409 protein-coding genes, 4 tRNA genes and 3 rRNA genes (2 of these 416 only partly in view) are annotated in these 456,919 nt (G+C 60.3%); 256 read left to right on the forward strand and 160 right to left on the reverse strand.

The genetic code is table 11. The features are described from left to right. Positions 1-606 carry the 3' end of a dicarboxylate/amino acid:cation symporter gene (locus tag OQ248_RS18235; RefSeq protein WP_085710993.1) on the forward strand. 729 nt of this gene lie to the left of the window's left edge, so only the last 606 of its 1,335 coding nucleotides appear in the window; its start codon lies beyond the left edge, outside the window; its stop codon occupies positions 604-606. A 145-nt stretch (positions 607-751) separates the two neighbouring features. Next, the gene (locus tag OQ248_RS18240) at positions 752-1,933 is read left to right on the forward strand and encodes a CaiB/BaiF CoA-transferase family protein (RefSeq protein WP_265813516.1); all 1,182 of its coding nucleotides are present in this window, start codon (positions 752-754) and stop codon (positions 1,931-1,933) included. Between the two features lies 1 nt (position 1,934). On the opposite strand, the gene OQ248_RS18245 is transcribed toward OQ248_RS18240, so the two are convergent. Together OQ248_RS18245 and OQ248_RS18250 are read right to left on the reverse strand one after the other, a co-directional pair. Further along, positions 1,935-2,429, reverse strand: a complete 495-nt coding sequence (locus OQ248_RS18245; protein ID WP_007957760.1) for a SprT family zinc-dependent metalloprotease — start codon at positions 2,427-2,429, stop codon at positions 1,935-1,937. A gap of 158 nt (positions 2,430-2,587) precedes the next feature. Then, positions 2,588-3,190, reverse strand: coding sequence for a Yip1 family protein (locus tag OQ248_RS18250; RefSeq protein ID WP_003227189.1), 603 nt, complete (start codon positions 3,188-3,190; stop codon positions 2,588-2,590). Between the two features lie 289 nt (positions 3,191-3,479). Here OQ248_RS18250 and ttcA point away from each other — a divergent pair, with 289 nt between their 5' ends. Together ttcA and OQ248_RS18260 are read left to right on the forward strand one after the other, a co-directional pair. Next, a complete protein-coding gene (gene ttcA / locus OQ248_RS18255) occupies positions 3,480-4,304 on the forward strand; it encodes a tRNA 2-thiocytidine(32) synthetase TtcA (RefSeq protein WP_085647384.1) in 825 nt (274 codons plus the stop codon). A 132-nt stretch (positions 4,305-4,436) separates the two neighbouring features. After that, positions 4,437-5,111 carry a DNA-3-methyladenine glycosylase I gene (locus tag OQ248_RS18260; RefSeq protein WP_265813517.1) on the forward strand — a complete coding sequence of 225 codons (675 nt, stop codon included), beginning with the start codon at positions 4,437-4,439 and terminating at the stop codon, positions 5,109-5,111. A gap of 99 nt (positions 5,112-5,210) precedes the next feature. On the opposite strand, the gene OQ248_RS18265 is transcribed toward OQ248_RS18260, so the two are convergent. From OQ248_RS18265 to arsC, 3 genes are read right to left on the reverse strand one after another with little or no spacing between them, the layout of a single operon-like run. Then, positions 5,211-5,636: a DUF2069 domain-containing protein gene (locus tag OQ248_RS18265; protein WP_265813518.1), complete on the reverse strand. Its 426-nt coding sequence runs from the start codon at positions 5,634-5,636 to the stop codon at positions 5,211-5,213. A gap of 1 nt (position 5,637) precedes the next feature. Continuing rightward, positions 5,638-6,234, reverse strand: coding sequence for an NAD(P)H:quinone oxidoreductase (gene wrbA / locus OQ248_RS18270; RefSeq protein WP_096818028.1), 597 nt, complete (start codon positions 6,232-6,234; stop codon positions 5,638-5,640). After that, on the reverse strand, positions 6,231-6,584 hold the full coding sequence (arsC, locus tag OQ248_RS18275) for an arsenate reductase (glutaredoxin) (protein WP_011335489.1): 354 nt from the start codon (positions 6,582-6,584) through the stop codon (positions 6,231-6,233). Before arsC ends, wrbA begins: the two co-directional genes overlap by 4 nt. Positions 6,585-6,698: 114 nt before the next feature. Between arsC and OQ248_RS18280 the strand changes: the two genes are divergently transcribed. Beyond that, positions 6,699-7,166 (forward strand): TlpA disulfide reductase family protein, encoded by a 468-nt coding sequence (locus OQ248_RS18280; protein ID WP_265813519.1) that lies wholly within the window; start codon positions 6,699-6,701, stop codon positions 7,164-7,166. Between the two features lie 243 nt (positions 7,167-7,409). Here OQ248_RS18280 and OQ248_RS18285 read toward each other — a convergent pair whose 3' ends face one another. Next, on the reverse strand, positions 7,410-7,814 hold the full coding sequence (locus OQ248_RS18285; protein ID WP_085710985.1) for an META domain-containing protein: 405 nt from the start codon (positions 7,812-7,814) through the stop codon (positions 7,410-7,412). After that, on the reverse strand, positions 7,814-8,248 hold the full coding sequence (locus tag OQ248_RS18290) for a hypothetical protein (protein WP_064598653.1): 435 nt from the start codon (positions 8,246-8,248) through the stop codon (positions 7,814-7,816). Before OQ248_RS18290 ends, OQ248_RS18285 begins: the two co-directional genes overlap by 1 nt. Positions 8,249-8,381: 133 nt before the next feature. Here OQ248_RS18290 and OQ248_RS18295 point away from each other — a divergent pair, with 133 nt between their 5' ends. After that, positions 8,382-8,825: a hypothetical protein gene (locus OQ248_RS18295; protein WP_265813520.1), complete on the forward strand. Its 444-nt coding sequence runs from the start codon at positions 8,382-8,384 to the stop codon at positions 8,823-8,825. Positions 8,826-8,838: 13 nt separating this feature from the next. Here the strand turns inward: OQ248_RS18295 and OQ248_RS18300 are convergent, their stop codons facing one another. Further along, positions 8,839-9,828: a 2-hydroxyacid dehydrogenase gene (locus OQ248_RS18300; protein ID WP_265813521.1), complete on the reverse strand. Its 990-nt coding sequence runs from the start codon at positions 9,826-9,828 to the stop codon at positions 8,839-8,841. 83 nt (positions 9,829-9,911) lie between these two features. Next, positions 9,912-12,665, reverse strand: coding sequence for a response regulator (locus OQ248_RS18305; protein WP_265813522.1), 2,754 nt, complete (start codon positions 12,663-12,665; stop codon positions 9,912-9,914). A 217-nt stretch (positions 12,666-12,882) separates the two neighbouring features. Between OQ248_RS18305 and OQ248_RS18310 the strand changes: the two genes are divergently transcribed. The 7 genes from OQ248_RS18310 to OQ248_RS18340 all read left to right on the forward strand — a co-directional run bounded on the left by OQ248_RS18310 (position 12,883) and on the right by OQ248_RS18340 (position 21,214). Next, positions 12,883-13,605 carry a response regulator transcription factor gene (locus OQ248_RS18310; protein WP_265813523.1) on the forward strand — a complete coding sequence of 241 codons (723 nt, stop codon included), beginning with the start codon at positions 12,883-12,885 and terminating at the stop codon, positions 13,603-13,605. Beyond that, the gene (locus tag OQ248_RS18315) at positions 13,592-15,013 is read left to right on the forward strand and encodes a sensor histidine kinase (RefSeq protein WP_265813524.1); all 1,422 of its coding nucleotides are present in this window, start codon (positions 13,592-13,594) and stop codon (positions 15,011-15,013) included. The genes OQ248_RS18310 and OQ248_RS18315 overlap by 14 nt, the downstream gene beginning before the upstream one ends. A gap of 170 nt (positions 15,014-15,183) precedes the next feature. Beyond that, the gene (gene cysM, locus OQ248_RS18320; RefSeq protein WP_114884822.1) at positions 15,184-16,086 is read left to right on the forward strand and encodes a cysteine synthase CysM; all 903 of its coding nucleotides are present in this window, start codon (positions 15,184-15,186) and stop codon (positions 16,084-16,086) included. Then, positions 16,086-17,438, forward strand: a complete 1,353-nt coding sequence (gene rlmD, locus OQ248_RS18325) for a 23S rRNA (uracil(1939)-C(5))-methyltransferase RlmD (protein WP_265813525.1) — start codon at positions 16,086-16,088, stop codon at positions 17,436-17,438. Before cysM ends, rlmD begins: the two co-directional genes overlap by 1 nt. A 124-nt stretch (positions 17,439-17,562) precedes the next feature. Then, positions 17,563-19,806: a GTP diphosphokinase gene (gene relA, locus OQ248_RS18330; RefSeq protein WP_085710978.1), complete on the forward strand. Its 2,244-nt coding sequence runs from the start codon at positions 17,563-17,565 to the stop codon at positions 19,804-19,806. Beyond that, positions 19,803-20,645 carry a nucleoside triphosphate pyrophosphohydrolase gene (mazG, locus tag OQ248_RS18335; protein ID WP_265813527.1) on the forward strand — a complete coding sequence of 281 codons (843 nt, stop codon included), beginning with the start codon at positions 19,803-19,805 and terminating at the stop codon, positions 20,643-20,645. The genes relA and mazG overlap by 4 nt, the downstream gene beginning before the upstream one ends. 26 nt (positions 20,646-20,671) lie before the next feature. Continuing rightward, the gene (locus OQ248_RS18340; RefSeq protein ID WP_085710976.1) at positions 20,672-21,214 is read left to right on the forward strand and encodes a DUF2058 domain-containing protein; all 543 of its coding nucleotides are present in this window, start codon (positions 20,672-20,674) and stop codon (positions 21,212-21,214) included. A 97-nt stretch (positions 21,215-21,311) separates the two neighbouring features. Here the strand turns inward: OQ248_RS18340 and OQ248_RS18345 are convergent, their stop codons facing one another. The 6 genes from OQ248_RS18345 to OQ248_RS18370 all read right to left on the reverse strand — a co-directional run bounded on the left by OQ248_RS18345 (position 21,312) and on the right by OQ248_RS18370 (position 28,727). Then, on the reverse strand, positions 21,312-21,500 hold the full coding sequence (locus OQ248_RS18345; RefSeq protein WP_007957795.1) for a hypothetical protein: 189 nt from the start codon (positions 21,498-21,500) through the stop codon (positions 21,312-21,314). Positions 21,501-21,776: 276 nt separating this feature from the next. Further along, a complete protein-coding gene (fabB, locus tag OQ248_RS18350) occupies positions 21,777-22,997 on the reverse strand; it encodes a beta-ketoacyl-ACP synthase I (RefSeq protein ID WP_007974551.1) in 1,221 nt (406 codons plus the stop codon). Positions 22,998-23,008: 11 nt separating this feature from the next. Further along, a complete protein-coding gene (fabA, locus tag OQ248_RS18355) occupies positions 23,009-23,524 on the reverse strand; it encodes a 3-hydroxyacyl-[acyl-carrier-protein] dehydratase FabA (RefSeq protein WP_003227150.1) in 516 nt (171 codons plus the stop codon). 247 nt (positions 23,525-23,771) lie between these two features. Beyond that, entirely contained in the window at positions 23,772-25,673 is a 1,902-nt protein-coding gene (locus OQ248_RS18360; RefSeq protein WP_265813529.1) for an ATP-binding protein, read from the reverse strand. After that, entirely contained in the window at positions 25,670-26,602 is a 933-nt protein-coding gene (locus OQ248_RS18365) for an ABC transporter substrate-binding protein (protein ID WP_265813530.1), read from the reverse strand. The genes OQ248_RS18360 and OQ248_RS18365 overlap by 4 nt, the downstream gene beginning before the upstream one ends. A gap of 1 nt (position 26,603) precedes the next feature. Further along, positions 26,604-28,727: a TonB-dependent receptor gene (locus OQ248_RS18370; protein WP_265813531.1), complete on the reverse strand. Its 2,124-nt coding sequence runs from the start codon at positions 28,725-28,727 to the stop codon at positions 26,604-26,606. A 196-nt stretch (positions 28,728-28,923) separates the two neighbouring features. On the opposite strand from OQ248_RS18370, the gene OQ248_RS18375 reads away from it, so the two are divergent. The 9 genes from OQ248_RS18375 (at position 28,924) to OQ248_RS18415 (ending at position 36,809) form a co-directional block, all read left to right on the forward strand. After that, positions 28,924-29,949 (forward strand): NAD(P)H-dependent glycerol-3-phosphate dehydrogenase, encoded by a 1,026-nt coding sequence (locus OQ248_RS18375; protein WP_114884804.1) that lies wholly within the window; start codon positions 28,924-28,926, stop codon positions 29,947-29,949. Positions 29,950-29,981: 32 nt separating this feature from the next. Next, on the forward strand, positions 29,982-30,329 hold the full coding sequence (locus tag OQ248_RS18380; protein WP_085710971.1) for a DUF4389 domain-containing protein: 348 nt from the start codon (positions 29,982-29,984) through the stop codon (positions 30,327-30,329). Then, the gene (gene sixA / locus OQ248_RS18385; protein WP_085710970.1) at positions 30,326-30,778 is read left to right on the forward strand and encodes a phosphohistidine phosphatase SixA; all 453 of its coding nucleotides are present in this window, start codon (positions 30,326-30,328) and stop codon (positions 30,776-30,778) included. Before OQ248_RS18380 ends, sixA begins: the two co-directional genes overlap by 4 nt. Before the next feature lie 82 nt (positions 30,779-30,860). Then, complete coding sequence (locus tag OQ248_RS18390; RefSeq protein ID WP_265813532.1) at positions 30,861-32,516, forward strand: AMP-binding protein; 1,656 nt, start codon at positions 30,861-30,863, stop codon at positions 32,514-32,516. Between the two features lie 31 nt (positions 32,517-32,547). Beyond that, the gene (locus OQ248_RS18395) at positions 32,548-32,991 is read left to right on the forward strand and encodes a hotdog fold thioesterase (protein ID WP_007957810.1); all 444 of its coding nucleotides are present in this window, start codon (positions 32,548-32,550) and stop codon (positions 32,989-32,991) included. 116 nt (positions 32,992-33,107) lie between these two features. Further along, a complete protein-coding gene (locus OQ248_RS18400) occupies positions 33,108-33,914 on the forward strand; it encodes an alpha/beta hydrolase (RefSeq protein ID WP_265813533.1) in 807 nt (268 codons plus the stop codon). After that, positions 33,911-34,765 carry an alpha/beta hydrolase gene (locus tag OQ248_RS18405; protein WP_265813534.1) on the forward strand — a complete coding sequence of 285 codons (855 nt, stop codon included), beginning with the start codon at positions 33,911-33,913 and terminating at the stop codon, positions 34,763-34,765. The genes OQ248_RS18400 and OQ248_RS18405 overlap by 4 nt, the downstream gene beginning before the upstream one ends. A 127-nt stretch (positions 34,766-34,892) precedes the next feature. Beyond that, entirely contained in the window at positions 34,893-35,699 is an 807-nt protein-coding gene (locus tag OQ248_RS18410) for a DUF4892 domain-containing protein (protein WP_265813535.1), read from the forward strand. Between the two features lie 69 nt (positions 35,700-35,768). After that, positions 35,769-36,809, forward strand: coding sequence for an AI-2E family transporter (locus tag OQ248_RS18415; RefSeq protein WP_114884792.1), 1,041 nt, complete (start codon positions 35,769-35,771; stop codon positions 36,807-36,809). Positions 36,810-37,482: 673 nt separating this feature from the next. Here the strand turns inward: OQ248_RS18415 and xopAW are convergent. From xopAW to OQ248_RS18430, 3 genes are all read right to left on the reverse strand, one after another. Continuing rightward, positions 37,483-38,337: a XopAW family type III secretion system calcium-binding effector gene (xopAW, locus tag OQ248_RS18420; RefSeq protein WP_265813536.1), complete on the reverse strand. Its 855-nt coding sequence runs from the start codon at positions 38,335-38,337 to the stop codon at positions 37,483-37,485. Positions 38,338-38,446: 109 nt separating this feature from the next. Next, positions 38,447-39,496 carry an ATP-binding protein gene (locus tag OQ248_RS18425; RefSeq protein ID WP_265813537.1) on the reverse strand — a complete coding sequence of 350 codons (1,050 nt, stop codon included), beginning with the start codon at positions 39,494-39,496 and terminating at the stop codon, positions 38,447-38,449. Next, entirely contained in the window at positions 39,496-40,245 is a 750-nt protein-coding gene (locus OQ248_RS18430) for a response regulator (RefSeq protein WP_085710962.1), read from the reverse strand. The genes OQ248_RS18425 and OQ248_RS18430 overlap by 1 nt, the downstream gene beginning before the upstream one ends. A 295-nt stretch (positions 40,246-40,540) precedes the next feature. Here OQ248_RS18430 and pyrF point away from each other — a divergent pair, with 295 nt between their 5' ends. Then, positions 40,541-41,239 (forward strand): orotidine-5'-phosphate decarboxylase, encoded by a 699-nt coding sequence (pyrF, locus tag OQ248_RS18435; RefSeq protein WP_265813538.1) that lies wholly within the window; start codon positions 40,541-40,543, stop codon positions 41,237-41,239. Positions 41,240-41,291: 52 nt separating this feature from the next. On the opposite strand, the gene OQ248_RS18440 is transcribed toward pyrF, so the two are convergent. Continuing rightward, on the reverse strand, positions 41,292-42,296 hold the full coding sequence (locus tag OQ248_RS18440; protein WP_265813539.1) for an NADP-dependent oxidoreductase: 1,005 nt from the start codon (positions 42,294-42,296) through the stop codon (positions 41,292-41,294). Positions 42,297-42,523: 227 nt separating this feature from the next. Between OQ248_RS18440 and OQ248_RS18445 the strand changes: the two genes are divergently transcribed. From OQ248_RS18445 to OQ248_RS18460, 4 genes are all read left to right on the forward strand, one after another. Next, entirely contained in the window at positions 42,524-43,285 is a 762-nt protein-coding gene (locus OQ248_RS18445; RefSeq protein ID WP_085710959.1) for an SDR family oxidoreductase, read from the forward strand. A 192-nt stretch (positions 43,286-43,477) separates the two neighbouring features. After that, positions 43,478-44,878: a PLP-dependent aminotransferase family protein gene (locus OQ248_RS18450; protein ID WP_265813540.1), complete on the forward strand. Its 1,401-nt coding sequence runs from the start codon at positions 43,478-43,480 to the stop codon at positions 44,876-44,878. Positions 44,879-44,986: 108 nt separating this feature from the next. After that, positions 44,987-46,948, forward strand: a complete 1,962-nt coding sequence (locus OQ248_RS18455; RefSeq protein WP_265813541.1) for a methyl-accepting chemotaxis protein — start codon at positions 44,987-44,989, stop codon at positions 46,946-46,948. Positions 46,949-47,237: 289 nt separating this feature from the next. Then, positions 47,238-47,456, forward strand: coding sequence for a hypothetical protein (locus OQ248_RS18460; RefSeq protein WP_265813542.1), 219 nt, complete (start codon positions 47,238-47,240; stop codon positions 47,454-47,456). A gap of 138 nt (positions 47,457-47,594) precedes the next feature. Here the strand turns inward: OQ248_RS18460 and OQ248_RS18465 are convergent, their stop codons facing one another. Then, positions 47,595-48,353 carry a hypothetical protein gene (locus OQ248_RS18465; protein ID WP_065261849.1) on the reverse strand — a complete coding sequence of 253 codons (759 nt, stop codon included), beginning with the start codon at positions 48,351-48,353 and terminating at the stop codon, positions 47,595-47,597. 387 nt (positions 48,354-48,740) lie between these two features. On the opposite strand from OQ248_RS18465, the gene OQ248_RS18470 reads away from it, so the two are divergent. Both OQ248_RS18470 and OQ248_RS18475 read left to right on the forward strand, forming a co-directional pair. After that, positions 48,741-48,816, forward strand: a tRNA-Glu gene (locus OQ248_RS18470). 2 nt (positions 48,817-48,818) lie between these two features. Further along, a tRNA-Gly gene (locus OQ248_RS18475) sits at positions 48,819-48,894 on the forward strand. A 125-nt stretch (positions 48,895-49,019) separates the two neighbouring features. Here OQ248_RS18475 and OQ248_RS18480 read toward each other — a convergent pair. From OQ248_RS18480 to OQ248_RS18495, 4 genes are all read right to left on the reverse strand, one after another. Continuing rightward, on the reverse strand, positions 49,020-50,759 hold the full coding sequence (locus OQ248_RS18480) for a dipeptidase (protein ID WP_265813544.1): 1,740 nt from the start codon (positions 50,757-50,759) through the stop codon (positions 49,020-49,022). Between the two features lie 195 nt (positions 50,760-50,954). After that, positions 50,955-51,593, reverse strand: a complete 639-nt coding sequence (locus OQ248_RS18485) for a LysE family translocator (RefSeq protein ID WP_085710955.1) — start codon at positions 51,591-51,593, stop codon at positions 50,955-50,957. Between the two features lies 1 nt (position 51,594). Beyond that, positions 51,595-52,365, reverse strand: a complete 771-nt coding sequence (locus OQ248_RS18490; protein WP_085710954.1) for a 2OG-Fe(II) oxygenase — start codon at positions 52,363-52,365, stop codon at positions 51,595-51,597. A gap of 89 nt (positions 52,366-52,454) precedes the next feature. Beyond that, the gene (locus OQ248_RS18495) at positions 52,455-53,081 is read right to left on the reverse strand and encodes an alanyl-tRNA editing protein (protein WP_265813545.1); all 627 of its coding nucleotides are present in this window, start codon (positions 53,079-53,081) and stop codon (positions 52,455-52,457) included. A 90-nt stretch (positions 53,082-53,171) separates the two neighbouring features. On the opposite strand from OQ248_RS18495, the gene OQ248_RS18500 reads away from it, so the two are divergent. Next, a complete protein-coding gene (locus OQ248_RS18500; protein ID WP_085710952.1) occupies positions 53,172-54,167 on the forward strand; it encodes a LysR family transcriptional regulator in 996 nt (331 codons plus the stop codon). A gap of 64 nt (positions 54,168-54,231) precedes the next feature. Here OQ248_RS18500 and OQ248_RS18505 read toward each other — a convergent pair whose 3' ends face one another. Further along, positions 54,232-54,639, reverse strand: a complete 408-nt coding sequence (locus OQ248_RS18505; RefSeq protein WP_007950758.1) for a PA2817 family protein — start codon at positions 54,637-54,639, stop codon at positions 54,232-54,234. Positions 54,640-54,713: 74 nt separating this feature from the next. Further along, positions 54,714-57,161, reverse strand: coding sequence for an acyl-CoA dehydrogenase (locus tag OQ248_RS18510; protein ID WP_265813546.1), 2,448 nt, complete (start codon positions 57,159-57,161; stop codon positions 54,714-54,716). 247 nt (positions 57,162-57,408) lie between these two features. Here OQ248_RS18510 and OQ248_RS18515 point away from each other — a divergent pair, with 247 nt between their 5' ends. From OQ248_RS18515 to OQ248_RS18530, 4 genes are all read left to right on the forward strand, one after another. After that, on the forward strand, positions 57,409-58,068 hold the full coding sequence (locus OQ248_RS18515) for a transglutaminase family protein (RefSeq protein ID WP_114884772.1): 660 nt from the start codon (positions 57,409-57,411) through the stop codon (positions 58,066-58,068). A gap of 43 nt (positions 58,069-58,111) precedes the next feature. Continuing rightward, entirely contained in the window at positions 58,112-58,735 is a 624-nt protein-coding gene (locus OQ248_RS18520; protein ID WP_265813548.1) for a glutathione S-transferase, read from the forward strand. A 131-nt stretch (positions 58,736-58,866) separates the two neighbouring features. Further along, entirely contained in the window at positions 58,867-59,799 is a 933-nt protein-coding gene (locus tag OQ248_RS18525) for an ABC transporter ATP-binding protein (protein WP_085710948.1), read from the forward strand. Further along, the gene (locus OQ248_RS18530; protein WP_085710947.1) at positions 59,796-60,575 is read left to right on the forward strand and encodes an ABC transporter permease; all 780 of its coding nucleotides are present in this window, start codon (positions 59,796-59,798) and stop codon (positions 60,573-60,575) included. Before OQ248_RS18525 ends, OQ248_RS18530 begins: the two co-directional genes overlap by 4 nt. Positions 60,576-60,629: 54 nt before the next feature. On the opposite strand, the gene OQ248_RS18535 is transcribed toward OQ248_RS18530, so the two are convergent. Then, entirely contained in the window at positions 60,630-61,148 is a 519-nt protein-coding gene (locus OQ248_RS18535) for a DUF2062 domain-containing protein (protein ID WP_085710946.1), read from the reverse strand. A gap of 136 nt (positions 61,149-61,284) precedes the next feature. Between OQ248_RS18535 and OQ248_RS18540 the strand changes: the two genes are divergently transcribed. From OQ248_RS18540 to OQ248_RS18595, 12 genes are all read left to right on the forward strand, one after another. Further along, complete coding sequence (locus OQ248_RS18540) at positions 61,285-63,528, forward strand: DNA internalization-related competence protein ComEC/Rec2 (RefSeq protein WP_265813549.1); 2,244 nt, start codon at positions 61,285-61,287, stop codon at positions 63,526-63,528. Positions 63,529-63,606: 78 nt separating this feature from the next. Continuing rightward, positions 63,607-64,242, forward strand: coding sequence for a MotA/TolQ/ExbB proton channel family protein (locus OQ248_RS18545; RefSeq protein WP_162803506.1), 636 nt, complete (start codon positions 63,607-63,609; stop codon positions 64,240-64,242). Beyond that, on the forward strand, positions 64,239-64,667 hold the full coding sequence (locus OQ248_RS18550; RefSeq protein ID WP_085710944.1) for a biopolymer transporter ExbD: 429 nt from the start codon (positions 64,239-64,241) through the stop codon (positions 64,665-64,667). The genes OQ248_RS18545 and OQ248_RS18550 overlap by 4 nt, the downstream gene beginning before the upstream one ends. Beyond that, on the forward strand, positions 64,667-65,677 hold the full coding sequence (lpxK, locus tag OQ248_RS18555; protein ID WP_265813550.1) for a tetraacyldisaccharide 4'-kinase: 1,011 nt from the start codon (positions 64,667-64,669) through the stop codon (positions 65,675-65,677). Before OQ248_RS18550 ends, lpxK begins: the two co-directional genes overlap by 1 nt. Positions 65,678-65,701: 24 nt before the next feature. Beyond that, positions 65,702-65,887, forward strand: a complete 186-nt coding sequence (locus OQ248_RS18560) for a Trm112 family protein (RefSeq protein WP_003179363.1) — start codon at positions 65,702-65,704, stop codon at positions 65,885-65,887. Further along, positions 65,884-66,648: a 3-deoxy-manno-octulosonate cytidylyltransferase gene (gene kdsB, locus OQ248_RS18565; RefSeq protein ID WP_260520562.1), complete on the forward strand. Its 765-nt coding sequence runs from the start codon at positions 65,884-65,886 to the stop codon at positions 66,646-66,648. Before OQ248_RS18560 ends, kdsB begins: the two co-directional genes overlap by 4 nt. Next, a complete protein-coding gene (locus tag OQ248_RS18570) occupies positions 66,648-67,112 on the forward strand; it encodes a low molecular weight protein-tyrosine-phosphatase (RefSeq protein ID WP_085710942.1) in 465 nt (154 codons plus the stop codon). Before kdsB ends, OQ248_RS18570 begins: the two co-directional genes overlap by 1 nt. Beyond that, positions 67,109-68,128, forward strand: coding sequence for a UDP-N-acetylmuramate dehydrogenase (gene murB / locus OQ248_RS18575; RefSeq protein ID WP_265813553.1), 1,020 nt, complete (start codon positions 67,109-67,111; stop codon positions 68,126-68,128). Before OQ248_RS18570 ends, murB begins: the two co-directional genes overlap by 4 nt. A 244-nt stretch (positions 68,129-68,372) precedes the next feature. Next, positions 68,373-68,843 carry a (2Fe-2S)-binding protein gene (locus tag OQ248_RS18580; protein ID WP_265813554.1) on the forward strand — a complete coding sequence of 157 codons (471 nt, stop codon included), beginning with the start codon at positions 68,373-68,375 and terminating at the stop codon, positions 68,841-68,843. Next, positions 68,840-71,161 carry a xanthine dehydrogenase family protein molybdopterin-binding subunit gene (locus tag OQ248_RS18585; protein ID WP_265813555.1) on the forward strand — a complete coding sequence of 774 codons (2,322 nt, stop codon included), beginning with the start codon at positions 68,840-68,842 and terminating at the stop codon, positions 71,159-71,161. The genes OQ248_RS18580 and OQ248_RS18585 overlap by 4 nt, the downstream gene beginning before the upstream one ends. Beyond that, positions 71,161-72,138, forward strand: a complete 978-nt coding sequence (locus tag OQ248_RS18590) for an XdhC family protein (RefSeq protein WP_265813556.1) — start codon at positions 71,161-71,163, stop codon at positions 72,136-72,138. Before OQ248_RS18585 ends, OQ248_RS18590 begins: the two co-directional genes overlap by 1 nt. After that, positions 72,135-72,731 (forward strand): nucleotidyltransferase family protein, encoded by a 597-nt coding sequence (locus OQ248_RS18595; protein WP_265813557.1) that lies wholly within the window; start codon positions 72,135-72,137, stop codon positions 72,729-72,731. The genes OQ248_RS18590 and OQ248_RS18595 overlap by 4 nt, the downstream gene beginning before the upstream one ends. Before the next feature lie 68 nt (positions 72,732-72,799). Here the strand turns inward: OQ248_RS18595 and rne are convergent, their stop codons facing one another. Continuing rightward, positions 72,800-76,033, reverse strand: a complete 3,234-nt coding sequence (gene rne / locus OQ248_RS18600; protein WP_265813558.1) for a ribonuclease E — start codon at positions 76,031-76,033, stop codon at positions 72,800-72,802. A gap of 697 nt (positions 76,034-76,730) precedes the next feature. Between rne and rluC the strand changes: the two genes are divergently transcribed. From rluC to sppA, 3 genes are read left to right on the forward strand one after another with little or no spacing between them, the layout of a single operon-like run. Then, on the forward strand, positions 76,731-77,693 hold the full coding sequence (gene rluC, locus OQ248_RS18605; RefSeq protein ID WP_265813559.1) for a 23S rRNA pseudouridine(955/2504/2580) synthase RluC: 963 nt from the start codon (positions 76,731-76,733) through the stop codon (positions 77,691-77,693). Further along, the gene (locus OQ248_RS18610) at positions 77,680-78,342 is read left to right on the forward strand and encodes an HAD-IA family hydrolase (RefSeq protein ID WP_265813560.1); all 663 of its coding nucleotides are present in this window, start codon (positions 77,680-77,682) and stop codon (positions 78,340-78,342) included. Before rluC ends, OQ248_RS18610 begins: the two co-directional genes overlap by 14 nt. A gap of 24 nt (positions 78,343-78,366) precedes the next feature. Next, positions 78,367-79,356: a signal peptide peptidase SppA gene (sppA, locus tag OQ248_RS18615; RefSeq protein WP_265813561.1), complete on the forward strand. Its 990-nt coding sequence runs from the start codon at positions 78,367-78,369 to the stop codon at positions 79,354-79,356. A gap of 47 nt (positions 79,357-79,403) precedes the next feature. On the opposite strand, the gene OQ248_RS18620 is transcribed toward sppA, so the two are convergent. Continuing rightward, entirely contained in the window at positions 79,404-79,982 is a 579-nt protein-coding gene (locus tag OQ248_RS18620; RefSeq protein ID WP_265813562.1) for a nucleoside triphosphate pyrophosphatase, read from the reverse strand. A gap of 106 nt (positions 79,983-80,088) precedes the next feature. On the opposite strand from OQ248_RS18620, the gene OQ248_RS18625 reads away from it, so the two are divergent. The 27 genes from OQ248_RS18625 to OQ248_RS18755 all read left to right on the forward strand — a co-directional run bounded on the left by OQ248_RS18625 (position 80,089) and on the right by OQ248_RS18755 (position 104,774). Continuing rightward, positions 80,089-80,616 carry a YceD family protein gene (locus tag OQ248_RS18625; RefSeq protein WP_085710932.1) on the forward strand — a complete coding sequence of 176 codons (528 nt, stop codon included), beginning with the start codon at positions 80,089-80,091 and terminating at the stop codon, positions 80,614-80,616. A 13-nt stretch (positions 80,617-80,629) separates the two neighbouring features. Then, the gene (gene rpmF / locus OQ248_RS18630; RefSeq protein ID WP_003179396.1) at positions 80,630-80,812 is read left to right on the forward strand and encodes a 50S ribosomal protein L32; all 183 of its coding nucleotides are present in this window, start codon (positions 80,630-80,632) and stop codon (positions 80,810-80,812) included. A gap of 4 nt (positions 80,813-80,816) precedes the next feature. After that, entirely contained in the window at positions 80,817-81,827 is a 1,011-nt protein-coding gene (gene plsX / locus OQ248_RS18635; protein ID WP_074688106.1) for a phosphate acyltransferase PlsX, read from the forward strand. Between the two features lie 125 nt (positions 81,828-81,952). Further along, a complete protein-coding gene (gene fabD / locus OQ248_RS18640; protein WP_265813563.1) occupies positions 81,953-82,891 on the forward strand; it encodes an ACP S-malonyltransferase in 939 nt (312 codons plus the stop codon). Positions 82,892-82,907: 16 nt separating this feature from the next. Continuing rightward, on the forward strand, positions 82,908-83,651 hold the full coding sequence (gene fabG, locus OQ248_RS18645; protein ID WP_085710930.1) for a 3-oxoacyl-ACP reductase FabG: 744 nt from the start codon (positions 82,908-82,910) through the stop codon (positions 83,649-83,651). A gap of 196 nt (positions 83,652-83,847) precedes the next feature. After that, entirely contained in the window at positions 83,848-84,084 is a 237-nt protein-coding gene (gene acpP / locus OQ248_RS18650) for an acyl carrier protein (RefSeq protein ID WP_003175607.1), read from the forward strand. A gap of 108 nt (positions 84,085-84,192) precedes the next feature. After that, the gene (fabF, locus tag OQ248_RS18655) at positions 84,193-85,437 is read left to right on the forward strand and encodes a beta-ketoacyl-ACP synthase II (protein ID WP_007908259.1); all 1,245 of its coding nucleotides are present in this window, start codon (positions 84,193-84,195) and stop codon (positions 85,435-85,437) included. Then, positions 85,437-86,252 (forward strand): aminodeoxychorismate lyase, encoded by an 816-nt coding sequence (pabC, locus tag OQ248_RS18660; RefSeq protein ID WP_265813564.1) that lies wholly within the window; start codon positions 85,437-85,439, stop codon positions 86,250-86,252. Before fabF (OQ248_RS18655) ends, pabC begins: the two co-directional genes overlap by 1 nt. Positions 86,253-86,255: 3 nt before the next feature. Further along, positions 86,256-87,437: an endolytic transglycosylase MltG gene (gene mltG, locus OQ248_RS18665; protein ID WP_265813565.1), complete on the forward strand. Its 1,182-nt coding sequence runs from the start codon at positions 86,256-86,258 to the stop codon at positions 87,435-87,437. A 19-nt stretch (positions 87,438-87,456) separates the two neighbouring features. Next, positions 87,457-88,089: a dTMP kinase gene (gene tmk / locus OQ248_RS18670; protein ID WP_265813566.1), complete on the forward strand. Its 633-nt coding sequence runs from the start codon at positions 87,457-87,459 to the stop codon at positions 88,087-88,089. Then, entirely contained in the window at positions 88,082-89,065 is a 984-nt protein-coding gene (locus OQ248_RS18675; RefSeq protein WP_265813567.1) for a DNA polymerase III subunit delta', read from the forward strand. Before tmk ends, OQ248_RS18675 begins: the two co-directional genes overlap by 8 nt. Positions 89,066-89,107: 42 nt before the next feature. Next, positions 89,108-89,464 (forward strand): PilZ domain-containing protein, encoded by a 357-nt coding sequence (locus OQ248_RS18680; protein WP_085710925.1) that lies wholly within the window; start codon positions 89,108-89,110, stop codon positions 89,462-89,464. Positions 89,465-89,479: 15 nt separating this feature from the next. Then, positions 89,480-90,265, forward strand: a complete 786-nt coding sequence (locus OQ248_RS18685) for a TatD family hydrolase (RefSeq protein ID WP_265813568.1) — start codon at positions 89,480-89,482, stop codon at positions 90,263-90,265. A gap of 341 nt (positions 90,266-90,606) precedes the next feature. Continuing rightward, on the forward strand, positions 90,607-91,245 hold the full coding sequence (locus tag OQ248_RS18690) for a TetR/AcrR family transcriptional regulator (protein WP_007950805.1): 639 nt from the start codon (positions 90,607-90,609) through the stop codon (positions 91,243-91,245). Between the two features lie 138 nt (positions 91,246-91,383). After that, entirely contained in the window at positions 91,384-92,352 is a 969-nt protein-coding gene (locus OQ248_RS18695; protein WP_085710923.1) for a radical SAM protein, read from the forward strand. A 120-nt stretch (positions 92,353-92,472) separates the two neighbouring features. Beyond that, on the forward strand, positions 92,473-93,078 hold the full coding sequence (locus OQ248_RS18700; protein ID WP_007950810.1) for a DUF4823 domain-containing protein: 606 nt from the start codon (positions 92,473-92,475) through the stop codon (positions 93,076-93,078). A gap of 15 nt (positions 93,079-93,093) precedes the next feature. Continuing rightward, positions 93,094-93,654 (forward strand): DUF1285 domain-containing protein, encoded by a 561-nt coding sequence (locus OQ248_RS18705; RefSeq protein WP_248743886.1) that lies wholly within the window; start codon positions 93,094-93,096, stop codon positions 93,652-93,654. Positions 93,655-93,756: 102 nt separating this feature from the next. Beyond that, positions 93,757-94,473, forward strand: a complete 717-nt coding sequence (locus tag OQ248_RS18710) for a FadR/GntR family transcriptional regulator (protein ID WP_265813569.1) — start codon at positions 93,757-93,759, stop codon at positions 94,471-94,473. A gap of 25 nt (positions 94,474-94,498) precedes the next feature. Then, complete coding sequence (locus tag OQ248_RS18715) at positions 94,499-95,374, forward strand: SMP-30/gluconolactonase/LRE family protein (RefSeq protein ID WP_265813570.1); 876 nt, start codon at positions 94,499-94,501, stop codon at positions 95,372-95,374. Between the two features lie 270 nt (positions 95,375-95,644). Next, a complete protein-coding gene (locus tag OQ248_RS18720; protein ID WP_265813572.1) occupies positions 95,645-96,463 on the forward strand; it encodes an SDR family oxidoreductase in 819 nt (272 codons plus the stop codon). 143 nt (positions 96,464-96,606) lie between these two features. Next, positions 96,607-97,611 carry a substrate-binding domain-containing protein gene (locus OQ248_RS18725; protein WP_119429724.1) on the forward strand — a complete coding sequence of 335 codons (1,005 nt, stop codon included), beginning with the start codon at positions 96,607-96,609 and terminating at the stop codon, positions 97,609-97,611. Between the two features lie 56 nt (positions 97,612-97,667). Then, positions 97,668-99,209: an L-arabinose ABC transporter ATP-binding protein AraG gene (araG, locus tag OQ248_RS18730; protein ID WP_265813573.1), complete on the forward strand. Its 1,542-nt coding sequence runs from the start codon at positions 97,668-97,670 to the stop codon at positions 99,207-99,209. Between the two features lie 12 nt (positions 99,210-99,221). Next, positions 99,222-100,190 (forward strand): L-arabinose ABC transporter permease AraH, encoded by a 969-nt coding sequence (gene araH / locus OQ248_RS18735; protein ID WP_085697229.1) that lies wholly within the window; start codon positions 99,222-99,224, stop codon positions 100,188-100,190. Positions 100,191-100,459: 269 nt separating this feature from the next. Next, positions 100,460-101,173 carry a GntR family transcriptional regulator gene (locus OQ248_RS18740; protein ID WP_085710916.1) on the forward strand — a complete coding sequence of 238 codons (714 nt, stop codon included), beginning with the start codon at positions 100,460-100,462 and terminating at the stop codon, positions 101,171-101,173. Continuing rightward, positions 101,170-102,168, forward strand: a complete 999-nt coding sequence (locus tag OQ248_RS18745; protein ID WP_265813575.1) for an ADP-ribosylglycohydrolase family protein — start codon at positions 101,170-101,172, stop codon at positions 102,166-102,168. The genes OQ248_RS18740 and OQ248_RS18745 overlap by 4 nt, the downstream gene beginning before the upstream one ends. Positions 102,169-102,385: 217 nt before the next feature. Continuing rightward, the gene (locus OQ248_RS18750) at positions 102,386-103,852 is read left to right on the forward strand and encodes a cytosine permease (RefSeq protein ID WP_265813577.1); all 1,467 of its coding nucleotides are present in this window, start codon (positions 102,386-102,388) and stop codon (positions 103,850-103,852) included. Then, complete coding sequence (locus tag OQ248_RS18755) at positions 103,845-104,774, forward strand: PfkB family carbohydrate kinase (protein ID WP_265813579.1); 930 nt, start codon at positions 103,845-103,847, stop codon at positions 104,772-104,774. The genes OQ248_RS18750 and OQ248_RS18755 overlap by 8 nt, the downstream gene beginning before the upstream one ends. Here the strand turns inward: OQ248_RS18755 and OQ248_RS18760 are convergent. From OQ248_RS18760 to OQ248_RS18770, 3 genes are all read right to left on the reverse strand, one after another. Continuing rightward, a complete protein-coding gene (locus OQ248_RS18760) occupies positions 104,768-105,106 on the reverse strand; it encodes a hypothetical protein (RefSeq protein WP_265813580.1) in 339 nt (112 codons plus the stop codon). The two genes, OQ248_RS18755 and OQ248_RS18760, sit on opposite strands and share 7 nt — an antisense overlap. 82 nt (positions 105,107-105,188) lie before the next feature. After that, a complete protein-coding gene (locus OQ248_RS18765) occupies positions 105,189-106,385 on the reverse strand; it encodes an MFS transporter (RefSeq protein WP_265813581.1) in 1,197 nt (398 codons plus the stop codon). Between the two features lie 111 nt (positions 106,386-106,496). Beyond that, complete coding sequence (locus OQ248_RS18770) at positions 106,497-107,144, reverse strand: HD domain-containing protein (protein WP_265813582.1); 648 nt, start codon at positions 107,142-107,144, stop codon at positions 106,497-106,499. A 111-nt stretch (positions 107,145-107,255) separates the two neighbouring features. Here OQ248_RS18770 and OQ248_RS18775 point away from each other — a divergent pair, with 111 nt between their 5' ends. The 10 genes from OQ248_RS18775 (at position 107,256) to OQ248_RS18820 (ending at position 115,643) form a co-directional block, all read left to right on the forward strand. Next, the gene (locus OQ248_RS18775) at positions 107,256-107,735 is read left to right on the forward strand and encodes a GNAT family N-acetyltransferase (RefSeq protein ID WP_041475599.1); all 480 of its coding nucleotides are present in this window, start codon (positions 107,256-107,258) and stop codon (positions 107,733-107,735) included. A 159-nt stretch (positions 107,736-107,894) separates the two neighbouring features. Then, positions 107,895-108,557, forward strand: coding sequence for a hypothetical protein (locus OQ248_RS18780; RefSeq protein WP_265813583.1), 663 nt, complete (start codon positions 107,895-107,897; stop codon positions 108,555-108,557). Beyond that, a complete protein-coding gene (locus OQ248_RS18785) occupies positions 108,554-109,048 on the forward strand; it encodes a PAAR domain-containing protein (RefSeq protein ID WP_265813585.1) in 495 nt (164 codons plus the stop codon). Before OQ248_RS18780 ends, OQ248_RS18785 begins: the two co-directional genes overlap by 4 nt. 6 nt (positions 109,049-109,054) lie before the next feature. After that, complete coding sequence (locus tag OQ248_RS18790; protein ID WP_265813587.1) at positions 109,055-109,795, forward strand: alpha/beta fold hydrolase; 741 nt, start codon at positions 109,055-109,057, stop codon at positions 109,793-109,795. Continuing rightward, positions 109,788-110,282, forward strand: a complete 495-nt coding sequence (locus OQ248_RS18795) for a hypothetical protein (RefSeq protein ID WP_265813588.1) — start codon at positions 109,788-109,790, stop codon at positions 110,280-110,282. Before OQ248_RS18790 ends, OQ248_RS18795 begins: the two co-directional genes overlap by 8 nt. Positions 110,283-110,452: 170 nt before the next feature. Then, entirely contained in the window at positions 110,453-111,442 is a 990-nt protein-coding gene (locus tag OQ248_RS18800) for a 2-dehydro-3-deoxygalactonokinase (protein ID WP_265813589.1), read from the forward strand. A 19-nt stretch (positions 111,443-111,461) separates the two neighbouring features. Next, positions 111,462-112,082 (forward strand): 2-dehydro-3-deoxy-6-phosphogalactonate aldolase, encoded by a 621-nt coding sequence (locus OQ248_RS18805; RefSeq protein ID WP_265813590.1) that lies wholly within the window; start codon positions 111,462-111,464, stop codon positions 112,080-112,082. Between the two features lie 48 nt (positions 112,083-112,130). Further along, positions 112,131-113,279: a galactonate dehydratase gene (gene dgoD, locus OQ248_RS18810; RefSeq protein WP_007908327.1), complete on the forward strand. Its 1,149-nt coding sequence runs from the start codon at positions 112,131-112,133 to the stop codon at positions 113,277-113,279. 183 nt (positions 113,280-113,462) lie between these two features. Then, positions 113,463-114,773, forward strand: coding sequence for an MFS transporter (locus OQ248_RS18815; protein ID WP_265813591.1), 1,311 nt, complete (start codon positions 113,463-113,465; stop codon positions 114,771-114,773). Between the two features lie 60 nt (positions 114,774-114,833). Continuing rightward, complete coding sequence (locus OQ248_RS18820; RefSeq protein WP_265813592.1) at positions 114,834-115,643, forward strand: IclR family transcriptional regulator; 810 nt, start codon at positions 114,834-114,836, stop codon at positions 115,641-115,643. Between the two features lie 4 nt (positions 115,644-115,647). Here the strand turns inward: OQ248_RS18820 and OQ248_RS18825 are convergent, their stop codons facing one another. Next, positions 115,648-116,700, reverse strand: coding sequence for an NAD(P)-dependent alcohol dehydrogenase (locus OQ248_RS18825; protein WP_114884703.1), 1,053 nt, complete (start codon positions 116,698-116,700; stop codon positions 115,648-115,650). 191 nt (positions 116,701-116,891) lie between these two features. Here OQ248_RS18825 and OQ248_RS18830 point away from each other — a divergent pair, with 191 nt between their 5' ends. Next, a complete protein-coding gene (locus OQ248_RS18830) occupies positions 116,892-117,782 on the forward strand; it encodes an AraC family transcriptional regulator (protein ID WP_074688074.1) in 891 nt (296 codons plus the stop codon). Positions 117,783-117,848: 66 nt separating this feature from the next. Here the strand turns inward: OQ248_RS18830 and OQ248_RS18835 are convergent, their stop codons facing one another. Next, positions 117,849-119,513, reverse strand: a complete 1,665-nt coding sequence (locus tag OQ248_RS18835) for an electron transfer flavoprotein-ubiquinone oxidoreductase (RefSeq protein ID WP_085696964.1) — start codon at positions 119,511-119,513, stop codon at positions 117,849-117,851. Between the two features lie 525 nt (positions 119,514-120,038). On the opposite strand from OQ248_RS18835, the gene OQ248_RS18840 reads away from it, so the two are divergent. From OQ248_RS18840 to OQ248_RS18885, 10 genes are all read left to right on the forward strand, one after another. Next, the gene (locus tag OQ248_RS18840) at positions 120,039-120,788 is read left to right on the forward strand and encodes an electron transfer flavoprotein subunit beta/FixA family protein (protein WP_007950859.1); all 750 of its coding nucleotides are present in this window, start codon (positions 120,039-120,041) and stop codon (positions 120,786-120,788) included. A gap of 2 nt (positions 120,789-120,790) precedes the next feature. Further along, on the forward strand, positions 120,791-121,720 hold the full coding sequence (locus OQ248_RS18845; protein WP_075118734.1) for an FAD-binding protein: 930 nt from the start codon (positions 120,791-120,793) through the stop codon (positions 121,718-121,720). An 80-nt stretch (positions 121,721-121,800) separates the two neighbouring features. Then, positions 121,801-122,637 carry a transporter substrate-binding domain-containing protein gene (locus tag OQ248_RS18850; protein WP_265813593.1) on the forward strand — a complete coding sequence of 279 codons (837 nt, stop codon included), beginning with the start codon at positions 121,801-121,803 and terminating at the stop codon, positions 122,635-122,637. Between the two features lie 9 nt (positions 122,638-122,646). Next, positions 122,647-123,003, forward strand: a complete 357-nt coding sequence (locus OQ248_RS18855; RefSeq protein ID WP_265813594.1) for a DUF4398 domain-containing protein — start codon at positions 122,647-122,649, stop codon at positions 123,001-123,003. Then, positions 123,000-123,812 (forward strand): OmpA family protein, encoded by an 813-nt coding sequence (locus OQ248_RS18860; protein ID WP_265813595.1) that lies wholly within the window; start codon positions 123,000-123,002, stop codon positions 123,810-123,812. The genes OQ248_RS18855 and OQ248_RS18860 overlap by 4 nt, the downstream gene beginning before the upstream one ends. Before the next feature lie 200 nt (positions 123,813-124,012). Then, a complete protein-coding gene (locus OQ248_RS18865) occupies positions 124,013-125,452 on the forward strand; it encodes a PLP-dependent aminotransferase family protein (RefSeq protein WP_003226969.1) in 1,440 nt (479 codons plus the stop codon). Positions 125,453-125,530: 78 nt separating this feature from the next. Further along, positions 125,531-126,010 (forward strand): translation initiation factor 2, encoded by a 480-nt coding sequence (locus OQ248_RS18870; RefSeq protein WP_265813596.1) that lies wholly within the window; start codon positions 125,531-125,533, stop codon positions 126,008-126,010. A gap of 166 nt (positions 126,011-126,176) precedes the next feature. Then, complete coding sequence (locus OQ248_RS18875; protein ID WP_085710899.1) at positions 126,177-126,431, forward strand: YkgJ family cysteine cluster protein; 255 nt, start codon at positions 126,177-126,179, stop codon at positions 126,429-126,431. 41 nt (positions 126,432-126,472) lie between these two features. Continuing rightward, complete coding sequence (locus tag OQ248_RS18880) at positions 126,473-127,078, forward strand: START domain-containing protein (RefSeq protein WP_085710898.1); 606 nt, start codon at positions 126,473-126,475, stop codon at positions 127,076-127,078. 313 nt (positions 127,079-127,391) lie between these two features. Further along, a complete protein-coding gene (locus tag OQ248_RS18885) occupies positions 127,392-129,485 on the forward strand; it encodes an LTA synthase family protein (RefSeq protein ID WP_085710897.1) in 2,094 nt (697 codons plus the stop codon). Positions 129,486-129,545: 60 nt separating this feature from the next. Here OQ248_RS18885 and OQ248_RS18890 read toward each other — a convergent pair whose 3' ends face one another. After that, on the reverse strand, positions 129,546-129,704 hold the full coding sequence (locus OQ248_RS18890; protein WP_169432680.1) for a DUF3309 family protein: 159 nt from the start codon (positions 129,702-129,704) through the stop codon (positions 129,546-129,548). Positions 129,705-129,960: 256 nt separating this feature from the next. Between OQ248_RS18890 and OQ248_RS18895 the strand changes: the two genes are divergently transcribed. From OQ248_RS18895 to csrA, 3 genes are all read left to right on the forward strand, one after another. Then, positions 129,961-130,776 carry an SDR family oxidoreductase gene (locus OQ248_RS18895; RefSeq protein ID WP_265813597.1) on the forward strand — a complete coding sequence of 272 codons (816 nt, stop codon included), beginning with the start codon at positions 129,961-129,963 and terminating at the stop codon, positions 130,774-130,776. A gap of 63 nt (positions 130,777-130,839) precedes the next feature. Continuing rightward, positions 130,840-131,172, forward strand: coding sequence for a YnfA family protein (locus OQ248_RS18900; RefSeq protein ID WP_085710895.1), 333 nt, complete (start codon positions 130,840-130,842; stop codon positions 131,170-131,172). Positions 131,173-131,308: 136 nt separating this feature from the next. Next, positions 131,309-131,494 carry a carbon storage regulator CsrA gene (gene csrA, locus OQ248_RS18905; RefSeq protein WP_096820997.1) on the forward strand — a complete coding sequence of 62 codons (186 nt, stop codon included), beginning with the start codon at positions 131,309-131,311 and terminating at the stop codon, positions 131,492-131,494. 5 nt (positions 131,495-131,499) lie between these two features. Here csrA and OQ248_RS18910 read toward each other — a convergent pair whose 3' ends face one another. The 4 genes from OQ248_RS18910 to OQ248_RS18925 form a co-directional block, all read right to left on the reverse strand. Continuing rightward, entirely contained in the window at positions 131,500-131,727 is a 228-nt protein-coding gene (locus OQ248_RS18910; protein ID WP_003192759.1) for a YheU family protein, read from the reverse strand. 59 nt (positions 131,728-131,786) lie between these two features. Continuing rightward, on the reverse strand, positions 131,787-132,977 hold the full coding sequence (locus tag OQ248_RS18915) for an osmoprotectant NAGGN system M42 family peptidase (protein WP_265813601.1): 1,191 nt from the start codon (positions 132,975-132,977) through the stop codon (positions 131,787-131,789). Positions 132,978-133,038: 61 nt separating this feature from the next. Then, a complete protein-coding gene (gene ngg / locus OQ248_RS18920; protein ID WP_265813602.1) occupies positions 133,039-134,784 on the reverse strand; it encodes an N-acetylglutaminylglutamine synthetase in 1,746 nt (581 codons plus the stop codon). 3 nt (positions 134,785-134,787) lie between these two features. Then, entirely contained in the window at positions 134,788-136,560 is a 1,773-nt protein-coding gene (locus tag OQ248_RS18925; RefSeq protein WP_265813604.1) for an N-acetylglutaminylglutamine amidotransferase, read from the reverse strand. 361 nt (positions 136,561-136,921) lie between these two features. Between OQ248_RS18925 and OQ248_RS18930 the strand changes: the two genes are divergently transcribed. Further along, on the forward strand, positions 136,922-141,703 hold the full coding sequence (locus OQ248_RS18930) for an NEL-type E3 ubiquitin ligase domain-containing protein (protein ID WP_265813606.1): 4,782 nt from the start codon (positions 136,922-136,924) through the stop codon (positions 141,701-141,703). Positions 141,704-141,723: 20 nt separating this feature from the next. Here the strand turns inward: OQ248_RS18930 and mnmC are convergent, their stop codons facing one another. Beyond that, entirely contained in the window at positions 141,724-143,703 is a 1,980-nt protein-coding gene (gene mnmC / locus OQ248_RS18935) for a bifunctional tRNA (5-methylaminomethyl-2-thiouridine)(34)-methyltransferase MnmD/FAD-dependent 5-carboxymethylaminomethyl-2-thiouridine(34) oxidoreductase MnmC (RefSeq protein WP_265813607.1), read from the reverse strand. A 173-nt stretch (positions 143,704-143,876) separates the two neighbouring features. Here mnmC and pap point away from each other — a divergent pair, with 173 nt between their 5' ends. After that, on the forward strand, positions 143,877-145,391 hold the full coding sequence (gene pap / locus OQ248_RS18940; protein WP_085710838.1) for a polyphosphate:AMP phosphotransferase: 1,515 nt from the start codon (positions 143,877-143,879) through the stop codon (positions 145,389-145,391). A gap of 101 nt (positions 145,392-145,492) precedes the next feature. After that, a complete protein-coding gene (locus tag OQ248_RS18945) occupies positions 145,493-146,677 on the forward strand; it encodes a thiolase family protein (RefSeq protein WP_119429702.1) in 1,185 nt (394 codons plus the stop codon). 129 nt (positions 146,678-146,806) lie between these two features. On the opposite strand, the gene OQ248_RS18950 is transcribed toward OQ248_RS18945, so the two are convergent. Beyond that, entirely contained in the window at positions 146,807-147,001 is a 195-nt protein-coding gene (locus OQ248_RS18950) for a DUF6316 family protein (RefSeq protein ID WP_265813608.1), read from the reverse strand. Positions 147,002-147,211: 210 nt separating this feature from the next. Between OQ248_RS18950 and OQ248_RS18955 the strand changes: the two genes are divergently transcribed. Further along, entirely contained in the window at positions 147,212-148,171 is a 960-nt protein-coding gene (locus tag OQ248_RS18955) for a DMT family transporter (RefSeq protein WP_265813609.1), read from the forward strand. A 122-nt stretch (positions 148,172-148,293) separates the two neighbouring features. On the opposite strand, the gene OQ248_RS18960 is transcribed toward OQ248_RS18955, so the two are convergent. Then, on the reverse strand, positions 148,294-149,688 hold the full coding sequence (locus tag OQ248_RS18960; RefSeq protein WP_085710834.1) for a class II fumarate hydratase: 1,395 nt from the start codon (positions 149,686-149,688) through the stop codon (positions 148,294-148,296). A 193-nt stretch (positions 149,689-149,881) separates the two neighbouring features. Between OQ248_RS18960 and OQ248_RS18965 the strand changes: the two genes are divergently transcribed. The 5 genes from OQ248_RS18965 (at position 149,882) to OQ248_RS18985 (ending at position 154,219) form a co-directional block, all read left to right on the forward strand. Next, entirely contained in the window at positions 149,882-150,400 is a 519-nt protein-coding gene (locus OQ248_RS18965; protein WP_085710833.1) for a DUF2059 domain-containing protein, read from the forward strand. Between the two features lie 12 nt (positions 150,401-150,412). Beyond that, a complete protein-coding gene (locus tag OQ248_RS18970; protein ID WP_265813610.1) occupies positions 150,413-150,712 on the forward strand; it encodes a BolA family protein in 300 nt (99 codons plus the stop codon). A gap of 117 nt (positions 150,713-150,829) precedes the next feature. Then, entirely contained in the window at positions 150,830-151,771 is a 942-nt protein-coding gene (locus OQ248_RS18975; RefSeq protein ID WP_114884678.1) for a rhodanese-related sulfurtransferase, read from the forward strand. Between the two features lie 2 nt (positions 151,772-151,773). Then, positions 151,774-152,409, forward strand: coding sequence for a DsbA family protein (locus OQ248_RS18980; RefSeq protein ID WP_085710830.1), 636 nt, complete (start codon positions 151,774-151,776; stop codon positions 152,407-152,409). Continuing rightward, the gene (locus OQ248_RS18985; RefSeq protein WP_265813611.1) at positions 152,402-154,219 is read left to right on the forward strand and encodes an ABC transporter ATP-binding protein; all 1,818 of its coding nucleotides are present in this window, start codon (positions 152,402-152,404) and stop codon (positions 154,217-154,219) included. The genes OQ248_RS18980 and OQ248_RS18985 overlap by 8 nt, the downstream gene beginning before the upstream one ends. 1 nt (position 154,220) lies before the next feature. Here OQ248_RS18985 and OQ248_RS18990 read toward each other — a convergent pair whose 3' ends face one another. Continuing rightward, complete coding sequence (locus OQ248_RS18990; protein ID WP_265813612.1) at positions 154,221-158,372, reverse strand: hypothetical protein; 4,152 nt, start codon at positions 158,370-158,372, stop codon at positions 154,221-154,223. Between the two features lie 210 nt (positions 158,373-158,582). Here OQ248_RS18990 and OQ248_RS18995 point away from each other — a divergent pair, with 210 nt between their 5' ends. Continuing rightward, the gene (locus OQ248_RS18995; protein ID WP_119429693.1) at positions 158,583-161,045 is read left to right on the forward strand and encodes an EAL domain-containing protein; all 2,463 of its coding nucleotides are present in this window, start codon (positions 158,583-158,585) and stop codon (positions 161,043-161,045) included. Positions 161,046-161,091: 46 nt separating this feature from the next. Beyond that, positions 161,092-161,886: an iron-containing redox enzyme family protein gene (locus tag OQ248_RS19000; protein WP_119429692.1), complete on the forward strand. Its 795-nt coding sequence runs from the start codon at positions 161,092-161,094 to the stop codon at positions 161,884-161,886. Positions 161,887-161,947: 61 nt separating this feature from the next. On the opposite strand, the gene OQ248_RS19005 is transcribed toward OQ248_RS19000, so the two are convergent. The 5 genes from OQ248_RS19005 to OQ248_RS19025 form a co-directional block, all read right to left on the reverse strand. Continuing rightward, positions 161,948-162,874, reverse strand: a complete 927-nt coding sequence (locus OQ248_RS19005; RefSeq protein ID WP_265813613.1) for a GGDEF domain-containing protein — start codon at positions 162,872-162,874, stop codon at positions 161,948-161,950. A 363-nt stretch (positions 162,875-163,237) separates the two neighbouring features. Then, the gene (locus OQ248_RS19010) at positions 163,238-163,978 is read right to left on the reverse strand and encodes a YciK family oxidoreductase (protein WP_025113079.1); all 741 of its coding nucleotides are present in this window, start codon (positions 163,976-163,978) and stop codon (positions 163,238-163,240) included. A 67-nt stretch (positions 163,979-164,045) separates the two neighbouring features. Then, positions 164,046-164,717 carry an N-acetylmuramic acid 6-phosphate phosphatase MupP gene (gene mupP / locus OQ248_RS19015; protein ID WP_119429689.1) on the reverse strand — a complete coding sequence of 224 codons (672 nt, stop codon included), beginning with the start codon at positions 164,715-164,717 and terminating at the stop codon, positions 164,046-164,048. A gap of 4 nt (positions 164,718-164,721) precedes the next feature. Then, positions 164,722-165,420 carry a bifunctional 2-polyprenyl-6-hydroxyphenol methylase/3-demethylubiquinol 3-O-methyltransferase UbiG gene (gene ubiG, locus OQ248_RS19020; protein WP_007950906.1) on the reverse strand — a complete coding sequence of 233 codons (699 nt, stop codon included), beginning with the start codon at positions 165,418-165,420 and terminating at the stop codon, positions 164,722-164,724. Positions 165,421-165,477: 57 nt separating this feature from the next. Continuing rightward, the gene (locus tag OQ248_RS19025) at positions 165,478-166,812 is read right to left on the reverse strand and encodes a TRZ/ATZ family hydrolase (RefSeq protein WP_265813614.1); all 1,335 of its coding nucleotides are present in this window, start codon (positions 166,810-166,812) and stop codon (positions 165,478-165,480) included. 108 nt (positions 166,813-166,920) lie between these two features. Here OQ248_RS19025 and mtnA point away from each other — a divergent pair, with 108 nt between their 5' ends. From mtnA to rpsA, 8 genes are all read left to right on the forward strand, one after another. Beyond that, positions 166,921-167,997: an S-methyl-5-thioribose-1-phosphate isomerase gene (gene mtnA, locus OQ248_RS19030; RefSeq protein WP_265813615.1), complete on the forward strand. Its 1,077-nt coding sequence runs from the start codon at positions 166,921-166,923 to the stop codon at positions 167,995-167,997. Between the two features lie 412 nt (positions 167,998-168,409). Then, the gene (gene gyrA / locus OQ248_RS19035; RefSeq protein WP_114884663.1) at positions 168,410-171,193 is read left to right on the forward strand and encodes a DNA gyrase subunit A; all 2,784 of its coding nucleotides are present in this window, start codon (positions 168,410-168,412) and stop codon (positions 171,191-171,193) included. Positions 171,194-171,257: 64 nt separating this feature from the next. Continuing rightward, entirely contained in the window at positions 171,258-172,343 is a 1,086-nt protein-coding gene (gene serC / locus OQ248_RS19040; protein WP_265813616.1) for a 3-phosphoserine/phosphohydroxythreonine transaminase, read from the forward strand. Continuing rightward, on the forward strand, positions 172,343-173,437 hold the full coding sequence (gene pheA, locus OQ248_RS19045) for a prephenate dehydratase (RefSeq protein WP_007950913.1): 1,095 nt from the start codon (positions 172,343-172,345) through the stop codon (positions 173,435-173,437). The genes serC and pheA overlap by 1 nt, the downstream gene beginning before the upstream one ends. A 12-nt stretch (positions 173,438-173,449) precedes the next feature. Continuing rightward, the gene (gene hisC / locus OQ248_RS19050; RefSeq protein ID WP_265813617.1) at positions 173,450-174,562 is read left to right on the forward strand and encodes a histidinol-phosphate transaminase; all 1,113 of its coding nucleotides are present in this window, start codon (positions 173,450-173,452) and stop codon (positions 174,560-174,562) included. Positions 174,563-174,590: 28 nt separating this feature from the next. Further along, positions 174,591-176,798 (forward strand): bifunctional prephenate dehydrogenase/3-phosphoshikimate 1-carboxyvinyltransferase, encoded by a 2,208-nt coding sequence (locus tag OQ248_RS19055; protein WP_265815114.1) that lies wholly within the window; start codon positions 174,591-174,593, stop codon positions 176,796-176,798. Beyond that, complete coding sequence (gene cmk, locus OQ248_RS19060) at positions 176,795-177,484, forward strand: (d)CMP kinase (RefSeq protein ID WP_007950916.1); 690 nt, start codon at positions 176,795-176,797, stop codon at positions 177,482-177,484. The genes OQ248_RS19055 and cmk overlap by 4 nt, the downstream gene beginning before the upstream one ends. A gap of 120 nt (positions 177,485-177,604) precedes the next feature. Further along, positions 177,605-179,290, forward strand: coding sequence for a 30S ribosomal protein S1 (gene rpsA / locus OQ248_RS19065; RefSeq protein ID WP_007950918.1), 1,686 nt, complete (start codon positions 177,605-177,607; stop codon positions 179,288-179,290). 88 nt (positions 179,291-179,378) lie between these two features. On the opposite strand, the gene OQ248_RS19070 is transcribed toward rpsA, so the two are convergent. The 4 genes from OQ248_RS19070 to OQ248_RS19085 are packed head-to-tail and all read right to left on the reverse strand — an operon-like array spanning position 179,379 to position 183,439. Further along, on the reverse strand, positions 179,379-180,962 hold the full coding sequence (locus OQ248_RS19070) for an FAD-dependent oxidoreductase (RefSeq protein WP_265813618.1): 1,584 nt from the start codon (positions 180,960-180,962) through the stop codon (positions 179,379-179,381). Beyond that, positions 180,955-182,238 (reverse strand): NAD-dependent epimerase/dehydratase family protein, encoded by a 1,284-nt coding sequence (locus OQ248_RS19075; protein ID WP_265813619.1) that lies wholly within the window; start codon positions 182,236-182,238, stop codon positions 180,955-180,957. The genes OQ248_RS19070 and OQ248_RS19075 overlap by 8 nt, the downstream gene beginning before the upstream one ends. A gap of 2 nt (positions 182,239-182,240) precedes the next feature. Continuing rightward, the gene (locus OQ248_RS19080; RefSeq protein WP_265813620.1) at positions 182,241-182,648 is read right to left on the reverse strand and encodes a GtrA family protein; all 408 of its coding nucleotides are present in this window, start codon (positions 182,646-182,648) and stop codon (positions 182,241-182,243) included. Then, positions 182,645-183,439, reverse strand: coding sequence for a methyltransferase domain-containing protein (locus tag OQ248_RS19085; protein WP_265813621.1), 795 nt, complete (start codon positions 183,437-183,439; stop codon positions 182,645-182,647). The genes OQ248_RS19080 and OQ248_RS19085 overlap by 4 nt, the downstream gene beginning before the upstream one ends. 376 nt (positions 183,440-183,815) lie before the next feature. Here OQ248_RS19085 and OQ248_RS19090 point away from each other — a divergent pair, with 376 nt between their 5' ends. The 11 genes from OQ248_RS19090 to OQ248_RS19140 all read left to right on the forward strand — a co-directional run bounded on the left by OQ248_RS19090 (position 183,816) and on the right by OQ248_RS19140 (position 192,986). Beyond that, complete coding sequence (locus OQ248_RS19090) at positions 183,816-184,091, forward strand: hypothetical protein (RefSeq protein ID WP_265813623.1); 276 nt, start codon at positions 183,816-183,818, stop codon at positions 184,089-184,091. Between the two features lie 150 nt (positions 184,092-184,241). Continuing rightward, positions 184,242-184,535, forward strand: a complete 294-nt coding sequence (gene ihfB, locus OQ248_RS19095) for an integration host factor subunit beta (RefSeq protein ID WP_119429682.1) — start codon at positions 184,242-184,244, stop codon at positions 184,533-184,535. A gap of 27 nt (positions 184,536-184,562) precedes the next feature. Then, a complete protein-coding gene (locus OQ248_RS19100) occupies positions 184,563-184,802 on the forward strand; it encodes a lipopolysaccharide assembly protein LapA domain-containing protein (RefSeq protein WP_265813625.1) in 240 nt (79 codons plus the stop codon). Positions 184,803-185,028: 226 nt separating this feature from the next. Then, complete coding sequence (rfbB, locus tag OQ248_RS19105; protein ID WP_119429680.1) at positions 185,029-186,105, forward strand: dTDP-glucose 4,6-dehydratase; 1,077 nt, start codon at positions 185,029-185,031, stop codon at positions 186,103-186,105. Then, the gene (gene rfbD / locus OQ248_RS19110) at positions 186,102-186,995 is read left to right on the forward strand and encodes a dTDP-4-dehydrorhamnose reductase (protein WP_265813626.1); all 894 of its coding nucleotides are present in this window, start codon (positions 186,102-186,104) and stop codon (positions 186,993-186,995) included. The genes rfbB and rfbD overlap by 4 nt, the downstream gene beginning before the upstream one ends. Next, a complete protein-coding gene (gene rfbA, locus OQ248_RS19115; protein WP_265813627.1) occupies positions 186,992-187,882 on the forward strand; it encodes a glucose-1-phosphate thymidylyltransferase RfbA in 891 nt (296 codons plus the stop codon). Before rfbD ends, rfbA begins: the two co-directional genes overlap by 4 nt. Before the next feature lie 60 nt (positions 187,883-187,942). After that, positions 187,943-188,866 (forward strand): glycosyltransferase family 2 protein, encoded by a 924-nt coding sequence (locus OQ248_RS19120; protein ID WP_265813628.1) that lies wholly within the window; start codon positions 187,943-187,945, stop codon positions 188,864-188,866. Beyond that, positions 188,863-189,825: an SDR family oxidoreductase gene (locus tag OQ248_RS19125; protein ID WP_265813629.1), complete on the forward strand. Its 963-nt coding sequence runs from the start codon at positions 188,863-188,865 to the stop codon at positions 189,823-189,825. The genes OQ248_RS19120 and OQ248_RS19125 overlap by 4 nt, the downstream gene beginning before the upstream one ends. Next, entirely contained in the window at positions 189,822-190,835 is a 1,014-nt protein-coding gene (locus OQ248_RS19130; RefSeq protein ID WP_265813630.1) for a glycosyltransferase family 4 protein, read from the forward strand. Before OQ248_RS19125 ends, OQ248_RS19130 begins: the two co-directional genes overlap by 4 nt. Positions 190,836-190,890: 55 nt before the next feature. After that, on the forward strand, positions 190,891-192,633 hold the full coding sequence (locus tag OQ248_RS19135) for an LTA synthase family protein (protein ID WP_265813631.1): 1,743 nt from the start codon (positions 190,891-190,893) through the stop codon (positions 192,631-192,633). After that, positions 192,633-192,986: a hypothetical protein gene (locus OQ248_RS19140; RefSeq protein ID WP_119429673.1), complete on the forward strand. Its 354-nt coding sequence runs from the start codon at positions 192,633-192,635 to the stop codon at positions 192,984-192,986. The genes OQ248_RS19135 and OQ248_RS19140 overlap by 1 nt, the downstream gene beginning before the upstream one ends. Before the next feature lie 111 nt (positions 192,987-193,097). Here the strand turns inward: OQ248_RS19140 and OQ248_RS19145 are convergent, their stop codons facing one another. The 11 genes from OQ248_RS19145 to OQ248_RS19195 all read right to left on the reverse strand — a co-directional run bounded on the left by OQ248_RS19145 (position 193,098) and on the right by OQ248_RS19195 (position 207,649). After that, positions 193,098-195,560, reverse strand: a complete 2,463-nt coding sequence (locus OQ248_RS19145; protein WP_265813632.1) for a hypothetical protein — start codon at positions 195,558-195,560, stop codon at positions 193,098-193,100. A gap of 57 nt (positions 195,561-195,617) precedes the next feature. Continuing rightward, positions 195,618-196,613: a glycosyltransferase family 2 protein gene (locus OQ248_RS19150; protein ID WP_265813633.1), complete on the reverse strand. Its 996-nt coding sequence runs from the start codon at positions 196,611-196,613 to the stop codon at positions 195,618-195,620. Between the two features lie 293 nt (positions 196,614-196,906). Continuing rightward, a complete protein-coding gene (locus tag OQ248_RS19155; protein WP_265813635.1) occupies positions 196,907-198,007 on the reverse strand; it encodes a glycosyl transferase in 1,101 nt (366 codons plus the stop codon). Beyond that, a complete protein-coding gene (gene wecB, locus OQ248_RS19160; RefSeq protein WP_119429669.1) occupies positions 198,007-199,107 on the reverse strand; it encodes a UDP-N-acetylglucosamine 2-epimerase (non-hydrolyzing) in 1,101 nt (366 codons plus the stop codon). The genes OQ248_RS19155 and wecB overlap by 1 nt, the downstream gene beginning before the upstream one ends. Before the next feature lie 35 nt (positions 199,108-199,142). Further along, the gene (locus OQ248_RS19165) at positions 199,143-199,520 is read right to left on the reverse strand and encodes a GtrA family protein (RefSeq protein WP_119429668.1); all 378 of its coding nucleotides are present in this window, start codon (positions 199,518-199,520) and stop codon (positions 199,143-199,145) included. Between the two features lie 2 nt (positions 199,521-199,522). Next, a complete protein-coding gene (locus tag OQ248_RS19170) occupies positions 199,523-200,485 on the reverse strand; it encodes a WxcM-like domain-containing protein (protein ID WP_265813636.1) in 963 nt (320 codons plus the stop codon). Beyond that, positions 200,475-201,410: a glycosyltransferase family 2 protein gene (locus OQ248_RS19175; RefSeq protein WP_119429666.1), complete on the reverse strand. Its 936-nt coding sequence runs from the start codon at positions 201,408-201,410 to the stop codon at positions 200,475-200,477. Before OQ248_RS19175 ends, OQ248_RS19170 begins: the two co-directional genes overlap by 11 nt. 12 nt (positions 201,411-201,422) lie before the next feature. Then, complete coding sequence (locus tag OQ248_RS19180) at positions 201,423-202,514, reverse strand: DegT/DnrJ/EryC1/StrS family aminotransferase (protein ID WP_265813638.1); 1,092 nt, start codon at positions 202,512-202,514, stop codon at positions 201,423-201,425. Between the two features lie 32 nt (positions 202,515-202,546). Further along, the gene (locus tag OQ248_RS19185) at positions 202,547-205,564 is read right to left on the reverse strand and encodes a glycosyltransferase (RefSeq protein ID WP_265813639.1); all 3,018 of its coding nucleotides are present in this window, start codon (positions 205,562-205,564) and stop codon (positions 202,547-202,549) included. Then, complete coding sequence (locus tag OQ248_RS19190) at positions 205,561-206,838, reverse strand: ABC transporter ATP-binding protein (protein ID WP_119429664.1); 1,278 nt, start codon at positions 206,836-206,838, stop codon at positions 205,561-205,563. Before OQ248_RS19190 ends, OQ248_RS19185 begins: the two co-directional genes overlap by 4 nt. Beyond that, positions 206,828-207,649, reverse strand: a complete 822-nt coding sequence (locus OQ248_RS19195) for an ABC transporter permease (RefSeq protein WP_119429663.1) — start codon at positions 207,647-207,649, stop codon at positions 206,828-206,830. Before OQ248_RS19195 ends, OQ248_RS19190 begins: the two co-directional genes overlap by 11 nt. Before the next feature lie 575 nt (positions 207,650-208,224). On the opposite strand from OQ248_RS19195, the gene OQ248_RS19200 reads away from it, so the two are divergent. From OQ248_RS19200 to fabF (OQ248_RS19220), 5 genes are all read left to right on the forward strand, one after another. Further along, complete coding sequence (locus OQ248_RS19200; protein WP_265813640.1) at positions 208,225-210,219, forward strand: nucleoside-diphosphate sugar epimerase/dehydratase; 1,995 nt, start codon at positions 208,225-208,227, stop codon at positions 210,217-210,219. A 112-nt stretch (positions 210,220-210,331) separates the two neighbouring features. Beyond that, positions 210,332-210,667, forward strand: a complete 336-nt coding sequence (locus OQ248_RS19205) for a helix-hairpin-helix domain-containing protein (protein WP_265813641.1) — start codon at positions 210,332-210,334, stop codon at positions 210,665-210,667. A 114-nt stretch (positions 210,668-210,781) separates the two neighbouring features. Continuing rightward, a complete protein-coding gene (locus tag OQ248_RS19210) occupies positions 210,782-212,848 on the forward strand; it encodes a glycosyltransferase family 39 protein (RefSeq protein ID WP_265813642.1) in 2,067 nt (688 codons plus the stop codon). A 227-nt stretch (positions 212,849-213,075) separates the two neighbouring features. Beyond that, the gene (locus OQ248_RS19215; RefSeq protein ID WP_119429659.1) at positions 213,076-213,870 is read left to right on the forward strand and encodes an SDR family oxidoreductase; all 795 of its coding nucleotides are present in this window, start codon (positions 213,076-213,078) and stop codon (positions 213,868-213,870) included. A 32-nt stretch (positions 213,871-213,902) separates the two neighbouring features. Then, positions 213,903-215,177, forward strand: a complete 1,275-nt coding sequence (gene fabF / locus OQ248_RS19220) for a beta-ketoacyl-ACP synthase II (protein ID WP_265813643.1) — start codon at positions 213,903-213,905, stop codon at positions 215,175-215,177. Here fabF (OQ248_RS19220) and OQ248_RS19225 read toward each other — a convergent pair. Beyond that, positions 215,174-215,731: a TetR/AcrR family transcriptional regulator gene (locus OQ248_RS19225; protein WP_265813644.1), complete on the reverse strand. Its 558-nt coding sequence runs from the start codon at positions 215,729-215,731 to the stop codon at positions 215,174-215,176. The two genes, fabF (OQ248_RS19220) and OQ248_RS19225, sit on opposite strands and share 4 nt — an antisense overlap. 175 nt (positions 215,732-215,906) lie before the next feature. Here OQ248_RS19225 and OQ248_RS19230 point away from each other — a divergent pair, with 175 nt between their 5' ends. Then, positions 215,907-216,758, forward strand: coding sequence for a DUF1989 domain-containing protein (locus OQ248_RS19230; RefSeq protein ID WP_265813645.1), 852 nt, complete (start codon positions 215,907-215,909; stop codon positions 216,756-216,758). Between the two features lie 45 nt (positions 216,759-216,803). Here the strand turns inward: OQ248_RS19230 and OQ248_RS19235 are convergent, their stop codons facing one another. Both OQ248_RS19235 and eat read right to left on the reverse strand, forming a co-directional pair. Beyond that, entirely contained in the window at positions 216,804-216,971 is a 168-nt protein-coding gene (locus OQ248_RS19235; protein ID WP_065257130.1) for a DUF2897 family protein, read from the reverse strand. 118 nt (positions 216,972-217,089) lie between these two features. Next, entirely contained in the window at positions 217,090-218,454 is a 1,365-nt protein-coding gene (gene eat, locus OQ248_RS19240; protein ID WP_085710789.1) for an ethanolamine permease, read from the reverse strand. Between the two features lie 431 nt (positions 218,455-218,885). On the opposite strand from eat, the gene kdpF reads away from it, so the two are divergent. The 6 genes from kdpF (at position 218,886) to OQ248_RS19270 (ending at position 226,945) form a co-directional block, all read left to right on the forward strand. Then, on the forward strand, positions 218,886-218,975 hold the full coding sequence (gene kdpF, locus OQ248_RS19245) for a K(+)-transporting ATPase subunit F (RefSeq protein WP_007899818.1): 90 nt from the start codon (positions 218,886-218,888) through the stop codon (positions 218,973-218,975). Between the two features lie 8 nt (positions 218,976-218,983). Then, positions 218,984-220,678 carry a potassium-transporting ATPase subunit KdpA gene (gene kdpA, locus OQ248_RS19250; RefSeq protein ID WP_192552151.1) on the forward strand — a complete coding sequence of 565 codons (1,695 nt, stop codon included), beginning with the start codon at positions 218,984-218,986 and terminating at the stop codon, positions 220,676-220,678. 10 nt (positions 220,679-220,688) lie between these two features. Then, complete coding sequence (kdpB, locus tag OQ248_RS19255) at positions 220,689-222,755, forward strand: potassium-transporting ATPase subunit KdpB (protein ID WP_248743829.1); 2,067 nt, start codon at positions 220,689-220,691, stop codon at positions 222,753-222,755. Positions 222,756-222,972: 217 nt separating this feature from the next. After that, positions 222,973-223,518, forward strand: a complete 546-nt coding sequence (gene kdpC, locus OQ248_RS19260) for a potassium-transporting ATPase subunit KdpC (protein WP_265813647.1) — start codon at positions 222,973-222,975, stop codon at positions 223,516-223,518. Positions 223,519-223,546: 28 nt separating this feature from the next. Next, positions 223,547-226,198, forward strand: coding sequence for a sensor histidine kinase KdpD (locus tag OQ248_RS19265; protein ID WP_265813648.1), 2,652 nt, complete (start codon positions 223,547-223,549; stop codon positions 226,196-226,198). Positions 226,199-226,246: 48 nt separating this feature from the next. Then, positions 226,247-226,945 (forward strand): response regulator, encoded by a 699-nt coding sequence (locus tag OQ248_RS19270; protein WP_119429650.1) that lies wholly within the window; start codon positions 226,247-226,249, stop codon positions 226,943-226,945. Here OQ248_RS19270 and OQ248_RS19275 read toward each other — a convergent pair. Beyond that, the gene (locus OQ248_RS19275) at positions 226,942-227,979 is read right to left on the reverse strand and encodes a patatin-like phospholipase family protein (protein ID WP_192552146.1); all 1,038 of its coding nucleotides are present in this window, start codon (positions 227,977-227,979) and stop codon (positions 226,942-226,944) included. The two genes, OQ248_RS19270 and OQ248_RS19275, sit on opposite strands and share 4 nt — an antisense overlap. Positions 227,980-228,197: 218 nt before the next feature. Here OQ248_RS19275 and OQ248_RS19280 point away from each other — a divergent pair, with 218 nt between their 5' ends. From OQ248_RS19280 to OQ248_RS19290, 3 genes are all read left to right on the forward strand, one after another. Beyond that, the gene (locus tag OQ248_RS19280) at positions 228,198-228,476 is read left to right on the forward strand and encodes a hypothetical protein (RefSeq protein WP_041069470.1); all 279 of its coding nucleotides are present in this window, start codon (positions 228,198-228,200) and stop codon (positions 228,474-228,476) included. A 77-nt stretch (positions 228,477-228,553) separates the two neighbouring features. Then, on the forward strand, positions 228,554-229,321 hold the full coding sequence (locus tag OQ248_RS19285; RefSeq protein ID WP_265813649.1) for a CHAD domain-containing protein: 768 nt from the start codon (positions 228,554-228,556) through the stop codon (positions 229,319-229,321). A gap of 121 nt (positions 229,322-229,442) precedes the next feature. Further along, positions 229,443-230,237 (forward strand): thioesterase family protein, encoded by a 795-nt coding sequence (locus tag OQ248_RS19290; protein ID WP_265813650.1) that lies wholly within the window; start codon positions 229,443-229,445, stop codon positions 230,235-230,237. A gap of 1 nt (position 230,238) precedes the next feature. Here OQ248_RS19290 and OQ248_RS19295 read toward each other — a convergent pair whose 3' ends face one another. The 3 genes from OQ248_RS19295 to OQ248_RS19305 all read right to left on the reverse strand — a co-directional run bounded on the left by OQ248_RS19295 (position 230,239) and on the right by OQ248_RS19305 (position 233,123). After that, complete coding sequence (locus tag OQ248_RS19295; RefSeq protein ID WP_119429646.1) at positions 230,239-230,604, reverse strand: Mpo1-like protein; 366 nt, start codon at positions 230,602-230,604, stop codon at positions 230,239-230,241. A 120-nt stretch (positions 230,605-230,724) separates the two neighbouring features. Then, entirely contained in the window at positions 230,725-232,206 is a 1,482-nt protein-coding gene (locus tag OQ248_RS19300; RefSeq protein ID WP_265813651.1) for a methyl-accepting chemotaxis protein, read from the reverse strand. 110 nt (positions 232,207-232,316) lie between these two features. Beyond that, positions 232,317-233,123 carry a TatD family hydrolase gene (locus OQ248_RS19305; RefSeq protein ID WP_265813652.1) on the reverse strand — a complete coding sequence of 269 codons (807 nt, stop codon included), beginning with the start codon at positions 233,121-233,123 and terminating at the stop codon, positions 232,317-232,319. 235 nt (positions 233,124-233,358) lie between these two features. Between OQ248_RS19305 and OQ248_RS19310 the strand changes: the two genes are divergently transcribed. The 3 genes from OQ248_RS19310 to OQ248_RS19320 all read left to right on the forward strand — a co-directional run bounded on the left by OQ248_RS19310 (position 233,359) and on the right by OQ248_RS19320 (position 235,880). Further along, entirely contained in the window at positions 233,359-234,780 is a 1,422-nt protein-coding gene (locus OQ248_RS19310; protein ID WP_119429643.1) for a transglycosylase SLT domain-containing protein, read from the forward strand. A 106-nt stretch (positions 234,781-234,886) separates the two neighbouring features. Then, positions 234,887-235,321 carry a DoxX family protein gene (locus tag OQ248_RS19315; protein WP_119429642.1) on the forward strand — a complete coding sequence of 145 codons (435 nt, stop codon included), beginning with the start codon at positions 234,887-234,889 and terminating at the stop codon, positions 235,319-235,321. Positions 235,322-235,571: 250 nt separating this feature from the next. Beyond that, positions 235,572-235,880, forward strand: a complete 309-nt coding sequence (locus tag OQ248_RS19320) for a class I SAM-dependent methyltransferase (RefSeq protein ID WP_119429641.1) — start codon at positions 235,572-235,574, stop codon at positions 235,878-235,880. A gap of 3 nt (positions 235,881-235,883) precedes the next feature. Here OQ248_RS19320 and greB read toward each other — a convergent pair whose 3' ends face one another. From greB to OQ248_RS19335, 3 genes are read right to left on the reverse strand one after another with little or no spacing between them, the layout of a single operon-like run. Further along, positions 235,884-236,381: a transcription elongation factor GreB gene (gene greB / locus OQ248_RS19325; protein ID WP_003226818.1), complete on the reverse strand. Its 498-nt coding sequence runs from the start codon at positions 236,379-236,381 to the stop codon at positions 235,884-235,886. Between the two features lie 34 nt (positions 236,382-236,415). Then, a complete protein-coding gene (locus tag OQ248_RS19330) occupies positions 236,416-238,920 on the reverse strand; it encodes an ABC transporter permease (RefSeq protein ID WP_265813653.1) in 2,505 nt (834 codons plus the stop codon). Beyond that, on the reverse strand, positions 238,920-239,603 hold the full coding sequence (locus OQ248_RS19335) for an ABC transporter ATP-binding protein (RefSeq protein WP_114884579.1): 684 nt from the start codon (positions 239,601-239,603) through the stop codon (positions 238,920-238,922). The genes OQ248_RS19330 and OQ248_RS19335 overlap by 1 nt, the downstream gene beginning before the upstream one ends. 10 nt (positions 239,604-239,613) lie before the next feature. On the opposite strand from OQ248_RS19335, the gene OQ248_RS19340 reads away from it, so the two are divergent. From OQ248_RS19340 to OQ248_RS19350, 3 genes are all read left to right on the forward strand, one after another. Continuing rightward, positions 239,614-240,219 (forward strand): arylesterase, encoded by a 606-nt coding sequence (locus tag OQ248_RS19340; RefSeq protein ID WP_265813654.1) that lies wholly within the window; start codon positions 239,614-239,616, stop codon positions 240,217-240,219. Positions 240,220-240,276: 57 nt separating this feature from the next. Beyond that, positions 240,277-240,570, forward strand: a complete 294-nt coding sequence (locus OQ248_RS19345; RefSeq protein ID WP_007908575.1) for a hypothetical protein — start codon at positions 240,277-240,279, stop codon at positions 240,568-240,570. A 150-nt stretch (positions 240,571-240,720) separates the two neighbouring features. Further along, positions 240,721-241,692 carry a L,D-transpeptidase family protein gene (locus OQ248_RS19350; RefSeq protein WP_085710772.1) on the forward strand — a complete coding sequence of 324 codons (972 nt, stop codon included), beginning with the start codon at positions 240,721-240,723 and terminating at the stop codon, positions 241,690-241,692. A 123-nt stretch (positions 241,693-241,815) separates the two neighbouring features. Here OQ248_RS19350 and oprI read toward each other — a convergent pair whose 3' ends face one another. Beyond that, positions 241,816-242,067, reverse strand: coding sequence for an outer membrane lipoprotei OprI (oprI, locus tag OQ248_RS19355; protein ID WP_003183784.1), 252 nt, complete (start codon positions 242,065-242,067; stop codon positions 241,816-241,818). A 637-nt stretch (positions 242,068-242,704) separates the two neighbouring features. On the opposite strand from oprI, the gene OQ248_RS19360 reads away from it, so the two are divergent. Further along, positions 242,705-242,986, forward strand: a complete 282-nt coding sequence (locus OQ248_RS19360; protein ID WP_007955658.1) for a GNAT family N-acetyltransferase — start codon at positions 242,705-242,707, stop codon at positions 242,984-242,986. A gap of 72 nt (positions 242,987-243,058) precedes the next feature. Here OQ248_RS19360 and OQ248_RS19365 read toward each other — a convergent pair whose 3' ends face one another. Both OQ248_RS19365 and OQ248_RS19370 read right to left on the reverse strand, forming a co-directional pair. After that, the gene (locus OQ248_RS19365) at positions 243,059-244,135 is read right to left on the reverse strand and encodes a 3-deoxy-7-phosphoheptulonate synthase (protein ID WP_011335309.1); all 1,077 of its coding nucleotides are present in this window, start codon (positions 244,133-244,135) and stop codon (positions 243,059-243,061) included. A gap of 129 nt (positions 244,136-244,264) precedes the next feature. Continuing rightward, positions 244,265-244,708 (reverse strand): PilZ domain-containing protein, encoded by a 444-nt coding sequence (locus tag OQ248_RS19370; RefSeq protein ID WP_085710771.1) that lies wholly within the window; start codon positions 244,706-244,708, stop codon positions 244,265-244,267. Here OQ248_RS19370 and OQ248_RS19375 point away from each other — a divergent pair. The 5 genes from OQ248_RS19375 to cysB all read left to right on the forward strand — a co-directional run bounded on the left by OQ248_RS19375 (position 244,707) and on the right by cysB (position 248,675). Then, positions 244,707-245,093, forward strand: coding sequence for a thioredoxin family protein (locus tag OQ248_RS19375; protein WP_265813655.1), 387 nt, complete (start codon positions 244,707-244,709; stop codon positions 245,091-245,093). The genes OQ248_RS19370 and OQ248_RS19375 overlap by 2 nt on opposite strands. Continuing rightward, on the forward strand, positions 245,093-246,049 hold the full coding sequence (locus OQ248_RS19380) for a putative 2-dehydropantoate 2-reductase (RefSeq protein ID WP_265813656.1): 957 nt from the start codon (positions 245,093-245,095) through the stop codon (positions 246,047-246,049). Before OQ248_RS19375 ends, OQ248_RS19380 begins: the two co-directional genes overlap by 1 nt. 30 nt (positions 246,050-246,079) lie before the next feature. Further along, positions 246,080-246,985: a 5'-nucleotidase gene (locus OQ248_RS19385; protein ID WP_085730576.1), complete on the forward strand. Its 906-nt coding sequence runs from the start codon at positions 246,080-246,082 to the stop codon at positions 246,983-246,985. 98 nt (positions 246,986-247,083) lie between these two features. Then, the gene (locus OQ248_RS19390; protein ID WP_119429636.1) at positions 247,084-247,587 is read left to right on the forward strand and encodes a universal stress protein; all 504 of its coding nucleotides are present in this window, start codon (positions 247,084-247,086) and stop codon (positions 247,585-247,587) included. A 113-nt stretch (positions 247,588-247,700) separates the two neighbouring features. Then, complete coding sequence (gene cysB, locus OQ248_RS19395) at positions 247,701-248,675, forward strand: HTH-type transcriptional regulator CysB (protein WP_007955684.1); 975 nt, start codon at positions 247,701-247,703, stop codon at positions 248,673-248,675. Positions 248,676-248,683: 8 nt separating this feature from the next. Here the strand turns inward: cysB and OQ248_RS19400 are convergent, their stop codons facing one another. Next, complete coding sequence (locus OQ248_RS19400; RefSeq protein ID WP_265813659.1) at positions 248,684-249,166, reverse strand: transcription elongation factor GreAB; 483 nt, start codon at positions 249,164-249,166, stop codon at positions 248,684-248,686. 2 nt (positions 249,167-249,168) lie between these two features. Further along, a complete protein-coding gene (locus OQ248_RS19405; RefSeq protein ID WP_265813660.1) occupies positions 249,169-249,576 on the reverse strand; it encodes a hypothetical protein in 408 nt (135 codons plus the stop codon). A 124-nt stretch (positions 249,577-249,700) separates the two neighbouring features. Here OQ248_RS19405 and earP point away from each other — a divergent pair, with 124 nt between their 5' ends. Then, a complete protein-coding gene (gene earP, locus OQ248_RS19410; RefSeq protein WP_265813661.1) occupies positions 249,701-250,843 on the forward strand; it encodes an elongation factor P maturation arginine rhamnosyltransferase EarP in 1,143 nt (380 codons plus the stop codon). A 48-nt stretch (positions 250,844-250,891) separates the two neighbouring features. Further along, positions 250,892-251,461 (forward strand): elongation factor P, encoded by a 570-nt coding sequence (locus OQ248_RS19415; RefSeq protein ID WP_007955690.1) that lies wholly within the window; start codon positions 250,892-250,894, stop codon positions 251,459-251,461. A gap of 78 nt (positions 251,462-251,539) precedes the next feature. Here the strand turns inward: OQ248_RS19415 and OQ248_RS19420 are convergent, their stop codons facing one another. From OQ248_RS19420 to OQ248_RS19430, 3 genes are all read right to left on the reverse strand, one after another. Further along, positions 251,540-251,959, reverse strand: coding sequence for an organic hydroperoxide resistance protein (locus OQ248_RS19420; protein ID WP_085710763.1), 420 nt, complete (start codon positions 251,957-251,959; stop codon positions 251,540-251,542). 285 nt (positions 251,960-252,244) lie between these two features. Then, positions 252,245-252,709: a MarR family transcriptional regulator gene (locus OQ248_RS19425; RefSeq protein WP_265813662.1), complete on the reverse strand. Its 465-nt coding sequence runs from the start codon at positions 252,707-252,709 to the stop codon at positions 252,245-252,247. An 83-nt stretch (positions 252,710-252,792) separates the two neighbouring features. Further along, entirely contained in the window at positions 252,793-253,749 is a 957-nt protein-coding gene (locus OQ248_RS19430) for a LysR family transcriptional regulator (protein WP_085710761.1), read from the reverse strand. A 112-nt stretch (positions 253,750-253,861) separates the two neighbouring features. On the opposite strand from OQ248_RS19430, the gene OQ248_RS19435 reads away from it, so the two are divergent. Further along, positions 253,862-254,611: a sulfite exporter TauE/SafE family protein gene (locus tag OQ248_RS19435; protein ID WP_085744971.1), complete on the forward strand. Its 750-nt coding sequence runs from the start codon at positions 253,862-253,864 to the stop codon at positions 254,609-254,611. Here OQ248_RS19435 and OQ248_RS19440 read toward each other — a convergent pair. Beyond that, positions 254,601-255,455, reverse strand: coding sequence for a LysR substrate-binding domain-containing protein (locus tag OQ248_RS19440; protein WP_170931623.1), 855 nt, complete (start codon positions 255,453-255,455; stop codon positions 254,601-254,603). The genes OQ248_RS19435 and OQ248_RS19440 overlap by 11 nt on opposite strands. A gap of 97 nt (positions 255,456-255,552) precedes the next feature. On the opposite strand from OQ248_RS19440, the gene OQ248_RS19445 reads away from it, so the two are divergent. Further along, on the forward strand, positions 255,553-255,768 hold the full coding sequence (locus tag OQ248_RS19445; protein WP_114884556.1) for a DUF1127 domain-containing protein: 216 nt from the start codon (positions 255,553-255,555) through the stop codon (positions 255,766-255,768). A 64-nt stretch (positions 255,769-255,832) separates the two neighbouring features. Beyond that, on the forward strand, positions 255,833-257,059 hold the full coding sequence (locus OQ248_RS19450; protein ID WP_265813664.1) for a winged helix-turn-helix domain-containing protein: 1,227 nt from the start codon (positions 255,833-255,835) through the stop codon (positions 257,057-257,059). 131 nt (positions 257,060-257,190) lie between these two features. Here OQ248_RS19450 and OQ248_RS19455 read toward each other — a convergent pair whose 3' ends face one another. After that, a complete protein-coding gene (locus tag OQ248_RS19455; protein ID WP_114884552.1) occupies positions 257,191-258,537 on the reverse strand; it encodes a 3-deoxy-7-phosphoheptulonate synthase class II in 1,347 nt (448 codons plus the stop codon). 127 nt (positions 258,538-258,664) lie between these two features. Here OQ248_RS19455 and OQ248_RS19460 point away from each other — a divergent pair, with 127 nt between their 5' ends. Next, positions 258,665-259,420, forward strand: coding sequence for a spermidine synthase (locus OQ248_RS19460; RefSeq protein WP_085710756.1), 756 nt, complete (start codon positions 258,665-258,667; stop codon positions 259,418-259,420). A gap of 3 nt (positions 259,421-259,423) precedes the next feature. On the opposite strand, the gene OQ248_RS19465 is transcribed toward OQ248_RS19460, so the two are convergent. Beyond that, positions 259,424-260,215 (reverse strand): crotonase/enoyl-CoA hydratase family protein, encoded by a 792-nt coding sequence (locus OQ248_RS19465; RefSeq protein ID WP_265813666.1) that lies wholly within the window; start codon positions 260,213-260,215, stop codon positions 259,424-259,426. A gap of 422 nt (positions 260,216-260,637) precedes the next feature. On the opposite strand from OQ248_RS19465, the gene OQ248_RS19470 reads away from it, so the two are divergent. Next, positions 260,638-262,311, forward strand: a complete 1,674-nt coding sequence (locus tag OQ248_RS19470) for a DEAD/DEAH box helicase (protein ID WP_007955707.1) — start codon at positions 260,638-260,640, stop codon at positions 262,309-262,311. 77 nt (positions 262,312-262,388) lie between these two features. Here the strand turns inward: OQ248_RS19470 and OQ248_RS19475 are convergent, their stop codons facing one another. Continuing rightward, entirely contained in the window at positions 262,389-263,156 is a 768-nt protein-coding gene (locus tag OQ248_RS19475) for a class III extradiol ring-cleavage dioxygenase (protein WP_265813667.1), read from the reverse strand. Between the two features lie 102 nt (positions 263,157-263,258). Here OQ248_RS19475 and OQ248_RS19480 point away from each other — a divergent pair, with 102 nt between their 5' ends. Continuing rightward, positions 263,259-263,915 carry a thiopurine S-methyltransferase gene (locus OQ248_RS19480; protein ID WP_265813668.1) on the forward strand — a complete coding sequence of 219 codons (657 nt, stop codon included), beginning with the start codon at positions 263,259-263,261 and terminating at the stop codon, positions 263,913-263,915. Between the two features lie 54 nt (positions 263,916-263,969). Here the strand turns inward: OQ248_RS19480 and htpX are convergent, their stop codons facing one another. Both htpX and OQ248_RS19490 read right to left on the reverse strand, forming a co-directional pair. Continuing rightward, positions 263,970-264,857, reverse strand: coding sequence for a protease HtpX (gene htpX / locus OQ248_RS19485; RefSeq protein ID WP_085710752.1), 888 nt, complete (start codon positions 264,855-264,857; stop codon positions 263,970-263,972). A 303-nt stretch (positions 264,858-265,160) separates the two neighbouring features. Next, complete coding sequence (locus OQ248_RS19490; protein WP_085710751.1) at positions 265,161-266,372, reverse strand: pyridoxal phosphate-dependent aminotransferase; 1,212 nt, start codon at positions 266,370-266,372, stop codon at positions 265,161-265,163. Positions 266,373-266,597: 225 nt separating this feature from the next. On the opposite strand from OQ248_RS19490, the gene msrB reads away from it, so the two are divergent. The 3 genes from msrB to OQ248_RS19505 all read left to right on the forward strand — a co-directional run bounded on the left by msrB (position 266,598) and on the right by OQ248_RS19505 (position 268,038). Beyond that, positions 266,598-266,993, forward strand: coding sequence for a peptide-methionine (R)-S-oxide reductase MsrB (gene msrB, locus OQ248_RS19495; RefSeq protein WP_119429624.1), 396 nt, complete (start codon positions 266,598-266,600; stop codon positions 266,991-266,993). Positions 266,994-267,094: 101 nt separating this feature from the next. Then, on the forward strand, positions 267,095-267,580 hold the full coding sequence (locus OQ248_RS19500; protein WP_175376994.1) for a glutathione peroxidase: 486 nt from the start codon (positions 267,095-267,097) through the stop codon (positions 267,578-267,580). After that, positions 267,577-268,038, forward strand: coding sequence for a MarR family transcriptional regulator (locus OQ248_RS19505; protein WP_265813669.1), 462 nt, complete (start codon positions 267,577-267,579; stop codon positions 268,036-268,038). Before OQ248_RS19500 ends, OQ248_RS19505 begins: the two co-directional genes overlap by 4 nt. Here the strand turns inward: OQ248_RS19505 and OQ248_RS19510 are convergent. Further along, entirely contained in the window at positions 268,022-270,343 is a 2,322-nt protein-coding gene (locus OQ248_RS19510) for a response regulator (RefSeq protein WP_265813670.1), read from the reverse strand. The two genes, OQ248_RS19505 and OQ248_RS19510, sit on opposite strands and share 17 nt — an antisense overlap. Positions 270,344-270,509: 166 nt before the next feature. Here OQ248_RS19510 and OQ248_RS19515 point away from each other — a divergent pair, with 166 nt between their 5' ends. Together OQ248_RS19515 and OQ248_RS19520 are read left to right on the forward strand one after the other, a co-directional pair. After that, a complete protein-coding gene (locus tag OQ248_RS19515; RefSeq protein WP_265813671.1) occupies positions 270,510-271,400 on the forward strand; it encodes an ATP-binding protein in 891 nt (296 codons plus the stop codon). Then, a complete protein-coding gene (locus OQ248_RS19520) occupies positions 271,397-271,879 on the forward strand; it encodes a GAF domain-containing protein (protein WP_260520424.1) in 483 nt (160 codons plus the stop codon). The genes OQ248_RS19515 and OQ248_RS19520 overlap by 4 nt, the downstream gene beginning before the upstream one ends. Here the strand turns inward: OQ248_RS19520 and OQ248_RS19525 are convergent, their stop codons facing one another. From OQ248_RS19525 to OQ248_RS19560, 8 genes are all read right to left on the reverse strand, one after another. Further along, on the reverse strand, positions 271,880-274,825 hold the full coding sequence (locus tag OQ248_RS19525) for an HD domain-containing phosphohydrolase (protein WP_265813672.1): 2,946 nt from the start codon (positions 274,823-274,825) through the stop codon (positions 271,880-271,882). A gap of 48 nt (positions 274,826-274,873) precedes the next feature. Next, the gene (locus tag OQ248_RS19530) at positions 274,874-278,533 is read right to left on the reverse strand and encodes a transporter substrate-binding domain-containing protein (RefSeq protein WP_265813673.1); all 3,660 of its coding nucleotides are present in this window, start codon (positions 278,531-278,533) and stop codon (positions 274,874-274,876) included. Between the two features lie 8 nt (positions 278,534-278,541). Next, positions 278,542-279,168 (reverse strand): response regulator transcription factor, encoded by a 627-nt coding sequence (locus tag OQ248_RS19535; RefSeq protein WP_119429618.1) that lies wholly within the window; start codon positions 279,166-279,168, stop codon positions 278,542-278,544. A gap of 358 nt (positions 279,169-279,526) precedes the next feature. Next, complete coding sequence (locus OQ248_RS19540) at positions 279,527-280,855, reverse strand: deoxyguanosinetriphosphate triphosphohydrolase (protein ID WP_085710742.1); 1,329 nt, start codon at positions 280,853-280,855, stop codon at positions 279,527-279,529. A 68-nt stretch (positions 280,856-280,923) separates the two neighbouring features. Next, positions 280,924-282,087 (reverse strand): EAL domain-containing protein, encoded by a 1,164-nt coding sequence (locus tag OQ248_RS19545; RefSeq protein WP_265813674.1) that lies wholly within the window; start codon positions 282,085-282,087, stop codon positions 280,924-280,926. A gap of 124 nt (positions 282,088-282,211) precedes the next feature. Continuing rightward, the gene (locus tag OQ248_RS19550) at positions 282,212-282,550 is read right to left on the reverse strand and encodes a hypothetical protein (RefSeq protein WP_119429616.1); all 339 of its coding nucleotides are present in this window, start codon (positions 282,548-282,550) and stop codon (positions 282,212-282,214) included. Further along, positions 282,547-282,933 (reverse strand): phage holin family protein, encoded by a 387-nt coding sequence (locus OQ248_RS19555; RefSeq protein ID WP_065257074.1) that lies wholly within the window; start codon positions 282,931-282,933, stop codon positions 282,547-282,549. The genes OQ248_RS19550 and OQ248_RS19555 overlap by 4 nt, the downstream gene beginning before the upstream one ends. A 2-nt stretch (positions 282,934-282,935) precedes the next feature. Next, positions 282,936-283,250: a YqjD family protein gene (locus tag OQ248_RS19560; RefSeq protein WP_085710739.1), complete on the reverse strand. Its 315-nt coding sequence runs from the start codon at positions 283,248-283,250 to the stop codon at positions 282,936-282,938. A gap of 316 nt (positions 283,251-283,566) precedes the next feature. Here OQ248_RS19560 and OQ248_RS19565 point away from each other — a divergent pair, with 316 nt between their 5' ends. Next, positions 283,567-284,775: an ammonium transporter gene (locus tag OQ248_RS19565; protein ID WP_119429615.1), complete on the forward strand. Its 1,209-nt coding sequence runs from the start codon at positions 283,567-283,569 to the stop codon at positions 284,773-284,775. On the opposite strand, the gene OQ248_RS19570 is transcribed toward OQ248_RS19565, so the two are convergent. After that, positions 284,772-286,484 carry a monovalent cation:proton antiporter-2 (CPA2) family protein gene (locus tag OQ248_RS19570; protein ID WP_265813675.1) on the reverse strand — a complete coding sequence of 571 codons (1,713 nt, stop codon included), beginning with the start codon at positions 286,482-286,484 and terminating at the stop codon, positions 284,772-284,774. The two genes, OQ248_RS19565 and OQ248_RS19570, sit on opposite strands and share 4 nt — an antisense overlap. A 202-nt stretch (positions 286,485-286,686) precedes the next feature. On the opposite strand from OQ248_RS19570, the gene OQ248_RS19575 reads away from it, so the two are divergent. The 3 genes from OQ248_RS19575 to OQ248_RS19585 all read left to right on the forward strand — a co-directional run bounded on the left by OQ248_RS19575 (position 286,687) and on the right by OQ248_RS19585 (position 288,376). After that, on the forward strand, positions 286,687-286,923 hold the full coding sequence (locus tag OQ248_RS19575) for a glutaredoxin family protein (RefSeq protein WP_114884529.1): 237 nt from the start codon (positions 286,687-286,689) through the stop codon (positions 286,921-286,923). Positions 286,924-287,095: 172 nt separating this feature from the next. Beyond that, positions 287,096-287,413 carry a transcriptional regulator gene (locus OQ248_RS19580; protein ID WP_085710735.1) on the forward strand — a complete coding sequence of 106 codons (318 nt, stop codon included), beginning with the start codon at positions 287,096-287,098 and terminating at the stop codon, positions 287,411-287,413. Between the two features lie 69 nt (positions 287,414-287,482). Continuing rightward, positions 287,483-288,376 carry a pseudouridine synthase gene (locus OQ248_RS19585; protein WP_265813676.1) on the forward strand — a complete coding sequence of 298 codons (894 nt, stop codon included), beginning with the start codon at positions 287,483-287,485 and terminating at the stop codon, positions 288,374-288,376. Between the two features lie 75 nt (positions 288,377-288,451). Here OQ248_RS19585 and OQ248_RS19590 read toward each other — a convergent pair whose 3' ends face one another. Beyond that, entirely contained in the window at positions 288,452-288,673 is a 222-nt protein-coding gene (locus tag OQ248_RS19590; RefSeq protein WP_085710733.1) for a YgdI/YgdR family lipoprotein, read from the reverse strand. Between the two features lie 77 nt (positions 288,674-288,750). Then, positions 288,751-289,353: a molybdenum cofactor guanylyltransferase MobA gene (gene mobA / locus OQ248_RS19595; protein WP_265813677.1), complete on the reverse strand. Its 603-nt coding sequence runs from the start codon at positions 289,351-289,353 to the stop codon at positions 288,751-288,753. 81 nt (positions 289,354-289,434) lie between these two features. Here mobA and moaB point away from each other — a divergent pair, with 81 nt between their 5' ends. Then, positions 289,435-289,974 carry a molybdenum cofactor biosynthesis protein B gene (gene moaB, locus OQ248_RS19600; protein WP_119429611.1) on the forward strand — a complete coding sequence of 180 codons (540 nt, stop codon included), beginning with the start codon at positions 289,435-289,437 and terminating at the stop codon, positions 289,972-289,974. Continuing rightward, positions 289,958-291,184, forward strand: coding sequence for a gephyrin-like molybdotransferase Glp (glp, locus tag OQ248_RS19605; protein ID WP_265813678.1), 1,227 nt, complete (start codon positions 289,958-289,960; stop codon positions 291,182-291,184). The genes moaB and glp overlap by 17 nt, the downstream gene beginning before the upstream one ends. Before the next feature lie 43 nt (positions 291,185-291,227). Here glp and OQ248_RS19610 read toward each other — a convergent pair whose 3' ends face one another. Further along, positions 291,228-291,536 (reverse strand): hypothetical protein, encoded by a 309-nt coding sequence (locus OQ248_RS19610; RefSeq protein WP_178083492.1) that lies wholly within the window; start codon positions 291,534-291,536, stop codon positions 291,228-291,230. 314 nt (positions 291,537-291,850) lie between these two features. On the opposite strand from OQ248_RS19610, the gene yegS reads away from it, so the two are divergent. Then, positions 291,851-292,768, forward strand: coding sequence for a lipid kinase YegS (yegS, locus tag OQ248_RS19615; protein WP_265813679.1), 918 nt, complete (start codon positions 291,851-291,853; stop codon positions 292,766-292,768). Here yegS and OQ248_RS19620 read toward each other — a convergent pair. From OQ248_RS19620 to OQ248_RS19630, 3 genes are all read right to left on the reverse strand, one after another. After that, complete coding sequence (locus tag OQ248_RS19620; RefSeq protein ID WP_085710728.1) at positions 292,752-293,411, reverse strand: response regulator transcription factor; 660 nt, start codon at positions 293,409-293,411, stop codon at positions 292,752-292,754. The genes yegS and OQ248_RS19620 overlap by 17 nt on opposite strands. Then, the gene (locus OQ248_RS19625) at positions 293,408-294,301 is read right to left on the reverse strand and encodes a sensor histidine kinase (protein WP_265815116.1); all 894 of its coding nucleotides are present in this window, start codon (positions 294,299-294,301) and stop codon (positions 293,408-293,410) included. The genes OQ248_RS19620 and OQ248_RS19625 overlap by 4 nt, the downstream gene beginning before the upstream one ends. A 490-nt stretch (positions 294,302-294,791) precedes the next feature. Then, complete coding sequence (locus OQ248_RS19630; RefSeq protein WP_265813680.1) at positions 294,792-295,262, reverse strand: hypothetical protein; 471 nt, start codon at positions 295,260-295,262, stop codon at positions 294,792-294,794. A gap of 454 nt (positions 295,263-295,716) precedes the next feature. On the opposite strand from OQ248_RS19630, the gene OQ248_RS19635 reads away from it, so the two are divergent. Further along, positions 295,717-296,652, forward strand: coding sequence for a chemotaxis protein CheV (locus OQ248_RS19635; protein WP_085710725.1), 936 nt, complete (start codon positions 295,717-295,719; stop codon positions 296,650-296,652). A 90-nt stretch (positions 296,653-296,742) separates the two neighbouring features. Continuing rightward, positions 296,743-297,549 (forward strand): MOSC domain-containing protein, encoded by an 807-nt coding sequence (locus OQ248_RS19640; protein WP_265813681.1) that lies wholly within the window; start codon positions 296,743-296,745, stop codon positions 297,547-297,549. 71 nt (positions 297,550-297,620) lie between these two features. Here the strand turns inward: OQ248_RS19640 and OQ248_RS19645 are convergent, their stop codons facing one another. From OQ248_RS19645 to OQ248_RS19680, 8 genes are all read right to left on the reverse strand, one after another. Further along, on the reverse strand, positions 297,621-297,905 hold the full coding sequence (locus OQ248_RS19645) for a pyrimidine/purine nucleoside phosphorylase (RefSeq protein WP_007940055.1): 285 nt from the start codon (positions 297,903-297,905) through the stop codon (positions 297,621-297,623). An 82-nt stretch (positions 297,906-297,987) separates the two neighbouring features. Continuing rightward, on the reverse strand, positions 297,988-298,530 hold the full coding sequence (locus OQ248_RS19650) for an exonuclease domain-containing protein (RefSeq protein ID WP_265813683.1): 543 nt from the start codon (positions 298,528-298,530) through the stop codon (positions 297,988-297,990). A 69-nt stretch (positions 298,531-298,599) separates the two neighbouring features. Beyond that, complete coding sequence (locus OQ248_RS19655) at positions 298,600-300,561, reverse strand: acetyl/propionyl/methylcrotonyl-CoA carboxylase subunit alpha (protein ID WP_265813684.1); 1,962 nt, start codon at positions 300,559-300,561, stop codon at positions 298,600-298,602. A 68-nt stretch (positions 300,562-300,629) separates the two neighbouring features. Beyond that, positions 300,630-301,427, reverse strand: coding sequence for an enoyl-CoA hydratase-related protein (locus OQ248_RS19660; protein ID WP_265813685.1), 798 nt, complete (start codon positions 301,425-301,427; stop codon positions 300,630-300,632). Then, positions 301,424-302,581, reverse strand: a complete 1,158-nt coding sequence (gene atuD, locus OQ248_RS19665) for a citronellyl-CoA dehydrogenase (protein ID WP_265813686.1) — start codon at positions 302,579-302,581, stop codon at positions 301,424-301,426. The genes OQ248_RS19660 and atuD overlap by 4 nt, the downstream gene beginning before the upstream one ends. 30 nt (positions 302,582-302,611) lie before the next feature. Next, positions 302,612-304,228 (reverse strand): geranyl-CoA carboxylase subunit beta, encoded by a 1,617-nt coding sequence (atuC, locus tag OQ248_RS19670; RefSeq protein ID WP_265813687.1) that lies wholly within the window; start codon positions 304,226-304,228, stop codon positions 302,612-302,614. Positions 304,229-304,231: 3 nt separating this feature from the next. Further along, on the reverse strand, positions 304,232-305,101 hold the full coding sequence (locus OQ248_RS19675; RefSeq protein ID WP_265813688.1) for an SDR family oxidoreductase: 870 nt from the start codon (positions 305,099-305,101) through the stop codon (positions 304,232-304,234). Positions 305,102-305,113: 12 nt separating this feature from the next. Beyond that, positions 305,114-306,904: an acyclic terpene utilization AtuA family protein gene (locus tag OQ248_RS19680; RefSeq protein ID WP_265813689.1), complete on the reverse strand. Its 1,791-nt coding sequence runs from the start codon at positions 306,902-306,904 to the stop codon at positions 305,114-305,116. A gap of 187 nt (positions 306,905-307,091) precedes the next feature. Here OQ248_RS19680 and OQ248_RS19685 point away from each other — a divergent pair, with 187 nt between their 5' ends. From OQ248_RS19685 to OQ248_RS19695, 3 genes are all read left to right on the forward strand, one after another. After that, a complete protein-coding gene (locus OQ248_RS19685; protein ID WP_265813690.1) occupies positions 307,092-307,715 on the forward strand; it encodes a TetR/AcrR family transcriptional regulator in 624 nt (207 codons plus the stop codon). A 91-nt stretch (positions 307,716-307,806) separates the two neighbouring features. Beyond that, the gene (locus OQ248_RS19690) at positions 307,807-308,604 is read left to right on the forward strand and encodes a transporter substrate-binding domain-containing protein (RefSeq protein WP_265813691.1); all 798 of its coding nucleotides are present in this window, start codon (positions 307,807-307,809) and stop codon (positions 308,602-308,604) included. Positions 308,605-308,692: 88 nt separating this feature from the next. Next, entirely contained in the window at positions 308,693-309,706 is a 1,014-nt protein-coding gene (locus OQ248_RS19695) for a GNAT family N-acetyltransferase (protein ID WP_265813693.1), read from the forward strand. A 72-nt stretch (positions 309,707-309,778) separates the two neighbouring features. On the opposite strand, the gene OQ248_RS19700 is transcribed toward OQ248_RS19695, so the two are convergent. Continuing rightward, complete coding sequence (locus tag OQ248_RS19700) at positions 309,779-310,333, reverse strand: RNA polymerase factor sigma-70 (RefSeq protein ID WP_096821112.1); 555 nt, start codon at positions 310,331-310,333, stop codon at positions 309,779-309,781. Between the two features lie 380 nt (positions 310,334-310,713). On the opposite strand from OQ248_RS19700, the gene OQ248_RS19705 reads away from it, so the two are divergent. The 3 genes from OQ248_RS19705 (at position 310,714) to OQ248_RS19715 (ending at position 325,730) form a co-directional block, all read left to right on the forward strand. Further along, positions 310,714-323,715, forward strand: coding sequence for a non-ribosomal peptide synthetase (locus OQ248_RS19705; protein WP_265813694.1), 13,002 nt, complete (start codon positions 310,714-310,716; stop codon positions 323,713-323,715). Between the two features lie 121 nt (positions 323,716-323,836). Continuing rightward, entirely contained in the window at positions 323,837-324,661 is an 825-nt protein-coding gene (locus OQ248_RS19710) for an alpha/beta fold hydrolase (protein ID WP_265813695.1), read from the forward strand. A gap of 31 nt (positions 324,662-324,692) precedes the next feature. Then, a complete protein-coding gene (locus OQ248_RS19715) occupies positions 324,693-325,730 on the forward strand; it encodes a hypothetical protein (RefSeq protein ID WP_265813697.1) in 1,038 nt (345 codons plus the stop codon). Between the two features lie 33 nt (positions 325,731-325,763). Here the strand turns inward: OQ248_RS19715 and dsbG are convergent, their stop codons facing one another. The 4 genes from dsbG to OQ248_RS19735 all read right to left on the reverse strand — a co-directional run bounded on the left by dsbG (position 325,764) and on the right by OQ248_RS19735 (position 329,914). Next, entirely contained in the window at positions 325,764-326,534 is a 771-nt protein-coding gene (dsbG, locus tag OQ248_RS19720) for a thiol:disulfide interchange protein DsbG (RefSeq protein ID WP_265813698.1), read from the reverse strand. Further along, complete coding sequence (locus OQ248_RS19725) at positions 326,510-327,385, reverse strand: TlpA disulfide reductase family protein (RefSeq protein WP_265813699.1); 876 nt, start codon at positions 327,383-327,385, stop codon at positions 326,510-326,512. The genes dsbG and OQ248_RS19725 overlap by 25 nt, the downstream gene beginning before the upstream one ends. After that, positions 327,385-329,118, reverse strand: a complete 1,734-nt coding sequence (gene dsbD, locus OQ248_RS19730) for a protein-disulfide reductase DsbD (protein WP_265813700.1) — start codon at positions 329,116-329,118, stop codon at positions 327,385-327,387. Before dsbD ends, OQ248_RS19725 begins: the two co-directional genes overlap by 1 nt. Positions 329,119-329,242: 124 nt before the next feature. Further along, the gene (locus OQ248_RS19735; RefSeq protein WP_265813701.1) at positions 329,243-329,914 is read right to left on the reverse strand and encodes a hypothetical protein; all 672 of its coding nucleotides are present in this window, start codon (positions 329,912-329,914) and stop codon (positions 329,243-329,245) included. 303 nt (positions 329,915-330,217) lie between these two features. Between OQ248_RS19735 and OQ248_RS19740 the strand changes: the two genes are divergently transcribed. The 5 genes from OQ248_RS19740 to OQ248_RS19760 all read left to right on the forward strand — a co-directional run bounded on the left by OQ248_RS19740 (position 330,218) and on the right by OQ248_RS19760 (position 334,671). After that, the gene (locus OQ248_RS19740; protein WP_114884486.1) at positions 330,218-330,898 is read left to right on the forward strand and encodes a response regulator; all 681 of its coding nucleotides are present in this window, start codon (positions 330,218-330,220) and stop codon (positions 330,896-330,898) included. Next, positions 330,898-332,220 carry an ATP-binding protein gene (locus tag OQ248_RS19745; RefSeq protein WP_265813702.1) on the forward strand — a complete coding sequence of 441 codons (1,323 nt, stop codon included), beginning with the start codon at positions 330,898-330,900 and terminating at the stop codon, positions 332,218-332,220. Before OQ248_RS19740 ends, OQ248_RS19745 begins: the two co-directional genes overlap by 1 nt. A 101-nt stretch (positions 332,221-332,321) precedes the next feature. Continuing rightward, positions 332,322-332,807, forward strand: coding sequence for a GNAT family N-acetyltransferase (locus tag OQ248_RS19750; protein ID WP_265813703.1), 486 nt, complete (start codon positions 332,322-332,324; stop codon positions 332,805-332,807). Positions 332,808-332,950: 143 nt separating this feature from the next. After that, positions 332,951-334,363, forward strand: a complete 1,413-nt coding sequence (locus tag OQ248_RS19755; RefSeq protein ID WP_265813704.1) for an aspartate aminotransferase family protein — start codon at positions 332,951-332,953, stop codon at positions 334,361-334,363. Between the two features lie 83 nt (positions 334,364-334,446). Next, the gene (locus OQ248_RS19760) at positions 334,447-334,671 is read left to right on the forward strand and encodes an MbtH family protein (protein WP_065257038.1); all 225 of its coding nucleotides are present in this window, start codon (positions 334,447-334,449) and stop codon (positions 334,669-334,671) included. Between the two features lie 71 nt (positions 334,672-334,742). On the opposite strand, the gene OQ248_RS19765 is transcribed toward OQ248_RS19760, so the two are convergent. From OQ248_RS19765 to OQ248_RS19810, 10 genes are all read right to left on the reverse strand, one after another. Further along, positions 334,743-335,642, reverse strand: coding sequence for a zinc ABC transporter substrate-binding protein (locus OQ248_RS19765; RefSeq protein WP_265813705.1), 900 nt, complete (start codon positions 335,640-335,642; stop codon positions 334,743-334,745). Beyond that, positions 335,643-336,542 (reverse strand): metal ABC transporter permease, encoded by a 900-nt coding sequence (locus tag OQ248_RS19770; RefSeq protein ID WP_119429585.1) that lies wholly within the window; start codon positions 336,540-336,542, stop codon positions 335,643-335,645. After that, the gene (locus tag OQ248_RS19775) at positions 336,542-337,390 is read right to left on the reverse strand and encodes a metal ABC transporter ATP-binding protein (RefSeq protein ID WP_265813706.1); all 849 of its coding nucleotides are present in this window, start codon (positions 337,388-337,390) and stop codon (positions 336,542-336,544) included. Before OQ248_RS19775 ends, OQ248_RS19770 begins: the two co-directional genes overlap by 1 nt. Next, the gene (locus OQ248_RS19780) at positions 337,387-338,316 is read right to left on the reverse strand and encodes a metal ABC transporter substrate-binding protein (RefSeq protein ID WP_265813707.1); all 930 of its coding nucleotides are present in this window, start codon (positions 338,314-338,316) and stop codon (positions 337,387-337,389) included. Before OQ248_RS19780 ends, OQ248_RS19775 begins: the two co-directional genes overlap by 4 nt. A 35-nt stretch (positions 338,317-338,351) precedes the next feature. Then, complete coding sequence (locus OQ248_RS19785) at positions 338,352-338,918, reverse strand: DUF6162 family protein (RefSeq protein WP_265813708.1); 567 nt, start codon at positions 338,916-338,918, stop codon at positions 338,352-338,354. Further along, positions 338,915-339,247, reverse strand: a complete 333-nt coding sequence (locus OQ248_RS19790) for a hypothetical protein (protein ID WP_265813709.1) — start codon at positions 339,245-339,247, stop codon at positions 338,915-338,917. The genes OQ248_RS19785 and OQ248_RS19790 overlap by 4 nt, the downstream gene beginning before the upstream one ends. Then, on the reverse strand, positions 339,244-339,786 hold the full coding sequence (locus OQ248_RS19795; RefSeq protein ID WP_265813710.1) for a thiamine pyrophosphate-binding protein: 543 nt from the start codon (positions 339,784-339,786) through the stop codon (positions 339,244-339,246). Before OQ248_RS19795 ends, OQ248_RS19790 begins: the two co-directional genes overlap by 4 nt. After that, positions 339,783-340,982: a PepSY domain-containing protein gene (locus OQ248_RS19800; protein WP_265813711.1), complete on the reverse strand. Its 1,200-nt coding sequence runs from the start codon at positions 340,980-340,982 to the stop codon at positions 339,783-339,785. The genes OQ248_RS19795 and OQ248_RS19800 overlap by 4 nt, the downstream gene beginning before the upstream one ends. Before the next feature lie 299 nt (positions 340,983-341,281). Next, a complete protein-coding gene (locus tag OQ248_RS19805; protein WP_265813712.1) occupies positions 341,282-342,157 on the reverse strand; it encodes an alpha/beta hydrolase in 876 nt (291 codons plus the stop codon). A gap of 139 nt (positions 342,158-342,296) precedes the next feature. Then, a complete protein-coding gene (locus OQ248_RS19810; protein ID WP_085710695.1) occupies positions 342,297-342,758 on the reverse strand; it encodes a VOC family protein in 462 nt (153 codons plus the stop codon). Positions 342,759-343,017: 259 nt separating this feature from the next. Between OQ248_RS19810 and OQ248_RS19815 the strand changes: the two genes are divergently transcribed. The 3 genes from OQ248_RS19815 to OQ248_RS19825 all read left to right on the forward strand — a co-directional run bounded on the left by OQ248_RS19815 (position 343,018) and on the right by OQ248_RS19825 (position 345,746). Beyond that, complete coding sequence (locus OQ248_RS19815; protein WP_265813713.1) at positions 343,018-344,232, forward strand: SfnB family sulfur acquisition oxidoreductase; 1,215 nt, start codon at positions 343,018-343,020, stop codon at positions 344,230-344,232. Positions 344,233-344,234: 2 nt separating this feature from the next. Next, positions 344,235-344,900, forward strand: coding sequence for a methionine ABC transporter permease (locus OQ248_RS19820; RefSeq protein ID WP_114884461.1), 666 nt, complete (start codon positions 344,235-344,237; stop codon positions 344,898-344,900). A 75-nt stretch (positions 344,901-344,975) separates the two neighbouring features. Further along, positions 344,976-345,746 (forward strand): MetQ/NlpA family ABC transporter substrate-binding protein, encoded by a 771-nt coding sequence (locus OQ248_RS19825; RefSeq protein WP_065257027.1) that lies wholly within the window; start codon positions 344,976-344,978, stop codon positions 345,744-345,746. Positions 345,747-345,782: 36 nt separating this feature from the next. Here OQ248_RS19825 and soxR read toward each other — a convergent pair whose 3' ends face one another. Continuing rightward, positions 345,783-346,241, reverse strand: a complete 459-nt coding sequence (soxR, locus tag OQ248_RS19830) for a redox-sensitive transcriptional activator SoxR (RefSeq protein ID WP_085710691.1) — start codon at positions 346,239-346,241, stop codon at positions 345,783-345,785. A 90-nt stretch (positions 346,242-346,331) separates the two neighbouring features. Here soxR and OQ248_RS19835 point away from each other — a divergent pair, with 90 nt between their 5' ends. Beyond that, positions 346,332-346,697 carry an antibiotic biosynthesis monooxygenase gene (locus tag OQ248_RS19835; protein ID WP_265813714.1) on the forward strand — a complete coding sequence of 122 codons (366 nt, stop codon included), beginning with the start codon at positions 346,332-346,334 and terminating at the stop codon, positions 346,695-346,697. Here OQ248_RS19835 and OQ248_RS19840 read toward each other — a convergent pair. Genes OQ248_RS19840 through msuE form a run of 4 tightly spaced genes read right to left on the reverse strand, consistent with a single transcriptional unit; the run spans position 346,694 to position 350,738 of the window. Further along, entirely contained in the window at positions 346,694-347,797 is a 1,104-nt protein-coding gene (locus OQ248_RS19840) for a sigma-54 dependent transcriptional regulator (RefSeq protein ID WP_085710689.1), read from the reverse strand. The genes OQ248_RS19835 and OQ248_RS19840 overlap by 4 nt on opposite strands. 23 nt (positions 347,798-347,820) lie before the next feature. Then, positions 347,821-349,008: an acyl-CoA dehydrogenase family protein gene (locus OQ248_RS19845; RefSeq protein ID WP_007955826.1), complete on the reverse strand. Its 1,188-nt coding sequence runs from the start codon at positions 349,006-349,008 to the stop codon at positions 347,821-347,823. A gap of 10 nt (positions 349,009-349,018) precedes the next feature. Further along, entirely contained in the window at positions 349,019-350,164 is a 1,146-nt protein-coding gene (gene ssuD, locus OQ248_RS19850) for an FMNH2-dependent alkanesulfonate monooxygenase (protein WP_265813715.1), read from the reverse strand. A gap of 10 nt (positions 350,165-350,174) precedes the next feature. Continuing rightward, entirely contained in the window at positions 350,175-350,738 is a 564-nt protein-coding gene (gene msuE / locus OQ248_RS19855; RefSeq protein ID WP_265813716.1) for an FMN reductase, read from the reverse strand. A gap of 388 nt (positions 350,739-351,126) precedes the next feature. On the opposite strand from msuE, the gene OQ248_RS19860 reads away from it, so the two are divergent. From OQ248_RS19860 to OQ248_RS19875, 4 genes are all read left to right on the forward strand, one after another. Beyond that, positions 351,127-351,396 carry a hypothetical protein gene (locus OQ248_RS19860; RefSeq protein ID WP_248743764.1) on the forward strand — a complete coding sequence of 90 codons (270 nt, stop codon included), beginning with the start codon at positions 351,127-351,129 and terminating at the stop codon, positions 351,394-351,396. Positions 351,397-351,497: 101 nt separating this feature from the next. After that, the gene (locus tag OQ248_RS19865; RefSeq protein WP_085710685.1) at positions 351,498-352,112 is read left to right on the forward strand and encodes a LysE family translocator; all 615 of its coding nucleotides are present in this window, start codon (positions 351,498-351,500) and stop codon (positions 352,110-352,112) included. Between the two features lie 206 nt (positions 352,113-352,318). Then, the gene (locus OQ248_RS19870; protein WP_265813717.1) at positions 352,319-353,485 is read left to right on the forward strand and encodes an aminotransferase class V-fold PLP-dependent enzyme; all 1,167 of its coding nucleotides are present in this window, start codon (positions 352,319-352,321) and stop codon (positions 353,483-353,485) included. 57 nt (positions 353,486-353,542) lie between these two features. Next, positions 353,543-355,351 (forward strand): aminopeptidase P family protein, encoded by a 1,809-nt coding sequence (locus OQ248_RS19875; protein WP_265813719.1) that lies wholly within the window; start codon positions 353,543-353,545, stop codon positions 355,349-355,351. Here OQ248_RS19875 and OQ248_RS19880 read toward each other — a convergent pair. Next, positions 355,344-356,252: a LysR family transcriptional regulator gene (locus OQ248_RS19880; protein WP_265813721.1), complete on the reverse strand. Its 909-nt coding sequence runs from the start codon at positions 356,250-356,252 to the stop codon at positions 355,344-355,346. The two genes, OQ248_RS19875 and OQ248_RS19880, sit on opposite strands and share 8 nt — an antisense overlap. 112 nt (positions 356,253-356,364) lie before the next feature. On the opposite strand from OQ248_RS19880, the gene OQ248_RS19885 reads away from it, so the two are divergent. Further along, on the forward strand, positions 356,365-357,363 hold the full coding sequence (locus OQ248_RS19885; RefSeq protein ID WP_265813722.1) for a zinc-dependent alcohol dehydrogenase family protein: 999 nt from the start codon (positions 356,365-356,367) through the stop codon (positions 357,361-357,363). On the opposite strand, the gene OQ248_RS19890 is transcribed toward OQ248_RS19885, so the two are convergent. Then, on the reverse strand, positions 357,360-357,950 hold the full coding sequence (locus tag OQ248_RS19890; protein WP_265813723.1) for a 2-hydroxychromene-2-carboxylate isomerase: 591 nt from the start codon (positions 357,948-357,950) through the stop codon (positions 357,360-357,362). The two genes, OQ248_RS19885 and OQ248_RS19890, sit on opposite strands and share 4 nt — an antisense overlap. A gap of 33 nt (positions 357,951-357,983) precedes the next feature. Next, positions 357,984-358,712, reverse strand: a complete 729-nt coding sequence (locus OQ248_RS19895) for an SDR family oxidoreductase (protein WP_265813724.1) — start codon at positions 358,710-358,712, stop codon at positions 357,984-357,986. Between the two features lie 92 nt (positions 358,713-358,804). Here OQ248_RS19895 and OQ248_RS19900 point away from each other — a divergent pair, with 92 nt between their 5' ends. Then, entirely contained in the window at positions 358,805-359,374 is a 570-nt protein-coding gene (locus OQ248_RS19900) for a TetR/AcrR family transcriptional regulator (RefSeq protein WP_265813725.1), read from the forward strand. A gap of 10 nt (positions 359,375-359,384) precedes the next feature. On the opposite strand, the gene OQ248_RS19905 is transcribed toward OQ248_RS19900, so the two are convergent. Together OQ248_RS19905 and rhtA are read right to left on the reverse strand one after the other, a co-directional pair. Continuing rightward, positions 359,385-359,666 (reverse strand): hypothetical protein, encoded by a 282-nt coding sequence (locus OQ248_RS19905; RefSeq protein WP_085711012.1) that lies wholly within the window; start codon positions 359,664-359,666, stop codon positions 359,385-359,387. 168 nt (positions 359,667-359,834) lie between these two features. Continuing rightward, a complete protein-coding gene (gene rhtA, locus OQ248_RS19910) occupies positions 359,835-360,722 on the reverse strand; it encodes a threonine/homoserine exporter RhtA (protein WP_102620395.1) in 888 nt (295 codons plus the stop codon). A 674-nt stretch (positions 360,723-361,396) separates the two neighbouring features. On the opposite strand from rhtA, the gene OQ248_RS19915 reads away from it, so the two are divergent. From OQ248_RS19915 to mrdA, 6 genes are all read left to right on the forward strand, one after another. Beyond that, positions 361,397-362,933: ribosomal RNA gene (locus tag OQ248_RS19915) — 16S ribosomal RNA — on the forward strand. Between the two features lie 81 nt (positions 362,934-363,014). Continuing rightward, positions 363,015-363,091: transfer RNA gene (locus OQ248_RS19920), tRNA-Ile, on the forward strand. Positions 363,092-363,121: 30 nt separating this feature from the next. Continuing rightward, positions 363,122-363,197, forward strand: a tRNA-Ala gene (locus tag OQ248_RS19925). Between the two features lie 245 nt (positions 363,198-363,442). Continuing rightward, positions 363,443-366,333, forward strand: a 23S ribosomal RNA gene (locus tag OQ248_RS19930). Positions 366,334-366,481: 148 nt separating this feature from the next. Continuing rightward, positions 366,482-366,597: ribosomal RNA gene (gene rrf, locus OQ248_RS19935) — 5S ribosomal RNA — on the forward strand. The 16S, 23S and 5S rRNA genes sit together here with 2 tRNA genes alongside, the layout of an rRNA operon. A gap of 213 nt (positions 366,598-366,810) precedes the next feature. Beyond that, positions 366,811-368,703 (forward strand): penicillin-binding protein 2, encoded by a 1,893-nt coding sequence (gene mrdA, locus OQ248_RS19940; protein ID WP_265813726.1) that lies wholly within the window; start codon positions 366,811-366,813, stop codon positions 368,701-368,703. 12 nt (positions 368,704-368,715) lie between these two features. Here the strand turns inward: mrdA and OQ248_RS19945 are convergent, their stop codons facing one another. Beyond that, a complete protein-coding gene (locus OQ248_RS19945; RefSeq protein ID WP_248743378.1) occupies positions 368,716-369,675 on the reverse strand; it encodes a LysR family transcriptional regulator in 960 nt (319 codons plus the stop codon). 144 nt (positions 369,676-369,819) lie between these two features. Here OQ248_RS19945 and OQ248_RS19950 point away from each other — a divergent pair, with 144 nt between their 5' ends. Genes OQ248_RS19950 through OQ248_RS19960 form a run of 3 tightly spaced genes read left to right on the forward strand, consistent with a single transcriptional unit; the run spans position 369,820 to position 372,799 of the window. Continuing rightward, positions 369,820-371,121, forward strand: coding sequence for an MFS transporter (locus OQ248_RS19950; protein WP_192561839.1), 1,302 nt, complete (start codon positions 369,820-369,822; stop codon positions 371,119-371,121). Continuing rightward, complete coding sequence (locus tag OQ248_RS19955) at positions 371,118-371,873, forward strand: class II aldolase/adducin family protein (RefSeq protein ID WP_265813727.1); 756 nt, start codon at positions 371,118-371,120, stop codon at positions 371,871-371,873. The genes OQ248_RS19950 and OQ248_RS19955 overlap by 4 nt, the downstream gene beginning before the upstream one ends. Next, on the forward strand, positions 371,870-372,799 hold the full coding sequence (locus OQ248_RS19960; protein WP_265813728.1) for a glyoxylate/hydroxypyruvate reductase A: 930 nt from the start codon (positions 371,870-371,872) through the stop codon (positions 372,797-372,799). The genes OQ248_RS19955 and OQ248_RS19960 overlap by 4 nt, the downstream gene beginning before the upstream one ends. Here the strand turns inward: OQ248_RS19960 and OQ248_RS19965 are convergent. Continuing rightward, on the reverse strand, positions 372,793-373,728 hold the full coding sequence (locus OQ248_RS19965) for a LysR family transcriptional regulator (RefSeq protein WP_064381135.1): 936 nt from the start codon (positions 373,726-373,728) through the stop codon (positions 372,793-372,795). The genes OQ248_RS19960 and OQ248_RS19965 overlap by 7 nt on opposite strands. Before the next feature lie 161 nt (positions 373,729-373,889). Between OQ248_RS19965 and OQ248_RS19970 the strand changes: the two genes are divergently transcribed. From OQ248_RS19970 to OQ248_RS20000, 7 genes are all read left to right on the forward strand, one after another. Continuing rightward, positions 373,890-375,200, forward strand: coding sequence for an MFS transporter (locus OQ248_RS19970; RefSeq protein WP_265813729.1), 1,311 nt, complete (start codon positions 373,890-373,892; stop codon positions 375,198-375,200). Between the two features lie 22 nt (positions 375,201-375,222). Continuing rightward, a complete protein-coding gene (locus OQ248_RS19975; protein WP_265813730.1) occupies positions 375,223-376,461 on the forward strand; it encodes a Zn-dependent hydrolase in 1,239 nt (412 codons plus the stop codon). A gap of 3 nt (positions 376,462-376,464) precedes the next feature. Further along, complete coding sequence (locus OQ248_RS19980) at positions 376,465-377,490, forward strand: histone deacetylase family protein (protein WP_265813731.1); 1,026 nt, start codon at positions 376,465-376,467, stop codon at positions 377,488-377,490. A 117-nt stretch (positions 377,491-377,607) separates the two neighbouring features. Beyond that, entirely contained in the window at positions 377,608-379,512 is a 1,905-nt protein-coding gene (locus OQ248_RS19985; protein ID WP_265813732.1) for a sigma-54-dependent Fis family transcriptional regulator, read from the forward strand. Next, positions 379,512-381,230 carry an ABC transporter ATP-binding protein gene (locus OQ248_RS19990; RefSeq protein ID WP_265813733.1) on the forward strand — a complete coding sequence of 573 codons (1,719 nt, stop codon included), beginning with the start codon at positions 379,512-379,514 and terminating at the stop codon, positions 381,228-381,230. Before OQ248_RS19985 ends, OQ248_RS19990 begins: the two co-directional genes overlap by 1 nt. Beyond that, complete coding sequence (locus tag OQ248_RS19995; protein WP_265813734.1) at positions 381,220-381,897, forward strand: S8 family serine peptidase; 678 nt, start codon at positions 381,220-381,222, stop codon at positions 381,895-381,897. The genes OQ248_RS19990 and OQ248_RS19995 overlap by 11 nt, the downstream gene beginning before the upstream one ends. Beyond that, positions 381,894-383,195, forward strand: coding sequence for an FAD-dependent monooxygenase (locus tag OQ248_RS20000; protein WP_265813735.1), 1,302 nt, complete (start codon positions 381,894-381,896; stop codon positions 383,193-383,195). The genes OQ248_RS19995 and OQ248_RS20000 overlap by 4 nt, the downstream gene beginning before the upstream one ends. Positions 383,196-383,384: 189 nt before the next feature. On the opposite strand, the gene OQ248_RS20005 is transcribed toward OQ248_RS20000, so the two are convergent. Further along, positions 383,385-384,875 carry an aldehyde dehydrogenase family protein gene (locus tag OQ248_RS20005; RefSeq protein ID WP_265813736.1) on the reverse strand — a complete coding sequence of 497 codons (1,491 nt, stop codon included), beginning with the start codon at positions 384,873-384,875 and terminating at the stop codon, positions 383,385-383,387. A gap of 357 nt (positions 384,876-385,232) precedes the next feature. Between OQ248_RS20005 and OQ248_RS20010 the strand changes: the two genes are divergently transcribed. Beyond that, the gene (locus OQ248_RS20010) at positions 385,233-385,430 is read left to right on the forward strand and encodes a hypothetical protein (protein ID WP_265813737.1); all 198 of its coding nucleotides are present in this window, start codon (positions 385,233-385,235) and stop codon (positions 385,428-385,430) included. Between the two features lie 266 nt (positions 385,431-385,696). Here OQ248_RS20010 and OQ248_RS20015 read toward each other — a convergent pair whose 3' ends face one another. Further along, positions 385,697-387,637 (reverse strand): amidohydrolase, encoded by a 1,941-nt coding sequence (locus tag OQ248_RS20015; protein ID WP_265813738.1) that lies wholly within the window; start codon positions 387,635-387,637, stop codon positions 385,697-385,699. Between the two features lie 371 nt (positions 387,638-388,008). Between OQ248_RS20015 and peaA the strand changes: the two genes are divergently transcribed. From peaA to peaD, 4 genes are all read left to right on the forward strand, one after another. Next, positions 388,009-389,589, forward strand: coding sequence for a quinohemoprotein amine dehydrogenase subunit alpha (gene peaA, locus OQ248_RS20020; protein ID WP_265813739.1), 1,581 nt, complete (start codon positions 388,009-388,011; stop codon positions 389,587-389,589). A gap of 82 nt (positions 389,590-389,671) precedes the next feature. Next, positions 389,672-391,102 carry a quinohemoprotein amine dehydrogenase maturation protein gene (gene peaB / locus OQ248_RS20025; RefSeq protein ID WP_085733468.1) on the forward strand — a complete coding sequence of 477 codons (1,431 nt, stop codon included), beginning with the start codon at positions 389,672-389,674 and terminating at the stop codon, positions 391,100-391,102. 1 nt (position 391,103) lies between these two features. Next, positions 391,104-391,427, forward strand: a complete 324-nt coding sequence (qhpC, locus tag OQ248_RS20030) for a quinohemoprotein amine dehydrogenase subunit gamma (RefSeq protein WP_008016081.1) — start codon at positions 391,104-391,106, stop codon at positions 391,425-391,427. Positions 391,428-391,450: 23 nt separating this feature from the next. Further along, a complete protein-coding gene (gene peaD / locus OQ248_RS20035) occupies positions 391,451-392,569 on the forward strand; it encodes a quinohemoprotein amine dehydrogenase subunit beta (protein ID WP_265813740.1) in 1,119 nt (372 codons plus the stop codon). Positions 392,570-392,682: 113 nt separating this feature from the next. Here the strand turns inward: peaD and OQ248_RS20040 are convergent, their stop codons facing one another. Then, positions 392,683-393,087 (reverse strand): lysozyme inhibitor LprI family protein, encoded by a 405-nt coding sequence (locus OQ248_RS20040; RefSeq protein ID WP_265813741.1) that lies wholly within the window; start codon positions 393,085-393,087, stop codon positions 392,683-392,685. A 134-nt stretch (positions 393,088-393,221) separates the two neighbouring features. Between OQ248_RS20040 and OQ248_RS20045 the strand changes: the two genes are divergently transcribed. Then, on the forward strand, positions 393,222-393,710 hold the full coding sequence (locus OQ248_RS20045) for an SRPBCC family protein (protein ID WP_085713126.1): 489 nt from the start codon (positions 393,222-393,224) through the stop codon (positions 393,708-393,710). Continuing rightward, positions 393,703-394,527, forward strand: coding sequence for an aminoglycoside phosphotransferase family protein (locus OQ248_RS20050; RefSeq protein WP_265813742.1), 825 nt, complete (start codon positions 393,703-393,705; stop codon positions 394,525-394,527). Before OQ248_RS20045 ends, OQ248_RS20050 begins: the two co-directional genes overlap by 8 nt. A 280-nt stretch (positions 394,528-394,807) precedes the next feature. Here OQ248_RS20050 and acnA read toward each other — a convergent pair whose 3' ends face one another. Next, entirely contained in the window at positions 394,808-397,549 is a 2,742-nt protein-coding gene (acnA, locus tag OQ248_RS20055; RefSeq protein ID WP_265813743.1) for an aconitate hydratase AcnA, read from the reverse strand. A 221-nt stretch (positions 397,550-397,770) separates the two neighbouring features. On the opposite strand from acnA, the gene rlmM reads away from it, so the two are divergent. Together rlmM and tusA are read left to right on the forward strand one after the other, a co-directional pair. Next, positions 397,771-398,844, forward strand: coding sequence for a 23S rRNA (cytidine(2498)-2'-O)-methyltransferase RlmM (gene rlmM / locus OQ248_RS20060; protein WP_265813744.1), 1,074 nt, complete (start codon positions 397,771-397,773; stop codon positions 398,842-398,844). A gap of 65 nt (positions 398,845-398,909) precedes the next feature. Beyond that, positions 398,910-399,161: a sulfurtransferase TusA gene (tusA, locus tag OQ248_RS20065; RefSeq protein WP_011335204.1), complete on the forward strand. Its 252-nt coding sequence runs from the start codon at positions 398,910-398,912 to the stop codon at positions 399,159-399,161. 49 nt (positions 399,162-399,210) lie between these two features. On the opposite strand, the gene OQ248_RS20070 is transcribed toward tusA, so the two are convergent. Beyond that, the gene (locus OQ248_RS20070) at positions 399,211-400,620 is read right to left on the reverse strand and encodes an MATE family efflux transporter (RefSeq protein WP_085733475.1); all 1,410 of its coding nucleotides are present in this window, start codon (positions 400,618-400,620) and stop codon (positions 399,211-399,213) included. 159 nt (positions 400,621-400,779) lie between these two features. Between OQ248_RS20070 and pdxB the strand changes: the two genes are divergently transcribed. Continuing rightward, positions 400,780-401,922, forward strand: coding sequence for a 4-phosphoerythronate dehydrogenase PdxB (gene pdxB / locus OQ248_RS20075; protein WP_265813745.1), 1,143 nt, complete (start codon positions 400,780-400,782; stop codon positions 401,920-401,922). Positions 401,923-401,979: 57 nt separating this feature from the next. Here the strand turns inward: pdxB and OQ248_RS20080 are convergent, their stop codons facing one another. Further along, positions 401,980-402,159: a PA1571 family protein gene (locus OQ248_RS20080; protein ID WP_065260694.1), complete on the reverse strand. Its 180-nt coding sequence runs from the start codon at positions 402,157-402,159 to the stop codon at positions 401,980-401,982. Positions 402,160-402,417: 258 nt separating this feature from the next. Here OQ248_RS20080 and OQ248_RS20085 point away from each other — a divergent pair, with 258 nt between their 5' ends. Further along, the gene (locus OQ248_RS20085) at positions 402,418-404,193 is read left to right on the forward strand and encodes an ABC transporter transmembrane domain-containing protein (protein WP_265813746.1); all 1,776 of its coding nucleotides are present in this window, start codon (positions 402,418-402,420) and stop codon (positions 404,191-404,193) included. 65 nt (positions 404,194-404,258) lie between these two features. Continuing rightward, positions 404,259-405,284, forward strand: a complete 1,026-nt coding sequence (locus OQ248_RS20090) for a Fic family protein (RefSeq protein WP_265813747.1) — start codon at positions 404,259-404,261, stop codon at positions 405,282-405,284. 77 nt (positions 405,285-405,361) lie between these two features. On the opposite strand, the gene OQ248_RS20095 is transcribed toward OQ248_RS20090, so the two are convergent. After that, positions 405,362-407,290, reverse strand: coding sequence for a transglycosylase SLT domain-containing protein (locus OQ248_RS20095; RefSeq protein ID WP_248741238.1), 1,929 nt, complete (start codon positions 407,288-407,290; stop codon positions 405,362-405,364). Positions 407,291-407,503: 213 nt separating this feature from the next. Here OQ248_RS20095 and OQ248_RS20100 point away from each other — a divergent pair, with 213 nt between their 5' ends. Beyond that, positions 407,504-409,426 (forward strand): ATP-binding cassette domain-containing protein, encoded by a 1,923-nt coding sequence (locus OQ248_RS20100; RefSeq protein ID WP_119427000.1) that lies wholly within the window; start codon positions 407,504-407,506, stop codon positions 409,424-409,426. 75 nt (positions 409,427-409,501) lie between these two features. On the opposite strand, the gene OQ248_RS20105 is transcribed toward OQ248_RS20100, so the two are convergent. Next, on the reverse strand, positions 409,502-409,939 hold the full coding sequence (locus tag OQ248_RS20105) for a universal stress protein (protein ID WP_047295289.1): 438 nt from the start codon (positions 409,937-409,939) through the stop codon (positions 409,502-409,504). A gap of 103 nt (positions 409,940-410,042) precedes the next feature. On the opposite strand from OQ248_RS20105, the gene OQ248_RS20110 reads away from it, so the two are divergent. The 7 genes from OQ248_RS20110 to OQ248_RS20140 all read left to right on the forward strand — a co-directional run bounded on the left by OQ248_RS20110 (position 410,043) and on the right by OQ248_RS20140 (position 418,490). Then, a complete protein-coding gene (locus OQ248_RS20110) occupies positions 410,043-410,480 on the forward strand; it encodes a hypothetical protein (RefSeq protein ID WP_011335196.1) in 438 nt (145 codons plus the stop codon). A gap of 540 nt (positions 410,481-411,020) precedes the next feature. Beyond that, positions 411,021-413,168 carry a fatty acid oxidation complex subunit alpha FadB gene (gene fadB / locus OQ248_RS20115; RefSeq protein ID WP_007953061.1) on the forward strand — a complete coding sequence of 716 codons (2,148 nt, stop codon included), beginning with the start codon at positions 411,021-411,023 and terminating at the stop codon, positions 413,166-413,168. A 29-nt stretch (positions 413,169-413,197) separates the two neighbouring features. Continuing rightward, entirely contained in the window at positions 413,198-414,373 is a 1,176-nt protein-coding gene (fadA, locus tag OQ248_RS20120; protein WP_007953060.1) for an acetyl-CoA C-acyltransferase FadA, read from the forward strand. A 99-nt stretch (positions 414,374-414,472) separates the two neighbouring features. Then, on the forward strand, positions 414,473-414,709 hold the full coding sequence (locus OQ248_RS20125) for a DUF1653 domain-containing protein (protein WP_007953059.1): 237 nt from the start codon (positions 414,473-414,475) through the stop codon (positions 414,707-414,709). Positions 414,710-414,823: 114 nt separating this feature from the next. After that, positions 414,824-417,454 (forward strand): type I DNA topoisomerase, encoded by a 2,631-nt coding sequence (gene topA, locus OQ248_RS20130; RefSeq protein WP_265813748.1) that lies wholly within the window; start codon positions 414,824-414,826, stop codon positions 417,452-417,454. A gap of 171 nt (positions 417,455-417,625) precedes the next feature. Then, entirely contained in the window at positions 417,626-418,150 is a 525-nt protein-coding gene (locus OQ248_RS20135; RefSeq protein WP_085713138.1) for a DUF6586 family protein, read from the forward strand. Positions 418,151-418,256: 106 nt separating this feature from the next. Continuing rightward, positions 418,257-418,490, forward strand: a complete 234-nt coding sequence (locus tag OQ248_RS20140) for a hypothetical protein (protein WP_003226592.1) — start codon at positions 418,257-418,259, stop codon at positions 418,488-418,490. A gap of 79 nt (positions 418,491-418,569) precedes the next feature. On the opposite strand, the gene sulA is transcribed toward OQ248_RS20140, so the two are convergent. Beyond that, a complete protein-coding gene (sulA, locus tag OQ248_RS20145) occupies positions 418,570-419,043 on the reverse strand; it encodes an SOS-induced cell division inhibitor SulA (protein WP_085713139.1) in 474 nt (157 codons plus the stop codon). 10 nt (positions 419,044-419,053) lie between these two features. After that, positions 419,054-419,662, reverse strand: coding sequence for a transcriptional repressor LexA (gene lexA / locus OQ248_RS20150; RefSeq protein ID WP_085713140.1), 609 nt, complete (start codon positions 419,660-419,662; stop codon positions 419,054-419,056). 230 nt (positions 419,663-419,892) lie between these two features. On the opposite strand from lexA, the gene OQ248_RS20155 reads away from it, so the two are divergent. The 3 genes from OQ248_RS20155 (at position 419,893) to OQ248_RS20165 (ending at position 422,519) form a co-directional block, all read left to right on the forward strand. Next, entirely contained in the window at positions 419,893-420,600 is a 708-nt protein-coding gene (locus tag OQ248_RS20155) for a TetR/AcrR family transcriptional regulator (RefSeq protein WP_119426994.1), read from the forward strand. Between the two features lie 170 nt (positions 420,601-420,770). After that, positions 420,771-421,769, forward strand: a complete 999-nt coding sequence (nagZ, locus tag OQ248_RS20160; RefSeq protein WP_265815117.1) for a beta-N-acetylhexosaminidase — start codon at positions 420,771-420,773, stop codon at positions 421,767-421,769. A 12-nt stretch (positions 421,770-421,781) separates the two neighbouring features. Further along, positions 421,782-422,519, forward strand: coding sequence for an S-methyl-5'-thioinosine phosphorylase (locus OQ248_RS20165; RefSeq protein WP_007953033.1), 738 nt, complete (start codon positions 421,782-421,784; stop codon positions 422,517-422,519). 114 nt (positions 422,520-422,633) lie between these two features. Here the strand turns inward: OQ248_RS20165 and OQ248_RS20170 are convergent, their stop codons facing one another. Genes OQ248_RS20170 through mfd form a run of 3 tightly spaced genes read right to left on the reverse strand, consistent with a single transcriptional unit; the run spans position 422,634 to position 429,362 of the window. Next, the gene (locus OQ248_RS20170; protein ID WP_265813749.1) at positions 422,634-425,324 is read right to left on the reverse strand and encodes a DEAD/DEAH box helicase; all 2,691 of its coding nucleotides are present in this window, start codon (positions 425,322-425,324) and stop codon (positions 422,634-422,636) included. Between the two features lie 11 nt (positions 425,325-425,335). Beyond that, positions 425,336-425,902: a CsiV family protein gene (locus OQ248_RS20175; protein ID WP_085713145.1), complete on the reverse strand. Its 567-nt coding sequence runs from the start codon at positions 425,900-425,902 to the stop codon at positions 425,336-425,338. A gap of 10 nt (positions 425,903-425,912) precedes the next feature. Beyond that, on the reverse strand, positions 425,913-429,362 hold the full coding sequence (gene mfd, locus OQ248_RS20180) for a transcription-repair coupling factor (protein WP_085713146.1): 3,450 nt from the start codon (positions 429,360-429,362) through the stop codon (positions 425,913-425,915). Between the two features lie 354 nt (positions 429,363-429,716). Here mfd and OQ248_RS20185 point away from each other — a divergent pair, with 354 nt between their 5' ends. Next, positions 429,717-431,180: a glyceraldehyde-3-phosphate dehydrogenase gene (locus OQ248_RS20185; RefSeq protein WP_085713147.1), complete on the forward strand. Its 1,464-nt coding sequence runs from the start codon at positions 429,717-429,719 to the stop codon at positions 431,178-431,180. Positions 431,181-431,244: 64 nt separating this feature from the next. Here the strand turns inward: OQ248_RS20185 and OQ248_RS20190 are convergent, their stop codons facing one another. Next, positions 431,245-432,537, reverse strand: coding sequence for an MFS transporter (locus OQ248_RS20190; RefSeq protein WP_085713148.1), 1,293 nt, complete (start codon positions 432,535-432,537; stop codon positions 431,245-431,247). A gap of 75 nt (positions 432,538-432,612) precedes the next feature. Between OQ248_RS20190 and OQ248_RS20195 the strand changes: the two genes are divergently transcribed. Together OQ248_RS20195 and sthA are read left to right on the forward strand one after the other, a co-directional pair. Then, positions 432,613-433,659, forward strand: coding sequence for an FAD:protein FMN transferase (locus tag OQ248_RS20195; RefSeq protein WP_265815118.1), 1,047 nt, complete (start codon positions 432,613-432,615; stop codon positions 433,657-433,659). A 201-nt stretch (positions 433,660-433,860) separates the two neighbouring features. Beyond that, positions 433,861-435,255 carry a Si-specific NAD(P)(+) transhydrogenase gene (sthA, locus tag OQ248_RS20200; RefSeq protein ID WP_085713150.1) on the forward strand — a complete coding sequence of 465 codons (1,395 nt, stop codon included), beginning with the start codon at positions 433,861-433,863 and terminating at the stop codon, positions 435,253-435,255. Positions 435,256-435,297: 42 nt separating this feature from the next. Here sthA and OQ248_RS20205 read toward each other — a convergent pair whose 3' ends face one another. Next, positions 435,298-436,020, reverse strand: a complete 723-nt coding sequence (locus OQ248_RS20205) for a glycerophosphodiester phosphodiesterase (protein WP_248741248.1) — start codon at positions 436,018-436,020, stop codon at positions 435,298-435,300. A 13-nt stretch (positions 436,021-436,033) separates the two neighbouring features. Continuing rightward, a complete protein-coding gene (locus OQ248_RS20210; protein WP_265813750.1) occupies positions 436,034-436,615 on the reverse strand; it encodes a PilZ domain-containing protein in 582 nt (193 codons plus the stop codon). Between the two features lie 94 nt (positions 436,616-436,709). On the opposite strand from OQ248_RS20210, the gene OQ248_RS20215 reads away from it, so the two are divergent. The 3 genes from OQ248_RS20215 (at position 436,710) to OQ248_RS20225 (ending at position 439,959) form a co-directional block, all read left to right on the forward strand. Continuing rightward, positions 436,710-437,960: a lipoprotein-releasing ABC transporter permease subunit gene (locus OQ248_RS20215; protein ID WP_085733492.1), complete on the forward strand. Its 1,251-nt coding sequence runs from the start codon at positions 436,710-436,712 to the stop codon at positions 437,958-437,960. 7 nt (positions 437,961-437,967) lie between these two features. Next, a complete protein-coding gene (gene lolD, locus OQ248_RS20220) occupies positions 437,968-438,651 on the forward strand; it encodes a lipoprotein-releasing ABC transporter ATP-binding protein LolD (RefSeq protein WP_167443782.1) in 684 nt (227 codons plus the stop codon). 63 nt (positions 438,652-438,714) lie between these two features. After that, the gene (locus tag OQ248_RS20225; protein WP_265813751.1) at positions 438,715-439,959 is read left to right on the forward strand and encodes a lipoprotein-releasing ABC transporter permease subunit; all 1,245 of its coding nucleotides are present in this window, start codon (positions 438,715-438,717) and stop codon (positions 439,957-439,959) included. 30 nt (positions 439,960-439,989) lie between these two features. On the opposite strand, the gene OQ248_RS20230 is transcribed toward OQ248_RS20225, so the two are convergent. Together OQ248_RS20230 and OQ248_RS20235 are read right to left on the reverse strand one after the other, a co-directional pair. After that, positions 439,990-441,330 carry a heavy metal sensor histidine kinase gene (locus OQ248_RS20230; RefSeq protein WP_265813752.1) on the reverse strand — a complete coding sequence of 447 codons (1,341 nt, stop codon included), beginning with the start codon at positions 441,328-441,330 and terminating at the stop codon, positions 439,990-439,992. Then, entirely contained in the window at positions 441,330-442,010 is a 681-nt protein-coding gene (locus OQ248_RS20235; protein ID WP_265813753.1) for a heavy metal response regulator transcription factor, read from the reverse strand. Before OQ248_RS20235 ends, OQ248_RS20230 begins: the two co-directional genes overlap by 1 nt. A 155-nt stretch (positions 442,011-442,165) precedes the next feature. On the opposite strand from OQ248_RS20235, the gene OQ248_RS20240 reads away from it, so the two are divergent. Then, positions 442,166-442,699, forward strand: coding sequence for a cupredoxin family protein (locus OQ248_RS20240; RefSeq protein ID WP_085713158.1), 534 nt, complete (start codon positions 442,166-442,168; stop codon positions 442,697-442,699). A 61-nt stretch (positions 442,700-442,760) separates the two neighbouring features. Then, the gene (gene queF, locus OQ248_RS20245; protein WP_265813754.1) at positions 442,761-443,591 is read left to right on the forward strand and encodes an NADPH-dependent 7-cyano-7-deazaguanine reductase QueF; all 831 of its coding nucleotides are present in this window, start codon (positions 442,761-442,763) and stop codon (positions 443,589-443,591) included. A 170-nt stretch (positions 443,592-443,761) separates the two neighbouring features. On the opposite strand, the gene OQ248_RS20250 is transcribed toward queF, so the two are convergent. Both OQ248_RS20250 and OQ248_RS20255 read right to left on the reverse strand, forming a co-directional pair. Then, positions 443,762-444,025: a DUF4404 family protein gene (locus OQ248_RS20250; RefSeq protein WP_248743343.1), complete on the reverse strand. Its 264-nt coding sequence runs from the start codon at positions 444,023-444,025 to the stop codon at positions 443,762-443,764. 108 nt (positions 444,026-444,133) lie between these two features. Next, on the reverse strand, positions 444,134-444,754 hold the full coding sequence (locus OQ248_RS20255) for an HAD family phosphatase (RefSeq protein WP_265813755.1): 621 nt from the start codon (positions 444,752-444,754) through the stop codon (positions 444,134-444,136). A gap of 186 nt (positions 444,755-444,940) precedes the next feature. Between OQ248_RS20255 and OQ248_RS20260 the strand changes: the two genes are divergently transcribed. The 3 genes from OQ248_RS20260 to rssC all read left to right on the forward strand — a co-directional run bounded on the left by OQ248_RS20260 (position 444,941) and on the right by rssC (position 447,618). After that, on the forward strand, positions 444,941-445,630 hold the full coding sequence (locus OQ248_RS20260) for a VacJ family lipoprotein (protein WP_085713162.1): 690 nt from the start codon (positions 444,941-444,943) through the stop codon (positions 445,628-445,630). 324 nt (positions 445,631-445,954) lie between these two features. Beyond that, complete coding sequence (gene rssB / locus OQ248_RS20265) at positions 445,955-447,136, forward strand: two-component system response regulator RssB (protein WP_085713163.1); 1,182 nt, start codon at positions 445,955-445,957, stop codon at positions 447,134-447,136. Beyond that, positions 447,136-447,618 carry an anti-sigma factor antagonist RssC gene (gene rssC, locus OQ248_RS20270; protein WP_042560140.1) on the forward strand — a complete coding sequence of 161 codons (483 nt, stop codon included), beginning with the start codon at positions 447,136-447,138 and terminating at the stop codon, positions 447,616-447,618. Before rssB ends, rssC begins: the two co-directional genes overlap by 1 nt. 72 nt (positions 447,619-447,690) lie before the next feature. Here rssC and tal read toward each other — a convergent pair whose 3' ends face one another. Together tal and OQ248_RS20280 are read right to left on the reverse strand one after the other, a co-directional pair. Beyond that, positions 447,691-448,617: a transaldolase gene (tal, locus tag OQ248_RS20275; protein ID WP_114884366.1), complete on the reverse strand. Its 927-nt coding sequence runs from the start codon at positions 448,615-448,617 to the stop codon at positions 447,691-447,693. 192 nt (positions 448,618-448,809) lie between these two features. Then, positions 448,810-449,754 carry a glycosyl hydrolase family 5 gene (locus OQ248_RS20280; RefSeq protein ID WP_265813756.1) on the reverse strand — a complete coding sequence of 315 codons (945 nt, stop codon included), beginning with the start codon at positions 449,752-449,754 and terminating at the stop codon, positions 448,810-448,812. Between the two features lie 302 nt (positions 449,755-450,056). Between OQ248_RS20280 and OQ248_RS20285 the strand changes: the two genes are divergently transcribed. The 6 genes in view from OQ248_RS20285 to OQ248_RS20310 are tightly spaced (at most 41 nt apart) and all read left to right on the forward strand, a layout consistent with a single transcriptional unit that may run on beyond the window. Beyond that, the gene (locus OQ248_RS20285; RefSeq protein ID WP_265813757.1) at positions 450,057-450,497 is read left to right on the forward strand and encodes a low molecular weight protein-tyrosine-phosphatase; all 441 of its coding nucleotides are present in this window, start codon (positions 450,057-450,059) and stop codon (positions 450,495-450,497) included. Positions 450,498-450,535: 38 nt separating this feature from the next. Further along, entirely contained in the window at positions 450,536-452,764 is a 2,229-nt protein-coding gene (locus OQ248_RS20290; protein WP_265813758.1) for a polysaccharide biosynthesis tyrosine autokinase, read from the forward strand. 41 nt (positions 452,765-452,805) lie between these two features. Next, positions 452,806-453,888, forward strand: a complete 1,083-nt coding sequence (locus OQ248_RS20295; RefSeq protein ID WP_347710546.1) for a glycosyltransferase — start codon at positions 452,806-452,808, stop codon at positions 453,886-453,888. Between the two features lie 14 nt (positions 453,889-453,902). Beyond that, positions 453,903-455,015: a polysaccharide pyruvyl transferase family protein gene (locus OQ248_RS20300; RefSeq protein WP_265813760.1), complete on the forward strand. Its 1,113-nt coding sequence runs from the start codon at positions 453,903-453,905 to the stop codon at positions 455,013-455,015. Beyond that, entirely contained in the window at positions 455,012-456,244 is a 1,233-nt protein-coding gene (locus tag OQ248_RS20305) for a phosphoribosylaminoimidazole carboxylase (RefSeq protein WP_265813761.1), read from the forward strand. The genes OQ248_RS20300 and OQ248_RS20305 overlap by 4 nt, the downstream gene beginning before the upstream one ends. Next, a protein-coding gene (locus OQ248_RS20310; RefSeq protein WP_134827557.1) for a hypothetical protein crosses the window boundary here: on the forward strand, positions 456,235-456,919 show its 5' portion. 419 nt of this gene lie beyond the right edge of the window; 685 of the gene's 1,104 nt are visible here — the first part of the coding sequence; its start codon is at positions 456,235-456,237; its stop codon lies off the right edge, out of view. Before OQ248_RS20305 ends, OQ248_RS20310 begins: the two co-directional genes overlap by 10 nt.

Genomic DNA, 456,919 nt, shown 5'->3' on the forward strand with positions numbered 1-456,919 from the left:
GCCCGCATGCACGGCTTCAGCGTGCTGAAGATGATCCGCTACATCCGTGAAGAGCTGCTGATCGTTCTCGGCACTTCCTCGTCGGAATCGGTACTGCCACGCATGCTGATCAAGATGGAGCGTCTGGGCGCGAAGAAATCGGTAGTGGGTCTGGTGATCCCGACCGGTTACTCGTTCAACCTCGACGGTACCGCGATCTACCTGACCATGGCGGCCGTGTTCATCGCCCAGGCGACCGACACCCACATGGACATCACTCACCAGATCACCCTGTTGGTGGTGTTGCTGCTGTCCTCCAAAGGCGCCGCCGGTGTGACCGGTTCGGGCTTCATCGTGCTGGCCGCCACCCTGTCGGCGGTAGGTCACCTGCCGGTGGCCGGTCTGGCACTGATCCTGGGTATCGACCGCTTCATGTCCGAAGCCCGCGCCCTGACCAACCTGGTCGGCAACGCCGTTGCGACCATCGTTGTGGCCAAGTGGGTCAAGGAACTGGACACCGACGTACTGGACGCCGAGCTGGCCTCGGGCGGTCGCGGTATCGTCGACCAGCGTCACGAAGACGACCTGGGTGTGGCCGAAGGCCCGACCCCGAGCAATGTGAAGTAAGCATCGCCTGATTGGAAAAACCCGCTTCGGCGGGTTTTTTCTTGCCTGCTGTTTGAGCGCAACGGTCAGCGCAACTGATGCATCCGGTAATTGCCCCATCGCCGACGGCTGCCTAGGCTGCATGCATCGTTGATGGAGATCGCCCATGTCTGCACCGTTGGCCTCACTGAAGATTCTGGATTTCTCGACCCTGCTGCCGGGACCGTTCGCCTCGCTGTTGCTGGCGGACATGGGCGCCGAGGTGCTGCGCATCGAATCGCCGACCCGCCTCGATTTGCTGCGGGTGTTGCCGCCTCACGATCACGGGATTTCGGCCAGCCACGCCTACCTGAATCGCAATAAACGCAGTCTGGCGCTGGACCTCAAGCAGCCCGAGGCGCTGGAGCTGGTGAAGCAGTTGCTGGCGGACTACGACATCGTGCTGGAGCAGTTCCGCCCCGGCGTGATGGAGCGGCTGGGGCTGGGCTACGAGGCGCTGAAGGCGATCAATCCGAAGCTGATTTATGTGTCGATCACCGGTTACGGCCAGACCGGGCCGTACAAGGATCGCGCCGGCCACGACATCAACTATCTGGCGCTGGCCGGGCTATCCAGCTACACCGGGCGCGCCGACAGCGGGCCGTTGCCGCTGGGCATGCAGGTGGCGGATATCGCGGGTGGCTCGCTGCACGGGGTGATCGGCCTGTTGGCGGCAGTGATATCGCGACAGCAAACCGGGCAGGGCACACACCTGGACGTGAGCATGACCGACTGCGCCTTCAGCCTGAATGCCATGGCCGGTGCCGGGTATCTGGCCTGCGGCGAGGAGCCGGGCTGGGAGGACCAGATGCTCAATGGCGGCAGCTTCTACGACTGCTACCGCTCCCGCGACGGACGCTGGATGTCGGTGGGCAGTCTGGAGCCGGCGTTCATGCAGCAACTGTGTGCGGCGCTGGGGCGGCCGGAACTGGCGGCTCAGGGTTTGTCACCCAAGCCTGAGCAGCAGCGGGCGCTCAAGGATGCCTTGAAGGTCGAGTTCGAGAAGCATGACTTTGCCGAATTGTGCGAGTTGTTCGCCGGGATCGATGCCTGTGTCGAACCGGTATTGAATCTGGGCGAGGCGGTGCAGCATCCGCAGTTGCAGGCGCGGGAGCTGGTGACGCAGGTACCCCGTGGGGATGGCTCGGCGCAGGCGCAGATCGCTTGTCCGCTGAAGTTCTCCGAAGCCTTGCCGGCGCCACGACATGTCGGCGCGGCGCTGGGGCAGCATACGGATCAGGTGTTGGCGGAGTTGGGCTTGAGTGTTGAGCGAATTGCCGAATTGCGACGGGCCAAAGTGATCGCCTGACTCACTCGACCCGCATCTCGCCACTAAACACCAGGGTGTTGCGACAGCGTCGGCACAAATAGCGCCGACCTTGCCTGACCAGACTATGGCGCTGGGCCGAAAACGGAAAATCGCTGTCGGCACACGGGCATTTGTAGATATAGCGGGTCACGCTGCGGCGTTTGACTTCGTAGGTATGGCAGCGGTCCGGCGGCAGCTCGTAGACGCCGCGCATGATCAGTTGCCACTCCTCGCCATGGGGCTGGATGCGGTCGCCGAACAGTTGATGGGCGATCAGGTGCGCGACTTCATGGGCCACGGTCTGCTTGAGGAAGTGTTCGGTATTTTCCCGGTACAGCTGCGGATTGAAGCGCAGCAGGTTCTCGTGCAGATGCGCGACCCCGGCTTTTTGCCCGCGCAGCTTGAGGCTCACCACGGGGCGTTTGAAAGGACGTTTGAAAAAGGATTCAGCGAGTTGGAAACAGTCTTCGACGCGGGTATTGAGTTGCTCGGGCATGCTTGATGGATCTCCAGAGGTTTGGAGTATGCCGCAACCTTTCGGCGTTGCGTATCGCCGAACTGCCGAATGGTCGTGGCACTTTTCCCTGGCATGAGAAGGCCGCCTTGCGGCGGCCTGTGTTGGCGGATCTTGTTCTTCTCAGGCTGGATCGGTCGTCAGTTGGTGTAGACGGGCCCCACGCCCAGTCCCCAGACAATCACGGTAAACGCCATGATGGCGACCAGCACCACCAGACCCACCGCCAGCACCGAGCTGGAAAACAGAAAACCCTCGTCAGACGGAATGTTCATGAAGGTCGGCAGCCCCACATACAGCAGGTACACCGTGTAGCAGATGGCCGCCGTACCGACGATCATCCCCAGCCACATGTGCGGATAGAGCGCCGCCAGCCCGCCGACGAACAACGGTGTCGCGGTGTAGGTGGCAAACGCGACGCAGCGGGCCAGACTCGGGTTGGCGTCATAGGTGCGGGCCATCCAGTGCACGAAGGCCCCCATGACCGCGACCCCGCCGAGCATCGCCAGGTACGACATGACGGTCATCCAGATCGCGCTTTCGACAGTGAGCATCACCGGTGCGCGGCTGCCGATGACCCAGCCGACCTGAGTCGTGCCGATAAACGCCGAAACAGCGGGGATCGCCGCCAGAATCAGTGTGTGCGTCAGGTACATGTGGCTGATGCTTTCCTCTTGGTCGCCACGGATTTCCTTCCATTCCTGATCGGGGTGGGTAAAAAGTCCCACTACGTGATGGATCATGCCAGTCACTCCTCTCGTTATTGCCATCGCCCCCCAGCGGAGCGCCTACGGGCCAATGTGGCCGAGCAAATACAGGTCTTCAGATTGCGTGCGACCTTATGTCGCAGTATAGGAAGGTCTTAACCGCACAGGTATTGGGGTCTTAGAGCAAATCGCGCTGTAAACCGGCGGGGTAATCGCGTCGGGGTCTGTGCAGACGGGCATTCGAGGGAGCGACAACCTGTGGCCACAACCCCGGTGTTTTTGCGTAAAATGCCCGCCTTTCGTCACACCTCACGGATTTCGCGTCATGGGCACTCTTACGGTCAACCAGAACAAACTGCAAAAGCGCCTGCGCCGCCTGGCCGGCGAAGCAGTCACCGACTTCAACATGATCGAAGACGGCGACAAGGTCATGGTCTGCCTGTCCGGAGGCAAGGACAGCTACACCATGCTCGACGTGCTGATGCACCTGCAGAAGGTTGCACCGATCAAGTTCGAGATCGTCGCCGTGAACATGGACCAGAAGCAGCCGGGCTTCCCCGAGCACGTGCTGCCGGCCTACCTCAAAGAGCTGGGCATCGAGTATCACATCGTCGAGAAAGACACGTACTCGGTGGTCAAGGAGCTTATTCCTGAAGGCAAGACCACCTGCTCGCTGTGCTCGCGCCTGCGTCGCGGCACGCTGTACACCTTCGCCGACGAAATCGGTGCGACCAAAATGGCCCTCGGTCATCACCGCGACGACATCGTCGAGACGTTCTTCCTCAACATGTTCTTCAACGGCAGCCTCAAGGCCATGCCGCCGAAGCTGCGCGCCGACGACGGACGCAACGTGGTGATCCGTCCGCTGGCCTACTGCAACGAGAAAGACATTCAGGCCTACTCGGACTTCAAGCAATTCCCGATCATCCCGTGCAACCTCTGCGGCTCCCAGGAAAACCTGCAGCGTCAGGTGGTCAAGGAAATGCTGCTGGACTGGGAGCGCAAGACCCCGGGCCGTACCGAGAGCATTTTCCGCAGCCTGCAGAACGTGATCCCGTCGCAACTGGCCGACCGTAACCTGTTCGACTTCACCAGCCTGAAGATCGATGAAACCGCGGCTTCGCGTTTCGTCAACGTCGTAAACCTGTAAACACAATCCAAGTGGGAGCGGGCTTGCTCGCGAAGGCGTTCTGTCAGCCGACATCAATGTTGAATGACGCACCGCTTTCGCGAGCAAGCCCGCTCCCACATTGGTTTCTCGTTTCATTCAAAAGGAGAGGGCATGCGCGACTACAAGTGGCTGCACGAATACTGTCTGAACCGCTTCGGTTCGGCGGCTGAACTGGAAGCCCATCTGCCCGTTCCCGAAACCCCGGCGCAACTGCGCCAGATCAGCGACGACCGTTATCTCTCGACCATGGCCCTGCGGGTGTTTCGCGCCGGGCTCAAGCACAGTCTGGTGGACGCCAAGTGGCCGGCCTTCGAAGAAGTGTTCTTCAAGTTCGATCCGGAAAAGGTCGTGCTGATGAGCGCCGAACACCTTGAGCGGCTGATGCAGGACGCGCGGATCATCCGCCACCTGGGCAAACTGAAAAGCGTGCCGCGCAATGCGCAGTTCATTCTGGATGTCGAGAAAGAGAAGGGCAGTTTCGGCGCATTGCTCGCCGACTGGCCGGTGACCGATATCGTCGGCCTGTGGACCTACCTGAAAAAGCACGGCCACCAGTTGGGCGGGCTGTCGGCGCCGCGCTTCCTGCGCATGGTCGGCAAGGACACGTTCGTGCCGAGCTACGACGTGGTCGCGGCGTTGAATGCACAGAAGATCGTCGACAAGGCGCCGAGCAGTCTGCGGGATCTGGCCACGGTACAGAACGCGTTCAACCAGTGGCATGAAGAAAGCGGTGGGCGGCCGATGAGCCAGATTTCGATGATGCTGGCGTATACCGTCAATCACTAAGACCGCGCCGCCCGCATCGCTGGCAGGCTGGCTCCCACAGAAGATTTGTGAACGTCGCAGATTCAGTGTGGGAGCCAGCCTGCTGGCGATAGCGGTCTGTCAGGCGACGGAGACTTCGCCTTCGCCAGCCAGCTTGCGGTTCAGCTGATACCGCCAGCGCACATACAGCAGCGCCGAGCAGAACACCGCCAGACTGGCGATCATCTCCAGCACGCCGAACAACTGGCGGCTCGGGTCATATGCCGCCAGTGCGCCCTTGATGAAATACAGGTTCACCACAAAGCACATCCACGAATGCCCGCGGGCGCTGCCCATGATCATGCCCGGAGCCAGCACCAGCCACGGGATCAGTTCGATCAGCAGAATCACCCACGGCCGTGCGCCATGCAGGTCGGCGAACACCAGGTAATACGCGGCGAGCAGTCCGGCCAGGCCGAAAAAGCACAGCAGACTGATCACCCGCATTGCCCGCACCCGGGGCTCCAGCCATTCGACGGCGGGCAGGATTTTCGGCTTTTTCGCCATCTCAGTTCCCCAGCTTCAAAGCCGTTTTGGCCAGGCGTGCGCCCAGTGCGCGGCACAGCGCCACTTCGTGCTGATCGAGACCGCTTTTGCCATCGGCCCCGGCGTGATGGCTGGCGCCGTACGGCGTGCCGCCCCCCTGGGTTTCCAGCAGCGCCGACTCGCTGTAAGGCAGGCCGGTGATCAACATGCCGTGGTGCAGCAGCGGCAGCATCATCGACAGCAGCGTGGTTTCCTGACCGCCGTGCAGGCTGGCGGTGGACGTAAACACGCCGGCCGGTTTGCCGACCAGCGCGCCGGTCAGCCACAGGTTGCTGGTGCCATCGAGGAAGTACTTGAGCGGCGCGGCCATGTTGCCGAAACGGGTCGGGCTGCCGAGGGCCAGGCCGGCGCAGTTCTTCAGGTCATCCAGCGTGGCGTACAGCGCGCCTTCATCCGGAATGTCCGGCGACACGGCTTCGCACTCGGTGGAAATCGCCGGTACGGTACGCAGGCGCGCTTCGAGGCCGGCCTGTTCGACACCCCGGGCGATCTGCCGGGCCATTTCGTTGGTCGAACCGCTGCGGCTGTAATACAGAACCAGAATGTACGGCGCACTCACGGCAACAGCTCCAGGATCTGCTCCGGTGGGCGGCCGATGACGGCCTTGTCGCCGGCTTCGAGAATCGGGCGCTCCATCAACTTGGGATGTGCGGCGATGGCTTCGATCAATTGTTTCTCGGTGAGACTGGCATCGGCCAGGTTCAGGGTCTTGTATTCGTCTTCGCCGGTGCGCAGCAGTTGCCGGGCGCTGATCCCCAGCTTGCCGAGCAGGGCCTTGATTTGCGCGGCGTCCAGCGGCGTTTCGAGGTAGCGCACGACGTTCGGCGTCAGGCCACGGGCTTCGAGCAGTTCGAGCGCACCGCGGGATTTCGAGCAGCGCGGGTTGTGATAAAGCGTCAGATCGGTCATGGGCGGGTCGCTTCTTGCGTAGAGTGGCGGCTATTCTAACTGTGCAGCGCGCAATCCAGAACCTTGGGAGGCGATGGGTCGCAGGCGCATTCAATTTTTCACAAGGAACACGACATGACACGGCGACTGGCAGCGGCATTGACGATCATCGGGGCGTTGATGCTGGGGGGCTGCGGTAACGACTACGGCATCGATCAGAACGGGCAGAAAGTCGCGTCCGAGCGCCTGGACAAGCAATGGGTGGTACTCAATTACTGGGCCGAATGGTGCGGTCCGTGCCGCACGGAAATCCCGGAACTCAATCATCTGGCCGAAGAACTCAAGGGCAAGAAAATCGGGGTGTTCGGGGTCAACTTCGACAATGTGCAGGGTGAAGAACTGAAAGGTGCCAGCGAGAAGCTCGGCATCAAGTTCACCGTGCTGGCGCAGGATCCGGCGGATCTGTTCGAACTGCCGCGTAGCGAAGCCTTGCCGGTGACTTACATCATCGACAACAAGGGCAAGGTGCGGGAACAGTTGATGGGCGAGCAGACGGCGGCGGGGGTGATGGCGAAGTTGGAGGCGTTGCAGGCCACAAAGTGAGTTGCCGCTAGAAACTTACCCTCACCCCAGCTCTCTCCCGGAGGGAGAGGGAGCCGACCGAAGTGTGTGGCGTCATACGTCGACCTGAAAGATCTGGTCGACTATAGGTTCGTCAGAGCAGGATCCGGTTGGTTATGGATTCGGTAAAGATCTTTCAGGTCGGCGTACTTCTTCAATATCCCCCAATCAGTCCCCTCTCCCAGTGGGAGAGGGTTAGGGTGAGGGGCTTGGCGATCTAAAAGATCAACCCTCTTCCAGCCACCAGCGCAACGGCTTGCCTTCGGCAGGCCAGAAGCGCATCTGCTCGATGGGCGAAACGTCCCAGCGCTCGACTTTCTCCAGGGCCTGCAGGAAACGCTGTTCCTGCTCCATCAGCGCTGGAGCGCAGAGTTTGCGGGTCTTGCCGATCTTGCCGAAGCTGAGCTTGTCGCCATCGAGGGTGTAGGGCGCGAACCAGTGGTTGCAGCCGCCATTGCCATAGGCCCGGCCATCTTCGCCGAGGGTCACGGTCAGGTGGCTGTAATCCATCAGTGGCCGCTCGCCGATCCATTCCAGGATGTAGCTGCGGTCCTGTTGCAGTTGCACGGGCTCCGCGGCGCAGCCCATCAGGCCGGCGCCGACAGCGGCGGTCAGGGCCAGGTGTTTCATCATGCAGGCTCCTGGCATTTCGGGCACAGGTGCTTGTCACCGACGGCTTTCCAGCCCAGCTCGGCGATGCGCGCCGTGGCGGCCGGTTTTTCTGCCGGTTTGCCGAGCTTGGCGTCTACCGCAAATTCGAAGCTCAGTTCCCTGGCGCAACTGTCGCAGTTGACTTGCCAGGTGTGGATCGCCAGTTCGCCGAACACCGGGCCGGTGGTCATTGCGGTCCATTGACCAGGCGGGTTGATCAGATGGCGGACGGTGTCGACGGTCAGGCGCATGGACAGGTCCTTGCTGCCTTTGAGGGTCACGACCAGCACGTCACCGATACGGATCGAGCCACCGTTGCCGGTGACCTGATAACGGCCCGGTACGAGGGCGCGGCATTCGGTGAGGGTGTGTTGCGGGTTCATCAGGGTATAGCGGAAATCGTGTTCGACCATGGGTCCTCCAAATATGCGCGACATGCTAGCACGGGCTTGATTGCAGAATAACGCGCACGTGCGACCTTCGATCCGGTTCAAATCGACACCACAGTCGTGGCAAACTGCCGCCTTCATCTCTAAGGAACGGAACATGGCGCTGATCGAATGTTATGAATGCAAGCGGAGCGTGAGCTCCGAAGCGACGGCGTGCATTCATTGCGGGGCTCCGTTGACGGAGGCGCAGGCGCCGGCCAGGGCGAACTCCGGTGGATCAACGATTTCCTTTGGCAGTCTGCCCCGGAACAAGGCGGTTCCCGAAGCTTTCGTCGCAGCCCCCGCGCCTGCCCCGGAACCCAAGATCATGCCCGCTGCAGCCGGTCGCCGGCGCCGGCAACAGGCCGGGCGAGCGGCAGAACCTCGGTTGAATGCCGACGGCGTGCGTCCGGTCGAAGGCTGGTTGAAGATCATGGCGTTCCTGATGCCGATGATCTTTGTCTGGTTCCTGCTGCGCAGCGGTCATTCCCTCAAGCAGCGGCTTTTCGGGTTCGGCTGGCTGGGCCTGCTGATCCTCGCGTCTTCCCTGTCCCCGTCCTGAAAAAACCGATGCTTCAACCCTCGACCTGGTTCTGCGGCGATCCCGCCGCCCAGGTCGCGATGTTATGCAGGGTGGTCGCGGCAATCGCACCCAGTGCTTCGCGGGTCAGGAACGCCTGATGCGCGGTAATGATCACGTTGGGGAAGGTCAGCAGTCGCGCCAGTACGTCGTCCTGTAACGGCAGGTCGGAGCGGTCTTCGAAAAACAGCTGCGCCTCTTCTTCGTAAACATCCAGCCCCAGATAACCCAGCTGACCGTCCTTCAGGGCGTCGATCAGCGCCGGCGTGTCCACCAGGCCACCGCGGCCGGTGTTGATCAGCATCGCGCCTGGCTGCATGTACGCCAGCGAATCACGGTTGATCAGGTGCTTGCTCTGCTCGTTGAGCGGGCAGTGCAGGCTGATGATCTGTGATTGCTCCAGCAGTTGCGACAGGCTCAGGTAGCGCGCGCCCAGGGCTTCGACGGCCGGGTTCGGATACGGGTCGAAGGCCAAAAGATCGCAGCCGAAACCGTGCATGATTTTCGCGAATGTGGCGCCGATCTGTCCGGTGCCGACAATGCCGACAGTCTTGCCGACCAGATCGAATCCGGTGAGGCCGTGCAGGCTGAAGTCGCCTTCGCGGGTGCGGTTGTAAGCCCGGTGCAGGCGGCGGTTTAGCGCAAGAATCAATGCCACGGCGTGTTCGGCCACCGCGTGGGGCGAGTAGGCCGGAACGCGCACGACCACCAGCCCCAGGCGTTTGGCGGCGTTCAGGTCGACATGGTTGTAACCTGCCGAGCGCAGGGCGATCAGCCGGGTTCCGCCGGCCGCCAGACGTTCCAGCACGGGAGCGCTGAGGTCGTCGTTGATGAAGGCGCAGACTACTTCGTGCCGGTCGGCCAGTGGCGCCGTGTCGAGACTCAGTCGGGCCGGTTGAAAGTGCAGCTCGATGCCGGCCGGGCAGTCGACGGCCAGGAAACTGTCGCGGTCGTAGGTCTGGCTGCTGAAAACGATCGTGCGCATGCAATCCTCCTGAAGCATCGACGCGGGCGCGAATCACCCGCGACCACTTTAGCCGCATCGGCGTTGACCGGCATTGCCGTGGATCAGGCGCTGATCTTCGCCTGCGCCGCCAGACGATTGATCGCCCGCTCCAGTTCATCCAGTGCGGTTGAGGCCTTGGGATCTTCCTGCTTGAGCAGGGTTTCGCTGCGCTGGCAGGCGGCGCGCAATTGTGGAACGCCGCAATAGCGGGTGGCACCGTGCAGGCGATGTACCCGTTCGAGCAGACCGTTCTGATCCTGATTGTCGCGGGCCGTGCGAATGGCTTCACGGTCGGCCTCGAGCGAAGCCAGCAACATGGCCAGCATGTCCGCCGCCAGATCCGCCTTGCCGGCGGCCAGGCGCAAGCCTTCTTCGTGATCCAGTACCGGCAGATCCTGATGCCCCACGAGGCTTTCACCGCCACGGTCCGGTGCCTGATTGCGCAGCGCAAGGCCGGTCCATTTCAGTACTACTTGCGCCAGTTGCCGCTCGCTGATCGGTTTGGTCAGGTAGTCGTCCATGCCGCTTTGCAACAGTGCGCGTTTTTCGTTGGCCATGGCGTGGGCAGTGAGGGCGACGATCGGCAGCGGCGTGCAATGACGTTCGCTTTCCCACTGGCGGATCGTCTCGGTGCTCTGGCGTCCGTCCATGCCCGGCATCTGCACGTCCATCAGCACCAGATCGAAGGTTTCGCTCTGTACAGCCTTGACCGCGGCGTAACCGCTTTCGACGGCGAGCACCTTGGCGCCCATGTCTTCGAGCAATGTCTGCACCAGCAACAGGTTGGCCGGGTTGTCGTCGACACACAGCACTTTCGGCGCACGGCTCGACAGCGGTTCGCCGGGTTCGCTGCGTGTCTGACGCGGGTTGACCATGTCCGACAGTGCCCGGCGCAGCTTGCGGGTGCAGGCCGGTTTGGACTGGAGCTGGCTGTGCGGGTTGGGCACCGAGAGATGGAACAGCGTCAGTTCGGTGGTCGGGCACAACACCAGCACCCGGCAGCCGAGGTGTTCGAGATCCCAGATGTGCTGGTTGAGGCGTTCCGGTGGCATGTCGTTGCTGGTGATGCCGAGCACCGCCAGATCGATGGCCTGATCGGTCTGATGGGCGCCGGTGACGCCGTTGGTCAGGCTTTCCAGGGTATTGAACGGGGTGACATCGAGTCCGCAGTCTTCCAGTTGATGCTGCAAGGCTTGGCGCGCCAGTTCGTGGTTTTCCAGCACCGCCACCCGGCGCCCGAGCAATGGCGCGGCGGGCAGGTCTTCGGCATCGTCGCGGGTCTTGGGCAGACTCAGGCTGATCCAGAATTCCGAACCTTCGCCCGGGCTGCTGTCGACGCCGATCTCGCCGCCCATCTGTTCGATCAGGCGCTTGGAAATCACCAGACCGAGACCGGTGCCGCCGGGCTGGCGCGACAGCGAGTTGTCAGCCTGACTGAAGGCCTGAAACAACGCGCGCACGTCCTGATTCGAGAGGCCGATGCCGGTGTCCTGAATGCTGATGCGCAGTTGCACGCTGTCTTCGTGCTCTTCCTCGAGCATGGCCCTGGCGACGATGGTGCCCTCGCGGGTGAACTTGATCGCATTGCTCACAAGGTTAGTGAGGATCTGCTTGAGCCGCAGCGGATCACCGACCAGCGACAGCGGCGTGTCGCGATAGACCAGGCTCACCAGTTCCAGCTGCTTGGCGTGGGCGGCAGGGGCGAGGATGGTCAGGGTGTCCTGCAACAGATCGCGCAGGTTGAACGGGATATGGTCGAGCACCAGTTTGCCGGCCTCGATCTTCGAGAAGTCGAGGATTTCGTTGATGATTCCCAGCAGGCTGTCGGCGGACTTTTCTATGGTGCCCAGATAGTCGAGCTGGCGCGGGGTCAGCTCGCTTTTCTGCAACAGGTGGGTGAAGCCGAGGATGCCGTTGAGCGGTGTGCGGATCTCATGGCTCATGTTGGCGAGGAACTCGGACTTTATCCGGCTCGCTTCCAGGGCCTCTTTGCGGGCCAGGTCCAGCTCGATGTTCTGGATCTCGATGGTTTCCAGGTTCTGGCGCACGTCTTCGGTGGCCTGATCGACGCTGTGCTGCAATTCTTCCCGGGCGTTTTGCAGGGTGCCGGCCATGCGGTTGATGCCGGACGCCAGTTCATCCAGCTCCTGACTGCCGAGGGGCGGCAGGCGGGTTTCCAGATGACCGTCCTTGAGTTGCGCGACCGCCTGTTTGATCTGGCTGATCGGGCGATTGATCGTGCGGCCCATGCGCAGGGCCAGCAACGCTGCACCGGCCAGTCCTGCCGCAATCAGCAACAGACTGGCGAAGAGGCTGCGGTAACCGCGCAGCAACATGCCGTTGTGTGAGAGTTCCAGTTCGACCCAGCCGAGCAGGCGATCGGATTCTTCAGGGATCAGTTCGCCGGCAAGGTTGCGGTGCTTGCCGAACACCGGCAGCAGATAGCGGGTGGCGTCGTTGCCGCTGCGCCGCAGCAGTTGTGTACTGTCGCCGCTGGGGGCCTGGTTGAGCATGGTCGGGCCGGCGTGGGCCAGTGGCGAGCGGTCAGGCGCGAGGAAGGTCACCGCGCGCACGTCCGGTTGTTCCAGAGACTGGGTGGCGATGCGCTCAAGCAGTTCGGCATCGCCGTGGCCCATGGCCGGCGCCACCAGCGGAGCGAGTTGCTCGGCGATCATTTCGCCGCGCTGCATCAATTGGGCCTGCAGGTCGGACTGCTGCGTCCAGGTGAAATAGCCGCCCAGTACCAGCGCCATCAGGCTGGTTGGCAACAGGGTCAGCAACAACACGCGACCTTTGATTCCCAGTTTCTTGAGCACGCCTATCTCCTGCATCCCGCTGATCATCGACTCTTGCGTGCTTCCGGCACGCGGCATGGGCGCAGTGTAGCGATTTGCTTGCGGGCATTCCCGGGAAAAATCATGTCGTGATCGGTCGTTTCGGTGCCGGTCATTTGTCCGGCAGGTCAACCTTGGGTTGCCGGGCGGCGGGCAATCTTGAATAATCCCCACAACTGAGAATTATTTGCAGATAGTCATGACTCCTGTCTCTGTTGGCCAGCCACGCATTCTTTCCATCGAGGACGATCCCGTCCTCGGTGCCTATGTTCACGAACAACTGGGTCGCAGCGGCTTCCAGGTCACCTGGTGCCAGAGCGGCAGCGAAGGCCTGAGCATCGCCCGGCGCCAGCCGTTCGATGTGGTGTTGATGGATATTCTGTTGCCGGGGCTCGACGGCCTGAATGTGCTGACGCAACTGCGCCAGAGCCATTCCACGCCGGTGCTGCTGATGTCGGCGCTGGGGGCCGAGGCCGATCGCATCAGCGGTTTTCGCCTGGGGGCCGACGACTATCTGCCCAAGCCGTTCAGCATGGCCGAGCTGCATGTGCGGATCGAAGCGATCCTGCGGCGGGTCGCCCTCGATCGGCGTCCGGCAATCAGCGTTGAGCCCGTAGCGGCGGGCGGTCTGCATTTCGACGAAGAACAGTGCGAAGTGTCCTACCACAATCAACCCGCCGGCCTGACTCGCAGCGAATACCGCTTGCTCGAAACCCTCAATCGCAATGATGAGGAGGTGCTGAGCAAGGCCTTCCTTTATCAGCACGTGCTCCAGCGCGGCTACGCAGCCCACGACCGCAGCCTCGACATGCACATCAGCCAGATCCGCCGCAAACTCAAAGCGATCGGCTACACCGAGCGGGAAGTGCGCACGGTGTGGGGCAAGGGCTATGTTCTGAGCGCCATCGATGAAGGTGTCTGATCTGCCGGGCCGGCATTCGCTGTTCTGGAAACTGGCCTGTCTGCTGGTGGCGTTCTGTCTGCTGATGATCTGGTTGAGCTGGTCCTGGGGCCGCTATATGGAGGAGCGCAACCAGTTTCTCTCCGACGAGGCGCGCGGCACATTGGCGCGTTATGCCGCCGAAGCCGAAGCGGCGTGGCAACGCGATCAGCGGATTGGCATTGACCGCTGGTTGCAGAGCATGGAATTGCGTGAGGCCGGCTGGGTTGGCGTGATTGGCGGCAACCTGCAGTCGCTGAGCAGTGATCCGCTGAACGCACAGGAAATCCAGCACCTGACCTTTTTGCGCGGCCTCGACTGGCCGATTCACAAGCAGGGCCGACCGTGGCTGCGCGTGCCATTTCCCACAGAACCGGCCGCCGGCAGCCTGGTCATCGAGCTGCCTGAACGCTTTCTGCCGGGCAAGTACCGAGTGTTCTGGCGAGTGATCACCAATGGCGTGATCCCCGGTCTGTTCACCTTGTTGCTGTGCGTGGGCCTGTATCGCTTGCTGGTGGTGCCGCTGAACAACCTGCGCGAACAGGCCAACGCTTGGCGCGCCGATCAATTGCATGTGCGCCTGTCGAGCGGCATCACCCAGCGCCCGGACGAACTCGGCGAACTGGCCCGTGCCTTCGATTCGATGTCCGAGCGCCTGCAATCGACCGTTGCCCTGCAACAGCAATTGCTGCGCGACCTGTCCCACGAACTGCGCACGCCTCTGAGCCGCCTGCGGGTGGCCAGCGAAAGCGAGCAGGAGCTGTTGCCGTTGCGCGAACGCATTGGCCGCGAAGTCGATGGCATGCAGCGGCTGGTCGAAGACACCCTGCAACTGGCCTGGCTCGAAACCGAGCGTGCTCCGTTGCCGGATGAAGCGATCCAGATTCAGGCGCTGTGGGAAATGCTCACCGAAAACGCCTGTTACGAAAGTTGCTGTCCGACAGGACAGTTGCAATGTGCGGTGGATGCATCGTGCTGGGTGCGCGGCAACCTCAATACCCTGGCCCAGGCGCTGGAAAACATCCTGCGCAATGCGATCCGTCATTCGCCCAAGGGCGGCATCGTGCGGCTGGATGGCCGGCGTGACGGGGATTACTGGCATCTATGGCTGGAGGACGAGGGCGGCGGCGTGGCCGAGGCGGATCTGGAACGGATCTTCTCGCCATTCACCCGACTCGACGGCTCGCGGCCGGGGGACGGTGGTTTCGGTCTTGGGCTGAGCATTGCGAGGAATGCGGTGCAGCGCCAGGGCGGGACTTTGTGGGCCGAGAACGGTCAGTCGGGATTGCGATTGCATCTGCGGTTGGTGGCGGATGACAGCGCCCATTCCGGCGCCTTCGCTGGCAAGCCAGTTCCCACCGTGGATGTGTGTCGCCCGCAGATAGTGTGAACAGCACAAGAAAGTGTCAGCACTGCTGACACTCTTTAAAAAGCCGCACCAACGGCGCGACTTTTACTGCTTATTCCAAGAAACCATAAGCACCACACTTTGCGTGATATGGGCCGCGCAGGTTTGCCGGTATGATAGGCGCCCCCGCTGTCCGGATTGCGAAAAACGCCATGACCTTGCAGTACCCAACCATCGCCGATTGCGTCGGCAACACGCCGCTGGTGCGTTTGCAGCGCCTGCCCGGTGTCACCAGCAACACCCTATTGCTCAAGCTCGAAGGGAACAACCCTGCGGGTTCGGTGAAGGATCGTCCGGCGCTGTCGATGATCACGCGTGCCGAGTTGCGCGGGCAGATCCACGCCGGCGATACGCTGATCGAAGCGACCTCGGGCAACACCGGGATCGCCCTTGCGATGGCTGCCGCGATCAAGGGTTACAAGATGATCCTGATCATGCCGGACAACTCCAGCGCCGAGCGTAAAGCGGCGATGACCGCTTACGGCGCGGAGCTGATTCTGGTCAGCCAGGAAGAGGGCATGGAAGGCGCTCGCGATCTGGCCCAGCGGATGGAAGCCGAAGGTCGTGGCAAGGTGCTGGATCAGTTCGCCAACGGCGACAATCCCGAAGCGCACTACACCACCACCGGCCCGGAAATCTGGCGTCAGACCCAGGGCACCATTACCCATTTCGTCAGCTCCATGGGGACCACCGGGACCATCATGGGCGTGTCGCGCTACCTGAAAGAGCAGAGCGACAGCGTGCAGATCATCGGCCTGCAACCGATGGAAGGCTCGGCCATTCCCGGCATCCGCCGCTGGCCGCAGGAATACCTGCCGAAGATTTATCAGGCTGATCGTGTCGACCGCATCGTCGACATGGCGCAAAGCGAAGCCGAAGACGTTACCCGTCGCCTGGCCCGGGAAGAAGGCATCTTCTGCGGCGTGTCCTCGGGCGGTGCGGTGGCAGCGATGCTGCGCCTGTCCAAAGAAGTTGAAAACGCGGTGATCGTCGCGATCATCTGTGACCGTGGCGACCGATACCTGTCGACCGGCATTTTCGACGCGGCCAACTGATGGCCAAGCACGAGAGAGGCCTGCGCTTCCAGCCCACCGGCGGCAGCAAGGCCCCGCAACTCCCGACCGGCAAAAAGCAGCGCTTGAAGATCGAGCGCCTGGCCAATGACGGTCGCGGCATCGCGTTTTTTGAAGGCAAAACCTGGTTCGTCCTCGGCGCCCTGGCGGGTGAAGAAGTCGAAGCGCGGGTGCTTGGCGCCCACGGAAAAGTGGTCGAGGCGCGCACCGAGCGTGTGTTCACCGCCAGCGAGTTGCGTCGCCCGGCAGCTTGTCAGCACGCCGGTCGCTGCGGCGGTTGCAGCGTTCAGCATTTGCCCCACGGCGAACAGCTTGCCCTGAAACAGCGCATGCTCGCCGAACAGCTTTCGAGAGTCGCCGGTGTCGAACCCGAGGAATGGGCCGCACCCTTGACCGGTCCGGAATTCGGCTACCGTCGCCGCGCCCGTATTGCCGTGCGTTGGGACAGCAAGGCCAAAACCCTTGCAGTCGGTTTCCGCGCTGCCGGCAGTCAGGACATCGTGGCGATCAACGAATGCCCGGTGCTGGTACAGCCCTTGCAGCCGATCATGACCCGCTTGCCGGAGATGCTCCGTCGCCTGAGCAAACCGCAGGCGCTGGGGCATGTGGAATTGTTCAGTGGCTCGTCCTTGGCCGTTCTGCTGCGTCACATGGCGCCGCTTTCCGAGGCTGATCTGACGATCCTCAAGGATTTCTGCGCATTCCATGAAGCGCAGTTGTGGCTGCACGGCGAAGGTGAGCCGCAGCCGGTCGATGCCACGCAGTCGCTGGGTTATCGCCTTGAGCAGTGGGATCTGGAGCTGGCCTGGCGGCCGGGGGATTTCATTCAGGTCAATGCGGGGGTCAACGAAGCGATGGTCGCCCAGGCGCTGGACTGGCTGAAGCCGACCGCCGATGAGCGTGTGCTCGACCTGTTCTGCGGTCTCGGCAACTTTGCCTTGCCGCTGGCCAAAGCCGTGCGTGAAGTGGTGGCTATCGAAGGCGTGCAGACCATGGTCGATCGCGCCGCGGCGAATGCCGCCAGTAACAATTTGCATAACACAAAGTTTTTTCAGGCCGATTTATCCCAGCCTTTGACCGATGCCGAATGGATCGGAAACGGCTTTTCTGCGGTACTCTTGGACCCACCGCGTGACGGTGCTTTCGAGGTGGTGCGCAAGCTCGCGACCCTGGGTGCCGAGCGGTTGGTGTATGTGTCGTGCAACCCTGCAACTCTGGCGCGCGATACGGTCGAATTGATCAAGCAGGGCTACCGGTTAAAACGTGCCGGGATTCTCGATATGTTTCCTCAGACGGCACATGTCGAGGCCATGGCGTTATTTGAAGCGAGCTAGGATGGCTCGTCTGATCCGACTGATCGGCCCGTGCAGCACTCGTCTTAGCCCCGCGAGTGCGGACGGGCAATCAAGGTCAGTGATTTGACGCATTGAGTCTGCGTCGTAGGGAAGGTAAAGCAAGATGGTACAGGTGAGAGCACACCAGCCGATCAACACCGACGGCAGTATCAATCTCGAGGCTTGGCTCGATCATGCGGTCAGTGTCGATCTGGCACTGGATCGCGAAGCCTTGAAGGAGGCCTGTGAGTACGCTCGACAGGCCGAGCAACAGTCCAACGCGGCAAAGAATCTCTGGTCCGAAGGCAGCGGCAGTTTCAGCACCGGCCTCGAGATCGCGGAGATTCTCGCCGACCTCAAGCTCGATCAGGATTCGCTGGTCGCGGCGGTGCTTTACCGTGGCGTGCGCGAAGGCCAGATCGAACTGGCAGCGGTCAGCCAGCGCTTTGGCCCGGTGGTCGCCAAACTGATTGACGGCGTGCAGCGCATGGCCGCGATCAGTGCCAGCCTCAGCCCGCGCCAGTCGATGGTGATGGGCACCCAGGGCCAGGTGGAAAACCTGCGCAAGATGCTGGTGGCGATGGTCGACGACGTACGCGTTGCGCTGATCAAACTCGCCGAGCGCACCTGCGCGATCCGTGCGGTGAAAACCGCCGATGACGAGAAGCGCAACCGGGTCGCCCGGGAAGTCTTCGACATCTATGCGCCACTGGCTCACCGTCTCGGCATCGGTCATATCAAATGGGAACTGGAGGACTTGTCCTTCCGTTACCTGGAGCCCGACCAGTACAAACAGATCGCCAAGTTGCTGCACGAGCGGCGGCTCGACCGCGAGCGCTTCATCGCCGACGTGATGACCCAGCTCAAGGACGAATTGCAGGCCACCGGCGTTGACGCCGACATCAGCGGCCGGGCCAAACACATCTATTCGATCTGGCGCAAAATGCAGCGCAAGGGTCTGGAGTTCAGCCAGATCTACGACGTGCGTGCGGTGCGCGTGCTGGTGCCGGAAATGCGCGACTGCTATACCGCGCTCGGCATCGTCCACACCCTGTGGCGGCACATCCCGAAAGAGTTCGACGACTACATCGCCAACCCGAAAGAGAACGGCTACCGCTCGCTGCACACGGCGGTGATCGGTCCGGAAGGCAAGGTGCTGGAAGTCCAGATCCGTACCCATTCGATGCACGAAGAAGCCGAACTCGGCGTCTGTGCGCACTGGCGCTACAAGGGCACCGACGTCAAATCCGGCTCGAACCACTACGAAGAGAAAATTTCCTGGCTGCGTCAGGTGCTTGAGTGGCACGAAGAACTGGGCGACATCGGCGGCCTGGCCGAACAGCTGCGGGTCGATATCGAACCGGACCGGGTCTACATCTTCACCCCGGACGGTCACGCCATCGACTTGCCGAAGGGCGCGACGCCGCTGGACTTCGCCTACCGCGTGCACACCGAAATCGGTCACAACTGCCGTGGCGCGAAGATCAACGGGCGCATCGTGCCGCTCAACTACAGCCTGCAGACCGGCGAGCAGGTCGAGATCATCACCAGCAAGCACGGTACGCCGAGCCGCGACTGGCTGAACCCGAACCTCGGTTACGTCACCACGTCCCGGGCGCGGGCGAAGATCGTTCACTGGTTCAAGCTGCAGGCTCGCGACCAGAACGTCGCGGCGGGCAAGACCCTGATCGAGCGCGAGCTCAATCGTCTCGGTCTGCCGGCGGTGGATTTCGACAAGCTGGCCGACAAGGCCAACATGAAAACCGCCGAAGACATGTTCGCCGCCCTCGGGGCCGGCGACCTGCGTCTGGCGCAACTGGTCAATCTGGCGCAACAACTGGTCGAGCCGGAGCGCGGCAACGAACAGCTGGAGCTGATTCCACGCAAGGCCACCGGTTACAAGCCGGGCAAGCGCGGCGACATCCAGATCCAGGGCGTCGGCAACCTGATGACCCAGATGGCCGGCTGCTGCCAGCCGTTGCCCGGCGATGCGATCGTCGGTTACATCACTCAAGGGCGCGGCGTGAGCATTCACCGTCAGGACTGCGCCTCGGTGCTGCAACTGGCCGGGCGCGAGCCGGAGCGGATCATCCAGGTCAGCTGGGGGCCGGTGCCGGTGCTCACCTATCCGGTGGACATCGTCATCCGCGCCTACGACCGTTCCGGTCTGCTGCGTGACGTTTCGCAGGTGCTGCTCAACGAGCGGATCAACGTGCTGGCGGTCAACACCCGCTCGAACAAGGAGGACAACACCGCGCTGATGTCCCTGACCATCGAGATTCCGGGGCTGGACGCACTGGGCCGGTTGCTGGGGCGGATTTCCCAGTTGCCGAACATCATCGAGACGCGGCGTAACCGGACTCCATGAAACCGACCTACAGCCTTGAAGACCTGTTGCACCTGATGAACCGTCTGCGCGACCCGCAGTACGGTTGCCCGTGGGACATCAAGCAAACCTACGCGACCATCGTCCCGCATACCCTCGAGGAAGCCTACGAAGTCGCCGACGCCATCGAGCGCGGCGACTTCGATCACTTGCAGGGCGAGTTGGGCGATCTGCTGTTTCAGGTGGTGTATTACAGCCAGTTGGCGCGGGAAGAAGGGCGGTTCGAATTTGCCGGTGTGGTCGACAGCATCACCCGCAAGCTGATTCGTCGTCACCCGCACGTATTCCCCACCGGCGATCTGTATGCACCGCTGGATGTGCCGCGTCTGAGCGAAGAGCAGGTCAAGCAGCGCTGGGAGGAGATCAAGGCCGAAGAACGCGCCGAGAAATCCGCCGAGCCGCAGCAACTGTCACTGCTCGACGATGTGCCCGCTGCGTTGCCGGCCTTGTCCCGTTCGGCCAAGTTGCAGAAGCGCGCCGGGCAGGTCGGTTTCGACTGGCCGGATGCCCTGCCGGTGCTGGACAAGGTGCGCGAAGAGCTCGATGAAGTGCTCGAAGCCATGTCCGAGAATGACCCGCAAGCGGTGGCCGATGAAATCGGCGATCTGCTGTTTTCCGTAGTCAATCTGGCCCGGCACTTGAAGGTCGATCCGGAAACCGCATTGCGTGGCGCCAACGGCAAGTTCGAACGACGCTTCCGTTTTATCGAACAGGCATTGCGCGACACCCATCGCCCCATGGAAGATTGCACCCTCGAAGAGTTGGACGCCCTGTGGGGTGAAGCCAAACGTCAGGAAAAGAATTTGCCCAGCTGCGGCTGAGCCGTTGCCCAAGTGAGTAAGCATCAATGAGCCTTTCCCTTCGCGACCAGTTGCTCAAGGCAGGACTGGTCAACCAAAAGCAGGCCAAACAGGTCAGCAAAGACAAACAGAAGCAACAGCGTCTGGCCCACAAAGGTCAGATCGAACTGGATGACTCCCAGCAGCGTGCTGCCCAGGAAGCTCAGGCCGAGAAGGTCAAGCGCGACCAGGAGCTGAACCGTCAGCAGCAGGAGAAGGCCGAGGCCAAGGCTCGTGCGGCGCAGGTCAAGCAGTTGATCGAAGTCTCGCGTCTGCCGAAGCTGACCACCGAGGACTACTACAACTTCGTTGACGACAAGAAGGTCAAGCGCATCTCCGTCAACACGCTGATGCGCAACAAGCTCAGCAGCGGCTCGCTGGCGATCGTGCACCATGCCGGCGGCTACGAAGTGATTCCTCGTGAGGCGGCCCTGAAGATTCAGGAGCGCGATCCACAGCGCATCGTGCAGCTCAACGAGAAGGTTGAAGAGGTGAGTGCCGAGGATGATCCGTACGCGGCCTATGTGATCCCTGACGACCTGATGTGGTAAGCGGGTCCCGCCGGGCTGCGAAGCGGCCCTGAAACACTCGATAACGACAAACCCCGCCAATGGCGGGGTTTGTCGTTTTCAATGCTGTGGTTTCGGTTCAGGCGGATTTCAGATCCCGCTGCCGTTCTTGCAGTTCCAGTTCGGCCTTGTAGTTGTGGGCATCGATCTCGTTGTGGAACATGCCGACCAGCAAGTCTTGTTGATGCACATCCCAGATCCGTACGCCGGCGGCTACGCCTTCATGGGACATGTGTGAATCGTCGCGTTCAGTTACTTTTACAGTCATCTGCTAGCTCCAATCTCTGTTATCTGCAGCAAGGCGTGTGCAGGGCTCTTTTATAAAATTTGTTAGCCTGCTAAGTAAACGCTCGATTTGTGCAACGTATCCTTGCGAAATCTGCAACAGTCCTGGAGCCCGCTGAATCCGCGACATTCAGTCGCAGGGCGGTAAGTTGCATGACAGAAGTTTCATTTTGGCGCGGCTGAAAAGTGCTTTTTCCAGGCGAAAAAAAACGCCCCGAACCAGTCGGGGCGTTTTCATGTGCGGCTCAGCGGAAGGGAATTACTTGCCTTCCCAGCGCTTCAGTACGAGGGTGGCGTTGGTGCCACCGAAGCCGAAGCTGTTGCTCATCACGGTGTTGATGGTGGCGTTCTCGCGGGTCTTGGTCAGCACCGGCAGATCGGCCACTTCAGGGTCCAGCTCGTCGATGTTGGCGGAACCGGCGATGAAGTTGCCCTCCATCATCAGCATGCAGTAGATCGCTTCGTGAACGCCGGCGGCGCCCAGGGAGTGACCCGACAGGCTCTTGGTGGAGCTGATGGCCGGGGCCTTGTCGCCGAACACTTCACGCACGCCTTTCATTTCCGCGACGTCGCCGACCGGAGTCGAAGTGCCGTGGGTGTTCAGGTAGTCGATCGGGGTGTCGACGGTGGACAGCGCCTGCTGCATGCAGCGGATGGCGCCTTCGCCGCTTGGAGCCACCATGTCGTAGCCGTCGGAAGTCGCGCCGTAGCCGACGATTTCCGCGTAGATCTTCGCGCCACGGGCCAGAGCGTGCTCCAGCTCCTCGACCACGACCATGCCGCCACCGCCGGCGATGACAAAACCGTCACGGTCGGCGTCGTAGGCGCGGGAGGCTTTTTCCGGAGTGTCGTTGCGCTTGCTGGACAGGGCGCCCATTGCGTCGAACAGGAACGACTGGCTCCAGTGCTCCTCTTCACCGCCACCGGCGAACACGATGTCCTGCTTGCCCATCTGGATCTGTTCCATGGCCGTACCGATGCAGTGAGCACTGGTGGCGCAGGCAGAGGCGATGGAGTAGTTCAGGCCCTTGATCTTGAACGGAGTGGCCAGGCACGCCGAAACGGTGCTGCTCATGGTCCGTGTTACACGGTATGGGCCGACGCGCTTGACGCCTTTCTCGCGCAGGATATCCAGCGCTTCCATCTGGTTCAGGGTCGACGCACCGCCGGAACCGGCGATCAGACCGGTACGCGGGTTGGACACCTGCTCTTCGGTCAGACCGGAATCGGTGATGGCGTCTTTCATGGCCAGGTAGGCGTAAGCCGCTGCGTGGCCGACGAAACGATAGATCTTGCGATCGATCAGTTCTTCAAGGTTGAGGTCGATGGAGCCGGAAACCTGGCTACGCAGACCCATTTCGGCGTATTCCGGGTTGAACCGGATGCCAGGGCGGCTTGCACGCAGGTTAGCGGAGACGGTCTCTTTGTCATTGCCCAGGCACGAAACGATGCCCAGACCAGTGATAACGACGCGGCGCATGCGAATAACCCTTAGAAGTTGTCAGTGGAGGTGAACACGCCGACGCGAAGGCCTTCGGCGGTGTAGATTTCGCGACCGTCGACAGTCACCGAACCGTCGGCGATGGCCAGGTTCAGCTTGCCCTTCAGGACGCGTTTGATATGAATGTTGTAGGTGACTTTCTTGGCGGTCGGCAGGACCTGGCCGAAGAATTTAACTTCGCCCGAACCCAGCGCACGGCCGCGGCCCGGCAGGCCTTGCCAGCCCAGGAAGAAACCGACCAGTTGCCACATGGCGTCCAGACCCAGGCAGCCCGGCATCACCGGATCGCCCTCGAAGTGGCAAGCGAAGAACCACAGGTCAGGGTTGATATCCAGCTCGGCGACCAATTCACCTTTGCCGTACTTGCCGCCTTCTTCGCTGATCAGGGTGATGCGATCCACCATCAGCATGTTCGGGGCGGGCAGTTGCGCGTTACCTGGGCCGAACAGCTCACCGCGACTGCAGCGCAGCAGGTCTTCCCGAGTAAAGGCGTTTTGTTTGGTCATGCGAGCTCCTCAATAATCCCATGCGGCAGGTGGGGCAAATCTTCCCGACCGATCGACGCGTTCATGCCTCGAACCGGCAGCCTACTCATAGACTATTGCGTTGTGGTGAAAGTCACAGCACCAAGGACATGAATGTACACTTGTGCACTGAAATTTTTATTCAAGCCCCTTTTGAGGCTCGTTCGGGTGCCTAAGACTGCCGCACTTTCGCTTTTCACGCCAGTCGCAGATGCTCGAAAGGGCCTCTCTACTGCACCCAGCGCTGCAGAATCTGCTGCAGGTCATTGCGTTTGAATGGCTTGGCCAGGTAATCGTTCATGCCCGCCGACAGGCAGTTTTCCCGGTCGCCCTGCAACGCGTTGGCCGTCAGGGCGATGATCGGCACATGGCCGCAGCCGGGCAGGCGGCGTATCTGTCGGGTCGCTTCGTAACCATCGATGATTGGCAAACGGCAGTCCATCAGGATCGCTTCGTAACGGCTACCTCCGGCACTGCGTACGGCCTGCATGCCATCGGTGGCAACGCTCACCGTGAAGCCCAGACTGCGCAGCATGGCCTCGATCACGGTCTGGTTGACCGGGTTGTCCTCCACCAGCAGGACATTGCGGCCTTCGCCTTGACTGTCGCCATTCACCGCTCGGGGCGCGACCAGTGCCGGTAATGCCTGCTTATATAGAGCCAGCGGAATTTCCAGGGTAAACACCGATCCGCGACCTTCTTCGCTTTGCGCGCGCAGGGTGCCGCCCATGCGTTCGGCCAGGGTGCGGGCGATCGGCAGGCCCAGACCGGTCCCGCCATAACGACGCGAGATCGAGCTGTCAGCCTGCTGGAACGCGTTGAACATCAATTCCAGGCTTTCCGAAGAAATCCCGATGCCGCTGTCGCGCACCGAGCAGGTGAACCACAGCAATTCGTGATCCAGCGACTGCCACTGCGCCTCGATGCTGACGCGACCCTGCTCGGTGAATTTCAGCGCATTGCCCACCAGATTGACCAGAATCTGCCGGATCCGCGTCGGGTCACCCTGCACCTGCAAGCCGCGCAGGTCTTCGGGAATCCGCAATTGCAACTCCAACCCACGTTGCGCCGCGCTGTGCTGGAACGACTGCGCGCACGCGCCGATCAGGTCGGCGAGGTTGAACGGGATGTGCTCCAGCTCCAGTTCCGAACGCTCGATGCGCGAGAAATCCAGAATATCGTTGATCACCTTGAGCAAATGTTCGGTGGACTCGGAAGCCAGCGCCGCGTACTCGATCTGCTCCTCGGTCATCTCCGTGGTTTCCAGCAATTGCAGCATGCCTAGGACACCGTTCATCGGGGTGCGCAGTTCATGGCTCATCATGGCCAGGAAGTCCGACTTGGCGTTGTTGGCCTTTTCCGCCTCTTCGCGAGTCTGGATCAGTTGCGCCATGGCCTGGTGCTGTTCGCGACTGGCCTGTTCGAGTGCCTGGGCCAGATTGTTGATGTGCTGCGACAAGGCCCCCAGCTCGGTGTCATCGACAATCGGCAACGGCGTCTTGTAGTCGCCGTCCTGAATCGCCTTGACCGCATTGCCAATGTCGCGGATCGGCTGCGACAGGCTGCCGGCCAGGCGCCGCGCCAGAACGAAGGTGAAGAGCAGGGCAAACAGCGCCAGGATCCCGGCCTTGAGCAGGATCTCCTGTTGGCGCTGACTGAACGCATCGTTGGACAGACCGACGATCACCCGCCCCAGATAATCCTCGCTGGCACCGCCGTTATTGGTCTTGCCGTCCTGAAAGAAATCATTGTGCAAGGCAATCCGTTGCAGCCGCACCGGTGACTGGAACACTTCGACCTGATGCGGGCGTTTGTGCGTATCCGATGGTTGTTCGACATACGCCAGAATCCGGTTGGCGCTGTCCTGGATTTCCAGGAACCGCACATTCGGCGTGGCCAGTGTGGCTTTCAGCAGGCTTTCCAATACCTCGTTGTTGCCGGAAATCACCCCGTACTCGGTAGCGGGCGCGAGCTGGTTGGCGATCAGTTGGCCGGTGTGATTCAACTCCTGGCGCAAGTCCTGGATGCGTACGAAGGTGAAAAAACTGATCAACAGCAAGGTCAGCAATAGCGCAGGGCCCAGGCTGATCAACTGGGTGCGGGTATTGATGTCCCAACGGCGGAAAATCATGGGCGGCGCTCTCCTTCGGCCAGCTCTGCGGCAACAGACGCTTCATTCATCGGCTCTATCCCTAATGAACGAGCCACCTGCGCATTGCTTGAAACTTTAAAACGCCCGGGATAGAGCGCTCTCGGCCAGGTAGCCGGCGGGCGGTCGAGCAATTCGTCGAGCACCGTCAGCCAGTCACTCTGGTCGCTGTAAGTACTGGCGAGGCTGCCGGCGCGCACGAACGAGACGTTCGGACCGATCAGCGCCAGTTGCCGTGAATAGCTGCTGAGCAGCAGGTTCTTCGCGGTTCTCGGGTTGTACAGGTCGGGATCGTCGAGACCCAGCAACACATCGCTGTTCTTCAGTACGGTCTGCAAAGGGCGGCTGTCGTGGGTGTTGTCCCAGCGCTGCGGGACGATTTGCAGATTCAACGGCTGGGCAACCGATTGCAGTTCCTTGAGCAGGAACTCGCTGTGCTGGTCGAACAGCACGCCGACTCGCTGAGCCTGAGGCAGGATCCGCCGGATCAACTGCAACTGACGGCTCAGGGGCGGATCGCTCCACAGCAGGCTCAAGTGTGGCGGTTGCGCGGTGCCGAAGCGTTGCCGGGCCTGCAAACGGCTGATGCGCAGGACCAGCGTCGCCGGCCCCTGGGGTTCCTGCATGCGCCAGTCGAGGCTCGGCAGGTCCAGCAGAATCAGGCGCAGGCTGGACGGTAGCTTGCCCGGTGCCGGCAGGCTCGCCAGTGGCTGGAAATGCACGCGATCGGTGGGGCGCAGTTCGCTCAGGGCCTGGACGAACGATTGCACGCCGGGGCTTTCCTCGGCACCGGTCAGCAGAATGTCGGCCGCCTGCACCGCCACGCCGTGCAGCCAGGCTGTCAGGAACAGGCACAACCCGGCCAGCCATTGGGCGGCGGTTGGCATCTTCCGTGACAGGGCGTAGCGCATCCTAGAACTCCAGTTCGGCGCTGAAATACATCACTCGGCGTTCGTCGTAATTGTTGTCGACGAACGTGGTCGGCTCATTGTCCAGACGCTGTTGCAGCACGCCGGCCAGTTGCAGTTGGGCCTTGCCCAGCGGGATGCGTTTGGCGATGCGCGTGTCGACCCGCTCGAAGCGATAACCGTTGAGTGCATTGTCGCCGTAATAGAAGAGGGCGCTGTTCCAGCCCTGGCCCCAATCGCGCAGCCAGCCGGCCGAGCCGCTGTTGCGCGCGGTGAACTGCTGGTCCAGCGGGTTGCTCGCCTCGGCGTCGACGTAGGCATAGGTCAGGCGCAGTCGATCGGCCGCACTCAGGCGCCAGTCCAGCTGGGTTTCGGTGCCGCGAAAGCGTGAATCGTTGGCGTTGCTGGCGATGTACTGGTTGTTGCGCAGCGGCTCGCTGATCATCCCGGTGATTTCGTCGTAGAACAGCTTCACGTCCAGCGCCAGGCCCCATTCCGGGAAAAATCCGTTGTAGCCCAGTTCCCGCGAGCGCATGTGTTCCTGGTCCAGATCTCCGGGGCCCCGGGTCTTGACGAAGTAACGGGCCGAATACTGGCCGTAGGCGGAGGGGCGCAGGTTGGTCACCTGATAACTCCAGTTGACGTTGTTCTCGAACATGTCCGGCGAGCGGATCGCTTCCGAGTACACCGCACGCAGGCTGTGGCGCGGGTTGATCAGGTAATTGACGGCAAACCTGGGCGTCAGCGAACTGCCGATCAACTGAGTGTTTTCAAACATGGCACCGCCCTGCAACAGCCAGTGTTCGCTGGCGCGCCACTCCAGTTGGCCGAACGCGCGCCATGTGGTGTCGTCCAGGGTTCCGTTAAAATAGGTCTCGGAATCGGCCCGGTCGTAACGATAGTTCAGGCCGCTGACCAGACGCAGACTGTCGGACAGGCTGAGGGTGTCCTGCAACTCCAGGTCATAGCGCGATTCCCGGGCACTCTGGTCGATGTCGCCGCACAGGGTCCGGCTGGCGCCGTTACGCCATTGGTCTAGTACTTGATTGGCCAGGGCCATTTCCGTGGGTGTGCCGGGTGCAGCACCTGGCCCGATGAAGCGGGTGATGTTGCGCGCCAGTTGCTCGGTGTAGTTCGGGTTGAGTTGCCACAACTGCGTAAGCTGGGGGCTGAATGACACCTCGGCATCGCAGGCGCGCCAGGTCTGCTGACGGTCCCAGTGTTGCGCGGAGCCTTGTACGTAAAGGCTGTGATCGGGGTTGATGTCCAGATTCCAGCGCACCGAACCGGCGTAATCCTTGGCGATCACGTCGGAATTGTTCCCGGCGGCGGTAATCCCGGAGAACACCGGGCGGTAGGTATAAGGCCGCTGGTTGGTTCCGTCCTTGGCGTTGAGTTGCCAGTCCACGCTCTGGTTGTCGCTGAGGGTCTGGCTGACCGCAAGGCTGAAGCGGTTCAAGCGGCGGCTGTCGCGGTAATCGGCGCCGGTTCGGTCGCTGTCGAAACCGTCATCTTCCTGGCCGGACAACGACAGACGCAGGTCGCCGCCATTCCAGCCTGTGCCCTGGCTGGCATAGAAGTCGTTGATGCCGCGTTGGCCACGGGTGATTTTCAACCGTGTGCCGTGGCTGTCGGCCGGGTTGCGGGTGATGATGTTGACCACCGCCATCAGCGCGTTGGCGCCATAGCTGACAGTGTTCGGGCCGCGAAAGACTTCGATGCGCTCGATATCTTCCATAGCCACCGGAATGTCGCTCCAGTCCACCGTGGCCAGCCCGGCGCGGTACACCGAGCGGCCGTCGATCAGTACCTGCATGCGCCGTGCTTCGGTGGCGTTGGTGCCGTGATAGTTCACAACCGCCTGATTGCCGCTGATGTTGCCGACCATCATCCCCGGCACCAGGCGCAGCAGCTCGCTGATGTCGCGGGCACCGCTGGCGTTGATCAGTTCGCTGTCGAGCACGGTCATGCTGCCGGGGACTTCCGCCGGCGACTGTTTCAGGCGCGTGGCCGTGAGGATCTGGGGCAAGGCCTCGCTGTCGAGAAACAGGTCGTCCGCCAGCAACATCGGGCTGAACAGCAGCGCCAACAGCAAGGACGAACGCGGGGAGGGAGTGCCAGAAAACACGACGCAGCCTTGATAGCAAAGAATTGGCGCGCATGTTAACCGAGGACAGTGACTTTTCCAGTCACGTTGCGGGCATTTTCCTCGGTTTTATTGGTCTTCTTCCTACAAGTGTCGGTAATTGACGTCGGGGCTGTCCGAGAAGGGGCCGCTCCGTATAATGCCCGCATCGCCACTGGTATGGATTAACGGATTACATATGACTGAACAGCGCCCGATTGCGGTCCTGGGAGGCGGAAGTTTCGGTACCGCCGTGGCCAATCTGTTGGCCGAGAACGGCCATCAAGTCCGGCAGTGGATGCGTGACCCCGAACAGGCCGAGGCCATCCGGGTCAATCGCGAAAACCCGCGTTATCTCAAAGGCATCAAGATTCTGCCGGGCGTGACGGCCGTCACCGACCTGCAGGAAACCCTCGATGCCTGCGAGTTGTGCTTCGTCGCGTTGCCATCGAGCGCACTGCGCACGGTATTGGCGGCGCATGCCGAGCGCCTGAGCGGCAAGATGCTGGTCAGCCTTACCAAAGGCATCGAAGCCCACACCTTCAAACTGATGAGCCAGATCCTCGAAGAAATCGCCCCGCAGGCGCGCATCGGCGTGCTGTCCGGGCCGAACCTGGCGCGGGAGATCGCCGAGCACGCGCTGACCGCCACGGTGGTCGCCAGTGAAGACGAAGAACTGTGCAAAGAAGTACAGGCCGCGCTGCATGGCCGTACCTTCCGCGTCTACGCCAGTGCCGACCGCTTTGGCGTGGAGCTGGGCGGCGCGCTGAAAAACGTCTACGCGATCATTGCCGGCATGGCGGTGGCGCTGGAGATGGGCGAGAACACCAAGAGCATGTTGATCACTCGCGCCCTGGCCGAAATGACCCGGTTTGCGGTGAATCAGGGCGCCAACCCGATGACCTTCCTCGGCCTGGCTGGAGTCGGCGACCTGATCGTCACCTGCTCGTCGCCGAAGAGCCGTAACTATCAGGTAGGTTTCGCTCTGGGTCAGGGTTTGAGTCTCGATGAAGCGGTGTCGCGCCTTGGTGAAGTGGCCGAAGGGGTCAACACCCTGAAAGTGCTCAAGGCCAAGGCCCAGGAAGTCGGCGTGTACATGCCGCTGGTCGCCGGGCTCCACGCGATCCTGTTCGAAGGGCGCACGCTGGAGCAGGTGATCGGCCTGTTGATGCGCGCCGAGCCGAAGACCGATGTCGACTTCATTTCCACCAGTGGTTTCAACTGATTGCCTTTTATTTCAGGGCAGGGGAGCTAGACATGAACGATCCGAAAACCGAAGCCAAGTACGAATCCATCCTGCTGCGGGTGTTGTGGATGATCGTCTACATCGTGGTCTGGCAAGTGGCGCAGTTCATCCTCGGTGCGGTGGTGCTGGTGCAACTGATCTATCGTTTGATCTATGGCGCCCCGAGCGCCGGTCTGATGAATTTCGGCGACAGCCTGAGCCAGTTCCTGGCCCAGATCGGCCGGTTCGGCAGTTTCCACAGCGACCAGAAACCCTGGCCGTTCGCCGACTGGCCGGCGCCGCGTACCCCGGAAGGTGAAGCGCCACACGTTGTCGCGCCGGCACCGCATCCGGCCCGGGATGAGGAACCCAAGCTATGAAACTCTGGGTATTGCGTCACGGCGAGGCCGAGCCTTATGGCTCGCGCCCCGATTCGGAGCGGGAACTGACCGCTCACGGCCGCAAGGAAGTGCTCAGCAGCGCCGCCCGATTGATGGGCCAGCCACTGACGGCGATCTACGCCAGCCCGTACTTGCGAGCGCAGCAGACTGCGCAGCTGGTGCGCGAGGCGCTGGGTTTCGAGCCGGAGATCCGCACGGTCGAATGGCTGACCCCGGAGGTTGATCCGGATCGAGTCGCCGAGCAACTGGTGTCGGTGAGCAATGTGCTGCTGGTCAGCCACAATCCGCTGGTCGGGCATCTGCTCAGCTACCTGCAACACGGCGCCGGTTATCCGCCGGAAAAGGTCAGCACCGCCGGGCTGGCCGAGCTTGAGCACAGCGAATTGCTGATCGGCTCGATGACGCTCAACAGCCTCAAACATCCGTGAAATTTTTTGTATGAAATAGTCAACCAAGCACTTGCTTGGTTGACTACGCTTGCTCCATCCCAAAAAGAAAGGAGCGAGTCGCATGTCTGCTGCTTTTCGATTGCCGCTGGACGTGTTCTACGAACGCGAGGCCCGGCACCCGCGCCAACGCTTTCTGGTGCAGCCCATTGGCGGCGGGCAGGTCGAGACGCTGACCTGGGCCGACGTCGGCCATCAGGCCCGCTGCGCCGCGCACTGGTTGCGCTCCCGGGAGTTGCCCCAGGGCAGCCACATCGCACTGATCTCGAAAAACTGCGCTCACTGGATCATCGCCGACCTGGCGATCTGGATGGCCGGGCATGTTTCCGTGCCGCTCTATCCCAACCTTACCGCCGACTCGGTCAATCAGGTCCTCAGCCATTCCGAAAGCGTCTTGGCCTTCGTCGGCAAACTGGATGACTGGCCGGGCATGTCGGTGGGTGTGCCGGCGGATCTGCCGACCATCAGCCTGCCGCTGCATCCGCCGGGCGAGTTCGATTTCAACTGGGGCGACCTGCAACGTTATTCACCGATCCAGGACGATCCGCGACCTGCCGCCGAGCAACTGGCGACCATCATCTACACCTCCGGCACCACCGGCCTGCCCAAAGGCGTGATGCACAGTTTTGCCAATCTCGGTTTTGCCACCACCCGTGGCACGCAATTGTTCGGTCTCAATGAAAACGACCGGCTGCTGTCCTATTTGCCGCTATGCCATGTGGCTGAACGGATGTTCGTCGAACTGGCGTCGATCTATACGGGGCAGACGGTTTTCTTTGCCGAGAGTCTTGATACCTTTCTCGACGATCTGAGACGGGCGCGGCCCACGGCGATGTTTGGCGTGCCGAGGATCTGGACCAAATTCCAGATGGGCGTCTACAGCAAGATCCCGGCGAAACGCCTGGATTTCCTCCTCGGTCTGCCCTTTATCGGCAAACGGATCGGCCACAAGGTGCTGGCCGGATTGGGGCTGGATGCCCTGCGCGTGGCGCTGTCCGGAGCGGCGCCGGTGCCGCTGACCTTGTTGTGCTGGTATCAGAAACTCGGGCTCGACGTGCTGGAGGTCTACGGGATGACCGAGAGCTGCGGCTATTCGCATATCTGCCTGCCGGGGCAATACAAGGAAGGCTGGATCGGCCGGCCATGTCCTGATGTCGAGGTGCGAATCGACGAGTCCGGCGAAGTGCAGGTGCGCAGCCAGGCCAACATGCTGGGCTATTTCAAGGAACCGCAGAAAACCGCCGAGACCTTGACCGCCGACGGCTTCCTGCGCACCGGCGACAAGGGCGAACAGGACGCCGAGGGTCGCTTGCGCCTGACCGGGCGGCTCAAGGAAATCTTCAAGACCAGCAAAGGCAAATATGTCGCTCCGGCACCGATTGAAAACCGCCTCGCCGTGCATACCCGGATCGAGCAGGTCTGCGTGGTCGGCGATGGTCTGAGCGCACCGCTGGGCCTGTGTGTGATCTCGGCAGCCGGGCATGAAGACGCACGACCGCAACTACATTCGAGCCTGGAAAAACTGCTGGAGGAGGTCAACGCCGTGCTCGACAAGCACGAACGGCTGCGCCGTCTGGTGGTGGTCAAGGACAGCTGGGCGGTGGAAAACGGCTTCCTCACGCCGACTCTGAAGATCAAGCGCAACGTCATCGAAGACACCTACGGCGCGCGCTTCGAAGAATGGAGCGAGCGCAGCGAGGCGGTGCTGTGGCAGGATTGAGCGACGATCAAAACAACAAAGGAAGCCTGCGATGACCTTGTGGCGCACCACTCCCAACATCGAGCAGTTGAACGCAATCCAGAAAAACACCATCGGCGAAGTGCTGGACATCCGCTTCGAGTCCTTCGACGAGGAGTCGCTGACAGCCAGCATGGTCATCGACCATCGCACCCATCAGCCTTACGGCCTGCTGCACGGCGGCGCCTCGGTGGTGCTGGCTGAAACCGTCGGCTCCATGGCCAGTTACCTGTGCATCGATGCCAGCAAATTCTATTGCGTGGGCCTGGAAATCAACGCCAACCACCTGCGCGGCCTGCGCAGCGGCCGGGTGACGGCGGTGGCCAAGCCGATTCACATTGGCCGCACGACCCATGTCTGGGACATCCGCCTGACCAGCGATGAGGGCAAGGCCAGTTGTGTGTCTCGGTTGACCATGGCAGTGGTGCCGCTGGGCGAGCAACCTCCGGCACGCTGACCGATCCGTCATAGCCTTGACCGGACTGTCATCATTCCTGGCAGTTACGGTCATTGCTGTGATGCGCGGTCTTACGGACAATCAACGCCACGTTTACCGCCCATGGATTTGCCCGTATGTCGCAACCGATCTTCTTCGCCCACGCCAATGGTTTCCCTTCCGGCACCTACGGCAAGCTGTTCTCGGCGCTGGCGCCCGAGTTCCGGGTGACGCATCTGGAGCAGCATGCCCACGATCCGCGTTTCCCGGCGGGTGACAACTGGTACCACCTGGTCGACGAGCTGATTCACCACCTGCAACAACAGGACGAGCCGGTGTGGGGCGTTGGCCATTCCTTCGGCGGAATGCTGCACCTGCACGCCGCACTGCGTTGCCCTGAGCTGTATCGCGGGGTGGTGATGCTCGATTCGCCGGTGCTGACCCGCACCGATCGCTGGGTGATCCGCGCAGCGAAGCGTTTTGGCTTCATCGATAAACTCACTCCGGCCGGTCGCACATTGGGACGACGCGAAGAATTCGCCGACCTCGACAGTGCCCGCAGCTACTTTGCCGGCAAGACCCTGTTCCGCGGATTCGATCCAGAATGCTTCGACGCCTACCTGCAACACGGCTTGCACCAGGTTGGCGACAAGCTGCGCCTGCGCTTCGATCCCGCAACCGAGATCAGCATCTATCGCGGCGTGCCGCACACCAGTCCTGCTCATACCCGGCAATTGAAAGTACCGCTGGCGGTGGTGCGCGGGCACAAGAGTCGCGTGGTGATGAACCATCACACCCGGTTCGTCGGGCGACTGCCTCAGGGCGAGTCGCTGACCGTGCCCGGCGGCCACATGTTTCCCCTTGAGCGGCCGCAGGACACTGCACAACTGCTGAAGAACCTGTTCACTCGCTGGGAAAACCGCCAGCACAAGGATTGCGCATGAGCCCGGCGGTCGAAGAAGTGCGTTTGAGCCTGCCGCATATCGAGCTGGCGGCACACATTTTCGGCCCGGAAGACGGGTTGCCGGTGATTGCCCTGCATGGCTGGCTGGATAACGCCAACAGCTTCGCTCGCCTGGCGCCGAAGCTCAAAGGCTTGCGCATTGTTGCGCTGGACATGGCCGGCCACGGTCACTCGGCGCATCGTCCGGACGGCGCAGGTTACGCCTTGTGGGACTACGCCCATGACGTGCTGCAAGTCGCCGAACAACTGGGCTGGCAGCGCTTCGGCCTGCTCGGGCATTCACTGGGGGCGATCGTTTCGCTGGTGCTGGCAGGGTCGTTGCCGGAGCGCATCACCCATCTGGCATTGATCGACGGGGTGATTCCTCCCACAGATAAAGGCGAAAACGCCGCCGAACGCATGGGCATGGCCCTGCAGGCACAGCTTGATTTGCGGGAAAAACGCAAACCGGTCTACGCCACCCTCGACCGGGCTATCGAAGTGCGCATGAAAGGCCTGGTGGCGGTGAGTCGTGAAGCCGCCGAACTGCTGGCACAACGCGGCCTGATGCCGGTGCCCGGCGGTTACACCTGGCGCACCGACAACCGTCTGACCCTGCCATCGCCGCTGCGCCTTACTCAGGAACAGGCGATGGCCTTCATCCAGCGGATCGCCTGTCCCGCACAATTGGTGGTGGCAGCCGACGGCATGCTGGCCAAACACCCCGAGCTGCTGGAGCGTCTACCCTTTAGCCGGGAACAGCTGCCGGGCGGGCACCATCTGCACCTGAACGATGAGTCGGGTGCGGTTCTTGTCGCAGACTGTTTCAATCGGTTCTTCGCCATTCCTTGACTTGCCCCGGGCAACTGTCGAGGCTGGGCGGGTTGAAATGGGAGACAACCACAATGGATTTCTACACCGCTGCGAACCCGAATAGCCAGAAAGGCGCCCCGGCCATGCCGATCCGATGAGCCTGTCCATGCGATCTTTCAGTCTGCTGGCGCTGTGCTGTTTCAGTCCCGTGTTGCTCGCTGCCGACCTGCCGGGCAGTCAGGATCTGCCGATCGTGCCGCGTCTGGCCGATGCACACATCGTCGACTATCGTCCGGCCGCGACGCTGGAGCGGATCTACCCGATGGGCTCGATCCGCAAGATCAGCGGCCAGCTGCGTTTCGACGGTCAGGTCGGCGCCCGGGGCCAGACCACCTCGGTCACCTATGAACTTCCGCCCGAACATTCCGCCAACGAAGCCTTCACCGTCGCCCGCGAGGCCCTGCAAAAACAGGACTCCGAGCTGTTGTTCTGGTGTCAGGCCAGGGATTGCGGCGAAAGCAGCCTGTGGGCCAACGAAGTGTTCGGCAATGCCAAGCTGTACGGTGCCGACGAACAGCAGGCCTATCTGCTGCTGAGGCTCGCGGCACCTCGCGACAATACGCTGGTGGCGCTGTACAGCATCACTCGCGGCAATCGCAAAGCCTATCTGCACGTCGAGCAATTCGAAGCCTCCACGCCGTTGGGGGAGCTGCTGCCGACATCGGCGACCCTTTTGCGCCAGTTGAAAGACACCGGCGAGCTGAAATTACCGAAACTGAGCGGCGATCCGGATGACACCTGGCTGCGTCTGCTGTCCCGTGGCCTGAACCTCGACACGACGTTGCGGGTCACTGTTTCCGGGCTCAAGGCCGAAGCCTGGCGTCAGGCGTTGATCACGCAGGGTGTGCGGGCTGCTCGCATGGAGACCGGCAATGTCGAAGGTGCCGGCCTGCGCATCGATCTGTTGCGGTAAGGTGTCTCGGGCGGACACGCCCGGCGTGTTCGCCTACTCTTTGCCTGACTGACTTTTTCGAGATTTCACATGCCCAATAATGATCGTCTGCTGGTGCAGATCCTGTTGCTGGTGCTGTTCGGTGCCAGTTTCTGGGTGATGGCGCCGTTCTGGTCGGCGCTGTTCTGGGGCGCGGTGCTGGCATTTGCCAGTTGGCCGTTGATGCGCCTGCTGACGCGCTGGCTCGGCGGCCGCGAATCTCTGGCGGCAAGCATCCTGACCCTGGGCTGGATGCTGCTGGTGGCGGCACCGCTGGTATGGCTGGGGTTCAACCTGGCCGATCACGTGCGCGATGCCACGGTGTTCATCAAGGATGTGCAGGTCGACGGCCTGCCGGAAGCGCCGGCCTGGCTCGGCACGATTCCGCTGGTGGGGGAGCGGCTGGTCGGTTTCTGGAACAGTGTCGATCAGCAGGGGGCGGCGTTGATGGTGTCGCTCAAGCCTTATCTGGGGCAGGTCGGCAACTGGCTGCTGGCGCGCAGTGCGCAGATTGGCGGCGGAATTCTCGAGCTGACCCTGAGCATTGTCTTCGTATTCTTTTTCTACCGTGACGGGCCGCGGCTGGCGGCGTTCGTGCACAGCCTGCTGGAGCGCTTGATCGGCGACCGTGCCGGGTATTACATCGAACTGGTGGCCGGTACGGTGCAGCGGGTGGTGAACGGGGTGATCGGTACGGCGGCGGCGCAGGCGATCCTGGCGCTCATCGGGTTCCTGATTGCCGGGGTGCCGGGGGCTTTGGTGCTGGGGATCGTGACGTTCCTGCTCAGTCTGATTCCGATGGGACCGCCGCTGGTGTGGATTCCTGCCACGGCCTGGCTGGCCTGGAAGGGCGAGTACGGGATGGCGGTGTTTCTCGGGATCTGGGGGACGTTCATTATCAGTGGCGTGGACAACGTGCTCAAGCCGTATCTGATCAGCCGTGGCGGGAATCTGCCGTTGGTGATTGTGTTGCTCGGGGTGTTTGGCGGGTTGATTGCGTTCGGGTTTATCGGGTTGTTTATCGGGCCTACGCTTTTGGCGGTGGCTTATAGTTTGTTGACGGATTGGAGCAAGAGTCAGGGGCGGGTTTGATGTTTTTGCCTTGGCGGCCTCGGGGCCGACCAGGCTTTGGGTGTTAGGTGTGTATATCCGTTTCTTCGGGGGTTGCGGCTGGCGGTTCCGCTCTTACAGCGGGTTACTTTTGACAAACGCCCGGAATGCCGGCCCAGCCAAAAGTAACCAAAAAGTCTTGCCCCAACGTTCGGCGCCTCGCTGCGGCTCGGCGTCCCTTCGCTCCGGGATTCATCCGGGGGCATCGCCTCCGGTTTGCTTCGCTGCACCTCCTCTCGATGTGTTTGGCTTCGCCAAACGGCGCTTCGCGCCCACCCCCGGATAAATCCCTCCACTCAGCCTCTCAACGGGGCCGGTACGTCAAAAGCGGTACTTGAGCTAACGCTCATCGTGTTGAGTGGTGGGAAGCCAAGGCCAAAGCCAAAGCAGAAGCAGAGGTAGAGGTAGAGGTAGAGGAGGCTGGTGCGGGATGTTTGCGTTTAAAGACCCGAGTTCACCTCGGTATGTCACGTTGGCGTACCTCCCCCAAACAACTCGGTCAGTCCCCTCTCCCTTTGGGCGGTCCGACGTTTCGGGAGGGCTAGGGTGAGGGGCTGTCTAACTGGCACACCACAGATCAATGGCAATCCACTAACCGGGCAAGCTCCATTCACTCCCGGTCTCCAGACCGGAAGTGAATCCCTCACCCGATCACTCAAGTCGCCACATTCAAATACTTGCCCACCGACGCCGTACTATCGAGCGAATACTGCTTGCTCAGATTGGCAATCATCCGGTTCAACGCTTCGGTCGTGGTTTGAGTGGCACTGGCTGTCTGTTCATCGTCAGGGCGTTCGCGACCTGCGTGAAGTGCGGCCTTCAACTCATCACTGCTCACGCCACCACTGCTGTCGCTATCCAGCACCTTGAGCAGCGCCGCGCTGGTGTCGTTGCTGGAGGATGATGTGCTGTCGCTGGCTTGCAACTCGCTGCTCAACTCGGTCGCCGTCACATTGCCGTCGCCGTCCGCATCGAGCTGGCTGAACAGTTCGTCACTGGAAACGCGGGGTGGTGGGGGTGGCGGGGTGAGGCTGGCGGTGAGTTCGTCCTGGCTGACGACGCCGTCCTTGTTCTTGTCCAGGGCCGAGAAGATTTTGCTGCTGTCGGCGGTGCTGCCGGCGCTGGTCAGGCCGCTGCTCAGTTCGTCACCGCTGATGGCGCCGTCGCCGTCGGTGTCCAGGGCTTTGATCAGGGCGTCGGCCAGGTCGGTGTCGGGGGCCTGGTTGTGGTCGGGTGGTGGCGGTGGGGCCATGGCGGCCATTTCTTCGGCGCTGAGGCTGCCGTTGCTGTCGCTGTCCAGTTCACCGAATTGTTTGCTGAGGTTGACCAATAAACCATCGCTGGATTTTTGCGACAGGGCGCTGTTCAGTTCGTCCTGATCTACCGCGCCATCGCCGTTGCTGTCGAGTCTGGCGAACAGTTCCTTTTGCAGTTGCTGGCTGCGGGCGTTTTGTGTGGAAGTGCTGCTGGTGCTGGTATAGCTCGTGTAGTTGCTGACGCTACCGATCATGGGCTCACTCCTTGTAATGGAAAACCGGTTCATGAACCGGCGCTTGCAGACTCAAGGCGTGAGGTGTCGCAGGTATATGGGTTTTGTACCGGACGGTACACAGTCGGGCTTATAGTCGTGGCAGGCGAATCACGGCGGTGAGGCCGCCGCCAAGCGTCTCTTCGAGGTTCAACTGGCCACCCTGGCGTTGCGCGGCTTCCCGGGCGATGGTCATGCCCAGGCCGACGCCGCCGGAGTTGCGGTTGCGTGAGCCTTCCAGGCGGAAAAACGGCTCGAACACGGCTTCGCGTTTGTCCGCGGCGATGCCCGGGCCGCGGTCGATGACGCGGATCAGCAGGTGTTCGCGCTGATCCTGCAGTTCGATATGTGCTTGCCCGGCGTAGCGCAAGGCGTTGTCCATCAGGTTGTTGATGCATGAACGTAGGGCCATTGGCTGAACCGCCAGGGGGGCGCAATGGCCGCTGACCTGCACGTCGGCGCCCTGATCCTGGGCGTTCTCGCACAGAGATTCGACCAGCGCCTGCACGTCCATCATCTGTAGCGCTTCGCTGGTGCGCTGTTCGTGCAGGTAGGTGAGGGTGGCGTCAAGCATGCCGATCATGTCGTTCAGGTCCTGACGCATTTGGCCTTGCAGCTTGTCGTCCTCGATCTGTTCCAGACGCAGCTTGAGCCGCGACAGTGGCGTGCGCAGGTCATGGGACACGGCGCCGAGCATGCGCGCGCGCTGCTGAACCTGTTCGCGAATCCGCTGCTGCATCAGGTTGAAGGTATGGGCCGCCTGCCGGGCCTCGCGCGGGCCGGACTCTTCCAGCGGCGGGCTGTCGAGGTTTTCGCTGAGGCGTTCGGCGGCGTCGCTCAGGCGCTGGATCGGGCGGCTCAGGAGTTTGGCGCCGTACCAGGCAGCGATCATCAGCGAGATGAACTGAAAGGTCAGTGGCACCAGCGGCCCGCCGAACCAGGGGCGCGGCGGTCGATGGGCGAAGCGCGGATCCGGCGGCGGACGTTGTCCTTCGACGCCCTGGGAAAACTCCGGCGGGGGAGGGGGCGGAGGCGGGCCGTAATGGTGGAACCAGGCGAAGGCCAGCAGGTGCGCCAGGACGATCGCCACGAACAGCACGCCGAACAGGCGGCCGAACAGCGTGTCGAAGCGCCCTCGCATCAGCCGATGTCCCGTGCGTCGAACAGGTAACCCTCACCGCGTACGGTCTTGATCAACTGCGGGGCTTTCGGGTCGTCGCCGAGTTTTTGCCGCAAACGCGAGACCAGCAGGTCGATGCTGCGGTCGAAGGCCTCGATCGAGCGACCACGGGCGGCGTCCAGTAGCTGTTCGCGGCTGAGCACCCGGCGCGGCCGTTCGATGAACACCCAGAGCAGGCGGAATTCGGCGTTGGATAACGGCACGACCAAACCATCGTCGGCGATCAACTGGCGCAGGACACTGTTCAGGCGCCAGTTGTCGAAGCGAATGTTCGCACGTTGTTCGGTGCGGTCGTCGCGCACACGGCGCAGAATCGTCTGGATTCGTGCCACCAGCTCCCGGGGCTCGAACGGTTTGGCCATGTAGTCATCGGCACCCAGTTCCAGGCCGATGATCCGGTCGGTGGGTTCGCAACGGGCGGTGAGCATAAGGATCGGGATGTCCGATTCGGCGCGCAGCCAGCGGCACAACGACAGGCCGTCTTCGCCGGGCAGCATCAGATCGAGCACCACCACATCGAAATGTTCGGCCTGCATCGCCTGACGCATGGCCGCACCGTCGGTGACACCGCTGGCGTGAATGTTGAAGCGGGCCAGATAGTCGATCATCAGTTCGCGGATCGGCACATCATCGTCGACGATCAGTGCGCGGATGCTCCAGCGCTTGTCGTCTTTCTGCTCTTCATTCACGGAGACTTGGGAGTTGTGCATGAGGCTGTTCATCTGCCAGTAAGCCGCCAACCACAAAGATAGGCTGCGAGGTTGTGGTTTCAGCATAGGCGTCCGGCCGTGAGGCGGGAAGGGCTGCTGTAAGGACTTGTTGCGGCTGGCGAGGCTAGCGCGGACGCATGTTGTCGGCGTGTCGGTTGTGTATCGGCTTCGACACAATACCCTGCAAGGCTATGCTGATCACGTCCCGCGCGACGATTTACCGATCATCGGGTGCCGCGCCGCCGCCGGTTCCGCTACAATGCGCGCCGATTTCGACTTGCCTGAGAGCCCATCCATGTCCGCCTGCCAGACTCCTATCATCGTCGCCCTGGATTTCCCCACCCGTGACGCCGCACTGAAGCTGGCCGACCAGTTGGACCCGAAACTGTGCCGGGTCAAAGTGGGCAAGGAACTTTTCACCAGCTGCGCCTCGGAAATCGTCGGCACCCTGCGTGACAAGGGTTTTGAGGTATTCCTCGACCTGAAATTCCACGACATTCCCAACACCACGGCGATGGCGGTCAAGGCTGCCGCCGAGATGGGCGTGTGGATGGTCAACGTTCACTGCTCCGGTGGCCTGCGCATGATGGCGGCCTGCCGGGAAGAGCTGGACAAGCGCAACGGTCCGCAACCGTTGCTGATTGGTGTGACCGTGCTGACCAGCATGGAGCGTGAGGATCTGGCCGGTATCGGTCTGGACATCGAGCCGCAGGAGCAGGTGCTGCGCCTGGCAGCACTGGCCGAGAAGGCTGGTATGGACGGACTGGTGTGCTCGGCGCTGGAAGCCACGGCGCTGAAAACCGCGCATCCGTCGCTGCAACTGGTGACGCCGGGCATTCGTCCGGCCGGCAGCGCCCAGGATGACCAGCGTCGCATCCTGACCCCGCGTCAGGCGCTGGATGCCGGTTCCGATTATCTGGTGATCGGCCGTCCGATCAGCCAGGCGGCAGATCCGGCCAAGGCCCTGGCTGCGGTGGTCGCCGAACTGGCCTGACCGAACAGCTGAAGATGCAACGAAGGGAGCCCTATGGCTCCCTTCGTTGTTTTCAGACCTTCAACACCAGCTTGCCGAAGTTTTCGCCGCTGAACAGTTTGCTCAGGGTTTCCGGAAAGGTTTCCAGGCCTTCGACGATGTCTTCCTTGCTCTTGAGCTGCCCCTTGACCATCCAGCCGGCCATTTCCTTGGCGGCGCTGGCGTATTGCGCCGCGTAGTCCATCACCACGAAGCCTTCCATCCGCGCGCGGTTGACCAGCAGCGACAGATAATTGGCCGGGCCTTTGACCGCTTCCTTGTTGTTGTACTGGCTGATGGCGCCGCAGATCACCACGCGTGCCTTGAAGTTCAGGCGGCTCAGCACCGCGTCGAGGATATCGCCGCCGACGTTGTCGAAATACACGTCCACGCCTTTCGGGCATTCGCGTTTAAGGCCGGCCAGCACGTCTTCGCTTTTGTAGTCGACGGCACCGTCGAAGCCCAGTTCATCGAGCAGGAATTTGCATTTGTCGGCACCGCCGGCGATGCCGACTACCCGGCAACCTTTGATCTTGGCGATCTGCCCGGCAATGCTACCGACCGCGCCTGCCGCACCGGACAACACCACGGTATCGCCGGCCTTCGGTGCGCCGACATCGAGCAGGGCGAAGTAGGCGGTCATGCCGGTCATGCCCAATGCGGACAGATAAACCGGCAGCGGTGCCAGTTTCGGATCGACCTTGTAGAAACCTCTTGGCTCGCCGAGGAAGTAATCCTGCACGCCAATGGCACCGTTGACGTAGTCACCGACGGCAAACCCCGGATTGTTTGACGCGACGACTTTGCCTACGCCCAACGCGCGCATGACTTCGCCCAGACCCACCGGCGGGATGTAGGACTTGCCCTCATTCATCCAGCCGCGCATGGCCGGGTCGAGGGACAGGTATTCGTTCTTGACCAGAATCTGCCCCGCCGCCGGCTCGCCGACCGGGACTTCCTGATAGGTGAAGGTCTCGCGGGTGGCAGCGCCCACCGGGCGTTTGGCGAGCAGGAACTGACGATTGGTCTGGTTGGTCATGACAGGCACTCGAATTGAATGAAGCCTTGTTGATAGACCTTCATGGGCGATGCCGCAAGGTTGGCTCACGGGGCGAATGCAGGCTGATCCAGTACGGTGATAGTGCCCGGCGGGGTTTCATCACTGTGATTCATGAAAGCCTAACCGGCCTTTTGATAGTGCTGACTTCACTTGGGCCCCTGTGGCTATGCTGCCTTCATCAATCCCCCGTATTCGAGGACAAAACAATGAGCATGACGTTTTCCGGTCAGGTCGCCGTCGTCACTGGCGCCGCCAACGGTATCGGTCGCGCGACCGCCCAGGCATTCGCCGCCGAAGGTCTGAAAGTGGTGGTCGCCGATCTGGATGCCGCCGGGGGCGAGGGCACCGTGGCGCTGATTCGTACAGCCGGCGGCGAAGCGACCTTCGTGCGCTGCAACGTGACCGTCGAAAGCGAAGTAAAAAATCTGATGGACGAGGTGATCAAGACCTACGGCCGTCTCGACTATGCCTTCAACAACGCCGGGATCGAAATCGAGAAGGGCAAGCTGGCCGAGGGCTCGATGGATGAGTTCGACGCGATCATGGGCGTCAACGTCAAGGGCGTCTGGCTGTGCATGAAGTACCAGTTGCCGTTGCTGCTGGCCCAGGGCGGCGGGGCGATCGTCAACACCGCGTCGGTTGCCGGGCTGGGTGCTGCGCCGAAGATGAGCATCTACGCCGCCTCCAAACATGCGGTGATCGGTCTGACCAAGTCGGCCGCCATCGAGTACGCCAAGAAGAAAATCCGCGTCAACGCGGTTTGCCCGGCGGTGATCGATACCGACATGTTCCGTCGCGCCTACGAGGCCGACCCGAAGAAGGGCGAATTCGCCAACGCCATGCACCCGGTCGGCCGCATCGGCAAGGTCGAGGAAATTGCCAGCGCTGTGCTGTACCTGTGCAGCGATGGCGCCGCGTTCACCACTGGCCATTCGCTGGCCGTGGACGGAGGCGTGACCGCGTTCTGAAAAGGCATCTGTTGATGCAGGAAAAGACCCGCCCGACAGCGGGTCTTTTCGTCTGTACCTGGTTCCATGTCATTGATAAACAATGTGTTTCAAATAGTTAGAACTGTGGCTTTTGACGGCGTTGTCGCACAGCCTGACCGACGCGGCTGTGATTTACTGCTGCGGGCAAAACGGACAGGAGTTTGTGCACTCATGGAATTGAGAATTGACCGACAGGCAATGGTGCCGGTGGTACAGCAGATTGTGGATGGATTGATCGAGTGGATCGTGCAAGAACAGGTGCCGCCTGCCACGCGCCTGCCATCCATTCGACAGATTGCGCGATTGAATCTGCTCAGCCAGTCGTACGTCATGGAGGCTTGCGAGCGTCTGGTGGCACAGGGTGTTCTGGCCTCTCGGCAAGGGGCGGGGTTCATGGTCGCAAGCACATTGCCGGCGTGTTGCAAGTCGTTCGACAGTCCGGCTTTCGAGGGCGAACGCCATGGCTGTGATACGGATCCGCAATGGCGCGGAGGGTTGAAACTGGGTGACGGGGTTTTGCCCGAGAGCTGGCGAGAGTCCGATGATCTCGCCTATGCAATCCGTCAGGTGGCCCGCACCGACATGGCCAGCCTGTTCAACTACAACACGCCCCTCGGGCTCCCGGCGCTGCGCGAACAGATTGTCAAACGGCTGGGGATGCTCGATATCACCGCCAATGAGGACGCTGTGCTGACAACGGTCGGCGCCAGCCACGGGCTCGATCTGATCGTGCGCACGCTGTTCCGGGCGGGGGATTGTGTGGTGGTGGAAACGCCGGGTTATGCGCCGCTGTTCGATCTCTTGCGGCTGCATGGCGTGCGCATGCTGGAGGTTCGCCGCACGCCTGGCGGGCCGGACCTTGAGGCGCTTGAGGCGTTGTTGCAGCAGTACCGGCCGGCGGCGCTGTTCATCAACAGTCATCACCACAACCCCACGGGGAGTTGTCTGGCGCCGGCCGTGGCGCGACGCATTCTGCAATTGAGCAAAACCTACGACCTGCGGCTGATCGAAGACGACGTCTACGCTGATTTGCATAACGGCAGCGGTACGCGGCTGGCGGCGCTGGATGAAGACGGACGGGTGATTTACGTCGGCAGTTTTTCCAAGACGCTGAGCAGCTCGTTGCGGGCAGGCTTCGTGTTGGCCAGCCACGAGGTGATCGAGCAACTGGCGCGGTTCAAGATGATCAGTTGCATGGGCACTTCAAGGTTCAGCGAGGCCGTTCTGGCGGCGCTGCTGGCCAGCGGCGCGTATCGCAAACTGGTGCAGCGCCAGCGCCAGCGGCTCAATATCGATCGCGCGGCGGCCCTGCAGGCGCTGGAGGATGCCGATTGGGAAGTGTTCGGCAAACCCACCGGAGGGCTGTTCATCTGGGCCCGTTCTCCGCTGGCGAATGACGAGCACCTGCGCAGGCAGGCCTTGCGTCATGGTGTGCAATTGGCATGCGCTTCTTCCTTCAGTCCTAGTGGCGAAGCCAGTGACTGGCAGCGGATCAATGTGGCCTATGCTTGCGATCCGAGGGCGCGGCAGTTCTTTCGCAGTACGGCCGTGGATCGACCTCAAGTGTTCTGAAAACGACGCAGGCCTAGCTTTTTGCCATTATTCCGACGCCAGAGTCTTGTGCTGGTTCATGGCCGTTGCGACTCTTCGGCAACAGACTTTGGCAGGGGACTACGCGCAATGATTTCGGCCGTGCAAGGACGTTTTGCCAACCTCGGTATGGCGAAAAAACTGGGTATCGGGTTTGTGCTGGTATTGCTGTTGACTGCCTTGGTGGCGGCCATCGGCGTCTGGTCCCTGCAGACCATCAGTCAGCGCTTCGACGGGCTCAAACAGATGTCCTCGCTCAACAGCGGCCTGCTGAAAGTGCGCCTGCTGGAGCAGGATTACGCCTTGCACGGCAACCCGAAAACCGCCGATGCCTTGCACGAAGGTGTGGATGGCCTGATCGCCATGGCCGATCAGCTCAAGGCTCAATCGCCGGGCAATGAGTCGGTCATGAACGACGTCCAGCAGTCGCTGGGCGCTTATCGCAAGGCGTTCGATGAGTTCGTGTCGCTGACCCAGGCCAAGGATCTGGCGCTGGAAATGGCCAGTTGGTCGGTGTCCAGTGTCGCCAACAACCTCGACGTCCTGCAGGCCGGGCTTGCCGATGACGGCGCCTATACCCTGAAAGACAGCGAGGGCAAGAACGGAGCGCAGTTCATCGAGCAGGCCAGCCAGGTCAGCCAGGTTTCGCGTTTGATGCTGCAAGCCATGAACGAAGCGCGGGTGCGGCTGGATCAGAGTCGCAAGGGCGATGACAGCGCCAAGGGCAACATCGAACAGGCCGCCCAGGCCCAGACGCAAGCCGAACAACTGAAATCCACGGTCAAGGACGAAGGCTATCTGACGGTTCTCAATGAAGTGTCAGGGCACATCGCCGGATTCAATGACAAGCTCGCCGAGTACACCGGCCTTCTGGCTCAGGAAAAAACCGTCTACGAGCAACTGCATCAGCGTGCCGCTGAGGTGGTGGAGCGGGTTGATCAGGCCTATGTCGCCCAGGACGTCGCGATGCAGGGTGAGCTGAAGAAAAACTCGGTGCTGATCATCGGCTCGTCGGCGCTGGCATTGCTGGTCGGGTTGATTGCGGCTTGGGTGATCACCCGGTTGATCGTCGCGCCGTTGCGCAGCGTGATGCATGTCGCTCAGCGGATCGCCGCCGGTGACTTGAGTGCAACGGTGGAGGTGACGCGGCGTGACGAAATCGGCCAGTTGATGCAGTCCATGCAACAGATGGGCGCGGGCCTCAGCAACATCGTCAGCGGGTTGCAGGCAGGCATTGAACAGCTGGCCAGTTCCGCGCAATCACTGTCGGCGGTGACTGAACAGACCAACCTGGAAGTCAGCAGCCAGAAAGAGGAAACCGAGCAGGTTGCCACGGCCATGAACCAGATGACCGCCACCGTTCACGACGTGGCTCGCAATGCCGAAGAAGCCGCACTTGCGGCGCAGACCGCCGATGGCAAGGTCGAGAGCGGTCAGCAGGTGGTGCGCCAGAGCATGGCGCGGATCGAGCAACTGGCGGATTCGGCGACGTCGGCCAGTTCGAGCATCGAAAGCCTGAGTGCAGAAATCCAGAACATCGGCACGGTGCTCGAAGTCATCAAAAGCGTCGCCGAGCAGACCAATCTGCTGGCACTCAACGCCGCGATCGAGGCGGCGCGGGCGGGCGAGCAGGGCAGGGGCTTTGCGGTGGTTGCCGATGAAGTCAGGGCGTTGGCCCGGCGTACGCAGCAGTCGACCGAAGAGATCGAGCGGCTGGTCAGTGCCTTGCGCTCGGCGGCGCATTCGTCGGTGCAGCAGATTCAGAGCAGTGGCGAACTGGTGAAGCTGGCGGTGAGCGACGCATTGCAGACTGAAAGTGCGCTGGGGAGTATTGCGGCGGCGGTTTCGTTGATTCAGCAGATGAACCAGCAGATTGCGGCGGCGGCCGAGGAACAGAGTTCGGTGGCCGAGGAGATCAATCGCAGTGTGACCAGTATTCGGGCGAGTGCGGATCAGTCGTCGATTGCGATGCGTGGGAATGCGGCTTCGAGTGTTGAGCTGGCGCAGTTGGGGAGTGAGTTGCGGGGGATGGTGGGGCACTTCAGGCTTTGATTTGGGTTTGACCTTGGCGGCCTTTGGGCCGACCAGGTTTTGGGTTGTTTTGGGTGAATATCCGTTGCTTCGGGTGTTGCGGCTGGCGGTTTCGCCCTTACGGCGAGTCCCTTTTGGCAAACGCCCCAAAAGGAACCAAAAGGTCTAGGCCCCGGCGTACGGCACCTCGCTTTGGCTCGGTGTTCCTTCGTTCCGGGATTCATCCGGGGGCATCGCCTCCGGTTTGCTTCGCTGCACCTCCTCTCGATGTGTTTGGCTTCGCCAAACGGCGCTACGCGCCCACCCCCGGATGAATCTCTCCACTCAGCCTTCCGATGGGGCCGGTACGTCAAAAGCGGTACTCGAGCTAACGCTCATCGTGTTGAGTGGTGGAGAGCCAAAGCCAAAGCCAGAGCAGAAGAAGCAGAAGAAGCAGAAGAAACAGAAGAAACAGAAGAAACAGAAGAAGGTGCAGCAGCAGGGGGCGAGTTGCACGCGTTTTAAAACCCGAGTTCAACTCGGTATTTGACGTCGGCGTACCTCTCCCAAACAACTCGGTCAGTCCCCTCTCCCTTAGGGAGAGGGTTAGGGTGAGGGGTGCTTTTGATCTTCTGCTTTGAAGCCAATAAAAAAGCCACCTCTCGGTGGCTTCTCTCTCTGACTGCAATCAGTCGTAAATCACTTTCTTCTTCCAGTCCGCATCCGCCTCGACATCCTTGAGGCCGGCAGTCAGTTGGTTTTCTTCGCCTTCGACCGGGGCGATCTTGTCCATGACCTGGGCGTTGGCGCGGGCCAGGAGTTTTTCCAGGTATTGGAGTTGTTCGGCGTAGATCTGCGGGTCCTGCTGTTTGCGCAGGTATTGCACGCCGCGTTCGAAGGCGAGGCGGGCCTGGCCTGGCTGGTTTTGTTGCAGGGCGTGCTGGCCGAGGTTGTTGAAGAACTCGATGTGCAGCAACACCAGGATATGGCGCACTTCACGGATCCAGTGCTTGGCTTCGTTCGGTGGCAGGAAACCGTCCTGGGCGGCGCGGGTGATCTGGCCGTGGAGGGCTTCGAGGAGGAAGCGCACGTCTTTGGCCTTGGCTTCGGTCTGGATCGGCGCCGGCGGGTTGTTGACCGGGATCGATTCGCCCTGGGCGACGAGGGCGCTCAGTTCGGTGATGCGGGCCTTGGTGGTGGCGCTGGTCTTTTCCAGATTCAGCAGGCGCTGGCAGACGTTCAGTTCCAGGCGCGTCATCAGCAGTTTGAGGGCCGGGGTCATGAACTGGCCGGGGAAGGTTTCGGTCAGTTCGCCACAACGGCGCAGGCGGTCGTTGAGTTCGACCTTGGTGCGGGCCTTCTCCAGTTTGGTGTTTTCCACCACATGGTTCATGTAGCCAATGGCGATCAAGATTGCGATCCCGGCTATGACTAGCAGGGTGATCATGAGTGGTGTCACCGGTAAGACCTCTTTATAGGGTTCGCGTGCGAGTGTAGTAGCTCGGCATATAGGAGCCTAGCGCCGCTCGACGGGTTGGATCAGCGAAGCTTCATCTGTATCGGCCGCAAGCCTGCTTATATAAATGCTGGCCCTTGGGGTACAGATTGCCATCACCTGTGCCGTGGACTATAACGCCTTGGCGAGTGTCGGAATATAGGCGTCAATCGTCGGGCGACGGAAAAGTCCGAATCGGCTCGTAAAGCAGGGCGAAGTCATTGATTTAAATAAATTTATATCAGGGGGTTGACGACCTCCCAATCCATCCATAGAATGCGCGCCACTTGCAGCGTAAAGCACACAGCGAAACGCGGCAGGGAGTGAATGTTGTAGTGTGTCCCCTTCGTCTAGTGGCCTAGGACACCGCCCTTTCACGGCGGTAACAGGGGTTCGAGTCCCCTAGGGGACGCCATTGCGGGAATAGCTCAGTTGGTAGAGCACGACCTTGCCAAGGTCGGGGTCGCGAGTTCGAGTCTCGTTTCCCGCTCCATATTCAACAAAAACGCCGCTCAGTGATGAGCGGCGTTTTTGTTTGTGCGTTATTTGTCGCGCAACAAAAAAGGACCGTGAGGTCCTTTTTTGTTGGCCCGCCACCTTGGCGGGCCAGTGTCGCGATCAAAGCTTCGGCAGTTGCCCGATGCGGCCCATCATTTCGGTCACGATCTGCAGGTCCAGCAGGAACTGGTCAACCGTCTTGAACTCGCCGTCGGTGTGACCGGTGTATTTGACCTCAGGTCGGGCCAGGCCAAATTGCACGCCGTTAGGCAGTTCATGCACCGAGGTGGCGCCGGCAGAGGTGCCGAACTCGTGTTTCATGCCCAGGTTTTCGGTGGACACGGCCAGCAGTGCCTTGACCCACTCGCCTTCAGGGTTGCGGTACATCGGCTCGGCGATCGAGTAATCGAAGTTGACCGCGACGTGGGTTTTCTTGCTCCAGGCCGCCAGTTTGTCGGCGATTTCGCTCTTGAGTACTTCCGGCGACTTGCCCTTCGGCACGCGCAGGTTGACCGCGAGTTTGAAGGTCTTGTCGTCCATCCCGACATAGGTCAGCGAGGTGGTCAGCGGGCCCATGAAGTCATCGGCGAAACCGACACCCAGCTTGCCACCCTTGTAGTCCAGGCCCCAGTTGTCGGCAGCGTAACGGGCGGCATCGGTGATGTGGTTGTGCTTGAAGGCGATCTTGCCATCCACACTGTGGATGAAGTCCAGCATGCGCGCGACCGGGTTGACACCGGACTCAGGCTCTGAAGAGTGCGCGGAAACGCCGGTAACGCTGAGTTTTACGTCCTTGCCATCGACCTTGGCATTCACTTCGAAATCGCCGCCATGTTGTTTGGCGTATTCGTTCCCGGCCTTTTGCAGGCTGGCGGCCAGCTCGGCAGGCTTGTCTGTCACCAGAGTGACGAGCGAAACCGATGGAATCTGATTGGTCGCCATGCCGCCGGTCATCGAGATCAGCTCCGCGCCTTTGCCCTCGGCTTTGCGCTTGGCGAACTTGGCCATGACCGTGCCGTAGCCTTTCTCGGCGATCACCACCGGGTAGCCGCCATCCAGCGCCAGGTTGTACTCCGGCGTCGGGTTGCGTTCGAAGTAGTAAGGAATCGCGTCGCCGGTGGTTTCTTCGGTGGTGTCCACCAGCAGTTTGAAATTGCGGGCCAGCGGCAGCTTTTCTTCCTTGATCACCTTCATGGCATACAGCGTCACCACGATCCCGTTCTTATCGTCCTCGGTGCCACGGCCGTACATGCGGTCGCCGATCAGCGTGACCTTGAACGGGTCGAGTTTGGTGCCGTCCTTCAGTACCCAGTTTTCCGGCGTTACCGGCACCACGTCGGCGTGCGCGTGAATGCCCACGACTTCCTTGCCGCTGCCGTCGAGAGAAATTTCGTAGACGCGGTTGTCGATGTTTCGGTAGTTCAAGCCAAAGGACTCGGCCAGGTCCTTGATCTTGGCGGCGATCTTGATGAATTCAGGATTCTCGTGTTGGGCAACACCCTCTTTGCGATCGGTCGGGATCTCCACCAGTTCGCGCAGGGTTTCGAGTGCGGCCTTGCCGTATTTCGCTCGGGTGTAGAGACCCAGCAAGCGATAGATCTCGTTTTGCTGCTCAGTCGTCAGTGTCTTGTTGTCGAGAAACGCGCTGATGGAAGGGCGAAGGTCGTCGGTCTTGCTCAGATCGCTCTTGGCCACCTCGCCGAGGAACTGGCGGAAATCGCTGACCTTTGCATCACTGAAAGTCTTGAGAATGGTCGCGCTTTGCTGAGGTGTGATGTTGGCGTGGGCGGGCAGTGTCACAGACGAAAGGCTGGCCAGAATCAGGGTCGATGCGGCCAGTTGCTTGAGTGAAAAATCCATTGCTAAGGGCATTCCTTTGCAGGCAGTGAGTAGGAAGTGTCTGATTGATGCGTCAGACGGTTTCGCAAACTAACACTGCAAGCGAGTGATAGGGGAGCCCCCGAAGTGGGACGCGTCGCACAGAAATGCAAAAGCGGCGCAGAATCGAAAAAGCCCGTCCAATCTGTCTGGGCCGGGCTTCTCCGATCAGCGTGTTTACATCGACAACACCAGTCGCCCGGCAAACAGGATCAAAATCACTCCCATGCTGCGCTCGAACCAATGGCCCATGCGCATAAACAACAGCCGCACTTTGCTGCTCGAAAAGAACAACGCAACGATCACGAACCACAACGCGTTCACGCTGCACATCCACAGTCCGTACAGGGCCTGGATTTCCAGCGGCGTGCTGGCGCTGATGATCGTGGTGAAGATCGCCAGGAAAAACAGCGTGGCCTTGGGGTTGGTGGCGTTGGTCAGGAAACCGGTGGAAAACGCCTTGAACAGCGATTGCTCGACCAGCGGTTCATCGCTGGTCTTTTCGCCTTCCAGCGTTGTCTTGGGTTTGCTGCGGATCAGGCTGATACCGAGGTAGAAAATGTAAGCGCCACCCACGACCTTGGCCACCGTCAGCAGCCACGGCGTGGTGTGCATCAAGGCGCCGACGCCCAGCAGGGTGTACAGCACGTGCACGGAAATTCCCGCGCCGATGCCCAGTGCGGTGCAGATGCCGACCAGCCGACCGAAACGCACACTCTGGCGAATGGTCACGGCGAAGTCCGGGCCGGGAGCAACCACGGCGAGAAAGTGGATGGTGGCCAGCGCCAGAAACTCGCCCAGGTAATTCGATGTCATTTCAGCTCCAGAAAGTCAGGGGTGATGCATTGCCGCGATAGCCGACAAAAAACGAAAGGCTCAATCGCGGATCTGCCACGCCCGGCGTTACCGAGTGCATGCGACGCGAATTGAACATGATGAAATCCCCCGGTTCCGGGCGCACTTCAAGGGCGGGTGGGCCGAGCAGTGCCGGGTCGATGCCATAGCTGTCGCCGCGCATTTCGTCGAAGCGGTCCGGAGAAATATCGTCTTCCCACATCTGTAGCGCGCCGCCCTCGGTCGGCATGTTCAGGTAGACGTTGCAGGCGAATTGCGCCTCCAGGCTGCGGGCCTGGAAACTCTCCGGCGCATCCTTGGCGAAAATGTCGTGGTGGGCGAGGAAGCAGACGCCGGGTTTGACCACCCGAGACAGACCGACGTACATCTTGCGCCCGTAAAGGTTCTCCAGATGGGCGCCTGCCGGCCAGGATTCGTCGAGCATGCAGCGCAGGGTATCGATCGGTGAAGAGTAGGGCGCGCAGCGATTGCGCAGTTCGGCAATGTTGCCGGTGGCGCGCTCGAAGTAATCCTCGATCAGTAGCGGCTGGTTTTCCGCCTCATAGAACGCCATGCCGATGCGGCCAATGCTGGGCGCGTTGATGTAACCCTCGAAGCCGGGCTCGAGGATCTTGTCGCCAATCCGGATCGCCTGGTCTTCAGGCAAAAAGCCTTTGACGCGGATGGCGAGGACTTCTTCGTTGGCCAGTTTTTTTATGCACGTCTCATCGAGACGCTCGACGTCAAGCATCATGGTTTCAGGTCCATCTAACGAGTAGTCAACGGAACCGGCGAATGCGGTTCCCCCGGCGTCGGACGCTGCAACGGCAGCGTCCGAAATCCTCAATCCACGTTGTAGTGGACGGACAGCGTGCCCTTCTTCTGCGAAAGGGACGCGATCGTGACTGTGCCCAGATCCTTCAGGCTGCGTACATGGGTGCCGCCGCAGCCATAGGCTGGCAGTTCACCGAAGCCGATTTCCCGCGCGCCTTCGCGCAAGGACGTCAGGCGGGGCAGGTCGTGTTCGATCCATTGCCCGATGCCGTATTGAACGGTTTGCGCATCGACTTCCTGAGCACAATCCCCGGGCTTGAATTGCACCCGGCCTTCGTCCGGCCAGTGGTGTGCCTTGATCGGCATCCAGCCCATGGCCTGGACAAAGTGGCCGATCAGATGCCCGGCGGAATGCATGCGGGTGTTGAAGCGGCGACGTTCCTCATCGATGCGGATCTGGGTCATGCCCAGTGGTACCGGCCGGTCGACGAAATGAATGATCCGGTCCGGTTCCTGTACGACACGCAAGACCTGGCTGTCGCCGATCCAGCCCGTATCGCAAGGCTGCCCGCCACCTTGCGGGTGAAACAGAGTGGCGCGCAGCACCACAGCGAATTCGTTCTCGTGGGGCGTGCAGTCGAGGACTTCCACATTGGCCTTGAGGTCATCACTATGGAAAAAGAGGCGAAGCGTCATATTCCATGCCCTTATTAAAGTTTCTTTTTTAATTATATGAATCGTGCAATAACGTGATAATCCGTTCAAACATCAAAGGACTGTTGCGCTGTGAGCATAAATCTTCCTCTGCCGTTGCTCGGTGAAATGGCGATTTTCGTCAAGGTCGTGGAGACCGGCAGCTTTTCCGAGGCCGCTCGTCAATTGGGCTCATCACCCTCGGCGGTCAGCCGCAGTATTTCCCGGCTGGAAAAGGCGTTGGCCACGCGGCTGTTGCAACGCACCACACGCAAATTGCGTCTGAGCGATGGCGGGGAGGAAGTGTTCAAGCGCTGTCAGGAGATGGTCAGCGCGGCCCGGTCGGTGATGGAAATCAGCGGTCAGTTCACCCACGAAGCCGAAGGCCTGGTGCGGGTCAGCGTGCCGAAAGCGGTCGGGCGCTTCGTGATTCATCCGCATATGCCGGAATTTCTGCGCCGTTATCCGAAGGTTGATGTGGAGTTGCTGCTGGAGGACCGGCAGGTGGACCTGATCGACGATCATGTCGACCTGGCGATTCGCATCACGGAGCGGCCACCGGCAGGACTGGTCGGGCGGCAGTTACTGACCATCGACCATTTGCTCTGCGCGACGCCGCAATACCTGGCCGAGCATGGCACGCCGACTCACCCCCATGACTTGCTCAATCACAGCTGCATCTATCTGGGCGAAACCCCGAGTGATGCGCGCTGGAAGTTCAAGAAAGGCAGCAAAGCAGTGACGGTCGGCGTGCGTGGCCGGTATGCCGCCAATCACACCGGCGTGCGCCTGGGCGCTGTGTTGCAGCACATCGGTATCGGCAGCCTGCCGTATTTCACCGCTCGTTATGCCCTCGAACAGGGTCTGGTCGTGCAGGTTCTGCCGGACTGGACATTCCTGGCGTCCTACCACGGCGGATTGTGGTTGCTGCATTCGCCAACGCGTTATCTGCCACCGAAGCTGCGGGTGTTCATCGATTATCTGGTGGAGTGCCTGGAGAAGGAGCCGACATTGAGCAAACCGGGAAAACCCAACGCTGCAAAATCGCTGGCCGAGTACGAATTGCCGGAGGGGGAAGGGCTGCTGTAACGGCGGCGCAAAAAAAAGGCCCGCATGGATCACCATGCGGGCCTTTTCATTGTCTGGCGAAAAATCAGTGCTTGCTGTCCTGGGCGGACATCGCCAGCAGTTGTTTTTCCTGATTCCAGTCGAACGGTTCGTCGTTCTGTTCAGCTTCGTAGCGACGTTCTTCCAGTGCCTGATACATGTCGATTTCTTCATCGGACAGGTAATGCAGGCAGTCGCCGGCGAAGAACCACAGCAGATCCCGCGGGATCAGGTGGGCAATTTGCGGGTAACGGGTAATCACTTGAGTCAGGATGTCCTGGCCCAGGTATTGGCTTTCGATCGGCTCGATCGGCAGTGACGCCAGCAGTTCGTCGAAACGCTCCAGGAACAGGGCATGGCTTTCTTCGGGAACCTGATCGGCCTCACCTACGGCGACCAGGATACTGCGCAGGTGGTCGAGCAAAACCAGATGATCGGCAACGACGTTGGACACGAGATAAGTCCTCAAGAGCAAAACGGGCGCGGGAGTATAAAGCCCCCGCGCCGCTTTTTCACTGATTGAAGGGATCAGCGGATTTTGCCGTCCGCCGGTTTCAGCTCCTCTTTGTCGAAGTCATCGACATCGATCACCTTGCGCCGCGCCGCTTCGGCATCACGCAGGGTCTGGGCTTCCACCGCCTGCAACACCCCGGCTTCCAGTGCCGCATCGATGGCGTGTTCGCCGGCCACCGGTTTGACCTGACCGCTCTTGAGCGAGGTGTGCAGTTTCTTGTGCAACGGTTGCGCAGCGTTCAACTGATCGCAGGCATGTTGCAGCGCGCCGACTGCGTCATCTGCCGATTGCGGGCGATAGCAGCCGGCGAGCAACTCTTCCAGCGCCGGATCGCCCTTGGCCCGGCCGATGACCGCTGCCACTTCGGCACCGAGTCTGTCTGACGGGCCTTTGTGACGACGACCGAACGGGAACACGATCACCCGCAACAGGCAGCCGAAAACCCGGTTCGGGAAATTGGTCAGCAGCTCATCCAGTGCCTTTTCCGACTGGCCGAGGCTTTCTTCCATGGCCCATCTGAACAGCGGCTCCATGTACGCCGGAGAATCGAGGTCGTGGTAGCGCTTGAGCGCTGCGGAGGCGAGATACAGGTTGCTCAGCACATCGCCCAGACGGGCCGACAGCCGCTCGCGTCGTTTCAGTTCGCCGCCCAGCAGCATCATGCTCAGGTCGGCCAGCATGGCAAATGCGGCAGCCTGACGGTTGAGCGCGCGGAAGTAGCCCTGGCTGAGCTTGTCTCCCGGCGCATGTTCGAAATGGCCGAAACCCAGGTTCAGCACCAGTGTGCTGGCGGCGTTGCTCACGGCAAATCCGATGTGCTTGAGCAGCAGGCCATCGAACTCCTTGAGGGCCTGATCCTTGTCCTCGCGTCCGGCGAGGGCCATTTCCTTGAGGACGAACGGATGGCAGCGAATCGCGCCCTGGCCGAAGATCATCAGGTTGCGTGAAAGAATGTTCGCGCCTTCCACGGTGATGAAGATCGGCGCGCCATTCCAGCTGCGACCCAGATAGTTGTTCGGGCCCATGATGATCGCCTTGCCGCCATGCACATCCATGGCGTGGCTGATGCACTCGCGACCGCGTTCGGTGAGGTGATACTTGAGGATCGCCGACAGCACCGAAGGCTTCTCGCCCAGATCCACCGCGTTGGCGGTCAACATTCGCGCGGCATCCATCATCCACGCGTTGCCACCGATGCGGGCCATGGCTTCCTGAATGCCTTCGAACGCTGACAGCGGCACGTTGAACTGCTCACGGATCTGCGCGTATTGCCCGGTCACCAGACTGGTGAACTTGGCCGCGCCGGTACCCACCGCCGGCAGCGAAATCGAACGCCCGACCGACAGGCAGTTCATCAGCATCATCCAGCCCTTGCCGAGCATGTCCTGGCCGCCGATGAGGAAGTCCAGCGGGATGAACACGTCCTTGCCGGAGTTGGGGCCGTTCATGAACGCGGCGCCCAGCGGCAGGTGGCGACGGCCGATTTCCACGCCGGGAGTATCGGTCGGGATCAGCGCCAGGCTGATGCCCAGGTCTTCCTTGTCGCCCAGCAGGTGATCCGGGTCATAAGCCTTGAAGGCGAGGCCGAGCAGGGTCGCGACCGGACCGAGGGTGATGTAGCGTTTTTCCCAGTTCAGGCGCAGGCCGAGGGTTTCCTGGCCTTCCCATTCACCCTTGCAGATGATCCCGGTGTCGGGCATGGCGCCGGCGTCGGAACCAGCGAGCGGGCCGGTCAACGCGAAGCATGGAATATCGTCGCCCCGGGCCAGCCGTGGCAGGTAATGATTGCGCTGTTCGTCGGTGCCGTAGTGCAGCAGCAGTTCGGCCGGGCCGAGGGAGTTGGGCACCATCACGGTGGAGGCGAGGTCGCCGCTGCGGGTTGCCAGTTTCATCGCCACTTGAGAGTGGGCGTAGGCGGAGAAGCCCTTGCCGCCGAACTCCTTGGGAATGATCAGGGCGAAGAAACCGTGTTCCTTGATGTGGGTCCAGGCTTCGGGCGGCAAATCCATCGACTGGCCGATCTGCCAGTCGGTGACCATCGCGCAGAGTTCTTCGGTCGGGCCGTCGATGAAGGCCTGTTCCTCATCGCTCAGTTGCGCCTTGGGATAGGACAGCAGTTTTTCCCAGTCCGGACGGCCGCTGAACAGTTCGCCGTCCCACCACACCGTGCCGGCATCGATCGCATCGCGCTCGGTCTGCGACATCGGCGGCAGGGTTTTCTGGAACCAGTTGAACAGCGGTGCGCTGAAGTGTTTGCGGCGCAGATCCGGCAGCAGCAACGGAGCCGCGACGATGGCCAGTACGACCCAGAAGATCAGCAGCAACCAGCCCGGTGCATGGCTGAAAATGCCCATCGCCAGCAAATAGGCCGCGACGATCCCCAGTGCCGGCAGCGGGGCGATGCGCCGGTGGGCCAGATACGCCACACCGACGATCAGAACCAGTATCCACAACAACAGCATATTCAATCCTCCGTGAACCAGGGCGAACGACCCTCCAGAGCTTAGACGGCATCTGCAAAACGGGGCGGTCAGAACAAGTTGATCTAAATCGTGGGAAACCCTGGATGGCTTTTGTAGTTTCGGTGGGCAACACGCGTAGGAAATCGTTCGCAGACTCCGCGGCTTTGCGTCCATGTTTGGCCGAAACGTCGTTATCTCTGTGCTGATCCTCTCGCTAGACTCCGGGTTCACCCAGGAGAATGTCGTCATGCGCGAGTATCTGAGCCCCGGCCGCTTCATCGATAGTGACCACCCCTCGGTGGTGGAGTTCGCAGAACGGCACCGTGGTGCCAGCCGCGACCCGCGCGCGCAGGCGATCAGTCTTTATTACGCCGTGCGCGAGGCGGTGCGTTACAACATGTACACCTTCAGCCGCGACCCGCAGACCCTGCGCGGCAGTTACGCGCTGGCGGCGGGCGAAAGTTATTGCGTGCCCAAGGCCACGCTGCTCGCCGGTTGCGCGCGCCATTGCGGGATCCCCGCACGCATTGGTCTGGCGGATGTGAAAAATCACCTGTCGACGCCGCGTCTGCTTGAACTGCTGAGAAGCGAAGTGTTCGCCATGCATGGTTATACCGAGCTGTTTCTCAACGATCGCTGGGTGAAAGCCACCCCCGCGTTCAACCAGAAACTCTGCGAAATGTTCAACGTTGCGCCGCTGGAATTCGACGGCATGAACGACAGCGTTTTCCACCCGTACAACAGCGATGGCGCGCTGCTGATGGAGTACCTGGTCGATCACGGCCAGTTCGCGGATGTACCGGAATCCTTTTTCTTCGAACATCTGCAGAAATGCTATCCGCACCTGTTCAATGATCGGCAGACGCCACTGTCCAGTGACCTGCGCGATGATGTCGGCAGCCGCTGATCCGGCGTATGCTGCTCGCCCACTCAATGGAAAAGAGGCGGTCATGCTGAAGATCTGGGGTCGCAAGAATTCGTCGAATGTCAGAAAACCGTTGTGGGCGGCCGAAGAACTCGGGCTGGCCTATGAGGCAATCGATGCCGGTGGCGCGTTCGGCGTGGTCGATACGCCGGAGTACCGGGCGATGAACCCGAACGGTCGGGTGCCGGTGATCGAAGACGACGGTTTTGTGTTGTGGGAATCCAATGCCATCGTTCGCTACCTGTTGGCCAGGCATGCGGCGAACACCTCGTGGTATCCGGCGGATCTGCAGACCCGCGCCATCGCCGACAAGTGGATGGACTGGACCACGTCCAGTTTTGCAGGGCCTTTCCGCACGGTGTTCTGGGGCGTTCTGCGCACCCCGGCAGACAAGCAGGACTGGCCGGCGATTCATGCCGCGATCAAGGAATGCGAAGGCTTGCTGGCCATGGCCGATCAAGCCCTGATAAACCAGCCGTACCTGTCCGGCAGTGAAATCGGCATGGGCGACATTCCGCTCGGCAGTTTTATTTATGCCTGGTTCGAGATGCCGATCGAGCGTGCGCCGATGCCGCATCTGGAGGCCTGGTACGCGCGACTGAAGCAGCGTCCGGCGTATTGCAAAGCCGTCATGACCGCGTTGACTTAATACCTACTATCGACACACTTGACTGTACTTGTGCGGCGGCGGCAAGCACCATTGCGCTTGTGCGCCGCGGTTGTCTCCCTCGCCGCCCGCCGTCATTCAGTCCTTTTTCTCTTCTTGGTGCGTAATCCGATATGAGTTCCGCTCTGTCCATCCGGCAGCTAACCAAAACCTACGGCAACGGGTTCCAGGCCTTGAGTGGTATCGATCTGGACGTCGCCGAAGGTGACTTCTTCGCATTGCTCGGCCCCAACGGCGCCGGCAAATCCACGACCATCGGCATTCTCTCGACCCTGGTGAACAAGACCAGCGGCACGGTGAATATCTTCGGTCACGACCTGGACAAGAACCCCGCGGCGCTCAAGCGCTCGATCGGCGTGGTGCCCCAGGAATTCAACTTCAACCAGTTCGAAAAGACTTTCGACATCGTCGTCACCCAGGCCGGCTACTACGGCATTCCGGCGAAAATCGCCAAGGAACGCGCCGAGCAATACCTGACCCAGCTCGGCCTGTGGGACAAGCGCGATGTGCCGTCGCGTTCGCTGTCCGGTGGCATGAAGCGTCGCTTGATGATCGCCCGGGCGCTGGTGCATGAACCGCGTCTGCTGATCCTCGACGAACCGACGGCCGGCGTCGACATCGAACTGCGCCGTTCGATGTGGACGTTCCTCACCGAACTGAACCAGAAAGGCATCACCATCATCCTCACCACGCACTACCTGGAAGAGGCTGAGCAGCTGTGCCGTAACATCGGCATCATCGACCACGGCACCATCGTCGAGAACACCAGCATGCGTCAGTTGCTCGGGCAACTGCATGTGGAGACCTTCCTGCTCGACCTGAAGAACGATCTGGCGGTTGCACCGCAGCTGGCCGGCTATCCGGCCCGTCTGGTGGATGCGCATACCCTGGAAGTACAGGTCGACAAGTCCATGGGCATCACCGCGCTGTTTGGCCAACTGGCCCTGCAGAACATCGAAGTGCTGAGCCTGCGCAATAAAACCAATCGCCTCGAGGAGCTGTTCGTGTCCCTGGTGGAGAAAAATCTGTCGAAGGTGGCGGTATGAGTTCCGAGCTGCGCCCCAACCTCGTTGCCCTCAACACCATCGTTTACCGCGAAGTCCGGCGCTTCACGCGGATCTGGCCGCAGACCCTGCTGCCGCCGGCGATCACCATGGTTCTGTACTTCGTCATCTTCGGCAACCTGATCGGCAAGCAGATCGGCGGCATGGGCGGCTTCAGTTACATGGAGTACATCGTGCCGGGGCTGATCATGATGTCGGTGATCACCAACTCCTACGGCAACGTGGTGTCGAGTTTCTTTGGCAGCAAGTTCCAGCGTTCCATCGAAGAACTGATGGTGTCGCCGGTGTCGCCACACACCATCCTGATCGGCTATACCCTCGGTGGCGTGCTGCGCGGCCTGATGGTCGGCGTCATCGTGACGATCCTGTCGCTGTTCTTCACCAGTCTGCAGGTGCATCACTTGGGCGTTACCGTGCTGGTGGTGGTGCTGACGGCGACGATCTTCTCGCTGCTGGGTTTCATCAACGCCGTGTTTGCGCGCAACTTCGATGATATTTCGATCATCCCGACGTTCGTGCTGACCCCGCTGACCTACCTCGGTGGCGTGTTCTACTCGATCACCTTGCTGCCGCCGTTCTGGCAGACCGTGTCGCTGGCGAACCCGGTGCTGCACATGGTCAACGCCTTCCGTTATGGCATCCTCGGTGTGTCGGATATCCGCATCGGTATCGCGATCACCTTCATGCTGGTGGCGACCGTGGTGCTGTACTTCGGTTGCGCGCGGTTGCTGGTGAGCGGTCGCGGGATGCGTACCTGATCCCACCGGCGCTGCAATAAAAAACGGCCTCCCACTGTGGAGGCCGTTTTGCATTCACGACTGGCGACTTTTCTTGCGCCGCGCCCATTGTCGGGCGACCCACCAGCGCCAATACAACATCACCAGACAATAGGCGAGGGCCCCCAGCGCCAGCCCGACCACCACCGAACCGAGCAGGAACGGTTGCCACAGGGTCGAGAGTTCGCCGCTGATCCATTCCCAGGTCAACGAGTCCGGCAGGGTGCGGGCGGGGATGTCCATCAGCCACGCCCCGACCTTGTAGGTGCAGTAGAACACCGGCGGCATGGTGACCGGATTGGTCAGCCAGACCAGACTGACGGCAATCGGCATGTTGCCGCGCACGGTGATGGCCAGTGCGGCGGCCACCAGCATCTGCGCGGGAATCGGCAGGAAAGCCGCAAAAATGCCGACGGCCATGGCCCGGGCCACCGAGTGCCGGTTCAGGTGCCAGAGGTTCGGGTCATGCAGCAACTTGCCGAGAAAGCGTAAGGATTTGTGTTCCCTGATGCTCGTCGGGTCGGGCATGTAACGTTTGAATAAGCGCCGGGGCATAAGGCTTCTCGGTCGGTTAAGGCGGCAAGTATGTCTGGATTCTACGAAGCGCCCATTCAGACTTTGTGACAATTGTTGACGACGCCTGCGCCTTATCAAGGCTATGCCTGAAGAGGGGACTCTCAAGGACGGGCGTATGCGCACAGGGATGATGGCGCTGGCAGTCGGTCTGCTGGCCCCGGTTTTTTTGCCGACCTTGCCGCCGGTCGGGTGGATGCTGTGGCTGCCGGTGGTGGCACTGATGCTGTTGCCGTTTCGCAGCTATCCGCTGGCGTTTTTGTTGTTTGGCTTCGCCTGGTCGTGCATCGGTGCGCAGTGGGCGCTGGATGATCGACTGCCAGCGGAACTGGACGGCGAAACGCGTTGGGTCGAAGGGCGGGTCGTTGGTCTGCCGCAGAACGGCGACGGGGTCGTGCGCTTCGAGTTGGCCGATGCCCGTTCGCGTCACGGGAAACTGCCACAGTTGATGCGTCTGGCCTGGTACGACGGGCCACCGGTCAACAGCGGTGAGCGCTGGCGGTTGGCGGTCAAACTCAAACGTCCCGGCGGGCTGCTCAATCCCGATGCCTTCGATTACGAAGCCTGGCTGCTGGCCCAGCGCATCGGTGCCTCCGGCACGGTGAAGGACGGCAACCGGCTGGCGGCGGCGCAGTGGGCCTGGCGGGACGGCATCCGACAGCGTCTGCTGGCGGTGGACACTCAGGGCCGGGGTACAGCGCTGGCGGCGCTGGTACTGGGTGACGGCTCGGGGCTCAGTCGCGAGGACTGGCAGATCCTGCAGGACACCGGCACCGTGCACTTGTTGGTGATTTCCGGACAGCACATCGGACTGCTGGCAGCGGTGATGTATGGGCTGGTCGCCGGGCTGGCGCGATTCGGTCTGTGGCCGTTGCGTTGGCCATGGCTGCCGTGGGCCTGTGGTCTGGCATTCTCGGCGGCGCTGGGTTACGGCTTGCTGGCCGGGTTCGATGTGCCGGTGCGACGAGCCTGCGTGATGGTTGCGCTGTTGTTGCTGTGGCGATTGCGCTTTCGCCATCTGGGTGCCTGGTGGCCGTTGTTGCTGGCCTTCAATGGTGTGCTGCTGATGGACCCGCTGGCGGCTCTGCGCCCAGGACTATGGTTGTCCTTCACGGCGGTGGCAGTGCTGATTTTCACCTTCGGCGGTCGTCTGGGGCCTTGGCGCTGGTGGCAGACCTGGACGCGAGCCCAATGGCTGATCGCAATCGGTTTATGCCCTGTGTTGCTGATCCTGGGCCTGCCGATCAGCCTCAGCGGGCCATTGGCCAATCTGCTGGCGGTGCCGTGGATCAGTTTTGCGGTGCTCCCGCCGGCGTTGCTCGGCACTTTGTTGTTGCCGATTCCCTATGTCGGCGAAGGCTTGTTGTGGATGGCTGGCGGGCTGGTCGATGGATTGTTCCGGGCTCTGGCCCTGATCGCCGGGCGCTGGCCGGAGTGGGTTGCGCCATCGATGCCGGGATGGATTCTGGTGCTGGGCTGCATTGGTGCCGTGTTGTTATTGCTGCCCCGAGGTATTCCCTTGCGTCCCCTGGGCTGGCCGTTGCTGCTGGTGCTGGCATTTCCGCCCCGGGAGCGACTGGCCGAAGGCGTGGCGGATGTCTGGCAACTCGACGTCGGCCAAGGGCTGGCGATTTTGATCCGCACCCGCCACCACACATTGCTGTACGACACCGGGCCGCGCTTCGGGGATTTCGATGTCGGCGAGCGAGTGGTGCTGCCAGCCTTGCACAAACTGGGTGTGGAGCGACTCGATCTGATGCTGCTCAGCCATGCCGACGCCGACCATGCCGGTGGGGCACTGGCCGTGGCAAACGGCTTGCCGGTCAGCCGGGTGATCAGCGGCGATCCGCCGGGGCTGCCCGAAGCGCTGAACGCTGAAACCTGTGAAAGCGGTCGACAATGGCAGTGGGACGGCGTTGCCTTTCATCTATGGCAATGGGCCGACGCCCATGACAGTAATCAGCGTTCCTGTGTCCTGCAGGTCGAAGCCAACGGCGAGCGACTGCTGCTGACCGGCGATATCGACGTCGCTGCCGAACGGGATTTGCTTAACAGTGTATTGGCGATCCCTACTCAGTGGCTGCAAGCCCCGCACCATGGCAGCCGCAGTTCCTCATCGATGGCGTTGCTCAAGGTTTTGCAGCCTCGGGACGTGCTGATCTCCCGGGGGCAGGGCAATTCGTTCGGGCATCCGCATCCGACCGTCATCGCCCGTTACCGCAAGCAGGGTTTGCGCATCCATGACAGCGCCGAGCAGGGTGCCATTCATCTGCAACTGGGCCGATTTCAGCCGGCCCGGTCTATGCGCCAGCAACGCCGGTTCTGGCGCGACCCGCCGCAGCCGGGGGCGACGCACCGTTGAGTACGGTCGTCGGGGCAACGGGTCTTTATCGCGAACCGGTATGGTAAAGTGGCGCACTTTTTCGAGGGGGCTGTCACTGTGTGGGAATTGGTCAAATCCGGCGGCTGGATGATGTTGCCGATCATTCTGAGTTCCATCGCCGCCATGGCGATCGTCGCCGAGCGTCTGTGGACGCTGCGCGCCAGTCGCGTCACCCCCGAGCATCTGCTGGGTCAGGTCTGGGTCTGGATCAAGGACAAGCAGCTCAACAAGGAAAAACTCAAGGAATTGCGCGCCAACTCGCCGCTGGGTGAAATCCTCGCCGCGGGCCTGGCCAACTCCAAGCATGGTCGCGAGATCATGAAAGAGTGCATTGAAGAAGCCGCCGCCCGGGTCATCCACGAGCTGGAACGCTACGTCAATGCGCTGGGCACCATCGCCGCCATGTCGCCGCTGCTGGGTCTGCTGGGCACGGTGCTGGGCATGATCGATATTTTCAGCGCTTTCACCGGCTCCGGCATGACCACCAACGCTTCGGTATTGGCCGGTGGTATCTCCAAGGCGCTGATCACCACGGCGGCGGGCCTGATGGTCGGTATTCCGTCGGTATTCTTCCACCGTTTCCTGCAACGCCGCATCGATGAACTGGTGGTCGGCATGGAGCAGGAAGCAATCAAACTGGTGGAAGTGGTGCAGGGCGACCGTGACGTCGATCTGGCCGGGGGCAAAGCGTGAAATTCCGTCGCAAGCCCCGGGAAACCATCGATATCAACCTCGCGTCGCTGATCGACGTGGTGTTCATTCTGCTGCTGTTTTTCGTCGTGACCACCACCTTCACCCGCGAAACCCAGCTGCGCGTCGATCTGCCGGAAGCGGTCAGCGGCTCGCCGGCCGAGGATCAGCAGGTCAAGCAACTGGACGTTGCCATCAGCGCTGAAGGCGTGTTCTCGGTGAACAACAGGATTTTGCCGAAGAACGACCTGGCGACCCTGATGGAAGCCATGCAGAAAGAAGCCAACGGTGACACCAACATGCCGTTGTCGATCAGTGCCGATGGCAAGACCCAACATCAATCCGTGATCACCGCCATGGACGCGGCCGGCAAGCTCGGTTTCAGCCATTTGCGCATGACCACGGTCGAGGCGGCGCCCAAATCCTGATGGCCATGTCCGATCGTCTGCTCGCCGCGTGGTATCAGGGGCATCCGGCCCTGACGCTGTTGCGGCCGCTGGAGTGGCTGTATCGCCGCGTGGTGGCTGGCAAGCGTCAGCGTTTTCTCGATGGCGAGGGCGAGATCTATCAATCGCCGGTGCCGGTGATCGTGGTCGGCAATATCACGGTGGGTGGCACCGGCAAGACGCCGATGATCCTCTGGCTGATCGAACACTGTCGGCGCAGCGGATTGCGGGTCGGTGTGGTCAGTCGCGGCTACGGCGCCAAGCCGCCGCAATTGCCGTGGCGGGTCGAAGCCGATCAGTCTGCCGATGTCGCGGGCGACGAACCGCTGCTGATCGTGCAGCGCACCGGTGTGCCGTTGATGATCGACCCGAACCGCAGCGCTGCCGTCAAAGCCTTGCTGGCCAGTGAACCGCTGGACCTGATCCTGTCTGACGACGGCATGCAGCACTATCGTCTGGCGCGGGACCTTGAGCTGGTGCTGATCGACGCCGCCCGTGGGCTGGGCAACAAGCGCTGCCTGCCCGCCGGCCCATTGCGTGAACCGGTCGAACGTCTGCAAAGCGTCGATGGCGTGCTGTTCAACGGTGCCCCTGAGGATCGCGAGGACGGTTTCGCTTTCCGTCTGCAACCCACGGCGCTGGTCAATCTGCTCAGCGGCGAACGCCAGCCTCTCGAACATTTTCCAGCCGGCCAGGCACTGCACGCAGTCGCCGGGATCGGCAATCCGCAACGTTTCTTCAATACCCTCGAAGCGCTAGACTGGCGGCCTGTGCCCCACGCGTTTGCCGACCACGCCGAATACAGCGTACAGGCCTTGAGTTTCACGCCGTCATTGCCGTTGGTGATGACCGAAAAGGACGCGGTGAAGTGCCGCGCCTTCGCTGCCGCCGACTGGTGGTACCTGGCGGTCGATGCCGTGCCGTCGCCGGCCTTCGTGGCCTGGTTCGACACGCAGCTGATGCGCCTGTTGCCGGATCGTCTTTTGCCTTAAACCGTTTTTATCCAGGGAATGTTCATGGACACCAAATTGCTCGACATCCTCGCCTGCCCGGTCTGCAAAGGCCCGCTCAAACTCAGCGCCGACAAGACCGAACTGATCAGCAAGGGCGCCGGCCTGGCGTACCCGATCCGTGACGGCATCCCGGTGATGCTGGAAAGCGAAGCCCGCACCCTGACCACCGACGAGCGTCTGGATAAATGACCACAGCCTTCACCGTTGTCATCCCGTCGCGCTACGCCTCGACCCGCCTGCCGGGTAAACCGCTGCTGGACATCGCCGGCAAGCCGATGATCCAGCACGTCTGGGAACAGGCGAGCAAAAGCAGCGCCAGCCGTGTGGTCGTGGCCACCGACGACGCGCGTATCGTCGAGGCCTGTAAGGCTTTCGGCGCCGAAGTGGTGCTGACCCGTGAAGATCACAACTCCGGCACCGACCGCCTGGCCGAAGTGGCCGCGAAGCTGGGTCTGGAGCCGGATGCCATCGTGGTCAACGTCCAGGGTGACGAACCGCTGATCCCGCCAAGCGTGATCGATCAGGTCGCCGCCAATCTGGCGGCCCACACCGAAGCGCGCATGGCCACCCTGGCCGAGCCGATCGAGGACGTGGACACCCTGTTCAACCCGAACGTGGTCAAGGTCGTCAGCGACCTCAACGGTCTGGCGCTGACCTTCAGTCGTGCGACTCTGCCGTGGGCTCGCGACGCGTTCGCCAAAAGCCGCGACGTGCTGCCGGAAGGCGTGCCGTATCGCCGCCACATCGGCATCTACGCCTACCGCGCCGGTTTCCTTCAGGACTTCGTGAGCTGGGGGCCGTGCTGGCTGGAAAACACCGAATCCCTCGAACAATTGCGTGCCCTGTGGCACGGCGTGCGGATTCACGTGGCTGACGCATTGATCGCGCCGCCAACCGGAGTCGACACCGCCGAAGACCTCGAGCGCGTCCGTCGCCTGCTGGAGGCCTGATGCGCGTTCTGTTCGTGTGCCTGGGCAACATCTGTCGCTCGCCCACCGCCGAAGGCGTGATGCGCGCCAAGCTGCGCGAGGCCGGTCTGGACGCTCAGGTCGAAGTGGCTTCCGCCGGCACCGGCGACTGGCACGTCGGCAATCCGCCGGACAAACGCAGTCAGGCTGCGGCCAAACTGCGTGGTTATGACTTGTCGGCGCAACGCGCCCAGCAGGTCAGCCGCGCCGATTTCGCCAGCTATGACCTGATCCTCGCCATGGATAACAGCAACCTGCGCAACCTCAAGGCGCTGCAACCGTCCACCGGCAAGGCTGAGCTGGACCTGTTCCTGCGTCGCTATGAAGGCGAAGTCGATGAGGTGCCGGATCCGTATTACGACGGCGATCAGGGTTTCGAGCAGGTGCTGGATCTGATCGAGCGCGCCTGCGACCGGTTGCTGATTGAAGTGAAGGGCCGGTTATGAGTTTGCAGGTACACCCTCAGGTTTCCCTGAAACCGTTCAACACCTTTGGTGTGGATGTTCGTGCGCAACTGTTCGCCGAAGCCCACAGCGACGCCGATGTGCGCGAAGCCCTGGCTTATGCGACCGCCCACGATGTGCCGTTGCTGGTCATCGGCGGCGGCAGCAATCTGCTGCTGACGGCGGATATTCCGGCACTGGTGCTGCGCATGGCCAGTCGTGGCATTCGCGTCATCAGCGACGATGGCAATCGCGTGGTGATCGAGGCCGAGGCGGGTGAGCCGTGGCATCCGTTTGTTCAGCACACGCTGGCGATGGGTTTTTCCGGGCTGGAGAACCTCAGTCTGATCCCCGGCACCGTCGGCGCTGCGCCGATGCAGAACATCGGTGCCTACGGTGTCGAGATCAAGGACGTGTTCGCCGGCCTGACGGCGCTGGATCGTCAGACCGGCGAGCTGCGCGACTTCAGTCTGGAAGAGTGCAACTTCGCCTACCGTGACAGCGTGTTCAAACAGCAGCCGGGTCGTTGGCTGATCCTGCGGGTGCGCTTCGCACTGGATCGAGTCGCCCATTTGCATCTGGAATACGGCCCGGTGCGTCAGCGCCTGAGCGAGCAGGGCATCGAGCAACCGACGCCGACAGATGTCAGCCGCGCCATTTGCAGCATCCGCAGCGAGAAACTGCCGGATCCGGCGGTGTTGGGCAATGCCGGCAGCTTCTTCAAGAACCCGCTGGTGTCGGCGACGGTGGTTGCGCAGATCAAGGCGCAGCACCCGGATCTGGTGGCCTACGCGCAACCGGACGGGCAGATGAAGCTGGCGGCGGGCTGGCTGATCGAGCGAGCGGGCTGGAAAGGTTTCCGTGAGGCCGATGCCGGCGTGCATAAATTGCAGGCGCTGGTGCTGGTCAATTACGGCTCAGCCACCGGGCAGCAGCTGCTCGATCTGGCGCAACGTATCCAGAAAGACATTGCAGAACGTTTCAATGTCGAGCTGGAAATGGAGCCCAACCGTTATTGAGGCTACGCTTTCAAGGCGCAATACAAAGCCCTGCACTATTTAAAAAGTGCAGGGCTTTTTTGTTAATCCCGGGTTAACTTAGCCAGCTAACGATAAACCCCTTTGCTCCACCAAAGGCCCGGTGCAGACGTTTCGTCGGCACAAGAGAGCCTCATTAGCCTGAGTCGATCTGCGTGAACCCACCGCTGATTTCCGGCGGCAGATTGCTCGACCCCATAACCTCCATGAATATGCGGGCGTGCCCATGATTACCCTGAAACTCAATGGCCAAGACCATCCACTCGATGTCACCGAGGACATGCCCCTGTTGTGGGCGATCCGTGACGTCGCCGGTTACAGCGGCACCAAGTTCGGCTGCGGCATGGGCCTGTGCGGCGCCTGCACCATTCATATCGACGGATTGCCGGTGCGCAGTTGCATCACGCCGATCGGTTCGGTGGCCGGGCAGAATGTAACGACCATCGACAACCTGCACGCCGATCCGATTGGCCAGATCGTCCAGCAAGCGTGGCTCGACACCGCCGTAGCCCAGTGCGGTTTTTGTCAGGGCGGGCAGATCATGTCCGCCACCGCGTTGCTCAAGACCAACCCGAACCCGAGCGACGAGCAGATCGAAGAGGCGATGGTCGGCAATATCTGCCGTTGCGGCACCTACAACCGGATCAAGACCGCCATCCGCCAGGCCTCCACTCACCTGAAGGAGGCCAAGGCATGAGCCGCTTGCCGAACGATTTCGCCCTGAGCAACCTGAGTCGCAGGGGCTTCCTCAAGGGGGTCGGCGCCACAGGTGCGCTGGTGCTGGCCGCGAGCTGGGGCTGGCAGGATGCATTGGCTGAGGACAAACCGAAGAAATTCGGCGCCGATGGCATGCCCAACGGCTGGATCGATGATCCGAAGGTCTACGTCAGCATCGCCGCCGACGGTACGGTGACCGTGGTCTGCAACCGCTCGGAAATGGGCCAGGGCGTGCGCACCAGCCTGACCATGGTGGTCGCCGATGAGCTGGAAGCCGATTGGGCCCACGTCAAGGTTCAACAGGCACCGGGCGATGAAGTGCGTTTCGGTAACCAGGACACTGACGGCTCGCGCAGCATGCGTCACTGGTACGAGCCGATGCGTCGTTGCGGCGCCGCTGCCCGGACCATGCTGGAGCAGGCCGCTGCCGCGCAGTGGAAGGTGCCGGTCGGTGAATGCCGCGCGCAGCTGCACAAAATCATTCACACGGCGTCCGGGCGCGAGCTGGGTTATGGCGAGCTGGCCGCTGCCGCCAGTGCGTTGCCGGTTCCGGGCCGTGACAGTCTGCGGCTCAAGCAGCCGTCGGAATTCCGCTACATCGGCAAGGAAGGGACGAAGGCCATCGACGGCGAAGACATCGTCAATGGCCGCGCCGTGTACGGGGCTGACGTGCATTTCGACGGCATGCTGTACGCCGTGATCGCCCGCCCTGCGGTGTACGGCGGCAAGGTCAAGTCAGTGGACGACAGCGCCGCGCTGAAAGTGCCGGGCGTGCTGAAAGTCATACAGATCGAACCGCGGCCGCTGCCTTCGGAATTCCAGCCATTGGGTGGCGTGGCCGTGGTGGCCAGCAACACCTGGGCGGCACTCAAGGGCCGCGAGGCGCTGAAGATCGAGTGGGACGATGGCCCGAACGCCAGTTACGACTCGATCGCCTATCGCAAGGAACTGGAAGCCGCTTCGCTGAAACCAGGCAAGGTCGTGCGCAACACCGGCGACATCGAAAAGGCTATCGGCAGCGCTGCCGGCACCCTGGAAGCTTCTTACTACTTGCCGCATCTGGCACAGGCGCCGATGGAGCCGATGGTGGCCGTCGCTCGCTATAAAGAGGGCGTGTGCGAAGCCTGGGCGCCAAGTCAGGCGCCGCAGGTCACCCGTGAGCGGATCGCCGAACGCCTCGGTCTGCCGTTCGATAACGTGACCTTCGACGTGACCCTGCTCGGCGGTGGTTTCGGTCGTAAGTCCAAGCCGGATTTCGTTGTCGAAGCTGCCATTCTGGCCAAGGAATTTCCCGGCAAGGCAGTGCGGGTCCAGTGGACGCGGGAAGATGACATCCACAATTCGTATTTCCACACAGTATCGGCCGAGTATCTCAAGGCCGGCGTGGGCAAGGACGGTTTGCCGTCTGCCTGGCTGCACCGCACGGTGGCGCCGAGCATCACCGCGCTGTTTGCGCCGGGCATGAATCACGAAGCTGCGTTCGAACTGGGCATGGGCTTCACCAACATGGCTTACGCGATTCCCAACGTACGCCTGGAAAACCCTGAAGCCACGGTACATACCCGGGTCGGCTGGTATCGCTCGGTGTCGAACATTCCCCATGGTTTTGCGATCCAGAGCTTTGTCGACGAACTGGCGCACAAGGCCAAGGAAGATCCGCTCAAGTACCAGATCAAACTGCTCGGCCCGGATCGGCAGATCGACCCGCGCACGCTTAGTGAAGAATGGAACTACGGCGAATCCCCCGAGCGTTATCCGATCGACACCGGACGGATGCGCACCGTGCTGGAAACCGCGGCCAAGGCTGCGGGTTGGGGGCGGAAACTGCCCAAGGGGCGTGGCCTCGGCCTGGCAGTGCATTACAGCTTCGTGACTTATGTGGCGGCGGTGATCGAAGTCGAGGTCAAGGACGACGGCACGCTGATCGTGCACAAGGTCGACATCGCCGTGGATTGCGGGCCGCAGATTAATCCCGAGCGGATCCGTTCTCAGTTCGAAGGCGCCTGTGTGATGGGCCTGGGCAATGCCGTCTGGGGCGAGATCAGCTTCAAGGACGGCAAGGTGCAGCAGGACAACTTCCATATGTATGAAGTGGCGCGCATGTCGCTGGCACCGAAGGAAGTCGCGGTGCATCTGGTGACGCCGCCGGGTGAAGTGCCGCTGGGCGGTGTCGGTGAGCCGGGCGTGCCGCCGATTGCGCCGGCGTTGTGCAATGCGATCTTCGCCGCGACCGGCCAGCGCATCCGCAGCCTGCCGGTGCGTTACCAGTTGCAGGGCTGGCAAAAGGCGCAAGCGTGATGGACAGCGCCGATCTCAATGTCCTGCGCAGCGTCCTGGAGTGGCGCCGCGCCGGGCTGCGGGTGGTGTTGTTCACTGTCGTGCAGACCTGGGGCACTGCGCCCCGGGCGCCCGGCGCGATGCTGGCGTTGCGTGAGGATGGCGTGGTGATCGGTTCGGTGTCCGGCGGTTGTGTCGAGGACGATCTGATCGCCCGCCTGCATGACGGGCGGATTCCCGCCGACGGGCCGCCGGTGCAGTTGATCACCTATGGCGTGACCCGGGAGGAGGCGGCGCGGTTCGGCCTGCCGTGCGGCGGCACTTTGCGCCTCACCGAAGAGCGAGTCGGAGATCCGGCGTGGGTCGCTGAATTGCTGGCCCGTTGTGAGGCTCATGAAATCATTGCTCGTGAACTGAATCTTGAAAGCGGTGAAGTGATTCTTTCGCTGGCGAGCAAAACGGATGCATTGGTTTTTGATGGCAAGACCTTGCGTGCCATCTACGGCCCGCGCTGGCGTCTGCTGCTGATCGGTGCCGGGCAGTTGTCGCGTTATGTGGCCGAAATGGCGCGGCTGCTGGATTTCGAAGTGCTGATCTGCGATCCCCGCACCGAGTTCGTGTATGACTGGGAAGAGCAGCATGGCCGCTTTGTCCCCGGTATGCCGGATGAGGCGGTGCTGAGCATTCAGACCGACGAGCGCACCGCCATTGTTGCCCTGACCCATGATCCGCGTCTGGACGACATGGCGTTGCTGACGGCGCTGGATTCCAGGGCGTTTTACGTCGGCGCTCTGGGCTCGCGCGTCAACAGTCTCAAGCGTCGGGAATACCTGGCTGAGCTAGGCTTGTCGCAAGCGGCCATCGCTCGATTGCACGGGCCGATCGGTTTGCCGATCGGCAGTCATTCCCCGGCGGAAATCGCATTGTCGTTGCTGGCGGAAATCGTCGCGATCAAGAATGGTGTCGAGTTGAAGCAGAAGAAGGCAGAGCGCGCATGAGTCGAACCATCGGAGTGATTGTGCTGGCGGCGGGCGAGGGCAGCCGCTTTCGCGAAGTGGCGGGTGCTGACAAGGACAAGCTGCTGGCCGATTGCACAGGGCGTGACGGGGCCGTGCGCTCGGTGATCGAGCAGACGCTGGTGAATCTTCCGGCGAGTCTCGACAAGCGCGTACTGGTGACGACCGACGCACGGCCGCAGGCGATGCGGATGGCGCAGGCTTACGGGTGTGACATTGTTTCGATCGAGTCTACGGGGATGGGCGACAGCATCGCGGCGGGTGTGGCGGCTTGCCCGGATGCCGAAGGCTGGCTGATCGTGCTGGGCGATATGCCGTTCATCCTTCCATCGAGCATTGAGCGGGTAGTGGCGGCGATTGCCGACGATACGGTCAGTGTGCCGGTGCAGGATGGCGAGTTTGGGCATCCGGTCGGATTTGGTCGCTCGTTTGGGCCGGGGTTGATGGCATTGTCCGGTGATCGCGGGGCCAGACCTTTGTTCAAGCAGGGGCGGGTGGTCGAGGTTGCTGTGGATGATCCTGGCGTGCTGTGGGATATCGATGTGCCGCAGGCACTGGTTTTTCCGCAGGCCTGATACAAACCGCGAGGCATAAAAAAGCCCCGCCTGGATCACCAGGCGGGGCTTTTTATTGGCGCTCGGAATCAGACGAGAGGTTTAGGCTCGTGTTCTTTTTCCTGGGCCTGTTCGTGGTGCTCGACCGCTTCCTGTACGGAGCGCGGTGCTTCGGCAATCACTTCTACGGCAGCTTCTTCAGCGACCGGGGCAGGGGCTGCCTCGACCACTTCGGCAACGGCTGGAGCAGCGGCGGCAGCGGCAGCCAGTTCGGCTTCCTTCTGCAGACGCTCTTCTTCACGCTTGCGGCGACGCACTTCACGCGGGTCGTTCGGGGCACGGCCACTTGGCGTCAGGGCGCTGACCGGAGCAGGCGCAGCGACTGGCGCTGGTGCTTCGGCCACGACTGGAGCTTCCACAACCGGGGCTTCAACGACAGGTGCCGGTTCAGCGACAACTACTGGTTCGGCGGCCTTGGCTTCTTCCACGACAGGCGCTTCAACCACTGGCGCTGGTGTTTCAGCGACAACCGGCTCGGCGACCCAGTTGAAAGCGGTCTGTTCTTCGCGAACTTCACGCACGGTTTCGGTCACGGTTTCAGCGACGGTTTCGACAACCGGCTCTGCCACGGCAACAGGCTCCGGGGCGACGAAAGCAGGTTCGGCAGCGACTTCAACCTGAGGCTGAGCTTCGCGAACCGGCGCCACTTCGACTTCCGGAGCAGCAACCACTTCTACCGGAGTGGTGGCTTCAACAACCGGCGCTTCAACTGGAGCGGTTTCCAGCGTTGCAGCGGTAGCGCGTTCAGCTTGCTCGTGGGCCTGGGCTTCGGCCGGAGCGCTGATCACGGTGCTGGCAACAGCGGCAGTAACGGCCAGGCCGGCAGCCAGATCGGCAGTGCTTGGCTCGGCGGTTTCAGCGTTCTCGGCGGATTCTTCCGAACCTTCGATCACGTTGCCGTTGGCATCGCGCTGACGCTCGCGACGGTTGCTGCGACGACGCTGACCACGGGAGCGGCGGCGTGGACGATCGCCTTCGGCGTTCTCCGAACCGTCTTCCGGCAGTTGCTCTTCGTTGGTGGTGACTTCTTCTTCCGCCACGGCAGCAGCGGCTTGTTCGGCACGCGGTTGACGCTCTTCACGTGGTGGACGTGGTGCACGCTCTTCACGCGGCTGACGGGCCGGACGCTCTTCAGTGGTGGCAGCTACAGCGGCAGCGGCGGCTGGTGCAGCATCCAGAGGTTCACGCAGTTCACGTACGCGTTCTTCACGCTCGCCACGCGGCTTGCGATCTTCACGCGGAGCGCGTGGTGCACGTTCTTCACGAGGGGCGCGTGGTGCGCGTTCTTCGCGGGCTGCCGGTGCTTCGTCACGGGACTCGCGTGGCTCGCGCAGTTCGCGGGCTTCACGAGGCTGACGCTCTTCACGTGGCTCACGCGGTGCGCGTTCTTCACGTGGAGCACGTTCTTCGCGCGGCTTGCGTTCTTCATCGCGGCGACCGTTACGGTTGCGGCTCTGCTGACGACCGTTGCGACGCTCTTCGTTGCGGGCCGGACGCTCGGTGGCCGGTTTTTCAACCACAACCGGAGCAACAGGCTCTTCCTTGGTGGCGAACAGGCTGACCAGCGACTTCACCAGACCTTTGAACAGGCTTGGCTCAGGTGCGGCAACCGGAGTTGGTGCTGGCGCCGGTGCGGCAACTTCGGTCGGAACCGGAGCGTTGGCGCGGGCCGGAGCAGTCTTGACCGCGGCTTCCTGGCGAACCAGGGTGCGGGTCGCGGCGGCTGGCTGGATGTCTTCGACTTCGGCAGCAGCGGCAGCGATTTCGTAGCTGGACTGGTTGGTCGCGGCTTCCGGGCTGTCGTCACGCAGACGCTGAACTTCGAAATGCGGGGTTTCGAGGTGATCGTTCGGCAGGATGACGATGCGGGCGCGGGTGCGCAGTTCGATCTTGGTGATCGAGTTGCGTTTTTCGTTGAGCAGGAACGCAGCCACCGGGATCGGCACTTGCGCGCGAACTTCGGCGGTGCGGTCTTTGAGGGCTTCTTCTTCGATCAGGCGCAGGATCGCCAGGGACAGCGATTCGACGTCACGGATGATGCCGGTGCCGCTGCAGCGCGGGCAGACGATGCCGCTGCTTTCGCCGAGCGAAGGACGCAGGCGCTGACGGGACATTTCCAGCAGGCCGAAGCGCGAGATGCGGCCGATCTGCACGCGGGCGCGGTCGGCTTCCAGGCATTCGCGGACTTTCTCTTCCACGGCGCGCTGGTTCTTGGCAGGGGTCATGTCGATGAAGTCGATGACGATCAGGCCGCCGATGTCGCGCAGGCGCAACTGACGGGCGATTTCCTCGGCTGCTTCAAGGTTGGTCTGCAGGGCGGTTTCTTCGATGTCGCTGCCTTTGGTGGCACGCGCCGAGTTGATGTCGATGGACACCAGGGCTTCGGTCGGATCGATGACGATGGAGCCGCCGGAAGGCAGTTCGACGACGCGCTGGAAAGCGGTCTCGATCTGGCTTTCGATCTGGAAACGGTTGAACAGCGGAACGCTGTCTTCGTACAGCTTGATCTTGCTGGCGTACTGCGGCATTACCTGGCGGATGAAGGTCAGGGCTTCGTCCTGGGCTTCAACGCTGTCGATCAGCACTTCGCCGATGTCCTGGCGCAGGTAGTCGCGGATGGCGCGGATGATGACGTTGCTTTCCTGGTAGATCAGGAATGGCGCGGAACGATCCAGCGAGGCTTCCTTGATCGCGGTCCAGAGTTGCAGCAGGTAATCGAGGTCCCACTGCATTTCTTCGCTGCTGCGGCCCAGGCCGGCAGTGCGCACGATCAGGCCCATGTCGGCCGGAGCGACCAGGCCGTTCAGCGCTTCACGCAGTTCGTTGCGCTCTTCGCCTTCGATGCGACGGGAGATGCCGCCGGCACGCGGGTTGTTCGGCATCAGAACGAGGTAACGACCGGCCAGGCTGATGAAGGTGGTCAGGGCTGCGCCCTTGTTGCCACGTTCTTCTTTTTCGACCTGAACGATGACTTCCTGGCCTTCGCTCAGGACGTCCTTGATGTTGACGCGGCCTTCAGGGGCTTTCTTGAAGTATTCGCGGGAGATTTCTTTGAGGGGCAGGAAGCCGTGGCGCTCGGAGCCGAAATCGACAAAGGCAGCCTCAAGGCTTGGTTCGATGCGAGTGATGCGGCCTTTATAGATGTTGGCCTTTTTCTGCTCGCGTGCACCGGATTCGATGTCCAGGTCGTAGAGGCGCTGGCCATCTACCAGTGCAACACGCAACTCTTCGGGTTGAGTTGCGTTAATCAGCATTCTTTTCATGTAGTACCGTCGGTTTCCGGGCTGCCGGAAACGGCGTTCGGCACACACGACTTCTCACGGTCGGTGTCAGGTGCGTCGGGAGTGGTTGGCCATTCCCGTGTCCAGCGATGTCCGGCCAATTGGGCCGTTATCGCGACGTACGCGTCCTGCTTGCTGTGGCTACTTAAGCACTCAGTCAGGAGGAGGAATCAACCGTGGCTGTGGACGAGATGAAGCGTCTTGAGAAAGCCTGTTGCTACACAGTCCAGCGGTTGTGCATCTCCACCCTACACGTATCCCTGATAATTCGGGTGCTGCCGCGCGCAGAATCCGCAGCGGGTTGGCATTTACCGTGAGCTCCGAAAGGGGAGGTCACGCATCATGGCTAATTCAGGCGGTGTTTCCGGCGCTTTCGCTCGGGGTCATCCGCGGCTGACTGCACTTTGTGAACTGGCCGTGAATATGGCTCGCGTGGCGAGTCAGAACTCTGCTTTGCGGCGTGATTCAGGCCTCATGTCACCTGCGCTTGTTACAGCTGCAAACTCCACCGTTACGTAGCGAAAGCCCCGTAGGACGGCCTCGCGTCCTGGTGAATTGCGTTGGTCAGGGCCGGTTTTTGACCGTGGTTCCGCTGTCCAGGCCGCTTTTGGCGGCGTTCGCGACTATAGCAGCAATGATTAAGTGCTTCAATTCCATAAAAATTGTTATCATCCGCGGCATGACGACTACTGCCCCTTCGACTCCAGGCGTTCAATTGCTTGAGGTCTCGCCGGAATATGCCGGCCAACGAATTGACAATTTTCTTCTCGCCCGGCTCAAAGGCGTGCCCAAGACCTTGATTTACCGCATTTTGCGCAAAGGCGAAGTGCGAGTTAACAAAGGTCGGATCAAGCCCGAATACAAGCTGCAGGCCGGCGATATCGTGCGCGTGCCGCCGGTTCGAGTGCCAGAGCGTGACGAGCCGGTGCCTTTGGCCCAGGGCCTGTTGCAGCGTCTGGAAGCCTCGATTATCTACGAAGACAAAGCCCTGATCGTGATCAACAAGCCCGCCGGCATTGCGGTTCACGGTGGCAGTGGCTTGAATTACGGCGTGATCGAAGCCTTTCGTCAGTTGCGCCCCGATGCCAAGGAGCTCGAGCTGGTTCACCGTCTCGATCGCGACACCTCCGGCCTGCTGATGATCGCCAAGAAGCGCAGCATGTTGCGTCACTTGCACGCCGCGTTGCGCGGTGACGGTGTCGACAAGCGCTACATGGCACTGGTTCGCGGCAATTGGGCGACCTCGATCAAGCAAGTCCGTGCGGCGCTCGGCAAGAGCAATCTGCGCTCCGGTGAGCGCATGGTCGAAGTTGACGAGGAGGAGGGCAAGGAGTCGGTGACCGTGTTCAAGGTCCTGCGTCGCTTTGGCGATTTTGCCACTCTGATCGAAGCCAAGCCGATCACCGGTCGCACGCACCAGATCCGCGTCCACACGTTGCACGCCGGGCACTGCATTGCCGGTGACACCAAATACGGCGATGACAATTTCAGCAAGGAAATCCGTGATCTGGGCGGCAAGCGCCTGTTCCTGCACGCTTACATGCTGACCGTGCCGCTGCCCGATGGCGGTGAACTCAAGTTGCAGGCACCGGTCGATGAAATGTGGGCCAAGACTGTGGAGCGATTGAGTGCGCCCATCTGATTACAAGCTGCTGATTTTCGATTGGGACGGCACGCTGGCCGATTCCATTCATCGGATTGTCGAGGCAATGCACTCGGCGTCCGGGCGTTCAGGTTTCCAGTTGCGTGATGACTTTGCCGTCAAAGGCATCATTGGTCTTGGCTTGCCCGAGGCGATCCGCACGCTGTATCCGGAAATCAGCGATGCCGAAATGACCTTGTTCCGCGAGTATTACGCGGATCACTACATCGCCGCGGAAGCCGTCCCTTCGCCGTTGTTCGAAGGTGTAGTCGAGTCGATGGCGTCCTTTCGCGAGCAGGGCTATCACCTCGCTGTTGCGACCGGCAAGAATCGCCGCGGGCTGGATCGGGTGCTCAAGGCCAATGGCTGGGAAGATTATTTCGATATCACCCGTGCTGCCGATGAAACTGCCAGCAAGCCGCACCCTCTGATGCTGGAGCAGATCCTTGCGCATTGTGGTGTGCGTGCCGAACAGGCGCTGATGGTCGGCGATTCGTCCTTCGATCTGTTGATGGCGCGCAACGCGGGGATGGATTCGGTGGCGGTCAGCTACGGTGCGCAATCAATCGAGTCGCTGCAGCAGTTTGAGCCGCGACTGTCGATTGACCGGTTTTCTGAATTGCATGCCTGGCTGGCGCAGCGGGCTTAATACGTTTTTGCTGGGGTGGATGGCATGACCGACGAATGGAAAGCACCGGCCAAGGCAACTGCCGACGACGGTGATGCGAAAAGCTGGAAGCTGCTGGAAAAGACTCTGCTGGCCAGTGTGCAGGAGCAGCGTCGTTCCAGGCGTTGGGGGATCTTCTTCAAGCTGCTGACGTTTGTTTACCTGTTTGTTGCGCTGATCCTGTTCACGCCCCTGATGGACATGGAAAAGAGCGCCACCCGCAGCTCGAATTACACGGCGCTGATCGATATCACCGGCATGATTGCCGATAAAGAGCCGGCCAGTGCCGACAATATCGTGGGCAGTCTGCGTGCGGCGTTCGAGGACAAGAAGGTCAAGGGCGTGATCCTGCGCATCAACAGCCCGGGTGGCAGTCCGGTGCAGTCGGGTTATGTGTATGACGAGATCAAGCGCCTGCGCGGCCTGCATCCGGATACCAAGGTGTATGCGGTGATTTCCGACCTCGGCGCGTCCGGGGCCTATTACATCGCCAGTGCGGCGGATCAGATCTATGCCGACAAGGCGAGTCTGGTGGGCTCCATTGGTGTGACGGCGGCCGGTTACGGCTTTGTCGGCACCATGGAGAAGCTGGGCGTCGAGCGCCGCACTTACACCTCTGGTGAGCACAAGTCGTTCCTTGACCCGTTTCAGCCGCAGAAGCCGGAAGAAACTGCGTTCTGGCAGAGTGTGCTGGATACCACGCACAAGCAGTTCATCAACAGCGTGAAGCAAGGGCGTGGCGATCGCCTGAAGGACAAGGAGCATCCGGAGCTGTTCTCCGGACTGGTCTGGTCCGGCGAGCAGGCGCTGCCGCTGGGGTTGATCGATGGTCTGGGCAATGCCAGTTCGGTGGCGCGTGACGTGATTGGCGAAAAGGAACTGGTGGACTTCACCGTTCAGGAATCGCCGTTCGACCGCTTCTCGAAAAAGCTTGGTGCCAGCGTTGCCGAGAAATTGGCAATGTGGATGGGTTTCAACGGCCCATCGTTGCGCTGATCGATTGTTACTAGGAAAAACCGGCCTGAGGGCCGGTTTTTTGTGGGTCAGGGGATTTGTACGCCTTCCGCCAGCAGCATGTCGATCAGGCGGATCAGCGGCAGGCCGATCAGGCTGGTGGCGTCGGGGCCTTCGGTGGACTGGAACAGGCTTACGCCCAGTCCTTCCGCCTTGAAGCTGCCGGCGCAGTCGTAGGGTTGTTCGGCGTGCAGGTAGCGCTCGACGCGGGCCTGATCCAGTACGCGCATGTGTACGGTGAAAGGCACGCAGTCGACCTGGCACTGGCCTGTCTGGCTGTTGAGCAGGGCCAGGCCCGTGAGGAAGGTCACGCTGGCGCCGCTGGCGGCCATCAGTTGGTCGCGAGCGTTTTCGAAGGTGTGCGGCTTGCCGATGATGCGCTCGCCGAGTGCCGCAACCTGATCGGAGCCGATGATCAGGTGGGCAGGGTGGCTGTCGGCCAGTGCCCGGGCTTTCTGTTCGGCGAGGCGTTTGACCAGTTCTATTGCCGATTCTCCCGGGCGATGACTTTCGTCGATGTCCGGTGAGCTGCAGACGAACGGCAAGTGCAGGCGATTGAGCAATTCCCGACGATAGGTCGAGCTTGAAGCGAGTAATAAAGGCAGCATTCGCGTCTCCAGAGGCAGGCTGCAGATTCTAGCGGAGGCTTGCAAGTGACGGACAGGGCACAATTTCCTTTGACATGGGTGGGTGCATCCCTATAATGCTGCGCCTATGTTGAATGACCCGATTCCACCTCACGTTGACCCGCGCAAATTGGCTGACCGTGGCACCACCCTTCAAGGTGAACTGCTGCTGGCCGATTTGAAGAGACTCTGCGACCCGCTTTCCGACGATGTCGGTACGGTGCAGGCCAAATTAGTTTTTGAACGAGATGAACGTAAATCTGTGGTGATCCACAGCTTTATCGACACCGAAGTCAAAATGGTTTGCCAGCGTTGTCTTGAGCTGGTCACCCTGCCGATCCACAGCGAATGCAGTTACGCCGTGGTGAAGGAGGGTGCGAATACCCAGTCGTTACCGAAAGGTTATGACGTGCTGGAACTGGGCGAAGATCCTTTGGATCTGCAGTCACTGATCGAGGAGGAGCTTCTGCTCGCCTTGCCCATTGTGCCTGCTCATCATCCGGAAGAATGCCAGCAGCCGGCGGGAGCAGATGAGCCCGAACCGAGCGAGGACGAGGTAACGCGGTCCAACCCGTTCAGTGTATTGGCGCAGTTAAAGCGTGACCCAAACGTTTAGGAGTTAATCAATTATGGCTGTTCAGCAGAACAAAAAATCCCGCTCTGCCCGTGACATGCGCCGTTCGCACGACGCTCTCGAGGCTAGCACCCTGTCTGTAGAAAAAACCACCGGTGAAGTTCACCTGCGTCACCACGTATCGCCAGAAGGCGTATACCGTGGTCGTAAAGTGATCGACAAGGGCGCTGACGAGTAATCACTTGTCCGCTCAAGTCATCGCGATTGACGCAATGGGCGGGGACTTCGGTCCCCGCAGCATTGTTCAGGCCAGCCTTGCTTGCCTTTCTGCTACGCCCTCGCTGCACCTGACCCTCGTCGGTCAACCCTCCCTTCTTGAAGAACTGATCACCGGCCAGTCGGCTGCCGATCGCGCACGCCTGACGATTGTTCCGGCGTCCGAAGTCATCACCATGGACGAAAAACCTGCCCAGGCTTTGCGTGGCAAGCCGGACTCGTCGATGCGTGTCGCCCTCGAATTGCTGCGTGATGGCAAGGTCCAGGCCTGTGTCAGTGCCGGCAATACCGGTGCGCTGATGGCGCTGTCGCGATTTGTACTCAAGACCCTGCCGGGAATTGATCGTCCGGCCATGGTGGCCGCGATTCCTACGCAGAAGGGCTATTGCCAGTTGCTCGATCTGGGCGCCAACGTCGATTGCAGTGCCGAGCATCTGCTGCAGTTTGCGGTGATGGGCTCGGTGGCGGCGCAAACGCTAGGGATTGCCCGGCCTCGCGTGGCGCTGCTGAACATCGGTACCGAGGACATCAAGGGTAATCAGCAGGTCAAGCTCGCTGCGACTTTGTTGCAGGCTGCCAGAGGCATCAATTACATCGGTTTCATCGAAGGCGATGGCTTGTATCGCGGCGAGGCGGACGTGGTGGTTTGCGACGGTTTCGTCGGCAATATCCTGCTCAAGTCCAGCGAAGGCCTGGCGACGATGATCGCCGCGCGCATCGAGGCCTTGTTCAAGAAAAACCTCGCTTCGCGTGCCGTGGGTGCCTTGGCGCTGCCGTTGATGAAGCGTTTGCAGGCGGATCTGGCGCCGGCGCGACATAACGGCGCAAGCTTTCTCGGCTTGCAGGGAATTGTCGTGAAAAGTCACGGTTCGGCTGGAGTTCAGGGGTTTCAGAGCGCCATTCAGCGCGCATTGATCGAGATTCAGGAGAATCTTCCCGAGCGCCTGCACGGCCGTCTGGAGGATTTGTTGTCTTAGGCGTTTTCGTCGGACAATGCTTAAATGTGACCGCCCGGTTCAAAGGGCCATCCAACTGTCAGTTTCTTGCGTCCCTCTAGCGGGATGCCATTTTTCCGACGACAAGATCATTAGGGGCTTGTTACATGTCTGCTTCCCTCGCATTCGTCTTTCCAGGACAGGGTTCGCAGTCCCTCGGCATGCTGGCCGAGCTGGGCGCGCAACATCCGCTGATCCTCGAAACTTTCAAAGAAGCATCCGAAGCTCTGGGCTATGACCTGTGGGCGCTGACCCAGCAGGGTCCGGAAGAGCTGCTCAATCAAACCGACAAAACCCAACCGGCCATTCTGACCGCTTCGATCGCCCTGTGGCGTCTGTGGCTGGCTGAAGGTGGTGCGCGCCCGGCATTCGTTGCCGGTCACAGCCTGGGTGAATACAGTGCGCTGGTTGCTGCCGGCAGCCTGAGTCTGGCGGACGCGGTAAAACTCGTCGAGCGCCGTGGCCAGTTGATGCAGGAAGCCGTTCCGGCCGGGCAGGGCGGCATGGCGGCCATCCTCGGTCTGGAAGATGCCGACGTGCTGGCGGCCTGTGCCGAAGCGGCGCAAGGCGAAGTGGTCAGCGCGGTGAACTTCAACTCCCCGGGCCAGGTGGTGATCGCCGGTGCCAAGGCGGCCGTTGAGCGCGCCATCGAAGGCTGCAAGGCCCGTGGCGCCAAGCGTGCCATGCCGCTGCCGGTCAGCGTGCCGTCGCACTGCGAACTGATGCGTCCGGCTGCCGAGCGTTTCGCCGAGTCCATCGCCGACATCGACTGGCAGGCGCCGCAGATCCCTGTGGTGCAGAACGTCAGCGCTCAGGTGCCGGCGGATCTGGAAACCCTCAAGCGCGATCTGCTGGAGCAACTCTACAAGCCGGTTCGCTGGGTCGAGTCCGTACAGACTCTGGCAGCGAAAGGCGCGACCAATCTGGTCGAATGCGGCCCTGGCAAAGTGCTGGCCGGTCTGAACAAACGTTGCGCCGAAGGCGTTTCGACTTCCAACCTCAATACCCCAGACGCTTTCGCTGCTGCTCGCGCAGCGGCTGTCTGAATCAGGAGAAACTTGCATGAGTCTGCAAGGTAAAGTTGCACTGGTCACCGGCGCAAGCCGTGGTATCGGCCAGGCTATCGCACTGGAGCTGGGTCGTCAGGGCGCCATCGTTGTCGGCACCGCGACTTCCGCTTCGGGCGCCGAGCGCATTGCTGCGACCCTGAAAGAGAATGGCATTCAGGGTGCAGGTTTCGAGCTGAACGTCACCAGTGACGAATCGGTCACCGCAGTGTTGGCAAGCATTCAGGAGCAATTCGGTGCGCCGGTCGCGATCCTGGTCAACAATGCCGGCATCACCCGCGATAACCTGATGATGCGCATGAAAGACGACGAGTGGTACGACGTGATCGATACCAACCTGAACAGTCTGTATCGCCTGTCCAAGGGCGTTCTGCGCGGCATGACCAAGGCGCGTTGGGGCCGAATTATCAGTATTGGCTCGGTGGTGGGTGCCATGGGCAACGCTGGCCAAGTAAACTATGCAGCCGCCAAGGCCGGTCTGGAAGGTTTCAGCCGTGCCATGGCGCGTGAAGTCGGTTCGCGTTCGATTACGGTCAACTCGGTAACTCCAGGGTTCATCGACACCGATATGACTCGCGAACTGCCTGAAGCACAGCGTGAAGCCTTGCAGACGCAGATTCCGCTGGGTCGTCTGGGACAAGCTCAAGAGATCGCGTCCGTGGTCGCTTTTCTTGCATCCGACGGTGCGGCATACGTGACCGGAGCTACAATCCCGGTTAACGGCGGGATGTACATGTAATTCAAATGTGACGGATTGCTTCAAAAAAATGTCATACGAGCTGTCTAAAATCCGTTATAAAGCTGCAATCTATTTATAGGCAGAGGGCCGCAGGGTTTGAGGAGTGAAGCTTTCAGTTGAAAAGCTGAAAAGTCTTTCTATACACTTACCCACTGGCCAGCTGCCTGAATTTGTCCATTAGGAGTGAAAACAAGGTATGAGCACCATCGAAGAGCGCGTCAAGAAAATCGTTGCCGAGCAACTGGGTGTTAAAGAAGAAGAAGTGGTCAACACCGCTTCCTTCGTAGAAGACCTGGGTGCCGACTCCCTTGACACCGTTGAGCTGGTGATGGCTCTGGAAGAGGAATTCGAGACCGAAATCCCTGACGAAGAAGCTGAGAAGATCACTACTGTACAAGCTGCAATCGACTACGTTACTAGCCACCAGGCGTAATAGTTTGTAATCGTTGCATGCTGTCATGGAAAAACCGCACTGCCATCATGGCGTGCGGTTTTTTCTTTAGGCCTGATGCAAAATCGTCATTTGAAAAAGGAGAGTGCTGTGTCGCGTAGACGCGTCGTAGTCACCGGTATGGGTATGTTGTCGCCACTGGGCACGGATGTGCCGAGCAGTTGGCAGGGCATTCTGGCTGGCCGCAGTGGCATTGGTCTGATCGAACACACCGACCTTTCTGCCTATTCCACCCGCTTTGGCGGCTCGGTAAAGGGCTTCAATGTCGAGGAATACCTGTCGGTCAAGGAAGCGCGCAAGCTCGACCTGTTCATTCAGTACGGTCTGGCGGCCGGCTTTCAAGCCGTACGCAATGCCGGTCTGGAAGTCACCGATGCCAACCGTGAACGCATTGGCGTGGCCATGGGTTCGGGTATCGGCGGTCTGACCAACATCGAAGAAACCAGCCGCACCCTGCACGAGACCGGTCCGCGCCGGATTTCTCCGTTCTTTGTGCCTGGCTCGATCATCAATATGATTTCCGGTTTCCTGTCCATCCACCTGGGGGCACAGGGGCCTAACTACGCCATCGCCACAGCGTGTACCACCGGTACGCACTGCATCGGTATGGCGGCGCGCAACATCATGTACGACGAAGCCGACGTGATGATTGCCGGCGGCGCCGAAATGGCTGCGTGCGGTCTGGGCATGGGCGGCTTCGGCGCCTCCCGCGCACTGTCGACCCGCAACGACGAACCGACCCGCGCCAGCCGTCCATGGGACAAGGGCCGTGACGGTTTCGTACTGTCCGACGGCGCCGGTGCCCTGGTGCTCGAAGAGCTGGAGCACGCCAAGGCCCGTGGCGCGACCATTTACGCCGAACTGATCGGTTTCGGCACCAGTGGTGACGCGTTCCACATGACGTCACCACCCGCCGACGGCGCCGGTGCAGCACGCTGCATCACCAATGCGCTGCGCGACGCGAAGATCAACGTTGATCAAGTGCAATACATCAACGCCCACGGCACTTCGACCCCGGCCGGCGACCTTGCCGAAGCCAATGCAATCAAATCGGTGTTCGGTGATCACGCCTACAAACTGGCGGTCAGCTCCACCAAGTCCATGACCGGTCACCTGTTGGGTGCAGCGGGCGCGGTCGAGGCGATCTTCAGCGTGCTGGCGATCAACAGCCAGGTGGCGCCGCCGACCATCAACCTTGATGAGCCGGATGAAGGTTGCGATCTCGACTTCGTGCCGCACACGGCGCGCAACATGGACATCGATGTCGTGCTGTCCAACTCCTTCGGGTTTGGCGGCACCAACGGCACGTTGGCGTTCCGTCGGTTCGCCGGCTGATGGACTGCTGGGTCGACGGTCAACCGGCTGACACTCTGTCGCTGAAAGATCGCGGCCTGGCTTACGGCGACGGTCTGTTCGAGACCATCGCCGTACGTGGCGGCCAGCCCTTGCTGCTGGAGCGTCACGTGGCACGACTGGCCGAGGGCTGTTCACGCCTGGCCATCGCGGCCGATATCGAGCTGATCCGTAGCGAGCTGCAAGCCTATGCAGCGGCCATGGACGAGGGTGTGCTCAAACTCATCCTCACCCGTGGCGACGGATTGCGCGGTTATGCGCCGGATCCTTCGGCGCCGGGCCGACGCATTCTGCAAGGCAATCCTCCGGCGGCTTATCCCGCCGTCCACGGTGAGCAAGGCGTCCGCCTATTTCCGTGTACGACGCGTTTGTCCGTCCAGCCTTTGCTGGCAGGCCTCAAGCACCTCAATCGTCTGGAACAGGTTCTCGCCCGCGCCGAATGGCAGGACAGCGAGCACGCCGAAGGCTTGATGCTCGACCAGGCGGGCCGAGTGATCGAAGGCGTGTTCAGCAACCTTTTTCTGGTGCGCGATGGCGTGTTGGTCACGGCAGATCTGAAGCGCTGCGGTGTGGCCGGTGTGATGCGTGCCGAACTATTGTTTCAGGCAGCATCCTCGGGTATCCCCACGCAAATCACCGATATCAGCCTTGATCAGCTGCAATGGGCTGATGAAGTCTTTGTCTGCAACAGCGTGTATGGCGTCTGGCCGGTACGCGCGTACGCTGCACTGAGCTGGCCGGTTGGGCCGCTCACCCGTAAACTGCAAACCATTGCCCGCACGCTACTGGATGCCTGATTCGTGAGACGTAAACTTTTGCTGCTGCTGGAAACCGGACTGGTTCTGGCAGGGCTGCTGCTGGGCGCGAGCGCCTGGAAGATTCATTCGGCACTGGAACAGCCCCTGAACATCACGCAGGAAGAACTGCTGGATGTGCCCAAGGGATCCACGCCGACCCGCACTATTCTCGGACTTGAAGCCGATGGCGTGATCAAGGACGCATTCTGGCTACGCATTTACTGGCGTTTCAATCTGTCCGGCACTCCGATCCACACGGGCGAATACCGCATGCAGCCGGGCATGACCGTCAAGGGCCTGATCGATCTGTGGAAGCGTGGCGAGGTGGTTCAGTACAGCCTGACCCTCGTCGAGGGCTGGAACTTCCATCAGGTGCGTGCCGCACTGGCGAAGGATGAAAAGATCGAGCAGACCCTGACCGGTCTGAGCGACAGCGATGTGATGAGCAAAATCGGCCACAAGGGCGTGTTTCCTGAAGGTCGATTCTTCCCCGATACCTACCGTTTCGTGCGCGGGGCCTCCGATACCGAGCTGCTGAAGAAGGCGTTCGATCGCCTCGACGAAGTATTGGCCAAGGAATGGGAAAGCCGCTCCACCGATGCGCCGTATACCGAACCGTATCAGGCGCTGATCATGGCGTCGCTGGTGGAGAAGGAAACCGGCGTTCCTCAGGAGCGTGGCCAGATTGCCGGCGTGTTCGTGCGCCGCATGGCGTTGGGCATGCAACTGCAGACCGACCCGACCGTGATCTACGGTCTGGGTGATCGCTACAACGGCAAGTTGACCCGCGCTCATCTCAAGGAAGCCACGCCGTACAACACTTATGTAATTCCGGGGTTGCCGCCGACGCCTATTGCGATGGTCGGGCGCGAGGCGATTCATGCTGCGTTGAACCCGGTGGAAGGCACCAGCCTTTACTTTGTTGCCCGGGGCGATGGCAGTCACGTGTTCTCCGATGACCTTGATGCACACAACAGTGCGGTGCGTGAGTTCCAGCTCAAGCGGCGCGCGGATTACCGCTCGAGCCCGGCGCCGGCATCGACGCCGGAAGCCACTCCGGCAACTGGCGAAGCCGTTCCTGCCGCATCACCCGACACTGCGCCCGAGTCGTTGCCGCCGGTTCCTGCCCAGGAGCCCGCGCCGACGCCGGAAACCGAAGCGGCCGCACCGCAAAACGCGCAATGACTTTGATTAAGGACTGCCTGTGACTGGCTTGTTTATTACCCTGGAAGGCCCGGAAGGCGCCGGCAAAAGCACCAACCGCGAATATCTCGCCGAGCGCCTGCGCGCCGCCGGTATCGAAGTGGTGCTGACCCGTGAACCCGGCGGTACGCCGCTGGCCGAGCGCATTCGCGAAGTGTTGCTGGCCCCGGTCGACGAAGTGATGAACCCGGACACCGAGTTGCTGCTGGTGTTCGCCGCCCGTGCCCAGCATCTGGCTGAAGTCATTCGCCCGGCACTGGCCCGTGGCGCTGTTGTGTTGTGCGACCGGTTCACCGATTCGACTTACGCGTATCAGGGCGGTGGTCGCGGCTTGTCGCTGGAACGCATCGCGGCGCTGGAGACTTTCGTGCAGGGCGACCTGCGCCCTGATCTGACACTGATTTTCGATCTGCCGGTGGAAATCGGCCTGGCCCGGGCCAGTGCCCGTGGTCGACTGGATCGCTTCGAGCTGGAAGGCCGGGCGTTTTTCGAGGCCGTGCGCAGTGCATTCCTCAAGCGTGCCGAGGCGGATCCGGCGCGGTACGTGCGGATCGACGCCGGCCAGCCGCTGGCGCAGGTCCAGCAATCGCTGGACGGCTTGCTCCCACGTTTGCTGGAGCTGAACCGTGGCTGAGGCCTATCCGTGGCAGGACAGTCTCTGGCAGCAACTGGCCGGACGCACTCAGCACGCTCATGCGTATCTGTTGCACGGTCCTGCCGGAATCGGCAAGCGCGCGCTGGCCGAGCGGCTGATGGCCAGCCTGCTGTGCCAGCGTCCGACGCCTGAAGCCTGCGGCGAGTGCAAATCCTGCCTGCTGCTCAAGGCCGGCAGCCACCCGGACAATTACATCCTCGAACCGGAAGAAGCGGACAAGGCGATCAAGGTCGACCAGGTGCGCGATCTGGTCAGTTTCGTGGTGCAGACCGCGCAGCTGGGCGGGCGCAAGGTGGTGCTGATCGAGCCGGTGGAGTCGATGAACATCAACGCCGCCAACGCCTTGCTCAAGAGCCTCGAAGAACCGTCCGGCGATACCGTGCTGTTGCTGGTCAGTCACCAGCCGAGCCGCTTGTTGCCGACCATCAAGAGCCGCTGCGTGCAGCAGGCCTGTCCTCTGCCGAGCGAGGCCATGAGCCTGGAGTGGCTGGCTCAGGCGCTGCCGGAATGTTCCGAAGACGAACGTGTCGAACTGTTGACCCTGGCCGCTGGCTCGCCATTGGCAGCCGTCACGTTGCAGGGGCAGGGCGTGCGTGATCAGCGCGCGCAAGTTGTGGAAGGCGTGAAGAGGCTGCTCAAACAGCAGCAATCGCCGACGCAACTGGCCGAGGAGTGGAAAAACATTCCGATGCTGCGTCTTTTCGACTGGTTCTGCGACTGGTCGAGCCTGATCCTGCGCTACCAACTGACCCAGGATGAAGCAGGCCTCGGCCTGACCGACATGCGCAAGGTCGTGCAGTACCTGGCGCAGAAAAGCGCCCAGGGCAAAGTCCTCGATATTCAGGACTGGATTCTCGCCCAGCGCCAGAAAGTCCTGAGCAAGGCCAACCTCAATGCGGCGCTGCTGCTGGAAGCGTTGTTGGTGCAATGGGCGAGTCTGCCTGGCCAAAGATAAGAATGTGTACCTAGACTCTGAACATCAGCAGTGGAGGTGAACATGAATGAACCCGTCAGCCCGGGGCCGCGCAACGGCATCTTGTCCCTGACCATCAAGGACAAGTCCGTCCTTTACGCAGCCTACATGCCGTTCATCAGGAACGGCGGCCTGTTCATCCCGACCAACAAGAGCTACAAGTTGGGCGACGAGGTGTTCATGCTGCTGCACCTGATGGATGAGGCGGAAAAGATTCCGGTGGCCGGTAAAGTCGCCTGGATTACCCCCAAAGGCGCCCAGGGCAACCGCGCTGCCGGCGTCGGCGTGCAATTCAACGATGGCGACAACACGGCGCGCAGTCGCATCGAAACTCATCTGGCCGGAGCCCTGAAGTCCGACCGTCCCACTCATACGATGTAAGTTGCAGTCCTTTTTATGCTCGTAGATTCCCATTGTCACCTTGATCGCCTCGACCTTGCCGCTCACGACGGTTCCCTGGATGCTGCGCTGGATGCAGCCCGCCAACGCGGCGTCGGGCATTTTCTGTGCATCGGCGTCAGTGCCGACAACGCGGCCGATGTCAAAGCGCTGGCCGAGCGTTACGACGACGTCGATTGTTCGGTCGGCGTGCATCCGCTGGATGTGCAGCCGGGCGCGGCACCGGCGCTGGGCTGGTTGCTGCACGAGCTCAATCACCCGAAAGTGGTGGCGATCGGCGAAACCGGTCTGGACTACCACTACGAGCCGGAAGCCGCCGAGCTGCAGCAGGAATCTTTCCGTCTGCACCTGCAAGCCGCACAGCAGACCGGCAAACCGGTGATCATCCACACCCGTGGCGCCCGCGCCGACACCCTTGAACTGTTGCGCGAAGCCGCGCTGCCCCAGGCCGGTGTGCTGCATTGCTTCACCGAAGACTGGGACATGGCCAAGGCAGCGCTGGACATGGGGTATTACATTTCCCTGTCGGGCATCGTCACCTTCCGCAATGCCGATGCGCTGCGCGACGTGGCAAGCAAGGTTCCGGCCGATCGTCTGCTGGTGGAAACCGATTCGCCGTACCTGGCGCCGATCCCGTATCGCGGCAAGCCGAACCTGCCGCAATACGTGCGGGAAGTGGCAGAGTTTCTGGCGATGCTGCGGGGCGAGAATTACGAGCGCTTTGCCGAACAGACCACCGAGAACTTCAAGCGACTGTTTCCGCTGGCGCACGTAAAAGCCTGAATCGCAGGCAAAAAAAACCCGGGTTCTGGGGGGTGAATCCGGGTTAAGACCATTAGGAGTAAAACAAAGGCACGCGGTCCCTTGGTACCTTTACCGGCGCGACACTTGGGGGAGATGTCGCCCGACAGTTCAAGTATTGATCAGTCTGGCGTTCAGTCCAGTTGGCCGGTCGGGGTTTTTAAACAAATTTGGAATACGTTCGCTTCGGTTATGTTCTCATTCCCCCCGAAACGTTCGTGAAATGAACAAGAAACACAGATATGGTCGGATGATCCGTGCATTTTTGCGCAAGTTAGGCATAATACGCGGCTTCGAATTTTGACCCCTACAGACCTTTTCTTATGCACAAAGAACCTCGTAAGGTCCGTGAGTTTCGTCGCCGCGAGCAAGAAATTCTCGATACCGCGCTCAAGCTGTTCCTCGAACAAGGTGAAGACAGTGTCACCGTCGAGATGATTGCTGATGCCGTGGGTATCGGCAAAGGCACGATCTACAAGCACTTCAAGTCCAAGGCCGAAATCTATCTGCGCCTGATGCTCGATTACGAGCGCGACCTGAACGAGCTGTTGCATTCGGCCGATGTCGACAAGGACAAGGAAGCCCTGTCCCGTGCCTACTTTGAATTCCGCATGCGCGATCCGCAGCGCTATCGCCTGTTCGATCGCCTGGAAGAGAAGGTGGTCAAGGGCAATCAGGTCCCGGAGATGGTCGAGGAGCTGCACAAGATCCGTGCCTCGAACTTCGAACGCCTGACCTTGCTCATCAAGGGCCGCATCAGCGAAGGCAAACTCGAAGACGTGCCGCCGTACTTCCACTACTGCGCGTCCTGGGCGCTGGTGCACGGCGCGGTGGCGCTGTATCACTCGCCGTTCTGGAGCAATGTGCTGGAAGATCAGGAAGGTTTCTTCCAGTTCCTGATGGATATCGGCGTGCGCATGGGCAACAAGCGCAAGCGCGACCCTGAAACCCCAAGCAGCTGAATCATTCAGTCGCCTTATGCGCCGTGTTTTTCGCTACATGGCGCAGTACCGCAGGAATATACTCAGGCATAGGGCTTGCTAAAACTTGAATTGTGAGTCAAGTTTTAGCCGCTCGATTTTCCATCGCCGGAGTGCTTCATGATCGTTGACCGTCAAGGCAGGCGTTTTCGCAATTTGCGGATCAGTCTGACTTCAGCCTGCAATTACGCCTGTACCTACTGCGTGCCCAACGGCAAGCGGCTGGTGGCTGCGCAGGATGAACTGTCGGCCGAGGCCATGGCACGTGGCGTTGCCTATCTGATCGAAGCGGCCGGCATCGAGCGTCTGCGCATCACTGGCGGCGAGCCGCTGGTCAGCCCCAAGCTCGAATCCTTCATGAGCGCTGTCGGCAAGATGGGGCTGGAAGACATCAGCCTGACCACCAACGGCCAGTTGCTCGCAAAAAAACTGCCGCTGCTGGTGGACGCCGGTATACGCCGGATCAACGTTTCCCTCGATACCCTGGACGCCGGCGCGTTCCGCAGCATTGCCCGTGGCGGCGATCTGGCAACGGTGCTCGACGGGATGGATCGAGCCAAAGCGGCGGGCATGAAGATCAAGGTCAACATGGTGCCGTTGCGCGGGCAGAACCTCGATCAGGTCATGCCGTTGCTCGATTACTGCCTTGAGCATGGCTACGAGCTGCGTTTCATCGAGCTGATGCGCATGGGCCACCTGGCCAAGGACTCCAACGCTTTCCTGCAGCAGTTCGTCAGCCTGCAACAACTGCTGGAACTGATCGGCGAGCGCTACGAATACGCGCAAACCGACGCGCCGGTGGACGCCACGGCTGTTCGCTATGCGATTCCCGGTCTCGGCACCTTCGGCGTGATCGCCAACGAAAGCGTGCCGTTCTGCCGTACCTGTTCGCGCCTGCGCCTGTCGTCCACCGGATGGCTGCATGGCTGCCTGTCGTCGAGCAACCGCCACTATGTCGGTGACCTGCTCGACAAGCCGCGCCACGAGGCGCTTCCGGCGTTGCAACGGCTGCTGGTCAAGGCGCTGGGCGACAAGCAGGAAGTCGCGTTTTCCGGCGGCGCCACTGTCATGAAGATCATCGGCGGCTAAATCTCTCGCCACTAAAACTCTATTTCAAACCGAATACCTGCACATTTCCAAGGACTGGCGCAAAAGCTGCATCCTACGGCCATTCGCCGGTTTTCCGTCACCGGCTTCTGGAGGATTAGGATGCGTAGCCTGGTTTTGCTGCTGGCCGTTTTGGCGCTGGGCGGCTGTATGACTGTCAGTGACATGGCCGAAGGGACTCGCTACCAGATGAGCGACGCGGGTCTGCTGGACCACAGCGACAGCCGCCGCGTAAACAATTTCCGCATTCAGCCGGATTCGTTCATCTACATCGCGCAAGGCTCGTTCGCGCCGCCGGGTGGTTCTTACCCGCGTCCCAACGTGGTGGCCGAAGAGGCCTTCAAAGGCTTCGTCGAATACTTCCCGATGGTCCGCCGCGCCCGTGCGCCGGAAGGGCTTGATCAGGCGATGGGTGAAGCCCGCGACGCCGGTGCTCACTACCTGCTGTACACCCGTTTCGCCAAGGCTGACGACCGCATCGGCAACTCCGATGAGTGGCTGGATCAGGAAGCCGTGGATCGCCTTGGTATCGACGGCGGCGTGATTCAAATCATGTTGATCGAGACCAGCACCCAGTATTTGATTGATACTGCACGGATCAAGAGTCGTGGCGGTTTACTGACGTTCCACGACAACAAGCCCGAAGACCTGATCGGCCCACCGCTGGCGCAGTACGCACGCAGCCTGCTGGGCGTCGGGGACCAGTAATTCAAGGAGTACGCCATGAGTGGCCCGCAAAAAGCCAATGACCTGCTGGGGCAAATCCCCAAAACCAAAGGCTTGCCGCCGGTGCACTTGTGGAACCCGGATTTCTGCGGCGACATCGACATGCGCATCGCCCGTGACGGCACCTGGTACTACCTGGGTACGCCGATCGGGCGCAAGCCGATGGTCAAGCTGTTCTCCACCATCATCCGCCGCGATGGCGATGACTATTTCCTGATCACGCCGGTCGAAAAGGTCGGAATCAAGGTCGATGACGCGCCCTTCGTGGCGATTGCCGTCGAGGTGGAAGGCGAGGGTGAGGCGCAAGTGCTGCGCTTTACCACCAACGTCGATGAAACCACCGAGGCCGGCGCGGAACATCCGATCCGGGTCGAGATCGATCCGACGACGCAAGAACCTGCGCCCTACGTGCATGTACGCACCAACCTCGAAGCGCTGATCCACCGCAACGTGTTCTACCAATTGGTGGAGCTGGCCGTCAGCCGAGAAATCGATGGCCAGCGCTGGCTCGGCGTCTGGAGCGGTGGCGAATTCTTCCCCATCGGCCTCGAACCTTAATAAAACCGCAGTTTGTGAAAGCAGACTGCGGTTTTTTGTCGTTGACTCTCAATCGTATGATGATTAGCTTGGGCAACCACAGCGAACGGCTTCGGGGTGTTCATGTCGAGCAGTTTTCACGCATCAACGGTTGACTGGCTGGGCGCCTGGATTGCTGCCGGCCAGGTGAAGCCGGGGCAGGCGATCAAGGTCGAGGCTGAGCTGGGCGAGCAGCTCGGGGTCAGTCGCACCGTGATCCGCGAAGCCATCAAGACCCTCGTCGCCAAAGGCCTGCTCGAAGTCGGGCCGAAAGTCGGCACCCGGGTGTTGCCGATCAAGCGCTGGAATCTGTTCGATCCGCAAGTCGTGGGCTGGCTGTCACGCAGCGGTCTGCCGGAAAACTTCGTCGATGACCTGCTCGACCTGCGCCGCACCATCGAACCGATGGCGGTGCGCTGGGCCTGCGAGCGGGCGACCGTCGAGCAGGTGCAAGCCATTCAGCAGGCCTATAACGCCCTGGAGAGGGCAGCGCACAGCGGCACCGATTACAACCGCGCCGACCAGTTCTTCCACGAGTGCATTCTCGCCGCCAGTCACAATCAATTCATCGAGCAAATGGTGCCGGCCCTCGGCGCGCTGCTTGCCGTGTCCTTCGAAGTGTCCGCAGCCGACCCCGACGAATTGCGCCGCACTCTGCCCATCCACAAAGACATGGCCGACGCCATCGCCGCCCGGGATGCCGCGCGCGGGGTGTGGGCCTGCATGACCCTGATCGACAACGCCGACCTGGCCATCAAGCGGTTCTACCCGCAGGTGATGGCCGACAAAAAAGCCAGCTGACAAAAATAACAAGACAGGAGGTTGCATGACGTGGAGTGCGGTGACAGAGCATCGGGCGCAACTGGGCGAAGGTCCGTTCTGGGATGCACCGACCCAGGCGCTGTACTGGGTCGACATCGCCGGCAGGCAGGCGCTGCGGCTGATCGGACAGAACGTGCAGATCTGGCAGATGCCGGAACACGTCTCGGCGTTCATCCCCTGTGCCAGCGGTGACGCGCTGGTGACCCTGAGCAGCGGCGTCTACCGGCTGGATCTCGATTCCCCCGGGCTTGAGCCGCGACTGACGCTGTTCTGCGTCGCCGATCCGCAACCGGGCAACCGTGCCAACGAAGCGCGTTGCGATGGTCAGGGCCGCCTGTGGCTCGGCACCATGCAAAACAACATCGGCGAGCAGGGCGAGGATCTGCCGATCACTCGTCGCTCCGGTGGCCTGTTCCGGGTTGATCCGGATAAAAGAGTCACGCCATTGCTGCGGGGTCTGGGCATTCCCAACACCTTGCTCTGGAGCGACGACGGCACCACGCTGCTGTTCGGCGACAGCCTCGACGGCACCTTGTATCGCTATTTCATTCACACCGATGGCAACCTCGACACCGCCCAGCCCTGGTACAGCACCGATCAGCACGGTGGCCCGGACGGTTCGGCGATGGACGCCGAGGGCTACATCTGGAACGCCCGCTGGGACGGTAGCTGCCTGCTGCGCCTGACGCCGGATGGCCGGATCGACCGCAAGATCGACCTGCCGATCAGCCGGCCTACCAGTTGCGTATTCGGCGGCGCCGACCTGAAAACCCTGTACATCACCAGCGCCAAAAGTCCGCTGAGTCACCCGCTGGACGGCGCCGTGCTGTCACTGCGGGTCGATGTCGCCGGAAAGCTCTGTACGCGTTTCGCTGATTAAATCCCAAAATATGGGATGCAAAATTATATATTGAGATTATTTGGCGGTCGGGTTTATAGTCGGCTCCAGCAGTAACACGCACTCACACTTAAAAAGAACAAAACAGGTGAAGTGATGCAGCGAATCTCTATCGCACTCCCCAGTGGAGTCAGCGTCCCGCAGCGGCCCGATGCCGTCAGCGGCGCTTGCCTGTTTCGTTCAAAAAGCCTTCCAGACCGGACATCGTCAGATGCCCGGTTTTTTTATGCTTTCGAACAGGAGTCCTGATTCATGGCTGAACCCCTTTCCTTGCCACCAGTGCCCGAGCCACCCAAAGGCGAGCGTCTGAAAAACAAGGTTGTGTTGCTGACCGGCGCCGCCCAGGGCATCGGCGAAGCGATCGTCGCGACCTTCGCCTCGCAGCAGGCCAAACTGGTGATCAGCGATATCCAGGCTGAAAAGGTCGAGAAGGTCGCTGCGCACTGGCGCGAGCAGGGCGCCGATGTACAAGCGATCAAGGCCGACGTATCGCGCCAGCAAGATCTGCACGCCATGGCCAAGTTGGCCATCGAGTTGCACGGACGCATCGATGTGCTGGTCAACTGCGCCGGGGTCAACGTGTTCCGCGATCCGCTGCAAATGACCGAAGAAGACTGGAAACGCTGCTTTGCCATCGACCTCGACGGCGCCTGGTATGGTTGCAAGGCCGTATTGCCGCAGATGATCGAGCAGGGTATCGGCAGCATCATCAACATTGCCTCGACCCATTCCACGAACATCATTCCCGGCTGCTTCCCTTACCCGGTGGCCAAGCACGGTTTGCTCGGTCTGACCCGCGCGCTGGGCATCGAGTACGCGCCGAAAGGGATTCGCGTCAACGCCATCGCCCCGGGCTACATCGAGACCCAGCTCAACGTCGATTACTGGAACGGTTTCGCCGACCCGCACGCCGAACGCCAGCGCGCCTTCGATCTGCATCCACCGAAACGCATTGGTCAGCCGATCGAAGTGGCGATGACCGCCGTGTTCCTGGCCAGTGATGAAGCGCCGTTCATCAATGCCTCGTGCATCACCATCGATGGTGGGCGTTCGGTGATGTACCACGACTGAAAAAGCGGATTGCAGGTGGGAAGGTCCGCCTGAAATCCAATCATCATACGATATGACTATTGTCGTCATGATTTGCGGGAAACGCTTCGACCGCTTCAACGCTTTTCAAATAACGCTCAAGAAAAATAACAAGGAGTCTGCTTATGAAACGTCGTTTCGGGATTCGTACCCTGTGCAGTGCCGCGCTGGCGGTCACTGCGTTCAGCCTGAGTGGTTCGCTGCTGGCCGCCGATCCGGTGAAGATCGGTTTCCTGGTCAAGCAGGCCGAAGAGCCGTGGTTCCAGACTGAATGGGCCTTCGCCGAGAAAGCTGCCAAGGACAAAGGCTTCGAGCTGATCAAGATCGCCGTGCCGGACGGCGAGAAAACCCTTTCGGCCATCGACAGCCTTGCGGCCAACGGTGCCAAGGGTTTTGTGATTTGCCCGCCTGACGTGTCCCTCGGCCCGGCAATCATGGCCAAGGCCAAACTCAATGACCTGAAAGTGATTGCCGTTGATGACCGTTTCGTCGACGCCAACGGCAAGTTCATGGAAGAGGTGCCGTACCTCGGCATGGCCGCGTTCGAGGTCGGCCAGAAGCAGGGCGCCGCCATGGCCGCCGAGGCGAAAAAGCGTAACTGGGACTGGAAAGACACCTACGCGGTGGTCAACACCTACAACGAACTCGACACCGGCAAGAAGCGCACCGACGGCTCGATGAAGGCGCTCGAAGATGCCGGCCTGCCTAAAGAGCACATCCTGACCGCTGCCCTGAAAACCCTCGACGTGCCGGGCAGCATGGACGCCACCAACTCGGCGCTGGTCAAGCTGCCGGGCGCGGCGAAGAACCTGATCATCGGCGGCATGAACGACAACACCGTGCTGGGCGGCGTGCGCGCCACCGAAGCCGCCGGGTTCGCCGCCGCCAACGTGATCGGCATCGGCATCAATGGCACCGACGCCATTGGCGAGCTGAAAAAGCCCAACAGCGGCTTCTACGGTTCGATGCTGCCGAGCCCGCACATCGAGGGCTACAAGACTGCCGAGATGATGTACGAGTGGGTCACCACCGGCAAAGAACCGCCGAAGTACACCGCGATGGACGACGTCACCCTGATCACCCGCGACAACTTCAAGCAGGAGCTGGAAAAGATCGGCCTGTGGAACTGACGGCAACGTCGGCCCGGGCAGCCGGGCCGCTTGAACGGTGTGATGAGGTGGCTTAAATGCACGCGCAAGTACAGACACAACAACACGGTGCCGGCAGCCTGCGTTTCAAAGGGATCGGCAAGACCTTTCCCGGCGTGAAGGCGCTGGACGGCATCAGTTTCGTCGCTCATCCCGGGCAGGTGCATGCCCTGATGGGCGAGAACGGCGCCGGCAAATCGACGCTGCTGAAAATCCTCGGCGGCGCCTACATTCCGAGCAGCGGTGAACTGCAGATCGGCGAGCGGACGATGGCCTTCAAGTCCACCGCCGACAGCATCGGCAGCGGCGTGGCGGTGATTCACCAGGAGCTGCATCTGGTGCCGGAAATGACCGTGGCCGAGAACCTGTTCCTCGGCCACCTGCCGGCGAGTTTCGGCCTGATCAATCGCGGCGCGCTGCGTCAGCAAGCTCTGGCCTGCCTCAAGGGCCTGGCCGATGAAATCGACCCGCAGAGCAAAGTCGGGCGACTGTCCCTCGGTCAGCGGCAACTGGTGGAAATCGCCAAGGCGTTGTCCCGTGGCGCCCATGTGATCGCTTTCGACGAACCGACCAGCAGCCTCTCGGCGCGGGAAATCGACCGCTTGATGGCGATCATCGGCCGGCTGCGCGACGAGGGCAAAGTGGTGCTCTACGTTTCCCATCGCATGGAAGAAGTGTTCCGCATCTGCGACGCGGTGACGGTGTTCAAGGACGGTCGCTACGTGCGCACGTTCGATGACATGAGTCAGCTGACCCACGATCAACTGGTGACCTGCATGGTCGGGCGTGACATTCAGGACATCTACGATTATCGCGGTCGCCCGCGCGGCGCCGTGGCGCTGAGAGTCAATGGCTTGCTCGGCCCGGGCTTGCGTGAGCCGATCAGTTTCGATGCGCACAAAGGCGAGATTCTGGGCCTGTTCGGACTGGTCGGGGCAGGGCGCACCGAGCTGTTCCGGTTGCTCAGCGGCCTGGAGCGCAACACCGCCGGGCGCCTGGAATTGCGCGGCCACGAACTGAAATTGCGTTCGCCCCGGGATGCGATTGCCGCCGGGATTCTGCTGTGCCCGGAGGACCGCAAGAAGGAAGGCATCATCCCGCTGGCCAGCGTCGCCGAGAACATCAACATCAGTGCACGCGGCGCGAACTCCGGGCTCGGTTGTCTGCTGCGCGGGATCTGGGAAAAGGGCAACGCCGACAAGCAGATCAAGGCCCTGAAAGTGAAAACCCCACACGCCGGGCAGCAGATCAAGTTTCTCTCCGGCGGCAATCAGCAGAAGGCGATTCTCGGCCGCTGGCTGTCGATGCCGATGAAAGTCCTGCTGCTCGACGAGCCGACCCGGGGCATCGACATCGGCGCCAAGGCCGAGATCTACCAGATCATCCATAACCTCGCCGCCGACGGTATTTCGGTGATCGTGGTGTCCAGCGATCTGATGGAAGTGATGGGTATTTCCGACCGCATTCTGGTGCTGTGCGAAGGCGCCCTGCGTGGCGAAGTCAGCCGCGACCAGGCCAACGAATCCAACCTGCTGCAACTGGCTTTGCCGCGCCATCGCGCCAGCGGCGCGGCAAACTGAGAGGTGACTATGATGACAACCCAAAACGAAACCCTGCCGACCGCGCGCAAACCTCTGGATATGCGGCGCTTCCTCGATGACTGGGTCATGTTGCTGGCAGCGGTGGGGATCTTCCTCGCCTGCACCTTGCTGATCGACAACTTCCTGTCGCCGCTGAACATGCGCGGTCTGGGCCTGGCGATTTCCACAACCGGGATTGCCGCGTGCACCATGCTGTATTGCCTGGCGTCCGGGCATTTCGACTTGTCGGTGGGCTCGGTGATCGCCTGCGCCGGGGTGGTTGCGGCGGTGGTGATGCGCGACACCAACAGCGTGTTTCTTGGTGTCAGCGCGGCGCTGGTGATGGGGCTGATCGTCGGGCTCATCAACGGCATCGTGATTGCCAAGTTGCGGGTCAATGCGCTGATCACGACCTTGGCGACCATGCAGATCGTCCGTGGCCTGGCCTACATTTTTGCCAACGGCAAAGCGGTCGGCGTGTCGCAGGAATCGTTCTTTGTTTTCGGCAATGGCCAGTTGTTCGGCGTGCCGGTGCCGATCCTGATCACTATCGTCTGCTTCCTGTTTTTCGGCTGGTTGCTGAATTACACGACCTACGGGCGCAACACCATGGCCATCGGCGGCAACCAGGAAGCGGCGTTGCTCGCGGGGGTGAATGTCGATCGCACGAAGATCATTATCTTCGCGGTGCATGGGGTGATCGGTGCCTTGGCCGGGGTGATTCTGGCGTCGCGGATGACTTCCGGGCAGCCGATGATCGGGCAGGGGTTTGAGCTGACGGTGATTTCGGCTTGCGTGCTGGGCGGGGTTTCGCTGAGCGGCGGGATCGGGATGATCCGGCATGTGATTGCCGGGGTGTTGATTCTGGCGATTATCGAGAATGCGATGAACCTGAAGAATATCGACACGTTTTATCAGTATGTGATTCGTGGGTCGATTTTGCTGTTGGCAGTGGTTATCGACCGTCTGAAACAGCGCTGAGATCAAAAGCTCCCTCACCCCCCGCCCTCTCCCGGAGGGAGAGGGAGCTGACCTAGGTGTCTTGCGCTCTACATTGACCTGAAGAATCCAGTCGATTATGGATTCAGTGAGCGGGCTCGGGTCGGCGTATCTCCCAAATATCCCCCATTCAGTCCCCTCTCCCTCCGGGAGAGGGCTAGGGTGAGGGCGCTCTTGATCTTCCCGCCTTCCGTCACCCCACTCAAAATTTCCCTTGCCCGTCCCAACCCGTTTCGGTTATCACTTTGTACATGATTAGACAGGTACGATTTGACAAGAAACAACGGGTGGTCGACGAACTCGTCCGACGCATCGAAAGCGGCCTCATGGAGGACGGCTTTCTGTTGCCTGGCGAGCATCAGTTGGCTCAGGAATTCAACGTCAGCCGTGGCACGTTGCGCGAAGCGCTGGCCGAACTGAAGCGGCGCAATTACATCGCCACGCAAAGCGGGGTCGGTTCCATCGTCACTTTCGACGGTGTGGTGCTCGATCAGCGCAGCGGCTGGGCCCAGGCCCTGGCTGACAGCGGGGCGCTGATCAACACCGAAGTGTTGCGCCTGGAAGCCGTTACCCGGCCCGATCTGCTGCCGCGCTTCGGCACCGACCAATTCATCACCCTCGATCGTCGCCGCCGTTCCAATGACGGCACGCTGGTGTCCCTCGAACGCTCATTGATGCCCGCCACCGGAGGCCTGGAAAGCCTGCCGCGCGTGGGCCTGATCGACAATTCGCTGACCGTCACCCTGGCGGCCTACGGCTACATCGGTGAGCGCGGCGATCAGTGGATCGGCGCCGAGCCGCTCAACGCTGTGGACGCCGAACTGCTCGGCCGTCCCGAAGGCACGGTGTTCCTCAAAGCACTGCGCACCACCTACGACCGGCAAAACCGTTTCATGGAGCAAGTCGAAAGCCTGCTCGACCCGGTGCATTTCCGTCTGCACCTGCAATTTGGAGAATCGAAATGACCGCCCTCGACCGTGCCCTGGGCGCGTTTTATGGCCTGGCCCTCGGCGACGCGCTAGGCATGCCGACGCAATCCCTGAATCGCGAAACCATCAAGCAACGCTTCGGCCAGATCACCGATCTGCAAGATGCCGGCCCCTTGCAACCGATTGCCGCGAATATGCCCAAAGGCTCGATCACCGACGACACCGAACAGGCGATTCTAGTCGGCGAGTTGCTGGTCGAAGGTCGCGGCCGGATCGAACCAGCGGTGCTCGCGCAACGGCTGATCGAATGGGAAGCCGAGATGCAGGCCAAGGGTTCGCAGGATCTGCTCGGCCCATCCACCAAACGTGCGATCGAAATGATCCTCGCCGGCCATTCGCCGGAAGAGGCCGGGCGCTACGGCACCACCAATGGCGCGGCGATGCGCATTACCCCGGTGGGGATTGCAGCGGATGTTGCCGACCCCGAGCGCTTTATTGCGGCGGTGGTGCAGGCCTGTCAGGTAACCCACAACACCACACTGGGGATTTCCAGTGCGGCGGCGGTGGCGGCGGTGGTTTCGACCGGCATCAACGGCCTGGATCTGGGCGAGGCGCTGAACCTCGGCCAGCAAATCGCCCAGCAAGCTGAGGCGCACGGGCATTGGGTTGCCGGTGGGCGTATCGCCTCGCGGATCAGTTGGGCACGCAGCATCAGTGTCGAGAGCGACCCGGTATTGCTCGCCGATCTGCTGTACGACGTGATCGGCACCTCGGTGGCGTCGCAGGAGTCGGTAGTGGTGTCGTTCGCCCTTGCGCAGCAAGTAGCGGTGGGTGAAATGACGCCGTTCGATGCGCTGTGCATGGCCGCGAGCCTGGGTGGCGACACCGATACCATCGCCGCGATTCTCGGTGCCATGCTCGGGGCCTGCCTGGGCCTTGAGAGCTGGCCGGCGGCGATGATTGAAACGGTGAAGGCCGTCAACGATCTGGAGCTGGAGCCATTGGTGCAAGGGCTGTTGGCCCTGCGCTGAACGGGCTGACGCCTTCGTCGGATCGCCGCCCGGAGCAAGCTCGCTCCCACAGAAACAACGCCGTACTTGTGGGAGCGAGCTTGCTCGCGAAAGGCGCACCACAACCCTTGAATATTCACCCGCAATGGATCGCGCAGACAGGCCCAGGAAGGGCGGGATGTCTTGTCGTTCTGCGTCATTGCCACAACCACAATAAAGGCAAACAGGAGCATTTTTCATGAGTTCATCAAACGCCGGGCAAAGCGCCGGGCAACTGGAAACCCGCGGCATCGAACCGGTGCCGGAAGGCGAGTGCAACGGCCATCCGCTTCAACTGTTCTGGGTCTGGTTTGCTGCCAACATCTCCATCCTCGGCCTGCCGCTGGGCGCCACGCTGGTTGCGTTTCGCGGCCTGGCGATCTGGCAGGCAATCATCGTCGCGATCCTCGGCGCTGCCGGTTCGTTCGCGGTGGTGGGGATCATCTCGATTGCCGGCCGTCGCGGTCGTGCGCCGAGCCTGACCCTGTCGCGAGCGATCTTCGGTGTGCGCGGCAATATCGGCCCGACGCTGGTGTCGCTGATGTCGCGCCTGGGCTGGGAAACCGTTAACACCACCACGGCGGCGTTCGTGCTGCTTTCGCTCTGCTCGATCCTGTTCGGCTCGCCGGTAGAGGCCAAAAGCGCGCCGGTGTTGACCCTGGTCTTCATCGCGATTTTCGTGCTGCTGACCCTGTCGGTGTCCGGCCTCGGCCACGCCACTTTGCTGGTGATCCAGAAGTGGGCGACCTACGTGTTCGGCGCGCTGAACATTCTGGTGGGCGGCTTCCTCTGCGCGACCATCGACTGGAGCGCGGTGTTCAACGCCACGCCGGCGCCGATGAGCGCGATGATCATCGGTATCGGCACCATGGCGGCCGGCACCGGGATCGGCTGGGCCAACGCCGGTGCCGACATGTCGCGCTATCAGCATCGCAGCGTCAAGGCTGTGCGGCTGGTCGCTTCGGCGGCGTTCGGTGCAGGGATTCCGCTGGTGCTGCTGATCACCCTCGGCGGCCTGCTGTCGGTGGGCAACAACGATCTGGCCTCGGCGACTGACCCGATCGTGGCGATCCGCGACATGCTGCCGACCTGGATGGCCGTGCCGTACCTGATCACCGCATTCGGTGGCCTGTTGCTGTCGAACAACCTGTCGGTGTACTCCGCCGGGCTGACCACGCTGACCCTCGGCCTGAAGGTCAAACGCGTGTACGCGGTGGTGGTCGACATCGTCGCGATCTTCGCCGGTTCGATCTATTTCATGCTGATCGCCGACAGTTTCTACGGCCCGTTCATCACCTTCATTTCCCTGCTGGCGGTGCCGATCACTGCGTGGGTCGGGATCTTCGTGGTCGATCTGATTCACCGTCATTACTACAGCCCCAAAGACCTGCTCGACGTCAGCCCGAGCAGCGCCTACTGGTACAGCGGCGGCGTCGAGTGGCGCGCGTTCGGCGCGTGGGCGATTGCCATCGTGCTGGGCTTCAGCTTCACCACCATCGGCACCACGGCCGAGAACGTCTGGTTCAAAGGTTTCCTGTCCGATTCCTGGCTGGGTCATAACGGCCTTGGCTGGATCGTGACCTTCGTGGTGGCCGGCGGCATTTACTTCGTACTTGGCGGGGCGAAAGACCGCCGCGCCGCGCAAACCGAGAATGCTCATGCCTAAGATGTTGCACACCGGCCAGGTCATCATCGACCTGGTCATGGCCGTGGATGCACTGCCGCAGATCGGCGGCGACGTGCTGGCGCAGTCCGCCAGTTTCGAAGCCGGTGGCGGCTTCAATGTGATGGCTGCCGCCGCGCGCAATGGCTTGCCGGTGGTCTATCTCGGCCGCCACGGCAACGGTCGTTTCGGCGATTTGGCACGGCAGGCGATGAACGCCGAAGGCATCCGCATCGGTATCGAACAGCCTGCGGAGCGTGACACCGGCATCTGCGTGGCGCTGACCGATGCGTCGGCCGAGCGCAGTTTCATTTCCTACATTGGTGCCGAAGGTGAAGTAACGGCGGCGGAACTGAACAGCGTTGCCGCCGAGGCGGGGGACTACGTCTACGTCAGCGGCTACAGCCTGCTGCACAGCGGCAAGGCTCAGGCGTTGCTGGACTGGACGCTGGCGCTGCCGAAGACGATCAACGTGGTGTTCGATCCGGGTCCGCTGGTGGAATCTCCGGACTCACCGATGATGCAAGCGTTGCTGCCGCGCATCGATGTGTGGACCAGCAACAGCGTTGAAGCCTTGCGTTTCACTGGTGCGGTGGATATCGAAACCGCGTTGAACCGGTTAACCGTGCACCTGCCACAGAATGTGCTGATGGTAGTGCGCGACGGCCCGCAAGGCTGCTGGATTCATCAGCACGGCGAACGCCAGCATGTGCCGGGTTTCAAGGTACAGGCCGTGGACAGCAACGGCGCAGGGGATGCGCATGCCGGTGTGTTCGTGGCCGGGCTGGCGCAAGGTCTGGCGGCTGCTGAAGCCGCGAGGCGCGCCAACGCCGCTGCGGCGTTGGCCGTCACTCGCTGGGGGCCGGCAACCGCACCGGGCTCTGACGAGGTCGATGCGCTGATCCGCGAATCTTCCGCCTACTGACCGGTGCCTTCGGAACCCGAGCCTCCGGTCGTGGTTTTCGAACCGATGCCGGAGCCCGAGTTGTCCGGGGTAGTGGGAGAGTCCGGCGTGTTCATTCCGCCCTGACGACCCGGGTCATTGCCCTGGGTGCGCGGATCGGTTCCGGTGGCCGGCGGCTGATTGATCAGCGGAACACCGGAACCATCGGTATTCATACCCGGTGCGCTGTTGATCGCAGGGGCGCGCGGTGGCGTGACCGGATCGGTGGGGCCGGTGCCGGCGGCGGTCGCCGCGAATGCCATGGGGCAGAGCAGGGTGGTGAAAACGAGAGCAGTCAACCTTGACGAGATCATGGTATGTCTCCAGTGATTGGAATCCTTACCTGATCTTGGTCTGCCCTCGTGCGGCATAGGTGCCGATTGAATGACGAACGGTTCAGTTCGTCAGTGCACTTTCTACCTTCATCCTCCGCCACAGCAGGCGGCCGAGGGTGATCGACCAGTTCAGCGCCGCCACTGCCAGCACCGTCAGCAACAGCGTCGCCATGCCGTGTTCGACGATGATTTTTCCGGCCAGCAGCGGGAAGCCGAAGACACCGATGAAGTACACCAGACTGAACAGCAGCAAAGCCTGCGACGTGGTGCCGGCCGGTGCCTCGTTGGCGGCGAGTCCATTGATTACCGAGTAGGTGAGGCCGTATCCGACACCGAGCATCACTGCCGCCAGCAGATAGCTGAAACCGCTTTGCACGCCGAACGCAAACAGCACGATCGAGCCCAGCATCAACCCCGAAAGCAGACACGATGCCCGCAGCGGATCACGCTTGACCACATAGCCTGCGATCAACATCCGGCTGCTGATGGCGGCGCTCATGAAGCCCAGGAAGAACAGCGAATAATCCAGCGAACGGGCGGCGGCATAGCTGGTCTGGAAACTCGACAGACCACCGAATACGCAACCGCCGAGGCCGACCATGATGATTGGAAACACCGCGCGGGAACTGAGCACCTGAGCAGTCGCCTGCCAGCTGATTTTTGCCGCTGACGCGGCTTGTGTACTTTTCAGGCGGGCACCGAGACGCCAGAACAACAGCACGCCGATCAGGCTCGCCACCGCCGCCAGATAGAACGCCGACGTCACCGGCAAACCCAGCGCACTGGCGGCGCGCCCGAGCAACGGGCCGCTGCCGATCCCGGTCATCATGCTGCCGGACAGCAGCGCAAAGTATTTCGCCCGCTGTGCCGGGCTCACCAGACTGGCGACGATGATCGGCCCCAGCGTATAGAAAACGCCCCAGCCCAATCCAAGCAGCAAACCGAAAAACAGCAACAGATGGCCGAAGCCCGGCGTCATCGCAAACCCCAGGCTCGCCGCCACCAGCAACAGCCCGAACAGCGCAATCGAACGCGCCGCGCCCAGCCAGTCGGACAGGTGCCCGGACACCAGAACCGCAACGAAGGTGCTGAGCATCGCCGCGCTGATCACGCTGCCGGCATCGTGCTCATTACCGCCGCGAGAACCGATCAGCAGCGAGAGCAAAAACGTCGCGCCATAAGACAGCGACAACAGATAACTGGCGAGGCAGAACAGGCCGAACAGTTTGCCCGGGACCTGGGGTGTTGCTTGAGGCATGACGCGGTTCCTTGACCGGAAAAATTGAGCGTCATCTATCTAACACGTCAGGCCTGTGGTTTAGGTCTGAGCTTGGCGAACTCAGGATCGTGATTGACCGGAGTAATGCCTTCAGGCGACGCCGATCTCTTCCTTGAATTGCTCCATGAAACCCTTCAGGCGTTGATGACGGATTTGTGCCAGACGTTGACCGGCAGCGGTCTGGAAACCGTCGGCAAGGTGCAGCAGTTTGGTCTGGAAATGATCGAGGCAGAATCGCTTGTCGTTGTAGTCCCTTTCCCGGGCTTCGGGATCGTATGGGTCGTACAACGCGCTGCCCATGCGTCCGGCAGTGTAGAAAGTGCGGGCGACACCGAGCATGCCGAGGGAGTCGAGACGGTCGGCGTCCTGCATCAGCCGTGCTTCGAGGGTCGTCGGTGTGATGTTGGCGGAAAAGCTGTGGGCTTCGATGGCGTGGATGACGGCGCTGACTTTTTCTTCTGGCCAGTTCAGGTTTGCCAGCACCGTTGATGCTTTTTTCGCTGCCAGGCGCGATGCCTGTGAACGCAGGGGCGAGTTCTTTTCCACGGCCACGCAATCATGCAACAGCACAGCCGCCAGCAGCACCTCAAGGTCGCCACCTTCCTCGGCCTGCAAGGTACGCGCGTTGTGCCAGACCCGCTGCAAGTGAGACAGGTCGTGAGCGCCATCCTCTGACGGTTCCAGTGTGTGGGGGAGAATTTCGGCGGCGAGTGAGGCCAGTGGTTCGAATGCGTTCATGAATATCCTTCAGAGTGACCGGCCGCACTAGCCTAATCCGTGGATTGCCATGTGACGAGCGCCGCGCGCCGCCTTAGTATGGCGTTTTCCTTTTCCCGACAAGGCCCGTCCATGACGATCGAAATCCGCCCGGCGACCCCCAGCGATGCTCCGCAAATCCTCGCGTTCATCACTGAACTTGCCGACTTCGAAAAGGCCCGTCACGAAGTCATCGCCAGCGTCGCCGACATCGAGCGCAGCCTGTTCAGCGAAGGCGCCACCGCCCACGGCCTGATCTGCCTGCGCGACGGTTTGCCGATCGGTTTCGCGGTGTTCTTCTTCAGTTATTCGACCTGGCTGGGCAGTAACTGCCTGTACCTCGAAGACCTCTACATCACCCCCGAGCAACGGGGCGGCGGCGCCGGCAAAACCCTGCTGCGCCACCTCGCGAAAATCGCCTGCGCCAACGACTGCGGCCGCTTCGAATGGAGCGTGCTGGACTGGAATACCCCGGCTATCGAGTTCTACAAATCCCTTGGTGCCCAGCCGCAGGAAGAGTGGGTGAGGTATCGCATGGATGGCAAGGTATTGCGCGAGTTTGCCGAGGGCTGAACAAATAGTGGCAATCTGACTGCTGATTCGATTGTCCAAACCGCTCTAGTCCGGCATTCTACGCGCCATTTTTGCGCGCTCACGGACGACACCTGCAATGCCTCTGGCACTCTTTCTCCACGCCCGTGGAGTCTTCGCTGCGTCAACGAGTGACCGGCGATGAGCGGACTACGGGCGTCGATCCGCCTGTACGGCCTGGTCAAAAACCTCGGCTCAAGCGACAACCCGAACCGCCAGCCGGTGGACATCCTCTGCACGGTGAATCGCATGGGCGGCAAAGCCATCCGTGCGTTTGTCTCGCGGCTCGATGCTGAGCTGATGGTGCGTAGCGCGGGTTATGACGACTACCGCGTGATACCGCTGCGTACCTTCGATCCGAACGGATTCATCAATGCGCATCAAGGCTGGCTGACCCTGCACGTGTGCTGCGGTTTTGTCGCGCCTGCTGGGCAATCGATTTTCCACCAAGGCGTGCTGTCGCCGATGGGCTGGTATGTCTACTCGGAAACGGGTCGCTGGACGACCGAGCGCTATCTGGATTTCGGCCCGCAAATGGCCGAGCTGCTGCAAACCACCTACGACCAGCATCGACTGACCGGCTACAACACCTGGCTCAACCAACTCGACGACACCACAACTGCCGAGTTGAACTGGTTTGCCGACGAAGCCTGGCAACAACTGCAAACCCTCACACCCCCGAACAGCGGCGAGCATTGTCACGCGCTGTTTGATTCCGTCGACAACCGCTGGCGCTTCGCCGCGACCGACATCGACCTCTATCAGCCTCATCCGGAACCTCTGAAGCAAGGAGCTTTGAATTGAGTGGTAAACCCGCTGCACGCGTCACCGACCCGACCGCCTGCCCACTGCCTGGCCACGGCAACAACCCGATCGTCTCCGGTTCACCGGACGTGTTCTTCGACGGACTCCCCGCTGCGCGCATGACCGATAAATCGGCGTGCGGCAGCCCGATTACCGGCGGTGTTTCCGCCACGGTCTTCATCAACGGCCTGAACGCCGCGATGCTCGACAGCACCGGAGGGCACGGCAATGTTGTAGTCGGTGGATCGGGGACGGTGATTATTGGACAGAGCGGCGGAGGGGCGGCGTTTAGCGGGTTGTTGCCGATGCCGGTGCATTTCAATGATCGGATGCAGGTGATCAACGAAATTACTGGTGAACCCATGCCAAATCACCCTTACGCGATTCAACGCGCTGATGGGAGTGTGGAGCTCGGCGTAACGAATGAAGCGGGCTTCACCCATACGGTGAGTTCGCATTTGCCTGAGTCGATCAAACTGTTCGTGGAGTAGAAAAAAGTGACCGCTGAAAATCCTGCTCTGAAAGGTTGTCAAAGACTGGTTGTGACCCATGACTTAACCTGCAAAACGGACGGAACAGTCAAGCAGGCTACGATCACGCCTAAAAAAATTGTTCTGTTTTTTGTGGGCGGTGCGGGCGATAAAGAAAGCTACTACGGAACCGGGCCTAACAATAACGTTGCCGACGTTATGAAAGTTTTCATCAGAGATATGGAAGCAGAGGGTATCTGTTCTGACTACTATAATGCTTACCATGTTGGATATAACTATTTTGTTAGTGATGAGGGCTTGAAAAAGAATGTGCTGGATAAAATTGCTGATGTAACTACGCCTGTTTATATCATTGGTCATAGCCTGGGAGGGTGGAATGGTGCTCACCTGTCAGCTGTATTGACCGATAGGGGCTATCGAATTCCATGTCTGGTTACGCTTGATCCGGTTGGCGAAGGCAAAATAGTGTGGGGAGTATCCAACATTTACCGCCAGGAACCGAGACCGAAGGCGGAATATTGGGTTAACGTCAGGGCCGATGCCAAGGACTGGAACTTTTCCGATCTCGTAGCCGATTTCGGAGAACAATGGGATATGAAGACCGGGCCCAATATGAACGGACGAGTGGATGTGAATCACGCCGATGCCTGGATTATCTACACATCAGTTCTGCAAAGTGGAATCTCGGCCCGAGACGCTTTGATGCAGGTTGTTGTCACTCATTTTAAAGGACGGAAATGTGCGTAATATAATTTTATGCGTAGCACTCTTGCTCTGCTCTTCGTGTGCGATGAATCATGGCAAGCCCATTGCTCGTTTACAATATATCGGTGTTGAGCGTTATTTGGATAGAGGTATTTACCAGGTGCGTTTCTCGTCTGATGTTGATGTTGTCAGTCTTTTTAAGTCAAAAATAAGCCAAACGCTGTTGTGTTCTTTTGATAGCGATTTTGATTTTTCGGCACCTCACTCCGCGGGTATATATGGAGAGGGTTTTATCGAGCCTGAAATGTCAAGTGTTGGGCCGGTTTTCAGGGCGGATGTATTATTTTTAGAAAGAAAAAATGATACCAGTGAAAAAGTCATTGAAGGTGAGGCGTTAAAGCCTTTATTGGTGGGCAGAGAGTCTCTGGTTTGTAGGGTCAGAATAAATTCCTACTCTTATAAAATATATTTGTCGGAAGACATGAAAGTCCCAACGGCAGATCTGTTGAGAGAAGTAGAGAAGTTTTAAACGGAATGCGATAGGTACGGACGGGTGGTGCTCGCTGCTCAGTTCGCTGTCCGAGTCTTTCCAGAGTACTTTGTCCCAAAATATGGGATGTGAAATTACATATTGAGATTTTACGCCTGAGAGGTCTATAGTCCAGCTCACTCACTGCCAATAACAAAACAGGTGAAGCGATGCTGGCGCAATTGATCGCGCTCGATTGGGGGACGACCTCCCTACGTGCTTACAAACTCGCGGCGGGCGGGCAGGTGCTGGCGCAGCGGTCGCTGTCGTTCGGGATCATGCAGTTGCCGAAGACGCCGCGGGTCATCAACGGTCGTGAATGCGCCGAGGGTTTTGAGCTGGCGTTCGACGAGGCCTGCGGTGACTGGCTCGATGCGCAGCCCGACTTGCCGGTGATTGCCTGCGGCATGGTCGGCAGCGCCCAGGGCTGGCGCGAAGCGTCCTACCGCGATACGCCGGCCAACGTCGCCGATCTCGGAAAATCCCTGCAAACCGTTCGCAGCCTTCGCGGTGTCGATGTGCATATCGTGCCGGGTGTGATTCAGCGCTCAGAGCTGCCGAACGTGATGCGCGGCGAAGAAACCCAGGTCCTCGGCGTCCTGCAGAATCTGCCGGACGAGGCGGGCAATGATCTGTTGATCGGCCTGCCGGGCAGTCATTCGAAATGGGTGGAAGTGGCCGGCGGCTGCATCACCCGTTTCGACACCTTCATGACCGGCGAAGTGTTCGCCGTGCTCAGCGAACACAGCATTCTCGGCCGTACCCAACAGCACAGCGCGATGTTCGACGCCGAGGCATTTGATCGCGGCATGCAGGTGGCGCTGTCGGCGGAGGGCGAGATCGGCGTGCTGTCGACCTTGTTCAGCGCCCGCAGCCTGGGCCTGACCGGTGAACTCAGCCCCACCGCACAACCGGACTATCTGTCCGGCCTGCTGATCGGCCACGAACTGACAGCGCTGGCCACCGTGCAACGGCGCCGGTGCAACGGCAGACATCTTCCTTCGATCATCCTCATCGGCAACGCGCAGTTGTGCGCCCGTTACAGCCGTGCCCTCGACGCCTGCGGTTTCACTCGGGTGACGCTGGCCGAGCAGGCCACCGAGCGTGGCCTGTGGCAACTGGCGCTTGCCGCCGGACTGATCGATTCCTCATCCCGTTAACCCTGACTGGAGGCCTGACATGCTCAAGCAAGCACTGGCGCAAAACGGTCTGATCGCGATCCTGCGCGGCCTGCATCCGCAGGAAGCCGCGGCTGTCGGAGAAGTCCTGTATGCGGCCGGATTTCGCGTCATCGAAGTACCGCTCAATTCCCCCGCGCCGTACGAAAGCATTCGCATCCTGCGCAAGACCTTGCCCGCCGATTGCCTGATCGGTGCCGGCACGGTGCTGACCCCGGAACAGGTGGAGTTGGTGAAGGAGGCCGGCGGCCAGGTGATCGTCATGCCCCACAGCGATGCCAAGGTGTTGCGGGCGGCGAAAGCGGCGGGGCTGTATCTGTCGCCGGGCGTTGCCACACCGACCGAAGCCTTTGCGGCGCTGGAGGAGGGCGCGGACATTCTCAAGATGTTCCCGGCCGAACAAATGGGGCCGGCAGTGGTGAAAGCGTGGCTGGCGGTGCTGCCGGTCGGGACGATCCTGGCGCCGGTCGGCGGCATTGCCCCGGACAACATGCAGGCGTTCATCGACGCTGGCGTCAAAGGCTTCGGCCTCGGTTCCGGACTGTTCAAGCCGGGCATGACGACTGAGCAAGTGGCGGCCAACGCCAAGGCCTACGTGGCGGCCTGGAAGGCCCTTCGCTAAGACTTTTCCGGCGCTGCGTGCGCTGCATCTAACAAGAGAGACAAGCAGATGAAAATCACCAAACTGACCACCTTCATCGTCCCGCCGCGCTGGTGCTTCCTCAAGGTCGAAACCGACGAGGGCGTGACCGGTTGGGGCGAGCCTGTGGTCGAAGGCCGGGCCCACACCGTCGCCGCTGCGGTCGAGGAATTATCCGACTACCTGATCGGCAAAGACCCACGCAACATTGAAGACATCTGGACTGTGCTGTATCGCGGCGGCTTCTACCGTGGCGGCGCGATCCACATGAGCGCACTCGCCGGCATCGACCAGGCGCTTTGGGACATCAAGGGCAAGGCGCTGGGCGTGTCGGTCAGCGATCTGCTCGGTGGTCAGGTGCGGGACAAGATCCGCGTGTATTCGTGGATCGGCGGCGACCGCCCGGCGGACACCGCGCGGGCCGCGAAAGAGGCGGTGAGCCGTGGTTTCACTGCGGTGAAAATGAACGGCACCGAAGAGCTGCAATTTCTCGATACCTTCGAAAAAGTTGACCTCGCACTGGCCAACGTCGCCGCCGTGCGTGATGCGGTGGGGCCGAACGTCGGCATCGGCGTCGACTTCCATGGCCGGGTGCACAAGCCCATGGCCAAGGTGCTGATGAAGGAACTCGACCCCTACAAACTGATGTTCATCGAAGAGCCGGTGCTCAGCGAAAACTACGAAGCGCTTAAAGAACTGGCACCACTGACCAGCACCCCGATTGCCCTCGGCGAGCGCCTGTTTTCGCGGTGGGATTTTAAACGGGTGTTGAGCGAGGGTTACGTCGACATCATCCAGCCGGATGCCTCCCACGCGGGCGGCATCACGGAGACCCGCAAGATCGCCAACATGGCCGAAGCCTACGACGTGGCGCTGGCGTTGCATTGTCCGCTGGGGCCGATTGCGCTGGCAGCGTGTCTGCAACTGGACGCCGCTTGTTACAACGCGTTTATCCAGGAGCAGAGCCTGGGCATCCATTACAACGAGAGCAATGACCTGCTCGATTATGTGAAGGATCCTCGGGTGTTCGATTACGACAAAGGCTTCGTGAAGATCCCGAATGGCCCGGGGCTGGGGATCGAGATCAACGAGGAATACGTGATCGAACGCGCGGCGGTCGGCCACCGTTGGCGCAACCCGATCTGGCGTCATGCCGATGGCAGTTTTGCCGAGTGGTGAGTCTTTTCTGACCTAACACCAAACCTGTGGGAGCGAGCTTGCTCGCGAAGAGGGCGGCGCATTCGAAACCGATGCCGCCTGATAGACCGCTTCGCGAGCAAGCTCGCTCCCACAGGTTGATCTCCAGGGAGCGGAGATCTGCATACCTTCCGACCTCAATAAACATAAGAAGAGGCGCATCCCATGCAACCGCAAACCCTCACCGGGCAAGCGACGTTAGTCACGCCCAGCCGCAAGCGATTTTTTATCATGGTGTTGCTGTTCATCACCGTGGTGATCAACTACCTCGACCGCAGCAACCTGTCGATTGCCGCCCCGGCGCTCACCAGTGAGTTGGGCATCGATCCAGTGCACGTCGGGCTGATCTTTTCCGCGTTCGGCTGGACCTATGCGGCCATGCAGATTCCCGGAGGCTGGCTGGTGGATCGGGTGCCGCCGCGCATCCTTTACAGCGTCGCGCTGCTGTTGTGGTCGCTGGCCACGGTGATGCTCGGATTCGCCGCGAGTTTCATCGCGCTGTTCGTGCTGCGCATGGCGGTCGGTGCGCTGGAAGCGCCGGCGTATCCGATCAACAGCCGCGTGGTGACGACCTGGTTTCCCGAGCGCGAGCGTGCCACGGCCATCGGTTTCTACACCTCCGGGCAGTTTGTCGGGCTGGCGTTCCTGACGCCGGTGCTGGCGTGGCTGCAACATGAATTTGGCTGGCACATGGTGTTTGTCGTGACCGGTGCGGTTGGCATCGTCTGGGCGGCGATCTGGTACGCGGTGTATCGCGAGCCGCGTGATTTCAAAGGCGCCAACGAAGGCGAAATCGACTTGATCCGCGAGGGCGGAGGGTTGGTGGACATCGCCGCCGAAACCGCAAAAGTGAAGGCGAAATTCAGCTGGACCGATCTCGGCATCGTCCTCAGCAAACGCAAGTTGTGGGGGATTTACCTTGGTCAGTTCTGCCTGAACTCGACGCTGTGGTTTTTCCTGACATGGTTCCCGACCTACCTGGTGAAGTATCGCGGCATGGACTTCATCAAGTCCGGCCTGCTGGCGTCGCTGCCGTTTCTCGCCGCGTTCATCGGCGTGCTGTGCTCGGGGTTCTTTTCCGACTTCCTGATTCGCCGTGGTTGCACCGTCGGGTTTGCGCGCAAGTTGCCGATCATTGGCGGGCTGTTGATTTCCACCTCGATCATCGGTGCCAACTTCGTAGAGTCGACACCGCTGGTGATTGCCTTCCTGGCGTTGGCGTTTTTCGGCAACGGGCTGGCGTCGATCACCTGGTCGCTGGTGTCGACACTGGCGCCGGCGCGGTTGCTGGGCTTGACCGGTGGGGTGTTCAATTTCATCGGCAACCTGTCGGCGATCGCCACACCGATTGTCATCGGCTTCCTGGCCAGCGGCGATTCGTTCGCTCCGGCGATCACCTACATCGCGGTTCTGGCATTGATCGGTGCTTTGTCCTACGTGCTGCTGGTGGGCAAGGTCGAGCGCATCGAGTTGTAGTCGTCCCTGTCGGGCGACCATAATGCCGCCCGTTCCCTCGCTCAACGCTAAAGGCTGGATATGCAGGAAGACGCCCCGAAAAACGCCAAGGACGCCGCACCGACCGGCACCCAGACCCTGCTTCGCGGGTTGGGTGTGGTGCAGGCCGTCGCCAGTGGCGCCCGCGATCTCAAAGAGATTGCCCGCCTGATCGGTACCACCCGCAGCACCACTCATCGTCTGGCCAGTTGTCTGGTGGACGAGCGTTACCTGCGCGTCGTACCGCAAGTCGGTTATCTGCTGGGGCCGAAACTGATCGAACTGGGTTTCCAGGCGCGTGAAGAGTTACCGCTGGTGACCCTGGCCGGGCCGTATCTGGACGAGTTGTCGGCGCTGACCGGCGACACCGTTCACTTGGGCATCCGTGAAGGCGACGAGGTGTTGTATTTGCTGAAGAACCCGGGACGCAACGGCCCGGAAATGCGCTCGCGGGTCGGCCATCGCATGCCGTTGGCGCGCACCGGGATCGGCAAGGCCTTGATGCTGGATGACGCGCCTCAGGACTGGCAGCGTCTGTACGACATCAGCCTGCCGGCGGGTGGGAAAAGTCAGTTCTGGCCGCAACATCCCCAGCAGTCGTGGGAGCAGCTGGAGCAGCGGATGATCGAATACGTGGCCGGCGGCTACGCGTTCGATCTGGAAGACAACGAACCGTCGATCCGCTGCGTGGCGGCGCCGATTCGCGACGCGAGCAAGCGCATCGTCGCGGCGATCAGCATCGCCAGCACCGTGCCGTACATGCCGCTGGAGAAAATGGCCGAGCTGATTCCCCTGATCAAAGGGGTCACGGCCCGGCTCTCGGCGGAACTTGGTTTAAAAGTGCAGGCTTGAAGGTTTAAAGCTTCAAGGTCGCCATGTCGATCACGAATCGGTACTTCACATCACCGGCGATCATGCGGGCATAGGCCTCATTGATCTGGCGGATGTCGAGCATTTCGATGTCGCAGCTGATGTTGTGCTCGGCGCAGAAATCCAGCACTTCCTGGGTTTCGGCGACGCCACCGATCAACGAGCCGGCCAATACGCGACGACCCAGCACCAGTTTGGCGGCGTGGACCGGCGGATCGATCGGTTCGATCAGGCCCACCAGAATGTGCACGCCATCGAAGCGCAGGGTGTCGAGGTACGGGTTCAGATCGTGCTGCACCGGAATGGTGTCGAGCAGGAAGTCGAAACGACCGGCTGCGGCTTTCATCTGCTCTTCGTCGGTGGAGACGATCACATGATCGGCGCCCTGACGACGACCTTCCTCGGCCTTGCTCGCTGAACGGGTAAACAGCGTCACTTCGGCGCCCATGGCCTTGGCGAACTTGATGCCCATGTGGCCGAGGCCGCCCATGCCGAGAATCCCGACCTTGTCGCCGGCCTTCACGCCGTAATGCTTGAGTGGCGAGTAGGTGGTGATGCCGGCGCAGAGAATCGGTGCGGCAGCCGCCAGATCCAGTTTCTCGGGGATGCGCACCACGAAGTGTTCGCTGACCACGATGCTGTCCGAATAACCGCCCATGGTGTTGCTGCCGTCGACCCGGTCGGGAGTGGCATAGGTCATGGTCGGGCCTTCGAGGCAGTATTGCTCGAGGTTCGACTGGCAGGCTTCGCAGGTGCGGCAGGAGTCGACCATGCAGCCGACACCGACCAGATCGCCGACCTTGTGTTTGGTGACGTTCGCACCGACAGCGGTGACTTTTCCGACGATCTCGTGGCCGGGCATCAACGGGTAAACGGCGATGCCCCATTCGTTGCGCGCCTGATGGATGTCGGAGTGGCAGACGCCGCAGTACAGGATGTCGATGGCGACGTCGTCGGCACGGGGGCTGCGGCGTTCGAACTTCATCGGGGCGAGGGGGGTGGTGGCCGTTTGAGCGGCATAGCCGATGGCGGTGTACATGTGAAACCTCGCAAAAGCAGTGACAAGTGAGGCGGCGCATTCTGGGCGCCGTCCGGTTGTCCGGCCATGGCGATTCCTCCGGGTGTCATGCCTAATCCTCCGGCATGCGGGGTCGATCGGTCGCATTGGCAAAAGGATCTGCGATGATGCTTTTATCCCTTTTTCCGTGATTTTTTCTGAAGAGCCACCCGATGCAATTGACCCGTCACCTTGATGCCAACGCCACCCTGGTTTCGCTGATCGAACCGCTGGCGCTGCGCGATGGTTACAGCCAGACCGGGCTGCCGGGCGTGCAGGTGTTGCGTGCCAGTTGCGACGTCGCCCGTGGCCCGCACATTTATGAGCCGAGCCTGATGATCATCGCCCAGGGCAGCAAGCTCGCGTATCTCGGCCCTCGCACCATGGAATACGGCGCCGGGCATTACCTGATCCAGGCCTTGCCGGTGCCGTTCGAGTGCGAAACCTATGCGTTGCCGGACGCGCCGTTGCTCGGTGTGTCGGTGGCGATCGACCGGGTGCTGCTCGGTGAACTGGTACTGGCCATGGGGCTGGCGCCGGGGCGGCATATTCCGGCGCAGACACCGGAGTCGATGACCTCGGTGGTGCTCGACGATGACATGCGCGGCTGCGTCGAGCGCTTGCTGCGCTGTCTGCACGATCCGCTGGAGTGCCAGATTCTCGGGCCGGCGCGGGTGCGGGAATTGTTGTTCGTGGCGTTGCGCGGGCCTCAGGCCGATGTGCTGCGGGCACTGGTCGAGCAGCAAGGGCAGTTTGCCCGGGTCGCGGCATCGATCAGTCATCTGCATGCGCATTACACCGAGCCGTTGAATGTCGAGACACTGGCCGGTTGCGCGAACATGAGCGTTTCGACCTTTCACGAACACTTCAAACGCAGCACGTTGCTCTCGCCGGTTCAGTATCTGAAGCGTTTGCGTTTGTTGAAGGCTCAGACGTTGTTGATCGCAGAAGGGCTGGGTGTCGCGCAGGTGGCGCATCGGGTGGGGTATCAGAGCACGTCGCAGTTCAGTCGCGAGTACAAACGCTATTTCGAACGCAGCCCGGGGGATGAGCGCGCAGCGTGATCCTGTACAAATCACGGGCAACAAAAAGGCCCCCATACAGGGAGCCTTGATGTTCAGCGGGTCGACTTACATATTCGGATAGGTCGGACCGCCGGCGCCTTCCGGCGTCACCCAGGTGATGTTCTGCGAAGGGTCCTTGATGTCACAGGTCTTGCAGTGCACGCAGTTCTGGGCGTTGATCTGGAAGCGCTTCTCGCCGTCTTCCTTGGTGATCACTTCATACACGCCGGCCGGGCAGTAGCGCTGCGCCGGTTCGTCGTACATCGGCAGGTTGCGGCTCAACGGGATAGTCGGGTCGGTCAGCTTCAGGTGGCACGGCTGTTCTTCTTCATGGTTGGTACCGGAGATGAACACCGAGCTCAGCTTGTCGAAGCTGATCTTGCCGTCGGGTTTCGGGTAGTCGATCTTCTTGCAGTCGGCCGCGAGCTTGAGGCAGGCGTAGTCCGGCTTGGTGTCGTGCAGGGTGAACGGCAGTTTGCCGCCGAAGATGTTCTGGTCCAGCCAGTTGAAACCGCCGCCGACGATGGCGCCGAACTTGTGGATCGCCGGGCCGAAGTTGCGGCTGGCGAACAGTTCTTCGTAGAGCCAGCTCTTCTTGAAGGCGTCGACGTAGGTGGTCAACTCTTCGGTGCCGTCCTTTTCAGCGAACAGCGCGTCGGCCACGGATTCAGCGGCGAGCATGCCGGACTTCATCGCGGTGTGGCTGCCCTTGATCTTGGCGAAGTTCAGGGTGCCGAGGTCGCAACCGATCAGCGCGCCGCCCTTGAACACCATTTTCGGCAGCGAGTTCAGGCCGCCTTTGCAGATCGCACGTGCGCCGTAGCTGATGCGCTTGCCGCCTTCCAGGTACTGCTTGAGCACCGGGTGATGCTTGAGGCGCTGGAATTCGTCGAACGGCGACAGGTAGGTGTTGCTGTAGGACAGATCGACGATCAGGCCGACTACAACCTGGTTGTTTTCCAGGTGATAGAGGAACGAGCCGCCGGTGTTCTCGGTGCCCATGATGTCCATCGGCCAACCGGCGGTGTGAACCACCAGGCCTGGCTGGTGCTTGGCCGGGTCGATTTCCCAGATTTCTTTCAGGCCGATGCCGTAGTGCTGGGCGTCGGCATCGCTGTCGAGGTTATAGCGCTTGATCAGTTGCTTGCCGATGTGGCCACGGCAGCCCTCGGCGAACAGCGTGTATTTGCCACGCAGTTCCATGCCCGGGGTGTACAGGCCTTCTTTCGGATGGCCTTCGCGGTCGACACCGAGGTCGCCGGTGATGATCCCGCGTACCACGCCGTTTTCATCGATCAGCGCTTCCTGAGCGGCGAAGCCCGGGTAGATTTCCACACCCAGGTTTTCGGCCTGCTGAGCGAGCCAGCGGCACAGGTTGCCGAGGGAGATAATGTAGTTGCCTTCGTTGTGCATGGTCTTGGGCACAAAGAAGTCAGGGATTTTCTGCGCGCTTTCGGCGTTTTTCAGCACGAAAATGTCATCGCGGGTGACGGGCGTGTTCAGCGGGGCGCCGAGTTCTTTCCAGTCCGGGAACAGTTCGTTCAGGGCCCGTGGTTCGAATACGGCACCGGACAGGATGTGCGCGCCGACTTCGGAGCCTTTTTCGACCACGCAGACGCTGATTTCCTTACCGGCTTCGGCGGCCTTCTGCTTCAGACGGCAGGCGGCGGACAGGCCAGCGGGGCCGGCACCGACGATGACCACGTCGAATTCCATGTATTCGCGTTCCACAGGCTATCTCCTACTCAAGGCTCAACAGTTTTTTTTCTAATTTGGAGGTTCGGTGTCGTATCCGTTATTGCCTTTACGTTAACGTCAAGGCTAATAATGGGCAAACCACCTTTCTCTCTAGGCGGCGCATTATATCTACACCACTCTTAGCGTCCAATACAAACGTTTGTTTGAATCGGCTCCAGCCCAGAGAAATCAAAGAAGCGCGGCTTATGACAGGGCATTTTGGCGTATTGACCAGAATGGGCGTTCCGGTCAAGATACGGGCGGTTTTGCGCTCGCCGTAGGCTGAATGGTGGTTTCAAGAGCACCTCTAAAGACAGGGCGAAGGCGGTATCCGGTGATGCGCAGCGCAGGTTCGGCGCGCAGTTTACACACCGCGAAGCGGCATGACTCGTCGGTCACGACTGACGAACGGTCATCCGACTCAGCCGGCGTTTTTGGAGGTGCCCTTGTGCCCGATGAGCATCAACCGCCAGGTTCGCCTAGGCGACTTTCTTTTCACCGGAGAGTAACGAGGAATCCATGAAGGTTCTTGTAGCTGTCAAACGCGTTGTGGATTACAACGTCAAGGTTCGCGTCAAGGCGGACAATTCCGGCGTAGACCTCGCCAACGTCAAGATGTCGATGAACCCGTTCTGCGAAATCGCAGTGGAAGAAGCCGTACGCCTGAAAGAAAAAGGCGTTGCGACTGAAATTGTCGTCGTCTCCATCGGCCCGTCCACCGCTCAGGAACAGCTGCGTACCGCACTGGCTCTGGGTGCCGACCGCGCCATCCTCGTCGAATCCGCTGAAGACCTGACTTCCCTGGCCGTGGCCAAGCTGCTCAAGGCCGTGGTCGACAAGGAACAGCCTCAGTTGGTGATCCTGGGCAAACAGGCCATCGACAGCGACAACAACCAGACCGGCCAGATGCTCGCAGCACTGAGCGGCTACGGTCAGGGCACTTTCGCCTCGAAAGTCGAAGTCTCCGGCGACAGCGTTGCCGTGACCCGCGAAATCGACGGCGGCGCGCAGACCGTTTCCCTGAAACTGCCAGCGATCGTCACCACCGACCTGCGTTTGAACGAGCCGCGCTACGCGTCCCTGCCAAACATCATGAAAGCCAAGAAAAAGCCTCTCGAGACGCTGACTCCGGACGCTTTGGGCGTTTCCACCGCCTCCACCAACAAGACCCTGAAAGTCGAAGCGCCAGCTGCACGCAGCGCAGGCATCAAGGTCAAGTCGGTGGCTGAACTGGTCGAGAAACTGAAAAACGAAGCGAAGGTAATCTAATCATGACTATCTTGGTAATCGCCGAACACGACAACAAGGTGCTGGCCCCGGCCACCCTGAACACCGTTGCTGCCGCTGCCAAAATCGGTGGCGACATCCACGTTCTGGTTGCAGGCCAGGGCGCTGGCGCCGTGGCTGAAGCCGCTGCGAAAATCGCTGGCGTGAGCAAAGTCCTGAACGCCGACAATGCTGCCTACGCGCACCAGCTGCCGGAAAACGTTGCTCCGCTGGTAGCCGAACTGGGCAAGGGTTACAGCCACATCCTGGCTGCCGCCACTTCCAACGGCAAAAACATCCTGCCGCGCGTTGCCGCCCAGCTGGACGTTGACCAGATCTCCGAGATCATCTCGGTCGAAAGCGCTGACACTTTCAAGCGCCCGATCTACGCCGGTAACGCCATCGCTACCGTGCAATCGACCGCTGCAATCAAAGTGATCACCGTGCGTGCCACCGGTTTCGACCCGGTTGCTGCTGAAGGTGGTTCGGCTGCCGTTGAATCGGTTGCCGCTGCTCACAACGCCGGCACTTCCAGCTTCGTCAGCGAAGAGCTTGCGAAATCCGATCGTCCTGAGCTGACCGCTGCCAAGATCGTCGTTTCCGGCGGCCGCGGCATGCAGAACGGTGACAACTTCAAACACCTGTACGCCCTGGCCGACAAGCTGGGCGCTGCCGTGGGTGCTTCCCGCGCCGCGGTCGACGCAGGTTTCGTACCGAACGACATGCAGGTCGGTCAGACCGGCAAGATCGTTGCCCCTCAGCTGTACATCGCCGTCGGTATCTCCGGCGCGATCCAGCACCTGGCCGGCATGAAAGACTCCAAAGTGATCGTAGCGATCAACAAGGACGAAGAAGCGCCGATCTTCCAGGTGGCCGATTACGGCCTGGTGGCGGATCTGTTCGAAGCCGTACCTGAGCTGGAGAAGCTGGTCTAATCCGGCGGCTTCACTTATAAAGAGCCCGGCCTGTTGGTCGGGCTTTTTTTTGTCTCGGATTTGAGTGGGAGCGTTTCGCCATGGATCTGCATCGCCGGTTGGGCTTCTCGTTATTGCTGTGTTTCAGCCTGTTGCCGGGGTTGTCCGTGGCAGCGGGCAAATGCGAACGACTGGTCGTCACCGGCAGCCCGGATGCACCGCCGTATCTCTGGCAGGATCCGCAGAATCCAAAACAGTTGATCGGTGCCAGTGCCGATTTGTTGCAGCAAGTGGCGAAGGACCTGGGCATCAAGGTCGAACTGCTGTATGCCGGCAAGCGCTCGCAGGCCCTCGATGAAGTGCGCAGCGGGCGCATGGACATGCTGGCCGACGCGCCGCTGGCCTTCAACGAGCTGGAAAACCTCGACTACATCCATCCGCCACTGCTGGAAAACGACTATCTGGTCTGGACACGCAAGGGCTCGACGCTGGTCTACAGCGAAGCGAAGGATCTTCAGGGCCATCAAGGAGGATTGTCGGAAAAGTCTCGAATGACCCAGGCATTCAGTGCTTTCGCCGAGAAGCAATTGACCCTGACCCGTACGGCAAACCTCACTCAGGCCCTGCAGAAACTTCTGCTGGGCGAGGTGGAATATGTACTCGCCGGCCGTTACTCGGGGATGGCGGCCGCGCAGGCATTGGGCATGGTCAATGATCTGCTGGCCTTCGAGCAACCGATTGACCGGCCCGGTCTGTTCCTGGCGCTTTCCCACAACTCGGCCTGCAACGATCCGTGGTTGCGCGGACAGCTGGCCAAAAAGATGACAGAATTGCCCGCGTCCGGCCTGACGGAAGCCGCGCTGCAACGCAACATCGAGCGCTGGAAGGCGCAGCAGCAACAGCCGCCGCAACAACCTGTCAGCGCCCCAAAACAGTAGGGATTCTTAGTGAGTAATCGAGTTCTTTTCACGGCCCTGGCCGTTCTGGCCCTGGCCGGTTGCGCCAGCGATCCGGCACCCAATGAACAAATGCGTTTGACCGAGCAGGCGCTCGAGCAGGCCAAGGCCGTCGGCGCCACCGCCGACGAAGTGCCGGAAATGAAACTGGCAGAAGACAAGTTCAACCGGGCGAAGGGCAGCATGGTCGGCGAATCCTTCAAGAACGCGCGGATGCGTGCCGAACAGGCCGAGCTGGATGCACGTCTGGCCGAAGCCAAGGTGCTGACCCAGAAGAGCGAAGAGCAGCTGAACGTGCTCAACACCCGCATCGTCCGCCTGCGCAAGCAACTGGGGGACGCCCAATGAACCTGACTTCAAAAGCTTTCGGCACTCTGATCCTCGTGGGTTGCGCCAGCCTTTACGGCTGCGCCGGTCAACACAGCGAAACCGCCTTGCAGGAAGCCAGCGCTGACTTCCAGAAGGTCAAGGAAGATTCCAATGTGCTGCGTATTGCGCCAAAAGACGTGATCCGTGCCGGTGAGTCCCTGGCCCGTGCCGATCGCCTGTCCACTTATTGGGGCAGTGGCGCGGACGTGGCGCATTACTCCTATCTGAGCCAGCGTTACAGCCAGATCGCCCGCGAGCACACCAATCTGGTGCTCAACGAAGAGCGCGCGGCGAAGCTGGAGCTTGAGCGTCAACGCCTGCAACTGGCACTGCGCGAGTCCAAACTGTTGAGCGTGCAGCAGCAGGGCAAATGGCTGGAAGAACAGATTGTCGCACTGGCCACCACCCAGACTGACCGTGGCCTGGTGATGACCCTGGGTGACGTGCTGTTCGACACCGGCGAGGCCGAGCTGAAGAATTCGGCCAATCGCGTGGTCCTGAAGATCGTGCAGTTCCTGCAGCTCAATCCGAAACGCGTGGTGCGCATCGAGGGCTATACCGACAGTACTGGCGGCAAGCAGGAAAACCTCAAGCTGTCTCGTGATCGTGCGCAGGCGGTTGCCGACGTGCTGACGGACCTGGGTATCGACGAAAAACGCATTCAGGTCGAAGGTTACGGCGACGAATACCCGGTGGACGCCAACGCTTCCGAGCGTGGGCGGGCACAGAATCGTCGGGTGGAAATCGTGTTCTCAGACGAAAAAGGCCAGCTTGGCGCCGCCCGCTGAGGGTGGCGTTACTGGAAAGCCCGGGCTGTCATGCAGCGCCGGGCTTTTTTACGTCTGTCGATTACCTCACAAAGCAGTACAGATTTATCCGACACTGGACTGTATGGTTGACTAATATGGCAACTGTCCCAGTACACTTCAAAACTGTTCCGGTATTGTTCACACAAAAATAAAACGCCCGTGATATCGAGTGCTGCGTCATGACCAATCTCTTGCTCTACCAACGTATTGCTCAACAACTGGCCGAAGACATCCGCCGTGGCGTCTATCAACCGGGCGAGCGCGTGCCTTCGGTGCGCAAGATGAGTTCGCAGCTCAACGTCAGCCATGCCACGGTGTTGCAGGCTTACGCCAACCTTGAGGATCAGGGGCTGATCCGTGCACGGCCGCAATCCGGTTACTACGTACACCAGACGCCGGCCCTGACCGCACCGACCCCGGATATTGCCCGGGTCGAACGACCTGGCCTGGTCACCCGCGCCAGCATCATTCAGCAAGTGTTGGTCGAATCGCGCCGCGAAGGCGTTTTCCCGCTGGGTGCAGCCGTACCGAGCGTCGATTACTTGCCGGTGCGCGCGCTGCATCAGCAATTGGCCAAGGTCACCCGATTCCATAGCCCCCGTGCCTTCAGCTACATGTTCAGTCCGGGCTTCGAACCGTTGCGCCGACAAGTGGCGATCCGCATGCGCGACGCCGGTGTGGTGGTCGATCCTTCGGAAGTGGTGATCACCCACGGTTGTGTCGATGCGCTGCAGATGTCGTTGCGCGTACTGACCCGTCCGGGCGATCTGATCGCCGCCGAATCACCGACCTATTACGGACTGCTGCAACTGGCCGACCTGCTGGGCCTGAAAGTCATTGAAATCCCCAGCGACCCGGCCACCGGCATGAGTCTGGAAGCCCTGCAACTGGCGGCCAACCAATGGTCGATCAAAGCCCTGGTGCTGACGACCCGGCTGAGCAACCCGCTGGGCGGCACCATGCCCGAGGAGCGGCAAAAACAATTGCTGCGGCTGGCCTCGGACTTCGATATTCAGATCGTCGAAGACGACATCTATGGCGAACTGATGTTCGAGCAAGGTCGCACCAAGGCGCTCAAGGCCTACGATCGGCTGGATCGGGTGATTTACTGTTCGAGTTTCTCCAAGACCCTGTCGCCGGGTGTGCGCGTGGGCTGGATGATTGCCGGCAAGTATCAGCAGGAAATCCAGCGTCTGCAGACCTTCACCACGCATTCGGCCTGCAGCGTCACGCAAATGGCGATCGCCGCCTATCTGGAAAATGGCGGTTATGACCGGCATTTACGGTACATCCGCCAGGAATACCGAAAAAACCTCAGCGCATTCCAGCTGGCGGTGCAGCAGTACTTCCCCGAAGGCACGCAAATGACCCGGCCTACGGGCGGTTTCATTCTGTGGGTGAGCCTGCCGGGGCGGGTCAATACCCAGGAATTGCATGTCCGCGCGTTACAGCAGGGCATCAGCATCGCGCCCGGGTTGATCTTCAGTAATACCGAGCAGTTCAACCACTGTATCCGCCTGAATTGCGGCACACCGTGGAATCGCGAGGCGGAACGGGCGTTGATGACTTTGGGTTTGCTGGCGACTCAACTGTGTCAGGAAACGGCCGGCGGTTTCTGAACAGACTGTGTCGCGCGCTTGTCATGCGGCGTTCAACAGGCGAGCATATGGCCCTCTGCCGTTAGCGTTGTAGGTTCCATGAAAGCGATTTTTCCTGCTGCCTGGGTTTTGCTTGGTCTGTTGATGATCGGTCACGCGCCAGCTGTCATGGCCGCTGCCGTTTCGGAAAAACCGACAGCAGCCTCCACCGTGAAAAAACCGGTGGCCAGCAAGAAAGCCGTTCCTGCGAAAGACAAGCAACAGAAGAAAGCCGCCCCGGCAAAGAAACGTGCGCCGATCGCTTCAAAGTCGAAATCGGCCCGTGAAGTGGCCAAGACACCGTTACCCCCGGCCAAACTGGACCTGAGTCTGCCCAGAGACATGGTTCAGCAGTTGAAACCGGTTGGAAGCGTTCCGCTGCCCAAGCGCGAGGCGATCCTGCCGCAGATGTTCGGCGAGAAGAACAGCGGTTTCCAGCTCAACGGCCGCCTGCTGAGCAACGAAATGCAGTTGCAGCTACGCAATGAGGAACGCCGTGAAGTCGAAGGCGCGGCGCTGGATTTCGAATTCAAGCAGTAAATTCAATCGATCCGTGACCCGCAGACCAGACGCTTTGTCGGAGACTGGTCAGTCACTTTCGTTTCTGCGTAAAAACCCCGGTTCAGGGAATTTAAAACAGCCGTTTAAGCGGTTACCCTGTTCCGCGTCCCTTTAACACATTGCCCGTCGCGAGGAACTCGTCGTCATGAAATGCCGTGAAGGCTGTGGCGCCTGTTGCATTGCCCCCTCCATCAGCTCGCCGATTCCAGGCATGCCCGATGGCAAACCTGCCGGCGAACGTTGCGTTCAGCTCTCGGTCGAAAACCTGTGCAGCATTTTCGGCCGACCGGAACGCCCGGCCGTCTGTTCAGGGTTCAGCGCCGATGTCGAAGTCTGCGGAAGCAGTCAGGAAGAGGCGATCAGACTGCTCGGCTGGTGGGAGCAGATGACGGCGGCGTGATGTGTCAAACGTACGGAACTTCAACAATAAGGAATAAGACTATGGGTTCGCTGCATCGTATCGCTGTGTTGTGTGGTTTGACTGCCGTGCTGGCCACTTCGGCTGCCCAGGCTGAAGACTGGAAAGTCGCCAAGAACGAAGACGGCATCAAGGTCTCCCTGAGCGAAGTGCCGGGTTCGGACTACAAGTCTTATCAGGGCGTGACCTTGATGAAGACTACCGTCGCCAAACTGCGCGCACTGCAGGAAGACGTCTCCGGTGCCTGCGCCTGGATTCACGAGTGCAAGACCCAGAAACTGCTCAAACACGAAGGCGACCAGAGCTGGACCTACACCCAGTTCAACACGCCATGGCCGGTAACCCCGCGCGACTCGATCCTGCACGTCACCACCGTTGAAGGCGCCGATGGCAGCCTGACCCGCAATCTGGAAGGCGTGCCGAAGTACCTGCCGGAAGAAAAAGGCTTCGTGCGTGTCGCTCAGGTCAAAGGCTTCTGGAAGTTCGTGCCAAAAGGCGATCAGGTCGAAGTGACCTATCAGGTTCACACCGAGCCGGGTGGCAGCGTGCCGTCGATGATTGCCAACAAGTTCGTGGTCGACGCACCGTTCAATACCTTGAAAGCCCTGAAAGAGCGCGCCGAGAAGTAAGTATCGCGTGCTCTGCAAACGCCCCGATGAACTCGGGGCGTTTTGTTTTGTAGCGATATTGTGTTTCCGGATATGCGCTGCACGAAATTTTCACAAACGCTTCAAGACAATTCGCCCGCGCCATTTGAATCTGTCCGGGTATGCCGTGCCTTTAATGAAAGAGTCCGGCAGCGGGGCAGTAATCAATGGCAATGCCGCCGGTGATCGTGCAACATTTGCGCACCGCGCAAGCCCCGGGGCCTGGAATGGCCAACAGAGGGCAGGGCGCAGCTGTATTTTTGCAACTTCAACTTCCAATGGGTCCTAAAACGACATGGCAAACCCGGACGCCCTGAATCAGCAGCGATCTTCCAGTCGCCTGCTGCAACCGACCGTCAAATCGCATCTGGCCTACACGCTCTTGTGCGCGCTGGTTATGATGGTGATGTTTTCCGTGCTGCGCCTCGCGCTGCTGGTCTACAACCGCGAGATGATCCTCGACACCCCGGCTTCGACCTTTCTCGAAGCCTTCGCCAACGGCCTGCGCTTCGACTTGCGCCTGGTGGTCTACCTCTGCGTTCCGATGGTGCTGGCACTGTTCAGTGCCCGGGCCATGGCTGCACGCGGGTTCTTCCGCCTGTGGCTGACCGTGACCTCCAGCATCGCGCTGTTCCTCGGCCTGATGGAGATGGACTTCTACCGTGAGTTCCACCAGCGCCTCAACGGCCTGGTGTTCCAGTACGTGAAGGAAGACCCGAAAACCGTGATGAGCATGCTCTGGTACGGTTTCCCGGTGGTGCGCTACCTGCTGGCCTGGGCCGTGGGCACGGTGATCCTGACGCTGGCGTTCAAGGGCGCCGACCGCCTGACCCGTCCGCGTGGCCCGTTCAGCGGCGGCAACGTCGGCACCCGTCAGGTGGCGCCATGGTATGCGCGTCTGGCGGTGTTCGTGGTGTGCCTGCTGATCTGTGTGGTCGCCGTGCGTGGCACCCTGCGTCAGGGCCCGCCACTGCGCTGGGGTGACGTGTACACCACCGAATCGAACTTCGCCAACCAGCTCGGCCTCAATGGCACCCTGTCGCTGATCGCGGCAGCCAAGGACCGCATGGGCGAAGACCGCAACAACATCTGGAAAGCCACGCTGCCGCAGGATCAGGCGCAGAAGGTCGTGCGCGACATGCTGGTGATGCCGGACGACAAACTGGTGGATGCCGACATCGCCGCCGTGCGTCGTGACTACACGCCGCCGGCCGACAAGACCCTGCCGATCAAGAACGTCGTCGTGATCCTGATGGAAAGCATGGCCGGTCACTCGGTGGGCGCCCTGGGCGCGCCGGGCAACATCACGCCGTACCTCGACAAACTGTCGAAGGAAGGCCTACTGTTTGACCGCTTCTTCTCCAACGGTACCCACACCCACCAGGGCATGTTCGCCACCATGGCGTGCTTCCCGAACCTGCCGGGTTTCGAATACCTGATGCAGACCCCGGAAGGCAGCCACAAACTGTCCGGCCTGCCCCAGCTGCTCAGCGCGCGCAAGTATGATGACGTCTACGTCTACAACGGTGACTTCGCCTGGGACAACCAGTCCGGATTCTTCAGCAACCAGGGCATGACCAACTTCGTCGGCCGCAATGACTTCGTCAACCCGGTGTTCTCCGATCCGACATGGGGCGTGTCCGACCAGGACATGTTCGACCGCGGTCTGGTGGAACTGAAGGCACGGGAAAACGGCAAGCCGTTCTACGCGCTGCTGCAGACCCTGTCCAACCACACACCTTACGCCTTGCCGACGCCATTGCCGGTCGAACGCGTGACCGACCGTGGCACGCTCAACGAGCACCTGACCGCCATGCGTTACGCGGACTGGGCACTGGGCCAGTTCTTCGAGAAGGCCCGCAAGGAGCCTTACTTCAAGGAAACCCTGTTCGTCATTGTCGGCGACCACGGTTTTGGTAACGAGCGTCAGATCACCGAAATGGACCTGGGCCGCTTCAACGTGCCGATGCTGATGATCGCACCGGGCATCCAGGAAAAATTCGGTACCCGTGACCACACCGTGGGTACGCAGATCGACATCGTGCCGACCATCATGGGTCGTCTGGGTGGCGAAGTGCGTCATCAGTGCTGGGGTCGTGACCTGCTCAACCTGCCGGCAGGCGACACCGGTTTCGGTGTGATCAAGCCGTCGGGCAGCGAGCAGACCACTGCTATCGTGACCGCTGACCAGATCCTGGTACTGCCGAAAGAGAAGGAAATGGCGCCGAAGATCTACCAGTACCAACTGGGCGCGAATCCTTCGGCTGAAATCATTCCGGATGCACCGCGCACCGCCGAGTTGAAACTCAAGCTCGAAGCGTTCCTGCAGACGGCCACCAAGAGCCTGCTCGACAACACCGCCGGTGTGATTAACGGCAAGCCGGACTGATCATTCCGCGCAATAAAAAAGAGGCCCTTTTCAGGGCCTCTTTTTTTGTCGGTCAAAAGGTCATATGCGGCCGAGCAACAGCAGCACCAACAGTACAACCAGCACTACGCCGATAATGCCCGAAGGACCATAACCCCAACTTCTGGAGTGCGGGAAGACCGGCAGACCACCGATCAGCAACAGGATCAGGATAATGATAAGAATTGTGCCCATGTCGATTTCCTTGTTGATAGTGTCTGAGGAGTCTCGTTGTTCAAGGGCGGCTGGAAGTTGAACTAAATCCAGACGGCTTACAAATTCCGACTGGCGCGCGTGAAAGAAAATTCAATGTTTTTTTAACGTATTTGGTTCACGGTCTTATTTCGTTCGATGCCACGGTTTGCTCTTGCCATTCAGCAATCTGATGGAGCGTGGGTCGCTCCGGATCCTTCGCTACACTCCGCGCATCTTCCCCGGAACAACAAGGCTGTCTGTTATGCAAAATCGCATGATGATCACTGGCGCGGGCTCCGGCCTGGGTCGCGAAATCGCGCTGCGCTGGGCGCGTGAAGGCTGGCAACTGGCCTTGTCCGACGTCAGTGAGCCAGGCCTGCAGGAAACCCTCAAACTGGTTCGCGAGGCCGGTGGCGATGGCTTTATCCAGCGCTGCGACGTGCGCGATTACAGCCAGCTCACCGCGTTCGCCCAGGCCTGCGAAGTGAAGTTCGGTGGCATCGACATCATTGTCAACAACGCGGGTGTGGCCTCCGGCGGATTCTTCAGCGAACTGTCGCTGGAAGACTGGGACTGGCAGATCGCGATCAACCTGATGGGCGTGGTCAAGGGCTGCAAGGCGTTCCTGCTGCTGCTGGAACAGAGCAAGGGCAAGATCATCAACATCGCCTCGATGGCGGCACTGATGCAAGGTCCGGCGATGAGCAACTACAACGTGGCCAAGGCTGGCGTTGTGGCATTGTCCGAAAGTCTGCTGATCGAACTGGCCCAGCAGGAAGTCGGTGTCCATGTGGTTTGCCCGTCGTTTTTCCAGACCAATCTGCTGGACTCGTTCCGTGGTCCGACGCCGGCCATGAAAGCCCAGGTCGGCAAGTTGCTGGAAAGTTCGCCGATCACCGCCGCCGATATTGCCGACTACATCTACAAACAAGTCGCGGCCGGCGAGTTCATGATTCTGCCCCACGAACAAGGCCGCATGGCCTGGGCGATCAAGCAGAAGAACCCGCAGTTGCTGTACAACGAAATGACCGCGATGGCCGAAAAGATGCGCGCCAAGGCCAAGCAGAACAACGGCTGAACTTGCACCGCCAGAGCCCCGTCGTTAGGGTGACCGCCACAGTCACCCTGACGAGTCATCTGCATGCTCAACTACTTGTGGTTTTTCCTCGCCGCGCTGTTTGAAATCGCCGGCTGTTTCGCTTTCTGGATGTGGTTGCGCCAGGGCAAGAGCGCCCTGTGGGTGATCCCGGCGCTGCTCAGCCTGACCTTGTTTGCACTGTTGTTGACGCGTGTTGAAGCGACCTACGCCGGTCGCGCCTATGCCGCTTACGGCGGCATCTACATCATTGCTTCGATTGGCTGGCTGGCGGTGGTCGAGCGCATCCGTCCGCTGGGATCGGACTGGATCGGTGTCGCGTTGTGCGTGATCGGTGCCAGCGTGATTCTGTTCGGGCCACGGTTTTCGGCGACCTGAAGCACCGACTTGAAGGAAACGTCTGAAGGCCAAAGCGCTCGGGCGCGTAGGGTTTGACTGATTTGCCCGCAGCGCATTGTAGGGCGCTCGAAAGCCGCGCATCTTCAAGGCTCGAAAACCTTGAAGGACAACTCCCATGCTTGTACTCAGCCGTGTTGTCGGTGAACTGATTTCCATCGGCGACAACATCACTTTGCGCGTTCTGGCGGTCAACGGCTCCAGCGTGCGATTCGGCGTCGAGGCGCCAAAGCAGGTCAACGTGCACCGCGCCGAAGTCTACGAGCGGATCCAGCGCAAACAGGCCAACGGCAAGGGCCGCTGACCGTTTCAGTCGAACAGGTGCTTGGGCACGTCGTGCTTGAGCATCAACTGGCACTGCTCGCTTTCCGGATCGAAGACGATCAGCGCCTGGCCTTTGGTCAGGGCCTGGCGAACCCGCAATACGCGGGTTTCCAGTGGGGTGTCGTCACCGTTGTCGGTGCCGTCGCGGGTGACGAAATCCTCGATCAGGCGGGTGAGGGTGTCGACTTCGAGCGCGTCGTAGGGAATCAGCATGGGCACCTCGGCTAAATCAATGTCGGGATGCTACGGCGAATGACCGCCGAGGGCCAGACTCAACTGTCCGAGCGTTGCCCCACCAGGCTGTCCACCGAAGGCACCCGAGTGTCGCTTTCCATTTGTGTCTCGTGTTCGATCTGGTGACTGAAGCGATCCAGTGACGCGTTGGCCGGTTGCGCATCGCTGGCGAACACCGGCGGACTCAGGATGTACGCGCCCAGCAGACGACTGAGCGCGGCCAGACTGTCGATGTGCGTGCGTTCGTAGCCGTGGGTCGCATCGCAGCCGAAGGCGAGCAGGGCGGTGCGAATGTCGTGACCGGCGGTGACGGCCGAATGGGCGTCGCTGAAGTAATAGCGGAACAGGTCGCGCCGCACCGGCAACTCGTTTTCGCCCGCCAACCGCAGCAGGTGCCGCGACAAGTGATAGTCGTAAGGCCCGCCGGAATCCTGCATCGCCACACTTACTGCGTGCTCGCTGGAGTGCTGGCCGGGCGCAACCGGCGCGATGTCGATTCCGACGAACTCGCTGACATCCCACGGCAAGGCTGCCGCCGCACCGCTGCCGGTTTCCTCGGTGATGGTGAACAGCGGATGGCAGTCGATCATCAACTCCTGACCGCTGTCGACGATGGCTTTCAGCGCTGCGAGCAGCGCCGCGACCCCGGCCTTGTCGTCCAGATGACGGGCGCTGATATGGCCGCTTTCGGTAAATTCCGGCAGCGGATCGAACGCCACCACATCACCCACGCTGATCCCCAGTGAGTCGCAATCGGCGCGGGTCGCGCAGTAGGCGTCCAGGCGCAGTTCGACGTGATCCCAGCTGATCGGCATCTCGTCCACGGCGGTGTTGAAGGCGTGCCCGGACGCCATCAGCGGCAACACGCTGCCGCGGATCACGCCGTTGTCGGTAAACAGGCTGACGCGGCTGCCTTCGGCGAAACGGCTCGACCAGCAACCGACCGGCGCCAGGGTCAGACGGCCGTTGTCCTTCACCGCGCGCACGGCGGCACCGATGGTGTCCAGGTGCGCCGATACGGCGCGGTCGGGGCTGTTTTTCTTGCCCTTGAGGGTGGCGCGGATCGTGCCGCGTCGGGTCATTTCAAAGGGGATGCCGAGCTCTTCCAGCCGCTCGGCGACGTAACGCACGATGGTGTCGGTGAAGCCGGTGGGGCTGGGAATGGCGAGCATTTCCAGCAGGACTTTTTGCAGGTAGTTCAGATCCGGTTCGGGAATTTGGGTGGTCATGGAAACTCCTGTTACGGAGCGTCATCCCCGCGTCGGATGCGGGAATGACGCGGAAGAGAGATCAAACGGCCGGCTGACTGTGTGGAAACAACAAATCCACAAACCGTTCGGCCGTAGGCTGCGGCTCATGGTTGGCCAGGCCCGCCCGTTCGTTGGCTTCGATGAACACGTATTCCGGCTGATCGGCGGCGGGCACCATCAGGTCGAGCCCGACCATGGGAATGTCCAGCGCTCGCGCCGCGCGCACGGCGGCATCGACCAGGGTCGGATGCAGAATCGCCGTGACGTCCTCAAGGGTGCCGCCGGTGTGCAGGTTCGCCGTGCGCCGCACGAACAGATGCTCGCCGGCCGGCAGGATGCTGCTGTAGTCGTAACCCGCCGCGTGCAACGTGCGCTGGGTTTCGTGGTCCAGCGGGATTTTGCTTTCGCCGCCGGTGGCCGCTTGCCGGCGCCGGCTCTGGGCTTCGATCAGTGCGCCGATGGAGTGATGACCGTCACCGACCACCTCGGCCGGTCGGCGGATCGCGGCTGCGACTACGTCGAAACCGATCACCAGAATCCGCAGGTCAAGGCCTTCGTGAAAGCTTTCGAGCAGCACGCGGCTGTCGAACTGTTTCGCCGAATCGATTGCTTGCTGCACCTCTTCGATGCTTTGCAGGTCAACGGCCACACCCTGGCCTTGCTCACCATCCAGCGGCTTGACCACCACCCGCTGATGCTCGTCGAGAAACGCCAGATTGTCGTCCGCGTTCGCCGCCAGCTGCTGTGACGGCACATTCAACCCGGCGTTTTTCAGCACCTTGTGGGTCAGGCTTTTGTCCTGACACAGATTCATGCTGATGGCACTGGTGAGGTCGCTCAGGGACTCGCGACAACGCACCCGGCGCCCGCCATGGCTGAGGGTGAATAGCCCGGCATCGGCATCGTCCACCTGCACATCGATGCCACGTCGATGGGCTTCCTCGACGATGATCCGCGCGTAGGGATTAAAATCTGCCTCTGGTCCGGGCCCGAGAAACAGCGGCTGGTTGATGCCGTTCTTGCGCTTGATAGCGAAGGTCGAGAGATTGCGAAAACCGAGTTTGGCGTAGAGGTTTTTTGCCTGACGGTTATCGTGCAACACCGACAGATCCAGGTAGCTCAAGCCCCGGCTCATGAAGTGTTCGATCAGATGTCGCACCAGCACTTCACCGACCCCGGGACGCGAACACTGCGGATCGACTGCCAGGCACCACAGGCTGCTGCCGTTTTCCGGGTCGTTGTAAGCCTTCTGATGATTGAGGCCCATGACGCTGCCGATTACCGCGCCGCTGTCCTCGTCCTCTGCCAGCCAATACACCGGACCGCCCTGATGATGCGGGGTGAGCAGGGTGGCATCGATCGGCAGCATGCCGCGCGCCTGATACAGCTGATTGATCGACTGCCAGTCCTCTTCGCTTTGCGCGCGACGGATGCGGAAGCCACGAAACACCCGGGTGGCCTGACGATAATCGCTGAACCACAGGCGTAGGGTGTCGGACGGGTCGAGAAACAGTTGAGTCGGTTCCAGACCGAGAATCTGCTGCGGCGCGGCCACGTACAACGCGATATCGCGCTCGCCCGGCTGCTCGTTGAGCAATTCCTGGGCGAGGCTGGCCGGGTCGGGAAAGGTATGGCCGATCAGCAACCGGCCCCAGCCGCAATGCACGGCAATCGGCTCGGCACTCGGTTGGTTGCCATCCTCGGCCAGACGCGCCTGCAAACGTTCGTAGGACGGTGTCTGACCGCGCAGCAGCCGTTGGCTGTAAGCCGTGGCGTGAGGTTTCATCGATCAGATTCCTTGTTCGCTGAGCCACAGGTTCAGAGCCGCCAGCTGCCACAGCTTGGAGCCGCGCAGCGGGGTCAACTGGCCTTGTGGATCGGTCAGCAATTTGTCGAGCATGGCGGGGTTGAACAGGCCGCGATCCTGGCTCGGATCCAGCAGCAGTTCGCGCACCCAGTTCAGGGTGTCGCCTTGCAGATGCTTGAGGCCGGGCACCGGGAAGTAGCCTTTCTTGCGGTCGATCACCTCGCTTGGAATGACCAGCCGTGCGGCTTCCTTCAAGACCTGCTTGCCGCCATCGGGCAGTTTGAACTTACCCGGAACACGGGCCGACAATTCCACCAGTCGATAGTCGAGAAACGGCGTGCGCGCTTCCAGCCCCCAGGCCATGGTCATGTTGTCGACGCGTTTGACCGGGTCGTCCACCAGCATCACTGTGCTGTCCAGGCGCAGGGCCTTGTCGACTGCCGCATCGGCGCCGGGCTGTGCGAAATGTTCCTTCACGAAGTCGCCGGCAGCGTCATTCGCTGTCAGCCATTTCGGCTGCACCGTGGCGGCGTAATCGTCGTAGCTGCGGTCAAAGAACGCCTCGCGATAGGCGGCATAAGGATCAGTAGCGCCGTCCACCTGCGGATACCAGTGATAACCGGCGAACAACTCGTCGGCACCCTGACCGCTCTGCACCACCTTGCAGTGTTTGGCCACTTCGCGGGACAACAGGTAGAAGGCGATGCAGTCGTGGCTGACCATCGGCTCGCTCATGGCGCGGAACGCGGCGGGCAGTTGCTCGATGATCTCTTTTTCGTCGATGCGCAATTGATGGTGCCGGGTGCCGTAGTGTTTGGCGATCAGGTCGGAATACTGAAACTCGTCACCGCGCTCACCGCCGGCATCCTGGAAACCGATGGAAAAGGTCGACAGGTTTTCCACGCCGACTTCACGCAGCAGGCCGACGAGCATGCTCGAATCGACGCCACCGGAAAGCAGCACGCCGACATCCACCGCCGCCCGTTGGCGGATCGCCACGGCTTCGCGGGTGCTGTCGAGCACGCGGTCGCGCCAGTCTTCAAGGGTCAGGTTTTTCTCGTCGTCGTGTGGGCCGTAGGGCAGGGTCCACCAGGTTTTCTGCTCGGTGGTGCCGTCCGCTTCAATGCGCATCCAGCTCGCTGGCGGCAGTTTTTCGATACCGGCCAGCAAGGTGCGCGGCGCCGGCACCACGGCGTGGAAATTCAGGTAATGGTTGAGCGCCACCGGATCGAGGATCGGGTTGATGTCGCCACCCTTGAGCAGCGCCGGCAGGGCCGAGGCAAAACGCAGGCGCTGACCGGTGCGCGACAGGTACAGCGGCTTGACGCCGAGTCGGTCGCGGGCGATGAACAGGCGCTGGGCATCGCGCTCCCAGATGGCGAAGGCAAACATGCCGTTGAGTTTCGGCAGCAGCGCTTCGCCCCAGGCGTGAAAGCCCTTGAGCAAGACCTCGGTATCGCCGCCGGAGTAGAACGCGTAACCGAGCGCTTCGAGTTCGGCGCGCAGTTCCGGGAAGTTGTAGATCGCGCCATTGAAGGCCAGGGACAGGCCCAGTTGGCTGTCGATCATCGGCTGCGCCGAGCCGTCCGACAGGTCCATGATTTTCAGGCGTCGATGGCCCAGGGCAATCGGCCCTTGGGCATGGAAACCCCACGCATCAGGGCCGCGAGGCGCCAAGTGATGGGTGATTCGCTCGATGGCTGCAAGGTCTGCAGGTTGTTGATCAAAACGTAACTCGCCAGCTAATCCGCACATAAAGTCCTTACCGGTTTTTCCGTTGGGGAAGGTATTGCCGTAACACGCCAAATGGCCGTTACCCAGAGACTGACCCGGTCAGGATGAGGGAGTTTTAGAACGATAAGTTATATGGATGATTGCGGAGCGGTGGGGGCTATAGCGTAAAAAATGCAGACAGGTGCGGTAAGCAGTTATGCAAAACATGGGAAATGCTGTTGGTTACATGGGCTGACTGCGCAGTTATTCATGTTTTTCATCCAGGTTCAGGCTCGATAGGGTGAAGGTTCGAATCTGCAATAAAGGACTATTGCCCATGTCACTTATAAAATCGGATGGCTCACCACCACCACCACCATCGCCACTGACACAGAAGCAGGTATTGACCTATTTGCTGGAGGCCACTGGCGATCTGGATACTGCCCGGACACTGCAAAAGAGCCTGCCTGCGCGGTTGCTGAAGGCGTCCGCCACGACTCTGACGGCACTCGATCAGACGGCGCGCGATCTGCACGATATTCAGGCGAAAGTCGAAGTTGATCTACGCGCGTTGAGTCCGTTGAACGACTTTTGCTTCGTCAAGCTGAACAACGCAGTGGCGGCTCGTTGGCCTGGTGACATCGATGTCGAAAAAGACTTTCTCGAACTGCCGGGAGGGCCGTGTGGCTGCGAGCCTGTCATCCCGCCCGGTGGAGGGGCGCCGGTCATCCCGCCCGCCAGGCTGACACTGCTGGAGGCAGCGATGCAGAACTTCACGGAAGACGAGGCGCTGGACGGTGGTTTGCCTCAGGGCAGCGTGATCCGCATCGCTAACGAGCCTGACGGTATCAAGGATCTGACGCCTGCGACGTTTGCCGCATTCTGTCGTGAGCTGGATCTCGGAAAACAGTACCAGCGGCACTTTCAGCAGGTGTTCGGTTTGGAAGAAGTCGATGGCAAGACCGAGGTCACCAGCCCGATGATCCGCGACATCTCCACGCTGAAAAAACTGTTGCTGCAATTCGACCTGCATCTGGCCCTGGTAAAAGAACACATCACTCAGGATGGCTTTGAAACCGTCCGGCGCCTGATCGATGCGGGCGGTATTGCCGACGACGTCAGCCTGCAATACCAAGGCCGGCCGCTGATCATGCAGGGCATCGAAATACACGGCTGCTGCATCTGGGGTGTCGTGGTGTTTTCCAGGCGTTCCGTTGAGCTGTACCCGGATGAATGGTGCCTGGTGTACATGCCCGGCGAACCTGACCAGCCACTGTACGAATACGCCAGCTTCACGGCGTTTGCGCAATACCTGAGCTTCAAGTTGGGTATCCAGAGCTACAAGACGTATTTCACCCATTGCCTCGGTGAAGCCGACAAGGCGGATTTTTTCGCGGCATTTTCCACGGACCGCAGCCTGGGGCATATCAAGCAGTTGGCCATGTCCGGCTCCATCCTGGATTATTTGCTCAAGAGCCATGTCGCCAAACTGGAGTTCGATGTCCGCGCGCTCGCTGTACCGACTGCCGATGTCGATGAAGAGGAGCGCGAGAAGCGGCTGCTTCACTATCTGGAAATCGGCATGACAATCGCGAACCTGGCCGGCCTTGTCGTGCCGGTGCTCGGGCAGTTGATGATGGGCGTGGCCGTAGGACAATTGCTCGCCGAAGTCTATGAGGGGGTTGAGGACTGGCGTCGCGGCGATCGGCAGGAAGCGTTGTCACACATGCTCAGTGTTGCCGAAAACATCGCGCTCATGGCCGCCGTTGGCGCGGGAATCAAGGGCGTGAAGTCGCTGGCAATCAAGACAGTGCGCAAGCATCCGGAATTCTTTGAACCCTTCAAGTCCATTCTCGACCGACAGGGACAGGCCCGTCTATGGAAGCCTGAGCTGAGCGCCTACGAGCACCCTTTGCCGGCAGGGATAACCGTAGAGCCTGGCGCTGACGGTTTGTATCGGGTGGAGGATAAAATATTCGTCCGTATCGAAGGTCGGGAGTTTGCAGTCGAGCAGGATCTTGCGTCCGGTGCCTGGCATATCCGGCATCCCCGACGAGCGCAGGCGTACACACCGAAGCTTGAGCACAATGGACGCGGCGGCTGGCGTCATGAATCGGAACCGATCGAGCACTGGAGCGGCGCCCATACGCTCAAACGTATCGATCCGACGCTGGCGGAGTTCGAGGATAGTCGCCTGGACATGATTCGTCGGCTGAGTGATATCGGTCTGGATGAACTGCACCGTCTCAGTCGCAACAACCGGCTGCTCCCCGCCCATTTGCGTGACACGGTCGAACGCTTCCGGATAGAGCGCAGGCTGCGTGACTTCATTACTGCAATGGAGCGTGGCGAAGCTGGCGACCCTCGACACGTTCAGGAACAACTGCATGCGTTGCCCCGGCTCGCCAAATGGCCGGAGGATCGCTACATCAAGGTCGTCGACGACAAGGCAAGTATCAAGGCGACCTATCCTGCCAATTCGATCGATGATGACACCGTGAGCCTCATCGTGCGCCAGGATCAACTGGATAAAGGAGAGCTTCTAAAGACGGTACTTGGAGGCATGTCAGCGCAAGAGAAACAAGCCTTGCTGGGAGTCGGCGTTGCCCCTGGGGATGAAGGCGTGCAACTGGCAAAAATGCTGGGAACCGAGGTCAGGGCGGATCGTCGCCCGGTATTCGATCATTTGTATCAACGCTATGATCGAAGCGAATCCGCCGAAGTACTTAAGATTCGCAGTGCCTGTCCCGAAGTACCGGTACGCCAGGCACGGGAGCTGCTCAGAGAGTCACCCAGTGTGGAGCGGTCTCATCTGCGTACCACCGGACGGATACCGATGGGACTGGCGCAACGCCTTCGACAGGCTTCAGGCACTGTGCGGCTCGAACGGGCGCTGACCGGTTTTTATCTTGCCGACATCGCCAATGCCGACACCGAGAAACTGGCGATCCGGTTGTTGCCGCAGATTAGTGGCTGGGATCAGCAACTGCCACTGCAGGTGCGTGCACAGACGCTCAAGGGAACTCTGCTGGAATCCATCGGCCCTCATCCGTTCACCTCGGCGGATGCCCGCACACTGGTCAGACTGAAAAGTGGTTACGAGCTATTCGACGGCCACGCCAAATCGCTCGGTCAGGTTGCGGCGGGCCCCGACAGTCTTTATCAGGCGATCATGAAAAGTCTGCCGCCTGGCCGGCGCAAGACTATGGGATTCGCTGAGGCGACGTCGGACGATGGCTGGCGTCTACGACACAAGCTGTTGAATACGGCACTGGATGACCGTGAAGGCTGCGCCCGCTTGTTGGCGGGGGAGCCATTCAACCCACCGACCTACGAATCTGCGTGTACGCTTTCCGATTCGCCGGTCGAACTGCCGGCCCACTCACGGCGTCTGGTGCGCAAAGTGAAGAGACTCTTTCCGCTGTTCACCGACCAGCAGGCCAATGAGTTTCTTGATCAGGCAGGCAACGATCATCTCAGCCGGGCGATTCGGGTCAGAGAGCTGCAGGAGCAGCTCAGGAGACTGCGCGATGTCATGGATGTCTGGATGGAAGATGAGGCGGCCATGAAAGCACTCGGCGGCATACTGAATGAAGTGCATGAGTGCCGGCAGATCGTGGCGTATGAGATCGAGGATTGCTTTTGTCGGCTGGTTTTTCAGCGAGATGAATTCCAGCGTCCGGTGTACGGCCTGAACCTCGATGGCATGCGATTCGGCAAGCTGCCGATCCTGCCGCCCGGGCTGAGTTTCGACCACGTCAAGTACCTGTCCCTGCAAAACATGCAACTGGACGACGACGTCGCTTACTTCCTCAAAGCCTTCAAGCAGGTCGAGTCACTGGGGCTGGACAGGAATCAGCTGACCCGGCTGCCCGAGATCATTTCGCATATGCCGAACCTCAAACATTTGAGCGTGGAGGCCAACCGGATCCAGCTGACCGAACACTCGCTGGTGAAATTGTCCAGACTACGCACGCTGCAAAGTCTGAATCTGAGCGGGAATCGTCTGGGCGCTACGGTGGATGTCGGCAACCTGTACGACCTGAATCATCTTTATCTGCGTAACACCCGCGCCACAGAGCTGCCCAAGGGCTTGCGGTTCTTGCCGAATCTGGAGCGTGTGGATCTGCGCGACAACGATATTCGTGATTTGCCTGACTGGCTCTTCGCAACCTCCAGGCGCTTCAGCGAAACGATCAACTTGCGCAACAACCCTATTTCCGACGCCAGCAAAGTCCACCTCGATTCCTATCAAAAGACGGTGGGGGTGGGCATGGGGTATCTGGAAAACGACAATGCGCGGCTCGACGAGAACCTGGCACGCTCGATCTGGCTGACTGAAACAGGTGGGACGGTGGGATCCCGGCATCTACAGACATGGACCGCGATCAAAGACGATCCAATGGCCGAGGGGTTGTTCCAGTTGCTGGCAGAGCTGGGTAACTCCGCCGAATCCGAACACGTACGCGAAGACATGTCGCGTCGGGTCTGGAACGTCCTGGAGGCAACGCAAACCGATGCTGAATTGCGGCATCAGATCTTCGATCTGGCGGCCAATCCGATCAATTGCACGGACAATGCGGCGCTGAACTTCAGTTATCTGGAGGTTGCCGTGCAGGTCCGTCGCGTTACGCGTATTTCCGGTGGTCGGCAACCTTCGGCGACATCGCTGATCAAGCTTGCCAGAGGGCTGTTCCGCCTTGAGCAACTGGACCGGATTGCAGCGGAGCATGCAGTGACACACTCGGCACCCGACCCTCTGGAGGTGGCCCTTGCTTACCGCTCAGGGCTGGCAGAATCCCTCGAATTGCCCGGGCAGCCTTCGCACATGCGTTATGCCTCAATCGCACAAGTGAGCGGAGCGGACCTGCTGGAAGCCATCAATCGGATCCAGACTGCCGAGCTGTCTGCGGAATGGCTTAGGTTTCTGGTTCGTCAGCCGTTCTGGAGCGATTACGTGAAAAGCAGCTTCGCACAGCAGTTCGACGACGCCCGTGCACCTCACCACGAGGAAACCCAGGCATTATTCGAGCAAGCCGAAGAACTCAGCTCGGCGGATTACCTGAGGGAAATGAACCTGTGTGCGAGCCGGCTTGAACAAACGGAAAGCGACTTGCTCGAGCGATTGAGCGAGCAAGTGCTGCGGCTGGTCGAGGGCAACGCTTGCCTATTGCCTGAGGGATGATCCCGATCCGGGTTATGCGGTCATTTGCCCCGGATCAGTCGTCTCAGGGCAAAACGGTTCGGATGGCACGCTTGCGCCACGCCTCTGGGCACGGGCAACGGTTCGTCATCCAGCCAGGCCGCGATCAACTCACCTGACAGTGGCGCGGTGATCAGACCTCGAGAGCCGTGACCGCTGTTGACGTAGAGTCCATCAAGCCAAGGGCAGGTGATATCCGGCACCTGCCGTGCATCCTTGCCCAGCGTGGCGTAGGTGTGGTCAAAGGCTTCGCGGTCGGCGAGCGGGCCGACGATCGGCAGGTAGTCGGGGCTGGTGCAGCGGAATGCGGCGCGTCCTTCAAGGCGTTCGGGATCCTGATCCTTGATGTGCAGGCGCAAGACCAGGTCGTCGGAGATTTCTTCGAGCATCGCCAGATTGCCCAGGTGCTCGGCGGTGGTCGGGGTCAGGTCGTCGTTGTTGAAGTCGAAGCTGGCGCCCAGGGTGTGCTCGCCCAAGCGGGCGGGGGCCACATAACCCTCAGCGCAGACCACCGTTGCCAATGCCTCGCTGTCTTCGGTCTGTGCCAGACGGGTGATCTGTCCGCGAATGCGTTTGAGCGGCAGTTCGGCGCTCTGTGCAAACCGTTTGATCTCGGCGGCGCCGGCCAGTACCACGACGGGCGCTGTTGCGATCAATCGTCCGCCGTCGAAAACTTGCCACTGACCGTCGACCTTGTGCAGCTCAATGGCGTCCTGATGAGTCAGCAGTGTGATGCCCGGTTGCGCAGCTTGCGCCTGACATAACGCGGGCGGATGCACCCAGCCACCTTCGGGATAATACAAACCGCCGTGGGCCAGACCGATCCCGGCGCGGGCCTGAGCCTCGGGTTGATCAAGCCATTGCAGAAGGTCTTCGGGAAACGCGGCCGCCAGTTGCGCCTGACGCTCGCGTTCCTTTTCATTGAACGCCAGTTGCAGCACGCCGCAGTCATCCCAGTCGGTGCCCCGTTGCAGGGTTTCCAACAGGCGGCGGGTGTAGCCGAAACCGCTGACGATCAACTGCGACAGCGCGGTGCCGTGGGCAGACAATTTCAGATACAGCACGCCTTGGGGATTGCCCGAGGCTTCCTGCGCCACCGCCGCATGCCGTTCCAGCAAACTGACCTGCCAACCCCGCGCCGCGAGGCTGGCCGCCGTGGCGCAACCGGCCAGGCCAGCGCCGATCACCAGAGCACGACGCTCTCCAGTGACAGGCGCCGGGCGGGCGAACCACGGTTTGTCCGCGGCGGGTAACGGCACATCCTCCGGCCAGCCGAGAAACTCGCCACGCAGGATTTCCCATTTGTGGCCGATGCCCGGCGTGCGCTTCATCTTGAACCCGGCGGCGTTGAGCAGACGTCGCACCCAGCCGGTGCTGGTGAACGTGCTGATGGTCGAACCGGGCGCCGCCAGACGTGCCAGTTCGGCGAACAGTTCGGCGGTCCACATTTCGGGGTTTTTCGCCGGGGCGAAGCCGTCGAGAAACCACGCATCGATCTGGCCGTCCAGTTGCGGCAACTGCTCCAGCGCATCGCCGATCAACAGCGTCAGGGTCACGCGACCGTTATCCAGAACAATGCGCTGGAAACCCTGATGGATCGCCACGTAATGCTTTAGCAGTTGATCGGACAGCGGCTTGAGATCCGGCCACAACGCCAGCGCCCGTTGCAGGTCCGCAGGGCTCAGCGGGTACTTTTCCACGCTGACGAAATGCAGCCGCGCATCGGCCTCCGCATGCTGATCGAACAACTGCCAGGCGCAGAGAAAATTCAGCCCGGTGCCGAAGCCGGTTTCACCGATCACCAGTCGCCCGCCCGCCGGTAGCGAGGCAAAACGCTCGGCCAGTCGATTCTGTTCAAGGAACACGTAGCGGGTTTCATCCAGCCCCGACTGGTCGGAAAAATACACATCGTCGAACACTCGCGAACGCGGGCGTCCCTGGTCATCCCAGTCGAGTTGGGCGTGGGGCATTACAGGTTTCATGGCAGGCTCGGCAACGGCAAGGCGGCCATTCTAGCCGATCACGCGGGCGGCGCTTGATCCATGGCAAGCCTTGCCGCGGATGACTCAAGGACAATCCGCCCCCGGCGGGAATTTCTGTGCCGTGTCTGTGCCCAATCCGCTAGTCTTGCTGAATCCTGGAAGGAGCCGTCCCTATGTTCGAATCCGCTGAAATCGGTCACGCCATCGACAAAGAAACCTACGACGCCGCCGTACCCGCGCTGCGTGAAGCACTGCTGGAAGTCCAGTTCGAGTTGCAGCAGCAAAAGCGTTTTCCGGTGATCATTTTGATCAACGGCATCGAAGGCGCCGGTAAGGGCGAGACGGTCAAGTTGCTCAACGAATGGATGGATCCGCGCCTGATCGAAGTGCGTACCTTCGACCAGCAGACCGACGAAGAACTGGCGCGACCACCGGCCTGGCGTTACTGGCGAATGTTGCCGGCCAAGGGGCGGATGGGGATTTTCTTCGGCAACTGGTACAGCCAGATGCTGCAGGGCCGGGTGCACGGTTTGTTCAAGGACCCGCGACTGGATCAGGCCATCGCCGGTGCCGAACGGCTGGAGAAAATGCTGTGCGATGAAGGCGCGCTGATCTTCAAGTTCTGGTTCCACCTGTCCAAGAAACAGATGAAAGCGCGGCTAAAGGCTCTGGCCGATGACCCGTTGCACAGCTGGCGGATCAGTCCGCTGGACTGGCAGCAATCGGAGACCTACGACAAGTTCGTCAAATATGGCGAGCGTGTGTTGCGTCGCACCAGTCGCGATTATGCGCCGTGGCATGTCATCGAAGGGGTGGATGCGCATTACCGCAGCCTGACCGTGGGCAAGATACTGCTCGAAGGCCTGCAAAATGCGCTGAAACGTCCGGACGTGCATTCGAACGCTGTCAGTGCCCAGCCGCTGGGCACGTCGGTGGATCAGTTGAACCTGCTCGACAGCCTCAACCTGAACCAGAACCTGGACAAGAAGGATTACGAAGAGCAGCTGATCACCGAGCAGGCACGACTGTCCGGGCTGATGCGTGACAAGCGCATGCGCCGTCATGCGCTGGTGGCGGTGTTCGAAGGCAACGATGCGGCGGGCAAGGGCGGAGCGATTCGCCGGGTTGCGGCGGCGCTCGATCCGCGTCAGTACAACATCGTGCCGATTGCCGCGCCGACCGAAGAGGAGCGGGCGCAGCCGTACCTGTGGCGTTTCTGGCGGCACATTCCGGCCCGGGGCAAGTTCACCGTGTTCGACCGCTCGTGGTACGGCCGGGTGCTGGTGGAGCGGATCGAAGGCTTTTGCAGCACGGCCGACTGGATGCGTGCCTACGGTGAAATCAACGACTTCGAAGAGCAACTCGCCGACGCCGGAGTGATCGTGGTCAAGTTCTGGCTGGCCATCGACAAGGACACGCAGATGGAACGCTTCCAGGCCCGCGAGGAAATCCCGTTCAAGCGTTTCAAGATCACCGAGGACGATTGGCGCAACCGCGACAAGTGGGACGCCTACCGTGCGGCGGTGGGGGACATGGTCGACCGCACCAGCACCGAAATCTCGCCGTGGACACTGGTCGAGGCCAATGACAAGCGCTGGGCCCGGGTCAAGGTGCTGCGCACGATCAACCGTGCGCTGGAAGAAGCCTTCGAGAAATCCGACAAGAAAGAAAAGAAGCACAAGGACTGACCGATGGGCACGCATACGCGAGATGAATGATTGTCGCGGTCGGCGATGGGGTGGACTTATGCTCGGTCCACTCTCAACCGACTCCAACAATGAGGTATGCCATGCGTGAAGTGGTGATCGTCGACAGCGTGCGGACCGGCCTGGCCAAGTCCTTTCGCGGCAAGTTCAACCAGACCCGCCCCGATGACATGGCGGCCCATTGCGTGAACGCCTTGTTGTCGCGCAACGACGTCGACCCGGCCAGCGTCGAGGACTGCATCGTCGGGGCCGGCTCCAACGAAGGCGCCCAGGGCTACAACATCGGCCGCAACGTGGCGGTGCTCTCGCAACTGGGCACCGGCACGGCGGGCATGACCCTCAACCGTTTCTGCTCTTCGGGTTTGCAGGCGATTGCGATTGCCGCCAACCAGATCGCTTCGGGTTGCAGCGACATCATCGTCGCCGGCGGCGTCGAGTCGATCAGCCTGACCCTGAAAAGCGTCAACACCGATCACCTGATCAACCCGTTGCTCAAGCAGCAGACCCCGGGCATCTACTACACCATGGGCCAGACCGCCGAGGTGGTGGCACGCCGTTATGGCGTCAGCCGTGAGGCGCAGGATCGTTATTCGCTGCAAAGCCAGATCCGCACCGCTCAGGCGCAGGCAGCCGGTCTGTTCAATGACGAAATCGTACCGATGTCGGTGAAATACCGGGTCGAGGACAAGAACAGCGGCGAAGTGCAGATCCTCGACGGCATCGTTGATCGCGACGACTGCAACCGCCCGGATACCACCTATGAAAGCCTCGCCGGATTGAAACCGGTGTTCGCCGAGGATGGTTCGGTGACTGCCGGCAATTCGTCGCAGCTGTCCGACGGCGCCTCGATGACGCTGGTGATGAGCCTGGAAAAAGCCCTGCAACTGGGGCTCAAGCCGAAGGCGTTTTTCCGTGGGTTTACCGTGGCCGGTTGCGAACCGGACGAAATGGGCATCGGCCCGGTGTTTTCGGTGCCGAAGCTGCTCAAGGCCAAAGGTTTGCAGGTCGCGGACATCGACCTGTGGGAGTTGAACGAAGCGTTCGCCTCGCAGTGCCTGTACGCCCGTGACCGGCTGGAAATCGACAACGAGAAGTACAACGTCAACGGTGGCTCGATTTCCATCGGTCACCCGTTCGGCATGACCGGTTCGCGGCAGGTCGGGCATCTGGTGCGCGAGTTGCAACGACGCAATCTGCGCTACGGGATCGTGACCATGTGCGTGGGCGGCGGGATGGGCGCGACCGGGTTGTTTGAGGCCGTGCGTTAAGTCCGGAAATTTGTTTTGCTCTGTCGATAGCTTTCGCGAGCAAGCTCGCTCCCTCAGTTGACCCTATTCTTATTGAAGGAATGTGATCGAATGTGGGAGCGAGCTTGCTCGCGAATGGGGCGACCGGATCTACCTGCCAGAATCCATCAAGCGCATCCGCGCGATGTAAGCTTTTATTTCCTGCTCGGCTTTCTCGGGGCTGTCGAACGGCCCTTCGAGGGTGTTCTCCCGAGTGCTGAAAAACAGTTCGCCATTGACCCGGCACACCCGGTCGCTGCGAAAGTGCGTGGCGGGGGCGGTGTCCTGGGCGCGCATTCCGAACATGATCGATCTCCTTGAGCGCTGCGCTGGATGGGATCCAAAGAGCTTATGCCTGAACCACTTGCAGCGCTTCGCCAGCCGATCAACGGCAGCACGTCAATTTAATGCTGCGACCTGCACAGTTTCATTTGCGGCTTGAGCGCAACTGTCCCTGTGTCGCGCTTGCCGCTGCGCCTAGAATGAGCGCTCCTGTCATTGGCTTTCGGGGTTCTCATGCACGTTTCATCGGGTCGCTGGGTGTACGGCATGTTCCTGGCCTTGTTGACGGCGTTTCTGTGGGGAATCCTGCCGATCAAGCTCAAACAGGTGCTGCAGGTGATGGACCCGATCACGGTGACCTGGTTTCGCCTGACGGTGTCCGGCGGCTGCCTGTTCATTTATCTGGCGGCCACAAAGCGTTTGCCGAGTCGCAAGGTGCTCGGGCCGAAGGGCGGCTGGCTGGTGCTGATGGCGGTGCTCGGGCTGGTGGGCAATTACGTGCTGTACCTGATGGGCCTGAACCTGCTCAGCCCAGGCACTGCGCAACTGGTGGTGCAGATGGGGCCGATCATGTTGCTGATCGCCAGTCTGTTCGTGTTCAAGGAGCGCTTCAGCATTGGTCAGGGCATGGGGCTGGCGGTGCTGTTGATCGGTTTTGCGTTGTTCTTCAATCAGCGTCTGGCGGAATTGCTCACGTCTTTATCCGATTACACCGCCGGCGTGTTGCTGGTGCTGCTGGCCTCGACCGTCTGGACCTTTTATGCACTGGGCCAGAAACAATTGCTGACGGTGTGGAATTCGCTGCAGGTGATGATGGTGATTTACCTGTTCTGCGCCTTGCTGCTGACGCCGTGGGTTCATCCGCTGGAAGCGCTGGAGTTGAGCCCGTTGCAGGGCTGGCTGCTGCTGGCGTGCTGCATGAACACCCTGATCGCTTACGGCGCGTTTGCCGAGGCGCTGGCGCATTGGGAGGCCTCGCGGGTCAGTGCGACGCTGGCGATCACGCCGCTGGTAACGTTCGCAGCAGTGGCCGTGGCAGCGGGAGTGTGGCCCGAGTATGTGCATGCCGAGCAAATTAATTTGCTGGCGTATGGCGGGGCGGTGCTGGTGGTGCTGGGTTCGGCGCTGGTGGCACTGGGGCCGTCGCTGATTGCGGGTCTCAAGGCGCGGCGGATGCGTATAGCAGCAGGTTAACCGAGTCATCGTTCTTCGCGAGCAAGCCCGCTCCCACATTCGACCGCATTCCTCGCATGGGATTGCGGTCGAATGTGGGAGCGGGCTTGCTCGCGAAGACGGACTGTCAGGCGCTGAAGAACTCAGCCCTTGGCGCCGGCCTCGATCATGTTCTCCGGCCGTACCCAGGCATCGAACTCTTCATCGGTCAGATAGCCCAGCTCCAGCGCCGCCTCGCGCAGGGTTTTGCCTTCGCTGTAGGCCTTCTTGGCGATTTCCGCCGATTTGTCGTAGCCGATGTGCGGGTTCAGCGCCGTCACCAGCATCAGGCCGCGCTCCAGATGTTTCGCCATGACTTCGGCATCCGGCTCAAGCCCGGCGATGCAGTGCTGCTGGAAGTTGCTGCAGCCATCGGCCAGCAGGCGGATCGATTGCAGCAGGTTGTGGATGATCACCGGTTTGAACACGTTCAACTGCAAGTGGCCCTGGCTGGCGGCGAAACCGATCGCCACGTCGTTGCCCAGCACCTGACAGGCCAGCATCGACAGCGCTTCGCACTGGGTCGGGTTGACCTTGCCGGGCATGATCGAGCTGCCCGGCTCGTTGGCCGGCAACTTCACTTCGGCAAAACCTGCGCGGGGGCCGGAGCCCAGCAGGCGCAGGTCGTTGGCGATTTTCATCAACGCCACGGCGAGGGTTTTCAGGGCGCCGGACAGCGTGGTCAGTGGCTCATGGCCGGCGAGGGCGGCGAATTTGTTCGGGGCGGTGACGAACGGCAGGCCGGAAAGTGCAGCCAGTTCAGCGGCAATCGCTTCACCGAAACCGTGGGGCGAATTGAGCCCGGTGCCGACGGCGGTGCCGCCCTGGGCCAGTTCGCAGACCGCTGGCAATGCGGCGCGGATCGCCCGTTCGGCGTAATCCAGCTGCGCGATGAAACCGGAGAGTTCCTGACCGAAGGTGATTGGCGTGGCATCCATCATGTGGGTGCGACCGGTCTTCACCAGTTTCATGTGCCGCGCCGACAATTCAGCCAGGCCACCGGACAGCTCGGCAATGGCCGGCAGCAGTTGGGTCTGCACCGCTTGCGCGGTGGCGATGCTCATGGCGGTGGGGAAGCAGTCGTTGGAACTCTGCGAGCGGTTGACGTGATCGTTCGGGTGTACAGGCGTCTTGCCGCCGCGTGGGTTGCCGGCCAGTTCGTTGGCGCGGCCGGCAATCACTTCGTTGGCGTTCATGTTGCTCTGGGTGCCGCTGCCGGTCTGCCAGACCACCAGCGGGAACTGGTCGTCATGCTGGCCGTCGAGCACTTCGTCGGCGGCCTGTTCGATCAGGCGGGCGATGTCGGCGGGCAGGTCGCCGTTGCGGTCGTTGACCCGGGCCGCGGCTTTCTTGATCAGGGCCAGGGCATGCAGGACCGGCAAGGGCATGCGTTCCTGACCGATGGCGAAGTTGATCAGCGAGCGTTGCGTCTGAGCGCCCCAGTAAGCGTCGTCCGGGACTTCGATCTGGCCCAGGCTGTCGGTTTCGATACGGCTCATCGTGCACACTCCTGTTGGTCTGTTTGCGCAGTTTAGGCCGGTGTCGGCCCGGGTGGTTCCCTCCAGTCGATTGTTGACCGGCAAATCCCCGCCAATCAAGCACGGCAAGGCCCGGGGGTTGAGCCGCAGCGTTATTCAGGCGCAGAATGGTCGCCCTTGGGGTTTTACCTCGCCTAGCTGAAAAGGAAACTCGATGACTCGTCTTCGTGCCATCTGCACCGCGGTTGCCCTGGTTTGCGCCAGCGGCCAGGTGCTTGCCGATACCGCCAGCCACAACGCCAGTGCCGAAGCTTTCCTGACCCTGGCGCACGCTGACAAGCTGGGCACTCCGGTGTACATGCAAGTGCAGCAGATGTTTGCCCAGCGTTTTGAACAGACCAAGGCTCCGGAATCCAAGAAAGCCGTACTGGATACCTACCAGGCCAAGGCCAACGCCGCCCTGGACCAGGCCATTGGCTGGAACAAGCTGAAACCGGATATGGTCAAGCTCTATACCAGCAACTTCAGCGAACAGGAGCTCAAAGACCTGGTCGCGTTCTACCAGTCGCCACTGGGCAAGAAAGTCCTGGAAAAAATGCCGCAGCTGACCCAGCAATCGGCCCAGATGACCCAGGCCAAACTGGAACCTGCCGTGCCTGTGGTTAACAAGCTGCTGGACGACATGACCAACGAGCTGGCACCGAAAGGCGCGGCTCCGGCCAAGAAGAAGTAAGCGGAGTTCGTGATGACCATGCAACAACGCATCGAATCGACGCTGGCGCTGCTTCAGCCTGAGCATCTGCAGGTGCTGGACGAAAGCCACATGCACAGTCGCGGGTTGCAGACCCACTACAAGGCAGTGGTGGTCAGTGCGCAGTTCGAAGGCCTGAACCGGGTCAAGCGCCACCAGAAAGTCTACGGCACGCTCGGCGAGCTGATGGGCGAATTCCATGCGTTGGCGCTGCACACCTACACCCCGCAGGAATGGGCAGAAGTGGGCGCCGCTCCGGCGTCGCCGACCTGTGCCGGCGGCAGCAAGCATTGAGCCTTGCAGCAATGAACTGAGGTTTTTTGCTAGAATCCGCAACGCGCCGCTCACCCGGCGCGTTTTTTTTCGCATCCGGTTCACCCTTTACGAGGGTAGCCACCTGGAGAAACACCCATGACACAACCGATTGTCGTGGCGGCACTGTACAAGTTCGTCACCCTCGAAGATTACGTCAACCTGCGCGAGCCCCTGCTGCAAGCGATGGTCGACAACGGCATCAAAGGCACCCTGCTGATCGCCGAAGAAGGCATCAACGGCACGGTTTCCGGCAGCCGTGAAGGCATCGACGGCCTGTTGGCCTGGCTGCGCAACGATCCGCGCATGGTCGATATCGACCACAAGGAATCGTACTGCGACGAGCAGCCGTTCTACCGCACCAAGGTCAAGCTCAAGAAAGAGATCGTGACCCTGGGCGTCGAAGGCGTCGATCCGAACAAGAAGGTCGGCACCTACGTCGAGCCGCAGGACTGGAACGCGCTGATCAGCGATCCGGAAGTGCTGCTGATCGACACCCGCAACGATTACGAAGTGTCGATCGGCACCTTCGAAGGCGCCATCGATCCGAAAACCACCAGTTTTCGCGAATTCCCCGACTACATCAAAGAACACTTCGACCCGGCCGTGCACAAGAAGGTCGCGATGTTCTGCACCGGTGGCATCCGCTGCGAAAAGGCGTCGAGCTACATGCTGGGCGAAGGCTTCGAAGAGGTTTACCACCTCAAGGGCGGCATCCTGAAGTACCTCGAAGAGGTGCCGCAGGAAGAGACCAAATGGCAGGGCGACTGCTTCGTGTTCGACAACCGCGTGACCGTGCGCCATGACCTGAGCGAAGGCGACTACGATCAGTGTCACGCCTGCCGTACACCGGTCAGCGTCGAGGATCGCGCCTCCGAGCATTACGTGGCCGGCATCAGCTGCCCGCACTGCTGGAACACGCTGAGCGAGAAGACTCGCCGCAGCGCCATCGACCGCCAGAAGCAGATCGAACTGGCAAAAGCGCGCAACATGCCGCACCCGATCGGCTACAACTATAAGCAAGCATCCTCCGAGGCTTAATCATGTCTGCACGCCTGCTCTATGTGATGGATCCGATGTGTTCGTGGTGCTGGGGATTTGCCCCGGTTGCCAAGGCATTGGTGGAGCAGGCGCAGGCTGCCGGGGTGGAACTGCACCTGGTGGTCGGCGGGTTGCGCACCGGCAGTGGCGCGGCGCTGGAGCCAACCACCCGGCGCTATATCTTCGAACACTGGCAGGCAGTCGCCGAAGCCACCGGCCAGCCGTTCAAGTTCGAAGGTGCGTTGCCCGAAGGCTTTGTCTATGACACCGAGCCCGCCTGCCGCGCCATCGTCACGGCGCGTTCTCTGGCTCCGGATTGTGCATGGACGCTGCTGGGGCTGATCCAGCACGCGTTCTACGTCGAGGGCCGCGATGTCACCCGCGCCGACGTGCTGGTGGAACTGGCCGAAAAGGCCGGTGTGCCGCGTATCGAATTTGCTGCCCTGTTTGATCGTGCTGACCAGCACGAGGCCACACTGGCCGATTTCAACTGGGTTCAGGATCTCGGTATCGCCGGATTCCCGACCCTGCTCGCCGAACGCAATGGCCAACTGGCGTTGCTGACCAACGGCTACCAGCCGCTCAGTGAACTGTCGCCGTTGCTCGGTCGATGGCTGGAGCGCGCGGCCTGTGTCTGACCCGGCCGATGACACGCCAGCCGTCAAGCGTGTCGACCGGCTGAGCTGGGCTGAAGTCCGGCGACTGGCACTTCATCACAAAAAATCCCTGTGGATCGCCAACGGCGTGGCCGTACTGGCGACGCTTTGCAGCGTGCCGATTCCATTGCTGCTGCCACTGCTGGTGGACGAAGTCCTGCTCGGCCATGGCGATGCCGCGCTGAAAGTCATGAATCATGTGCTGCCCTCGATGTGGCAGCAAGCGGCGGGCTACATCGGCCTGATGCTGGTGGTGACCCTGACCTTGCGTTGCAGCGCCCTGTGTTTTGGCGTGTTGCAGGCCCGTCTGTTTGCGCGGCTGGCCAAGGACATCGTTTATCGCATTCGTGTGCGGCTGATCGAAAGACTCAAGCGTATTTCCCTCGGCGAATACGAAAGCCTGGGCAGCGGCACGGTCACTACGCACCTGGTCACCGACCTCGATACCCTCGACAAGTTTGTCGGCGAAACCCTCAGCCGTTTTCTGGTGGCGATGCTGACGCTGGTCGGCACTGCCAGCATTCTGATGTGGATGCACTGGAAACTGGCGCTGCTGATCCTGCTGTTCAACCCGTTAGTGATCTACGCCACGGTGCAGTTGGGCAAGCGGGTCAAACATCTCAAAAAACTGGAGAACGACAGCACCTCGCGCTTCACCCAGGCCTTGAGCGAAACCCTCGATGCGATCCAGGAAGTGCGCGCCGGTAACCGCCAGGGTTTCTTCCTCGGAAGGCTCGGTCTGCGGGCTCAGGAAGTGCGCAACTACGCGGTCAATTCCCAGTGGAAAACCGACGCCTCGAACCGCGCCAGTGGTCTGCTGTTTCAGTTCGGCATCGACATCTTCCGCGCAGCGGCAATGCTCACGGTGCTGTTCTCCGACCTGTCTATCGGGCAGATGCTCGCGGTGTTCAGTTACCTGTGGTTCATGATCGGCCCGGTTGAGCAACTATTGAACCTGCAATACGCCTATTACGCGGCGGGCGGTGCGCTGTCGCGGATCAACGAACTGCTGGCCCGCGCCGACGAGCCGCAATACCCCGGCGGCGTCGACCCGTTCAAGGGCCGCGATACGGTAGGGATTCAGGTTCAGGGGCTGACCTTCGGTTACGGCGATGAACTGGTGCTGGATCAAATGAACCTGTCTATCGCACCCGGCGAGAAAGTGGCGATTGTCGGCGCCAGCGGCGGCGGCAAAAGTACCCTCGTGCAATTGCTGCTGGGGCTCTACACGCCACTGGCCGGGACGATCCGTTTCGGCGGCTCGACCCAGCAGGAAATCGGCCTGGAAACGGTTCGGGAAAACGTCGCGGTGGTGCTGCAACATCCGGCGCTGTTCAACGACACCGTGCGGGCCAACCTGACCATGGGCCGTACCCGCAGTGACGAAGCCTGCTGGCAGGCGCTGGAAATCGCCCAGCTCGAACCCGCCATCCGCGCCTTGCCGGACGGGCTGGACAGCATCGTCGGCCGCTCCGGCGTGCGCCTGTCCGGCGGTCAGCGGCAACGTCTGGCGATTGCGCGGATGATCCTCGCCGAGCCGAAAGTGGTGATCCTCGACGAAGCCACCTCGGCCCTCGACGCCGCCACCGAATACAACCTGCACCAGGCCATGGCGCGGTTCCTCCATGGCCGCACCACACTGATCATTGCCCACCGCTTGTCAGCGGTGAAGCAGGCGGACCGGGTGCTGGTGTTCGACGGCGGGCAGGTTGCCGAGGATGGCGACCATCAGCAGTTGATTGCTGATGGCGGGTTATACGCCAAGCTGTATGGGCATTTGCAGCGGATGTAGGTCATTTCCATAAAACCTGCAACGCATCGGCTTCACCTCTATGACCAAATTCCTTCATGACCAGTGAACACGATTCGCATGGCGGCATCGTGGTAGCGACGTCCACCGATTTCAGCTCAAGTGGATCGGTGTATTTCTCGCGAATCACGCGTATCAACTTGCTTTCGCTGTCCAGAGAGGTCGGTCGGGCCGCCAGTGTGGGTGTGTAGGTATCGATGTTCTTGATGGTCAGTGGGACTGCTGCCAGGCGCCCTGTTTCTGTCAATTCCAGGTTCGTTTTGCCAACAGTCAGGCTGAAGTCGACGTTGACGTAGGTCGTGTCGCCGATCTTCACATGACTGGCGCCCAGATGCCGAAACAGGGGCAGGTGCTTGGTTGTGCCATGAGCGCCGGAAACGCTGACGTACACTTCTCGCACGCCATTGGCAGTGATGACTTCGGCATAGGCAATGTTGCGGGCATTGTCTGTACGGTCAAATCGGCTCAGCAGGTGTTGCAGTTTTTGCATTGTGGCATTGATGCGCAGCGACGCATTGGTAACCGGCGGCTTGATCGTCGGTGACAGAAACAGGGTGTCGAAAATTTCCGCCGTTCGCTGCCGCAAAGCCTCAGGAGCGTCCTTGCTTCGTGCCCACGTGGTGGCACCTTCGGCACGCTTCGCTACGATCATTCGCGTCGAGTGGTCGAACATCAGCGCTTCACCGGGGCTGGTGTCTACCTTCAGCCATTTCATGCCGGCAGGTGGATTGGCAGTTGTGCCGAGCGGAATCGCGATGTCATCCATGGTTCTCAAGGCGCGCTCGACCTCTGGAACCGTGTGGATCCGTGCCGTGTTGTTGGCATTGAGCGACCCGGTATAAACCGTCTTCAGTTCCTCCGCCAGTTCTACAGGCAGGGTTTGTGCCTTGCGTAAAACCAGAGGATCGGCAAGAGCCTGTCCGGGCAAACGTTCGGCGACGTAAAAATCCCCGGCGTTGAGGCGGGTGAATACATAGTGCTTCGAGTCATCTTTCGCGGGAACGATGATCGCTCCGACTTCAAGCGTATCGAACTTTTTTGAGCGATCGTAGGGCAGGCGAACCTTGATGCGTGCGTAGATTCCCTTTTGAAACTCCAATGATGCATTGAGTTGTTTGTAGGTCTTGATGGCGCTTGTCAGTAATGGCTGCGAGGAGATGGCCGGTGTGTAAATGGTATCGCCGAACCATGGCGCCCATCCCTTGCTTGTGTCCTGACTGTTCGGGGGCGGCGTCGGCGCTGGAGTCCGGGTGACATAACTCGTTCCGCATACATCGCTGCCCGGTGTTCGTCGCGCCCGGCAAGGTATGGATTTGAACATCGACTTTTCATCGATCAGGTCCGTGCGGCGCAGTTGATCGCCGTCCAGACGATAGGGAATATCATCGATCAGCAGGGTGGTGCGCCCGTCGATTTCGAGCATTTCACGGACGCTGGCCTGTTCAGGGATTTCAGCGCGCGCATGAAGTTTGCCGGGGGGGAGCGTGGTGAAGCAGGATCGACCTTGCTTGAGTTGCTTTCGATGGTTGAACAGGCGCGGTCCGTAGGGCAGGGACGTCACCGGGTCGACGAGGTGGAGCCGCTTCAGGTTTGTCGAGCTTGTGTGTCGTACCAGCACATCATCGATACCTCTGACAGATGCCAGTCGATCTCCCTGATTCAGCGCTTTCCAGCTCCCCGGATCGATGGTCTGCGGCAAGTTGTTGACCAGTCGGTAGCTGTCAGCATGGCCCGCCAGCTTTTTTATTCCGCCCACAGTCAGACGACCCACCCCCAACAGCCCTCGGCCAACGCCGCTGACAGTCGACTTGAGCAACGTCGGAACGCCGCTCAACGGGTTCAGATTGCTCACCGTCGCCGTCAGGAGCTTGCGAGTCAGCGTCGAAAAGGACGGCAGGCTCGCTTTGACGGCCATGCGGGAGGCTGTGTTCGCTACGCGGATCAGTCGTACCGTTCCCGAAATGAACTTCCCGACGGGAAAGAGGAAAGACGCGAGATCCAGCAAAAGTCCGCCTCCGCCCATGACCTTTTTGGTGGTGTCGTCCGACAGCAGATCCTCAATGCTGCCCCAGAATGGTACGAATCCTTTGACGATGGTCAGAAATGTATTCAGTCGTTGTTCGCTTCTGGCCTTCAGGGTATCGAAGACCGTCATGCCTCGGGCCTGGGTGCGCAAATGCTTTTCATCGACATAGAGGTAGTTCGCCGCAATGTACTCAGCCACCGCTTTAAGGCGAGAGGATGTCGGAGTCGTTGTTTCACTGGACGGCAAGGCTGCGGGCATCTGACCCATCGTATCGAGAAAGCCAATGTAGTACTGCCCGTCAGAGGGCGTCTTGCCATTCAAGTGGGCAAGCCAGTCGAGGAGAAGGGTCGTGGAGAGATTCCGTTCGGGGGAATAGGTTTGTCCGGGGATCGAAGCGTGCAGGGGAAATTCGGTGCGTACGCCATTGACAGTCGAAGATCTCAGGCCGATTCGGCGACGAATGACGCCGGCACTCGGGATGAGTTCGTAATAGCTGATTTCGCCATTACACGTCGCCTGTAGAACGAAGCCTTTTCTAGCCCGGATATCGTCTGACTTCCCTTCTTTTTTGAGGATCTGGCGCAGCCCCAGTACTTTGATGGCGCCTCGTTCCAGTGTCTGACGTTCAGCGGATGGCAGCGACGCCAGCAGACTCAGGATCAAGGTCTGATAGGCCAACCTGATAGTTGTCAGATGATTCTTGAAGTCGACATCGAATTGCGCATTGACATCCGGTAGCGTCTTGCCGGAAAAGTTGGGAATGGTTCCGCCAGTAAACATCTGCCGGTAAACGCCGTGGACTTCGCGCTCCGAGTAATAGTGCCGATTTTCGTCGATTCGGAACGTTTCGAGAGTTCGCGTTTTTCCATCTGGTTCGGTGAAAAACCAGCGCTTGCCATCATCGAACTGGCCATCGGCATAAAGATCCAGGAAGCCGTACCCTTCGAGTTTCAATGACGGCATGTCTTTGAAGCCCAGAGCAGCCGGTGGATCATCCCGCAACAGTTTGCGTCCGTCCGTCTCCAGTACATGGCTACCCAGCGCAGCATCTTTCATTCCCTTGGCCATCTGCAGCCTGTCCGGCGGGCGTAACTCCAGCGATTGCACGGCCTTGTTCAGGCTTTCACTCTGGCTTTCCAGCGCCGCCAATGCCCGTTTGATTTCCTCTTCGTTGTAATTGGCCGCCGCTCGTGGCTGAACGATGCCCATGCTGACTGCCCAGTCGAGCGCAGGGCTCAATCTCAGACGCGTAATCTTTTCGAGCTCCTCGGTCGAAGCGTTGACACTGCGTTCCAGAGGCAGATTGACGAGCTGTTGAAAAGACAGCGGTTGCGGTCTGTCCAGGTCGAGTTCGTCAGCCAGCAGCACGCCGTGCATGAAATTGACCCACACCACCGAACTTTTGTAGCGAAGGTCGGGTGGGACGTCGGCGACCTGGAAGTCTTTCGACAGCCGGGTCTGGTAAATGTGTGCCAGTACTATCGACTCTTTGGTGGTGGCGACTCGCTTTGTTTGCAGCAGGTGCCGGGCGAAATCATCGCGCAGTGTCTGGTAGCTTTTGCCCCAATGCACCGGATCCTGCCAGCGGAAGCCGGCGAGTTCTGGAGATTCAACGGATGATGGTGCATGCAGGTAAAGGCAGATGGCCTTGCACAGCAGTTGGTTGCGTATTGAAGCAGGCGTTTGTTCTCCGGGGAGCGCGCCGTACCAATTGAGGGCCTTCAGCAGCCGGTCTGCCAGGTCTTGTGCCGGTGCCGCGTCCAGCATCTGCTGAAGAAATACCGAAGGTGTCGCGCGCACTTCTTCGGTGGAGGGAGGAAACAGTACTTCGGCACCCAGACGGCGAATCAGCATGGGGCTGCCGGACATGAAGCTTTTTACGGTGGCCGTGATTTGCGCATTGATGAGTTTTGCCTTGTAGGTTTCCAGGGTATCGGTGGGGGCGGCACCGGGTGACGCGCGGCGCAAGGCATTGAAGCGTTTCCGATCCTTGGCCGTGGGCTGCACGAAACCCTCTATATCCAGGCCGTTGTCGAGCCCCAGTGCCTGGCGGGCACGCAGTTCCCTGGCGGCTGATGTCTCGGTTGCATCACTAGTAGTCTCTGTCACGTCACACTCCTTCGCATGGGTTCCTGTTACGGAAACGGGAGTACGCAGTAAAACGATCCGAAGCCCTGTGTCGGCGGTACATATCTATGCGTGGCACTTGTGCTGTACTGAGGCTGATCCGCCGCTTGCCGGAACCGGGTTCGCCTCCTAGTCTTGGGGGGATGCTCGCAAAGAGAAGGACGACCAGGCAGTGCTCATGCAAGGAATCCCATGAAGCAAAAGCGGACTCTCGGAACGCCTCGGTTGCTGGGCATCGTCTGGCCATTCATCGCCGTCGTGTTGTTTCAGGCGTTGCTGGGGGGCGTGAGTCTTTACGTCCTGTCGGCCGTTCGCGGGTATGTTGCGGGGGAGAGCCTCTGGTCCAAGGGCCAGAAAGACGCGATCTATTATCTCAATCTGTACGCCGACAGCCGTGACGAGGCGATTTACCTCAAATACCAGAACGCGATCGCCGTGCCTCAGGGCGGCCATCAGTTGCGTCTGGCCCTGGACAAGCAACCGCCCGACCTGCAGGCGGCGCGCGAGGGCATCCTCAAGGGCGGCAACCACCCGGACGATGTCTCCAGCCTGATCTGGCTCTACCTGAACTTTCGCCATTTCAGTTACCTGGAAACCGCCATCGACCGCTGGACGCTGGGTGACGCCTATCTGGTGGAACTCGATGATGTGGCGCAGGAGATGCACCGGCGGATCACGGCCAATGCCGCCACCGATGCCGATATCCGGCGCTGGAAGGACCGGATCTTTGCGATCAACGATGGTGTGACACCCGCGGCCAAGGCGTTCAGCGATGCCTTGGGCGAAGGCTCGCGAGTAATCCTGCGTCTGTTGCTGTTCACCAACCTCGCCACGGCGCTGGGCCTGATCGTCCTGGCGCTGTTGCGCACCCGCAAACTGCTCAAGCAGCGGCATGCCTTTGCCGAAGCCCTGCAACTGGAAAAGGACCGGGCCCATATCACCTTGCAATCGATTGGCGACGGGGTGATCACCACCGATGTGAGCGGCGCGATCGAATACATGAACCCGGCCGCCGAGGCCTTGACCCACTGGAAGGCTGAGCAGGCGGCGGGCCTGCCGCTGGCGGCATTGTTCAATCTGCTGGATGACAACGCTCAGACCGAAGGACTGACCCTGATCGAACACATTCTCAGCGGCCAGCTCAGCGGTGGCAGCGAGCACTCGAAGCTGATTCAGCGGCTGGACGGCAGCACCGTGTCGGTGACCCTGGTCGGGGCACCGATCCGCAATGCCGACAAGGTCAGCGGGACGGTGCTGGTGTTGCACGACATGACCCAGGAGCGGCAATACATTGCCAATCTGTCGTGGCAGGCGACCCATGATGCGTTGACCGGTCTGGCCAACCGCCGCGAGTTCGAATATCGCCTCGAACAGGCGTTACACAACCTGACCCGGCAGCCCGGGCGGCATGCGCTGATGTTCCTCGATCTCGATCAGTTCAAACTGGTCAACGACACCTGCGGGCATGCGGCGGGTGACGAGTTGCTGCGGCATATCTGTGCGTTGCTGCAATCCGGTCTGCGCGAGGGCGACACGCTGGCGCGGCTGGGGGGCGACGAGTTCGGCATCCTGCTGGAGAACTGTGCGCCGGAGGCGGCCGAGAAGATCGCCGAAGGGCTGCGCCAGACCGTGCAGAACCTGCATTTCGTCTGGAAGGGGCGTCCATTCCTGACCACCGTCAGCATTGGTCTGGTGCATGTCGCGCAAACCCCGACCACCCTCGAAGCCTCGCTGCGGGCGGCCGACATGGCCTGCTACATGGCCAAGGAAAAGGGCCGCAACCGGGTGCAGGTCTACCATGCCGACGATTCGGAACTGTCCCTGCGTTTCGGCGAGATGGCCTGGGTACAGCGCCTGCACATGGCTCTGGAGGAAAACCGCTTCTGTCTCTATGCCCAGGAAATCGCCCCGTTGGGGTCGGTCGCCGGCGGTACCGGCGGGCACATCGAAATTCTGCTGCGCCTGCATGACGAGGCGGGTCGGATGATTCTGCCGGACAGTTTCATACCGGCGGCCGAGCGTTACGGTTTGATGACGTCACTCGATCGCTGGGTTGTGCAGAATGTATTTAAGGTAATTGCTCAATGTATTAACGAAGAGTGCGAACGGCCTCTGGCAATGTGTGCGATTAATCTTTCAGGCATTACTATCGGAGATGACGCGTTCTTGCACTTTCTGCGGGAACAGTTTGATAACTATTCCGTTCCTCCTGAAATGATTTGTTTTGAAATTACAGAAACCAGCGCCATTGCAAATCTTGGCAGTGCCATCCGATTTATTAATGAACTCAAAGGCTTGGGTTGTTACTTCTCGCTGGATGATTTTTGTGCCGGAATGTCTTCATTCGCTTATTTGAAACATTTGCCTGTAGACTTCCTGAAGATCGACGGGAGTTTCGTAAAGGATATGCTGGACGACCCGATTAACCGCGCTATGGTCGAAGTGATCAACCACATCGGGCATGTCATGGGTAAGCAGACAATTGCGGAGTTTGTCGAAACAGCCCAGATCGAGCAGGCATTGCTTGAAATCGGCGTGGATTACGCTCAGGGTTATGTCATCGAACGCCCGCAGTTGTTTACCTGCGACAGTTTGCAAAGTCGGCCCGCCAGACCGCAGCCGCTGTTGTTCAAGGCGCCTGGCACGTTCCGTTGAAGTCTCTTGCCGATCCTTACAATCACAAATCAAAAGGAGCCGAACAGTGATCGACACATTCAACCGAACCGGACCACTCATGGAAGCTGCAAGTTATCCTGCCTGGGCACAACAGTTGATCCAGGACTGCAGCGAGAGCAAACGCCGGGTTGTCGAACATGAACTTTATCTGCGCATGCGTGATAACAAGCTCAGCGCCAGAACCATGCGCCAGTACCTGATCGGGGGCTGGCCTGTCGTTGAGCAATTCGCGTTGTACATGGCGCAGAATCTCACCAAGACCAAGTTCGCCCGTCACCCGGGTGAAGACATGGCGCGGCGTTGGCTGATGCGCAACATCCGCGTCGAACTCAACCATGCCGATTACTGGGTGAACTGGAGTCGGGCCCACGGAGTAAGTCTGGAAGACCTGCAGGCCCAGCAAGTGCCGCCGGAGCTGCATGCGCTGAGTCACTGGTGCTGGCACACCAGTTCGGCGGATTCGCTGATCGTGGCCATTGCCGCTACCAACTATGCGATCGAGGGCGCGACCGGGGAGTGGTCGGCGCTGGTCTGCTCGACGGGTGTGTATGCCGCCGCGTTCCCTGAAGAGGATCGTAAGCGGGCGATGAAGTGGCTGAAGATGCACGCCCAGTACGATGACGCCCACCCTTGGGAGGCGCTGGAAATCATTTGCACCCTGGCCGGCATGAACCCGAGCCGGGCCTTGCAGACGGAGCTGCGCCAGGCTGTGTGCAAGAGCTACGACTACATGTATCTGTTCCTTGAGCGCTGCATGCAGCTGGAGCTTTCGGAGCGGGTGCTGGTCGGGCGGGAGCGACGGGCACTGGTCGAGAGCTAGTCCGACGACCTCAATGAAAAACGGGAGCCCATGTGCTCCCGTTTTTGTCTGGCAGAGTCAGTCAGCCGGCCATTGTCAGGCGATTGCGTCCTTCGCGCTTGGCCACGTACAACGCGCTGTCCGCGCGGCGCAGCAGGCTGTCGGCGGACTCTCCCGGCAGCAGGGTCGAGCAGCCGAGGCTCACGGTCAGTTCGATCAACTGGCCATCGGCGTAATAGTCCTGGGCCTGCGCTGCATACCGCAGGCGTTCGCCGACCATCGCGGCGGCTTCGCGGCTGGTGTTGGACAGCAGGATCAGAAACTCTTCCCCGCCATAACGAAACACCATGTCGACGTTGCGCAACTGGTCCTTGATCGAGGCTGCGACGGCTTTTAGCACTTCATCGCCAGCCGTGTGACCATGACGGTCGTTGACCTGTTTGAAATGGTCGATGTCCAGCATCAGCAGTGACAGCGGTTGCAGGTGGCGACGGGACATCTCGATTTCCCGCTGCAGGGTCTGCTCCATGGCGATGCGGTTGCCGGCGCCGGTCAATGGATCGCGCAGGGCAGTCTGCGTCGCAACGCGGTAGAGCAGTGCATTGCGCATCGGGTACAGCAGGGACGACAGGAGCGATTCCAGATTGCCCAGTTCCTGCTCGCTGAAGCGCTGGTTGCGGCGGAACACCAACTCGCCCATGTGCTCGCCATCGTGGCTGAGGCTGTAGCTGGCCGAGTGATGACCGCGGGCGCCGAATTCCAGGCGCAGGTCACTGCCGCTGTGCACATAGCTCAAGGCGTCGAGCGGTACCAGGCGCTGAACTTCGCGGAAAAACAGACCCAGGATGCGTTGTGGCTCAAGGCTGGTTTGCAGTTGCAGGCTCATTTGCTGGCGCAATTGCGCCAGGCTGACAGGTCGCTGCAGCAGCGGAGGCAGCTGACCAAAGCCCAGGCGTTGCAATTTGGCACTGTCGAAGTCAATTGCAGTGGTCTGGGAGGGTGATTTCATATGGCGTGAGCCCCTAAGCAGTAAGTCTGTCTTACAGGCTGGGTGAGAGCGGCTATGGGCTGCGCGTCATACTGATCCATCAGTCCCGTAGGACATTTGGCACAAGTTTAGTCTGCCCGATGACGATTAGTCAGCTATCGAAATCAGGCCTTGCCCGACTGCCTTCACTCGGCGTGCTTTGAGGGAATGTAGAGCGAAAGTCGTGCCACTCAGTTCAGGTTTTATTAAAACCTTTGTGAATCAAAGAGTTGAATTTATGGCTTGAAATCGAGTGGTGGTTATTTGACTGAAACGGGCCTGCACAAAGCGGCAAATGTATGCCGCGACGGGAATCCGCCGCGGCAACAAAAGCGACGTATGGCATTACTGGGCGTTGAATGCCTGGCCGTTGATGCCCGTGCTGTCCGGACCCATCAGGTACAGATAGACCGGCATGATCTCTTCCGGCGTCGGGTTGTTCAGCGGATTTTCCCCCGGATACGCCTGGGCGCGCATGCTGGTGCGGGTGCCGCCCGGATTGATGCTGTTGGAGCGTACCGGCGCCACGCCGTCGACTTCATCAGCCAGGGTTTGCATCAAACCCTCGGTGGCAAACTTGGAGACGCCATAGGCACCCCAGTAGGCGCGGCCCTTGCGACCGACGCTGCTGGAAGTGAACACCACCGAGGCGTCCTGGGACAGTTTGAGCAGCGGCAGCAGGGTGCTGGTGAGCATGAACATCGCGTTGACGTTGACTTGCATGACGCGCATGAAGTTTTCACCGGACAACTGCTCGATCGGCGTGCGCGGGCCAATGATCGAGGCGTTGTGCAGCAGGCCGTCGAGGTGACCGAATTCGGTCTCGATCATCGCTGCCAGCTCATCGTATTGATGGGGCAGGGCGGTTTCGAGGTTGAACGGGATCACCGCCGGCTGCGGATGCCCGGCCGCTTCGATCTCGTCGTAGACCTGAGTCAGGTTGGCTTCGGTCTTGCCCAGCAGCAGCACGGTTGCACCGTGGGCCGCGTAGGTTTTCGCGGCGGCCGCGCCGATGCCGCGCCCGGCACCGGTGACCAGGATGACCCGATCCTTGAGCAGTTCAGGGCGAGCGCTGTAATCAAACATAAAAAACCTCTAATCCATTAACTTCTGATCGTTCCCGCGACCGGCATGGGAATGGCGCGTGCCCGAATCAGCAACTGCACAGGGCGTTATCGATCACCTTGCGCAACTCCTGCGGATGATCCACCACCACGTCCGCGCCCCAGTGTCGCGGATTGTCGTCCGGGTGAATGTAGCCATAGGTCACGGCGGCAGTCTTGGTGCCCGCGTCACGGCCGGATTCAATATCGCGCAGATCATCGCCGACAAACAGAACGGTCGACGGATCCAGATCAAGCATCTTGCAGGCAAGCTCAAGCATCTCGGGATCCGGCTTGCTGTTCTTGACGTGATCCGGACAGATCAGCAGGGCCGAGCGTTCGGCCAGCCCCAGTTGCTGCATGATCGGCTCGGCGAAGCGTAGCGGCTTGTTGGTGACCACGCCCCAGATGAGGTTGGCTTTCTCGATGTCGGCCAGCAGCTCGCCCATGCCGTCGAACAGCTTGCTGTGCACGGCGCAGCCCACCAGATAGCGCTCGAGGAACTCCAGGCGCAATTCCTCGAAGCCCGGCGACTCCGGGTCCATCGAGAACGTCACCGCGACCATGGCCTTGGCGCCGCCGGAGATTTCGTCGCGAATATGCTTGTCGTTCATCGGCGGCAAACCGCGATCCGCGCGCATCGCCTGGCAAATCGCGATGAAATCCGGCGCGGTGTCGAGCAGGGTGCCGTCCATGTCGAAAAGGACTGCTCTGATGGCCATCGGCTTATTCCTCGCGCAGGGTCTGGATCATGTAGTTGACGTCAACGTCCGCCGCCAGCTTGTAGTGCTTGGTCAGCGGGTTGTAGGTCAGGCCGATGATGTCCTTGACGGTGAGGCCGGCCATGCGGCTCCAGGCGCCGAGTTCGGACGGGCGGATGAATTTCTTGAAGTCGTGGGTGCCGCGCGGCAACAGCTTCATGATGTATTCGGCACCGACGATGGCGAACAGGTAAGCCTTCGGGTTGCGGTTGATGGTGGAGAAGAACACCTGGCCGCCTGGCTTGACCATGCGGAAGCAGGCGCGGATCACCGAGGATGGATCCGGTACGTGTTCGAGCATTTCCAGGCAGGTGACGACGTCGAACTGCTCGGGCATTTCTTCGGCCAGGGCTTCGGCGGTGATCTGGCGGTACTCGACGTTCACGCCGGATTCCAGCTGATGCAGTTGTGCGACCGCCAACGGCGCTTCGCCCATGTCGATGCCGGTCACGGTCGCGCCGCGCTGGGCCATGGCTTCGCTGAGGATGCCGCCGCCGCAACCGACGTCGAGGACTTTCTTGCCGGCCAGGTTGACGCGCTCGTCAATCCAGTTGACCCGCAGCGGGTTGATGTCGTGCAGCGGTTTGAACTCGCTTTCGCGGTCCCACCAGCGATGGGCCAGGGCTTCGAATTTGGCGATTTCGGCGTGGTCGACGTTGCTCATGATTCAATCCTCTAAAACTTGAAAAAGGCTGTAGCCCCGGAGTCTGCCCCGGGGTGTTTACGATTCGGTGTGGCCGCTGATGCGTCGGCCCCAGGCCCGGGCGGTTTCGCCGAGCTGCTGTTCGTCCAGGCGTGTCAGGCGCCGGTCGTCGAGTAACTGCTTGCCGGCGACCCACAGATGTTTCACGCAGTCCCGGCCGGTGGCGTAAATAAGTTGCGAGACCGGGTCATAGATCGGTTGCTGGGCCAGGCCGGACAGGTCGAACGCGACAATGTCTGCGGCCTTGCCGAGCTCCAGAGAGCCAGTCTCGGCTTCGATCCCCAAGGCCCGCGCGCCGTTCAGCGTCGCCATGCGCAGCGCCCGGTGGGCGTCCAGCGCGGTAGCGGAGCCGGCGACAGCTTTGGCCAGCAGCGCAGCGGTGCGGGTTTCACCCAGCAGGTCCAGGTCATTGTTGCTTGCGGCGCCGTCGGTGCCCACCGCCACGTTGACCCCGGCCTGCCACAGGCGTTCTACCGGACAGAAGCCGCTGGCCAGTTTCAGGTTCGACTCCGGGCAGTGGATCACGCTGGTGTTGCTTTCTACCAGCAAGGCCAGGTCGTCATCGCTGATCTGGGTCATATGCACGGCCTGGAAGCGCGGACCGAGCAGGCCCAGTCGGCCGAGGCGGGCCAGCGGGCGTTCGCCGCGCTGTTCGACTGCTTGCTGCACTTCGAAGGCGGTTTCGTGGACGTGCATGTGGATCGAAGCGTCCAGCTCTTCGGCGATCACGCGGATTTTTTCCAGATTCTCATCACCAACGGTGTAGGGTGCATGAGGGCCGAAAGTGATCTTGATGCGTTCGTGATGCTTCAGGTCGCCGAACAGTTCGACGCCCTGACGAATGGCTTCATCGGCGCTGGCGGCGCCCGGAATCGGGAAATCGAGGATCGGAATCGCGATCTGCGCACGGATTCCGCTGTTGTGCACGCGCTCGCTGGCAACCTTCGGGAAGAAATACATGTCCGAAAAACAGGTGATGCCACCTTTTATCTGCTCGGCGATGGCCAGGTCGGTGCCGTCACGCACGAAATCTTCATCGACCCATTTGCCCTCGGCCGGCCAGATGTGGTTTTCCAGCCAGGTCATCAACGGCAGATCGTCGGCGAGGCCGCGGAACAGGGTCATGGCGGCATGGCCATGAGCATTGATCAGGCCGGGGGCGAGCAGCACGTCCGGCAATTCGCGGACTTCGGCGGCGTTACACTTCAAGGCTTCGGCGCGCGGGCCGATGAACACGATGCGACCGTCGCGGATGCCCAGGCCATGCTCCTTGAGCACAACGCCTGCGGGTTCGACGGGTACCAGCCAGGTCGGCAGCAATAATAAGTCGAGCGCAATGGCAGGTTTCGGCATCGAGGGTCGGTTCCAGTGCTTTTGTAAAGGATGGCGAAGTATACCCGAGCGTCTTCGCGGGGGGATCGCTATAATCGGCGGCTTTTGTTCATGAGTGCGGGGTGAGGGATGCGCGATCGACTGTTGGCTGCGGAGAAAGTGAAGGCCATCGATTGGCGTGATGGCGCGCTCCACCTGCTGGATCAGCGCGTTTTGCCGTTCGAGGAAAACTGGATCGCCTACACCAGCGCCGCCGGCGTGGCCGAAGCGATTCGCTCGATGGTAGTGCGCGGTGCGCCGGCCATCGGCATCAGTGCCGCCTACGGCATCGTGCTGGCGGCCCGTGCCCGGATTGCCGAAGGTGGCGACTGGTATGCGGCGCTGGAAGAGGATTTCATGCTGCTGGCCGATTCTCGTCCGACGGCAGTCAATCTGTTCTGGGCGTTGAACCGCATGCACGACCGGCTGGATCGCCTGAAGGACAACGCCGATCCGCTGGAAGCGCTCGAATCCGAGGCCATCGCCATTCATGAAAGCGATCGCGAAGCCAACCTGACCATGGCCCAGCTCGGTGTCGACCTGATCCGCAAACATCAGGGCAATGCCCAGGCGATCCTGACCCACTGCAATACCGGCGCCCTGGCTACCGGCGGCTTCGGCACGGCGCTCGGGGTGATCCGCGCTGCGTTCATCGAGGGCATGGTCGAGCGCGTCTACGCCGACGAAACCCGTCCGTGGCTGCAAGGCTCGCGCCTGACCGCGTGGGAACTGGCCAACGAAGGCATTCCGGTGACCCTCAACGCCGACTCCGCCGCCGCGCACATCATGAAAACCAAAGGCGTGACCTGGGTCATCGTCGGCGCCGACCGGATTACCGCCAACGGCGACGTGGCGAACAAGATCGGCACCTATCAACTGGCGGTCAACGCCATGCACCACGGCGTACGCTTCATGGTGGTGGCGCCGAGTTCGACCATCGACATGAATCTGGCCAGCGGTGATGACATCCCGATCGAAGAGCGCGACGGTGCCGAACTGCTGGAAGTCGGCGGCAAGCGGGTCGGGGCGGATGTAGAGGCGTTCAACCCGGTGTTTGACGTGACGCCGGCGGACCTGATCGATGCGATCGTCACCGAAAAAGGCATCGTCGAGCGCCCGGACACCGCGAAAATGGCGCAGTTGATGTGCCGCAAGCGCTTGCATTAAGGGTGTTCATCGCCCGGTAAGCTGCCATCGCTCCCACAGGTTTTGTGCCAGACATGGCCCCGGTGGGAGCTGGCTTGCCAGCGATGAGGCCCTGAAAGTCAATAAACATCCGCAATTTCGTCTCGAAATTTGCATTCGGAGAAGCTCTGAGCCTCTCTCGTCCCCGTTAAGCCTGTCATCGGTCATCTAACTATGCTCCATGCGCATCTGGGGGATAGGTGCGTGGCGGCTCTTGTGATAACATCCGGCGTTTTCCGAGGCAGTCCCACGGGGTTGTCTTCACTGCGCAAATCCAGGGTCAACTTGTCGATTTGTCGTAAGTCGGCGCATGGCACTCGGCCTGCATCGACGAGCTTCGTGCGTCCCCTATGGATATGGCGAAGTTTCACCAGAAAAAGGAATCAGGCTTCTCATGGGCGAACTGGCCAAAGAAATCCTCCCGGTCAATATCGAAGACGAGCTGAAACAGTCCTATCTCGATTACGCGATGAGCGTGATCGTCGGCCGTGCACTGCCGGATGCGCGCGATGGCTTGAAGCCCGTGCACCGTCGCGTGCTGTTCGCGATGAGCGAGCTGGGCAACGACTTCAACAAGCCGTACAAGAAATCTGCCCGTGTCGTCGGTGACGTGATCGGTAAGTATCACCCGCACGGTGATACCGCGGTGTACGACACCATCGTTCGTATGGCGCAGCCATTCTCGCTGCGTTATCTGCTGGTGGACGGTCAGGGCAACTTCGGTTCGGTGGACGGCGACAACGCCGCGGCCATGCGATACACCGAAGTGCGCATGACCAAGCTGGCGCACGAGCTGCTGGCCGACCTGCACAAGGAAACCGTGGACTGGGTGCCGAACTACGACGGCACCGAGCTGATCCCCGCAGTCATGCCGACCCGCGTGCCGAACCTGCTGGTCAACGGTTCCAGCGGTATCGCCGTGGGCATGGCGACCAACATTCCGCCACACAACCTCGGTGAAGTCATCGACGGTTGCCTGGCGCTCATCGACAACCCCGAGCTGACCGTCGATGAGCTGATGCAATACATTCCCGGTCCGGACTTCCCGACCGCTGCGATCATCAACGGTCGCGCCGGCATCATCGAAGCCTACCGCACCGGCCGTGGCCGCATTTACATGCGCGCCCGTTCGATCATCGAAGACATCGACAAGGTCGGTGGCCGTCAGCAGATCGTCATCACCGAACTGCCTTACCAGCTGAACAAGGCGCGTCTGATCGAGAAGATCGCCGAACTGGTAAAAGAGAAAAAACTCGAAGGCATCACCGAACTGCGCGACGAGTCCGACAAGGACGGTATGCGCGTCGTGATCGAACTGCGTCGCGGCGAAGTGCCTGAGGTGATCCTCAACAACCTCTACGCCCAGACCCAGCTGCAATCGGTATTCGGCATCAACATCGTTGCGCTGATCGACGGTCGTCCGCGGATCCTGAACCTCAAGGATCTGCTGGAAGCCTTCGTCCGTCACCGTCGCGAAGTCGTTACCCGCCGTACCGTGTTCGAACTGCGCAAGGCCCGCGAGCGTGGTCACATCCTTGAAGGTCAAGCCGTTGCCTTGTCGAACATCGACCCGGTAATCGCGCTGATCAAGGCCTCGCCGACTCCGTCGGAAGCGAAAGAAGCGCTGGTCAGCACGCCGTGGGAATCCAGTGCGGTGATGACCATGGTCGAGCGCGCCGGTGCCGATTCGTGCCGTCCGGAAAACCTCGATCCGCAATACGGTCTGCGCGACGGCAAGTACTTCCTGTCGCCGGAACAGGCGCAAGCCATTCTGGAACTGCGTCTGCACCGCCTGACCGGCCTGGAACACGAAAAGCTGCTGGCCGAGTATCAAGAGATCCTCAACCAAATCGGCGAGCTGATCCGCATCCTCAACAGTGCCACGCGCCTGATGGAAGTGATCCGCGAAGAACTGGAAGTGATCCGCGCCGAATACGGCGACGTGCGCCGCACCGAGATTCTCGATGCGCGCCTCGACCTGACCCTGGGCGATATGATCCCGGAAGAAGAGCGCGTCGTGACCATCTCCCACGGCGGTTATGCCAAAACCCAGCCGCTGGCTGCGTACCAGGCCCAGCGTCGTGGTGGTAAAGGCAAGTCGGCTACCGGCGTGAAGGATGAGGACTACATCGCTCACCTGCTGGTCGCCAATAGCCACACCACGCTGCTGCTGTTCTCCAGCAAGGGCAAGGTGTACTGGCTCAAGACCTACGAGATTCCGGAAGCGTCCCGCGCCGCCCGTGGTCGTCCGCTGGTCAACCTGCTGCCGCTGGATGACGGTGAATACATCACCACCATGCTGCCGGTCGATCTCGAAGCCATGAAGCGTCAGGCTGATGAAGAAGAAGCCGAAGGCGCCGAGGCAGATGTAGAAGACATCGAAAACAGCAACGAAACCGAAGAAGAGCGCCGCGCGCGCATCAAGGCTGCCGACCGCAAGAAGGCTCCGTTCATCTTCATGTCGACCGCCAACGGTACCGTCAAGAAGACTCCGCTGGTGGCCTTCAGCCGTCAGCGCAGCGTCGGTCTGATCGCGCTGGAGCTGGACGAAGGCGACATCCTGATCTCCGCTGCCATCACCGATGGCGAGCAGGAAATCATGCTGTTCTCCGACGGCGGCAAGGTGACTCGCTTCAAGGAATCCGAAGTCCGCGCCATGGGTCGTACCGCTCGCGGTGTGCGTGGCATGCGTCTGCCGGAAGGGCAGAAGCTGATTTCCATGCTGATCCCGGAAGAGGGCAGCCAGATCCTGACGGCTTCCGAGCGCGGCTACGGCAAGCGCACGGCGATCACCGAGTTCCCTGAATACAAACGTGGCGGTCAGGGCGTTATCGCCATGGTCAGCAACGAGCGTAACGGCCGTTTGGTCGGCGCGGTTCAGGTGCAGGACGGTGAAGAAATCATGCTGATTTCCGACCAGGGCACGCTGGTGCGTACCCGTGTCGACGAAGTCTCCAGCCTGGGTCGTAACACCCAGGGTGTGACCCTGATCAAACTGGCCAAGGATGAAACCCTGGTCGGTCTGGAGCGGGTCCAGGAGCCGTCGGAAGTCGAGGGTGAAGAGTTTGAAGGTGAAGAAGGTGTCGAGCTGGAAGAAGGCGTGATCGGCGCCGAACCGGACGATGCGGTCGACAACCTGCAGGCGGACGCCGCAGACGAAGAAGAGTCGCAAGACTAACCAAATCGTAGCAGGGCAGAGTGTTTGCTCTGTCCGCTACCGTGATTGCATAGCGAGAGTGGATGTGAGCAAACGAGCCTTTAACTTCTGCGCAGGTCCCGCTGCGCTGCCTGAAGCTGTCCTGTTGCGTGCCCAGTCCGAGATGCTCGACTGGCACGGCAAGGGTCTGTCGGTCATGGAGATGAGCCATCGTAGCGACGACTACGTGGCCATCGCCGAAAAAGCCGAACAGGACCTGCGCGACCTGCTGTCCATCCCCTCCAACTACAAAGTGCTGTTCCTGCAGGGCGGCGCGAGCCAGCAGTTCGCCGAGATTCCGCTGAACCTGCTACCCGAGAACGGCACTGCCGACTATGTCGAGACCGGCATCTGGTCGAAAAAAGCCATCGAGGAAGCGCGTCGCTTTGGCAATATCAACGTAGCTGCCAGCGCCAAGCCTTATGACTACCTGGCCATTCCTGGCCAGAACGAATGGAAGCTGACCCCGGGTGCGTCCTATCTGCACTATGCGTCCAACGAAACCATCGGCGGCCTGCAGTTCGACTGGGTTCCCGAGGCCGGTGACGTTCCGCTGGTGGTCGACATGTCCTCCGATATCCTCTCGCGTCCGATCGATGTGTCGCAGTACGGCCTGATCTACGCCGGCGCGCAAAAGAACATCGGCCCGAGCGGTCTGGTTGTGGTGATTGTTCGTGAAGACCTGCTGGGCCGTGCCCGCAGTTCGTGCCCGACCATGCTCGACTACAAGATCTCGGCCGACAACGGTTCGATGTACAACACCCCGGCCACCTATTCCTGGTATCTCTCCGGCCTGGTCTTCGAGTGGCTGAAGGAGCAGGGTGGCGTCGCCGCGATGGAGCAGCGCAACAAGGCGAAGAAAGATCGCCTGTACGGCTTCATCGACAACAGCGATTTCTACACCAACCCGATCAGCGTCAACGCCCGCTCCTGGATGAACGTGCCGTTCCGCCTGGCTGACGAGCGTCTGGACAAGGCGTTCCTGGCCGGCGCCGACGCCCGCGGTCTGCTCAACCTCAAGGGCCACCGTTCGGTCGGCGGCATGCGTGCCTCGATCTACAACGCCCTGGGTCTGGACGCCGTCGAAGCACTGGTTGGCTACATGGCTGAGTTCGAGAAGGAGCATTCCTGATGTCCGAGCAGGAACTCAAGGCGCTGCGCGTTCGCATCGATAATCTTGATGAGAAGATCCTCCAGCTGATCAGTGATCGCGCGCGCTGCGCCGAAGAGGTTGCCCGGGTCAAGATGGCCAGTCTGGCCGAAGGCGAGCAGCCGGTGTTCTATCGTCCCGAGCGTGAGGCGCAGGTGCTCAAGCGCGTGATGGAGCGCAACAAGGGGCCGCTGGGCAACGAAGAGATGGCGCGCTTGTTCCGCGAAATCATGTCTTCGTGCCTCGCCCTCGAGAACCCGCTGAAAGTGGCCTATCTCGGTCCGGAAGGTACGTTCACCCAAGCGGCAGCCATGAAGCACTTCGGTCACGCAGTGATCAGCAAGCCGATGGCGGCGATCGACGAAGTGTTCCGCGAAGTGGCGGCCGGTGCGGTGAATTTTGGCGTTGTGCCGGTGGAGAACTCCACCGAGGGCGCGGTCAACCACACCCTCGACAGCTTCCTCGAACACGACATGGTTATCTGTGGCGAAGTCGAGCTGCGGATTCACCATCATCTGCTGGTCGGTGAAAACACCAAGACCGACAGTATCAGCCGTATCTATTCCCACGCTCAGTCGCTGGCCCAGTGTCGCAAGTGGCTGGACGCTCATTACCCGAATGTCGAGCGCGTGGCGGTGTCCAGCAACGCCGAAGCGGCCAAGCGGGTCAAGGGTGAATGGAATTCGGCGGCGATCGCCGGCGACATGGCGGCCGGTCTGTATGGCCTGACCCGTCTGGCCGAGAAGATCGAGGATCGTCCGGACAACTCCACGCGCTTCCTGATGATCGGTAATCAGGAAGTACCGCCGACCGGCGACGACAAGACGTCGATCATCGTGTCCATGAGCAACAAGCCCGGCGCACTCCATGAGCTGCTGGTGCCGTTCCATGACAACGGGATCGACCTGACCCGGATCGAAACCCGTCCGTCGCGCAGCGGTAAATGGACCTACGTGTTCTTCATCGACTTCGTCGGCCATCACCGTGATCCGCTGATCAAAGGTGTACTGGAAAAGATCAGTCAGGAAGCAGTAGCACTCAAGGTGCTGGGTTCCTACCCGAAAGCAGTTCTTTAAGGGGCGGTAGCAATGAGTGGCAACTTCCTCGCTCTGGCACAGCCGGGCGTGCAACAACTTTCGCCATACGTGCCGGGCAAGCCCGTGGACGAACTGGCTCGCGAGCTGGATCTGGATCCGGCAAGCATCGTCAAACTGGCGAGCAACGAAAACCCGCTGGGCGCGAGCCCGAAAGCGCTGGCCGCGATCCGCGAAGCGCTGGACGAGCTGACCCGTTATCCGGACGGTAACGGTTTCGCGCTGAAATCCCTGCTGGCCGAGCAGTGCCGCGTCGAGCTGAACCAGGTGACCCTGGGCAACGGTTCCAACGACATTCTCGAGCTGGTGGCGCGCGCCTATCTGGCGCCGGGCCTGAATGCAGTGTTCAGCGAGCACGCGTTCGCGGTCTACCCGATCGCGACCCAGGCGGTAGGTGCTCAGGCCAAGGTCGTTCCGGCCAAGGATTGGGGGCATGACCTGCCGGCGATGCTGGCGGCCATCGACGCCAACACCCGCGTCGTGTTCATCGCCAACCCGAACAATCCGACCGGCACCTGGTTCGGCGCCGAAGCGCTGGACGAGTTCCTGCAGGACGTGCCGGAGCACGTGCTGGTGGTGCTGGACGAGGCCTACATCGAATATGCCGAAGGCAGCGATCTGCCGGATGGCCTGGATTTCCTCGCGGCTTACCCGAATCTGCTGGTCTCGCGCACCTTCTCCAAGGCCTACGGTCTGGCGGCGCTGCGTGTTGGCTACGGCTTGTCCACGCCAGTCGTGGCAGACGTGCTGAACCGCGTACGCCAGCCGTTCAACGTCAACAGCCTGGCCCTGGCGGCGGCGTGTGCGGCGATGAAGGACGAGGAATACCTGGCGCAGAGCCGTCAGCTCAACGAGTCCGGCATGCAGCAGCTGGAAGCGGGTTTCCGCGAGTTGGGCCTGAGCTGGATTCCGTCCAAGGGCAACTTTATCTGCGTCGACCTCGGTCAAGTGGCGGCTCCGGTGTTCCAGGGCCTGCTGCGCGAAGGCGTGATCGTGCGTCCGGTGGCCAACTACGGCATGCCGAACCATCTGCGGGTGACCATCGGTCTGCCGGTGGAAAACAGTCGCTTCCTTGAAGCGCTGCGCAAGGTTCTGGCTCGTGGGTGATGTCACTGCGCTGCAACCTGCTGCACCTATGATCGGGCGCCTGGTGGTGGTCGGTCTGGGGTTGATCGGTGGTTCGTTTGCCAAAGGCTTGCGTGAAAGCGGCGTGTGCCGCGAAGTGGTCGGGGTCGATCTCGACCCGCAATCGCGCAAGCTGGCGGTCGAGTTGGGCGTGGTGGATCGCTGTGAAGACGACCTGGTGGCGGCTTGCCAGGGCGCGGACGTGATCCAGTTGGCGGTGCCGATCCTGGCCATGGAAAAACTGCTGGCCCGTCTGGCCGGCATGGATCTGGGGCAGGCGATCCTGACGGACGTCGGCAGCGCCAAGGGCAATGTGGTGCGTGCGGCGACCGAAGCGTTCGGCGGCATGCCGGCGCGCTTTGTGCCGGGGCATCCGATTGCCGGCTCCGAGCAGAGCGGGGTGGAAGCTTCCAACTCGGAGCTGTTCCGCCGTCATAAAGTGATTCTGACCCCGCTGGAGCAGACCGATCCGGCTGCCCTGGCAGTGGTTGATCGCTTGTGGCGCGAGCTGGGTGCCGACGTCGAGCACATGCAGGTCGAGCGTCACGATGAAGTACTGGCCGCGACCAGTCATCTGCCGCATCTGCTGGCCTTTGGTCTGGTCGATTCGTTGGCCAAGCGCAATGAAAACCTTGAGATCTTCCGTTACGCTGCGGGCGGTTTCCGTGATTTCACAAGAATCGCCGGAAGCGACCCGGTCATGTGGCATGACATCTTTCTCGCCAACCGCGAGGCTGTCCTGCGCACACTCGATACATTTCGCAGCGACCTCGACGCCTTGCGCGACGCGGTCGATGCAGGGGATGGGCACCAATTGTTGGGCGTCTTCACGCGCGCCCGGGTTGCCCGCGAGCATTTCAGTAAAATCCTGGCCCGCAGGGCCTATGTGGACGCTATGAATTCCAACGATCTGATCTTCCTGGCTCAACCTGGTGGCCGCCTGTCCGGTCGGATTCGCGTACCGGGTGACAAATCGATTTCCCACCGTTCGATCATGCTCGGTTCCCTGGCTGAAGGTGTCACCGAAGTCGAAGGCTTCCTTGAGGGTGAAGACGCCCTGGCGACCTTGCAGGCGTTCCGCGACATGGGCGTGGTCATCGAAGGCCCGCATCACGGCCGCGTGACCATCCACGGAGTCGGCCTGCACGGCCTGAAACCTGCGCCGGGCCCGATCTATCTGGGCAACTCCGGTACTTCGATGCGCCTGCTGTCCGGCCTGCTGGCCGCGCAGGACTTCGACAGCACACTGACCGGTGACGCTTCGCTGTCCAAGCGTCCGATGAATCGCGTCGCCAACCCGCTGCGGGAAATGGGCGCCGTGATTGAAACCGCTGCCGACGGTCGTCCGCCGATGACCATTCGTGGCGGTCACAAGCTCAAAGGTCTGACCTATACAATGCCAATGGCCAGTGCTCAGGTGAAGTCCTGCCTGCTGCTGGCGGGTCTGTATGCCGAAGGCAAGACCACTGTTACCGAGCCGGCACCCACTCGCGACCACACCGAGCGCATGCTGCGCGGCTTTGGCTATTCGGTGAGTGTCAATGGTGCCACGGCATCGGTCGAGTCCGGCGGCAAGCTGACTGCGACCCACATCGAAGTGCCGGGCGACATTTCGTCGTCGGCGTTCTTCCTGGTGGCGGCGTCGATCGCTGAAGGTTCGGAGCTGGTGCTCGAGCACGTCGGCATCAACCCGACCCGTACCGGTGTGATCGACATCCTGCGCTTGATGGGCGCCGACATCACCCTGGAAAACCAGCGTGAAGTGGGTGGCGAGCCGGTTGCAGACCTGCGCGTGCGAGCAGCTAAACTCAAAGGTATCGAGATTCCGGAAGCGCTGGTTCCTCTGGCCATCGACGAGTTCCCGGTGCTGTTCGTGGCGGCAGCCTGTGCCGAAGGGCGCACCGTGCTGACCGGCGCCGAAGAGCTGCGGGTCAAGGAATCGGATCGTATCCAGGTCATGGCGGACGGTTTGCTGGCGCTGGGCGTCAAGTGCGAACCGACCCCGGACGGCATCATCATCGACGGCGGCCAGATCGGCGGCGGCGAAGTGCATGGTCATGGCGATCACCGCATCGCGATGGCTTTCAGCGTGGCCTCGTTGCGCGCCACTGCACCGATCCGCATCCATGATTGCGCCAACGTCGCGACATCGTTCCCGAACTTCCTGGCGCTGTGTGCGCAGGTCGGCATTCGTGTGGCGCAAGAGGCTCAGTCGTGAACAATATTGCTCCGGTCATCACCATCGATGGGCCAAGCGGCTCGGGCAAAGGCACCGTAGCCGGGATTCTGGCCAAGCGACTGGGCTGGAATCTGCTGGACTCCGGCGCGCTGTATCGCCTGCTGGCGTTTGCTGCACACAATCATGGTGTCGACCTGACCAATGAAGAGTTGCTGAAGAAACTGGCCGCTCATCTGGATGTGCAGTTCATCGCAGCGACCGATGGTCAGTTGCAGCGCATCATTCTGGAAGGTGATGAAGTCAGCGATGTCATCCGCACCGAGAGCGTCGGTTCCGGCGCTTCCCAGGTGGCTGCGTTGCCGGCTGTGCGCGAGGCGCTGCTGCAGCGCCAGCGCGCGTTCCAGGAAACGCCGGGCCTGGTGGCCGATGGTCGTGACATGGGAACGGTGGTATTTCCGAACGCGCCGCTGAAGATTTTCCTGACCGCCAGTGCCGAGGAGCGGGCGCGCCGTCGATATTTGCAGTTGAAGGGCAAAGTCGAGGGTGTTAGTCTGTCGAGTCTGCTAGATGAGATCCGTGCGCGCGACGAGCGTGATACCCAGCGAGCGGTGGCCCCGCTCAAGCCGGCGGCCGACGCCATACAGCTGGATTCCACGGAGTTGTCCATCGATCAGGTGCTTGAACGCATCATGAGCGAGATCGCCATTCGCGATATCGCCGGGTGACCAGGAAGGCCGCAGGGGACCAGTCATAGTCCTGCGGTGGCTTCCTTTAAATGAAACTGACCCGCATCGTCTGGGATGTGGAGACGGGCGTATTTTTCGCCCTAATCAACAGGAATTAAAATGAGCGAAAGCTTTGCGGAACTCTTTGAAGAAAGCCTAAAGACCCTGAACCTTCAGGCAGGCTCCATCATCACCGGTGTTATCGTTGATATCGATTACCAGGCTCGCTGGGTAACCGTTCACGCTGGCCTGAAGTCCGAAGCACTGATCCCTCTGGAGCAGTTCTACAACGACGCTGGCGAACTGAACATCAACGTCGGTGACGAAGTTCACGTTGCTCTGGACTCGGTTGAAGACGGTTTCGGTGAAACCAAGCTGTCCCGTGAAAAAGCCAAGCGCGCTGAATGCTGGATCGTTCTGGAAGCAGCCTTCGCAGCTGAGGAAGTGGTCAAGGGCGTTATCAACGGTAAGGTTAAAGGCGGCTTCACTGTCGACGTTAACGGCATCCGTGCGTTCCTGCCAGGTTCCCTGGTTGACGTCCGTCCAGTGCGCGACACCACGCACCTGGAAGGCAAAGAGCTGGAATTCAAGGTCATCAAGCTGGACCAGAAGCGCAACAACGTTGTCGTTTCCCGTCGCAGCGTCCTGGAAGCCGAGAACTCCGCCGAGCGTGAAGCTCTGCTGGAATCCCTGCAAGAAGGCCAGCAAGTCAAAGGTATCGTCAAAAACCTCACCGATTACGGCGCATTCGTCGATCTGGGTGGCGTGGACGGCCTGCTGCACATCACCGACATGGCGTGGAAGCGTATCAAGCACCCTTCCGAAATCGTCAATGTTGGCGACGAGATCGACGTCAAGGTTCTGAAGTACGATCGCGAGCGCAATCGTGTTTCCCTGGGCCTGAAGCAACTGGGCGAAGATCCATGGGTTGCTATCAAAGCCCGTTACCCAGAAAGCACTCGCGTTACCGCTCGTGTAACCAACCTGACCGACTACGGCTGCTTCGCTGAGCTGGAAGAAGGCGTTGAAGGTCTGGTACACGTTTCGGAAATGGACTGGACCAACAAGAACATCCACCCTTCGAAAGTCGTACAAGTCGGCGACGAAGTGGAAGTCATGGTTCTGGACATCGACGAAGAGCGTCGTCGTATCTCCCTGGGCATCAAGCAGTGCAAGTCGAACCCATGGGAAGACTTCTCTGGCCAGTTCAACAAGGGCGACAAGATCTCCGGCACCATCAAGTCGATCACCGATTTCGGTATCTTCATTGGTCTGGACGGCGGCATCGACGGTCTGGTTCACCTGTCCGACATCTCCTGGAACGAAGTGGGCGAAGAAGCCGTACGTCGTTTCAAGAAGGGCGACGAGCTGGACACCGTTATCCTGTCGGTTGACCCGGAGCGTGAGCGTATCTCCCTGGGTATCAAGCAACTGGAAAGCGATCCGTTCTCCGAGTACGTCTCGGTTAACGACAAAGGCGCAATCGTTACTGGCACCGTGAAAGAAGTTGACGCCAAAGGCGCCATCATCGTTCTGGCCGACGATATCGAAGCGACTCTGAAAGCCTCCGAAATCAGCCGTGACCGCGTTGAAGACGCGCGCAACGTTCTGAAAGAAGGCCAGCAAGTAGAAGCCAAGATCATCAGCGTTGATCGTAAGAGCCGCGTAATCCAGCTGTCGATCAAATCGAAAGACGATGCTGAAGAGAAAGAAGCCATCCAGAGCCTGAAAGCAGCTCCGGAAGGCGAAGCAGCTGACACCACCATGGCGGCACTGCTGCGTCAAGCAATGGCCAAACAGAACTGAGTTCTGTCTGATCATTAAAAAAGGGCGACTTCGGTCGCCCTTTTTTGTACCTGCGATTCAGGATTTGTGCTGTTCGGCGGGCCCTTGCCTAGATGGAATGGTTTTTCAGAGTGGTGACCAGATGCCTGGATATCCGGTCAGCATTTGCCATGATAGTCAGCGTGTGGGATTTCTCGGTCAGGACTGGGAGGCTCGCGCCATCCACGATGTGAAGACCCTCAAGGCTCGCGACTTCGCCATAGCGATTGGTAGCCCCTTGGGTTGGGTTTGATTGCATGGGAAGGGTGGCTGCGTAATGAATGTCAGCGCCAGGTCGGCCAACGGTAAAACTCGTTGGCAGCAGGAGTGCTCCAAGTTTTGCGTAGGCTTTGCGAAGCTGTGTTTCGGTCTGCTTCATCAGGGCTGCTGTGTCAGGATGCTCGGCACCTTTGAGATAAAGCGTTCCGTCACCGGTCAGAGTTGCGCTGTGATTTGACAAGTGACCCGGCAGGAACACGTTGCCGACAACGCAGGAGCCCAGCAGGTTTGCCATCAGATCAACGCTGTATCTTTTGCTAAGCGGTGTACGGGTGACGAATTCAGTCATTGGCAAGCCAGTGGTGCTGAATGTGGAGCCGAATGCGGTGACCTGTGGCGTCAGCTCTAGCGAGTATGACAATTGGCCTAGACCTAAAGTCGGTGTCCGCCCGGTCCCCAGCATTCGCGGTAACCAGAGTAGAAACGCGGCTGTTGGCGAAGCCTGCAGCGGGACGGGCAAGGTGTGTTGCAGGCATTTGAGGGCCAGTTTGGTGGAGGCCAATGTTCCTGCTGCAAGCAGCACGCGTTTTGCGTGATAGCGCTGCAAACCCTTGCTGCCTGTCACGATCCAGCTGTCAGCCTCTTTGTGGATCTGGTTGACCAGTACGCCGGATTGGAAAGTGAAACCGGGATAGAGTTTGAGTCTTGATATTTCCTGGGTGGCCGAATAGAGCGCCTGGTTATGGCAGCCCCACAGGCAATTGTTCGACAGATCGCAAGCCAATCGATCCCCCAGAGGCTGGCTGAGCGCAGCGATGCGTGAGCGCCCCATGCGGAATCCTGTTCCTGCGAAGTCCTTCTGGCGCTTGTTGTACTTCTCAAGCAGGCGCTGGTGCAGTCGATCCATCGCTAAGGGCGGCTGAGCCCATTCATCCACGCCAAAATAGCTGGAAAGATCATCGGTCACGCCACCGCTGATGCCTATCCGCTGGGAAACAACTTCGTAGGACCTTTCAAGGTCGGCGTAGTCGATACCCAGGCCGGCGAAGTCCTTTTCGGAGAATCGCGCAACACCGCACCCCCATGCATTGGAGAGTCCGCCTGTTGCCAATGAGCCTACGGAAATGAAGTTTTCGGTCTGCAGGCCGTTGGCTTCATTAAAGTTTTCGAAGGTCTGCTTATGGGTGGGTGTCTTGAGCTTGGGTGATACCGCATCCATGTTGTTGAGTGCGTGAAACGTATCGCCAATCATCCACTTCCATTGCTGATTGTCCAAGGCCCTGTTGGACAGGTAGCTTCCGCTCGGAGGCGGTGGGGCGGGGAACTCAGACCCTGCATCGAGCATGAGGACTTTCAGGCCTGCCTGAACCAGCGGATAGGCGGCCGACGTTCCTGCCGGGCCGCTGCCCACGATAATGACGTCAAATTCAGGCATCGCGCGGAGTATTCCTTTTCAGCAGCAGTCGGGGAAGTAAAGGTTTCAAGATAACTGCAAGTACGCGCCAGGAGGCTTCTTTGAGTACTGTCATTCCAAGCGCAATGAATGCTCTGATAAAGCTTTCGGATCGGTCGAGCCCGAGGAAGGCGTTAGCGCCCTGGGGGCTTGCTTCGGCCAGCGCGGTCGCGGTGCTCAATCGCCATCCCAGTGCCTGGCAGTGCTCATGCTGAAGAAACGCACGGTTGTCCAGAAGGGTGACTGCGCAAGGGCAGAGCGCAAGAAGTCTGGAGTTCAATACGGCCTCACCGTCATCGAGGGCTTCGACAGCATTGGCATAGCGTCGCAGGAGTGATGGGGCGGGGGTGGTCTTGAGTACATAAGCCAGCAAGGTCCTTGCTTCCATCAGCAGATGCCGGCGCCGACCGTTGCCTGAGCGATGCATGCCATCGCTCAGGGACCTCAGGGTGATTCCCGTCCGCTCGAGGGATGTTTTCGAATCCATGGGCGCCAGTGACAGTAGCGAGAACAAACGATCCAGGCCCAGTTGGGCTGTTCGGCGCTTGCCCAGAATCTTGCTGGCAAGGGTAATAAGGGGGACGGGTACAGGAGCGGGCAGGCGCAGCACGTTGAGCTTTTCGCTGGCGATGGCGCTTAAAAAAGTCCCGAAGGAAACCGGTTCTTGCGAACCCAGGCACAGTATTTCGCCGTGGATATCGTCCCGGCCGGCTACCGTCAGGATGGCGGCGCAAAGATCGTCGACATGGATCGGCTGAATCTGTGGTGCGGGAAGCAGGATGGGGATTAATGGAAAGCGTCGCACCAGAGAAGAAAGCAGGCCAAATAATCCGCGCTCATGGCTGCCATACACCTGGCCAGGCCTGATCACGACGCCACCGGCGGCAAGAACGTCCTGCTCGATGCTCCATTTGGTTTGCCCATAGGAGGTCGGAGCGGTGGCCGAAGCTGTCTGACTGGAGATGAATATCAGTTTGGTGCCGGCGAGTGTCGTGGTTCGAATCAGCTCGCGGGCGGCCTCGATTTCAGTCTCTGCGCTGATGTTCTTGTTGTGCGTGGTGTCGGCCGCCAGGTGCACGAGTGCGCGACTGTTGGCTGGTATCTCGATTGTCGGAGTGCGTAAATCAAACGGTAGCCACTGGTAGTGAGGCAGGGTTTGTTTGCGACTTGCAGAATAAACCTCATCCCCCGCGCTGTGGGCCATTGCAGCCAGTCGCTCACCGATGTAGCCCGATGCTCCAGTAATGATCAGTTTCATTCCTACAGGCCTTTTGTGTCGATCGACTTGGTATCGGTTTCGGGAGTCTTGTGGAAAATGGCCACTTTGCTGATCCAGTAGGTAATGGCGGTGCAAGCGGCGTCAGAGACGAACTTCGCAAATGCTGGGGGGGTGATGAGTGCGAGCGTCACATAGAACAGTCCGGACGAAACCGGAATGTTGATGGTCAGCAGGGAGAAATAGCGGATCGCCTGAGTTCTCCGGCTGGTTTCTGTCGATTGAAAAGTGAAGTGGCGATGCAGAAAAAAAGCGAAAACCCCGGAGAACAATTTGCTGAAAATGTTGGCCAGAACATGCTGGCCATCTAGCAGGTAAGCAAATAGCAGAAACGAACTCATGTCGAGGGCGTAGGCCAGGAGTTGAACCCCCATGTATTTTGCGAATGTCAAACGTCTCTTTTCCTTATGATCAAGATGTGGTGCAGGCCGAAAATTCTATTGAGTGGTTTCATTAGCCATTCGACGGCTTTCAATAACGGTATGCAGCTGTTGGGCAGTAGCTGGCGAAAGTTGAGCCCGCCGGAAATCAGGTAGCGTAGATAGTTGTTGCAGACCTCCTGGTGGACTATTTCGAGGTTCGGATACTTTCGGTTGAACTGCTCTTTGTCCCGGATGAATATCAGATAGCTCAGGGCCTGGTTTGCGCCGTTCATGGGCCCGGTTGCCGGGGTGTTCCAGGATTGGAAGTGTTTGTCGAAACCTTCGGATTTAAACAGTCGTTTGTACAGGGCGCTCGCCAGCGGGCCGTAATAGGGCTCGATCAGGATGACACCACCGCCTGTCTTGAGGGTGCGGCCGATTTCTTTGAAGAAGAGGTCGGGCTCTGGGAAGTGGTGAAAACAGTTCTGGCCGTAAAACACCCTGACAGAGTCATCTTCCAGCGCCATGTCCTGTGCATTGAGTTCCCGGTCCAGATGGGGGCCGAAGACCACGTCGGTTGCCAGTACCTTCGGGTAGCTCTCGCGCATGGGGGCGACCCCGGCACCCAGTTCCACCTCCATTCCGTCACTTTTCAGGAAGCGAGACGCGAGGTGGTGAAACGCATGATGAAACTCAACGAACACTTCCCTGAGCATGTGTTTGCTTTCAAGCACCTTCCCGTGAAGCTCAAGGCGTTCGATGCCGTCGACATCGAATTTTTTGAGTGAAGGTTCCGACAAAAACTCCATAAATCCTTTCATCACATACCCCTGCGTCAGTTTTTTTGTTCTTTGACTAATGCTTGGAAATTGGACGTTGATCGTTTGCAGATTTTTTGGGTGCTTCAAATTTCGTTGGTTGCCGACACCGCTGCGATCAGGGTGTCTGGGCGAGGTGCTGACCTGTTTCTCACAAAGGCGGGGAGTATATCTGATTCGACGTGCGCGCCCAGAGAGCCTCGATCGAGCGGACAGCCGGCCGGGAGTATTTGTGCCTGTTGTGCAAGAAACCGGGGTTGGGCGTTCTGGAAGGGAAACCAATAAGCGTTGCAAGTGGTCTGTGTTTAGCATCAGGGTATTCGTCGTTGAGAGCTAGGCTTTAACGTGAGGCGCGCAATCAGCTGGCATGAGGAAGTGAATGAACAGGTTTATGGTCGGATTGGTTCTGCTTGCATTGGCCGGATGTACCGTCAACGCGAAGACGCATGCGGTTCGGGGTGTCAGTGGTATAGAAATCGACTGTTCGGGGTTGGGGTCGGGTTGGGATAAATGTCAAAAGCGCGCGGCAAAAGAATGCAAGGCCGCAGGTTACAAAATGGTCACCCGATCCGATGACGCGAAGGATGAAGAGTTTCCGTTCGCCTTCAACCCGGCGGGTTATCTGACGCGCAAGATGGTGGTGATTTGTCGGTGAGTTGTGGGCAGGGTGTGGCAAGGCAGCGCTGCAGATGAGTTGGGCACAACTGGATATTGATATGTCAAGCCTTGGGCTGTTCAAATGCCTCGGGGCGTGCTAAAACCTTTTGAAGTGCTGATCTAGCTGCTTGAAAAAGAAGGGAAAAACATGACGAAGTCGGAGTTGATCGAACGAATTGTCACCCATCAAGGGCTACTCTCATCCAAAGATGTGGAGTTGGCCATCAAGACCATGCTTGAGCAAATGTCCCAATGCCTTGCTACGGGTGATCGAATCGAGATCCGTGGCTTCGGCAGCTTTTCGTTGCACTATCGCGCGCCCCGTGTTGGTCGCAACCCGAAGACCGGTCAGTCGGTCAGTCTGGACGGCAAGTTCGTTCCGCACTTCAAACCCGGCAAAGAGCTGCGTGATCGCGTGAATGAAGAGGAGGATGAGATTTGATGTTCATCGCCAGACAAGGAGCCGCTCATGCATAACTTCAAGCGGTTGCTTCTAGGTGTCTTTATCCTGTTGCTGGTATTGCTGATCCTGGCTTTCGTGCTCGAGAATCAGCAAGTTGTTTCGCTGATGTTCCTCGGATGGTCCGGCCCACAGTTGCCGGTCTCTGTGGTCGTGGTTCTGGCGCTTCTGATCGGGATGGTTATCGGGCCGATCATCGGGTGGATCCTGGGACGCTCGTCCAGAAGGGCGCGCAAGCCTCTTGTCTGAAAGCGACAAGTACGGGGCAATCATCGAATTTGCGTCGCTGCCTGTCCATATCCATTAGTAAAACATTCATTAAGCTGTAAAATGCAGCCCTTGTTCGTAGGTGGCAATCTCCCACCTCGATTCAGACTGACTCTGACAGATGCCTCATAGTTGAAGGCCTCTGCATTCATGGATTAGACAGCGCTCGGTTGGCAGCCCTGTCAGCAGCTCAAGGGTGTGGTTTCGCGTGAAAATTCTAGTAACCGGCGGTGCCGGGTTTATTGGCTCGGCAGTCATTCGTCATATCATTTCCAATACTACCGATTCTGTCGTTAACGTCGATAAACTGACTTACGCCGGTAATCTGGAGTCATTGGCCGAAGTCAGCCAGAACCCTCGTTACGCGTTCGAGCGTGTCGACATCTGCGATCGTGAGCAGATGGACCGTGTGCTGCAACAACACCAACCCGATGCAATCATGCATCTGGCGGCCGAATCCCACGTTGACCGTTCGATTTCCGGCCCGTCCGAATTCATTCAGACCAACATCATCGGCACCTACACACTGCTGGAGGCGTCCCGCCAATATTGGGCGACGCTTGAGGGCGCACGCAAAGCAGCCTTCCGCTTCCACCATATTTCGACTGACGAAGTTTATGGTGACCTGGAAGGTCCGGAAGATCTGTTCACCGAAACCACGCCTTACCAACCCAGCTCGCCATATTCGGCGAGCAAGGCCAGTTCCGATCACCTGGTTCGCGCCTGGGCCCGTACTTATGGTCTGCCAACGCTGGTCACGAACTGCTCGAACAACTACGGTCCGTGCCATTTCCCTGAAAAGCTGATCCCGTTGATCATCCTCAACGCTCTGGAAGGCAAGCCACTGCCGGTTTACGGCAAGGGCAACCAGGTTCGCGACTGGCTTTACGTCGAAGACCACGCCCGTGCGCTTTACAAGGTCGTGACCGAAGGCGTTATTGGCGAGACCTATAACATTGGCGGCCATAACGAAAAGCAGAACATCGAAGTGGTCAATACGCTTTGCGCGTTGCTTGACGAGTTGCGGCCAGATTCCGCTCACCGTCCACACGCGAGCCTGATCACCTATGTTCAGGATCGGCCCGGGCACGATCAACGTTATGCGATCGATGCGAGCAAGATCCAGCGCGAGCTGGGCTGGACGCCGGCCGAGACGTTCGAAAGCGGTATCCGCAAAACGGTTGAATGGTATCTGAACAACACCGAATGGGTGGCTCACGTGAAAAGCGGCAGCTACCAGCAGTGGATTGACCAGAACTATACGGATCGTTCGAACAAGGCATGAATATCCTCTTGTTGGGAAAAAACGGCCAGGTCGGTTGGGAGCTGCAGCGCTCCCTGGCACCACTCGGTCAATTGATCGCCCTGGATCGTCATCCGGTGGATGGCCTGAGTGGCGATTTGTCGGACCTCGACGGCCTGCGCGCAACGATTCGTCAGGTCCGGCCCGACATTATCGTCAATGCGGCCGCCTATACGGCCGTTGATAAAGCCGAGACGGAAACGGAGCTCGCCGACCGGGTGAATGGCCAGGCGACTCAGGTCTTGGCCGAAGAAGCGGCCACCTTGGGCGCTTGGCTCGTTCACTACTCGACCGATTACGTCTTCAGCGGTCAAGGCAGCACAGCCTGGAAAGAAACGGATGCCGTTGCGCCCGTGAACCACTATGGCGCGAGCAAACTGGCCGGTGAGCAGGCCATTATCGATTCCGGCTGCAAGCACCTGATCTTCCGTACCAGTTGGGTCTACGGTGCTCGTGGAAACAATTTTGCCAAGACCATGTTGCGCCTGGCCAAGGATCGCGAAAGCCTGAATGTGATCGCCGACCAGATCGGCGCTCCTACCGGGGCTGACCTTATTGCCGACGTAACGGCGCTGGCCCTCGGACAAGCTTTGCAGCGGCCTGAACTGGCCGGGCTTTATCATCTGGCGGCAGGCGGCGAAATCTCCTGGCATGGCTATGCCAGCCATGTGATTGCGTTTGCAAAGGCCAACGGCGAAGAGCTTGCCGTCACCTCGATCAATCCCATCGATACGACGGCCTATCCCACGCCAGCCCGTCGACCTCTGAATTCTCGTCTGAATACTCAGAAGCTCCGCGCCAATTTTTCTCTACACTTGCCGGATTGGCAAAGTGGTGTAACCCGAATGCTTATGGAAGTTCTGAACAAATGACCACGACAAATCGTAAAGGCATCATCCTCGCAGGCGGTTCAGGCACTCGCCTGCATCCCTTGACCCTGGGTGTCTCCAAGCAGATGTTGCCGATCTACGACAAACCGATGATCTTTTATCCGTTGTCGGTGTTGATGCTCGCGGGCATGCGCGAAATTCTGATCATCTCCACGCCTGAAGATCTGCCGTGCTTTCGCAAGTTGCTCGGCGACGGCAGCGTTTACGGGATCAAGCTGACCTACGCAGAGCAACCGAGTCCTGATGGTCTCGCGCAAGCGTTCATCATCGGTGAGGAATTTATCGGCGATGACCCTTGCTGCCTGATCCTGGGCGACAATATCTTCTATGGTCAGCACTTCTCGGACAATCTTCGTTCGGCCAGCAGCCAGGCGAGCGGCGCCACCGTTTTCGGCTACCACGTGTCCGATCCCGAGCGTTTTGGTGTTGTCGAGTTTGATGCCACCGGGCGTGCACTCAGCATTGAAGAGAAACCGGCCAAGCCAAAATCCAGCTATGCAGTGACAGGCCTGTATTTCTACGACAATCAGGTCGTGGAGATCGCCAAGAACATCAAACCGTCCGAGCGCGGCGAACTTGAGATCACGGACGTAAACCGTGCTTACCTCGAGAAAAACACCCTGAATGTCGAAATGCTTGGCCGTGGTTTCGCCTGGCTGGACACCGGTACTCACGACTCGTTGCTGGAGGCCAGCCATTTCGTGCACACGATCGAGCAGCGTCAGGGCTTGAAAGTCGCGTGTCTCGAAGAGATTGCCTACAACAACGGCTGGATCACCGGTGCGCAACTCGGTGAGCAGGCCGAACGCCTGAAGAAAACTGGCTACGGTCAGTATCTGCAGAAGCTGCTTGATTCCGGCTCTCGCTGATTGCCGAGCACAAGTCTTAACAGCCCCGGTGCTCACATTGTGCAAGCAGGAACGGCAGCCATGCCCGCAGGATCTCCACGAGTCGCAGTTCTACTGGCTGCCTACAACGGAATGCAATGGATCGAGGAGCAGTTGCGCTCGATCCTCGATCAGAAGTCAGTCGATGTCACGGTCTTCATCAGTGTCGATACCTCGACTGACGGGACCGAAGCGTGGTGTGCGGCTTACGCTGCCACCCACCCCGGTATCGTGCTTCTGCCCCCGGCGGGCGCCTTTGGTGGCGCATCGCGCAACTTTTTCCGGTTGATACGCGATGTTGACATCGAAGAGTTCGAATTCATCGCTTTTTCAGATCAGGACGATGTCTGGCACCCCGATAAACTACAGCGCGCAGTGCAACGGCTGACGGAGCAGGGGGTAGATGCCTACTCCAGCAACGTCACTGCGTTCTGGAGCGATGGCCGGACTCGACTGCTGGACAAGGCGCAGCCGCAGGTCGCCTGGGATTTTCTGTTTGAAGCTGCAGGCCCGGGTTGCACCTATGTGATGAGTCGAGCACTGGGGCAGCCACTCAAGGCGACAATGCTCGAAAACTGGGCTGCGCTGCAGTCCGTCAGTCTGCACGACTGGTTCTGTTATGCATTTGCTCGCAGCCACGGTTTTCGCTGGTTCATCGATTCGGTGCCCTCCATGGACTACCGCCAGCATGAGCGCAACCAGGTGGGCGCCAATACCGGGCTGAGTCCGTTGATTGCGCGCTACAAAACGATTCATGACGGCTGGTGGTTCACTCAGGTGCAATTGATTGCACGTCTTGTCGGTCAGGATCGGGACGCCTTTGTCGGATCCTGGTTGGCATTGGGTCGGCGGCAGTTGATGAAATTGTCATTTTCCGCCCGGCAGTGCCGGCGCAGGACCCGCGACAAGGTCTTCTTCTTTTTTATCTGTTGGGTCACTGCACTGATGGGGAACCAAAAGCGATGAATACCCCGAAAGTATTGGTGACGGGGGCGGGCGGATTCGTCGGTGAAGCTTTGGTTTTCAGGCTCTTGCTGGACAAACGGTTCACTCCGGTGGCCACGGCGCGCAGCAGCACCCGGCTCAGCGGGTTGTGCAGCGTGCGGCCGCTGGATCTTGCTGTCCCTCAGACGTTTCCCGTGCTGGAGGGGGTGCAAGTGGTGGTTCATGCGGCTGCCCGTGTGCATGTGATGCACGAAACAGCCGTCGATGCCTTGTCGGCATTTCGTGAAGTCAATCTGCAAGGCACGCTTCGACTGGCGCGACATGCAGCCGATTCGGGAGTCAAGCGCTTCATCTTCATCAGCTCGATCAAGGTGAATGGCGAAAGCACCGAGCGAGGCAAGCCATTCACCGCCGACGATCCGGCCCATCCGACAGATCCCTATGGCGTATCCAAGTTCGAAGCCGAAGATGCTTTGAAGGCGCTTGCGCGTGAAACAGGAATGGAGGTGGTTATCATCCGCCCACCGCTGGTTTACGGACCGGGTGTAAAAGCCAACTTCCTGAGCATGTTGAACTGGCTCGACAGAGGTATTCCATTGCCGCTCGGCGCCATCGATAACCGGCGAAGCCTCGTCAGTATCGGCAATCTGGTGGACCTGATCGTCACCTGTCTGACGCATCCGGCGGCGGCCAACCAGACATTTCTGGTCAGTGATGGTGAAGATCTGTCCATCAGCGGCTTGTTACGGCGACTGGCTGCAGCACTCGGGAAAAAGGCTCGCCTGATTCCAGTACCCCAATGGGTGCTGAATACCGGAGCATCGTTATTGGGAAGACAGGCTGTCGCCCAGCGGGTCTGTGGATCATTGCAGGTCGACATCAGTAAAAACCGGGAATTGCTTGGATGGGTTCCACCCATTCCGGTTGAAAAAGCCTTTCGCCAGACTGCAGCCCATTATCAGGACTCGCAAACGAAATGAATTATTGGTGGTTGCTTCTTGCTGTCTTCGTTGTTTCCTGTGGGTTGACGTGGGTACTGCGTCGTTACGCGCTGGCTAAAAGCCTGATGGACATACCGAACGAGCGCAGTTCCCACTCGACCCCGACACCTCGCGGTGGTGGTGTAGCAATTGTCCTGGCCTTCTGCGCGGCAGTGCCCGTTCTCGCAGGGCTGGGGCTGCTGAGCCCGGCGGATCTGTATGGTTTGCTGGGTTCCGGCCTGATTGTCGCGGTCATCGGCTTTGCCGACGATCACGGGCACATTGCTGCAAGGTGGCGTCTGCTTGGGCATTTCATTGCCGCCGGTTGGGCTCTGTTTTTTCTGAGTGGTCTGGCCCCGGTTTCCTTCTTTGGACTGGTGATCGACTTGGGATGGCTGGGCAGCGCGCTGGCACTGATCTATCTGGTGTGGATGCTCAACCTCTACAACTTCATGGATGGCATCGACGGTCTGGCCAGTGCCGAGGCGGTTTGTGTCTGCCTGGGGGCGGCGCTGGTTTATTGGCAAACGGCCCACCTGGAACTGATTTGGGCTCCCGTTGTTCTGGCAGGCGCAGTCGCAGGCTTTCTGTGCTGGAACTTTCCACCGGCGAAGATTTTCATGGGAGATGCCGGCAGCGGCTTTCTCGGCATCATTCTTGGCGTTCTGGCCCTCAAGGCTGGCTGGGCAAACCCGGAACTGCTGTGGAGCTGGATGATCCTGCTCGGCGTTTTCATGGTAGATGCCACCTTCACGTTGGTGCGGCGACTGTTACAGCGCCAGAAAGTCTATCAGGCGCATCGCAGTCATGCGTATCAGCATGCTGCGCAGAGTCTTGCGAGTCACAAGAAGGTCACCCTCGCCGTGGTGGTGATAAATGTGGCCTGGTTGTTGCCTGTGTCGATGTTGGTTGCGGGAGGTGCGTTGTCTGGACTTCTCGGTGTGGTGCTGGCCTACCTGCCGCTGGTAGGGCTGGCGATTTACTTTAACGCTGGCGCAGTAACGCGGTAACCGGCCTCCATGGGGGCAGTTTCGTGCTTATGCTTGAAAAGAAGTGTTGGAATTTATGATTGAAGGTTCAAAGCGTTCAGGGGCATTTCTGTTTTTGCTGGTGCTTCTCTGGGCGGCCGTCTGGTGGATGGATCGCTACTCTCTGGGATTGCAGTTCAGTGCATACCTGTGGTCGGTGGGGGCTGTTGGCAATGCTCTGCCTTTTGCCACTTTGTTTGTGCTTCTACTGTTGTTGACCAATCGCCTTTACCTGTCGTTTTTTCTTGCATTGGCAACAGGTGCGTTACTTTATTTCATAAGTTTCAAAAAATACCAGAGTTTGGGTAAACCTCTCTCAGGTGATGATTTCTTGTTACTGCAATACCTTGATAGCAGTGCGCTGGAATTGTTTGCCTCGTACGTAAAGCTTCGCTGGGTCGTGTTGGCTGGAGGGTTGGGCGTTTTTTTTGTCGCTCTTATGGCCTATCTGGATAATCCTTTTTTTCAGAGAAAGTCGATTGCCCGTAAATGCAGCGTGGGACTGTTGATCATCAGTCTCTCGGGGATCTGGTATTTCAAGGGTATAGAAACAATCTACGAATTCAATCGCATGCGTTTTTCCTGGTCAAACCCGATCAGTACTCTGCATGCGGGACTGGTGTCCAAGATCATCTATGGCGAGATCAAAAAGTCTCAGTCAAATGACATGCCGATCAGCACCGCCGAAATCAACAATGTGCTGCAGAAAAACAACAGTTGCATGAAGGCTTCGGCTTTAGCCAATTCATCACTTGCGATTGTGCATCCGGATATTATTGTGATTCAAAGCGAATCATTTTTTGATCCGGACATCCTGCAAGGCGTTGAGCTTCCGAACAACTTGTTACGCAACCTTCGCCAGTTGAGGACCGCCGGAGCAGTGGGGCAAATGAAAGTCCCGACGTTTGGCGGTGGAACGATCCGGACCGAGTACGAGGTGCTCACAGGTATTGATCTCGCAGCCTATCCCCTGGTCCAGTTTCCCTATTTCGAGGTCCGGACGCCGAAGATGGACAGCCTGGCCTCCGAGGTCAAGGAGAACGGCTACGAGGCAATCGCGATTCACGGTAACGCGGGTTCGTTCTGGAATCGTACGAAGACATTCAAGCTGGCAGGATTCGACAGGTTTCTTACGGTCGATGATTTTCCCTCGGATGCCGAACACGACGGGGCCTATCTTTCCGACAAGAGCATGACCGATCTGGTCATTACGCAATTGTCGAAGGCCGATCATCCAAAGTTCATTTTTGCTATCAGCATCGAGGCCCATGGCCCTTATACGATTGGTTCGATCAAGGACGCGGCCGTTCGAGACGCCATTCCCGTGCCGTCAGGTTTGAGTGCCGAAGGCGCCGAGGAATATCGGAACTACATTTATCATATCGATAATGCGGACCAGCAATTGGGCCGCCTGAAAAGCTATCTCGACGCACGCGGCAAACCCTATGTTCTGGTGTTTTATGGAGATCATCTTCCAGGACTTGGCGGGGTCTATGAGACGCTTGGTTTCAAAAACGGGGCGGCGGCAACCGATCAAACGGTGCCCTGGATCATCACCAGCAATACCTCACAAAATACCTCTTCGATCGACACTTCCTGGAAGCTCGGGCCTGCGTTGTTGAAAGAGGCTGGCTTGTCAGTGTCGCCTTACTTCCACCTCGTCAACTGTCTGGAGGCCGTATCAGAAGTTACAGGTGCGGAGCCTGAGTTTTACTCAGTCGCTCGAGCTCAAACTCAAGGTCGACTGGGTGATTATGTTTCTGCCGGGGAGAAACAGTAATGAAATGGTTACTTCTTCTTGTGGCAGGTGCTCTGACTCTGCCGTGGTACATGTCCAGGGGCATCGAGTTTGAAGTGGACCCTCAGGTTTTTTCCAATTGCGACTTGCCGGCAAACGTCTCTACGGTTCGCTGGAACGTGGCCAGAGAGAGCGTGCAATCGGTACGGGTTTTCGTCAATTCGGTCAACACTCCGGAAAATTTGTGGGCCAGCGGTGAGCCTCAGGGCGAGATGAAAACCGGGCCTTGGGTAGCTGATGGGCTGACGTTCACATTAAGGGATCAAGCCGGCGAAGTCCTGGCAAAAAGAACCGTACAGACCACACGCTGCCTTGCCAACAACGCAGGGCAATAGATCCTGGTATGAGGCTATGAAAGCCGATCATTTCAATCGTAAGTGCTAAAAGAAAACCCTGGGGACCGAGTTGTCGGTCGCCAGGGTTTTTTCTTTATTGGCAGGTGTTACTCAAGGGTGGACAACACCGACAGTCAGGTCGACTACGTTGACGGTATCCCGGTCCCTGGCGGTAATGTAGACATTGCCTGAGGTGGCGCCCACCGGAATCGGAAGCGTCTCGGAGAACGTAACCCGTCCCTGGCTGCAGGGTATGAGCTTGTAATAAACAGGCAGCACGTTCCAGTTGATTTGAGCGATGAATGAACCCGTGTTGCTGGAACATTCAAACGTCACTTCATACTTGGCAGATCTGGAGTTTTGCGTGTCGATAGTGGAAACGACTTTTGGAGTGGTGTCCGCTGTAAAACCCTGGCTGGTCGCGATGTCTTTCACTGACTCGGACTGGTTTCGGAGATTGTAGACGGTCTGATAGTCGATTTTATCCTTCGAGAGTTTGTACAGAATGATAGGGCCCAATTGATAAACAGGCTGTCCATGCATCGTCAGGTAGCCAAGCATTGCCTGACGATTTGGCAGGCTGGTGGCAAACGATGAGTTCCAGATCACGTACTGTACTTTCCATTTTTCGATGATCGTCGCGATATCGTCAATGTTCTTTACTTGGCCGAATGCCCGGGTCTGGGAAGGCGAGTACCAGCTGATGTAAATGGGCTGGCCTCGCAAGGTCGCACCAAACGAAGCACTTACGTCGTATAGCACTACTGGGTTGTGGGTAGTGCTGTTCAAGTAGTCTGTAATGGCTTTGGAAGGCGCGAGCTGCTCCGTAAGGCTGGACTTCTCGATGTCGGTAAAAGCGTCTTGCGCAGGTGTCGTAAGGAACCACGCAATACCCGGCAAGAAGTAGATATTCACGGCGATAAAAAACATGAATACCCATCGAGTCATGCGTTTTGCGGTGCCGGACACCGCAAGCATCAGGCACCCGAGTACGACGCTGGCCAGTGGCAGGATGGGGAACAGATAGCGCCAATACTGGGCTGCAGAAAACATGACAAGGCCGAATCCGACTGTCGGCAAGACAAGGGCGAATTTGGTGATGTTGCTTAATTTCCTGCTGGCTATCAGCGCTACCAGGCCAAGGGGCAAAAGGTACAGATACTGGAAGCCGGCAACGAAGTTCAGTGACTCATAATGCTTGCTGGTGTTGTAGAAGAGTGCCCAGAAACTTTGCAGCGTAAAGCCTTTTTGATAAAGAGGGTCTGCAAAGTTGACCAGTGGGTAATAAGGTGATTTGAAAATCTCATTGTAGAGAGGGAAGAAAGGGTTGCCGGTCGTTATCCAGGAATAGCCGTAGGACTGCAGCGCAGAAAAGCTGAATATGGCAATCAACACCGTGCATGCGAGTATTGGATGTGCCGACTTCTGTAGGGCAAAGCGATCTCTCTCCTTGAGAAAGACGGGGATGTATGCAGCGAAGACCAGTACGCCAAGTACCATGCCAGGGAGTTTTGTCGCTGCGCATAGCGCGGCGACTGACACAATCGCGATCAACTTCGAGGCGGCGGCATCCGTCTCGGTCTCCAGCAGAATCTTTACAGCGCTGGTGACCAGGAACGCGAGAAACAGCTCGGTCTGCAAGTAGATCAGCAGCGGAGCAATGATCGGAGTGCTGCAGAAGAGCAGAACCACCAACAGGCTGTCACTGCTGTTTTTGAGCAATGAGCTAGTCAGTGACCAGAGGGTGTAGATCAGCAGGACCGTAAAAGTAAGGTTCAGCCCGCCCCTTGCATCTGCATTGGCAAGGATTGATACGATCGAGTGCAATAGATCAAAGGCAAAAGGTGCAACTGACCAAATCTGTTGCTGTATGTTGAAACTGAAGACTTGCGTATTCGCAAGCTCGGTCCACATCCTCAGGTGCAATACATTGTCATCGCTGCCAATGGAGGGAAAGAAGGCAAACTGCAATACGTAACCGATGATGAAAGTGCAGGCGATCACTGAGCGAAAGGAGAACGTCCGGATGCGCTCGGAGCCACCGCTGATGCGGTTGCGCAACGCACTGGACAGTGCGCTTCTGAATGAAGACTGCGCAAGTGCGAGAAACGGAGCAAGCAAAATCCCGAAATAGAGCAGTCGAGTGTTGATCGGAAAGTGAATGAGTGTACTGAACAGGGCTATATAAAGCGTGATGCCGACCAGTAAGGCTCGCAGGAAGTGGGTCTTTTCCGCATCAGAAGGTGAGACGAAACCAAGCGCCCACCGGCCAAGAATGCAGGACGAGCAAATAAACAGAAGCGAGGACAGAGTCGCCTGCAGGCCCGTCCCCAAGGCTGCAAAGACAAACAGACCACCGATAAGAACGTGGTTTGAGTACTTGTACCTTGTGAATTTCAAAACGGCTGCCAGGGTCAGTACCATACCTGCCCAGGAATACAGATCACTGAGCAGCGAAATGTTCCAGTAGAAAGGAAACGCTTCCGAGTAATGAGCCACCAAGGCAGGAATGCTCGCTGCAAGCAGCAACAACAAGCCTGTCAGTACGTTTGAAAGTGTTTTTGTTTCAGGCATCTTGAAAGCGACCCAGTGGCGAATATTGTTTGCGTGGGATTGGGTTTATTGAAAACATCAATCTTTGCATTGGTCGCGCCAATGGTTTTTGAACTGTACCTTGAGGTGAAAAGGGCGCTTCGGAACGGCGGCTACATCGTGTCCGATAAAGGCAAGTATGAATTGGGTGCCGAGGATGATTGGTAGCGCGGACAGCATGACTGTGCCGGCAGGCGTTGGAATGCCTGAACCGATGGATGACATCCAGTGGCTGACACCAAATACAGTACCGGCGGTAAGCATCAGGACGCCCAGTGGCAGTTCGATGGACGCCAGCGACATGTTTCTCAAGTAGTAATTGTAAAAAATACGTTTGGACAGATTTCTCAGGTGTTTGGCGAGGAACTCGCCGACAATCTTCGAGATCTTCAGATTGCTTTCTTCTTCGCCATATTTGGCATCCATTGGAATGTCGATTACAACGGCTCTCAACGTGTTCAGGCGAAAGAGAATATCGGTCTCGAAGAAGTAGCGATTGCTGATTTTGTGAAAGGGCAGGTGTTTCGCCACATCTCGATGAATGGCAGTGAAGCCGTTTGTGGGATCAAACAGGTCCCAATAACCGGAAGACAGTTTCGTCATGAAAGAAAGAACGGCATTGCCAAACAAGCGCATTTTCGGCATGGCGTGAATTTCTTCAAGATCAAAGAAGCGGTTGCCTTTGGTGTAGTCGGCTTCGCCATCGATAATCGGCGCCACAAATTGCTTGATCAAGCGCGGATCCATTTGTCCGTCGCCATCAACTTTTACAATGATATCCATCCCGTCTTGAATAGCGGCGGCATAGCCATTCATAACGGCGCCTCCCACTCCGAGATTGACCGGGTTGTGGAGTATTGTGACGCGTAGATCGGTGCAATGCTCGCTGACGTATTTCCCTGTTTCTTGCGGGCAGCAATCATCGACTACATAAATGCGATTTACTTCAGGTCCGATTTTAGAAATGACATCCAGTATTTGACCTTTGACTTTGAAGCTGGGAATTACCACCGCAATTTTTTGTAGCGTTTCCACCGTTTACTCCCTTTCGAAACCGGAACCACAGTTCAGACTGCTGGCATGACTGCCCGCATCTTAGTCGGTTCACCGTCGAAGGTCACTGTCTTTAAGGGCGAAAATCAGGTCGGAGGAGGTGGTAAAAAGGGGAGTTTTGACTTGAGAGGTCAGGATGTTTTTAACCGTTGGGTTAAAACATTGATGAGGGTCTGGATCTTCGGGATGATTGTTGCAATTAGTGTGTCGTGATGAAGGGAATTGAGCTCGCCATGACCTGTCGACAAATCATGGCATGAGCTCGCATCATGGGTTCAAATCAAAGCAGTACTGGCGAATCGGGCTTCCCAGCTGTTTTCCTGTTTGAATTGTTCGGAGAGTGCAGCCGAGTGAGTGTATTCAAGCGCGCTGGCTACTGCGGCGTTGAAGTCAGAAGGAGAATCGCAAAGATAGACCCCCTCTTGATCGCCGCGATAAGCCATTTCGCCAAAACTGGTCGAGAGAATGGGCAAGCCCAGCGCTCGATACTCGTAGTACTTGATCGGGTCTACCGATGAAGTCAGTTCGTTGTGCAGAAACGGAATCAGCGCAACGTCGAACGACAGCATTCTTTCCAGAGCATCTTTGTGGCTGCACGGCGGGAAGAACGTGATGTTCGGCGCGAGCTTCAAATCGGTCGGATTGAAGACCGGGCCGATGACGTGAATCTGATCGTCAGGTCGGCTTTCTGCCAGGCTAATCAACCATTTCCAGTCAAACCATGCGCCTACAGTGCCCACGTAGCCAAATACCGCTGGCGAACGCTTGGCGGCGGAGTTCTTGGCCGCCGGCAGCAGCGCAACGTCGAGTCCATTCGGGACGAACTTGACGTGCGAACGGTGGCTTTCCCACTTTTTTCTCAGCTTCGTCGAAGATGCCAGCAAGTGGGTGGTCCTGCGGGCGATCTCCAGCTCGCGACGCGCCATGGCATTTTTCGACAGGCCGGAATAGAACGTTGGAAAGTCATCCATCGCGTCATACACGGAGGAATGGTCTTTCAGCAGATCCAGGACCTTGAGGGCCAATACAGTGGGCTTGCCGATGACAAGCATTGTATTGCCCTGATTTGCGAACGACTGAACTGTTTTCAGCAATTCGCCCCAGCAAAAGCTGCCGTTGATCAGGCCCGAGCCCGGTAGCGGTTCAATCGGTAGTGCCTTTGGCTTGAGCACGGTCAGCCACGGCTCAAGGTCGCCGCTTTCCGTTTGATCGCTCACGCCAATCTTTTTGAAGTCCGCCAGAGCAGGAAAGCGGCTGGGGTAAGGATCCAGCCACAATACTTCACCGCCTGTTGTTGCATGGAACCATCGAGCGAACTTTTGTGGTCGCTGAGCAAAACTGGACCAGGGAACAGGCGATAGATAGACCAGACGCATTAACGGCAGTGCTCTTTCAGAACCGCGACAATGCGCTCTGCACCTTTGCCGTCGCCGTAAGGCGATACGCCCCGGGCCATCGCTTTGTACGCTTCAGGGCTGTCCAGCAGGGTCTGGGCTTCTTTCAGAATTGGCTCGTAGTTCGGGCCGACCAGCTTCACGACACCCATTTCCACCGCCTCAGGCCGTTCTGTTTCATCACGCAGAACCAGAACAGGGATGGCCAGTGCCGGCGCTTCTTCCTGAACACCGCCCGAATCGCTGATGATCAAGTACGCTTTTTTCATTGCGGCAATGAACGGTGCGTAATCCAGCGGCTCGCACAGCTTGATGTTCGGGATGTTGCCGAGAATTTCATGGGCGACGTCCTTGACGTTCGGGTTCGGGTGCACCGGGTACAGAATCTGCACGTCCTGATTGCGTTCAGCGAGCGTCTTGAGGGCTTTGCAGATATTGCGGAACGGTTCGCCGAAGTTCTCGCGACGGTGAGAGGTCACAAGAATCAGACGCTTGGAATCATCGAGCTCAATGCCCAGTTCAAGGTCTTTCCTGGCCGTCATCAACAGTGCGTCGATCACGGTGTTGCCTGTCACGGTAATGTCCTTTTCCGGGATGCCTTCGCGCAGCAGGTTGTTTTTCGAGCTTTCAGTCGGGGCGAAATGCCAGCGGGTCAGGCGACCTGCGAGTACGCGGTTGGCTTCTTCCGGGAACGGGTTCTGTATGTCGCCGGTGCGCAGGCCGGCTTCGACGTGGCCGAACGGGATGCGGTGATAAAAGGCCGCCTGAGCCATGGCCAGTACGGTGGTGGTGTCACCTTGGGCCAGCACAACGTCAGGTTTTTCGGCCAGCAGGACTTTGTCGAGCTCCAGCAGAAGACGGGCGTTGAGCGTCGTCAACGTCTGGTTTGGAAGCATGATGTCGAGGTCGATGTCAGCCTTGATGCCGAAGAAATTCAACACCTGATCCAGCATGTGACGATGTTGAGCAGTGGCCAGTACCCGTACCTCTGCCCATGGCTGTTCTTTGAGCGCAAGAATGACAGGCGCCATCTTGATAGCTTCCGGACGTGTGCCGACGGTGCAGATAATCTTCATTTTCATAGTGTTTCCTATGCAACATCCACTGAATTTGGGGCCTAGGCCCGCCGCAGGAGCCAGCGTGTCAGCAGAAAGGTAATGGGGACGGTAACGAGGATGACGATCAGCGGTGCAAACAGTTGATCAATGCCAAGAAATTCGACGACGAAACCAAGAATTATGGCGGATAGGAGATACTGAATCAAATACACCAAAGGAAAGGCCATGAAGCCTTTCCAGCTGATGGGTGTATTGAAAACGATCGTCGAATTGAACCAGTACGAGAAAACGATACCCACTGCAAAAGCCAGCGCATAGGCGATCTGGTAGGGCAGGATCACTTGCAGGCCAAAGTACAGGGCATAGGTGAATGCGGTATTGATACCGCCACCGATGACAAACTTTACCAGGTCAACAAGCGACCTTTTTTCCGGCATGGTCAAACCTGCTTTCCCGACTGCACCAGCTTTATGAAGTCGCCGTAATCCCTGATGTAATCGGCCGAGTCGTAATAGTCTGAAGCAAAAACCAGCAACATGGCGTCGGAAGAGTATTTGTATTGAACGCCCCATGTCAGCGGAGGCAGGTACAACCCCATGTTGGGACGGTCAAGGGTGATCTCCTCGCGCGTCTTTCCATCATCCACGGCCACGCGGATGCTGCCTCTCACGGCAATCAGGAACTGATGGCATTCATGGTGGGCGTGCTCACCCCGGGTGTTGGCCGTAGGGACGTCATACACCAGGAAGTAGCGTTTGGGGCTGAACGGTATTTCCCGCTCGAATTCGCCGACCGACAGGCTGCCGCGCAAATCCGGAACCGCCTTGAACGTGTGAAGCGTCACACCCGAAACGCTGGTGCTGATGACCGCGGGTGTATCGGATATCGGTGCGAGGGTGCTCTCGTTGACCGCGCCGGTCGCGCCTTCAGTGTAACCGATGATTTTTGCCGGATTGCCGACAACGATGGCGAAAGGCGGAACCGAGCGCGTCACCACAGCGCCGGCGCCAACCATTGCGCTCTCGCCGATGGTCAATCCAGGGAGAATCGTGGCATTGGCGCCGATGGTGGCCTTGCTTTTGACGACGGTGCGCAGGAACTCTTCAGGGTACTGCTTGCTTCTTGGGAAGCGGTCATTGGTGAACGTCGCGTTCGGCCCGATAAAGACATCGTCCATGATCTGAATGCCGTCCCACACCTGGACGCCGCACTTGATCGTGACGCGATCACCGATGACGACATCGTTTTCTATGAAGACGTTATCGCAGATGTTGCAGTCGGCCCCCAGTTGCGCGTTTGGCAGAACGTGAGCAAAAGCCCAGATTCGGGTGTTCTTGCCGACGCGCGAAGTTTCGCAGAGCCCTTTGGGGTGGACAAAGTAGTCGGCGTTTTCATTTTTCATGATTGAAACTCTCAGTCCGCATCGGAATGGCGAGCGGCCTTGCCTTGGTGTTTTCGTAGGTACGCCACGCGTAGGACCCCACAATGCCCAGGCCGAACAGATTCGCCGCACCCAGGAACACGATGACATTGATGGTCATTGCGTAACCTGAAACGGTGATCAGGCCCGCCAGACGAGCCAGGGTCACCGTCAGGCCGAAGGCGGCCGCCAACACAGTGGTCACGCCGCCGAGGCGAGTCAGCAACCTGATCGGCAAGTCCGTGAACGCGAAGACACTGTCCATCATGTAGTTCACTTTTTTGGAGAAGGTCCATGCGGACTTCCCGTGCTCGCGCTTTTGCCGTGTATAGGCAATGACATGGCGGCGGAAGCCGAGCCAGAAAACCTGGGCGACCAGCGAGCTGTGTCTTTCGTCGAGGGTCAGTAACGTATCGCGAAACGCCTTGTTGCAGCCAAACACGTCAACACCGCCTTCCGGCATGCTCGAAACGACGTAGCGGCGATAAAGGCTCCAGAAAACCCTCGACGCCAGGCGAGTGAAGAACGGATCCATGCGAGCCTCTCGGACACCCAGTACCACGTCGTACTCGCCACCAAGCAGCGCGGCATTCATTTCCAGAACAAGTTCGGGTGGCTCTTGAAGGTCGGCCGCCATCACGGCGAAGCGTTGCCCCCGGCCTTTTTCCAGGCCCACGCGTATGGCCGCAAACGAGCCGAAGTTGCGTGACAGCAAAACGAGTTGTGATTCGAACTGCTGTCGGGGCAGGGCTTCACGAAGGATTTCGTAGCAGCGGTCCGGGCTTCCATCGACAACAAAAACAGCCTCGAAATCTCCCGCCAATTTGCTGTTCAGGCCTTCGATGGCTGCCAGCAAATCGGGCAAGGAGCCTTCATTCTTGTAGACGGGAATAACGAGCGTCAGCAAGCGATTGCACTCCTACTCGGCAAAGAAGGTTCGAACGGCAGCAATGACCGAGGACACTTCTTTATCGGTCATGCCCGGGAAGCACGGCAACGTCACCAGTGTCTTGCACAGGCGCTCGGTGACATCCAGCGAGCCGACGATGTGCGGTTCGGCGTAGGCGGTTTGCCGATGATCCGGGATCGGGTAGTGGATATCGGTGGAGATATTCTGCGACTTCAGGAAGTCCCGCAGTGCATCGCGTTTGGCGGTGCGCAGAACGTACAGATGCCCGACAAAGGATTCGTCCACGCTCGGCACACCTTCCACGGCGAGCGACGAGAAGGCTTCGTTGTAGCGACGGGCGATATCGCGACGCGATTCGTTCCAGGTGTCCAGCAGCGGTAGCTTCACCCGCAGTATGGCGGCCTGGATTTCGTCCAGGCGACTGTTCTTGCCACCGGCATGATCCACTTGATACTTGGAAGACCAGCCATACTGACGCAGGGTTTTCAGGCGCGCAGCAACGTCATCGCGGCTGGTCACTACGGCGCCACCGTCACCCAGTGCACCGAGGTTTTTGGTCGGGTAAAAGCTGAAGCAGGCAGCGTCGCCCCAGCTTCCGGCCTGTCGACCATCCACGATCGCGCCGTGGGATTGTGCGCAATCCTCGATCAGTGGCGTGCCGGATGCCTGAGCCAGCGCCATCAGTGACTGGATGGCCGCCATTTGCCCGTACAGGTGAGTGACGATGATGCATTTCGGTTTCTGCTCCAGGGCTTGCGCCAAGGCATCGACCGACATGGTCATGGTCGATTCGTCGATGTCGACATAGACCGGCGTCGCCCCGATGGCATGGATTGCGGTGCTGCTGTAGAACCCGGCGTTGGCGACCGTCACGACCTGGTCGCCGGCCTCCACACCCACGCTGCGCAGGGCGATTTCCAGGGCGTCGGTGCCGTTGGCCACCGACACGCAATGCCCGGCACCCACGTACCCGGCAAATTCGGATTCGAAGCTGCTGACCTCTTTCCCGAGAACATACCAGTGGCGATCAAGTACGTTCTTGATCGCACCGAGGAAGTCGAGATCCTTGTTCATCACCACGTCGGAGAAAAGAGGGATCATGTCGATACTTCCCGAAGAGTCCATTGGCTTGTTCATTTATCGGAGTTCTTGTAGGTGTGCGGCGCCCACTCGCCCCATTTCGCCTCGTAAGTCGCCTTGTTCTGTTCGAACAGGGCCTGGCGGTCAGCACTTCGCATTTTGTTGAACGAAGCCGACAGGTGGTGATGGATGAATACGTCTTCGGCGCAGCCCACTTTCAAGCCCAGTTGTTCGATCCGGCGGCAATAGTCGTCATCTTCGAAGAATCCACGACCGAAAGCCTCATCCAGCGGACCTACGGCTTCGTAGACTTCACGCGAGAACATCACGCAGAAGAACGCGGCGGTGTACAACTCCTGGACCTTGCCGATGTGGCTGCGAGTGTATTTACCCGACTCCACCAGCATCTCGTCCATGTTGTTGTACTTGATCTGGATCTTGGCTTCGTTACCGATGTTGTTGGTAACCGGGCCGATGATGCCGAAGTTCTTGTTGCGCTGAAGGTGACGGTAGAGCGTGCGGATCCAGCCAGGGGTGACGTAGGTGTCGTTGTTCAGCAGTACCAGGTATTCGCCGGTTGCCTTGGCCAGACCCTGGTTGTTGCCGGCAGCGAAGCCCCGGTTGTCTTCGTTCAGGATGATCGAACGGTTTTCGCCCTGGGTGACCCACTCCTGCAGAAGTGCAGGGGTGCCGTCGGCGGAGGCGTTGTCGACAACGATGACTTCGAGGTTGTCATGGTTGGAGTGCTTGTCGAGACTGGCAAGGCAGGCCTTGGTCAGCTCGATGTTGTTGTAGGTGACCACGATGACGCTGACGCTTGGTACCGCTCGGGATGATTCGATCCGATTGATCATCTGCTCGGCGCGATGCGCCCAAGTCTGATTCTTCGCAAATTGCTGGCGAGCATGGATGCGGTCGGCGGAGTCGGTAGCGTTCAGTTCTTCGTTGATGGCCTCGATGAACGCCTCGGTGGTCGGTGCCGCGTGGACCAGGTTTTCGAATTGCTTGATCTCTGGCAGGTCGACCGATACCACCGGTTTGCCGGCGCTCAGGTACTCGTAGACCTTGACCGGGTTGGTGGCCAGTGTCAGCGGGATGACCTGGAATGGCAGCAGGCAGACGTCGAACGCGTGCAGGTAGCGTGGCAGTTCGCTGTAGGCCATTTCGCCAGTGAAGGTGACATTGCTCAGGTGTGCGAGCTGCTCGCGGGCACCCACGGTGTCAGCGCCGATCATCAGGATCGAATGATCCGGGAACGCCTTGGCAACGTTTTCCAGCAGCTTTACATCGAACCATTCTGCAATGGCACCGTAGTAGCCAATGATCTTGCGCTGTTGCGGGTCGACGTAGACATTGGCTGGCTTGACCGCGAAATGGTCGTACTCGCCGGCATTGCGGATCAGCACGCGGCTGTCGGTGTGCTGTGCAACGATTTCATCCAGCCAGGTGGACGTGGTGATCGTCATGTCGGCATTGCGCATCAGTGCGCGCTCGATGGACAGGACTTCCTCCGAGACGTTGCCGAATCCTTCGTGGTGATCCATGCAGTCGTAGACGAGCTCACTGTCCGGTAGCACGGACGCCGTTTCGTACCAGAACGGGTGCTGTATCACCGAAACCAGTTGGCGCGACTGCGCCCAGTTCAGCACTTGTCCGATGGACGCTTTCAGTTGATCGGAGATCGCAACGCTCGGCGGGTCGTTGTAGATGACCGGTGCGCCTTTGGCATAGAGATTGATCTGGAACAGTCGCCCGGCGCTGTCCAGCTGCTCCATGTTAAAGCCACCGCGCGGGTCGTCTACCAGGTTGACCGAGACGTAGAACACTCGACGGCCCGCGCCGGCAATGGCCTGAGCCAGTTGCTGAGGGCGCTGATGCCGGAAGTGCCAGTCGATGACTCCCCAGAAAATGTAGTCTGGCAGGTCGTTTTCCTGAGGTGCAGGCAAGGTGGCTGGAAGGTCAAACTGACCGCCGGCCAGCAGTTGGCTTTTCATCGATGACATCGGGCCTCGGACCAGTTGTCCATAGGCCTTGCGAATGGCGGTCTTGATGGCTTCCGGCAGGGGTAGCCGATTGAAGACGCTGCGCAACTTGCTCTTTATCGCACGCTTGTCGCTTGGCTGAAGGCCATGGCGCAGCACACGGGTCGAGAATCGCAACGGTTGCGTGATCTTCCACGAATGGCTGTTGATGACATCGTTCAGGCGGTTCTGGGTCGCGATCAGGTGATCGCTGAGCGCAATGCTGTCTTCTTGAATCTTGTGAAGTGCGCGCTCGGTTTCGGCCAGACGAGTGGTGGCTTCTTCGAGCTCTGCGTTCGTTTCGGTGGCTTGGGCGCGGGCTGCGAGCAGTTTGTCCTTAAGGTCCACAACCACGTTGTCGGACTCCACATGAACGTGCTCAAGCTTTACGGCAGACGCCGCTTCATCCTGGGTATTCGTGTAAATCAGCAGGATCTGCTCGCCAGGCCAGTAGTTTGGCTGGTGATCGGTAGTGTTGGTAATACTGCTGTGCGTGAGTGCCCAGGTGCCGAAGAACGCCGGAACGTTGTCCAGCTGGAAGGAATAGAAGTGCTCATCAATGAGTTCCTTTTCCCGGAACGGCAGCAGCAGCACGATGAACTTCCGGGCTTTCGCCGAAACGGTGTTCAACACATCCCACGGCGACTCGAAGTGTTCGAGGGTGTTGGACGAGAACAGGATGTCCCACTGTGGGGCTTCGCTGTTGCCGAGGAAGTCGTCACACAGGAACTGGCATTGTGGATAGGCGCTTTTGGCCTTGTCGATCGCTTCGGAGGAAAAATCGACACCCACCAGATCTGGAGCGTTCAAGCGCTTCGACAGGTTCTGGGTGCCGTCACCCTGTGCGCAACCCCAGTCGCACATGGTCAGGTTGTCCGTTGCGATCAGTGAGGAAAGCCAGGCCGGAATGTTCTCCACGGCAACTTCGCTGAAGAAGATGCTTTGCTCTCTGCCGAAGTTTTCTTCCCAGTCATTGGAAAAGCGATAGTCCCAGTAAGTCTTGGAGTTCACATCACCAGTGGTCGTTATGGAATCAGACGGTTTTTTCATGGTGTTGGTGCTCCCTGACCAGAATCGCTTTTTTGCACATTGATAGAAATCCGGGGCATGAATTGTCCGGATGCATTGCTAAGGAATGAAGAGGAAAAATACTGGGCGCCTTCCATGTATTCGTAATAATGGATGGCGGCAGATGAGCGGTTTTCTATAGCAGCGACCAGCAGGTATTCACCGGAACACAGTGGGTTCTCAAGTTCAAAACAGACTTCCTGGAAGGCTTCGTCCTGTGAAAACTTCACCTGGTCGTTCCAGGTACTTCCGACAATCAGATCGCTGCCGGAAAGGTTCTTCAGTGAAAACGACACTGACAGGCCTTCAAGGGTTTTGATTGCGCCGGTGTCGAAGGCAATTTTCACGAACATTTTTTCGTGGTCTGAGTAGAGGTTCTTTTTGACCCCCGACTCATCATAAATGCCTGCGTCCTGGATGATGCCGATGTGCGAGCCCCAATGATTGATGGGCTGGCTGGCCTTGTGTGGCTCAGTATCGTTGGCAGCCTTGCTCGGTGCGTTTCCGGTGTTCGGCGCATTGTTGAAGAGGTGCTCGGTGTACTGGGCCGTGATCGGAAACACTTCCCCGAGACCACGCACGGTGCCTTTGTCCAGCCAGAGTGCACGATCGCATAGCGTGCGCACGGCGGCCACGTCGTGGGAAACGAACAAAATGCTGACTCCGGACTCTTTCATCTGTTTGATGCGATCCAGGCATTTGGCCTGAAAGCGTGCATCGCCCACGGAAAGGGCCTCATCGACCACCAGAATGCTTGGGTTGGTGTGGACTGCAACCGAAAAGGCCAATCGCACATACATGCCCGATGAATAGGTTTTCACCGGCTGATTGATGAAGTCACCGATTTCCGCGAAAGTTTCGATGGCGGCGTACTGGCTGTCGATTTCATCGCGGTTCAAACCCAGGATCGCCGCATTGAGATAGACGTTTTCCTTGCCGGTGAACTCCGGGTTGAAGCCCGCACCGAGCTCGAGCAGGGCGGCAACGCGCCCTTTGACGGCGATCGTCCCGGAGCTCGGATTGAGGGTGCCGCAAAGCATCTGCAGCAACGTCGATTTACCCGAACCGTTGCTGCCTATGATGCCGACGGTTTCACCCGGCTGGACTTCGAGCGAGGCATTTTTCAGTGCCCAGAACTCACTGAAGTATTTGCGCTTCCCGCGAAACAGCATTTGTAACAGGCGTTGATGCGGTTTGTCGTAAACCTCATAGCACTTGCTCAGGTTGTCGATCTTGATGACGGCTTCAGAGGACATCGGCAAACCCCTTGCGTGTCTTTTGGAACCAGGCAAATCCACACCACGCAATCAAGGCGCCAGCGGCGAGCATGATTGCCCAGGCGGTAAAGTCCGGCATGCGGCCAAAGACGAGGACATTGCGGCTCTGTTCGATAATGGAGGCCAGGGGGTTGATCCTGATTGCAAATTGATATTTTTCCGGGAGCGCATCAATCGGGAAAAAGACGGCCGACATGAAGAGCAGGACGGTCGAAAACATCGCGGTGATCTGACTGATGTCTCGCAGGTAAACGCCCAGCGAGGAAAATAGCCAGCTCAATCCCATGATGCCCAGAAGCAGGGGCAGCAACACGACGGGCAGAAGCAGCGCCGTCGCAGGAATGCTGTGTTTGAAAATCAGTTGTGCAGCCAGCAATACCAGAAGACTGATGCCGGCATGAAACAGTGCAGAGCAGAACGCCACCCAAGGCAGTACTTCAAGTGGAAATACCACTTTTTTCACATAGCTGACGTTTGAGGTAATCAGCATCGGTGAGCGGTTTATGCATTCGGCAAAAAAACCATGAATCAACAAACCGACAAACAGGATGATCGCGAAGTCGGTTTTGCTTTCATCTGCACCGGTGCCCCAGCGGGCCTTGAACACCACTGAAAAAACGAATGTATAGATGACCAGCATGAGTATCGGGTTGAAAAAAGACCAGGATAAACCCAGTGCCGAACCGCGATAGCGTCCTAGAACTTCTCGTTTGCTAAGTTGCAAAATAAGACGTTTATTGCGCCAGAAGCTGTTGATCATTTCAAAAGGGTGAGCTGAAAAATTTTGCATCAGTGAGTTGACTCGACTTCTTATGCTGGTGGCCCATTTACATACTTGGATTTAATGACGGGGTAGATATCCATTTCTCGGGATAGATCCGGGCCCTCACGCAACCGTCCTGCCTTGCGTTTCCATGCGTTTTTTTGCCTTGACAGATGTCGGCGCTTATAGCGCTGCAGCACGCTGTGTCCGCGCAGCTGGCGCCGTCGGCCGCATCGCGCATGTTATCGCATTGACCCACATTTTTTCACTAGGCAGGCGGTCATTTTTGCCGGATGGTCAGGCAAATCGGGGATTTTCTTCATGAATAGTGGCTTTTGGCCTTGATCGTGGGGTGGTTTGGCGGTGGAAGGTCGAAGGTGTTTCTGCGATTGTCGGAGAAATTCGATTCCGTGGAGCGTGTTAATCAGTCAGTTGTTTGAAACGATGGTTGTCAGTGAATCGGGCTTCTTTTCGGAAAAAGGCTACAAGTTGGCTCAAGTATCGTCGGGAACAGAATATTTTGGTTAGCGACTCAAGCCTAATTACGTACAATGGCCCTTCGGTTTCCGCAGGCGGATGGGGCCTTAGAAGGCCAGATATTTATGGATAAATTCAGAGTTTTTCTGCTGGGGCTGCCTCGTCGGCAAAAACGGCTCATACAGGTCGCTACCGACGGCATTCTCGTGTGGCTGGCATTGTGGCTGGCATTCATCGTGCGATTGGGTATCGATGATATGTACAACCCTGTGCGGGTTCATTTCTGGCTGTTTGCATGCGCGCCAGTGATTGCCATTCCTCTTTTCGTCCGTTTCGGTATGTACCGGGCGGTCATGCGGTACTTCGGCAACGATGCGTTGATCGCCATCATCAAGGCCGTCAGTCTTTCTTCGCTGATTCTTGCGCTCGTGGTCTACTGGTACAGCAACCATGAGGCGGTTGTCCCGCGATCGATCATCTTCAACTACTGGTGGCTGAGTCTTGTGATCATTGGCGGCCTGCGCCTGTGCATGCGCCAGTATTTCATGGGCGATTGGTTTACCGCGGCGCAACATGTTCCGTTCACCAGTCGCGACGACGGCCTGACCAAGGTGGCCATTTATGGCGCAGGCGTAGCGGGAAATCAGTTGGTGGCGGCACTGCGCATGGGGCGGGTGATGCGTCCAGTGGCGTTCATTGATGATGATCCGAGTATTTCCGATCGTTCGATTTCCGGATTGCAGGTCTACAAGCCCAAGCACATTCAGCAAATGATCGAAGTGACGGGCGCGCAGGAAGTCTTGCTGGCCTTGCCTTCCTCGACGCGTTCGCGGCGCCGGGAAATCCTCAATCTGCTCGAAGGCTTCCCGCTGCACGTGCGCAGTGTGCCGAACTTTACGGACCTGGCCAGTGGACGGGTGAAAGTCGAGGATATCCAGGAAGTGGATATCGCCGACCTGCTCGGACGCGATTCCGTGCCCGCTCAGTCTGATCTCCTGGAGTCCTGCATCAAGGGCAAGACTGTCATGGTGACTGGGGCGGGGGGCTCGATCGGGGCTGAACTGTGCCGTCAGATATTCGCTCTCGGTCCTACGACTCTGTTGTTGTTCGAACATAGTGAGTTCAACCTCTACAGCATTCTGTCCGAGCTTGAAACGCGGTCCAGCAGACAGTCCATGTCGGTTCGGCTGCTGCCTATACTCGGTTCCATCCGTCATCAGGACAAGCTGTTGGAGGTCATGAAGACCTGGCATGTGGATACGGTCTACCACGCTGCGGCCTACAAGCATGTCCCGATGGTCGAGCACAATATCGCCGAAGGCGTATTGAACAACGTGATCGGAACCTTGAATACCGCGCAGGCGGCATTGCAATCGGGGGTTGCCAACTTTGTGCTGATTTCGACGGACAAAGCCGTACGGCCAACGAATGTCATGGGCAGCACAAAACGCCTTGCGGAGCTGACGCTTCAGGCACTGAGCCGCGAAATTGCGCCTGTGCTGTTTGGTGACAAGGCAAACGTCTCCCGAGTCAACAAGACCCGATTCACGATGGTGCGATTCGGCAATGTCCTGGGCTCATCCGGTTCGGTGATCCCCTTGTTCCACAGTCAGATCAAGTCCGGTGGGCCACTGACGGTCACTCATCCCAAGATCACTCGCTACTTCATGACCATTCCTGAAGCTGCCCAGCTGGTGATTCAGGCCGGGTCGATGGGGCTGGGTGGTGACGTATTCGTGCTTGATATGGGAGAGCCGGTCCGGATCGTCGAGCTGGCGGAGAAGATGATTCATCTCTCAGGCTTCAGTATTCGATCCGAAAAAAATCCTCAAGGCGATATCTCCATCGAGTTCACCGGGTTGCGTCCAGGAGAAAAACTCTACGAAGAGCTGCTGATCGGCGACAACGTGGAGGCCACCCAGCATCCGATGATCATGACGGCAAACGAGGATCATCTGCCTTGGGAGGCTTTGAAGGGCAAATTGAGTGAATTGCTCAAGGCCGTCGAACAGGATGACTATTCGCGGGTGCGTCAGCTGTTGCGTGAGACCGTCAGTGGCTATACACCGGATGGCGAGATTGTCGACTGGATCTATCAGCAGCGACGGTTGGAACCTTGATTGTTACACATCCTGCAATGTACACATTTTTGACAAGACGCTGATGTCGCCTAAGTTTGGGAGGCAGCTCAGGAAAAGCTGTCTATCTAATCGACATCATGGAGCGTCAATCATGCGTACAGGTTACTTTTACTCTCTGGTCTTTGCTTTGCTCGCCAGTGCTTCAATCGGCGTCATTGCGGCACCTGCGGCAAACCATTTGCATCAGGAAACTTCTTCGGCAACCGTCGGTACCGTGACTTCCGCTGAGAAAAAAGTCGATCTCAATGCTGCCGATGCAATCACCTTGCAGCGAGACCTTTCCGGCGTGGGAGAGGCGAAGGCCAAGGCGATTGTTGCTTATCGTGAAGCCAATGGGCCTTTTGCGTCGGTCGAAGAACTCCTGGAGGTCAAAGGAATAGACAAGGCTATTCTCGACCGCAACCGCGACAAGCTTGAGATTAATTAAGCGCTGAAGGACAAGAGACCGATCGATTGATCGGTCTTTTTTTTGCCTGCTTCAATCGTAAGTTTTCCGCTTGTTTGCCGACAAAGAGTCGGCAGGGGCAGATCAAATTCCACAATGATTGTTTACACGTTAACCTGCGCCTCCAAAGTGGGACGCACGGCGACGCTGTGTTCGAAGAACAATGATCCGGGTTATCAAGCAAGGGACGTAATGGCAAGCGAACAAAAGATGTTTCTACCCATGGTGTTAAAGGCCTGGGCGCTTTTGATACTGATGTTGAGTGGGGTGGCCGTGATTGCAGGGCTCGCCCGTGCAAATGCGCTTTCGCTGACATTTTCAGCCGCATGTCTGGCTTGTCTGCTGTTGATCGGCTTCATCATGGCTAGAAGCAATCGCTGGAGGTTGCCCGCAATTGCCGGACCGATCCTTCTGACGTGCATAATGCTGGCTCTTGGGTTGTGGGTATTCTTTTTCGACTCGGGGCAGGTCAGCGATTTCGGTGTGTACTACCGCTGCGGTACCGGTGATCACAGTTCTCTCCAGGCCTGGCTCGAGAACTGTCAGTCCCAGTATTTGACAAAGAACAGTACTTACTGGCTAAGGTCCTTTTTCTATTCTTCAGCCATCGGTCAATTGATCGGTGGTGACTACTCCACATTCAAAGTGGTGAATGCTCTGGTCCATATGGCGACGGTGGTCGTCTGGTATTACGGAGTCAGGGCCAGTTACGGTGTGCGGGTCGCATCGCTGTCCAGCGTGTTGCTGGCGCTGTATCCGGAATACTGGTTCACCACTACGCTGGTGACTACCGATAACTTCGCGGTCCTGTGCGTTGCCCTGTTCATTCTGATGGCGCCGAAGTTGAATGACCGGTTGTCGACGGCGCTCGTCTTTTCGTTGTTCCTGGGCATCGTGATCTTTCTTGGGCACCAACTCCGGTCAATTGGCTCGATCTTTGTGCTGTCACTGCTGTTTTATCTGATCTGCGGGACAACCCTTGGGAAAAGATACTCTGGCTGGGTTGCCGGGGCGGCGGCGCTTCTTGTTTTTGTGGTGTGTTCCTTTGCCTTTTCGAAGGCTTATGAAACGAATCTTCCTGATCTGTTCAGTCCAGTGAAGATTGTTTCTGCGATCGACTTCCATACCACCCAGGGTTTTGGCATCAATTATCTCTGGGCTGAGCACTTCTGGCCTGCAACGCCTCAACCTCTTCAACTGCCTATGGCGATATACAAGATATCCACGGAGTTCTCGGGAGGATTCTTGCAATGGCCAGCTTATGTCTTCAATAAAGCCGTCGTTGTCTTTTCCGGTACCGGTTACTACGGTCTTTCAGCCTTTGCTTATCCGCCAGACAACCCCGACTCACTGGTGACGACAACGGTCAGCAACATTCCTTTCAGCGCCGGATTCTTTCCATGGCTGAGTCTGATTGTCTTCATGTATCTGGTGTCGGCAGTCGTAGGCGTTTTTCGCTCGAAAGTCGTGAGCGGGCCGGCGCTGGTTTCCCTGCTTGTCGTGGGTGTTTTCGGACTGCTGGTTTTGGGGATGGGAGAGTCTCAGGCCCGATACAGCGCGATCATCGCTCCTGCACTGGCCTTGCTGGCAGCGCTTGCATTCTTTTCACCCGTGACTGATGAAGCGGCTCCTGAGCGATCGGTCTCGTTCGGCAAGGGTTACCTGATCGGGCTGGCCGTCATTCTGGGCCTGTTTCTGATCATCCTCCTGTTGACCAGGGTATTGCCTTCCAGCGAGCAACTGAATGGACAGGTCAAACTGGTCGACGCGACCGCCTTGCAGTCGACGAGCTGTTCCAGTGATGGCGTCAGCCTTGCTCCTGACTATAAAAAAGTCAGGGTTGCATTTGCCGGGACGAGCGATTGCGCGGTTGTGAAGCTGGACGTACCGGCGGGCACTGCAACGGTTTCGTTCTATCTGAGTGGCTCGCGCTTCCCGTTCAGGTTCGAAGGTCCGGGACCGAACGTCTTTTCCTATCAGCTGTTAGCCGGGGAGAGCATCCTTTCCAGTGGCCAGACAGGGGAGAAGTCCGTCAATTACGTTCAGGTCGAACTCCCGAAAGGGAGAGAGCATGAGTTGGTGTTGAAGGTGAAAAAGCTCAACGCCGGTGCAAGTGACTATATTGATGTATCGCTGATCCGGGCAATCGCCGGCAGCAAGTAGATCTGGGTCGCCGATACGGCAGTCCCGCAAAACACCTGGAGCGAACACGGCGAGCAAGGGTCTTGCCGTGTTCACCGAGAGGATGGTGCCGTTGGCGTGTCCATTCATCCGTTTTGAAAATTATGGCTATCATATTTGTTTTGGATTATGGCTATAATAAAATGCGGGTGAATGGCCTTGCGGTTTACTTTCTTCCCCCCCCCCCAGATGTTTTCAGGAGTGCAATCATGGTCGACATTCGTTCACAAGGGACTGCTCTCGTTACCGGCGCCTCTTCAGGGATTGGTGCAATCTATGCCGAGCGATTGGCGGCGCGGGGTTTTGATCTGTTGCTGGTGGCTCGCGATCAGGAGCGCCTGGAGTCTGCTGCCAGTAAATTGCGAGACGCGCATGGCGTTAAGGTTGAGGTGCTGAAGGCCGATCTGACGCAAAAGGATGAAGTGCTCAAGCTTGAGCAGCGCCTGCGCAGCGACTCCGGCATCAGCCTGTTGGTCAACAATGCGGGGGTAGCGGTCAATGGTTTGCTGGCCAACGCCGACCCCGAGGTGCTGGAGCAACTGATTCAGTTGAATGTCACAACCCTCACCCGCCTGGCAGCCGCAGCGGCAGCCGCGTTCACCCGCGCCGGGCGCGGCACGATCATCAATATCGCGTCAGTGGTCGCTTTGTTCCCCGAGCGTTTCAATGCCACCTACAGTGCCAGCAAGGCCTACGTGTTGAGCCTCACTCAATCGCTGAATACGGAGCTCGAAGGCACCGGGGTCAAGGTGCAAGCGGTATTGCCGGGTGTGACCCGCACCGAAATCTGGGCGCGTTCCGGTTTTGATGCCAGCGGTATTCCGGCGGAGATGGTCATGGAGGCGGGCGAGATGGTGGATGCGGCGCTGTCGGGTCTGGACCAGGGCGAACTCGTGACGATTCCTTCGTTGCCCGATGCCGGTGAATGGCAAGCCTTCGTTGCTGCACGTCATGTGATGGCGCCCAATCTGTCCCATAGTTCGGCAGCCAGCCGTTACAAGTAAAAAACTTTTGAGTCGTGCGAGGTCAACCCGATATGGATCAGCGTCGAGTAGTTGTCACGGGTATGGGCCTGGTGTCGCCCCTGGGCAGTGATGTAGAAATCGTCTGGCAGCGATTGCTGGCCGGGCGTTCGGGATTGCGAAACCTGCCGGAGGCGGTCGTTGCGGATCTGCCGACGCGGGTCGGTGGCGTAGTGCCGACGATGGAAGAGGACGCTGAAGCCGGTTTCGATCCGGATCTTGCCACGCCACCTAAAGAACAGAAGAAAATGGATCGCTTCATTCTGTTCGCGATGGAGGCGGCCCGGCAGGCGCTTGAACAGGCAGGCTGGTATCCGACCGATCCCCGTGCTCAGGAACGTACGGCGACCATCATTGGCTCCGGTGTCGGCGGCTTCGGCGCAATCGCCGATGCAGTGCGCACCACTGACAGCCGTGGTCCGCGACGCTTGTCGCCGTTCACCATTCCTTCGTTTCTGGTCAACCTCGCGGCGGGCCATGTCTCGATCCAGCACGGTCTGAAGGGCCCGCTAGGTGCGCCGGTCACCGCGTGTGCCGCCGGCGTGCAGGCGATCGGTGACGCCGCTCGGCTGATTCGTGCCGGTGAGGCCGACATTGCCGTGTGCGGCGGTGCAGAAGCATGCATCGACCGCGTGAGCCTTGCCGGTTTTGCAGCGGCGCGGGCGCTCTCCAGTGGCTACAACGACACGCCCGAGCGTGCTTCCCGCCCGTTCGACAGCGGGCGTGACGGTTTTGTGATGGGCGAGGGCGCCGGGTTGTTGGTGATCGAGTCGCTGGATCACGCATTGGCCCGTGGTGCCAGGCCACTCGCCGAACTGGTCGGCTACGGCACCAGCGCCGACGCCTATCACCTGACTGCCGGGCCGGAAGACGGCAGCGGAGCCCGGCGAGCCATGACACTGGCGCTGGCCCAGGCCGGTATCGCGCCGGATCAGGTGCAGCACCTGAATGCACATGCAACCTCGACGCCGGTTGGCGATCTCGGCGAGCTGGCGGCCATCAAGTCGGTGTTTGGAGCGCAGAACAAAATCGCCGTGACTTCGACCAAATCCGCCACCGGCCATTTATTGGGGGCTGCCGGTGGCCTTGAAGCCATCTTCACGTTGCTGGCTATCCGCGACCAGACCGCTCCGCCGACCCTCAACCTGGACAATCCCGACCCGGCCAGCGAAGGCGTGGACATCGTCCACGGTCAGGCGCGGTCAATGCCGATCGAATACGCGCTGTCCAACGGCTTCGGTTTCGGTGGGGTCAATGCCAGCGTGCTGTTCAAGCGCTGGCAGGCTTAGTCTTCGGAGCGCTTGAGGTGTTCGCGGGTGACGTCGAGGATCTGTTGGGCAAACCCGGCATCCGCGACGCTGCGTGAGAGCAGGAGCGCGCCCGCCAGTGTCGCCATGATGACGATGCTGCGTTCGGCCGCGTTCTCGCCTTCAAGGGTGTTCTGGATCTGATCCAGACGCGCCCTGAGCACGAGATCGCTGGTCGGACTCGGTTGTCCGCGCAATCCCAGTTCCGAAGAAATGGTCAGCAGCGGGCAGCCTTCATGCGGAGAGGTCTGGTGCCACTCGGAGAGATACGTATTGATGAAGGCTTCCAGCGGTTTTTCCTGAGCGAACAACTCTTCGCACAAGCCTGCGACCTGCTCGCCGGCGGCTTGCAGGGCTTTCTCGACCAGGTCGTCCTTGGATTTGAAATGCGAATAAAAGCCGCCGTGGGTCAGTCCCAGTGCCCTCATCAAAGGTTGCAGACCGGTCGCACCGATGCCGTCCTTGCGAAAGCGCTCTGATGCTTCCTTGATAATGCGCTGATGGGTCTGGGCTTTATGATCTTGCGAGTAACGCATTTAAACTCTCCGCAACAAGACCGCCATCTTAACCAATGCAAATTGAATGGTGACTGTACTTCTACTTCTAAAAAGCCTGCCAGTGAATCCAACATGTTCGTAACAGCCATCAACGGTTGGCACGGATAGTGGTTGCAGCTCACAAAGTTGCCATCACCGAAGGAGCAGAAGAACCATGTACAAGGACTATCCGGCCGCCTATCAAGTCAGTAAGGGCTCGGCCTTGCAAGTCAATGCACCGTTCTACGAGCGGATTCGCGACAGTAAGGATGCGCGGACCCTGATCGAGCAATTCGAAGTGCCGATCCGTACCGGCCGCGCCTGGCATGTTCCGGCGGGCCATGTGTTTCGTGTCACCACACCGGTGGGGCCTCAGGTGGGCGACTTCAATGTGTGGAATGCCCACGATCCGCGTGAACGGATGTGGGCGGCGCGCACCCGACAACTGCAGGGTGCCCATGTCAGTACCCATGACCGCCTCTGGTCGAACCTGCCTTTTCTGCGACCGCTGGTGACCATTACCGACGACAGCCTCGCCGATTACGGCATCGATGAGCATGGCGGGCGCCTGCACGATTTGCTCGGTACGCGCTGCGATCCGTATGTGAACAAAATGCTCACCGGCGAGGACTTCCATCATCACTGCCATTCCAACCTGACCCGCGCCGTGTTGCCCCATGGCCTGACCGAGTTCGACGTGCACGACGTGCTGAACATCTTCCAGTGTACGGGGCTGAATCACGATGACTTGTACTTCATGAAGGCCTGCCCGGCGCAGAAGGGCGATTATCTGGAATTCTTCGCGGAGATCGACTTGCTGTGTGCGTTGTCGACGTGTCCCGGCGGTGATCTGTCGCTGGCGATGTGGGGGCCGGACGCGCAGGATCCGTTGAGCGTGTGCCGTCCGCTGGGTGTGGAAATCTATCGGCTGGACGAGTCGCTGCTCGAAGGCTGGAGTTCGCCGGAGCGCGCGGCGTACAAAGGCCTGCATGGCTTGCACATCGCCAGGGCCGAGTGGGAACAATAACCGCCGTCAAAAACAAACCCCGCCGGTTCAGGCGGGGTTTTTCGTTCAGCGATCCTGCGCGTCCTTGATGTCCGCTTCGGCATTGCGCTCGGCAACGCGTTGACGTTGTTCTTCGGTCAGTTCGACCTTGTTGGCGGTGTCGCGCAGCATCATCAGACCCCCCACGATCGAGCCGATTGCAACGACCAGAATCAACCAGGCATACCAGGGCATAGCGGCTCTCCTTAATGGCAGGTCGCCGGGCGAGGATTTCGCCGGCGATGCTGCTTACCACGTTTGAGCGATGGGAAATCGCAGTGGTTCCATTCTAGGCCGGTTATGCCTGATGCGGTTAAAGCCCGGTCAGCATGGCGTCTGCCGGCGCGTTCGCGCGCAATTGCCCGGTGAGCAAAAAGTAGCCGAAGCCGACCGCCATGAAGCCCAGGAAAATCAGGCCGATCAACGCATTGAACCACGCCATCGCCACCAGGCAGACGATCGCCAGCACCAGCGCAATGAACGGGATCAATGGGTAGCACGGCGCGCGGAAAGTCCGCTCCAGATTCGGTTCGCTTTTGCGCAGCTTGAAAAGACTGAGCATGCTCATGATGTACATCACGATGGCGCCGAACACGGCCATGGTGATCATTGCAGCGGTCAGGGTCATGCCGCCGAGGTTGATCAGTCCGTCGCTGTAAATGGCCGCAATGCCGATGATTCCACCGGCGATGATCGCCCGGTGCGGGGTCTGGAAGCGCGACAGTTTCGCCAGCGAGGCGGGCAGATAACCCGCGCGGGCGAGGGCGAAGAACTGCCGCGAGTAGCCGAGAATGATCCCGTGGAAACTCGCCACCAGTCCGAACAGACCGATCCACACCAGCATGTGCAGCCAGCCGGAGTTGTCGCCGACCACCGCTTTCATCGCCTGTGGCAGCGGGTCGTTGATGTTCGACAGGGTGCGCCAGTCGCCGACGCCGCCGGCAAAGAACATCACGCCCATCGCCAGCAGCACCAGGGTCAGGATGCCGCTGATGTAAGCCTTGGGAATCGTGCGTTTCGGATCCTTGGCCTCTTCGGCCGCCATGGCCGCGCCTTCAATCGCGAGGAAGAACCAGATCGCAAACGGAATCGCCGCGAACATCCCGGCAATCGCCGGTGCACCGAACACGTCCGCGCCGGCCCAGCCATTGAGGGCAAAGTTGCTGAAGCTGAAGGCGGGTGCGACCACACCCATGAACACCAGCAACTCGGCGACGGCCAGCACGCAGACGATCAACTCGAAGGTCGCCGCCAGTTTCACACCAAGAATGTTCAGGCCCATGAACACGATATACGCGCCGACTGCTGCGTGTTTTGGATCGAGGGCGGGAAACTGCACGTTGAGGTAGGCGCCAATTGCCAAGGCAATGGCAGGTGGGGCGAAGACAAATTCGATCAGCGTCGCCAGGCCTGCGATCAATCCGCCTTTTTCACCGAACGCCCGGCGACTGTAGGCGAACGGCCCGCCCGCATGCGGGATCGCCGTGGTCAGTTCGGTGAAGCTGAAAATGAAGCAGGTGTACATGGTCGCGACCATGAACGAAGTCACCAGAAAACCCAGTGTCCCCGCGACGCCCCAGCCGTAGCTCCAGCCGAAATACTCCCCGGAAATCACCAGCCCCACCGCGATGCCCCACAGATGCAACGTGCCCAGCGTGGGTTTGAGTTGTGTGTTCATGCGTATGCCCCTGAACGGTTTGGAAAGCTCGGGGGAGGACGTGTGCAGTGCGCGTGCCATTTTGTATTGGCGGGTCGCAATGGGCTGAAAGCTGTCGTATCGGGGATGTTCGCGGCGCAATGCCCACAAAATTGTGCGCCAGTTGGGTGCGATGTTTTCTGTGCTGCCGTCTTCGCGGGCAAGCCCGCTCCCTCATTTTTGAAACGCGCTCGTCCAGACAACGCATACCCTTGTGGGAGCGGGCTTGCTCCGGGCGGCGATCCGACGAAGAGGCCCGTCCACACGACGCAAAACTCCGCTGTAACGCCCGCGTAAACCCACTCTTTACGCATTCTTTATGCCCCGCCCGTACCCTCGGTCTCGTTCCTTTACAGCCTCCTTTCCGACAATGCCTCCACACGCGGCAATACGCCGTAACACGGAGATCTTCCATGAGCGTTCTGGACGGGGTGTCCCTGCTGCTGGCAGTGGGGCTGTTCATTTATCTGTTGGTTGCGCTGTTGCGCGCGGACCGGAACTAGGAGCGGCTATGCACAGTTATGACTATTGGCAGATCCTCGCGTTTTTCGCGTTGGTGTTGCTGCCGGCGCCGTTCCTCGGGCGCTTCTACTACAAGGTGATGGAAGGTCAGCGCACCTGGCTGACGCCGATTCTCGGCCCGGTCGAGCGCGGCTGTTACCGCATTGCCGGGGTCGATCCGCAGGCCGAACAGAGCTGGCAGAAGTACACGCTGGCGCTGCTGGCGTTCAACCTCGCGGGCTTCCTGTTGCTGTTTGCGATTCTGTTGTTCCAGGATCACCTGCCACTGAACCCGCAAAACCTGCCGGGCCAGGAGTGGACCCAGGCGTTCAACACCGCTGTCAGCTTCATGACCAACACCAACTGGCAGTCCTACAGCGGTGAAGCGACCCTCAGCTACTTGAGCCAGATGGTCGGCCTCACCGTGCAGAACTTTGTCAGCGCCGCCACCGGCCTCGCCGTGCTCGTTGCGTTGTGCCGTGGCATCGGGCGCAAATCCACCAAGACCCTGGGCAACTTCTGGGCCGACATGACCCGCGCCACCCTCTACGGCCTGCTGCCGCTGTGCCTGCTGCTGGCGCTGTATCTGGTGTGGCAGGGCGTGCCGCAGACCTTCGCGCAATACGTGAATGCGGTGACCCTGCAAGGCGTCGATCAGGTGATCCCGCTCGGCCCGGCGGCCAGTCAGATTGCGATCAAGCAACTGGGCACCAACGGCGGTGGTTTCTTCGGCGTCAACTCGGCGCATCCGTTCGAGAACCCGACTGCGTGGAGCAACCTGTTCGAAGTCACTTCGATCATCCTGATCCCGGTCGCGCTGGTGTTCACCTTCGGCCACTACGTCAAGGACCTGCGCCAGAGCCGCGCCATCATCGGCTGCATGCTCGCGCTCTTCCTGATCGGCGGCGCTACTTCGATGTGGGCCGAGTATCAGCCGAACCCGGCCCTGAACAACGTGGCTGTCGAACAGACCGCACCGCTGGAAGGCAAGGAATCGCGCTTCGGCACTACCGCCACCGTGCTCTGGTCGGTGACCACCACCGCAGCCTCGAATGGTTCGGTCAACGGCATGCATGACAGCCTCAACCCGCTCAGCGGCATGGTCGCGCTGGTCAACATGATGGTCGGTGAGGTGATCTTCGGCGGCGTCGGCGCCGGGCTCTACGGCATGTTGCTGAACGTGCTGATCGCGGTGTTCCTCGCCGGCCTGATGATCGGCCGCACCCCGGAATACCTCGGCAAGAAACTCCAGGCCCGCGAAGTGCAACTGCTGGTCGTGACCTTGCTGGTGATGCCGGTGGGCGTGCTGGTGCTGGGGGCGATTGCCGCTGCATTGCCTGGCCCGGCGGCGACCATCAGCAACCCCGGTCCCCACGGTTTCAGCCAGTTGCTGTACGCCTACACCTCGGCCAGTGCCAACAACGGTTCGGCGTTCGGTGGCCTGAGTGCCAACACCCCGTTCCACAACCTGATGCTGGGCCTGGGCATGTTGATCGGTCGCTTTGGTTACATCCTCCCGGTACTGGCCCTGGCCGGCAGCCTGGCGATGAAGAAAACCGCGCCGATCGGCCAGAACAGCTTCCCGACACACGGCCCGCTGTTCGTGACCCTGTTGACCGTGACCATTTTGCTGGTGGGCGGCTTGACCTTCTTGCCGACCCTGGCGCTCGGCCCGATTGCCGAACACCTGAGCATGGGCTTCTAAGGAATCCATCATGAATATGCATGTTCCAGCTTCAAAACCTGCGGTAGCTGCCAAGTCGGCAGAAGCGCCCAAAACCGCGATCAGCGCCCTGTGGCGTCCGGCGCTGGTGCAAGCGTTCGTCAAACTCGACCCGCGCCAGTTGGTGCGCTCGCCGGTGATGCTGGTGGTCGAACTGACGGCGATTTTCACTACCGTGCTGTGCTTCATCCCGGACAACGTCGTGCCGACTTTTGTCGCGGCGCAGATTGCCCTGTGGCTGTGGTTCACCGTGCTGTTCGCCAACTTCGCCGAAGCACTGGCCGAAGGTCGCGGCAAGGCCCGCGCCGACAGCCTCAAGGCCGGCAGCGAAGGCCTTAGCGCCCGTCGCAAACTGGCCAACGGCAGCTTTCAGGTGGTGCCCGCCGCCAGCCTGCGCAAGGGTGATGTGGTGCGCGTCGAAGCCGGGGAAATGATCCCCGGTGACGGCGAAGTCATCGAAGGCATCGCGGCGGTCAACGAAGCGGCAATTACCGGTGAATCGGCTCCGGTGATCCGTGAATCCGGCGGCGACCGTTCCGCCGTCACCGGCAATACGCGACTGGTGTCCGACTGGCTGCTGGTGAAGATCACCGCTAACCCCGGCGAGTCGACTCTGGACCGGATGATCGCGCTGGTCGAAGGTGCCAAACGCCAGAAGACCCCGAACGAAGTGGCGCTGGACATCCTGCTGATCGGCCTGACCCTGATCTTCCTGCTGGTGGTCGTGACCCTGCAACCGTTCGCCCACTTCGCCAACGGCAGCCTGCCGCTGGTGTTCCTGGTGGCGCTGTTGGTCACGCTGATCCCGACCACTATCGGCGGCCTGCTGTCGGCCATCGGTATCGCCGGGATGGATCGTCTGGTGCGTCTGAACGTGATCGCCAAGTCCGGTCGCGCAGTGGAAGCGGCGGGTGATGTGCACGTGTTGCTGCTGGACAAGACCGGCACCATCACCTTCGGTAACCGTCGATGCAGCGCGGTGTATGCCGCGCCGGGTGTGAATGCCCGTGAACTGGCCGAAGGCGCGCTGTTCGCTTCGCTGGCTGATGAAACCGCCGAAGGCAAGTCCATCGTCGAGTACCTGCGCGGCTCCAATCCGCAGCCGGAACCGGCGCCGGAAACTCTGACTGCCGTGCCCTTCAGCGCCGAAACCCGCTTGTCCGGCGTCGACTATCAGGGCCGTGTATTCCGCAAGGGCGCGGTGGATTCGCTGCTGGCGTTCCTCGGTCAACAACGCAAGGATCTGGCCCCGGCGCTGTCCCGGGAAATCGACAAGATTGCCCAGAGCGGCGGCACGCCATTGCTGGTCTGCGCCGACGGCAAGCTGCTCGGTGCGATCCATCTGAAAGACGTGGTCAAACCGGGCATCCGCGAGCGTTTCGCCGAGCTGCGCAAACTGGGGATTCGCACGGTAATGGTCACCGGCGACAACCCGTTGACCGCTGCCGCAATTGCCGCTGAAGCAGGTGTGGATGACGTGCTGGCCGAAGCGACACCGGAGAAGAAACTGGCGCGCATCCGCCACGAGCAGAACGACGGTCGTCTGGTCGCGATGTGCGGCGACGGCGCCAACGATGCTCCGGCGCTGGCCCAGGCTGACGTCGGCATGGCGATGAACGACGGCACTCAGGCGGCGCGCGAAGCGGCCAACATGGTCGACCTCGACAGCGATCCGACCAAGCTGCTGGACGTGGTGCAGATCGGCAAGGAACTGCTGGTGACCCGCGGCGCGCTGACGACCTTTTCCATCGCCAACGACGTGGCCAAGTACTTCGCGATCCTGCCGGCACTGTTCGCTGCGATCTACCCGCAACTGGGCGTGCTGAACATCATGCACTTGAGCAGCCCGCAGAGCGCGATCCTCTCGGCCATCGTCTTCAATGCCCTGATCATTGTTGTGCTGATTCCGCTGGCCCTGCGCGGCGTGCGGGTGCAGGCGGCGAGTGCGGCGGCGCTGCTGCGACGCAACCTGCTGATCTATGGCCTGGGCGGGATTTTGGTGCCGTTCGTGGGGATCAAGGCGATCGACATGCTGCTGACGGCGTTGCATCTGGTTTGACCCCTAAATCGTCCCCTCACCCTAACCCTCTCCCAGAAGGAGAGGGGACTGACCGAGGTGTTCTGGCGAGTTACACCGACCTGAAATATCGAGTCGAACTCAGGTCTTGAAAAATATAGAGATCGGCTCCCTCTCCCTCCGGGAGAGGGCTGGGGTGAGGGGAAAGATGTCCCTGACACCCCAAGTCTTTAAGCCCAATGAATTCGAGGATTCCGAAATGTCCACAATATTACGTCCGGCCCTGAGCCTGCTGGTGCTGATGACCCTGGTCACCGGCGTTGCCTATCCACTGGTCGTCACCGGCGTTGCCCAGGTCGCCTTCCCCGAGCAGGCCAACGGCAGCCTGGTACGCGACGCCGAAGGCAAGGTGCGCGGCTCGTCCCTGATCGCTCAGGATTTTGTCGGCGATGCGTGGTTTCATCCACGTCCGTCGGCGGGTGCTTTTGCGACTGTGTCGAGCAGCGCGAGCAACCTGGCGCCGAGCAATCCGGCGCTGGCCACTCGGGTGATCGATGATGCCAACAAGCTGCTGGTGCCCGGTCAAGGCCCGGTGCCGCTGGCGTTGTTGACCACCTCCGGCAGCGGTCTCGATCCGCACTTGCCACCGGCCGCAATTGCCTATCAACTGGCGCGTGTCGCCCACGCGCGCAACTTGCCGGTGTCGACCTTGCAGCAGTTGCTCGACGCGCACATCGAACAGCCGCTGGTGGGCCCGCCGGTGGTGAATGTGCTGGCGTTGAACATGGCGCTGGAAAAGCTGTAATGAATCCTTCAGGAAGAGAGCTTCAAGCATGAGTGACTCCGGCCGCGCCGACGCGCTGTTAGCAGAACTGCCCCGCGACGGACGCGGCCGGCTCAAGGTTTTTCTCGGCGCCGCGCCGGGCGTGGGCAAGACCTTCGCCATGCTGCAGGCCGCCCATAGCCAGCTGCGCCAGGGCGTGAAAGTCATCGCCGGTGTGGTCGAAACCCACGGCCGCGCCGAAACCGAAGCGCTGCTTGGTGGCTTGCCACAATTGCCGCTGGTGCGTTCGGAATACCGTGGCGTGACGCTGGAGGAAATGGACCTCGACGGTCTGCTCGCAGCAAAACCGAAACTGGTGCTGGTCGATGAACTCGCCCACAGTAACGCCCCCGGCAGTCGCCACGCCAAACGCTGGCAGGACATTCAGGAACTGCTCGCCGCCGGCATCGACGTCTACACCACGGTCAACGTCCAGCACCTGGAAAGCCTCAACGATCAGGTGCGCGGCATCACCGGGGTGCAGGTGCGCGAAACCCTGCCGGACTGGGTGCTGCAGGAAGCCTACGAACTGCTGCTGATCGACCTGCCACCCCGGGAACTGCTCGAGCGCTTGCGCGAAGGCAAGGTCTACGTACCGGAGCAAGCCCGGGCCGCGATCGATGCGTTTTTCACCCAGACCAACCTCACCGCGTTGCGTGAACTGGCGATGCAGACCGCTGCTGCGCAGGTCGACAACGATCTGGCGCAGGGCTATCGCAAGCTCGGTCAGGCCGCACCGGCAGTTCGCGGTCGCCTGCTGGTCGGCGTCGATGGCAATGCCGATGCCGAACGATTGGTGCGCCATGCCAGTCGTGTGGCTCAGCGTCGGCATTTGCCGTGGAGCCTGGTGCACGTCGACAACGGCAGCGTGCGCGATGAGCAATCACGTCTGCGCCTGCAAGGCGCCCAGCAACTGGCCGAACGGCTTGGCGGGGAAGTGGTTCTGCTGCGAGCCGGCGAAGTGGCGAAGACCCTGATCCAGCACGCTACCGAGCGCCGGGCCAGTCTGGTGCTGGTTGGCCAGTCGCGGCCGAGTCTGCGCCGACGACTGTTCGGTGGTGGACTGGCGGCGCGTCTGTTGCGTCAGTCCCATGGCCTGGAAATCAACGTGCTGGACAGCGATCACGAGCAGCACGCGCCACGCCTGCGGACCGCGCCGACGCTGGTGTGGTTCGACTATGCGCTGGCGCTGGTGGCGACCATTCTGGCCAGTGCGCTGGCGTGGGCGGTGTCCAGCGTATTGCCGTTGCCGAACATCTCTCTGGTGTTCCTCGCGGCGGTGTTGCTGGTGGCGGTGCGCAGCAGTCTCGGGCCGTCGCTGGCCTGTGCGGCGCTGTCGTTCCTGACCTACGACTTTCTGTTCATCCCGCCGAATTTTTCCTTCGCCATCCAGCGCGAAGAAGACGTGCTGACCTTGCTGTTCTTCCTGCTGATGGCGGCGCTCACCGGCAATCTGGCGGCGCGCCAGCGTCGGCAATTGCAGGCGTTGCGCGATACCCAGGAAGAGACCACCGAGCTGCTCGACCTGTCGCGTAAACTCACCGCCGCCACCGACCGTCAGGCCGTAGTCAGCGCCGCTGCCCAGCACCTCAATGGCTGGAGCGATCTGCAACTGTGCCTGCTCAACCGCGACGGGCAGGGTGGCTGGAAAGTCGAGACCGGCGGGCCGTTGCAGTTTACTGACTCCGAGCGCGCCGCCGCCGACTGGGCCTGGCAACACGATCAACCGGCGGGCATGGGCACCGGCACCTTGCCGTTCGGGCGTTGGTGGTGGTGGCCGCTGTCGGTGGAAGACGGGCCGCTGGCGCTGCTCGGTGTGTGTGCCAAAGAAGGCCAGACCTTGAGCGGCCAGCGTCGTCGCTTGCTGACCGCGTTGAGCCAGCCATTGGCTCAGGCACTGGCCCGTGCGCAACTGGCCGATGACCTGGAAGCCGCGCGTCTGCACGGCGAAACCGAACAACTGCGCAGTGCCTTGCTGGCCTCGGTGTCTCACGATCTGCGCACGCCGCTGACCTCGATGCGCGGCAGCATCGATAGCCTGCTGGCCCTCGGCGAAGCGATCCCGCTGGAGGATCGTCGCGAATTGCTCGAAGGCACCCGCGATGAAGCCGAGCGTCTCGACCGTTACATCCAGAACCTGCTGGACATGACCCGTCTCGGGCATGGTGCGTTGAAACTGGCGCGGGACTGGGTGTCGCCGGCAGACATCGTCGGCAGTGCGCTCAATCGTCTGCGCGCGGTGTTGTCGTCGTTACAGGTGAGCACCGATGTGCCGGCCGAGTTGCCGCTGCTGTTCGTCCATGCCGCGTTGATCGAACAGGCGCTGGTCAATGTGCTGGAAAACGCTGCGCGATTCTCACCGTCCCACGGCCGTCTGCAATTGCGTGCCGGGGCGGATGACAGTGAGGTGTTTTTCTCGGTCAGCGATGAAGGGCCGGGGATTCCCGTCGATGAGCGAGCGAAGATTTTTGACATGTTCTACACCGCCGCCCGAGGCGATCGCGGCGGGCAGGGCACCGGCCTGGGGCTGGCGATCTGTCAGGGCATGGTTGGCGCCCATGGCGGGCGGATCAGCGTCGGCGACGGTATCGACGGACGTGGCACCTGCATCACCCTGCACCTGCCCTTGCAGACGCAACCGGGGATGGACGGTGAAGCCTGAATCCGCCTGCGCTACTCTCTTGCCAATCTTTTGTGTTGATGTGAACTCATGACTCAGACCGCGACCATTTTGGTCATCGACGATGAACCGCAGATCCGCAAGTTCCTGCGCATCAGCCTCGCTTCCCAGGGCTACAAAGTGCTGGAGGCCGGCACCGGCGCCGAAGGCCTGGCCCAGGCAGCGCTGAACAAGCCCGACCTGCTGGTGCTCGACCTCGGCCTGCCGGACATGGACGGCCAACAAGTTTTGCGCGAGTTTCGCGAGTGGGCCACGGCGCCGGTGCTGGTGCTGTCGGTGCGGGCCAGCGAAGGGCAGAAAGTCCAGGCGCTGGATGGCGGTGCCAACGACTACGTGACCAAGCCGTTCGGCATTCAGGAGTTTCTCGCCCGGGTCCGTGCATTGTTGCGCCAGGCCCCGGCTGGAGAGGCGCAACAGGCAGCGCTGGCCTTCGGCCCGCTGACGGTGGATCTGGCCTATCGCCGGGTGCTGCTCGACGGTGTCGAAGTTGCCCTGACCCGCAAGGAATACGCGGTGCTGGCGCAACTGGCACGACACCCGGGACGGGTGATCACCCAGCAGCAACTGCTCAAGGACATCTGGGGACCGACCCACACCGAGGACAGTCATTATTTGCGGATCGTCGTCGGCCATTTGCGGCAGAAACTGGCGGACGATCCGACCCGGCCGCGATTCATCGTGACCGAGGCCGGCGTCGGTTATCGGTTGTTGAACGAGAACAGCGTTTAGCTCTGTTCGCTCTCATAACGGTCGAGGGTGTCCCGGGCGATCTCCCGGCCTAGCGCGATCAGCTCCGGGGCCTTGTAGAACTCGAAGAACCGGCAGACCCGCTTCGGTACGTTGATCAGGATGTCCGGCGGATACCCGGCGATCTTGTATTGCGCCAGCGAGGTCTGCATCACCTCGAAACTCTGGTTGATCAGATCCAGCAACGACGCCGGCCCGACGTTATCGACGATGAACGACCCGGTGGCGGATTTCGGGGCGCCGTCGCGTTCGGGGGCGGCGGCCGGTTGCTGGGTTTCGGGCTCCGCACCTTCGACCCATGGATTGATCTCGGCGGCCTCGGCGCGCAACGCCTCCTGTTCCAGTCGCAACAGTTGCTCGGCTTGTGTGCGGCGGAACGGCATCTTCGAACCGAGTGAACTGATCAGGTTGTCGAAGCGGCTACGAAACGCCGCAGGGCGCTGGATTACCGGCAGCTTGTAATGGCGCTGGTTGGTCGAGTTGAGATTGACCGCGACGATCAGATCGCAGTGGCTCGACACCACCGGCACGATCGGCAACGGATTGAGAATGCCGCCGTCCACCAGCATCCGGTTACCCTGCATCACCGGGGTGAACAGGCTGGGAATCGCCGCCGAGGCGCGCATCGCTTGATGCAGGCAGCCTTCCTGAAACCAGATTTCCTGCTGGTTGGTGAGGTCGGCGGCGACTGCCGTGTAGGGGATGCGCAGCTCTTCGATGTTGATCTCGCCGACGATCTTGCGGATCTGGCCGAAGACCTTTTCGCCACGGATTGCGCCGAGGCGGAAACTCACGTCCACCAGCCGCAGCACATCGAGGTAATCCAGGCCTTCGATCCAGCGTCGATACTCGTCGAGTTTACCGGCGGCGTAGATTCCGCCGACCACCGCCCCCATCGAACAACCGGCAATGCAGGCGATGTCGTAACCACGCCGTTCGATCTCCTCGATGACCCCGATATGGGCATAGCCCCGGGCGCCACCGGAGCCCAGCACCAGTGCGACACGCTTTTTCATCAGACTTCCTCCCCGACAGGTTTCCACAATGCACCCATCGAGGGCCGGGCTACAATCGTCAGGGTCGTTCGGGGTGGCGCTGGCGTCGTTATTTCGATACTTCATGACCCGCTGGCGTTATCTTTTGCCGTGCGGTGGATACACGGGGCACAAGGCACTTTTTCACCGCCCCAGCGTCTTAATTGCACGACTGTTGACCTATCTTTGAGGTGTAAGTGATGAAAGCCTGGATCTGTGTGCCCTTGATTGCCCTGGCATTGGCCGGTTGCGCCGGCAAGACCGCCTACCGCGACAGCTGCGGCAGCCAGCTCGATGCGGCATGGCATGAGCTGGATCTGGCCAAGGCCGAGGGTTTCGCCGGCACGGTCAGCTATTCCAAGGCCCTGTCGTTGCTGACGGCGGCCAAGACTCAGCAGCAATTCGAAGGGTTCGAGGGTTGCAGCAAAAAAGCCGAGAAGGCGCGTTTCTACATTCGCGAATCCCGCGCCGGGCGCTAAGCTGCTGACGTAGCGCAAGTGCAGGTGCCCTGCGCAGGTACACACTCATGCAGTGCCATTGAATTCAGGAGCAAGTAATGTCTGCGTTGGTCGACCGGTTGGTGGCTCATGTCCTGAGCCTGGAAGTCAGGCTGCTGGCCTGTCAGGCACGTTTGACCGCCCGGACCGACCCTGAGGCGCTGCATGATCTGCGAACCACCGTGCGCCGCTTGCGCAGCCTGTTGCGGCCATTGCGTGGCTTGCCCGGTGTCGAGCAACTGGAAGTCGCGGCGGCCGGTGTCGGGCAAGTGAGCACGCCATGGCGTGATCGCGAGGTGCTGGCCGCGTACCTGCTCGAACATGGTCAGCCTGAAGCCGCGCAGCGGCGCATGGCGCAGATGGCCGAGGCTTATCCGGCATTGGCGGCCAGTGCGGAAGTGGCTTCGCTGCTGATGATCCTCGATGCGTTTCCGCGTTTCCTGCGGGCGTCCCAGCGTCAGGGACTGCTCGATGATCTGGACAAACGCATCGAAAAACGCCTGGGCAAACAATGGAAGAACCTCGACGTGGCGCTGCACGATCCGGCCCACGACCGCCATCGTCTGCGCCTGCTGATCAAGCGTGTGCGTTACGGCATCGAGGCTTATCCCGAACTCGATCGCCTGCCGAAAGCGGCGCTGGCTCGCCTGAAGTCCGCACAGGGCGCCCTGGGTGACTGGCACGATTGCTGGCAATGGCTGGCGAAAGCCGAGCACGAAGCGGATCTGCAACCCTGCGTCGCCACTTGGCAGGCCACCATGATCAAGACCGAAAGCAAAGCTGACCGGGTGCTGGAAAAACTCAGCGCTGCCTGCTTCAAATCCTGAATCTCTCTACAGCCCGGCGCGGCTGTCTTATCTGTCAGTCTCTTTGACCGGAATGGACGCTGCGCCGCTCTGCCGCGCTGGTTAAGATCCGGTCATTCCCTTTTTCGTGTCCGAGGTTCCCATGCGCTTCTGCGATCTGATCGATGCTGTCCGCCGTCAACCGGAGGTCACCATTCCGGCCGAGTGGGGCCAGGGCCGGGCCAGTTTTGGCGGGTTGGTTGCCGCACTGCAATTTGAAGTGATGCGCACTCGGGTGCCAGCCGAACGGCCGGTGCGGTCGCTGGCGATTACCTTCGTCGGGCCGGTCGAGCCTGAAGTACCGGTCAGCTTCGAGGTTGAGGTGTTGCGCGAAGGCAAAGCAGTCATTCAGGTGCTGGGGCGCGCGGTGCAGAACGGCCAGGTGGTGACGATGGTGCAAGGCAGCTTCGGTGCTTCGCGCCCGTCGGAGGTGGCGGTTGCAGCTTATCCGGCACCCGAGATGAAACACTGGGACGATTGCCAGGAATTGCCGTACATCAAAGGCGTGACCCCGGAGTTCATGCGTCATCTGGCGATGCGCTGGAGTGTCGGCGGCATGCCGTTCACCGGCATTCAATCGCGGCTGATGGGCGGCTGGGTGCGCTTGCGTGGGGATGTGAAGGAAGAGCCGGTCAACGAGGCGCATCTGCTGGCGCTGGTCGATGCCTGGCCGCCTGCGCTGTTGCCGTATCTGAAGAAACCGGCACCGGGCAGCACGCTGACCTGGACCATCGAATTCGTTCAGCCATTACACGATTTGAGCACGCTGGACTGGTGCCAGTATCTGGCGGACATCGAGTACGCCGCCGACGGTTACGGCCATGTCGCCGCCAAACTGTGGAGCGCCCAGGGAGAACTGATCGCCATGAGCCGGCAGACGGTGACGATCTTCGCCTGACTCAATGACGGCGGTGGCGTTCACGCCAGGCGCGGTACCAGCCGCCGCTGAGCAGAAAGCGCGGGAAGGTCAGAAACTGCTCGACCAGCAGGCGCGATACCGCGTCCTTGCGATCACTGAACGGCTCGGAGGCTTGCGCCTCCAGGCTGTGGCCGTGGCGCTGCAGACCCAGCGCCGCGACAATCCCGATCACGCCGATCGCCACGCTCGCCAGACTCAGGCTGAACACGCCCGAGACGATCAACAGAAACGCGACGATGAACAGCGGCACGGCAATCAAGTGCAGCACCAGATTGGTCGGGTGCTGGTGATTGGCCGGGTACGCGCGCCATTGCCAGGCGGGAAGGTTGGGGTGACGTTTGCCCATGTTGCTGCTCCTCATTCCATGTTTGGTTCATGGTTGAAGAATAGGCCCGGGCGGGCGGGGCGGCGAATCAAGGTTGGCTATTGCAGTGATAGGGACAATGACGGTTCCTGATGTTGTCCCCTAGAGCTTCAGCTGACCGATCGCCTTGTTCAGTTCCCCGGCCAGCGTCGCCAGCTCGTTACTGGTAGTCGCCGAATCCACGGTCTGCTGCACGGTGTTTTCGGTCACATCGCGAATGCTCACCACCGCGCGGTTCATCTCTTCTGCGACTTGGCTCTGCTGTTCTGCCGCTACCGCAATCTGCGTGTTGCTCTCGCGCATCTGCGCTACCGCCCCGGTGATTTCCGCCAGTGCTTCTCCTGCCTCTTGCGCTTGCTGCACGCAGTCGTCGGCCTTGTACGAACTCTCCTGCATGAAGTCCACCGCATCGCGGGTGCCGGCCTGCAAGGCCGAGACCATGGTGGTGATTTCATCGGTGGAGGTCTGCACGCGTTTGGCGAGGTTGCGTACCTCGTCGGCGACCACCGCGAACCCGCGACCCATTTCCCCGGCACGGGCCGCTTCGATGGCGGCGTTGAGTGCCAGCAGATTGGTCTGTTCGGCGATGCTGTGGATCACGCTGACCACACCGTTGATTTTCTGGCTGTCCTCGGCCAGACGCTGGATCATTTCGGCGGTCTGCTGAACGCCGCTGGACAGGCCGGCAATCGAATGCTGAACGCGAGTGACCACTTGCTGACCGCTGCCGGCCAGGCCGTCGGCAGTCTGTGACAGGTCGCGCGTGGCACCGGCGTGCTGGGCGATGTGGTAGACGGTAGCGGTCATCTCGTTGATCGCCGTGGCGGCCTGATCGGTTTCGCTCTGTTGGCCGAGCATGCCGTGGCGCACCTCATTCATGCTCGATGCCAGTCGCGCGGCGCCGACGTCTAGTTGTCGCGCGGTGTTGGCCACGGTGGTGACCACGCGCTGGTAGCCGGCCTGCATCGCGTTGAAGGCATTAGCCATCTGACCGACTTCGTCCTTGCAGGCCAACGGCACCCGCGCCGAAAGATCACCGGTTTTTTCGACGTGCAGCATCACGTCCTTGAGCGTGTTGAGCTGGCTGAGCAGGAAGCGGATCAGCAACTGTGAAGCACCGAGCATTGCCAGCATCAGGATGAACACCGCCACCGCGTAGTTGGCGAAGCGTTCGGCGAACACTTGGCTGAGGCTGGGGGCGTAGGCGATCACGGCGACCTGCTGGCCATCGGCACGGCTGAAGACCTCGGCGCCGAGCAGCGGGTTTTCGCCGAACAACGGCAGATGACTGATTTCAATCCAGCCGTTGCTGTCGGTGATTTCCAGCAGCGGCTGATCGTTGAGGCGCGGCGCTTCACCGCGTTTGAACGTCAGCACCTGATCGGATTTGGGCAGCGCCTGTCCGGCCGGCCAGGCTTTGAGCAGCTGCGCCTGGGCCTGTGCGGAGGCCTGCGCGGCATGGCTGCGTGCCTGTTGTTCCAGCTGCACCGCGTACAGCACCAGCAACAGGGTGGTGACAAAGGCGACCGCGTTGACCGCCCAGAATTTGTATTTCAGCGAGATATTGCTAAGCCAGGCACCCATGGAGGTCTTCTCTGATAGCGGAAACAGTTTTGGCAAGGTGCCATTATTGTGCCGCTACACAGGTGTCCGGATCTTGATATGCATCAACAAGTGATGCATTCCCCTGCGGATCAGGGCAGGACGGGCAGTCTGTAAAAAGCCCGGGCGCACGCGGTGGTGTGGGCCGCCAGATCCTGCTCGGTCTCGCCCCGATGCAACGCCACTTCACGCAACACTTCGGTCAGATACGCCGGCTCGTTGCGCCCGTTCTTCGGCTTCGGTCGCAGTGTGCGCGGCAGCAGATACGGCGCATCGCTTTCCAGCATCAGGCGACCGCGTTTGATCTCCTTCACCAACGGATGCAAGTGGGTGCCGCGCCGCTCGTCACAGATCCAGCCGGTGATGCCGATGTGCAGGTCCAGATCGAGGTAGCTGAACAACGCTTTCTGCTCGCCGGTGAAGCAATGCACCACGGCGGCTGGCAACTGGTCGCGGAAGTCGCGGAGGATTTCCAGCAAGCGCTGGCTCGCGTCACGTTCGTGCAGGAATACCGGCAGTTGCAGCTCCACGGCCAGGGCCAGATGTTCTTCGAGGACTTTTTCCTGTTGCGGGCGCGGCGAGAAGTCGCGGTTGAAATCCAGCCCGCATTCACCCACTGCCACAACGTTCGATTCTTTCAGCAGAGCGCGCAGACACCGTGCACTGTCAGCGTTCCAGTCACTGGCCGAATGCGGATGAATACCGGCGGTGGCGAACAGTCGCTGGCCGTCCGGATCCAGTTGTTGGCACAGTTCCAGTGCCTGTTCGCTGCCCTCGACGCTGGTGCCGGTCAGCACCAGTTGGCAGACCCCGGCAGCGTAGGCGCGGTCGAGCACGGCCTGATGTTTGTCGGCGAAACTGGGGTTGGTCAGGTTGACGCCGATATCGATGAGTTGCATGGTGCTACCTCGGGCCGAAGGCCGGAAAGCATATCAGAGCAGTAGATTTAAAAGAAAAACCAAGAACTACAACGGCTTATGGCTGTCTGTTGAGGCCGCGAGACAACACGAGGTGGCGCGGTTGCCATCACTGTGCCAGTCTCTCGCACTTTATCAGCGCTCCAGGCGCTCTGTTTTCGTCGGTGTTTTGCGACCGTTCAGCGGCAAAACGCCCCGTATTCTTTCCGGAGAGTGGATGGTTCGTCCCTCGGTTTTGCTCCTGCTGTGTGGTTCGTTGCTGCTGCCGATGACAGCGGTCGCGCGCCTGCCCGGGCCGCTGCAAGCCGTGCCGGCCGCCAAGGTCCGCGACCTGACCGAGATTCGCAACAGTCGCGTGCTGCGCGTATTGGTCAACCAGAGCCGCAACAGCTCCGGCGAAGTCCAGGGCCAGACCATCGGCGTCGAATATCACCGTTTGCGCGCCTTCGAGCAGTATCTCAATGGCCACGCCCGCGACGGCCAGGAAATCACCCTCAAGATCATTCCCAAAGCCAAGGATCAATTGCTCGGCGCGCTACAGCGTGGCGAAGGTGATCTGGTGGCCCCGGGCGAACTGCTCGACCTGCAACCGGGCCACGCGGTCGCCAGCAGCGAGCCGATCGCCAGCAATGTGCCGCTGGTGCTGGTCGGCATCAAGGGCGAGAAGCGCTACACCAAAGTCGAGCAACTGGCCGGCAAAACCCTGGCGCTGCCCACCGGTAGTGCGGCGGGGGAGGCGGTCAGTCAGCTCAATCAGAAACTGGCGCTGCACAAACTGGCGCCGATCAAGATTGAATGGGTCGATCCCACGTTGGCCGTCGAGGATGTGCTGGAAATGGTCCAGGGCGGCATCTTCCACCTGACCATCGTCGAGCAACCGATTGCCGAGCGCTGGGGCAAGATCTTGCCCAAGCTGCGTTTCGACCGGCAGCTGATGATCAGCGAACCGGGCGAGGAATACTGGTTCGTGCGGCGCGATGCCGCGATGCTGCGGGCGAGCATCGACCGCTTCCTGACCGGCTACAAGACGCCGTCGAACGAAGACGCCGCGTTTCTGCGGATCTACCGTCGTCTCTATCAAGTCCACTATCCATTGGCCAAGGCTGACCGCCAGCGCCTGGAAAAACTGCGCCCGACCCTGCAAAAGCATGCCGAAGCGCAGAACATGGATTGGCTGAATCTGGCCGCGCTGGCGTTCAAGGAATCCGCACTGCAACCCAGTGCGCGCGGTGGCGGTGGCCCGACCGGGCTGATGCAGATCACGCCGTCCGCCGCGCAGCGGGTCGGCGTCAACAACATCCAGAATCTCGATGCGAATGTGCAGGCCGGGGCCAAGTATCTGGCGATGATCCGCCGCAAGTTCTTCAACAGCCCCAAGCTCAACGAGCGCGAGCGCATGGCGTTCACCCTGGCTGCCTACAACATCGGCCCGGAGCGCGTGCAGGGCATGCGCGCCGAGGCCCGGCGCCGCGGGCTTAACCCGAATCAGTGGTTCTTTCAGGTCGAGCGCATCGCGATGGAGCAGGTGGGGATGGGCGCCGTCAGCTATGTTAATAGTGTGAACAAGTATTACTTGGCGTTCGACCGGGAGCGTGAGTCGTTGGAGCCCCGGGGACAGAAAGTTGTCTCACGCAAATGATCAAATAAATTGATTGTTATGGCGGAATATTTGCGCTTTTAACATAAATTTAACTGATTAATATGGCGGCCAACCAACAAGCACTTCTCCAACAAGGAATACAAACATGAGCTCTCTGATCAACAAGGTCCTGTTCACCCGCGCCGGCTATGGCCTGACTGTTCTGCGCATCGTCGTCGGCGTGATCTTTGCCGCCCACGGCTCGCAGAAACTCTTCGGCCTGTTCGGTGGCTACGGTCTGGCCGGCACCGCGCAGTATATGGAAAGCCTTGGCCTGACCCCGGGTTACCTGATGGCAATATTGTCTGGCGGCACCGAGTTCTTCGCCGGGCTGGCCCTGATCATCGGTCTGCTGGTGCGCCCGGCGGCGGCGGGACTGGTGTTCCTGTCGCTGGTCGCGATCTTTTCGGTGCACATCCACAACGGTCTGTTCATGGCCAACAACGGTTACGAGTTCGCCCTGGCGCTGCTTGGTGGCAGCATCGCGGTGCTGATCGAAGGTGCCGGCAAGCTTTCGGTGGATCGCGCCATCGCCGGTTGACCGCTCTGGCTCAAGCAAAAGGCCCGCATTGTGCGGGCCTTTTTTGTTGCGGCTGATTCTTGACACTCGCTGGTCACGTTCTCTAGGATGCCGCTCATGCGCCGATTTAAACAGCTACTTGCGGGGCGCCAGGTGACTATTCTCAAGTTGCCGTCAGAAGCCGGAACAGGGCTTCGAAATACCGCTAAAGCGCTGGTTCGGTGTTGCCTCTCACCTGCCATGCAGACTTTTGAGGCAGAGACACGACACGATGAATGCACTTCGCCCTCCAGCACGTCCCGCGCCGATCACGGCACATGTCACCCAGCGCAATCCAAAAATCCTGCTTGGCGGCAGACATCAGCCGACGCTGTTGCGTTATCTCGATGGCTGGCCACGTCGCAGCGGCGGTCCTGCCGCCTTCCTGATCCAGTTCGTTGAAGACGGCGAGTCGCTGGCGCGTTTTGCCGATGACAGTTTCGACCTGGCGGTGATTCAGTCGCCCAGCGCTGAAGACGCGCCGGAAATGATCCGTCAACTGACCCGCGTTGCCCGTCAGGGGCTGATTGCCCGGCGCTGAGCGTCAGGGATAGTCGATCGCCACGATGTAAACGAATTGCTCGCCGGTTGGCGTCTGGACCCGGACTTCGGCGTCCAGCGCCTTGCCGATCAAGGCGCGGGCCAGCGGCGAGTCGATGCTGATCAGGCCCAGTTTCAGATCCAGCTCGTCCGGGCCGACGATGCGGTAGCGCGACTGTTTGCCGTCCTCATCTTCGATGGTCACCCAGGCGCCGAAGTAGACCTTGTTCGGATCGCTCGGTTTTTCGCTGACGACCTTCAGTGCTTCAAGGCGCTTGGTGAGAAAACGCACGCGGCTGTCGATCTCCCGCAGCATTTTCTTGCCGTAGGTGTACTCGGCATTTTCCGACCGATCACCCTGAGCCGCCGCTTCGCTGACCGACTGCGTCACCTGCGGGCGGCGCACATGCCATAGCTCGTGGAATTCGGCGCGCATCCGCGCTTCACCTTCGGGAGTGATCAGCGCGGTGCCAGCGGTGCGGGGAGGGCGATAACGGCTCATGGCAACTTCTTGTGGTATTGAGGGCTGGAGTCTATCAACCCTCGCGCAGCACTGTCAGCGGGCTCGCATTCAGTGCCCGACGGGTGCCGAACACGCCGGCGCCGCCGATCAGGGCCGCACCGATCAACGGCAGGACCAGCAACCATGGATGCGGATGCCAGGGCAGGTCGAACGCGAAGCGATACAACACCAGGCTCACCACTTCCGTACCAATGGCCGCCAGCAATCCGCTGACTGCGCCAAGCAAACCGAACTCGATCCGCCGCGCCTTGACCAGCAACTGCCGTTCCGCCCCCAGCGCACGCAACAGTGCGCCTTGGCGAATGCGTTCATCCAGAGTCGCCTGCAACCCGGAAAACAGCACCGCCATCCCGGCCGCCAGCACAAACAACAATACGTACTCCACCGCCAGGGTGACCTGGGCAAGGATGCTGCGCAGCTGTTCGAGCAAGGCTTCGACCTGCAGGATGGTCACCGCCGGGAAGGCTCGCGACAGCTCGACGATCTGCTGGTCGTGACCGGGTGCCAGATAGAAGCTGGTGAGGTAGGTCGCCGGAAGATCTTTCAACGTGCCGGGCTGGAAGATCATGAAGAAGTTCGGCTGGAAGTTGTCCCAGTTGATCTCCCGCAGGCTGGTGACCTTCGCTTCGCGATTGACTCCGCCAACGGTGAACACCAGGTGATCGCCAAGTTTGAGCTTGAGGCTTTCGGCGACTTTGCCTTCCACCGACACGCCGGGCACATCGTCCTGTGGCTGATCTTTCCACCACTCACCGGCGGTGAGCTTGTTGCCTGCCGGCAGGTCAGCGGCCCAGGTCAGGCTCAGGTCACGCTGGATTGCCCGGTCGCCGGCCGAGTCCTTGCTGACGATCTGCTGCACCGCTTCGCCGTTGATGCTGATCAGCCGTCCCGGCACCACCGGGTACAATGGCGCAGCCTGGGCCGAGACATTGATCAGGTGATCGGTGAAGGCCTGTTTGTCCGCCGGCAGGATGTTCAGGGCGAAATAGTTGGGAGCATTTTTCGGCAGCTGGTTTTGCCAGGTGTCGAGCAATTCACCGCGCAACAGTGCAATCAACGCCATGGACAGCAGGATCAGGCCGAATGCCAGGGACTGTCCGGCCGCCGCCAGCGGGTGACGCAGCAACTGACCCAGACCGAGACGCCAGGGCAGGGAGGCGCGAGCCAACAGGCGACGCAGGCTGTTGAGCAGCAGCAACAGCAAACCACCAAGCACCAGCGCAGCGACCACGCCACCACCGAGCAGGGCAAACGTCAGCAGCAGATCCAGACTCAGGCGCCACATGATCAGGCCGAGTGCGCCGAGTGCTGCGCCGTAGACCATCCAGGTGCTCGATGGAATCGGCAGCATGTCGCGGCGCAGCACTCGCAATGGCGGCACACGGCCTAGAGCGGCGAGTGGTGGCAAGGCAAAACCGGCCAGCGCCACCAGCCCGGTGCCGATCCCCGCCAATGCCGGCAGCAAACCACCCGGCGGTACGTCAGTCGGCAGCAGATCATGCAGCAGGGCGAACAGTCCCAATTGAGCAAGCCAGCCGAGCAGGGCGCCGCTTAGGCTGGCGAGCAGACCCAGTACCGCCAGTTGCAGGCTGAACAGCACCATGGTTTCCCGGCGAGACAAACCGAGGCAGCGCAGCAGCGCACTGGCGTCGAAACGACGGCTGGCGAAGCGATTCGCCGACAGCGCCACGGCCACACCGGCCAACAGCACGGCGACCAGACTGGCCATGTTCAGATAACGCTCGGCCTTGCCCAGTGCGCCGCCAATCTGCCGGTTGCCGTCGCGGGCATCCTGAATCCGCTGGTTGGCGGCAAGGCCCGGTTTGATCAGTTGACGATAGGTTTCCAGCGCGTTGGGTTCGCCGCGCCACAATTCGCGGTAGCTCACCCGGCTGCCGGGCTGGACCATGCCGGTCGCGGCGAGGTCGTCGAGGTTGATCAGCACCCGTGGCGTCAGACTGTAGAAGTTGCCGGCGCGATCCGGTTCGTAAGTCAGCACCCTTGTCAGTTTCAGCGTCTTCATGCCGACGTCGATGCTGTCGCCGATCTTCAGGTCCAGCGCCGTGAGCAGGCGAGATTCGACCCAGGCTTCTCCAGGTTGTGGTTCGCCACCCGACGTTTCGGCAGCAAACGGTGCCGGGGCACTTTTCAGTTCGCCACGCAGCGGATAGGCACGGTCGATGGCCTTGATGCTCGACAACTGAATGCCGTTGTCGGTGGCGATGACACTGGAAAACTCAACGATCTGCGCATGGTCGAGGCGCAGATCTGTGCCGCTCCTGATTTGTTCCGGCCGTGCGGGGGAGCTGCCTTCGAGCACCAGGTCCGCGCCGAGAAACTCGGTGGCGCGCAAGGTCATCGCGCCATTCAGGCGGGCGCCGAAGTAGCCGATGGCAGTACTTGCCGCCACGGCCACCAGTAAGGCGAAGAACAGCACCCGCAACTCCCCGGCGCGGGCATCGCGCAGGAGCTGGCGCAGGGCAAGGCTGAACAGGCGCAACAGCGGCAGACGTGCCATCAAGGCTCCAGGGGGGCGACCAGCAGGCCGGCTTCAAGTCGGATCAGACGTCGGCAGCGATGGGCCAGCCGTTCATCGTGGGTCACCAGCACCAGGGTGGTGCCGCGCTCCTTGTTCAATTCGAACAGCAAGTCGCTGATGCGCTCGCCGGTGTGGCTGTCGAGGTTGCCGGTGGGCTCGTCGGCAAACAGAACGTCCGGTTCGGCGGCGAAGGCTCGGGCAATCGCCACCCGTTGTTGCTCGCCACCGGAGAGCTGGCGCGGCGAGTGCGTCAGGCGCTGACCGAGGCCAACCCGTTGCAGCAATTCCGTGGCGCGCCCGCGGGCGTCTTTGCGGCCATCGAGCTCCAGCGGCAGCATGACGTTTTCCAGGGCGTTGAGACTGTCGAGCAACTGGAACGACTGAAACACGAAACCCACATGTTCGGCACGGATGCGCGCGCGCTGGTCTTCGTCGAGATCGCTCAGGGACTGGCCGGCGAGAACGACTTCGCCGCTGCTCGGCAGATCGAGGCCGGCGAGCAGGCCGAGCAGGGTGGATTTGCCGGAGCCGGACGCGCCGACGATGGCCAGGCTGTCGCCCTTGTTCAGTTCCAGGCTGAGTTCGTGCAGGATGGTCAGTTCACCTTCCGCGCTGGGAACCACTTTGCTAAGGTTCTTCGCGGTGAGAATGCTTGCGCCCATGGAGAATCCGATGCGTGTGTGGTTTTTGAGTGCTGGCCTGGCCTTGATGTGCATGGCCCAGAACGCAGCGGCGGGTACAGTCCTGATCGTTGGCGATAGTATCAGCGCCGGTTTCGGACTGGATACCCGGTTGGGGTGGGTGTCGTTGCTCGAGCAGCGGCTCAAGGCCGAAGGTTTTGACGATAAAGTGGTCAATGCCTCCATCAGCGGCGACACCAGTGCCGGAGGCCAGGCGCGGCTGCCGGCGCTGCTTGCAGAGCACAAGCCGGAGCTGGTGATCCTCGAGTTGGGTGGCAACGATGGCCTGCGCGGAATGCCGCCGACGCAATTGCAACAAAATCTTGCTTCGATGATCGACAGCTCCCGTCAAAGCGGTGCCAGGGTGCTGTTGCTCGGCATGCAACTGCCGCCCAATTACGGCAAGCGCTACACCGATGCCTTTGCCCAGGTCTACGGCAAGCTGGCCGAGGAGAAAAAGATCCCGCTGGTGCCGTTTTTCCTCGACGGCGTGGGCGGGCACCCGGACTTGATGCAGGCCGACGGTCTGCACCCGGCAGCCGGGGCTCAGGGCAAGTTGCTGGAAAATGTCTGGCCGACGCTAAAACCGCTGTTATGAGGCTTTTCTAGCGGCAGGCTTTCGGCTAATGTGGCGCCCCCCTAAATGGAGCCCCCGATGTCGCGTTCTGCCTGGTCCCTGTTTGCCTACCAACTGATCGAGCCTGACGAACAGCTGGATCTGTTCGCCTGCCAGGAAGTGCGGGTGCATCTGGTGACCCGTCAACTGGAGCTCGGTGGCTCGGCCGACCGGACCCTGTGCGGCAGTCTGCTGCCGGCGCAACCGCGCTGGTCGAGCGTGGATCGCCGGGTGTTCCAGGATCAGCGCCTGTGCTCGCTGTGCCGGGCGATTCTCGAATCGCAGAAGCGTGGAACCTCGCCGATCTGGCCTGAACTGCGTTTCGAGCTTTAAGTACACGCACCTGTCGAACGCCGTCCGCTCTTACAGTAGCTTCAATTATGAAGACTTCTGCCAGCCCATCGGCGCATCTCCCCGAATTCCCTGGGCGCGGTGTACAATCGCGTTCTTATACCCTTGTCGATCTTGCGAAGGATTCTCCGGATGTTGCCGCGTTTCCCTGCCGTCACCCGCTGCCTGTCTCTTGCCGCCCTGTGTGTGGCCGGTCCCGTTGCCGCCCTGGAGTTTCCCCTGCCACCACCTGGTGAAGACATCATCGGCCAGGTGCAGGTGATCAAGGCCAAGTACGAAGACACCTTTGCCGATCTGGGCACCACCTACGATCTGGGTTATTCGGAAATGGTCGCGGCCAACCCGGGCGTCGATGCCTGGTTGCCGGGCGCCGGCACCGAAGTGGTCCTGCCGACCCGCTTCATCCTGCCGCCGGGTCCGCGTGAAGGCATCGTGATCAACCTCGCCGAGTACCGCCTCTACTACTACCCGAAAGGCCGGAACGTGGTGTACACCTTCCCGCTGGGTATCGGTCGCGAAGGCTGGGGCTCGCCAATCGCCCACACCACGATCACCGCCAAGACGCCGAATCCGACCTGGACGCCGCCAGCCTCGATCAAGGCCGAACACGCCGCCGATGGCGATCCGCTGCCGAACGTAGTGCCGGCCGGCCCGGACAACCCGCTGGGTCCGTTCAAGTTCACCCTGGGCACGCCGGGCTACCTGATCCACGGTTCGAACAAGAAGTTCGGTATCGGCATGCGCACCAGCCACGGCTGCTTCCGCATGTTCAACAACAACGTGCTGGAAATGGCCAGCATGGTGCCGGTGGGGACTTCGGTACGAATCCTCAACGACGCGTACAAGTTCGGTCGCAGTGGCGGCAAGATCTACCTGGAAGCGCACACGCCGATCGACGACAAGGGCAACCCGTCGGTGGTCGACAAGCACACCGCCGTGATCAACGCGATGCTCAAGCGTGAAGACATCACCAACAACCTGCGCATGAACTGGGATGTGGTGCGTGATGTGGTGGCGGCGGAAGATGGCCTGCCAACTGAAATCGGCACACCGAACACCTCGGCGCCGATCGTTTCCAGCGCGCCGATCGACCTGCAACAGTAAGCCGAAAAACAGAACCCGCCGATGCGTGAGCGTCGGCGGGTTTTTTATTGCATGAAGAAAATTTCAGGCAAAAAAAAGCCGACCCGAAAAACGGGTCGGCTTGATAACAATCCCGAAGGACTATTACTTGCGGCTAGCTTTTTCCAGCATGCGCAGAGCACGCTCGTTAGCTTCGTCAGCAGTCTGTTGTGCTTTTTGAGCAGCAGCCAGAGCTTCATCAGCTTTACGGTAAGCTTCGTCTGCACGAGCCTGGGAGCGAGCAGCTGCGTCTTCAGTAGCGGTCAGACGTGCTTCGGTTTCTTTCGATGCGCTGCTGCAACCGGTAGCCAGAACTGCGGCCAGAGCCAGAGCAGAGAATTTCAGAACGTTGTTCATCGTGTTCCCCTTCAAGGACTTTCAATTAAGTGGCTGTCTCCTCCGATTGAGGAAATAGCCGGCGTACATACTACCCATTACTTGTAGTAAGTAAACTGACGTAAGGCAAGAAGCAAAAAAAATTGTAGGCGTTGATTCTTTTTCGAGCAACTTTTAACTGGGTTGTATAAAAAATATTCAGCTGCAAGGCCCGAGATGAGCGAGTTAATGAGAAAAAGTTCCCGTTGTCGGGTGCTGTTTTGCAGGCAGTGGCTAGAGTCTGTCTATATGGATTCGTCCACACTTTTGTTGCGTTTTTGTGCAGCGTCTCACCTATCTTTGTCCATGTTCAGGTGACTTTAAAAAATCAGGCACGTCTTAAGTCTCAACATCCGGCGATGTTCAGCCTTTCGGTTCGGGACAAGGTTCTCCCGAACCGGTCCTGAGTCCACCGGAACTGCCCCGTCAATCAGCCTGATGACGAGTGCGCCTTGAGCATTTTCGTCATTGGTGCCTACTATTTGATACGTGCTCGGGTTGCGCGAGATCGGTGCGGTTCTTCTCGGTGTCCATCTGGCACGGGGTGGCGTAGATGTTCCTTCGCCGGGAAAACATCGGTAAGGTAGGGGTCAGAATTCGAGACCCGCGAGGAGTAGTGATGAGCGAGGCGTTGTCCATCCACCATGACCAGGCTGGTCATCAGTTCGAGACCAATGTGGACGGTCATCGTGCCTACCTGACCTATATGGATCTGGGGAAACAGACCCTGGATATCTACCGCACCTTCGTGCCCAACGCATTGCGTGGCCGAGGCATCGCGGCAGCCCTGACCGAGCGGGCACTGCAGTACGCCGATGAAATGGGCTACACGGTCATCCCGTCGTGCTCCTATGTGGAGCGCTACATGGAGCGTCATCAGCGGCGCACCGCCAAGATCTGACTGACCTCACACCGCACACACATAAAAACGCCGGGCAATGCCCGGCGTTTTTTTATGCCTGCGAAACAGCTGTCAGCCGCGCTGACGTTTCGGCAGTACATCCTTGAGCTTGGCGTGCATGCTGCGAAGGGTGTTTTCGGTGGCCGACCAGTCGATGCAGGCATCGGTGATCGAAACGCCGTATTGCAGATCGGCGAGGTCTTTCGGAATCGCCTGGCAGCCCCAGTTCAGGTGACTCTCGACCATCAGGCCGATGATCGACTGGTTGCCTTCGAGGATCTGGTTGGCGACGTTCTCCATCACCAGCGGTTGCAGGGCCGGATCCTTGTTGGAGTTGGCGTGGCTGCAATCGACCATGATGTTCGGCTTGATCTTCGCCTTGTTCAGCGCCTGTTCGCACAGGGCGACGCTGACCGAATCGTAGTTCGGCTTGCCATTGCCGCCGCGCAGTACCACGTGACCGTAGGCGTTGCCCTTGGTGGTGACGATCGACACGCCACCTTCCTGGTTGATGCCCAGGAAACGGTGCGGGCTGGAGACCGACTGCAAGGCGTTGATCGCCACGGTCAGGCCACCGTCGGTGCCGTTCTTGAAACCGACCGCCGAGGACAGGCCGGAAGCCATTTCGCGGTGGGTCTGGGATTCAGTGGTGCGGGCGCCGATGGCCGACCAGCTGATCAGATCCTGCAGGTACTGAGGGGAGATCGGGTCGAGGGCTTCGGTCGCGGTCGGCAGGCCTTTCTCGGCCAGGTCCAGCAGCAACTGGCGACCGATGTGCAGACCGTCCTGGATCTTGAACGAGTCATCCAGGTACGGGTCGTTGATCAGGCCTTTCCAGCCGACGGTGGTCCGCGGTTTTTCGAAGTACACGCGCATGACCAGATACAAGGTGTCCGACACTTCCGCCGCCAGCACCTTCAGGCGGTCGGCGTATTCGTGGGCAGCCTTGATGTCGTGGATCGAGCAAGGCCCGATGACCACGAACAGACGGTGGTCGGTGCCATCGAGAATGTTGCGGATGACTTCGCGACCCTTGGTGACGGTGCGCAGGGCAGCGTCGCTCAGAGGGATATCACGCTTGAGCTGATCGGGAGTGATCAGGGTCTCGTTGGAAGCGACGTTCAGGTCGTTGATCGGTAAATCAGCCATCGTTTACTCGTCAGGTCACGGGTGCCGGCCGCCAGCGTTCCCCGCGCGGCGGAGCACAGCAGATTTAAGCGCGTCGGGGAGCCGAACCTTAGCGCGTCAGGCGCCTGTCGACAATGGGCAAGTCACTGTTCAGTCCAGTACTGGCTGCGCAAAAGCCTTGCGAACGGTGTCGTGGGAGAACTCGTCGGCGTGTTGTTCGACCCATTGAAGGGCCAGGGCCTGAATATCCTGGAGGTCGTCGTGGGCGTCGTTGAGTCGGCAATAGCGTTCGATCTGACACACCTGCTCACCCATTCGGGCGCTGAACAGGGTCTGCTCGTCGGTGAAGGCGATGCCCACCAGATAGCCTTTCTTGCGTCGCAGGCACCAGGCCACGTAGCCCGGATAACAGATGTCGGCATTGAGCGTCGGCATGCGCACCTGCAGTGCGGTGCCATGGCGCCAGGCGCGGTGGTAATTGCAAGCGATGCCGCCGAGGCTGATAGTGTGTAGCTGTTGCCGCGAAATGCACTCAGGTTTGAGCAACGTTAATTCGACGGGCACATCATCCGGATGAGGAATAAACCGTCCCATGAGCACAGACTCCCTGTGTCGGCCATCTGACATTGTTTCCCCCAGTATAGTGTTCGAATCCGAACTGACCGATTTCGACGCCGACCAACGGCTGCTGGCGATGAGCGGCGTTTCGCTGGTGATCTTCACCAGTGTCGGCTGCGCCAGTTGCCGTTATGCCCGCGAGGTGTTGCCGGGGCTTGATCTGGCAGTCGATCGCGTGTGCTGGATTGATGCCGGTGACAACGGCGGGCTGGTCGAGCGTTATCAGGTCTTTCATTTGCCGGCGCTGTTCGTGGTGCGCGACGGCGAGTTCTTTGGGGCAGTACACACGCGCCTGAATGCCGCCGAGCTGAACGCAGCGGTGGCGCAGGCGCTGGGTCGAATTGCAGAGGAGTTGCCGTGATGGGGGCAGTCGTCAAGAAACCGGTGGTAGGGATTATCGGCACCGGCGCAATCGGAGGGTTCTACGGCTTGATGCTGGCCCGGGCCGGATTCGATGTGCACTTTTTGCTGCGCAGCGAGTTTTCCGCGGTCGCCGAGCGCGGTTTGCAGGTGGACAGCGCGGTTCACGGCACACTGGCGCTGAACCCGGTGCAGGCCTATTCATCGGCTGAAGACATGCCGCCCTGCGACTGGTTGCTGGTCGGCGCCAAGACCACCAGCAATGCCGGCCTGGCGCCGTCGATCATTCAGGCGGCGAAACCCGACGCGAAAGTGCTGGTGCTGCAGAACGGCCTCGACGTCGAAGACAGCCTGCGGGCGTTGCTGCCCGATTCCCTGCACTTGCTGGGCGGCCTGTGCCTGATCTGCGTTCACCGGGAAGGTCCGGGTCACATCGCCCATCAGGCGCTGGGGGCGGTGAACGTCGGTTATCACAGCGGAGCGGCAACCGATGATGCGGCGCGCATGGCGATCGTCGAGGAGGGCGTCGGTCTGTTCCGGGCCGCCGGCATAGACTCCCAGGCCATGCCGAACCTGCACCAGGCGCGCTGGCAGAAACTGGTCTGGAACATTCCCTACAATGGTCTTTCGGTGTTGCTCGGGGCGAGTACCACGCCGCTGATGGCCGATGCCGACAGCCGCGCGCAGATCCAGGCGCTGATGGCCGAAGTGGTGCAGGGCGCCAAGGCCTGTGGCCATGACATGCCGCCCGGTTACGCCGAGTACCTGTTCATGATGACCGAGAATATGCCCGACTACTGGCCGAGCATGTACCACGATTTTCTGCACAAGCGACCGCTGGAGCTGGACGCCATCTACGCTCGACCTTTGGCGGCGGCAAAAGCGGCAGGTTGCGAGCTGCCGCGAATCGAGGCGCTGTATCGCCATTTGCGTTTCATCGACCGGCGTAACACCTGAGTCGATTTTTGAGGGGATCCGGGGGAAGACATGGCCAAGAACATCGATGACAAACTGGTGCTGGCGATTTCGTCCCGTGCCCTGTTCGATCTGAGCGAGAGTCACAAGGTCTACCTGTCGAGCGGCGTCGAAGCCTATCGGCAATATCAGATCGAGCACGAAGACGAAATCCTCGCGCCGGGCGATGCCTTTCCGCTGGTGGAAAAACTGCTCAACCTCAACAGTCGCCTCGGCCGTGCCCGGGTCGAGGTGATTCTGGTGTCGCGCAACAGTGCCGACACCGGCCTGCGGGTATTCAACTCGATCGATCATTACGGCCTGGCGATTTCCCGTGCGGCGTTTGTCGGCGGGCGCAGTCCTTATCCTTATCTCAAAGCCTTCGGTTGCGACCTGTTTCTTTCCACTCATGCTGAGGACGTGCGCTCGGCGCTGGACAATGGCTTTGCGGCGGCGACCATTCTTTCCGGTGGCGCCAGCCGTGCGGCCAGCGATGAATTGCGCATCGCCTTCGACGGCGACGCGGTGCTGTTTTCCGATGAGTCGGAGCGGGTCTATCAGTCCGGCGGCCTCGAAGCCTTTCAGGCCAAGGAACGCGAATCCGCTCGCGAGCCGTTGCGCGGCGGCCCGTTCAAGGGCTTCCTCGCAGCGCTCAATCTGTTGCAGCGTGAGTTCCCGGACGATAACTGCCCGATCCGCACCGCACTGGTCACCGCGCGTTCGGCGCCGGCTCACGAACGGGTGATCCGCACCTTGCGCGAATGGGACATCCGTCTGGACGAGTCTCTTTTTCTGGGCGGCCTGACCAAATCGGCGTTCCTCGAAGCGTTCGCTGCGGACGTGTTTTTCGACGATCAGGCCGGTCACTGCGAGCTGGCCCGCGAGGTGGTCGCCACCGGCCATGTCCCCCACGGCATCAGCAACGAACCGGCGGTCTAAAGCCCTCGTGGTTCAAGACGTTGCGTCGCACGTCGTACTCGTCAAGGCACTGCTAAGCTGAATCAAATCTCCGCCATGTTGGCTTGCGAGGAGGTCATATGATTCGTTCGATGCTGTATGCCACTGACCTCGGTCTGTACGCACCGTTAGTGATGCAGCATGCCCTGGCGATGGCCCGAACATTCGATGCCGACTTGTATGTGGTGCACGCGGTGGAACCCATGGGGTTGTTTGCCGAGTCGGTGTTGCAGAGCTATCTCGACGAGCAGGCGTTGAACGAATTTCACAGTCAGGGTCTGAAAACCGTCATCGCCAATATCGAGCAGCGGGTGCTCGACAGTTTTCGCGAAGAGCTGGGGGACGAGGGCGAGCAGGATCTGCTGCGGATTCGCGCGGTGCGGGTGCTGCAGGGCGATCCGTCGCAGGTGATTCTCGACCAGGTACAGAAACTCTCCGTCGATTTGCTGATCGTAGGAAGTCACAGCCACGGGGTCGGGGCGGAAACACCGTTGGGGCGTACGGCGACGCGATTGCTGCAATTGTCCAAGGTGCCGGTTTACATGGTGCCGCTGGTGGAGCGTCGGCGTCGGGAGGATCGCTGAGACGGTAATAATGGCGTTTTGATAAAAAAGTTCTAGATTTATTCTTCAAACCATTAATATAGTTATATACCGTCGCTGATGCCCGTGGCGTCTACCTGCTTTGAGGGATTCATATGAAGCTTCAACAATTGCGCTACATCTGGGAAGTGGCGCACCACGACCTCAACGTTTCCGCTACAGCCCAAAGTCTCTACACCTCGCAACCGGGCATCAGTAAGCAAATCCGTCTGCTGGAAGACGAACTGGGCGTCGAAGTGTTCGCCCGCAGCGGCAAGCACCTGACCCGCGTCACCCCGGCCGGCGAGCGCATCATCACCACCGCCGGTGAGATTCTGCGCAAGGTCGAAAGCATCAAGCAGATCGCCCAGGAATTCTCCAACGAGAAAAAAGGCACCCTGTCGATCGCCACCACGCACACCCAGGCACGTTATGCACTGCCGCCGGTGATCAGCAATTTCATCAAGCAATACCCGGACGTGGCGCTGCACATGCACCAGGGTTCGCCGATGCAGATCGCCGAGATGGCCGCTGACGGCACCGTGGATTTCGCCATCGCCACCGAAGCGCTGGAGCTGTTCGGCGATCTGGTGATGATGCCGTGCTACCGCTGGAACCGCTGCGTGGTAGTGCCTCAGGGCCACCCGCTGACCAAGCTGCCGAAGCTGACCCTCGAAGCACTGGCCGAATACCCGATCGTGACTTACGTGTTCGGTTTTACCGGCCGTTCGAAACTCGACGAAGCCTTCAGCCATCGTGGCCTGACGCCGAAAGTGGTGTTCACCGCCGCCGATGCTGACGTGATCAAAACCTACGTGCGCCTGGGTCTGGGTGTCGGCATCGTGGCGAAAATGGCGGTCGATACCAAACTCGACAACGACCTGGTGGTGCTCGATGCCAGCGAACTGTTCGAATCCAGCGTGACCAAGATCGGTTTCCGTCGCGGCACATTCCTGCGTGGCTTCATGTGCGACTTCATCGAGAAGTTCGCACCGCACCTGACCCGCGAAGTCATGGCCAAGGCCATCCAGTGCCACAACAAGCAGGAACTGGAAGAGCTGTTCGAAGGCGTCGAACTGCCGGTTCACTAAGCCCCTGTCTACAGCACCTCGGTGACAGCAAACTGTTGCCGGGTGCCCGCCACCAGAATCTCCACCTCATCGCCCTCGAACTTGCCCAGCAGGCTTTTGCCCAGCGGCGAGCGCGGGGTGATGACGGTAATCGGCTGACCGACCACGTCGACTTTCAGTCCCGCCGCATCCGGCGCCAGAAACAGCCATTGCTCGCGACCCTTTTCGTCTTCCAGACCGAGCAGGGCGCCGATTTCAATTCCGCGTTGATCGTCATAGGCCCGAAGCGTCAGGTTCTGGCAGACCGCCAGTGACTGGCGGATCTCCTCGACCCGTTTTGCTTGCCCGGCCGCCAGGTACGACGCCTCAAGCCCAAGGGTGTCGTACTTGTTTTCAGCGATGTTCTCTTCGTGGGTCGCGGTTTCGTAAGCGGTTTGTGCCGCGCGCTCGGCGATATCGAGGTCGAAGCGCAGTTTGTCGAGAATCAGTTGATGGACAGCGTGTTTGTTCATGATCAATCGCAGAATTGCAGGACGTTGGCGCGGCTCTTTTCGCTCGGAGCGGTCTGATCCTGCTGGAGCCAGAACTGGCATTTAGGGTTCGACTGGTTGCGCGTGCTGCTGCGGGCCTGATCCAGGCGATCCTGCTGTTCGTTCTTGCGCAGGTTTTCTTCGTACTGCTCGAACAGGCGGTTTTGCGGCTCGGGTTCTGATTGTGGCTGGGCGACAACCGCAGGCTTGCTCAGTTGTTGCACCGCATCCGCCACCGGTTGCAGTTGGCGGCTGAACAGCATCGAAGCGAGCCAGCACGTCAGCGCAATGGCCAGGAAACCCAGCCACAGGCCCAAGGCAATGCTGCCGGTCAATTGCAGCGCGCTAAGCTGGACAGGCAAGGGACGACGCGTGTTGGGGCGATAGGGCATGGCTGCCTCCTGGCGGATGATTGCGGGCAAGTGGCGATTGTCGCACGAAGATTAATCGTCGTCGGCTCTTCTGCACGCGGACATTTATGCGGACAATCGGCGCTTTTGCCAACGGGAGTCTTGAATGCCGCAACCGAAAACCCGCTGGGACATCTTTTGCACCGTGGTCGACAACTATGGCGACATTGGCGTGACCTGGCGTCTGGCCCGGCAACTGGCGGCCGAGCATGCGCTGGCGGTGCGGTTGTGGGTCGATGATCTGCGTGCGTTCGAGCGTATTTGCCCGGAACTCGATATCCATCTCGATGCGCAATGGCAGCAGGGCGTTGAAGTCCGGCACTGGCCGGCAGAATGGCCAGTAACCGACGCAGCCGACGTGGTCATCGCCGCGTTCGCTTGCCAGTTGCCAAGCGCCTACATGGACGCCATGGCCGAGCGGGAAAAGCCGCCATTGTGGATGAACCTTGACTATCTCAGCGCTGAAGACTGGGTGGTTGGCTGTCACGGTCTGCCTTCGGTGAAGTACAAGTCCGTGCAGAAGATCTTTTTCTTCCCGGGCTTCCAGACCGGCACTGGCGGACTATTGCGTGAAAGCGGATTGCTGGATCGGCGTTGGCGGTTTCAGCAGGATCCAGAGTCGCAGCGACAATTCCTGCAAGCCTTGGGGGTTGTTCCTGCGCCCGGTGCGCAACTGATTTCGCTGTTCGCCTACGAGAATGCCGGGCTCGCCAGTTGGCTGGATGTGCTCGCCGCTGATTCGACACCGACTCATCTGCTGGTGCCGGAAGGGCGGATTCTCGGTGATGTCGCGCGCTGGCTCGGAGTCGAGTCGCTGTCGGTCGGCGACTTCAATGTGCGCCAGGCGCTGACCGTGCAGGTGCTGCCGTTCGTCCGCCAGGATCAATACGATCAATTGCTCTGGTGCTGCGATTTCAACGCGGTGCGCGGCGAGGACTCGTTTGTCCGGGCGCAGTGGGCCGGCCGTCCGATGCTGTGGCACATCTATCAGCAGGACGAAGATATCCATCTGGACAAGCTCGATGCCTTCCTCGCGCTCTACGGAAAAGGCCTTTCGCCCGCCGCTGCCGAGGCGATGAACGGTCTTTGGCGGGCCTGGAGTGCCGGGCAGCCTATCGGCCAGCACTGGCTTGAGGCCCGTAAATACTGGCCCGAACTGCAGGAAAATGCCGAAGCATGGTGTCTGGAACAGGCCTTGCAGGCCGATCTTGCGACGGCGCTGGTACAGTTTTACCGAAATTGGATATGATACGCGGCCTAGATTTTTGTAAATCCCATCCAAATTCGGATATTCGCAATGAAAACTGGTAAAGAACTCAAACCCGGTACCGTGATCCGTATCGACAACGATCCTTGGCTGGTTCAGAAAGCTGAATTCACCAAATCGGGCCGTAACAGCGCGATCATGAAGACCAAGCTGAAGAACCTGCTGACCGGTTACAAGACCGAAACCGTTTACGGTGCGGACGACAAGCTGGACGACGTGATCCTGGATCGCAAAGAAGCGACCCTGTCCTTCATCAGCGGTGACTCCTACACGTTCATGGACACCACCGACTACACCATGTACGAGCTGAACGCCGAAGACATCGAAAGCGTTCTGCCATTCGTGGAAGAAGGCATGACCGACGTTTGCGAAGCTGTGTTCTTCGAAGGCCGTCTGGTTTCCGTAGAGCTGCCGACCACCATCGTGCGTCAGGTTGACTACACCGAAGGTTCCGCTCGCGGTGACACTTCCGGCAAGGTGATGAAGCCTGCCAAACTGAAGAACGGTACCGAGCTGTCGGTTGCTGACTTCATCGAAATCGGCGACATGATCGAGATCGATACCCGCGAAGGCGGTTCCTACAAGGGCCGTGCGAAATAAGCACTGCTTTTTGCGGAAAGAAAAAGCCCGACCATTGAGTCGGGCTTTTTTGTGCCTGCGATTTTTGCTGCCGGGCAGTTACACGGTCACATGCAGGCGTACATCGACATTGCCGCGGGTGGCATTGGAGTACGGGCAGACCTGGTGGGCCGCGTCGACCAGGCTTTGCGCGTCAGCCTGTTCCAGGCCCGGCAGGGCGATGTGCAGGTCGATGTCCAGACCGAAACCACCAGGAATCTGACCGATGCCGACGTGAGCGGTGATCGACGCGTCGTCCGGGATTTTGCGTTTGGTCTGGCTGGCGACGAATTTTAGCGCGCCGATGAAGCAGGCCGAGTAGCCGGCAGCGAACAGTTGCTCAGGGTTGGTGGCCGCGCCGCCGGCACCGCCGAGTTCTTTCGGAGTGGCCAGTTTGACATCGAGGATGTTGTCGCTGGAGATCGCACGACCGTCACGGCCGCCGGTGGAGGTTGCGATTGCGGTGTAGAGAGTTTGCATGGTGTGAGCCTCGTCGAATGTGTGGTTTGTTGCGCTAATTGTTTGTGCGCTAACTAGGTGCGAAGCAAATGTACTTCGCTAATATTTAGTGCGCAAGATAAATTTTTGTGAAAGCACGGAAGCGAGACGTGGATCAGCTCGGGATGAGATCTCAAGCTTTTGATATGAAAGGTTTTTTTGATGGAAAAAACGAGAGAAAAAATTTTCGGGAGAGGGGTATGGCAGAGAAGGGCGTGATTTCCCTGCAGGTGCGAGGTTGCTCCTGCAGGGAGTGGGGGGGGAGGATTAGGTCAGGCTGTCCTGCAGATGACCACGCAAGGCTTGCAACTCGGCTTGCAGGTTTTGCAGGCGTTCCAGCGTGAAGCCACTGGCGCCCAGGATGCATGGCGGAACGGTTCGTGCCTTGTCTTTCAAGGCGCGTCCCTGGGCAGTCAGTTCAACGATCACCACCCGTTCATCCTCGCGGCTGCGGGTCCGGCTCAGGAGTCCTTCACCTTCCAGACGCTTGAGCAGCGGGGTCAGCGAACCCGGATCGGTCAGCAGGCGCGTGCTGATTTCTCCGACGGTCAGGCCATCCTTCTCCCACAGCACCATCATCGCCAGATACTGCGGATAGGTCAGGCCGAGCGCTTGCAGCAAAGGCTTGTAGACCTTGGTCATCATCAGAGAAGTGGAATGCAGGGCAAAGCAGGCCTGATTGTCGAGCAGCAGCTCTTCGCAGTGGTCGGTGGTGTCGCGGTCGGTGGTCATGTCGGTGCCTTGAACGGTGATGCAGTTGAATCTAGCGCTCGAATCTTTAATGCGCCAGACAATTGTGCCCGGTGGTGAATCGGTCAGTGCCGGCCAAGTTCTCGTTGCAGCGCCAGATCCCACGGTGGCACGGGGCTGAAACGGGTCTTGAGGTATTCCAGCAGCAGGCGGCTGCGGGAGCTGGCCTGTTGTTCCAGCCGCAGCGCGTAGATGCCGGTGCTCTCCGGTTTCGGCAGGCCGTTTTCACAGAACAGCGGAAGCAACTCGCCACGCAACAGGTATTCGCTGGCCAGCCAGGTCGGCAGATGCGCGATCCCGAGTCCCGCAAGCGCACCGCAGACCAGCGCCTCGGCGTTGTTGGCGCTCATGCGAATGCGTGCCGGACGGTGCAGTTGCATTTGCCCGTCGTGTTCGAATCGCCAGGCGAAGGGCGGGGCAAGGCCATCCCAATCGAGGCCGTCGTGTTCGCCCAATTGAGCGGGCTCGCTCGGCACGCCCCGACGTTTGAGATAGTCGGGGCTGGCGCAGGCGATGCGCACCATGCTTGCCAGCGGTGTGGCCACCAGCCGGGTGTCAGCCATTTGCCCGGCGCGCAACACCAGATCGACCTTGCCCAGGTTCGAGCCATCCATGTCGACGAAGCTGTCGATCAGATGCAGCTGTACATCCAGGCCCGGATACAGCACCAGAAAGTCGGCTATTACCGGCGCCAGGTGCCGCCGCCCAAACGCCGCTGGCGCATCCACGCGAATCAAGCCTTCCGGCGCGCTGCTCAGGGACACCGCTTCGGCGCGGGCCAGTTGCAACTCGGCAACGATTCGCCGCGCCCGCTCGGCAAATGCCAGACCGGCCGGTGTGGCGCGCACTGCATGGGTGCTGCGGATGAACAATTGGCTGCCGACAGCGCTTTCCAGACTGTCGATACGCCGGGCGACGGCCGATGGTGTCAGTGGGTGTCGACGTGAGGCGGCAGAAAAACTGCCACTCTCCAGCACATCGAGGAACAGCCCGAGTTGTTCGGTCAATTGATTGGGGTTCATGAATCGGCTCAGTGCCTATGCGAATTTGGCACAGCCATTGTGCGTTGCTATGCGTTTCCGTGCCAGCGCCGACTGCGTAGGATGGGTCGCCTGACGTATGAGGAATTCTGCTGTGATCGAGTTTTTGCTGTACCTGTTATTTGGCGCCGCCCTCGGCACCCTGGGTGGGATATTCGGCATCGGTGGCGGCTTGATCGCCATTCCGCTGCTGGGTGTGTGGTTCGGCCTCGATCAACAGATCGCCCAAGGCACGGCGTTGGTGATGGTGGTGCCGAACGTGATGCTGGCGCTGTGGCGTTATCACCAACGCAATCGCATCGAACTGAGGCACGCGTTGCCGCTGGCAGTGATGGGGTTCTGTTTTGCGTGGATCGGCTCGATCTGGGCCGTGGGCATCGACGCGCAAACCATGCGCATCGGTTTTGTCGCGTTCCTTGTGGCGTTGTCGGCCTACAACCTGGTGCGCATGTTCGGCGCACGTCCGGCGGCGACGTCCGAGATGCGTTATTCATGGCCGTGGCTGGGCGTGCTCGGCGCGGCATCGGGCACCATGGGCGGTTTGTTCGGTGTCGGAGGGGCGGTGGTGGCGACGCCGGTGCTGACCAGCCTGTTCGGCACCACTCAGGTGGTCGCCCAGGGCCTGTCGCTGGCGCTGGCATTGCCGAGCACCGGTGTCACGCTGGTGACCTATGCGGTGCACCACGAAGTGGACTGGATGATCGGTCTGCCGCTGGCCATCGGCGGTCTGGCCAGCATCAGTTGGGGCGTGAAAGTGGCCCACGCAATGCCGGAAAAACTCCTGCGCGGGCTGTTCTGCGGCTTCCTGGTGCTGTGCGCGGTGATGCTCGCCTTTAAAGTTTGAAGCCTTCGACGATGTGCTCGGCCAGGCATTCAGTGATCGGCGACGGATTGTTCAGGTTGCGGATCAGCATGATGCTGGCCTCGGGCAACAGCGGCAGATCCTCGGCAGCCCCGAGAATCCGCAGATCCGGTGTTATCAGGCTTTCCAGTTGCGCGGTGATCGCCAGACCCGCGCTCACCACTGCCATCAATGCCGACAGGCTGGTGCTGTTGTAGGCAATCCGGTATTCGCGGCCCATGGCGTCCAGCGCATTGCAGGCCCACAGGCGGCAGAAGCAATCGCTGTTGAACATCGCCAGCGGCAACGGCGTCTGCTCGTGGGCGCTGAAATTCTGCGCCTCGGCCCAGACAAAACGCTCCTTGCGCAGCAACTGGCCAATCTCGTTGCCCGGCTCGCGGGTGACGATCGACAGATCCAGGTCCGTGCGCTGCAGCAACTGTCGGGTCGACTCGCAATGCACCTCGATCTGGATCAGCGGATAGAACTGGGCGAAGCGCGACAAAATCCCCGGCAGAAAGCGCATCACGTAATCGTCCGGCGTGCCGATCCGCACCGTGCCGACCATGTGCGGTTCGCGCAGAGTGTTGAATACTTCACTGTGCAATTTCAGGATGCGCCGCGCGTAACCGAGCAACACCTGACCTTCAGCGGTGAGGCGCACCTGACGCCCGTCACGCTCGAACAACTGGCGCTGCAACACGTCCTCTTCCAGCCGCTTCATCTGCATGCTCACGGCCGATTGGGTGCGGTTGACCATTTCGCCGGCGCGGGTGAAACCGCCCTGATCGGCAATCGCGACAAAGGTGCGCAGCACATCGGTATCGATACTGGGGTACGCCGACAATTGATGAATCTCCGTGATGCTTGCCATCAGAAACATTCGTTGGATTGATCGTAGCCCCGGCGCGAGACTTGAGCCATCCCAAAAAGGAGGCAACACGATGAAAGGTCAAAGAGAGTATGCAGGCGAAGAAAAATTTTCCGGCCATATCGTTTCCGATCTGTTGCACAAGTTTAGCCGCTGGTACGAACTTCACCGTGAACGCGAGTTGCTCGCCAGTCTGAGCGACGAGGCTTTGAAGGACATCGGGGTCAGCCGTGCCGATGTCGAACATGAAGCGATTCGGCCATTCTGGGACGATCCGATGCATAAATGATGAGGCCATTGCTACACAAACCACTTTGTAGTGAGGTAGCTTGCGAGCAGATACGGAGGTACACATGCCCGCGACTTTGTCCTTTTCCCTTAAACAGGCTCGACGTCTGGCACTGGCTGCCCAAGGGTTTCACGGGCGCCAGCCGCCGGCTGTCAAAGCCCTGCACGTCAACCGGCTGATCGAACGCCTCGGCCTGTTGCAGATCGACTCCGTCAACGCCGTGGTGCGCTCGCACTACCTGCCGCTGTTCTCCCGTCTCGGTTCCTATTCTGCTGACTTGCTCGACCAGGCTGCCTGGAGTTCGGGGCGACGTCGTTCGCTGTTCGAATACTGGGGCCACGAAGCGTCGTTGCTGCCACTGTCGATGTACCCGTTGATGGGCTGGCGCATGCAGCGGGCCAAACGGGGCGAAGACATTTATCAGCAACTGGCACGTTTTGGCCGTGAGCAACAGGACACCATTCGCCGGGTATTGGCGTCGGTCGAGGATCAGGGCGCACTGGGCGCCGGCAGCCTGTCGACCCGCGAGGAAAAGGCTGGGCCATGGTGGGACTGGAGCGCGGAGAAGCATGCGCTGGAATGGCTGTTTGCCGCTGGCGAAGTGACCGTCGCCGGGCGGCGCGGCTTTGAAAGGCTGTATGACCTGCCGGAGCGAGTGATCCCAACCTCCGTGCTGCAACAACCATTGCCCGATGAGGCCGAGGCGCAGCGCGGTTTGCTGCTGCACGCGGCTGAGGCGTTGGGCGTGGGCACGGAAAAAGACCTGCGCGATTACTTCCGGCTGAACCCTTCCGATGCCCGCCCGCGTCTGGCCGAACTGGTCGAGGACGGGCAACTGCTGACCTGTGAAGTCGCCGGTTGGCGCCAGATCGCCTATTGCCTGCCCGAGCCGAAAGTCCCGCGTAAAGTCGAGGCCAGTGCATTGCTGTCGCCGTTTGATTCACTGATCTGGGAGCGCAGCCGGACCGAGCGGCTGTTCGATTTCCGCTATCGGCTGGAGATTTATACGCCGCAGGACAAACGTGTTTACGGCTATTACGTGCTGCCGTTCCTGCACAACGAACGGATTGCTGCGCGGGTCGATCTGCGCGCCGAACGAGCGGCGGGACGCCTGGCAGTGCATGCGGTGCACGAGGAAGAAACGGGTCTGGACGACGCGGGGATGCTGGCCTTGGCGCTGAACCTGCGGCAGATGGCGGATTGGCTGGGACTTGAGCACGTACAACTCAATTGCCAGCGCGAAAGTGCCGGGCGGCTCTGGGTGGCTATGCTTCGCATCGGCTGCGACTGATCTGGCCTCATCGCTGGCAAGCCAGCTCCCACAGTGACCGAGTCGTTCACAAACTAAATGTACGACACCAATACTGTGGGAGCCGGGCTTGCCCGCGATGAGGCCCGATCAACCAATGAAGGTTTCCGAACTCAGCGCCGAACCTGTTTCAGGGTTTCAGCGATCAAAAACGCCAGTTCCAGCGACTGATCGGCATTCATCCGTGGGTCGCAATGGGTGTGATAGCGATCCGACAAGCCATCCTCGGTGATCGGTCGGGCACCACCGATGCACTCGGTGACGTTCTGCCCGGTCATCTCGATATGGATGCCACCGGCGTAGCTGCCTTCCGCTTCGTGAACCTGGAAGAACTGCTTCACCTCGCCAAGGATCTGCGCAAAGTCGCGGGTCTTGTAGCCGCTGCTGGCCTTGATGGTGTTGCCGTGCATCGGATCGGAACTCCACAGCACCTGCTTGCCTTCACGCTGCACTGCACGGATCAGCGCCGGCAGGTGATCGCCGACCTTGTTCGCACCCATCCGTGCGATCAGGTTGAGGCGGCCCGGATCATTGTCCGGGTTGAGTACGTCGATCAGGCGGATCAGGTCGTCGGGGTTCATGCTCGGGCCGACTTTCACCCCGATCGGGTTGTTCACCCCGCGCAGGAATTCGACGTGGGCGCCGTCGAGCTGACGGGTGCGGTCGCCGATCCACAGCATGTGCGCCGAGCAATCGTAGTAGTCGTTGGTCAGGCTGTCGCGGCGTACGAAGGCTTCTTCGTAGTTCAGCAGCAGCGCTTCGTGGGCTGTGAAGAAACTGGTCTCGCGCAGTTGCGGCGAGCTGTCCATGCCGCAGGCGCGCATGAAGGCCAGGGTTTCATCGATGCGGTCGGCCAGATGGCTGTACTTTTCGGCCAGCGCCGAATTGGCGATGAAATCCAGGTTCCACTTGTGCACCTGATGCAGGTCGGCAAAACCGCCCTGGGCGAAGGCGCGCAGCAGGTTGAGGGTGGCGGTGGACTGGTGATAGGACTGCAGCAGACGCTCCGGATCCGGTACGCGGCTGGCCGAGTCGAAACCGATGCCGTTGACGATGTCGCCACGGTAGGCCGGCAGGGTCACGCCGTCGATGGTCTCGTCGTTGGCCGAGCGCGGCTTGGCGAACTGGCCGGCCATGCGCCCGACTTTCACCACCGGGCAACCGGCGGCGAAGGTCATGACGATCGCCATTTGCAGCAGAACTTTGAAGGTGTCGCGGATTTTCGCGGCGGAGAACTCGGCGAAGCTTTCCGCGCAGTCGCCGCCCTGCAGCAGGAACGCCCGGCCCTGGGTGACTTCGGCAAACTGACGACGCAGCTCCCGCGCTTCGCCGGCAAACACCAGCGGCGGATAACTGGCCAGCGTCTGCTCGACCTGGCGCAGATGCGCGGCGTCGGGGTATCGGGGTTGTTGCTGGATCGGCAAGGCGCGCCAGCTGTCAGGGCTCCAGGGTTGGCTCATCACGGTCTCTAAGGTTCTACGCACGGACGGCCATGTTAGCAGCAATTAGTGCGTGACCTGCTCCCGCCGCATCGCGGACAATCGCCCCTTTGCCACAGTGCCGTTGCGGTAATGATCTGGAGACGAAATGACTGAGGAGCGCGTCGAGCTGTTGCTCGCCGAGGTACAGGATGAGTTCGGCGTGATTCGCGTGCTGGAAGTGGCCGACTACCGCTTTCTGGAGTTCGGCGATGCCATCGAGCAAAGCTGTGTGTTTACCGCCGACCCGAGCTGGCTGGAGTACGACTACACCCGGGCGATGCTGATTGGCGCGCTGTGCCATGAGCAACCGGAGAGCGCGTTGTTTCTCGGGCTGGGTGCCGGCACGCTGACCCAGGCCTGTCTCAAGTTCCTGCCGCTGGAAGATGTTGAAGCCATTGAGCTGCGCCCGGACGTACCGCGTCTGGCCATTGAATACCTCGGACTGGATGACGATCCGCGTCTGTACATCCGCGTTGGTGATGCAATCGAACTGCTACCGACGGCAGAACCGGCGGATCTGATTTTCGTCGACCTCTACACCGATGTCGGCCCGGGCGCCGCGCACCTTGCGTGGAACTTCCTTGGTGACTGTCAGAAACGTCTGAATCCCGGTGGCTGGCTGGTGATCAACCAGTGGGCTACCGATGACGGCAAGCCGTTGGGGGCGGCGTTGTTGCGCGGGCTCTATCACCGCCATTACTGGGAGCTGCCGGTGAAGGAGGGCAACGTGATTCTGATCGTGCCGGCGGATCTCGATCAGGTGCTGGACATGCAGGCGCTCACCGCGCGAGCTGAAGCGCTCGCGCCGAAGCTGGGTTATTCGTTGCAGTCGTTGATCAATTGCATCCGTCCGGCGACTTGAGTTTTAAACGCCTTTGAAGTCGCCAGGTCTGCGTTCCACCAGTGAGCGCACACCTTCCTTGGCATCCTCTGTTGCCAGTAATTTCTTCACCAGCGGCGGCAAACCCTGCGCCGCTGCGGTCTCGCCTTCATATCGCGCCTGACGCGCCGACATCAGCGTCGCCTGTACTCCAAGCGGCGCCTGCCGGGCAATCCGTTCCGCCAGTTCAATGGCGCGCGGCAGCAAGTCTTCGCTGGCCATGACCTCCTGCACCAACCCCAGGCGCAACGCATCGTGGGCATCGAACTCGTCGCCGGTCAGCAGCCAGCGCATGGCATTGCCCCAGCCGGCGACCTGATGAAAGCGCAACGTTGCACCGCCGAACGGAAAGATTCCGCGTTGCACTTCCATCTGGGCGAAACGGGTGTTGCTGGCGCACAGGTTGATGTCGGCGGCGAGCATCAGCTCGATGCCGATGGTCAGGCAATAGCCTTGCGCGGCGACGATCACCGGTTTACTGACTCGCGGTCCGACGAAGACGCCCCAGGGGTCGCAGCCGCCGGTCGGCACCTTCCAGCCTTGGGCGAGGGCGGAACTGGCGTTGACCAGGTCCAGACCGGCGGTGAAATGCTCGCCATGGCCGAACACCACCGCCACTCGCGCGTCGCTGTCGGCCTCGAATTCGCCGTAGGCCATGGCCAGGTCGTTGAGCAAATCGAGGTCGAAGGCATTGCGCTTGGCTGCACGGTCCAGACCGATCAAATGGACGTGGCCGTGGCGCGCACGGCTGACGCGGCCGGGGCAGGGCTGATTCATGGATGTTTCCTCGGACGGGAAGAAAGGGTGCAGCGACCAGATGCCGCACGTCGGTGAATCGTTTAAGCGCCATCGCCCGCAGGGCCGGGGTCTTTGAAAAATAGACCTTTGCCCGATTATCCGCAAAACCCCGTTACACAGCGGTGACAACTGTATTTCGCCGATAAAAAAAGCTCCCTTTTTGGGCAAATTCCGGTATAGTGCGCGCCGGCCTTTAACCGGGCCGCGTTTAGGTAGCGCAATTCCCCGAAGTCAGCTTCGGCTGCACGTCCGCACTGCGGGCTCTTCCTTGACGATTCTTTTTCATTCATTCGTTTTCGCAAATCCCCGCCGACAAAGCTGCCAGGGCGACTCTTGAGTCTCAACACGGCATGTGCAGCTTTGGAGCATGGGTCTTTGCGGATGCACTTAGAGGCAGACCCATGACCCAGGAAATCGGCGGCTTCGCCGCTCTTGAACTTCATCCCAATATTGTCGCTGCAGTAGTCGCTACCGGCTATGAAGAGCCTTCGGCCATTCAGCAGCAGTCGATCCCGATCATCCTCGCCGGTCACGATATGATTGGTCAGGCGCAAACCGGTACCGGTAAAACCGCTGCCTTTGCCCTGCCTATCCTGCACCGCATTGATCCGTCCAAGCGCGAGCCGCAAGCTCTGATCCTGGCCCCAACTCGTGAGTTGGCGCTACAAGTTGCAACCGCTTTCGAAACCTACGCCAAGCAAATGCCGGGCGTAACTGTTGTGGCTGTCTACGGCGGCGCGCCGATGGGCCCACAATTGAAAGCAATCCGTAATGGCGCACAGATCGTTGTCGCCACTCCGGGCCGTCTGTGCGACCACCTGCGTCGCGACGAAAAAGTGCTGCAGACCGTGAACCACCTGGTTCTCGACGAAGCAGACGAAATGCTCAAACTGGGCTTCATGGACGACCTCGAAGTCATCTTCAAGGCCATGCCGGAAACCCGTCAGACCGTATTGTTCTCGGCGACCCTGCCGCAATCGATCCGTGCCATCGCCGAGCGTCACCTGCGCGATCCAAAGCACGTGAAGATTCAGAGCAAGACCCAGACCGTTACCGCGATCGAACAGGCTCACCTGTTGGTTCACGCTGACCAGAAGACTTCTGCCGTTCTCAGCTTGCTGGAAGTGGAAGACTTCGACGCTCTGATCATGTTCGTGCGCACCAAGCAAGCGACCCTGGATCTGGCCAGCGCCCTCGACGCCAAAGGCTACAAGGCCGCAGCGTTGAACGGCGACATCGCCCAGAACCAGCGTGAGCGCGTGATCGACTCGCTGAAAGATGGCCGTCTGGACATCGTTGTGGCGACCGACGTTGCCGCCCGTGGTCTGGACGTTCCGCGCATCACCCACGTATTCAACGTGGACATGCCGTACGATCCGGAATCCTACGTGCACCGTATCGGCCGTACCGGCCGTGCCGGTCGCGAAGGCCGCGCGCTGCTGCTGGTGACTCCGCGTGAGCGCCGCATGCTGCAGGTTATCGAGCGTGTGACCGGTCAGAAAGTTGCCGAAGTGCGTCTGCCGGACGCCCAGGCCGTTCTCGATGCTCGCATCAAGAAACTGACCAACAGCCTGTCGCCGCTGGTGGCTGACGCCGAATCGACTCACGGTGATCTGCTGGATCGCCTGACCGCCGACATCGGTTGCACCCCGCGTGCCCTGGCTGCCGCGCTGCTGCGCAAGGCCACCAATGGTCAGGCGCTGAACCTGGCAGCGATCGAGAAGGAACGTCCACTGGTGCCGAACAGCGCTCCACGTGGTGACCGTCCTGAGCGTTCCGGTGATCGTCCGGACCGTGGTGATCGCGAGCGTCGTGCTCCGATGCCGCTGGGCGAAGGCCGTGCCCGTTGCCGTACCGCGCTGGGCGCGCGTGACGGTATCGCGGCGAAAAACCTGCTGGGCGCCATCCTCAATGAAGGTGGTCTGGCGCGTGAAGCCATCGGTCGCATCCAGGTGCGTGACAGCTTCAGCCTCGTCGAGTTGCCGGAAGATGGTCTGGACAAGCTCCTGACCAAGCTGAAGGACACTCGCGTTGCCGGCAAGCAGTTGAAGCTGCGTCGCTACCGCGAAGATTGATCTGCCTTTGAGCTGATTGATCGAACATAAAAAATCCCCGACTGGTTCGGGGATTTTTTTTGCCTGCGATTTGGGCATCAGCCGAAGCGGTAGATGTCCATGCCCAGTGCGCCCATGGTGAACCCTTGGTGCGCAATGCTGAAGTCGCCGCCCGCGCCACGGGCAAAGTACAGCGGCAACAGGTGTTCATCACTCGGATGGCTGCGCACGGCGTTCGGTGCCTGCTGGCGGTAAGCGTGCAGGGTGGCTTCATCATTGGCCGCCAGCTTTTCGATCATCCAGTCGCGGAAGTCCCGCGCCCACGGCTCGACACTTTCCGGGCCGGCGTGCCAGTCCAGTTCCCGCAGGTTATGGGTGATGCTGCCGGAACCGATCAGCAGAATGCCCTGATCGCGCAGGCCGGCCAGCGCCTGGCCCACGCGGGTCTGCAACGCCGGGCCGCCACGGCTGGGCAGGGATACCTGAACCACCGGAATATCGGCCTGCGGATACATCAGCGACAGCGGCACCCATACACCGTGGTCGAAGGGGCGTTGCGGGTCGAGGCGTGCCGGCAGGTTGTTGGCGGTCAGCAGATTGGCGACTTCGCGGGCCAGTTGCGGATTGCCCGGTGCCGGGTACTGCACTTCAAACAAAGCACGAGGGAAACCGCCGAAATCGTGCCAGGTTTCCGGTTGCGGATGGCTGCTGACCAGCAGTTCATGGCTTTCCCAATGGGCGGAAACGATGACAATGGCTTTCGGGCGTGGCAGTTCGGCGGCCAGACGCGCCAGGGCCGGGCCGCTGGCGCCGGGTTCCAGCGCCAGCATGGGCGAACCGTGAGAGATAAACAGGCTGGGAAACATGGAAGGGTTCCTGAGCGTTAAGATGGTTCATCTTCAGTCAGTTCATTGATCTAATTCCAATATAAGTTTTAACGCTTTTTGATCGAATTCTTAGGAGGAAGCATGCAGCCGGAGTTTTGGCACAAGAAGTGGGAATCCAATCAGATCGGCTTTCACCAGCCTGAGGTGAACCCGTATTTGCAGCGGCATTGGCCCGATCTGGCAATCCCGGCGCAGTCGTGGGTGCTGGTGCCGTTGTGCGGAAAAAGCCTGGATCTGCTGTGGTTGGCCGGTCAGGGGCATCGGGTTCTCGGTGTCGAGCTGTCCGAGAAGGCTGTCGAGGATTTCTTCCGCGAGCAGCAACTACAGCCGCAAATCAGCGAAGAGGGTGGCTTCAAAGTCTATCGGGCCGGGGCGATCGAGTTGTGGTGCGGTGATTTCTTCGCTTTGTCCGCGAACGATGTGGCCGATTGCGCGGCACTCTATGACCGTGCGGCGCTGATCGCCTTGCCGGCGCCGATGCGCGAGCGCTATGCGGCACATTTGCAGAATATCCTGCCGACTGGCCTGCGTGGGTTGCTGATCACGCTGGATTACGATCAGGCTCAGATGCCCGGACCACCGTTTGCAGTGACAGATGCCGAGGTGCAGCGGCTGTTCGGTGGTGACTGGACGGTGCAGGCGCTGGAGGAACAGGATGTGCTGAGCGAAAGCGGGAAGTTCCTGCAGGCGGGAGTGACAAGGCTGGAGGAGCGGGTGTACCGGCTGTCCGGTCAATAACAGGTACAAAAAAGGCCCGCATCACTGCGGGCCTTTTGTTTGTAGCCGGGCTGATCAGCCGCGACGACGCAGGGCGTCGATACGCTCTTCCAGCGGCGGGTGGCTCATGAACATACGGGCCAGACCCTGTTTGATGCCACCGTTGATGCCAAAGGCGTTCAGGGTATCAGGCATGTGCACCGGCAGACCCTGTTCGGCGCGCAAGCGTTGCAATGCGTTGATCATCGCACCCGTACCGGCCAGGCGGGCACCGGCATCGTCGGCTCGGAACTCGCGTTTGCGCGAGAACCACATCACGATCGCGCTGGCCAGAATGCCCAGCACCAGTTCGGCGAAAATGGTTGCGATGTAGTAGGCCGTACCCTGGCCTTCTTCATTCTTGAAGATCACCTTGTCGACGAAGTTGCCGATGATCCGCGCGAAGAACATCACGAAGGTGTTCACCACGCCCTGGATCAGCGCCAGGGTGACCATGTCACCGTTGGCCACGTGGCCGATTTCGTGGGCCAGAACGGCCCTCACTTCATCTTCCTTGAATCGTTCGAGCAAGCCCTGGCTCACCGCGACCAGGGCGTCGTTCTTGTTCCAGCCGGTGGCGAACGCGTTCGCTTCGTAAGCCGGGAAAATCCCGACTTCGGGCATCTTGATCCCGGCTTCACGGGACAGTTGCTCGACGGTTTGCATCAGCCATTGTTCGTGACGGGTGCGCGGCTGGGTAATGATCTGGGTGCTCGTGCTCATCTTCGCCATCCACTTGGAGATGAACAGCGAGAACAGCGAACCGGCGAAACCAAAGACGGCACAGAAGACCAGCAGCTGACTGAGGTTGAGGTCAACCCCGTTGGCCGCCATGAACCCGTTGAAGCCGAACAGGCTCAGGGTGATGCTGGCTATCAGCACGACCGCCAGGTTAGTGGCCAAAAACAGCAGGATGCGCATCATGGTTGTAGAAATCTCCTCAAGCTAAAGATGTAGCGTACTGCGGGGTATATAAGGCGCGGCACCGGGTGATTCAACCGAGTGACTATTTCAAACTGTGTCCTACACCGGATTCGCCGGGCATGGGAGATTTCCCACTGCCGAATCCGGTATGGATGACAGGCACGGGCCACCCGGCCTCATTGCGTCAGGCACGCATGATTTGTATGAGTCGCAAGTGTAGAAGGTGCTGGAGGAGGGGCAGAGCAGAAGTGTTGCTGAATCAGACAGTGCGCAACGAAAGGCTCGTTGCGCACGGATGGCCGGTTACTGGCGGTAGGATTTGAGGAAGTTACCGATGCGCCCGATGGCCATGTCCAGGTCATCGACCCGCGGCAGGGTCACGACGCGGAAGTGATCCGGCCAAGGCCAGTTGAAGGCCGTGCCCTGAACCACCAGCAGCTTTTCGGACAGCAGCAGGTCGAGGACGAATTTCTCGTCGTTGTGGATCGGGCAGATTTTCGGGTCGATCTTCGGGAACGCATACAGCGCGCCCATCGGCTTCACGCAGCTTACGCCGGGAATGTCGTTGAGCAATTCCCAGGTGCGGTTGCGCTGCTCCAGCAGGCGACCTTGCGGCAGGACCAGGTCGTTGATGCTCTGATAGCCGCCGAGGGCGGTCTGGATCGCGTGCTGGCTCGGCACGTTGGCACACAGGCGCATGTTGGCCAGCATGTCGATGCCTTCGATGTAGCTGTGGGCGTTGTGCTTCGGCCCGGAAATGGCGATCCAGCCGGAACGGAAGCCCGCCACGCGATACGACTTCGACAGACCGTTGAAGGTCAGGCACAGCAGGTCCGGCGCCAACGAAGCGGTGCAGATGTGCACGGCATCGTCGTAAAGAATTTTGTCGTAGATCTCGTCAGAGAACACCACCAGGTTGTGCTGGCGGGCCAGTTCCAGCATGCCCAGCAACACTTCCTTCGAATACACCGCGCCGGTCGGGTTGTTCGGGTTGATGATTACCATGGCCTTGGTGTTCGGGGTGATCTTGGCCTTCATGTCGGCCAGGTCTGGGAACCAGTCGGCGCCTTCGTCGCACAGGTAGTGCACCGCGTTACCGCCGGCCAGGCTCACCGCCGCTGTCCACAGCGGATAGTCAGGTGCCGGTACCAGCACTTCGTCACCGTTGTTGAGCAGGGCCTGCAACGACATCACGATCAGCTCGGACACGCCGTTACCCAGGTAGATGTCCTCGATGCCGACACCTTCGACCTGCTTCTGCTGGTAGTACTGCATCACGGCCTTGCGCGCGCTGAACAGGCCTTTGGAGTCGCTGTAGCCCTGGGCGGTCGGCAGGTTGCGGATCACATCCTGGAGGATTTCGTCCGGCGCTTCGAAACCAAAGGGCGCCGGGTTGCCGATGTTCAGCTTGAGGATGCGATGGCCTTCCTCTTCCAGGCGTTTGGCGTGCTTGAGCACCGGGCCGCGAATGTCGTAGCAGACGTTGGCGAGCTTGTTCGATTTGCTGAACTGCATGGCGATGTGATCCCGAAAATGAACGATCCAGGCGGCGAGTGGACAACCGTGCTGGGAATCCTGCGTCTTCACACAGGCAAACGTCTTGAGCGGCGGTTTCCAACAATCCGTTTGAATGCGCAGGGCCCCGCTGCCAGACTGGCGTGTGACGAGGCGCAATCATACGTGCCGCCCGATCCGTGGAAAAGGTACAGATCGGGCTTTTTCAGCCGCTGAGGTGTGATGATGGAAAAGATAGAAAAGACCCTGGAAGAATGGCGCGCGATGCTCGACCCGGAGCAATACAACGTGTGTCGTCTCAGTGCTACCGAGCGACCGTTCTCCGGCAAGTACAACGCCACGAAGACTGACGGCGTCTATCACTGCGTCTGCTGTAACGAGCCGCTTTTCGATTCCAGGACCAAATTCGACTCCGGTTGCGGCTGGCCCAGCTTCTACGCGCCGATCGGCGAGAGCGCGATGACCGAAATCCGTGACACCAGCCACGGCATGATCCGCACCGAAGTGAAATGCGCCCGTTGCGACGCGCACCTCGGCCACGTATTCCCCGACGGCCCGCCGCCGACCGGTCTGCGTTACTGCATCAACTCGGTGTGCCTGGACCTGGTACCGCGCGAATAGCCGATGCGGGCGATCTTCGGATCGCCTTTCGGATAATTAAATTGCACACAATTCAATTGTTCGCTATTTTTGCAGCTTCTCAACTTTCCAGAGTGCGCACCATGAGCGATAACCTGCTGAGCATTCCGTGCACCACCATCAAGGGTGAGCAAAAGACCCTGGCCGATTTCGCCGGCAAGGCGGTGCTGGTGGTCAACACCGCCAGCAAGTGCGGCTTCACCCCGCAATACAAGGGCCTTGAAGAGCTTTGGCAAACTTACAAGGACCAGGGCCTGGTGGTACTGGGCTTTCCGTGCAACCAGTTCGGCAAGCAGGAACCCGGCAACGAGGGGGCGATCAGCGAATTCTGCGAGCTCAATTACGGCGTCAGCTTCCCGCTGTTCAAGAAGATCGAAGTCAACGGCACCGGGGCGCATCCGCTGTTCGTGCAACTGAAGAAGCGCGCACCGGGCGTACTGGGTTCCCAGGGCATCAAGTGGAACTTCACCAAATTCCTGATCGGCAAGGACGGCCAGTTGGTCAAGCGCTTCGCCCCGGCCACCAAGCCGCAGGATCTGAGTCGCGAGATCGAAGCCCTGCTCAAATGAATGAACTGTCCACCGATGCCCTGAAGCTCGACAGTCAGTTGTGCTTCAAGCTGTATGCCGCGTCCCGGGCCGTGATTCGTGCTTACAAGCCGATGCTCGATCAGCTCGGCCTCACTTACCCGCAATATCTGGCGATGCTGGTGTTGTGGGAATGGCAGGAAGCGGCGCCGGAGCAACCGACGGTCAAGGCACTGGGCGAGCGTCTGGCGCTGGACTCCGGGACGCTGACGCCGCTGCTCAAGCGTCTGGAGCAACTTCAACTGGTGCAGCGTCAGCGCTCGGCACGGGACGAGCGTGAGGTTCACCTGAGCCTCACGCCTCAGGGGCAGGCGCTGCGCGAGCAGGTCGGGCCGTTGAAGGATCGCCTGTTGTGTGACAGCGGCGTGGACCTGGATCGGCTCAACGAGCTGCGCACCGGGCTTGATCATCTGCTGGGGCAAATCAAAGCGCTGTCGTAGTCGGTATCCACTGATCCAGAAGTGCGGCCAGTTCTTCGCGGCGGAAGGGCTTGGCCAGGTAGTCGCTCATGCCTGCCGCCCGGCAGCGCTCGCGTTCCTCGGACATGGCGTTGGCCGTCAACGCCACGATCGGCAAGTGCGGCCAGCGACCGCTCTGGCGGATCTGCCGGCTCGCTTCGTAACCGTCCATCACCGGCATGTTGCAGTCCATCAGCACCAGATCGAACTCGTGGTGTTCCAGTTGATCCAGTGCTTCTGCGCCATGGGCAGCCACCACCACTTCGCAACCGAGTTTGCCGAGCATGCCCTTGGCCACCAGTTGGTTGACCGGATTGTCTTCCACCAGCAACACCCGCCCGCGACGTTGAGAGGGCACGCTTTCCAGCCGCCCGCGGTCGATGGTGGTGATGTCCGGTTGCAGGGTTCTGCGCAGATTCTGATACAGCGCGTTGCGTGCCAGGGGGCGAGCCTGCTGTTGCAGCGGGGCGAGGGCGGCGGCTTCTTCGCCCGGCAGGAAACTGCCGTAGGCGGTCACCAGCAGAATCGGTGCGGTCATGGTCGGCCGCAAGCCGAACAGGCATTCGGGGCAATCCGTGATGATGATGTCCGGTGACGGGCCGAGCAGTGACGCTTCAATCGTGCGCTGTTCGTACGACAGGCCCCAGACCGGTAACAGACTGCTCAGCAGCTCTGACAGGCCGCTGGCCGCCGTGGTGATGGCAAGCACGCTGCCATGCAGTTGTGCCGGAATGACCGCGCGGGTGTGGCAGGGCAGCGGCAGTTCGGCACAGAACTGGCTGCCGAAACCGACTTCGGAGCTGATCGTCAGGCGCCCCTCCATGGCTTCGCACAGGTTGTAGGTCAGCGCCAGGCCCAGTCCGGTGCCGCCGTACTGGCGGGTAATACCGGCCCCGGCCTGGGTGAACGGCTGGAAAATCTTCACCTGGGCTTCCTGGGCGATGCCGATGCCGGTATCGCAGACCTCGATGCGCACGCCATCCTTCCAGGTCGACAAACGCACATCGACCCGTCCGAAGCGGGTGAATTTCAGGGCGTTGGACAGCAGGTTGCTGACGATCTGCCTGACCCGGGTCGGATCGCCGAGTACCAGCGCCGGAAAGTGCGGATCGATCAGGCACGTCAGCTCGACGCTGGGCGCGGCGTTCTGCGACAGCAGGTTGGCGGTGTCTTCAACGAGCGAACCGAGGTCGAACGGGATGTGTTCCAGCTCCAGTTGCCCGGCATCGAATTTCGACAGGTCGAGAATATCGTTGAGCAACTCCACCAGCACCTTGCCCGAGTCGTGGGCAATGGACAGCTGTTGCTGTTGTTCGCCATTGAGCGGGCCGTCGAGGGACAGCGCGATCATGCCCAGCAGGCCGTTGAGCGGAGTACGTATCTCGTGGCTCATGTTGGCAAGGAACGCCGAGCGCGCCTCGGCCATGTCCAGCGCCGTGCTGCGGGCGACCTCCAGTTCCTCGTTGGACTGGCTGAGGCGGGCGTTGATTGCCTTCAGTTCGGCGGTGCGCGCTGACACGATATCTTCGAGTTGAGCCAGGTAGTCAGTAAGGCGGTTCTCTGCGGTGCGCCGTTGCTGGATTTCCGTGGCGATGTTCTCGAACTGCTGGTTGGCGACCTTCACCAGCACGCCGATCTCGTCGTTGGCGTGTCCGCCCGGGCATTCCAGTGTTGTCGGTTCGGCGCTGCGCGGATCGCGTCCGCTGAGCTCACGGATCACCCGCACCAGTGGTTTGGTCAGCATCACGTAGAACAGCGCCAGCAGGATGCCGGTCAGGATCAGGCTGCGGGCAAACCCGTTGAGCAGCGTGATTTCGGCCCGGCGCAAGAAGCGGCTGCCGAAGGCATAGGTGTCCACTTCCAGGCTTAACGTACCGAGGGATTCGTTGGGCAAGTGGTCGAGATAGAGCCGGTCTTCGAACTCGCGTTTGGCACCGAACAGAAAGTCGCTGATCAATCGATAGCCGCTTTGCAGTTCCGGGCGTTTGACGCTGGCCAGTACCGTCTGATTGTTGTCGGTCAGTTGCGCGGAAATGATGGCCGGCGAGCGCAGCAGGCCCAGCGTGAGTTCCTGGGCCAGCTCGGCATCGATGTTGTAGGCGATGCGCGAGGCCGGATTATGACTGATTTCCAGCAAAGACAGGATTTCACGGTTGATGGAGGCGTCTTCACTGGCATAATCGATGCCGATTTGCAGCAGGCTGAGCAGCGTGCCCAGAATAAACCCGACCAGCACGGTAAGCCGGGCCTGTTTGTACGACAGCCGGTGGGTGAATTTGATATCCATGGGGTGTTGAACCACTTACGTTTCCCTTCGCTGCTCAAGCATAGTCGATCATGCATGGATACCGGAGTTCCCGCATCGCCTTGTAACAAGGGCCGGGCCGGGTGTCGAACGCTATCGGTCGTCGCTGTATCGCCATCATCACTGTGAACCAGCCCGAGGAGAAGACGTGGATTCCCGATTGAATGCTTTTCTTGAGCGCGCCGAGTCGGTTCTGGCGCGGATCGAACCGCTGCTGCCGGCGCCACGCCCGGTCATCGACTGGGGCACTTGCCTGGCTGCGCGCTGGCAGCGTGACGGTCGCAGCGGCTATCTGCTGCCGCTGGAAGTCAGCCTCGACATGCGCCTGTCGGATCTGATCGGTGTCGATCGGCAACTGGAGCAACTGGGCCGAAATACCCAACAGTTCCTCGACGGCATGCCGGCCAACCATGCGCTGCTCTGGGGTTCACGCGGGACCGGTAAATCCTCACTGGTGCGGGCGTTGCTGGCCGAACACGCCAAGGCCGGCCTGCGCCTGATCGAGATCGAGCGCGATCACCTGGCCGACCTGCCACGTGTGGTGGAGCAGATCGCCAAGTTGCCGCAGCGTTTCGTGCTGTTCTGCGATGACCTGTCGTTCGAATCCGGCGAAGGCGATTACCGCGTGCTGAAGAGCGTGCTGGATGGCTCGCTGGAGCAGGCGCCGGACAACGTGTTGCTGTACGCCACCTCCAACCGTCGCCATCTGGTGCCGGAAAAGGAAAGCGACAACGAAAACTGGAAGCGCGTCGACGGCGAGCTGCATCCAAGCGAAGCGGTGGAAGACAAGATCGCCCTGTCGGATCGCTTTGGCCTGTGGCTGTCGTTCTATCCGTTCACCCAGGAACATTTCCTCGACGTCGTCGAACACTGGATCGGCCAGTTGGCCGCCAAGGCCGGCCTGACCTGGCAGCGCGACGAACAACTGGACATTCTCGCCGTGCGCTGGGCGACCGGCCGTGGCAACCGCAACGGACGTTGCGCGTACCAATTCGCCCGTTATTGGGTGGGACTGAAATTGCTGGAGCACAAGGCATGATTGATTTGCAACAGAGCGGCCAGGGCCTCGAAGGCTATGGCATGTTGGCCGCGCAACTGGAGTCGCTGCTGGCGGACGAGCGCGATTTCATCGCCAATGCCGCGCAGTTTTCGGCGTTTCTGTTCAACCAGCTCGATGATCTGAACTGGGCCGGCTTCTACCTCAATCGCAATGAAGAGCTGGTGCTCGGCCCGTTCCAGGGCCAGATCGCCTGCGTGCGCATTCCGTTCGGTCGCGGTGTGTGTGGCGCGGCGGCGGCCAGCCTGCAGACACAACGGGTCGAAGACGTTCACGCGTTCCCCGGCCACATCGCCTGTGACAGCGCGTCGAACAGCGAACTGGTGGTGCCGTTGGTCAAGGACGGTCGCCTGATCGGTGTGCTCGACCTCGACAGTCCGAAGCTTGCGCGCTTCGGAGCAGAAGATCAGGCCGGTATCGAACGACTGGCGGCGATCTTCCTGCGCCTGACCGACTGCTGATCACGCTGCAAGGCCCGCCTTGCGCAGCACGCCGGCGGAATCGACCGCATCGATCTGGTGCGGGTCGAGGAACCGACTGGCGTATTGCAGGTACAGGCCTTCGCGGATGAACAGGCCGAACAGCTCGGCATCGATATGTGCCTCGCGGCACATGGTGGCCATGATCCCCAGCGCCTCGCTGAGGGTCTTGGCCTTTTTGTACGGGCGGTCGGCGGCGGTCAATGCCTCGAAGATGTCGGCAATCGCCATCATCCGCGCCGGCAGGCTCATTTCCTCGCGTTTCAAGCGTTTCGGGTAACCGGTGCCGTCCATTTTTTCGTGATGGCCACCAGCAATTTCCGCCACGTTGTTTAGATGCCCGGGGAAGGGCAAATGGCTGAGCATCAGGATCGTCTGCACCATGTGGTGGTTGATGATGTATCGCTCTTCTCGGGTCAGCGTGCCGCGAGGAATGCTCAGGTTGTACAGCTCGCCGCGGTTGTATTTGTAGCGCGGGACGTCGAGTTTGAACCCCCATGGGTTGTCCTCCGGAATCAGCTCGCTGTCGGCGCGTTCGAGCAGGTGTTCGGGCTTGTCGGACAGTAATTTTTCGCTGACGGGCAGGGTTGGTGCGGGCGTTCGTGCCTGGCGACGGTTTTCTTCCCAGGACACGCCCAGTCGATCATCCAGCGTGCGGGTCCAGGTGCGCTGCGCAATGCCCTCAAGACGCTGAAGGTCGGTGTCGGCCATGGCCTCACTGCCCAGGTTGCAGCGGGCGACGAAACTGAAATCGTCATCCAGAGCCGTCAACGTCGTGTCGCGCAGGCTGGCCAGTTGTCGTTCGTCCCCGCCCGATGCCAGAGCTTGCCAGTAGCTGATCCAGGCATCGCGCTTGAGCACCTCGAAGCGGGTGCGGATTTCATGGATGCGATCGTTCAGGGTTTCCAGTTTGGTGGCTTTGTCGACGACATATTCCGGCGTCGTGACCTTGCCGCAGTCGTGCAGCCACGCGGCGATGTGCAAGGCTTCCCATTCATCCTCACTGGGCTGGTAGTCGCTGAAGGCCGGGGCTTCGCTCGCCGCCGCCGCATGGGCGAGCATCAGGGTCAGTTCCGGCACGCGCTGGCAATGGCCGCCGGTGTAAGGGCTCTTGGCATCGATGGCGCCGGCCAGCAGTTGAATGAACGCATCGAGCAGCTGTTTCTGCCGTGCTTGCAGGCGCTGGCTCTCGATGCTCACCGCCGCCGCGCCGGACACCGCTTGCAGGAATGCGATACGGTCGGGGCGCAGTTTTTCAAGGTCGGCCGGGGTGCCGCTGTCGCTGATCAGCAATACCAGCAGACCGATTGTCTCGTTGTGCCGGTTGTGCAGACGGATCCCGATCAGGTGTACGCGCGGTGTTTCCATGGCCAGCAGTACTTTTTGCAAGTCGGCAGCCTGTTCGAAGCCGAGGCTGCTCACTACGTTGTCGGCCTTCGCCAGTTGCTCAAACCAGCTGGGGCCCTGGGTGGCGTCGAGGTTGTGTCCCTGGATATCGAAGGCAGCCAGCGTCTGTGAGGTGCCGTCGACCACCAGCCCGTAAGGTTCCATGCGGTTGCCATCACTTTCCCGCAGGTAGATCAGCCCTGCCTGGGCTTGGGCGATCTGCACCGTTTCGAACAATACCCGTTGCAGCAGCGGGGCGAAGCGGGTTTCGGCGGTCAGGCTGTCGGTGATGCGAAAGAAGCTGGCCAGAGTGTCCTTCATCCGCGCCATCGACAGGCTCAACTGGTCGACTTCCAGCACCGGTGAGCGACGGGTCACGGGAAAGTTGAAATCGAAACTGCGGATGGCGTCGGCTTCCTTGACCAGTGCATGCAGCGGCTTGACCAGAATCCGCGAGATCAGCCAGCCCAGCGGCAGGCACAACAGCAGGGTGGCGAGGGTGATCAGCGCACCCTGCCAACGCATGCGATAGGCATCGACCAGCAACTCGTCCTCCGGCACCAGCAAGGCCATCTGCAAACCTTTCGGACCACCTTCCTGCAGGCTGCTGCGGGCGACGATCCAGCGTCGCCCGTCAGCATTCAGGCGTTTGCCCTGATGATCGGCAGACAGCAGGGCATGCAGGCTCGGGCTCAAGTCGGCCGCCTTGGCCAGGCGCGCGGTGCGGTCATCGACGATCAGCCGGCTGCTGTCGGGGTACGCTACGGCGTTGCCTTCGGCGTCGAAGAGGACGATTTCTGTCGCTGGCGTCACCACGTGTTTGGTCAGGGTCGCCGACAGCGCGTCGAGGGTCAGGTCGGCAGCGATCACTGCGTGCTCACCGCTGCGCCGGGCGAGCGTGGTGCCGACATTGTGGGTGGAAAAGAACACGTAGGGTTCGGTGGTGATCTGCTCGTTCTGTTTTTGTGCGCCAATGTACCAGCCCCGACTGCGCGGGTCGTAGGCATCGTCCGGATTGTCGTGACGACCGACCGCCGACAACGCCTGATCGAAGAACAGCGACTGTGATCTGACGCCGCCATTGGCGTCATGCTCGATGCTCCAGACCTGATAGGCCGCTGCATCCGGCGCCTTGAGCAAGTTTTTCAGTGAGGCGGTGCGCAACGGCCGCACCATGAAGAAATCACCGTTGTCGTAACCCAGATACAACGAGGCCAGGTCCGGGTTGTCCGCCAGTGACTGGCTGAACGGTTTGAGCAGTGTCAGGCGTTGTTCAAGGGCGGAGGCCTGAGTCCCGGGGTTGTCCGCGAGCAGGCTCAGCAAGTGCCGGATCGGCGCATAGGTCGATTGCAGATCGACGCGCACATCCTGCTCGATGCGCTCGAACAGCTTTTCGCTGCTCGACAGAATGATCTGCGTGGTCTGCCGGTAGTTGAACAGCCCCAGCACGACCCCGGTGAGCAACAGCAGAAAGGTGAACATGACGCTGATATGCACGTGCAGGGGGAACCGGCGTTGATCCGGGCGCAGTGGGCTGGGCATTACGGACTCTCCGAGTTGATAAACACACTGCTCAGCGCCCAAGCATAGTTAAGGCCCGGTCATTCTGCTGTGGTCGGTCAACGTCAGTTGCTGCTCCAATGCCTTCTCCAGTTCCAGAATGGCGAAGTTGCTCGCCTTGCACCGGCGTTCGATCTCCTCCACCGGCAAAGCTTGCAGGCAAGCCTGTTCGAGTGCGTCGCAACTGTTGATCAGGCGCGATGCCTGGGCAATGCGTGCAGCGCCTTTGATCCTGTGCGCCATCTCGGCCAGCGCCAGGTGATCCCGGCCGGTGGACAAGGCCTGTAGATCCTGGCGGTCATTCCGGCTGCTTTTCAGAAGTTCGGTCAACAGTCGCCTGGCCTGAGCGGGGTTCCCTCCGGTCAGCGCATAAAGTCCCTGCAGGTTGAACGCAGGTGTATGGGGCACAGGTGCATCGAGGATTGGCCGGACACTGTCGACCCATTGGCTCAAGGCACTCAGGCTCAGTGGTTTGAACAGGCACTCGTTCATGCCGGCCTGCTTGCAGCGATGCACCTCTTCTGGTTGGGCATTGGCGGTAAACCCCAGCACGGTGCAGGTCGGGCGTTGCGTGAGTTCTTCGTGGCGCCGGATCGCGCGGGTCAGCTCATAGCCGTTCATGACGGGCATGTTGCAATCGGCGATGACCAGATCGAATGCGCCGTTTTTCCATTGTTCCAGTGCGCTCTGGCCTTCTTCGGCAATGCTGAAGCGGTGTCCCAGGAATTCGAGTTGCTGGCACATCAGCAGGCGATTGGCCGGGTGATCGTCGACCACCAGAATGTTGAGGGGGGTGAGGGTGGTCTGGATCTGTGGTTCGTGTTTCCGGCTTTTCACCTCAGCGGGCATGATTGCCAGCGGCAGCGACACACTCACTTGTGTGCCGATCCCGGGCTGGCTGCTCAATTGCAGTTGCCCTCCCATCATTTCGCACAGACTGCGGCTGATGACCAGCCCCAATCCTGTGCCGCCGATTGCCCGGTTCCTGCCATGGCTGGCCTGGGTGAAAGGTTCGAACAGCCGCTGCTGATCTTCGGCAGTAATACCGATGCCGCTGTCCTGAACCGTCAGTTGCACCTGCGAGCAAGCGGGAACATCGCTGTCCAGCAGTTCCAGCGAGATCCTGATCTGGCCTTTTTCGGTGAATTTGATGGCATTGCTGATCAGGTTCGACAGCACCTGTTTGAAACGCAAGGGATCCAGATGTACGTCGATGTTCAGTTCGGGCGGGGAGACGTTCACCACCAGTGCCAGTCGTTTCTGTCGGGCCAGGCCTTCGAAAATCCTGACCACCGACGCAATGGTATCGATGAGATTGACCCGTTCGGGGCTCAGGCTCAGGCGCCCGGATTCGATCCGGGCAATATCCAGAATGTCACCGATCAGACCCAGCAGATCCTTGGCCGAACTGTAGGCGGTTTCGATGCTGGAGCGGTCCGGATGCACTTTGTCCATGCGTTTGAGGGTCAGTTCGAGCATGCCGATGACCGCGTTCATCGGCGTACGGATTTCATGGCTCATGGTCGCCAAGAAAGTACTCTTGGCACGGTTGGCATCATCGGCCTGTTCCTTGGCGGCACGAAGCTCGTCAAGCAGCTCATGACGTTCACTGATGTCGATCCAGCCGCCGATGATCCCCTGAACATCGCCGCTGGAGTCGCGGTACGGCAGGATCCAGTGATAGATCGTCAGGCGCCGGTTGCCGATTTGCAACGGCCGGTCGAGCACCAGCGGCCTGCCCTCGTTCACGACCCGCTGGTAGTCGGCCTGAAAGGCCCTGGCTTCGAAGGCGTTGCTCAGAGCACCTTCCATCACATTCTTGCCGATGACGTCTTCGCGTCTGGCCTTGAAGGCTTCGAGATAACTGTCGTTGCAGCTTTGCAGCAATCCCTGCCGGTCACGCACATAGATCGGATGAGGCGTGCCGTTGACCAGCGAGCGCATGAACTCCAGCTGATCGTTCAAGGCGCGTTCGGCGGCCTGGCGCTGTTTGATCTGGCGACGCATGTAGGCATTCCAGAGCATCGACAGCAGCAACAGCAGGCCGGCCGCCCCGATCACCTGATAGAACAGGCGTCGATATTGGTACCAGGTGCCCTGTGAAAGGCTTGAATATCCCCTCCATCGACCATTGATGATGCCCAGTTCTTCGGGCGATATGCTCATCAGGGTCTTGTCGATGATCGAGCCCAGTTCGGTGTTGTCTCTGGCGGTTGCCAGGGAAAAGGCTGCCTGCCGGGTGCCGATAGTGGTAGTGATCTGCAAGGGGTGTTCGAAGATGTGCGAAGCGATGAAGTAATTGGCGATCACCAGCGAGTTCACGGCGCCTTCGACCTGACCCTCGTCGAGCAATGCCACGGCACCGAAAGTGTCCGGGGTCTCGATCAACTGGATGTGTGGAAACTCGTTGCGCAGGTACTCGATCATCGGGTTACCCTGGGCGATGGCCAGGCGCTTGCGCTTGAGCTGACCCAGGTGGGTCGGACTGTCGGCAGCCTTGCGGGTCAGCAGGACATAGGAGTTTTCAAGGTAGGGGCGGCTGAACTTCAGGGTTTCCTCGCGTTGGGCGGTCGGCAGCAGGGCGGCGATAAGGTCGGCCTGATGGTTTTCGATCTGTTTGATCATCTCGGCGTCGCTGCGGCTGCGGCGGATTTCGAAGCGCAGGCCGGTTCGCAACCGAATGAGTTCCAGCAGGTCGGCGCTGATGCCGCGAAAGTTGCCATCGGTGTCAAAGAAGCTCAGGGGGGCAAAGGCCTCATTGACGACCACGCTCACCACCGGGTGTTTTTTCAGCCATTGTTCTTCGCGGTGGGTCAGTTGCAGTTTCTGGTCGGTCAGCAAGGTATCGCTGCCGGCACTCCAGCGTTTGGCGATGGTTTCCCGCTCGCTGCCGGGGACAGCCTTGAGCACGTTATCGATGATACCCAGCAGTTGAGGATTGTCGCGACGCACGGCAAAGCTGAAACCGTGGGCTTCGTGCTTGCCGAAATTGGCCATGCGGATGTTGTTCAGATACCCCTTGCTGATCATGTAGTGGGTGGAAATGGTGTCGCCGAGAAACACATCTGCCTGATCGAAGGCGACGGCGTTGATTGCATTCTGGTAGGACGGATAGGAGGTGATGAGGGCTTTGGGATACAGCGCCTTGACTTCGTCCAGCGGCAGATAGTGATACAGCATGCTCAGCCGCAATCCGGCCAGACCTTCGCTCAGAGACCGGGTTTCACCCGTGCGGGTGACCAGTACCGGTTGATCGATGGCGTATGGGCTGGACAGTACGATGTTGGCGTTTTCCGCCTCCAGCCCGTTGGACGTGCCAAGCATGTCGATGCTGCCCTCGAGCAATGCCCGGATCGCCGCGTCCCGTGTGGCAAAGCGCTTGACCCTGACCGGCAGGCGGGTTGCCTGACCGATCAGTCCGGCGTAATCGGCCGTGAACCCTTCGTAATCGCGGCCGCTGGCCGTCATGTCAAAGGGCGGATAGTCGGGAGCCGATGTGCCCAGAACCAACTCATTGCGATTGTGCAACCAGTCCCCTTGCGCATGATCGAGCAGGACTGGAAGCGACTTGTCGGTCGAGCGACTGAGCAGGGCCAGGTCTTGCGAGATGACGGGGGCGGCTGCTGCATGAGCACTTAATCCAAGGCATGCGCTCAATACAATCAGGCAGTTTTTCAAGCGACTGGGCATGTCGTCTCTCACACGAGTGCGTTGCGTTTGGCCATTTCAATAAGTTCTACAAGGGATCTGGCTTTGAGTTTCTGCATCAGACGTTTTTTATAAGTACTGACGGTCTTGTTGCTGAGAAACATGCCTTTGGCAATTTCCTTGTTTGTTCGGCCTTGGGCGAAAAGTTGCAATACCATCAATTCCCGGTCATTGACCGATTTGAAAAGTTCCAGTTCTGCGTAGCGCACATCGTCATTGCGAACAGGGTTCAGGGCCTGGCTGGGGAAATAGTTGTATCCGGAAAGAACCGCCTTGATGGCACTGACCAGTTCGCTGAGGTCTTCCTGTTTGCAGACATAACCCGATGCGCCGGACTGCATGCAGCGAATGCCGAACAGCGTCGGGCATTGTGCAGTCAGGACCAGCGTCTTGAACGGAGAACTCATGGCGTTGAAACGGGCAAGGACTTCCAGGCCGTCCAGCTTTGGAATACTGATGTCGAGAATGATCAGGTCGGGGGCACATTCGCGAACCATTTGCATGGCATCGACCCCGTTATCGGTTTCACCGACGACCTTGTAACCTTCATGTTCCAATAGCATTCGAACGGCAAGACGGATAACCGGGTGATCGTCGACAATAAAAACGGAGTTCATAACAAAGTCCCATGCGAACACTAATAAAGGGCGCACCTTAGCTCAGATGAAAGAGCGGTCGCATGAGCCGACAGGACCTTGGTGGCAATCTAGGATCAGTCCTACAAATAAAGAGGAATGGGACTACGTGTGAACTAGTTTTGACGTAGGTAGCGGATGGCTTCGCGTATTGAACTTGTTCTATGGAGGGGGCCGGCGTGACTGAAAAGCCTGTTTGTTTAATGTTTGTAAGTCATCGATGAGTTTCAGTTTTTTGCTGACAATACGTCGCAAGAGTCGAACATGGGTATAAGGAAAGGATTGGAGTATCCATCAGTCACCCGCCCGGTCAATGCCTGACCGGGCGGGCGACGAGGTATCAATGGCTGGAGCGCCCTGTCATTTCCAGGGCCATGTCGCTGGCATAGCTGTCGGTCATGCCTGCGATGAAGTCGATCATGCGCAGGAACGATGCGTGCAACGGGCCGTGCGGGTCTGGTGCATTGTTGCCGAGCAAGTCGAGGATTCTGCGGCTCTTGAACGACGGCGTACGCCCGTTGTGCTGTTCGAGGGCCGCACCGCAGAACGCGTTGAGCAGAATCTCCAGTGTCGTGTAGGCGCCGATTTCATGCAGGGTCTTGCGCTTGTCCTGAAAGATTTTCTTGCGGGCGATGTCCTTGGCATTCAGCACGCAACGTTTGGCCGGGCCGTGCATGTGCTCCACAAGGTCTCCATGCAGCGTTCCCGCCAAGAGTGCATCCTGTTGTTCGACGAAGGCCCGGGCGGCGGCGTTGGTCAGGTGTTCGATGGCCTTGCCCCGCAGGATCGCCAGTTTGCGCCGGCGAGAATCCTGAGGGCCGAGCTGTCGGTAGGTTTCCGGCAAATCGTCGCCGACCAGACCCAGCAGCAGCGACTCGACCTCGGCATAGTCCAGCAGGTCCATCTCCAGACCATCTTCCAGATCGATCAGCGCGTAGCAGATGTCATCCGCAGCCTCCATCAGGTAAACCAGCGGATGACGCGCCCAGCGCTGCTCTTCGAGTTGTGGCAGGCCCAGTTTGTGGGCGATCTGCTCCAGCAAAGGCAACTCGCTCTGATAGCAGCCGAACTTGTGTTTCTTGTAACCCAGAGAGTCGGCGTGGCGCGCGGTCCACGGGTACTTGAGGTACGTGCCTAGGGTCGCGTAGGTCAACCGGGTGCCACCGTCGAACTGGTGATATTCCAGCTGTGTGAGAACCCGAAACCCTTGGGCATTGCCCTCGAAGTTCAGGAAGTCACCGCGTTCGGCGTCACTCATCGCATCCAGCCAGCCGCGCCCGGCGGCCTGCTGGAACCAATGGCGGATGGCGTCTTCGCCGGAATGGCCGAAGGGCGGGTTGCCGATGTCATGGGCCAGGCAGGCGGACTGTACGACCATGCCCAGATCGCTTGGCTCGCACCATTCGGGCAGGGCGCGACGCAGGGTTTCGCCCACTCGCATGCCCAGCGACCGGCCGACGCAACTGACTTCCAGCGAGTGGGTCAGGCGCGTGTGGATGTGGTCATTGCTCGATACGGGATGCACCTGGGTCTTGCGGCCCAGGCGGCGGAAGGCGCCAGAGAAAATGATGCGGTCATGGTCTTTGTGGAACGGGCTGCGGCCGAGTTCCTGCGGGCTGTGCAGCGGTTTGCCGAGACGTTCGCGGTTGAGCAGGGTTTGCCAATCCAAGGCTGATTCTCTCCGTCGGGTGACTGGTGCCCTAGCTTCCCGGTTCGGGCGAGTGTCTGCAAGCGCAACTACAGCCCGGCGGCGTCAATGTCGATCAACAGCAGGCGTTCACCATTGTCGAAAAACTGTCCCGCGGTCAGGCAGTACTGGTTGCTGGTGGCATCGCGGTAGGTGTTGGAAAGCGTCAGCCGGCGTTCTTCCCAGCCTTCGGCCAGCAGATGGTAGAAGTAGGGGCGCCACGACCAGTTGTGGCCCAGGTAGCGGTTGTCGGCGACCCAGCCGCTTTGCCGCCATTCCAGATTCGGCGTCAGTTGCGTGCCCTGACGGTCGCACTGATAAAACCGCAGCAACCACGGAAAGGCGTCCAGTTGCGGCAAGGCACTGAGCGGCGCACGGGTTTGAGCCCAGTTCTGCAGAATCGTCATCAACTCGCCGAGCTGTCGGCGCATGGACATCAACTTGCCGCGCTCGGCGAGTTTCTGCTTCACATAGGCCTGGCGCAGTTCAGCGAAGCGCTGGACGAAAGCATCCGTCGCAAAAAAAGCCTCCTGCGCCCGCGCGAACAGAAAACCCTGTACGTAGCGTGAGCCACATTCCAGTGCGAAATTCAGCTGCGCTTCGGTCTCCACGCCTTCGGCGATAATCCAGCAACCGGTCCTTTCGGCCATCTGCGCCAGTGCCTTGACCACATCGCTGCTGGGCCCGCCGAGCGCGGCGGCCTGAAACAGGCGCATGTCGAGCTTGAGGATGTCCGGCTGCAAGGCCAGCACGCGATCCAGCTGTGAATAGCCGGCGCCGAAATCGTCGATGGCGATTCGCGCTCCGGCATCACGATAGCGCGCGACGACTTCAGACAGACGCTGACTGTTGCCACCCAGTTCGGTGATCTCGAAGACAATCCGCTGCGGGTCGACGCCATGCCGGGCGAGTTTTTTCAGGCTGGGTAGCGCCTGGTCGGTGCGCAGACGGCTGATCCAGCGCGGTGACATGTTCAGGCTGAGAAACCAGTCCGGCGGTGCTTCGTGAAATCGGCTCAGCGCATTGTCACGAATCTGCCGGTCGAGGCGGCGCAAGGCGGTTGCGGGCGTTCGCGGGTCGGCGAACAACGGTCCGACCGATGTCAGTTGCCCTTGCACCTGGCGCAATCGACCCAGAGCCTCGACGCCCGCAATGCGCCCGGTGGCTGTATCGATGAAAGGCTGAAAGCAGGCGAGCGGTTGCCCGTCGATCACGGGGCCTCCTTGGTCATTGTTGTTCTGGTCGGATCCTGCCGGCCGGATAGGCGAGCGGGATTGAATCTCCGGGTGAAGAGATCCAATCCCGCCAGCAGTGCAAGAATGCAGCCAGATGTGGAACTCAGCGTTTTCCCGAGTTCTGCATGACCAGTTTGATCAGTGGCGCGAGGCTGGTGCCGAGGCGGATCAACCGGCTCAGGCCGCCGATGCCACCGCTTTTCGCGCCTTTGCCGGTCAGGAACCCCAACAGTGTCACGGCGGCCACGCCCCACAACGGCGCGTGCTTGATGCCGAAACCGTCCTGCAGGTTTTGCGTCATGCCGCGCATGCGTTGCAAGGGCTGCAGCACCTGGCCGGTTTCGTGGCGGATTTCCTGACGATGCATTTCCATGCGCAGTCGGATCAGGGCCTTGCGCATTTCCTGGCGCGAGCTGTTGTGCGGAAGTTCAGGCAGGCTCATGGCAGCAGGCGCTCCCGGTCGTTGGCCAGTTCTTCCAGGGTGCCGTGGAAGGGCGAGGATTCATCGAAGATCGCAGCCTTCAGGCGCAGCCCGCAGAAGATCGCAGCCAGGGTATAGAACACACACAGGCCGATGATGGCGGCGAGTCGATAGGTGTCCCAGAACACGATCAGGACGAGAGTCGACAGGCCGACCAGCAACAGCAGTGCAAACACCAGCGCCAGGCCTGCGAACAGCAACAGGCTGACGGTGCGTGCTTTCTGCTCCTGCAGCTCGATGCCGAACAACTCGACGTGACTGTGCAAAAGACCGAGGACGGCTGCACCCAGGCGCCGTGTGGAAGAGGCAGTGCCCGCAGTCGGGCCGGATTCACCGATCGACATGATCAGCGCCGCGTGGCCAGCAGGCCGATCAAAAAGCCTACGCCGGCGGCGATGCCCACGGATTGCCACGGGTTGGCCGACACATAATCTTCGGTGGCGGTGACCGCAGCCTGGCCGCGCTCGCGCAGGGTGTCTTCGGTCAGCTTCAGGGTTTCCCGCGCGCGCAGCAGACTTTCGTGGATCTGTTCGCGCAACTCGTCAGCCTGATCACCGGCCAGCGTGGCGGTGTGTTCCAGCAACCGTTCGGTGTCGCTGACCAGGGTCTGGAAGTCGTTCATCAGGATTTCTTGAGCAGTCTTTGCCTTGGTGCTGGCCATTGGGGATCTCCGTAAGTGGCTGTCTGAAGCGGCTTCTGAAACTTTCGAGTATGAGCCTTGCGTGAAGGTTCAGTACAAATGACTGGTATGTCTTTTGCTGTGTCGTGGTGCGTCATCCGGCAGCAGTGCGCTGTTGCCGGGCGCGAAGCCGGGAAATAATAGCCCGGATGACACGGGTTCAGCTCAGGACATCGACCTCGTGCGCCAAAGCGGTTCGCCGGCCCCTAGGGTTAGTGACTGCGCAGTCGCAACTTGGTGCATGAAATGTCTGCATGAACCGCTTTGGTGCCTTTTTCAGCCTTGGGTCTGCCTCTTCATGGAAAATCTGCAAAGCGCTGTGGATACGCTCGTTCATAGTTCCAACACGTTGTTCATTCTGATCGGTGCGGTCATGGTGCTGGCCATGCACGCCGGTTTCGCCTTTCTGGAGGTCGGAACGGTTCGCCAGAAGAATCAAGTCAACGCTCTGTCGAAGATTCTCAGCGACTTTGCGGTGTCGACACTGGCCTATTTCTTTATAGGCTATTGGATTTCCTACGGGGTGACGTTTCTGCAACCGGCGGCGGTGCTCAGTGCCGATCATGGTTACGGGCTGGTGAAGTTTTTCTTCCTGCTGACCTTCGCGGCGGCGATCCCGGCGATCATTTCCGGCGGCATCGCCGAGCGGGCACGGTTCGTTCCGCAGCTGTGCGCAACGGCATTGATCGTGGCGTTCATCTATCCGTTTTTCGAGGGGATGATCTGGAACGGCAACTATGGTCTGCAAGCCTGGCTGGCCGCGCGATTTGGCGCCTCCTTCCATGATTTCGCCGGCTCCGTGGTGGTTCACGCCATGGGTGGCTGGCTGGCGCTGGCGGCGGTGCTGTTGCTGGGGCCACGCAACGGCCGCTATCGCGATGGCCGGCTGGTGGCATTCGCACCGTCGAGCATTCCGTTTCTGGCGCTGGGCTCGTGGATCCTGATCGTTGGCTGGTTCGGCTTCAACGTGATGAGCGCGCAAACCCTGCAGGGCGTCAGTGGCCTGGTGGCGGTCAACTCGTTGATGGCGATGGTGGGCGGTACCGTGGCGGCGTTGATCGTCGGGCGCAATGACCCGGGCTTTCTGCACAACGGTCCGTTGGCCGGTCTGGTGGCGGTGTGTGCCGGCTCCGACCTGATGCACCCGGTGGGCGCGCTGGTGACCGGTGCGATTGCGGGCGCCCTGTTTGTCTGGTGCTTCACGGCGGCGCAGGTCAAATGGCGGATCGACGACGTGCTGGGAGTCTGGCCGCTGCACGGCTTGTGTGGCGTGTGGGGCGGCATCGCCTGCGGGATCTTCGGCTCGACCGCGTTGGGCGGGCTCGGTGGTGTCAGCCTGATCAGCCAGTTGATCGGTACGGCGTTGGGCGTTGTGGTAGCCCTGGCTGGCGGATTTGCCGTCTACGGTTCGATCAAGGCCCTGCATGGCCTGCGCCTGAGTCAGGAACAGGAGTATTACGGCGCGGACCTGTCGCTGCACAAGATCGGCGCGGTGAGCCAGGACTAAGTCTCTTCATCTTCGGCACCTGGGTAGAAACCATGCAGCAGGCGATAGCGGTCGATGCGCACCCGATCGACTTTCTCCTGCACCTGGTGTGCCGGCAGACCGAGCAGAATCAAGGCATGGGACGCGAGCATCAGGCTTGACTCCAACAACTCCGGCACAACTTCGCTGGCGCCGGCGGCTTTCAGTTCGGCCCACTGGCTGTCGTCGCGGGTGCGCACCAGAATCGGCACTTTCGGATTGAGTCGCCGGGCTTCCTTGAGCACCCGCAGCGCCACATCGCTTTTATCCACGGCAATCACCAGCAGCCTTGCACGCAGCAAACCGACCGCAGTCAGGAGGTCGGCGCGTGCAGAGTCGCCGTAATGCACGTCGCGTTCGACGGTGGCTGCCTCCTGAATGCGTACGGGGTCGTTGTCCAGGGCGATGTAAGGTTGCCCGGCATTGCGCATGAAACGTCCGATCGACTGACCGACACGCCCGTAGCCGCAGATCACCACATGCTGATCCAGGCCGGCGTTGAGGGCGCTGATTTCCTCGATCTGCGCTTCCTGATTGGGTTTGCGGTGCAGGGCGGCGGCGATGCGGGGCGCAGCGCGCAACATCAGCGGAGTCAGAAGCATCGAGCAGAACGTCGCAGCGAGGAGCAGGGCGCCGAGATCGGCGGGCATCAACCGGTTCTGCTGCATCTGCGCCATCAGGGCGAAACAGAATTCGCCACCCTGAGCCAGGGCCAGGCCGCTGCGCCAGGCGGTTTCATTGTCGCTGCCGCGCCATTTCACCAGCAGCGCCACCACTGACCCCTTGATCACCAGCAAACCCAGGGTCATCGCAATAATCAGCACGCTGTGGCTGGCGAACAATTGCAGGTCGATCAGCATGCCGATGCTGACGAAGAACAGGCCGAGCAGGATGTCGCGGAACGGCCGGATATCGGCCTCGATCTGATGCCGATAATGGCTTTCCCCCAGCAGCATGCCCGCCAGGAACGCGCCGAGGGCAGGGGACAGGCCAAGTAGGTGAGTCAGCCATGCCGTGAGCAACACGATCACCAGCGCCAACAGTACGAACAGTTCGGCCGAGCGCGAAGCCGCCACCTCCTGAAAAAGGCGTGGCAACAGCCAGCGACTGGCCAGCAGCAAGCCGATGAACAGCACGACCGTTTTGAGCAGCGTCAGTGGCAATGCCCAATACCAGGCCTGATCGCTGCTGCCGGCGAAGACGGGTACCAGCGTCAGCAACAACACGGCCACCACATCCTGAAACAACAAAACCCCGACCGCGTTCTGGCCATGGCTGCTGAAGATTTCGCCGAGGCTGCCCAGTTCCTTGGTGACGATCGCCGTGGATGAAAGCGAAAGACCCGCGCCGAGCAGCAGCGCCGGGGTAAGGGGCATGCCCAGCAGCATCAGCACACTTCCCAGCAGCGCTGTGCTGACGAGCACCTGTTGGCTGCCCAGACGAAAAACCACCTGGCGCAGGGCAATCATTTTCGACAGGGAGAATTCCAGCCCCAGGGAAAACAGCAGAAACACCACGCCCAGTTCGGCAAGGTCCGGCAGGTGCTCGCTCTCGTTGATCCAGTCGAACGCCTTCGGCCCGACCATCAGCCCGACGCACAGATAGCCCAGCACCGGTGGCAGGCGCAGGCGGCGAAACAGGGCAATCATCACCAGGGACGAGGCAAGAATGATCAACAGATTGGCAAACACAAAACACTCCGGCGGCAGGCTCAGGCTCTTCAAGCGTAGAGGCAAAAAACACCGGAGCATGCTGTAAAACACATTTGTGCGGGCTGATTTGAGTCAGGGTTTTGCGAGGACAGATCCGCTCGATGGTTTGAGGGTTCTGGTGGGTCGACGGGTTCACAGGTCAGGCCTAAAATGGCCAATCAAATTTTGGGATTGAACGCGCATGCTTCCTGAATGCCAGTTGTTCGGCACCCTGGGGTGCCATCTGTGTGAAGTCGCTGAAGCCGAGCTGATGCCGTTTGTCGAGCATGGCCTGCTGGTGGAACTGGTGGACATTGCCGACGACGAGTCCTGGTTCGAGGCCTACAGCCTGCGGATTCCTGTGCTGCGCCGGACCGATACCGGGGCCGAGTTGGGGTGGCCGTTCAGTGCCGATCAGGTTGTGGCATTTCTGCGTTAGCTTTTTCCCTCGACGTTGTTCCGCCCCGGCCATTCATCGCGACGGTCATCGATCCTTGGCACTCTTGAGCTTATTCGGTTACTGTATGTGCATACAGTAAATGAGTGGGCTCGCCGTGCTGTGTCCTTCCGGGGCAACGGGCATGGCAGCCAGGACGTCTGAGGGATGAATCGTGGTCAATGTCGAACAGTTGAAAAGCAGCGTGAACCGGATGTCGGTTGATGTGGTGCACGACGCCGTCCGCGAATTGCGTCTGGACGGTCTGGTCACGGAGGGCAAGACGCCTTTCAACAAGCTGCATTTCAATACCTGTTTTGCCGAGATTGAGGCGTTGTTCCAGCGCGCCGGCTATCACAAGCAACTGGATGTGGTGGGTTATCAGGGATTGTTGTACGCCTTGTACGACCCGGGTCGCTGGGAGGCTGTCGATGTACTGCGCTGGCTGAAGGAGTTCACCGAGGCGGCGGCCCTCAAATCGATCCCCGCCTGATTCTGCGCTAGGTCTGCTGCGTCCGGTGTTGGATAATGCCGCTCTGCTTTGAGGGTTCGAGTTCTCCGTATGTCCAGCACACCAACATTTTCCGCCGCACAGAATCAGGCCAGCACGCTTTACCTGCCCCCGGGCGACTGGCGGACGGTGTTCGATTGTCTGTGTGATCACTTCAGTGCCATCGGACGCGATCAGTGGCTGGACCGGATTGCCCGAGGCCGGGTACTGGATGGCGAAGGCCAGCCGATTGCGCTGGACCTGCCGTACAAGGAAGGCCTGCGCATCCATTACTTTCGCGAAGTGCCGGATGAAAAACCGATTCCGGTGGTCGAGTCGATTCTCTACGCGGACGATCATCTGGTCGTCGCAGACAAACCCCATTTCCTGCCGGTGACGCCAGCGGGGGAATACGTGGAACAAACTTTGCTGCGCCGGCTGATTCGTCGACTGGACAACCCGCATCTGGTGCCGTTGCACCGAATTGACCGGCACACCGCCGGGTTGGTGATTTTTTCGGCCAATCCGCAGACACGTTCGGCGTATCAGTCATTGTTCCCGACACGGCAAATAGAGAAACGCTACGAAGCGATCGCCGCAGCATTGCCGGGGCTGGATTTTCCGTTGGTACACAAAAGCCGTATGGTCGATGGCGAGCCTTTTTTCCGCATGCAGGAAGGTCCCGGTGTCAGCAACACCGAAACGGCAGTGGAAGTGCGGGAAAGAAACGGAGACCTCTGGCGTTACGGCCTGTATCCGGTGACCGGCAAGAAACACCAGTTGCGGGTGCACATGACGGCATTGGGCGCGAGCATCTGCAACGATCCGTTCTATCCCGAGGTGTTGAAGGACGTCGAAGACGATTACACCAAACCGCTCAAGCTGCTGGCGCAGGGGTTGCGGTTCATCGATCCGGTTACGGGGCAGGTGCGTGATTTTGAAAGCCGGATAACGCTGGACTGGTGAGCAATAGTGCAAGCCGTCTTTCTGACGCCCACGAAAAAGCCCGCATCTTGCGGGCTTTTCTGTATCTGGCGTCGCTTACAGTTCTTTAACGGTGCGAACCTGATCTTTGTTGATGCGAGTCTGCTTGCCGTCCAGTTGTTCGAATTCGTAGAAGCCCGAATCCTTGTCGTATTTAGGCGAGTCGACGGCCTGGATTTCGCGACCGTCATTCAAGGTGATCACCGTTGGCGAAGCGCAACCGGCGAGGGTGGCCAGGCCCAGTGCGAGCATGAAAGTGGCGAGAGTCCGTTGAGTCATGTGTTTGTCTCCGAAGGGAATTCTTTTGGTTACTGAGCTGTAGACGTATGCAAGGCGTGAGAGTTCCTTGAATGCGGTCAGTCTGACACAGTGTTATGAGAGCTTAACAGTTCCGGGGTATTGAGATTGGCCAGCCGTGGGTCGTTGTCCGGGCAAATCAGTGCTTGGGCGCCAAGGCTGCGCATGAGCCGGCCAGGGCTGCGTTCTCCTTCGTGCCAGGCCTCTTCGAATACGGGCAGAAGCGCCACGGGAATCACGCAAAGCAGCGGTTCCCAGTGCTCGTCGTGACGCAGCATCAACGGGTTTTCAGGGTGCAGGCTGGCGGTCTCGCGCATGCTCTGTAACAGGGGAAGATCGATTCGCGGTACGTCGCACGGCAACACCAGCAGATGGGAATGGCGAGCGGCTCGCAAACCGGCACGGATGCCGGCCAATGGTCCGGGAAAGTCTTCTTCGTCGTCCGTCACCAATTGATCGGCGAAGGGCGCATAGCGTTCGCGATTGCGGTTGCAGGAAATGATCAGATCGTCGGTCAGCGGACGAACCTTGCGCTGCAAATGAGCGATCAGTGGTTCCCCGTGCCATTCAATCAGCCCCTTGTCCTGGCCACCCATGCGTTGACCGCGCCCACCGGCCAGCAGCAGGACGGAGCAGGGGGACAGTTGCGTATTCGAGGTCATGGCAGCTCTCCGCAGGTTCGGCGAAAAAATGGGGCGCTGTGATATAACACCGGGCTGTTTCTCCTACAACTGGATGAGCCTATGAAAGCCAAGGCTGATGTACCTTTTGCACCGCTCAATATCGCGGTATTGACGGTCAGCGACACCCGCACGCTGGAAACCGATACCTCCGGCCAGGTCTTCGTCGACCGTTTGACCGCAGCCGGTCACAACCTGGCGGAGCGGGTATTGCTCAAAGATGACCTGTACAAAATCCGCGCGCAAGTTGCCCACTGGATTGCCGAAGATGTCGTGCAAGTGGTGTTGATCACCGGGGGCACAGGCTTTACCGGTCGCGACAGCACACCCGAAGCCGTTACGTGCCTGCTCGACAAGCAGGTGGATGGTTTTGGTGAACTGTTCCGTCAGATTTCGGTGGCCGATATCGGCACTTCCACTGTGCAATCCCGTGCACTGGCTGGACTGGCCAACGGTACGCTGGTTTGCTGTCTGCCGGGTTCGACCAACGCAGTGCGCACCGGTTGGGATGGCATCCTGGCCGAGCAGCTGGATTCGCGGCATCGCCCGTGCAATTTTGTTCCTCACCTGAAACAGGCGGCTCCTTGTGAATCCCGCGGGTAAGCCTGGCAAGACCGGCAGCCTGATGCCGGTCGAGGTGGCCTTGGCGCGTCTGCTGGAAATGGCTGACGCCTCGCGCATTGTCGAGTCCGAGTATCTGCCATTGGCACAGCTTGAGGGGCGGGTTTTGGCGCGGGATCTGGTTTCAACACTGGACCTGCCTCCATGGCCCAACAGTGCCATGGATGGGTATGCCTTGAATCTGGCTGACTGGACCGGTGAGCCGATGCCGGTCAGTCAGAAGGTTTTTGCCGGCCAGGCGCCGGAACCTCTGGAACCGGGAACCTGCGCGCGTATCTTCACGGGCGCCCCCGTTCCGCCGGGCGCCGATTGCGTCGAGATGCAGGAAAACGCCTTGATAGAGGCCGACGAACGAGTGCGGTTCACTGAGCCCATGGTGTCTGGGCAGAACATCCGCCCCCAGGGCCAGGAAACCACGGTGGGCGAATTGATTCTGTCCGCGGGAACCCGGCTCGGTTCGATCGAGCTGGGGTTGGCTGCGTCATTGGGCTGCGCCGGCCTTGATGTGATCCGCAAGCCCCGTGTGGCAGTGCTGTCCACCGGCGATGAGCTGGTTGAGCCAGGAACGGCACTGGGGCCGGGACAGATTTACAACAGTAATCGGGTGGTGCTGTGCAGCTGGTTGCAACGTTTGGGCTGTGAGGTGCTGGATGCCGGGATTCTTCCGGATGACTTGTCCGCCACCCGAGCGCGTCTTGGGGAGCTCGAAGAGGCCGACTTGATACTGTCGACCGGAGGCGTATCGGTTGGGGAAGCGGATTTCCTCGGCGTCGCGCTGAGGGAAGAAGGTGAGCTGACGCTGTGGAAGCTGGCGATCAAGCCCGGGAAGCCTTTGACTGTCGGCCATTTTCGGGGTGTTCCGGTCATCGGTCTGCCTGGCAACCCCGCGTCGACCCTGGTGACTTTTGCCTTGCTGACCAAGCCTTATCTGCTGCGTCGTCAGGGTGTGCAGGATGTAGAGCCTCTCAAGTTTCCAGTCCCGGCTGGATTCGTCTGGCCCCAGGCGGGTAATCGACGTGAATTCCTGCGGGGGCGTCTGGAGCAGGGGCAGGCAACTATCTACCGAAACCAGAGTTCAGGCGTTCTGCGTAGCGCTGCCTGGGCTGATGGATTGGTAGAGGTGCAGGAGGGGCGCACCCTGGCCCCGGGAGACATGGTGCCCTTCATTCCCCTGAGTGACCTTCTCGGCTGATGCGTCGAAATGCAGGCTTGTTGAGGGCCTGCATTTCAGTTCGTCAGCGACTGATCAGTGCAACTAACTGGTCAAAGCGACTATTGGCAACCCAGCCCAACAATCCAAGGACCACAGCTGTGGCACCTGCGGAGTAGGAGAGACGGTGTTTGATGGCTTTGACGTCTCCTTTTACTTCGTCCATGTCACGGCGGATGTACTTGATGTGGGTTTCCAGCTCAGTGACACGAGGGTCCATGATTTTTTCTCCAGTGTTTTTGGCGCTGCTCTTGAGTTCGGGTTTATGGCAGGCGCGACTGCCGGAGAGGGGGGCAACCGGACTTGCTGTCATTCTTGCTTCATGACCGTGCATGGGAAATTCCGCCTGCTGCCATGAGTTTCTGCTGGCAGAAACGGCTGCTCGAATGATCTAGCGTCCGGGTGATGTTTTGACTCATTACCTGCACATCCTTGTGTTATCGGGTTAAAGATTGCTGCCTCAGACCCACAGTGTACGAATGGTCTGGATGGGTCAATTGAGCCGATTCCTTACATTCCGTACGAAAAAATACCGCCTTGTAGGACGAATGAGCCGCGTCGCTGGAAATACTTGGGATTGCGGTGGCTCTTTTGCGTGCCGTGGAGGTCAAGATGTCCCGAACTGATTTAATAACGGGAGTGGCCAATATGGATGAGCGCAGGGCATTGTTGATTCTGCATGGCAAGCAGGCACTCAACGAAGCGGTTCGCGCCGCTGTTGAACGCAAGCGCGGACAGGGCTGGGAGTTGGCAGTGCGCCTGACGTGGGAAGCCGGCGATGCACAGCGCCTGGTGGAAGAATCGCTGGCTGCCGGATATGGGACAATCATTGCTGGCGGTGGCGATGGCACCTTGCGCGATATCGCCGAGGCCCTGGCGGCTCACCCGGGAGAGGCCAGTCTGGTGCTGCTGCCACTGGGAACCGCCAACGATTTTTCCCGCGCGGCCGGTGTTCCTCTGGAACCGGATGAGGCCCTCGATTTGCTTGACGCGCCAGCCTGTGACATCGATCTGGGGGAGGTGGGCGGGCAGATATTCCTGAATATGGCCACGGGCGGGTTTGGCAGTCAGGTCACCGCCAATACCTCGGAAGATCTGAAAAAGGTGCTGGGCGGCGCGGCCTATCTGTTTACGGGCCTGTCGCGATTCAGTGAGTTGCACGCCGCCTATGGCGAATTGCAGGGGCCGGATTTTCACTGGAGCGGTGAACTGCTCGCGCTGGGGATCGGTAATGGTCGCCAGGCGGGCGGAGGACATGTGTTGTGTCCGGAGGCACTGGTGGATGACGGCCTGCTGGATATCAGTATCCTGCCGGCACCACAGGAGCTGGTCGGCACGCTGAAAAACCTGCTCAGCGACGGATTCGGTCTCGACAACATGTTTGTCCGCACACGTCTGCCGTGGGTCGAAATCAAGGTCGCCGAAGGACTCTGCATCAACCTTGATGGCGAGCCGCTGGAAGGAGACAGTCTGCGGTTTGCGGCGCGTCCGGCGGCATTGCGTGTGCATTTGCCGGAGAACTCGCCGCTGTTGGGCAGGACGAGGCGGGTCAGTCGTCCAGACTGATGATCTGCTCCCGTACGGCAAACAGTACGAGCCCCGCCACATCGTAGATCTGCAGGCGTTTCATGATCTGCGAGCGGTGGGTTTCCACAGTCTTGATGCTCAGGCCCAAACCATTGGCGATCTCACGGGTGGACTTGCCGCGAACGATCAGGCGCAGGATTTCCAGTTGGCGCGCTGTCAGGTTGTGTGAGTCGGCGACTTCCGGTTGCAACTTCTGATTGCGTGTCAGGGCCTGGTTGATCACCGTGTGGGCAATGGCCGGGCTCAGGTAGCGTTCGTTGTTGCGCAGGGCTTCCAGTGCGTGTTCGAGCTCAGTGGCCGTGGTGTCCTTGAGCAGATAGCCATGAGCCCCGGATTCCAGTGCCTGCATGATCAGCGCAGGGTCGGTGTGCATCGACAGAATCAGCACTTTGCTGTGCGGACGAACCCGTCTGAGCCGCTGCAACGCCTCCAGGCCGCCGGTTTCTCTCATGGAAATGTCCAGCAAGACGATATCGGGGTTCAGTTGCTCGACCATCTCGAGCAATTGCGAGCCGTCATTGGCCTCGCCGATTACCGCGTAACCGGGAATATCCAGCACCAGAGCGCGCACGCCGGCTCTGATCAGCGAGTGGTCATCCACCAGAAGTAAGTTACAAGTCAACGCATAACCTTATTCGTACTGGCCCGCTCGAGTGCACGGGGCGCCCAGGGGAATAGTGCTTCGATTTGAGTGCCTTTGCCCGGTTCGCTCGTCACGCTCAGGCTGCCGCCCAGTTGCTCGATCCGTTCGGCCATCCCGGCCATGCCTCGTTGTCCTTCACGACCGGGATTGGCGGCCGGGGCAAACCCCAGACCGTCGTCGCTGATCAGCAGGGTCAAGCCTTGGGGAAGGCGTTGCACGCGGATCAGCAGATTCTTGGCCTGCGCATGTCGCAGGATGTTGGTCACGGCTTCCTGGGTGATGCGGAAGGCGGCGACAGCCATTTCTTCGGGGATGCCGTTCAAGCGCTGCTGACAGTCCAGGCTCCAGTGAACCGATGTATTGGCCAGTGTCTTGAGCAAATGCGCGCGCAGACTGGCTTCCAGCCCGAGGCTGGTCAGTTGCCGTGGGTTGAGAATGGCCGAAACGTCGCGGACTTTATTGAGGGTTTCATCAAGGGTGTCGCAGAGTGCCGAACATTGTTCTTGAAGGTCATCGGGCAGACGCCGTTTGAGCCATTCGCTCTGCAACTTGGCGGCGGTCAGCAACTGGCCGATATCGTCGTGCAGTTCGCGGCTGAGGCGATGGCGTTCGTTTTCCTGGACTTCGAGTAAACGATCGGCCAGCTCCTGTGGCTGGAACTTGATCGACTTGCGCGACAGGCGATGCTGGGTAAAGACGCAAGCGGCGGCTGCCAAATTGAGCAACAGCAGGCCAAACGACAACGGTGCGGACAGGCAATAAGTCAGCAGACTGCCCAAAGCTGCACCAATGCAAAGCGAGAGCGTGAACCTGCGCGCGTTTTCTCGGGTGGGTGGCCATGTGGCGATTGACTTGAGGCTGGCGTACATAGCGGATGGAGCCAATGGATGTTCGCTGCGGGTAGACCGGTCAGAGTGGCTGGCGGTCTCTGTCTGAAAATCTGTGATTCAGGTTGTTGGTTTCAAAACGGTTCAGTGATCGATAATTGACTGCCAACTTTGGAGCAGACCGATCATTGAAGTCACTGTGCCATTAAGTGAAAGCAACTAACGCGCGGCATAATACCACTTAACATACCGTTGGTCGCGTTCGCCCTATATGTCCAAAGAGTCAGGAAATACGCCATGTTGGACGCGAGTTCCATAATGGAAAAAGTTGATTTATTGGAGTCGATAATTATCGATGACACCTGAAGTCTTCAATTCTTATACACGGGTAAACCCTGACTTCAACGGTAGGCAGTCTGGATGTTGAAGCGTAATTATTTATTTGGAGACGTCGCTGGCAGGCATGAGTTATTCAATTGCGACATTCGATGGCTCGAACTAAACGGCTGCAACGGGTTCGGGGTGTACTCGATTACGCTTGTCGCTCCGAGTAAGACACGAGGGACAAGGGTTTGGTACTGAGCGGCGGTTGAAACTGGCTCTGTCCGACCTGGAAGGCGAACGCTTCGATGAGGGACGTCTGCTCGCTTTCGTCCAGGCTTAGCTGGCCGGTGCTCTGGTCGACCAGTTCAAGTTGCCAGGCCATCAGAGTGAAGCAATCTTTCAGGGCGTCGAGAGCCTGGGCATGCAGGTCGACATGATCTTGCGTCTGAGTGAGCAAACCGTGCAGGTGCCGGCAGAACTCGGAGACTGCCACCAGTGCCAGGGCATCGGCCTTGTTCGCCAGTTTGAGCAGTGTGCTGAGCATGCAATCGATTGCGTCCTTGTCATTGCTGATCAGCTGCAAGTGACTCAGGCACTCTTCGGACTTGGCCAGGAGCGTTTCAGCCTCGACAAGAAATTCGGGGAACCGCTGCGCCCACTCTTTACGGTCGTTCGGCATGCTTATCTCCACAACGTCATGTCTGATGAGCGAATGTCGTCTGTGTCGACGATCATGAACCGTCGTGAGATCGCGCCCTGCGGTGCCGAGGCTTTTGACAGGGGTTTCGAGAGGGTGAGTTTCCACTGACCTGCGATCGCACACAAAAGCCTGACTCCGTTCATGCAATGAGAATGGCGTCACATTAATGGCTATTGGATATTGCGAACATCAGGTTGGGCCTGATTGTTACTAGGGGAATCCCTTAGGCACGGGAACCTGCCGCGCAAACCGTGGTCGCGCCGCAGAGAATGTAGCAGATGAAATCACGGGGCCAGTAAAGCATGATGTTAATGTGACATCAATGCTTTCTCATGGCATTTTGTAGGTGATTTGTATGGGGATCAAGATTGGCCGGAATCCGCCGATAACCCCCTTTAATGAATTCACCAGTACAAGCCCCAGGAGTCATTTGATGGCCGGCATTCTCGATACGGTAGACCAACGCACGCAACTGGTGGGTGAGAATCGCCTGGAAATTCTCATGTTTCGACTGGCCGGGCGCCAATTGTTCGCGATCAACGTGTTCAAGGTCCAGGAAGTCCTGCAGCTGCCGAAGCTGACCCTGATGCCTCAGCGCCACCCGTTTGTCTGTGGTGTGGTCAACCTGCGCGGCCAGACCCTGCCGGTGATCGACCTGTCCCAGGCAATCGGCATGCGCCCACTGGTGCCGGGCCCCAACAGCACGATTATCGTCACCGAGTACAACCGTTCGGTGCAGGCCTTCCTCGTCGGAGGCGTAGATCGCATCGTCAACATGAACTGGGAAGCCATCCTGCCGCCGCCGACCAGTGCCGGCCGCCAGCACTACCTGACCGCCATCAGCAAGGTCGACGATCAACTGGTGGAAATCATCGACGTCGAGAAAGTCCTCGCCGAAATCGTTCCGTACAACGCCAAGGTTTCCCGCGACAAACTGGAAGATCCGGTCCTGGAACGTGCCCGCGGCCGTGAAGTGCTGCTGGTGGATGACTCCAATGTGGCGCTGTCGCAATTGCGCGACACCCTCGGTCAGTTGGGCGTGAAGATGCACATCGCCAGCGACGGTCTGAAAGCCCTGAACATGCTCAAGGCCTGGGCCGACACCGGGGTCAACATGACCGACAAGTTGTTGATGATCTTCACCGACGCGGAAATGCCGGAAATGGACGGCTATCGCCTGACCACCGAAATCCGCAACGACCCGCGTCTGCGTGGCCTGTACGTGGTGTTGCACACCTCGCTGTCCGGCAGCTTCAACGACTCGATGGTGAAGAAGGTCGGCTGCGACAACTTCCTCTCCAAGTTCCAGCCGGACAAACTGGTCGATGTGGTGCGCCAGCGTCTGATGCTCGACGAAGTGCCGGCCTGATCAGCTTGTCGAGGCTGACCCGGCGTCAGCCTTTGATTCGGCGACAAAGCTCGTATAGGGTGGCGTTTTTCACCCACCAGGGAGCTGGCCATGCTGCGTCTGAGCGCGCTTTATCGTTACCCGCTGAAATCCGGCAAAGGCGAGGTCCTGCAAGGGATCGGCCTGGACAAACTGGGGCTTGAGGGCGACCGACGCTGGATGCTGGTGGACGAGGCCAGCGGGCGCTTCCTGACTCAGCGTGCCGAAGCGAAGATGAGCCAGTTGTCCGCGCTGTGGAATGCCGACGGTGGCCTGACCCTCGATGCGCCGGGGCATTCGGCGATCGATATCGCCTTGCCCGGCAACGAAGCCGAGCTGCGCGGCGTGACCATCTGGCGCGACACTTTGCGTGTACCTGATGCCGGTGAAGAAGCGGCCCGCTGGGTCAGCGAATTCATCGGCAAGCCGACCCGACTGGTGCAAGTGCCGCTGGATCGCGCCCGCACGACCCAGGCCGGGTACGGCAACGATGACGATCAGGTGGCCTTTGCCGACGGTTTCCCGCTGCTGCTGATTGGTGAGGCATCGCTGCAACATCTGTCGCAGGAAGTCGGGCGTCCGCTGGAAATGCTGCGGTTCCGGCCGAATCTGGTGATCGAGGGCAGCGAGGCGTATGCCGAGGATGGCTGGAAGCGCATCCGCATTGGCGATGTCGAGTTTCGCGTGGTCAAGTCGTGTTCGCGCTGCATCCTCACCACAATCGACCCGAAAACCGGTGAGCGCAGCACCGACCGCGAGCCACTGGCGACCCTGCAGAAGACCCGCGCCCAGGCCGACGGTGCAATGTTCGGTCAGAACCTGGTCAACGACAGCAACGGTCGACTCGAAGTCGGCATGCCGGTGGAAATCCTCGAATAACCCACCCCGAAACGAAAAATGCCCGTGTCCAAGGACACGGGCATTTTTTATTGCCGCAGAAAAGCTTGGTTTCAGCCGCGGTATTCGCACAGGTAAGCGGTGTCGACGGCCACTTTCAGCTGGAACTTGCTGTTGGCCGGCACGTTGAACTGGCTGCCGGCGGCGAAGGTTTCCCAGTCGCTGCTGTCTGGCAGCTTGACGGTCAGTGCGCCCGAAACCACGTGCATGATTTCACGCTGGCTGGTGCCGAATTCGTATTCGCCCGGGGCCATGACGCCGATGGTCGCAGGGCCTTCGGCAGTGCCAAAAGCGATCGACTTGACGGTGCCGTCGAAGTACTCGTTGACTTTAAACATGGGCGATTCCTCTCGAAAAGGGCTTAAAAAGGGTCAAAAAGGTCGGCCAGTATGCACAAGGCTCAAGGCGCCGTCACCTGCGCTAGAGCGGCAGCACCAGCGGCAATAATCGGGCGGTATTGCGCGCATCTTCCAGCGCCCGGTGCTGCTGACCGGTGAACTGCATGCCCGCCAGTTGCAGGGCGCCATTGAGTCCCAGGGGCCGTTCGAGGCGTCGGGCCTTGGCAAAGCGCTGTTTGAGGTTCATGTGCGGCACACGGCTCAGCGCGCTGTCGAGTTGCAGGCGCTGCCATTCCTGAAGCAATTGCTTGCGGTCGTAATCACCCCAGCTGGCCCAGCCTTCAAGGCGAGCCTGATGCTGAGCGAGCCAGCGCTCGAACGCCGGCCAGACATCGCTCAGCGGTTGCGCGGCGTCGATGTTGGCCTGGGTGATGTGTGTGAGTTCACGACAGAACGGCGTCAGCAGTGGCCGACGCGTCGGTTTGACGAAACGTTGAAAGTGATCCTGCTCGCGACCGGTTCGATCCACCAGGGTGGCACCGATTTCGATGATCTCCATTTCCGTAACCGGCCAGCCACCTTCATCGGTGGTGGCTTCCAGATCAATGACCAGCCAATGGGGCATCGCAGGGTTCCTGATTTCCGCGTCCTGATAGTCAGAGCGTAGTCAAACCTTGCGGATGCGTTTGACCACTCACTCAACCTGTAACAGAACCTGACGATTTTTGACCTGATCGCCGACCTTGACCTGCACCCGCTTGAGCACGCCATCGATGCCGGCCTTGAGCGGGTGCTCCATTTTCATCGCCTCCAGCACCACCAGCAGCTGGCCTTTACTGACCGGGCTGCCTTCGCTGACAAGCACGTCGATGATTGCGCCATCCATCGGGGCTTTCAAGGTGCCGGTGCTGACGCTGGTCTGACTGTCGATCACGGCGTGAGTTCGATTCACCAGACGCAGGCTGCCGGGGCGAGTGAACAGCCAGAGCTGGTCGTCGTGCAGGCGATAGGCGTGGCGCTGGCGCAGACCTTCGATGTCCAGGGAAATCGAGCGTTCGCCGTGTTCGATGAGCTTCAGTTCGAAGGCGCGTTCAGCGACCTGTACCCGAACGATGCCATCCGGGGCGGCCAGTAATTGCACGCTCCATTCCTGATCTTCAAGACCCAGGCGATAGTGCAGAGGCGCGCCGGCATTGTTGCGCCAACCGGCCAACGGTGCGCGATGCGAACCCGCGGCAGATTGATAGAACAGCAACGCCGCTATCGCGAGTTCTTCCGCACTCGGTGCATGGGGATGCAGGCATGGATGGTCGGCGAAGTGTTGCGGGATAAACCCGGTGCTGAATTCGCCGCTGATGAACTGCGGATGCTGCAACAGACTGGCCAGCAGCCGCTGATTGCTCTGCACACCCAGCAACACGCTGTCCTGCACCGCGCACAACAGTTTTCGCCGGGCCTCTTCACGGGTTGCACCGTGGGCGATCAGTTTGCCGAGCATCGGGTCGTAGAACGGTGAGATCGACTGACCGTCGATCAGCCCGTGATCAACCCGCGCTCCCCGATCCAGTGCCGGTTCCCAGGCTTCGATACGCCCGGTCTGCGGCAGGAATCCCTGGGCCGGATCCTCGGCATAGAGTCGCACTTCCATGGCGTGGCCATCGAGTTTCACCTGCGCTTGGGTCAACGGCAGCGGCTGACCCTCGGCAACCAATAGCTGCCAGGCCACCAGATCCAGGCCGGTAATCAACTCAGTCACCGGGTGTTCGACCTGCAGCCGGGTGTTCATCTCCAGAAAGAAGAACTGGCCGCGGGCATCGAGCAGAAACTCCACGGTGCCAGCGCCCACATAGTTCACTGCACGCCCGGCCTTGAGCGCCGCTTCGCCCATCGCCTGACGCAGTTCTTCGGTCATCACCGGGCAAGGCGCTTCCTCGATCACCTTCTGGTGGCGACGCTGGATCGAGCAGTCCCGTTCGCCGAGGTAGATCAGGTTGCCGTGCCGGTCGCCGAACAACTGCACTTCGACGTGACGCGGTTCGATCAGGGCCTGTTCGAGGATCAGTTCGTCGCTGCCGAATCCGTTCAAGGCTTCGGAGCGGGCGGTACGCAATTGCGCCGCCAATTCAGATGCATGATGCACCAGCCGCATGCCACGTCCGCCACCGCCGGCGCTGGCCTTGATCATCAGCGGATAGCCGATGCGCTCGGCTTCCCGTGTCAGGGTCGCGTCGTCCTGCTCGGCGCCTTGATAGCCGGCGATGCACGGCACCCCGGCAGCCAGCATGGCAATTTTCGACTGGCGTTTGCTGCCCATCAGTTCGATGGCTTCGACGCTGGGGCCGATGAAAGTCAGGCCGGCCTGTTCGCAGGCCCGGGCGAACCCGGCGTTTTCCGAAAGGAAGCCATAACCGGGATGGATCGCGTCGGCACCGCTGCGCCGTGCGGCGTCGAGGATGGCCGGGATGTTCAGGTAGGACTGCTGCACCGATGCGGGGCCGATGTTCACAGCCTCATCCGCCATTTGGACATGCAGCGCATCGGCGTCGGCGTCACTGAACACCGCGACGGTGCGATAGCCGAGGGCCTGGGCGGTGCGCTGTATGCGGCAGGCAATTTCACCGCGGTTGGCGATCAGGATTTTATGGATGGCGGGCATGGTGGTTTTTCCTGAATGTTGGCGGTGGATTGAAGGGCCTCATCGCGGGCAAGCCCGCTCCCACAGGGTCAGGTGCTCCATCCGGGTTTGCGCTTTTGCACGAACGCCATCGTGCCTTCGATGCCCTCGGCACCGGTCACCGCTTCGCTGAACCATTGCGCCGCTTCATCGAGCAGTTCGCTCGATGGCTGGCCGGCACTGGCCAGCAGCAATTTTTTCGTTACGGCATTCGCTTCCGGTGCGCAACACAAGACGTGATCGAGCACTTCATCCAGACGTTCGGCGAGTGCCTGCGGATCCTGTTCGACAAAGTGCACCAGCCCCAGCCGTCGGGCCTGATGCCCATCGAAACGGGCGGCGGTCAGCGCCAGGCGGCGGGCCTCTGTGAGACCAATGCGCTGCACCACAAACGGCGCGATCTGCGCCGGCAACAGGCCGAGGCTGGTTTCCGGCAGACCGAATTGCGCCTGATGATCGGCCATCGCGATATCGCTCACGCACGCCAGCCCGAAACCGCCACCGAGCACCGCGCCCTGCAGTACGGTGATCAACACTTGCGGTGTGTGCTGGGCTTCTTCCAGCAGCGACCCGAAAGCCCGATTCAACTCACGATAGGCATCGCTGCCCTGAGCGCGGGCGTTGGCCATGTCCTTGATGTCGCCACCGGCACAGAAATGCCCGCCGGCACCGCTGAGCACCAGCGCGCGAACATTGCGGTCATCGCGCACGGCGGCCAGCACTGCGCGCAGTTCGGCGACCATTTGCAGGCTCATGGCGTTGCGGCTTTCCGGGCGATTTAGGGTGATGTGCAGCACGCCGTTATGCGGCTCCAGCAACAGCGTCTGGCAAGGGGGCAGGGTGGTCATTTCTTTTTCCCCGGCAGGATGCCCATCAGTTTGCAGATGATCCCCAGCATGATTTCGTCGGCGCCGCCGCCAATCGATACCAGACGCACGTCGCGGTAAGCGCGGGCCACCGGGTTGTCCCACATGAACCCCATGCCGCCCCAGTATTGCAGGCAACTGTCGCTCACCTCACGACCGAGGCGTCCAGCCTTGAGCTTGGCCATCGAGGCCAGTCGGGTGACGTCCTGGCCTTTCACGTACTGCTCGGTGGCCTGATAGACCAGCGCCCGCAGGCATTCGATTTCGGTCTGCAATTCGGCGAGGCGAAAATGGATCACCTGATTGTCGATCAGCGCATTGCCGAAGGTTTTGCGTTCCTTGCAGTACTCGATGGTCCAGTCGACGCAGTATTCCAGGCCCTTGATCATGTTGGCCGCACCGAACAGGCGTTCTTCCTGGAACTGCAGCATCTGCATCATGAACCCTGCGCCCTCATGGCCGATGCGGTTGCGCTGGGGCACGCGCACGTTATCGAAAAACACCTGGGCGGTTTCCGAGCTGCGCATGCCGAGCTTGTCCAGGTGCGAACTGAGGCTGATGCCTGGCGTGTTCATCGGCACCATGATCAGCGACTTGTTGATGTGCGGTTTGTCGTCCGAGGTGTTGGCCAGCAGGCAGATGAAGTCGGCGCTCGGCGAGTTGGTGATCCACATCTTGCTGCCGTTGATTACATAGTCGTCGCCGTCCTTGCGCGCGGTGGTCTTGAGCCCGGCGACATCGGAACCGGCGCCGACTTCCGACACGCCGATGCAACCGACCTGTTCGCCGGTGATCGCCGGGCGCAGGAATTCGTCGCGTAGCTCATCGGAGCCGAAGCGGGCGAGGGCCGGGGTGCACATGTCGGTCTGCACGCCGATCGACATCGGGATGCCGCCGCAGTGGATGGTGCCGAACTCTTCGGCGGCGACGATCGAATAGCTGTAATCCAGGCCCATGCCACCGAACTTTTCCGGTTTGGAAATCCCCAGCAAACCGAGGTCGCCGGCCTTGCGGAAAATCTCGTGGATCGGAAAGCGTCCGGCCTTTTCCCATTCATCGACGTGGGGGTTGATCTCGTGCTCGACGAACTGGCGGACGGTGCGACGCAGGGCTTCGTGTTCCGGGGTGAAGATCATTTTTATTGTTCTCCTTGAGGTCCGAGGCGGTCAGAAGCGGCTGACGCCGAAGCTGTTGGGGGCCAGCGTGCGGATGCCGGCTTCGTGGCAGATGTCCAGCAGGTAGCCGAGCAAGGTGCGGGTATCGCGCGGATCGATCAGCCCGTCGTCCCACAGGTTGGCGCTGCCGTAGAGGGCGGTGGACTGGCTGTCGAGTTTCTGCGCGGTGACCTGTTCCAGCATGTCGAGCATTTTCGGGTCGGGCACCAGGCCGTCCTTCAACTGTTTGGCTTCGGTGACGATGCGCAGCACCTTGCCGGCCTGGGCGCCGCCCATCACCGCCGTGCGGCTGTTGGGCCAGGCGAAGATGAAGCGCGGATCGAGCCCGCGTCCGCACATCGCGTAGTTGCCCGCGCCATAGGAGCCGCCGACCACGATGGTCAGTTTCGGCACTCGTGCATTGGCCACGGCCTGGATCAGTTTCGAGCCGTGCTTGATCACGCCGTGCTGTTCCGATTCGGTGCCGACCATGAACCCGGTGGTGTTGTGGAAAAACAGCAGCGGCGTCTGGCTCTGGTCGCAGAGCTGAATGAACTGCGCCGCCTTGCTCGCGCCGTTGGGCGTGATCGGGCCGTTATTGCCGATGAAGCCGCAGGCGCGCCCCTGAATTTTCAGGTGACCGCAAATGGTCTGCTGATCGAACTCACCCTTGAACTCCATGAAGCGCGATTCGTCAGCGATCCGCGCAATGATTTCGCGCACGTCGTAAGGTTTTTTCGGGTCGTCCGGGATCAGGCCGAGCAGTTCGTCGATGGGGTACAACGGCTCCTTGAATTGCGGCTCGGGCAGCCACGGCAGTTGTTCGTTCCAGTTCAACAAACTGATGATTTCCCGCACCTGACGCACGCCGTCAGCATCGTTTTCTGCCAGGTACTCGGCGGTGCCGGCGACTTGTGCGTGCATCTCGGCGCCGCCCAGTTCTTCGTCGGTGGCCACTTCACCGGTCGCCGCTTTAAGCAGCGGCGGGCCGGCAAGAAACAGCTTGGCCTTGCCGCGCACCACCACCACGTAATCCGACAGCCCTGGCTGATACGCGCCACCGGCGGTAGCCGAGCCATGCACCACAGTAATCTGCGGCAAACCCATGGCCGACATCCGCGCCTGATTGGCAAAGCTGCGTGCGCCTTCGACGAAAATCTCCGCCGCATAATTGAGGTTGGCGCCGCCGCTTTCGGCGAGGGTGATCACCGGCAGTTTGTTTTCCTGGGCGATCTGTTGAAGGCGCAGGGATTTTTTCAGGCCCGACGGGGAAATTGTCCCGCCCTTGATCGCGCTGTTGTTCGCCACGATCAAGGCGCGCACACCGGACACGTAACCGATGCCGGCGATCAGGCCGCCACCGGCCGAGCTGCCGTCCTTGTCGTCGTGCAGTTTGTAGCCGGCCAGGCTCGCCAGTTCGAGGAACGGCGCACCGGGGTCGAGCAGCAGGTTCAGGCGTTCGCGGGGCAGCAATTGTCCGCGCTTGTCGAATTTCGGTTTGGCTTCGGCAGCCTTGTTCAGCAGGTTCTGTTCGAGCTGCTGGACTTGCTCGATGGCGGCGAGCATGGCCGCGCGGTTGCGGGCGAAGGCTTCGCTATGTGGATCGAGCTGGGACTGAATGACCGGCATGGCTTACTCCTTGTCCTTCAAGACGTCCGGCACGTAGGCCCGGTGAAAACCGTTGAAGGATTCGCTGTGGGTCGCCTTGTGCAGCGGCCATGCACGACTGCCCAGACTGGCAGCGCCGTCGATGCGCAACGTGCTACCGCTGATGAACGACGCCGCCGGGCTGAGCAGAAATACAATCGCGGCGCTGACCTCCGATTCGGTGCCGATGCGCTTGAGCGGTACGTGTTCGCGCAGGGTCGGGATCACGGCCTTGAACGCGCCTTCATAGGTGTCCATCCCGCTGGAGGCGATCCAGCCCGGCGCCACCGCATTCACCCGCACCCCGGCGTAACCCCATTCGAAGGCGGCGGTCTTGGTGAAGTTGTCCATGCCCGACCGCGCGGCGCCGGAGTGGCCCATGCCGGGCATGCCGCCCCACATGTCGGCAAGCATGTTGACGATGCTGCCGCCGTGCTTGCTCATCGACTGGTTGAACACTTCCCGGGCCATTAAAAAACCGCCGACCAGATTGGTGCGCAGCACAGTTTCGAAGCCTTTCTGATTGATCGAGGCCAGGGGCGACGGGTACTGACCGCCGGCATTATTGACCAGTCCGTGGATTGGGCCGTGTTCGCGGATCAACTCGCTGACCAGCGCTTTCACCGCTTCTTCGTCACGAATGTCACAGGCCTTCCAGTGCGCCCGGCCACCGTCCTCGGCAATTTCGGCGGCGACGGCTTGCAGCTTTTCCGGCTTGCGTCCGACCAGCACCACGGTGGCCCCGAGCGCCGCCAGTTCATGGGCGGTGCAACGTCCGATGCCGCTGCCGCCACCGGTGACGATCACCGTCTGGCCGCTGAACAGATCGGCCCTGAAAATTGATTCATACGCCATGGTGCCAATCCTCTAATCGAACTGTTCGGCGATGCTCTGCGGCACCGGGATCTGGATTTCCAGCAATTGCTGGGCGAAGGCTTTGCCTTGCGGGTCGATGCGCAGGCTGGCCACTCCGCCGCCACCGAGGGCGTTTTCCAGCAGGAAATTCAGGCTGTGGGTGCCCGGCAGATACCAGCGTTCGACCCGGCCATGAATCGGGTCGAGGACATGACTCATCCAGTCGACCACCACCGCCGGTGTCAGCGCTTCGGCGATCCACGGCAGGTATTCCGGGCGACGTGGCATCACACCGATGTTGCTGTGATTGCCCTTGTCGCCGGAGCGCGCCACGGCCAGTTTCACCAGCGCTACGCTGGCGTCGGCGCGGCCATGGGGGGTGGGCGTTTCGTGTGGCAGAGGCAGATCCTGGCTGTCGAGGGTAGCGGGAGCGGGGAGGGCGAACGGATGAGATTCGCCGTCCATGTCGATCTGCAAGGTGCAGGCGCTTTTGTCGATCAGGAACGAGAACAGCCGGATCAGCGGATACACCATCGGCCGTCCGCCGACGATGCCGGTCAGGCCCGGCGCCATGCCGGTGGCGGCCTGGGCGATTTCCCGGGAGAACAGGACCAGCGCCTGTTTGGTCGGGTGGCGCACGGCGAGTTTGATCACCACTTCGCGGCTGTCCCGGCGCTGGCCGTGGGGGCCGTAGGTGGCTTCGCTGCCGAGCAGTTCGATATGGGTTTCGGTGTAAGGGCCGAGGCCTTTCTGGTCGAGCATTTCCGAGGTCTTGTCGATAATCGCCTGACTGACGCGCCGGGCTTTTTCCACCGCATCGATACCGGCGATCAGGCAACTGGCGGTGCAACGGAACCCGTCCGGATATGTCGCGCTGACCTTGTATTTGTCGCTGGGCGGCAGGCCTTTCGCACAGTGGACCCGGACTGCGTTTTTGCCTTGTTGCTGAAGCTTGACCTGACTGAAATCGCAGACCACATCGGGCAACAGATAGGCCTGCGGATCGCCGATTTCGTAGAGCATCTGTTCGCCGACGGTCAGCGGCGTGACCAGTCCGCCGGAGCCTTCGGGTTTGCTGACGATGAACTGGCCGTCGGCGCTGACCTCGACGATCGGGAAACCGATGTGTTCGTAATCCGGCACGTCGCGCCAATCGGTGAAATTGCCGCCGGTGCACTGCGCGCCGCATTCGATGATGTGCCCGGCCAGAGCGGCCTGGGCGAGCTTGTCGTAGTCGTGCCACGACCAGCCGAATTCATGCACCAGTGCGGCGCTGACCACCGCGCTGTCGACCACGCGGCCGGTGATGACGATGTCGGCGCCCAGACGCAGGGCTTCGACGATGCCCGGTGCGCCGAGGTAGGCGTTGGTCGACACGCACATCGGCGGCAGCGGGGCGCCGCTGAACATTTCCGTGATGCCTTGGGTGGCGAGCTGTTTGAATTGCGGTTGCAGGTCATCGCCCGACAGCACGGCGATTTTCAGCGCCACGCCGGCCTTGTCGCAGGCCGCTTGCAACGCGGCGGCGCAGGCCTGGGGATTGACCCCGCCGGCATTGCTGATGACGCGAATCTTCTGTTCGGCCAGTTGTGGCAGCAATGGCGTGAGGACTTCGATGAAATCGCCGGCAAACCCGGCCTGCGGGTCCTTCATGCGCGCGCCGGCCATGATCGACATGGTGATCTCGGCCAGATAGTCGAACACCAGATAATCCAGCTGTCCTGCGGCCACGAGCTGCGCGGCGGCGGTCGAGGTGTCTCCCCAGAATGCGCTGGCGCATCCGATGCGAACCGTGGTGGGCATTTTTATCTCCGACTCAGCAACCTGTGACAGAAGTGCATCGAGGCTACCAAGCAAGCGCTTGGTTTGTAAACAGGCGAAATTATCTTCTGCCCAAGCGCTTGCTTGGTCGCGGCCGGCGGCTTAAATTGCCCGCGCAACCCTGCGGTTTCAGGGCGGCAGACGACTGAACGACTGTAGGAGAGAACGGGTGGACGAGCAAAAAGCCCTGAAGGTCATGCGCGAACTGGTCGACCAAGGCCAGTTGACCGACCCGGACAGCGCTCGCGGCAAACTGCTGCAAGTGGCGGCCCACCTGTTTCGCAACAAGGGCTACGAACGCACCACCGTGCGCGACTTGGCCGGCGCCGTGGGCATTCAGTCGGGCAGCATTTTTCATCACTTCAAGAGCAAGGACGAAATCCTGCGCGCGGTGATGGAAGAAACCATTCGCTACAACACCGCGCTGATGCGCGCGGCCCTGGCCGATGCGGCCAATGTGCGCGAGCGGGTGCTGGCGCTGATCCGCTGCGAATTGCAGTCGATCATGGGCGGCAGCGGCGAAGCGATGGCGGTGCTGGTGTACGAATGGCGCTCGCTGTCCGAAGACGGTCAGGCCAGGGTGCTGGCGTTGCGTGATATCTACGAGGACATCTGGCTGCAAGTGCTGGGCGAAGCCAAAGAAGCGGGGTTCATTCGCGGCGATGTGTTCATTACCCGACGTTTTCTCACGGGCGCATTGTCCTGGACCACCACCTGGTTCCGCGCCGGCGGCAGTCTGAGCCTTGATCAACTGGCCGAAGAGGCGTTGATTCTGGTGCTCGAAGAGCGCTAATCGCTTTCTATCGGCCCGGGAAACTGGCTAACTGGGCGAAACCGCCTAGCTTGAATGCATGCAACGGTACTTTTTCGGGGAGTGGGGTGTTTTGAAGTCTTTGCCAGATCGGACGGCCGCGGGGCTGATGCTCGCAGCGCTGGCTGCACTATGGGTATTGCCCGCTCAGGCGGTGCAAGTGGTTCGGGTGGGCGCGGCGCATTTTCCGCCTTACACCATTCGCCCGGAAAACGGCGCCGACACCGGTCTGCTGCCGGAGCTGGTCCAGGCATTGAACCACTCGCAGAGCGACTATCGTTTCGAGCTTGTCCCCACCTCGATTCCGCGGCGGTTCGGCGATTTCAAGGAAGGTCGCACGGACATGGCGATTTTCGAGAACCCGGACTGGGGCTGGAAAGACATTCCCCACACCACGGTCGACATGGGGCTGGAAGATGCAGAGATTTTCGTCGCGCAGAAAGAACCCGGTCGCCAGCAGAGTTACTTCGCCGATCTCAAGGGCAAACGGCTGGCACTGTACAGCGGCTATCACTACGAATTCGCCAACTTCAATGCCGACCCCAAATACCTCGCGGAAACCTACAACGCCACACTGACCTATTCCCACGACAGCAACCTGTTGATGGTGCTGCGCGGTCGGGCGGACATTGCGTTGGTGACTCGCTCGTATCTGTTCGATTACCTGCTGCGCAACGACAAGGTGCGTGACGAATTGCTGGTGTCGCAACGCATCGACCAGATCTACCACCATTACGCCATTCTCAGCCCGAAGGCACCGATCACCGGCGAAGCGTTCGGCAAGTTGCTGCAAGGGCTGCGCGACAGCGGGCAGATGCTGAAGATCTTCGATCCGTACAAGATTGCCGTGGTGCCGGTGCCTCGCCCATGACGTGCGGTTTTCCCCGCACGGCCTAAATTTCCCGCTTCGGCTCACGTTCCCATCGTTGAACTGTCGACGATTATCGTGAGCCCGACCCATGTCCAATCTGAATGACCTGACTGCCCTGGCCTTGCCTTCGGGCAGTCAACTGATAGCCGATGCCACTGAAAGCCGTCTGAGCCTGAGCCTGGACGGGCAACCGCTGATTCGCCTGCGCCTCGATCGTGAAGGCCAGGGGCCGATCCAGATCGATGAACGTTATGCGTTGCCGCCAGGCCAGGCGCTGTGGGCGGCCTGTTATTGGCTGTTTGCCCGGGATCCGGCGCGTCAGCAATTGATCTGGCAACTGGATCAACCACCGACCGAAGCCTTGCTCAGCGGCTTGCTGGTGAGCACCGACGTGGCGGGCGAATATCGCTGCGAGCGCACGCTGTTCTGGCAACTGCCGCAACCGTGGCTGGGCGCCTCGCTGACGGGCAGTTATCCGCAGCAGATGGTCATCAGCAACGGCAAGCGTCATCCGCTGCGGCCGGTGAAACCGCGCGGTGAGGTTTATCGGCGTTTCGATGCGCGTCTTGGTGCATGGATTTCTCTGCGAACGGTGGAGATCGAGCAGGATCTTGCACGTTTCAATCGCTGGCAGAACAGTCCGCGAGTCGCCAGTTTCTGGCAGGAAGAGGGCAGCCTCGAACAGCATCGCGAGTACCTGAGCAAGCTCGATGCCGATCCGCACACGCTGACGCTGATCGGTTGTTTCGATGATCAGCCGTTCGCTTACTTCGAAGCCTACTGGGCCAAGGAAGATCGCATCGCGCCGTTCTACGATGCCGACAATTACGATCGTGGCATTCACATGCTGGTCGGTGAGGAAGACCATCGCGGCCCGCACAAGGTGGCGAGCTGGCTGTCGGCGCTGGTGCACTATCTGTTTCTGGATGACCCGCGCACTCAGCGTGTGGTCGCCGAGCCGCGTGCCGACAACGCGAAGATGATCGGCCACATGCACAACCAGTGCTTCCACTGCGAAAAGGAGTTCGACTTCCCGCACAAGCGCGCGGCGTTGATGATCCTGGGGCGCGAGCGGTTTTTTGATCGCTGCAAACTGGCGTGACGTCTCGCTGAAACAAAAAAAGATCGCAGCCCTTCGACGAAGGCTGCGATCTTTTTTTTGGGCGGTGTGCTGTCAGCGACGGTTCGCCGTCACGGCATCTGCACGACTGCCCGACACCTTGCGGCAGTGCACCAGCGCATCACGAATCATGAAGTTGACCAGGGTCGGGGAAACGCCGAGCTCCTTGGCGATGTCCTTTTGCGGCACGCCATGCAGACGGTACATCTCGAACGCATAGCGGGTGCGGACCGGCAGCTCGGTCAATGCATCGGCAATGTGTTCCAGGGTCGAGAAGTTGATGTGCGAGGTTTCCGGCGAGGCGCCCTGGATGACCACGTTCAACCCTTCCTCCTCGGGGCCGGCGTACTTCTGCTCCAGCGCCTGTTTACGGTAGTGATCGATGGCCAGATTGCGCACGATCTGGAACAGATAACTCAGCTGGGCCTTGATCGACGACGTGATCGGCGGCGCCGATTGCAGTCGGAAGAACGCATCCTGCACCACATCTTCGGCGCGTGACCGGCAGCCGGTAATGCGGGCTGCAATCTTGACCAGAATCAGTCGATTGTCGACGAATGCCTGAAGTAGCGGTGAATCGCACCTGCTTGTGGATACTTGTTCCGTCATGGAAATCACCTTGCTGCCAATAGGTTAGTGGGACGCCTGGGGGACGGGGCCGTCCTACACATCGAGCGACAAATTATGTTGAATGATAATGATTGTCAATTGAGAAAGAGAACTAATGATCCATAACAGTGCGATCTGAGAACTGCGACACGCCGCCGCACTCGCCCAAGCGCCCAGCCCCGTTGGCGATCCAGCCTGCCGACTAATTATTTCAAGACGTCATCCGTTCTCATTGGTGAATGGATCCGGGTTCGCAGCCCCGGACCTACCGCATTCCAATGCCTTGCACGGTCGGCAAAGACCGTGTCCCGCATGCCTTGCACGGGCATGCCGCAGCCAACCCGATTCCACCAGCAAGCCGAATTCAGGCAGGAAACCTCATGACCGACGCGTTCGAACTCCCCAGCACCCTGGTCCAAGCCCTCCAGCGCCGCGCGGCCCTGACGCCGGACCGGCTGGCCTTGCGCTTTCTCGCTGAAACCGAGGAGCAGGCTGTGGTGCTCAGTTACCGCGAACTCGATCTGCGCGCGCGGACCATCGCGGCGGCGTTGCAGGCCGAGGCCGGATTCGGAGATCGCGCCGTGTTGTTGTTTCCGAGTGGTCCGGATTACGTCGCGGCGTTTTTCGGTTGCCTGTACGCGGGCGTGATCGCGGTGCCGGCCTATCCGCCGGAGTCGGCCAAACGTCACCATCAAGAGCGCCTGCTGTCGATCATCGCCGACGCCGAACCGCGTCTGCTGCTGACCAGCGCCGACCTGCGCGACGCACTGCAGCAAATCGAAAGCGCACCACCGCTGCTGTGCGTCGACACCCTCGACAACGCGCTGGCCGAACGCTGGGTCGAACCGACCTTGCCGCAAGACCACATCGCCTTCCTGCAGTACACCTCCGGTTCGACGGCGCTGCCCAAAGGCGTACAGGTCAGCCACGGCAACCTGGTGGCCAACGAACTGTTGATCCGTCACGGCTTCGGCATCGACGTGAACCCCGACGACGTAATCGTCAGCTGGCTGCCGCTGTATCACGACATGGGGCTGATCGGTGGCCTGCTGCAGCCGATCTTCAGCGGTGTGCCGTGCATCCTGATGTCGCCGGCGTACTTTCTCGGCCGGCCGTTGCGCTGGCTCGAAGCGATCAGCCAATACGGCGGCACCATCAGCGGCGGCCCGGACTTTGCCTATCGACTGTGCAGCGAGCGGGTCAGTGAGTCAGCGCTGGAGCGTCTCGACCTGAGCCGCTGGCGCGTGGCCTATTCCGGCTCGGAGCCGATCCGTCTCGACACCCTCGAACGCTTCGCCGAAAAATTCACCGCGTGCGGTTTCAGCGAAAGCAGTTTCATGGCGTCCTACGGTCTGGCCGAAGCGACCCTGTTCGTCGCCGGCACATCGCGTGGCACCGGCATTCCGGCGCTACGTGTGGACGATCAAGCCCTGGCACAGAACCGTGCCGAAGCGGGCGAGGGCAGCCCGATCATGAGTTGTGGCATCAGCCAGCCCGATCATGCGGTGCTGATCGTCGAGCCGAGCAGTCTCGAAGAACTGGCCGACAACGCTGTCGGCGAAGTCTGGGCCACCGGCCCGAGCATCGCTCACGGCTACTGGCGCAATCCCGAGGCGACTGCCAAGACTTTCGTGCAGCACGCCGGCCAGACCTGGCTGCGCACCGGTGACCTGGGCTTCATCCGCGACGGTGAACTGTTCATCACCGGTCGCCTGAAAGACATGCTGATCGTGCGCGGTCACAACCTCTATCCGCAGGACATCGAGAAAACAGTCGAGAACGAAGTGGAGGTGGTGCGCAAGGGTCGCGTCGCTGCATTCGCGGTCAATCAGAATGGCGAAGAAGGCATCGGCATCGCGGCGGAAATCAGCCGCAGCGTGCAGAAAATCCTTCCGCCTGAAGCGCTGATCAAAGCCATCCGCCAGGCCGTAGCCGAGGCTTATCAGGAAGCGCCGAGCGTGGTGGTGCTGCTCAATCCGGGCGCATTGCCGAAGACTTCCAGCGGCAAGCTGCAACGATCGGCCTGCCGCAATCGTCTGGCTGACGGCAGCCTCGACAGCTACGCGGTGTTCCCGTCGGCCACTGCCGAAACCGCTCAGGAATCGATCGCATCCGCGTCTGAACTGGAATCGCTGATTGGCAAAATCTGGGCCGAGCAACTCAACGTCAAACAGGTCAACGCCGACGATCACTTCTTCCTGCTCGGCGGCAACTCGATTGCCGCGACTCAGGTGATCGCCAAGGTCCGTGAAGAGCTGGGCCTGGAGCTGAACCTGCGCCTGCTGTTCGAAGCGCCGACCCTGTCCGCGTTCGCCGCCGCTGTGGCGCAACAGCAACAGGACGGCGGCAGCGCCCAGGGCGAAATCACCGCGCTGTCGCGCACCGAAGCACTGCCGCAATCCCTGGCGCAAAACCGCCTGTGGATCACCTGGCAACTCGATCCGCACAGCAGCGCCTACAACATTCCCGGCGCCCTGCGCCTGCGCGGCGAACTGGACGAAGACGCACTGCGCGCCAGTTTCCAGCAATTGATCGAACGCCACGAATCCCTGCGCACACGTTTCTTCGAGCGTGACGGCGTGGCCCTGCAACAGGTCGAAGCGGCGGCTGAGTTCAACCTGCAACTGATCGACATCAGCGATCTGCCAGCCAGCGAACGTGAAGCCCGCGCACAACAGATCCGCGAAGACGAAGCCCGCACCCAGTTCGACCTGGAAAAAGGCCCGCTGCTGTGGGTGACGCTGGTTCGCCTCGATGACGAAGATCACCAGTTGCTGGTGACCATGCACCACATCATCGCTGACGGCTGGTCGCTGAACGTATTGATCGACGAGTTCTCGCGCCTGTACGCGGCTGCGTCCCAAGGCCAACGCGCGGAACTCGCGCCGCTGCCCACCCAATACGCTGACTATGGCAGCTGGCAGCGCCAATGGCTGGCGCAGGGCGAGGGCGAGCGGCAACTGGCGTACTGGAAAGCGCAGTTGGGTGATGAGCATCCGACGCTGGAACTGGCGACCGACCATCCGCGTTCTGCCAAGCAAAAGCACAGCGCCGCACGTCACAGCGTTCGCCTGGGGATCAGCCTCAGCGACGCCATCCGCCAGACTGCCCAGGCCTGTCAATCCACGCCGTTTATGCTGCTACTCTCGGCGTTCCAGAGCCTGTTGCATCGCTACAGCGGCCAGCGTGACATTCGCATCGGTGTGCCCAACGCCAACCGTCCGCGTCTGGAAACCCAAGGTCTGATCGGCTTCTTCATCAACACCCAGGTGCTGCGCGCCGACGTCGATTCACGTCTGCCATTCACCGAACTGCTGGCGCAAACCCGCCAAGCGGCGCTCGGTGCCCAGGCGAATCAGGACCTGCCGTTCGAACAACTGCTCGAAGCCTTCCCGCAGGCCCGCGAACAAGGTCTGTTCCAGGTCATGTTCAACCATCAGCAACGCGATCTGAGCGCACTGAAGCGTCTGCCGGGCCTGCTCGCCGAAGAACTGCCGTGGCACAGCCGCGAGGCCAAGTTCGATCTGCAACTGCACAGCGAAGAAGACCGCAATGGTCGCCTGACGCTGTCGTTCGACTACGCCGTTGAGTTGTTCGACGCCGCGACCATCGAGAGTCTGGCCGAGCATTTCAGCAACTTGCTGCGTGCTGTCTGCGAACGTCCGGAGCAGACCATCGGTGACCTGCCGCTGCTGACCGCCACCGAGCTCACTCAGCAAAACGCGTGGAGCATCGCCCCGTGCACCCCGGCACAGCAATGGTTGCCGGAGCTGCTGAATGAACAAGCCCGGCAAACCCCGGATCGCACCGCACTAGTGTGGGACGGCGGCAGCCTCGACTTCGCCGAACTGCACGCCCAGGCCAACCGTCTTGCTCATTACCTGCGCGACAAAGGCGTCGGCCCGGACGTGTGCGTGGCCATCGCCGCCGAGCGTTCACCGCAACTGCTGATCGGTCTGCTGGCGATCATCAAGGCCGGCGGCGCCTACGTGCCGCTGGATCCGGATTACCCCGCCGATCGTCTGGCCTACATGCTCAGCGACAGCGGCGTCGAACTGCTGCTGACCCAGACTGCATTGCTCGACCGTTTGCCGGCCAGCGAAGGCGTCAGTGTCATCGCCATGGACACCCTGCACCTGGAGAACTGGCCGAGCCAGACACCGGGCCTGCACCTGCATGGCGACAACCTCGCCTATGTGATTTACACCTCCGGTTCCACCGGCCAGCCGAAAGGCGTGGGCAACACTCACGCGGCGCTGGCTGAACGTCTGCAATGGATGCAGAACACCTATCGCCTGAACAACACCGACGTGCTGATGCAAAAGGCGCCGATCAGTTTCGACGTGTCGGTGTGGGAATGCTTCTGGCCGCTGATTACCGGCGCGCGCCTGCTGATCGCCGGCCCCGGTGAGCACCGTGATCCGCATCGCATCGCGCAGCTTGTTCAAGCATATGGCGTGACCACGCTGCACTTCGTGCCGCCGCTGCTTTCGCTGTTCATCGACGAGCCTTTGAGCGCCGAGTGCACCAGCCTGCGCCGCGTATTCTCCGGCGGTGAAGCACTGCCGGCGGAACTGCGCAACCGTGTGCTGGCGCAATTGCCGGCGGTGCAACTGCACAACCGCTACGGCCCGACTGAAACCGCGATCAACGTCACCCACTGGCATTGCAGCGTGGCCGATGGCGAGCGTTCGCCGATTGGCCGTCCGCTGGGCAACGTGGTCTGCCGCGTGCTCGACAGCGATCTCAATCCAGTGCCGGCCGGTGTGCCGGGTGAGCTGTGCATCAGCGGTATCGGCCTGGCCCGTGGTTACCTTGGCCGTCCGGCGCTGACCGCCGAACGTTTCGTGGTCGATCCGCTGGGCGAGCAGGGCGAGCGTCTGTACCGCACCGGTGACCGCGCGCGTTGGACCCACGATGGCGTGATCGAATACCTCGGCCGTCTCGATCAGCAGGTCAAACTGCGCGGCTTCCGCGTCGAGCCGGAAGAGATCGAAGCCCGTCTGCTCGCTCAGGACGGCGTCGCTCAGGCCGCCGTGCTGGTGCGTGAAACGGTCGCCGGCCCGCAACTGATCGGCTACTTCACTGCAACCGATGCCAGCGAAGATCAGGACGCGCAAACCGCCCGCCTGAAAACCGCACTGGCCGCCGAGCTGCCGGAATACATGGTCCCGGCGCAACTGATGCGCCTGGAAGCAATGCCCCTGAGCCCGAGCGGCAAACTCGATCGTCGTGCCTTGCCCGAGCCGCAGTGGCAAGTGCGTGAACACGTCGAACCGGTCACCGAGCTGGAACAACAGATCGCAGCCATCTGGCGTGAAGTGCTGGGCCTGACACAGGTCGGCCTGCGCGACGACTTCTTCGCCCTCGGCGGTCACTCGCTGCTGGCCACGCAAATCATTTCCCGCACCCGTCAGGCCTGCGACGTCGAGCTGCCGCTGCGTGCCTTGTTCGAACACAGCGAACTGGGTGATTTCGCCGAGCAGATCCGGCAGATCCAGGCCAGCGGCCGCACCAACAAACAGCCGCTGATCGACAAGGTTGATCGCAGCCAACCGGTGCCGCTGTCCTATTCCCAGCAGCGCATGTGGTTCCTCTGGCAAATGGAGCCGAACAGCCCGGCGTACAACGTCGGCGGCATGGCGCGCCTGCGGGGCGTGCTGGATGTCGGGCGTTTCGAGTCGGCGCTGCAAGCGCTGATCCTGCGCCACGAAACCCTGCGCACCACGTTCCCGAGCGTCGACGGCGTGGCCCGTCAGCAAGTGCATGCCGAGACCGGCGTGCGCATGGACTGGAAGGACTTCTCGAAATTCGCCGCCGACGTGCGCGAGCAGAAAGTACAGCAACTGGCTGACGACGAAGCGCATCTGCCGTTCGATCTGGAGACCGGCCCGCTGCTGCGCGCCTGCCTGGTCAAGACCGCCGAGCAGGAACATTACTTCGTCCTGACCCTGCACCACATCGTCACCGAAGGCTGGGCGATGGACATCTTCGCCCGGGAACTCAGCGCGCTGTATGAAGCGTTTGTCGATGATCGCGATTCGCCGCTGGAACCGTTGCCGGTGCAGTACCTCGACTACAGCGTGTGGCAGCGCAACTGGCTGGAATCCGGCGAGCGTCAGCGTCAGCTCGACTACTGGACCGCGCAACTGGGGCGCGAACATCCGCTGCTGGAACTGCCGGGCGACCGTCCGCGTCCACCGGTGCAAAGCCACCAGGGTGAACTGTTCCGTTTCGACCTGAGCGACGATCTCGCCGCACGGGTCCGGGCGTTCAACGCGCAGAACGGTCTGACCCTGTTCATGACCATGACCGCCGCACTCGCGACCTTGCTTTACCGCTACAGCGGCCAGACCGATCTGCGCATCGGCGCGCCAGTGGCCAACCGTATCCGTCCGGAAAGCGAAGGGCTGATCGGTGCGTTCCTCAACACTCAGGTGTTGCGCTGCCAGCTCGACGGCCAGATGTCGGTCGGCAAGTTGTTCGAGCAAGTGCGCCACACCGTGATCGAAGGGCAGTCTCATCAGGACCTGCCGTTCGATCATCTGGTTGAAGCGTTGCAGCCACCGCGCAGCGCCGCGTACAACCCGCTGTTCCAGGTGATGTGCAACGTGCAGCGCTGGGAATTCCAGCAAAGCCGCATGCTCGCCGGGATGACTGTCGAGTACCTGGCCAACGATGCGCGGGCGACCAAGTTCGACCTCAACCTGGAAGTCACCGACCTCGACCATCGTTTGGGTTGCTGCCTGACTTACAGCACTGATTTGTTCGACGAGCCGACCATCGCTCGCATGGCCAAGCACTGGCGCAATCTGCTGGAAGCGTTGATCGCCGACCCGCAGCAACGCCTCAGCGAACTGCCGTTGCTCGACGCCCCGGAGCAACAACAATTGCTCGACAGCCTCGGCGTCGAGCCGGGCGAGCGTTGTCTCGACCAGTGCATCCATCACCTGTTCGCCGAGCAGGCACTGGCGCGCAAGGACGCACCGGCCCTGACCTTCGCCGGGCAGACCCTGAGCTACGCCGAACTCGACGCCCGCGCCAATCGTCTGGCCTGGGCCCTGCGCGAGCGTGGTGTCGGCCCGCAAGTGCGGGTCGGTCTGGCGCTGGAGCGTTCGCTGGAAATGGTCGTCGGCCTGTTGGCGATCCTCAAGGCCGGCGGCGCCTATGTGCCGCTGGACCCGGAATACCCGCTCGATCGTCTGCATTACATGATCGAAGACAGCCGCGTCGGCCTGCTGCTCAGCGACCGCGCGATGTTCAAGGCCCTCGATGAACTGCCGTCGAACGTGGCGCGCTGGTGCCTGGAAGATGACAGCGCGGCGCTGGCCGATTACCCGGCCACCGAACTTCCGTTCACCAGCCTGCCGCAACATCAGGCGTACCTGATCTACACCTCGGGTTCCACCGGCAAGCCGAAAGGCGTGGTGGTGTCCCATGGTGAAATCGCCATGCACTGCCAGGCCGTGATCAAACGTTTCGGCATGCGCCCGGACGACTGCGAGTTGCACTTCTATTCGATCAACTTCGACGCCGCCACCGAGCGTCTGCTGGTGCCGCTGCTCAGCGGTGCGCAGGTAGTGCTGCGTGCGCAAGGACAGTGGGACGCGGAAGAAATCTGCGGGCTGATTCGCGAACATCGGATCAATATTCTCGGTTTCACCCCGAGCTACGGCAGCCAGTTGGCGCAGTTCCTCGCCACGCAAAACGACATCCTGCCGGTGCGCATGATCATCACCGGCGGCGAAGCGCTGACCGGCGAACACCTGCAACGGATTCGCGCGGCGTTCAAGCCGAGCCTGTTCTTCAATGCTTATGGCCCGACCGAAACCGTGGTCATGCCCCTGGCCAGCCTTGCGCCGGAAGTATTGGAAGAGGGTGCCGGCAGCGTGCCGATCGGCAGCGTGATCGGTGATCGCGTGGCCTACATCCTCGACGCCGATCTGGCGCTGGTGCCGCAAGGTGCGACCGGTGAATTGTTCGTCGGCGGCGCCGGTCTGGCTCAGGGGTATCACGACCGCGCGGGCATCAGCGCCGAGCGTTTTGTCGCCGACCCGTTTGCCGCCAATGGCGGACGCATGTACCGCACCGGCGACCTGGTGCGCCAGCGTGCCGACGGTCTGGTGGAATACCTCGGGCGAATCGACCATCAGGTGAAGATCCGTGGTTTCCGGATCGAACTGGGCGAGATCGAAACCCGCCTGCTCGATCACGACTCGATTCGTGAAGCGGTGGTGCTGGCGCTGGATGCACCGAGCGGCAAGCAACTGGTCGGCTATCTCGTGACCGAAGTCGCGGAGCGAGGCGAAGCCGAGCAGGCCGAACTGCGCGAAGCCCTGAAAGCGCACCTGAAGACGCAATTGCCGGACTACATGGTGCCGACGCATCTGATCCTGCTGGCGAGCATGCCGCTGACCGCCAACGGCAAGCTCGACCGCCGCGCCTTGCCGGCACCGGACCCGGAGCTGAACCGTCAGGATTACGTGGCGCCAAGCAACGAGCTGGAGCAGACCCTGGCGCAGATCTGGTGCGAAGTGCTCAACGTCGAGCAGGTCGGTCTGAACGACAACTTCTTCGAGCTGGGCGGTGACTCGATCCTGTCGATTCAAGTGGTCAGCCGGGCACGGCAGCAGGGCATTCACTTCAGTCCGCGTGATCTGTTCCAGCACCAGACCGTGCAGACCCTGGCCGCTGTTGCCAGTCGCAGTGAAACCGTGACGGCCGAACAAGGTTTGGTGACTGGTGAATCGCGTCTGACGCCGATCCAGCACTGGTTCTTCGACACCGAGATTCCCGAGCGTCAGCACTGGAACCAATCGTTGCTGCTTGAACTGACTGCGCCGCTGGAACCGCTTCGTCTGGAGCAAGCACTGTTGGCGGTGATCGAGCAGCATGACGCCCTGCGTCTGCGCTTCACCGAGGCCAACGGCACATGGCAAGCAACCCATCAACCGGTCACCGATGCCGCCGTGCTGTGGCAAGTGCGAGTGCCGTCGATGGACAAGTGCGCGGCACTGTTCGCCGACGCCCAGCGCAGTCTCGACCTTGCCCAAGGCCCACTGCTGCGTGCGGTGCTGGTGGATGGGCCGGACGGTCAGCAACGACTGTTCGTCGCCATCCATCACCTGGTGGTGGACGGTGTGTCGTGGCGCGTTCTGCTCGATGATTTGCAAACCGTGTATCGCCAGCTCGACGCCGATCAGTCGGTGAAACTGCCGGCAAAAACCAGCGCCTTCAAGGATTGGGCGGCGCGCTTGCAGGCCTACGCCGGCAGCGAATCCCTGCGTGAAGAATTGAGCTGGTGGCAAGCGCAACTGGCCGGCCCGAACGCCGAGTTGCCGTGCGAACGTCCTGAGGGTGGTCGCGAGAATCGCCATGCGCAAACCGTCAGCGTGCGTCTGGATGCCGAGCGCACCAAGCAACTGCTGCAACAGGCACCGAGCGCCTATCGCACGCAGGTCAACGACCTGTTGCTGACGGCATTGGCCCGCGTGCTGTGCCGCTGGAACGGTCAGCCGTCGGCGCTGATTCAACTGGAAGGCCACGGCCGTGAAACCCTGTTCGACGAGATTGACCTGACCCGCACCGTCGGCTGGTTCACCAGCGCTTATCCGCTGCGTCTGACCCCGCACAACATCGAAGAAGCCGCAGGGCAGGGTGCTTCGATCAAGGCAATCAAGGAACAACTGCGTGCCGTTCCGCACAAGGGCCTTGGTTATGGCGTGCTGCGTTATCTGGCCGATGACGCCAGCCGCGCAAGCATGGCGGCATTGCCGAACGCGCCGATCACCTTCAACTATCTCGGCCAGTTCGACCAGAGTTTCGGTAGCGACGCACTGTTCCGTCCGCTGGATGAATCGGTCGGCGCGGCCCACGATCCGCACGCACCGTTGCCGAACGAGTTGAGCGTCGACAGTCAGGTGTACGGCGGGGAACTGCTGCTGCGCTGGACCTTCAGCGCCGAACGCTACGACGCGCAGACCATCAACGACTTGGCCGATGCCTATGTCGGCGAGCTGCAGAGTCTGATCGAACATTGCCTGCAGGACGAGGCCGGTGGTCTGACGCCGTCGGACTTCCCGCTGGCGAAACTGACCCAGGCGCAACTTGACGCGCTGCCGGTGCCGGCGGCGCACATCGAAGACGTGTACCCGCTGACGCCGATGCAGGAAGGCATGCTGCTGCACACCCTGCTCGAGCCGGGCACCGGTCTGTACTACATGCAGGATCGCTACCGCATCAACAGCGAACTCGACCCCGAGCGTTTCGCCCAGGCCTGGCAAGCGGTGGTCGCCCGTCACGAAGCATTGCGTGCGTCGTTCTGCTGGAACGTCGGCGAAGACATGCTGCAAGTGATTCATACGCCGGGTCGCACGCCGATCGAGTATCTGGACTGGAGCGCCATCGCTGACGCCGAGCAGGAGCCGAAACTGCAAGCGCTGCTCAAGGCCGAGCGCGAGGCCGGGTTCGATCTGCTCAATCAGGCACCGTTCCACCTGCGCCTGATCAAGGTCGGCGCGGCGCGTTACTGGTTCATGATGAGCAACCACCACATCCTGATCGATGCCTGGTGTCGTTCGCTGCTGATGAACGATTTCTTCGAGATCTACACCGCTCTGAGCGAAGGGCGCGAAGCGCAATTGGCAGTGCCGCCGCGCTACCGCGATTACATCGGCTGGCTGCAACGCCAGAGCCTGGCCGCAGCGCGTCAGTGGTGGCAGCAGAACCTGCAAGGGTTCGAGCGCACCACGCCGATCCCGAGCGACCGTCCGTTCCTGCGTGAACACGCCGGCGAAAGCGGCGGCATGATCGTCGGCGACCGCTACACCCGACTGAATGTCGAGGATGGCGCCCGTCTGCGCGAACTGGCTCAGGCTCATCAGCTGACCATCAATACCTTCGCCCAGGCGGCGTGGGCACTGGTGCTGCGACGTCTGAGCGGTGATCGCGACGTGTTGTTCGGTGTGACCGTGGCCGGGCGTCCGGTGGAGATGCCGGAGATGCAACGCACCGTCGGCCTGTTCATCAACAGCATCGCGCTGCGGGTGCAGATCCCGGCGGACGATCAGCGTGCCAGCGTGCGTCAGTGGCTGAGCGGTTTGCTCGACAGCAACATGCAGCTGCGCGAGTACGAATACCTGCCGCTGGTGAACATCCAGGAGCAGAGCGAACTGCCGAAAGGCCAGCCGCTGTTCGACAGCCTGTTCGTGTTCGAAAACGCCCCGGTGGAAGTCTCGGTACTGGACCGTGCGCAGAGCCTCAACGCGACCTCGGATTCGGGCCGTACCCACACCAACTTCCCGCTGACGGCGGTTTGCTACCCCGGCGACGACCTCGGTCTGCATCTGTCCTACGACCAGCGTTACTTCGACGAATCGACCATCGAACGCATGCTCGGCGAGTTCAAGCGTCTGTTGCTGGCGCTGGTCGATGGCTTCCATGGCGACATGGCGGATCTGCCGTTGCTGGGCTTTGAGGAACAGGACTTCCTGCTCCACGGTTGCAATCAGAGTGAGCACGACTATCCGCTGGAGCAGAGCTACGTGGAGCTGTTCGAAGCGCAGGTCGCGGCGCATCCGCAACGCATTGCCGCCAGTTGCCTCGATCAGCAACTGAGCTATGCCGAGCTGAATCAGAACGCCAACCGTCTCGGCCATGCGCTGGTCGCGGCCGGGGTGCAGAGGGATCAACCGGTGGCGCTGCTGAGCGAGCGTAATCTGGATCTGTTGGGCATGATCATCGGCAGCTTCAAGGCCGGTGCCGGCTACCTGCCGCTGGATCCGGGCCTGCCGAGTCAGCGTCTGCAGCGCATCATCGAACTCAGCCGCACGCCGGTGCTGGTGTGCACCGAGGCTTGCCGAGAGCAGGCGAAAACCTTGCTGGATGAGTTCAGCTGCGCCAATCGCCCACGCTTGCTGGTATGGGAAGAGGTTCAGGCTGGCGCGGTGTCGTCGGCTAATCCGGGCATCTTCAGCGGCCCGGACAACCTGGCCTACGTGATCTACACCTCGGGCTCCACCGGGTTGCCGAAAGGCGTGATGGTCGAGCAGCGCGGCATGCTCAACAACCAGTTGAGCAAGGTGCCTTACTTGAACCTGAGCGACGCCGATGTGATCGCCCAGACCGCGTCGCAAAGCTTCGACATTTCGGTCTGGCAGTTCCTCGCTGCGCCGTTGTTCGGTGCGCGGGTGGACATCGTGCCGAACACCATCGCCCACGATCCGCAGGGTTTGCTGGTGCATGTGCAACAGCAGGGCATCACCGTGCTGGAAAGCGTGCCGTCGCTGATTCAGGGCATGCTCGCTTCGGATCGTCTGAGCCTTGATGGTCTGCGCTGGATGTTGCCGACCGGTGAAGCGATGCCGCCGGAACTGGCGCACCAATGGTTGCTGCGTTATCCGCAGATCGGTCTGGTCAATGCCTATGGTCCGGCGGAGTGCTCGGACGACGTGGCGTTCTTCCGCGTCGACATGGCGTCGACTCGCGGCAGTTACCTGCCGATCGGTACGCCGACCGACAACAACTTGCTGTACCTGCTCGATGGCGCGCTGGATCTGGTGCCGCTGGGTGCGGTGGGAGAGTTGTGCGTGGCGGGCACCGGTGTCGGTCGCGGTTATGTCAGTGATCCATTACGCACCGCACCGGTGTTTGTGCCGAACCCGTTCGGTGCGCCGGGCGAACGTCTATATCGCACCGGTGACCTGGCGCGCCGCCGCAGTGACGGCGTGCTGGAGTACGTCGGCCGGGTCGACCATCAGGTGAAGATTCGCGGTTACCGGATCGAGCTGGGTGAAATCGAGGCGCGACTGCACGAACAACCGGAAGTACGCGATGGCGCGGTCGGTGTGCAGGAAGGCGTCAACGGCAAGCATCTGGTCGGTTACCTGGTCGCCGCCGATACGGCGCTGAGCCCGAGTGAACGGCTGGAGCGGATCAAGCAGCGCCTGCGCGCCGAACTGCCGGAATACATGGTGCCGCTGCACTGGTTGTGGCTCGACCGGTTGCCGCTCAACGCCAACGGCAAACTCGACCGCAAGGCCTTGCCAGCGCTGGAGATCGGCCAGTTGCAGAGCCAGGATTACCTGGCACCGCGCAGCGAACTGGAGCAGACCCTGGCCGATGTCTGGGCCGAGGTGCTGAAGGTCGAGAAGGTCGGCGTACGCGACAACTTCTTCGAACTCGGCGGTCACTCGCTGCTCGCCACACAGATCGCCTCGCGGGTGCAGAAAGCCCTGCAACGGGACGTGCCACTGCGAGCAATGTTCGAGTGCAGCACGGTGGAGGAACTGGCCGAATACATTGAAGGGCTGGCAGCCAGCGACATTACCGAGGAGAAGGTGGATCGGTTGAATGATCTGATGGCGGAGCTGGAGGGTTTGTAGTCTTCAGCGCCTGCGCGTTCAACACAATTCAACCTGTACATTCGCGTACATTTCCAGGGTTGACGATCGAGAACCGGCAGCTCAGTCTGCCGGTTCTCTTTTTTACCGTGCAGGTGAATCGATGGCTTTCTTCGAGGTTGACGGACAAGCGCTTCACTACATTGATCAAGGCACAGGCCCGGCGGTGCTGCTGGCCGGCAGCTACCTGTGGGACCAGGCCATGTGGGCACCGCAAATCGCAGCGCTGTCGCCACACTATCGGGTGATTGCGCCGGATCTGTGGGGCCATGGTGAGTCCGGGCGTTTGCCTGAAAACACCACATCACTGGATGACATCGCCCGTCAGGCACTGGCCCTGCTCGATCATCTGGAGATTGACCGGGTAACGCTGGTCGGGCTGTCGGTCGGCGGCATGTGGGGCGTGCGTCTGGCGCTATCGGCACCGCAGCGGCTCAATGGTCTGGTGCTGATGGACACCTACGTCGGCGTCGAGCCGGAACCGACCCGTCAGTACTACTTCTCGCTGTTCAAACAGATCGAGGAAAGCGGCGGGATCTCCGAGCAGTTGCTCGACATCGTGGTGCCGATCTTCTTCCGTCCGGGCATCGACCGCGAGTCGGCGCTGTATCAGGATTTCCGCGCAAAACTCGCCGGCTATTCCGCCGATCGCCTACGCCAAAGCATTGTGCCGATGGGACGGATCACCTTTGGCCGCGACGATCTTCTGCCGCGTCTGGGTGAACTGAATGCGGCAACGACGTTGGTGGTTTGCGGTGATCAGGACAAACCACGTCCTCCGTCGGAAGCTAACGAAATGGCCGAGCTGATCGGCTGCCCGTGTGTGCTGGTGCCGGAGGCGGGGCATATCTCCAATCTGGAGAATCCGGAGTTCGTGACGGAGGTGTTGTTCAGTTTTTTGAGTGAGCGCAATCGAAATACGCTGTAATTGCGCGTGGAATTTCATTTAAGGGACTGGCGTGAAGCAATTCTTCTGGCGCGATCTTGAAGATCTGCAAGGACAATGGGGTGGGCTGAGCATCGAGATCAGCGGCCCCCCTCAGGGCAAACCACAACTGCATCTGCGGACGGGCAACAATGCTCGCCTGAAACTGATGTTCAACGAGACCCCTTTGCTTTGGGGAACGATAGCGACTTCGTATTACGGTGCCTGGCTGGTACGCAACCCGTTGCCGATGCAATGGGAGTCGCCACTCGTTCCGGCCATCGACTCGGCGCAAGTCGAACATCACCGTCATTTGCCCGCCGGGCAGCGAATGAAAGCCTGGAGCCGATACTTCATCAACCAATTGATGAAGCATCAGACGGGCTTTCTTTATCCCGGACACTGGGTGGCTCGGCCCATGATGCCTGTGGCCGTGCGAAAACAACGTGGCGACGGTCTGAGCAACTGGTATTTCACGACTGAGCAAGAAATGACAAGTCATTTACCGAGATGGTCAGCTCGTGGTGACGGAATTCTCGACAATCTTCAACCACGACCGGTGGAGTGGCTCGACTGGGATTTGGGCAATCTGATCGGTCTGCACACGGTCGATCCATATGCAGGGCGTATGAAGTGGTGGCGCAAGAAGGCGAGAGAGGACAGCCTGCCTCCTGTCTTGCTGTGGTATGTCGGCGGGTTGTGTTCTTACGTGATTATCGACGGTCACTATCGATTGCAGGCCGCGCTGGCTGAAAGCGTCAAACCGACGTTTATCGTTTTGAGTTCAACTAAAACCTACCCCCTCACACCGAATCCCGACACTCAACAGCGGGTGTTCAATTCCCTGATGCTGCAAAGCGAAAGGAATCCGGAATTTGATGTACGAACCTTGAACCAGGCGTTGATCAACAACTTCGATGATCGTCCCTGCCATTCGGCAAAAAACCATGCCTGGGCCGGCATCGTATCGGATACGGAGTGGTCGCAAGAGGTGACGCAGTTTTTGCTCGAACGCGAAGCGACAGCTGAGCTGGACGACATCCTGGACCGGTGTCAGCCGCGTGAGTGGTGATGGCTCCGGCGTGTTTGCCGGAGCCGCCAATCGTTACATCGGCCCGAGAATCTTCGCCAGCTTGTCCGGCGTCGGCGCGCCTTGCTGTTGTTGCAGTTCACCCTTGTCGTCCATGTAGAAGATCGCCGGGGTGGCCTGCAATTCCAGGTCTTCCATCAACTGCATGTTCGCTGCGAGTTTGGTCTGCACGGCGGCCGGAATATCCTTCATGGCCTTGAGGGTACTGGCCTTGCCGGCCTTCTCGTGATCGTCCAGGGCCTTGGCCGGGTCTTTGGCCGCCAGCAGCGCGGCGGATTTGGCCGGGCTGTCCTCGCGGATGATGCCGACCATGATGTGCCGCAACTGCACCTTGCCGGCCTTGACCCATGGGCGGGCCTGTTCCCAGAACATGTTGCAGTACTGGCAGTTCGGGTCGCTGAACAGGTACACCGTGCGCGGTGCGTCCTTTTTGCCGTCCTGAATCCAGTTGCTCGCCTCGAACTTGGCCCAGACTTCCTTGGCCATCGGCGCGTACACCAGTTTTTGCAGCGGTGCGCTGCTCAGGTCGTTGCCGTCGGCGTCGTACAGGTTGCCCAGCAGCACGTGTTTGCCGTCCGGCGTCAGGTACAGGGCCATGCCACGGTTCTGGTATTGCGCGGCGTAACCACGCAGTCCGTCGGGCGCGTCGAACTGGCCGACGATTTTTGCGCCTTTGGCTTCGATCTTCTTGATTGCATCAGGCAATTCTTCAGCGGCCTGCACCGACGGCAAGTGCAGCAGGGCAGCGCCCAGAGACAGCGTCAGCAGGTAGCGGAGGCGGGGCATGGCAGTTTCCTTGCAGAGGTGGCCGGTGCGGCGTTCGTAGTCGGATTCGGGCTGTCGAAGTTTTCCAGGGCGCGGGCCAGGCTGGCGTTCGACAACTCGCCCAGATGGCTGGCCAGCAATTGACCGTCAGGGCTATAGAACAGCGTAGTCGGCAATGCCATGGAACCCACGGCCTGACCCAGATGCCCGCTGCGATCGAACAGCACGTTGTTCAGGCTCAGGCCCTGGGTTTCGAGGAAGGTCGCGACGCTTTGCATGCTTTCGGCCTGGTTGACGAACAGGAACGTCAGGTCCGGGCGTTGCTGCTGGGCGTTTTCCAGCACCGGCATTTCCCGGCGGCATGGCGGGCACCAGGTGGCCCACAGGTTGACCACCAGCGGGCCGCCCTGATAGTCGGCGAGTTTCACGGTTTCCCCGGCGGCGTTGCGCAGGGTGATGTCCGGCAAGCGCGTGCCTTGTTCATAGATGTTCAGCGACAGGGTCGCCAGTACCCAGAACGCCACACCGCTGGCCACGCCGAAACCCAGCGGTCGACGCAAACCCGGTCGACGCCAGCCGCGATACAGCGCCGCCAGCAACAGCACGATCACCCCCGGCCAGGCGAGAAAGCCGCCATCGCGCAGGTCGATGATCTGCCACGGATCGTTGCGATAGTGACCCCAGTAAACGGCGACGAAGGCAATGCGCGCCGCGAGCATGCCCAACAGGAACAGGCTGAACAGCGCCGACTCGGGGTTATCGCCACCGCGCTTGGCCACCCGCCAGCCGACGAATGTTGCCAGCGCCAGGGCGCTGATCAGCAGCAGGTGATTGAGTGCAATGGCAAAGGTGCCGAGGGTGAAGGTCAGCATTAACGGGCGTCTCGGGTGGTGGTCCAGCGTTGCAGGAAGGTGTCGGCATCGACCTCGCCGGTGATGCGCTGGCTGCGGCGCTCTTCACCGTCGGTGCCGATCCACACAAAACTCGGTGGCCCCGGCACTTTGTAGCGGCCGAGCAGCTCGCGGCTGGCGGCATTGTCATCGGTAACGTCGAGACGCAGCAAACGCACATCGCTCAGGGCCTGCATCACCCGCGCCTGGCCAAACACCTTTTTCTCCATGACTTTGCACGACGTGCACCAGTCGGCGTAGTAATCGAGCAACACCCATTGACCCTGAGCCTTGGCGGTGTCGAGTTCGCGTTGCAGGGCGGCGGGGTCCTTGATCGTAATGAACGCTTCGTGACCGTTGGGTGCCGCCGTGCCGGTGCGTCCGGCGCTGTACACCTGCAACGGCTGAAACGGATCATCGCTGCCGCCCGCTGCACCCACCACCAGCAAACTGCCCCACAGTCCCAGCAACAGCGAGCTGGCTCCGAACAACTGGGCCACCCGGCCGAAGCCTTCGGACTGTTTCCAGGCGCTGTAGGCCGCAATCAGCAGCAGCGCGCCGCACAGTGCGAGCCACAGCGACGAGTCCAGCACCGGACGCAGCATCAACACCGCCGTGCCCAGGAACAGGAAGCCGAACACGCCCTTGAGCAGGTTCATCCACGCGCCGGGTTTCGGCAGGAAGCGATTGCCGACCGTCACCAGCACCAACAGCGGGATGCCGATGCCGATACCGAGGGCAAACAGGATCAATCCACCGTGCAGGGCATTGCCGCTTTGCGCGATGTAGAGCAGGGCTCCGGCCAACGGTGCGGTCATGCACGGACCGACGAGCAGGCCGGACAACGCGCCCAGTACACCCGCACCGACCAGGCTGCCGCCGCTGCGACTGCGCGAGGCGTGCTCCAGTCGATCACGCACGGCCACCGGCAGTTGCAGTTCAAAGAAGCCGAACATTGGCAGTGCCAGAATCACGAACACCGCCGCGAACGTTCCGAGCAGCCACGGGTTTTGCAACCAGGCCTGAAGGTTCGCCCCCAGCAGCGCGGCGATGACACCCATTGCCGCATAGACCAACGCCATGCAAACCACATAGCTGCTGGCCAGCGCGAAACCACGACGTGGCGTGGCACCGCTGCCGACCACCATGCCGGCCAGAATTGGCAGCATCGGCAACGAGCACGGCGCAAAGGCCAGCAGCAGACCGAGCCCGAAGAACACCAGCAGGCTCCAGCCCAGCGAGTGCTGTTGCAGGCCGCTGGCCAACGCTTGATCCTGTGCCTCATCGGTTGCCGCAGCGGCCGCTTTGCCACCGAGGTCGATCACCCGGGTCTGCGGCGGATAACACAGGCCGGCGTCGGCGCAGCCCTGATAGCTGACCTTGATCTGGCCTTTGGCCGTCGCCGGGATCTTCAGTTCGAGGCCCTGACGATAAACCGGTTGCTCACCGAAATACTCGTCACTGTGTGATTCGCCTTCGGGCACGGCAGGAGCGTTCTCCGCCGCCAGCCCATCGAATTTCAGGCGTTTCTGATACAGGTAGTAACCGTCGGCGATCTGCCAGAACAGTTGGGTTTCGCCGGAATCCAGACGTTCGGACGTCAGGACGAAGGCCTTGTCGACCGGGAGAAATTCCGGTTTTGTCGCAAAAGGGTCGTTCCCTGCCTGGGCCAGACCCGAAATCAATAGTGCAAACATTAGAAAAATATGACGCATGGTGGAGCCTTGTCCCTGTGCAAGTGATGAACACGATGGGCGGCAGCGATTAACCGATGATTAACCGGGCATCTCCATGCGTCGAACCTGCGCGACGCTACAGCATTGCAGACGGTTTGGGGAGTCAGAGGCCCCGGGTCAACCCGGCGAATCTGCCACTGACATTGTGCACGCCTCCCTCAATCCGGCCTTTTTGCATGTTGTAGGTCACGAACTGGTCATTGGTCAGGAAGATGTACCAGAGGTTGTCGCTGAACGTGGGATCAACTTGAGCCGCAGTAACAAGGCGATGTTTATAAGGCGCAAGTCCGTGCAATACCGCTGTGGGGTCGTGCCTTATTTGTTGCTTTATAGTATCGAATGTCAGATGAGTTCCATCATTCAACAGGAAGCGAAACAGGGACTTGTGTCCGAGCGCTTCCAGCCATGTACCGGCAATGATTCTTTCAAAGTAGGGCAGGATCGGCGTCCAGAGAGAGTTGGAAAGATTGTAAAACGCGTCAGCCTTGTCATTGTCCTGGTCATAGGCGCAAACCCATGGGCGGTCGCCATTGTAAAAGAACAACCAGACAATATCCTTGTCGCCGCTCTGTGTTTGCGTGAAACCAAAGCGCAAGTGCCTGGCGTAGGCATCGAACCCCTCCCAGTTACCTTTGATCGGTTTTGGATAGTTGTCGGAGATTTTTTCGTCGCCATTATCGTAGCGGGAATAGGTGTCGTTATCTTTGAGAAAGAAGTAAATACGGTCCGGCCCGGAGCGCCAGTCGATGGCGACAAAGTTATTGAGTTTGGACATTGAATGTTCCTTTTTAATAAGTGGTTATTGTTGTCTGGCGGGTTGTCCTTGTTTGTGTTGCGCTGGAAGGTTATAGCGATAAATAAATTCTGTGCACTGTCTTGTTGTTTGCTGTATGTGTCTGTTGTGTGGTTTTAAGCTGTTTTGTCGGTTTTTTAGTTGTCTGTGCTGTACTTCATGTTGATAAAGACATTGTCCTGGGTCGCATCATTCGGGATCGTGCTTTTCCTTGGCACAAACAGTGCCCATAATTGCCGCTTAATCCTCTCCTGATTGACTCGCATTTTTTCTCATGGAGCTCCCATGCACGTACTGGTTTGCGAAGACGATGAGTTGATCGCCAGCGGCATCGTCGCCGGGCTGACGGCCCAGGGCTTGACGGTCGAACACGTCAACACCGCCTCCAAGGCCCGGGCGATCCTCAAGGTTGCCGAATTCGACGTGATGGTGCTCGACCTCGGCCTGCCGGACGAAGACGGCCTAAAACTGCTGCAGCAACTGCGCCAGCAAGGTCTGGAAATTCCCGTATTAATCCTCACCGCACGGGATTCGGTCACCGACCGGGTCGACGGTTTGCAGTCCGGCGCCGACGATTACCTGCTCAAGCCTTTCGATTTGCGCGAACTGTTCGCTCGTCTACAAACCCTGTTGCGTCGGGTGGCCGGGCGCAGCGTCAACCTGATCGAGCACGGCGCGCTGACCTACGACCCGAGCAGCCGTGAAACCACGTTGGCCGGCCGTTCGGTGGATCTGTCCCGCCGCGAACAATCCCTGTTGCAAGCCCTGCTGCACAACCGTGGCCGGGTGCTGTCCACCGAGCAATTGAAGGACAGCGTCTACGGTTTCAGCGATGAACTGGAGAGCAACGCCCTCAACGTGCATATCCATCACCTGCGCAGCAAACTGGGCAAAGGCATCGTCGAAACCGTGCGTGGTCTGGGCTATCGCCTGGGCCCGGCCGATGGTGGAGAACCCGACAAGTGATGAGTCTGCGCCTGCGCCTGAGTCTGACCCTCGGCGCCGCGTTCGCGCTGATCTGGGCCCTGGCGGCCGCCTGGATGCTCAGCGACCTGCGCAACCAGATGATGTTTTCTCTCGACCAGCGGCTGGTGGCCTCGGCGCGGATGGTCGCCGGGTTGCTGGAGCAATTGCCGGCGATCCCGAGCAAAGGCGAGGGCACTCACTTCAGCGCTGAACAACTGAACATTCCCGGCGGCATGGCCTGTCAGGTCAGTTCGTTGCGCGGCGAAATCCTCGCCCGCAGTCACAACAACCCGGAACAGGCACTGGAAGCGCAGAAAATGGGCTTCCACGATCAAATGATCGACGGCGCGCCGTGGCGCACCTTCACCCTGGCCCGGGGCGATGTGCGGATCACCACCGCCGACCGGGTGATCGAACGCGAAGCCTTGAACATGTCGATCCTGCTGGCCGCCTCGGTGCCGGTGGGCGTGGCGCTGCTCGGCTGTCTGTGCCTGCTGTGGCTGGGGATCGGTCAGGGGCTGGCGCCGCTCAATCGCTTGCGCGAAGCCTTGATGCGCCGCAATGCCGACTCCCTCGAACCGTTGCAGTTGCAGTCATTCCCCAGCGAACTGAAACCGCTGCTGGAAACCCAGAACCAACTGTTCCAGCGCATCGGCAAGACCATCGAGCGTGAACGTCGCCTGACCGGCGATGCCGCACATGAACTGCGCAGCCCGCTGACGGCGATCAAGACCCACCTGCAAGTGGCGCGCATGACCGACGGCAGCGCCCGCGATCAGTCCCTGGCCCGGGCCGAGGAGGGCGCCGACCGTTTGCATCGCACCCTCGAACAATTGCTGTTGCTGGCCCGGGTCGAAGGCAGTCTGTCGTTCGACGACGGCGTGCAGTGCAGCGCCGAGCAAGTGGCGAAACTGGCGATTCAGGATTCTGCCAGCGACGAACGTCAGAGAATCAAACTGCACCTGCCTGAAAAATTGTCCAGTGCACCGCTGCAAATGCCGGCGGTGTTGTCGATTGCGGCCTTGCGCAACCTGCTCGATAACGCCCTGCGCCATACCCCGACAGAAGGTGCCGTGGAACTGAGTGTGGAAACCATCGGCAACCGCGTGCGTTTCGTGGTGCGCGATCATGGGCCGGGGATTGCACCGGACGATCTGCAACATCTGACCCAACGCTTCTGGCGCAACGGTCAGAGCACCGGCTGCGGGCTCGGGCTGGCGATTGTCCAGGCGATTGTCCAGCGCTGTGCCTGCACCCTGCATTTCGACAGCCGCCCGGATGGCCTGCGGGTCGAGCTGACCATGCCGCTGCAACCGGCCTGAGCCCGGCACATCAAATGTAACCTCTCTCCATTGGTCATCCGCCGGCCGCGACGCTATTGTCGCCCCAGCCTTTGACTCAATGGATTGAGGGAAACAGCGCCATGGATGCATCCATCTACATTTGTCCGGCCACCCCGGCCGATACCGGCATCATCAGCCGCATCGTCGAGCGTTCGATTCGCGTCGGCTGCGCACTCGATCATCGTAACGATCCACACCTCGTAGACGCCTGGATTCGTCAGCAATCGACGGAACACATCAGCGCCTGGCTGGCCGACCCACAGCGTTACCTGAACATTGCGTTATTGCAGGACCGTCCGGTCGGTGTCGGCATGGCGCTGGCCAATGGCGATATCACGCTGTGTCATGTGCAGCCGGAATGGTTTCGCCGGGGCGTCGGACGGGCGCTGATGACTGACCTTGAAGGCTGGCTGCTGATTCGCGGCAGCGCCCGTTCCGTGCTCACCAGCACTCGCACCGGTGAAGCCTTTTATCGACGTCTGGGTTATCGCGAATCGGCGCCGCCGCTCATTCGCCACGGCATGCGCAGCTTGCCGATGCACAAGTCGCTGCCGCTGTCGGCATGACAACTCGCTCAAGGGTGTAAATCCTCGACGTGCTGGTGCGTTTCCAGAACAGGAAAACCTGCATGTGCGCCCCGGGACCGGAACGCGCACCTGTGCGGTGTGCAGTTTTGGTCACTATCCATAGCGAATTGAGGGGTCGAGAGATGTCAGTCGCCACCAGCCTTATCGAAGAGTCGTCGGCCCGGATCGCCTCCGGGCCGGCGGAAACGCTGTATCAGTTCAATGAATCGCCGCTGCTGGCCCGTCAGAGCCAGCAGGAATCCAATGCCCGCAGCTACCCGCGGCGCATTCCCCTGGCGCTGAAGCGTGCCAAGGGTCTGTATGTCGAAGACGTTGAAGGCCGCACCTTCATCGATTGCCTGGCCGGAGCCGGCACCCTGGCGCTGGGGCACAACCACCCGGTGGTGATCGAGGCCATCCAGCAAGTGCTGGCCGATGAGTTGCCGCTGCACACCCTCGACCTGACCACGCCGGTGAAGGATCAATTCGTTCAGGATCTGTTCGGGTTGCTGCCGCCAGCATTGGCCAAGGAAGCGAAAATCCAGTTCTGCGGCCCGACCGGCACCGACGCGGTGGAAGCTGCGTTGAAGCTGGTGCGTACTGCCACCGGCCGCAGCACCGTGCTGTCGTTCTCCGGCGGTTACCACGGCATGAGCCAGGGCGCGTTGAGCCTGATGGGCAGCCTGGGGCCGAAGAAACCGTTGGGCGCGCTGCTTAGCAACGGCGTGCAGTTCATGCCGTTCCCTTATGACTACCGTTGCCCGTTCGGCCTCGGTGGCGCGGCGGGGGTGAAGGCCAACCTCAGTTACCTGGAAAACCTGCTCAACGACCCGGAGGCCGGCGTGCAACTGCCGGCGGCGGTGATCGTCGAGGCGGTGCAAGGCGAGGGCGGGGTGATCCCGGCGGACATCGAGTGGCTGCGCGGTCTGCGTCGCATCACGGAAAAGGCCGGCGTCGCGCTGATCGTCGACGAGATCCAGAGCGGTTTCGCCCGCACCGGCAAGATGTTCGCCTTCGAGCACGCCGGCATCACGCCGGACGTGGTGGTGCTGTCCAAGGCCATCGGCGGCAGCCTGCCGCTGGCGGTGGTGGTCTATCGCGACTGGCTCGACACCTGGCAGCCGGGCGCCCACGCCGGCACCTTCCGTGGCAATCAGATGGCGATGGCCGCCGGTTCTGCGGTGATGCGTTACCTGGTCGAAAACAAGGTTTGCGAGCATGCCGCTGCGATGGGCGAACGCCTGAGCGAGCATCTGCATATCCTGCAGCGCGACTTCCCGCAACTGGGTGACATTCGCGGTCGTGGCCTGATGCTCGGTGTCGAGTTGGTGGATCCGGACGGTGCACCGGACGCTCTTGGTCATCCACCGGCCTTCGCCCGACTGGCGCCGCTGGTGCAGCGCGAATGCCTCAAGCGCGGGCTGATCCTGGAGTTGGGCGGACGGCATGGTGCGGTCGTTCGATTCTTGCCGCCGCTGGTGATCACCGCCACTGAAATCGACCGCGTCGCCGAGATCTTCGGTCGTGCGCTGAGCGCTGCGACCGCCGCCCTGTAAATTTTTCGCCGCGCCGAACGTTCCTTCTACATACCCGGCTGCACCCACCGTGCAGCCCACCCTTACAGCGATGGAGACACAGCATGACGTCAGTATTCGACCGCGAGGACATCCTCTTTCAAGTCGTGGTCAACCACGAAGAGCAGTACTCGATCTGGCCGGATTACAAGGCCATTCCGGAAGGCTGGCGCACCGTGGGCAAGAGCGGCATGAAGAAGGAATGCCTGGCCTACATCGAAGAAGTCTGGACCGATATGCGTCCGCTGAGCCTGCGCCAGAAGATGGAAGCGCAAGCGGCTGCACAGTAAGTCTTCAGCCAAAAAGAAACCCGCTGGACTGGAAACAGTCAGCGGGTTTTTTCATGTCCGGAGGTTCGGTGTTACGCGCCGCTCAAGCCCTTGAGCAGCGCATCCACATTACCTTCCAGCTCAGCCACCGGATCCGCCGCATCGGTGCTCAGCACCAGCAGATGACTGCCCGACTCGGTAATCGCCGCTTTCAGCGCGTCCGACGGCTGCCGATGGTGCAGCACCACCGCCACGTCGTTGTCCTTGAGCGTTGCAGTCAATTTTTTCAGGTCTTCCGGTGTCCACTCGGCATCCGGTCGCGGATCCTGCCCGATCAACTCCAGATTGAGGCTGCCGATCAGATAGCCGAAATGATCGCTCAGGCTCATCACGCTGAGGTTGTCGGCACTGGCCAGGCGCGCCTCGCTGTCAGCGCTGAGTTTCAGAAGGCGCTGTTTCAGTACGGCCAGGTTGGCCTCGATCTTCGGTTTGTCCTTCGGCGCCAGTCGCACCAGATCCGCCGCCATCACATCCGCCATGCGTCCCATGTTGTTGCTGGCCAGCCATGGCTGGCTGTTCAAACCGTCGACTTTCAGCCCCGGTTGTACGGCGATGCCGGGCAGGGCGCCGTCCACCGGGCGGGCGGCATCGACTTCGACGATGCGGATGTTGCTGCGTCGGGCCATCGGGTACAGCGGGTCATCAGCCCACAGCGAGCGCACGCCGATCACTGCATCGGCGCCGCTGGCCAGCTTGTCCAGTGCCGGAGCGCCGCGCCCGGTGAAGTACGCGGACTGACGGCTGCCCGGCAGGTTCGTCGGCGCCGCGCGTTCAAGGCTGATGTCGGTGCCTTTGAGCAGGACTTCGCCCAAACCATAGGTGATCGGCAGCGAGGCCAGCACGCGCACGGGGTTTTCGGCGGCCAGCAAAGGGCTGGAGACGGCGCCGCTGAGGGCGATGGCCAGGGCAAGTTGTCGCAATGAAAAAGACATTTATCCAAGGTTCCCTTTCAGACTGGGGACGATGCCCCGGGCAATGGCGGCGAGGGCGAAGCCGATGCCGGCGACGAGAATGATCGCGGCGCCGGACGGAATCGGCAGGTCGAAGACGATGGGCGCGAGAATCCCGCACAGCGTGCTGACCGTGGCGATCAGCACCGAACACCAGAAAAAGCCCTTGAGCGACTGGCTGAGCAAGCGCGCGGCGGCCGCCGGAATCACCAGCAGGGCGCCGACCAGAATCGCGCCGATGACTTTTACTGCCGCGACGGTAATCAGCGTCACCAGAATCACGAACAGGTAATCCAAAGTCTTCACGGCGACGCCACGCACCGCCGCCAGTTGCGGGTTGAAACTGGCGAGCATGATGCGGTTGTACAGCGGCAGCGCCAACGCCATCACCAGCGAACCGACGATGGCCAGCACCGCCAGATCATTGCCGTTGACCGTCAGCACCGAGCCGAACAACACGTTTTCCAGAATGTGCACGTTGATCTTGCCCGCGAGGATCAGCAGCAGGCTGGCGCCCAAGGCGAGGGAGACAGAAAGGAACACGCCGATCAACGTGTCGGGCGCCAGGCCGGTACGATTACGCAGGTAGTTGAGCAGAATGCCGAACAGCAGGCAGTAGCCGAACAGGCTGCCGTACGGCCCGGTGTAGGGCTCGCCGAGCAGAATGCCGATGGCCACGCCGGTCAGTGCCGCGTGACCCACCGCCTCGGAGAAAAACGCGAAGCGCTTGACCACCACCAGCGTGCCGAGACCGCCGAGCACCGGGCCGATCAACAGGCCGGCGAGCAGCGCGTTGACCACAAACCCGTAGGCCAGGGCTTCCGGCAGGTAACCGGACGACGCCCAGCCCTGAACCATCAAACGAAAGGCTTCGTAACTCATCAGGCAGCGCTCCGTGGATGGGTCGAGAACAGGGTCAGCAGGCGTTCCGGGGTCAGCGCCTGTTGCGGCGTGGCGTCGAACAGCACCCGGCGGTTGAGGCCGGTGACGCGATTGGCCAGACGCCCGACGGCTTCCAGGTCGTGCTCGATCCACAGCACGGTGATGCCCGCCGCGCGCCAGTCGCCGAGCAGGCGTTCGAACACCTGGATCCCGGCTTCGTCGAGGGCCGACATCGGTTCATCCAGCACCAACAGTTGAGGGGCCGGAATCAGGCCTTGGGCGAGCAGCACCCGCTGGCGCTCACCGCCGGACAGCGCGCCCATCCGGCGCTTGCGTTTGTCCTGCATGCCGACTCGCTCCAGCGCCTCACCAATGGCGCCGGCGTAGCGTTTGCTCAGGCCGAGAAACGCCGGGCGGCGCTGGCACATGGCAGCCATGAAGTCGTCGACGGTCATCGGCAGACCCCGATCGAATTCCAGCGCCTGCGGCACATAGCCGATGGTGCCGGGCTCGCCGGGCCATTGCAGGCTGAGCCGGCCCTGATGGGGCATCTGCCCGAGCAGGGTCTTGATCAGCGAACTCTTGCCGCCGCCGTTGGGGCCGACCAGCGCATGCACGTGGCCGGGCTGCACCTGGAAGCTGACCTTGTCCAGAATCGTGGTGCGCCCCAGCGTCAGGCTGACCTCGGAAAATTCCAGGGTCGGGCCTGATACGTGTGAGAGCGAGGTTGCTCGCGAATGCGGTGTGTCATCCGGCAATGATGCTGGCTGTCCGGACGCCTTCGCGGGCAAGCCCGCTCCCACAGGGTGCTCGATATCCCGGGCGATATGGTTTTCTTTAGAAGTCATGCGCCGGACTCCTGAATCGCCCGAACCACGGTGTCGAGGTTGCCGGTCATTTCCTTTTCGTACTTGTCGGCGGTGTATTCGCCGTAGGAAATGTGCGACAGCGGGTACAGCTTCACACCGGATTCGCGCTGGATGGTCTCGACGTAGGTGGAGGGGAAATCCATCTCGGAGAAGATCACCTTCACGTCCAGTTCGCGTAGTTGATCGATGGTTTTCTTCAATTGGCTCGGGCTTGGCTCGATGCCGTGGGCCGGCTCGACCACTGCGGTCACTTCCAGGCCAAATTCGCGCAGCAGGTAGTCATAAGCGGCGTGAACGGTGGCAACCCGCAGTTCGGCGTTCGGCGCCTGGGTCAGTTTGGCCAGGGCGTCGGCGCGCATCTGCCGCAGGCGTTTGCCGTAGACGCGGGCGTTCTGGGTGTAGGTTTTGGCGTTATCCGGGTCGAGCTTGCCGAGTTCCCGGGCGATGTTGTTGACCTGAGCAATCGAGGCACTGATCGACAGGAAGGTGTGCGGGTTCACCACTTTGCCGGCACCGCGCGCTGCGACTCCGGTGGCGGCCAGCAGCGGCACGTTCTCGTTGGCTTCGATGGTCTTGATGTCCGGCGTTTCGCTGGCGGCGATCATGCGGTCGGCGAAGTCGTCATGGCCGACGCCGTTGAGCACGATCACGTCCAGCCCGCTGATGCGTTTGATGTCTTCGGCCCGGGGCTCGTAGGCGTGCGGATTGAAGCCGGCAGGAATCAGCGGCACGACATCGGCCTTGTCGCCGACGATGTTCGCCACATAGCTGTAATAAGGGTGCAGGGTGATGCCGATGCGCAAGCGCTTGGCCGGATCGGCGCTGGCCAGCGGGCTCAGCAGGCAGGCGCACAGACCGATCAGCAGCAGGCGCAGGAAGGGGCGGCGTTGAGATGAACTAGGCATGGGCAAGCGGTCTTCTCTCGAATGAAGGCGAGGGTTCAATGACGATGCTCGCGGGTCACCCCGGCATCGAATTGCGCGACGATCTGTTTCCATCCGGCAGCGGTCAGTGCTGCGTCGGACAGGTCTGTCGGCGCTTGTAGATCGGCGGCGCGGTTGATCCAGATGTCCGGCGCAGCGTCGTTCAGGCGCATCAGAAACGAGCCGGCCACGGTGGGTGCCTGGCTGTGGCCGAAGTAGGCGGCGTCGGCCAGCAATTGCCAGGCATGGCCGCCACGGCTCACGGAGCTGGCGTCCTGGGCGAACGGCGCGAAACCTTCATCCGCCAGATTCTGCGGGGTCGGCAGCGCTTGCTGTTCTTCATGCAACAGGTGGATTTCGTCGAGGGTTACTCGCAGGTCGGCGTAGATGCCTTGCTCGCTGGCGCCGAGGTCGCGGCGGGCGTCGAGCTGATGGCTGGAAACCGGTTCGGGTTCGTGGGACACCCCGCGCCACGCCACCACGGAGCCGGCGACCGCGAGGATCAGCAGGCACATCAGCAGCACATTGAGGGTTTCGTGGCCGGCGCCGGCGGGGCGCACGATTTGAGTGGTCGGCGTGGTCATGGGGCTTCGATATCCGCTTGGTCGATTTCGACGACGTGGCCGGGGCCAGCGTCGAACAGCACGTAGAACTCGGCGCCGGGTTTCTTGAAGGTCAGGGTCGAATCGGCGCCGAGCTTGCCCGGCACCAGGATGGTTTCGTCGTAGCCGATCACATCGAGGGTCACCCCCGGCGCGCCGCTGCCGTCGGAGAAACCGCCGGTGCATTTGATCTGCTCGGCATCGATGGCCTTGCACTCGCACATCGGGTTGTGGGCCAGGGTGCTGGCGCTGAAACCGGTACACAGCACCAGCAATGCGGTGCTCATGCTCAGACGGGAGGGGCGGCTCATGGTTTGGCTCCTTGTTTGTTCAGCCAGGCAATAGTGGCGGGGGAGGCCTGGCTCAGCGGAATCGAGGCTTGGTGCATGCTGCCGTCCCAGCCTTCCATGGTGATCCACAGTTCGGCGTCGGTGGCGGTCTTTTCCGGCACCGGCAACTGGGTGCCCATGCGGTACGGTGTGCCGAAGAAAATCACTCCGGCCGCCCGCAGGCTGCGAGGTTTGCCGATGCGCAGGTATGTCGCCTTGACGTGGTCGACACAGGCATCACAAAGTGCGGCGCTGAAATCTTTCATGTAACCGGCGGGGCCGGTCAGGATCGGTGCCTGATTGCGCAATTCGGCCAGTCGCAGGCTCCAGGGACCGACCTGGATTTCGCCGATCTCCCGTTCGCCGAGTCCGCTGTCACCGCGAAACAGCGAGGCGTCGGCGAAGTATTTGGGTATGAAGCCTAATGGGATCAGCAGCAACAGCACGTTGATGTGGAAGCGCCATTTGTGCCAGATCACGCTCAACCGTGAAGGCTGAGCCACGGTAGTGGACTTGCTCACAGGTTCACCTCCGACGTTTCACGACGCAGGGCCGGTTGCGCCTGGACGCGCTGTTTCTTGTGCTCGCGCTTGAGGGCGTTGGCGGTGGCCAGTGCGGTGCGTTTGGTCCAGATCAATAGTCCGCTGAGGACCATCATGCTCAGCAGCAGACCGAAGAAGAACCAGATCAGCTTGATCCACAGCCCGCCGAAATCTCCGGTGTGCAACGGACGCATGGATTCGGTGACGAACTCCAGCGACGTGCGATCGGACAACAGCCGCGAAGCCGCCACATCACCGCTGTACGGGTTGAGCGTGGCGGTCTGGTACATCAGCGGATACCAGCCGCGACCGCCGATATCCAGGTGCGCATAGGCATTTCCCGGCAGGCTGATGAAGCTGACTTCGAAGCCGGGGATTCTCGTCTGGGCGATTTCGATGGCGCGGTCGAGGCTGAGACGTGGCGGTGGCGAACCATCGTTCGACTGCGGCACGGCTTCGCGGGACATGGCGGGGATGATCGGCTCGCTGGAAATGGAGATCTGGTTGTCCGCCAGCAGTGCCTGGATCAGGAACCAGGTGCCGGTGATCGAAATCACCGCGATGAACCAGATCGACCAGATACCGCTCAAGCGGTGGAAGTCGCCCCAGAAGATCCGTGCACCGTGATTGAAGCGCAGGGTCGGGCGGAAAAAGCCTTTCCAGAAGCGCTTGTACACCACCAGTCCGGTCACCAGCGAAGCCAGCATCGGCAGGCCGAGGAACGACACCAGATACCAGCCCCAGCTGAAACCATTGGTGAATGGCACCAGCCACCACCCGTGCAGTGCGCGGGTGAAGGCCTTGAAGTTGAAATTCGGTGCAGTGCCCTGGATGACCCCGGTATACGGGTTGACGTAAACCGTCAGCGAGCGCCCGTCGGGATAGCTGACGTCGACGTCGAGGGCAAAGTGCGATTCGTCTGGCCGGTTGATGCTTTGCACCACGATCTGCGGTTCGGCTTTTTTGATTTCGGCGAGGATCTGGTCATAGCTCAGGCGGGGTGCGTCGTCCGAAGGGGCGCTGGCGCGCATTTGCGGGTTGGCCAGCCAGACGATTTCCTGGCTGACCACCGCCAGGGTGCCGGTGACGCAGACAATCAGGACAAAAAACCAGATCGGCAACGCCAGCCAGCTGTGTACCAGGAACCACAGTTTCGAGCGGGATTTCTTCGACATGATGACGGGTCTTGATTCGGTGAGGGGGCTCGGCGCTACGGGCTTCGCAGCGCGGGAGTCCCTGAAGGGCCGGTCGTGGCTTTTGCCTGCGCGACCGGCCCGCATCTCTATAAGACGGATGACCGAAGCAAATCCCGATGGAGGATATGAAAGTAAATGTTTCGCGACCGCAATCTCACTATCCCTTGTGGGAGCGAGCCTGCTCGCGATAGCGATCTGTCAGGTGATGATTCGCTGAAAGCCTCTTTCGCGAGCAGGCTCGCTCCCACAGAGGGAAATGTGTCGTCTGGATTGATCGCTCAGCGCAGGAACGGCAGCGCCTCGGCGAGCAACAGCTCTGGGACTTCTTCAGCGAGGTAATGCCCGGCGGGCAAGGACTTGCCGCGCACGTCGGTGGACACCTGCTGCCATTCCCTGAGTGGATCGAAGCAACGCCCGACCGTGCCTTCGGCGCCCCACAGCACCAGCAGCGGCAAGCTCAGGTGATGGCCGGCATCGAGGTCGGCGCGGTCGTGTTCCAGATCGATATCGGCACTGGCCCGGTAGTCCTCGCAGATCCCACGGGCGCTGCCGGGCAGGCTCAGGCATCGCAGATATTCAGCAAACGCTTCGTCAGTGAACGGCTTGAGCCCGGCGCTGCGGCTGCCCATGACGCTGCGCAGATAGCCTTCGGGATCGGCCTCGATCAGGGTTTCCGGCAGCGGCGCCGGACGGATCAGGAAAAACCAGTGCCAGTAGGCCCGGGCGAAGGCCTCGTTGGTCTGGCTGTACATCGCCAGGGTCGGCGCGATGTCCAGCAGCACCATGCGCTGCACGGCAGCAGGGTGATCAAGGGCCAGACGATGGGCGACCCGGGCGCCACGGTCGTGGGCGAGGATCGAAAATTGCGTAAAGCCCAGCGCCTTCATCAGTTCCACGCCGTCGCGGGCCATTTCCCGCTTGGAATAGTGGGCGTGCCGCTCATCGGCGGGTGGTCGGCTGCTGTCGCCGTAACCGCGCAGGTCGGCGGCAACCACGGTGAAATGCTCGGCCAGTTGCTCGGCGACCTTGTGCCAGATGACGTGGGTCTGCGGGTGCCCGTGCAACAGCAACAGGCCCGGGCCGCTGCCGCCGAGGCGATAAGTGATGTCCACGCCATTGACGTGGCGCTGGTCTTTGACGAATCCGGCAAACATCGGGGAGATCCTTTATTCAGGCGGTTGACCTGCATCCTGAAATCGCCGGGCGTTCATGACAAGGCGTGAAGCGTGGTTCGACGGTTCATGAATCGTGTTCACCCATCCCCGCGCGCGGCGCGGGAATGGAGAATCATCGTTACTGAGCCTGCTGAAACATTTCCTTTGCCCGCTGCTCGATCTGCTCCTGGGTCAGGTCTTCCTTGCGCGTGGCCAGGAACCACAGATGCCCGTAGGGATCCTTCAACGTACCGCTGCGATCCCCGTAGAACTGATCCTTGACCTCGGACACTGCCTTCGCCCCGGCATCCAGTGCACGCTGGAACGACTTGTCGACATCGGTCACGTACAGATGCAGACCGACGGACACGGCGCTGTCCGGATTGCTCAAAGGCCCCTGGTCGCAGGGTGTGCCCAGCATGATCGCGCTGTCGCCGATGCGCAGTTCGCAGTGGCCGACGCGACCGTCAGGCATGCTCAGGCGCATGACTTCGGTGGCACCAAACGCCTTTTTATAGAAATCGATGGCCTCGGCGGCCTTATGGATGCCGAGATACGGGGTCACGCTGTGGTACCCCTCCGGGATGGGTTGGACGCTCATGGCGGTACTCCCTTTTTTTATGAGTGACTGAAGGTTTGCCTTCGCCGGGGTTTCCGGTCGCTCAACTATAGATCCGTCGCGCAGCCATGAACGAGTAGCCGACGAGCAGTGTTCAGCCATCGACAGTGAAGCAACAGAATGCGCGGGTTTTTATCGCCAAGGTTTGTTGATAGCCGTTGAAAGCCGCGTGGGACAAGGGCTTTCACTCAGGCACAGAAGCTGCAATGACCCGGTACAACACCGATACCGAGAGTCATCCATGTCTGAATCTGCCGTTTATCCGATCAACCCGCCGGCCGCCCATCGGATCGCCGACGACGCCGAAGCCTTGAGCGTGGCCGCACAGGTCGCCGCCGTTTTGCAGGAGCACGCCGCCGAGCGTGACCGCCACCGTGAAGTGCCCGCCGAAATCGTCGATCTGTATTCCAACAGTGGCCTGTGGGGCATCACCGTGCCGAAGGAATACGGCGGCGCGCAGGTGTCCAATGCGGTGCTGGCACAGGTGATCGCGATCATTTCCGCCGCCGATCCGTCCCTCGGGCAGATCCCGCAGAACCACTATTGCCTGCTCGAAGACATCCGTCTGCAAGGCACGCCGGCGCAGCAGGCTCATTTTTTTGAACTGGCGCTGCAAGGTCATCGCTTTGCCAATGCACTGTCGGAAACCGGCGGCAAGAATGTGCAGGACATCCAGACCACGATCCGTCGTTATGGCGACGGCTTCGTGATCAACGGCCGCAAGGGCTATTGCACCGGCTCGCTCTACGCCCACTGGCTGGCGGTGCTGGCGCTGGATGAGGAACAGAAGGGCCAGTTGGCCTTCGTCGAGCGCGGTACAAAAGGGCTGGTGATCGTCGACGACTGGGACAGCATCGGCCAGCGCACCACGTCCAGCGGTACCGTGCTGGCGCAGGATTTACAGGTGGCACCGTTCAATCTGTTTCCGACGTACCGTTCCTACGAGAGCCCGACCCTGGCCGGGCCGTTCGCCCAACTGACCACCGCTGCTATCGACGCCGGCATCGCCCGGGCGGCGCTGCGTGACACGGTTGAGTTCGTCCGTCAGTTTGCTCGTCCATGGATCGACGCCGGAGTGGACAAGGCCAGCGAAGATCCGCTGACGATCATTCAGATCGGCGCACTGGAAATCCGTCTGGAAGCCGCCGAGGCGTTGCTGGAACGGGCCGGTTGGGCGCTCGACGCCGCGTGCCCGGCGCCGAACGAAGACAACGTCGCGCTGGCCTCCCTGGCCGTGGCCAAGGCCAAAGTGCTGACCACCGAAATCGCCATCGAGGCCAGCAACAAGCTGTTCGAACTGGGTGGCACCCGCTCGACCCTCAAGAAGCACAACTTCGACCGCCACTGGCGCAACGCCCGGGTCCACACCCTGCATGACCCGGTGCGCTGGAAGTATCACGTGGTCGGCAATTGGCTGCTCAACGGCGTCAAGCCACCGCGCCACGACTGGTCCTGATCATGGCCGAATGGTTCAAACACATTTACTGGGCCGACATCGCCCAGGCTTGTCTCGATACGTTGAGCATGCTCGGCGCAGCGCTGCTGTTCACGGTGTTGCTGGGCCTGCCGCTGGGGCTGTTGCTGTTTCTCACCGGCAAGCGCCAGTTGCATGAAACAGTCGGCGTGTACCGGGTGCTGTCGGTGATCGTGAACATGCTGCGTTCGCTGCCGTTCATCATTTTGCTGATCGTGCTGATTCCGCTGACCACGTTGCTGGTGGGCACCTCGCTGGGAGTGCCGGGCACCATTCCGCCATTGGTGGTCGGCTGCACACCGTTCTTTGCGCGACTGGTGGAGACCGCGTTGCGCGAAGTGGATCGCGGCGTGGTCGAGGCAACCCAGGCCATGGGCGCCAACACCTGGCAAATCATTCGCCACACGTTGTTGCCGGAAGCCCGCGGCGGGTTGCTGGCGGCGGTGACGGTGACTGCCATCGTGCTGGTGGATTACACGGCCATGGCTGGCGTGATCGGTGGCGGCGGGCTGGGCGATCTGGCGATCCGCTTCGGCTATCAGCGCTTTCAGACCGACGTGATGGTGGTCACCGTGGTGTTGCTGCTGATTCTGGTGCAAGCCCTGCAAATGACCGGCGACCGACTGGTGGCGCACTACAGCCGCCGCTGAAGAAAAAACAGTTCATCCCATAAAGGCCCCACGTCCACCCCACGACGGCCACTCAAATCTGCCTTGGAGCAAACCATGAAAAAGACCCTGGCCGTACTGGCTGCCGTGCTGTCGCTCGGCGCTCACGCCAACGAAAAACTGATCGTCGGCGCCACCCCGGTGCCGCACGCGGAAATCCTCGAATTCGTCAAACCGACTCTGGCCAAGGAAGGCGTGGACCTGGACATCAAGGTCTTCACCGACTTCATCCAGCCCAACCAGCAACTGGCGCTGAAAAACCTCGACGCCAACTACTACCAGTACCGGCCGTTTCTTGATGATTTCAACAAGACCCGCCACACCGATCTGGTGCCGGTGGTCGGCGTGCACATCGAGCCGTTTGGTGCTTACTCGACCAAGATCAAAAACATCTCGGAGTTGAAGGACGGCGCCAGTGTGTCGATCCCCAACGACCCGGTGAACACTGGTCGCGCCTTGGTGCTGTTGCACGAGGCGGGGCTGATCAAACTCAAGGATCCGAGCAACACTCTGGCCACCCAGCGCGACATCGTCGAAAACCCCAAGCACCTGAAAATCCGTGAACTGGAAGGCGCGTTGCTGGCCCGCTCGGTGAGCCAGGTAGACCTGGCCTTTGTGTTCGCCAACTACGCGCTGGAAGCCGGTATCGACACCAACAGCGCGCTGATCGTCGAAAAGGGCAAGAGCCTGTACATCGAGTTTCTGGTCGCGCGTCCCGACAACATCAACGATCCGGGCCTGCAGAAACTGGCCAAGGCGTTGAACTCCGATGAAGTGCGCCAGTTCATCCTGACTCGCTACAAAGGGCAGATTGCGCCGGGCTTCTGATTGATCGATTGGACGGTTCCCATGCCGTGGGAACCGTCAATCCGGGACGTCGAGAAAATGCGCGCCCGGCCCTTGTTCGCCCAGCACATCGCCCTGATTGCGCAGCGGGCAGGCTTCCATCGACAGGCAGCCGCAACCGATGCAACCGGTCAGCCGATCCCGCAGCAGCATCAACTGATTGATTCGTTCATCCAGCTCCCGCCGCCACTGTTCCGACAACACTTTCCAGTCCGCTGCCGTCGGCGCGCGGTTGTCCGGCAACTGTTTCAACGCCTCGCCGATTTCCGCCAGCGGAATACCCAGCCGTTGCGCCACCTTGATCAACGCCACCCGCCGCAACACTTCCCGTGGATAACGGCGCTGATTGCCGGCATTGCGCTGGCTCTTGATCAAACCCTTGGATTCATAAAAGTGCAGGGCGGTGACCGCGACACCACTGCGGGCCGCGACTTCGCCGACGGTGAGTTGCCTGTGCAAGTTTTCCGCTGTGACCATTTGAAAATTGCCCCTTGACCTCTAGTTAACTCGAGGTTTTACCCTGCAGGCCTTCGAATCGCAAGATTCGCCTGACCGAGTGGGGGCGTTATGCAAGTCACAGCGAAAAACCGCAGTTTCACCCAATTGATCGAATTCGAAATCGAGCCCGGCCAGCAACCGGCGCTGGTCTCGGCGCTGACTGTGCAGACCGAGCGTCTGGCCCAGCGTTACGCCGGTTTTGTCAGCGCCAGCGTTCAGGCCAGCGATGATGGCCGGCGGGTGCTGGGTTTCCTGCAATGGCAATCCCGCGAGGCGGGGGAGGCGGCGTTCCAGAGTTTCGAAACCGGCGAGCAGGATTTCTGGCAGTTGATCCGCGCGCATCAGGCGCGAACCGTGACCTTCGGTTCATTCCAGGTGCTGAGCAGCATCGCCCGCAGTCGCGACGATGGTTTGCACTGCCAACTGGTGGGTTAGATCGACAGCTGGATCAAGCGCTCGCCCTGCAGGTTTTCCGTGGGCCGCCGCTTGTTCACCGCCAGTTCGCCGATCTTGATCAGCCGCGTGCGGGTCACATTGCGGCTGAGGCCGAGCAGCGCGGCGGTGTGCACCTGGTTGTAATGGCAGAAGCGATAGGCCGAACGCAGCAACGCATCTTCGACCTTTTCATGCAGCGCGCCGGCCTGTTGTTCGAAGAGTTTCTGGAAGGCGCGTTCTAGCAGCGCTTCCGGTGAATCGTCGACGCTGCCGTGCTGATCGTCGGGACGGTCGATGCGCAGGTTCGACAGGCGCAGGTCGTCGCGTTCGATCACGCCGTTACGGCAGATCAGCAGCGTGTGATGGATGACGTTTTCCAGTTCGCGGATGTTGCCCGGCCAGCTGTAGCCGCGCAGTTTGTGCTCGGCGCCGGGGCTGATGGTGATGCGTCCGTAACCCAGACGCTGACTATAGGCTTCGATGAAATGCCGGGTGAGCGGCAGGATGTCGCCGGGCCGTTCGCGCAACGGGCTCAGTTCCAGATTGACCACGTTCAGCCGGTAATACAGATCCTCGCGGAAATGCCCGGCGTTGATGGCTTTCTCCAGTTGCACGTTGGTCGCCGCCAGCACCCGCACATCGATGGGAATGCTCTTGCGCGACCCGAGGCGCACCACTTCGCGCTCCTGCAAGACCCGCAGCAATTTGACCTGGATCGCCATCGGCAAATCGCCGATTTCATCGAGGAACAAGGTGCCGCCGTCCGCCTCTTCGAACCACCCGGCCTTGGCACTGAGGGCACCGGTGAAGGCGCCTTTTTCGTGGCCGAACAATTCGGCTTCCACCAGCGATTCGGAAAACGCCCCGCAGTTCACCGCAATGAACGGCCGATTGCGCCGGTTGCTCAGGTTATGGATGTGCCGCGCCACCAGCTCCTTGCCGGTGCCGGTTTCGCCGATGATCAGCACGCTGGCTTCGCTCGGCGCGACTTGTTGCAGATGCGCGAGCAGGGCCTGGGACTTCGGGTCTTCGAACACCTGTGCGGTGGCGCGGATCGACGTGGCCAGGGCGGGTGAGGGCGGCAGTGTCAGCAGTTGCATGGGTTTCGCTCCACGAAAGGAAATCAGGAATAGAACGTCGGCACCGGCAGGGACTGGTTCAGCGCCCAGTCGCCCAGCTCATGGAGTTTGTAATCCAGCGGGTCGTGCAGGGTTTGCGTGCGCAGGTTGCGCCAGTGGCGGTCGAGGCGCAGCGATGCGTGGGTCGAACGGGCGCCGGTGACTTCGAACAGTCGGCTGCAAATCTCCAGGCCCTGGCGGCTGGCGGCGACCTTGGCCGTGGCAATCGCCGTGGCCAGGTGACCGCGCTCTTCGGCGCTCAGATTCGGGCCTTTGGCCCAGGCCTCGTCGAGCAATGCAGCGGCGCGCTCCACCAGCAGACGGATGCCTTCGAGAGCGACCCAGAACTCGCCGTAATGGGCCAGCACATACGGGTCTTCACGCACCTCGCGCACCGAGGATTTGTGCCAGACCCGGGTTTCGCTGAGGGTGTATTGCCGCGCCTCTTCAAAGGCCCCTTCGGCGATGCCGAGAAACATGTGGGTGAACGTCAGTTGCGCGATCAGCGGGCGCAGGCAGGCGAACGGAGTACTCAACGGACCCGGATCCAGCAGCAGTTCCGATTCCTCGACCCGCACCCGTTCGAACGTGGCGCTGCCGCTGTCGGTCTGGCGCTGGCCGATGTTGTTCCAGTCGTTGTGCAAAGTGATGCCGCTGCGGCCGCTGGGGATCGCCGCGATCAGCAGTTTGCCGCCGTTGCTTTCGTCCACCGCCGAGGCAATCAGCATCTGCGAATCGCTGGCGCCGGAGCAGAAGCTTTTCTTGCCGGAAAACTCGCGCCAGCCACCGAGGTCCTTGACCACGGTGCGGGTGTCCAGCGGATTGAGCGCGTTGCCCCAGAACCAGTTCTGCCGCGCGGTCTGTTCGAACCACGGTTGCCATTGTTCCGGGCGGGAAAACAGGCGCACGGTAGCCAGCATCAAATGATGAAAACCGAAGACGTGGGCGATCGAGCTGTCGACTTTGGCGAACTCGCGCACGACTTCCAGTGTTTCGCTCCAGCGTGCACCGAGGCCGCCGTAACGGGTGGGAATGCTCAGGGCCAGCAGTCCGCTGTCGCGCAGGGCATCGCGTTCGGCTTTCGGCGTGCCGCCGCGTTCGTCGCGCTCGACGGCGGTCAGGGCGAACTCGGCGGCCAGTTGGCGGGCGGTCTGCAAGGGGGAGAGCAGGGTGCTTTGCGGTTTGGCAGTCACTCGGTCTTCCTCAGGCGTTGGCTTTGGCGGGCAGAACATCGTTGGCGATCATTTCGCCGAACGGCCCGGTGAGGTTGGTGACGCCGCGTCCGGCCAGGCTTGCATATGGCTCGGGCAGCAGCGGGAAGACCAGTTCGGCAAAACGGTAGGCCTCTTCCAGATGCGGGTAGCCGGAGAAGATGAAGCTCTCGATGTCCAGGTCCGCGTATTCCTTGATCCGCGCCGCCACTTGCTGCGGATCGCCGACCAATGCAGTGCCGGCCCCGCCGCGTACCAGGCCGACGCCGGCCCACAGGTTTGGAGCGATTTCCAGGTTGTCGCGGCGCCCGTCGTGCAGGGCGGCCATGCGTCGCTGGCCTTCGGAGTCGAAGCGCGAGAAGGATTTCTGCGCAGCCTCGATGGTTTCGTCGCTGATGTGTTCGATCAGTTTGTCCGCCGCTTTCCAGGCTTCTTCGGCGGTCTCGCGCACGATCACGTGCAGGCGAATGCCGAACTTCACCTTGCGCCCGTGACGTGCGGCGCGTTCACGTACGTCGGCGAGTTTCTCGGCGACGGCGGCCGGTGGCTCGCCCCAGGTCAGGTACACGTCGACCTGCTCGGCTGCCAGGTCGTGGGCCGCGTCGGAGGAGCCGCCGAAATACAGTGGCGGATAGGGTTTCTGCACCGGTGGATACAGGGCTTTGGCGTTTTGTACCTTCAGGTGTTTGCCTTCGAAATCCACCGCCTCGCCTTGCAACACCCGGCGCCAGATCTTGAGGAATTCGTCGGTGACTTCGTAGCGTTCGCTGTGGCTGAGGAAACTGCCGTCGCCACGGTTTTCGTCTGGATCACCGCCGGTCACGACGTTGATCAGCAAGCGGCCGTTGGACAGTCGATCCAGAGTGGCGGCCATACGCGCCGAGACCGTCGGTGAAATGATCCCCGGACGGATCGCCACCAGATAACGCAGACGTTCAGTCAACGGCACCAGCGCCGAGGCGATCACCCACGAATCTTCGCATGAACGCCCGGTAGGAATCAGCACACCGTGGTAACCGAGGCTGTCAGCGGCTTGCGCAACCTGTTTCAGGTAATTGAGGGTGACCGGGCGCGCGCCTTGGGTGGTGCCCAGATAGTGACCGTCGCCGTGGGTCGGCAGGAACCAGAAAACATCCATGAACAGCTCCTTAAGCGATTTTCAGCAACGGTTTGATGTGAGTGCCGAACAACGGCGCGGCGCGCTCGGCGGCCAGACGGATGCGCGCTTTCAGCGGCTCGCTGGTGATCTGGTAGTCGGCGAAATCGGCCTCGGTGGCGTACACGCCGATTGGCAAGGTCACGGCCTGGAAGAAACTGAACAGCGGGCGCAACTGATGATCGAGCACCAGCGCATGGCGTTCGCTGCCACCGGTGGCGGCGAGCAGTACAGGGGTGTCGATCAGCGCATTCAGATCGATCAGGTCGAACAGGTGCTTGAGCAGTCCCGGATAGGAGCCGCGATACACCGGAGCAGCGACGATCAACAGGTCAGCCTGTTCGATGGCGTGCAACTCGGCTTCGATCTCGGCCGGCAGTTCCTGACGGGACAGTGCGGCGCCGAGCGGGCGGGCGATGTCGCCCAGTTCGATCAGGTGGCTCTCGACGGGCAAGTGCCCGGACAGTTCGGTCAGCAGGGCCTGGGTCAGCACCAGGGTGCGGGATGGACGCCAGGTTCCGCCGGACAGGGCGACGACTTTCAATGGACGCGACATGGTCAGTTCCTTTTTCAACAGTTGCTCGGCGAGCAGTGAGTAGTCACCGGAGCAGAGCAAGCGCTGTACCAATTCCTTTGAGGCCCGTATTCCGGGGCTTTGAACGTTGTCGGGGGCTGTGGTCCTGTGACTATCAGGCCGGTTTGTTGAACCGCTGTTGCCTGGGGAACAGTTGCTGGAGCAACAGTGCCGAACGCGATGAAGGATTTATAAGGGCTGGCTGTTATTCCGTAAAAGACTGTTAATTGATATTGATAGATTGTTTTTGAATATTAGAAGCCGATCTGTCGGAAACCTGATAGCCACTATTGAGAGCGTTGATTTCTGCCACGACGAGCCCGGGCGTAGCCTTTCTCCATCGACCCACACTGCTCGCCAGGACGCTCCCATGAATCGTTTATTGACTGTCTCCCTGATGCTCGCTGTTTCCGTTCTCGCCGGTTGCGCGAGCCACGTTTCCCCGGAACTTCGCCCCTACACGGCGGAAGAAACTCGCGAACTGGCCCTCGAAAGCCTGAACCGTCGCGGCTTGTCCTTCGAGGAATATCAGGTGAAAAAAGCCGAATTGCTCGGTCAGCCACAGAAGCCTTTCGGGTTTGATAACAAAGGTGAAATGAGCGCAGAGCGGGCCGTACAGCTGCACGGTCGTCCTAGCTGATCCGCAACTGTACTGCTCGAAGTTTTACCCAACTGTCCGTGGGTTTGCGCAGCGCCGTGGGATAGGGTCAACACCTGAATGACCCTGACGGACTGCCTGCCATGACCCTCTCGCTCGACCTGCTGCTGGGCTTCGCCCTGTTTGCCCTTGTCACCTCGATCACACCGGGGCCGAACAACACCATGTTGCTGGCATCGGGGGTGAATTTCGGCTTCAACCGCACCATCCCCCATATGCTCGGCATTACCTGCGGCTTCTTTGTGCTGGTGGTGGCGGTGGGTTTTGGTCTGGGCGCGGTGTTCCAGACTTATCCACTTCTTTACACGGTCCTGCGTTACGTCGGCGCGGCGTACTTGCTGTACCTGGCGTGGAAAATCGCCCATTCCGGCCCGGTCGGAGAAAGCGAATCCGGCGAGGCGAAACCGATCAGCTACCTCGGCGCGGCAGCCTTCCAGTGGGTCAATCCCAAGGCGTGGATCATGGCCATCGGTGCCATCAGCACCTACACGCCGATGCAGGGTTATTTCACCAACGTGATCGTGATTGCGGCGGTGTTTGCCATCATCAACCTGCCGAGCGTCGGCGTCTGGGCGGCGTGCGGGACCTTGTTGCGCAACGTGCTCAAGGATCGCCGCTGGCTGCGGGTGTTCAACTGGGGCATGGCGGCGCTGCTGGTGATTTCGCTGTATCCGTTACTCCTCGAAAGCTTTAGCTGACGCAGTGCTACAACCGCCGGCCCGATGCCTGTTAAAGTCGCGTTCAGGAGCGTTCCTACGCACTTTTAAATGAAGTTGTTCTTCTTTAACGGCATCCGATCAGGTATTGATGACGCTCTCGAACCCGGACGCAGCTCACAAGGCTGCGTCGTGCCGTTTGTAGACACGAGCTTCCTGATCCCGGAACACGCTCTGCGAGTCTTTTTATGAACACACGTCCGCTGTATTTCGATTACGCCGCCACCACCCCGGTGGACGAGCGGGTCATCCAGGTGATGATCGAGTGTCTGGGTTTCAACGGTAACTTCGGCAACCCGGCCTCCAGTTCCCACGCCTTCGGCCAGCAGGCCCGGCAAACGGTCGAGAACGCTCGCCGGCAAGTCGCCGAACTGGTCGGCGCCCAGGCGCAACAGATCGTCTGGACCTCCGGCGCCACCGAATCCAACAACCTCGCCCTCAAAGGCGTGGCCCAGGCACGTGGCGTGTCCGGTGGGCACATCATCACCAGTCAGATCGAACACAAGGCGATCCTCGATACCGCCCGGAAATTGCAGGACGCTGGCGTCGCCGTGACCTATCTGGTGCCGGACGCCGACGGCCTGATCACCCCGCAAGCGGTCAGCGAGGCGATGCGCGATGACACCTTTCTGGTGTCGCTGATGCTGGTCAACAACGAGCTCGGCACCGTCAACGACATCCAGGCCATCGGCGAAGTGGTGCGTGGACGCGGGGCCTTGTTCCACGTCGATGCGGCGCAAGGCGCCGGCAAGGTCGCGATCGATCTGGCGCAATGGCCGGTGGATCTCATGTCGTTTTCGGCACACAAACTCTACGGCCCCAAAGGCATCGGTGCGCTGTACGTCGGCCCGCGTGCGCAACAGCGTTTGCAGGCGCAGATTCACGGTGGCGGCCACGAGGGCGGATTGCGTTCCGGTACGTTGGCGACTCACCAGATTGCTGCAATGGGCTCGGCTTTTGCCTTGGCCGCCGAGGCCTTTGATGACGAGAAGAAAATCATCGTCGCGTTGCGCGAGCGTCTGCTTGAACAACTGTTGAGCCTGCCCGGCGTACGCCTCAATGGCAGCGCCACGCAACGCATTCCGCACACCCTGAGCCTGACCTTCAGCGAAGGCGAGTTCAACCCGGCGGCGCTGAGCCATTCGATCGCGTTTTCCGCGACCTCGGCCTGCAACTCTGCCAGCAACACACCGTCCCACGTTTTGCTGGCATTGGGGCACGATGCCCATCTGGCCGGCCGTACCATTCGCCTGAGCCTCGGCCGTTTCACCACCGCCGAGGACATCGACAAGGCTGTAGATCTGATCAAGACCGCCTGCGCCAGTGCTCCGGCATTCTGGGCGACAGGGCTTTAACGAGCCGGCTTCGAACGGCACCGAACAATAACGATGAAGTGATTGGCAGGAGACATGATGAGTACCCAGACTTTGACCGAAGGAACGGTTCCCCAGCGCCTGGCGCACACCCGCGAACTGATGCGTCGCGAAGGCATTCACGCACTGCTGGTGCCGTCCGCCGACCCGCACCTGTCGGAGTACCTGCCGGGTTACTGGCAGGGGCGGCAATGGTTGTCGGGTTTTCATGGCTCGGTGGGCACGTTGATTGTCACCACCGATTTCGCCGGGGTCTGGGCCGACAGTCGTTACTGGGAACAGGCGACCAAGGAGCTCAAGGGCAGCGGCATCGAACTGGTCAAGCTGCAACCGGGTCAGCCGAGCCCGCTGGACTGGCTCGCCGAGCAGACACCGGAAGGTGGCGTGGTCGCCGTCGATGGCGCGGTCATGGCCGTGGCGTCGGCGCGGACCCTGGGCAGCAAGCTCGAAGCGCGGGGCGCCAGCCTGCGTACCGACCTCGACCTGTTGAACGAAGTCTGGAGCGACCGTCCGGGTCTGCCGAACGCGCCGATCTATCAACACTTGCCGCCGCAGGCGACCGTCAGCCGTGGCGAGAAACTCGCCCAGTTGCGTGAAACCCTGCAGGAACGCGGCGCCGATTGGCACTTTATCGCCACCCTCGACGATATCGCCTGGCTGTTCAACCTGCGCGGCGGCGATGTGTCGTTCAACCCGGTTTTTGTTTCCTTCGCCCTGATCGGTCAACAAAAGGCCACGCTGTTTGTGGCGTTGAGCAAGGTCGACGCTGATCTGCGCGCCGTGCTGGAAAAAGACGGCGTGACTCTGCGCGACTACAGCGAAGTTGCTGAGGCCTTGGCTGCGATTCCGAACGGCGCGAGCCTGCTGGTGGATCCGGCGCGGGTGACCAGCGGCCTGCTGGGCAACCTCGACAGCGGCGTGAAACTGGTCGAAGGTCTGAATCCGACCACATTGGCTAAATCACAAAAAAGCCCGGCGGATGCCGAGCACATTCGTCAGGCGATGGAGCAGGACGGCGCGGCGTTGTGCGAGTTCTTCACCTGGCTGGAATCGGCCTGGGGCCGCGAGCGCATTACCGAGCTGACCATTGATGAGAAACTCACGGCGGCCCGTGAGCGTCGCCCGGATTATGTATCGCTGAGTTTCAACACCATCGCTGCATACAACGCCAACGGCGCGATGCCGCATTATCACGCCACCCCGGAAGAGCACGCGGTGATCGAAGGTGACGGTCTGTTGCTGATCGACTCCGGTGGCCAGTACCTGGGCGGTACCACCGACATCACACGCATGGTGGCGGTCGGCACGCCGAGCGCAGAACAGAAACGTGACTGCACCCGCGTGTTGAAGGGTGTGATTGCGTTGTCCCGCGCGCATTTCCCGAAAGGCATTCTGTCGCCGCTGCTGGATGCGATTGCCCGTGCGCCGATCTGGGCCGAAAACGTGGATTACGGCCATGGCACCGGTCATGGCGTAGGTTATTTCCTTAATGTGCACGAAGGCCCGCAGGTGATCGCCTATCAGGCTGCGCCTGCGCCACAAACCGCCATGCAACCGGGGATGATCACCTCCATCGAGCCGGGTACTTACCGTCCGGGTCGCTGGGGTGTGCGGATCGAGAACCTGGCAATGAACGTCGTTGCCGGAAGCAGCGAGTTCGGCGAATTCCTCAAGTTCGAAACCCTGACCCTGTGCCCGATCGACACCCGTTGTCTGGAACCGTCCTTGTTCACGCAGGAAGAGAAGCAATGGTTCAACGCCTATCACGCCGAAGTGCGCGAGCGTCTGAGCCCGTTGCTCAGCGGTGAGGCACTGACGTGGCTGAACACGCGTACTGCCGCTATTTGATGGGTTGAAGCTCGGGCGCTGCTGCCAGCGCCCGAGTCATGTACTCGACAAACGCGTTGACCCTGGCGGACTGGCGACGGTTCGCCGGGGACACGGCGTGTATCGGCAGTGATCGGGTCTGGTAGTCCTGCAACAGGGCAACCACTCGACCGGCCTTCAAATCCTCGCTGAACAGCCAGACCGGTGACAGCGAAATACCCAATCCTCCCAATACCATCTCGCGGATCGCCTCGGAGTTGTTGCTCTGGGCGTTGCCTTTGATGCGCACCTCGTGGCGCTGGCCGTCCTTTTCGTAAGTCCACAGGTTTTGCGATTCGAGCAGGTTGAATTGCAGGCAGTTGTGCTGCGCCAGATCCTGCGGCGATTGCGGATGTTCATGGCATTGCAGATAGGTGGGTGCCGCCACGGTGACGCGGTGGGTGGTGCCTATTCGTCGGGCGATCATGCCGCTGTCATTCAACTCGCCGATGCGCAGGCTGACATCCAGGCCTTCGCTGACCAGATCCAGGTTCTGGTCGTTGAGGTGCAGGTCGATCTGAATCTGTGGGTATAGCTTGAGAAAATCGGGGAGTCTTGGAGCGATCTGCAGGCGGCCGAAACTGACCGACGAGCCGATACGTAACGCCCCGGCGACCGTTTCCCGGCCAGACTGGAAACTGTGTTCGGCAGCATCCACCGCTGCAAGAATATTCCGGCATTCGTTGTAGTACCGCTGACCTTCATCGGTCAGCGACAGCTTGCGCGTACTGCGGGCAATCAGCTTGCCGCCTAGCTGGGTTTCAAGAGCGCGCAGAACCTTGCTGACGGTGGGTTGGGTGGTCTGCAGCTCCCGCGCCACGGCGGAAAAACTACCGCGCTCGACCACCCGGACGAAGATTGCCATTGCGTTGAGCTTGTCCACGAAGCGCCTCATTCATGCCGGATTAGCATGATCACTATAGTCATTCGGCGTCTTATTGGCATGAGTCGGTTGGGAGAACATGGCTTCACTTTCTCCCACAGGAATGACCGAAATGACTGACTCACAGCACATGAATGCCCTGATAGTGGACACCGCCAATGGGCCGCTACGCTTGGTTTCCCTTGAGCGCCCCGTGGCGGGGGACGGACAGGTACTGGTGCGGATCAAGGCCAGTGGTGTGAATCCGCTGGATCTGAAAATTCGTGCCGGGCAGGCCGCCCATGCTCGACAGCCGTTGCCGGCGGTGTTGGGGCTGGATCTGGCGGGTGTGATTGAAGCGGTGGGTGAGGGCGTGCAGGGCTGGGCGCCGGGCGATGAGATTTATGCCTTGGCGACCGGCATTGGTGGCGTGCAGGGTTCGTTGGCGGAATTTGCGGTGGTTGATGCGCGGCTTCTGGCGCGTAAACCGGTCAACCTGAGCATGCGCGAGGCCGCAGGGTTACCGCTGGTGCTGATAACTGCTTGGGAAGGCCTGGTGGATCGGGCCCGGGTGAGTGCCAGGCAGAAGGTATTGATTCACGGTGGGGCGGGTGGCGTCGGGCATGTGGCGGTGCAAATTGCCCGCTCGTTCGGTGCCGAGGTTTTTGCGACGGGGTCCGCAGGGCAACGCAGGATTATTGAAGGTTATGGCGCAACGTTCATTGATTACCGAGCGATGTCGGTCGAGGACTATGTTCGCGAGTACACGGCGGGGGAGGGATTCGATATCGTTTATGACACGGTGGGCGGTGAAACGCTGGATGCGTCCTTCAAGGCTGCGCGGATCTATCACGGGCATGTCCTGAGTTGCCTGGGCTGGGGGCAGCATAGTCTGGCGCCGCTGTCATTCCGGGGTGCGACCTACTCTGGCGTGTTTACCTTGTTGCCGCTGCTGACCGGGAAGGGCGGAGAGCACCATGGCGAGATTTTGCGCCAGACCGCGTGCTTGATTGAGGCTGGGAAGGTGAAGCCGCTGCTCGATGCGCGTCGGTTCACGCTTGAATCAGCCGGCGAGGCCCATGAGCTGCTTTCGTCGAAAGCAGCCCGGGGACGTCTGGTGGTAGAGATTTAGCGCAGGGCTTCTTCAACGAAGTCGAGCCGGTCCTGACCGAAGAACAACTGATTGTCGATGAACATGCTCGGTGCACCGAAGACGCCACGTTTCACGGCAGTCTCGGTGTTGTCCTTGAGGGCAGTCTTGACCGCTTCATCATTGGTCAGTGACAGTACCTGCTCAGGATTGAAGCCATGTTCGGTCAGTACCGCTGCAACCGTTGCCGGTTCATCGAGGCTGCGACCCTCAACCCACAACGCTTTGAACAGGCAGTCGATGAACGCCTGGAAGCGCTCCGGGTGGCGCAATTGAATGCCGGTCACCGCCCGCATCAGCATCAGGGTATTGATCGGGAAATGCGGGTTGAATTTCAGGGGCACGCCGTAGCGCTTGGCGTAGCGATCCAGATCCTGAAACATGTAGCGGCCCTTGGCCGGGATCATTGCCGGTGACGCATTGCCGGTGGCTTTGAACACTCCGCCCAGCAACATCGGGATATAGATCAGCTGGCTGCCGGTCTCGGCGCAGATTCCTGGCAGCTGGGTGTACGCCAGATAGGTGGCGGGGCTGCCAAGGTCGAAGTAGAACTCCACGGTTTTGCTCATGATCGCTGCACTCATTGTTGTTATTGGGAGGGGTTACCAGCGTTCGTTCCAGGGGCGCAGATCCAGTTCGAAGGTCCAGGCATCCCTTGGCTGGCTGTGCAGGTACCAATAGTTCTCGGCGATGTGCTCGGGATTGAGAATACCGTCCTGATCCTTGGTGGCGTACTTGTCGGGGAAATTGCTGCGGATGAAGTCGGTGTCGATGGCGCCGTCGACCACGATGTGGGCAACGTGAATGTTCATAGGGCCGAGTTCCCGGGCCATGCTTTGCGCCAGTGCACGGATACCGTGCTTGGCGCCGGCGAATGCGGCAAAACCGGAAGCACCACGCAGCCCGGCGGTAGCACCGGTGAACAGAATGGTGCCGCGCTGGCGGGTGACCATGCGCTTGGCGACTTCGCGGGCATTGAGGAATCCGGAGAAACAGGCCATTTCCCAGATCTTGAAATACTTGCGTGCCGTTTCTTCGAGGATGCTGCAGGGCACGTTGGCGCCGATGTTGAAAACGAACGCTTCAATCGGCCCGAGACGGGTTTCGATATCTTCGATCAGCGCAATCACGTCTTCTTCTTTGCGCGCGTCGCAGGCAAAACCGTGGGCTTCGCCGCCGTCTGCCTGGATGGCTTCCACCAATGGCTGCAATTTGTCGGCACTGCGACGTGTGACGCAAGCGATGAAACCTTCCTTGGCGAACCGCTTGGCAATGGCACCGCCCGTGGCATCACCAGCACCGACAACCAATACGACCTTCTTTTTATTCATGGGTGAATCCCTTTAGTAAACGATCGTTAAGTGAACGAACGTTATGCTAGGATTTGCTCAGCGTCAAGGCAGTCAATTGCGAGGATGAATGCATGCGGTACTCCGCCGGTCACAAGCTTGAAACCAAAGAAAAGCTGCTGCAAAGCGGCTCGCTGTCTGCGAAAAAAAGCGGATTTTCAACGATGGGTGTCGATGGCCTGATGAAGACGATCGGCCTGAGTGGCGCGGCGTTCTACAGTCATTTCTCGTCCAAGGATGCCCTGTTCGCCGCTATCGTCGAGCGCGAGTTGTGTCAGAGCCTGGAGCGGTTGGGCGGGCGGGGCGAGCAGGATCGTGAAAGGTTGGAGCGATGCCTCAAACTGTATCTGAACATGGCTCATGTCGAGCAACCTGAGCTGGGGTGCGCGTTACCTGCGCTGGGCGCTGAGATTGCTCGGTCGGATGTCGTCGTGCGGGAACAGGCCGAACTGTGGATTTGTCGGCTTCAGGAAAGTTGGGCGCAGATTCTGGAGAGCGACAGCCTGGCCTGGGCCATTCTGTCGCAATGTGTCGGGGCGTTGGTGGTGGCGCGGATGTTGGCGTCCCCGCAGATCCAGCAACGGGTGCTGGAGTCCAGTCACGAAGAGATCGGCCGCCAGCTCGCCGTTCAGCGAGCACAATAGCGGCGGCGGTTTATTTGCAGATGACGATCATGCTTCGGCTGGTATATCCGGCGGGGTTGAGACCGAAGGGATAATCACCCGGCTCCTCCACCGCATCCCCGGATTTTGCGATGACTTTGTAACCCTTCGGCGCGCAGGAGTTGGCGGCACTGGTGTAGCACTTGTCCCAGGAAGAGGAAAGCCCTGAACAGTTGATGTGCAGCCCTTTTTTGCCGTGCTTTACCTGAGCCTTGGAGGTCGCCGCGCATCCCGAAATGGCGAGTATGGCGATCAGTATCAAAATTCGTTTCATTACCGTCCTTATGGCGGCCTCGAGTCTGGCGCTCGGGTCTGCCTGCATTCGCTCTCGCTTGACGCGTTCCGATGTCCCTATCCGAAAAAGTCCATATCTGGCACTGAGTTGCGAGGCTAAACATGGCCTAAATGAGCCGTAAATGCCAGACCTTCGTTACAACCGCTTTCAATCCGCCGCAATCACGGGCTTGGCGTGGCTGCCCATGGTCATCGTTGCACCGACGGAAGCCAGAATAATGCACAGGATGGCCATCCATTGTGACAAGGAGAGATATTCCTGCAGGAACAGCAGCCCCGATAACGCACCAAATGCCGGTTCGATACTCATCAGCGTACCGAAAGTACGAGCGGGCATGCGGGTGAGGGCGACCATTTCCAGGGTGTAGGGCAGGGCGGTGGAAAGTATTGCGACACCAATGGCTATCGGGATCAATGACGGCGTCAGCAATGCGGCGCCAGCGTGGACGATGCCGATGGGGGCGACGAACAGCGCCGCGATCATCACGCCCAGCGCCGCCGTCGTCACGCCGTTGTCAGCGCCAGCCTTCTGACCGAAGAGAATGTAGAGGGCCCAGCAAACACCAGCGCCCAGCGCATAGGCCACACCGGTAAGGTCGAGACCCGCTGTCGCTGCACCTGTTGGTATCAATAGCAGCAATCCGACGGCGGCGAGGGCAATCCAGAGGAAATCGATTGCACGACGGGAAGCGTAGATGGCGACGGCCAGCGGCCCGGTGAACTCCAGCGCCACCGCAATGCCGAGCGGCACGGTGCGCAAGGACATATAGAAGAGGAAGTTCATGCCGCCCAACGCCATCCCGTACACGATCACGGTGCGCAGCGATTTGGCCGTCAGCTTTGCCCTCCAGGGTCTCAGCAATAGCAGCATGATCACGCTGGCGAACATCAGGCGTAGCGTCGTTGTGCCTTGGGCGCCCACGATGGGGAACATGCTTTTGGCCAGAGACGCGCCTGACTGGATCGATGCCATGGCGATCAATATCAGGCCAACCGGAAACAGGATGGATACAAGACTGCGGGGTTGGTCGTTCATTGCGCGGCATCGTCCGATAGTAAAGGCAGTAGAAGGCACTAACTGAGTGATGGGCAATATACTGCGCATTCGCTGGTGTTGCGTCTATATATAAGCGGGCTTTTTGAGTCGAGTGATAGAAAAATCAAATTAAGGGTTGACGGCAGATTCTGAGTCTCTATAATTCGCCCCACTTCCGGCGCAGTCGAAACGGAAAACTCCTTGAAATTCAACGAGTTAAGTAGGTTTCGATAGCGGGTCGCTTCAGATCATCGAAGCCTGGAAGGAGTTGAGAGAGTGGTGATGTTTGGCGCTTTCAACGGTTCGGTCTTCTCGATCGAAAGCGGAGAAAAAGAGGTGTTGACAGCAGCGTGTAACGCTGTAGAATTCGCCTCCCGCTAACGAGAGATCGGAAGCGCAAGTGGTTGAAGTTGTTGAAGAAATCTTCGAAAACTTCTGAAAATAATCACTTGACAGCAAATGAGGCTGCTGTAGAATGCGCGCCTCGGTTGAGACGAAAGATCTTGACCAACCGCTCTTTAACAACTGAATCAAGCAATTCGTGTGGGTGCTTGTGGAGTCAGACTGATAGTCAACAAGATTATCAGCATCACAAGTTACTCCGCGAGAAATCAAAGATGTAACCAACGATTGCTGAGCCAAGTTTAGGGTTTCTTAAAAACCCAAAGATGTTTGAACTGAAGAGTTTGATCATGGCTCAGATTGAACGCTGGCGGCAGGCCTAACACATGCAAGTCGAGCGGATGAAGGGAGCTTGCTCCTGGATTCAGCGGCGGACGGGTGAGTAATGCCTAGGAATCTGCCTGGTAGTGGGGGACAACGTTTCGAAAGGAACGCTAATACCGCATACGTCCTACGGGAGAAAGCAGGGGACCTTCGGGCCTTGCGCTATCAGATGAGCCTAGGTCGGATTAGCTAGTTGGTGAGGTAATGGCTCACCAAGGCGACGATCCGTAACTGGTCTGAGAGGATGATCAGTCACACTGGAACTGAGACACGGTCCAGACTCCTACGGGAGGCAGCAGTGGGGAATATTGGACAATGGGCGAAAGCCTGATCCAGCCATGCCGCGTGTGTGAAGAAGGTCTTCGGATTGTAAAGCACTTTAAGTTGGGAGGAAGGGTTGTAGATTAATACTCTGCAATTTTGACGTTACCGACAGAATAAGCACCGGCTAACTCTGTGCCAGCAGCCGCGGTAATACAGAGGGTGCAAGCGTTAATCGGAATTACTGGGCGTAAAGCGCGCGTAGGTGGTTCGTTAAGTTGGATGTGAAATCCCCGGGCTCAACCTGGGAACTGCATCCAAAACTGGCGAGCTAGAGTATGGTAGAGGGTGGTGGAATTTCCTGTGTAGCGGTGAAATGCGTAGATATAGGAAGGAACACCAGTGGCGAAGGCGACCACCTGGACTGATACTGACACTGAGGTGCGAAAGCGTGGGGAGCAAACAGGATTAGATACCCTGGTAGTCCACGCCGTAAACGATGTCAACTAGCCGTTGGGAGCCTTGAGCTCTTAGTGGCGCAGCTAACGCATTAAGTTGACCGCCTGGGGAGTACGGCCGCAAGGTTAAAACTCAAATGAATTGACGGGGGCCCGCACAAGCGGTGGAGCATGTGGTTTAATTCGAAGCAACGCGAAGAACCTTACCAGGCCTTGACATCCAATGAACTTTCCAGAGATGGATTGGTGCCTTCGGGAACATTGAGACAGGTGCTGCATGGCTGTCGTCAGCTCGTGTCGTGAGATGTTGGGTTAAGTCCCGTAACGAGCGCAACCCTTGTCCTTAGTTACCAGCACGTTATGGTGGGCACTCTAAGGAGACTGCCGGTGACAAACCGGAGGAAGGTGGGGATGACGTCAAGTCATCATGGCCCTTACGGCCTGGGCTACACACGTGCTACAATGGTCGGTACAAAGGGTTGCCAAGCCGCGAGGTGGAGCTAATCCCATAAAACCGATCGTAGTCCGGATCGCAGTCTGCAACTCGACTGCGTGAAGTCGGAATCGCTAGTAATCGCGAATCAGAATGTCGCGGTGAATACGTTCCCGGGCCTTGTACACACCGCCCGTCACACCATGGGAGTGGGTTGCACCAGAAGTAGCTAGTCTAACCTTCGGGAGGACGGTTACCACGGTGTGATTCATGACTGGGGTGAAGTCGTAACAAGGTAGCCGTAGGGGAACCTGCGGCTGGATCACCTCCTTAATCGACGACATCAGCTGCTCCATAAGTTCCCACACGAATTGCTTGATTCATTGAAGAAGACGAAAGAAGCAGCCCGAAATTGGGTCTGTAGCTCAGTTGGTTAGAGCGCACCCCTGATAAGGGTGAGGTCGGCAGTTCGAATCTGCCCAGACCCACCAATTTTGTGTGGGAAACGCCTGTAGAAATACGGGGCCATAGCTCAGCTGGGAGAGCGCCTGCCTTGCACGCAGGAGGTCAGCGGTTCGATCCCGCTTGGCTCCACCACTACTGCTTCTGAAGTAAGAGCTTAGAAATGAGCATTCCATCGATTTGATGGTGAATGTTGATTTCTAGTCTTTGACTAGTTCGTTCTTTAAAAATTTGGGTATGTGATAGAAAGATAGACTGAACGTTACTTTCACTGGTAACGGATCAGGCTAAGGTAAAATTTGTGAGTTCTCTTAGTTGAGAAATTCGAATTTTCGGCGAATGTCGTCTTCACAGTATAACCAGATTGCTTGGGGTTATATGGTCAAGTGAAGAAGCGCATACGGTGGATGCCTTGGCAGTCAGAGGCGATGAAAGACGTGGTAGCCTGCGAAAAGCTTCGGGGAGTCGGCAAACAGACTTTGATCCGGAGATGTCTGAATGGGGGAACCCAGCCATCACAAGATGGTTATCTTGCACTGAATACATAGGTGCAAGAGGCGAACCAGGGGAACTGAAACATCTAAGTACCCTGAGGAAAAGAAATCAACCGAGATTCCCTTAGTAGTGGCGAGCGAACGGGGACTAGCCCTTAAGTGGCTTTGAGATTAGCGGAACGCTCTGGAAAGTGCGGCCATAGTGGGTGATAGCCCTGTACGCGAAAATCTCTTAGTCATGAAATCGAGTAGGACGGAGCACGAGAAACTTTGTCTGAATATGGGGGGACCATCCTCCAAGGCTAAATACTACTGACTGACCGATAGTGAACTAGTACCGTGAGGGAAAGGCGAAAAGAACCCCGGAGAGGGGAGTGAAATAGATCCTGAAACCGTATGCGTACAAGCAGTGGGAGCAGACTTTGTTCTGTGACTGCGTACCTTTTGTATAATGGGTCAGCGACTTATTTTCAGTGGCGAGCTTAACCGAATAGGGGAGGCGTAGCGAAAGCGAGTCTTAATAGGGCGTCTAGTCGCTGGGAATAGACCCGAAACCGGGCGATCTATCCATGGGCAGGTTGAAGGTTAGGTAACACTGACTGGAGGACCGAACCGACTACCGTTGAAAAGTTAGCGGATGACCTGTGGATCGGAGTGAAAGGCTAATCAAGCTCGGAGATAGCTGGTTCTCCTCGAAAGCTATTTAGGTAGCGCCTCATGTATCACTGTAGGGGGTAGAGCACTGTTTCGGCTAGGGGGTCATCCCGACTTACCAAACCGATGCAAACTCCGAATACCTACAAGTGCCGAGCATGGGAGACACACGGCGGGTGCTAACGTCCGTCGTGAAAAGGGAAACAACCCAGACCGTCAGCTAAGGTCCCAAAGTTATGGTTAAGTGGGAAACGATGTGGGAAGGCTTAGACAGCTAGGAGGTTGGCTTAGAAGCAGCCACCCTTTAAAGAAAGCGTAATAGCTCACTAGTCGAGTCGGCCTGCGCGGAAGATGTAACGGGGCTCAAACCATACACCGAAGCTACGGGTATCACGTAAGTGATGCGGTAGAGGAGCGTTCTGTAAGCCTGTGAAGGTGAGTTGAGAAGCTTGCTGGAGGTATCAGAAGTGCGAATGCTGACATGAGTAACGACAATGGGTGTGAAAAACACCCACGCCGAAAGACCAAGGTTTCCTGCGCAACGTTAATCGACGCAGGGTTAGTCGGTCCCTAAGGCGAGGCTGAAAAGCGTAGTCGATGGAAAACAGGTTAATATTCCTGTACTTCTGGTTATTGCGATGGAGGGACGGAGAAGGCTAGGCCAGCTTGGCGTTGGTTGTCCAAGTTTAAGGTGGTAGGCTGAGATCTTAGGTAAATCCGGGATCTTAAGGCCGAGAGCTGATGACGAGTTGCCTTTAGGCGACGAAGTGGTTGATGCCATGCTTCCAAGAAAAGCTTCTAAGCTTCAGATAACCAGGAACCGTACCCCAAACCGACACAGGTGGTTGGGTAGAGAATACCAAGGCGCTTGAGAGAACTCGGGTGAAGGAACTAGGCAAAATGGCACCGTAACTTCGGGAGAAGGTGCGCCGGTGAGGGTGAAGGACTTGCTCCGTAAGCCCATGCCGGTCGAAGATACCAGGCCGCTGCGACTGTTTATTAAAAACACAGCACTCTGCAAACACGAAAGTGGACGTATAGGGTGTGACGCCTGCCCGGTGCCGGAAGGTTAATTGATGGGGTTAGCTAACGCGAAGCTCTTGATCGAAGCCCCGGTAAACGGCGGCCGTAACTATAACGGTCCTAAGGTAGCGAAATTCCTTGTCGGGTAAGTTCCGACCTGCACGAATGGCGTAACGATGGCGGCGCTGTCTCCACCCGAGACTCAGTGAAATTGAAATCGCTGTGAAGATGCAGTGTATCCGCGGCTAGACGGAAAGACCCCGTGAACCTTTACTATAGCTTTGCACTGGACTTTGAATTTGCTTGTGTAGGATAGGTGGGAGGCTTTGAAGCGTGGACGCCAGTTCGCGTGGAGCCATCCTTGAAATACCACCCTGGCAACTTTGAGGTTCTAACTCAGGTCCGTTATCCGGATCGAGGACAGTGTATGGTGGGTAGTTTGACTGGGGCGGTCTCCTCCTAAAGAGTAACGGAGGAGTACGAAGGTGCGCTCAGACCGGTCGGAAATCGGTCGTAGAGTATAAAGGCAAAAGCGCGCTTGACTGCGAGACAGACACGTCGAGCAGGTACGAAAGTAGGTCTTAGTGATCCGGTGGTTCTGTATGGAAGGGCCATCGCTCAACGGATAAAAGGTACTCCGGGGATAACAGGCTGATACCGCCCAAGAGTTCATATCGACGGCGGTGTTTGGCACCTCGATGTCGGCTCATCACATCCTGGGGCTGAAGCCGGTCCCAAGGGTATGGCTGTTCGCCATTTAAAGTGGTACGCGAGCTGGGTTTAGAACGTCGTGAGACAGTTCGGTCCCTATCTGCCGTGGACGTTTGAGATTTGAGAGGGGCTGCTCCTAGTACGAGAGGACCGGAGTGGACGAACCTCTGGTGTTCCGGTTGTCACGCCAGTGGCATTGCCGGGTAGCTATGTTCGGAAAAGATAACCGCTGAAAGCATCTAAGCGGGAAACTTGCCTCAAGATGAGATCTCACTGGAACCTTGAGTTCCCTGAAGGGCCGTCGAAGACTACGACGTTGATAGGTTGGGTGTGTAAGCGCTGTGAGGCGTTGAGCTAACCAATACTAATTGCCCGTGAGGCTTGACCATATAACACCCAAGCAATTTGAGTCGAAAGGCCAGATTGCGGTGTGTGAAGACGCAAGAACCGAAAGTTCGAGTTCACAAAACACCGAAAACTATCCATACCCAATTTGCTGAAGCGAGGCCATCCGGCCACGAGTCAGTACCCGAATTTCTTGACGACCATAGAGCGTTGGAACCACCTGATCCCATCCCGAACTCAGAAGTGAAACGATGCATCGCCGATGGTAGTGTGGGGTTTCCCCATGTGAGAGTAGGTCATCGTCAAGATTAAATTCCGAAACCCCAATTGCGAAAGCAGTTGGGGTTTTGTTTTGCCCGCAGGAAAGTGGTCGAACAAGGCTCCGACCGTCGTTAGGGCAGCCACTGGGGAAATCCTTCTGAAATGACCGCCCGGTTTTTGGTATGGTGCAGCTCGTTTTTAACGGACTGATGTCTCGCCCACGGATCGGCGCTCATTTTTGTCAAAGAGTTGCTGCAGAAATGCCTGAACCAATTCCCATCAAGGATCACGAAAAAGAGACGCGCCTGGTCAATAAACGGCTGGTTGCCTGTGCCTTGTTCGTCTTCGCGATCAGCTGTGCGCTGGTAGTGCGCCTGTACATCCTGCAAGTGGTTGAGTTCGACTATCACTCGACCATCTCCGAAAACAACCGTGTCCACGTCTTGCCAATCCCGCCAACACGCGGACTGATTTACGACCGCAACGGCGTGCTGCTGGCTGATAACCGCCCCAGTTACAACCTGATCATCACCCGCGAACGGGCCACTGATGTCAATCAGGAGCTGGACGAAGTCATCAGTCTCCTGCATCTGCCCGCCGAAGATCGTTCGGTCTTCGACAAGGCCATGAAACAGTCGCGTCACCCGTTTACACCGGTGACCCTGTTCTATGAACTGACCGAAGAACAGATTGCCGTGCTGGCGGTCAACGAGTTCCGCTTGCCGGGGCTGGATGTCGAACCGCAGTTCGTTCGTCACTACCCGCTCGGCGCGCACTTCGCCCACTCGATCGGCTATGTCGGTCGCATCAACGAAAAAGAATCCAAGACCCTCGACTCCGTCGAGTACCGCGGCACCCAATCCATCGGCAAGACGGGCGTAGAGCGTTTCTACGAAGCACAACTGCACGGCCACGTCGGTTACGAGGAAGTGGAAACCAACGCTCAGGGCCGCGTATTGCGTGTCCTCAAACACACCGACCCAGTGCCCGGCAAAAACATCGTCCTGAGCCTCGACGTCAAGCTTCAGGAAGCCGCCGAAGCCGCACTGGGCGACCGTCGCGGCTCAGTGGTTGCGCTGGACCCATCGACCGGCGAAGTGCTGGCCATGGTCAGCAATCCCAGCTTCGATCCCAACCTGTTCGTGACCGGTATCAGCTCCAAGGAATATTCCGCGCTGCGTGACTCCATCGACCGACCGCTGTTCAACCGCGTGCTGCGCGGCTTGTACGCGCCCGGTTCGACGATCAAGCCCGAGGTGGCAATTGCCGGGCTCGACGCCGGTGTGGTCACGCCTCAGACCCGCGTCTTCGACCCTGGCTACTACCAACTGCCGGACTTCGACCATAAGTACCGCAACTGGAACCACAGCGGCGACGGCTGGGTGGACATGGATGCGGCGATCATGCGCTCCAACGACACCTACTTCTACGACCTCGCGCACAAGCTCGGCATAGATCGCCTGCATGACTACATGGCGATGTTCGGCCTCGGCGAGAAAGTCTCCCTGGACATGTTCGAAGAGTCTCCCGGCCTGATGCCGTCACAGGCCTGGAAGCGCGCCACCCGGCGTCAGGCGTGGTTCCCCGGTGAGACAGTGATTCTCGGCATCGGCCAGGGCTACATGCAGGTCACGCCACTGCAACTGGCTCAGGCCACAGCACTGATTGCCAACAAAGGTGTATGGAATCGTCCACATCTCGCCAAAACCGTCGACGGTGTGCCGCCGGTAGATGAACACCCGATGCCGAACATCCTGCTCAAGGATCCGCGTGACTGGGATCAGGTCAACCACGGCATGCAGATGGTAATGCACGACGCCCGAGGTATCGCCCGCGCCGCGGCAGCCGGTGCGCAATACCGCATCGCCGGCAAGAGTGGTACGGCGCAGGTGGTGGCGATCAAGCAGGGTGAGCGCTACAACCGCGAGAAAACCCTCGAGCGCCATCGTGACAACGCCTTGTTCGTCGGTTTCGCTCCGGCCGAACATCCGAAGATCGCCATCTCGGTAATGATCGAAAACGGTGAGGCGGGGGGGCGAGTCGCAGGCCCTGTAGTGCGGGAGATCATGGACGCCTGGCTACTCGACCAGGACGGTCACCTCAAGCCGCAATACGCGGCGCCGACCAAGGCGCCGGGCGATCCTCACGTGTAATCCGTCACGGCTTCACAGCACAGGCTCACGCAAGCTGAGCATGTGCTGGAAGCTGTCAAGGAACACCGTTTCCGCTTGAGTCATCTTCTGTTCGCGATTCCACAGCAGCTGGATATCGAAATCCACCACCCCATCCTCCGGTGGCAAGCGCCACAGCAAGCCCTGCTCGACATCCCGACGGACCAGGTGAGTCGGCAGACAGCCAATCCCGAACCCTGCACAGATCAGACGATAAATTTCTTCGAAACTGGTTGAAGAGGCGACGATCTTGCCGGTAAAGCCCTGCTGATCACGAAACAGCGTCAACGGCGAAAGATTGCCGCCAAGCTGATCGCTGGTGAAGCTGACAAAATTCTCCGCCGCCAGTTGTTCCAGCGTCAGATTCTGTTGTCCGAACAGTCGATGCCGCTGCCCGCAAAAGTACGCATAACGCTCACGAAACAGCACCCGTTGCTCTAGCCTTGGCTGAGGCAGGCGACATAATCCGACACCGACCGTGGCGGTCTTCTGCAGTAATGAACTGATGATGTTCGAGCTGCCCATCACCTCGACTTCCAGCTCGATTTTCGGATGAGTTTCGTGGAAGTCCGCAAGAAACTCATCGTAATGCCGCGCCTGCACGCCACTGACTGTCAGGATGCGGATCTTGCCGACTACGTCGTCATGGCGGTTCTCGACCACGGTGCCCAAACGGGAAATATCGCCGTAGATATCCGCCGCAATCCGCAGGACTTCCTCTCCGGTCTCCGTCAGATCAAAGCGCCGTCCGCTGCGGGCAATCAGCACGCAATCCAGTTGTTCCTCGAGACGTTTCAACGCTTGGCTGACCGCCGACTGAGTAATGTGCAATCGCGCAGCGGCGCGGCTCATGCTGCCTTCCTGGCCGATCACCAGGTAAGTGCGCAGCAGGTTCCAGTCGAGCCGGTCGTTGAGAAAACGTCGGCCGATCCAGGGATTCGAGGAAGAACTCATGCAGTAGCCACGCTAATAGTAAAGATAAGTTTTTGAAAATTGACTAATCCTGTCACGGAAGCGATAAAGCCCACAAGCGCCACAGAGCGTGACCGTCAGCCGCCTCGACACCTGCCCAAAACTATAAATACACAGGGTTCTTGCATGCACACCACCGCTCAGCCGCGTCGCGCCGCGGCCGCTGCCTTCATTGGCACGACCATCGAATTCTACGATTTCTACATCTATGCCACCGCTGCCGCACTGGTGCTCGGGCAAGTGTTCTTTCCCAGTAGCGATCCGGTGACCAGCACACTCGCCGCGTTCGGCAGTTTCGCCGTTGGCTTCATTGCCCGCCCGATGGCCGGCATGGTGTTCGGACACCTGGGCGACCGTCTCGGCCGCAAGAAAATGCTGCTGGTGACCATGGCACTGATGGGCCTGGCCACCGCAGGCATCGGTCTGTTGCCGAGTTACGCCAGCGTCGGCATCTGGGCGCCCATCGGATTGATCGTGCTGCGCCTGATTCAAGGCATCTCCGTTGGAGGCGAGTGGGGCGGGGCGGTGTTGATGGCCAGCGAGCATGCCCCGGCCAAACGCAAGACCTTCTATGCCTCGTTCGCTCAACTCGGCAGTCCGGCGGGTTTGCTGTTGGCATTGATCGCGTTTCGTCTGGTGACGTCGCTGTCGCCGGAAGACTTCCTCGCCTGGGGCTGGCGTCTGCCGTTTCTCGCCAGTGGCGTGCTGATGATGGTCGGGCTGATGATTCGTTCCGGTGTGCACGAATCGCCGGAATTCGCCAAGGCCAGGGACAACAACGAGACCGCTAAATACCCGGTGAAGGATGTTATCCGTCAGTGCTGGCGGCAGATCCTGTTCGCCGCTGCCGCCGTGACCATTGGCTCGGCCGGTTTCTTCTTCACCAACACCTTCATGATCACCTACGTCACCCAATACCAAGGCATTCCACGAGCGACCATTCTTGACTGCCTGTTCCTGGTAACGATCATCCAATTGCTGTCGCAACCGTTGTCGGCGCTGCTGGCCGAACGCATCGGCGAAGGGCGGTTCCTGATGCTGGTCGCATTGCTGTGCATGGTCACGCCGTACCCGATGTTCCTGCTCGTCGGCACCCAAAACATTCTGCTGATGACCCTCGGTATCGCCGTCGCGGTGGTGATTCTCTCGGCCTTGTACGCGGTAATCGCCGGGTACATGACCCAGGCGTTCCCGGTGCACCTGCGCTACTCGGGCATTTCCATCGCCTACCAATTGAGCTGTGCGGTTGCCGGCGGTACCACGCCACTGATCGGCACGCTGCTGGCCAGCAAGTTCTCCGGGCAGTGGCTGCCGCTGGCGGTGTTCTTCACGCTGCTGTCGGCCCTGTCGCTGATCGGTGTCTGTGGCCTCGCGCGTCTGCGGGCCAACCCGGTCGTCCTTCACACAAGTAAAGAGGTGTATTCGTGAGTAAGCCCGCCCACATTGACCCGATCGAATGGCAAGCCCGTTGCGAGCTTGCGGCGTTGTACCGATTGATCGCGCATTTTCGCATGACCGACCTGATCGACACCCACATCACCCTGCGGATTCCGGGGCCGGAGCATCATTTCCTGATCAACCGCTACGGCGTGATCTTCGACCGCATGCGCGCCTCCGATCTGGTGCGCATCGATCAGGACGGGCGCATCGTCGACCCTGAATATGCAGGGCATCGGGTCAATGCCGCCGGCTTCGTGATCCACTCGGCAATCCACATGGCCCGACCGGATTTGACCTGCGTGATTCACACCCACACCGCCGCCGGCATGGCCGTCGCCGCGCAGAAACAGGGCCTGCTGCCGATCAGTCAGCACGCGCTGAAGTTCTACGGAAAACTTGCTTATCACACCTACGAAGGCATCGCCTTGTCGCTGGATGAGCGCGAGCGTTTGATCGCCGATCTCGGCCCGCATCGCGCGATGATCCTGCGCAATCACGGTTTGCTGGTCGGTGGTTCCGGCGTGGCCCAGGCATTCCAGGAAATCCACTTTCTGGAGCGTGCCTGCCAGGCGCAAGTGCAAGCATTGGCGGGCGGTTGTGAGCTGCATTACCCGTCGCCGGAAGTCTGCGCCCACACCGCCGAACAATTCGACCGCGATGAACAGGACAACATCATCGACCTGGCCTGGGAGGCCGCACTGACCCTGATCGAATCCCAGCGCGAGTCCTATCTGTCATGAACACCGTTGCACTGATGTCCCGTGACACACTGTTGCTCAAGCAATTGCAGGAAGCCTTTGCCCGCCGTGCGCCGCAGCTCTCGGCGGTGCTGGCCGATGATTGCCGGGCGGTGAATGCGCAGATGGCGGCGTGCTGGTTTCCGCTGCCGGGCAGCCTTGCCGCGTTGCCCAATCTGCAAGTGATTCACTCGGTCGCTGCCGGCATCGATCATCTGGAGCACGATCCGTCGTGCCCGGATCTGCCGGTGTGCCGGGTGGTCGATCCCGGCCATCGCCAGGGCATGACCGAATACGTGCGCTGGGCGGTGATTCACTACCATCGCGGCTTCGATCAAGTCCTTGAGCAACAGCGCCAACAGCATTGGGAGCGACCGCTGCAACGCCCGGCCCATGAGTTTCGGATCGGTGTGATGGGCCTCGGCTCGCTGGGCAGCGCAATCGCCCAAGACTTGGCAAGCGCCGGTTACGACGTACGTGGCTGGGCGCGCAGCAGCAAGGATCTGCCGGGTGTGCAGACTTTCGTCGGCAGCGACGCTTTCAACCCGTTCCTCGACGGCGTGGAGCTGCTGATCAATCTGTTGCCACTCACTCACGAAACTCGCGGCATTCTCAATCGCCAGACCTTCGAACGATTGGCCAACGGCGCGGCACTGGTCAATGTTGGCCGCGGCGGGCACCTGAACATCGAGGATCTGCAGCAGGCACTGGCCCGTGGAAAACTGCGCGGGGCGCTGCTCGATGTCTTCGAACAGGAACCGCTGCCCGCCGATCATCCACTGTGGAAAACCCCGGGCGTGACCATCACCCCGCACATGGCTTCGGCGGCGTCTCATGACTGCATCGCCGAGCAGATCGCCGAGAACTTTCGCCGTCTGAATGCGGGCGAACCGTTGCTCAACAGCGCGGATCGACTGCTCGGTTACTGATCTGCCAGACAGGCCTGCAAGCGCTCGATGAACAGCGTTTCGGCGCGACTCATGCGCTGCTCGCGGTTCCACAGCAGATGAATGTCGACATCGGCGATCCCTTCGTGGGGCGGCAGGCGCCAGAGCAATCCAGCCTCGACGTCCGCCGCCACCACGTGCTCCGGCAGGCAGCCGATGCCGAATCCGGCGATCACCAGTCGCCGCACTTCTTCCAGGCTTGGCGATGACGCGACGATGCGTCCGCTGAAGCCTTGCTGATCGCGAAAAATCGTCAGTGGCGAGAGCATCCCGCCAATCTGGTCGCTGGTGAAACTGACGAAATTCTCCCGCTGCAAATCGCCTTCGCCGATGTCCTGTCGGCCGAACAGAGCATGGTGTTTGCCGCAGAAAAACGCATAGCGCTGCCGCAGGAACAGACGCTGTTCCAGACGCGGTTGCGGGCGGCGATTGAGGCTCAGTCCGAGGGTCGCGGTTTTCTCTTGCAGGGCGCTGACGATGTCCGAACTGCGCATCACGTCGACCTCAAGATCGACCCGTGGATACTGCCGGTGGAAGTCCGCGAGAAAGTCATCGAAACGCTCGGAAAAGATCCGGCTGATGATCAGCAGTCGCACCTTGCCGATCACTTCGTCAGCCGGTTGTTCCAGCAGGCTGCTGACCTGGGACATCTGCCCGTAGATCTCTCCGGCCAGTTCGAAAATCTGCTCGCCGACTTCGGTGAGGGCAAAGCGCGGACCGCGCCGGGCAATCAACTGGCGACCCAATTGCTCCTCCAGACGCTTTAGCGCCTGGCTCACCGCCGGTTGCGTCAGGTGCAGACGCGCAGCAGCGCGGCTGATGCTCAGCTCCTGGCCGATCACCCGGAAGGTGCGCAACAGGTTCCAGTCGAGGCGGTCGTTGAGCAGGCGCTGGACGTCGCGTTCGGCCATGGGATTCTCGATTATAAGGTTGGGTAATAGTCGGAATAATAAATAGAAAATTGACTAATCATAGCCCCGGAACGATAAATCACCTCTAGACAGGCGCCGTCAGAGCGCCTCGGATTTGCCGTTTCCCTCCTGCCAGAAAAACAATCAAAGGAGCCCGACCCATGAAGCCCCACGCTTCGAACCAGCCGCGCCGTGCGGCGGCCGCAGCCTTCATCGGCACCATGATCGAGTGGTACGACTTTTACATCTACGCCACCGCCGCCGCGCTGGTGTTCGGTGCACTGTTCTTTCCTTCCGACGATCCGCTGTACAGCACCATGGCCGCGTTCGGCACCTTCGCCGTGGGCTTCTTTGCCCGGCCGTTGGGCGGAATCATTTTCGGCCATATCGGCGACCGCATCGGCCGCAAAAAATCCCTGATCATCACGCTGCTGATGATGGGCGTAGTCACAGTGTGCATCGGTCTGTTACCGACCTACGCGCAGATCGGTGCGGCGGCACCCGTGCTGCTGATTCTGCTGCGCATCGTCCAGGGCATCGCCGTCGGCGGCGAGTGGGGCGGGGCGGTGTTGATGGCCGGCGAGCATGCGCCGAAGGGCCGGCGCAATTTCTTTGCGTCGTTTGCGCAATTGGGCAGCCCGGCGGGGTTGATCCTGTCGCTGCTAGCCTTCAGCGCGGTGACCCGTTTGCCGGAAGAAGACTTGATGAGCTGGGGCTGGCGTTTGCCGTTCCTCGCCAGCGCGCTGTTGCTGCTGGTGGGCTTGGCGATTCGTCTGGGCGTGAATGAGTCTCCGGAATTCCTCGCCAGCCGCGAGCAGGCCACCAAACAGATCAAGAAAGAACAGGCGCCGGTGATGGAAGTCCTGCGCACCGCGTGGCGCCCACTGTTGCTGTGCATCGGCGCCAACACGCTGGGCATTGCCGGGGTGTATTTCACCAATACCTTCATGATCGCCTACACCACTCAACAACTGGCGCTGCCGCGTTCGCTGATTCTCGAATGCCTGTTCTTCGTCGCGATCATTCAGTTCTGCATTCAGCCGCTGGCGGCATGGACGGCGGAGAAGATAGGTGCGACGCGTTTCCTGTGCCTGGTGTCGCTGCTGGCGATGGCCTCGCCGTATCCGATGTTCGTGCTGGTCAGTTCGGCCCAGGCGCCGCTGATCATCCTCGGCATCGCCCTGGCGGTGGTGTGCATGGCTTCGTTCTACGCGGTGATCGCCGGTTACGTCAGCGGCATGTTCGAGACCCGCGTGCGCTACACCGCGATCTCCCTGGCCTATCAGATTTGCGGCGCGGTGGCCGGCGGCCTGACGCCGCTGATCGGCACGATGCTGGCGCACAAATTCACCGGGCAATGGTGGCCGATGGCAGTGTTCTACAGCCTGATCGCCGGCATCTCGCTGGTCTGCGTGCTGTCCCTCGCCCGTCGTCACGCCAGCGCCCATCGCGCGGAAATGGCCCGTGCCTAACCCGGAATTTCAGGAGAACCTCATGTTGAAAATCAATGGCGAACGCCTGTGGGCGAGTCTGATGGCCATGGCCGAAATCGGTGCGACAGCCCGGGGCGGCAGCTGCCGTCTGGCATTGAGCGAAGAAGACAAGGCCGGTCGTGAACTGTTTGCCCACTGGTGCCGCGAAGCCGGCATGACCTTGAGCGTGGATGCCATCGGCAACCTGTTCGCCCGCCGCGCCGGCACCGATCCGGACGCCGCGCCGGTGATGATGGGCAGCCACCTCGACACCCAGCCCGAGGGCGGGCGTTTCGATGGCGTCTACGGCGTGCTCGCCGGGCTGGAAGTGGTGCGTTGCCTCAATGACCTGAACATCCAGACCCGCAAACCGCTGGAAGTGGCGGTGTGGACCAACGAAGAAGGCGCGCGTTTCACCCCGGCCATGTTCGGCTCGGCAGTGTTCACCGGGATCATGGATCTGAACGCCGCGCTGGTGGTGCGCGATGTCGATGGCATCAGCGTTGCCGAGGCCTTGCAGCGTACCGGTTACGCCGGTGAGCGTCCGTTGGGCGGCGCGGTGGATGCGTATTTTGAAGCGCACATCGAGCAAGGCCCGATCCTTGAAGACAACGCCAAGAGCATCGGCGTGGTCACCGGCGGTCAGGCGATCCGCTGGCTCGACGTGCGTGTGGAAGGCATGGCCGCTCACGCCGGCACCACGCCGATGCCGCTGCGTAAAGACGCCTTGTACGGCGTGGCGCGGATGATTCAGGCGATTGAAGGTCTGGCCACGGATTTTGCCCCCGAAGGCCTGACCACGGTCGGCGAGTTGAGCATCAACAAGTCCTCGCGCAACACCATTCCGGGGTTGGTGAATTTCACCGTCGATCTGCGTCATCACCGCGACGACGCCATTGCTGCCATGGAGCAACAGGTCCGTGCCCGGTTGCAGGCGATTGCCGATGGTCGTGGTCTGAACCTGGCCATCACCCCGCACTGGATTAGCCCGGCCACGCCGTTCGACGCCGAATGCGTGGCAGCCGTGCAAGAGGCGGTGGATGCGCTGGGCTACGCTCAGCAATCGATTGTCAGCGGTGCCGGGCATGATGCAATTCACCTGGCGCGCTACTGCCCGACGGCGATGGTGTTCATCCCGTGTGTCGGTGGCTTGAGCCATAACGAAGCCGAAGATGTGTTGCCCGAAGACGTGAAGCAGGGCACCGATGTATTGCTCAACGCCGTGCTGGCTCGCGCCGGTCGAATCGAACAGGGAGTCTGAAGCATGCGCAGTTTTTTCCACCCCGAACAATTGCTCCATCATCCACGCAGCTATTACTCGCGCGGGCAGATGCGTACGCCGCAGGAAGTCCCCGAGCGTGCGCAACGTCTGGTGCAGGCCGCCCACGGTCTGGGTTTCAGTGTCGAGCAGCCCGCCGATGCCGGCCTCGCCCCGTTGCTGGCGGTGCATGGCGCGCCGTATCTGACGTTCCTTCAGGAGGCCCATGCGCGCTGGAAAGAAATCCCCGAAGACTGGGGCGACGAGGTGATGTCGAACATCTTCGTTCGCGAGCCCAACGCCCTGCGCGGCATCCTCGCCCAGGCGGCGCGCTATCTGGCGGACGGCAGTTGCCCGGTCGGCGAGCAGACCTGGCGCTCGGCCTACTGGTCGGCGCAAAGCGCTGTGGCCGGGGCTCAGGCGCTGATCGATGGCGAGCCGGCGGCCTACGCCTTGTGCCGTCCGCCGGGGCACCACGCCCGGGCCGAAGCTGCGGGCGGTTTCTGCTACGTGAACAACGCGGCGGTGGCGGCGCAGGTGCTGCGCGACAAGTTTGAAAAGGTCGCGGTGCTCGACACTGACATGCACCACGGCCAGGGCATCCAGGAAATTTTCTACGACCGCGATGACGTACTCTACGTTTCGGTGCATGGCGATCCGACCAACTTCTATCCGGGCGTCGCCGGGTTTGCCGATGAACGTGGCAGCGGCGCGGGGGAGGGCTTCAACCTCAACCTGCCGATGGCCCATGGTTCAAGCGAAGCGGATTTCCTCGGGCAACTGGAAGTCGCTTTGAGCGCGGTGCGCGAGTTCGGCGCCGAGGTGCTGGTGCTGTCGCTGGGCTTCGATATCTATGAGCTGGACCCGCAAAGCAAAGTCGCCGTCACCCGTGAAGGCTTTGCAACACTGGGCGAGCGCATTCGCAGCCTCGGCCTGCCATGCCTGATCGTGCAGGAAGGCGGCTATCACCTGGAAAGTCTCGAAGACAACGCTCGGGCGTTTTTCGTGAATGCCGAGGTGTGGCAGCGCTGAGACGATCCACCTGACGAAGCGCCCTGCGGTGCTTGCCATCGCCCTGACGTTAACGTAAACATTGGCGTCAGGGCGCTGAAGTAAAGAAGCGCAAAGCGGACCGCTCCGGAGCGCTTGATGACTCTAATAAAAACAACCGATCCCAAGTCTCACCACGAAGCCCGGCTGGCCCGGGAAAAACTCCATCTCGAAGGGCAGGTCCCGGATGGTGTGTTGCGTGCGGAGATCGATGCTTCGTGGCGTCGCAGCCTGAGCCACGGCGTGCATTTTAATGGCAAGCATGAGCTGGCGCTGGAATCGAGCGCCAGTCTCGATGTGTTGCTGGCGAGCAATCGCTTGTTGATCGATGCGGCGATACCGGCCATCGATTACCTGGCCGAGCGCCAAGGCAAAGAAGGCCTGATCATCCTCGCCGACTCCGACGCTACCATTCTCGCGGTCGAAGGACGTGCCGACCGGCTCAAGGGCAGCGGTTTGCAGGACATTACCCTCGGTGCCTGCTGGAGCGAAGCCGCACGCGGTACCAACGCCCTCGGCACGGCTCTGGTGGAAGCGCGGCCGACCCTGATCGATTGCGGCGAACATTACCTTGATCGCCTCACAGACTTTTCCTGCACCTCGGTGCCGATCCATTGCCCTCAGGGTGAAATCCTCGGCGTCCTCGACCTGACCCGCGAAGGCCCTCTCGGCCGCGTCCATGACAGCACCGCGCTGCTGAGCATGGCGGTCAGCCAGATCGAGAGTCGGGTCTTCAACAACAGCTTTCCCGATCAGATCGTCCTCGCCTTTCACAGTCGCCGGCAGTATCTGGAATCGCCGTGGCAGGGCCAGCTGGCGGTGAGTCTCGGCGGGCAGATTCTGGCGGTCAGCGCCCAGGCCTGCCAATTGCTGCGGGCCGAGCGTTCGGCACTGGTTGGCAAGCGTTGCGAAGAGTTTCTCGGGGTCGATGGCGTGCAGTTGCTGACCCGTCTGCAACAGGGCGGCGTCGGCAGTGTGCAGACCGCCAAGGGCGAGTTTTTCTACAAGACCCTGCGAGCCCCGGCGCGCTCGGTCAACGTTGGCGGCCCACCACGCAGCGTGGCGAAAACCGCCAAGGCGCAACCGGATCTGGAAGCACTGGCCGGCAACAACGCCCGTTATGCCCGTGCCTTGCGCATGGCACGCCAAGGTCTGGCCAATGAGTTGCCGGTATTGCTGCTCGGCGAAACCGGCACCGGTAAAGAAGTGATTGCCCGCGCCCTGCACCTGGCCAGCAGCCGCAGCGACAAACCGTTTGTAGCCGTGAACTGCGCGGCAATTCCCGAAGGCCTGATCGAGTCGGAACTGTTCGGCTACCGCGAAGGCGCGTTCACCGGATCGCGCCGTGGCGGGATGATCGGGCGCTTGCAACAGGCCCACGGCGGCACGTTATTCCTCGATGAGATCGGTGACATGCCGCTGGCCTTGCAGGCGCGTCTGTTGCGGGTTTTGCAGGATCGAAAAGTCGCGCCGCTGGGTGCTGGTGAGGAGCAGGACATCGACGTCGCGCTGATCTGCGCCACCCACCGCGACCTTAAGCGTCAGGTCGAGGACAAGCAATTCCGGGAAGATCTGTTCTACCGGGTCAACGGCATCAGCGTGATGCTTCCGGCCCTGCGTGAGCGCGATGACTTCGCCGCGCTGATCACCCGTCTGCTGGTCAATCTCGACGCACCGAACGCCGTGTTGCACGACGACCTCAATCGCCTGCTCGCGGGTTATCACTGGCCGGGCAACATCCGCCAACTGGAAATGGTCTTGCGCACCGCGCTGGCCATGCGCGAACCCGGTGAAATCGTGCTGACCCTCGATCACCTGCCCGACAGCATGCTCGACGAACTCTCTGCCAGCGAGAAACCCCAGACCGGCAGCATTCGCGAGAACGAGCTGGAGATGATTCGCCAGTCCCTCGACACCCATCAGGGCAACGTCTCGGCCGCCGCCGACGCCCTGGGCATCAGCCGCGCGACCCTGTACCGCAAACTCAAACAGTTGCGCTCGTGATGCAGCGCCTGTTCGTACGGCTGATCGACAGCCACAACCCCGCCGCACTGCAGGCGGCGTTGCGCTGGCTGTACGGTTTCGTGCGGCCGCAGCGTTTGGCGATTGCCGGCCTGCTCGGTTTGTCGGTGTGCGCCTCGTTGCTGGTGCTGGTGCAGCCGTGGCTGGTCAAGCTGTTGATCGACGACGGGCTGCTGGCGCGCAATTTCCCGATGCTGGTGCTGATTGCGGTGCTGATGATCATCGCCGGATTGCTCGGCACGGCGTTGTCGGGGATCAACCGTTATCTGCACACACGCCTGTCCGGGCGGATTCTGTTTGCCCTGCGTGACGACCTCTACCGGCATTTGCAGAAGCTGTCGCCAAGCTTCTACGGCCAGCGGCGGATCGGCGATCTGATGTCGCGGCTCGACGGCGATGTGGCGGAGATCCAGCGCTTCGCAGTGGACTCGTTGTTCTCGGCGGTGTCGAGCGTGATCGGCCTGGTGGTCGCGATCGCGATGCTGTTCACGCTGTCGTGGAAACTCTCGCTGCTGGCGCTGGTGCTGATCCCGCTCGATGTGCTGTGGCTGCGCTGGATGCGGCGCAAGGTCGAGCGCGATGTGCGACAGTTGCGCGAGCGTTCGGCGGACATGTCGTCGTTCATGGTCGAGACCCTGCCGGTGATGAAATTCATCCAGTCCGCCGGCCAGCAGCAGCGTGAAGCGCGGCGTCTGGAAAGCCTCGGACAGGGCTACATGAACCAGTTGCTGCGTCTGCAAGTCACCGAGTTTTTCACTCAGGCCGTGCCCGGCACGTTGACGTCGTTGTCCCGCGCCTGCGCGTTTTTGATCGGCGGTTATTGGGTGGTGCAGGGCACTTGGCAGCTGGGTGCGCTGATTGCGTTTTCCACCTACCTGGGGATGGCGGTGGGGCCGGTGCAGAGCCTGTTGGGGTTGTACGTGGCGATCCAGCGTATGACCGTCAGTCTCGGTCGGGTCATGGAGTTGCGCGGCGAAGAACCCACGGTGTTTTCGCCGGTCACGCCAAAACCGTTTCCGACCTCGGGCGAATTGCGGTTCGACGCGGTGCACTTCAGCCATCCGGGTCGCCCAAGCACATTGAGCGGCATCGAAGCGACGATTCCCTACGGATTGAAAGTCGCCTTGAGCGGCGGCTCCGGCGTCGGCAAGTCGACGTTGATCGATCTGCTGCAACGGCATCACGATCCGCAGTCCGGGCGGGTGCTGCTCGGCGAAGTGGATTTGCGTGAACTGGAACTGTTCGAACTGCGTCGGCGCATCGCCGTGGTCAGCCAGGACATCGTGCTGTTTCGTGGCAGCCTCGCCGACAACCTGGCTTACGCCGTGCCGGACGCCAGCCGCGAAGCCATCGCCGAAGTTGCAAGGCTGGCGCAACTCGACAGCCTGATCGCGTCGTTGCCTGAAGGCCTCAACAGCCCGTTGGGCGAGCGCGGCCAGCAGTTGTCCGGCGGGCAGAAACAGCGCATCGCGATTGCCCGGGCGCTGTTGCAGGATCCATTGATTCTGGTGCTCGACGAAGCCACGTCGGCAGTCGACGAAGCCACAGAGCGCGAGGTGATCGAAGCCATCGACCGGTTGTTTGCCGGGCGCACACGGATCCTCATCAGCCATCGCCCCTCGACTTTGGCCGATGCCGATCTGCGCTTCGAATTGCTCGACGGTGTACTCATTTCGAAAACGGTGCTGCATGAAGCCTGAGTTGCGTATCGGCGTGGTCGACAGCGGGCACTCGGCGGCGCAACGGGTGCAGGTGATTGCCGGGCGGCGTTTCTCGTTGCTGGAGGACGGACTGGCGGAATCGGATTTGCGCGACGATCCCCTTGGTCATGGCAGCGCGGTGATCGAGGCGATCAGCCGTCGCGCACCGGCCGCGCAGATCTGTGTAGCGCAAGTGTTTGATCAGCGCGGCGTCACCAGCGCCTTGCAGATTTCTGCGGCCATTGACTGGTTGGTGGCGCAGGACGTGCGGCTGATCAATCTGAGCCTTGGTTTGCGACAGGATCGCGGCCTGTTGCGCCAGGCCTGCACGGTGGCGGTGGCTCGTGGAGTGTTGCTGTGTGCGTCGAGCCCGGCACAGGGGGCGGCGGTGTTTCCGGCCAGTTATCCGCAAGTATTGCGGGTGACCGGCGATGCCCGTTGCACCGATGAACAGTGGTCTTGGCTCGACAGTGCACAGGCGGATTTTGCTGCCTGTGTTCGTGGCACTTATCCGGGGCAGTCCGGCGCCAGCCTGGGGTGCGCCGCGTTGAGCGGTCACATCGCCGGCTATCTGCTGGAGCATCCGCAGGCGAGCAACGCTGAAGTGATCGATTGGCTGAAACAGCACGCTCGTTATCGCGGCCCTGAACGGCGTTTCGGCCCATGACGCCGATCCTGATTCTCGGTGCCGGGCCAGCCGGTGCGGCGGTGGCGCTGGGGTTACGACGGTTGGGTTACGCCGTAACGCTGATCAGCGAATGGCGCCGGTTTTCGGCGCTCGAAGGTGTGTCGCAACGGGTGCTGGAGGCATTGCGCGGTGCCGGGTTGGATCACGCGCTGGCGGACGCCACGTTGCCGTCCCGGCGACAGGTTTCATGGAACGGTCAGGAGCATGCGCAGAACATCGAGTGTCTGCTGGATCGCCCGGCGTTTGATCGCGGTTTGCGTGAAGACTTGCGGCTGGCCGGGGTCGAGGTGATTGAAGGGCGAATCCTGAATGTTATGTCCTTGGCCGACGAGCATCGGGTCGAACTCGATGGCGGACAGAGGGTGACGGCGGATTTCCTGGTGGAGGCTCGGGGGCGACAAGCGCCGGCGTCCGGCAAAGGTCTGCGCGGGCCGGAGACGGTCAGCCTGCTCAATCGCTGGCAAGGCGCGCCGGGTGTGACCGCCAGCGCTGTGGAAAGCCTTGAGGACGGCTGGGCTTGGATGGCGCGGCGGGACGACGGCCAATGTTATTGGCAATGGACCGTGGACGTGGCGAGTGCCGGGTTGCCGGGAAAGGCGCAGTTGCTCGATCACTGCCGCGCGCGGCGACAGGCCTCGGATTTTGCTCAGGCGTTCTTTGTCGGCGGGCAGGAATCGGAGCTGCAACTGCACGCTCGCAGCAGCACGGCGATTCTTGCGTCACAGGTCTGCGGTGAAAACTGGATTCGTGTCGGCGACGCGGCGATGGCAGTGGACCCGCTGTCCGGCAACGGGATTTTTCAGTCGTTGTCCTCGGCTTTGCAGGCGCCAGTGGTGATCAACACCTTGTTGCGTAAAACCGAGCGGACGGCGCTGGCCCAGCGTTTTCACCAGCAGCGTGTGGAGCAGTTGTTCCTGCGTTTTGCGCGGATCGGTCGGGACTTTTACGCCGACGAACAGCGTTGGTTCGATCAGCCATTCTGGCAGGCGCGACGGCAGTGGCCCGACGCGGAAGTGGCCCATGCAGCGGCGGATTTTTCCGCGTTGCGGATCGAGCGGATGCCAATTCTGCGTGACGGGTTTGTCGATGAAGCCGAGGTGGTGATCACGGCGGATCAGCCGCTGGGGATCTGGCATGTGCAAGGTGTAGAGCTGGCTCCGCTGGTGCGGCGGTTGCGCGATGAACCGGCGGATCAGGTATTGGCGGGGTTGAGTGAAGAGCAGGGACGTGTGATCCGAGGATGGTTGTTGAGTCAGGGATTTCGGCCCTCACCCTAACCCTCTCCCAGAGGGAGAGGGGACTGATCGGGGGATATTAAGGAATGACGCCGACGTGAGGGAGTTCTACCGAATCCATAATCGACCCATTCTTTCAGGTCGATGTAGCGTTCTGCACACCGCGGTCTGCTCCCTCTCCCTCTGGGAGAGGGTTGGGGTGAGGGGGCTCTTGCCTTCCACTGTACGTCATTACAACTTGATCAACACCGACTTCAACTCGGTGTAATGCTCGATCGCCGCATACCCCATCTCGCGCCCGACCCCGGACATCTTGTAGCCGCCGAACGGCAGCGCCGGATCCAGCGCGCTGTGGCAGTTGACCCACACCGACCCCGACTTGATGCGCGGAATCATCCGGTGCACCGCCGCCAGGTCGTTCGACCAGATGCTGGCGCCCAGGCCGTAAGGGCTGTCATTGGCCATGCGCAGCGCATCTGCTTCATCATTGAACGGAATCGCCACCAGCACCGGCCCGAAGATCTCTTCCTGAACCAGCGAATGTCGTTGATCGACATCGACAATCACCGTCGGTTTGACGAAGAACCCCGGCCCGAACTGCTCGCCGCCGCAGGCGATGGTCGCGCCGCTCTCCCGGCCCATTTCGATGTAGTTGTAGACCCGCTCCTGTTGGCGCGCGGAAATCAGCGGCCCCATCTCCACGCTCGGGTCGAGGCCGTTGCCGAGTTTCATCGCATTGGCGATGTCGCTGATGTCGGCCACCACATTGTCGAAATGCTTGCGCTGTACGTACAGGCGCGAGCCTGCGCAGCAGACTTGGCCCTGATTGAAGAAAATCGCACTGGCAGCACCCGCTGCGGCGGTTTTCAGGTCGGCGTCGGCCATGACGATGGTCGGTGATTTTCCGCCCAGTTCCAGGGTGACCCGGGTCATGGAGTTCATGGCGATCTTGCCGATCTGCTTGCCCACGGCGGTGGAGCCGGTGAAGGTCAGCTTGTCGACCAGCGGGTTGTGAGTCAGCGCGGAACCGGCGGTGATGCCGGTGCCGGTGACCACGTTGAACACGCCTTCGGGATAGCCTGCTTCCAGTACCAGCTCCGCCAGTTTCAGCGCGGTCAGCGGGGTTTCGTCGGCCGGTTTGAGCACCACGGTGCAACCGGTGGCCAGCGCCGGACCGAGTTTCCAGCAGGCCAGCAGCAACGGAAAATTCCAGGCAACGATGGCGCCGACCACGCCCACGGCTTCGCGGCGGATGAAACTGTGGAACTGATCGCCGGGCATCAACGGCAGCGAAACGTCGACACTGGAACCTTCGATCTTGGTGGCCCAGCCAGCCATGTAACGCAGGAAATCGATGGCCAGTTGCACGTCCATCACCTGCGCCACTGCCGCGCTCTTGCCGTTGTTCAGGCATTCCAGTTGCGCCAGCAGTTCGGCGTCGCGCTGCATCAGGTCGGCGAGTTTCCATAACAGGTTCTGCCGTTCACGCGGGCGGGTGCGACTCCAGACGGAATCATCGAAAGCCTGACGAGCGGCGAGCACCGCACGGTCGACATCTTCCGGCGTGGCGCGAGGCACCACACACAGCACTTCGCCGGTGGCCGGGTTGTGCAACGGCATGGTCTGGCCGTCGGCGGCTTCGACCCAGTCGCCGCCGATCAGCATGCGCGGCGGGCGCTGGATGAAGGTCGAGGTGGCTGGGAGCAAGTAGGGCAGGGGCATGGTGAAGACCTCTTGTTGTTCGATGGGATCGAGAGGGTCTTTCGCAATGGTTGTGCCAAATGCTCGAAGGTGGCGCACAGCCCGGTTGCACGGCCTGAGGGAGGAAGAGTTTGAGTGGCAATGAGGGTGAATTTGTCTCAAAACGCGACACTCATTGAGAAGCAGGATACGCGTCCTACAAAGCCAACGCAGCTGTGACGGGGTCTGAGCAAAATCGGGCCGTTTCAGATGTAGGAAAAGCCGCGCGTCTGACAGTTTTTACCGACTGGTGGAGGCATGAAGTACGAGCTAAGTTGCTTTGTGTATAGGGTTTTCCTGCCATGGATTTGGCGGGTCAGTTTCTTCACAGGGATGTCGATGAACAACTTGACCATTAGATGGCTAACCAATTTTACGATGGGCGTGGGGACCGGATTTCTGGTGACGGGAATTGCGGCGCTGTTGATCGGCGACCTGACCGATGTCGATACGATTCGGGCAGGTGCATGGATGGCTTCAACCAGTTTTTTCGTAATCGTTACCTCATTCGGTATTGCCATGACGGAGGGGAAATAATGGCGGCTTTAATTGTGGGGCTGTGGTGTATGGGCGTCAGTTTGCTGCTCGTGTATGCGTATCGCCGGGATCGTCGAATTCAAGCGGCCCAGCGTGATTCCGCGGCATTGGCAGCCAAGGCCGGCGCACACTGTGAATGCTCGATGGTTTGCAAGAGTTGTGGGCGTTACAAGGTTCACCCGGACAATTCCGCTCGCTAGATCAGGCCCTGCGGCTGACCGAGCCCGACCATCCGGCCAGATAGCCGGGTGATCGGGCGTTATCAGTCAGGGTAGAGGGTTGGTGTACACCTTGTGCCCACCTTTCCAGGTTTCGCAGACCTTGATGTCGCGGATGTCGGAGGCCGGGACTTTTTCGTCGAGCGGGTTTTTCTCGAGAATCACGAAGTCGGCGAAATGCCCATCCTGCAGCGAGCCGGTAAACGCATCGGCATGGCACTGCCACGCAGCGTCATAGGTGATGGCTTTCAGTGCCTGCTGGCGGGTCAGGCACTGGCCTTCGTTGAGTACCGGTTGTCTGGCTGCCTCTTTGACAAAGGTACCGTCCTCATTGCGTACACCTTCCATTTTGCGGGTCACGGCCTGTTCCATGGAGCGCAACGGGCCCAGCGGGGTGACCGTGCAATCGCTGTGCAGCGAAATGCGCAGGCCTCTGCCCAAGGCGTCCTGGCATAGGTCAAGCATATCCGTGGCTTTCTCCTCAAAGATGGCCTGTTCAAACACGTAACCCCAGTAACCGACATGACCGATCAGAAAGCTGGGAGATATGCCCAGATCTTTCAGTTGGTCGAGGGTCTTGTCGTTCAGCATCGAGCAATGTTCGATGCGGTGGCGCTTTTCCAGCCCGCTCTGACCCTTCAATGCGGTCTTGTAGGCCTGTAGCGTGAACTCGATGGCCCGGTCACCGTTAGCGTGGATCATCAGCGGCCAGCCAGTGGCGACCGCATTGATCAACGTCTTCTGATAGGTCTCGGGCAGTGTCTTCGGATCCTTGTGATCCTCACCCGGCTCACAGAAGTTGAAGTTGCCGTAGGGACGGTCGGTTGCGCAGCAATACGGATCGACCTGGTAGCCCGTCAGCCCCTGGTTCGAACCGTCGGAAATCAGTTTCACCGAGCCTTGATAAAACAGCCGGGCCGCTTCCTTGGTCACCGGTTTGTAGGGTTCGATCTTGCTGAAGTCCACACCGTTGCAGGCGGCCGCGTAACCGACGCGAACATTGCGCGGATGGGTCAGGCCGTAGGCTTCCAGTATTGCCTTGGACACGGGGTCGACCATGGCGTCATACAACAAGGTGATGCCACGGCTGGAGGCGGTCTCGAAGTACCTTTTCATGTACTTGAAGATATTCACCACATCCAGCGCCTGCGCCAGCGGTATCGACAGCAAGGCAGGTGTGATGCCAGCCTCTTCCTGAAGATTGCCCTTGGTCTTTTCCAGGAAAATGTCGAAGCTTTTGTATTCGTCCCGCAGCTTTTGACTGGCGGCGTTGTCGTGGTAATACACAGCGTTGCAGGCGGCCGTGTTCAGATAAACGGTGTGCATCGAAGCGCTGATCATCAGCAGCGGGCTATCGCTGACAATGCTGTCGAGGTTGCCGGTGTTGTCAGCCTTCGGGTCGAACTTGCTGTCGCAGTAGAAGCGGGTCAGCGTGTTCTTGCCGCCCGGTACCACAGTGAACGGCATCAGCGCCGGATCGACCATGCGCCCGAGGATCCACTGCTTCTTGTCCTTTGGCTGGCTTGCCTGGAGGAGGCCCTTTAGCGTGTTCCAGTTATAGCGGGGCGTCAGCTTCTGCGTGTGTTCGTCAATGGGGCCAAGGTTCACCCAGCCATCCATGACGCAGGATTGCACGATGTGCATATGCGGCTCGATCAGGCCCGGCAGCAGAGTTCTGCCGCCCAGTGATTGCGTGGTGTATTTGATACCCCTGGCCTTCATGCGTTCCTGCACATGGGCCAGAGTGCCGGAAGCGACCACGTCGCCGCCATGGATGCCCAGCGCTTCGACCTGTTCGTCCATGTTGCCGTTTCTCAACGGGTAGATCGTGCCGCCGGTGAAGATCAATGATTCGCTGCCGGGTTCCGGTAACTGGCCGGCGACCTTGCCTGCGAAGGCTTTAAGGTCGACGGTGTGCCGAAGCGTATTCCATACCGGGTTTTCGCAGCCGCAATGGGTGCAGCCTTGACCCTGTCCATGTGATCCCATGATTCCATTCCTCAGGTTTTCGGTGGTTAGAGGCGTGACGCACGAAGTGTGCGAACAGCAAGCGTAGCAGGCACTTTGATATCGGACGGTCAGTCGTCGGCAACCGGGCTTTTGGCCCTGCGACTGTGCTTGTCTCAGACTGCAACAACTGTCGCGAAATTGGACGCCGGGAGGCCGCGCAAGGATTGGCGCGACGCTGTGATGAGCGCGTAACTGCTTGATTGAAAAGCTTATCGGCAAGCTGGCACGCTCCGTGTATTGCTCACTTCAGACGTTTCGCTTGCCTCCGTCCGTGCATCGCCACGAACGGCAGAAACCATAAAAACGATAAGCCACAAAAATAAGAAAGCACCGTGCGAGGTTCGACGTTGATGAAGAGAAAACTCCGATCAGGCATGAGCGCCAGCCTGCTGGCCGTGGCCGCTTGCGTGGCCCTGCATTCACCCCACAGCCTGGCAGCCCGTGACGCCCAGACGATCCTCAAGGAAACCTGCCAGGGCTGTCACACCCCTGAAGCCGGCGACCAGCTGAGCCGCATCAGCCACCAGCGCAAGACTCCGGAAGGCTGGCTGATGAGCATCGCCCGCATGCAGACCATGCACGGTTTGCAGATCAGCGATGAAGACCGCCGCACACTGGTCAAATACCTCGCCGACACCCAGGGCCTGGCGCCGAGCGAAACCGATGGCGTGCGTTATGCGCTGGAACGCCGGTTGAACACCGTCGAGCAGTTCGACGAGAAAACCGCGCAGATGTGCGGCCGCTGCCACTCCGGTGCGCGGATCGCCCTGCAACGGCGTCCGGCTCAGGAATGGAAACGCCTTGTGAACTTCCACCTCGGCCAATGGCCGTCGCTGGAGTATCAGGCGCTGGCCCGTGATCGTGACTGGTTCGATATCGCCCGCAAGGAAATGGTCCCGCTGCTGGCCAAGCGTTATTCGCTGGACAACCCGGCGTGGCAGGCTTGGGTCAAAACCGCACCGAAAGCCGAAGCTTTGGTCGGCGACTGGAGCTTCAGCGGCCACTTGCCGGGCAAGGGTGAACTGGCCGGCACCATGAGCGTCACCGCCGATGGCAGCGACACCTTCAAGGTCGCCGTCAAAGGTCAGTATGCCGATGGCAGCCCGTTCAACGGTGATGGCAGTGCGATCCTCTACAGCGGCTACGAATGGCGCGGCAACGTGACCGTCGATGGCGTGACGATGCGTCAGGTGTTCGCCGCACAAGGCAACGCGATGCAGGGCCGGATGTTCGAGGCCGAGCACGATGAGCGCGGTCTGGACTTTGTCGCGGCCAAACAGGGTTCGCAGCGCTTGCTGGCGGTGCAGCCGGGTTATGTGAAGGCCGGCAGCGAAACCGAAGTGACGTTGGTCGGTAGCGGTTTGAGCGGCAAGCCGAATTTCGGCAAAGGCGTGGACGTGGTCGAAGTGGTCGAGCAGAACGCCGAGCGGATCAAGGTCAAGGTCAAAGCCGCCGCCAATGCCCAGCCGGGCCTGCGCGCGGTCAGCGTCGGCAGTCTGAAAGGCCCGAGCCTGTCGGTGTACAGCACGATTGTCTCGGTCAAAGTGGTGCCGGAATTCTCGGTGGCGCGGATCGGCGAGGGCGGCGGTTCGACGCCGAAAGTCCAGGGCCGTTTCGACGCCGAAGCCTGGGGCAAGGGCGCCGACGGCAAGCCGTATCGCATCGGTGTGTTCCCGGCGCAATGGAAAGTCGAAGCCTACGACGAGCGCGCCAAAGAGGACGAAGACGTCAAGTTCGCCGGCACCATGCAGGCTGATGCGGGCGTGTTCACCCCGGGCGATGCCGGGCCGAATCCGGCACGCAAGATGTCCACCAACAATGCCGGCAACCTCAAGGTGATCGCTGCCGTCGACGACGCAGGGAAATCCCTGACCGGCGAAGGCCACCTGATCGTCACCGTGCAACGCTGGAACAATCCACCCATTCCTTGAGTTGTCCTGAAGAACAGCGATTCAGACACTTTTCGGAATGACCGCAAGTCCCCCCAGGCGGGGCTTGCACAGGAGGTTTGCAATGGGCGCTATCTTGAATCTGGTCGAACGTAATCTGCACGAAGTGCACGTCGACGCCGACCGCATGCTGTTCCATATTCCCAGCAGTTCGCTGTTCGCCAGCGATGAACTGACCGGCACCATCATCGATGCGTTGCGCGGCCCTGGCTGCTCCTCGGAAGACCTGATCCAGCGTCTCGGCGCGCGGTTCAACGGTGAGGAAATCAACGAGACCCTGCGCGAGCTGATCTCGCTGGAGCTGGTCAGCGACGGCTCGCCGCTGACCCCGGACATCGCGGTCAAGCGCGTCGAGCGCACTGCGATTAACACTGTGGTGCTCAACGTCAACACCGGCTGCAATCTGAGCTGCACCTACTGCTACAAGGAAGACCTCGACAAGCCGTCCGCCGGCAAGAAGATGGATGTCGAAACCGCCATCGCGTCAGTGGAAATGCTGCTGCGTGAATCCCCTGACGAAGAGCGCTTCACTGTGGTGTTTTTCGGCGGCGAACCGCTGAGCAATCGCAAGCTGATCGAGTACATGGTCGATTACTGCGAGAAGCGGTTTGCCGAGGCCGGCAAGTTCGTCGAATTCGTCATGACCACCAACGCCACGCTGCTCACCGAAGAAACCGTGGATTACCTCAATGCCCACCGCTTCGGGCTGTCAGTGAGCATCGACGGGCCGAAAACCGTGCACGACCGCAACCGCATCACCGTGGGCGGGCAGGGTACTTACGACGTGGTGCGGCGCAAGGCCGAAATGCTGCTGTCGCGCTACAACAGTCGCCCGGTCGGCGCGCGGGTGACCCTGACCACCGGCGTCACCGACGTTGAAACCATCTGGGATCATTTGTTCAACGAACTGGGGTTTGCTGAAGTCGGATTTGCTCCGGTGACGTCCGGCGATATCAGCAGTTTCAACCTGACCACAGACGAATTGATCGAAGTCTTTGCCAGCATGAAACGCCTCGGTCGTCGTTATCTGGAAGCGGCGCTGGAGCACCGCAACATCGGGTTCTCCAACCTGCATCAGTTGATTACCGATATCCACGAGGGCCACAAAAAGGCCCTGCCGTGCGGTGCCGGGCTGAAGATGCTGGCAGTGGATCACAAGGGCGAATTGAACCTGTGCCATCGCTTCACCGGCTCGTCGTTGCCGACTTTCGGCAACGTCCACAGCGGCGTTAAACAGGTCGAGTTGAACGACTTTCTGTCCCAGCGCCTGGATCGCACCAACACCGGTTGCCATGACTGCCAGATCCGCAACCTGTGCTCCGGCGGCTGCTACCACGAGAGCTACGCCCGCTACGGCGACCCGGCCCACCCGACGTATCACTACTGCGAACTGATGCGTGACTGGGTCGACTTCGGCATCGAGGTCTACACCCGGATCATGGCCGCCAACCCTGCGTTCATCAGCAGCTACATCACTCCGCGCAAGGCTCACTGATATGAAACATCTCAAGGCAATCAATAACAAAGCGTTGAAGCTGGATCAGGCCGCGGACGAGAACCGCATCGAAGAGGTGGTGGCGATGAGCTCCGTTGCCGGCTGTGCCTCGACCACCGACCCGGGCTGGGAAATCGATGCGTTCGGCGGCGTGTCGTCGCTGTGCCAGCCGATGGAAGCCGATCTGTATGGCTGCTCCGACCCCTGCTGGTGGCCGGCCCAGGTGCCGGACATGATGAGCACCTACCCGGACTGGAACAAGGATGCCCAGGCGTCCAACGACAACTGGCGCAACCTCGGCACTGTCTTCCCGAAAGACAAGTGATCCATAAGAAGAAGGATTCCGGCATGCACAACATCAAAGCCTGCGGCCTTGCCGCACTCGCGGTTCTGAGCGCCTGTTCGCTCCCGGTTCTGGCCGATGAAAACACCGCGCTGCAAGACGGTCACGAGTACATGTTGACCACCAACTACCCGAACAACCTGCACGTCATCGACCTGTCGACCGACAGCTTGTACAAGACCTGCAAGATGCCCGATGCCTTCGGCCCTGGCACCGTGCAGCTGTCGCCGGATCGCAAGACCGCGTACGTGCTGAACAACCATTACGCCGACGTTTACGGTGTCGAGCTGGACAGCTGCAAGCAGGTATTCCACGCCAGCATCACCCAGCAGCCGGGCGAAAAGGCACGGTCGATGTTCGCCTTCACCGTCAGCCATGACGGCAAAGAGCTGTACACCATCGCCAACCCGACGCTGATGCTCAACGATCACTACGAGGTCAAGCAGCCGCGTCTGGACGTCTACGCCACCGACGCCGGAATGAACGCCAAACCGGTGCGCAGCTTCCCCGCACCTCGGCAGTTGACGATCATGCAGAGCGGCGATGACGGCACGCTGTATGTCGCTGGCGCCGATGTGTACAAGGTCGATGTGAAGAGCGGCAAGTTTGACGTGCTGATCCCCAGCCGTCACTGGAAACGAGCGAACTACAGCGCGCCGGACGTGCTTTACGTGTGGAACCAGCAGACTTACCGCCACGACTTTTCGCTGCTGTACACCGCCGCCAAATTCAAGGACAAGAAACAGGATCCGGCCAGCGCTGAATACCTGTACGGCTTGTTCAGCGTCGACCTGAAAACCGGCAAGACCGAAACCACCGACTTCGGCCCGCTGACCGAAATCTACTTCAGCGGCATGCGCTCGCCGAAGGATCCGAACCTGATGTTCGGTGTGCTCAATCGTCTGGCCAAGTACGACATCAAGCAGAAGAAACTGATTCAGGCGGCCACGCTGGACCATTCCTACTACTGCATTTCGTTCAACAAGGACGGCAGCAAGATCTATCTCGCCGGGACGTTCAACGACGTGGCGATCTTTGATGCCGAGACCATGAAACAGACCGGCAGCATCAAGTTGCCGGGTGGGGATATGGCGATTACTACGGCGCAGATATTTGTTCGGTAATCAGGGCGTCAGGGATGACGCCTTCGCGAGCAAGCCCGCTCCCACATTTGAAATGCGGTTCAAATGTGGGAGCGGGCTTGCTCGCGAAGGGACCCTCTAAACCGCTACAAAAATCAGGCCCCCGGCACCGGGCAACTCAAATCACCTTCTTCACACTTCAGATACTGCTTCAGGGCCTCGATACGCACCTTGGTCACCGATGTCAGGCAGTTGCTGTAAATCAACGGATAAACACTCCCGCCTGCCACCCCAGACGCCGAAAAGTTGCACTCGGCATCCCGAAACCCGATCCACGCTCGTTGTGCGCTGATCAGCAGCTTCTTGCCCTCGGCGTTGTCCTTCAAACGCGCGGTGATCTGCTGGTACACCGCATTCAATTCCTTATCGGCCGCCTTGTATTCCTGCCCGGCACACTGATTCATCGTTGCCTGATCGCTGGCATTGGCGCAGTCGACGGCAGCGTGGGCAACGGAAGTGAAAAGAAAAGGCGTCAGGGCCAGGAGCAGGCGTGGGGACATGGGGGTTCTCGCTGTTTGCGGTGAAGAAATGTGCAGTGTAGACAGGCGAAGGATGACTTCGATCAGTCGTTTGATACAACTTCGCATTGGACATGTGGTCATACAAGCCTACTGTTCAAAACAGGAGGTGACGTATGAAACCAGTACCCAACAGCTTTGAACGTAAAATCATGCTTCGCTCGCCGCGCTCCCATGTCTGGCGTGCGCTGGTCGATGCCGAGGCGTTTGGCCAGTGGTTTGGCGTGGCTCTGGAAGGCCGGCGGTTTATCGCCGGCGAGTGGACCCAGGGGCAGGTCACGTACCCCGGTTATGAACATGTGCTCTGGAATGTGCTGGTGGAGCGGGTCGAGCCCCAGCAGTTGTTTTCCTTCCGCTGGCATCCCTATGCCGTTAACCCGAAGATCGACTACTCCCAGGAACCGACCACGCTGGTCAAATTCGAGCTGCAGGACTATGAAAACGGCACGCTGCTGAAGGTTTCCGAGTCAGGTTTCGCGCATATTCCCGATGTGCGTCAGAAAGAGGCGTATTACATGGACAGCCGTGGCTGGGAGGAGCAATTGAGCCGGCTCGAACACTTTCTGGCCGAGACCGACAGGGCACGCGAGCGTGAAGGTGGCTGATAACGAGTGGTTTGACCCGTGGTTGAAACGTTGGGCGCTGGTGCCCGACGGTGCTCCGATCATCACGCCGGGCAGCAAGCTGTTGCCGGTGCGTCAGGGCGACGTACCGGCGATGCTGAAAGTCGCGGTCGACGACGAGGAAAAGTACGGCAACTTGCTGATGACCTTGTGGGATGGCGATGGCGCCGCCCGGGTGCTCGCTCATCACGAGGAAGGCCTGTTGCTGGAGCGGGCCATGGGCCGGCGTTCGTTGATGCACATGGCGCTCAATGGCGAGGATGACGAGGCCACCCGGATCATGTGCAAGGCACTCGCGAGGCTACATGCACCGCGCCCTGCGAAGCCACCAACACTGGTGGAGCTGGCGCCTTGGTTTGCCTCGCTGCGAGTGGCCGCCGCCCGATACGGCGGCCACTATTCTGTTTGCCTGCAAATGGCTGAAACCTTGCTCGCCGAGCCCCGGGATGTCGTTGTGCTGCACGGCGACATGCATCACGACAACGTCCTTGATTTCGGCCCGCGTGGCTGGCTGGCCATTGACCCGAAACGGGTGCGGGGCGAGCGTGGTTATGACTACGCCAACCTGATCTGCAATCCGGAACTGCCGACGGCTGCCGAACCTGAACGCTTTCAACGGCAAGTCGATGTGATCTGTGAAACGGCGGGACTTGAGCGAAAACGCCTTCTGCAATGGGTACTGGCGTTTGCCGGACTGTCTGCCGCGTGGTTCATGGAGGATGACGAGCAGAAAGCCGCCGCCGGACAGCTGAAAGTCGCGGATCTGGCGGCTGCTGCACTCAATGCCCGACACGTCTAAGGGTTTTCGGAAGGGGCGCTATGGCGAATGTCTTACACGCGCTGGTAGCTTTTTCGACTATTGCCGATTGGATCCACAGCGTAATCTAGCCTCATCAACTGAAGCACAGGGAGTGTTTCAGGATCATGGATGATCGACCATATGCAAGGATCGCTGCCGACAGGGAGTCGATAATGGTCTTGGGAAAAACCCGCTTCGGCGGGTTTTTTTTCGTCTGCAGAAAAGTGTCGCCCCTAAGCAGAAACACCGCCGATTGGCGGTGTTTCTGCATCTGCAGGTCTTACGAGGCGATCAGCTGTCGCAACACGTAATGCAGGATCCCGCCGGACTTGAAGTACTCCACTTCGTTCAAGGTATCGATGCGGCAGAGCACTTCGATCTTCTCCTGACGTCCGTCTTCCCGGGTGATCACCAATGTCAGGTTCATGCGTGGCGTCAGCTCGACACCGGTCAAACCCTGAATATCCAGGGTTTCCTTGCCGGTGAGGTTCAGGCTCTTGCGGTTCTGATCGAGCTTGAACTGCAGCGGCAGTACGCCCATGCCCACCAGATTGGAGCGGTGGATGCGCTCGAAGCTTTCGGCGATCACCGCTTTCACGCCCAGCAGATTGGTGCCCTTGGCCGCCCAGTCACGGCTGGAACCGGTGCCGTATTCTTGCCCGGCAATTACCACCAGCGGCGTGCCCGAGGCCTGATAACGCATGGCCGCGTCGTAGATCGCCAGTTTTTCGCCAGTCGGAATGTAGATCGTGTTGCCACCTTCTTCCCCGCCGAGCATTTCATTGCGGATACGGATGTTGGCGAAGGTGCCGCGCATCATCACTTCGTGGTTGCCCCGGCGCGAGCCGTAGGAGTTGAAGTCCCGTGGCTCCACACCTTTTTCCCGCAGATAACGCCCGGCCGGACTGTCCGCCTTGATGTTGCCGGCGGGGGAGATGTGGTCAGTGGTCACCGAATCGCCCAACAGTGCCAGCACCCGTGCGCTTTTCACATCGGTGATCACCGGCAAGGGCCCGGCAATGTCATCGAAAAACGGCGGGTGCTGGATGTAGGTCGAATCGTCCTGCCAGACATAGGTGGCGGCTTGCGGCACTTCGATGGCTTGCCACTGTTCGTCGCCGGCAAACACCTCGGCGTATTCCTTGTGGAACATCGCCGTGTTGACCTGATTCACCGCGTCGGCGATTTCCTTGCTGCTAGGCCAGATATCCCTCAGGTAGACAGGTTTGCCTTGCTTGTCTTCACCCAGCGGTTCACTGCTGATGTCCGTGCGCACCGTGCCGGCCAGGGCGTAGGCGACGACCAGCGGTGGCGAGGCCAGCCAGTTGGTTTTCACCAGCGGATGCACCCGGCCTTCGAAGTTGCGGTTACCGGACAGCACCGACGCCACGGTCAGGTCGGCTTTCTGGATGGCTTTTTCGATGGGTTCCGGCAGCGGTCCGGAGTTGCCGATGCAAGTCGTGCAGCCATAGCCCACCAACGAAAACCCGAGTTGATCGAGATACTGAGTCAGTCCGGCAGCCTTGTAATAGTCAGTGACGACTTTGGAGCCGGGTGCCAGTGAGCTTTTCACCCACGGTTTGCGGGTCAGGCCTTTCTCCACGGCTTTTTTCGCCAGCAGACCGGCAGCCATCATCACGCTCGGGTTGGAGGTGTTGGTGCAGGACGTGATCGCGGCAATCACCACGGCACCGTTTTTCAAGCGATAGGTGTGGCCGTCGTACTCATAATCGGTTTCGCCGACCAGATCGGCATTGCCCACCGCGACACCGCCGCCGCCCTCGCTTTCCAGGCGTCCTTCGTCCTTGCTGACGGGTTTGAACTGCAAGTCGAGGAAGTCGCTGAACGCCTGGCCGACATTCGGCAGCGAGACGCGGTCCTGCGGGCGTTTCGGCCCGGCGAGGCTGGCTTCGACGCTGCCCATGTCCAGCGCCAGGCTGTCGGTGAACACCGGCTCCTGACCCGGTTGGCGCCACAGGCCCTGGGCCTTGGTGTAAGCCTCGACCAGTTTCACCACTTCAGTCGGACGACCGGACAGGCGCAGATATTCCAGCGTCACGTCATCCACCGGGAAGAAACCGCAGGTCGCGCCATATTCCGGGGCCATGTTGGCGATGGTCGCGCGGTCGGCCAGCGGCAGGTCGGCGAGGCCGTCACCGTAGAACTCGACGAATTTGCCGACCACGCCTTTCTTGCGCAGCATCTGGGTCACGGTCAGCACCAGGTCTGTTGCAGTGATTCCTTCCTTGAGCTTGCCGGTGAGTTTGAAGCCGATCACCTCGGGAATCAGCATCGATACCGGTTGTCCGAGCATCGCCGCTTCGGCTTCGATACCGCCGACGCCCCAGCCGAGTACGCCGAGGCCGTTGATCATGGTGGTGTGGGAGTCAGTGCCGACCAGCGTGTCGGGGAAGGCATAGGTGCGGCCGTCTTCGTCCTTGGTCCACACCGTGCGTCCGAGGTATTCGAGGTTGACCTGGTGGCAGATCCCGGTGCCCGGCGGCACCACGCTGAAGTTGTCGAAGGCGCTCTGGCCCCAACGCAGGAAGGCGTAGCGTTCGCCGTTGCGCTGCATTTCGATGTCGACGTTCTGTTCGAACGCGCTGGCGCTGGCGAATTTGTCGACCATCACCGAGTGGTCGATCACCAGATCCACCGGAGACAGCGGGTTGATTCGCTGCGGATCGCCTCCGGCCTTGGCCATGGCGGCGCGCATCGCGGCCAGATCGACCACGGCGGGGACGCCGGTAAAGTCCTGCATCAGCACGCGGGCAGGGCGGTACTGGATTTCCCGGTCGGAGCGGCGCTCCTTGAGCCACGCGGCAATCGCCTTGAGATCGGCGCCGGTGACGGTTTTTTCATCCTCCCAGCGCAGCAGGTTTTCCAGCAGGACTTTCAGCGACATCGGCAGCTTGTCGATATTGCCCAGGCTTTTGGCAGCATCCGGCAAGCTGAAATAGTGGTAAGTCTTGTCGTCGACTTTCAGGGTTTTAAGGGATTTCAGACTATCGAGGGACGGCATTACGATCACTCCTTTGAGTCCGCACGGCTACGGACTGAGGGGACGGGCAGAGCTATCAACGTAGCCCTGTTTTCAGTAGCTGGCTAATAACTGGACTCTATGGGCAAGTCCAAGGTTCCGACATCGGCTATCATGCGCCGGTTTTCGTGACAGGCTTTGCTTTGACGCAAGCCTGGACATCGCGCAGGGGATGAATGACCGCCCTCTGCCCAGGAGTAAGAATGAACACCCTATTCATGCATTGCCGGCCGGGCTTCGAAGGCGAAGTCTGTTCGGAGATTTCCGACCTCGCCGCCCAACTGAACGTGGCTGGCTACGCCAAGGCCAAACCGGCGACCGCTTGCGCCGAGTTCGTCTGCACCGAAGAAGACGGCGCCGAGCGCCTGATGCGTGGCCAGCGTTTTGCCGAGCTGATCTTCCCGCGCCAATGGGCGCGCGGGGTTTTCATCGATCTGCCGGAAACCGACCGCATCAGCGTGATCCTCGCGCACATGGCCGAATTCCCGGTGTGCGGCAGCCTGTGGCTGGAAGTCGTCGACACCAACGACGGCAAGGAACTGTCGAATTTCTGCAAGAAGTTCGAAGGCCCGCTGCGCAAGGCGCTGACCGGCGCCGGCAAACTGGTGGACGACGCCGACAAGCCGCGCCTGCTGCTGACCTTCAAGAGCGGTCGCGAGGTGTTTCTCGGCCTGGCCGATGCCGGTAACTCGGCGATGTGGCCGATGGGCATTCCGCGTTTGAAGTTTCCTCGCGAAGCGCCGAGCCGTTCGACTCTGAAGCTGGAAGAGGCGTGGCACCACTTTATCCCCCGGGATCAGTGGGAAGATCGCCTGCACAGCGACATGACCGGCGTCGACCTCGGCGCGGCGCCGGGGGGCTGGACCTGGCAACTGGTCAATCGCGGCATGCTGGTGACGGCCATCGACAACGGCCCGATGGCCGAAAGCCTGATGGACACCGGTCTGGTGCAGCACTTGATGGCCGACGGTTTCACCTTCAAACCCAAGCAACCGGTGGACTGGATGGTCTGCGACATCGTCGAGAAACCGGCGCGCAACGCCGCGATGCTCGAAGAATGGATCGGCGAGGGGCATTGCCGGGAAGCGGTGGTCAACCTCAAGTTGCCGATGAAGCAGCGTTACGCCGAAGTGAAGCGTCTGCTCGAACGTATCGCCGATGGTTTCAAGGCACGCGGGATCAAAGTCGACATCGGCTGCAAGCAGCTGTACCACGACCGCGAGGAAGTGACCTGCCATCTGCGCCGCCATGACGTGAAGAAAGCCAAAGCCCGCTGAGCGCGTGACAGGTGACCGAACACCCGGCATTGGGCGACAATGCCGGCCAGTTTCAGGAGTGAATCATGAGTGAAATGATCAATACGCCGGTCGACGGCACCCTCGACGCCACGGGCCTCAATTGCCCGGAGCCGGTGATGATGCTGCACCAGCACATCCGTGACCTGGTGCCCGGCGGCCTGCTCAAGGTGATCGCCACCGACCCGTCGACCCGCCGCGACATCCCCAAGTTCTGCGTGTTTCTCGACCATGAACTGGTGGGGCAGCACGAAGAAGCCGGTACCTATCTGTACTGGATTCGCAAGAAGTCCGGCTGATCGGAAGGCAAAAAAAGACCTGCATGTGCAGGTCTTTTTTTATGGCCGGTCAGCCCATCGAGCGGCTGATGCGAATGCGTTTGCGTGCGCTGCGCGTCAGGCGGATCGACAGCATCAGCGCCGCACAGCTCAGGCCGACGATCAAGCCTTCCCACAAACCGCTCGGGCCGCGTGGCTCGCCGAACCAGTCGGTCAGGCCGAGGGCGTAACCCACCGGCAGGCCGATGCCCCAGTAGGCGAACAGGGTCAGGATCATCGTCACCCGCGTGTCCTGATAACCGCGCAGGGCGCCAGCGGCGGTTACCTGGATCGCGTCGGAGAACTGGAACAGCGCCGAATACACGATCAGCATCGCGGCGATGTGAATCACCATCGGGTCCGAGGTGTAGATCGCTGCAATGTGTTCGCGCATCAGCAGCATCATGCTCGCCGACAGGCAGGCGTAGGCCAGCGCAGTGCCCATGCCGACACCCGCCGCGAAACGCGCTTCACGGGGTTCTTCACGGCCCAGGGCCTGGCCGACCCGCACGGTCACGGCCATGCCCAATGAATACGGAATCATGAACACCAGCGAGCTGACGTTCAGCGCAATCTGGTGCCCCGCCACCACCGTGGCGCCGAGGCTGCCGATCAGCAGCGCGATCACCGCGAAGATGCTCGACTCGGCAAACACCGCGATGCCAATCGGCAGGCCGATGGCCAGCAGACGCTTGATCACCGCCCATTGCGGCCAGTCGAAACGGCTGAACAGTTCGCTCGACTTGTAGGCCGGCGCCCAGCGCTCATAACCGGCCAGACCCAGCGCCATGACCCACATCACGATTGCCGTGGCCCAGCCGCAACCGACGCCGCCCATGGCCGGCACGCCGAAGTGGCCGTAAATGAACACGTAGTTCAGCGGAATGTTCAGCGCCAGGCCGCACAGGCCCAACACCATCGCCGGCCGGGTGCGACCGAGGCCGTCACTGGTGCAGCGCAGCACATGGTAGAAGGCAACCGCCGGCAGACCGCTGGCGATGCCGTGCAGGTACTGCATGCACGGGCCGATCAGCTCCGGATCGACCTTCATCAGGTGCAGGATCGGTTCGGCGCAGAACAGCAGGGTGGTTGCCATCAGTCCGACCACCAGCGCCAGCCACAAAGCCTGGCGCACGATCGGGCCGATCTCGCTGTGAGTGCCGGCGCCGAAGCGCTGGGCGACTTTCGGCGTGGTGGCGAGCAGGGTGCCGGTCATCAGCAGAAACACCGGCACCCAGATCGAGTTGCCCAGTGCCACGGCCGCCAGATCCTTTGGCCCGACGCGCCCGGCCATCACCGCATCGACGAAGCCCATGGCGGTGGTTGCCAGCTGCGCGATCATGATCGGCAGGGCCAGGCCGAGCAGATTTTTCAGCTCCAGGCGAACCCGGGCAGGGCGGTTGAGGGAAACGGCGTCAGGGCGTTCGGTTACGGAATTCACAGGAAAAGCGTCCACAGGGGTTGATGCGCAAGGCCGGGCATTCTACGCCGCTGACGTTATGGTCAGGAAAAATCCTCTGTTGCGGATTTGTAATCAACAGCCGGCTGGCTCATCGCAGTCCCAGCGCCTACACTGCCGATCCGCCCAAGGAGCCCCGCCATGCTGATTGTTGCCGACGAAAATATCCCGCTGCTCGATGCCTTTTTTGCCGGTTTCGGCGAGATCCGCCGGGTGCCGGGCCGTTCCATTGACCGGGCCACGGTCGAACAGGCCGACGTGTTGCTGGTGCGCTCGGTGACCAACGTCAACCGCGCGTTGCTCGAAGGCAGCCAGGTGCGTTTTGTCGGCACCTGCACCATCGGCACCGATCATCTGGATCTCGAATACTTCAACGAAGCCGGCATCACCTGGTCCAGCGCGCCGGGCTGCAATGCCCGGGGTGTGGTGGATTATGTGCTGGGCAGCCTGATGACCCTGGCTGAAATCGAAGGTGTCGATCTGAGTGAACGCACCTACGGCGTGATCGGCGCCGGTGAAGTGGGCGGTCGCTTGATCAAGGTGCTGAAAGGGCTGGGCTGGAACGTGAAAGTCTGCGATCCGCCGCGTCAGGCGGCCGAGGGCGGCGACTATGTCAGCCTGGAGCAGATCATCCAGCAGTGCGACGTGATCAGCCTGCATACGCCGCTGACCCGCAGCGGTGAAGGCGCGACCTGGCACTTGTTCGACGAGCCACGTTTGCAGCAACTCAAGCCCGGCGCCTGGCTGATCAATGCCGCCCGTGGCCCGGTGGTGGATAACGCCGCGTTGCGCGAAGTGCTGCTGGAGCGTGAAGACCTGCAAGCGGTTCTCGATGTGTGGGAAGCCGAGCCTGAAGTCGGTGTCGCCTTGGCCGAACTCTGTGTGCTGGCGACCCCGCATATTGCCGGTTACAGCCTCGATGGCAAGCAACGCGGCACGGCGCAGATCTATCAGGCTTACTGCGAATTCATCGGCCAACCGGCCAGCATTCAGCTTGGCGATCTGTTGCCGGCACCGTGGTTGTCGGAAGTTTCCCTGCATGCCGACAGCGATCCGGCCTGGGCCCTGGCGATGTTGTGCCGTGGCGTGTATGACCCGCGCCGGGACGATGCGGATTTCCGTCGCACCCTGTTGGGTAGCGTTGGCGAGCAACGTGCAGCGTTCGATGTGTTGCGCAAGCAGTATCCGGTACGGCGCGAGATTGAAGGGCTGAAGGTGCGGATTGACGGTGACTCGCCGGCCCTGCGTCAAATCGTGTCGGCGCTGGGGGCGGTGGCCGTTTAAACACCGGACAGAAAAAACCCGGCCTGCAGGGGCCGGGTCAGGAAGACGGTGGCTACATCACTTTTGTTCGGCAGGCTTGACCAATCGCTTCTCCAGTTCGCGGCAAGCGTTCTGGATCATGTCTTCAGTGATTGGCACTTCACGCCCATCCTTATCGATAATCGAGCAACCCAGAGGTTGGCCGGGCTTGGTGCGGATCACTTGAATCTTGTCGTCGCTGCTGTGTTGCAAGGACATGGCCTGTCTCCTCATCAGGTTGTGTAAGCACAATAAAACCGTCAGGTGACCAGGCTGTGACAACTCCCTTCGATCTTTCCGGAACGGTATCTTCACTCAAGCAGAATTGACCGTTCGTCTCAACCCGGACATTAGACCGATAGCATCTAGGGGGTAGTCTGGCCGGTCATAATTAACCTGACTCATTGTGATTTGCAGAGTTCCACCCCATTGAATGTCCAGGCTGGCCCCATTAATCAGCACACGACGTGAACCTGAATGATCCCGATGCTCTCCTCGCGACACCGCCGGGCCCTGCGCCTGACCAGTCATTTTCTCGCTCCTTATCGCTGGCAGGCCTTCGGCGCACTGCTCGCGCTGATCGTCACGGCCGGCATAACCTTGTCGATGGGGCAGGGCATCAAGTTGCTGGTCGATCAGGGTTTCATGACCCAGTCGCCCCATCTGCTCAACCAGTCCATTGGCCTGTTCATGCTCTTGGTGCTGGGGCTCGCGGTCGGCACTTTTGCCCGGTTCTATCTGGTGTCATGGATCGGCGAGCGGGTGGTGGCGGACATCCGTCGGCAGGTTTTCAACCATCTGGTGTACTTGCATCCCGGGTTCTACGAGGACAACCGCAGTTCGGAAATCCAGTCGCGCCTGACCGCTGACACGACGTTGCTGCAATCGGTGATCGGTTCGTCGCTGTCGCTGTTCCTGCGCAATCTGCTGATGGTCATTGGCGGCGTCGTGCTGCTGTTCATCACCAACGCCAAACTCACCAGTATCGTGGTGATCGCGCTGCCGCTGGTGATTGCGCCGATCCTGATTTTCGGACGCCGCGTACGTAACCTCTCGCGGCTGAGTCAGGACCGGATCGCCGACATTGGCAGCTATGTCTCGGAAACCCTTGGCCAGATCAAGACCGTTCAGGCCTACAACCATCAGGTGCAAGACGAACAACGCTTCGCCGGCACCGTCGAGCAGGCGTTCGAGACCGCGCGCAAACGGATTTTCCAGCGGGCCTGGCTGATCACGCTGGTGATCGTGCTGGTCCTCGGCGCCGTCGCGGTAATGTTGTGGGTCGGCGGCATGGACGTGATTGCCGGACGAATTTCTGCCGGTGAACTGGCGGCGTTCGTGTTCTACAGCCTGATCGTCGGCAGTGCGTTTGGCACGTTGAGCGAAGTGATCGGCGAACTGCAGCGTGCTGCCGGTGCTGCCGAGCGCATTGCCGAACTGCTGCGTTCCGAGAACATTATCCAGCCGCCGAAAGACGGACTGGTGACCTTGCCGGAGCGGATCAAAGGCGAGCTGGCGTTGCAGGACGTGCGCTTTTCCTACCCTTCGCGTCCCGAAAGCTTTGCCGTTGACGGCTTGAGTCTGACGGTCAACGCGGGCGAAACCCTCGCGCTGGTCGGGCCGTCCGGTGCGGGCAAGTCCACGGTGTATGACTTGTTGCTGCGTTTCTATGATCCGCGCGAAGGGCAAATCCTGATCGATGGCGTGCCGCTGACGAGTCTTGATCCCCTGGACTTGCGCCGCTGTTTTGCGCTGGTTTCGCAGACTCCGGCGCTGTTCTTCGGCAGCGTCGAAGAAAACATTCGCTACGGTTGCCCGACCGCCACGCTGGAGCAGGTGCAGGAAGCCGCGAAAATCGCCCACGCCCACGACTTCATCGAGCAAATGCCCGACGGCTACCAGACCCATCTGGGCGACGGTGGTCTCGGCCTGTCAGGCGGCCAACGTCAGCGCCTGGCTATCGCCCGGGCGTTGCTGGTCGACGCACCGATCCTGCTGCTGGACGAAGCCACCAGCGCCCTCGACGCCCAGAGCGAACACCTGATCCAGCAGGCCCTGCCCAGCCTGATGCAAAACCGCACCACGCTGGTGATCGCCCACCGCCTGGCCACGGTGAAAAACGCCGACCGGATTGCGGTGATGGACCAGGGCAAACTGGTGGCGATCGGCACGCATCAGGAGCTGATCGCGAGCAATCCGCTGTATGCGCGGTTGGCGGCATTGCAGTTCAGTGATGGGCAGAAAGCTCATTGATTAAGGCTGCCGAGCTCGATGGCATCGGGCATTATGGCGACCATTGAGACGCATCTGGAAAGGATATGAGCCGCTACCAACCCCCATTGACCCTGACGCCTCGAATGCTTGCGTTGATCGCAGAGATCAGTGAGCAGATCGGTCAGCTTTCGGCTGCTGACAGTGGGCGACAGACACCTCAGTTGCGTCGTGGCAATCGTATTAGAACGATCCAGGCTTCTCTAGCCATTGAAAACAATACTCTCAGCGTCGAACAGGTAACTGCTGTGTTGGCCGGGCAAAGGGTGCTGGGTTTGCCTCGGGAAATTCAGGAAGTGCGCAATGCTTTTGCGGCATATGAGTGCTTGACTGACTGGAAGCCCGGTAATCGTTCTGACTTGCTGCGTGCTCACGAACTGTTGATGCATGGGTTGATTGACGACTTTGGTCGCTTTCGTCGAGCGGGTGTCGGCATCTATCGAGGCGAACAACTGGTCCACATGGCACCGCCGCCAAGCAGGATTGCCCATTTGGTCGACGACTTGCTGGCGTGGCTCGAGGCTTCGGACTGGCATCCGTTGATTACCAGTTGTGTCTTTCACTACGAGTTTGAATTCATCCATCCATTTGCCGATGGCAATGGTCGAATGGGACGGCTATGGCAGACGTTGATCCTCAGTCAATGGCGACCGGTGTTGGCGTATCTGCCTGTCGAGGCGGTGATTCGCGAGCAGCAGGATGATTATTACGCAGCGTTGTCGGCTGCTGACCGAATGGCGGAATCAACGCCGTTCGTTGAGTACATGCTGAATGCACTGAACCTGGCGTTGCGCGAGGCTATTGAAAATGAGCCTTCTACCGACCCAGTAACCGACCCAGTAACCGACCCAGTAGGGAAGCTCTTGCGCGTCCTTCGCGGTCGCTCGCTCAGAATCAGTGAGTTGATGGCTGAAATGGACTTGGCGCATAAGGCAACCTTTCGGGCCAACTACCTTAACCCTGCGTTGGCCGGTGGAATGATTGAAATGACCGACCCTGAAACGCCAAGAAGTCCCACGCAAAAGTATCGATTGACCGACCTGGGCAGCGTGACGGTTTCAAGACTGACGTGAAGACGGTTCTGCAGGCGCAATAAAAATGCCCGCATCTCTCGATGCGGGCATTTTTGTTTACGGCGATCTTTGCACGATCACTGATCGTCAAAGTACCGCTCATGCCAGTCCACCAGCGGCTGCGGCGAGTTGAGTTTCTGGCCGTAGATCACCGAGTAAGACAGCACGTTCTGCACGTACTGGCGGGTTTCGTCGAACGGGATGCTTTCGACCCACACGTCAAAGCTCAGGTGGTCGGCACCGCGCAGCCACTGGCGCACGCGGCCGGGGCCGGCGTTGTAGGCGGCGGAGGCGAGCACACGGTTGCCGTTGAACTGGCTGTGCACCTGGCTCAGGTAGGCGGCGCCGAGCTGGATATTCTTGTCCGGATCGAGCACCTGCTGTGGCGAGGCCAGCGGAATGCTGAACTTGCGCGCGGTTTCCTTGGCGGTGCCGGGCATCAGCTGCATCAGGCCGCTGGCGCCGACGCCGGAGCGGGCGTCGTCCATGAAAGCGCTTTCCTGACGAGTGATGGCGAACACCCAGCTCGAGTGCAGGCCGCGGACCTTGGCTTCACGCACGAGGGTGTCGCGGTGGGCCATCGGGAAGCGGATGTCCAGGTCGTCCCAGTATTGCGCCTGGCTGATGGTGCGGATTGCCGGGAAATACCATTTCAGGTCGTAAGCCAGTTTGGCCTGGGCGACCATCTCGTCGCGGTTGAAGTGACGGCTGACGTGGTACCACTCGCGACGCCCGTCGACGATCTGCCCGCGGGCGTGGAATTCCAGCGCGCGGCGAACGCCGGGTGTGTTACGCACCTTGTTGATGGTGGCCTGGCTGAGCACCAGCGGTTTGTTGACCAGCGAATAAGGCAGCTGCGAGCGATCGGCAGCCAGGAAACCGTAGAAATCCCGCTCCCGTGCGAGGCTCTTGTACAACGTCTGTGCTTCAGGGTTCTGCGGTTGTGCCAGTTCCAGGCTGCGGGCCTGCCAGTAACGCCAGCGATTGGTGGTGGCCAGATCCTGCGGCAGTCGGCGGGTCAACTGATAGGCGTCGTCCCAGCGCGCCAGACGCAACAGCAGGCGCAGGCGCCATTCGGACACGGTGTTGTCGCGCAGTTCCGGGTCATATTTGGTCATCACATCCAGCGCGCGGCTGTCGAAACGACGGGCCAGGGTCAGGCCGATTTCCCGGGCGATCGCGACTTTTTCATCGCGGGAAAAATGCATGCTGCTGGCGTAGCCGTCGAGCAGATCCATGGCCTTGTCCGGATCCTGACGGGCCAGGCGGCGCAGGCCGAGGCTGACGATGTCCGACATCGGTTCATCGGCCGGGGTGAAGCGCGATGGCTGGTTGAGCAGTTCAGGTTTCTGCGCCACATCCACCAGCAGACGCCCGCGTGGGGACAGTGTGGTCAGGCCGTTGACCAGGCTGTTGGCCAGTGGATAGTTACGCGCCTGGGCAGCGAGTTTGGTGCGTTCCCAGCGTTTTTGCTCGGTCAACTGGCCGTCGGCGGCCCAGATCCCGAACAGCGCGTCACACGCGGCGGGTTGCGATTTACCGGTCAGCCACAGTTTGTCGGCATTGGCGTAACCCTCGGCCTTGTGGCCGCTGCTGATCTGGTACTGCGCGTTCAGGCAATCCAGTTCGGTGAAATTGAGTTTCGGGTCGTAATACTTGACGAAGGTCGCCCAGTCGCCACGGTCGGCGAGCCAGCGCAACCAGCGCAGCTTCATCCAGTTGGCCTGGGGCAGGTCACCGTGTTCGGCGAGGAATTTTTCGATTTCCGCGTTGCTGGCGGTCTTCAGGCGGGCGGTCAGCTCGTCGTAGGCCAGGTACGGCTCCAGCGGATAATCGGCGAGGGCCTGGCTGTAACGAAAATACGGGCCGGTATCGCCCTTGGCCAGGGCGCGCTTGGCCTCATCGTAATACTGGCGCTGGGTGGACAGGTCCACCGCCTGGGCGGATTGAGCAGCAGCGGCGGTGAGTAGCAAACAGGACAAAACACTGAGAAGGCGACTGCGCATGAGACATCCGGGCAGAGAAATCATGACAAGTGCCAGCGTGGGCGGCACTGAATTGTCTGTAGCTTAGCCTTTTGCCAGCAGACGGCGAAAGCTTTGCGGCCCTTGCGGCACAAGTTCGCAACAAATGTTGTGCAGAGTACGTCAGCGGCGAAATTGCCGGCCTGTTCGGCCCTCGATTCAGGTAGAATGCGCGCCCGGTTTTTGGAGAAGCTCATGACCCTGCTCAAATTCAGCGATGTGTCCCTTGCATTCGGCGCGATGCCGTTGTTGGACAAGGTGTCCTGGCAGATCGCCCGTGGTGAGCGGGTGTGCATCATCGGTCGCAACGGCACTGGCAAGTCCAGCATGATGAAACTGGTCAAGGGCGACCAGAAGCCTGACGACGGCGCCGTGTGGCGTGCCCCCGGTCTGAAAATCGGCGAATTGCCGCAGGAATTGCCGGTGGCCGACGAGCGGACCGTGTTCGACGTGGTGGCCGAAGGCCTCGACGGCGTGGGTGCGCTGCTTGCCGAATACCATCACCTGAGCCAGAACATCGTCACCGACGCCGATCTGGAAAAGCTGATGCACGTCCAGCACGACCTCGAAGCCCGTGACGGCTGGCGCTTGCAGACCCTGGTCGACAGCACCCTGAGCCGACTGCAACTGCCAGCCGACAAGACCCTCGCCGAGTTGTCCGGCGGCTGGCGTCGTCGCGTGCTGCTGGCCCAGGCGCTGGTGTCCGAGCCGGATCTGCTGCTTCTCGACGAGCCGACCAACCACCTGGACATCGGAGCGATTGCCTGGCTCGAAGAAGCGCTGAAGGATTTCCAGGGCGCCGTGCTGTTCATCACGCACGACCGTTCCTTCCTGCAAAACCTCGCCACCCGCATCCTCGAACTGGATCGCGGCGGCCTGATCGACTGGAACGGCGACTACGCCAGTTTCCTGGTCCACAAAGAAGCCGAACTGGCCGCTGAAGAAACCGCCAACGCGCTGTTCGACAAGCGTCTGGCTCAGGAAGAAGTATGGATTCGTCAGGGTATCAAGGCCCGTCGTACCCGTAACGAAGGCCGCGTGCGTGCGCTGAAGGCCCTGCGTGTCGAGCGCAGCGAGCGTCGTGAGCGCACCGGCAAGGCCAACATCCAGCTGGAAACAGCGGAGAAGTCCGGCAAGCAGGTAATGGTGCTGGATAACGTGAGTTTCGCGCACCCGGGCGGTCCGTTCCTGATCCGCGATTTCTCCATGGTGTTGCAGCGCGGCGATCGTATCGGCCTGCTCGGCGCCAACGGCACCGGCAAGACCACCCTGTTGAAACTGATGCTCAGCGGTCTGCAACCGACCAGCGGCAAGGTGGAAGAGGGCACCAAGATCGACGTGGCCTACTTCGACCAGTTGCGCCATCAGCTGGATCTGGAAAAGACCGTGGTCGACAACGTCGCCGAAGGTCGCGATTTCATCGATATCAATGGCCAGAGCCGCCACGTGCTGAGTTACCTCGGCGACTTCCTGTTCAGCCCGCAGCGTGCCCGCACGCCGGTGAAGGCGTTGTCCGGTGGTGAGCGTGCGCGCCTGCTGCTGGCCAAACTGTTCAGCAAGCCTGCAAACCTGCTGGTGCTCGACGAACCGACCAACGACCTCGATGTGGAAACCCTCGAACTGCTCGAAGAGGTTCTGCTGACCTTCAACGGCACCGTGCTGATGGTCAGCCACGACCGGGCATTTCTCGATAACGTGGTTACAAGCACCCTGGTCTTCGAAGGTGAAGGCAAGGTTCGCGAATACGTCGGCGGCTATCAGGACTGGATCCGCCAGGGCGGTTCGCCGCGCCTGCTGGGCGTGACCGAAAGCAAATCCGGCAAGGCTGACCTGAATTCGGCGGTGGTCACTGCCGAACCGGCTCCGGTTGCCGCGCCTGTCGCTGCGGCCCCGGCTGCGAAGAAGAAACTGAGCTACAAACTTCAGCGCGAGCTGGAAGCGTTGCCGGGCGACATCGACGCCAAAGAGCAGCAGATTGCTGCGGTCGAGGCTGAAATGGCTGAAGCCGGTTTCTACCAGCGTCCGCCGGCCGAGACGGCCAAGGTGATTGCAATGCTTGAGCAGTTGCAGGCTGAGCTGGATGCGCTGGTGGAGCGTTGGGCCGAGCTGGATGCCTGATTGTTTCCAGGCATGAAAAAGCCCGGCGTCCAGTGATGGACGCCGGGCTTTTTAGCTTTTCACAAGTGCCTGGGATCAGCGTTTGACCAAGTGCACCGCCAGCACATCGCAAGGTGCGCCGTGCAGGACATCGTTGGCGGTCGAACCCAGCAACAGCGCCAGACCATGCCGGCCATGGCTGCCGACCACGATCAGGTCGCATTCCTGATCCTTGGCGAAGTGGTGGATTTCCTGGCGTGGCTGGCCGTAGGTCAGGTGGCAGTTGGAGCCTTCCAGTTCGGTGTATTTGTGCTTCAGGCGCTCGAGGCGTTCCTTGGCTTGATCGAACTGCTGCTGTTGCAGTTGTGACAGATCCATCGGCACGTCACCCCCGAAGGCCATGGCCATCGGTTCGACGATATGCACCAGCGACAGCTTGGCGCCGTTGCTCACCGACAGCTCTCGGGCGCGGTGGATCACAGGGTCGCACTCTTCGGTCAGATCTACGGCGACCAGGATATGGTGGTAGGGCATGAGGTGCTCCTCGTGAGGGATCAATATTGTTAAGTATGGCTGGTTTCAAGCGCATTGGTTCCAAAGTGACGCAATGGGCTCATGACAAAACGGGAGTACACATATGACGGTCTGGCTGGTGGTGTCAATCCTGTTGGTGGTGTTGAGCCCCCTGGCATGGCTGCGCCCATCCCGTGCACAGAGTGGCCGGATAGCCTTGCGTACCGAGGCCCGGCGCATCGGGCTGGCCATGCAGCTGGCGCCGCAGGAGTGGCCGCACTGGCTGAGCCAGGAGCCGCCAAACCCGTGCGCGCAATACCATCGGCCACGGCGCGGCAAGCAGCCGGCGTGCTGGACGTACTGGCAAAAATCCCCGGGCGTGTGGGTCAATCAGTGGCAGGAAGTCTGTGAAGATCCGCTGCTGCTGAATCATTTCGAAAAATTGCCGGGCAACGTTTTCAAGGTCGAAGCCGACAAGCAGATGATCGCGCTCTATTGGGGCGAGAAGGGTGACGCTTCGGTTCTGCTGGAAATTGATGCCACGCTGAAAGCGCTGGCATGACTCACGGACATTTCGCGCTGCAACTGTGCGAAACGTCTGGCAGACGAGCAATAAAAAGCCCGACATGATTCATCGGGCGGGGTTGGCCAGGCAGGCCGGAAATTCTTTTTGGCGTTGAATCGGAGTGAGCCGGTCAGCAAAAGTGCGCCTGTTTTCCTTCGTAGTCCAGCCAGCGTAGCCTGTTAAACAAGGCTTGCGATGAATTAGGGCGACTTTTCTAACTATTAATCTTATGAATGCCCTCACATGCAAGCATGCGTGGACGGGCTGCGTCTTACAGAAATGACCGCAAAGTCGCATTTCAACCCGTATTTAGGGCGATTGACAATTGTCGGAAATTCCGTGAAGGTGGCGTACCCAAATCAAACGGGCGTATGAATTGAGCGTTTGTATTGCAGACTGCTCCTACAGAATCCCGACTATCGCGTTGGCGGGTGTGCCGGGTGGATTGGTGTCAGCATTGACGAAAAAGCGTCCTGCCGAGCCATTCGCCTGCGTCCGACGTGTACTGTTCAGCTTCCATATCGTGGAGATCAGTTGATGATTTACGAAGGTAAAGCCATCACGGTTAAAGCTCTTGAAAGTGGCATCGTCGAATTGAAATTCGACCTCAAGGGTGAGTCCGTCAACAAGTTCAACCGTCTTACCCTGAACGAACTGCGTCAGGCTGTAGACACCATCAAGGCAGATGCTTCGATCAAGGGCGTGATCGTCAGCAGTGGCAAGGACGTGTTCATCGTCGGCGCCGACATCACCGAATTTGTCGACAACTTCAAGCTGCCGGATGCCGAGCTGGTTGCTGGCAATCTCGAAGCCAACAAGATCTTCAGCGATTTCGAAGACCTCAACGTTCCGACCGTGGCCGCGATCAACGGCATTGCCCTGGGCGGCGGTCTGGAAATGTGCCTGGCAGCGGACTACCGCGTCATGTCCACCAAGGCCAAGATCGGTCTGCCGGAAGTCAAACTGGGCATCTATCCTGGCTTCGGCGGTACCGTGCGTCTGCCGCGCCTGATCGGTGCCGACAACGCCATCGAGTGGATTGCCGCCGGCAAGGAAAACCGTCCTGAAGACGCGCTGAAAGTCGGCGCCGTCGATGCCGTGGTTGCCCCTGAAAAGCTGCAGGATGCCGCCCTTGAGCTGATCAAGCGCGCCGTCTCCGGCGAGTTCGACTACAAGGCCAAGCGTCAGCCAAAGCTGGAAAAGCTCAAGCTGAACGCCATTGAACAAATGATGGCTTTCGAAACCGCCAAAGGTTTTGTGGCTGGCCAGGCGGGTCCTAACTACCCGGCTCCGGTCGAAGCGATCAAGACCATCCAGAAAGCCGCGAACTTCGGTCGTGACAAGGCGCTGGAAGTCGAAGCCGCAGGTTTCGTGAAACTGGCCAAGACCTCTGCCGCGCAGAGCTTGATCGGTCTGTTCCTGAACGATCAGGAACTGAAGAAAAAGGCCAAGGCCTACGACGAAATCGCCAAGGACGTGAAGCAGGCTGCCGTACTGGGCGCCGGCATCATGGGTGGCGGTATCGCCTATCAGTCGGCCTCCAAAGGCACGCCGATCCTGATGAAGGACATCAACGAGCACGGCATCGAGCAAGGTCTGGCGGAAGCCGCCAAGCTGCTGGTCGGCCGCGTTGATAAAGGCCGCATGACTGCCGCGAAGATGGCTGAAGTACTCAACGGCATTCGTCCGACCCTGTCTTACGGCGATTTCGGTCACGTCGACCTGGTCGTTGAAGCCGTGGTCGAGAACCCGAAGGTCAAGCAAGCCGTTCTGGCGGAAGTCGAAGACAAGGTCAAAGAGGACACCATCCTCGCGTCCAACACCTCGACCATTTCCATCAGCCTGCTGGCCAAGGCCCTCAAGCGTCCGGAAAACTTCGTCGGCATGCACTTCTTCAACCCGGTGCACATGATGCCACTGGTGGAAGTGATCCGTGGCGAGAAGTCCAGCGAGCTGGCGATTGCCACCACCGTTGCCTACGCCAAGAAAATGGGCAAGAACCCGATCGTCGTCAACGACTGCCCGGGCTTCCTGGTCAACCGCGTACTGTTCCCGTACTTCGGCGGTTTCGCCAAGCTGGTCAGCGCCGGTGTGGACTTCGTCCGTATCGACAAGATCATGGAAAAATTCGGCTGGCCGATGGGCCCGGCATACCTGATGGACGTAGTCGGCATCGACACCGGCCACCACGGTCGTGACGTGATGGCTGAAGGCTTCCCGGACCGCATGAAGGACGACCGTCGTTCGGCCATCGACGTGCTTTACGAAGCCAAGCGTCTGGGTCAGAAGAACGGCAAGGGCTTCTATGCCTACGAGGCCGACAAGAAAGGCAAGCAGAAGAAAGTCGCCGATCCGTCGGTACTGGAAGTGCTCAAGCCGATCGTCTACGAGCAGCGCGAAGTCACTGACGAAGACATCATCAACTGGATGATGATCCCGCTGTGCCTGGAAACCGTGCGCTGCCTGGAAGACGGCATCGTGGAAACTGCCGCCGAAGCCGACATGGGTCTGGTCTACGGTATTGGTTTCCCTCCATTCCGTGGCGGTGCGCTGCGCTACATCGATTCGATCGGTGTTGCCGAGTTCGTTGCCCTGGCCGACCAGTACGCTGATTTGGGCGCGCTGTACCACCCGACCGCGAAGCTGCGCGAAATGGCCAAGAACGGCCAGAGCTTCTTCGGTTAAGCGCCCCCAACTAGAGTGAGAGTGAACTTATGAGCTTGAATCCTAGAGACGTCGTGATTGTCGACTTCGGTCGTACTCCGATGGGCCGCTCCAAGGGCGGCATGCACCGCAACACCCGCGCCGAAGACATGTCGGCGCACCTGATCAGCAAACTTCTGGAGCGCAACACCAAGGTCGATCCTGCAGAAGTCGAGGACGTGATCTGGGGCTGTGTGAACCAGACCCTGGAGCAGGGCTGGAACATCGCGCGCATGGCGTCGCTGATGACCCAGATCCCGCACACTTCGGCCGGCCAGACCGTCAGCCGTCTGTGCGGCTCGTCGATGAGCGCGCTGCACACCGCTGCACAAGCGATCATGACCGGCAACGGTGACGTATTCGTGGTTGGCGGCGTCGAGCATATGGGCCACGTGAGCATGATGCACGGTGTCGATCCGAACCCGCACATGTCCCTGTACGCGGCGAAAGCCTCGGGCATGATGGGCCTGACCGCTGAAATGCTGGGCAAAATGCACGGCATCACTCGCGAACAGCAGGACGCCTTTGGCGTGCGTTCCCACCAGTTGGCCCACAAGGCGACTGTGGAAGGCAAGTTCAAGGACGAAATCATCCCGATGCAGGGCTATGACGAGAACGGCTTCCTGAAAACCTTCGACTACGACGAAACCATTCGTCCGGAAACCACCCTGGAAAGCCTGGCGGCTCTGAAGCCGGCGTTCAATCCAAAGGGCGGCACCGTGACTGCCGGTACTTCGTCGCAGATCACCGATGGTGCTTCGTGCATGATCGTGATGTCGGCGCAGCGTGCACAGGACCTGGGCATTCAGCCGCTGGCCGTGATTCGTTCGATGGCGGTGGCAGGTGTAGATCCGGCGATCATGGGCTATGGTCCGGTACCGGCTACTCAGAAAGCACTGAAACGTGCCGGCCTGGGTATCAACGATATCGACTTCTTCGAGCTCAACGAAGCGTTCGCCGCACAGGCCCTGCCAGTGCTGAAAGACCTGAAAGTGCTCGACAAGATGAATGAGAAGGTTAACCTGCACGGCGGCGCGATCGCCCTGGGTCACCCGTTCGGTTGCTCCGGTGCCCGTATTTCCGGCACCTTGCTGAACGTGATGAAGCAGAATGGCGGCACCTTCGGGGTGGCCACCATGTGCATTGGCCTCGGCCAAGGCATCTCCACCGTCTTCGAACGCGTTTAAGCGTCTCGTCGATGGAAGCCGGGGCCAAGTGCCCCGGTTTTTGTTTTTGCGGATTTATTTTTGTTTTTATTTTGAAAAAATTTGAGTGAGGGCCGAAGCATGCCGATACAACCTGGGCTCTACCAACATTACAAAGGTCCGCAGTACCGCGTATTCAGTGTCGCGCGGCATTCCGAGACCGAAGAGGAAGTGGTCTTTTACCAAGCCCTGTATGGCGATTACGGCTTCTGGGTACGTCCCTTGAGCATGTTCCTGGAGTCCGTCGAGGTTGACGGGGAGCAGGTCCCACGCTTTGCTTTGGTGCAAGCCGAACCGAGCCTTTTTTCGAAGCCATGAGGCGAGTGCGCGCAAAACCCTGCGCTTGACCTCACCTTGTAGCCACTATATATAGCGGTGCCGCGTCAGGCGCCAACCGCCTTTCACTTCTAGAATTCAGGAATTTTCTGATCCATGGGCAAATCGCTGGTCATTGTGGAATCCCCGGCTAAGGCCAAGACCATCAACAAGTATCTGGGCAACCAATACGTGGTGAAGTCGAGTATCGGCCATATCCGAGACCTGCCCACCAGCGGTTCGGCTAGCGCCAGCAAGGAGCCAGCCGCCAAGCGTGGCAAGGCAGCTGCGGGCGAAGCGCCAGCGCTGTCGCCGAAAGAGAAGGCGCGCAAGCAGTTGGTCTCGCGCATGGGTGTCGATCCGGATCATGGCTGGAAGGCCAAGTACGAGATCCTCCCGGGCAAGGAAAAAGTCATCGAAGAGCTGCGCCGGCTCGCCAAGGATGCTGACACCATCTATCTCGCAACCGACTTGGATCGCGAGGGGGAAGCCATTGCCTGGCACCTGCGCGAAGCCATCGGTGGTGATGACAGCCGCTACAAGCGCGTGGTGTTCAACGAAATCACCAAGAAAGCGATTCAGGAAGCCTTCTCGGAGCCGGGCGAGCTCGATATCGATCGAGTGAACGCGCAGCAGGCCCGTCGTTTCCTCGACCGCGTCGTCGGTTACATGGTCTCGCCGTTGCTGTGGGCGAAGATTGCTCGCGGTCTGTCCGCCGGCCGTGTGCAATCGGTGGCCGTGAAGCTGGTGGTGGAGCGTGAACGTGAAATTCGTGCGTTCATCCCGGAAGAGTACTGGGAAGTGCATGCCGACCTCGGCACTGCAAAAGGCTCGACCGTGCGTTTCGAAGTGGCTCGTGAGAAGGGTGAAGCTTTCAAGCCGCTCAACGAAGCGCAGGCCATGGCGGCGCTGGAGAAGCTGAAGTCATCCAGCTACAGCATCGTCAAGCGTGAAGACAAGCCGACCAGCAGCAAGCCGTCGGCACCGTTCATAACCTCCACGCTGCAACAGGCTGCGAGCAACCGCCTGGGCTTCGGCGTGAAGAAAACCATGATGATGGCCCAGCGTCTGTACGAAGCCGGCTACATCACTTATATGCGTACCGACTCGACCAACCTCTCGGCGGATGCCGTGGCGATGGCGCGTACCTACATCGAAGACGAGTTCGGCAAGAAGTACCTGCCGGAAACGCCGAACGTCTACAGCAGCAAGGAAGGCGCACAAGAGGCTCACGAAGCGATTCGTCCTTCCGACGCCAACACCACGCCAAGCAAGCTCGCTGGCATGGAGCGTGACGCTGAGCGCCTCTACGAGCTCATCTGGCGCCAGTTCCTGGCTTGCCAGATGCTGCCGGCGCAATATCTGTCGACCACCGTCAGCGTTGCCGCTGGCGACTTCGAGCTGCGTGCCAAGGGCCGTATCCTGAAATTCGACGGCTACACCCGCGTTCTGCCGCAAATCACCAAGCCTGGCGATGACGATGTTCTGCCGGACATGGCGCAGGGCGACGTGATGAAGCTGATCAAGCTTGATCCGACCCAGCATTTCACCAAGCCGCCGGCCCGTTACTCGGAAGCCAGCCTGGTGAAGGAAATGGAAAAGCGCGGCATTGGCCGTCCTTCGACCTACGCGGCGATCATTTCGACCATTCAAGATCGCGGTTATGTGACCCTGCACAACCGTCGTTTCTATTCGGAAAAGATGGGTGACATCGTCACCGAGCGTCTGTCGGAGAGCTTCTCGAACCTCATGGACTACGGCTTCACCGCCGGCATGGAAGAGAACCTCGATGACGTGGCTCAGGGCGAACGCGACTGGAAGAACGTGCTTGACGAGTTCTACGGTGACTTCAAGAAAAAACTCGAAGTGGCTGAAAACCCTGAAGCCGGCATGCGTGCCAACCAGCCGGTGATGACCGATATTCCGTGCACCACTTGCGGTCGTCCGATGCAGATTCGTACTGCATCGACCGGCGTGTTCCTCGGTTGCTCGGGCTACAGCCTGCCGCCGAAAGAGCGCTGCAAGGCCACCGTCAACCTGGTGCCCGGCGATGAAATTGCTGCGGACGACGAGGGCGAATCGGAATCCCTGGTGCTGCGCGGCAAGCATCGTTGCCCGATCTGCAGCACGGCGATGGACGCTTACCTGCTCGATGAAAAGCGCAAGCTGCACATCTGCGGTAACAACCCGGATTGCGCCGGCTACGAAATCGAAGAAGGCAGCTACCGCATCAAGGGCTATGAAGGTCCGAGCCTGGAATGCGACAAGTGCGGCAGCGAGATGCAGCTCAAGACCGGCCGTTTCGGCAAGTTCTTCGGTTGCACCAATCCGACTTGCAAGAACACCCGCAAGCTGCTGAAGAGCGGTGACGCGGCGCCGCCGAAGATGGATCCGGTGAAGATGCCTGAGCTGAAATGCGAAAAGGTCAACGACACCTATATCCTGCGCGACGGTGCTTCAGGCCTGTTCCTGGCGGCCAGCCAGTTCCCGAAAAACCGCGAGACCCGTGCTCCGCTGGTGATCGAGATTCTGCCGCACAAGGACGAGATCGATCCGAAGTACCACTTCCTGTGCGAAGCGCCGCAGAAGGATCCAGATGGTCTGCCGGCAGTGATTCGCTACAGCCGCAAGACCAAGGAGCAATACGTCCAGACCGAAGTCGACGGCAAACCGACTGGCTGGAAAGCGTTCTTCGACGGTGGCAAGTGGACAGTTGAAGACAAGCGTCCGGCGAAAGCCAAGGCTTGAGCAAGCGCTGATCCGAGGCTGCCCTGACCGGGTGGCTTCAACACAAAAGGCCGCATGACAACCTTCTGGTTTTCATGCGGCCTTTTTGTTTAAAGCTTGCGGTCGGATCGGCTGATCCATGACACTGTCCGACCTGTATGAAGAAATTATTTCGCTGCGGAGAGTGCCGATATGGCCCACGAGCTCTATACCCGTACCAATCAGAAGATCTATTTCGCGGGTCTGTCGCTGGAAGCGCTGGCCAGGGCTGAAGAGGGGCGGGCGATGAATTCGCTTGCGTTGATTCAGGCCGGGCGTGAATCGGCACTGTTTCATCTCTACGGTGCATTGCTGGGGTTGTGTCACGAAATTGCAGGGTTTTACCGTCTGCCACAGGCTAACGCGCCCCGGGCGGAAACGCTGTTGACCCGCGAAGTGCTTGAGTCGATTGCGATTCCAGAGTTGGCCGAGATGGTCGAGTTGGCGGGTAATCCGGAAACCTGGCTGGCTAAATTGCTGGCTGCACATTCGGCGCTGTTTCAGCCGCCACGCGTGCCACACAAGCCAAAAGGCGATGTGACCCAGCCGCTGATTCAGGCGGTCAATCTGGACGAAGAGCAGGCCCCGGAAGAGCTGAGTCGTGAAGAGCTGGAGAGCTGGCGGCAGAATCTGAAGAGTCTGGCGATCCGTTTCCGTGAAGGCTTGAACGAGTGCTGATGGCTTCTTGACTGGCGGCGACGAGATGCATGCTGCTGGTCAAGATCCCGAGCGAATCCTGAACGATCTCTATATAATCCCTGCCTTTCGTGGAGAACAGACCTATATGCCAACGTCCTTTCTAGAAATTGTCGAGCTACCAGACGGCCGAATCGAACTGCGCAGGGCCGAGGACGAGGGTTCTCTGGTGACTCTGGATTTCTCCGAGGATGCCAAGGCATTTCTGCAGGGCCAGCACGTTGAAATTGCCAAGGCGATGCTCAGCGTTGGTGTGCAAATGGCTGGTCGAATGGTTGAAGGCGAGTTTGATAAGGAAGAGGGGCCGCGGGTTCTTCATTGAGCACCGCCCGTCGATTATCGCTTCGGTTCGGCTTCTCTGTCCTTTGAGAAGCCCCGCGCTCAAAGCAACGCGTATCAAGTCAGCCCAATCGAATATTAAGACTTTGAGCGTCCCCGGTGCGGGCGGCGCTGATCAGTTGTTGGCGTGAGCCTGAGTTGAGCGGGTTCAACCATGTCACCACGGTGTGACTGCGTCCCAGGCGCAGGGCTTCGCAAGCCAGTTGCTGGGCACTCTGAGTCCCGCGCGGCTGCAGCAGCAGAATGCGTTCGCGATTCAGTCCTGCATCCCGCAGCCAGGCCTGGGTCAGGCTCGCGGGTGGTGCAATCAGGGTCAGCCATCGTGCATCCTGATCCTCACTCAATTCCCGAAGTATGGGGGCCAGCAGGTTCAGGCAGTTCCCGGCCGCACCGCGCAGCGACAGTTCACTGAACGCTTCGGGTTCGACATTCCATGGGCGTTCGGCTACATCCTTGAGGATGGGGGCCAATGGTTGCGCCAGAAAAGCCTCGAACAACGGCAGTTGTGTTTGCTGAGGTACGTGTGGGAACTGCATAAAGCCTCCTTTAGCGGCGGATTACGCCGACACTCAAGCCTTCGATCACCAGTTCCTGATCTTTCAGGTCGACTTCGATAGGGGCGAACTCAGGGTTCTCGGCGATCAACCAGACTTTGCTGCCATCGCGCTTGAAGCGTTTGACGGTCACTTCGTCGCCGATCCGCGCAACGACGATCTGGCCGTTGCGTGCTTCCCGGGTCGTGTGAACCGCCAGCAGGTCACCGTCGAAAATCCCGATGTCCTTCATGCTCATCCCGTGGACGCGCAGCAAGTAGTCGGCGCGAGGATGGAAGAAGGCCGGGTTGATGTTGCAGGACTCTTCGATGTGCTGTTGGGCGAGAATCGGCGCACCGGCGGCGACTCGACCGATGATCGGCAGGGTCGATTCGTCGACTTTGGCTTCAAAGCCGGGGATTCGAATGCCGCGAGAGGCGCCGGGAGTCATTTCGATCGCGCCTTTTCGGGCGAGCGCCTTGAGATGCTCTTCGGCCGCGTTGGGTGATTTGAAACCCAGTTCCTGAGCGATTTCCGCACGGGTCGGCGGGTAGCCGTTGTCTTCGAGGCAGCGTTTGATAAAGGCCAGAATCTCGGCTTGGCGTGGCGTCAGCTTAAGCATATTGATCGCTCTGTCTTTTTATACAGTGACTGGGATTATATACAGTGAAGCGGTCTTGGCAATGATCGTTTTTTGCCAGGCCGCCGGACGGTCAGTGACGGCGTCGATTAATGTGGCGTCCTTGTTGTGGTTAAATATCTGACCGACCATTCCCAAAACGAACCGGCAGGCTTGACAAGGCACAGGCTGAAACGTATGTTTCAAACAAGTGTTTGTCAGGCGGAGTAGCCATGGCCCAGTCGGAAACCGTTGAACGCATTCTTGATGCTGCAGAACAGCTGTTCGCGGAAAAAGGTTTCGCCGAAACCTCATTGCGTCTGATCACCAGCAAGGCCGGGGTCAACCTCGCAGCGGTGAACTATCACTTCGGTTCGAAGAAGGCGCTGATCCAGGCGGTTTTCTCGCGTTTTCTCGGTCCGTTCTGCATCAGCCTCGATAAAGAACTGGAGCGCCGCCAGGCCAAGCCAGAGAACAAGCCTTCACTTGAGGAGCTGCTGGAAATCCTCGTCGAGCAGGCGCTGGTAGTGCAACCACGCAGCGGCAACGATCTGTCGATTTTCATGCGCTTGCTCGGTCTTGCATTCAGCCAGAGCCAGGGCCACTTGCGTCGTTACCTGGAAGACATGTACGGCAAGGTTTTCCGTCGTTACATGTTGCTGGTAAACGAAGCCGCTCCACGTATTCCTCCTATCGAGCTGTTCTGGCGCGTGCACTTCATGCTCGGCGCTGCGGCATTCAGCATGTCGGGTATCAAGGCCCTGCGCGCGATTGCCGAGACCGATTTCGGCGTCAACACCTCCATCGAGCAGGTGATGCGCCTGATGGTGCCGTTCCTGGCCGCCGGCATGCGTGCCGAAACCGGTGTCACCGATACTGCAATGGCCAGCGCGCAGTTGCGACCGCGCAGTAAATCGGCACCGGCGCCTGCCAAGGTTTAACTGTCCATGGGTGGGCGTGGCAGCGGACATCCGCTAAGCTAGCCGCCCATGCCGACTCTCGTTCTGAACCCGTTACTCATTGAAATCACCGACCTGCCGGGCAATTTCGCTGGTGGTGGTTTCGTGGGTGACGGGTTTTTCGTTTTCAAGGAATCTCTATGACTGCTGGCCTGCAAGGCTCGTTGATGGTGGACGTCGCCGGTACCTGGCTGACGGCCGAAGATCGCCAATTGTTGCGTCAGCCCGAAGTGGGCGGCCTGATCATTTTTGCCCGTAACATCGAGCACCCGCGTCAGGTGCGCGAGCTGAGCGCGGCGATCCGTGCCATTCGTCCGGACCTGTTGCTGGCGGTGGACCAGGAAGGCGGTCGGGTCCAGCGCCTGCGTCAGGGCTTTTTGCGGCTGCCGGCCATGCGCGCCATTGCTGACAATCCGAACGCCGAGTCTCTGGCCGAACAATGCGGCTGGATCATGGCCACCGAAGTGCTGGCAGTCGGACTCGATCTGAGCTTCGCGCCGGTGCTGGATCTGGATTACCAGCGCAGCGCCGTCGTCGGCACCCGCTCGTTTGAAGGTAACCCGGAGCGTGCCGCACTACTCGCCGGCGCATTCATCCGCGGTATGAACAGCGCTGGCATGGCCGCCACCGGCAAGCATTTCCCTGGTCACGGCTGGGCCGAAGCTGACTCCCACGTCGCAATCCCCAACGACGAGCGTAGCCTCGAAGAGATCCGCGCCAACGACCTCGTGCCGTTCGCCAGGCTGAGCAAGCAATTGGCCGCCGTCATGCCGGCCCATGTCATTTATCCGCAAGTCGACGCACAGCCCGCCGGTTTCTCCAGGCGCTGGTTGCAGGACATCCTGCGCGGTGAGTTGCAGTTCGACGGTGTGATTTTCAGCGATGACCTGTCGATGGCCGGCGCGCATGTAGTGGGCGACGCCGCCAGTCGTATCGAAGCTGCACTCAGCGCCGGTTGCGACATGGGTCTGGTGTGCAACGACCGTGCTGCCGCCGAACTGGCCCTGAGCGCCGCGCAACGCATGAAGGTCAAGCCGTCGCCGCGCATCGCACGCATGCGCGGTCAGGCGTTCGCCAACACCGAATACCGTCAGGATCCGCGTTGGCTGACCGCTGTCGGCGCCCTCAAAGACGCACAACTGATCGATTAAGGATTTTTCGCTATGACGGTTTACGCAATTATCGGCGGCACAGGCCTGACCCAGCTGGAGGGTCTGAGCATTCGTCAGTCGCTGGCGGTGGATACGCCTTATGGTGCGCCATCGGCTGAAGTCCAGATTGGTGAATACGCCGGCAAGGAAGTGCTGTTCCTGGCTCGCCACGGTCATCCGCATCGTTTCCCACCGCACAAGGTCAACTATCGCGCCAATCTGTGGGCATTGAAGCAGGCCGGGGCCGAAGCAATCATTGCGGTCAACGCCGTGGGCGGGATCCATCCTGCAATGGGTACCGGACATTTCTGCGTACCGCATCAGATCGTGGACTACACCAGCGGTCGCGAGCACACCTATTTCGCCGATGATCTGGAACATGTCACACACATCGACTTCAGCTTTCCCTACAGCGAGCCACTGCGTCAGCAACTGATTGCTGCGCTGGCCGCCGAAGGCTGCGAATACAGCGATCAAGGCGTTTACGCCTGCACCCAGGGTCCGCGTCTGGAAACCGTGGCCGAGATCGTGCGCCTGGAGCGTGATGGTTGCGACATCGTCGGCATGACCGGCATGCCGGAAGCTGCACTGGCTCGTGAGCTGGATCTGGATTACGCCTGCCTGTCGCTGGTGGTGAACCCGGCGGCGGGCAAGACCACTGAAGTGATCACCATGGCCGAGATCGAGCAGGCGTTGCATGACGGGATGGGCAAGGTGAAATCGACGTTGGCGCGGGTGCTGAAGGGCTGAGTCTGGCTCGAAATAGAGTCGAGCCATTCGCGGGCAAGCCCGCTCCCACAGGTTAAGCGCTATCTCTGTGGGAGCGGGCTTGCCCGCGAATCGATCTGGTAAACGACAAAGATTTCAGCGCTTGTCGAACTTGTCCGGCAACGGCGCAAACAGCGCCTCGATATCATCACTCTGCAACTTCCAGTCCCCGGCCTTGCGCCCATCCAGCACGCCGGCTGCCAGGTCGGATTTTTCTCGCTGCAGAAGCTGAATTTTCTCCTCGACCGTGCCCCGGGCAATCATCTTGTAGACGAATACCGGCTTCTCCTGGCCAATGCGATACGCACGGTCGGTGGCCTGGTTTTCGGTCGCCGGGTTCCACCACGGATCGTAGTGAATCACGGTGTCCGCTTCCGTCAGGTTCAGGCCCACACCGCCAGCCTTCAGGCTGATAAGAAAGATCTGACGCTTGCCGCTCTGGAATTCTTTCACCGGCGTGCGCCGATCCCGGGTTTGCCCGGTCAGCAACGCATAGGGAACATTGCGCTTTTTCAGCTCGTCCTCGATCAATGACAGCATCGAAGTGAACTGCGAGAACAACAGAATCCGCCGTCCTTCCTCAAACAGCTCCTCGAGCATTTCCATCAGGCTGTCGAGCTTGCCCGAGGTGCTGCCGCGAGCGGGCAGGGTGGCGTCGTTGACCAGGCGCAAGTCGCAGCAGACCTGACGCAACTTGAGCAGCGCTTCGAGAATGATGATCTGACTGCGTGCCACGCCCTTGCGAGTAATCTCGTCGCGAACCTTCTTGTCCATGGCCAGGCGCATGGTTTCGTACACGTCGCGCTGGGCCTCGTTGAGCTCGACCCAGTGGATGATCTCGGTTTTCGGCGGCAACTCGGTCGCGACCTGTTCCTTGGTGCGGCGCAGCAGGAAGGGTTTGATCCGACCGTTGAGGTGTTGAAGTCTGACTTCACTGGCGCGTTTTTCGATCGGCACGCGGTAATCGGCGTTGAAGCTTTTGACGTCGCCGAGCCAGCCGGGCAGCAGGAAGTGAAACAGCGACCACAGTTCGCCCAAGTGGTTTTCCAGCGGCGTTCCGCTCAGGCACAGGCGCTGGCGGGCGTTCAGCTCGCGGGCAGCCTGAGCGGCCTTGCTGTTCGGGTTCTTGATGTATTGCGCCTCATCCAGCACCAATACATGCAGTGGCTGCTTTGCCAGGCGTTCGACATCCTTGGGCAGCAGCGCATAGGTTGTGAGGATCAGGTCGTAATCGGCCAGGTGTTCGAAATGCTTTTTGCGGCTGGCGCCGTACAGGGCCACCACTTTGAGCTGTGGCGTGAAGTGCGCCGCTTCGTCCAGCCAGTTGGGGATCAGGCTGGTGGGCATCACCACCATGCAGGGTCGATCCAGGCGCCCGGCGTTTTTCTCGCTGAGAATATGCGCCAGGGTCTGTAGGGTTTTGCCCAGGCCCATGTCGTCCGCGAGAATCCCGCCAACCTCAAGTTGCCGCAGCGACTGCATCCAGCTCAAGCCTTCGAGCTGATAAGGGCGCAGTGTCGCGTTCAGTCCTTCCGGTGCTTCGGCGCTATAGTCGCGGATATTGCGCAAGCGTTGGGCGAAGCTGCGGATCTGCTCCCCGCCTTCCCAAAGCAGAGGAATGTCTTCCAGCGAATTCAGGCGCGTGGCGTCGGCCTTGCTCAGGCGCAGGGTGGTTTCGCCCGGCTCTTGCAGATAGAACTCGCCCAGGGTCGCCAGCACCGGTTTCAACCGGCCAAGGGGCAGGGCGACTTGCAACGGCCCGTGCTCGCTGTTGCGTTGCGGAATGTTCACCAGAATCAGCTCATCGTCCCGTCGCCGGGCGAGGCGTTCGGGGTTGAGAATTTCCGTGTGCGAGCGCATCAGGTTCAGCAGGATCGGCAGCAGGCTCAGGCGTTCGCCATTGACGATGATGCCCAGTTCCAGGTCGAACCAGTCCCGCTCTGGTGTCTGCTCGACAGTGGCGTACCAGTCGTCCACGGCCGTCAGGTCGAAGCCGAATTCATCGTCGACCAGCAATTCCCAGCCTTGGGTGCGCAGCTTCGGCAGATCGTTCAGGGTGAACGTCAGCCAGGCGCTGTCGTTGACCATCTCGTAGAGTTCGCCAGCGCTTTCCGGCAGGGCCTTGCTTTGCCGGGTGGCGATGCGAAAGCCGAGAATCCGCAGTTGCTCACGGTAGCTTTGCTCGACGTCCGGCTGGCGTTTGACTCGCAGCGTCTGGGCTTCCTGGCGAATCAGGATGTCGCTGTTTTTCTGGCCGCTGACGTATTCGTCGAGATAGCTGAAAGACAACGCCGCACGATGCTGGATGTAGCGCTGCATCTTGCCGTTGCGCGGTTCGAAAGCGCTGAACTCGACACTGGCCAGCCACAGGCGCGGCACCGGTTGCACGTTGTCCACCAGTACTTGTGGCGGCGCTTTCGGGCTGCGGTTTTCCAGGACTGCCTGGAGTTTTTCCAACAGTTCGGCGTCTTTGGCGGCGGCCGGGTATTCGAGGGTTTCCTGCACTTGCAGCAAGACCGCCGCACAGTGTTTGCAGTTGCTGTGGACCGGGCAGGTGCACGTGGCGTCGACCATCAATAGCGTGCCTTTGGCTGACTCGCGCAGATGAATCGTCTGACGATAAATGTTGCCACCAGAGCCTTCGCAACTGGCGGTAATGGTCGCATCGCCGACCTGCACGATCCGCACCCGGTTTTCCAGGGCGTAGCGGCGGCCACGCTCCAGGCTTTGTTCCTTGAACCGGCTGACCCAGGAGGAGGCCAGCGGTTTACTCAGAGGCGGGGACATAAGGACTTCAATCAGTCCGGTACGACTTCAGGCGCTTCCCGAGGCGCAGGCGCCGTCAGTGAAGTGATCTTGATCAGCAGGGCGAGGTGGCCGTTGTCCAGGTAGTTGAGCTGGCCGTTCTTGGTGTGGCTTTCCTGCTTAAGGCGTTCGCTGGCGGTGACCATGCCGTTGGCGTCGATCTGGTTGACCCAGAAGTCGGCGTTCACGTCGGTGAAACGCCCGAGCTTCATTTCAATCGTGCCCTCGACGGGGAACTGACCGAACTGCTCCTGACCATCGCTGACCGCGACCTTCGCCGGGGTCTCGCCGAGTGTCTGCTGCCAGGCCTTGTGCATCAGCACGCTGTATTCGCCGCTGGCGGTGAGTTTGTTGGCGACATCATTCAGCGCTGTGGTGCGCTTGCTGTCATCGCCCAGACGCTGGGCACCGGCGGCCCAGTCTTCCGGCGCGGCGCGGCTGACGATGGCCGGCACGGCGTTCTGGCGTACCAGAATCATTTCGACCTGATACAGGTCATCGGCAAATGCCGAAGGGGCGACCAGCGTCAACAACAAGGTCAGTGAGCGAAACAGGCGCATGCGGCGTCCTTCAAACAGTTTTCGGGATGAGGCGCTCGAACAGCGCCTCTACAGTATTAAAGCGCTCTTCCGGGCGCTCCATCGGCACCTGGAACTTGAACATCGTGGCGCCTTCGAATTTGTAGCGTTTTGGCTGACTCTGGATCAGTTTGATCAGGGTCATCGGGTCGACCGGCGTCTGCGCCGCGAACTCGATGCGTCCGCCTTGCGGGCCGCCATCGACTTTCTTGATGCCCAGCTGCTCGGCCTGCAATTTCAGCGCCGTGATGCGCACCAGATTCTTGGTCGGTTCCGGCAGCAGGCCGAAGCGGTCGATCATCTCCACTTGCAGATCCTTCAGGCCTTCCTCGTCGGTGGCCGAAGCGATGCGCTTGTACAGGATCAGGCGTGCGTGGACGTCCGGCAGATAATCTTCCGGAATCAGCGCCGGCACCCGCAGGTTGACTTCCGGGCCACCGCCGAGCGGTTGATCGAGGTTCGGCTGTTCGCCCTTGCGGATCGACTTCACCGCGCGCTCAAGCATTTCCATGTACAGCGTGAAGCCGACCGCCTGAATCTGCCCGCTCTGTCCGTCGCCCAGCAGTTCGCCGGCGCCACGGATTTCCAGGTCGTTGGTGGCCAGCACGAAGCCCGCACCCAGATCCTGAGTATTGGCAATCGCCTCCAGACGCTTTTCCGCATCACCGGTGATCTGCTGGCGTGGCGGTGTCAGCAAGTAGGCGTAAGCCTGGTGGTGGCTACGACCCACGCGGCCGCGCAACTGGTGCAACTGCGCCAGGCCGAACTTGTCGGCGCGCTCGATGATGATGGTGTTGGCGCTCGGCACGTCAATGCCGGTCTCGATGATGGTCGAGGCGATCAGCACGTTGAAGCGCTTGTGGTAGAAGTCGCTCATCACCTGTTCGAGTTCGCGTTCGCGCATTTGTCCGTGGCCGATGCCGATCCGCGCTTCCGGCACCAGTTCGGCCAGTTCGGCGGCGCATTTCTCGATGGTCTTCACATCGTTGTGCAGGTAATAGACCTGACCGCCACGCAGCAGCTCACGCAACAAGGCCTCTTTGACCGTGCTCTTGTTCTGTTCCATGACGAAAGTGCGCACCGACAGGCGTCGCGCCGGCGGCGTGGCGATGATCGACAGATCGCGCATGCCCGACACCGCCATGTTCAGCGTGCGCGGAATCGGCGTGGCGGTCAGTGTAAGAATGTCGACTTCGCTGCGCAGGGCCTTGAGCTGCTCCTTCTGACGGACACCGAAACGGTGCTCTTCGTCGATGATCACCAGCCCGAGGTTTTTGATCTTGACGTCGTCCTGCAGCAGCTTGTGGGTGCCGATGACGATGTCGATGTTGCCCTCGGCCAGTTCGGCCACCGCGGCGTTCACTTCCTTGGCGGACTTGAAGCGGCTCATCACTTCCACGGTCACCGGCCAGTCGGCGAAGCGGTCACGGAAGCTGTTGTAGTGCTGCTGGGCGAGCAGGGTGGTCGGCACCAGAATCGCCACTTGCTTGCCGCCATGCACCGCGATGAACGCGGCGCGCATGGCCACTTCGGTCTTGCCGAAACCGACGTCGCCGCAGACCAGTCGGTCCATCGGCTTCGGCGCGAGCATGTCTTCGCGCACGGCTTCGATGGTGGATTGCTGGTCCGGGGTTTCCTCGAACGGGAAGCCGGCGCTGAAGGTTGCGTAATCGGCTTTCGGATCGGCAAACGCATAACCTTCACGGGCGGCGCGGCGGGCATAGATGTCGAGCAGCTCGGCAGCCACGTCGCGCACCTGTTCGGCAGCCTTGCGCTTGGCTTTCTGCCAGGTCTCGGAGCCGAGGCGGTGCAGCGGGGCCAGTGCGTCGTCGCTGCCGGTGTAGCGGGCGATCAGGTGCAGGTTGGCCACCGGCACATAGAGCTTGGCGTTCTCGGCGTATTCGAGGGTCAGGAACTCGGCGGCCTGATTGTCGATTTCCAGAATCGTCAGGCCGAGATAGCGGCCGACACCGTGGTCGATGTGCACCACCGGCGCGCCTTCGCGCAGCTCGGTGAGGTTCTTGATCACCGCATCGTTGTTGGCGTCGGCGCGTTTCTCGCGACGGCGACGCTGCATCACGCGCTGGCCGAACAACGGGCTTTCCGCGACCAGTGCCAGCGCCGGGTCATCCAGCATCAGGCCTTCGTCGAGCGGGGCGATGGTGATCGCCAGGCGATCCTTGCTCGCGACGAAGTCTGGCCAGCTGTCGACGGTTTTCGGTCGCAGCTTCAGACGGTCCAGCAGTTCCAGCAGCACTTCGCGTCGGCCTGCGGATTCGGCGGTGAACAGCACGCGCCCCGGGAATTCGTCGAGGAAGGCGGAAAGTGCGGCCAGCGGTTGCGTAGCCTTGGCTTCGATCGCCAGATTCGGCAAGGCCTGCGCCGGGAAGCGCTCACGGCCGACGCCGGTTTCCACGTCCTGCTGGCTGGCGACCACACGCGGCCAGTTCTTCAGGCGGGCGAAGCAGTCTTCCACCGGCAGGAACAGCTCGGCGGGCGGCAATAAAGGACGCGATGGATCGACGCGGCGCTCTTCATAACGATTGCGCACATCGTTCCAGAAGTTTTCCGCCGCTTGCTCGATGCCCGGCAGCGAGAACACCTGAGTGTCCTGGGGCAGGTAATCGAACAAGGTCGAGGTTTCTTCGAAGAACAGCGGCAGGTAGTACTCGATGCCGGCCGGGGTAATGCCGCTGCTCAGATCCTGAAAGATCGGGCAGCGGCGGAAGTCGACGTCGAAACGCTCGCGAAAACGCGCCTTGAAGCGGGTGACCGCTTCTTTCTGCAGCGGGAATTCCTTGGCCGGCAGCAGCTTGACCGAATCGACCTTGTCGATGGAGCGCTGGTTTTCCGGGTCGAAGGTGCGCAGGGTTTCGATTTCGTCGTCGAACAGGTCGATGCGGTACGGCAGTTTGCTGCCCATCGGGAACAGGTCGATCAGTGCGCCGCGTACGGTGAACTCGCCGTGTTCGTAGACCGTATCGACGTAGCGATAGCCGCTGGCTTCAAGCCGCGAGCGCATTTGCTCGACGTCGAGTTTCTGCCCGACATCCAGCACCAGACTGCTGCCGAGCAGGAACTTGGTCGGCGCCAGGCGATGCAGGGCGGTAGTGATCGGCACCACCAGCACGCCATGCTCCAGCTCCGGCAGTCTATAAAGGCTGGCGATGCGCTGGGAGATGATGTCCTGGTGCGGCGAGAACAGGTCGTAGGGCAGGGTTTCCCAGTCCGGGAAATGCAGCACCGGCAAATCCGGGGCGAAGAAACTCAGCTCCTGCTCCAGCCGTTCGGCACTCTGGCTGTCGGCGGTCAGCAGTAACGTGAAGCGCTTGGCAGCGCTGGCAGCCTCGGCAATCGCCAGGCTCAGGGCGGCACCGGGGAGGTTGCCCCAGTGCTGTTTACCTGCCGCGGCAGGGAGAAGCGGTAGACGCAGAACAGGCACGGAAGGTTGAGCTCCAGGCGTTGCGACAAAGTCGGTAATTGTAGCGGCGTCCGGTGCCGCCTGTCAGTTGCAGACTGCGTCTATCTGCACGGTTTCGGCGAAATGTAGTGGTAACCATAAAAACCAGCACTTTTTTGACGATTATGTAGTGCCGAAAGTGGGTGGTGTTACGGAGGGTTACAGACATCGTCTAACAGTCGTCGAAAAACCGGCTGCGCTGGAAGCCCCGGTTTTACTGGGCTGGCGCAGAGCGTTATTTTTTTGGAGCGAATTTTGTTACCGATTGCGCGACAAGCGCGCATTGCTACGAGAGGTTCTCGGCGGCATAATGTAGCCCCTTTTTTCTGCCCCTACATGTGGAAGGTTCCCGTGACTCAGAAGCCCGACCAGTGTCTTGGTGAATGGATCGACCGTGAAGCACTCGCAGAAGCGATGATTCCGCTTATCGGTCAGCTCTACCGCAATAACAACGTGGTGAGCTCGATCTATGGCCGCAGCCTGATCAACCAGTCTGTCATCGCGATTCTCAAAGCTCACCGCTTTGCTCGCCATCGTTCTTCCGACGATAGCGAACTCTCCGTCCACGAAACATTCCCTCTGCTGAAAGCCATGAGCGAGCTCAAGCTCGGCGCGGCTTCGGTGGATCTGGGCAAGTTGGCGTTCAAATTCCGCGCTGAAGGCAATGGCCGCACGGCCGAACAATTCGTTCGCGAAGAGTTGGCCGATGTTGTGGGTCAGCAAAACGCCTCCGCGCGTAAAGGCACTGATGTCGTGCTGTACGGCTTCGGTCGTATCGGCCGTCTGCTGGCGCGCATCCTGATCGAAAAAACCGGTGGTGGCGACGGCCTGCGTCTGCGTGCCATCGTGGTGCGCAAAGGCGCCGAGAACGATCTGGTCAAGCGTGCCAGCCTGCTGCGTCGTGACTCGGTTCACGGCCCGTTCGATGGCACTATCACCATCGACGAAGAAAACAACACCATCACCGCCAACGGCAACCTGATCCAGGTGATCTACGCGAAGAGCCCGAGCGAAGTCGACTACACCCAGTACGGCATCGAAAACGCGCTGATCGTAGACAATACCGGTGTATGGCGTGATGCCGACGGTCTGGGTCAGCACCTGGCCTGCCCGGGCGCTGCCCGCGTGATTCTCACCGCACCGGGCAAGGGCGCGCTGAAGAACATCGTTCACGGCATCAACCACGGCGACATCACTGCTGACGACAAGATCATCTCGGCGGCGTCCTGCACCACCAACGCCATCGTACCGGTGCTCAAGGCCGTCAACGACCAGTACGGCATCGTCAATGGCCATGTCGAAACCGTTCACTCGTTCACCAACGACCAGAACCTGATCGACAACTTCCACAAGGGCAGTCGTCGTGGCCGCGCCGCGCCGCTGAACATGGTTATCACCGAGACCGGTGCCGCCACTGCCGCTGCCAAGGCGCTGCCAGTGCTCAAGGGCAAACTGACCGGCAACGCGATTCGCGTACCTACGCCGAACGTGTCGATGGCCATCCTGAACCTGAACCTGGAAAAGGCCACCACTCGCGAAGAAATCAACGAGTACCTGCGCCAGATGGCCATGCACTCGGATCTGCACAAGCAGATCGATTACGTCAGCTCGCAGGAAGTGGTTTCCACTGACTTCGTGGGCTCGCGTCACGCCGGTGTCGTGGATGCCGAGGCAACCATCACTCAGGACAATCGCGTTGTTCTGTACGTCTGGTACGACAACGAGTTCGGTTACAGCTGCCAGGTGGTTCGCGTGATGGAAGACATGGCCGGTGTAAACCCGCCAGCATTCCCGCGCTAAGCCTTAGCTGCAAATGAAAACGCCCCGACATTGTCGGGGCGTTTTTGTTTGTGCGCGATTTGTGTCAGCGGGGGATAGCGGCTTGTGCCGTGCGAAGTTCGTGCTTGTTGCCCCGGAACAGCACCAAGGTCGCGACCAGGCCCAATACGGCCGCGCCACTGAGCCAGATCCCTGGTGCCGCCTTGTTGTCCAGTACATGGATCAGGTAAGTGCAGGCTGCGGGTGTGAAGCCACCGAAAGTCGCTGTGGCCAGGCTGTAGGCCAGCGAGAAACCGGTCGTACGCACTTCCACCGGCATGATTTCGGTCAGTGCCACCACCATCGCACCGTTGTACGAGCCGTACAGGAACGACAACCACAACTCGACGATCAGCAGATGGCTGAAACTCGGGTTCGCCACCAGCCAGGACAGCGCCGGGTAAGCGGTCAGGATCGCCAGAATCGTCGCCCCCAGCAGCAGGGGTTTGCGGCCGATCTTGTCGGAAAGTGCACCCATTACCGGCAGCCAGAAGAAGTTCGACAGGCCGATGCACACGGTGACCAGCAATGCATCGAAGTCCGACAGATGCAGTTCCGCCTTGCCGAAGGTCGGGGTGTAGGCGGTGATCAGGTAGAACGAGACGGTGGTCATCACCACCAGCGCCATGCCAGCAAGGACAATGCCGAAGTTCTGACCGATCGAGCGGACGATTTCCTGCAGGGTAGGGCGATGTTTGCGCGCCTGGAATTCCGGGGTTTCCTCCAGCGAGCGACGAATGACGAAAATCACCGGAACGATCATGCAGCCGATCAGGAACGGCACGCGCCAGCCCCAGTCGCCCATCTGGTCCGGGCTCAGCCAGTGGTTGAGGCCGACACCCAGCAGGCCGGCGAACACCACGGCCGCTTGCTGGCTGGCGGATTGCCAGCTGACGAAGAAACCTTTGCGCCCCGGTGTGGCGATTTCCGCCAGGTACACCGACACGCCTCCCAGTTCCACACCGGCGGAGAAGCCTTGCAGCAACCGGCCGAACAGCACGATCAGCGGCGCCGCGACGCCAAGGGTGGCGTAGCCCGGCACGCAGGCAATCAGCACGGTACCGGCCGCCATCAGTGCGAGGGTAATGATCAGGCCCTGACGTCGCCCGTGTCGGTCAATGTAGGCACCAAGGAAGATCGCGCCCAAAGGACGCATCAAAAAGCCTGCGCCGAAGGTGGCGAGCGAAAGCATCAGGGAAGCGAAAGCGCTATCGGTAGGGAAGAAGGTCTTGGCGATGGCCGTGGCGTAGAAGCCGTAGACCATGAAGTCGAACATCTCGAGAAAGTTGCCGCTGACAACGCGAAAAATCGCTTTGCCTTTGCCCGTGGAGGAGGACATGTTCAGGTACTCACTTTTTTGATTTTGTATGAAAGCGGTGCAGCCGTTTGGGAGCGAGCGGGCTCTGTGGCCATAATGGCCGGCGCGGTTTTGCTCGGAGATGAAGAATTGTTAACTGGACGGTTTGTGGTTTTCGTGGGTCTGCTCGGCGTTTTGTCCGGCTGCGGCAGCGGCGACTCCATGGAGAGCTTCGGCGGCCCGACCATGGGCAGCACGTATTCGATCAAGTACGTGCGTCGGGCCAATCTCCCGGCGCCGCAGGATGTCCGTGTCGAAGTGGAGAAGATCCTCGCCGACGTGGATCAGCAAATGTCCACCTACCGCGCGGACTCCGATATCTCGCGTTTCAACGCATTGCCTGCCGATCGCTGTCAGACCATGCCCGCACCGATCCTTGAACTGGTGCGGGTTGGCGAGCAACTGTCACAACAAAGCGAAGGCTCCTACGATCTGACCGTAGAGCCGCTGCTCAATCTCTGGGGTTTCGGTCCACAAGGGCGTGAAGAGAAAGTACCGAACGCCGATGCGCTGGCCGAGGTGCAGAAGCGGGTGGGTTACCGGCATTTGCGTATCGATGGCGACCAGTTGTGCAAGGACGCGGCGGTCGAGCTCGATTTCAACAGCATCGCTGCCGGTTACGCGGTCGACACCATCGCCGCGCGACTCGACGCCATGGGCATTCATGATTACCTCGCCGAGGCCACGGGCGAGCTCAAGGCGTCCGGGAAGAAGCTCGATGGCTCGTCCTGGCGCATAGCACTGGAGGAGCCGCGTGACGATCAGCAAGTAGCGGAGCGCGTCATCAACGTCGATGGTTATGGGCTTTCCACGTCCGGCGACTACCGCAACTATTTTCAGCAGGACGGAAGGCGTTATTCCCACACCTTCGATGCGCGCACTGGAGCGCCCGTCGTACACGACCTGGCGTCAGTCACGGTGATTCATCCTTCAGCGTTGATGGCCGATGGACTATCGACGCTGTTGCTGATTCTCGGCCCGGAAAAGGCCTCGGACTATGCCGAAAAACACGACATTGGTGCATTCTTTGTGATTCGTGCCGATACAGGTTTCGTCACCCGCACCAGTACGGTGTTCGAACGCCTCAGTGGCGCAAAAAATTGACCCGGAACAATGCGAAAGCTGGCGTTGTAGTGCAGGCAAAAGTAGCCTACGACGCGACCAAGGGTTAATGTGCGCGGCGTTGACGCTTCTATAGACTGTGTCCGGGTTTTCAACTGGCCCCCAATTGTTCCTTCGCGCCGTCGTTCGGCGTGATTTAGCCGCCGGTGCTGCTGGCACCGCGGCCTGTTCTGAGGAGTACGCATGGCTGTCTACAACTACGACGTGGTGGTGCTGGGTTCCGGCCCGGCGGGAGAAGGCGCGGCAATGAACGCCGCCAAAGCAGGGCGCAAGGTGGCGATGGTCGACAGCCGTCGCCAGGTCGGCGGTAACTGCACCCACCTGGGCACCATCCCGTCCAAGGCCCTGCGTCACTCGGTGCGGCAGATCATGCAGTTCAACACCAACCCGATGTTCCGTGCGATCGGGGAGCCGCGCTGGTTCTCCTTCCCGGACGTGTTGAAAAGCGCCGAGAAAGTCATCTCCAAGCAAGTCGCCTCGCGTACCGGCTACTACGCCCGTAACCGCGTCGACGTGTTCTTCGGCACCGGCAGCTTCGCCGACGAGCAGACCATCGAAGTGGTCTGCGCCAACGGCGTGGTCGAGAAACTGGTGGCCAAGCACATCATCATCGCCACCGGTTCGCGTCCTTATCGCCCGGCGGACATCGATTTCCACCACCCGCGTATCTACGATAGCGACACCATCCTCAGCCTCGGCCACACCCCGCGCAAACTGATCGTTTACGGCGCCGGCGTGATCGGTTGCGAATATGCATCGATCTTCAGTGGTCTGGGTGTACTGGTCGAGCTGGTGGACAACCGCGGCCAGTTGCTGAGCTTCCTCGATTCGGAAATCTCCCAAGCGTTGAGCTACCACTTCAGCAACAACAACATCACCGTGCGCCACAACGAAGATTACGACCGCGTCGAAGGCGTGGACAACGGTGTGATCCTGCACCTGAAGTCCGGCAAGAAGATCAAGGCGGACGCCTTGCTCTGGTGCAACGGCCGTACCGGCAACACTGACCAGTTGGGTCTGGAAAACATCGGGATCAAGGTCAACAGCCGCGGTCAGATCGAAGTCGACGAGAACTACCGCACCTGCGTGCAGAACATCTATGGCGCCGGCGACGTGATCGGCTGGCCAAGCCTGGCCAGTGCCGCCCACGACCAGGGTCGCTCGGCGGCCGGCAGCATCGTCGACAATGGCAGCTGGCGTTTCGTGAATGACGTGCCGACCGGCATCTACACCATTCCGGAGATCAGCTCGATCGGCAAGAACGAGCAGGAACTGACCCAGGCCAAAGTGCCGTACGAAGTGGGCAAGGCGTTCTTCAAGAGCATGGCGCGTGCGCAGATCGCCGGCGAGCCGCAAGGCATGCTGAAGATCCTGTTCCACCGCGAAACCCTGCAGGTGCTGGGCGTTCACTGCTTCGGCTATCAGGCGTCGGAGATCGTGCACATCGGTCAGGCGATCATGAACCAGCCGGGTGAGCTGAATACCCTGAAGTACTTCGTCAACACGACGTTCAACTACCCGACCATGGCCGAAGCCTATCGGGTAGCGGCGTACGACGGCCTCAACCGGCTTTTTTGACGGGCTCCGGCCGGTGGCCTGAGCCGGCCGGGGAGACCGATTTCAGCAATTCCCGAGGGTGGCAGTGGCCAAACCGGGAAAGTCTGTAATCAGGCTGTCAACGCCGAAGTCGGCGAGTCTGCGCATCAGCGCAGGCTCGTTGACGGTCCACACCGACACATGCAGCCCCTGACGCTGCGCCTTCTGCAGGCGTTCCGGCGTACACAGCGTCCAGTTCAGTGCCAGAATCTCGCAGCCGTAGCTTGCCGCGACCTTCAGCGGGTCGAGCCAGGCATATTCGGCCACCAGACCCCGTGACACGTCCGGTACCAGATCCAGCGCAGCCTTCAATACTTCCCGCGAACTCGAGGTGATCGTTACCTTGTCGAGCAGCCCGTGCCTGACTGCCATTTCACGGATGGCCAGCACGGTGGTCGCGGCGCGGGTGCGCGAAGCGCTTTTGACTTCGAGCTGCCAGTGCTCGAAATCACATTTCTCGAACAGCTCTTCCAGGGTCGGAATCGGGCATGGCTTGATCCAGCCCGGGCCGCCCTTGCGGGCGTCGTAGGTCACCAGATCGGCGGCGGTGTGCTCGACCACCTTGCCACGGCGCTCGGTGGTGCGCTTGAGGGTCGGGTCGTGGATGACCATCAGCTCGCCGTCCTTGGACAGGTGCAGATCCAGTTCGCAACGGCGTACGCCGTGCTTGAGACATTCCTGAAAGCTGGTCAGGGTGTTTTCCGGTGCTTCGCCCTTGGCGCCGCGGTGGCCGTAGATAAGGGTCACGGTTCTTCCTTAATTAAATGCCTGATTCGTTCTGTTCGCGGGCCAGGCGTCGTTCCTGGGCCTGCTTTTGCAAGATATAGCGGGCGAGCAACTGGCGCTGGGCATCGGTCAAGTGTTCGAACTCGGTGCCGATGTCGTAGCCGTCGCCCTTGCGGTCGCAATGAGTGACCCGGGCGCGCAGCAGCAGGCCGTGGGCCTGTGGCATCAACACCATTTTTACCGACAGGCGCGAGCCGGCGGCTATCGGGGTCGGGTTCTGGAAGTCGACACCGCCCTCGGAAATAATCACCGGTTGCGACTCACCGATCTGCCCCAGTGCGGTCAGGGCGATGACCTGACTGAGCAGGTCGATGCGCTTGTTCTGGGATTTCAGGAACGCCGCGATGGCCCGGTCGCGCTCGTTGATCTGGCGCAACAGGTGCTGCGATTCGAATTCGCTCAGGTGCAGTTCACTGAGCACGTTGAATAACGGGGAAGCATCCTGCAACACTTCCTGGCCTGCGGCTTCGGCAGCGGACAGGGGCCGAATTTCCAGTGCGATCGAATCCTCGATACGGTAGTATTCGCGGCGATCTTCTTCATCTAATGTCGACATGGCGAACCCATGGTAGCGGCGGTGGTCTGAGTGTAAAGCTGGTTATCGACCCCCGCCACAAGGACGTTCCTTTTCCCTCCGAACAAGCCCCGACATGTTCAGACCTCTCTTCGTATTTATCGGCACGCGTTACACCCGTGCAAAGCGTCGCAATCATTTTGTGTCGTTCATTTCCCTGACTTCGATGATCGGGCTCGCCCTTGGCGTGGTCGTGATGATCGTGGTGCTGTCGGTGATGAACGGCTTCGATCATGAAATGCGCACCCGCGTGCTGGGCATGGTGCCCCACGCGACCATCGAATCCGGTGAAGCCATCAGCGACTGGCCGAGCCTGGCCGCCAAGGTCAAGCAGAACCCGCAGGTGGCGGCCGTCGCGCCGTTCACCCAGATGCAGGGGCTGCTGACCAACAACGGCCAAGTGTCCAAGGTGTTGCTCAATGCCATCGATCCGGCGCTGGAACGCAACGTCTCGATCATCGACAACTTCATGAAGCAGGGCAAACTCGACGATCTGACGCCGGGCAGCTTCGGCATCGTGATCGGCGACAAGGCCGCGACAAAGCTCGGCGTGGGCCTCGGTGACAAGATCACCTTCGTCGCGCCGGAGGTCAGCGTGACCCCGGCGGGGATGTTCCCGCGCATGAAACGCTTCACCGTGGTCGGCATCTTCCATGTCGGCGCCGGTGAGCTGGACGGTTACCTGGGCGTGACGAACTTGCAGGATCTGGCGAAGATGCACCGCTGGAAGCCTGATCAGGTGCAAGGCCTGCGTCTGAAGTTCGACGATCTGTTCCAGGCACCGCGTGAAGCGTGGAACATCGCCCAACGCCTCGGCGAAGACCATTACTACGCCCGCGACTGGACTCGCACCCACGGCAACCTGTATCAGGCGATCCGCATGGAAAAAGCCATGATCGGCCTGCTGTTGCTGCTGATCGTCGCGGTTGCCGCGTTCAACATCATTTCCACGCTGGTGATGGTGGTGAACGACAAGAAGGGCGACATCGCCATCCTGCGCACGCTGGGCGCCACGCCTGGCACGATCATGCGTACGTTCATGGTGCAGGGCACGGTGATCGGCGTGGTCGGTACGGCCATCGGCGCCGTGGTCGGCATCCTGGCGGCGCTCAATGTCAGCGCGGCGATTTCGGCACTCGAAGGCTTGATCGGGCACAAGTTCCTCAATGCCGACGTGTACTTCATCGATTACCTGCCGTCGCAGGTGCAGAGCCAGGATGTGATCATGGTCTGCGCTGCTGCGTTGGTCCTGAGTTTCCTCGCCACCCTGTATCCAGCCTGGCGTGCCGCGCGCACCCAGCCGGCGGAGGCGCTACGTTATGAGTGAGTCGGGCATGAGTGAAAAAGCAATCCTGAGCTGCCGCAACCTGGGCAAGTCCTACGAGGAAGGCCCGGAGTCGGTGGAAGTGCTGGCCAACCTGCAACTGGAGCTGCATCCGGGCGAGCGCGTGGCGATCGTCGGCAAGTCCGGTTCGGGCAAAAGTACCTTGCTCAACCTGCTGGGCGGTCTCGATACGCCGACCAAGGGCAGCGTCTGGCTCGACGGTGAAGAGCTGTCGGCGCTGAGCGAGAAGAAACGTGGCCTGCTGCGCAACCGTGCCCTCGGCTTCGTGTACCAGTTCCACCACTTGCTGCCGGAATTCACCGCGCTGGAAAACGTCTGCATGCCGCTGCTGATCGGCAAGACCGCAATTCCCGAGGCGCGTCAGCGGGCCACAGCCTTGCTGGAACGAGTGGGTCTGGGCCATCGCCTGGAACACAAACCGGCCGAGCTGTCCGGTGGCGAACGCCAGCGCGTGGCCATCGCCCGCGCTCTGGTAAACAACCCGGGCCTGGTGATGCTCGACGAGCCGACCGGCAACCTTGACTCCCACACCGCCGAAGGCATTCAGGACCTGATGCTGGAACTCAGCACCTCGATGCGCACGGCGTTCCTGGTGGTGACTCACGACATGAACCTGGCTCGCCAGATGGACCGCGTCCTGCAACTGCAGGAAGGTTGCCTGACCCCCATCTGACGGCTTGAAACCCGATGCCTGAAAAGGCGTCGGGTCTTTTATTTTTATACGGTGCCCCAGCGAATGTTCAGACCGTTATCGATCTTTATCGGCACGCGCTATACCCGCGCCAAGCGCCGCAATCGCTTTGTTTCATTCATTTCGATGACCTCGATGATCGGTCTCGCCCTCGGCGTGCTGGCGATGATCGTAGTGCTGTCGGTGATGAACGGCTTCCAGCGTGAAATGAGTTCGCGCATCCTCGGCATGGTGCCTCACGCGACCATCGTCGGCGTCAAGCCGATCGATGACTGGCAGCCAGTGGCCGCCGCTGCATTGAAGAATCCTGAAGTGACCGCCGCCGTGCCGTTCACCGAGATGGAAGGCATGCTGTCCTACAAGGGCATGATGCAGCCGATCCAGATCAGTGGCGTCGATCCGGCCCAGGAAGGCAAGGTGTCGATCGTTGCCCAGCACATTGTTCAGGGCCGTCTCGATGCGTTGAAGCCGGGCGAATTCGGTGTGGTGCTGGGTGAAATCACGGCCCGGCGCTTCCGCCTGAACGTTGGCGACAAGATCACCCTGATCGTGCCGGAAGTCAGCACTGCACCGGGCGGCATCACCCCGCGCATGCAGCGTTTGAATGTGGTCGGCATCTTCAAGGTCGGCGCCGAGCTGGACGGTTCCATGGGCCTGATCCATGTGGCCGACGCCGCGACGATGCAGCACTGGGAGCCGAATCAGGTGCAGAGTGTGCGTCTTGCGGTGAAAGATCTCTACGCTGCACCGAAGGTTTCGTCCGACATCGCCACCGGTCTCGGCACTGATTTCAAGGCTGACGACTGGACCCACACCCAGGGCAGCCTGTTCAGCGCGATGAAAATGGAAAAGACCATGATCGGTCTGTTGCTGCTGATGATCGTCGCGGTGGCGGCGTTCAACATCATCGCGACCCTGATCATGGTGGTGAACGACAAGGGTGCGGACATCGCGATCCTGCGCACCATCGGCGCCACGCCACGGCAGATCATGGCGATCTTCATGGTGCAGGGCACGGTGATCGGCATCGTCGGCACCATCATCGGTGGCGTGCTGGGCGTGATTGCTGCGCTGAACGTCAGTGAGATGGTGGGCTGGGTCGAGCGAGTGAGCGGACAGCACATCTTCAGTTCCGACGTGTATTTCGTCAGCAACCTGCCCTCGGAATTGCAGGGCGGCGACGTGCTGCTGATCTGCTCGGCAGGCTTCATTCTCAGCTTCCTGGCCACGGTTTACCCGGCCTGGCGAGCGGCGAAGATCGAGCCGGCGCACGCGTTGCGCTATTCGTAAGTTCCTCCATTGAGGCCGGCATTGCCGGCCTCAATCGTTTTGCGGCAACTCAATCACAAACCGCGTCCAGCCCTGAGTCGATTCGCAACGAATCTGCCCGCCATGGGCCCTGATGATCGACTGAGTGATCGCCAGCCCCAATCCGGCATGTTCGCTGCTGCCTTCCTGGCGTGCCGGATCAGCCCGGTAAAAGCGGTCGAACAAACGCGGCAACAACTCCGAAGAAATCCCCTCGCCACTGTTCTCGACGGTCACTCTCAAGGATTTCGCCTGCTCGACTATCTGCACACGCACATCGCCTGCGGCCGGGGTAAAGCGCAACGCGTTATCCAGCAGATTCGACAGCGCCCGGCGCAGCATCGCGCGGTCACCTTCAAACCGACCCTCACCGTCACGGCTCAGGCTGACCTGAGCGTCTTCGGCCAGCGGTGCGAAAAACTCCAGCAACGCATCGGCTTCTTCCGCCAGTTCCAGCGGTTCGCGCTTGGGCACCAGCAATCCGTGGTCGGCCTTGGCCAGATAAAGCATGTCGTTGACCAGTTGCGCCATCCATTGCAGCTCTTCGAGGTTGCTGTGCAATGCCTCGCGATAATCTTCGAGCGGGCGCGGCCGGGTGAGGGTGACCTGTGTGTGGGTCAGCAGGTTCGACAGCGGGGTGCGCAGTTCATGGGCGATGTCGGCGGAGAATGCCGATAGACGCTGAAAAGAATCATCGAGACGTCCGAGCATGGCGTTGAAGCTGTGGGCCAGTTCCGTAAGTTCCGCAGGCATCTGCGCTTCCGGGAGTCGGGCATTCAGCGATTGTGCGGAAATCCCGCGTGCCACGGCGCTCATGCGGCGCAATGGACGAAGACCGCTTCGGGCGGCCCAGGCACCGAGCAGTGCGGTCGCCAGCGCCGAAAGACCGACAGTCAGCCAGATCAGATGCTGCATGCGTTGCAGGAAGTGCTGGTGATGGGTGATGTCCAGCAGCAAGGTTAACTGCGGTGAGTCGGGTTGTTCCGGGGAGAGCGGGGCGTTGAGCAGACGATAGTCCGTGCCGTTGTCGTTGACGGTGGCCAGACCGGGCCGCTGCGGCAGGTTCACCGGCATTTGCAGGGAGCGGCCGAACCAGCGCTGCCCCTCGGGGCCGCTTATGCGTAACGAGACATCGCCCTGTTGGCTCAACTCCTCGGTGATATGTGCGGCATCGCTGCCACTCAGCAACGTCTGACGCACATTGATCAGCTTGCTTTCGAGCAATTGTTGATCGAGTTCAATGAAGTGCGCCTCGCTGGCCCGATTGAAAACCACGCCCGCCACCAGCGAAACCGTCGCGGTGCACGCCGCAAACAGCAACGCCAGCCGACTGCCGAGTGACAGGCGGCGCATCAGAGGGGACGCTCTTCAAGCACGTAACCCATGCCACGCACGGTGTGGATCAGTTTGTCGGGAAAGTCATCATCGATTTTCAGGCGCAGGCGGCGGATCGCCACTTCGATCACATTGGTATCGCTGTCGAAGTTCATGTCCCAGACCTGCGAGGCGATCAGGGATTTGGGCAGCACTTCCCCCTGGCGGCGCAGTAGCATTTCCAGCAGGGCAAACTCTTTCGCCGTGAGGTCGATGCGCTGGCCGCTGCGTTCGACGCGCCGGCGAATCAGGTCCAGGCGCAGGTCGGCCAGCTGCAGGCAGGTTTCCTGAGGCGCGGTGCTGCCGCGGCGCAACAGACTACGCACCCTGGCCAACAGTTCGGAGAAGGCGAAGGGTTTGACCAGATAATCGTCGGCACCGAGTTCCAGGCCGTGAACCCGGTCTTCCACGGTGTCTTTGGCGGTCAGAAACAGGATCGGCGTTTCCAGCCCGGCACTGCGTACCGCTTGCAGAATCTGCCAGCCATTGCGCCCGGGCAGCATCACGTCGAGGATCAGCAGGGCGTAGTCACCGCTCAACGCCAGTTGTTGCCCGGTGTTGCCGTCGGCCACCAGCTCGGTGTTGAAGCCGGCCTCGGTCAGGCCCTGGCGCAGGTAGTGGCCGGTTTTCGGTTGGTCTTCGACGATCAGCAGTTTCATGGGCAACTCGGGGTTGTAGGATCGAAAGCTTTATACCGTGGGACATTGTCACAAGCGCCAACCTGACAAAGTTGTAATCTGCCTGTCAGGTAGCTGCCAGCGCGGGCGGGCTAGAGTTTCCCACAGGCTGAACCTTTTCTTGTTGGAGTATGACTATGTTTTTGCGCAACCCTCTGGCCGTCGCCGCCTGTTTGCTGGCGCTGAGTTCATCCGTCTGGGCCGACCCTGCGCACACGTATGACTTCGGCCAGCCGGCCCCGGCCGCCAAGGCCAGTCGCAGCATTGAAGTGGTGATGGGCGACATGTCGTTCGATCCGAAGGCCATCGACATCAAGGCCGGTGAGACCATTCGTTTTGTTTTGGTGAATAAAGGCCAGTTGCTGCACGAATTCAACCTCGGCGATGCAGCGATGCATGCCAAACATCAGCAGGAAATGCTGCAGATGCAGCAAAGCGGCATGCTGACGCCGACCGGCATGAAAGAAATGTCCCACGATATGGCGGGGATGGATCATGCGTCGATGGGGCACGTCATGAAGCACGACGACCCCAACAGCGTGCTGGTCGAACCGGGCAAGACCGCCGAGTTGACCTGGACCTTCAGCAAGGCGACCAGCCTGGAGTTCGCCTGCAACATTCCCGGGCATTACCAGGCCGGAATGGTCGGCAAACTGACTGTCAGTCAGTAAGCACTCAAAGGCGGGAGCAAAGGCTGATAGAATCCGCTGATTCTTCAGTCAGGTTTCCGCCATGCATCCCGCAGCCGAACATTCGCCGCTGGGCAAGTCCAGCGAATACATCGCCACTTACACACCGTCCCTGCTGTTCCCGATTCCGCGCACCGCGAAGTGGGCCGAACTGGGCCTGACCGCCGAGACCCTGCCGTATAAAGGTGTGGATTTCTGGAACTGCTTCGAACTGTCGTGGCTGCTGCCGTCGGGCAAACCGGTGGTGGCGATCGGCGAATTCAGCATTCCGGCGGACTCGCCGAACATCATTGAATCCAAGTCGTTCAAGCTGTACCTGAACTCGTTGAACCAGACCCCGTTCGCCGATACAGCGAGCCTGGAAGAGACGCTGGTCAAGGACTTGTCCGCCGCTGCCGGCAAACCGGTGGGCGTACGGGTTCGCAGCCTGAAAGAGGTTGAAGCCGAAGGCGTGGTTGCGCTGCCGGGGGTGTGCATCGACGATCTGGATATCAGCGTCAGCAACTACGAACATCCGCGTCCTGAACTGCTGCGCTGCGACGATTCGCGCGTGGTGGAGGAGAGCGTGCACAGCCATCTGCTCAAATCCAACTGCCCGGTGACCAGCCAGCCGGACTGGGGCAGCGTGGTGGTGGAATACCGTGGTGCGGCGCTGGATCACGCCAGCCTGCTGGAATACATCGTCAGCTTCCGCCAGCATTCGGACTTCCACGAGCAATGCGTCGAGCGGATCTTCCTCGACCTGCAGCGTTTGCTGAAACCGGAAAAACTCACGGTGTTTGCACGTTATGTGCGCCGGGGCGGGCTGGACATCAACCCGTATCGCAGCACTGAAAGCGTGAAGTTGCCGAACCATCGTCTGGTTCGTCAGTAAAAAATCAATGTGGGAGCGAGCTTGCTCGCGATCGCAATTTGTCAGTGACGTTAATGTTGGCTGATACACCGCAATCGCGAGCAAGCTCGCTCCCACAAAGGTTGTGTTCCAAGTTCCAGATATGAAAAAGCCCTGCCATCGCTGGCAGGGCTTTTTTGCATTTGCGGGTTTCAGATTCCCATGCTGACCAGGGAATTTACGATGTTGCGCAATGTACCGGCAATGGCGGGATGTTCGAGTTCAAAGCGATCAACTGCCAGATTCACACCGTCGGCGATGCTGGAATCCTGTGTCTTGGTTTCCAGTTCAAGTTCCAGTTCGATCTGTTGCATCAGTGCGTGCAGGTCTGCGCGCTCGGCTTCCGACAGCGGCGGATTCTGATCCAGTTGCTCGCGCAGGGTATTGAGCTGTTCTTGCAGTTCGCGGGCGGGCATGGTGTTTTCCTTTTATCGAGAGGCACTGGCATAGACCGCAGCCGTGCGCCAAAGGTCTATGGCTCTCCTTAAGACTAATCCACTCTGCTGCAACCTGCATGATCCCGGTCAGGGCTTTTCGCCTTTGAGACGGCGCAGGCTGATGTCGGCCAGGCAGGTGTCGAGTTCGCCCAGATGATCGATCACCGAGTGCACGCCCAGGCCGAAAAGCTGCACGGTGGCCTTGCCGCGCAGTTGTTCACGTTCTTTCTGGCTGAGGGCTTGCCATTCGCTCGGGGCCAGGCCGCAGAGTGAGCCGCAAGACGCCAGGCCAATGGTCCACAGCCCGGCATTCAGGCCCGATTGCAGCAGGCGCGGTTCGCCACTGACCAGCACGCAGCCGTCCAGGCGATCGACATTCAACGACATCAGGGCTTGCCAGCAGGCATTCGGTGCCGGCCAGGGATTGTGTGTTGCCGAATGTTGCGAAGGTTTGATCCAGCCCGGCAATCCGGATGCAAGCACCTGGGTGAGGGCAGGGGGCAAATCATCGAGCCAGGCGCAGGGGATCAGCTGGCGCTGCAGGCTGTGCAGGCTGTCGAGCGCGCCCGGCGTGGCATCGGCGTGCTCCGTGTCGGGGCTGGCGTTATGACGGGCACGGGCGCCGAAGTCCACCAGGCAGCCGCTGAGCCCGAACAGCACGGCTGTCAGGTTGGGTGCTGAAAGGGGCAAGGCTTCGGCTTGAGGCATGGAAAACGTCCCTGAAATAGAAGTCAGGCTAAGCATGGCCGGTGACAGTTGGATGACAAGTGCGTGACGATGCGTCCTACAGAGGTGTTCACGCCGGAAATGCCTAAAACCTTGTTTCCGTCTTATACTGCACCTCTTATGACCGTGGCCCGCATGCCGCGTATGTACAATCCAAGGAGTTTTTCTATGCGCTGGAGCAACCCTCTCGCTCAGCTTTGTGTATGCGCCAGCGTGATGCTGGTTCCGTTCGTTGCCCAGGCGGCAACGGAAGAAGACCCTTGGGAAAGCGTCAACCGTCCGATCTTCCAGTTCAACGACTTCGTCGACACCTACGCGCTGAAACCTCTGGCGCAGGGCTATGAATATGTAACGCCGCAATTCCTGGAAGACGGCATCCACAACATGTTCCGCAACGTGGGTGACATCACCAACCTGGCGAACAACATCCTGCAGGCCAAACCGGCCGCTGCCGGTGTCGACACCGCGCGTCTGATCTTCAACACCACCTTCGGCCTGCTGGGCTTCTTCGACGTGGGCACCAAGATGGGCCTGCAGCGCAGCGACGAAGACTTCGGCCAGACCCTCGGCTACTGGGGCGTCAGCAGCGGTCCGTACGTGATGCTGCCGTTGCTCGGCCCGAGCACTCTGCGTGATGCACCGTCCAAGTATGTGGATACCTACACCGCACCGTACCGCTACATGAACGACATCCCGGCGCGTAACACCATCTACGGCCTGAACATCGTCGACACCCGCGCCAGCCTGCTGTCCAGCGAGAAGCTGATCAGCGGCGACAAGTACACGTTCATCCGCAATGCCTACCTGCAGAACCGCGAGTTCAAGGTCAAGGACGGTCACGTCGAAGACGATTTCTGATTTCGACTTGTGAACCACGAAAAGGCGACCGAAAGGTCGCCTTTTTTTGTCCGCGCGTCCTTCCATTGAGTTACGGTTTCGAACGTTCTTATAACTCTCTGTGATTTGACAAACAAAGTCGTCAAGCGACGATCCGCGCATGCTTGAAACGCTCGAAGGATGGGAGTACCGTCTGCGCCTTAGAAGGGCACCTCTGGTGCATCCGTGTGCGGGGCAAACGCTCCGAAGCGGTGCAGCAGAGAGGCTAGAAAGCGAATCCAGTAGTCTGCGCCGGGCCTTTGCCCCGCCTGCTACGCCAACCTAATTCTGGCGCCGTTTGCCCACATGCCAAAAACCAGTGCCACGCTGCTGATAATCGATGATGACGAAGTAGTGCGCGCGAGCCTCGCGGCCTATTTGGAAGACAGTGGTTTCAGCGTCTTGCAGGCCAGTAACGGCCAGCAGGGTCTCCAGGTATTCGAGCAAGACAAGCCCGACTTGGTCATCTGCGATCTGCGCATGCCGCAGATGGGCGGTCTCGAACTCATTCGTCAGGTCACCGAGCGGTCACCACAGACGCCTGTGATCGTGGTTTCCGGTGCCGGCGTGATGAACGACGCGGTCGAGGCCCTGCGCCTGGGGGCGGCGGACTACCTGATCAAGCCTCTCGAAGATCTGGCCGTGCTCGAGCACTCTGTGCGCCGGGCCCTGGATCGTGCGCGTCTGCTGCTGGAAAACCAGCGCTACCGTGAGAAGCTGGAAAAGGCCAACCGTGAGCTCGAAGCCAGCCTGAACCTGCTCCAGGAAGACCAGAACGCCGGTCGCCAGGTGCAGATGAACATGCTGCCGGAAAGCCCCTGGACCATCGACGCGTTCAAGTTCGCCCACCAGATCATCCCGTCGTTGTACCTGTCGGGTGATTTTGTCGACTATTTCCGGGTGGACGAGCGTCGGGTCGCGTTCTATCTGGCGGACGTGTCGGGCCATGGCGCCTCTTCGGCGTTCGTCACGGTGCTGCTGAAGTTCATGACCACGCGCTTGCTGTTCGAGTCCAAGCGCAACGGTACCTTGCCGGAATTCAAGCCTTCGGAAGTCCTTGGTCATATCAACCGGGGGCTGATCAGTTGTAAGCTGGGTAAACACGTCACAATGGTCGGTGGAGTCATCGACGAGGAGACCGGTTTGTTGACCTATAGCATCGGCGGCCATCTGCCGTTGCCTGTGTTGTACACGCCTGACAGTGTTCGCTACCTCGAGGGGCGCGGTCTGCCGGTGGGGCTTTTCAACGAAGCCACCTACGAAGACCACGTGCTCGAGCTGCCACCGACGTTCAGCCTGACGCTGATGTCTGATGGCATTCTGGATCTTTTGCCAGAACCCACACTCAAAGAGAAAGAAGCTGCCTTGCCCCAACGGGTCAAGTCGGCGGGCGGCAGCCTGGATGGCCTGCGGCAGGTTTTTGGATTGGCCACGCTAGGGGAGATGCCGGATGATATCGCCTTGTTGGTGTTGAGCAGGAATCTTTAATGAGTACCGGTAGAATCCAGTTCGCCGAGCAGGATGGCACCTTCGTCCTGAAGTTCGTCGGTGAAGTTCGCCTGACCCTGTGTTCGGCGTTGGATGCGACTATTGAAAAGATCTTCACCGCGCTGAATTTCAACGCGATCGTGATCGATCTGACCGAAACCCGCAGCATCGACAGCACCACGCTGGGCCTGCTGGCCAAGCTGTCGATCCTGTCGCGGCAAAAGGTCGGCCTGCTGCCGACCGTGGTCACCACCCACGACGACATCACCCGTCTGTTGCAATCGATGGGTTTCGAGCAGGTGTTCAATATCGTCAACCATCCCGTGCCTTGCCCGGAATGCCTCGATGACCTGCCGGATCAGGATCAGTCGGAGGAGGTCGTGCGGATCAAGGTGCTGGAAGCGCACAAGATCCTCATGGGCCTGAACGATTCCAACCGCGAAGCCTTCCATGATCTGGTGAATGCCCTCGAAAGGCATTGATTCCCCAGCCATCCGGCACAAAAAAGGGCGAACCTGTGAGGGTTCGCCCTTTTTGCGTTTGCCGTCAGCCCGTTACAGCTTGGCTTGCAGCAGCGCCTCGAGTTTTTCCTGGTCGCGGGCAAACTGACGGATGCCTTCGGCCAGTTTCTCGGTGGCCATCGCGTCTTCGTTGGACAACCAGCGGAATTGCGATTCGTTGAGGCTCAGGCGTGCTTCGCCGGCGTGACCCGGGGCCAGTTTGCGCTCCAGTTTGCCGGTGTCTGCCGCCAGCTTGTCGATCAGGTCCGGGCTGATGGTCAGGCGGTCGCAGCCGGCCAGTTGCTCGATCTGATTGAGGTTGCGGAAGCTCGCGCCCATGACCACGGTCTTGTAGTCATTGGCCTTGTAGTAGTTGTAGATGCGCGTCACGGACTGCACGCCCGGATCATCGGCGCCGGTGTAGTCGTTGCCGTTGGCCTTCTTGTACCAGTCGTAGATGCGACCCACGAACGGCGAAATCAGGAACACGCCGGCATCGGCGCAAGCGGCGGCCTGAGCGAAGGAGAACAGCAGGGTCAGGTTGGTCTGGATGCCTTCCTTCTCCAGCACTTCGGCGGCACGGATGCCTTCCCAGGTCGAAGCGATCTTGATCAGCACGCGGTCGCGGCCAACGCCGGCCTTGTCGTACAGCTCGATCAGACGGTGCGCACGCTTGAGCATCGCGTCCTTGTCGAACGACAGGCGGGCATCCACTTCGGTGGAAATGCGGCCCGGGATCACTTTGAGGATTTCCTGACCCACCGCGACGCCGAAACGGTCGCTGGCCAGGCCGACATCGCCCTTGCAGTCGCGAACGGCGGCGTTCAGCAGCTCGGCATAGGCCGGAATGGCCGCAGCCTTGAGCAGCAGGGAAGGGTTGGTGGTGGCGTCGACCGGCTTGACCCGGGCAATCGCTTCGAAGTCGCCGGTGTCGGCAACCACGGTGGTGAACTGTTTGAGTTGTTCCAGCTTGGAAGTCATGAGCGTGCTCTGTCCTATGGGTCTGACGACATTACCCGAGCGCTGACAGGCACTCAAGGGCATGTGGATGTATCGATAGCCCCGCAGGCAACAACCTGAAAACGGCTGTTTGAAAGGGCGGGGCGCGGTATCGATAGATACGATGCCAAATCGCGGCACAGGTTCAAAGCAACTGACTGATGAATATGAACGCTACTCGGAGTCCAGCTGCGTTCTGGCGGCCGCTTCCGCCGGTTTTGGTTGCCCGCCTGCGGTCTGCAAACCGAAGTTCTTTTCGCGGTCATCGCTGCCCGCATCATTGTTTTTCCACTCGTAGATCGACGTCAGTGGAATCTGCAGCCGTTTCACATCGGCAATGAACGCCGCGACCTTGGTGGCCTGCCCGTCGGGACCGCCGTTGGAGGCCAGTGCCGAAATCCCCCATTCACTGATGACGCCCGGCAGGTGGAAATTCTGCTGGATGAAGGTCTGCGCATTGCCGATCTGCGTCGCCGTCATGCCATAGGGATGGTAGGAAATGGCGCTCAGGCATTTCGGATACGCACCGAGAATGCTGTTCAGCGCCACGGTCGAGGCCGAACCGGCGCTCGGTGGCCGGGCGAAGCCGAAACCGATCACGGGAGTGGTGGTGGGATTGTCTTGCAGCGCCTTGCACATGGCGCTCATGAACGGCGCAAACGTGGTGCTGAAATTGCCCGTGGGCCAGTACGTGTTCAGATCCGGTTCATTCCAGATTTCAATCGCGACCAGTTGAGAACCATACGTCTGCTCCAGGCTGTTCACTGCGCTGGCAAACGCCGTGCCGGCGGTGGCCGGGTCTGTCGACAGCGGTTTGATGGCGCGCACCGTCATCAGCACCGGCAACCCCGCGGATCCGGCGGCGGCAAACGCATCGCCAAGCTGTTTCTGATAGGTCTTGTCGCCGAGGCTGTCGCTCCACGCGCCCAGGCGCACGAAACTGAAGCCCGCCGCCTTTATCTGCGCGGCATCGGATGCGGAAAAACTCTGGACCTTGACCTGGATGCCGACCGTTCGGTGGGGCAGGGCGGGGAACAACTCGCTGGCATCGACCTGAGCCATTGTGCCGAACAACAAAAGGGAAAGGGCGCCGAGACGTTTGAGATGTGCTGCTTTCATGTCTGCTCTCCTGATGAGAAATGACATCTAGCCAATGTTTATCTCGTTACTTTCATGCGATGCCGAAAAGGCCGAAAAGTGCACGAATGTTATTTTTTGTCGGAAAACTTTCGGCGAAAGAAGCGCCGAAAATCACAGTTATTTTTAGTCCGGTAATTCTGGTTGGGTGACTTTTGGACCCCGTGGTACTTAATGCACCGGTACTAACAGGCGAAACTGTTTCCGAGTGCAGGAAAGTCCTTTGGATTCATTTAAGTCCACGGGACATGTTGGCCGATTGACATTACACGGGAAAGTAAACCTTGTTCAAAAAGATCCTTGTCGTCTGCGTCGGCAATATTTGCCGAAGTCCGACAGCAGAACTGTTGCTGCGTACCGCACTGGCGCCCTCGACCATCACGGTCGCCTCCGCAGGCTTGTCCGCCAGGGTTGGCGAGTCCATGGAGGCGACGGCCCGCAAGGTGCTGGAAGAACGCGGGCAGTGCGCCGAAGGCTTCAAGGCGCGGCAACTGACAGCGGACATCGTCAATGAATCAGACCTGATTCTGGTCATGGAAAAAGAGCATGTAAAACAAGTACTGAAGATTGCCTCTCACGCCAGGGGCAAAGTGTTTCTTCTCGGCAAGTGGCAGAACGAACGAGAAATACAGGATCCGTATCGTCAAGGGCAGGCCGCTTTTATTCATGCCCATGCATTGATTGAAGATGCTGTTGGCTCCTGGGCACAGCGCCTCGGGCATTGATGAATATTCTTCAGAACAGTGAGTGGTAAGAAAGACTTATGCAGTTACCGTCAGTAGTCGGCACCCGTGACAACGATCAAGACAGTATTGATCTTCTCGGCATATTCGGCAGTTTGATCGATCAGAAATGGTTGATCGGTGCCTTCACCGGCGCGTTCATGATGACCGGCGTTGCTTACGCGATTCTGGCCACGCCGGTGTATCTGGCCAACGCGCTGGTGCAGGTCGAGCCGAAAAAGAACGACATGCTCGGCTTCTCCGACCTCAACAGCATGCTCGGCGGTCAGTCGCCGTCCGTGACCGAGATCGGCATCATCAAATCCCGCGCGGTGATCGGCAAGACCGTCGACGATCTGCGCCTGGACATCGATGTCACACCCAATACGTTCCCGGTGATCGGCGGTTTTCTCTCGCGCCGCTATCGCGGTGAAACCGAACTCAGCGTCGCGCCATCACGTTTCGGGCTGAGCAGCTACGCGTGGGGCGGTGAGCGCCTGGAGTTCGCCCGGCTCGATCTGCCCAAGGAACTGCTGGGCAAGAAACTCAGCCTGATCGCCGGCGAGCAACAGCGCTTCCAGTTGTTCGACGACAACGACAATCTGCTGGCAGAAGGCACTGCCGGTGAAGCCTTCGTACAGGATGGCGTAGAGGGGCAGATCACGCATTTGCAGGCCAACCCCGGGACCCGTTTCGAAGTGGTGCGCTACCCACGAATCGTGACCATTCAGGGCTATCAGGACGCACTGGATATTTCCGAGCAAGGCAAGGAGTCGGGGATCATCCGTCTGGCCCTGGCCAGTACCGACGCCGCCGAAGCGGTGAAGATCCTCAACAAGATCGCCTCCCTGTACGTGGACCAGAACGTACGCCGTACCTCGGCCGAAGCGGCGCAGAGCCTGGCCTTCCTGCAAAGCCAGTTGCCGCAGGTCAAACGCGATCTGGCCAAGGCCAGCGATGCGCTAAACGCCTACCAGACGCGCGGCAAGACCGTGAACATCTCCCTGGAAACCCAATCGGTGCTCGGCCAGTCCGTCGCCCTCGAAACGCGGATTTCCGAGCTGAAAATGCAGCAGGCGGAAATGGATCGCAAGTTCACCAGACAGCATCCGGCCTATCGGGCACTGATGACCCAGATCGGTGAATTGACCCAGCAACAGAAGTCCCTGGAAGGCAAGGTTGGCGACCTGCCGGCCACGCAACAGGAACTGCTCAACCTGACCCGCGATGTCGAAGTCGCTTCGCAGATCTACACCCAGTTGCTGAACAAGTCCCAGGAACTGGACATCATTCGTGCCGGCGCCGTGGGCAACGTGCGTCTGGTGGATTCGGCGGATGTCGACCTGACCAGTCCGGTCAAGCCGAAGAAAGCCCTGATCGTGCTGATCGCGACCTTCCTCGGCGCTTTTGTCGGCGTGGCGCTGGTGCTGTTGCGCAAGTCCCTCAGCAAGGGTCTGGAAGGGCCGGAAGCCATTGAGCAGCTCGGCTTGCCGGTCTACGCCTCGATCCCTTACAGCGCACTGCAACAGGAAGAGGACACCAAGAAAGTCCGCGCCAAAGTCACGGCGGACACACCAGCCTATCTGCTGGCCTTGCGCAATCCGACGGACCTGTCCATCGAGTCGATCCGCAGCCTGCGCACTTGCCTGCATTTCGCGGCGCTGGATTCGACCAACAACCGCATCATGATTTCCGGCCCGAGCCCGCAGGTCGGCAAGACGTTCGTGTCGTCCAACCTCGCGGCGGTCATGGCCCAGAGCGGCCAGCGCGTGGTGCTGATCGATGCCGACATGCGCAAGGGGCATCTGCACAAATCGCTGAACACACCGATCACCAATGGTTTGTCGGACTTGCTGGTCAAGCGCTGCACTCTGGAACAGGCGATCAACAAGGTCGAAGTCGACAACCTGCACTTCATCAGTCGTGGCCAGGTGCCGCCCAATCCTTCCGAGCTTTTGATGCACGCCAACTTCCGCGAACTGCTGGCGGAACTCAGCGAGCGCTACGACGTGGTGATCATCGATACACCACCGCTGCTGGCGGTGACGGACGCGGCGATTGTCGGCCGTGAAGCGGGCATCAGCCTGATCGTCGCGCGCTTCGGGGTGAACCCGGCCAAAGAAGTCGAGCTGACCATTCGCCGCTTCGCCCAGAACGGCATCGAGTTGAAAGGCGCGGTGTTCAACGGCGTCGAGAAGCGTGCGGCCAGTTACTACGGCAACGGCGGCTACGGCTATTACAACTACGAATACGCGTCCGACAAATCCTGAGTTTCAGCGATTGTTCTTACAGGCAACAAAGTGGGTGGGTTGTGAAAAAAATACTGCACGTGGCTGAAACGATAAAAGGTGGCGTGGCGACGGTGATCCGCACGATTTCGGCATCCCCGGACGATGCGCAAGCGAACTACGAGCTGGTGTATCTGGTGCCGCAGGATCAGGAAAAGGAGCTGCACGGCATCGCCCCGCAGCAGATCCGCACCTTCGAGCGAACCGGGCGCAATGTGCCGTCGTTGCTGCGTTTTGCCTGGCGACTGATGCAAGTGATGCTCAAGGAAAAGCCCGACGTCGTGCACCTGCACAGCACGTTTTCCGGAGTGATCGGCCGTTGCGTGTGCGTGCTTCTGCGGCCGTGGCGCAAACCGAAAATCGTCTATTGCCCGCATGCCTTTTCGTTCCTGATGGAAAGCTCGCCGATCAAGCAGAAAGTCTATGCGTGGATTGAGCGCGTATTGCAGAAAGTCACCGACACGATCATTTGCGTCAGCCAGTACGAGATGGACAAAGCCGCAGCGTTCGGCATCGAGCGCAAGCGCATGCGGCTGATCTATAACGGCATCCATCCGAAGGATGACGAGCGCAAAGCCGAGAGTCCGCAGCCGATTCATCTGCTGTTCGTCGGCCGGCTCGACTATCAGAAAGGCTTCGACGTGCTGCTCAAGGCCTACGCCAAGACCGGGCGCAACGACCTGAAACTGACGGTGGTCGGCAGTGCGGTCAACGAGGCGACAGTCGAGTGTCCGCCAATGGACGGCGTCCAGTACCTGCCGTGGGTCACCCCGGCGGAAGTCAACGCGCTGTATCAGCAGGCCGATGCGCTGATTGTTCCGAGTCGCTGGGAAGGCTTTGCCATGGTGCCGCTGGAAGGCATGGCGCTGGGCTTGCCGGTGATTGCCAGCGACTGCACGTCGCTGCCGGAACTGGTGACCCACGGGGTCTCCGGCTACGTGTTCCCCACCGGTGACCACCACGCGCTGGCCGACCGCCTGAAGCAGATCCAGAAACCCGCGTTGTCAGCCCTCGGCCTCGAAGGCCGGCGCATCGTCCGCGAGCGCTTCAGCGCCGCGTTGATGATCCGCCAGACCTACGACGTGTATTCCGCTCCCTCTTATTAAGTAGAACGCCGCTCATGAACGTAACGATTTTGCATGGCTACAGTGCCTCCAATTCCGGTGATGGTCTGCTGGTCGATCTGGCCATCGCGCTGGTGCAGCGCAACTTTGGCGAAGACACCGCGATCAGCGTCGTGGCCTCCGATCCGGATTCCTTCAAATACCTGCCTCACCCGCGCTTTGAGGCGCCGGTCATGGCCGCCAAGGGCCTGGGCCGGGTCAAGCAGGCGGTATTCCTCAATCAGTCCTACGCCGGGCTGGCGGATCTGTTGAAGAAAACCGATCTGATTGTGGGCGTCGGCGGCGGCTATATGCGCTCCAAAAGCGCCTTCGAACACATCAAGCTGAAACTGGGCCACGCCAAGCAACTGGAAACGGCGATCCTCAGCAAAGTCCCGTCGGTGTACCTCCCGCAGAGCATCGGGCCGTTCCACGGTGACAGCGACAAGATCGTCGACCACTACGCCAGCGCCGACGCGGTGTTCGTGCGCGATAACCGCTCCTCGGCGTTGTTCGATGCCTGCGAAAATGTCTATCGCGCACCGGACCTCGCGGTGCAGGCCCTGGCCGGCAAAATCCTGCAGCAACCCAAGTTCACCCGCTGCGCCTCGACGCCGGCCACGGTGTGCGTGGTGCTGCGCAAACCGCCGGCCTGGAGCAAGGAAAAGAAGCTCGCCTACGTGGCCAACCTGAAGGTGCTGCTGCAGCGTTTGAAGAACAAAAGCAAAGTGGTCTGCGCGGTGCAGAGCGCTGTGCGCGGCAACGATGACGGTGCGTTCTATCGTGAACTGGGCATCACCGAAGACCTGCTGTCGTTGAAGGCGACGATTGCCAAATATCAACCTGACCTGGTGATTTCCGTGCGTCTTCACGGGGCGATCGAATCGCTGCTCTCCGGGGTGCCCGCGTATCACATCAGCTACGAGCGCAAAGGCTTCGGTGCCTATCAGGACATGGGCGTCGAGGACTGGGTGATCAACGGTGGCGACATTGATGTCGACACCATCATCGACACGGTTTACGCGCCTGACGCGCTGTCGAATTTCGGCAAGCGCCTGACCGACACCTGCCGTGAAATCGAAGCCAAAACCGTGGCCATGGACGACATCATCAAGGGCGTCATTCGATGATATTCCGCTTGTTGCTGCGCGGCGGAGCACTGGGCGCAAAGTTCCTGCTGGTGCTCGCCATCACCCATTACCTCGGTTACGAGGCGCTGGGCTTTTACGGCGTAGTGGTCGCGGCGTCGTTGATTGCGTCGAAGTTCTATAGCGTCGGTTTCAGTTCCGAGATCAATCGGCTGATCAGTGTCGGCGGCAGTTCGAAGCGTGTGGTCGACAAGGTTCTGCTGCTGTACCTGGCCGTGGGGTTGCTGTTGTCGGTGCTGACGGTGCTGATCTATTCGCTGTTCCAGCAGGTCGAGGCGACGGCGGCATTGATCGCCTGTGTGACCCTGGTCCTGCTGACCGAGCATCTGTCGTTCGAAATCAACTCGTTCGTGTTTTCCGCGCAGAAAGCCACGGCGGGGGCGCTGCTGTTCTTCATCAAGACCGGCCTCTGGGCACTGCTGGCCGTGGGCGGGATGATGCTCGGCTGGGTGTCCGGGATCGCCAGCGTGCTGTGGCTGTGGGTCATCGCCAACGTGCTGGTGATCGTCGCCGGTTACCTGATCGTGGTGAGCGTCCATCGCGGGCGCGAAGTAGGGACGCTGGCGACGGCGACCGTGTGGAAAGCCGGGCTGCCGTTCTACCTGGGCACCGGCCTGATCGCCGTGAGTCAGTATGCCGAGCGCTTTCTGATCATTGATCTGGAGCCCTACGCCAGCCTCGGTAAATACGTGTACGCGTGGTCGGCGGCGAACACCTTGCAGGCGCTGTCCTATGCGGTGGTGGCGGTGGTCGGCATTCCGGTGCTCGCCAAGCGTTATCAGGCCGATCAACAAGCGTTCACAGTGAGGCAATTGTTCGTGAACAAATGGGTCGCGCGTTCGCTGGTGGTTTCAGCGGCAGTCGCGGTGGCGATCTACCTGTTCTTCAATATCGTCCTCGATTATGTCGGCGCAGCGGTGCCGCGTCCGGACAACGGGATTCTTGGCGTGCTGATCTTTTCCTTCGCCCTGCGCGCCATCGGCGACATCGTCTGGGGCGGCTTGATCGCGTCGAAAAACAGCCGGGTATCCCTCGCCAGTTCGGCCCTTTGCCTGCTGATTTCGGTGCCGGTCAGCTATGTGCTGATCAAGCACTATTCGATCTACGGCGCGGCCTGGGGCAACGTCTTCGGGATCATCGTGCAACTGAGTGTGATTGCGCTGCTGACCCGTGCCACGCGTGCGAAAAAGGCTGTCGTGTCATGGGCCTGAAACTGCCGTGCATCGAGTTTCGCGGCAAGAAGCTCGATTCCTCTCTGTCGTTCCTGATCCTGTTCACCGGCCTGTTTCTGTCGGTGGCCATGCCGCTGCTGATCCCCCGCGATCCTGGCCCGGATGCGATGACCCTGTGGTCGTCCTATGCCCGGGCCGACAACTGTAATTTCTGGAACCCGTTCTCGCCGGATCGCTCCTCCTACGAGTGTTCGGCGTTCCTGCTGCGGCCCACCGGGATCAACCTGACCAACGCCTGGGCCTACGGGATGTTCTGCAATTTCTTCCTCACGGCGATTCCGGTGGTGGTGTTCCGGCGCATGCCGCTGGCGATCTTCGGGACCCTGTGTCTGTGGGGCGTGGTGCGCTCGTTCTTCCTGGAGAACCTGACCAAGGAAATCATCGTGTCGGTGGCGGTGCTGAGCATTCTGTTCAGCTCGCTGACGCGCAAATATCGCGGCGGGTTTTTCCTGTCGGCGGTGATCTACGGCGTGTTGATCCGGCCCTACTGGATCCTGTTTTCGCTGTCCTGGGTCGGCGTTTGCATGATGAAGAAGTACGTGTCGCGCATGACCTTCTTCGTGATGCTGTTCCTGTTCTACCTGGCGGTGGCCATGGCGATCCAGTTGGCGCTGGGCTTTCCGGTGTCGTCGATTCGCGCCAGCAACAACGAAC

It is taken from the genome of Pseudomonas sp. COW5 (assembly GCF_026240005.1).
Taxonomy (GTDB): Bacteria; Pseudomonadota; Gammaproteobacteria; order Pseudomonadales; family Pseudomonadaceae; genus Aquipseudomonas; species Aquipseudomonas kribbensis.

Excerpts from the sequence above, each read along its gene's own strand:
- OQ248_RS18240 (WP_265813516.1), top strand. The coding sequence starts at position 752 with ATGTCTGCACCGTTGGCCTCACTGAAGATTCTGGATTTCTCGACCCTG.
- OQ248_RS18245 (WP_007957760.1), bottom strand. The coding sequence starts at position 2,429 with ATGCCCGAGCAACTCAATACCCGCGTCGAAGACTGTTTCCAACTCGCT.
- OQ248_RS18250 (WP_003227189.1), bottom strand. The coding sequence starts at position 3,190 with ATGATCCATCACGTAGTGGGACTTTTTACCCACCCCGATCAGGAATGG.
- ttcA (WP_085647384.1), top strand. The coding sequence starts at position 3,480 with ATGGGCACTCTTACGGTCAACCAGAACAAACTGCAAAAGCGCCTGCGC.
- OQ248_RS18260 (WP_265813517.1), top strand. The coding sequence starts at position 4,437 with ATGCGCGACTACAAGTGGCTGCACGAATACTGTCTGAACCGCTTCGGT.
- OQ248_RS18265 (WP_265813518.1), bottom strand. The coding sequence starts at position 5,636 with ATGGCGAAAAAGCCGAAAATCCTGCCCGCCGTCGAATGGCTGGAGCCC.
- arsC (WP_011335489.1), bottom strand. The coding sequence starts at position 6,584 with ATGACCGATCTGACGCTTTATCACAACCCGCGCTGCTCGAAATCCCGC.
- OQ248_RS18280 (WP_265813519.1), top strand. The coding sequence starts at position 6,699 with ATGACACGGCGACTGGCAGCGGCATTGACGATCATCGGGGCGTTGATG.
- OQ248_RS18285 (WP_085710985.1), bottom strand. The coding sequence starts at position 7,814 with ATGAAACACCTGGCCCTGACCGCCGCTGTCGGCGCCGGCCTGATGGGC.
- OQ248_RS18290 (WP_064598653.1), bottom strand. The coding sequence starts at position 8,248 with ATGGTCGAACACGATTTCCGCTATACCCTGATGAACCCGCAACACACC.
- OQ248_RS18295 (WP_265813520.1), top strand. The coding sequence starts at position 8,382 with ATGGCGCTGATCGAATGTTATGAATGCAAGCGGAGCGTGAGCTCCGAA.
- OQ248_RS18300 (WP_265813521.1), bottom strand. The coding sequence starts at position 9,828 with ATGCGCACGATCGTTTTCAGCAGCCAGACCTACGACCGCGACAGTTTC.
- OQ248_RS18310 (WP_265813523.1), top strand. The coding sequence starts at position 12,883 with ATGACTCCTGTCTCTGTTGGCCAGCCACGCATTCTTTCCATCGAGGAC.
- OQ248_RS18315 (WP_265813524.1), top strand. The coding sequence starts at position 13,592 with ATGAAGGTGTCTGATCTGCCGGGCCGGCATTCGCTGTTCTGGAAACTG.
- cysM (WP_114884822.1), top strand. The coding sequence starts at position 15,184 with ATGACCTTGCAGTACCCAACCATCGCCGATTGCGTCGGCAACACGCCG.
- rlmD (WP_265813525.1), top strand. The coding sequence starts at position 16,086 with ATGGCCAAGCACGAGAGAGGCCTGCGCTTCCAGCCCACCGGCGGCAGC.
- relA (WP_085710978.1), top strand. The coding sequence starts at position 17,563 with ATGGTACAGGTGAGAGCACACCAGCCGATCAACACCGACGGCAGTATC.
- mazG (WP_265813527.1), top strand. The coding sequence starts at position 19,803 with ATGAAACCGACCTACAGCCTTGAAGACCTGTTGCACCTGATGAACCGT.
- OQ248_RS18340 (WP_085710976.1), top strand. The coding sequence starts at position 20,672 with ATGAGCCTTTCCCTTCGCGACCAGTTGCTCAAGGCAGGACTGGTCAAC.
- OQ248_RS18345 (WP_007957795.1), bottom strand. The coding sequence starts at position 21,500 with ATGACTGTAAAAGTAACTGAACGCGACGATTCACACATGTCCCATGAA.
- fabB (WP_007974551.1), bottom strand. The coding sequence starts at position 22,997 with ATGCGCCGCGTCGTTATCACTGGTCTGGGCATCGTTTCGTGCCTGGGC.
- fabA (WP_003227150.1), bottom strand. The coding sequence starts at position 23,524 with ATGACCAAACAAAACGCCTTTACTCGGGAAGACCTGCTGCGCTGCAGT.
- OQ248_RS18360 (WP_265813529.1), bottom strand. The coding sequence starts at position 25,673 with ATGATTTTCCGCCGTTGGGACATCAATACCCGCACCCAGTTGATCAGC.
- OQ248_RS18365 (WP_265813530.1), bottom strand. The coding sequence starts at position 26,602 with ATGCGCTACGCCCTGTCACGGAAGATGCCAACCGCCGCCCAATGGCTG.
- OQ248_RS18375 (WP_114884804.1), top strand. The coding sequence starts at position 28,924 with ATGACTGAACAGCGCCCGATTGCGGTCCTGGGAGGCGGAAGTTTCGGT.
- OQ248_RS18380 (WP_085710971.1), top strand. The coding sequence starts at position 29,982 with ATGAACGATCCGAAAACCGAAGCCAAGTACGAATCCATCCTGCTGCGG.
- sixA (WP_085710970.1), top strand. The coding sequence starts at position 30,326 with ATGAAACTCTGGGTATTGCGTCACGGCGAGGCCGAGCCTTATGGCTCG.
- OQ248_RS18390 (WP_265813532.1), top strand. The coding sequence starts at position 30,861 with ATGTCTGCTGCTTTTCGATTGCCGCTGGACGTGTTCTACGAACGCGAG.
- OQ248_RS18395 (WP_007957810.1), top strand. The coding sequence starts at position 32,548 with ATGACCTTGTGGCGCACCACTCCCAACATCGAGCAGTTGAACGCAATC.
- OQ248_RS18400 (WP_265813533.1), top strand. The coding sequence starts at position 33,108 with ATGTCGCAACCGATCTTCTTCGCCCACGCCAATGGTTTCCCTTCCGGC.
- OQ248_RS18405 (WP_265813534.1), top strand. The coding sequence starts at position 33,911 with ATGAGCCCGGCGGTCGAAGAAGTGCGTTTGAGCCTGCCGCATATCGAG.
- OQ248_RS18410 (WP_265813535.1), top strand. The coding sequence starts at position 34,893 with ATGCGATCTTTCAGTCTGCTGGCGCTGTGCTGTTTCAGTCCCGTGTTG.
- OQ248_RS18415 (WP_114884792.1), top strand. The coding sequence starts at position 35,769 with ATGCCCAATAATGATCGTCTGCTGGTGCAGATCCTGTTGCTGGTGCTG.
- xopAW (WP_265813536.1), bottom strand. The coding sequence starts at position 38,337 with ATGATCGGTAGCGTCAGCAACTACACGAGCTATACCAGCACCAGCAGC.
- OQ248_RS18425 (WP_265813537.1), bottom strand. The coding sequence starts at position 39,496 with ATGCGAGGGCGCTTCGACACGCTGTTCGGCCGCCTGTTCGGCGTGCTG.
- OQ248_RS18430 (WP_085710962.1), bottom strand. The coding sequence starts at position 40,245 with ATGCACAACTCCCAAGTCTCCGTGAATGAAGAGCAGAAAGACGACAAG.
- pyrF (WP_265813538.1), top strand. The coding sequence starts at position 40,541 with ATGTCCGCCTGCCAGACTCCTATCATCGTCGCCCTGGATTTCCCCACC.
- OQ248_RS18440 (WP_265813539.1), bottom strand. The coding sequence starts at position 42,296 with ATGACCAACCAGACCAATCGTCAGTTCCTGCTCGCCAAACGCCCGGTG.
- OQ248_RS18445 (WP_085710959.1), top strand. The coding sequence starts at position 42,524 with ATGAGCATGACGTTTTCCGGTCAGGTCGCCGTCGTCACTGGCGCCGCC.
- OQ248_RS18450 (WP_265813540.1), top strand. The coding sequence starts at position 43,478 with ATGGAATTGAGAATTGACCGACAGGCAATGGTGCCGGTGGTACAGCAG.
- OQ248_RS18455 (WP_265813541.1), top strand. The coding sequence starts at position 44,987 with ATGATTTCGGCCGTGCAAGGACGTTTTGCCAACCTCGGTATGGCGAAA.
- OQ248_RS18460 (WP_265813542.1), top strand. The coding sequence starts at position 47,238 with ATGAATCTCTCCACTCAGCCTTCCGATGGGGCCGGTACGTCAAAAGCG.
- OQ248_RS18465 (WP_065261849.1), bottom strand. The coding sequence starts at position 48,353 with ATGATCACCCTGCTAGTCATAGCCGGGATCGCAATCTTGATCGCCATT.
- OQ248_RS18480 (WP_265813544.1), bottom strand. The coding sequence starts at position 50,759 with ATGGATTTTTCACTCAAGCAACTGGCCGCATCGACCCTGATTCTGGCC.
- OQ248_RS18485 (WP_085710955.1), bottom strand. The coding sequence starts at position 51,593 with ATGACATCGAATTACCTGGGCGAGTTTCTGGCGCTGGCCACCATCCAC.
- OQ248_RS18490 (WP_085710954.1), bottom strand. The coding sequence starts at position 52,365 with ATGATGCTTGACGTCGAGCGTCTCGATGAGACGTGCATAAAAAAACTG.
- OQ248_RS18495 (WP_265813545.1), bottom strand. The coding sequence starts at position 53,081 with ATGACGCTTCGCCTCTTTTTCCATAGTGATGACCTCAAGGCCAATGTG.
- OQ248_RS18510 (WP_265813546.1), bottom strand. The coding sequence starts at position 57,161 with ATGCTGTTGTTGTGGATACTGGTTCTGATCGTCGGTGTGGCGTATCTG.
- OQ248_RS18515 (WP_114884772.1), top strand. The coding sequence starts at position 57,409 with ATGCGCGAGTATCTGAGCCCCGGCCGCTTCATCGATAGTGACCACCCC.
- OQ248_RS18520 (WP_265813548.1), top strand. The coding sequence starts at position 58,112 with ATGCTGAAGATCTGGGGTCGCAAGAATTCGTCGAATGTCAGAAAACCG.
- OQ248_RS18525 (WP_085710948.1), top strand. The coding sequence starts at position 58,867 with ATGAGTTCCGCTCTGTCCATCCGGCAGCTAACCAAAACCTACGGCAAC.
- OQ248_RS18530 (WP_085710947.1), top strand. The coding sequence starts at position 59,796 with ATGAGTTCCGAGCTGCGCCCCAACCTCGTTGCCCTCAACACCATCGTT.
- OQ248_RS18535 (WP_085710946.1), bottom strand. The coding sequence starts at position 61,148 with ATGCCCCGGCGCTTATTCAAACGTTACATGCCCGACCCGACGAGCATC.
- OQ248_RS18540 (WP_265813549.1), top strand. The coding sequence starts at position 61,285 with ATGCGCACAGGGATGATGGCGCTGGCAGTCGGTCTGCTGGCCCCGGTT.
- lpxK (WP_265813550.1), top strand. The coding sequence starts at position 64,667 with ATGGCCATGTCCGATCGTCTGCTCGCCGCGTGGTATCAGGGGCATCCG.
- OQ248_RS18560 (WP_003179363.1), top strand. The coding sequence starts at position 65,702 with ATGGACACCAAATTGCTCGACATCCTCGCCTGCCCGGTCTGCAAAGGC.
- kdsB (WP_260520562.1), top strand. The coding sequence starts at position 65,884 with ATGACCACAGCCTTCACCGTTGTCATCCCGTCGCGCTACGCCTCGACC.
- OQ248_RS18570 (WP_085710942.1), top strand. The coding sequence starts at position 66,648 with ATGCGCGTTCTGTTCGTGTGCCTGGGCAACATCTGTCGCTCGCCCACC.
- murB (WP_265813553.1), top strand. The coding sequence starts at position 67,109 with ATGAGTTTGCAGGTACACCCTCAGGTTTCCCTGAAACCGTTCAACACC.
- OQ248_RS18580 (WP_265813554.1), top strand. The coding sequence starts at position 68,373 with ATGATTACCCTGAAACTCAATGGCCAAGACCATCCACTCGATGTCACC.
- OQ248_RS18585 (WP_265813555.1), top strand. The coding sequence starts at position 68,840 with ATGAGCCGCTTGCCGAACGATTTCGCCCTGAGCAACCTGAGTCGCAGG.
- OQ248_RS18590 (WP_265813556.1), top strand. The coding sequence starts at position 71,161 with ATGGACAGCGCCGATCTCAATGTCCTGCGCAGCGTCCTGGAGTGGCGC.
- OQ248_RS18595 (WP_265813557.1), top strand. The coding sequence starts at position 72,135 with ATGAGTCGAACCATCGGAGTGATTGTGCTGGCGGCGGGCGAGGGCAGC.
- rne (WP_265813558.1), bottom strand. The coding sequence starts at position 76,033 with ATGAAAAGAATGCTGATTAACGCAACTCAACCCGAAGAGTTGCGTGTT.
- rluC (WP_265813559.1), top strand. The coding sequence starts at position 76,731 with ATGACGACTACTGCCCCTTCGACTCCAGGCGTTCAATTGCTTGAGGTC.
- sppA (WP_265813561.1), top strand. The coding sequence starts at position 78,367 with ATGACCGACGAATGGAAAGCACCGGCCAAGGCAACTGCCGACGACGGT.
- OQ248_RS18620 (WP_265813562.1), bottom strand. The coding sequence starts at position 79,982 with ATGCTGCCTTTATTACTCGCTTCAAGCTCGACCTATCGTCGGGAATTG.
- OQ248_RS18625 (WP_085710932.1), top strand. The coding sequence starts at position 80,089 with ATGTTGAATGACCCGATTCCACCTCACGTTGACCCGCGCAAATTGGCT.
- rpmF (WP_003179396.1), top strand. The coding sequence starts at position 80,630 with ATGGCTGTTCAGCAGAACAAAAAATCCCGCTCTGCCCGTGACATGCGC.
- fabD (WP_265813563.1), top strand. The coding sequence starts at position 81,953 with ATGTCTGCTTCCCTCGCATTCGTCTTTCCAGGACAGGGTTCGCAGTCC.
- fabG (WP_085710930.1), top strand. The coding sequence starts at position 82,908 with ATGAGTCTGCAAGGTAAAGTTGCACTGGTCACCGGCGCAAGCCGTGGT.
- acpP (WP_003175607.1), top strand. The coding sequence starts at position 83,848 with ATGAGCACCATCGAAGAGCGCGTCAAGAAAATCGTTGCCGAGCAACTG.
- pabC (WP_265813564.1), top strand. The coding sequence starts at position 85,437 with ATGGACTGCTGGGTCGACGGTCAACCGGCTGACACTCTGTCGCTGAAA.
- OQ248_RS18680 (WP_085710925.1), top strand. The coding sequence starts at position 89,108 with ATGAATGAACCCGTCAGCCCGGGGCCGCGCAACGGCATCTTGTCCCTG.
- OQ248_RS18685 (WP_265813568.1), top strand. The coding sequence starts at position 89,480 with ATGCTCGTAGATTCCCATTGTCACCTTGATCGCCTCGACCTTGCCGCT.
- OQ248_RS18690 (WP_007950805.1), top strand. The coding sequence starts at position 90,607 with ATGCACAAAGAACCTCGTAAGGTCCGTGAGTTTCGTCGCCGCGAGCAA.
- OQ248_RS18695 (WP_085710923.1), top strand. The coding sequence starts at position 91,384 with ATGATCGTTGACCGTCAAGGCAGGCGTTTTCGCAATTTGCGGATCAGT.
- OQ248_RS18700 (WP_007950810.1), top strand. The coding sequence starts at position 92,473 with ATGCGTAGCCTGGTTTTGCTGCTGGCCGTTTTGGCGCTGGGCGGCTGT.
- OQ248_RS18705 (WP_248743886.1), top strand. The coding sequence starts at position 93,094 with ATGAGTGGCCCGCAAAAAGCCAATGACCTGCTGGGGCAAATCCCCAAA.
- OQ248_RS18710 (WP_265813569.1), top strand. The coding sequence starts at position 93,757 with ATGTCGAGCAGTTTTCACGCATCAACGGTTGACTGGCTGGGCGCCTGG.
- OQ248_RS18715 (WP_265813570.1), top strand. The coding sequence starts at position 94,499 with ATGACGTGGAGTGCGGTGACAGAGCATCGGGCGCAACTGGGCGAAGGT.
- OQ248_RS18720 (WP_265813572.1), top strand. The coding sequence starts at position 95,645 with ATGGCTGAACCCCTTTCCTTGCCACCAGTGCCCGAGCCACCCAAAGGC.
- OQ248_RS18725 (WP_119429724.1), top strand. The coding sequence starts at position 96,607 with ATGAAACGTCGTTTCGGGATTCGTACCCTGTGCAGTGCCGCGCTGGCG.
- araG (WP_265813573.1), top strand. The coding sequence starts at position 97,668 with ATGCACGCGCAAGTACAGACACAACAACACGGTGCCGGCAGCCTGCGT.
- araH (WP_085697229.1), top strand. The coding sequence starts at position 99,222 with ATGACAACCCAAAACGAAACCCTGCCGACCGCGCGCAAACCTCTGGAT.
- OQ248_RS18740 (WP_085710916.1), top strand. The coding sequence starts at position 100,460 with ATGATTAGACAGGTACGATTTGACAAGAAACAACGGGTGGTCGACGAA.
- OQ248_RS18745 (WP_265813575.1), top strand. The coding sequence starts at position 101,170 with ATGACCGCCCTCGACCGTGCCCTGGGCGCGTTTTATGGCCTGGCCCTC.
- OQ248_RS18750 (WP_265813577.1), top strand. The coding sequence starts at position 102,386 with ATGAGTTCATCAAACGCCGGGCAAAGCGCCGGGCAACTGGAAACCCGC.
- OQ248_RS18755 (WP_265813579.1), top strand. The coding sequence starts at position 103,845 with ATGCCTAAGATGTTGCACACCGGCCAGGTCATCATCGACCTGGTCATG.
- OQ248_RS18760 (WP_265813580.1), bottom strand. The coding sequence starts at position 105,106 with ATGATCTCGTCAAGGTTGACTGCTCTCGTTTTCACCACCCTGCTCTGC.
- OQ248_RS18765 (WP_265813581.1), bottom strand. The coding sequence starts at position 106,385 with ATGCCTCAAGCAACACCCCAGGTCCCGGGCAAACTGTTCGGCCTGTTC.
- OQ248_RS18770 (WP_265813582.1), bottom strand. The coding sequence starts at position 107,144 with ATGAACGCATTCGAACCACTGGCCTCACTCGCCGCCGAAATTCTCCCC.
- OQ248_RS18775 (WP_041475599.1), top strand. The coding sequence starts at position 107,256 with ATGACGATCGAAATCCGCCCGGCGACCCCCAGCGATGCTCCGCAAATC.
- OQ248_RS18780 (WP_265813583.1), top strand. The coding sequence starts at position 107,895 with ATGAGCGGACTACGGGCGTCGATCCGCCTGTACGGCCTGGTCAAAAAC.
- OQ248_RS18800 (WP_265813589.1), top strand. The coding sequence starts at position 110,453 with ATGCTGGCGCAATTGATCGCGCTCGATTGGGGGACGACCTCCCTACGT.
- OQ248_RS18805 (WP_265813590.1), top strand. The coding sequence starts at position 111,462 with ATGCTCAAGCAAGCACTGGCGCAAAACGGTCTGATCGCGATCCTGCGC.
- dgoD (WP_007908327.1), top strand. The coding sequence starts at position 112,131 with ATGAAAATCACCAAACTGACCACCTTCATCGTCCCGCCGCGCTGGTGC.
- OQ248_RS18815 (WP_265813591.1), top strand. The coding sequence starts at position 113,463 with ATGCAACCGCAAACCCTCACCGGGCAAGCGACGTTAGTCACGCCCAGC.
- OQ248_RS18820 (WP_265813592.1), top strand. The coding sequence starts at position 114,834 with ATGCAGGAAGACGCCCCGAAAAACGCCAAGGACGCCGCACCGACCGGC.
- OQ248_RS18825 (WP_114884703.1), bottom strand. The coding sequence starts at position 116,700 with ATGTACACCGCCATCGGCTATGCCGCTCAAACGGCCACCACCCCCCTC.
- OQ248_RS18830 (WP_074688074.1), top strand. The coding sequence starts at position 116,892 with ATGCAATTGACCCGTCACCTTGATGCCAACGCCACCCTGGTTTCGCTG.
- OQ248_RS18840 (WP_007950859.1), top strand. The coding sequence starts at position 120,039 with ATGAAGGTTCTTGTAGCTGTCAAACGCGTTGTGGATTACAACGTCAAG.
- OQ248_RS18845 (WP_075118734.1), top strand. The coding sequence starts at position 120,791 with ATGACTATCTTGGTAATCGCCGAACACGACAACAAGGTGCTGGCCCCG.
- OQ248_RS18850 (WP_265813593.1), top strand. The coding sequence starts at position 121,801 with ATGGATCTGCATCGCCGGTTGGGCTTCTCGTTATTGCTGTGTTTCAGC.
- OQ248_RS18860 (WP_265813595.1), top strand. The coding sequence starts at position 123,000 with ATGAACCTGACTTCAAAAGCTTTCGGCACTCTGATCCTCGTGGGTTGC.
- OQ248_RS18865 (WP_003226969.1), top strand. The coding sequence starts at position 124,013 with ATGACCAATCTCTTGCTCTACCAACGTATTGCTCAACAACTGGCCGAA.
- OQ248_RS18870 (WP_265813596.1), top strand. The coding sequence starts at position 125,531 with ATGAAAGCGATTTTTCCTGCTGCCTGGGTTTTGCTTGGTCTGTTGATG.
- OQ248_RS18875 (WP_085710899.1), top strand. The coding sequence starts at position 126,177 with ATGAAATGCCGTGAAGGCTGTGGCGCCTGTTGCATTGCCCCCTCCATC.
- OQ248_RS18880 (WP_085710898.1), top strand. The coding sequence starts at position 126,473 with ATGGGTTCGCTGCATCGTATCGCTGTGTTGTGTGGTTTGACTGCCGTG.
- OQ248_RS18885 (WP_085710897.1), top strand. The coding sequence starts at position 127,392 with ATGGCAAACCCGGACGCCCTGAATCAGCAGCGATCTTCCAGTCGCCTG.
- OQ248_RS18895 (WP_265813597.1), top strand. The coding sequence starts at position 129,961 with ATGCAAAATCGCATGATGATCACTGGCGCGGGCTCCGGCCTGGGTCGC.
- OQ248_RS18900 (WP_085710895.1), top strand. The coding sequence starts at position 130,840 with ATGCTCAACTACTTGTGGTTTTTCCTCGCCGCGCTGTTTGAAATCGCC.
- csrA (WP_096820997.1), top strand. The coding sequence starts at position 131,309 with ATGCTTGTACTCAGCCGTGTTGTCGGTGAACTGATTTCCATCGGCGAC.
- OQ248_RS18910 (WP_003192759.1), bottom strand. The coding sequence starts at position 131,727 with ATGCTGATTCCCTACGACGCGCTCGAAGTCGACACCCTCACCCGCCTG.
- OQ248_RS18915 (WP_265813601.1), bottom strand. The coding sequence starts at position 132,977 with ATGACCACCCAAATTCCCGAACCGGATCTGAACTACCTGCAAAAAGTC.
- ngg (WP_265813602.1), bottom strand. The coding sequence starts at position 134,784 with ATGAAACCTCACGCCACGGCTTACAGCCAACGGCTGCTGCGCGGTCAG.
- OQ248_RS18925 (WP_265813604.1), bottom strand. The coding sequence starts at position 136,560 with ATGTGCGGATTAGCTGGCGAGTTACGTTTTGATCAACAACCTGCAGAC.
- mnmC (WP_265813607.1), bottom strand. The coding sequence starts at position 143,703 with ATGAAACCTGTAATGCCCCACGCCCAACTCGACTGGGATGACCAGGGA.
- pap (WP_085710838.1), top strand. The coding sequence starts at position 143,877 with ATGTTCGAATCCGCTGAAATCGGTCACGCCATCGACAAAGAAACCTAC.
- OQ248_RS18945 (WP_119429702.1), top strand. The coding sequence starts at position 145,493 with ATGCGTGAAGTGGTGATCGTCGACAGCGTGCGGACCGGCCTGGCCAAG.
- OQ248_RS18950 (WP_265813608.1), bottom strand. The coding sequence starts at position 147,001 with ATGTTCGGAATGCGCGCCCAGGACACCGCCCCCGCCACGCACTTTCGC.
- OQ248_RS18955 (WP_265813609.1), top strand. The coding sequence starts at position 147,212 with ATGCACGTTTCATCGGGTCGCTGGGTGTACGGCATGTTCCTGGCCTTG.
- OQ248_RS18960 (WP_085710834.1), bottom strand. The coding sequence starts at position 149,688 with ATGAGCCGTATCGAAACCGACAGCCTGGGCCAGATCGAAGTCCCGGAC.
- OQ248_RS18965 (WP_085710833.1), top strand. The coding sequence starts at position 149,882 with ATGACTCGTCTTCGTGCCATCTGCACCGCGGTTGCCCTGGTTTGCGCC.
- OQ248_RS18970 (WP_265813610.1), top strand. The coding sequence starts at position 150,413 with ATGACCATGCAACAACGCATCGAATCGACGCTGGCGCTGCTTCAGCCT.
- OQ248_RS18975 (WP_114884678.1), top strand. The coding sequence starts at position 150,830 with ATGACACAACCGATTGTCGTGGCGGCACTGTACAAGTTCGTCACCCTC.
- OQ248_RS18980 (WP_085710830.1), top strand. The coding sequence starts at position 151,774 with ATGTCTGCACGCCTGCTCTATGTGATGGATCCGATGTGTTCGTGGTGC.
- OQ248_RS18995 (WP_119429693.1), top strand. The coding sequence starts at position 158,583 with ATGAAGCAAAAGCGGACTCTCGGAACGCCTCGGTTGCTGGGCATCGTC.
- OQ248_RS19005 (WP_265813613.1), bottom strand. The coding sequence starts at position 162,874 with ATGAAATCACCCTCCCAGACCACTGCAATTGACTTCGACAGTGCCAAA.
- OQ248_RS19010 (WP_025113079.1), bottom strand. The coding sequence starts at position 163,978 with ATGTTTGATTACAGCGCTCGCCCTGAACTGCTCAAGGATCGGGTCATC.
- mupP (WP_119429689.1), bottom strand. The coding sequence starts at position 164,717 with ATGGCCATCAGAGCAGTCCTTTTCGACATGGACGGCACCCTGCTCGAC.
- ubiG (WP_007950906.1), bottom strand. The coding sequence starts at position 165,420 with ATGAGCAACGTCGACCACGCCGAAATCGCCAAATTCGAAGCCCTGGCC.
- OQ248_RS19025 (WP_265813614.1), bottom strand. The coding sequence starts at position 166,812 with ATGCCGAAACCTGCCATTGCGCTCGACTTATTATTGCTGCCGACCTGG.
- mtnA (WP_265813615.1), top strand. The coding sequence starts at position 166,921 with ATGCGCGATCGACTGTTGGCTGCGGAGAAAGTGAAGGCCATCGATTGG.
- gyrA (WP_114884663.1), top strand. The coding sequence starts at position 168,410 with ATGGGCGAACTGGCCAAAGAAATCCTCCCGGTCAATATCGAAGACGAG.
- pheA (WP_007950913.1), top strand. The coding sequence starts at position 172,343 with ATGTCCGAGCAGGAACTCAAGGCGCTGCGCGTTCGCATCGATAATCTT.
- hisC (WP_265813617.1), top strand. The coding sequence starts at position 173,450 with ATGAGTGGCAACTTCCTCGCTCTGGCACAGCCGGGCGTGCAACAACTT.
- OQ248_RS19055 (WP_265815114.1), top strand. The coding sequence starts at position 174,591 with ATGATCGGGCGCCTGGTGGTGGTCGGTCTGGGGTTGATCGGTGGTTCG.
- rpsA (WP_007950918.1), top strand. The coding sequence starts at position 177,605 with ATGAGCGAAAGCTTTGCGGAACTCTTTGAAGAAAGCCTAAAGACCCTG.
- OQ248_RS19070 (WP_265813618.1), bottom strand. The coding sequence starts at position 180,962 with ATGCCTGAATTTGACGTCATTATCGTGGGCAGCGGCCCGGCAGGAACG.
- OQ248_RS19075 (WP_265813619.1), bottom strand. The coding sequence starts at position 182,238 with ATGAAACTGATCATTACTGGAGCATCGGGCTACATCGGTGAGCGACTG.
- OQ248_RS19085 (WP_265813621.1), bottom strand. The coding sequence starts at position 183,439 with ATGAAAGGATTTATGGAGTTTTTGTCGGAACCTTCACTCAAAAAATTC.
- OQ248_RS19090 (WP_265813623.1), top strand. The coding sequence starts at position 183,816 with ATGAACAGGTTTATGGTCGGATTGGTTCTGCTTGCATTGGCCGGATGT.
- ihfB (WP_119429682.1), top strand. The coding sequence starts at position 184,242 with ATGACGAAGTCGGAGTTGATCGAACGAATTGTCACCCATCAAGGGCTA.
- OQ248_RS19100 (WP_265813625.1), top strand. The coding sequence starts at position 184,563 with ATGCATAACTTCAAGCGGTTGCTTCTAGGTGTCTTTATCCTGTTGCTG.
- rfbD (WP_265813626.1), top strand. The coding sequence starts at position 186,102 with ATGAATATCCTCTTGTTGGGAAAAAACGGCCAGGTCGGTTGGGAGCTG.
- rfbA (WP_265813627.1), top strand. The coding sequence starts at position 186,992 with ATGACCACGACAAATCGTAAAGGCATCATCCTCGCAGGCGGTTCAGGC.
- OQ248_RS19120 (WP_265813628.1), top strand. The coding sequence starts at position 187,943 with ATGCCCGCAGGATCTCCACGAGTCGCAGTTCTACTGGCTGCCTACAAC.
- OQ248_RS19125 (WP_265813629.1), top strand. The coding sequence starts at position 188,863 with ATGAATACCCCGAAAGTATTGGTGACGGGGGCGGGCGGATTCGTCGGT.
- OQ248_RS19130 (WP_265813630.1), top strand. The coding sequence starts at position 189,822 with ATGAATTATTGGTGGTTGCTTCTTGCTGTCTTCGTTGTTTCCTGTGGG.
- OQ248_RS19135 (WP_265813631.1), top strand. The coding sequence starts at position 190,891 with ATGATTGAAGGTTCAAAGCGTTCAGGGGCATTTCTGTTTTTGCTGGTG.
- OQ248_RS19140 (WP_119429673.1), top strand. The coding sequence starts at position 192,633 with ATGAAATGGTTACTTCTTCTTGTGGCAGGTGCTCTGACTCTGCCGTGG.
- OQ248_RS19145 (WP_265813632.1), bottom strand. The coding sequence starts at position 195,560 with ATGCCTGAAACAAAAACACTTTCAAACGTACTGACAGGCTTGTTGTTG.
- OQ248_RS19155 (WP_265813635.1), bottom strand. The coding sequence starts at position 198,007 with ATGCGTCTGGTCTATCTATCGCCTGTTCCCTGGTCCAGTTTTGCTCAG.
- wecB (WP_119429669.1), bottom strand. The coding sequence starts at position 199,107 with ATGAAAATGAAGATTATCTGCACCGTCGGCACACGTCCGGAAGCTATC.
- OQ248_RS19165 (WP_119429668.1), bottom strand. The coding sequence starts at position 199,520 with ATGCCGGAAAAAAGGTCGCTTGTTGACCTGGTAAAGTTTGTCATCGGT.
- OQ248_RS19170 (WP_265813636.1), bottom strand. The coding sequence starts at position 200,485 with ATGAAAAATGAAAACGCCGACTACTTTGTCCACCCCAAAGGGCTCTGC.
- OQ248_RS19180 (WP_265813638.1), bottom strand. The coding sequence starts at position 202,514 with ATGATCCCTCTTTTCTCCGACGTGGTGATGAACAAGGATCTCGACTTC.
- OQ248_RS19185 (WP_265813639.1), bottom strand. The coding sequence starts at position 205,564 with ATGAAAAAACCGTCTGATTCCATAACGACCACTGGTGATGTGAACTCC.
- OQ248_RS19190 (WP_119429664.1), bottom strand. The coding sequence starts at position 206,838 with ATGTCCTCTGAAGCCGTCATCAAGATCGACAACCTGAGCAAGTGCTAT.
- OQ248_RS19195 (WP_119429663.1), bottom strand. The coding sequence starts at position 207,649 with ATGCAAAATTTTTCAGCTCACCCTTTTGAAATGATCAACAGCTTCTGG.
- OQ248_RS19200 (WP_265813640.1), top strand. The coding sequence starts at position 208,225 with ATGGATAAATTCAGAGTTTTTCTGCTGGGGCTGCCTCGTCGGCAAAAA.
- OQ248_RS19205 (WP_265813641.1), top strand. The coding sequence starts at position 210,332 with ATGCGTACAGGTTACTTTTACTCTCTGGTCTTTGCTTTGCTCGCCAGT.
- OQ248_RS19210 (WP_265813642.1), top strand. The coding sequence starts at position 210,782 with ATGATTGTTTACACGTTAACCTGCGCCTCCAAAGTGGGACGCACGGCG.
- OQ248_RS19215 (WP_119429659.1), top strand. The coding sequence starts at position 213,076 with ATGGTCGACATTCGTTCACAAGGGACTGCTCTCGTTACCGGCGCCTCT.
- fabF (WP_265813643.1), top strand. The coding sequence starts at position 213,903 with ATGGATCAGCGTCGAGTAGTTGTCACGGGTATGGGCCTGGTGTCGCCC.
- OQ248_RS19225 (WP_265813644.1), bottom strand. The coding sequence starts at position 215,731 with ATGCGTTACTCGCAAGATCATAAAGCCCAGACCCATCAGCGCATTATC.
- OQ248_RS19230 (WP_265813645.1), top strand. The coding sequence starts at position 215,907 with ATGTACAAGGACTATCCGGCCGCCTATCAAGTCAGTAAGGGCTCGGCC.
- OQ248_RS19235 (WP_065257130.1), bottom strand. The coding sequence starts at position 216,971 with ATGCCCTGGTATGCCTGGTTGATTCTGGTCGTTGCAATCGGCTCGATC.
- eat (WP_085710789.1), bottom strand. The coding sequence starts at position 218,454 with ATGAACACACAACTCAAACCCACGCTGGGCACGTTGCATCTGTGGGGC.
- kdpF (WP_007899818.1), top strand. The coding sequence starts at position 218,886 with ATGAGCGTTCTGGACGGGGTGTCCCTGCTGCTGGCAGTGGGGCTGTTC.
- kdpA (WP_192552151.1), top strand. The coding sequence starts at position 218,984 with ATGCACAGTTATGACTATTGGCAGATCCTCGCGTTTTTCGCGTTGGTG.
- kdpB (WP_248743829.1), top strand. The coding sequence starts at position 220,689 with ATGAATATGCATGTTCCAGCTTCAAAACCTGCGGTAGCTGCCAAGTCG.
- kdpC (WP_265813647.1), top strand. The coding sequence starts at position 222,973 with ATGTCCACAATATTACGTCCGGCCCTGAGCCTGCTGGTGCTGATGACC.
- OQ248_RS19265 (WP_265813648.1), top strand. The coding sequence starts at position 223,547 with ATGAGTGACTCCGGCCGCGCCGACGCGCTGTTAGCAGAACTGCCCCGC.
- OQ248_RS19270 (WP_119429650.1), top strand. The coding sequence starts at position 226,247 with ATGACTCAGACCGCGACCATTTTGGTCATCGACGATGAACCGCAGATC.
- OQ248_RS19275 (WP_192552146.1), bottom strand. The coding sequence starts at position 227,979 with ATGAAAAAGCGTGTCGCACTGGTGCTGGGCTCCGGTGGCGCCCGGGGC.
- OQ248_RS19280 (WP_041069470.1), top strand. The coding sequence starts at position 228,198 with ATGAAAGCCTGGATCTGTGTGCCCTTGATTGCCCTGGCATTGGCCGGT.
- OQ248_RS19285 (WP_265813649.1), top strand. The coding sequence starts at position 228,554 with ATGTCTGCGTTGGTCGACCGGTTGGTGGCTCATGTCCTGAGCCTGGAA.
- OQ248_RS19290 (WP_265813650.1), top strand. The coding sequence starts at position 229,443 with ATGCGCTTCTGCGATCTGATCGATGCTGTCCGCCGTCAACCGGAGGTC.
- OQ248_RS19295 (WP_119429646.1), bottom strand. The coding sequence starts at position 230,604 with ATGGGCAAACGTCACCCCAACCTTCCCGCCTGGCAATGGCGCGCGTAC.
- OQ248_RS19300 (WP_265813651.1), bottom strand. The coding sequence starts at position 232,206 with ATGGGTGCCTGGCTTAGCAATATCTCGCTGAAATACAAATTCTGGGCG.
- OQ248_RS19305 (WP_265813652.1), bottom strand. The coding sequence starts at position 233,123 with ATGCAACTCATCGATATCGGCGTCAACCTGACCAACCCCAGTTTCGCC.
- OQ248_RS19310 (WP_119429643.1), top strand. The coding sequence starts at position 233,359 with ATGGTTCGTCCCTCGGTTTTGCTCCTGCTGTGTGGTTCGTTGCTGCTG.
- OQ248_RS19315 (WP_119429642.1), top strand. The coding sequence starts at position 234,887 with ATGAGCTCTCTGATCAACAAGGTCCTGTTCACCCGCGCCGGCTATGGC.
- OQ248_RS19320 (WP_119429641.1), top strand. The coding sequence starts at position 235,572 with ATGAATGCACTTCGCCCTCCAGCACGTCCCGCGCCGATCACGGCACAT.
- greB (WP_003226818.1), bottom strand. The coding sequence starts at position 236,381 with ATGAGCCGTTATCGCCCTCCCCGCACCGCTGGCACCGCGCTGATCACT.
- OQ248_RS19330 (WP_265813653.1), bottom strand. The coding sequence starts at position 238,920 with ATGGCACGTCTGCCGCTGTTGCGCCTGTTCAGCCTTGCCCTGCGCCAG.
- OQ248_RS19335 (WP_114884579.1), bottom strand. The coding sequence starts at position 239,603 with ATGGGCGCAAGCATTCTCACCGCGAAGAACCTTAGCAAAGTGGTTCCC.
- OQ248_RS19340 (WP_265813654.1), top strand. The coding sequence starts at position 239,614 with ATGCGTGTGTGGTTTTTGAGTGCTGGCCTGGCCTTGATGTGCATGGCC.
- OQ248_RS19345 (WP_007908575.1), top strand. The coding sequence starts at position 240,277 with ATGTCGCGTTCTGCCTGGTCCCTGTTTGCCTACCAACTGATCGAGCCT.
- OQ248_RS19350 (WP_085710772.1), top strand. The coding sequence starts at position 240,721 with ATGTTGCCGCGTTTCCCTGCCGTCACCCGCTGCCTGTCTCTTGCCGCC.
- oprI (WP_003183784.1), bottom strand. The coding sequence starts at position 242,067 with ATGAACAACGTTCTGAAATTCTCTGCTCTGGCTCTGGCCGCAGTTCTG.
- OQ248_RS19360 (WP_007955658.1), top strand. The coding sequence starts at position 242,705 with ATGAGCGAGGCGTTGTCCATCCACCATGACCAGGCTGGTCATCAGTTC.
- OQ248_RS19365 (WP_011335309.1), bottom strand. The coding sequence starts at position 244,135 with ATGGCTGATTTACCGATCAACGACCTGAACGTCGCTTCCAACGAGACC.
- OQ248_RS19375 (WP_265813655.1), top strand. The coding sequence starts at position 244,707 with ATGAGCACAGACTCCCTGTGTCGGCCATCTGACATTGTTTCCCCCAGT.
- OQ248_RS19370 (WP_085710771.1), bottom strand. The coding sequence starts at position 244,708 with ATGGGACGGTTTATTCCTCATCCGGATGATGTGCCCGTCGAATTAACG.
- OQ248_RS19380 (WP_265813656.1), top strand. The coding sequence starts at position 245,093 with ATGGGGGCAGTCGTCAAGAAACCGGTGGTAGGGATTATCGGCACCGGC.
- OQ248_RS19385 (WP_085730576.1), top strand. The coding sequence starts at position 246,080 with ATGGCCAAGAACATCGATGACAAACTGGTGCTGGCGATTTCGTCCCGT.
- OQ248_RS19390 (WP_119429636.1), top strand. The coding sequence starts at position 247,084 with ATGATTCGTTCGATGCTGTATGCCACTGACCTCGGTCTGTACGCACCG.
- cysB (WP_007955684.1), top strand. The coding sequence starts at position 247,701 with ATGAAGCTTCAACAATTGCGCTACATCTGGGAAGTGGCGCACCACGAC.
- OQ248_RS19400 (WP_265813659.1), bottom strand. The coding sequence starts at position 249,166 with ATGAACAAACACGCTGTCCATCAACTGATTCTCGACAAACTGCGCTTC.
- OQ248_RS19405 (WP_265813660.1), bottom strand. The coding sequence starts at position 249,576 with ATGCCCTATCGCCCCAACACGCGTCGTCCCTTGCCTGTCCAGCTTAGC.
- earP (WP_265813661.1), top strand. The coding sequence starts at position 249,701 with ATGCCGCAACCGAAAACCCGCTGGGACATCTTTTGCACCGTGGTCGAC.
- OQ248_RS19415 (WP_007955690.1), top strand. The coding sequence starts at position 250,892 with ATGAAAACTGGTAAAGAACTCAAACCCGGTACCGTGATCCGTATCGAC.
- OQ248_RS19420 (WP_085710763.1), bottom strand. The coding sequence starts at position 251,959 with ATGCAAACTCTCTACACCGCAATCGCAACCTCCACCGGCGGCCGTGAC.
- OQ248_RS19425 (WP_265813662.1), bottom strand. The coding sequence starts at position 252,709 with ATGACCACCGACCGCGACACCACCGACCACTGCGAAGAGCTGCTGCTC.
- OQ248_RS19430 (WP_085710761.1), bottom strand. The coding sequence starts at position 253,749 with ATGAACCCCAATCAATTGACCGAACAACTCGGGCTGTTCCTCGATGTG.
- OQ248_RS19445 (WP_114884556.1), top strand. The coding sequence starts at position 255,553 with ATGAAAGGTCAAAGAGAGTATGCAGGCGAAGAAAAATTTTCCGGCCAT.
- OQ248_RS19450 (WP_265813664.1), top strand. The coding sequence starts at position 255,833 with ATGCCCGCGACTTTGTCCTTTTCCCTTAAACAGGCTCGACGTCTGGCA.
- OQ248_RS19455 (WP_114884552.1), bottom strand. The coding sequence starts at position 258,537 with ATGAGCCAACCCTGGAGCCCTGACAGCTGGCGCGCCTTGCCGATCCAG.
- OQ248_RS19460 (WP_085710756.1), top strand. The coding sequence starts at position 258,665 with ATGACTGAGGAGCGCGTCGAGCTGTTGCTCGCCGAGGTACAGGATGAG.
- OQ248_RS19465 (WP_265813666.1), bottom strand. The coding sequence starts at position 260,215 with ATGAATCAGCCCTGCCCCGGCCGCGTCAGCCGTGCGCGCCACGGCCAC.
- OQ248_RS19470 (WP_007955707.1), top strand. The coding sequence starts at position 260,638 with ATGACCCAGGAAATCGGCGGCTTCGCCGCTCTTGAACTTCATCCCAAT.
- OQ248_RS19475 (WP_265813667.1), bottom strand. The coding sequence starts at position 263,156 with ATGTTTCCCAGCCTGTTTATCTCTCACGGTTCGCCCATGCTGGCGCTG.
- OQ248_RS19480 (WP_265813668.1), top strand. The coding sequence starts at position 263,259 with ATGCAGCCGGAGTTTTGGCACAAGAAGTGGGAATCCAATCAGATCGGC.
- htpX (WP_085710752.1), bottom strand. The coding sequence starts at position 264,857 with ATGATGCGCATCCTGCTGTTTTTGGCCACTAACCTGGCGGTCGTGCTG.
- OQ248_RS19490 (WP_085710751.1), bottom strand. The coding sequence starts at position 266,372 with ATGCAGTTCAGCAAATCGAACAAGCTCGCCAACGTCTGCTACGACATT.
- msrB (WP_119429624.1), top strand. The coding sequence starts at position 266,598 with ATGGAAAAGATAGAAAAGACCCTGGAAGAATGGCGCGCGATGCTCGAC.
- OQ248_RS19500 (WP_175376994.1), top strand. The coding sequence starts at position 267,095 with ATGAGCGATAACCTGCTGAGCATTCCGTGCACCACCATCAAGGGTGAG.
- OQ248_RS19505 (WP_265813669.1), top strand. The coding sequence starts at position 267,577 with ATGAATGAACTGTCCACCGATGCCCTGAAGCTCGACAGTCAGTTGTGC.
- OQ248_RS19510 (WP_265813670.1), bottom strand. The coding sequence starts at position 270,343 with ATGGATATCAAATTCACCCACCGGCTGTCGTACAAACAGGCCCGGCTT.
- OQ248_RS19520 (WP_260520424.1), top strand. The coding sequence starts at position 271,397 with ATGATTGATTTGCAACAGAGCGGCCAGGGCCTCGAAGGCTATGGCATG.
- OQ248_RS19525 (WP_265813672.1), bottom strand. The coding sequence starts at position 274,825 with ATGCCCAGCCCACTGCGCCCGGATCAACGCCGGTTCCCCCTGCACGTG.
- OQ248_RS19530 (WP_265813673.1), bottom strand. The coding sequence starts at position 278,533 with ATGCCCAGTCGCTTGAAAAACTGCCTGATTGTATTGAGCGCATGCCTT.
- OQ248_RS19535 (WP_119429618.1), bottom strand. The coding sequence starts at position 279,168 with ATGAACTCCGTTTTTATTGTCGACGATCACCCGGTTATCCGTCTTGCC.
- OQ248_RS19550 (WP_119429616.1), bottom strand. The coding sequence starts at position 282,550 with ATGAGCCTGCCTGAACTTCCGCACAACAGCTCGCGCCAGGAAATGCGC.
- OQ248_RS19555 (WP_065257074.1), bottom strand. The coding sequence starts at position 282,933 with ATGTCGATCGGTGAATCCGGCCCGACTGCGGGCACTGCCTCTTCCACA.
- OQ248_RS19560 (WP_085710739.1), bottom strand. The coding sequence starts at position 283,250 with ATGGCCAGCACCAAGGCAAAGACTGCTCAAGAAATCCTGATGAACGAC.
- OQ248_RS19565 (WP_119429615.1), top strand. The coding sequence starts at position 283,567 with ATGGAAAATCTGCAAAGCGCTGTGGATACGCTCGTTCATAGTTCCAAC.
- OQ248_RS19575 (WP_114884529.1), top strand. The coding sequence starts at position 286,687 with ATGCTTCCTGAATGCCAGTTGTTCGGCACCCTGGGGTGCCATCTGTGT.
- OQ248_RS19585 (WP_265813676.1), top strand. The coding sequence starts at position 287,483 with ATGTCCAGCACACCAACATTTTCCGCCGCACAGAATCAGGCCAGCACG.
- OQ248_RS19590 (WP_085710733.1), bottom strand. The coding sequence starts at position 288,673 with ATGACTCAACGGACTCTCGCCACTTTCATGCTCGCACTGGGCCTGGCC.
- mobA (WP_265813677.1), bottom strand. The coding sequence starts at position 289,353 with ATGACCTCGAATACGCAACTGTCCCCCTGCTCCGTCCTGCTGCTGGCC.
- moaB (WP_119429611.1), top strand. The coding sequence starts at position 289,435 with ATGAAAGCCAAGGCTGATGTACCTTTTGCACCGCTCAATATCGCGGTA.
- OQ248_RS19610 (WP_178083492.1), bottom strand. The coding sequence starts at position 291,536 with ATGCACGGTCATGAAGCAAGAATGACAGCAAGTCCGGTTGCCCCCCTC.
- yegS (WP_265813679.1), top strand. The coding sequence starts at position 291,851 with ATGGATGAGCGCAGGGCATTGTTGATTCTGCATGGCAAGCAGGCACTC.
- OQ248_RS19625 (WP_265815116.1), bottom strand. The coding sequence starts at position 294,301 with ATGTACGCCAGCCTCAAGTCAATCGCCACATGGCCACCCACCCGAGAA.
- OQ248_RS19630 (WP_265813680.1), bottom strand. The coding sequence starts at position 295,262 with ATGCCGAACGACCGTAAAGAGTGGGCGCAGCGGTTCCCCGAATTTCTT.
- OQ248_RS19635 (WP_085710725.1), top strand. The coding sequence starts at position 295,717 with ATGGCCGGCATTCTCGATACGGTAGACCAACGCACGCAACTGGTGGGT.
- OQ248_RS19640 (WP_265813681.1), top strand. The coding sequence starts at position 296,743 with ATGCTGCGTCTGAGCGCGCTTTATCGTTACCCGCTGAAATCCGGCAAA.
- OQ248_RS19645 (WP_007940055.1), bottom strand. The coding sequence starts at position 297,905 with ATGTTTAAAGTCAACGAGTACTTCGACGGCACCGTCAAGTCGATCGCT.
- OQ248_RS19650 (WP_265813683.1), bottom strand. The coding sequence starts at position 298,530 with ATGCCCCATTGGCTGGTCATTGATCTGGAAGCCACCACCGATGAAGGT.
- OQ248_RS19655 (WP_265813684.1), bottom strand. The coding sequence starts at position 300,561 with ATGCCCGCCATCCATAAAATCCTGATCGCCAACCGCGGTGAAATTGCC.
- OQ248_RS19660 (WP_265813685.1), bottom strand. The coding sequence starts at position 301,427 with ATGACCACCCTGCCCCCTTGCCAGACGCTGTTGCTGGAGCCGCATAAC.
- atuD (WP_265813686.1), bottom strand. The coding sequence starts at position 302,581 with ATGATCTTCACCCCGGAACACGAAGCCCTGCGTCGCACCGTCCGCCAG.
- atuC (WP_265813687.1), bottom strand. The coding sequence starts at position 304,228 with ATGCCGGTCATTCAGTCCCAGCTCGATCCACATAGCGAAGCCTTCGCC.
- OQ248_RS19675 (WP_265813688.1), bottom strand. The coding sequence starts at position 305,101 with ATGGCGTATGAATCAATTTTCAGGGCCGATCTGTTCAGCGGCCAGACG.
- OQ248_RS19680 (WP_265813689.1), bottom strand. The coding sequence starts at position 306,904 with ATGCCCACCACGGTTCGCATCGGATGCGCCAGCGCATTCTGGGGAGAC.
- OQ248_RS19695 (WP_265813693.1), top strand. The coding sequence starts at position 308,693 with ATGTCCAATCTGAATGACCTGACTGCCCTGGCCTTGCCTTCGGGCAGT.
- OQ248_RS19700 (WP_096821112.1), bottom strand. The coding sequence starts at position 310,333 with ATGACGGAACAAGTATCCACAAGCAGGTGCGATTCACCGCTACTTCAG.
- OQ248_RS19705 (WP_265813694.1), top strand. The coding sequence starts at position 310,714 with ATGACCGACGCGTTCGAACTCCCCAGCACCCTGGTCCAAGCCCTCCAG.
- OQ248_RS19710 (WP_265813695.1), top strand. The coding sequence starts at position 323,837 with ATGGCTTTCTTCGAGGTTGACGGACAAGCGCTTCACTACATTGATCAA.
- dsbG (WP_265813698.1), bottom strand. The coding sequence starts at position 326,534 with ATGCCCCGCCTCCGCTACCTGCTGACGCTGTCTCTGGGCGCTGCCCTG.
- OQ248_RS19725 (WP_265813699.1), bottom strand. The coding sequence starts at position 327,385 with ATGCTGACCTTCACCCTCGGCACCTTTGCCATTGCACTCAATCACCTG.
- dsbD (WP_265813700.1), bottom strand. The coding sequence starts at position 329,118 with ATGCGTCATATTTTTCTAATGTTTGCACTATTGATTTCGGGTCTGGCC.
- OQ248_RS19735 (WP_265813701.1), bottom strand. The coding sequence starts at position 329,914 with ATGTCCAAACTCAATAACTTTGTCGCCATCGACTGGCGCTCCGGGCCG.
- OQ248_RS19740 (WP_114884486.1), top strand. The coding sequence starts at position 330,218 with ATGCACGTACTGGTTTGCGAAGACGATGAGTTGATCGCCAGCGGCATC.
- OQ248_RS19745 (WP_265813702.1), top strand. The coding sequence starts at position 330,898 with ATGAGTCTGCGCCTGCGCCTGAGTCTGACCCTCGGCGCCGCGTTCGCG.
- OQ248_RS19750 (WP_265813703.1), top strand. The coding sequence starts at position 332,322 with ATGGATGCATCCATCTACATTTGTCCGGCCACCCCGGCCGATACCGGC.
- OQ248_RS19755 (WP_265813704.1), top strand. The coding sequence starts at position 332,951 with ATGTCAGTCGCCACCAGCCTTATCGAAGAGTCGTCGGCCCGGATCGCC.
- OQ248_RS19760 (WP_065257038.1), top strand. The coding sequence starts at position 334,447 with ATGACGTCAGTATTCGACCGCGAGGACATCCTCTTTCAAGTCGTGGTC.
- OQ248_RS19765 (WP_265813705.1), bottom strand. The coding sequence starts at position 335,642 with ATGTCTTTTTCATTGCGACAACTTGCCCTGGCCATCGCCCTCAGCGGC.
- OQ248_RS19770 (WP_119429585.1), bottom strand. The coding sequence starts at position 336,542 with ATGAGTTACGAAGCCTTTCGTTTGATGGTTCAGGGCTGGGCGTCGTCC.
- OQ248_RS19775 (WP_265813706.1), bottom strand. The coding sequence starts at position 337,390 with ATGACTTCTAAAGAAAACCATATCGCCCGGGATATCGAGCACCCTGTG.
- OQ248_RS19780 (WP_265813707.1), bottom strand. The coding sequence starts at position 338,316 with ATGCCTAGTTCATCTCAACGCCGCCCCTTCCTGCGCCTGCTGCTGATC.
- OQ248_RS19785 (WP_265813708.1), bottom strand. The coding sequence starts at position 338,918 with ATGACCACGCCGACCACTCAAATCGTGCGCCCCGCCGGCGCCGGCCAC.
- OQ248_RS19790 (WP_265813709.1), bottom strand. The coding sequence starts at position 339,247 with ATGAGCCGCCCCTCCCGTCTGAGCATGAGCACCGCATTGCTGGTGCTG.
- OQ248_RS19800 (WP_265813711.1), bottom strand. The coding sequence starts at position 340,982 with ATGTCGAAGAAATCCCGCTCGAAACTGTGGTTCCTGGTACACAGCTGG.
- OQ248_RS19805 (WP_265813712.1), bottom strand. The coding sequence starts at position 342,157 with ATGTTTGCCGGATTCGTCAAAGACCAGCGCCACGTCAATGGCGTGGAC.
- OQ248_RS19810 (WP_085710695.1), bottom strand. The coding sequence starts at position 342,758 with ATGAGCGTCCAACCCATCCCGGAGGGGTACCACAGCGTGACCCCGTAT.
- OQ248_RS19815 (WP_265813713.1), top strand. The coding sequence starts at position 343,018 with ATGTCTGAATCTGCCGTTTATCCGATCAACCCGCCGGCCGCCCATCGG.
- OQ248_RS19820 (WP_114884461.1), top strand. The coding sequence starts at position 344,235 with ATGGCCGAATGGTTCAAACACATTTACTGGGCCGACATCGCCCAGGCT.
- OQ248_RS19825 (WP_065257027.1), top strand. The coding sequence starts at position 344,976 with ATGAAAAAGACCCTGGCCGTACTGGCTGCCGTGCTGTCGCTCGGCGCT.
- soxR (WP_085710691.1), bottom strand. The coding sequence starts at position 346,241 with ATGGTCACAGCGGAAAACTTGCACAGGCAACTCACCGTCGGCGAAGTC.
- OQ248_RS19835 (WP_265813714.1), top strand. The coding sequence starts at position 346,332 with ATGCAAGTCACAGCGAAAAACCGCAGTTTCACCCAATTGATCGAATTC.
- OQ248_RS19840 (WP_085710689.1), bottom strand. The coding sequence starts at position 347,797 with ATGCAACTGCTGACACTGCCGCCCTCACCCGCCCTGGCCACGTCGATC.
- ssuD (WP_265813715.1), bottom strand. The coding sequence starts at position 350,164 with ATGGATGTTTTCTGGTTCCTGCCGACCCACGGCGACGGTCACTATCTG.
- msuE (WP_265813716.1), bottom strand. The coding sequence starts at position 350,738 with ATGTCGCGTCCATTGAAAGTCGTCGCCCTGTCCGGCGGAACCTGGCGT.
- OQ248_RS19860 (WP_248743764.1), top strand. The coding sequence starts at position 351,127 with ATGAATCGTTTATTGACTGTCTCCCTGATGCTCGCTGTTTCCGTTCTC.
- OQ248_RS19865 (WP_085710685.1), top strand. The coding sequence starts at position 351,498 with ATGACCCTCTCGCTCGACCTGCTGCTGGGCTTCGCCCTGTTTGCCCTT.
- OQ248_RS19870 (WP_265813717.1), top strand. The coding sequence starts at position 352,319 with ATGAACACACGTCCGCTGTATTTCGATTACGCCGCCACCACCCCGGTG.
- OQ248_RS19875 (WP_265813719.1), top strand. The coding sequence starts at position 353,543 with ATGAGTACCCAGACTTTGACCGAAGGAACGGTTCCCCAGCGCCTGGCG.
- OQ248_RS19885 (WP_265813722.1), top strand. The coding sequence starts at position 356,365 with ATGACTGACTCACAGCACATGAATGCCCTGATAGTGGACACCGCCAAT.
- OQ248_RS19890 (WP_265813723.1), bottom strand. The coding sequence starts at position 357,950 with ATGAGCAAAACCGTGGAGTTCTACTTCGACCTTGGCAGCCCCGCCACC.
- OQ248_RS19895 (WP_265813724.1), bottom strand. The coding sequence starts at position 358,712 with ATGAATAAAAAGAAGGTCGTATTGGTTGTCGGTGCTGGTGATGCCACG.
- OQ248_RS19900 (WP_265813725.1), top strand. The coding sequence starts at position 358,805 with ATGCGGTACTCCGCCGGTCACAAGCTTGAAACCAAAGAAAAGCTGCTG.
- OQ248_RS19905 (WP_085711012.1), bottom strand. The coding sequence starts at position 359,666 with ATGAAACGAATTTTGATACTGATCGCCATACTCGCCATTTCGGGATGC.
- rhtA (WP_102620395.1), bottom strand. The coding sequence starts at position 360,722 with ATGAACGACCAACCCCGCAGTCTTGTATCCATCCTGTTTCCGGTTGGC.
- mrdA (WP_265813726.1), top strand. The coding sequence starts at position 366,811 with ATGCCTGAACCAATTCCCATCAAGGATCACGAAAAAGAGACGCGCCTG.
- OQ248_RS19945 (WP_248743378.1), bottom strand. The coding sequence starts at position 369,675 with ATGAGTTCTTCCTCGAATCCCTGGATCGGCCGACGTTTTCTCAACGAC.
- OQ248_RS19950 (WP_192561839.1), top strand. The coding sequence starts at position 369,820 with ATGCACACCACCGCTCAGCCGCGTCGCGCCGCGGCCGCTGCCTTCATT.
- OQ248_RS19960 (WP_265813728.1), top strand. The coding sequence starts at position 371,870 with ATGAACACCGTTGCACTGATGTCCCGTGACACACTGTTGCTCAAGCAA.
- OQ248_RS19965 (WP_064381135.1), bottom strand. The coding sequence starts at position 373,728 with ATGGCCGAACGCGACGTCCAGCGCCTGCTCAACGACCGCCTCGACTGG.
- OQ248_RS19970 (WP_265813729.1), top strand. The coding sequence starts at position 373,890 with ATGAAGCCCCACGCTTCGAACCAGCCGCGCCGTGCGGCGGCCGCAGCC.
- OQ248_RS19975 (WP_265813730.1), top strand. The coding sequence starts at position 375,223 with ATGTTGAAAATCAATGGCGAACGCCTGTGGGCGAGTCTGATGGCCATG.
- OQ248_RS19980 (WP_265813731.1), top strand. The coding sequence starts at position 376,465 with ATGCGCAGTTTTTTCCACCCCGAACAATTGCTCCATCATCCACGCAGC.
- OQ248_RS19985 (WP_265813732.1), top strand. The coding sequence starts at position 377,608 with ATGACTCTAATAAAAACAACCGATCCCAAGTCTCACCACGAAGCCCGG.
- OQ248_RS19990 (WP_265813733.1), top strand. The coding sequence starts at position 379,512 with ATGCAGCGCCTGTTCGTACGGCTGATCGACAGCCACAACCCCGCCGCA.
- OQ248_RS19995 (WP_265813734.1), top strand. The coding sequence starts at position 381,220 with ATGAAGCCTGAGTTGCGTATCGGCGTGGTCGACAGCGGGCACTCGGCG.
- OQ248_RS20000 (WP_265813735.1), top strand. The coding sequence starts at position 381,894 with ATGACGCCGATCCTGATTCTCGGTGCCGGGCCAGCCGGTGCGGCGGTG.
- OQ248_RS20005 (WP_265813736.1), bottom strand. The coding sequence starts at position 384,875 with ATGCCCCTGCCCTACTTGCTCCCAGCCACCTCGACCTTCATCCAGCGC.
- OQ248_RS20010 (WP_265813737.1), top strand. The coding sequence starts at position 385,233 with ATGAACAACTTGACCATTAGATGGCTAACCAATTTTACGATGGGCGTG.
- OQ248_RS20015 (WP_265813738.1), bottom strand. The coding sequence starts at position 387,637 with ATGGGATCACATGGACAGGGTCAAGGCTGCACCCATTGCGGCTGCGAA.
- peaA (WP_265813739.1), top strand. The coding sequence starts at position 388,009 with ATGAAGAGAAAACTCCGATCAGGCATGAGCGCCAGCCTGCTGGCCGTG.
- peaB (WP_085733468.1), top strand. The coding sequence starts at position 389,672 with ATGGGCGCTATCTTGAATCTGGTCGAACGTAATCTGCACGAAGTGCAC.
- qhpC (WP_008016081.1), top strand. The coding sequence starts at position 391,104 with ATGAAACATCTCAAGGCAATCAATAACAAAGCGTTGAAGCTGGATCAG.
- peaD (WP_265813740.1), top strand. The coding sequence starts at position 391,451 with ATGCACAACATCAAAGCCTGCGGCCTTGCCGCACTCGCGGTTCTGAGC.
- OQ248_RS20040 (WP_265813741.1), bottom strand. The coding sequence starts at position 393,087 with ATGTCCCCACGCCTGCTCCTGGCCCTGACGCCTTTTCTTTTCACTTCC.
- OQ248_RS20045 (WP_085713126.1), top strand. The coding sequence starts at position 393,222 with ATGAAACCAGTACCCAACAGCTTTGAACGTAAAATCATGCTTCGCTCG.
- acnA (WP_265813743.1), bottom strand. The coding sequence starts at position 397,549 with ATGCCGTCCCTCGATAGTCTGAAATCCCTTAAAACCCTGAAAGTCGAC.
- rlmM (WP_265813744.1), top strand. The coding sequence starts at position 397,771 with ATGAACACCCTATTCATGCATTGCCGGCCGGGCTTCGAAGGCGAAGTC.
- tusA (WP_011335204.1), top strand. The coding sequence starts at position 398,910 with ATGAGTGAAATGATCAATACGCCGGTCGACGGCACCCTCGACGCCACG.
- pdxB (WP_265813745.1), top strand. The coding sequence starts at position 400,780 with ATGCTGATTGTTGCCGACGAAAATATCCCGCTGCTCGATGCCTTTTTT.
- OQ248_RS20080 (WP_065260694.1), bottom strand. The coding sequence starts at position 402,159 with ATGTCCTTGCAACACAGCAGCGACGACAAGATTCAAGTGATCCGCACC.
- OQ248_RS20085 (WP_265813746.1), top strand. The coding sequence starts at position 402,418 with ATGATCCCGATGCTCTCCTCGCGACACCGCCGGGCCCTGCGCCTGACC.
- OQ248_RS20090 (WP_265813747.1), top strand. The coding sequence starts at position 404,259 with ATGAGCCGCTACCAACCCCCATTGACCCTGACGCCTCGAATGCTTGCG.
- OQ248_RS20095 (WP_248741238.1), bottom strand. The coding sequence starts at position 407,290 with ATGCGCAGTCGCCTTCTCAGTGTTTTGTCCTGTTTGCTACTCACCGCC.
- OQ248_RS20100 (WP_119427000.1), top strand. The coding sequence starts at position 407,504 with ATGACCCTGCTCAAATTCAGCGATGTGTCCCTTGCATTCGGCGCGATG.
- OQ248_RS20105 (WP_047295289.1), bottom strand. The coding sequence starts at position 409,939 with ATGCCCTACCACCATATCCTGGTCGCCGTAGATCTGACCGAAGAGTGC.
- OQ248_RS20110 (WP_011335196.1), top strand. The coding sequence starts at position 410,043 with ATGACGGTCTGGCTGGTGGTGTCAATCCTGTTGGTGGTGTTGAGCCCC.
- fadB (WP_007953061.1), top strand. The coding sequence starts at position 411,021 with ATGATTTACGAAGGTAAAGCCATCACGGTTAAAGCTCTTGAAAGTGGC.
- fadA (WP_007953060.1), top strand. The coding sequence starts at position 413,198 with ATGAGCTTGAATCCTAGAGACGTCGTGATTGTCGACTTCGGTCGTACT.
- OQ248_RS20125 (WP_007953059.1), top strand. The coding sequence starts at position 414,473 with ATGCCGATACAACCTGGGCTCTACCAACATTACAAAGGTCCGCAGTAC.
- topA (WP_265813748.1), top strand. The coding sequence starts at position 414,824 with ATGGGCAAATCGCTGGTCATTGTGGAATCCCCGGCTAAGGCCAAGACC.
- OQ248_RS20135 (WP_085713138.1), top strand. The coding sequence starts at position 417,626 with ATGGCCCACGAGCTCTATACCCGTACCAATCAGAAGATCTATTTCGCG.
- OQ248_RS20140 (WP_003226592.1), top strand. The coding sequence starts at position 418,257 with ATGCCAACGTCCTTTCTAGAAATTGTCGAGCTACCAGACGGCCGAATC.
- sulA (WP_085713139.1), bottom strand. The coding sequence starts at position 419,043 with ATGCAGTTCCCACACGTACCTCAGCAAACACAACTGCCGTTGTTCGAG.
- lexA (WP_085713140.1), bottom strand. The coding sequence starts at position 419,662 with ATGCTTAAGCTGACGCCACGCCAAGCCGAGATTCTGGCCTTTATCAAA.
- OQ248_RS20155 (WP_119426994.1), top strand. The coding sequence starts at position 419,893 with ATGGCCCAGTCGGAAACCGTTGAACGCATTCTTGATGCTGCAGAACAG.
- OQ248_RS20165 (WP_007953033.1), top strand. The coding sequence starts at position 421,782 with ATGACGGTTTACGCAATTATCGGCGGCACAGGCCTGACCCAGCTGGAG.
- OQ248_RS20170 (WP_265813749.1), bottom strand. The coding sequence starts at position 425,324 with ATGTCCCCGCCTCTGAGTAAACCGCTGGCCTCCTCCTGGGTCAGCCGG.
- OQ248_RS20175 (WP_085713145.1), bottom strand. The coding sequence starts at position 425,902 with ATGCGCCTGTTTCGCTCACTGACCTTGTTGTTGACGCTGGTCGCCCCT.
- OQ248_RS20185 (WP_085713147.1), top strand. The coding sequence starts at position 429,717 with ATGTGGAAGGTTCCCGTGACTCAGAAGCCCGACCAGTGTCTTGGTGAA.
- OQ248_RS20190 (WP_085713148.1), bottom strand. The coding sequence starts at position 432,537 with ATGTCCTCCTCCACGGGCAAAGGCAAAGCGATTTTTCGCGTTGTCAGC.
- OQ248_RS20195 (WP_265815118.1), top strand. The coding sequence starts at position 432,613 with ATGGCCGGCGCGGTTTTGCTCGGAGATGAAGAATTGTTAACTGGACGG.
- sthA (WP_085713150.1), top strand. The coding sequence starts at position 433,861 with ATGGCTGTCTACAACTACGACGTGGTGGTGCTGGGTTCCGGCCCGGCG.
- OQ248_RS20210 (WP_265813750.1), bottom strand. The coding sequence starts at position 436,615 with ATGTCGACATTAGATGAAGAAGATCGCCGCGAATACTACCGTATCGAG.
- OQ248_RS20215 (WP_085733492.1), top strand. The coding sequence starts at position 436,710 with ATGTTCAGACCTCTCTTCGTATTTATCGGCACGCGTTACACCCGTGCA.
- lolD (WP_167443782.1), top strand. The coding sequence starts at position 437,968 with ATGAGTGAAAAAGCAATCCTGAGCTGCCGCAACCTGGGCAAGTCCTAC.
- OQ248_RS20225 (WP_265813751.1), top strand. The coding sequence starts at position 438,715 with ATGTTCAGACCGTTATCGATCTTTATCGGCACGCGCTATACCCGCGCC.
- OQ248_RS20230 (WP_265813752.1), bottom strand. The coding sequence starts at position 441,330 with ATGCGCCGCCTGTCACTCGGCAGTCGGCTGGCGTTGCTGTTTGCGGCG.
- OQ248_RS20235 (WP_265813753.1), bottom strand. The coding sequence starts at position 442,010 with ATGAAACTGCTGATCGTCGAAGACCAACCGAAAACCGGCCACTACCTG.
- OQ248_RS20240 (WP_085713158.1), top strand. The coding sequence starts at position 442,166 with ATGTTTTTGCGCAACCCTCTGGCCGTCGCCGCCTGTTTGCTGGCGCTG.
- queF (WP_265813754.1), top strand. The coding sequence starts at position 442,761 with ATGCATCCCGCAGCCGAACATTCGCCGCTGGGCAAGTCCAGCGAATAC.
- OQ248_RS20250 (WP_248743343.1), bottom strand. The coding sequence starts at position 444,025 with ATGCCCGCCCGCGAACTGCAAGAACAGCTCAATACCCTGCGCGAGCAA.
- OQ248_RS20255 (WP_265813755.1), bottom strand. The coding sequence starts at position 444,754 with ATGCCTCAAGCCGAAGCCTTGCCCCTTTCAGCACCCAACCTGACAGCC.
- OQ248_RS20260 (WP_085713162.1), top strand. The coding sequence starts at position 444,941 with ATGCGCTGGAGCAACCCTCTCGCTCAGCTTTGTGTATGCGCCAGCGTG.
- rssB (WP_085713163.1), top strand. The coding sequence starts at position 445,955 with ATGCCAAAAACCAGTGCCACGCTGCTGATAATCGATGATGACGAAGTA.
- rssC (WP_042560140.1), top strand. The coding sequence starts at position 447,136 with ATGAGTACCGGTAGAATCCAGTTCGCCGAGCAGGATGGCACCTTCGTC.
- tal (WP_114884366.1), bottom strand. The coding sequence starts at position 448,617 with ATGACTTCCAAGCTGGAACAACTCAAACAGTTCACCACCGTGGTTGCC.
- OQ248_RS20280 (WP_265813756.1), bottom strand. The coding sequence starts at position 449,754 with ATGAAAGCAGCACATCTCAAACGTCTCGGCGCCCTTTCCCTTTTGTTG.
- OQ248_RS20290 (WP_265813758.1), top strand. The coding sequence starts at position 450,536 with ATGCAGTTACCGTCAGTAGTCGGCACCCGTGACAACGATCAAGACAGT.
- OQ248_RS20300 (WP_265813760.1), top strand. The coding sequence starts at position 453,903 with ATGAACGTAACGATTTTGCATGGCTACAGTGCCTCCAATTCCGGTGAT.
- OQ248_RS20305 (WP_265813761.1), top strand. The coding sequence starts at position 455,012 with ATGATATTCCGCTTGTTGCTGCGCGGCGGAGCACTGGGCGCAAAGTTC.